The sequence below is a fragment of the Streptomyces sp. NPDC090032 genome (assembly GCF_044748025.1).
Classification (GTDB): Bacteria; Actinomycetota; Actinomycetes; order Streptomycetales; family Streptomycetaceae; genus Streptomyces.
The window spans coordinates 1-375,081 of record NZ_JBIVFF010000001.1 but is presented as its reverse complement, the minus strand read 5'-3'; the positions used below and the strand labels follow the sequence as shown (position 1 = coordinate 375,081).

327 protein-coding genes and 3 pseudogenes are annotated in these 375,081 nt (G+C 71.1%); 152 read left to right on the top strand and 178 right to left on the bottom strand.

The features are described 5' to 3' along the window. The first annotated feature begins 232 nt into the window (after positions 1–232). Together ACIPWY_RS01650 and ACIPWY_RS01645 are read left to right on the top strand one after the other, a co-directional pair. A complete protein-coding gene (locus ACIPWY_RS01650) occupies positions 233–1,354 on the top strand; it encodes an epoxide hydrolase family protein (RefSeq protein ID WP_362898435.1) in 1,122 nt (373 codons plus the stop codon). A gap of 8 nt (positions 1,355–1,362) precedes the next feature. Next, positions 1,363–2,484, top strand: coding sequence for a winged helix DNA-binding domain-containing protein (locus ACIPWY_RS01645; protein ID WP_393699936.1), 1,122 nt, complete (start codon positions 1,363–1,365; stop codon positions 2,482–2,484). An 81-nt stretch (positions 2,485–2,565) separates the two neighbouring features. On the opposite strand, the gene ACIPWY_RS01640 is transcribed toward ACIPWY_RS01645, so the two are convergent. After that, a complete protein-coding gene (locus tag ACIPWY_RS01640) occupies positions 2,566–4,014 on the bottom strand; it encodes an alpha/beta fold hydrolase (protein WP_393699938.1) in 1,449 nt (482 codons plus the stop codon). A gap of 123 nt (positions 4,015–4,137) precedes the next feature. Here ACIPWY_RS01640 and ACIPWY_RS01635 point away from each other — a divergent pair, with 123 nt between their 5' ends. Next, positions 4,138–4,605, top strand: coding sequence for a hypothetical protein (locus tag ACIPWY_RS01635; protein WP_362898439.1), 468 nt, complete (start codon positions 4,138–4,140; stop codon positions 4,603–4,605). 36 nt (positions 4,606–4,641) lie between these two features. Here the strand turns inward: ACIPWY_RS01635 and hydA are convergent, their stop codons facing one another. From hydA to ACIPWY_RS01600, 7 genes are all read right to left on the bottom strand, one after another. Continuing rightward, entirely contained in the window at positions 4,642–6,048 is a 1,407-nt protein-coding gene (gene hydA / locus ACIPWY_RS01630; RefSeq protein WP_401532028.1) for a dihydropyrimidinase, read from the bottom strand. Between the two features lie 25 nt (positions 6,049–6,073). Further along, the gene (locus ACIPWY_RS01625) at positions 6,074–6,916 is read right to left on the bottom strand and encodes a nitrilase-related carbon-nitrogen hydrolase (RefSeq protein WP_383892132.1); all 843 of its coding nucleotides are present in this window, start codon (positions 6,914–6,916) and stop codon (positions 6,074–6,076) included. Positions 6,917–7,018: 102 nt separating this feature from the next. Continuing rightward, a complete protein-coding gene (locus ACIPWY_RS01620; protein ID WP_362898445.1) occupies positions 7,019–8,563 on the bottom strand; it encodes a PucR family transcriptional regulator in 1,545 nt (514 codons plus the stop codon). Positions 8,564–8,617: 54 nt separating this feature from the next. Continuing rightward, on the bottom strand, positions 8,618–9,904 hold the full coding sequence (locus tag ACIPWY_RS01615) for an aspartate aminotransferase family protein (protein ID WP_362899247.1): 1,287 nt from the start codon (positions 9,902–9,904) through the stop codon (positions 8,618–8,620). A 47-nt stretch (positions 9,905–9,951) separates the two neighbouring features. Then, complete coding sequence (locus ACIPWY_RS01610) at positions 9,952–10,794, bottom strand: nitrilase-related carbon-nitrogen hydrolase (protein WP_362898446.1); 843 nt, start codon at positions 10,792–10,794, stop codon at positions 9,952–9,954. 173 nt (positions 10,795–10,967) lie between these two features. After that, positions 10,968–12,335, bottom strand: coding sequence for a hypothetical protein (locus ACIPWY_RS01605; protein WP_393700434.1), 1,368 nt, complete (start codon positions 12,333–12,335; stop codon positions 10,968–10,970). A 118-nt stretch (positions 12,336–12,453) separates the two neighbouring features. After that, on the bottom strand, positions 12,454–12,705 hold the full coding sequence (locus tag ACIPWY_RS01600) for a helix-turn-helix transcriptional regulator (RefSeq protein ID WP_362898448.1): 252 nt from the start codon (positions 12,703–12,705) through the stop codon (positions 12,454–12,456). Between the two features lie 52 nt (positions 12,706–12,757). Between ACIPWY_RS01600 and map the strand changes: the two genes are divergently transcribed. Continuing rightward, the gene (gene map / locus ACIPWY_RS01595; protein ID WP_393699943.1) at positions 12,758–13,525 is read left to right on the top strand and encodes a type I methionyl aminopeptidase; all 768 of its coding nucleotides are present in this window, start codon (positions 12,758–12,760) and stop codon (positions 13,523–13,525) included. Between the two features lie 292 nt (positions 13,526–13,817). On the opposite strand, the gene ACIPWY_RS01590 is transcribed toward map, so the two are convergent. The 5 genes from ACIPWY_RS01590 to ggt all read right to left on the bottom strand — a co-directional run bounded on the left by ACIPWY_RS01590 (position 13,818) and on the right by ggt (position 18,020). Beyond that, positions 13,818–14,084, bottom strand: coding sequence for a hypothetical protein (locus ACIPWY_RS01590; protein WP_362898452.1), 267 nt, complete (start codon positions 14,082–14,084; stop codon positions 13,818–13,820). Positions 14,085–14,176: 92 nt separating this feature from the next. Further along, positions 14,177–14,365, bottom strand: coding sequence for a hypothetical protein (locus ACIPWY_RS01585; RefSeq protein WP_362898454.1), 189 nt, complete (start codon positions 14,363–14,365; stop codon positions 14,177–14,179). A gap of 5 nt (positions 14,366–14,370) precedes the next feature. Then, positions 14,371–14,943, bottom strand: coding sequence for a DUF5994 family protein (locus tag ACIPWY_RS01580; protein ID WP_393699946.1), 573 nt, complete (start codon positions 14,941–14,943; stop codon positions 14,371–14,373). 376 nt (positions 14,944–15,319) lie between these two features. After that, positions 15,320–16,018 (bottom strand): glycoside hydrolase family 75 protein, encoded by a 699-nt coding sequence (locus tag ACIPWY_RS01575; RefSeq protein WP_383892153.1) that lies wholly within the window; start codon positions 16,016–16,018, stop codon positions 15,320–15,322. A 169-nt stretch (positions 16,019–16,187) separates the two neighbouring features. After that, positions 16,188–18,020 carry a gamma-glutamyltransferase gene (gene ggt / locus ACIPWY_RS01570; protein WP_393699948.1) on the bottom strand — a complete coding sequence of 611 codons (1,833 nt, stop codon included), beginning with the start codon at positions 18,018–18,020 and terminating at the stop codon, positions 16,188–16,190. A gap of 103 nt (positions 18,021–18,123) precedes the next feature. Here ggt and ACIPWY_RS01565 point away from each other — a divergent pair, with 103 nt between their 5' ends. After that, on the top strand, positions 18,124–18,882 hold the full coding sequence (locus ACIPWY_RS01565) for a hypothetical protein (RefSeq protein ID WP_362898461.1): 759 nt from the start codon (positions 18,124–18,126) through the stop codon (positions 18,880–18,882). 143 nt (positions 18,883–19,025) lie between these two features. Then, positions 19,026–20,600, top strand: coding sequence for an alpha/beta fold hydrolase (locus tag ACIPWY_RS01560; RefSeq protein ID WP_393699951.1), 1,575 nt, complete (start codon positions 19,026–19,028; stop codon positions 20,598–20,600). A gap of 55 nt (positions 20,601–20,655) precedes the next feature. On the opposite strand, the gene ACIPWY_RS01555 is transcribed toward ACIPWY_RS01560, so the two are convergent. The 5 genes from ACIPWY_RS01555 to ACIPWY_RS01535 form a co-directional block, all read right to left on the bottom strand. After that, entirely contained in the window at positions 20,656–21,525 is an 870-nt protein-coding gene (locus ACIPWY_RS01555) for an amino acid ABC transporter permease (protein WP_362898464.1), read from the bottom strand. Further along, the gene (locus tag ACIPWY_RS01550) at positions 21,522–22,166 is read right to left on the bottom strand and encodes an amino acid ABC transporter permease (protein ID WP_383892167.1); all 645 of its coding nucleotides are present in this window, start codon (positions 22,164–22,166) and stop codon (positions 21,522–21,524) included. The genes ACIPWY_RS01555 and ACIPWY_RS01550 overlap by 4 nt, the downstream gene beginning before the upstream one ends. A 9-nt stretch (positions 22,167–22,175) precedes the next feature. Continuing rightward, entirely contained in the window at positions 22,176–23,093 is a 918-nt protein-coding gene (locus ACIPWY_RS01545) for a glutamate ABC transporter substrate-binding protein (RefSeq protein WP_362898468.1), read from the bottom strand. A gap of 15 nt (positions 23,094–23,108) precedes the next feature. Beyond that, positions 23,109–23,852 (bottom strand): amino acid ABC transporter ATP-binding protein, encoded by a 744-nt coding sequence (locus ACIPWY_RS01540; protein WP_362898469.1) that lies wholly within the window; start codon positions 23,850–23,852, stop codon positions 23,109–23,111. 107 nt (positions 23,853–23,959) lie between these two features. After that, the gene (locus ACIPWY_RS01535; protein ID WP_362898471.1) at positions 23,960–24,400 is read right to left on the bottom strand and encodes a DUF6278 family protein; all 441 of its coding nucleotides are present in this window, start codon (positions 24,398–24,400) and stop codon (positions 23,960–23,962) included. A 167-nt stretch (positions 24,401–24,567) separates the two neighbouring features. Between ACIPWY_RS01535 and ACIPWY_RS01530 the strand changes: the two genes are divergently transcribed. Further along, positions 24,568–26,340, top strand: coding sequence for an SGNH/GDSL hydrolase family protein (locus ACIPWY_RS01530; RefSeq protein WP_393699955.1), 1,773 nt, complete (start codon positions 24,568–24,570; stop codon positions 26,338–26,340). Between the two features lie 36 nt (positions 26,341–26,376). Here the strand turns inward: ACIPWY_RS01530 and ACIPWY_RS01525 are convergent, their stop codons facing one another. Continuing rightward, entirely contained in the window at positions 26,377–27,156 is a 780-nt protein-coding gene (locus tag ACIPWY_RS01525) for an exodeoxyribonuclease III (RefSeq protein WP_362898475.1), read from the bottom strand. Between the two features lie 131 nt (positions 27,157–27,287). Here ACIPWY_RS01525 and ACIPWY_RS01520 point away from each other — a divergent pair, with 131 nt between their 5' ends. Beyond that, positions 27,288–27,860 carry an isochorismatase family protein gene (locus ACIPWY_RS01520; RefSeq protein ID WP_393699958.1) on the top strand — a complete coding sequence of 191 codons (573 nt, stop codon included), beginning with the start codon at positions 27,288–27,290 and terminating at the stop codon, positions 27,858–27,860. A gap of 52 nt (positions 27,861–27,912) precedes the next feature. Here the strand turns inward: ACIPWY_RS01520 and ACIPWY_RS01515 are convergent, their stop codons facing one another. The 3 genes from ACIPWY_RS01515 to ACIPWY_RS01505 all read right to left on the bottom strand — a co-directional run bounded on the left by ACIPWY_RS01515 (position 27,913) and on the right by ACIPWY_RS01505 (position 31,069). After that, positions 27,913–28,548: an MBL fold metallo-hydrolase gene (locus ACIPWY_RS01515; protein ID WP_362898479.1), complete on the bottom strand. Its 636-nt coding sequence runs from the start codon at positions 28,546–28,548 to the stop codon at positions 27,913–27,915. A gap of 98 nt (positions 28,549–28,646) precedes the next feature. After that, a complete protein-coding gene (gene pcaC / locus ACIPWY_RS01510) occupies positions 28,647–29,939 on the bottom strand; it encodes a 4-carboxymuconolactone decarboxylase (RefSeq protein ID WP_393699960.1) in 1,293 nt (430 codons plus the stop codon). A 473-nt stretch (positions 29,940–30,412) separates the two neighbouring features. After that, positions 30,413–31,069 carry a hypothetical protein gene (locus tag ACIPWY_RS01505; RefSeq protein ID WP_362898776.1) on the bottom strand — a complete coding sequence of 219 codons (657 nt, stop codon included), beginning with the start codon at positions 31,067–31,069 and terminating at the stop codon, positions 30,413–30,415. Positions 31,070–31,484: 415 nt separating this feature from the next. On the opposite strand from ACIPWY_RS01505, the gene ACIPWY_RS01500 reads away from it, so the two are divergent. Beyond that, positions 31,485–32,246, top strand: a complete 762-nt coding sequence (locus tag ACIPWY_RS01500; RefSeq protein WP_401532027.1) for a helix-turn-helix domain-containing protein — start codon at positions 31,485–31,487, stop codon at positions 32,244–32,246. Positions 32,247–32,248: 2 nt separating this feature from the next. On the opposite strand, the gene ACIPWY_RS01495 is transcribed toward ACIPWY_RS01500, so the two are convergent. After that, positions 32,249–32,857 (bottom strand): helix-turn-helix domain-containing protein, encoded by a 609-nt coding sequence (locus tag ACIPWY_RS01495; protein ID WP_401532026.1) that lies wholly within the window; start codon positions 32,855–32,857, stop codon positions 32,249–32,251. Between the two features lie 151 nt (positions 32,858–33,008). Between ACIPWY_RS01495 and ACIPWY_RS01490 the strand changes: the two genes are divergently transcribed. The 4 genes from ACIPWY_RS01490 (at position 33,009) to ACIPWY_RS01475 (ending at position 35,226) form a co-directional block, all read left to right on the top strand. After that, the gene (locus tag ACIPWY_RS01490) at positions 33,009–33,395 is read left to right on the top strand and encodes an ester cyclase (protein ID WP_401532025.1); all 387 of its coding nucleotides are present in this window, start codon (positions 33,009–33,011) and stop codon (positions 33,393–33,395) included. Positions 33,396–33,504: 109 nt separating this feature from the next. After that, positions 33,505–34,308 (top strand): alpha/beta fold hydrolase, encoded by an 804-nt coding sequence (locus ACIPWY_RS01485; protein ID WP_401532024.1) that lies wholly within the window; start codon positions 33,505–33,507, stop codon positions 34,306–34,308. A 64-nt stretch (positions 34,309–34,372) separates the two neighbouring features. Next, on the top strand, positions 34,373–34,552 hold the full coding sequence (locus tag ACIPWY_RS01480; RefSeq protein ID WP_393699969.1) for an MBL fold metallo-hydrolase: 180 nt from the start codon (positions 34,373–34,375) through the stop codon (positions 34,550–34,552). Positions 34,553–34,986: 434 nt separating this feature from the next. After that, on the top strand, positions 34,987–35,226 hold the full coding sequence (locus ACIPWY_RS01475; protein WP_401532023.1) for a hypothetical protein: 240 nt from the start codon (positions 34,987–34,989) through the stop codon (positions 35,224–35,226). A 78-nt stretch (positions 35,227–35,304) separates the two neighbouring features. Here ACIPWY_RS01475 and ACIPWY_RS01470 read toward each other — a convergent pair whose 3' ends face one another. Next, on the bottom strand, positions 35,305–36,417 hold the full coding sequence (locus ACIPWY_RS01470; RefSeq protein ID WP_362898783.1) for a mandelate racemase/muconate lactonizing enzyme family protein: 1,113 nt from the start codon (positions 36,415–36,417) through the stop codon (positions 35,305–35,307). 187 nt (positions 36,418–36,604) lie between these two features. Between ACIPWY_RS01470 and ACIPWY_RS01465 the strand changes: the two genes are divergently transcribed. From ACIPWY_RS01465 to ACIPWY_RS01455, 3 genes are all read left to right on the top strand, one after another. Next, positions 36,605–37,444, top strand: coding sequence for an IclR family transcriptional regulator (locus ACIPWY_RS01465; protein ID WP_362898785.1), 840 nt, complete (start codon positions 36,605–36,607; stop codon positions 37,442–37,444). Positions 37,445–37,577: 133 nt separating this feature from the next. After that, positions 37,578–38,972 carry an MFS transporter gene (locus tag ACIPWY_RS01460; RefSeq protein WP_401532022.1) on the top strand — a complete coding sequence of 465 codons (1,395 nt, stop codon included), beginning with the start codon at positions 37,578–37,580 and terminating at the stop codon, positions 38,970–38,972. A gap of 217 nt (positions 38,973–39,189) precedes the next feature. Continuing rightward, complete coding sequence (locus tag ACIPWY_RS01455) at positions 39,190–40,317, top strand: metallophosphoesterase (protein WP_401532160.1); 1,128 nt, start codon at positions 39,190–39,192, stop codon at positions 40,315–40,317. A gap of 82 nt (positions 40,318–40,399) precedes the next feature. Here the strand turns inward: ACIPWY_RS01455 and ACIPWY_RS01450 are convergent, their stop codons facing one another. The 3 genes from ACIPWY_RS01450 to ACIPWY_RS01440 are packed head-to-tail and all read right to left on the bottom strand — an operon-like array spanning position 40,400 to position 43,214. Next, a complete protein-coding gene (locus ACIPWY_RS01450; protein ID WP_401532021.1) occupies positions 40,400–40,693 on the bottom strand; it encodes a DUF4190 domain-containing protein in 294 nt (97 codons plus the stop codon). Next, positions 40,690–40,851: a hypothetical protein gene (locus ACIPWY_RS01445; RefSeq protein ID WP_383892673.1), complete on the bottom strand. Its 162-nt coding sequence runs from the start codon at positions 40,849–40,851 to the stop codon at positions 40,690–40,692. The genes ACIPWY_RS01450 and ACIPWY_RS01445 overlap by 4 nt, the downstream gene beginning before the upstream one ends. A 14-nt stretch (positions 40,852–40,865) precedes the next feature. Next, a complete protein-coding gene (locus ACIPWY_RS01440; protein WP_362898795.1) occupies positions 40,866–43,214 on the bottom strand; it encodes an MMPL family transporter in 2,349 nt (782 codons plus the stop codon). A 119-nt stretch (positions 43,215–43,333) separates the two neighbouring features. Between ACIPWY_RS01440 and ACIPWY_RS01435 the strand changes: the two genes are divergently transcribed. Next, positions 43,334–43,951 (top strand): TetR/AcrR family transcriptional regulator, encoded by a 618-nt coding sequence (locus tag ACIPWY_RS01435; RefSeq protein ID WP_401532020.1) that lies wholly within the window; start codon positions 43,334–43,336, stop codon positions 43,949–43,951. A gap of 94 nt (positions 43,952–44,045) precedes the next feature. Here the strand turns inward: ACIPWY_RS01435 and ACIPWY_RS01430 are convergent, their stop codons facing one another. From ACIPWY_RS01430 to ACIPWY_RS01405, 6 genes are read right to left on the bottom strand one after another with little or no spacing between them, the layout of a single operon-like run. Beyond that, positions 44,046–44,387, bottom strand: a complete 342-nt coding sequence (locus ACIPWY_RS01430; protein WP_362898799.1) for a DUF4873 domain-containing protein — start codon at positions 44,385–44,387, stop codon at positions 44,046–44,048. Beyond that, a complete protein-coding gene (locus tag ACIPWY_RS01425; RefSeq protein ID WP_362898800.1) occupies positions 44,384–45,295 on the bottom strand; it encodes a diiron oxygenase in 912 nt (303 codons plus the stop codon). Before ACIPWY_RS01425 ends, ACIPWY_RS01430 begins: the two co-directional genes overlap by 4 nt. Before the next feature lie 11 nt (positions 45,296–45,306). Next, positions 45,307–46,206: a HesA/MoeB/ThiF family protein gene (locus tag ACIPWY_RS01420; RefSeq protein WP_401532019.1), complete on the bottom strand. Its 900-nt coding sequence runs from the start codon at positions 46,204–46,206 to the stop codon at positions 45,307–45,309. Beyond that, positions 46,206–47,222, bottom strand: a complete 1,017-nt coding sequence (locus ACIPWY_RS01415; RefSeq protein ID WP_362898804.1) for a hypothetical protein — start codon at positions 47,220–47,222, stop codon at positions 46,206–46,208. Before ACIPWY_RS01415 ends, ACIPWY_RS01420 begins: the two co-directional genes overlap by 1 nt. Before the next feature lie 46 nt (positions 47,223–47,268). Next, entirely contained in the window at positions 47,269–48,477 is a 1,209-nt protein-coding gene (locus ACIPWY_RS01410) for an acyl-CoA dehydrogenase family protein (RefSeq protein ID WP_362898806.1), read from the bottom strand. Between the two features lie 52 nt (positions 48,478–48,529). Beyond that, positions 48,530–48,919: an SCP2 sterol-binding domain-containing protein gene (locus ACIPWY_RS01405; RefSeq protein ID WP_362898808.1), complete on the bottom strand. Its 390-nt coding sequence runs from the start codon at positions 48,917–48,919 to the stop codon at positions 48,530–48,532. Positions 48,920–49,809: 890 nt separating this feature from the next. Here ACIPWY_RS01405 and ACIPWY_RS01400 point away from each other — a divergent pair. Then, on the top strand, positions 49,810–50,640 hold the full coding sequence (locus ACIPWY_RS01400; RefSeq protein ID WP_401532018.1) for a PQQ-binding-like beta-propeller repeat protein: 831 nt from the start codon (positions 49,810–49,812) through the stop codon (positions 50,638–50,640). A gap of 51 nt (positions 50,641–50,691) precedes the next feature. After that, positions 50,692–51,090: a S8 family serine peptidase gene (locus ACIPWY_RS01395; RefSeq protein WP_401532017.1), complete on the top strand. Its 399-nt coding sequence runs from the start codon at positions 50,692–50,694 to the stop codon at positions 51,088–51,090. Here the strand turns inward: ACIPWY_RS01395 and ACIPWY_RS01390 are convergent. From ACIPWY_RS01390 to ACIPWY_RS01380, 3 genes are all read right to left on the bottom strand, one after another. Continuing rightward, positions 51,062–51,874: an acyl carrier protein gene (locus ACIPWY_RS01390; protein ID WP_401532016.1), complete on the bottom strand. Its 813-nt coding sequence runs from the start codon at positions 51,872–51,874 to the stop codon at positions 51,062–51,064. The genes ACIPWY_RS01395 and ACIPWY_RS01390 overlap by 29 nt on opposite strands. Before the next feature lie 348 nt (positions 51,875–52,222). Next, a complete protein-coding gene (locus ACIPWY_RS01385; protein ID WP_362898813.1) occupies positions 52,223–52,801 on the bottom strand; it encodes a sugar kinase in 579 nt (192 codons plus the stop codon). Next, complete coding sequence (locus tag ACIPWY_RS01380; protein WP_362898815.1) at positions 52,801–53,985, bottom strand: ROK family glucokinase; 1,185 nt, start codon at positions 53,983–53,985, stop codon at positions 52,801–52,803. The genes ACIPWY_RS01385 and ACIPWY_RS01380 overlap by 1 nt, the downstream gene beginning before the upstream one ends. Positions 53,986–54,203: 218 nt before the next feature. Between ACIPWY_RS01380 and ACIPWY_RS01375 the strand changes: the two are divergent. The 5 genes and pseudogenes from ACIPWY_RS01375 to ACIPWY_RS01355 all read left to right on the top strand — a co-directional run bounded on the left by ACIPWY_RS01375 (position 54,204) and on the right by ACIPWY_RS01355 (position 58,142). Next, positions 54,204–55,140 (top strand): annotated as a pseudogene (locus ACIPWY_RS01375) (IS5 family transposase). A 92-nt stretch (positions 55,141–55,232) separates the two neighbouring features. Beyond that, a complete protein-coding gene (locus tag ACIPWY_RS01370) occupies positions 55,233–55,628 on the top strand; it encodes an SAM-dependent methyltransferase (protein WP_401532015.1) in 396 nt (131 codons plus the stop codon). Between the two features lie 170 nt (positions 55,629–55,798). Continuing rightward, positions 55,799–56,020: a hypothetical protein gene (locus ACIPWY_RS01365; RefSeq protein WP_401532014.1), complete on the top strand. Its 222-nt coding sequence runs from the start codon at positions 55,799–55,801 to the stop codon at positions 56,018–56,020. An 8-nt stretch (positions 56,021–56,028) separates the two neighbouring features. Then, positions 56,029–56,454 (top strand): endonuclease/exonuclease/phosphatase family protein, encoded by a 426-nt coding sequence (locus tag ACIPWY_RS01360; protein WP_393699996.1) that lies wholly within the window; start codon positions 56,029–56,031, stop codon positions 56,452–56,454. Positions 56,455–56,627: 173 nt separating this feature from the next. After that, complete coding sequence (locus tag ACIPWY_RS01355; protein ID WP_362898817.1) at positions 56,628–58,142, top strand: FMN-binding glutamate synthase family protein; 1,515 nt, start codon at positions 56,628–56,630, stop codon at positions 58,140–58,142. 182 nt (positions 58,143–58,324) lie between these two features. On the opposite strand, the gene ACIPWY_RS01350 is transcribed toward ACIPWY_RS01355, so the two are convergent. Together ACIPWY_RS01350 and ACIPWY_RS01345 are read right to left on the bottom strand one after the other, a co-directional pair. Further along, positions 58,325–60,010: an acetolactate synthase large subunit gene (locus tag ACIPWY_RS01350; RefSeq protein WP_401532013.1), complete on the bottom strand. Its 1,686-nt coding sequence runs from the start codon at positions 60,008–60,010 to the stop codon at positions 58,325–58,327. Between the two features lie 49 nt (positions 60,011–60,059). Then, positions 60,060–60,236, bottom strand: a complete 177-nt coding sequence (locus tag ACIPWY_RS01345) for a DUF6192 family protein (RefSeq protein WP_266676050.1) — start codon at positions 60,234–60,236, stop codon at positions 60,060–60,062. 49 nt (positions 60,237–60,285) lie between these two features. Between ACIPWY_RS01345 and ACIPWY_RS01340 the strand changes: the two genes are divergently transcribed. Genes ACIPWY_RS01340 through ACIPWY_RS01330 form a run of 3 tightly spaced genes read left to right on the top strand, consistent with a single transcriptional unit; the run spans position 60,286 to position 61,504 of the window. Beyond that, complete coding sequence (locus tag ACIPWY_RS01340; protein ID WP_266676052.1) at positions 60,286–60,675, top strand: cytochrome P450; 390 nt, start codon at positions 60,286–60,288, stop codon at positions 60,673–60,675. After that, on the top strand, positions 60,663–61,112 hold the full coding sequence (locus tag ACIPWY_RS01335; protein WP_393700001.1) for a hypothetical protein: 450 nt from the start codon (positions 60,663–60,665) through the stop codon (positions 61,110–61,112). The genes ACIPWY_RS01340 and ACIPWY_RS01335 overlap by 13 nt, the downstream gene beginning before the upstream one ends. Positions 61,113–61,159: 47 nt before the next feature. Beyond that, a complete protein-coding gene (locus ACIPWY_RS01330) occupies positions 61,160–61,504 on the top strand; it encodes a hypothetical protein (RefSeq protein WP_362898825.1) in 345 nt (114 codons plus the stop codon). 15 nt (positions 61,505–61,519) lie between these two features. Here ACIPWY_RS01330 and ACIPWY_RS01325 read toward each other — a convergent pair whose 3' ends face one another. From ACIPWY_RS01325 to ACIPWY_RS01305, 5 genes are all read right to left on the bottom strand, one after another. After that, entirely contained in the window at positions 61,520–62,320 is an 801-nt protein-coding gene (locus tag ACIPWY_RS01325; RefSeq protein ID WP_362898827.1) for an ATP-binding cassette domain-containing protein, read from the bottom strand. Continuing rightward, a complete protein-coding gene (locus ACIPWY_RS01320) occupies positions 62,317–63,366 on the bottom strand; it encodes an ABC transporter permease (RefSeq protein ID WP_362898829.1) in 1,050 nt (349 codons plus the stop codon). The genes ACIPWY_RS01325 and ACIPWY_RS01320 overlap by 4 nt, the downstream gene beginning before the upstream one ends. Continuing rightward, positions 63,363–64,367, bottom strand: coding sequence for a sugar ABC transporter substrate-binding protein (locus ACIPWY_RS01315; protein WP_362898831.1), 1,005 nt, complete (start codon positions 64,365–64,367; stop codon positions 63,363–63,365). Before ACIPWY_RS01315 ends, ACIPWY_RS01320 begins: the two co-directional genes overlap by 4 nt. A gap of 209 nt (positions 64,368–64,576) precedes the next feature. Then, positions 64,577–65,566, bottom strand: a complete 990-nt coding sequence (locus tag ACIPWY_RS01310; RefSeq protein WP_393700007.1) for a sugar ABC transporter substrate-binding protein — start codon at positions 65,564–65,566, stop codon at positions 64,577–64,579. A gap of 92 nt (positions 65,567–65,658) precedes the next feature. Beyond that, positions 65,659–66,396 carry a GntR family transcriptional regulator gene (locus ACIPWY_RS01305; RefSeq protein ID WP_362899264.1) on the bottom strand — a complete coding sequence of 246 codons (738 nt, stop codon included), beginning with the start codon at positions 66,394–66,396 and terminating at the stop codon, positions 65,659–65,661. A gap of 127 nt (positions 66,397–66,523) precedes the next feature. Here ACIPWY_RS01305 and ACIPWY_RS01300 point away from each other — a divergent pair, with 127 nt between their 5' ends. Continuing rightward, on the top strand, positions 66,524–67,528 hold the full coding sequence (locus tag ACIPWY_RS01300; protein ID WP_362898834.1) for a Gfo/Idh/MocA family oxidoreductase: 1,005 nt from the start codon (positions 66,524–66,526) through the stop codon (positions 67,526–67,528). A 45-nt stretch (positions 67,529–67,573) separates the two neighbouring features. Here ACIPWY_RS01300 and ACIPWY_RS01295 read toward each other — a convergent pair whose 3' ends face one another. From ACIPWY_RS01295 to ACIPWY_RS01280, 4 genes are all read right to left on the bottom strand, one after another. Next, positions 67,574–68,020: a PaaI family thioesterase gene (locus tag ACIPWY_RS01295; RefSeq protein WP_401532012.1), complete on the bottom strand. Its 447-nt coding sequence runs from the start codon at positions 68,018–68,020 to the stop codon at positions 67,574–67,576. A gap of 109 nt (positions 68,021–68,129) precedes the next feature. Beyond that, on the bottom strand, positions 68,130–69,377 hold the full coding sequence (locus tag ACIPWY_RS01290; protein WP_401532011.1) for an ROK family protein: 1,248 nt from the start codon (positions 69,375–69,377) through the stop codon (positions 68,130–68,132). 84 nt (positions 69,378–69,461) lie between these two features. Beyond that, entirely contained in the window at positions 69,462–70,127 is a 666-nt protein-coding gene (locus ACIPWY_RS01285; protein WP_401532010.1) for a response regulator, read from the bottom strand. 164 nt (positions 70,128–70,291) lie between these two features. Continuing rightward, the gene (locus ACIPWY_RS01280; protein WP_401532009.1) at positions 70,292–71,557 is read right to left on the bottom strand and encodes a histidine kinase; all 1,266 of its coding nucleotides are present in this window, start codon (positions 71,555–71,557) and stop codon (positions 70,292–70,294) included. Positions 71,558–71,736: 179 nt separating this feature from the next. On the opposite strand from ACIPWY_RS01280, the gene ACIPWY_RS01275 reads away from it, so the two are divergent. Then, positions 71,737–71,937, top strand: a complete 201-nt coding sequence (locus tag ACIPWY_RS01275; protein ID WP_362898843.1) for a hypothetical protein — start codon at positions 71,737–71,739, stop codon at positions 71,935–71,937. 23 nt (positions 71,938–71,960) lie between these two features. Here ACIPWY_RS01275 and ACIPWY_RS01270 read toward each other — a convergent pair whose 3' ends face one another. Continuing rightward, positions 71,961–72,368 carry a ribonuclease domain-containing protein gene (locus ACIPWY_RS01270; protein WP_100591458.1) on the bottom strand — a complete coding sequence of 136 codons (408 nt, stop codon included), beginning with the start codon at positions 72,366–72,368 and terminating at the stop codon, positions 71,961–71,963. A 131-nt stretch (positions 72,369–72,499) separates the two neighbouring features. Further along, entirely contained in the window at positions 72,500–73,402 is a 903-nt protein-coding gene (locus ACIPWY_RS01265; RefSeq protein WP_362899266.1) for a DMT family transporter, read from the bottom strand. Between the two features lie 234 nt (positions 73,403–73,636). Here ACIPWY_RS01265 and ACIPWY_RS01260 point away from each other — a divergent pair, with 234 nt between their 5' ends. After that, on the top strand, positions 73,637–74,368 hold the full coding sequence (locus ACIPWY_RS01260) for an SDR family oxidoreductase (protein WP_401532008.1): 732 nt from the start codon (positions 73,637–73,639) through the stop codon (positions 74,366–74,368). A gap of 133 nt (positions 74,369–74,501) precedes the next feature. Here the strand turns inward: ACIPWY_RS01260 and alc are convergent, their stop codons facing one another. Then, positions 74,502–75,617, bottom strand: coding sequence for an allantoicase (gene alc, locus ACIPWY_RS01255; RefSeq protein ID WP_401532007.1), 1,116 nt, complete (start codon positions 75,615–75,617; stop codon positions 74,502–74,504). Between the two features lie 5 nt (positions 75,618–75,622). Next, positions 75,623–76,963 carry an allantoinase AllB gene (gene allB / locus ACIPWY_RS01250; protein ID WP_362898849.1) on the bottom strand — a complete coding sequence of 447 codons (1,341 nt, stop codon included), beginning with the start codon at positions 76,961–76,963 and terminating at the stop codon, positions 75,623–75,625. A 303-nt stretch (positions 76,964–77,266) separates the two neighbouring features. Between allB and ACIPWY_RS01245 the strand changes: the two genes are divergently transcribed. Continuing rightward, positions 77,267–78,067, top strand: a complete 801-nt coding sequence (locus ACIPWY_RS01245) for an IclR family transcriptional regulator (RefSeq protein WP_362898851.1) — start codon at positions 77,267–77,269, stop codon at positions 78,065–78,067. Here ACIPWY_RS01245 and ACIPWY_RS01240 read toward each other — a convergent pair. Both ACIPWY_RS01240 and ACIPWY_RS01235 read right to left on the bottom strand, forming a co-directional pair. After that, a complete protein-coding gene (locus ACIPWY_RS01240) occupies positions 78,010–78,768 on the bottom strand; it encodes an ABC transporter ATP-binding protein (RefSeq protein ID WP_393700015.1) in 759 nt (252 codons plus the stop codon). The two genes, ACIPWY_RS01245 and ACIPWY_RS01240, sit on opposite strands and share 58 nt — an antisense overlap. Then, the gene (locus ACIPWY_RS01235; RefSeq protein WP_393700017.1) at positions 78,765–79,841 is read right to left on the bottom strand and encodes an ABC transporter permease; all 1,077 of its coding nucleotides are present in this window, start codon (positions 79,839–79,841) and stop codon (positions 78,765–78,767) included. The genes ACIPWY_RS01240 and ACIPWY_RS01235 overlap by 4 nt, the downstream gene beginning before the upstream one ends. Before the next feature lie 135 nt (positions 79,842–79,976). Between ACIPWY_RS01235 and ACIPWY_RS01230 the strand changes: the two genes are divergently transcribed. Next, complete coding sequence (locus tag ACIPWY_RS01230; RefSeq protein WP_393700019.1) at positions 79,977–81,152, top strand: sensor histidine kinase; 1,176 nt, start codon at positions 79,977–79,979, stop codon at positions 81,150–81,152. Then, positions 81,149–81,775 (top strand): response regulator transcription factor, encoded by a 627-nt coding sequence (locus tag ACIPWY_RS01225; RefSeq protein ID WP_362898858.1) that lies wholly within the window; start codon positions 81,149–81,151, stop codon positions 81,773–81,775. Before ACIPWY_RS01230 ends, ACIPWY_RS01225 begins: the two co-directional genes overlap by 4 nt. Before the next feature lie 8 nt (positions 81,776–81,783). Here the strand turns inward: ACIPWY_RS01225 and ACIPWY_RS01220 are convergent, their stop codons facing one another. Beyond that, positions 81,784–82,317 (bottom strand): universal stress protein, encoded by a 534-nt coding sequence (locus ACIPWY_RS01220; protein WP_362898859.1) that lies wholly within the window; start codon positions 82,315–82,317, stop codon positions 81,784–81,786. Between the two features lie 240 nt (positions 82,318–82,557). On the opposite strand from ACIPWY_RS01220, the gene ACIPWY_RS01215 reads away from it, so the two are divergent. Further along, on the top strand, positions 82,558–84,054 hold the full coding sequence (locus ACIPWY_RS01215) for a PLP-dependent aminotransferase family protein (RefSeq protein WP_383897245.1): 1,497 nt from the start codon (positions 82,558–82,560) through the stop codon (positions 84,052–84,054). A 77-nt stretch (positions 84,055–84,131) separates the two neighbouring features. Here ACIPWY_RS01215 and ACIPWY_RS01210 read toward each other — a convergent pair whose 3' ends face one another. Continuing rightward, complete coding sequence (locus ACIPWY_RS01210; RefSeq protein ID WP_393700022.1) at positions 84,132–84,446, bottom strand: DUF5955 family protein; 315 nt, start codon at positions 84,444–84,446, stop codon at positions 84,132–84,134. A 222-nt stretch (positions 84,447–84,668) separates the two neighbouring features. On the opposite strand from ACIPWY_RS01210, the gene ACIPWY_RS01205 reads away from it, so the two are divergent. Continuing rightward, the gene (locus tag ACIPWY_RS01205; RefSeq protein WP_401532006.1) at positions 84,669–85,274 is read left to right on the top strand and encodes an NTP transferase domain-containing protein; all 606 of its coding nucleotides are present in this window, start codon (positions 84,669–84,671) and stop codon (positions 85,272–85,274) included. A 218-nt stretch (positions 85,275–85,492) separates the two neighbouring features. Continuing rightward, positions 85,493–87,130 carry a malate synthase A gene (gene aceB, locus ACIPWY_RS01200; RefSeq protein ID WP_362898867.1) on the top strand — a complete coding sequence of 546 codons (1,638 nt, stop codon included), beginning with the start codon at positions 85,493–85,495 and terminating at the stop codon, positions 87,128–87,130. 75 nt (positions 87,131–87,205) lie between these two features. Here the strand turns inward: aceB and ACIPWY_RS01195 are convergent, their stop codons facing one another. Continuing rightward, positions 87,206–88,120: a HipA family kinase gene (locus ACIPWY_RS01195; protein ID WP_401532005.1), complete on the bottom strand. Its 915-nt coding sequence runs from the start codon at positions 88,118–88,120 to the stop codon at positions 87,206–87,208. A gap of 168 nt (positions 88,121–88,288) precedes the next feature. Here ACIPWY_RS01195 and ACIPWY_RS01190 point away from each other — a divergent pair, with 168 nt between their 5' ends. Genes ACIPWY_RS01190 through ACIPWY_RS01180 form a run of 3 tightly spaced genes read left to right on the top strand, consistent with a single transcriptional unit; the run spans position 88,289 to position 91,734 of the window. Next, complete coding sequence (locus ACIPWY_RS01190) at positions 88,289–89,539, top strand: FAD-dependent monooxygenase (protein ID WP_401532004.1); 1,251 nt, start codon at positions 88,289–88,291, stop codon at positions 89,537–89,539. Between the two features lie 45 nt (positions 89,540–89,584). Further along, entirely contained in the window at positions 89,585–90,865 is a 1,281-nt protein-coding gene (locus tag ACIPWY_RS01185) for a VWA domain-containing protein (protein WP_362898870.1), read from the top strand. Next, entirely contained in the window at positions 90,865–91,734 is an 870-nt protein-coding gene (locus ACIPWY_RS01180) for a hypothetical protein (protein ID WP_401532003.1), read from the top strand. The genes ACIPWY_RS01185 and ACIPWY_RS01180 overlap by 1 nt, the downstream gene beginning before the upstream one ends. Positions 91,735–91,801: 67 nt before the next feature. Here the strand turns inward: ACIPWY_RS01180 and ACIPWY_RS01175 are convergent, their stop codons facing one another. Beyond that, positions 91,802–92,440: a helix-turn-helix domain-containing protein gene (locus ACIPWY_RS01175; RefSeq protein ID WP_362898874.1), complete on the bottom strand. Its 639-nt coding sequence runs from the start codon at positions 92,438–92,440 to the stop codon at positions 91,802–91,804. Between the two features lie 94 nt (positions 92,441–92,534). Between ACIPWY_RS01175 and ACIPWY_RS01170 the strand changes: the two genes are divergently transcribed. Further along, a complete protein-coding gene (locus ACIPWY_RS01170; protein ID WP_362898876.1) occupies positions 92,535–93,743 on the top strand; it encodes a pyridoxal phosphate-dependent aminotransferase in 1,209 nt (402 codons plus the stop codon). Further along, positions 93,740–94,372: a peptidase gene (locus tag ACIPWY_RS01165; RefSeq protein WP_362898878.1), complete on the top strand. Its 633-nt coding sequence runs from the start codon at positions 93,740–93,742 to the stop codon at positions 94,370–94,372. The genes ACIPWY_RS01170 and ACIPWY_RS01165 overlap by 4 nt, the downstream gene beginning before the upstream one ends. 338 nt (positions 94,373–94,710) lie before the next feature. Here the strand turns inward: ACIPWY_RS01165 and ACIPWY_RS01160 are convergent, their stop codons facing one another. Then, the gene (locus tag ACIPWY_RS01160; protein ID WP_362898880.1) at positions 94,711–95,445 is read right to left on the bottom strand and encodes a hypothetical protein; all 735 of its coding nucleotides are present in this window, start codon (positions 95,443–95,445) and stop codon (positions 94,711–94,713) included. Positions 95,446–95,516: 71 nt separating this feature from the next. On the opposite strand from ACIPWY_RS01160, the gene ACIPWY_RS01155 reads away from it, so the two are divergent. Next, positions 95,517–95,975 (top strand): hypothetical protein, encoded by a 459-nt coding sequence (locus ACIPWY_RS01155; protein ID WP_362898882.1) that lies wholly within the window; start codon positions 95,517–95,519, stop codon positions 95,973–95,975. 69 nt (positions 95,976–96,044) lie between these two features. Continuing rightward, positions 96,045–96,578, top strand: coding sequence for a hypothetical protein (locus tag ACIPWY_RS01150; RefSeq protein ID WP_362898884.1), 534 nt, complete (start codon positions 96,045–96,047; stop codon positions 96,576–96,578). 174 nt (positions 96,579–96,752) lie between these two features. Here ACIPWY_RS01150 and ACIPWY_RS01145 read toward each other — a convergent pair whose 3' ends face one another. Further along, positions 96,753–98,030: an SWIM zinc finger family protein gene (locus tag ACIPWY_RS01145; protein ID WP_401532002.1), complete on the bottom strand. Its 1,278-nt coding sequence runs from the start codon at positions 98,028–98,030 to the stop codon at positions 96,753–96,755. A gap of 13 nt (positions 98,031–98,043) precedes the next feature. Beyond that, entirely contained in the window at positions 98,044–100,917 is a 2,874-nt protein-coding gene (locus ACIPWY_RS01140; RefSeq protein WP_401532001.1) for a DEAD/DEAH box helicase, read from the bottom strand. Between the two features lie 221 nt (positions 100,918–101,138). On the opposite strand from ACIPWY_RS01140, the gene ACIPWY_RS01135 reads away from it, so the two are divergent. From ACIPWY_RS01135 to ACIPWY_RS01110, 6 genes are all read left to right on the top strand, one after another. Continuing rightward, a complete protein-coding gene (locus ACIPWY_RS01135; protein WP_393700041.1) occupies positions 101,139–101,732 on the top strand; it encodes a histidine phosphatase family protein in 594 nt (197 codons plus the stop codon). 164 nt (positions 101,733–101,896) lie between these two features. Then, on the top strand, positions 101,897–102,535 hold the full coding sequence (locus ACIPWY_RS01130) for a hypothetical protein (protein ID WP_401532000.1): 639 nt from the start codon (positions 101,897–101,899) through the stop codon (positions 102,533–102,535). Between the two features lie 115 nt (positions 102,536–102,650). Beyond that, positions 102,651–103,073 carry an acyl-CoA thioesterase gene (locus ACIPWY_RS01125; RefSeq protein WP_362898894.1) on the top strand — a complete coding sequence of 141 codons (423 nt, stop codon included), beginning with the start codon at positions 102,651–102,653 and terminating at the stop codon, positions 103,071–103,073. Between the two features lie 388 nt (positions 103,074–103,461). Then, positions 103,462–104,286, top strand: coding sequence for a chitosanase (locus tag ACIPWY_RS01120; RefSeq protein ID WP_401531999.1), 825 nt, complete (start codon positions 103,462–103,464; stop codon positions 104,284–104,286). Between the two features lie 189 nt (positions 104,287–104,475). Beyond that, entirely contained in the window at positions 104,476–105,414 is a 939-nt protein-coding gene (locus tag ACIPWY_RS01115) for a hypothetical protein (protein ID WP_401531998.1), read from the top strand. A gap of 162 nt (positions 105,415–105,576) precedes the next feature. Further along, entirely contained in the window at positions 105,577–105,783 is a 207-nt protein-coding gene (locus tag ACIPWY_RS01110) for a hypothetical protein (protein WP_362898900.1), read from the top strand. 60 nt (positions 105,784–105,843) lie between these two features. On the opposite strand, the gene ACIPWY_RS01105 is transcribed toward ACIPWY_RS01110, so the two are convergent. The 3 genes from ACIPWY_RS01105 to ACIPWY_RS01095 form a co-directional block, all read right to left on the bottom strand. After that, on the bottom strand, positions 105,844–107,316 hold the full coding sequence (locus tag ACIPWY_RS01105; protein ID WP_401531997.1) for a sialidase family protein: 1,473 nt from the start codon (positions 107,314–107,316) through the stop codon (positions 105,844–105,846). Between the two features lie 450 nt (positions 107,317–107,766). After that, on the bottom strand, positions 107,767–108,042 hold the full coding sequence (locus tag ACIPWY_RS01100) for a hypothetical protein (RefSeq protein ID WP_362898904.1): 276 nt from the start codon (positions 108,040–108,042) through the stop codon (positions 107,767–107,769). A gap of 336 nt (positions 108,043–108,378) precedes the next feature. Then, positions 108,379–109,122 carry an AraC family transcriptional regulator gene (locus ACIPWY_RS01095; protein WP_393700052.1) on the bottom strand — a complete coding sequence of 248 codons (744 nt, stop codon included), beginning with the start codon at positions 109,120–109,122 and terminating at the stop codon, positions 108,379–108,381. Between the two features lie 141 nt (positions 109,123–109,263). Between ACIPWY_RS01095 and ACIPWY_RS01090 the strand changes: the two genes are divergently transcribed. Beyond that, on the top strand, positions 109,264–110,415 hold the full coding sequence (locus ACIPWY_RS01090; protein WP_362899270.1) for an MFS transporter: 1,152 nt from the start codon (positions 109,264–109,266) through the stop codon (positions 110,413–110,415). A gap of 22 nt (positions 110,416–110,437) precedes the next feature. Here ACIPWY_RS01090 and ACIPWY_RS01085 read toward each other — a convergent pair whose 3' ends face one another. The 9 genes from ACIPWY_RS01085 to ACIPWY_RS01045 all read right to left on the bottom strand — a co-directional run bounded on the left by ACIPWY_RS01085 (position 110,438) and on the right by ACIPWY_RS01045 (position 119,328). Further along, a complete protein-coding gene (locus ACIPWY_RS01085; RefSeq protein WP_401531996.1) occupies positions 110,438–111,898 on the bottom strand; it encodes a nucleobase:cation symporter-2 family protein in 1,461 nt (486 codons plus the stop codon). 129 nt (positions 111,899–112,027) lie between these two features. Beyond that, entirely contained in the window at positions 112,028–113,404 is a 1,377-nt protein-coding gene (locus tag ACIPWY_RS01080) for a nucleobase:cation symporter-2 family protein (protein ID WP_362899271.1), read from the bottom strand. Positions 113,405–113,750: 346 nt separating this feature from the next. After that, on the bottom strand, positions 113,751–115,139 hold the full coding sequence (locus ACIPWY_RS01075) for an 8-oxoguanine deaminase (protein ID WP_393700054.1): 1,389 nt from the start codon (positions 115,137–115,139) through the stop codon (positions 113,751–113,753). A 48-nt stretch (positions 115,140–115,187) separates the two neighbouring features. After that, complete coding sequence (locus ACIPWY_RS01070) at positions 115,188–116,588, bottom strand: nucleobase:cation symporter-2 family protein (RefSeq protein ID WP_401531995.1); 1,401 nt, start codon at positions 116,586–116,588, stop codon at positions 115,188–115,190. 67 nt (positions 116,589–116,655) lie between these two features. After that, complete coding sequence (pucL, locus tag ACIPWY_RS01065) at positions 116,656–117,588, bottom strand: factor-independent urate hydroxylase (protein ID WP_362898913.1); 933 nt, start codon at positions 117,586–117,588, stop codon at positions 116,656–116,658. 5 nt (positions 117,589–117,593) lie between these two features. Beyond that, the gene (uraH, locus tag ACIPWY_RS01060) at positions 117,594–117,998 is read right to left on the bottom strand and encodes a hydroxyisourate hydrolase (protein ID WP_362898915.1); all 405 of its coding nucleotides are present in this window, start codon (positions 117,996–117,998) and stop codon (positions 117,594–117,596) included. Continuing rightward, positions 117,998–118,531, bottom strand: coding sequence for a 2-oxo-4-hydroxy-4-carboxy-5-ureidoimidazoline decarboxylase (gene uraD, locus ACIPWY_RS01055; RefSeq protein ID WP_362899273.1), 534 nt, complete (start codon positions 118,529–118,531; stop codon positions 117,998–118,000). The genes uraH and uraD overlap by 1 nt, the downstream gene beginning before the upstream one ends. Before the next feature lie 171 nt (positions 118,532–118,702). Further along, on the bottom strand, positions 118,703–119,080 hold the full coding sequence (locus ACIPWY_RS01050; RefSeq protein ID WP_362898917.1) for a helix-turn-helix domain-containing protein: 378 nt from the start codon (positions 119,078–119,080) through the stop codon (positions 118,703–118,705). After that, a complete protein-coding gene (locus tag ACIPWY_RS01045) occupies positions 119,077–119,328 on the bottom strand; it encodes a hypothetical protein (RefSeq protein WP_362898919.1) in 252 nt (83 codons plus the stop codon). The genes ACIPWY_RS01050 and ACIPWY_RS01045 overlap by 4 nt, the downstream gene beginning before the upstream one ends. Positions 119,329–119,488: 160 nt before the next feature. On the opposite strand from ACIPWY_RS01045, the gene ACIPWY_RS01040 reads away from it, so the two are divergent. From ACIPWY_RS01040 to ACIPWY_RS01030, 3 genes are all read left to right on the top strand, one after another. Further along, a complete protein-coding gene (locus tag ACIPWY_RS01040; RefSeq protein ID WP_362898921.1) occupies positions 119,489–120,328 on the top strand; it encodes a TIM barrel protein in 840 nt (279 codons plus the stop codon). Between the two features lie 56 nt (positions 120,329–120,384). Further along, entirely contained in the window at positions 120,385–121,275 is an 891-nt protein-coding gene (locus tag ACIPWY_RS01035) for a 2-hydroxy-3-oxopropionate reductase (RefSeq protein ID WP_393700059.1), read from the top strand. A 207-nt stretch (positions 121,276–121,482) separates the two neighbouring features. Then, a complete protein-coding gene (locus ACIPWY_RS01030; protein WP_362898925.1) occupies positions 121,483–122,940 on the top strand; it encodes a catalase in 1,458 nt (485 codons plus the stop codon). A gap of 471 nt (positions 122,941–123,411) precedes the next feature. On the opposite strand, the gene ACIPWY_RS01025 is transcribed toward ACIPWY_RS01030, so the two are convergent. Next, a complete protein-coding gene (locus ACIPWY_RS01025; RefSeq protein WP_362898926.1) occupies positions 123,412–124,182 on the bottom strand; it encodes a hypothetical protein in 771 nt (256 codons plus the stop codon). 194 nt (positions 124,183–124,376) lie between these two features. Continuing rightward, a complete protein-coding gene (gene gcl, locus ACIPWY_RS01020) occupies positions 124,377–126,164 on the bottom strand; it encodes a glyoxylate carboligase (RefSeq protein WP_362898928.1) in 1,788 nt (595 codons plus the stop codon). Between the two features lie 346 nt (positions 126,165–126,510). Between gcl and ACIPWY_RS01015 the strand changes: the two genes are divergently transcribed. Continuing rightward, complete coding sequence (locus ACIPWY_RS01015; protein ID WP_393700064.1) at positions 126,511–127,311, top strand: hypothetical protein; 801 nt, start codon at positions 126,511–126,513, stop codon at positions 127,309–127,311. Between the two features lie 115 nt (positions 127,312–127,426). Here the strand turns inward: ACIPWY_RS01015 and ACIPWY_RS01010 are convergent, their stop codons facing one another. Both ACIPWY_RS01010 and ACIPWY_RS01005 read right to left on the bottom strand, forming a co-directional pair. Then, positions 127,427–129,085: an AMP-binding protein gene (locus tag ACIPWY_RS01010; protein WP_401531994.1), complete on the bottom strand. Its 1,659-nt coding sequence runs from the start codon at positions 129,083–129,085 to the stop codon at positions 127,427–127,429. Further along, entirely contained in the window at positions 129,082–130,785 is a 1,704-nt protein-coding gene (locus ACIPWY_RS01005; protein WP_401531993.1) for an AMP-binding protein, read from the bottom strand. Before ACIPWY_RS01005 ends, ACIPWY_RS01010 begins: the two co-directional genes overlap by 4 nt. A gap of 111 nt (positions 130,786–130,896) precedes the next feature. Between ACIPWY_RS01005 and ACIPWY_RS01000 the strand changes: the two genes are divergently transcribed. Both ACIPWY_RS01000 and ACIPWY_RS00995 read left to right on the top strand, forming a co-directional pair. After that, positions 130,897–131,796: a helix-turn-helix transcriptional regulator gene (locus ACIPWY_RS01000; protein WP_362898936.1), complete on the top strand. Its 900-nt coding sequence runs from the start codon at positions 130,897–130,899 to the stop codon at positions 131,794–131,796. A 258-nt stretch (positions 131,797–132,054) separates the two neighbouring features. Continuing rightward, positions 132,055–133,218: a magnesium and cobalt transport protein CorA gene (locus ACIPWY_RS00995; RefSeq protein ID WP_362898938.1), complete on the top strand. Its 1,164-nt coding sequence runs from the start codon at positions 132,055–132,057 to the stop codon at positions 133,216–133,218. A gap of 8 nt (positions 133,219–133,226) precedes the next feature. Here ACIPWY_RS00995 and ACIPWY_RS00990 read toward each other — a convergent pair whose 3' ends face one another. Continuing rightward, a complete protein-coding gene (locus ACIPWY_RS00990) occupies positions 133,227–133,664 on the bottom strand; it encodes a VOC family protein (protein WP_362898940.1) in 438 nt (145 codons plus the stop codon). A gap of 239 nt (positions 133,665–133,903) precedes the next feature. Further along, positions 133,904–134,686 carry a helix-turn-helix transcriptional regulator gene (locus tag ACIPWY_RS00985; RefSeq protein ID WP_401531992.1) on the bottom strand — a complete coding sequence of 261 codons (783 nt, stop codon included), beginning with the start codon at positions 134,684–134,686 and terminating at the stop codon, positions 133,904–133,906. Positions 134,687–134,937: 251 nt separating this feature from the next. On the opposite strand from ACIPWY_RS00985, the pseudogene ACIPWY_RS00980 reads away from it, so the two are divergent. The 14 genes and pseudogenes from ACIPWY_RS00980 to ACIPWY_RS00915 form a co-directional block, all read left to right on the top strand. Then, positions 134,938–135,360: pseudogene (locus ACIPWY_RS00980) on the top strand (SDR family NAD(P)-dependent oxidoreductase); the annotation flags it as partial. Positions 135,361–135,386: 26 nt separating this feature from the next. After that, on the top strand, positions 135,387–135,740 hold the full coding sequence (locus ACIPWY_RS00975) for an SDR family oxidoreductase (RefSeq protein ID WP_401531991.1): 354 nt from the start codon (positions 135,387–135,389) through the stop codon (positions 135,738–135,740). 254 nt (positions 135,741–135,994) lie between these two features. Next, entirely contained in the window at positions 135,995–137,230 is a 1,236-nt protein-coding gene (locus ACIPWY_RS00970) for a zinc-binding dehydrogenase (RefSeq protein ID WP_401531990.1), read from the top strand. Beyond that, positions 137,227–138,159: an ROK family protein gene (locus ACIPWY_RS00965; RefSeq protein ID WP_393700079.1), complete on the top strand. Its 933-nt coding sequence runs from the start codon at positions 137,227–137,229 to the stop codon at positions 138,157–138,159. The genes ACIPWY_RS00970 and ACIPWY_RS00965 overlap by 4 nt, the downstream gene beginning before the upstream one ends. Positions 138,160–138,190: 31 nt before the next feature. After that, a complete protein-coding gene (locus ACIPWY_RS00960) occupies positions 138,191–139,210 on the top strand; it encodes a phosphotransferase (protein ID WP_401531989.1) in 1,020 nt (339 codons plus the stop codon). Positions 139,211–139,385: 175 nt separating this feature from the next. Continuing rightward, positions 139,386–139,913 (top strand): hypothetical protein, encoded by a 528-nt coding sequence (locus ACIPWY_RS00955; protein ID WP_393700083.1) that lies wholly within the window; start codon positions 139,386–139,388, stop codon positions 139,911–139,913. A 117-nt stretch (positions 139,914–140,030) separates the two neighbouring features. Beyond that, a complete protein-coding gene (locus ACIPWY_RS00950; protein ID WP_393700085.1) occupies positions 140,031–141,365 on the top strand; it encodes an aspartate aminotransferase family protein in 1,335 nt (444 codons plus the stop codon). Continuing rightward, positions 141,362–142,318 carry an inositol monophosphatase family protein gene (locus ACIPWY_RS00945; protein ID WP_393700087.1) on the top strand — a complete coding sequence of 319 codons (957 nt, stop codon included), beginning with the start codon at positions 141,362–141,364 and terminating at the stop codon, positions 142,316–142,318. Before ACIPWY_RS00950 ends, ACIPWY_RS00945 begins: the two co-directional genes overlap by 4 nt. Before the next feature lie 5 nt (positions 142,319–142,323). Then, positions 142,324–143,235 (top strand): diiron oxygenase, encoded by a 912-nt coding sequence (locus ACIPWY_RS00940; RefSeq protein ID WP_393700089.1) that lies wholly within the window; start codon positions 142,324–142,326, stop codon positions 143,233–143,235. Beyond that, entirely contained in the window at positions 143,222–144,097 is an 876-nt protein-coding gene (locus tag ACIPWY_RS00935) for a hypothetical protein (RefSeq protein ID WP_393700091.1), read from the top strand. The genes ACIPWY_RS00940 and ACIPWY_RS00935 overlap by 14 nt, the downstream gene beginning before the upstream one ends. Then, on the top strand, positions 144,094–145,146 hold the full coding sequence (locus ACIPWY_RS00930; RefSeq protein WP_393700093.1) for an NAD(P)H-dependent flavin oxidoreductase: 1,053 nt from the start codon (positions 144,094–144,096) through the stop codon (positions 145,144–145,146). The genes ACIPWY_RS00935 and ACIPWY_RS00930 overlap by 4 nt, the downstream gene beginning before the upstream one ends. Before the next feature lie 2 nt (positions 145,147–145,148). After that, positions 145,149–145,382: an acyl carrier protein gene (locus ACIPWY_RS00925; RefSeq protein WP_393700095.1), complete on the top strand. Its 234-nt coding sequence runs from the start codon at positions 145,149–145,151 to the stop codon at positions 145,380–145,382. Positions 145,383–145,389: 7 nt separating this feature from the next. Continuing rightward, positions 145,390–145,935 carry an MOSC domain-containing protein gene (locus ACIPWY_RS00920; protein WP_393700097.1) on the top strand — a complete coding sequence of 182 codons (546 nt, stop codon included), beginning with the start codon at positions 145,390–145,392 and terminating at the stop codon, positions 145,933–145,935. A 146-nt stretch (positions 145,936–146,081) separates the two neighbouring features. Continuing rightward, entirely contained in the window at positions 146,082–147,458 is a 1,377-nt protein-coding gene (locus tag ACIPWY_RS00915; protein ID WP_393700099.1) for a hypothetical protein, read from the top strand. A gap of 166 nt (positions 147,459–147,624) precedes the next feature. On the opposite strand, the gene ACIPWY_RS00910 is transcribed toward ACIPWY_RS00915, so the two are convergent. From ACIPWY_RS00910 to ACIPWY_RS00900, 3 genes are all read right to left on the bottom strand, one after another. Further along, complete coding sequence (locus ACIPWY_RS00910) at positions 147,625–148,335, bottom strand: M24 family metallopeptidase (RefSeq protein WP_362898946.1); 711 nt, start codon at positions 148,333–148,335, stop codon at positions 147,625–147,627. A gap of 80 nt (positions 148,336–148,415) precedes the next feature. Beyond that, entirely contained in the window at positions 148,416–151,199 is a 2,784-nt protein-coding gene (locus tag ACIPWY_RS00905) for a molybdopterin-dependent oxidoreductase (RefSeq protein ID WP_362898948.1), read from the bottom strand. After that, positions 151,196–152,029: an FAD binding domain-containing protein gene (locus ACIPWY_RS00900; RefSeq protein ID WP_393700102.1), complete on the bottom strand. Its 834-nt coding sequence runs from the start codon at positions 152,027–152,029 to the stop codon at positions 151,196–151,198. The genes ACIPWY_RS00905 and ACIPWY_RS00900 overlap by 4 nt, the downstream gene beginning before the upstream one ends. Before the next feature lie 311 nt (positions 152,030–152,340). Here ACIPWY_RS00900 and ACIPWY_RS00895 point away from each other — a divergent pair, with 311 nt between their 5' ends. The 3 genes from ACIPWY_RS00895 to ACIPWY_RS00885 all read left to right on the top strand — a co-directional run bounded on the left by ACIPWY_RS00895 (position 152,341) and on the right by ACIPWY_RS00885 (position 155,265). Continuing rightward, entirely contained in the window at positions 152,341–152,802 is a 462-nt protein-coding gene (locus ACIPWY_RS00895) for a VOC family protein (RefSeq protein WP_393700104.1), read from the top strand. A 440-nt stretch (positions 152,803–153,242) separates the two neighbouring features. Then, positions 153,243–154,133, top strand: coding sequence for an oxygenase MpaB family protein (locus ACIPWY_RS00890; RefSeq protein ID WP_362898954.1), 891 nt, complete (start codon positions 153,243–153,245; stop codon positions 154,131–154,133). A 397-nt stretch (positions 154,134–154,530) separates the two neighbouring features. Next, entirely contained in the window at positions 154,531–155,265 is a 735-nt protein-coding gene (locus ACIPWY_RS00885) for a DUF4232 domain-containing protein (protein WP_401531988.1), read from the top strand. A gap of 34 nt (positions 155,266–155,299) precedes the next feature. On the opposite strand, the gene ACIPWY_RS00880 is transcribed toward ACIPWY_RS00885, so the two are convergent. Next, entirely contained in the window at positions 155,300–156,514 is a 1,215-nt protein-coding gene (locus tag ACIPWY_RS00880) for a cytochrome P450 (protein ID WP_393700108.1), read from the bottom strand. A gap of 139 nt (positions 156,515–156,653) precedes the next feature. On the opposite strand from ACIPWY_RS00880, the gene ACIPWY_RS00875 reads away from it, so the two are divergent. Then, entirely contained in the window at positions 156,654–157,094 is a 441-nt protein-coding gene (locus ACIPWY_RS00875) for an SRPBCC family protein (protein WP_362898960.1), read from the top strand. A 13-nt stretch (positions 157,095–157,107) separates the two neighbouring features. On the opposite strand, the gene ACIPWY_RS00870 is transcribed toward ACIPWY_RS00875, so the two are convergent. Beyond that, complete coding sequence (locus tag ACIPWY_RS00870; RefSeq protein ID WP_393700110.1) at positions 157,108–158,580, bottom strand: hypothetical protein; 1,473 nt, start codon at positions 158,578–158,580, stop codon at positions 157,108–157,110. Between the two features lie 110 nt (positions 158,581–158,690). Between ACIPWY_RS00870 and ACIPWY_RS00865 the strand changes: the two genes are divergently transcribed. Continuing rightward, entirely contained in the window at positions 158,691–160,523 is a 1,833-nt protein-coding gene (locus tag ACIPWY_RS00865) for a hypothetical protein (RefSeq protein WP_393700112.1), read from the top strand. Here the strand turns inward: ACIPWY_RS00865 and ACIPWY_RS00860 are convergent. The 5 genes from ACIPWY_RS00860 to ACIPWY_RS00840 all read right to left on the bottom strand — a co-directional run bounded on the left by ACIPWY_RS00860 (position 160,472) and on the right by ACIPWY_RS00840 (position 167,256). Beyond that, positions 160,472–161,647, bottom strand: coding sequence for an XdhC family protein (locus ACIPWY_RS00860; protein WP_393700114.1), 1,176 nt, complete (start codon positions 161,645–161,647; stop codon positions 160,472–160,474). The two genes, ACIPWY_RS00865 and ACIPWY_RS00860, sit on opposite strands and share 52 nt — an antisense overlap. Positions 161,648–161,690: 43 nt before the next feature. Then, positions 161,691–163,148, bottom strand: a complete 1,458-nt coding sequence (locus ACIPWY_RS00855) for an NCS2 family permease (RefSeq protein WP_362898968.1) — start codon at positions 163,146–163,148, stop codon at positions 161,691–161,693. Positions 163,149–163,389: 241 nt separating this feature from the next. After that, positions 163,390–165,792, bottom strand: coding sequence for a molybdopterin cofactor-binding domain-containing protein (locus tag ACIPWY_RS00850; protein WP_362898969.1), 2,403 nt, complete (start codon positions 165,790–165,792; stop codon positions 163,390–163,392). Between the two features lie 4 nt (positions 165,793–165,796). Continuing rightward, entirely contained in the window at positions 165,797–166,366 is a 570-nt protein-coding gene (locus ACIPWY_RS00845; protein ID WP_362898971.1) for a (2Fe-2S)-binding protein, read from the bottom strand. Continuing rightward, positions 166,366–167,256: an FAD binding domain-containing protein gene (locus ACIPWY_RS00840; RefSeq protein WP_362898973.1), complete on the bottom strand. Its 891-nt coding sequence runs from the start codon at positions 167,254–167,256 to the stop codon at positions 166,366–166,368. Before ACIPWY_RS00840 ends, ACIPWY_RS00845 begins: the two co-directional genes overlap by 1 nt. A gap of 325 nt (positions 167,257–167,581) precedes the next feature. On the opposite strand from ACIPWY_RS00840, the gene ACIPWY_RS00835 reads away from it, so the two are divergent. Together ACIPWY_RS00835 and ACIPWY_RS00830 are read left to right on the top strand one after the other, a co-directional pair. Continuing rightward, positions 167,582–169,258, top strand: a complete 1,677-nt coding sequence (locus ACIPWY_RS00835) for a PucR family transcriptional regulator ligand-binding domain-containing protein (RefSeq protein WP_362898975.1) — start codon at positions 167,582–167,584, stop codon at positions 169,256–169,258. 149 nt (positions 169,259–169,407) lie between these two features. Beyond that, complete coding sequence (locus ACIPWY_RS00830; protein ID WP_362898977.1) at positions 169,408–170,184, top strand: hypothetical protein; 777 nt, start codon at positions 169,408–169,410, stop codon at positions 170,182–170,184. 44 nt (positions 170,185–170,228) lie between these two features. Here the strand turns inward: ACIPWY_RS00830 and ACIPWY_RS00825 are convergent, their stop codons facing one another. After that, a complete protein-coding gene (locus ACIPWY_RS00825; protein ID WP_393700118.1) occupies positions 170,229–171,002 on the bottom strand; it encodes a GntR family transcriptional regulator in 774 nt (257 codons plus the stop codon). A 168-nt stretch (positions 171,003–171,170) separates the two neighbouring features. Here ACIPWY_RS00825 and ACIPWY_RS00820 point away from each other — a divergent pair, with 168 nt between their 5' ends. Together ACIPWY_RS00820 and ACIPWY_RS00815 are read left to right on the top strand one after the other, a co-directional pair. Continuing rightward, positions 171,171–172,016, top strand: coding sequence for a (2Fe-2S)-binding protein (locus ACIPWY_RS00820; RefSeq protein ID WP_362898979.1), 846 nt, complete (start codon positions 171,171–171,173; stop codon positions 172,014–172,016). A gap of 216 nt (positions 172,017–172,232) precedes the next feature. Beyond that, positions 172,233–173,312, top strand: a complete 1,080-nt coding sequence (locus tag ACIPWY_RS00815) for a DUF2637 domain-containing protein (RefSeq protein ID WP_393700121.1) — start codon at positions 172,233–172,235, stop codon at positions 173,310–173,312. A gap of 68 nt (positions 173,313–173,380) precedes the next feature. Here ACIPWY_RS00815 and ACIPWY_RS00810 read toward each other — a convergent pair whose 3' ends face one another. The 4 genes from ACIPWY_RS00810 to ACIPWY_RS00795 form a co-directional block, all read right to left on the bottom strand. After that, the gene (locus tag ACIPWY_RS00810; RefSeq protein WP_362898982.1) at positions 173,381–173,746 is read right to left on the bottom strand and encodes an ATP-binding protein; all 366 of its coding nucleotides are present in this window, start codon (positions 173,744–173,746) and stop codon (positions 173,381–173,383) included. 297 nt (positions 173,747–174,043) lie between these two features. Then, on the bottom strand, positions 174,044–175,789 hold the full coding sequence (locus tag ACIPWY_RS00805) for a pyruvate dehydrogenase (protein ID WP_401531987.1): 1,746 nt from the start codon (positions 175,787–175,789) through the stop codon (positions 174,044–174,046). Between the two features lie 105 nt (positions 175,790–175,894). After that, positions 175,895–177,310, bottom strand: a complete 1,416-nt coding sequence (locus ACIPWY_RS00800; protein WP_401531986.1) for a protein phosphatase 2C domain-containing protein — start codon at positions 177,308–177,310, stop codon at positions 175,895–175,897. A 190-nt stretch (positions 177,311–177,500) separates the two neighbouring features. Then, entirely contained in the window at positions 177,501–181,247 is a 3,747-nt protein-coding gene (locus ACIPWY_RS00795) for a S8 family peptidase (RefSeq protein ID WP_401531985.1), read from the bottom strand. Between the two features lie 198 nt (positions 181,248–181,445). Here ACIPWY_RS00795 and ACIPWY_RS00790 point away from each other — a divergent pair, with 198 nt between their 5' ends. The 6 genes from ACIPWY_RS00790 (at position 181,446) to ACIPWY_RS00765 (ending at position 189,357) form a co-directional block, all read left to right on the top strand. Then, positions 181,446–182,471, top strand: a complete 1,026-nt coding sequence (locus ACIPWY_RS00790; RefSeq protein ID WP_362898989.1) for a winged helix-turn-helix transcriptional regulator — start codon at positions 181,446–181,448, stop codon at positions 182,469–182,471. Between the two features lie 148 nt (positions 182,472–182,619). After that, positions 182,620–183,102 carry a DUF456 domain-containing protein gene (locus tag ACIPWY_RS00785; RefSeq protein WP_362898990.1) on the top strand — a complete coding sequence of 161 codons (483 nt, stop codon included), beginning with the start codon at positions 182,620–182,622 and terminating at the stop codon, positions 183,100–183,102. A gap of 153 nt (positions 183,103–183,255) precedes the next feature. Continuing rightward, positions 183,256–185,592 carry a glycosyl hydrolase family 95 catalytic domain-containing protein gene (locus ACIPWY_RS00780; protein ID WP_393700129.1) on the top strand — a complete coding sequence of 779 codons (2,337 nt, stop codon included), beginning with the start codon at positions 183,256–183,258 and terminating at the stop codon, positions 185,590–185,592. A 174-nt stretch (positions 185,593–185,766) separates the two neighbouring features. After that, complete coding sequence (locus ACIPWY_RS00775; RefSeq protein WP_401531984.1) at positions 185,767–187,461, top strand: MFS transporter; 1,695 nt, start codon at positions 185,767–185,769, stop codon at positions 187,459–187,461. Further along, positions 187,458–188,894 carry an amidase gene (locus ACIPWY_RS00770; protein ID WP_393700133.1) on the top strand — a complete coding sequence of 479 codons (1,437 nt, stop codon included), beginning with the start codon at positions 187,458–187,460 and terminating at the stop codon, positions 188,892–188,894. Before ACIPWY_RS00775 ends, ACIPWY_RS00770 begins: the two co-directional genes overlap by 4 nt. Before the next feature lie 94 nt (positions 188,895–188,988). Beyond that, positions 188,989–189,357: a PPOX class F420-dependent oxidoreductase gene (locus ACIPWY_RS00765; RefSeq protein ID WP_362898998.1), complete on the top strand. Its 369-nt coding sequence runs from the start codon at positions 188,989–188,991 to the stop codon at positions 189,355–189,357. Between the two features lie 4 nt (positions 189,358–189,361). Here ACIPWY_RS00765 and ACIPWY_RS00760 read toward each other — a convergent pair whose 3' ends face one another. The 3 genes from ACIPWY_RS00760 to rsgA form a co-directional block, all read right to left on the bottom strand. Then, complete coding sequence (locus ACIPWY_RS00760; RefSeq protein ID WP_393700135.1) at positions 189,362–189,853, bottom strand: methylated-DNA--[protein]-cysteine S-methyltransferase; 492 nt, start codon at positions 189,851–189,853, stop codon at positions 189,362–189,364. After that, complete coding sequence (locus ACIPWY_RS00755) at positions 189,850–191,250, bottom strand: DNA-3-methyladenine glycosylase 2 family protein (protein WP_401532159.1); 1,401 nt, start codon at positions 191,248–191,250, stop codon at positions 189,850–189,852. Before ACIPWY_RS00755 ends, ACIPWY_RS00760 begins: the two co-directional genes overlap by 4 nt. Positions 191,251–191,423: 173 nt before the next feature. Then, complete coding sequence (rsgA, locus tag ACIPWY_RS00750) at positions 191,424–192,527, bottom strand: ribosome small subunit-dependent GTPase A (RefSeq protein ID WP_389549407.1); 1,104 nt, start codon at positions 192,525–192,527, stop codon at positions 191,424–191,426. A 445-nt stretch (positions 192,528–192,972) separates the two neighbouring features. Here rsgA and ACIPWY_RS00745 point away from each other — a divergent pair, with 445 nt between their 5' ends. After that, the gene (locus tag ACIPWY_RS00745; protein WP_362899279.1) at positions 192,973–193,314 is read left to right on the top strand and encodes a hypothetical protein; all 342 of its coding nucleotides are present in this window, start codon (positions 192,973–192,975) and stop codon (positions 193,312–193,314) included. Continuing rightward, entirely contained in the window at positions 193,311–193,778 is a 468-nt protein-coding gene (locus ACIPWY_RS00740; protein WP_362899004.1) for a peroxiredoxin, read from the top strand. Before ACIPWY_RS00745 ends, ACIPWY_RS00740 begins: the two co-directional genes overlap by 4 nt. A 55-nt stretch (positions 193,779–193,833) precedes the next feature. Here the strand turns inward: ACIPWY_RS00740 and ACIPWY_RS00735 are convergent, their stop codons facing one another. Continuing rightward, positions 193,834–195,153, bottom strand: coding sequence for a radical SAM protein (locus tag ACIPWY_RS00735; RefSeq protein WP_362899006.1), 1,320 nt, complete (start codon positions 195,151–195,153; stop codon positions 193,834–193,836). Positions 195,154–195,214: 61 nt separating this feature from the next. Then, positions 195,215–195,907, bottom strand: coding sequence for a pyridoxamine 5'-phosphate oxidase family protein (locus ACIPWY_RS00730; protein ID WP_362899008.1), 693 nt, complete (start codon positions 195,905–195,907; stop codon positions 195,215–195,217). Between the two features lie 127 nt (positions 195,908–196,034). Here ACIPWY_RS00730 and ACIPWY_RS00725 point away from each other — a divergent pair, with 127 nt between their 5' ends. The 3 genes from ACIPWY_RS00725 to mmuM all read left to right on the top strand — a co-directional run bounded on the left by ACIPWY_RS00725 (position 196,035) and on the right by mmuM (position 201,269). Continuing rightward, positions 196,035–197,273 carry an ROK family transcriptional regulator gene (locus ACIPWY_RS00725; protein ID WP_393700142.1) on the top strand — a complete coding sequence of 413 codons (1,239 nt, stop codon included), beginning with the start codon at positions 196,035–196,037 and terminating at the stop codon, positions 197,271–197,273. A 50-nt stretch (positions 197,274–197,323) separates the two neighbouring features. Next, positions 197,324–200,218 carry a glycoside hydrolase family 2 TIM barrel-domain containing protein gene (locus ACIPWY_RS00720; RefSeq protein WP_401531983.1) on the top strand — a complete coding sequence of 965 codons (2,895 nt, stop codon included), beginning with the start codon at positions 197,324–197,326 and terminating at the stop codon, positions 200,216–200,218. 136 nt (positions 200,219–200,354) lie between these two features. Beyond that, positions 200,355–201,269 carry a homocysteine S-methyltransferase gene (gene mmuM / locus ACIPWY_RS00715; RefSeq protein WP_393700146.1) on the top strand — a complete coding sequence of 305 codons (915 nt, stop codon included), beginning with the start codon at positions 200,355–200,357 and terminating at the stop codon, positions 201,267–201,269. Here the strand turns inward: mmuM and ACIPWY_RS00710 are convergent. Then, entirely contained in the window at positions 201,263–202,168 is a 906-nt protein-coding gene (locus ACIPWY_RS00710) for a LysR family transcriptional regulator (RefSeq protein ID WP_393700148.1), read from the bottom strand. The genes mmuM and ACIPWY_RS00710 overlap by 7 nt on opposite strands. 112 nt (positions 202,169–202,280) lie before the next feature. On the opposite strand from ACIPWY_RS00710, the gene ACIPWY_RS00705 reads away from it, so the two are divergent. Next, positions 202,281–203,108, top strand: coding sequence for an oxidoreductase (locus ACIPWY_RS00705; protein ID WP_362899018.1), 828 nt, complete (start codon positions 202,281–202,283; stop codon positions 203,106–203,108). Between the two features lie 65 nt (positions 203,109–203,173). Next, positions 203,174–203,587, top strand: coding sequence for a VOC family protein (locus ACIPWY_RS00700; protein WP_362899020.1), 414 nt, complete (start codon positions 203,174–203,176; stop codon positions 203,585–203,587). On the opposite strand, the gene ACIPWY_RS00695 is transcribed toward ACIPWY_RS00700, so the two are convergent. Both ACIPWY_RS00695 and ACIPWY_RS00690 read right to left on the bottom strand, forming a co-directional pair. Then, positions 203,584–204,768 (bottom strand): amidohydrolase, encoded by a 1,185-nt coding sequence (locus ACIPWY_RS00695; RefSeq protein ID WP_393700151.1) that lies wholly within the window; start codon positions 204,766–204,768, stop codon positions 203,584–203,586. The two genes, ACIPWY_RS00700 and ACIPWY_RS00695, sit on opposite strands and share 4 nt — an antisense overlap. Further along, on the bottom strand, positions 204,765–206,216 hold the full coding sequence (locus ACIPWY_RS00690) for an MFS transporter (protein WP_362899024.1): 1,452 nt from the start codon (positions 206,214–206,216) through the stop codon (positions 204,765–204,767). The genes ACIPWY_RS00695 and ACIPWY_RS00690 overlap by 4 nt, the downstream gene beginning before the upstream one ends. Before the next feature lie 112 nt (positions 206,217–206,328). Here ACIPWY_RS00690 and ACIPWY_RS00685 point away from each other — a divergent pair, with 112 nt between their 5' ends. Further along, positions 206,329–207,345: an Lrp/AsnC family transcriptional regulator gene (locus ACIPWY_RS00685; protein WP_393700154.1), complete on the top strand. Its 1,017-nt coding sequence runs from the start codon at positions 206,329–206,331 to the stop codon at positions 207,343–207,345. 14 nt (positions 207,346–207,359) lie between these two features. Here the strand turns inward: ACIPWY_RS00685 and ACIPWY_RS00680 are convergent, their stop codons facing one another. Next, positions 207,360–208,055, bottom strand: a complete 696-nt coding sequence (locus tag ACIPWY_RS00680) for a helix-turn-helix domain-containing protein (RefSeq protein ID WP_393700450.1) — start codon at positions 208,053–208,055, stop codon at positions 207,360–207,362. Between the two features lie 51 nt (positions 208,056–208,106). Further along, on the bottom strand, positions 208,107–209,282 hold the full coding sequence (locus ACIPWY_RS00675; RefSeq protein WP_362899028.1) for a YihY/virulence factor BrkB family protein: 1,176 nt from the start codon (positions 209,280–209,282) through the stop codon (positions 208,107–208,109). Between the two features lie 18 nt (positions 209,283–209,300). Here ACIPWY_RS00675 and ACIPWY_RS00670 point away from each other — a divergent pair, with 18 nt between their 5' ends. Both ACIPWY_RS00670 and ACIPWY_RS00665 read left to right on the top strand, forming a co-directional pair. Next, on the top strand, positions 209,301–210,947 hold the full coding sequence (locus ACIPWY_RS00670; RefSeq protein ID WP_362899030.1) for an acyl-CoA dehydrogenase family protein: 1,647 nt from the start codon (positions 209,301–209,303) through the stop codon (positions 210,945–210,947). Between the two features lie 323 nt (positions 210,948–211,270). Next, positions 211,271–212,545 (top strand): GAF domain-containing protein, encoded by a 1,275-nt coding sequence (locus tag ACIPWY_RS00665; RefSeq protein ID WP_393700452.1) that lies wholly within the window; start codon positions 211,271–211,273, stop codon positions 212,543–212,545. A gap of 55 nt (positions 212,546–212,600) precedes the next feature. Here ACIPWY_RS00665 and ACIPWY_RS00660 read toward each other — a convergent pair whose 3' ends face one another. Further along, the gene (locus ACIPWY_RS00660; RefSeq protein WP_362899032.1) at positions 212,601–213,485 is read right to left on the bottom strand and encodes an SIS domain-containing protein; all 885 of its coding nucleotides are present in this window, start codon (positions 213,483–213,485) and stop codon (positions 212,601–212,603) included. Between the two features lie 218 nt (positions 213,486–213,703). Between ACIPWY_RS00660 and ACIPWY_RS00655 the strand changes: the two genes are divergently transcribed. After that, positions 213,704–214,831, top strand: a complete 1,128-nt coding sequence (locus ACIPWY_RS00655; RefSeq protein ID WP_393700157.1) for a ricin-type beta-trefoil lectin domain protein — start codon at positions 213,704–213,706, stop codon at positions 214,829–214,831. Between the two features lie 46 nt (positions 214,832–214,877). Here the strand turns inward: ACIPWY_RS00655 and ACIPWY_RS00650 are convergent, their stop codons facing one another. From ACIPWY_RS00650 to ACIPWY_RS00630, 5 genes are all read right to left on the bottom strand, one after another. After that, positions 214,878–215,663 (bottom strand): DeoR/GlpR family DNA-binding transcription regulator, encoded by a 786-nt coding sequence (locus tag ACIPWY_RS00650; RefSeq protein ID WP_393700159.1) that lies wholly within the window; start codon positions 215,661–215,663, stop codon positions 214,878–214,880. A gap of 153 nt (positions 215,664–215,816) precedes the next feature. Continuing rightward, the gene (locus tag ACIPWY_RS00645; RefSeq protein ID WP_362899038.1) at positions 215,817–217,004 is read right to left on the bottom strand and encodes a Gfo/Idh/MocA family oxidoreductase; all 1,188 of its coding nucleotides are present in this window, start codon (positions 217,002–217,004) and stop codon (positions 215,817–215,819) included. A gap of 59 nt (positions 217,005–217,063) precedes the next feature. Then, entirely contained in the window at positions 217,064–218,716 is a 1,653-nt protein-coding gene (locus ACIPWY_RS00640) for a hypothetical protein (protein ID WP_393700162.1), read from the bottom strand. Positions 218,717–218,755: 39 nt separating this feature from the next. Further along, positions 218,756–219,619: a carbohydrate ABC transporter permease gene (locus ACIPWY_RS00635; RefSeq protein WP_362899285.1), complete on the bottom strand. Its 864-nt coding sequence runs from the start codon at positions 219,617–219,619 to the stop codon at positions 218,756–218,758. Positions 219,620–219,723: 104 nt separating this feature from the next. Further along, positions 219,724–220,620: an ABC transporter permease subunit gene (locus tag ACIPWY_RS00630; protein WP_362899042.1), complete on the bottom strand. Its 897-nt coding sequence runs from the start codon at positions 220,618–220,620 to the stop codon at positions 219,724–219,726. A 509-nt stretch (positions 220,621–221,129) separates the two neighbouring features. On the opposite strand from ACIPWY_RS00630, the gene ACIPWY_RS00625 reads away from it, so the two are divergent. After that, on the top strand, positions 221,130–225,014 hold the full coding sequence (locus ACIPWY_RS00625) for an endo-alpha-N-acetylgalactosaminidase family protein (protein WP_393700164.1): 3,885 nt from the start codon (positions 221,130–221,132) through the stop codon (positions 225,012–225,014). A gap of 71 nt (positions 225,015–225,085) precedes the next feature. Here ACIPWY_RS00625 and ACIPWY_RS00620 read toward each other — a convergent pair whose 3' ends face one another. From ACIPWY_RS00620 to ACIPWY_RS00605, 4 genes are read right to left on the bottom strand one after another with little or no spacing between them, the layout of a single operon-like run. Next, positions 225,086–225,856: an ABC transporter permease gene (locus ACIPWY_RS00620; RefSeq protein ID WP_393700166.1), complete on the bottom strand. Its 771-nt coding sequence runs from the start codon at positions 225,854–225,856 to the stop codon at positions 225,086–225,088. Positions 225,857–225,908: 52 nt separating this feature from the next. Further along, positions 225,909–226,715, bottom strand: a complete 807-nt coding sequence (locus tag ACIPWY_RS00615) for an ABC-2 family transporter protein (protein ID WP_362899048.1) — start codon at positions 226,713–226,715, stop codon at positions 225,909–225,911. Between the two features lie 43 nt (positions 226,716–226,758). Then, positions 226,759–227,772 (bottom strand): ATP-binding cassette domain-containing protein, encoded by a 1,014-nt coding sequence (locus ACIPWY_RS00610; RefSeq protein ID WP_362899050.1) that lies wholly within the window; start codon positions 227,770–227,772, stop codon positions 226,759–226,761. Between the two features lie 3 nt (positions 227,773–227,775). Further along, positions 227,776–228,636 (bottom strand): glycosyltransferase family 2 protein, encoded by an 861-nt coding sequence (locus ACIPWY_RS00605; protein WP_393700169.1) that lies wholly within the window; start codon positions 228,634–228,636, stop codon positions 227,776–227,778. Positions 228,637–228,808: 172 nt separating this feature from the next. On the opposite strand from ACIPWY_RS00605, the gene ACIPWY_RS00600 reads away from it, so the two are divergent. Further along, positions 228,809–229,627, top strand: a complete 819-nt coding sequence (locus ACIPWY_RS00600; RefSeq protein WP_362899054.1) for a phytanoyl-CoA dioxygenase family protein — start codon at positions 228,809–228,811, stop codon at positions 229,625–229,627. A 36-nt stretch (positions 229,628–229,663) separates the two neighbouring features. On the opposite strand, the gene ACIPWY_RS00595 is transcribed toward ACIPWY_RS00600, so the two are convergent. Then, on the bottom strand, positions 229,664–230,410 hold the full coding sequence (locus ACIPWY_RS00595; protein WP_401531982.1) for an SDR family oxidoreductase: 747 nt from the start codon (positions 230,408–230,410) through the stop codon (positions 229,664–229,666). Positions 230,411–230,506: 96 nt separating this feature from the next. On the opposite strand from ACIPWY_RS00595, the gene ACIPWY_RS00590 reads away from it, so the two are divergent. Beyond that, positions 230,507–231,817, top strand: coding sequence for an aspartate aminotransferase family protein (locus ACIPWY_RS00590; RefSeq protein WP_401531981.1), 1,311 nt, complete (start codon positions 230,507–230,509; stop codon positions 231,815–231,817). Between the two features lie 191 nt (positions 231,818–232,008). Beyond that, positions 232,009–233,205: a DUF3472 domain-containing protein gene (locus tag ACIPWY_RS00585; RefSeq protein ID WP_401531980.1), complete on the top strand. Its 1,197-nt coding sequence runs from the start codon at positions 232,009–232,011 to the stop codon at positions 233,203–233,205. Positions 233,206–233,262: 57 nt separating this feature from the next. Here ACIPWY_RS00585 and ACIPWY_RS00580 read toward each other — a convergent pair whose 3' ends face one another. Further along, positions 233,263–234,822, bottom strand: a complete 1,560-nt coding sequence (locus tag ACIPWY_RS00580; protein ID WP_401531979.1) for a right-handed parallel beta-helix repeat-containing protein — start codon at positions 234,820–234,822, stop codon at positions 233,263–233,265. A gap of 221 nt (positions 234,823–235,043) precedes the next feature. Here ACIPWY_RS00580 and ACIPWY_RS00575 point away from each other — a divergent pair, with 221 nt between their 5' ends. From ACIPWY_RS00575 to ACIPWY_RS00520, 12 genes are all read left to right on the top strand, one after another. Beyond that, positions 235,044–235,610, top strand: a complete 567-nt coding sequence (locus ACIPWY_RS00575; RefSeq protein ID WP_401531978.1) for a GNAT family N-acetyltransferase — start codon at positions 235,044–235,046, stop codon at positions 235,608–235,610. A gap of 200 nt (positions 235,611–235,810) precedes the next feature. Beyond that, entirely contained in the window at positions 235,811–235,894 is an 84-nt protein-coding gene (locus ACIPWY_RS00570; protein ID WP_323136396.1) for a putative leader peptide, read from the top strand. 118 nt (positions 235,895–236,012) lie between these two features. Beyond that, the gene (locus ACIPWY_RS00565) at positions 236,013–237,710 is read left to right on the top strand and encodes a nitrite/sulfite reductase (protein ID WP_362899065.1); all 1,698 of its coding nucleotides are present in this window, start codon (positions 236,013–236,015) and stop codon (positions 237,708–237,710) included. Continuing rightward, entirely contained in the window at positions 237,707–237,886 is a 180-nt protein-coding gene (locus ACIPWY_RS00560) for a hypothetical protein (RefSeq protein ID WP_362899066.1), read from the top strand. The genes ACIPWY_RS00565 and ACIPWY_RS00560 overlap by 4 nt, the downstream gene beginning before the upstream one ends. Continuing rightward, the gene (locus ACIPWY_RS00555) at positions 237,883–238,605 is read left to right on the top strand and encodes a phosphoadenylyl-sulfate reductase (protein WP_383890563.1); all 723 of its coding nucleotides are present in this window, start codon (positions 237,883–237,885) and stop codon (positions 238,603–238,605) included. Before ACIPWY_RS00560 ends, ACIPWY_RS00555 begins: the two co-directional genes overlap by 4 nt. After that, the gene (gene cysC / locus ACIPWY_RS00550) at positions 238,605–239,171 is read left to right on the top strand and encodes an adenylyl-sulfate kinase (RefSeq protein WP_362899070.1); all 567 of its coding nucleotides are present in this window, start codon (positions 238,605–238,607) and stop codon (positions 239,169–239,171) included. The genes ACIPWY_RS00555 and cysC overlap by 1 nt, the downstream gene beginning before the upstream one ends. Further along, positions 239,168–240,106, top strand: coding sequence for a sulfate adenylyltransferase subunit CysD (gene cysD, locus ACIPWY_RS00545; protein WP_362899071.1), 939 nt, complete (start codon positions 239,168–239,170; stop codon positions 240,104–240,106). Before cysC ends, cysD begins: the two co-directional genes overlap by 4 nt. After that, the gene (locus ACIPWY_RS00540; RefSeq protein WP_401531977.1) at positions 240,107–241,465 is read left to right on the top strand and encodes a sulfate adenylyltransferase subunit 1; all 1,359 of its coding nucleotides are present in this window, start codon (positions 240,107–240,109) and stop codon (positions 241,463–241,465) included. It begins immediately after the preceding gene. Between the two features lie 239 nt (positions 241,466–241,704). Beyond that, positions 241,705–242,820, top strand: coding sequence for an aliphatic sulfonate ABC transporter substrate-binding protein (locus tag ACIPWY_RS00535; protein ID WP_362899075.1), 1,116 nt, complete (start codon positions 241,705–241,707; stop codon positions 242,818–242,820). Positions 242,821–242,874: 54 nt separating this feature from the next. Continuing rightward, complete coding sequence (locus ACIPWY_RS00530; protein ID WP_362899077.1) at positions 242,875–243,666, top strand: ABC transporter ATP-binding protein; 792 nt, start codon at positions 242,875–242,877, stop codon at positions 243,664–243,666. Beyond that, positions 243,653–244,576 carry an ABC transporter permease gene (locus ACIPWY_RS00525; protein WP_362899078.1) on the top strand — a complete coding sequence of 308 codons (924 nt, stop codon included), beginning with the start codon at positions 243,653–243,655 and terminating at the stop codon, positions 244,574–244,576. Before ACIPWY_RS00530 ends, ACIPWY_RS00525 begins: the two co-directional genes overlap by 14 nt. A 7-nt stretch (positions 244,577–244,583) precedes the next feature. Beyond that, positions 244,584–245,333 (top strand): sirohydrochlorin chelatase, encoded by a 750-nt coding sequence (locus ACIPWY_RS00520; protein WP_362899080.1) that lies wholly within the window; start codon positions 244,584–244,586, stop codon positions 245,331–245,333. A 39-nt stretch (positions 245,334–245,372) separates the two neighbouring features. Here the strand turns inward: ACIPWY_RS00520 and ACIPWY_RS00515 are convergent, their stop codons facing one another. The 8 genes and pseudogenes from ACIPWY_RS00515 to ACIPWY_RS00480 all read right to left on the bottom strand — a co-directional run. Beyond that, positions 245,373–245,960, bottom strand: coding sequence for a TIGR03086 family metal-binding protein (locus ACIPWY_RS00515; RefSeq protein ID WP_401531976.1), 588 nt, complete (start codon positions 245,958–245,960; stop codon positions 245,373–245,375). 207 nt (positions 245,961–246,167) lie between these two features. Continuing rightward, the gene (locus ACIPWY_RS00510; protein ID WP_401531975.1) at positions 246,168–246,533 is read right to left on the bottom strand and encodes a DUF4440 domain-containing protein; all 366 of its coding nucleotides are present in this window, start codon (positions 246,531–246,533) and stop codon (positions 246,168–246,170) included. Next, positions 246,526–247,077, bottom strand: a complete 552-nt coding sequence (locus ACIPWY_RS00505) for a DUF1697 domain-containing protein (protein WP_362899086.1) — start codon at positions 247,075–247,077, stop codon at positions 246,526–246,528. The genes ACIPWY_RS00510 and ACIPWY_RS00505 overlap by 8 nt, the downstream gene beginning before the upstream one ends. Before the next feature lie 128 nt (positions 247,078–247,205). After that, positions 247,206–248,417, bottom strand: coding sequence for a S8 family serine peptidase (locus tag ACIPWY_RS00500; RefSeq protein ID WP_362899087.1), 1,212 nt, complete (start codon positions 248,415–248,417; stop codon positions 247,206–247,208). 279 nt (positions 248,418–248,696) lie between these two features. Next, positions 248,697–249,659, bottom strand: coding sequence for a CDP-alcohol phosphatidyltransferase family protein (locus ACIPWY_RS00495; protein WP_401531974.1), 963 nt, complete (start codon positions 249,657–249,659; stop codon positions 248,697–248,699). 237 nt (positions 249,660–249,896) lie between these two features. After that, on the bottom strand, positions 249,897–251,108 hold the full coding sequence (mgt, locus tag ACIPWY_RS00490; protein ID WP_362899090.1) for a macrolide-inactivating glycosyltransferase: 1,212 nt from the start codon (positions 251,106–251,108) through the stop codon (positions 249,897–249,899). Between the two features lie 68 nt (positions 251,109–251,176). Further along, positions 251,177–251,632: a MaoC family dehydratase gene (locus tag ACIPWY_RS00485; protein ID WP_362899092.1), complete on the bottom strand. Its 456-nt coding sequence runs from the start codon at positions 251,630–251,632 to the stop codon at positions 251,177–251,179. A 142-nt stretch (positions 251,633–251,774) separates the two neighbouring features. Then, a pseudogene (locus ACIPWY_RS00480) lies at positions 251,775–252,411 on the bottom strand (SDR family NAD(P)-dependent oxidoreductase); the annotation flags it as partial. A gap of 197 nt (positions 252,412–252,608) precedes the next feature. Here ACIPWY_RS00480 and ACIPWY_RS00475 point away from each other — a divergent pair. From ACIPWY_RS00475 to ACIPWY_RS00455, 5 genes are all read left to right on the top strand, one after another. Then, positions 252,609–253,034 (top strand): MarR family transcriptional regulator, encoded by a 426-nt coding sequence (locus tag ACIPWY_RS00475; RefSeq protein WP_362899094.1) that lies wholly within the window; start codon positions 252,609–252,611, stop codon positions 253,032–253,034. A gap of 10 nt (positions 253,035–253,044) precedes the next feature. Further along, positions 253,045–253,821 carry an IclR family transcriptional regulator gene (locus ACIPWY_RS00470; RefSeq protein ID WP_393700192.1) on the top strand — a complete coding sequence of 259 codons (777 nt, stop codon included), beginning with the start codon at positions 253,045–253,047 and terminating at the stop codon, positions 253,819–253,821. 558 nt (positions 253,822–254,379) lie between these two features. Next, positions 254,380–255,447 carry a Rieske 2Fe-2S domain-containing protein gene (locus ACIPWY_RS00465; RefSeq protein WP_393700194.1) on the top strand — a complete coding sequence of 356 codons (1,068 nt, stop codon included), beginning with the start codon at positions 254,380–254,382 and terminating at the stop codon, positions 255,445–255,447. Beyond that, the gene (locus ACIPWY_RS00460) at positions 255,444–255,608 is read left to right on the top strand and encodes a hypothetical protein (RefSeq protein ID WP_165914601.1); all 165 of its coding nucleotides are present in this window, start codon (positions 255,444–255,446) and stop codon (positions 255,606–255,608) included. The genes ACIPWY_RS00465 and ACIPWY_RS00460 overlap by 4 nt, the downstream gene beginning before the upstream one ends. Beyond that, on the top strand, positions 255,605–256,555 hold the full coding sequence (locus tag ACIPWY_RS00455) for a PDR/VanB family oxidoreductase (RefSeq protein WP_393700197.1): 951 nt from the start codon (positions 255,605–255,607) through the stop codon (positions 256,553–256,555). Before ACIPWY_RS00460 ends, ACIPWY_RS00455 begins: the two co-directional genes overlap by 4 nt. A gap of 61 nt (positions 256,556–256,616) precedes the next feature. On the opposite strand, the gene ACIPWY_RS00450 is transcribed toward ACIPWY_RS00455, so the two are convergent. The 3 genes from ACIPWY_RS00450 to ACIPWY_RS00440 are packed head-to-tail and all read right to left on the bottom strand — an operon-like array spanning position 256,617 to position 259,683. After that, a complete protein-coding gene (locus tag ACIPWY_RS00450) occupies positions 256,617–257,903 on the bottom strand; it encodes an ABC transporter substrate-binding protein (protein ID WP_393700199.1) in 1,287 nt (428 codons plus the stop codon). Continuing rightward, the gene (locus ACIPWY_RS00445; RefSeq protein WP_393700455.1) at positions 257,900–258,733 is read right to left on the bottom strand and encodes a carbohydrate ABC transporter permease; all 834 of its coding nucleotides are present in this window, start codon (positions 258,731–258,733) and stop codon (positions 257,900–257,902) included. Before ACIPWY_RS00445 ends, ACIPWY_RS00450 begins: the two co-directional genes overlap by 4 nt. 17 nt (positions 258,734–258,750) lie before the next feature. Further along, positions 258,751–259,683, bottom strand: a complete 933-nt coding sequence (locus tag ACIPWY_RS00440; RefSeq protein ID WP_362899104.1) for a sugar ABC transporter permease — start codon at positions 259,681–259,683, stop codon at positions 258,751–258,753. 190 nt (positions 259,684–259,873) lie between these two features. Here ACIPWY_RS00440 and ACIPWY_RS00435 point away from each other — a divergent pair, with 190 nt between their 5' ends. Beyond that, positions 259,874–260,761, top strand: coding sequence for a phosphotransferase enzyme family protein (locus tag ACIPWY_RS00435; RefSeq protein ID WP_401531973.1), 888 nt, complete (start codon positions 259,874–259,876; stop codon positions 260,759–260,761). 202 nt (positions 260,762–260,963) lie between these two features. Continuing rightward, the gene (locus tag ACIPWY_RS00430; RefSeq protein WP_393700204.1) at positions 260,964–263,816 is read left to right on the top strand and encodes a glycosyl hydrolase family 95 catalytic domain-containing protein; all 2,853 of its coding nucleotides are present in this window, start codon (positions 260,964–260,966) and stop codon (positions 263,814–263,816) included. 84 nt (positions 263,817–263,900) lie between these two features. Here the strand turns inward: ACIPWY_RS00430 and ACIPWY_RS00425 are convergent, their stop codons facing one another. The 4 genes from ACIPWY_RS00425 to ACIPWY_RS00410 form a co-directional block, all read right to left on the bottom strand. After that, complete coding sequence (locus tag ACIPWY_RS00425; protein WP_383890841.1) at positions 263,901–264,623, bottom strand: 3'-5' exonuclease; 723 nt, start codon at positions 264,621–264,623, stop codon at positions 263,901–263,903. A 111-nt stretch (positions 264,624–264,734) separates the two neighbouring features. Next, positions 264,735–265,991, bottom strand: a complete 1,257-nt coding sequence (locus tag ACIPWY_RS00420) for an SAV2148 family HEPN domain-containing protein (protein ID WP_393700206.1) — start codon at positions 265,989–265,991, stop codon at positions 264,735–264,737. Between the two features lie 101 nt (positions 265,992–266,092). Next, a complete protein-coding gene (locus ACIPWY_RS00415) occupies positions 266,093–267,400 on the bottom strand; it encodes a copper amine oxidase (RefSeq protein ID WP_393700208.1) in 1,308 nt (435 codons plus the stop codon). 53 nt (positions 267,401–267,453) lie between these two features. After that, positions 267,454–268,242, bottom strand: a complete 789-nt coding sequence (locus ACIPWY_RS00410) for a Tat pathway signal sequence domain protein (RefSeq protein WP_362899113.1) — start codon at positions 268,240–268,242, stop codon at positions 267,454–267,456. 160 nt (positions 268,243–268,402) lie between these two features. Here ACIPWY_RS00410 and glgX point away from each other — a divergent pair, with 160 nt between their 5' ends. Continuing rightward, entirely contained in the window at positions 268,403–270,535 is a 2,133-nt protein-coding gene (gene glgX, locus ACIPWY_RS00405) for a glycogen debranching protein GlgX (RefSeq protein WP_362899115.1), read from the top strand. On the opposite strand, the gene ACIPWY_RS00400 is transcribed toward glgX, so the two are convergent. Continuing rightward, positions 270,489–271,757: an MFS transporter gene (locus tag ACIPWY_RS00400; RefSeq protein WP_362899117.1), complete on the bottom strand. Its 1,269-nt coding sequence runs from the start codon at positions 271,755–271,757 to the stop codon at positions 270,489–270,491. The two genes, glgX and ACIPWY_RS00400, sit on opposite strands and share 47 nt — an antisense overlap. An 81-nt stretch (positions 271,758–271,838) precedes the next feature. On the opposite strand from ACIPWY_RS00400, the gene treY reads away from it, so the two are divergent. Together treY and ACIPWY_RS00390 are read left to right on the top strand one after the other, a co-directional pair. Continuing rightward, positions 271,839–274,286: a malto-oligosyltrehalose synthase gene (treY, locus tag ACIPWY_RS00395; RefSeq protein ID WP_393700211.1), complete on the top strand. Its 2,448-nt coding sequence runs from the start codon at positions 271,839–271,841 to the stop codon at positions 274,284–274,286. Positions 274,287–274,409: 123 nt separating this feature from the next. Continuing rightward, positions 274,410–275,660, top strand: a complete 1,251-nt coding sequence (locus tag ACIPWY_RS00390; protein ID WP_362899121.1) for a M14 family zinc carboxypeptidase — start codon at positions 274,410–274,412, stop codon at positions 275,658–275,660. A 296-nt stretch (positions 275,661–275,956) separates the two neighbouring features. On the opposite strand, the gene ACIPWY_RS00385 is transcribed toward ACIPWY_RS00390, so the two are convergent. Further along, entirely contained in the window at positions 275,957–276,241 is a 285-nt protein-coding gene (locus tag ACIPWY_RS00385) for a ribosomal protein L7/L12 (RefSeq protein WP_362899123.1), read from the bottom strand. A 46-nt stretch (positions 276,242–276,287) separates the two neighbouring features. After that, positions 276,288–276,839: an FHA domain-containing protein gene (locus ACIPWY_RS00380; protein WP_393700214.1), complete on the bottom strand. Its 552-nt coding sequence runs from the start codon at positions 276,837–276,839 to the stop codon at positions 276,288–276,290. A 198-nt stretch (positions 276,840–277,037) separates the two neighbouring features. Here ACIPWY_RS00380 and ACIPWY_RS00375 point away from each other — a divergent pair, with 198 nt between their 5' ends. Both ACIPWY_RS00375 and treZ read left to right on the top strand, forming a co-directional pair. Then, a complete protein-coding gene (locus ACIPWY_RS00375; protein ID WP_362899127.1) occupies positions 277,038–277,988 on the top strand; it encodes a GNAT family N-acetyltransferase in 951 nt (316 codons plus the stop codon). 136 nt (positions 277,989–278,124) lie between these two features. Next, positions 278,125–279,873, top strand: a complete 1,749-nt coding sequence (gene treZ / locus ACIPWY_RS00370; protein WP_362899129.1) for a malto-oligosyltrehalose trehalohydrolase — start codon at positions 278,125–278,127, stop codon at positions 279,871–279,873. Between the two features lie 18 nt (positions 279,874–279,891). Here treZ and ACIPWY_RS00365 read toward each other — a convergent pair whose 3' ends face one another. Both ACIPWY_RS00365 and ACIPWY_RS00360 read right to left on the bottom strand, forming a co-directional pair. Then, on the bottom strand, positions 279,892–280,815 hold the full coding sequence (locus ACIPWY_RS00365) for an aminoglycoside phosphotransferase family protein (protein ID WP_393700217.1): 924 nt from the start codon (positions 280,813–280,815) through the stop codon (positions 279,892–279,894). 5 nt (positions 280,816–280,820) lie between these two features. Beyond that, entirely contained in the window at positions 280,821–281,945 is a 1,125-nt protein-coding gene (locus ACIPWY_RS00360; protein WP_393700219.1) for a M24 family metallopeptidase, read from the bottom strand. Positions 281,946–282,160: 215 nt separating this feature from the next. Between ACIPWY_RS00360 and ACIPWY_RS00355 the strand changes: the two genes are divergently transcribed. Then, positions 282,161–282,913 carry a metallophosphoesterase gene (locus ACIPWY_RS00355; RefSeq protein ID WP_393700221.1) on the top strand — a complete coding sequence of 251 codons (753 nt, stop codon included), beginning with the start codon at positions 282,161–282,163 and terminating at the stop codon, positions 282,911–282,913. A gap of 30 nt (positions 282,914–282,943) precedes the next feature. Here ACIPWY_RS00355 and ACIPWY_RS00350 read toward each other — a convergent pair whose 3' ends face one another. Continuing rightward, the gene (locus ACIPWY_RS00350; RefSeq protein WP_393700223.1) at positions 282,944–283,540 is read right to left on the bottom strand and encodes a PDZ domain-containing protein; all 597 of its coding nucleotides are present in this window, start codon (positions 283,538–283,540) and stop codon (positions 282,944–282,946) included. Positions 283,541–283,658: 118 nt separating this feature from the next. After that, positions 283,659–285,860 (bottom strand): germacradienol/geosmin synthase Cyc2, encoded by a 2,202-nt coding sequence (gene cyc2, locus ACIPWY_RS00345; protein WP_393700225.1) that lies wholly within the window; start codon positions 285,858–285,860, stop codon positions 283,659–283,661. Between the two features lie 144 nt (positions 285,861–286,004). On the opposite strand from cyc2, the gene ACIPWY_RS00340 reads away from it, so the two are divergent. Next, positions 286,005–286,475 carry a universal stress protein gene (locus ACIPWY_RS00340; RefSeq protein ID WP_362899140.1) on the top strand — a complete coding sequence of 157 codons (471 nt, stop codon included), beginning with the start codon at positions 286,005–286,007 and terminating at the stop codon, positions 286,473–286,475. 67 nt (positions 286,476–286,542) lie between these two features. Next, entirely contained in the window at positions 286,543–288,609 is a 2,067-nt protein-coding gene (locus ACIPWY_RS00335) for a prolyl oligopeptidase family serine peptidase (protein WP_401531972.1), read from the top strand. A 22-nt stretch (positions 288,610–288,631) separates the two neighbouring features. Here ACIPWY_RS00335 and ACIPWY_RS00330 read toward each other — a convergent pair whose 3' ends face one another. Further along, a complete protein-coding gene (locus ACIPWY_RS00330) occupies positions 288,632–289,513 on the bottom strand; it encodes a pentapeptide repeat-containing protein (protein ID WP_401531971.1) in 882 nt (293 codons plus the stop codon). Positions 289,514–289,687: 174 nt separating this feature from the next. Between ACIPWY_RS00330 and ACIPWY_RS00325 the strand changes: the two genes are divergently transcribed. Beyond that, positions 289,688–290,149 (top strand): hypothetical protein, encoded by a 462-nt coding sequence (locus ACIPWY_RS00325; protein WP_362899144.1) that lies wholly within the window; start codon positions 289,688–289,690, stop codon positions 290,147–290,149. A 19-nt stretch (positions 290,150–290,168) separates the two neighbouring features. Here ACIPWY_RS00325 and msrB read toward each other — a convergent pair whose 3' ends face one another. The 4 genes from msrB to ACIPWY_RS00305 all read right to left on the bottom strand — a co-directional run bounded on the left by msrB (position 290,169) and on the right by ACIPWY_RS00305 (position 293,486). Further along, the gene (gene msrB, locus ACIPWY_RS00320) at positions 290,169–290,576 is read right to left on the bottom strand and encodes a peptide-methionine (R)-S-oxide reductase MsrB (protein ID WP_362899146.1); all 408 of its coding nucleotides are present in this window, start codon (positions 290,574–290,576) and stop codon (positions 290,169–290,171) included. 13 nt (positions 290,577–290,589) lie between these two features. Continuing rightward, positions 290,590–291,984 carry a UDP-N-acetylmuramate--L-alanine ligase gene (gene murC / locus ACIPWY_RS00315; protein WP_362899148.1) on the bottom strand — a complete coding sequence of 465 codons (1,395 nt, stop codon included), beginning with the start codon at positions 291,982–291,984 and terminating at the stop codon, positions 290,590–290,592. Between the two features lie 110 nt (positions 291,985–292,094). Next, positions 292,095–292,568, bottom strand: a complete 474-nt coding sequence (locus ACIPWY_RS00310; RefSeq protein WP_362899150.1) for an indole-3-glycerol phosphate synthase — start codon at positions 292,566–292,568, stop codon at positions 292,095–292,097. A gap of 144 nt (positions 292,569–292,712) precedes the next feature. Further along, positions 292,713–293,486: a pyrimidine reductase family protein gene (locus tag ACIPWY_RS00305; protein ID WP_362899152.1), complete on the bottom strand. Its 774-nt coding sequence runs from the start codon at positions 293,484–293,486 to the stop codon at positions 292,713–292,715. Positions 293,487–293,523: 37 nt separating this feature from the next. Here ACIPWY_RS00305 and zapE point away from each other — a divergent pair, with 37 nt between their 5' ends. The 7 genes from zapE (at position 293,524) to ACIPWY_RS00270 (ending at position 300,224) form a co-directional block, all read left to right on the top strand. Beyond that, entirely contained in the window at positions 293,524–294,615 is a 1,092-nt protein-coding gene (gene zapE, locus ACIPWY_RS00300; protein WP_401531970.1) for a cell division protein ZapE, read from the top strand. Between the two features lie 159 nt (positions 294,616–294,774). Beyond that, entirely contained in the window at positions 294,775–296,175 is a 1,401-nt protein-coding gene (locus ACIPWY_RS00295) for an alkaline phosphatase PhoX (protein WP_401531969.1), read from the top strand. Between the two features lie 54 nt (positions 296,176–296,229). Further along, positions 296,230–297,171 carry a polyphosphate kinase 2 family protein gene (locus ACIPWY_RS00290; protein WP_401531968.1) on the top strand — a complete coding sequence of 314 codons (942 nt, stop codon included), beginning with the start codon at positions 296,230–296,232 and terminating at the stop codon, positions 297,169–297,171. Between the two features lie 172 nt (positions 297,172–297,343). Then, positions 297,344–298,207, top strand: a complete 864-nt coding sequence (locus ACIPWY_RS00285; RefSeq protein ID WP_362899158.1) for an ABC transporter substrate-binding protein — start codon at positions 297,344–297,346, stop codon at positions 298,205–298,207. 89 nt (positions 298,208–298,296) lie between these two features. Then, entirely contained in the window at positions 298,297–299,154 is an 858-nt protein-coding gene (locus tag ACIPWY_RS00280; protein WP_401531967.1) for a polysaccharide deacetylase family protein, read from the top strand. A gap of 44 nt (positions 299,155–299,198) precedes the next feature. Next, positions 299,199–299,384 carry a hypothetical protein gene (locus tag ACIPWY_RS00275; RefSeq protein ID WP_362899162.1) on the top strand — a complete coding sequence of 62 codons (186 nt, stop codon included), beginning with the start codon at positions 299,199–299,201 and terminating at the stop codon, positions 299,382–299,384. 57 nt (positions 299,385–299,441) lie between these two features. Beyond that, positions 299,442–300,224 (top strand): aminoacyl-tRNA hydrolase, encoded by a 783-nt coding sequence (locus tag ACIPWY_RS00270; RefSeq protein WP_393700240.1) that lies wholly within the window; start codon positions 299,442–299,444, stop codon positions 300,222–300,224. Positions 300,225–300,306: 82 nt separating this feature from the next. On the opposite strand, the gene ACIPWY_RS00265 is transcribed toward ACIPWY_RS00270, so the two are convergent. The 20 genes from ACIPWY_RS00265 to ACIPWY_RS00170 are packed head-to-tail and all read right to left on the bottom strand — an operon-like array spanning position 300,307 to position 329,830. Then, complete coding sequence (locus ACIPWY_RS00265; protein ID WP_401531966.1) at positions 300,307–301,200, bottom strand: peptidoglycan-binding protein; 894 nt, start codon at positions 301,198–301,200, stop codon at positions 300,307–300,309. Continuing rightward, positions 301,200–302,759 (bottom strand): DUF6519 domain-containing protein, encoded by a 1,560-nt coding sequence (locus ACIPWY_RS00260; RefSeq protein WP_401531965.1) that lies wholly within the window; start codon positions 302,757–302,759, stop codon positions 301,200–301,202. Before ACIPWY_RS00260 ends, ACIPWY_RS00265 begins: the two co-directional genes overlap by 1 nt. Positions 302,760–302,813: 54 nt before the next feature. Continuing rightward, on the bottom strand, positions 302,814–305,018 hold the full coding sequence (locus tag ACIPWY_RS00255) for a hypothetical protein (protein ID WP_401531964.1): 2,205 nt from the start codon (positions 305,016–305,018) through the stop codon (positions 302,814–302,816). Then, entirely contained in the window at positions 305,018–308,821 is a 3,804-nt protein-coding gene (locus ACIPWY_RS00250) for a putative baseplate assembly protein (RefSeq protein ID WP_401531963.1), read from the bottom strand. The genes ACIPWY_RS00255 and ACIPWY_RS00250 overlap by 1 nt, the downstream gene beginning before the upstream one ends. Then, the gene (locus ACIPWY_RS00245) at positions 308,818–311,931 is read right to left on the bottom strand and encodes a putative baseplate assembly protein (RefSeq protein ID WP_401531962.1); all 3,114 of its coding nucleotides are present in this window, start codon (positions 311,929–311,931) and stop codon (positions 308,818–308,820) included. The genes ACIPWY_RS00250 and ACIPWY_RS00245 overlap by 4 nt, the downstream gene beginning before the upstream one ends. Further along, positions 311,928–312,320, bottom strand: coding sequence for a GPW/gp25 family protein (locus tag ACIPWY_RS00240; protein ID WP_401531961.1), 393 nt, complete (start codon positions 312,318–312,320; stop codon positions 311,928–311,930). The genes ACIPWY_RS00245 and ACIPWY_RS00240 overlap by 4 nt, the downstream gene beginning before the upstream one ends. Next, complete coding sequence (locus tag ACIPWY_RS00235; RefSeq protein WP_362899175.1) at positions 312,317–312,652, bottom strand: hypothetical protein; 336 nt, start codon at positions 312,650–312,652, stop codon at positions 312,317–312,319. Before ACIPWY_RS00235 ends, ACIPWY_RS00240 begins: the two co-directional genes overlap by 4 nt. 19 nt (positions 312,653–312,671) lie before the next feature. Then, positions 312,672–313,208, bottom strand: coding sequence for a phage baseplate assembly protein V (locus tag ACIPWY_RS00230; RefSeq protein WP_362899177.1), 537 nt, complete (start codon positions 313,206–313,208; stop codon positions 312,672–312,674). A gap of 30 nt (positions 313,209–313,238) precedes the next feature. Beyond that, positions 313,239–314,378 carry a hypothetical protein gene (locus tag ACIPWY_RS00225; RefSeq protein WP_362899179.1) on the bottom strand — a complete coding sequence of 380 codons (1,140 nt, stop codon included), beginning with the start codon at positions 314,376–314,378 and terminating at the stop codon, positions 313,239–313,241. Then, positions 314,371–314,736, bottom strand: coding sequence for a hypothetical protein (locus ACIPWY_RS00220; protein ID WP_362899180.1), 366 nt, complete (start codon positions 314,734–314,736; stop codon positions 314,371–314,373). The genes ACIPWY_RS00225 and ACIPWY_RS00220 overlap by 8 nt, the downstream gene beginning before the upstream one ends. An 11-nt stretch (positions 314,737–314,747) precedes the next feature. Beyond that, positions 314,748–315,434, bottom strand: a complete 687-nt coding sequence (locus ACIPWY_RS00215) for a hypothetical protein (RefSeq protein WP_356279559.1) — start codon at positions 315,432–315,434, stop codon at positions 314,748–314,750. Further along, positions 315,431–316,015: a HEAT repeat domain-containing protein gene (locus ACIPWY_RS00210; protein ID WP_401531960.1), complete on the bottom strand. Its 585-nt coding sequence runs from the start codon at positions 316,013–316,015 to the stop codon at positions 315,431–315,433. The genes ACIPWY_RS00215 and ACIPWY_RS00210 overlap by 4 nt, the downstream gene beginning before the upstream one ends. Continuing rightward, complete coding sequence (locus tag ACIPWY_RS00205; protein WP_401531959.1) at positions 316,008–322,715, bottom strand: DUF4157 domain-containing protein; 6,708 nt, start codon at positions 322,713–322,715, stop codon at positions 316,008–316,010. The genes ACIPWY_RS00210 and ACIPWY_RS00205 overlap by 8 nt, the downstream gene beginning before the upstream one ends. Beyond that, a complete protein-coding gene (locus ACIPWY_RS00200; RefSeq protein WP_393700257.1) occupies positions 322,712–323,044 on the bottom strand; it encodes a hypothetical protein in 333 nt (110 codons plus the stop codon). The genes ACIPWY_RS00205 and ACIPWY_RS00200 overlap by 4 nt, the downstream gene beginning before the upstream one ends. Further along, positions 323,035–324,996, bottom strand: a complete 1,962-nt coding sequence (locus tag ACIPWY_RS00195) for an ATP-binding protein (RefSeq protein ID WP_393700458.1) — start codon at positions 324,994–324,996, stop codon at positions 323,035–323,037. Before ACIPWY_RS00195 ends, ACIPWY_RS00200 begins: the two co-directional genes overlap by 10 nt. Positions 324,997–325,029: 33 nt before the next feature. Beyond that, on the bottom strand, positions 325,030–325,860 hold the full coding sequence (locus tag ACIPWY_RS00190; RefSeq protein ID WP_393700259.1) for a DUF4255 domain-containing protein: 831 nt from the start codon (positions 325,858–325,860) through the stop codon (positions 325,030–325,032). Between the two features lie 60 nt (positions 325,861–325,920). Beyond that, complete coding sequence (locus ACIPWY_RS00185; RefSeq protein ID WP_393700261.1) at positions 325,921–326,652, bottom strand: hypothetical protein; 732 nt, start codon at positions 326,650–326,652, stop codon at positions 325,921–325,923. Next, complete coding sequence (locus ACIPWY_RS00180; protein WP_393700263.1) at positions 326,645–327,373, bottom strand: hypothetical protein; 729 nt, start codon at positions 327,371–327,373, stop codon at positions 326,645–326,647. The genes ACIPWY_RS00185 and ACIPWY_RS00180 overlap by 8 nt, the downstream gene beginning before the upstream one ends. A 32-nt stretch (positions 327,374–327,405) precedes the next feature. Beyond that, positions 327,406–327,930, bottom strand: coding sequence for a phage tail protein (locus ACIPWY_RS00175; protein ID WP_393700265.1), 525 nt, complete (start codon positions 327,928–327,930; stop codon positions 327,406–327,408). Between the two features lie 34 nt (positions 327,931–327,964). Beyond that, complete coding sequence (locus tag ACIPWY_RS00170) at positions 327,965–329,830, bottom strand: phage tail sheath subtilisin-like domain-containing protein (protein ID WP_362899193.1); 1,866 nt, start codon at positions 329,828–329,830, stop codon at positions 327,965–327,967. A gap of 675 nt (positions 329,831–330,505) precedes the next feature. Here ACIPWY_RS00170 and ACIPWY_RS00165 point away from each other — a divergent pair. From ACIPWY_RS00165 to ACIPWY_RS00150, 4 genes are all read left to right on the top strand, one after another. Continuing rightward, positions 330,506–331,822 (top strand): DUF692 domain-containing protein, encoded by a 1,317-nt coding sequence (locus tag ACIPWY_RS00165; RefSeq protein WP_393700460.1) that lies wholly within the window; start codon positions 330,506–330,508, stop codon positions 331,820–331,822. A 103-nt stretch (positions 331,823–331,925) separates the two neighbouring features. Beyond that, positions 331,926–332,669: a DUF4142 domain-containing protein gene (locus tag ACIPWY_RS00160; RefSeq protein WP_393700267.1), complete on the top strand. Its 744-nt coding sequence runs from the start codon at positions 331,926–331,928 to the stop codon at positions 332,667–332,669. Between the two features lie 115 nt (positions 332,670–332,784). After that, the gene (locus ACIPWY_RS00155; protein ID WP_393700269.1) at positions 332,785–333,555 is read left to right on the top strand and encodes a TIGR04222 domain-containing membrane protein; all 771 of its coding nucleotides are present in this window, start codon (positions 332,785–332,787) and stop codon (positions 333,553–333,555) included. A gap of 150 nt (positions 333,556–333,705) precedes the next feature. Further along, the gene (locus tag ACIPWY_RS00150) at positions 333,706–335,298 is read left to right on the top strand and encodes an alpha/beta hydrolase (protein WP_393700271.1); all 1,593 of its coding nucleotides are present in this window, start codon (positions 333,706–333,708) and stop codon (positions 335,296–335,298) included. A 72-nt stretch (positions 335,299–335,370) separates the two neighbouring features. Here the strand turns inward: ACIPWY_RS00150 and hemQ are convergent, their stop codons facing one another. After that, the gene (gene hemQ / locus ACIPWY_RS00145) at positions 335,371–336,090 is read right to left on the bottom strand and encodes a hydrogen peroxide-dependent heme synthase (RefSeq protein WP_362899203.1); all 720 of its coding nucleotides are present in this window, start codon (positions 336,088–336,090) and stop codon (positions 335,371–335,373) included. 4 nt (positions 336,091–336,094) lie between these two features. Then, complete coding sequence (gene hemG, locus ACIPWY_RS00140; RefSeq protein WP_393700273.1) at positions 336,095–337,567, bottom strand: protoporphyrinogen oxidase; 1,473 nt, start codon at positions 337,565–337,567, stop codon at positions 336,095–336,097. Positions 337,568–337,777: 210 nt separating this feature from the next. On the opposite strand from hemG, the gene ACIPWY_RS00135 reads away from it, so the two are divergent. Both ACIPWY_RS00135 and ACIPWY_RS00130 read left to right on the top strand, forming a co-directional pair. Beyond that, entirely contained in the window at positions 337,778–338,722 is a 945-nt protein-coding gene (locus ACIPWY_RS00135) for a DUF4349 domain-containing protein (protein WP_362899299.1), read from the top strand. A 27-nt stretch (positions 338,723–338,749) separates the two neighbouring features. Further along, positions 338,750–340,129 (top strand): FAD-dependent oxidoreductase, encoded by a 1,380-nt coding sequence (locus tag ACIPWY_RS00130; protein ID WP_362899207.1) that lies wholly within the window; start codon positions 338,750–338,752, stop codon positions 340,127–340,129. A gap of 65 nt (positions 340,130–340,194) precedes the next feature. Here ACIPWY_RS00130 and hemE read toward each other — a convergent pair whose 3' ends face one another. Further along, positions 340,195–341,262 carry a uroporphyrinogen decarboxylase gene (gene hemE / locus ACIPWY_RS00125; RefSeq protein ID WP_362899208.1) on the bottom strand — a complete coding sequence of 356 codons (1,068 nt, stop codon included), beginning with the start codon at positions 341,260–341,262 and terminating at the stop codon, positions 340,195–340,197. A 152-nt stretch (positions 341,263–341,414) separates the two neighbouring features. On the opposite strand from hemE, the gene ACIPWY_RS00120 reads away from it, so the two are divergent. From ACIPWY_RS00120 to ACIPWY_RS00075, 10 genes are all read left to right on the top strand, one after another. Next, the gene (locus ACIPWY_RS00120) at positions 341,415–342,050 is read left to right on the top strand and encodes a DUF3000 domain-containing protein (RefSeq protein ID WP_362899209.1); all 636 of its coding nucleotides are present in this window, start codon (positions 341,415–341,417) and stop codon (positions 342,048–342,050) included. Between the two features lie 417 nt (positions 342,051–342,467). Further along, positions 342,468–343,130, top strand: a complete 663-nt coding sequence (locus tag ACIPWY_RS00115; RefSeq protein ID WP_100591261.1) for a response regulator transcription factor — start codon at positions 342,468–342,470, stop codon at positions 343,128–343,130. Between the two features lie 548 nt (positions 343,131–343,678). Then, entirely contained in the window at positions 343,679–344,125 is a 447-nt protein-coding gene (locus tag ACIPWY_RS00110; protein WP_362899210.1) for a hypothetical protein, read from the top strand. A 62-nt stretch (positions 344,126–344,187) separates the two neighbouring features. After that, positions 344,188–346,395 (top strand): hypothetical protein, encoded by a 2,208-nt coding sequence (locus ACIPWY_RS00105; protein ID WP_362899211.1) that lies wholly within the window; start codon positions 344,188–344,190, stop codon positions 346,393–346,395. A 111-nt stretch (positions 346,396–346,506) separates the two neighbouring features. Beyond that, complete coding sequence (locus tag ACIPWY_RS00100) at positions 346,507–347,535, top strand: hypothetical protein (RefSeq protein WP_362899212.1); 1,029 nt, start codon at positions 346,507–346,509, stop codon at positions 347,533–347,535. A 276-nt stretch (positions 347,536–347,811) separates the two neighbouring features. Then, on the top strand, positions 347,812–349,095 hold the full coding sequence (locus tag ACIPWY_RS00095) for an HRDC domain-containing protein (RefSeq protein ID WP_383890358.1): 1,284 nt from the start codon (positions 347,812–347,814) through the stop codon (positions 349,093–349,095). A 99-nt stretch (positions 349,096–349,194) separates the two neighbouring features. Beyond that, complete coding sequence (locus ACIPWY_RS00090; protein ID WP_393700280.1) at positions 349,195–349,905, top strand: ferritin-like domain-containing protein; 711 nt, start codon at positions 349,195–349,197, stop codon at positions 349,903–349,905. A 134-nt stretch (positions 349,906–350,039) separates the two neighbouring features. Further along, positions 350,040–351,266, top strand: coding sequence for an acetyl-CoA C-acyltransferase (locus ACIPWY_RS00085; protein ID WP_362899217.1), 1,227 nt, complete (start codon positions 350,040–350,042; stop codon positions 351,264–351,266). Then, a complete protein-coding gene (locus tag ACIPWY_RS00080) occupies positions 351,263–353,404 on the top strand; it encodes a 3-hydroxyacyl-CoA dehydrogenase NAD-binding domain-containing protein (protein WP_393700282.1) in 2,142 nt (713 codons plus the stop codon). Before ACIPWY_RS00085 ends, ACIPWY_RS00080 begins: the two co-directional genes overlap by 4 nt. A 122-nt stretch (positions 353,405–353,526) precedes the next feature. Beyond that, positions 353,527–353,889, top strand: a complete 363-nt coding sequence (locus tag ACIPWY_RS00075) for an NTP pyrophosphohydrolase (protein ID WP_362899220.1) — start codon at positions 353,527–353,529, stop codon at positions 353,887–353,889. 9 nt (positions 353,890–353,898) lie between these two features. Here ACIPWY_RS00075 and ACIPWY_RS00070 read toward each other — a convergent pair whose 3' ends face one another. Genes ACIPWY_RS00070 through ACIPWY_RS00045 form a run of 6 tightly spaced genes read right to left on the bottom strand, consistent with a single transcriptional unit; the run spans position 353,899 to position 363,400 of the window. Further along, positions 353,899–354,777 (bottom strand): endonuclease/exonuclease/phosphatase family protein, encoded by an 879-nt coding sequence (locus ACIPWY_RS00070; protein WP_393700285.1) that lies wholly within the window; start codon positions 354,775–354,777, stop codon positions 353,899–353,901. A 26-nt stretch (positions 354,778–354,803) separates the two neighbouring features. After that, positions 354,804–356,198, bottom strand: coding sequence for a GDSL-type esterase/lipase family protein (locus ACIPWY_RS00065; RefSeq protein WP_393700287.1), 1,395 nt, complete (start codon positions 356,196–356,198; stop codon positions 354,804–354,806). Between the two features lie 40 nt (positions 356,199–356,238). Continuing rightward, entirely contained in the window at positions 356,239–358,335 is a 2,097-nt protein-coding gene (locus tag ACIPWY_RS00060) for a glycosyltransferase (protein ID WP_393700289.1), read from the bottom strand. Further along, positions 358,332–360,143 carry a stealth family protein gene (locus ACIPWY_RS00055; RefSeq protein ID WP_393700291.1) on the bottom strand — a complete coding sequence of 604 codons (1,812 nt, stop codon included), beginning with the start codon at positions 360,141–360,143 and terminating at the stop codon, positions 358,332–358,334. The genes ACIPWY_RS00060 and ACIPWY_RS00055 overlap by 4 nt, the downstream gene beginning before the upstream one ends. Next, positions 360,140–361,756 carry a sugar phosphotransferase gene (locus ACIPWY_RS00050; protein ID WP_362899229.1) on the bottom strand — a complete coding sequence of 539 codons (1,617 nt, stop codon included), beginning with the start codon at positions 361,754–361,756 and terminating at the stop codon, positions 360,140–360,142. The genes ACIPWY_RS00055 and ACIPWY_RS00050 overlap by 4 nt, the downstream gene beginning before the upstream one ends. 15 nt (positions 361,757–361,771) lie before the next feature. Beyond that, positions 361,772–363,400: a stealth conserved region 3 domain-containing protein gene (locus tag ACIPWY_RS00045; RefSeq protein WP_401531958.1), complete on the bottom strand. Its 1,629-nt coding sequence runs from the start codon at positions 363,398–363,400 to the stop codon at positions 361,772–361,774. Positions 363,401–363,886: 486 nt separating this feature from the next. Between ACIPWY_RS00045 and ACIPWY_RS00040 the strand changes: the two genes are divergently transcribed. Next, positions 363,887–364,978 (top strand): LCP family protein, encoded by a 1,092-nt coding sequence (locus tag ACIPWY_RS00040; RefSeq protein ID WP_393700294.1) that lies wholly within the window; start codon positions 363,887–363,889, stop codon positions 364,976–364,978. Positions 364,979–365,080: 102 nt separating this feature from the next. On the opposite strand, the gene ACIPWY_RS00035 is transcribed toward ACIPWY_RS00040, so the two are convergent. The 7 genes from ACIPWY_RS00035 to ACIPWY_RS00005 all read right to left on the bottom strand — a co-directional run bounded on the left by ACIPWY_RS00035 (position 365,081) and on the right by ACIPWY_RS00005 (position 374,866). Next, on the bottom strand, positions 365,081–366,184 hold the full coding sequence (locus ACIPWY_RS00035) for a hypothetical protein (RefSeq protein WP_393700296.1): 1,104 nt from the start codon (positions 366,182–366,184) through the stop codon (positions 365,081–365,083). Positions 366,185–366,283: 99 nt separating this feature from the next. Beyond that, positions 366,284–367,789 carry an amino acid permease gene (locus ACIPWY_RS00030; protein ID WP_383890321.1) on the bottom strand — a complete coding sequence of 502 codons (1,506 nt, stop codon included), beginning with the start codon at positions 367,787–367,789 and terminating at the stop codon, positions 366,284–366,286. Positions 367,790–367,939: 150 nt separating this feature from the next. Beyond that, a complete protein-coding gene (gene dxs / locus ACIPWY_RS00025) occupies positions 367,940–369,901 on the bottom strand; it encodes a 1-deoxy-D-xylulose-5-phosphate synthase (protein WP_362899238.1) in 1,962 nt (653 codons plus the stop codon). A gap of 213 nt (positions 369,902–370,114) precedes the next feature. Continuing rightward, positions 370,115–371,401, bottom strand: coding sequence for an ABC transporter permease subunit (locus tag ACIPWY_RS00020; protein WP_362899240.1), 1,287 nt, complete (start codon positions 371,399–371,401; stop codon positions 370,115–370,117). Further along, the gene (locus ACIPWY_RS00015) at positions 371,398–372,189 is read right to left on the bottom strand and encodes an ATP-binding cassette domain-containing protein (RefSeq protein ID WP_362899241.1); all 792 of its coding nucleotides are present in this window, start codon (positions 372,187–372,189) and stop codon (positions 371,398–371,400) included. The genes ACIPWY_RS00020 and ACIPWY_RS00015 overlap by 4 nt, the downstream gene beginning before the upstream one ends. 234 nt (positions 372,190–372,423) lie before the next feature. Continuing rightward, the gene (locus tag ACIPWY_RS00010) at positions 372,424–373,545 is read right to left on the bottom strand and encodes a substrate-binding domain-containing protein (RefSeq protein WP_362899243.1); all 1,122 of its coding nucleotides are present in this window, start codon (positions 373,543–373,545) and stop codon (positions 372,424–372,426) included. A 121-nt stretch (positions 373,546–373,666) separates the two neighbouring features. Then, the gene (locus ACIPWY_RS00005; RefSeq protein ID WP_362899245.1) at positions 373,667–374,866 is read right to left on the bottom strand and encodes an ROK family transcriptional regulator; all 1,200 of its coding nucleotides are present in this window, start codon (positions 374,864–374,866) and stop codon (positions 373,667–373,669) included. Between the last annotated feature and the right edge of the window lie 215 nt (positions 374,867–375,081).

The following is a 375,081-nucleotide window of genomic DNA, read 5'->3' as shown; positions in this document are numbered from 1 at the left end:
GCCCGGACCCACATCGCCCCGACCATCAAGGGGGGTTGGTGACTGGCGCGGGACCGGGCGGGGTCGCGGCGGCGGGGGCACCGGCCGGTGCCCCCGCCTCCTCGTCTCACCTCGGCGTCTCACCTCGGCCCGTACGCGGGGACCGGCACAGCGGCGGCTCGACCGCGGTTGTAGCAGCCGTCCCTAGCCTCGGATCACCCGACTGTCCCGGGCTGACAAGGAGGCCTCAAGCATGGGCACAGAGATCACACCGTTCCAGGTGCACTTCCCCGACGACTCGTTGCAGGAGTTGCGTCGGCGCCTGACCGCCGCGCGCTGGCCGGACGCCGAGACGGTCGACAGCTGGGAGCAGGGTCCGAAGCTGTCGTACATGAAGGATCTGTCCGCCTCGTGGGCGCGGGACCACGACTGGCGCGCCACCGAGAAGCGCCTCAACGCCGTCCCCCAGTTCCGCACCGAGATCGACGGCCTGGACGTGCACTTCCTGCACGCGCGATCCCCCCATGCCGGCGCCACTCCCCTGCTGTTGACCCATGGTTGGCCCAGCTCGGTCCTGGAGTTTTTGGACCTGATTCCTCAGCTCACCGACCCCGACGACCCGTCCCAGGCCTTTCACGTGGTGTGCCCGTCGCTCCCGGGACACGGGTTCAGCGGCAAGCCGTCCTCCGCGGGCTGGACCGTCGGCAGGACCAGCAGGGCCTGGGCGCAGTTGATGGCGCGGCTCGGCTACTCGCGATACGGCGCGCACGGCGGTGACTGGGGTTCGTGGGTGAGCGCCGAACTCGGCACCGCCGACCCGGACCACCTCCTGGGCATCCACCTGACGATGCCGCTCGCCAAGGCGCCCGATCAGCCGGTGGAACTGGACGAGCGCGACCAGCAGGCCATGGCCCGGATGAAGAGTTTCGGCCAGAACCGCTCGGGCTACGCGGCCATTCAGTCCACGCGTCCGCAAGCGCTCGGATACGGTCTGGCGGACTCACCGACCGGTCAACTCGCCTGGATCCTGGACCGGTTCTGGGAGTGGGTCGACCACGACGGCACGCCGGAGAAGGCGCTGCCCCAGGACGCGCTGCTCGACATGGCCACCGTCTACTGGCTGACGGGCACCGGGGCCTCGTCGGCACGGCTGTTCTGGGAGAGCTTCAACAAGGAACCGATGAATCCCACGAACGTGCCCGTCGGATGCTCCGTGTTCCCCAAGGACGCGTGGCTGCCCCGCGCATGGGCCGAACAGCGCTTCACGGATCTGCGTTACTGGAAGGATCTCGACAGCGGCGGACACTTCCCGGCCCTGGAGAGGCCCGCCGTGCTCGCCGATGAACTGCGCGCGTTCTTCGCTCTTCTGAACTGAGAGGTCAGATGGCCACCACTCCGTCCCAGCCCGCCGACGTGCTCGACCGGCGGGCTCTCAACCGTGCTTTCCTCGCACGCCAGTTGCTGCTGAACCGGCGCACGATGCCGGCCCAAGCAGCGCTCGAGCACCTCGTGGGCCTCCAGGCACAGGCGCCCTTCCCGCCGTACTACGGCCTGTGGACCCGGCTGGAGAACTTCCGCCCCACGGAACTGGCCGGACTCCTCACCGGACGGCAGGCCGTGCGCGTCCCGCTGATGCGCGGCACCGTCCATCTGGTGACGACCTCCGACTGCCGCAAATTGCGGCCGTGTGTGCAACCGTTCCTGGAACGAAGCCTGATCACCACCTTCGCCAAGGACCTGCACGGACTGGATCCGGCGAAGGTGGCGGCAGCCGGCCGGGAGCTCCTGGAAGAGACTCCGCGCACCGTCGGCGACCTGACCGCCGCCCTGCGTACGATGTGGCCCGACCACCCCGCCAACGCGCTCAGCAACGTCGTGCGCAGCCTGCTGCCGGTGGTCCAGATCCCGCCCCGCGGAGTCTGGGGTCAGGGCGGACAGCCGACGTACGCCCTGGCGGAGGACTGGATCGGCACCCCGCTGGACACGGAGGCGGACCTCGACGACCTGGTCCTGCGCTATCTGGCGGCGTTCGGCCCCGCCACCGTCAAGGACATCCAGGCGTGGTCGGGTCTCACCCGGCTGCGCGCGGTGACCGAACGCCTGCGTCCGCGGCTGGTCTCCCTGCGCGACGAGGACGGCAGGGAGCTCCTGGACCTGCCGGACGCCCCGCGGCCGGGCACCGACGCGCCCGCACCGGTGCGCTATCTGGCGCCGTACGACAACGCGATCCTCTCCCACGCGGACCGCACCCGGATCATCAGCGATGAGCACCGCAAGGCCATCGCGACGAAGAACGCGGTGATTCCGGGAACGATCCTCGTGGACGGATTCGTCGCCGGCGCGTGGCGGGTCGACCGTGCGCGCGCGTCGACCACCGTCGACGTACAGCTCTTCACCGCGGTGAGCAAGCGGGTGCGTGCCGAGCTCGTGGAGGAGGGCGAGCGTCTGCTGCTCTTCGCCTCGGACGGCGCCGCGCCGCGCGAGCTGCGCATCGCCGACGCCTGACGCGGCAGACGAAACCCCTGGCGGGCGGTGGCCTCGATCGCACACCGTCCGCCAGGGGTTTCGTTGTCAGCTCCGGTCAGGTCAGGTCAGCGTCGAGTCCGCGGGGACGTCCGGCCGGGCCTCACCGGGCAACTCCACGCGCGTGGGCGGCAGTTCACCGTCGACCAGGTACGCGTCGACGAGAGCGTCCACCTGCGGGTTGCCGCCGAGGCGGTAGATCTCGTGGGCTCCGGAGTCGGTCACCAGGATCAGGTGGTGCCCCAGGCGCTCGGCCATGGCCACCGCCCCGGGGCAGTGGTCCAGGGGGTCGCCGTCGGCCTGCACGACAAGCCCCGTCGGGTAGTCACCGCGGGTGACGGCGGGGCGCGGCTCGACGGGTGTGCACGTACCGAAGGCGGCCACCCAGGGCTGGGCGCGCATCACGCCGAAGCCGTACGGGAAACGGTCCCTGAAGTCGCGCATGTCGCGGTAGTAGACCTCCAGGTCGGCCGGCCACTCGGTCTCGCACGTCACGGCTTCCAGCACGGCGTCGCGCAGTCCGCCCGCCGCGGTGCCCGGCCGCCAGCGGGTCTGGCCCGCGAGCAGTTCGCGGGCCCGCTCCGCGTCGGCGGAGCCGGTCGCCTTGCCCAACTCCCCTATCAGCTCCCCGAGTTCCCGCCAGCGCCCGCGAGCCGCGCTCAGCGTGCCGACGACCCCGTCGAACGCGGTACGCAGCGACGCGCCCTCGCCGATGGAGGCCAGGGCCGCCGCGGTCTCCTCCACGCTTGCAAGGACCCGCGCGGCATCGTCGCCAAGGCCGAAGGACCGGTCGCGCTGCCCGGTCCACTCCGCCCACAGGTCCACGTTCTCGCGCACCGCGAGCGCCTGCGAGGCGAACTGCTGCCGCCAGTCCCAGTCCGGGTGGACCGAGGAGTCGAGGACGCTGCGGTCCAGGTGCGCTCCGAACATCGCCCCGTAGACCGCGCCGAGCAGCGTGCCGTAGGCCCAGCCCACGAAGCTGATCTCCGCTTCGCCGAGCAGAATGCGGATCACGTTCATGTCGCGGGCGCTGTTGGCCGTCGTGGTGTGGCGGCGCAGGCTGCCCCCGGCGCGCACGCACCCCTGGTCGCGTTCCCGCATGTCCGCGGCGATGGCGGCGAACACGGAGTCGGGGGGCCGCGAGTCGAACGGCACGGTCGTCTCACTCGCCTCGCCCTCGACCCGGGTCGACGCGCCCGTCCCGCGAGGGTCGAACCCGATCAGGTCGTAGACCTCGTGGGGCGCGGTGCCCGCCAGACGCGTCGGCAGCAGCCTGCCGAGACCGCCGTCGCCGCCCGGGCCACCGTTCAGGGACAGCAGCACACCACGCCTCCTGCTCGGATCCAGCGCCCGGATCCGGCTGAGCGCCAGCTCGATGCGCTCACCGGAAGGGTGCGCGTAGTCGAGCGGCACTTCGATGAAGGCGACTTCGAGGCTGTCGTCGAATTCGCTTGGCTTCCACGTCAGTTGCTGCGTCAGAAAGTGGCGCAACCCGGCTTCGTCCCATGTCATAAGGGCACGGTCCGGCTCCGCGCTAGAGGCACTCCGGAGCCGGCATGGAGCTGCGCAGCGAGCCGCGGCCCGCTACGACGATGCTCCAGCAGCGCTAGAGGCCAATCAGCCATTCTCATCGCCATGAAAACGAGACTATGCCTCACCGTGACGGCGGCCGCGCTCCTGAGCGTGGTGGCAACGACCGGCACCGCCGGGGCGTCCCAGCTGTGCTCCCTCTCTCCCGTCGGAACCTGGTCGGGCACGGTCACCCGCCCCGGAGCGAGCGACCAGATCCAGCTCTCCTTCGGCTCGTCCGGTCGTGCGTGCCTGATAACCACCTCCGGGTCCGGCACCGCGACGAGCACCGGAACCTGGAGCCAGAGCGGATCCGAGCAGTTCAACTACAAGATCAAGGAATCGCTGACCGACGAGAACGGGACGGCCACCGGCTGGATCCAGATCAACCAGGACGCCGTCCAGAAAGGGACGGGCTTCAGCAGCTCCGGCACTTCACGGATCTACGACCTCAACGGCAACCTGCAAGGGTCGGTCACCTCCCACGTCACCGCCACCAGAACCTCCTCCAGCGCGCTTCCGTGCGCCTCCTGAGCGAATACCTTCGCGCTCGTCGCCGGCAGCGGCCTGCTAGCCGACGTACTGCGTGATCCCGCGCGGGACGTACACGCCGTGCCCGGCGCGCCCGGTGAACTCCCGCTCGGAGATGACGGGTTCGCCGCGCGAGAGCACCGTTTCGACGCGCCCGGTGAGCCGCTTGCCCTCGTACGCCGAGTAGTCGACGTTCATGTGGTGGGTCTCGGCGGAGACGACCTGCTCGGCGTGCGGGTCGTAGATGACGACGTCGGCGTCGGCGCCGGGCGCGATGGTGCCCTTCTTCGGGTACAGGCCGAACATGCGGGCCGGCGTCGCGCAGGCGATCTCGATCCAGCGGCGGCGCGAGATGTGTCCGTCGACGACGGCCTGGTGCAGGAGGTCCATGCGGTTCTCGACGCCCGGCATGCCGTTGGGGATCTTCGAGAAGTCGCCGCGGCCCAGCTCCTTCTGCCCGTTGAAGCAGAAGGGGCAGTGGTCGGTGGACACGACCTGGAGGTCGTTCGTGCGCAGGCCCCGCCACAGGGCCGCCTGGTGGTCCTTGGGCCGCAGGGGCGTACTGCACACGTACTTGGCGCCCTCGAAGTCCGGCTCGGCGAGGTTGTCCGTGGACAGGAAGAGGTACTGCGGGCACGTCTCGCCGAAGACGTTCAGGCCCTCGTCGCGGGCGCGCGCGATCTCGGCGAGCGCCTCCCGCGCCGAGACGTGCACCACGTACAGGGGCGCGCCCGCGACCTGGGCGAGCTTGATGGCGCGGTGCGTCGCCTCGGCTTCGAGGAGGGCCTTCCTGACCTCGCCGTGGTAGCGCGGGTCGGTCTCGCCGCGCTCCAGGGCCTGCTGCACGAGGACGTCGATCGCGATGCCGTTCTCGGCGTGCATCATGATCAGGCCGCCGTTTTCGCCGGCCCGCTGCATGGCGCGCAGGATCTGCCCGTCGTCGGAGTAGAAGACTCCGGGGTACGCCATGAACTGCTTGAACGACGTGACCCCCTCGGCGACGAGCAGGTCCATCTCCTTGAGCGTCTCGTCGTGCACATCGGAGACGATCATGTGGAAGCCGTAGTCGATCGCGCAGTTCCCGTCGGCCTTGGCGTGCCAGGCGTCCAGGCCCTCGCGCAGGGTGTGCCCGACGGACTGGATGGCGAAGTCGACGATGGTGGTCGTGCCGCCCCAGGCCGCTGCCCGGGTGCCCGTCTCGAAGGTGTCGGCGGCGAAGGTGCCGCCGAACGGCATCTCCATGTGGGTGTGCGCGTCGACGCCGCCCGGGATGACGTACTTCTGGCGGGCGTCGATCGTCCGGTCCGCGGTCCAGGATTCCGCGGCGTCGGTGCCGGCCGCGGCGAGGGCGGCGATGCGCCCGTCCTCGATGAGTACGTCGGCGTGGATCTCGTCGGCGGCGGTGACGACGAGTCCGCCGCGGATGACGGTACGGCTGCTGCTCATGCTCCCTCTTCCGTGTCTACGCTGCCTAAGGGTTGGTCAGCGGCGTGTAGGCGCCCGGGGCGCGGTCGCGGTAGAACTGCCAGCGACTGCGGACCTCGCGCAGTTTGTCCATGTCGAGGTCACGGACGACGAGTTCGGGCTCCTTGTCCCCCGCGACCTCCCCGACGAACTGGCCCTCCGGGTCGACGAAGTAGCTCGTCCCGTAGAAGTCGTTGTCGCCGTACTCCTCCTGGCCGACGCGGTTGATCGCGCCGACGAAGTACTCGTTCGCGACGGCGGACGCCGGCTGTTCCAGCTGCCACAGGTAGCCGGACAGGCCGCGCGAGGTCGCCGACGGGTTGAAGACGATCTGCGCGCCTTCGAGGCCGAGCGCGCGCCAGCCCTCGGGGAAGTGCCGGTCGTAGCAGATGTAGACGCCGATCTTCCCGACGGCGGTGTCGAAGACGGGCCAGCCCGAGTTGCCCGGCCTGAAGTAGAACTTCTCCCAGAATCCCCGCACTTGAGGGATGTGGGTCTTGCGGTACTTGCCGAGGTAGGTGCCGTCGGCGTCGATCACGGCGGCCGTGTTGTAGAGGACGCCGGGCTGCTCCTCCTCGTACATGGGCAGGACCAGGACGATGCCGTGTTCGGCGGCGAGAGCCTGGAAGCGGCGGACGGTGGGGCCGTCGGGGATCGCCTCGGCGTACTCGTAGAACTTCGCGTCCTGCACCTGGCAGAAGTACGGGCCGTAGAACAGCTCCTGGAAGCAGAGGACCTTCGCCCCCTGCGCGGCGGCGTCGCGGACGGCCTGCTCATGGACCTGGATCATGGACTCTTTGTCGCCGGTCCAGGCGGTCTGGAAGATCGCGGCGCGGATCACGGTGCTCATCGGGGACCTCCGGTCGCTCGGTGTGCCGTGAGCCTAGGAAGTCCTTGCCGCGTACCGGAGTTGCACCGTGTCACGTCTGGAGCCGGGCGCCGTTCCACGCTGTCACCCTCTCTGCGCGTCGTGGGCGAGGAGGGCGATGTGGACGGACGCGGCCTGCTCGAAGTCGTCGAGGTCGAGCCCGAGAAGCGACTCGATGGCGTCCAGCCTGCGGTAGAGGGCGGGGCGGCTCATGTGGTGGAGCTGCGCCGTGCGCGACTTGTTGCGGCCGGTGGCGAGGTAGGTCCGCAGGACGGGCAGCAGGCCCGGATCGTCTGCGTAGAGGAGGCCGTCCAGCTCGCGTTCGGCGAAGGCCTGGACGTGCGGGTCGTCGCGCAGGAGCCGTACGAGGCCCCGCAGGCGTACGTCGCGCAGGCGCACGACGGGCGGGATCTCCGGGGTGCCGGCCGCGGCCTCGGCGATGTGCAGCGCCTCGCGCAGCCCGGCGGGCACGTCGTCCCAGGCGGTACACGGCTCGGCGGCCGCCACCACGACCGGCTCTCCCGCCCCCGCGCGCAGGCGGGCCGCGAAGTGTTCGGTCAGCGGTCCCGGGGCCTGGTCGCGGGCGAGGCTGAGCAGGACGGCGGTCGCGCCGTCCGCGAGTTCGGCGGCGAGTCCGGACAGACCCAACAGGCGTAGTACACGGCCTAGTTCGGCCGGGTCGCCGTCGCGGACGACGAGCGGGACGAACGTGCGGCGGTTGACGGGGAGCCCGGCGGCCCTGGCCCGTGGCAGGAGCTGACGCGCCGGTACGACGCCGGAGACCAGGTCGGTGAGGATGCCCTGCGCCGACTGCTCCTCCCAGCTGTGGGCGGCGCCGCCCAGCATGCGGTGCAGGACGAGGGCCTCGGCGGCGCGTTCGGCGAGGAGCCGTCCGGTGGGGCCGTCGCCCCGGTAGCCGCACAGCACGACGCTCCCCCAGCGTTCGCCGCGCCCGTCGAGGCCGGCGCGGTACCAGTCGGCGCCGTCGGCACAGCCCGCCCGGCGCGCGATGCGCTCCCAGTCGCGCAGCACGTCGTCCACCGCCGACCGTTCACCGGCGGTGGCGAGGACACGGTGGGCGAGGTTGGCGACGACGACGGGGCAGCCGCTGTGCGCGGCGATCTCGTCGAGGAGCCGCTGGAGCGGGGCGCCCGCCGTGATGAGTCCGGTCAGCGCGGTGCGGATGCCCTCGGAGAGGCTGACGGCGGCGAACTTCCGCCGGACCAGCCGTGATTGGACCTCCTCCGTGAGTTCGGCGAACGGGAAGGGGCGGTGCAGGACGACCATCGGCAGGCCGTACCGCTCGGCCGCACGCCGCATGTCCTCGGGGGGTGCGGGGAAGGCGCGGCCGAGCCCGAGGACGACGGCGGCCGCCTCCGCACGGTGCAGGGACTTGATGTACTCGGTCCTGACGTGGGCGTCCCCGGCGAGCAGGACCCCGGTGGTGAGGACCATCTCGCCGCCGCTGAGCATCACCCCGACGTCGGCGGCCTCGGCGACGTGCACCCAGCGCACGGGCCGGTCGAGGTGACCGGCCCCCGCGACCACCTCGGGGTCGCCCGCCGCGATCCGCTCCAGGGCGAGTATCTGCCGTACGGACAGGGCGTGTTCGGCGTCGGTGACGGTCATCGGGGCCCCTTCCTCACCACCACTGCCTTGGTCCGGCAGACCCGCTTCCTCGGGCTAACAGACGCTGCGCAGGGCCCGTTCCAGGATGGCCGCGCCCTCTTCCGCCTCGGCGACGGTGAGGGTCAGCGGCGGCGCGATGCGCAGCACGCTGGTGTTGTGCCCGCCGCCCTTGCCGACGAGGAGTCCGCCCTCGCGGGCCGCCTCGATCACGCGCGACGCCGCGTCCGGATCGGCCTCGTCCGTACCGGGTTTCACCAGCTCGATGCCGATCATCAGGCCCCGGCCGCGCACCTCCCGTACGCACTCCGTCGTGGCGCCCACGGCCCGCAGCCGCTCGATGAGGAGGCCGCCGACGCGGCGGGCGTTGCCCTGGAGGTCGTGTTCGAGGAGGTAGATGAGGTTGGCGAGGCCGGCGGCCATCGTCACCGGGGAGCCGCCGAACGTCGAGATGGAGTTGGAGTCGAGGCAGTTCATGACCTCGGCGCGTGCGACGACACCCCCGATGGACATGCCGTTCCCGATGCCCTTGGCGAAGGTCAGGATGTCGGGCGGACCGTTCTGCGCGTGCGCCTGCCAGCCCCAGAAGTGCTCGCCGGTGCGGCCCCAGCCCGTCTGCACCTCGTCGGCGATCCACAGGATGCCGTGCTCCTGGAGCACCTCGCGGAACGCCGCGTAGAGGCCGTCGGGCGGCGAGGTGAATCCGCCGACGCCCTGGATGGGTTCGGCGATGAGCGCGGCGACGCCGCGGGTCTGGCCGAGGATGTCGCGCAGGTCGTCGACGCACGCCTCGATGAACTGGGCATCGGTCAGCTGCGCGTACGGGCCCCGGCTGCGCACCCCGCCGTGGACGTACAGCGTCTGGAGCGGCGAGAGGCTGGTCGGGGACCAGCCGCGGTTGCCGGTGATGCCGACGGCGGAGAAGGAACGGCCGTGGTAGCTGTTGCGCATCGCGAGGATCTGGTTCGAGCGGCGGTACGCGGTGGCGAGCAGCAGGGCCGTGTCGTTGGCCTCGGTGCCGGAGGTGGTGAAGAAGACGCGGGCGTCCGGGATACCGGACAACTGGGCTACGCGCTCGGCGAGTTCGACCATCTGCCGGTTGAGGTAGAGGGTCGAGGTGTGGATGATCCGCCCGGCCTGCTCGCTGACCGCCTTCGTCACCTCGGGCAGGGCGTGCGCGGTCATCGTGGTCAGGATCCCGCCGAAGAAGTCGAGGTACTTGTTCCCGGCGGCGTCCCAGACGTGGCGGCCCTCGCCGTGGGTGATCTCGAGGGGGCGGTCGTAGTACAGGGCGAGCCAGTCCGGCAGGACGGCACGGTGACGGGCGTGGAGGTCGGGGGTCATCACGGTGGCACGGGTCCCTTCGTCGGCGCCGTCACGAGTGACAGTGGTCATGGCTGCACCAGCCCCTCGTAGGCGTCGGGCCGGCGGTCCCGGTAGAACGCCCACTGCTGGCGTACCTCGTCGATGAGGCCGAAGTCGAGGTCCCGTACGAGGAGTTCCTCGTCCTTGTCGCTCGCGGCGTCGCCCACGGTCTGCCCGCGGGGGTCGACGAAGTAGCTCGTGCCGTAGAAGTCGTTGTCGCCGTACTCCTCGACGCCGACGCGGTTGATCGCGGCGATGAAGTACTCGTTCGCGACGGCCGCCGCGGGCTGTTCCAGCTGCCAGAGGTACGCCGACAGGCCCCGGCTCGTGGCGGACGGGTTGTACACGAGCTGTGCGCCGTTGAGGCCGAGCTGACGCCAGCCCTCGGGGAAGTGCCGGTCGTAGCAGATGTAGACGCCGACGCGGCCGACCGCGGTCTCGAAGACCGGCCAGCCCAGATTTCCCGGCTTGAAGTAGAACTTCTCCCAGAAGCCCTTCACCTGGGGGATGTGGTGCTTGCGGTACTTGCCGAGGTACGTGCCGTCGGCGTCGATGACGGCCGCGGTGTTGAAGTAGAACCCGGACTGCTCGACCTCGAAGACCGGTACGACGACGACCATTCCGGTCTCGCGGGCCAGGGCCCGCATCCGGGTCACGGTCGGCCCGTCCGGCACGGGTTCGGCCCAGCGGTAGTGCTCGGCCTCCTGCACCTGGCAGAAGTAGGGGGCGTTGAAGACCTCCTGGAAGCCGATGATCCGCGCGCCCTGCCGGGCGGCCTCCCGCGCATGTTCCTCATGCTTGGTGATCATGGATTCGGTGTCGCCCGTCCAGCTCGCCTGGACCAGCGCGGCGCGTACGACGTCGGCCATGTGCCGCTCCTTTGTCTGTTGCCCCGCCGGGGGACGTCAGAGAGCCTCTACGCCCGTAGACACAGGCCGTAGAGGGACGAACGTAAGCCTCACCGGCGGCCTTGCCAAGACCATCGCCGTTAACCGGCGGAATCGATCTTGTTTCGCACCCGTGCGGGTGAGGAGTGAGCGGACTACGTGGGGAACCCGGCGACCCTGAGCGCGTGCACGACGTCCCAGAAACGCTCGTCGGAGACGCCGCGCGCCGCTTCGACGAGCAGCGGGACGAGCCGGTCCGGGTCGTCCTGCACGCTGCGGGCGGCCTCCTCGGGGGTGCGTACGCGGACGTACGCGTCGAGGAGCGCACGCGCCTCGCGGTGGCGGGCCTCGCCGATGAGGCGGAGCACGGACGCGCCGATCTCGGTGGCGGGGCGGGCCACTCCCTGGCGCAGGATCTGCTGCGCGTCGGCGGTGCGTCCGGCGGCGCCGAGGGCGTCGGCGGCGGCCACGAGGAGGTCGGCCGGGAGCGAGGCGGTCTCCCAGAGCAGGGTCGCCCAGTCGGCGCCGAGACCCGCGCGGTTCAACTCGGCGGCGAGCAGCGGGAATCGGGCGGCGGGCCAGTGGGCGGCCTCGACGAGCACGCCGTGCGCCTCCCCGCCGCGGCCCTCTGCGCGCAGCCGGTGGAGGGTGGCGACGCAGGCGGCGATGGCGTCGCGCGCGTCGCTGTCGAGGTGCGGCGGGGCGGGCGCCGGCGCCGACTCCCCTTCGGCGGCACCTGCGAACCGGGCGCCGCGCGGGCTCGCGGCGGAGTCCCGTAACGGGCCTTGGACGGCGAGGGGCGTGGGGTCGACGGTCGGCTCGGACGCATCAGCGGCGGGCGCGGCTTCGTCGAGCATCCCGGCGAACCGGGCGCTGCCACGGGGTCGGCGCTTGCGTTCCTTGGCCGGCCTGGCGCGCTTGGACGGCTCGGCGCGTCCGGTGGGTCCGGGTCGGGCAGGTGCTGCGGCGTCGGCGGGCGGGCGCTGCTGCGGTACGGGCAGGGGTGGTGGCGGTGGCTGCCGGTCCAGATCCACCATCCTGCGGCGGAGCTCCGCGCAGCGGGCCGTCGCGCGTTCGTGGTCGTCCCGCGCCCAGGCCAGGTCGAGGCGCATCGCCTCCGCCTGTTCGCGCGTGGCGGCCGTGTGCAGGAGCTGGGCCAGGTCCACCTGGCGTTCGGCGGCGTACCGCTGCTCGCGGAGCATCACGTCGAGCCGGTCGCCGAGCAGGTCACGGCCGCCGGGCCGTGCGTCGAAGGCGGTGAGCGAGGCACTGTGCAGGGCGTGTGCCCGTCCGGCCTCGCGGTCGGCCTCGTCGGGTCCGCGGCCGGCGGCCAGATCCTGGAGGAGCGCCTCCACCACGTCCCAGGGAGGCACCTCGCCGCCGGCGAGACAGGCCCGCATCCCGTCGGGGTCGCGCTGCCAGAAGATGCCGCACCAGCCTGCGTCCGGGTCGAGCCGGGCCAGCAGGTCCCGCAGGTACACCGCGAACTCCCGGACCTGGTCAGGGAGTTGTTCCACTTCCATCACACGCCGCCCGATCCCTCCGCAGAGTGGAGTCTTCCGGATCGGAAGAAAACACCCTCCGTGTTTCGCGGGCGCTACGGGCGCTTTTCCGGGGTGGCACCGTCCTCACACGCCGCACCTAGACGGTCACCAGGGAGCAGCTCGCGACGATCTCGTCCATGGAGAGGCCGAGGGTCCGGGCGAGGGCCGCGACCGTGAAGAACGCGGGGGTCGGCGCCCGGCCGGTCTCGATCTTGCGGAGCGTCTCGGCGGACAGTCCCGCGCTCGCGGCGACTTCGACCATGCTCCGCCCGCGCCGGGCCTCACGCAGCAGCATGCCGAGCCGCTCACCGCGCTCGCGCTCTTCGGGGGTCAGGGGGGTTCGCACCATGCGCCCAGTCTACCGGCAGAACCCACATTCAAATACCGGTATTGTAATTGGCATGGTGGAACTCAAGACAGACACATCGATCGACGAGATGCGGGAAGCGGGCCGGGTCGTGGCCCAGGCGCTCGCGGCGGTCCGCGAGAAGGCGGCCGTCGGGGTCTCGCTCCAGGAGCTGGACTCGGTGGCGCACGGCGTCCTGCGCGCGGCGGACGCGCGCTCCCCGTTCCTCGGCTACCGCCCCTCTTTCGCCCCGACCCCCTTCCCCGCGGTCCTGTGCGCGTCGGTGAACGACGCGATCGTGCACGGCATCCCCGACGGGTACCGGCTGCGCGACGGCGACCTGCTCTCGGCCGACTTCGGCGCCGAGCTGGGCGGCTGGGTCGGCGACTCGGCGATCAGCTTCACGGTCGGCACGGCACGCCCCGAGGACGTACGCCTGATCGAGACGGCGGAGCGTGCGCTCGCGGCGGGCATCGAGGCGGCGGTCGTCGGGAACAAGATCGGGGACGTCGCCCACGCCATCGGCAAGGTGTGCCGCGCGCAGGGATACGGCATCCCGGACGGCTTCGGCGGGCACGGCGTGGGCCGCAAGATGCACGAGGACCCGGCCGTCCCGAACGAGGGACGGGCGGGCCGGGGCATGCGCCTCAAGCACGGCATGGTGATCGCGATCGAGCCGATGGTGATCGCCGGCGGCATGGACGACTACTACGCGGCCCCGGACGGCTGGACCCTGCGCACAGGAGACGGCACCCGCGCCGCCCACGCCGAACACACGGTGGCGATCACGGACGCGGGACCACGGATCCTGACGGCGCTCTGAGCGGGCCTCGACAAGGGCGCAGCGCGGGCGAGTGCCTCGCGCCGAGCGGCATGCACCGGTCCGGAGGCAACTGGCCCGCTGCACGACGGATGTCCCTGGCCTCCCTCGCCCCAGGCGCCACCGAGACGCTCCGGGGCAGTCAACGGGGCGCGGATTCCCGGAATCCGGGAACGGGAACGCCCGACACCCCGGTAGGCAGTCCCCGCCCGAGGGACCCCGGGACCGCCGACCGGGGTGTCGTGTCCTGCTCTGCGACCTGCGCAAGTGTGCGGGGCGCGTTCCCGGGCCCCGCTCAGATCTCGTCAGAATGGGCGCTGACGTCGGCGGGGTATCTGCTGGTGGCCAGCCAGGACCGGGCGGGCCCGGCGGGTGTCGTCGTGTCCACCGTGAGGTGGAGGCGGGTGTCGCCGTCGAGGCCGGGGTAGCTGCGCTGTTCCGCGCCCGCGAAGGAGCGGCGAAGAACCTCCGCGACCGCGCGGGCGGCTTCGGGCGTGTGCGCGATGATCCGGACCTCGGCGCGTCCGAGCGACGGCACCCTCTGGGTCTCGATGCGCTTCATTTCGACGTGTCCCCTTCGGAGTGGGCGAGAAGTCGGCGAGTGGGACGCTGGGCGCCCCACTCACTGCCCCCGGTCAGAGGGAAAGTGCTTCTTCACCGGTCGGCCTGCGTACGGCGGGCTCGACGGCCGGTGTCGTCCGGCCGGCCGGGAGGTCTCGGCAGGGGGTCGCTGTAGTGGTGGGCCGCGATCCGGGCATCGTGCTGTGCGTTGAGCAAGTGGATCAAGCGCATCCCGATGACGGTCGCGAGGATGATCGCCGCGATGAGGACGAGGGTCGCCATGGAACTCACCTCGTGGTGCCGGGCAGCGGGACGGCGCCTTGGCCCATCGAGTTCCCGAAGGGGGACATGCAGGCCCCGCCTTCGCTCTCCCAGCCGGCCTCCTCGCGCAAGGCGTCGCGAATGCCGCGCTCGATGACCACTTCATCGGCCATCAGGACGCCGGCGGTGAGGACGCTCCCGGGGATCGCTGCCGCGGCCATCAGGCGGGCCGCGGCAGCGGGCTCGGTCTCGGGCGGGATCACCAGAAGGTCCCAGCGCCCGAGACCGTACGAGAGCAGAATCAGCTTGTCGGGGTGCTGTTCGGTGAACCAGCCCACATGCATGGTGTGCCCCGCCACAGGCACCTTTCGCGGGATGACGGGCCAGCGAGTGGGATTCACGGTGACGCTTGTGATGCGTCCCCAGGCTGTGTCGAGTGCGGCCGCGAGCGGTGGAAGCTCCGCCTTGAGGTCGCGCGAACAGGGCCACCAGGCCCCGTCGAGCTGGCCGGCGAGGGAGCTCTTCGGCGTGAGGGACAAGCGTGCCGGGAGCTCTGTGTCGAGGTCGCGCGGCGTGGTCCGATCGAGGGTGGTGGTCATGTTGAGGACCTGCCCCCGGGCTACCCGTCGGCAGCCCGGTTTTTCGTGATCCCCGGAAACGACACCCGCGTGGAAACCGGTGCGCGAAGTACTCCCGGTGTTTTCACCCTACATCCGTTGGGCTGACTTTGACCGTCCTGACCAGGTATTTTCCGTCGCACGTGCGGTGGCGCGGGCGGCGGGCCACGCATCGACCCGCCTCACCCGCGCGTCACCGCACCGACCTTCACCGCCGTCGTCCGGCGGCCCTCCCCCGGGCCGCGCCGTCCCGTCGGCGCATTCGGAAACGAGCACGCGAGAGCGCAGCGCGAACCCGGGGGGAGGCACCCTTCGGCAGGGCGTCGTCTTCTCCCTCAGCTTTCCTGAAGGAGCGCCTTCAGTTGTCCTGAAGGAACTTCTTCGCCAGGGAGTCGCCGAGGGTCACCGCCGCGCTGTGGCTCTCGATCGGGGACGTCTGGTTGTTCTTGAACACGATGTACGTGACGCCGGAGTCCGTGCCGCCGGTCTCCGGGTCGGGGTCGATGCCGAGGGCGTTCGCGGTGGCGTAGGACGCCTCGCCGATGATCTGGTTCGGCCCGGTGTCGCCGACGACCGCGTATTCGACCTGGTTGTTGTAGATGACGGCCACGACGCCGCCACCCTTGATGCCGGCACCGGCGTAGTTCCAGATGCTGCTGGAGCTGGGCACGACGACGTACGGGAGCTTCTCGGCGCTCAGCGGCCGGCCGTCGGACTGGTGGAATGCCGTGTCGTCCTGGAACCAGGGGTCGGTGTCGGCGTTGCACTGCGTGGTGATCTGGCCGTCACAGTCGATGTCCATGTCGGCCTTCCAGAACACCGCGCCGTTCTTGCCGCAGACCGGCACGGTCGCCGAGGTCTCCTCGTCGGTGCGGTACTTGCCGTTCGATATCTGCGAGCAGGACGTGACCTTGGCGAGGAGGTCGGCCGCGCTGACGGTGCCTTCCTGGGCGCGCTGGGGGCCGCTCTCGCGGGCGGTGGCGTTCGTGGGGAGCAGAGCCGTGGCGAGCAGCGCGGCTCCGGCGGAGGCGGTGAGGGCGAGCGTTCGGGTACGCACGTGGGGGCCCTTCTGTTAGGAAAGTTTCCTTACCTTCGGGCCTCAAATCTGGCGTCGCCACAGGGACCTGTCAACCCCTCGAATACGCCAAGAGGCCCGCGGATACCGCCAGTTGACGTCGATCGCACGCCAGCCGACGGGACCCACGGGCCCCTCACCGCACGTCTCGTCAGCCGCCGGAGGCGGGCCTCACCACCATCGCCGAGCCGCCGCCCCGCCGCACCTTTTCGGCCGCGGCGAGCCACTTGCCGTTCTGCAGGCGCTGCACGCCCGTCGCCGCGCCGATCTCCGGGTTCTGCTTGAAGACGTGGCCGAGCGCCTCCAGGCGCGCTCTCGCCGGCGAGTCCCACAGGCCCGGTTCGAGCTCGGTGGCCGCCGCGTTGCGCTGGCTGGCGCGCGGCGCCGCGATCGCGTCGACCAGGGGCAGACCACGGTCGACAAAGCCGGTCAGCGTCTGCAGGACGGTCGTGATGATCGTCGCGCCGCCGGGCGAACCGAGCGCCACCACAGGCTGGTTGTGCCGGTCGAGCACGATCGTCGGGGAGATCGACGAACGCGGACGCTTGCCGGGCCCCGGCAGGTTCGGGTCGTGGACCGCCGGGTTGGCCGGTGCGAACGAGAAGTCGGTGAGCTCGTTGTTGAGCAGGAAGCCTCGGCCCGGGACCGTGATGCCACTGCCGCCCGTCGACTCGATCGTCAGCGTGTACGCGACGACGTTGCCCCATTTGTCGGCGACCGTCAGATGGGTCGTGTTCTCGCCCTCGAAGGTCGTCGGGGCCGCCTTGTCGCCCGCCTCACCGCACTTGCCGGGGTGGCGCGGATCGCCCGGCGCCAGCGGGCTCGTCAGGACCGCGTCGTCCTTGATGAGGCACTCCCGCGAGTCGGCGAACCGCTGCGAGAGCAGCTCCTTCGCCGGTACGTCCTCGAACCCGGGGTCGCCGACCCAGCGCCCGCGGTCCGCGAACGCGATCCGGCTCGCCTCGATGTAGCGGTGCAGATACTGCTCCTGCGTGGCCTTCGAAAGGTCGCTCCGCTCAAGGATGTTGAGCGCCTCGCCCACCGTCGTACCGCCCGAGGACGACGGCGCCATCGAGTAGACGCCGAGCCCGCGGTACGACGTCCTCGTCGGGGCCTGCAGCTTCGCCCCGTACGCCTTCAGATCCTTGACGGACAGCTCGCCGGGCCGCGCGACCCGGCCCGAGGCCGGGTCCACGGGCGGCTTGTTCACGGTGCGTATGACGTCCTTGCCGATGTCACCGTGGTAGATGGCGCCGACTCCGTCGTGCGCCAACTCCTCGTAGGTGCGGGCGAGATCGGGGTTCTTGAACGTGGAGCCGACGACGGGGAGCGCGCCGCCCGGCAGGAACAGCTTCGCCGTGGCGGGGAAGTCCTTGAACCGCGCCTGGTTCGCCTCGGTCTGCGAGCGGAACGTGTCGTCGACCTTGAACCCGTCCCGCGCCAGCTTCTGCGCGGGCCGCAGCACCGAGCCGAGCCGCTCGCTGCCCCAGGTGTCGAGCGCGGTCTGCCAGGTGGCGGGCGTGCCCGGCGTGCCGACGCTCAGGCCGCTCGTCACCGCGTCGTTGAAGTCGAGCGGCTTGCCGTTCTCCAGGAAGAGCCCGGAGTCCGCGGTGAGGGGGGCCGTCTCGCGGCCGTCGATCGTGTGCACCTTGCGGGTCTTCGCGTCGTAGTAGACGAAGTAGCCGCCCCCGCCGACGCCCGCGGAGTACGGCTCGGTGACACCGAGCGCCGCGGCCGTCGCGACAGCCCCGTCCACCGCGTTGCCGCCCTTGCGGAGAACCTCGATCCCGGCGGCGGACGCGTCCGCGTCGACGCTGGAGACCGCGCCGCCGTAGCCGACGGCCAGCGGCACCTTGGGCGCGGACGCGGTGCCGGTGGCGCCGGCGGCCCCCGACGAAGACATAGGGGGCGCGGCCGCACCCACCGTCACCATCACCGCGGCAACGGCCAAACCCGAAAGATTCCGCGCAACAGGACGTCTCATCCGTACCTCCAGTCAACAGCCGTCCGCGCAGCGTAACTTCAGTTCCGCGAACCGTCATGACCCCCTCGAACAAGGATCCGTCCGCCCGCTAGCATGCGCCCCCATGACGGAAGACGTGCGCAACATCGTCCTCGGCGTGATCGCAGCCGGGATCTGCGCCGCCCTTGGCTGGCTCGCCCGAACCTACTCGTGGAAGCGCAAACTCCGGCGCAGGCAGGCCTTCTTCGGGCTGCCCGACAACTCCGAGTCGCTTCTCGTGGTCAACCGCGACGCGGGCGGCCCCGAGCTGACGGTGAAGCGCCACGACGTGTTCGCCCTGCTCGAACTCTCGGCGATCATCAAGGACTGCGGGGCCCACGCGCAGGTCATCGCGCACGACACGGCCCAGCAGGGCTTCGGGGAGCGCACGGAGTTCTGCGTGGGCGGACCGGCGTCGAACCGCCGGATGGCCGCCCATATGCACAGCCTGCTTCCGGGCATCCGCGTCAACACGGACCCGGAGCCGGGCCCCGATCGCGGCGCGTTCCAGATAGGCAGTGAGCGCTACCGCCTGGAGCCGGGGATCACGGAGTACGTGCTGCTCGCCCGGCTGACGGCGGGCCAGGGGCAGGGCGCGCGCCCGGTCTTCCTCTTCTGCGGCCAGCTGCCGGTCACCAACCAGGCTGCCACCCGCTATCTCGCCCGCCACCACGAGCGCCTGGCCCGCAAGCACGGCTCGAGCGCGTTCGTGCTCCTCCTGAAGGTCGTCAACTCCCAGGCGTACGGCCCCGATGTGGTCGAGCTGGTCGGCGACGTCACCCGCGCCGCCCAGGCTCCGGCCCCCGCGGCGACGCCCCGCGCCTCCTCGCACCGGGCGAAGTGACCCGCCTCCGACCTGGGGACGTGCGGGTGCGGTTGAACAACAAAACATCGTTACCCGTACGTAACTTACCGACGGGTTACCTACGGTAAGACGCCACGGTTACCGTCGGGTCACTTTGCACTGACACGAGTGAGGAGTGACCCGTGGGACACCCGCGACACCCGCGCAGAGCGCTGCGTACGACCACTGTTGGTGCCGTGTCCGCGACCCTGATCGCCGGGGCGACGCTGGGCCTGGCCCCCGCCGCGCAGGCGGCGCCGGGGCCTGGCGTGCGCTTCGTCGACATCAGCGGCGCCGGCGGCACGGTCCTCAAGGCCAATGTCGTGGCCCCCTCCGACACCACGCGCAGATATCCGGTCGTCGTGCTCCCCACGAGCTGGGCCGTACCGCAGATCGAGTACCTCGCCCAGGCCAAGCAGCTCGCCGACTCCGGCTATGTCGTGGTGAGTTACAACTCGCGCGGCTTCTGGCAGTCGGGCGGCGAGATCGAGGTCGGCGGCCCCGAGGACGTCGAGGACGCCTCGAAGGTCATCGACTGGGCCCTCGCGAACACCCAGGCCGACCCGGACAAGGTCGGCATGGCGGGCGTCTCCTACGGTGCGGGCATCAGCCTGCTCGCCGCGGGGCACGACAAGCGCATCAAGGCTGTGGCCGCGCTCAGCGGCTGGGGCGACCTGATCGACTCGATCTACTCGGGCCGCACCCAGCACTTCCAGGCCGCCGCCCTGCTCTCCGGCGCCGGCTACCTCACGGGCCGCCCGAGCCCCGAACTCCAGCAGGTCATGAAGGACTTCCTCGGCTCGAACCTGGCCAAGGAGGACGACATGATCGCGTGGGGCAGGAAACGCTCCCCCGAGACGTACCTCGACAGCATCAACAAGAACGGCGCCGCCATCCTCCTCGGCAACGCCTGGGGCGACACCATCTTCCCGCCCAACCAGTACGCGGACTTCTACGAGAAGCTCACCACCCCCAAACGCCTGGAGTTCCGCCCCGGCGACCACGCCACGGCCGAGGCGACCGGACTGCTCGGGCTGCCCAACGACACGTGGCAGGACACGCACCGCTGGTTCGACCACTACCTCAAGGGCGACGACAACGGCGTCGACCGTGAGCTCCCCGTCCGCATCAAGTCCCGCTCCACCGGCGCGTACGAGAGCTACCCCGACTGGAAGTCGGTCGGCGCGACGAAGAAGAAGATCGCCCTCGCGGGCACGACCACGATCCACACGAACGTCGACTCGGGCGCCAACGGCGGGCTCCTGGAACTCTCGAACATCCTCGACCAGTTCCTGCGGCTGCCCCCGACCGCCTCGATGCCGCTGCTGCCGCGCCGCTGGGCGGGCGTGTGGCAGTCGGAGAAGTACACGTCGCAGCAGCACGTACGCGGGACGGCGAAGCTGCACACCACGCTCACCCCGACCGAGGAGAGCGGGACCCTCGTCGCGTACCTCTACGACGTGGGCCCGCTCGGCCTCGGCAAGCTGGTCAGCAACGCGCCGTACACCTTCCACGGCAAGACACCCGGCGCTCCGTTCGGCGTGGACCTGGAGTTGTTCTCCACGGCCTACGACGTCCCGGCAGGGCACCGGCTCGCCCTGGTCGTCGACACGGTCGACCCGCTCTATATCGAGCACAACCCGACCGGCGCACAGCTGACCTTCTCCTCGCCGAAGGACGACCCGTCATACGTGTCGATCCCCCTGCGCGAGCAGTGATCTCCGGCTGCTGCCGGGCGGGCATGGCCCTGTGGTCTCTGCAAGGAGTCCCCTGCTACTGCACCCCCGGCAGCAGCGTCCCCGGTTCGGCCGGGGCGACTTCGGCCGCCTCGACCTTGGGGTTACGCCGCTGGCGCTTGGACACCCACTGGGCGAACCACGAAAGCAGCATGCACATCCCGATGTAGATCGGAGAGATCACCATCACCACGGGGATGAAGGGCAAATCGTAGTCGAGGTTCGAGGCGATGGACTTCCCGGCGTGGAGGAACTCCTCATAGGTGATGAGATAGCCGAGCGAGGTGTCCTTCAGGGCGACCACCAGCTGGCTGATGATGGCGGGCAGCATGGCGCGTACGGCCTGCGGCACGAGGACGTGTGTCATGACCTGGGTCTTGCGCATCCCGAGGGCGTAAGCGGCCTCACCCTGCCCGCGTTCGACGGAGTTGCAGCCGGAGCGGAAGACCTCGGCGAGCACCGAGCCGTTGTAGAGGGTGAGCCCGGCGACGAGGGCGGGCAGCGGCTGGACCTTCAGCGCCACGAAGATGAAGAAGATCATCACCAGGACGGGCATCGCGCGGAAGAACTCCACGACGAGCGTGGCGAGCCAGCGCACCGGCCGGTGGTCGGACAGACGCCCCACCGCGAGGATCGTCCCGAGCACGAGGGAGAGCACGGCGGCCATGGCGAACGCCTTCAGCGTGTTGCCGAGCCCGCGCAGGAGCAGCTCCTGGATGCCCTTGTACTCGAAGGGCATCCACTTCGTGTACGTGAACTGGTCGGTGTCGAACAGCAGATAGAAGATCCAGGCGAGCAGGCCGAGCAGGATCACCGTGGAGAGCACGCCGTACAGCCGGTGCCGGCGCTCGGTCTTCGGTCCCGGTACGTCGTAGAGGGCGGTGGCGTCGTGGGCAAGAGCTTTCAACGGGGAACTCCCCAGCGCTTCTCGAGCACGTTGAAGATCGCGCTGATGGTGAGGGTGATGATCAGGTATCCGACCGCGATCCAGAAGAACGTCCAGATGATGTTGTAGCCCAGCTCGCTGAGGGTCTTGTAGGTGCCGAGCAGCTCGGTGACGCTGAAGGCCCCGGCGATCGCCGAGTTCTTGGCGAGGGCGATGAGGGTCGAGCCGACGGGCGGGATGACCGACCGGAAGGCCTGCGGGAGAATGACCATCGACAGCGTCTGGCCGAACGACATGCCGAGGCTGCGGGCCGCCTCACCCTGCCCCCTGGGAACGGTGTTGATGCCGGAGCGCAGGGCCTCGCAGATGAACGCCGAGGTGTAGCAGCCGAGGGCGAGGACCGCGAACACCTTGAAGGGCAGGACGAGTCCGAAGCGCGGCAGGCCGAGCAGCACCGCGAAGAACAGCAGGGTCAGCGGGGTGTTGCGCAGGATGTTGACCCACACCGTGCCGAAGACCCGGAAGGATCCGACGGGCGCGACCCGGAACGACGCCATCAGAAAGCCGAGGACGAGCGCGAGGACCGAGGCGTAGACGGTGAGTTCGACCGTCCCGAGGAACCCCTTGGCGAAAGTGGAGAAGTTGCTGGTCAGTACGGACACGAGGCCTCCTCAGCTCGCCGGGTAGCGGTCGATGGGGGGCGGCTTCGGCGCGGGCACTCCGGACAGGCCGAGCGTCGCGTTGTACGCCTTCTTCCAGTCGCCGTCGTCCTCGCGGGCCTGGAGCGCGGTGTCGATCGCGAACCGCAGCGCGTTGTCGCTCCTCGGTACGCCGATGCCGTAGGGCTCCTTGGAGAACGGCTTGCCGACCAGCTTGAGTTCGTCGGGCACCTTGGCCGCGTAGCCGAGCAGGATCGCGTCGTCGGTGGTGACGGCGTCGACCTGATAGGTGAGCAGGTTGTCGACGCAGACCGAGTACGTGTCGTACGCGACGAGCACCGCCTTCGGGTAGTCCTTCTGGATGCGCTGGTAGGGGGTCGAGCCGGCCGCGGAGCAGACGCGTTTGCCGGCCAGGTCCTGCGGGCCGTTGATGTCGTGCTCGTCGGTGCGCACGAGGAGCGACTGGCCGGCCATGTAGTAGGGGCCGCCGAAACCGACGAGCTTCTTGCGGTTGTCGTTGATGGTGTAGGTGCCCACGTAGTAGTCGATCTGACCGTTCTGCAGGGCGGTCTCGCGGTTGGCCGAGGCGATCGTCCTGAAGGAGATCGACGAGGGGGCGAAGCCGAGGGAGGCGGAGATCATCTTGGCGATCTCGATGTCGAAGCCGGAGTAGACGCCGGTGGCCGGGTCCTTCTCGCCGAGGTAGGGCTGGTCCTCCTTGGCCCCGACGACGAAGTGCCCGCGCTTCTTCGCCTTCCGCCAGGTCTTGGAGTCGGTGAGTTCAAACCCTTGCGCCACCTGGTACTTGGGCAGCTGGGCGGCCGACGGGCCCTTGGCCGGCGGGCTGCCCTCCTTGCCGCAGGCCGCGGCGGCCAGGGCGGTGAGCGCGAGGGCGGCGACGGCGCGGAACACACGTGTCTTGCGCAGCATGGATCGGTCCCCCCGTCAGTGCTTGAGGATCTTGGAGAGGAAGTCCTTGGCCCGTTCACTGCGGGGGTTGGTGAAGAACTCCTCGGGAGTGCGGTCCTCGACGACGCGGCCGTCGGCCATGAAGACGACGCGGTTGGCGGCGGAGCGGGCGAAGCCCATCTCGTGGGTGACCACGACCATGGTCATGCCGTCGCGGGCGAGTTGCTGCATCACCTCGAGGACCTCGTTGATCATCTCCGGGTCGAGGGCCGAGGTCGGCTCGTCGAAGAGGAGGGCCTTGGGGTCCATGGCGAGGGCGCGGGCGATGGCCACGCGCTGCTGCTGGCCGCCGGAGAGCTGGGCGGGGTACTTGTCGGCCTGCGAGGCGAGCCCGACCCTGTCGAGGAGTTCACGGGAGCGCTTGTCGGCCTCGTCCCGCTTGCGGCCCCTGACCTTCATCTGGGCGAGGGAGACGTTCTGCAGGACCGTCTTGTGCGCGAAGAGGTTGAAGGACTGGAAGACCATCCCCACCTCGGCCCTCAGATGGGCGAGGGCCTTGCCCTCGTCCGGGAGGGGCCGGCCGTCGAGTTTGATGTTCCCCGACTGGATCGTCTCGAGCCTGTTGATCGTCCGGCAGAGAGTCGACTTCCCCGACCCCGAGGGGCCGATGACCACCACCACCTCCCCCTTGCCGACGGTGAGGTTGATGTCCTGAAGGACATGCAGCTCCCCGTAGTACTTGTTGACGTCACGCAGCTCGATCAACGGATCGACGGCCATGGAAAGACCTGCCCACTCTCAGCTGTGTCGGTCCGCGCAAACTACCCACGTCAATTTGGGACTTAACCGGCGACACGCACGTATGGCCATTAACCGTATTTGCGGGTCTACGCCTCCGACGCCTCGGCGTAGAACTGCGACAGCTCGGGCGCCCCGCTCGTCGCCCATTCGTGTCCCGCGGCGACGACGTCGACCTCGCGGCCGGAGCGCAGCCGCACCACCGGCTGCCCGTTGGGCCAGATCACCCAGGCCGCGCCCGGCACCTGGCGGACGAGGACCGTACCCAGGTACAGGCCGGCGTCGTTGCCGAGCCACGGCAGCGCTTCCTCGTCCTCGCGCCAGCGCGGCACCAGTTGGTCGAGCGCCTCCAACGACCCGACGGAGTCGTCCAGTTCGACCCCGGCCTCGTACGCCTGCGAGCGCAGCAGCTCGCACTCGGAGAGCAGTTCGGCGATCCCCTCGGCGCCGCCGTCACCCTCGGTGAAGACGGCGACGCCGAAGGCGGAACCGTGCTTCTTGCGCCAGTTGTCCAAGAAAGGGATGTTCATACCACTCACCCTGACATCCCCGCAGGCTGTCGCACCACAGGGCGCGCGGAGCCCCGTTACAGAGAGTTCGGGCCACGTTCGCACGCGGCTCATTGACGCGAACCTGTCTCCTCTTTAGCTTCATGGCGCACCTGTCACTTCTCACCCACAAGCGGAGGGAGTCGGTCGTGCGCCGACGCGTCTGGGGAACGGCAGCTGTACTGGCGCTCATTACGGGCTTCGCCCCGACCGCCTTCGCGCAGGCGGCCCCGCACAGACCCGAGCCGCTCCCCTTGGAGCGGCTCTTCGACAACAGGGCGGTCAGCGCCGACGACCGGGCCGGGGACGCCGACTTCGACGGCTCGGGCAGTTCCCTGTCCGCGGGTGACCTGACGGCGGCCGGCTGGACTCCCGGGCGCGCCTTGGGTGTTGAGGGCGCCCGCCTCACCTGGCCGCGCACGGCGGCGACCGGGCCCGACAACGTGCGCGCCGACGGGCAGCGCGTCCGCGTGCACGGCCGGGGCGACGCGCTCGCCTTCCTGGTGGCCGGAACGGGCGGCGACGCGGCCGGTTCGGGCACGGTGCGCTACCGGGACGGCTCACGCTCCACGTACCGCCTCACCGCGCCCGACTGGCGCACGGGCCCGCTCGCCACCAAGTCCGTGGCGCTCCCCCACCGCAACACACCCGACGGTCAACTCGCCGAGCGGACACGGCTGTACGTCGTCACGGTGCCGGTCGCCAAGGGCCGCGAGATCACCTCCGTGGACCTGCCCCGCGACCCCGGCGCCCCCGATCTGCACGTCTTCGCCCTGTCGGTGCGCTCGCCCGCGCCAGGGTGGACCGGCACATGGTCGGCGTCCACCGCCGGATACGCGGCCGTCGGGCCCTGGGCGGACCGCACGGTGCGGCTCGTCGTGCACACCAGCGTGGGCGGGCCCCGCGTGCGGATCAGGCTCGACAACACGTTCGCGTCGGCGCCGGTGCGGGTCGGGAGCGCGACGGTCGCCGTGCAGGACGCGGGTGCCGGGGCCAAGGGCGAGCCGGTACCGCTGACGTTCCGGGGCGCGGCGGGCACAGGGATCCCCGCGGGGGCGCAGGCGTTCAGCGACCCGGTGGGCTTCGACGTACCGGCCGGCGCGAACCTGCTGGTCAGCTTCCACCTCCCGGAGGCGGTCGCCACCGCGCCTGTGCACAGCCAGGCGATCCAGCGCTCGTACGTGAGCGTGCCGGGCGATCACGCGGCGGAGGCCTCACCGGCCGCGTACACGTCGACGATCACGTACTGGCCGCTGCTCACCGGTGTCGACGTGAGCGGCGGGCCCGGGTCGGTCGTCCTGCTCGGCGACTCCATCACGGACGGCGTGAAGTCGACCCCGGACGCGAACCACCGCTGGCCCGATGTGCTCGCCACGCGGCTGCGCGAACAGGACACGGTCCCGCACTACGGGGTCCTGAACCAGGGGATCTCGGCGAACCGAGTGACGGGCGACCGCTATCCGGGGGACGGCGTCTCCACGGACACGGGCGGCGTGAGCGCGCTGCACCGTCTCGACCGTGACGTGCTGTCCCAGACGTCGGCCCGCACGGTCGTCGTCTTCCAGGGCGTCAACGACGTACGGGCCGGCTTCAGCGGGGCCCAAGTCGTCGCCGGGCTGCGGGAGATCGCCGCGCGCGCCCACGCGCGGGGGCTTCGCGTGGTCGGGGCGACGGTCACTCCGTGCGAGGGCGAGATCCTGTGCACGGCGACGGCCGACCGGGAGCGCGAAGTGGTCAACGCGTATGTACGGGACAGCGGGGGCGACTTCGACGCGGTGGTCGACTTCGATGCCGTGGTGCGTGATCCGGCGCATCCCGCACGGATGCGGCCCGAGTTCGACAGCGGGGACCATCTGCACCCCGGGGACGCGGGGCTCGACGCGATGGCCCGGGCGGTGGACCTGGGGGTGCTGGAGCGATAGGGCTCCGCCCCCGGTGACCGGGGGCGGGACGTGCCGCTACACGTCCAGGTCCACGACCACCGGCGCATGGTCCGAGGCGCCCTTGCCCTTGCGCTCCTCGCGGTCCACGTACGAGTCCTTCACGGCGCCCGCGAACGCCGCGTTCCCGTAGACCAGGTCGATGCGCATGCCGCGGTTCTTGGGGAATCCGAGCTGGCGGTAGTCCCAGTACGTGAAGGGGTGGTCGTACTTCAGGGGGCGCGGGACCACATCGGACAGGCCCGTCCCGCGGAGCGCGGCGAGCGCGTCGCGCTCCGCGGGCGTGACGTGCGTGGCACCGTCGAACAGGGAGATGTCCCAGACGTCGTCGTCCGTCGGTGCGACGTTGTAGTCGCCCATCACGGCGAACGGGCGGGAGCCCTGCGCGTCGCCCGCGACGGCCGCCTTGAGCGCCTCGAACCACTGGAGCTTGTACGCGTAGTGCGGGTGGTCCACCTCGCGGCCGTTCGGCACGTACACCGACCACACGCGCGCGGGGCCGCACGTCGCGGAGATCGCGCGGGGCTCGTGGACGCCTTCGTAACCGGGGTCGCCGGGCAGGCCGGTCACGACGTCCTCCAGGCCGACGCGGGAGATCAGCGCCACGCCGTTCCACCGCCCGGTCGCGTTCACCGCGGACTCGTAGCCCAGCTCGCGCAGCTCGTCCGCGGGGAACTGCTCGGCCGTGCACTTGGTCTCCTGGACGCACAGCACGTCCGTCCCGGTGCTCTCCAGCCAGGCGAGGAGCCTGGGCAGCCGGGCGGTGATCGAGTTCACATTCCAGGTAGCAATCCGCATGCCCACAACCTACCGGGCGGGTACGACAACGCCCGCCGGTCCGCCAGACATAGGCAGGCTACCTTGCAAGTTTCCCTGTTTGAAAGTTAGCCTGTCGAAGCACCTCCCTCGGATCCGCTAGGAGCACCCCCATGCCCGCCACCACCCTCGACGAGCGCACCGCCCTCGTCCTCATCGACCTCCAGAACGGCATCCTCGGCCTGCCCACCGTCCACCCCGCCGACGCCGTCCTGAAGAACGGGGCCACGCTCGCGGACGCCTTCCGCGCCAAGGGCCTGCCCGTCGTGCGGGTCCGCGTCGCCTGGTCCCCCGACGGCGGCGACCTGCCGGTGAGCCGTGCGGCCACCCCGGGGCTCACCCAGGCGCCGCCCGCCGCGTTCTCCGAGTTCCCGGACGAGCTCGGCCCGCTCGGCGACGACATCGTGATCACCAAGCGGCACTGGGGCGCGTTCACCGGGACGGAGCTGGACCTCCAGCTGCGCCGCCGCGGAGTGACGCAGATCGTGCTCGCGGGGATCTCGTCCTCGATCGGCGTCGAGTCCACCGCCCGGTCCGCGTTCGAGCTGAGCTACCACCTGACGGTGGTCGAGGACGCGACGACCGACACGGACGCCGCGTCCCACGAGCACAGCTTCGGCAAGATCTTCCCGCGGATCGCGGAGCTCGCCACGACCGACGGGATCGTCGAACTCCTCGGTAAGTAGCGGGAGTTCACAGCCGAGCTCGCAGCCTGGTTCGCAGACCCAGGGGGGCCGCTCAGAGCGTCGCGTACTCCTCCGGCGTCAGCCGCAGGTTCTCCGTCCGGCCGAGCGCCCCGATCTGCCCGTCGTAGATGGGCCACGCCAGGTCGGTCAGCAGCGCGTCATGGATGTCGTACGCGCGCTGCGGACCGACCTCGCGGAGGTAGTCGATGACCTCGGCGATCTTGTTCCAGGGGGCCATCACGGGCACCAGCAGCGTCTCGACGGGCTGGTCGGGGACCGTGAACGCGTCGCCGGGGTGGAAGACGCGGCCGTGGTCGATCAGATAGCCGACGTTCGTGATGCGCGGGATGTCCGGGTGGATGACGGCGTGCAGTTCGCCGTGGACCTGGATGTCGAAACCGGCCGCCTCGAACGTGTCGCCGTGCCCGACCGTGTGCACCCGGCCCGGGAACGCCGTCGAGATCTTGTCGGCCACGGATTTCAGGGTCCAGATCTCGGTGGCGGGGTCGGCTTCGAGGGCCACCCGCAGCCGCGCCTCGTTGAAGTGGTCGGGGTGCTCGTGCGTGACGAGGATCGCCTCGGCGCCGACGGCCGCGTCCTCCTCGCAGAAGCCGCCCGGGTCGATGACGAGCGTCCGCCCGTCCTTCTCCAGGCGGACGCAGGCATGGATCTTCTTCGTGAGCTTCATACGATCCATCCTGCGCTCCCGGCCCGCGTCCGGCCCGTCCCGGCGCCCGTCTTCCACTCCGGCGGCGCCTACTCCCGCGGCGTGGTCTCCTCGCGGATCTACTCCTGAGGCGTGGTCTCCTCGCGGATCACGGCCTGAGCCACCCTGAACGCCGAGTTCGCCGCGGGCACACCGCAGTACACGGCGGCCTGGAGCAGCACTTCCTTGATCTCGTCGGCGGTGAGGCCGTTGCGCAGGGCGGCCCGGGTGTGGAAGGCCAGCTCGTCGAGGTGCCCGCCGGCCACGAGCGCGGTGAGCGTCACGCAGCTGCGCATGCGGCGGTCGAGCCCCGGCCTGCTCCAGATCTCGCCCCACGCGTAGCGGGTGAGGAACTCCTGGAAGTCGCCGGAGAAGGCGTCCGCGGAGGCCAGGGCCCGGTCCACGTGCGCGTCGCCGAGCACCTCGCGGCGCACCTTGAGACCCACGTCGTGCCGGTCGGGCCGGACCTCCGCCTCGGGCTGGGCTTCGGTGGGGCCGATCTCCGCCACGGGGGCGACCGGCGGGGGCGGCGGCGCGAGGACGGGCTTGACCGGCGCGGCGGGGATCGCGTGCTGCCCGGTCTCGTACGCGGGCTGCCAGGCACTGGAGAAGTGCCGTACGAGGAGGTCGGTGACCGCGGCCGGCTGCTCGACCGGGGCGAGGTGCGAGGCCGCGGGCACGACGGCGAGGCGGGCGTCCGGTATGCCGGCGACGAGCGTGCGTGCCTGGGCGGGGCCCGTCACCTGGTCGTCGGAGCCGACGAGGACGAGCGTGGGAGCCCCGATGGAGCCGAGCTCGGCGCGCACGTCGAAGGCGGCGAGCGCCTCGCAGGCCGCGATGTAGCAGCCGGGGTCGGTGGTGCGCACCATCTGCACGGCCCAGTCGGTGATGGCGGGCTGCGCGGCCGCGAAGCCACTGGTGAACCAGTGCTCCGGGGAGGTGCGGGCGATGGGGTCGAGGCCGTTGCTGCGGACGATCACGCCGCGCTGACGGAACTCGTCGGCCGTGCCGAACCGGGGCGAGGCCGCGATCAGGGCGAGGGAGGCCACGCGCTGGGGGTGGCGCAGCGCCAGCTCCGCGCCGATGGCGCCGCCCAGGGAGCAGCCCGCGTAACCGAAGCGCTGCACGCCGAGCTCGTCGAGCGTGGCCAGGAGCCGCGTGGCGAGGTCGGCGACGGAACCGGACGGGTGGGCGGGGGCGCCGCCGTGCCCGGGCAGGTCGAAACGGAACACCCGCCACTGCCGTGCGAGCTCGGGAACCTGCCGGTCCCACATGTGCCAGGTCGTACCCAGTGAGGGACCCAGGATCAGGACAGGAGCGTCTTCTGGCCCGTCAAAGCGGTACTGCAGGGTGTTCATCGGTGTCTCACTCACTTGCCTGACCCTCTCATCTGTCATGACAGCCCCTATGAGCGGGGTACTGGCTGTAGCTGTACGGCCAGGTAGGAGACCTCACGGGCGCGGAGCCTTTGAGGCATCAGACGAGTTCATACAGGAGCTTGCCCTCCTCGATCCGGTGCTTGGAGCAGTCCCTGCGGGTCGATCCTCGGCGGAGCAGACGACGTACTCGACGTGTCCGAACTGGACATGCCCGTTCCCCTTCCGGTCCGTTGACGTGTGGCGTTGCCGGTACCGGGCCGCGTCAGGCGGTCAGAATCGTGAGGACGCCACAACGGCAGGCCCCTATCGGGACACGCCCCGTCGGCCCGGCACCGACAACGCCCCGTCCCCGGCCCGCAGGCCTGGCCTGGCTCGGCCCTGACACCCCGACACTCGAGCGCGACGTCTACGTCGTCGGCGGTAGGGGCACGATCATCAGCCTGGCCGCGGCTGAGGCCGATCCGCTCCTATGACCGCGGTGTGCTGTCCGAGCGCCACGTGGTGAGACGAGGGTGCCCCGGCAGTTCGGCGCGGCCGGTGGCCCACAGCAGGGTGAGCCAGGGATCCGCGCCGCCCGGAGCCTCGGGAAACAGACGGGCGAGCACCCGCGAGCAGAGAGCGGAGGGCGGGGTCCAGGCAAGCCCGAAGCCTTCCGCCACGTCGTGCATGTGTACCAGCGTCTCCTGCAACGCCAGCGCCGCGAACCCTTCGGGGTCCGACACCCCGGCGGCGTGGTGCGCGCGGACCCGGGACGGTGTCGTACGCACCATGGCGACCAGCAGCGCGCCGCACGCCTCCAGCACCTGCACCAGTCCGGCCGGACCCGCATCACGCTCCGCGAAGACGAAGACCGCGGGTCCGTCCGGCCTCTTCTGGGTCAACGCGAACGGCACATGGGTGTCCAGCGGCGGGCTCTGCGGCCCCAGCTGCACGGCGTAGTAGAGCAGGTCGTTGGCGATGTGCTCGACGGTCTCCCAGCAGTCCCACTCCACCGAACCGGCCTTACCGCCCCACCCCTCCGCGGGTGCGTCGCGAAGGATGTCCACGGCGAGCCGCACGGCAAGGTCGACGTCGTCCGCGGTGACGGGAGACAAGACTGACCCGGTTTCGCTTGATCGAGACATGGCGGCACCGTATCCCGAGGGAAGAGGGCAACCCCCTCCAGCTGGTGCGCTGTCCGTGAGGGGGCGACCGACAATCACGGACAACGCTTCAGGGCATTACAACCAGGGGTGCTGGACGAGACCCAGTCCTCGTTGTTTCGGTGACGGTCCAGTCCCACGGCATCGCACTCGTCCTCGCCCAGGCTCTTTCGTGCGCCAAGCCGCCTCAACGCCTGCGAGATCGGGCTGACTGCCCGCGAGAACCGCTTCTTTTGCTGGAGGAACCGGTACCGGGCGAGCAGCGCGGCGACGCCCGCGAAGAGGGCGTACCAGGCCACCTGGGCGGCCCGCCGGTGTGCGAGGTCAGCGAGTAGCCCCAGATGATCAGCGGTGCACGGGCGAGAGCCAGGGATATCGTGCAGCGGCCACCCCTGGCATGCCAGCGGGCGAGGCGGTCGGTGCCGACCGGCATCCAGCCTGCCCGCGCCGCGTGCCCGGCCGACGGCGCGGCTCCTGGGCGTTGGGCGCCCCGCTCGCCCGCGGTGAACAGACCGTCCCTGCCGGGCAGTTCCTGCTCCGCCACGTAGGGCGGCCCCTGCACTTCGAGACGGTGCCGGACACCACGGCGAAGGTCCTCGTCCTGCCTTCCACCATGCTCAAACCACTGCTCGGGGCGCGGCAGAGCGTCGCCGGTCCTGCGGACTCCGCCGAGGTGCGCCTGCTGGTGGCCCACTCGAACATGATCTACGAAACGGTCGCCGGCCTCGGACCGGCCGGAGTGCGGGCCGCCCACAGCACACTCATCGAACTGGTCAAGGCAGTGGCAAGGGGCGGGGTGGACGATGCGGAACCCCAGCCGGCTTCCGCGCTCGCCCAAGCGGCGAAGGACCTCGCGGAGACCCACCTCGCCGACCCCGAGCTGTCCGGGACGATGCTCGCCCGTGAACTCAACGTCTCCGTAAGGAACTTGCAGCGCGCGTTCGCCGCGGCGGGAGAGTCGGTGACCACATACATCCGACAGCGTCGGCTGGAGGAAGCCCGGCTCGCCCTCACCGCACCCTCCGGTCGGCCGAGCGTCTCGGAACTGGCCGCGTACTGGCAGTTCGCAGACAGCAGCCACTTCATCCGCGCCTTCAAGAAGCACTACGGCCGCACACCCACCGAGTACGCCCGCTCCGCCCTACCGGCGGAGAACTGAGGTCAGTCGGACTCACCCGTCGTACGTACCCGCAGACGCACGCGCTCCCCGGGCCCGCCTGCGAGGAAGAGCACCTCGGCCGGTGTCTCGCCTGCCGCGCCGAACCAGTGGGGCATGTGGGTGTCGAACTCGGCCGCGTCGCCCGGACCGAGAGCCAAGTTACGTCCGGACAGGACCAGTTCGACCTCGCCGACCAGTACGCACAGCCATCCGTAGCCGTCGTGCCGCCGCGGGGCGGGACTCTGGTGCGGGGGCAGGATGAGCCGGTAGACCTGGATCCCGCCGACGTGGTGCGACAGACGTTGTGCGGCGATGCCGCTGCGTCGTTGCGGTGAGTGGACGACCGGCGGTTCACCGGCGTGCCGGGCGACCCCGAGCAGATCCTCCAGAGGGGTCCCGAAGGCGGCTGCCAGCGGGACGAGAAGGTCGAGCGAGGGCCTGCGTTTGCCGGCCTCCAGCCTTGAGAGCGTGGAGATGCCGATGCCGGTCAGCAGCGTGACCTGCTGAAGTGTCAGGTTCGCCGCACGACGCAGTGTCCGCAGCCTGGGCCCCAACTCGCCGAGCACCAACGCCATTTGGTGCTGTTGCGGGATCACGGAAACAGATTCCATGGCCGCCAGTTTTGCAGTTTCCGCAAGTTCGTGGACCTGGTTCGCCGGCTCGGCGGACGATCGCGGCGAACAGCGATTCATCGACTCCAGCGGCTTGAAGAAGAGGGACGGGTGGTGCGGGATGACCGGGCAGCGATCCACTGAGGACCGGATGAGGTTCTTCGTCGAACAGGTGCAGGAACAGGGGCGGTTCGAGCTGATCGACGAGCTCGTACGTCCCGACTTCCGCAACCGGACCGCCGAGCCGGGGCAGCGCCAGGACCGGGAGGGGGTGCGCGAGGTCATGGCAGCTCTGCACGAGGCGTTCTCCGAACTGCGTGTCGAGATCGTCCACTGCGTAGGAGCCGGAGATCTGGTGGCCACGCACAAGGTGTTCCGCGCCCGGCACACCGGTCCGTGGTTCGGTGTCCCGGCCTCCGGCCGGGAGGTCGAGTTCAGGGTGATGGACGTCGTGCGCTACCAGGACGGGCAGTGGGCCGAGCACTGGTCCGTCGCCGACGCCGTCGGTCTGCTGCGACAGACCGGCGCCCTGCACTGACTCGTGGGCGTACGTCCTGTGGCGCCGATGTTCTGTCCGGTTGGCGCCGTGGTCCAAGCGTCTGCCACCTCGGGCTTCCTAGGCTCGGCAACCACACAAGGAGAGAACCATGAACGCCGTTACGCACACAGTGGAGTTGGCCGGGATCGGCCCGGTCCAGACATCCCTCGCCGACTACGGTTCCGGACAGCCCTTCCTGCTGCTCCACGGCGGAGCCGGACCGCAGTCCGTCACCGGCTTCGCCGAGAAGTTCGCGGCAGCGCACCAGGTACGCGTGCTCGTCCCGACCCACCCCGGCTTCGGTGGCACGGCGCGCCCCGAAGCCCTCGACACGGTCCCTGCCCTGGCCGAGCTCTACCAGGGCCTGCTCGACCAACTGCGGCTGACCGACGTCACCGTCATCGGGAACTCGATCGGCGGCTGGATCACCGCGGAGATCGCGCTGCTGAAGTCCCCGCCGGTGAGCGGCATCGTCCTGATCGACGCGGTCGGCATCGAGGTGCCCGGCCACCCGGTGGCCGACTTCTTCTCCCTGACCATGGACGAGGTCTTCCAGCGCAGCTTCCACCACCCCGAGAAGTTCCGCATCGACCCCGCGAACCTGCCCCCGGCCGCCCAGGCGATCGCCGCGGGCAACCGGGCCGCGATCGCCACGTACGCGGGCTCCGCCATGACCGATCCCACCCTCCTCAGGCGACTTGGGACCCTCGAGATCCCCACCCTCGTGCTGTGGGGCGAGAGCGACGGGATCGTCGACGCCGACTACGGACGCGCCTACGCCGCCGCGATCCCCATGGCCCGCTTCCAACTCCTCCCCGAGACCGGTCACTCCCCCCAGCTGGAGACCCCCGACCTGGTCATCCACGCGATCTGGGACAGCGCGGACACGGACTTCTCCGTCTTCTCCCGCTAGCACACCACCCACCCGCTCCCCCGCTCCCCCGTCCGCCCCGTCCGCCCGTCGAAGGTCCACGACCATGCCCAAAACCGCGGTCACCCGCATCACCCACAGCTGCCACCTGACAGAGATCGGCGGCCGAACCTTCCTGACCGACCCCTGGTTCAGCACCCGGCCCGGCTACTACCAGGGCGAGCCGATCGCCCTCGCCGTCGCCGATCTCCCGAGGCTCGACGGCGTACTGATCAGCCCGCGCTGACGGTCAAGGACGCGGACGCGGTGAGCGGCACCGCGCCACTGCGGTCGGCGTAGTCCTGACGCATGGCCCGGCACCGCGGCTGACGACGAGGGCGGGGGCCGGTGGCGCCCGGTGCCCATGCACACCCCCGAGAACTCACCGCAGTGGCGGACGGCGGAGTGGACCTGGGCCTGTGCTGGTCGGTCCCCGACCCTCGGGATCGCCAGCGCCGTACTCGGCGAGTTCCCGCCGGCCGCCGTGATGCGGGCGTCGGACCCGCTGGCGAGCCACCGCGAGGTGCCGCTCAGCGACCTCCGCACCCGTCAGATCCTCATCACCCCAAGTGCCGACAACCGCTACCTCGAAAGCCAGCTGCGGGCGGACGTCCTCCGGGCCGGCATCCCCTTGCCCCACATCGAGGAGGTGGGGCGCTACGACGAGCTGGCGCCGTACACGTGGCCACGCGCGGACACGTCGGCGTCCACCTCGGGCCGATCGCGCTCACCAACTCGCTGCCCTCAGTGGTGTTCCGTCCGATCTCCGTTGCCTCCGACACCGTCGGGATCTGCGCGATCAGCCGCATCGGGCACCACACCCGGAACCACACCGACGCCCGCGCCGGCTCCCTCGCCGAGCTCATCGCGAACCTGCGGTCGATCGTCGCCTCGCTCAACACCGACGACAAGCTCACCTGACCGACGTGGAGCGGGCGCAAGGGCCCACGCGATCGAGTGCGGACAGGAGTGCGGACAGGGCGCGAGAGAACCAGGTGGTCAGCCCACCCGCCACCGCTCGACGGCCTCTTCGTCGAGCTCCACGCCCAGGCCGGGCGCGTCCGGCACCGCCACGCACCCGTCGGTGTCGACGCGCACCGGCTCGGCGAGCATGAAGTCGCGGCGCTCGGGCGTCCAGCCCGGCGGGTCGAAGGGGAACTCGAAGTAGGGGCCGCCGCCGACACCCGCCGCCACGTGCACGTTGGCGAGGACTCCGATGCCGTTGGTCCAGCTGTGCGGGGTGAAGTGGCGGTGCTTGAGCTGGGCCAGCTCGGCGAGCGTGCGCGCCCGCTGCATGCCGACGGCCAGCACGACATCCATCTGGTAGACGTCCAGCGCGTCCTCTTCCAGGTAGCGCAGCAGCTCCGTGGTGGAGTGCTGCATCTCCCCCGCGGCGATCCGGACACCGGGGTTCTCCGCGCGCAGCCGCTTGAAGCCGTCGAGGTCGGCGTAGGGCAGCGGCTCCTCGACCCAGAAGACACCGAGGTCGGCGAGTTCGGCGATGATCGCGCGGGTGCGGGCCAGATCGGTGGCGCCGGCGGTGTCGCCCGCCATCCGCCACGACTGGTTGAGGTCGACCATCACATCGAGGTCGTCACCGAACTCGGTGCGCACCGCGCGAACCGCCTCGATGCCTTCGCGTACCCGGTCGCGGTCGATCCGGATCTTCATGGCGCGGAACCCGGCCTCGCGGACCAGGTGGGCGGTGGCGACACGCTCCCGCGGCGACTTCAGCTCACCCGACGAGGCGTAGGCGGGCAGTCGCTTGGTGGCGTTGCCGAACAGTTCCGCGACCGGCCGGCCGTGCACCTTGCCGATGATGTCCCACAGGGCGACCTCCAGGGGCCAGTAGTGACCGCCGTGGAAGTTCGCCGTCTCGATGGCGCGTACGTGCCGGGAGATCTCCAGCGGGTCCTGGCCGACGAACAGGTGACGGAAGGCGTCGAAGCCGTCCATCGTGTCGCCCGAGCCGATCCCCGTGATGCCCTCGTCGGTGTGGACGCGCACGATCGTGGCATCGAAGTGCCGCCGGGGCACCGGGTCCCAGGCGGCATGGAACGGAGGATCGAGTTCCAGGCGCAGACGGTCGAGGGTAATGTCCGTAATCTTCATGAGAAATCGCTCCCGGCGCGGCGGCAGAGGTGAGATGTGCTGGTCAGGGTGGTGGCGGGCAGGATCCCGCGGCCCTTTTCGGCCAACGTGGGTATGTCGGCCAACGTAGATTCGGCCGGACCGGTCGGCAACGAAACCCGAAGGATCGCAATGTCGGTTGCATCTGGAGCAACTGTGAGCACCCGAGATGTCTGAACGGCCGTCCCGCACCGCGGGACCCGCGGGCCCCGGCGGCACCGGCCGCCTGGGCCTCAACCGCGATCTGCGCCTGCTCGACACCCTTGCCCTGCACGAGGCCGAGCACGGCCGGGGACTGGGCGTCGTCGAACTCGCCCACCGCGTCGGCCGCGAGAAGAGCCAGGTCTCACGCGCCCTCAAGGCCCTCGCCGACGAGGGCGTGGTCGAGCGCGACCCCGACACGCTGGAGTACCGGCTGGGCTGGCGCCTGTTCTCCCTGGTGGCACGTACCGCGGAGAACCGTCTGGTGCGCGTCGCCCGGCCGGTGATGCGGCGCCTTGCCGCCGAGGTCGAGGAGACCTGCCACCTGTGCGTCCTGCGCGACGGCGAGGTGCTGACCGTGCTGTCCGTCTCCGCCCACTCCTATCGCGCCCACGGCTGGGAGGGCCGCGGCGTCCCCGCCGCCCGCACCTCGGCCGGTCGCGTCCTGCTGCTCGACGCCGCCCCCGACGAGCTCTACGTACGCCTCGGCATGGGAGATCTGTCGGACGGCTTCGACGGCTCCCTCGTGCACTCCGTGCAGGAACTGTGGCAGCGCATCCAGGAGGCACGCACCCTCGGATACGCCCTGGTGCGCGAGGAGTTCGAGTCGGGCCTCGTAGGGGTGTCGGCCCCCGTGCGCGACTTCCGCGGCCGCGTGGTCGCCGCCCTGAACGTCGGCGCGCCCGAGGAGCGTCTCGGCCAGAGCCTGGAGGAGACCGGCCGGCTGACCGTCCAGGCGGCCCGGCGGGTGTCCGCGACGCTCGGCTGGGAACCGCGGGCCCGGTCCGGCCCCGACCGGTTGCTCTGACAGCAACCCGGGTCTCGGATTCGGCGGAATCCTTGTTCTCCCGCATATCGCGTTCTTACAGTCCTCGCCAGCGGCGACGGGGCCCACGTCCCCGCTGACCAGCGTGTTTCCGTACGTGAGGACGAGGCCCCCCGTGACCACCACCGTTTCCGCCGCACCACCATCAGCACCGACCGCGGCTCACCGCCGCCAGTACCGCCGTGTGTTCCTGCTCGTCTTCACCGTCGCCATGTGCGGCAAGCTCATCGACGGCTACGTGCAGGCGGTGGGGCCCGGACTGGCCATGGCCACACGGCAGTTGGAGATGACGGCCCTGTGGCAGGGCCTCGTCGGCGCGGGCGCGCTGATCGGGTGCTTCGTCGGCAGCCCGCTGTTCGGCTGGCTCACCGACCGCTACGGCCGCAAGCCGCTGGTGGTGTTCACCATGGCCGCCTATCTCGTCGGCTGCCTGGCCCAGTTGTGGGTCACCAGCCCCGGGCAGCTTCTCGCGGTGCGCCTGTTCATCGGTCTGGTCATCGGCGCCGAGTACGTCGTGACATCGCCGATGGTCGCCGAGTTCGCCCCGGCCGCCCGGCGCGGCACCCTGCTGGCTTCCCTGCAGTTCGGCTGGTACGTCGGCTTCATCGTCGCGTACGTCATCGGCTACCTGGTCGCCGAGGCCGCACCGGGCGCCTGGCGGTGGCCCTTCGCCGGGGCGGCGGTGCTCGCCGCGCTCGGCCTGGTCCTGGCGCTGCGCCTGCCCGAGTCCCCGGCGTGGCTCGCCGGCAAGGGGCGCAGGGCCGAGGCCGCGGACCTGATCGCACGCCGCATCGGCCCCGCCTACGACCTGGCGGCCTTCGCCCCCGAGAGCGCCCCGACCGACGCCGCCGCACCGCGCCGCTCGGGCTGGAGGCTCCTCCTGGGCCGGGAGTACCGCTCGCGCACTGTCTTCGTGTGCGTCTTCTGGGCGTGCAGTGTCCTGCCGTACTTCGCGATCGGTACGTTCGCTCCCCGCGTGCTGTCGTCGCTGGGGCTCGGCAACGGACTCGCGGCGTCGGTGGCGACCAGTGTCCTCGCAGTCGTCGGCTCCGCCGTCGGTGTCCTGCTGGTCGACCGCACGGGCCGCCGGCCTCTGGTCCTCTTCACGTTCTGGGTCAGCGGTGCCGCGCTGGCCGTGATCGGCCTGTGGAGCGGCGCGCCGCTCGCCGTCGTCGTGATCTGCTTCCTCGTCTTCTCCTTCTTCAACGCCGCGCAGGGCGTCCTGCCCGGCGTCTACCCGAAGGAGCTGTTCCCCGCCGAGGTCAGGGCGAGCGCGAGCGGCATCGGCTCGGCGGTCAGCCGGGCGGCGGCCGCGGCCGGCACGTTCCTGCTGCCGATGGCGATGGACCGCATCGGCGTCCCGGCGACGATGGTGCTGGCGGCGGCGATCCTGGTGCTCGGCGCCGTCGTCTCGCACGTGATGGCCCCGGAGACGCGGGGGAAGTCGCTGGCCGGCGCCAGCACAGCGGGCCGGGGAGCCACGGCTCCCGCCTCTGCGTCCGACCTCTGATCGGTCGGGTTCGAACCGCTCGCCCCGTCCCGCATGGTGCCGATGCAAGATGAGTTGGGCCTCAGCGACCGGCGGGACGTCCCCCTGGAACGACCGGATACAGTGCGCGCGTCGGCAGTCCGGTTACTTGAGGAGGGGAAGCGTGACCGCCACCAACGAGGCCCGATCCGCGGACGGTGCGGCGCATGCGACCCAGCGGAACCCGCTGCGCCGCCTGATGCGCTACATCCCTCTGATCGCCCCCGTCCTGCTGTGGGCCGTGCCCTGCTGGGTGCTGCTGCACGCCGGCCAGCGCTGGCCGCTCCCCGTGGCGCTGGGCGGCACCGCCCTGTTCGTCCTCGGGCTGATCGCCATGCCGCTCGCGATGGCGCGCGGCCACGGCCGGCGGCAGCAGGACTGGGCGGCGATCGTCGGGGACACCCTCCTCGGGGCCGGCTGGGTGCTGTTCACCTGGTCCGTCCTGCTCGGCGTCCTGTTGCGCCTCGCCCTGACCGTGGCCGGCGTGGGCGACGGGCAGAGCCGGGCCCGGATCGTCAGCTGGGCGGTCCTCGGCGTGGCCGCCGTGCTGCTCGCCTGGGGGTATGCCGAGGCCCGCCGGGTGCCACGGGTGCGCCAGGTCGACGTACAACTCCCGCGCCTGGGAGCCGGATTGGACGGCACCCGCGTCGTCCTCATCACCGACACCCACTACGGCCCGCTCGACCGGGCCCGCTGGTCCGCGCGGGTCTGCGAGACGGTCAACACCCTGGACGCCGACCTGGTCTGCCACACCGGCGACATCGCGGACGGCACGGCCGAACGCCGCCGCGCCCAGGCCGCTCCGCTCGGCACCGTACGAGCCACCCGGGCCCGGGTCTACGTCACCGGGAACCACGAGTACTACAGCGAGGCCCAGGGCTGGGTCGACCTGATGGGCGAGCTGGGCTGGGAGCCGCTGCGCAACCGTCATCTGCTGCTCGAACGCGGCGGCGACACCCTGGTGGTCGCCGGCGTGGACGACGTCACCGCCGAGTCCTCCGGCCTGGCCGGCCACCGCGCCCACCTGGCCGGAGCCCTGGACGGCGCCGACCCCGACCTGCCCGTCCTGCTCCTGGCCCACCAGCCGAAGTTCGTCGACCGGGCCGCAGCGGGCGGCGTCGACCTCCAGCTCTCCGGCCACACCCACGGCGGCCAGATCTGGCCCTTCCACCACCTCGTCCGGATCGACCAGCCCGCCCTCGCCGGCCTCAGCCGGCACGGCACCCGCACCCTCCTCTACACCAGCCGTGGCACCGGTTTCTGGGGCCCGCCGTTCCGCGTCTTCGCCCCCAGCGAGATCACCCTGCTCGTCCTGCGCTCCTCGTAGCGGCCGTCGCTCCTCGTAGCGGCCGTGTTGAGGTCGGCCTCGAGGGACCGACCTCAACACCGATCGTCTCTTGCCGATGTCCTCACTGACTCCAGGAGACGGTTCCGTTGAGGGTGACCAGAGTCGCCAGGACAGCCAGGTCGGCGAAGCCGAGGACCATGCCGAACCATGCTCGCCCTTGTCGCGATGTTCCGCGTATCAGCGCAAGTGTGGCCAGGATGATGGCCGTGGGGCCGAGGAAGACGTTCCCGACAAGGAGCCCCGGCAGGCCCAGGACGAAGGCTGCGACGGCGAAGCTGTCGGCGTCCTGGGTGCGGTTCTTGGTGCTGCTCGTCTTGCTCGATGGGCCTTTTGCGGGTGCTGTTACCTGTGTCATGCATCTCCTTCGCAGCGTCCGGAGGTGCGCTCGCGTACCCAGAAGGTGATCAGCCAGGCGGCGATGCCGGTGCCGGCGATCGCACTGGCGGTGACGGGAATGTGTGCGACGGCTCCCACCATGATTCCTAGGAAAAGGAGCGCGAAGACGATCAGCATGCTGTCTTCTCCCTTCAACTGGTGATCGGTTCCGGTTCCTTGCTGGTGACGTCCTCGGACGTCTTCCCCGGAGCAGTGGTGCGGCGCCCGGGGAGCCACCAGTTCCAGCGGCCCATGAGGCGCATGGTCGCGGGGACGAGGAAGAGGCGGACGAGGGTGGCGTCGATGAGGATCGCGACGGCGAGTCCGAAGCCGAGCTGCTGGATGGGGACGATCCCGGTGAAGGAGAAGGCTCCGAAGACGGCGACCATCAGGATTGCGGCGCCGGAGATGAGGGGGGCGGTTCGGGTGAGGGCGCGAGCGACGGAGGCGGTGTTGTCCCCGGTGGCCTCGTACTCTTCGCGGACTCGGTCGAGGAGGAACACTTCGTAGTCGGTGCTGAGGCTGAACAGGAGCGCCAGCAGCAGGATGGGGACGAAGTTCTGGATGTCACTGGTCTGCTGGAATCCGAACAGTTCGGAGCCCAGACCCTCCTGGAAGATGAGGGTGAGAACACCGTAGGTGGCGGCGATCGAGACCAGGTTCATGACGATGGCCTTGAGCGGCAGCAGCAGTGACCGGAAGGTCAGCAGGAGGACGAGGTAGCCGGCCGCCAGGATGATCGCGACGACGTAGGGAAGTCCGTCCTGGATGACGTCGTTGGCGGCGGTGTCCTCCGCGGTCTGCCCTCCGACCACGGGGTGCAGGGAGTCGGGGAGCTTCCTGGTCTCGTCCTGCACATCGGCGAGGAGGTCCCGGGTGGGGTCGCTGGACGAGTTCTGGGTGGGGACGACCTCGATGACAAGCTTCTGGTCGCCGGCAGCGATGTAGTGCCTGACCGTGTCCCGAGCGTCAGCCGGCATCCGGTCCATCACGGACGTGTCCAGAGCGGCGTAGGGGTCCTTGGGGGACAGCTGCCTCAGGACCGGGATGGCGGATGCGGTCTTGTCCACGTGCGACAGGGAGCCCAACCGGTCCTGAAAGTCGGTGAGTTCGTCCTTGTCGTGCTGGGGGAGCTGGTTCAGCGGCTCGTCGGTGGTGACGACGATCTGGATCGGGCTGGTGAAGCCCGTGCCGAACGCGTTCTGGACGTGGTCGTAACCGGTGCGAACGTCCGAAGTGGAGGGGAGGATGCGAGCGTCCGGGGAGAAGGTGCGCATCTGCTGTGCCGGCCACGCCGCGGCGATCAGTACGGCGGTGATCGCCGCGAGGAACAGCAGCGGGCGCTTCATCACCTTCATGGAGACCCGGTACCAGCGGCTGGATTCCTCACTCGTGCCGACGGTGCTCTTCCGCCACCTCGGGAGGCGGCCGGCGTTGATGCGGTGCCCGAGGAGGTGCAGCAGGACCGGGAGGAACAGCACGCTGGTCAGCACGGAGAACGCGACGACGAGGATGATGCCGAGCGCGAGCGAGAAGATCACGTTCAGGTCGATGGTGAACAGGGCGGACATCGCGATGACGATGGTGATGCCGGACGCGATCACAGTGTGTCCGGATGTGCGCAGGGTGGCGGCCACCGCATGGTCGACGGTCTGACCCTTGGCGAGTTGTTCCTTGAACCTGGTGATCATGAATAGGGAGTAGTCCACCCCGACACCGAGGCCGAGCATGGTGGCGGCGTTCTGTACGAAGATGGACAGCTCGTAGTTCTGTGCGACCGGGGCCAGCAGGCCGAGGGTGAACACGATCGCCGAGACGCCCACGGTGAGTGAGACCAGTACGGACACCACGCTGCGGAACAGCAGAAGCAGGATCAGGATGATCAGCGGGGCAGTGAGCATCTCTGCGCTTGCCAGGCCCTCCTGCCCGAGGACGTTGATGTCCCCCCAGAAGGATGCGGCGCTGACGAGAGAGACGTCGATGCCGTCCCTGTCGAATGTCTGGGCAAGGTCCTTCTGGATGGCAGGGAGTTCCCGGCGCGCGTCGCCGTCTTCGAGGCCGATGGCCACGGAGTTGATGACGGTTCGCCGGTCGTCGCCCGCGTAGGGGCCGCGGTCGTCGGGCTGGGCGGTGGTCCAGCCGAGCATGTCCGTGACCTTCAGGTCCTTGTCGGCTTCCACCCGGGAGGCGACATCCTTGGCGCGCTGCTCGAACTTGGGGTCGCTGCTCTTGTAGCGGGTGTCATGGATGACGAGGGTGGCCGTGGTCTTCCCGCGCCCCTTGAAACCGTCTTCGAGCTTCTGCGCGGCGATGGATGAGTCGGTGCCGGGGACGTACCAGCCGCCTCCGCTGAGGTTCTTCGCGATCTGGGATGCGCCTGTACCGGCGACGACTAACGCAGCAATCCACAGAGCGAGCAGGGGCCAGCGCAGCTTGCGGATGGTTCGGGACGCGCGCGCGGCGATGCTGCCGGGCGGTGGGTCCTCGGTGTGGGTTGACATGTGCCGCCTCCTGCGGTGGATAACCCGGTTGGAAGCCTGGATAATGACTGACACCGGGTCGTAGACCGACTTCAAGTCTGTGATTGACTGACGGTCGGTAAGTATTCTTGGGAGGGTGCATGGCAGTCAAGTCACGGCGCGAGGAGTACGCGGCGATCACACGCGCGGCTCTGCTGGACGCTGCGGCAGACCTGTTCGCGGAGAAGGGTTTTGACGTCACGTCGGTCGACGACGTCGCGAAGGCCGCGCGGGTGAGCAAGGGCGCCGTCTATCACCACTTCCCCGACAAGAGCGCCATCTTCGACGAGGTCTTCCGGATCAACCAGCAGGAAGTCGTGGCGCAGGTAGCCGCGGCGATCCCGACCGACCTGCAGGGAGAACAGCACCTCTGGCAGGTGACCGTGGCCGCAGTGCAGGGGTTCATCGACGCGTACGTGACGGACACTCAGAAGCGGTCCCTGCTACGCCAGTCCGCCGGCGTCCTCGGCGTGCATCGTTGCCGGCAGATCGACGACGATCTCGCGCTGCCCCTCGTGGTGGGGATGCTGGACGGGCTACAAGCCGGCGGGCAACTCCGGGAGAACGTATCGATCAAGATGGCTGCCACCATCATCTTCGGGACACTGTGCGAGGCAGCGACGTCGTTGGCCCTGGCCGATGACTGCGAGCAAGCCGGCCGCGAAGCATCACAGGTCGTGAGCTACATGCTCTCCGGGCTGGTCAAAGCCCCTGCCTAGCAGGAACCCGCCCGAAGAAAGCGGTCGGTCCCGTGACCTGGCGAAGGGACTCGCCTGAGGAATGAAGGTCACGGGACCGGCGCCTGAGGGAGGGTCAGACAGCGACCTCCTCGATCGTGCTGACCACGTGGAAGGGCGGTGTCCCCACCCCGCTGATGCGGTACCGGTTCCACAGGTCCGGATCCGACAGCGTGCCTTCAACCTCCGCGTGCGGTGTGGCGATGGTGCACGGGGTCTTACCGCGACCGGCGACCGCTGCGGTCACCGGTGGGTTGTCGGCGATGCGCCCGTACCAGTGGTAGCGGCCGTCTATGGGCTGGAAGCATCCGGCGAGCTTCACCTCGACCGAGAACTCTTCCCCCTCGATGACGATCGTCGCGGGCCCTTCGTATCCGTCATCGTCGTGTTCGTGGAACTGATCGTTCTCGTGGGTCATGCAGCGTCCTGGATGAAGCCGGCCTTGCGCCAGATCCGCTCGCTCGCCCCACCGATGATGCCGATGGACCTGTAGTAGTCGGTGATCCGCTTCGCCGCCCAGCCGAACGTTTCCCGCGAGTGCGGGTTCGCCATGGCTTCCTTGCGGACGCTGTCCGGAAGGCCGGCCCGCCGGTACATGAGCGGGTTGAAGAACTCGCCGGCGAACGTCTGGATGGACAGGGCCAGCATCATCCGCAGCGAGGACAGCTGAACCTTGTTCAACTTCGGCACGAACCGCTCCAGCTCGGTGCGGGCGAAGCTGATGTGCCGGGCCTCTTCCACCACGTGGATCCGGGACATGGTGCGGACCAGCGGCTGAACTGTCTCGTCCGCGGCGACTTCTCGCTGGACCTTGTCGAAGATCTCCTCTGTCAGCAGGAGGAGCGCCCACAGCGCGGCAACGGGAGCCGCGGTCTTCAGCATCCGGCCGGACTCACGGATCTTCCACGGCGTGGGGTAGATCTCGGAACCCATGCGTTCGACGACGTTCGCGAACATGATCATGTGGCGGACTTCGTCGGCCATCTCGGTCAGAGCGAACTGGACCTGCGGGGAACCCACGGACTTGTCGTAGACGTAACGCGATACGAGCTGCAGCAGGACGTGTTCCGTCCACACGCCCAGAGCGATGGAAGAGGCCATCTCCTCACGGGTGAGGAGGAGTTTCTGCTCCTGCGTGAGGGTGTCCCACGTCTTCGTGCCGTAGAGGGTGCAGCGCTTCTCCGGCAGGAACCACTTGCCCTCTTCGAGCGGAGCATCCCAGTCGATGTCCAGGCCCGGGTCGTAGGAATGCCGGCTGGACGAGACAAGAAGCTGCTGGGCCTTCTTCGTCTGCTTCGCGATCAGGTCAGCGGACTTCGTACTCAAGAGTGTGCCCCCTACTTCTTCGTGTGTGATTCGCGGTTTCGCATGATGGCGACGAGTTCTCGCAGACCGCCTGCGAGCACGAGTGGTCGTTGCACGCCGGTGGCCCACCTGCTTGTGGTGCGGCGCGCTTCCCTGTGCGCGTCGACCACCACATGGCGACGTACGGGCTGCCCGGCGAGAATCTCGACGGTCATGCGGGTGGCGAGAGCACCGAACAGCAGTGACGCGTACACGAGTTGGGAGACGCTGTACTCCTCTTCCCCCAGGTGCTCGCGGGCGTTGCGGATCATCTCCAGCGGCACGAACCGCAGAGGGATGGCCTTCAGCAACAGCGGCCACACCGCGGACTTCTCCACCATGCCGGCGGTGATCTTCCCGTCGAACGGACGTGAACCCGGCAGCCGGTAGTCGTAGAAGCGGATGTACTGGGTGCCGGCCATGTCGTAGCCGGAAAGCACCGGGCGCCTGGCGCGTACCGCAGCCTCGTGAAGGTTGTACTTCGCCCGCCAGCCGGCATGCTCGGTGACATCCACGCCGTCGATGACCAGCGTGCAGCTCTCCGCGAGATCCTGCGCGTTGGCGTGGGTGATCCCGCCTGTAACCACCTTGGTCCGGGCGTTGGGGTTGATCAGCATCACTCGTTCTTCGGCGACCTCGGCTTTGTGACGCCCGATGTCACCGAACGCGGCGTGCTGCCGGTTGAGGTTGTTCAGCTCGAACTCCCCCACATCCACCAGGACGAAATCCTGCACGCCGATACGCGCGAGCGGTTCGACGGCTGCTCCTCCGGTGGACCCGCATCCGGCAATCAGCACGCGTGCGTTCCGTAGTGCCGATTGGGCCCGTTCGCCGATGAACCCGCGGTTCCGTTCGGTGAACTCCCGGTAGAAGTCGTCGAGCGTGGCTGTCATCAGGCGGCCGCCTCTTCGGGAAGCGAAAGGTGCTCCACGCTCCCGGACAGGTCTGCCATGAGACCTCGGAGAGCCCGGATCGGAGAGAGTGCGGAGGCAGCCTCTTCCAGCTGCTTCCCGACCTGTGCGACTTCCTCGACCGGCGGCATCCACGAGTAGAAGGGAAGAACCTTCTCCGCATTGAAGTACCGGGGATGCATGAGGTCCTGCCGGCTGACCTTCGGTGTGGTTCCCGTCAGCAGGTACACATCGAGGCCGAGGAGGACAAGGTGCTTCAGGGCGATGTGTTCTTCCAGGTCGCCTATCAGCAGCCGGATGGAATCGCGCTCCGCGTGGACGGCCATGGTGATGCCGGCCAGGAGTTCCAGCGTGATCCGCAGCCGTAGATCCCGGGCAGTGACGGTGTGGTTGTGGGCGAGGCGTTTCACCTCGCGGATATGGCGCGTTTCCAGGGTCTGCACATCGGGCAGTGCAGTCTGCAGGCGGATGGAGTGAACCTCTTCGCAGGGGAACAGCAGCCGCCCTGGGTCAGCCAGCGGCCTCGGTTCGGGGTCCTTGCTGTGGGCGAGTGCCACGTAGCCGAGGATCCTGCCGGTTTCCTCATCGATGGTGATGACGTGGGTGTCGTCTTGATGGAACTCGCGGATCGGCTCGCAGAACAGCGAACGGCCGAAGACAAGTTCTTCGCTGGCGAAGCCGGCCTGCAGATACTCGGCCAGACGGAATCCGGCCAGGCCGATCAGGTACCGCTCAGGGATCTGATCGGTGTGAGCCACGAGGGTTACGAGCCCTCTCCCGTGGTTGGCCTGATACAGCAGCGCATCGTTTTTCTGCAGCTGGCCTGCCATGCCGTGGAAGCTCAGCCTGCTGTGCATGCGAAGAATGTCCTGGATGTAGCGCCCCCGCGCGTCATTGACCAGCGACTCGCGCGCATCGTGCTCGTCGGGAAGCCCGGATGGGACATTCCACGGCTTGATCACCGACGTGACCCCAGATAATCCCGGCTGCTTCTCCATACCTGTTCCCCCTGTTTCGGTTGGTGTACGTCCCGCCCAAGGAAGATCAGAAATCGTCTTCCTCGTAAAGTGCTTCGGTGATGGCCAGCGCGAGGACCTCGGGGGTTCCTTCGTAGATGCGGGCTCCGAAGGATTCGCGGACGTACTTCTCCATGCCGTACTCGCGCAGGTAGCCGCGGGCGCCCATCAGGGACATGGCCTCCTGGGAGACCTCGATGGAGACCTGGTCGGCGAAGAGCTTCGCGGTGGCCGGCTGCATCACAGGCGCGGGGATCGCGGTGTCCGCCGCCTGCGCGGCCTGCAGGTACATCAGCCGCGATGCTTCGATCTTCGTCTTCATCTCGGCGAGCTTCCGGGCGGTGAACTGGTGCTTGTACAGCGGCAGTCCGCCCTGGATGCGGTCGGCGCACCACTGCTTGGCGATATCGAACGCGCCTCGCGCCACGCCGGTGGACAGGGCCGCGACGGTGGCGCGGGCCATGTTCATCTGCTGAATATTGATGTGGACGCCGTTGCCCTCGCCGCCGACCATGTTTTCCGCGGGCACACGCACGTTCTCGAAGATGAGCTCGCTTCCGAGACAGGCGCGGTAGCCCATCTTGTCCGCCACCGGGCCGCGGGTCACGCCGGGCGAGTCCAGGAGGACGATGAACGCGGTCATGCCGGTGGCGCCTTCGTGGCCCTCGATATTCGCGTAGATCGATCCGAACTCGGCGACCTTCGCGTTGGTGATGAACCTCTTCCGGCCGTTGAGGAGGTAGCTGTCCCCATCGCGACGGGCAGTCATGACGTCCCGGGCGTGGACGGCGTTCTCGGGGATCAGCAGGTCGCAGCCGGCATCCTCCTCCGTGATGCCGTTGCACGCGAGGACCGGATCGTCACCGGCGAACAGGGGCAGGAAACGAGACTGAAGCTGTTGGTCCGCCGACAGCAGAACGGGGGCCTGCCCCAGGAGAGTTGCGCCGAAGGTCAGGGCGGTGCCGGCGCACGCGGCGGCGATCTCCTCAAGCGCGACGGCGACACCGAGGACGCCGAGACCGAGCCCCCCGTACTCCTTCGGAACGATCAGGCGCATCAGGCCGGCCTGATGGCCCTTCCGTATGAGTTCCCAGTCGAATTCGGCTGCGTCGGCACGGTCGTTCGCGGCAACCCGCGGCCGGACTTCCTTGTCGACGAAATCGCGTACCTGCCGGCGGAACTCCTGGATCTCCTCGGGCTCGGTCATGAAGTCGGCAGGCTCAATGACAGTGCTCATGGGCGTTCTCTTTCGCGTTGTAGGCGTTGGCAGTTGGGGCCGGTCCCGCGGCTCAGGTGGGGAGCCCCTCGCTCTTGGCGATCTCCGGATAGCGGTCGAACGCCGGGCGCAGGAGGGGTACGAATTCCAGGACCTTCGCGACGTTGCCCTTGATGCGCACCTTGCCGGTGGCGATGGCGACGGGCATCAGCAGATTGCCGAGCCACAGGCTGTGAGCGCTGTCGCTGCTCATCTTGATGCGGATGGCCGCCGGCCGGGCGGGGGCACCGTTCTGAACGCCGTCCGGGGTGATGTAGAGCTCGATGTCCGGCTTCGTCTGGATCAGGTGCACGGTGATCCCGGCGTCACGCATGCGCCGAGTGAATGTTTCGTCTTCCAGGAGGATCTCGAACAGGTTCGTGAAGACCCCGTTCGCTTTCTCGGCGGACTCGAAGACAGCCATGAGCGCACTCCTTGAGAGTTGATCGTGCATCGGGCGGCGACGGCCACACAGCGATGCCGGGCGTAAATGCCTGTTGGAGAACACAGGGGCGCCTTGGAGGTGCCTCACCTGTGCACGACAATCACCCACGCAACAGAGCACCTAGTGATCTCTGCGTGCGTGACAGCAGCTTGGTGCCCATGGCCTCAAGCAGGCGCCCCCACAAGGCGGCAGGACTCAGCGCATGCGGCTGGCGTGGTGTTCTTCATCCCCGTGCTCCCCGTTCACTTCACACCGACCGCTGGGGCTCTTTGACTATGCCCTGTCGCATACCCGAGTTTGTTCCCCGACTTCGGGTCGGTGCCATTCGATCCTGCATGTTGATCACAACCCGCGTCAAGCGACTCCGAAATCAGGCCAGTTCGTGTCGGTCCAGTCGTCTTGATACGAACCACGGCTGCCGCCTTCGAGCCTGCAGTCCTCGCCCGGCCGGGGCTTGCTCCTCGACGATGAGGGCTTCCTTGCGGGTACCGCGGCGGATATCGGCCGGACCGCGCGTACGGTGCAAAAGAGAAACTCCCTGGCAAGTAACCCGGCGTCAGGACCTTGCTCTACCCATCCCGCAGGGCCCGCCAACCTCACTCAGGGCAGCCGGCCGCAACCAAGCGACGTACCAAGCCACGCCGAACTCCTCTGCGGCGGACGGTTGCGCTTCACCATGGGCTCCGCACCGCCGAGCCGGGCGGCCACTTCGAAGCGAGACCTGCCGCTGACGGCAGACCGACGTTCAGGCCTTTGATCAGGCCTTTGATCAGGCAGGATTGGCTCACCCAAGTCCTCCGATGAATGTGGACAGACAGCTCGGTGAACGATCCGCTCGAGTGATCCTTACCTGTGGGTGGATCCATAGGGTGTCGAGCCATGCGATCCCTATCCAGAGCAGTGGGCCTCGGCTTTACCTCACCACCGCCGTCGGCCGGATCTACGCGCTGGACGCCGACGACGGCCATGTCGCCTGGCAGGCGGTGGAGCGCGAGGAGCAGCACGGCGACACCGTCCGCCGCTACGGGCGGGCCGGCGGTCCGGTCAGCGTCTTCGGCCTGAAGGCCGAGCAGCGTTCCGTCGCCGTCTACCAGGACTGGGACAAGATCCAGTGCCGTGTCGCGCGGACCGGCGACCTGCTGGGCGGCTTCGGCGGCGCGACGAGCTGGGGCCAGTTCCACAGCACGGCCGTGCGCCGACCCGGGTCCGACATCGCCTACTTGCACACCGACTCCAGCAGCACCGGGGTCGCCATCGACCTGGTCGGCTGCCGCCAGCTGTGGGCGAAGGGCACCGACGGCGGGATCGACAGCCACTCCTCCCCGACGCTCACCGACCCGGCCACCGGGGAGCCGCAGCTGGTGATGGCGACGGCGGGCGGTCCGCGTGGCTACGACCTCAAGACCGGCGCCACCCTGTGGCAGGCCGCGGCGAACGACCCGTGGCTCTGCGAGCCCGGCAAGGCCCCGCTGACCAGCCCCGCCGTGTGGGGAACCGTCGCCTACGTCGCGGGCCGGGACGGCACGGTCCGGGCCTACGACACCACCGCGGCCGACCCGTCGAAGCCGCTGTGGGAGACCAAGGTCGGCTACCTGCCCGGCAGGAGCCCGATGGACGACAAGTGGCGCGTCGCCCAAGGGTGTTCGGACGGGAGTAACGAGGTCCTCCACCCCGGCGGGTGGCCTCCGGGAGGGGGTTGACGGCTCATCAGGAAGGTCTGCCTGGACCGCCGGGCCAATGTCTTCCTGGACGTGAGCGTGCCTCAGACAGGCGCCCCCGACGCCTGGAAGGCGGGCTACGACGGCAAGGGCGTGAAGGTCGCCGTCCTGGACACCAGTATCGACCAGACGCATCCGGACCTGGCCGGCCGGGTGGCCGAGGCCAAGAACTTCACCACGGACAGCAGCGCCGTGGACGGTCACGGACACGGCACGCAGGGCGGCCGGGAAGAGCGCCTCGCTCAAGGCCGTGGCCACCGACGAGCAGGGCAACACGGTGACCCAGGAGGTCATCGACGCCTACCGCGCCAAGTGGCACGACGGCGCAACGGGGCGGCCCGGAGGGATTCTCCTCTCCGGGCCGCCTCTGCCGTGCGCCCTCCGCGAGAGCACCGTCTCGGTGCTACCTGCGGGGCAGCGACGTGTTGGTGATCGGGAGCGACTGCTCCGCGCCCGCCACGTAGAAGTCCCTCGGAGCGGTGCGCAGCGTGAAGGTGTCGTCGTCGGCCGAGACACGTACGGCCAGTACGAAGTAGCCGTCGTCCTCGGTGGTGGTCTTCACGTGGGACTCCTGCTCCCAGTAGGTCTGCAGGAACACCTCGTTGCCGGCGAGCTCTTCGCCCTTGGGGACGGTGACTCTGCCCTGGACGACGAGGACGTCGCCCGCCTTCACCTGCCGCCTGTTGACCTGGTAGCTGACGGAGCTGGTCCTGGTGGCGGCGGCCACGGTGGTGTCCGCGTAGTAGCCGTCCTGCGGGGTGTTGAGGTCGCCGTCCTCGTCGTAGAGGGCCGTGATCTGCACCTTGTGCTGGACGTTGAGCAGGCTGCTGCCGGTCGTGTGGTCGATGTCGACGTCGGGGATGGTGAACTTCCCGTCGGCGTCGGTGACCGGCTTGCCCAGGTCGCGCGGCTCGTAGTAGTTGGGGTCGATCGGGTCGCCCCACGGGTTCCAGGTGGTGAAGAGGACGACCTCCTGGATGGTGACGGGGATGTTGGGCGCCGGGGTGCCGTCGGCCTTCGTGACGGTGCCGGTGACGTCGACGTGGCGGTTGTCGTAGTCGGTGCTGGTCGGGTTGGTGCTCACCTTCAGCACGTAGGCGTCGCCGGGTGAGGCGTCCGAGGGCTGCGCCGAGGCGGCGGGCGCGGACAGGGCGCCCGCGGCGAGCAGGAGCGCGGCGGTGGCGGCGAGCCGCGTCGGCAGGGACTTTCTGGGCACGGGTGACTCCAACTTCCTTCGGATCCGGAGCAGTTGCGCCGCGGCGGTACCGGTCCCGCCGCGGCGCGGGTGTGCGACGCACCCGTTTCGACCGACGGAGCGGGGAGGGAGTTGTCCCGTGCGGGGCCGCCGTTACGCGGCTGTGGCAGGAGAGGGATTTGTCCGAGTTGGAGGTTCACCTGAATGTCGGCCGCAGGCTCCCTCGCATTGCCTTCGGCGGAGAGCTGTTTACAGGGCGGCACCCAGCGATGACGAGGCGCTCAGGCGCTGCGTGGCCGCCGGACCCCATGGACGAGCTCGGCCGGCCGTACGGCGTGCCGGATCCGGCGGCGCCGGTGAGCGCGGGCGCTACGGCGTCGTCGTGGACACCACGTACACGAAGGGCTTCGCAGGGTTCTCCCGGTTCACCATGATGTTCAGGGTCGGCTCGGGGTTCTTCTGCTTGTGGGTGAGGCCCAGGTACGGGCCGGGACCGTCGAAGACCCAGCCGACGACCTTCTGGTTGCGCGGGCTGATGCTGATCTCGTCCTTCGCCAGCTCGGACGAACTGGCCCCGGTGTTCTTCAGGAACTTGTCGAGGCCCGCGTCCGTGGTGCTGAAGCGGACGTAGAGGCGGCTCGTCCTGAGGTTGTTCGTCTCGTAGTAGGCGACGCCCTTCGCGGAGGAGACCGGGATCGGCACCTGGTACAGCCGGCGCTGGACCTTGGAGGGCCAGCCGATGGTGAGGCCCGTCGCGGAGTACTTGGCCTCCTTGTCCTTGCCGCTGTTACGGCTCTGGTCCGCGGAGATCACCAGATAGCCGGCGGGGACGCCGATGAGCAGCACGATCGTGAGCAGCGTCAGCGCGCGGCGGCGGATCACCCTCCGGCGGTTCTCAGGGGGGCGCTGCCCTGCGTCGGGGGACGAGGGCTGGCGTGGCACGGTCATTACTTGGGTCCCTGAGTCTCGCCGGCGGCGCTCGCCGGGCTGTGCGGGTCGAGGCCGAAGCCCTTGCCCTGGGTGTAACGCTCATAGCGCTCGTAGCGTTCCACGCGACGTCGCTTGGCGCGGCGGAAGCGGCGGGCGACGAGGCGTGCGAGGTCCGCGGCGCCGACCATACCGGCCTCGGGGCCGAGCTGGGCGCGGGCGATGCGGGCCTCGGGGCGGTAGCCGCGGCCGGTGAGGTGGCGTTTGAAGGCGTCGCGGGCCGGGCCGATCAGGAGGTCGTCGGCCGCGGAGACGCCGCCGCCGATGACGAAGCAGGACGGGTCGAGCGCGGCCGCGAGGTTCGCGATGCCGACGCCGAGCCACTGGCCGATGTCCTGGAGCAGCTCGATGCACATGGCGTCGCCCTCGCGGGCCAGCTCGGTGATGAGCGGGCCCGTGATGTCGGGGACGTTGCCCTTGACGCGTTCGATGAGCCCGTACGCGACGGGGGAGTCCGCGGCGGCGAGCTCGCGGGCCTCGCGCACGAGGGCGTTGCCGGAGCTGTACTGCTCCCAGCAGCCGCGGTTGCCGCACGGGCAGCGGTGGCCGCCGGGGACGACCTGCATGTGGCCGAATTCACCGGCGACACCGAACTTGCCGCGCTTGACCTGGCCGTCCTCCAGGATCGCGCCGCCGATGCCGGTGCCCAGCGTGATCATGACGAGGTGGTCCTCGCCACGGCCCGCGCCGAAGCGCCACTCGGCCCAGGCGGCGGCGTTGGCGTCGTTGTCGACGAGGACGGGGACGGCGAGGCGGCCGGAGATGCGGTCCCGGAGGGGTTCGTTGCGCCAGGAAAGGTGCGGGGCGAACAGGACCCGGTTGCGGTCGGCGTCGACCCAGCCCGCCGCGCCGATGCCCACCGCGTGCACGTCGTGCCGGTCGGACAGGTCGAGGACCAGCTCGACGATGGTGTCCTCGACGACCTTGGGGCTCTTGGACTTGTCCGGCGTCTCGGTGCGCAGGGTCTCCAGGATGTTGCCGTCGGCGTCGACGACGCCCGCCATCACCTTCGTACCGCCGATGTCGATGCCGACGGTCGGGACGCGGGGCGCCGTCAGGTGGGAACGGCGCTCACGCGTGCCGACGGTCCGCAGGACGGTGGCTCGTGCGGAGCCGCGGTGTGCGAGGTCGCGGTAGGTGCTCATCGCGCCGATTGTGCCAGTTCGCCGCCGCTCGGGCGTATCCGAGCCGTGCGGATCACTCGTGGTGGACGGGGCGCTACCGCGTGTCCGTTTCCGGCTGCCGGTCGCTTGTGGCCGGGCGCCCCGCGGCGGAGCCGCACAAAGGAACACGGCCCCGCGCCCCTTATGGGGCGCGCTGCCTAGGGGGTGTCTCTTCGATCAGGTAGTTCGTTGTCCTGGGCATGCTCAGCAGAGGGGATCTGACGGACGGCGAGTGGGCAGTGCTGGAGCCGCTGCTGCCGGTGAGCAACAACCGGTGCGGCCGGTGGCGAAACCACCGGCAAGTGATCAACGGCATCATCCATCGGCTCAGCACCGGGGTTCAGTGGCGTGAACTGCCCGAACGCTTCGGCTCATGGAAGACCGTCCACAAGCGGCATCTTCTGTGGTCGGCCGACGGCACCTGGGAGATGCTCCTTCAACACGTCCAAGCCGCTGCCGATGTCGGGGGGACCTCGACTGGAACGTCAACGTCGACTCCACATCCGTGCGCGCCCACCAGCATGCCGCCGGTGCCCTCAAGAAGCCGCCGCCTGCCCCCGCCGGCTCCTCAAAAGGGGCGCCACGAAGATCAATTCACCTGCGCGCGAACATCACCCTGCTCCTCCGGCCGGAGGAGGCGGTGCGCCGGGCGAGGCTCTCGGCCGTTCCCGCGGCGGGCTGACCACCAAGATCCACGTAGCCGCGGAGGGCCGTTGCCGCCCGTTGTCCCTGCTCATCACGCCGGGGCAGCGGGCGGACTGCACTCAGTTCGAACCGGTCATGGACAAGATCCGCGTCCCCCGCACAGGAGTCGGGCGACCACGCCGCATCCCGGACAGCGTCTCCGCCGACAAGGCGTACAGCAACCGCACGATCCGTACTTACCTCCGCAAGCGCGGGATCCGGCACGTGATCCCCGAGAAGAAGGACCACGAGGCCGCCCGCCTGCGACGGGGGGCACGCGGTGGACGCCCGCCGGGCTTTGACAAGGCGCGATACAAAGATCGCAACACGGTGGAGCGGACGATCAACAAGCTCAAGCAGTTCAGAGCGGTCGCCACCCGCTATGACAAGCGCGGATACGTCTTCCTCGGCACTGTCACCGCCGCCGCACTCCTCATCTGGCTCCGCTCATGACCGCAGCGACGAACTGATTGTTGCGCATCGTGCTCCGCCGCCGGGGGCCGAGGTGAGCGAAAACGGATTGTGCCCGAGTAGATGATCAGCTCGTGCTCGTGCTCGTGCTCGTGCTCGTGCTCGTGCTCGTGACTGACTTGAACGATCTCATACGTCCGGACCGCTATCCGCGCTCCTCTGGCTATGACCCCGCCTGGTTGCTCAACCTCCACACGGGGCCGAACCCGCTGTGGCTGCTGGAAGACCTCGCCCGGGACCTTGATCTGCGCCCGGGGATGCGGATTCTCGACCTCGGCTCCGGCAAGGGCGCCACGTCGGTGTTCCTGGCCCGCGAGTACGGCGCCCAGGTCGTTGCGGCCGACTTGTGGATCGCCCCTGAGGACGCGGCAACCGTCTTCGCCGATGCGGGTGTCGGCGACCAGGTGACGGCCGTGCAAGCTGAGGCGCACACCCTGCCGTTCGAGGAGGAGACTTCGACGCCATCGTGAGCGTGGACGCGTTCGAGTGAGCGGAGCTGGTCCCTCCCTCGGCGCCTGCCAGGCCAGGGCCGGCGCGGCCGATCCCGATCAATCTCTCCCGCGGTACGCCGAGCACGTCATACCCGGACCGGCGACCGCCGGGCTTTCCTGCACCTCACCATCTCGTACAGGAGTTGAATGTGCCGAGGAACATTCGCATCGCCAATCTCAACGCCTACAAGCTCAGCCCCACCACACGGAACACTCGCTCTTGGGCAGCGCGAGTCACCGCCATTCAGGAGATAGCTCCTGACATCCTCGCCCTGCAGGAGTTCATCCTCGACGAAAGCGGAACCGGCCGCGACCGCTGGGAGAGCGAAGCCGCCTCGCTTACCAAGACCTGTCCGAAGAATGCGGCCTGAGTGCTTCCGTGCGCGTCAGCGCCGGCCATCCGCACGGCACGGCCATGGCGGCAAACTGGCACCGTCCATGGTGGACCGCGTTGATGTGGAACCCCCACACCGTCGATGTAGTCGAAGGGTCATACCGCCCCTTCGGCGCCCCCGATTATTGGCATGGCTGCACCACAGCCCGCTTCGACGTCGGAGCCAAAGTCCCGGTCCTCATAGCCAGCTGCCACGGGGACCCCTTCCGACCGGACTACCGGTACAACGAGGCGCTCCGACTCAAGGGCACCATCTGTACGACGGGTGGTGTCCGGCCCGCCCTCTGCGTGGGGGACTTCAACTCGATCTGGATCAGGGCCCCCTCCCGACACCGTTGGGAAGTCGACTGGAGCGAATCCATCGACAAGCGGAGCTTCTCCGTGATCGCCGGAAGGACGACTACCAACTGACGGTCAGCTGGGACGCCACCCTCAAGAAGGTCTCCGGCCTCGGCCTCAGCCCCTGCGCCCGCTTCCCCGACCGCGCGCAAGAGGAGAGCATTCGCCGCCCTCACGTGGCATTTCGCTGGCGTGGGGTAGCCGGTCGTGGTGAGGTTCGGCCAGTCGAGGAGAGGAACGTCTTCATGCGTGCTCGGAACATAGGCGCGTCAGCCGCCACGGCGTTGGCGCTGGTGGCCGCCCGTGACCTCGTGCAGAAGAAGCACGCACTGCTGAGGAACTTCCCCGTGCTGGGGCACGCCAGGTACTTGCTGGAGAAGATCGGCCCCGAGCTGCGGCAGTACGTCGTGACGTCCAACGACGAGGAACGGCCCTTCAGCCGTGACCAGCGCAGCTGGATCTACGCGTCGGCGAAGGAGGAGAACAACTACTTCGGCTTCGGCACCGACAACGACGTCGAGCATGAGCAGGGTCAGGCGTACGTGAAGCAGCGCACGTTCGCCGGTCGGCTGCCCGATCTGCGCGACGCGCAGGCGCCGTTGCCCTCGGCAAAGGTGCTCGGCGGACCACGAGGCCGCGCGAAGGCGTTCCGTCCGGCGAGTGTCGTCAACATCTCGGCGATGAGCTTCGGTTCGCTGTCCGGCGCGGCCGTCACGGCACTCAACAAGGGTGCGGCGCTGGCCGGGACGATGCACAACACCGGCGAGGGCGGCCTGTCGCCTTACCACCTCAACGGTGGGGAACTCGTCCTCCAGATCGGTACGTCGTACTTCGGCTGCCGCAACAAGGACGGGACGTTCAACCTCGACAACCTCAAGTCCGTGGTCGCGAGCGGGCCCGTGAAGGCGATCGAGATCAAGCTCTCGCAGGGTGCGAAGCCGGGGCTCGGCGGCCTGCTGCCGGGTGCGAAGGTGACCGACGAGATCGCCGGGATCCGCGACATCCCCGCGGGCAAGGACTGCGCGTCGCCGTCGCGGCACACCGCGTTCCACGACGTGGACTCGATGCTTGACTTCGTGGAACTGCTCGCCACGGAGACCGGATTGCCCGTCGGGATCAAGAGCGCCATCGGGGAAATGGGCTTCTGGGAGGAACTCGCCACCCTGATGGAGCGAGGTGATCGAGGGGTCGACTTCGTGACCGTCGACGGAGGCGAGGGCGGCACCGGGGCTGCTCCCCTGATCTTCGCCGACTCGGTGTCCCTGCCGTTCCGCATGGGCTTCTCCCGCGTCTACAGCGTGTTCGCCGAGCGCGGGCTGACCGACGACATCACCTTCATCGGCTCCGGCAAGCTCGGCCTGCCCGAGAACGCCGTCGTCGCGTTCGCCCTCGGCGTCGACATGGTCAACGTGGGCCGTGAGGCGATGCTGTCCATCGGCTGCATCCAGGCGCAGAAGTGCCACACCGACGCATGCCCCACCGGCATCGCCACCCAGAACCCGTGGCTGACGCGCGGCGTCGACGCACCCTCGAAGGCCATCCGGGCCGCGGGCTACCTGCGCACCCTGCGCAGGGAGCTGCTGAGGGTCTCGGGCGCCGTCGGCGTCGCCCATCCCTCGCTCATCACCCCCACCGACATCGACATCCTCAACGGCGACTACGACGCCCGCACCCTGGCGAGCGTCTACGGCTACAAGGACGGCTGGGGCTCGCTCGGCCCCAAGCTCGCCGATGAGATCACCGAGCTGCTCACTGCCTGAGCACGTCCTTGCCCCCTCGTCGGGTATGCGGAGATACGACTGCGGCCTGATCAGCACGCGACGTCACGAGTTTGCGCAGTCCTGTCCGGGGCGGTCCTCGGGGCGGGACGCTGCGCGCGAGGCGTGACAGCGGCCCGGGCAGCGCGGCCCGTACGGGAGTCGGGCCGCGCCGCGCGGGCGGGTCAGAGCGCCGAGTCGAGGTGCCCGAGGTGCTCGATGAGGTTCATGTTCTCGGCGTAATCCACCGGGCAGTTGATGATCGACACGCCCGGGTCCGCCAGTGCCTCACGGAGCGTCGGCAGCAGGTCCCCGGCGGACTCGATGTGGTAGCCCTTCGCGCCGAAGCTGCGGGCGTACTGGACGATGTCCGGGTTGCCGAAGTCGGTGTTGGAGTTCTCCCCGACCTCCAGGTCCATCTTCCACTTGATGAGCCCGTAGCCGTTGTCCTCCCAGATCAGCACGGTCAGCGGGATGTTCTCGCGGACAGCCGTCTCGATCTCCTGGGAGTGCATGAGGAACGAGCCGTCGCCGACCGCCGCCAGCACCTTCGTCTGCGGCCTGGCGAGCTGGACCGCGAGCGCGCCGGGCAGCGAGAAGCCCATGGTGGACAAGCCGTTGGAGATGAGGCAGGTGTTCGGCGCGTACGTCGGGTAGAGCCGGGCCATCCACATCTTCAGCGCGCCGGTGTCGACCAGCACGATGTCGTCGCGACCGAGCGCGGCGCGGGTGTCGGCGATGACGCGCTGCGGGGCGAGCGGGTAGCGCTCGTCCGCGGCGCCCTGCTCGAGTTCCTTGGCCAGCAGCGCGCGGGTGGCCGTGGTGTCCTCGTCGTCGATGGTCCACCGCAGGCCGTCGAGTGCGGTGGCGAGGGCGTCGAGGGAGGCGGCGATGTCGCCGATGATGCCGACATCGACCGAGTAGCTGTCGTCCACCTCCGCCGGGAAGCGGTGGATGTGGACGATCTTCTTGTCGCCGTCCGGGTTGATCCGGGACGGGTCGAACTCCTGCAGCTCGTAGCCGACGGCGATGATGACGTCGGCCTCCTCGAACCCGAAATTGGTGTAGTCGCGCCGCATGAAGCCGAACGTGCCGGTCGCGCACGGGTGGTCGTCGGGCAGGACGCCCTTGCCGTGGAAGGTGGTCGCCGTCGACACGTCGAGTGCGGTGGCGAACGCCGCCAGCGACTCCTCGGCGCCGCCGCGCGCCGCGCCGTGCCCGGCGAGGATCACCGGCCGGCGGGCCTCCCGCAGCAGCTCCGCCGCCCGCTTGATCTGCCCCGGGGACGGCGCCTCGGGCTGCACGACGTTCCTGCGCAGCGGGCGCAGGTCCGAGCCGTCCGTCGCCTCGTCGACATCCTCGGGCACGGCGAGGTAGACGGCGCCGGGCCGCTCGGACTCCGCGGTCTTGAACGCGCGCCGCACCATCTCCGGGATGGCCCGGGTGGCCGGGACGTCCGCCGACCACTTCGTGACCGGCGCGAACATGCTCACCAGGTCCACGAACTGGTGGGACTCCTTGTAGTTGCGCTCCTTGCCGACCTGCGCGCTGATCGCGACGACGGGCGTGCTGTTCGTCATGGCGTCGGCGACGCCCAGCATCAGGTTGATCGCGCCGGGCCCCAGCGTCGCGGACATCACACCCGCCGAGCCGGTGAGCCGGCCGTGCATCTCCGCCATGAAGGACGCGGCCTGCTCGTGCCGGGTGAGGACGTAGCGGATCTTCTCCGAGCGGGCGAGGGCGTTGGTGAAACGGATGTTCTCCTCGCCGGGCACGCCGAACACCACCTCGACGCCCTCGTTCTCCAGGCAGCGCACCAGGAGTTCGGCCGCTCCGTCGGGGGTCTGCTTCCGGTGCTCGGCGTCGCTCACGCTGATCGTGTCCTCTCCCGGGTTTCGGCCGCGCCGATGGGCGGACCGGTCAGTCGTCTACCCCGGCCCACCGCTCGGACGCCTGCGGACCGGGTCTTACGAGCCAGACCCTCGGATTCTTGATCGCCGCCCAGCGTTCCTCGTCGTCAGAGACCGCAGCCAGGGTCTGGTGGGTGCTGGACGCCATTCCAGAGCATCGGTGCTGCTCAGGCCACCGGCTGGCCACCCACCGATACGACTTCAGGGTGTTGTAGGAAGGTCAATTCGACGGGCCTGTGCAGGGCACCACGCGCATCGCCGTGCGGGCCTGCCGGATCGGCGGCATCGACATCGAGGCGGGGCAGAGGGTCGTCGCCTTGTTCGCGGCCGCCAACCGCGACCCGGCCGCCTTCGAGTGGCCGGACGACCTGGTGCTCGACCACTCCCCGAACCGTCACCTCGGCTACGGGTGGGGGCCGCACTCCTGCATCGGGACGACGGTCGCCCAGGCGGGCCTGCGCGCCCTGGTCGCGGCCCTGGCCGGGCACTCCGCCCGCCTGGAGGCCGCGGGCGACGGAGTGCGGCGGCGTACCGCGACGATGCGGGCCTTCGACTCGCTGCCCGCTGTCCTCCTTCCACCGTTGACCCTTTCGCCCACCTCTTGGAGTCCGCCGTGCGCATCCTGATCGGCAACCACATCGACCCCTCTATACGGGCGCGCGGCGACATGCGCGCCTGGACCCAGCGCCTGTTCTGGTTCGCCCGCCCCGGCGACCTTCTCGCCCTGTGCTGCGAGCCGGATGCGGAGTTCGCCGACTATGCCCTGGCTCACACCGGCCCGCGGCGCGAGGACCTGACCGTGCTGGCCGTTCCGCCCGGCGTATGGGGAGAGAAGCTGCTCGATCCCTCCGGCCTGACCGCGCCCGCGTTCCTCGACCGGGTGCGCGCCGCGCTCGGCCCGTCCGGGGCCGAGCGCGGTGGAGGAGGTGTTCGCGCTGTGGCCGTCGGCCGCCGTGGCGCGGTTCGCCGCCGCGGTGAGCGCGGCCGACCGGTATCTCGGCGCGGCGTTCTTCGCGCAGGGTGGCGTACTTCGGAACGGCGGACAGCTACCTGCCCTACCTGACGCGATTCCTCCGCCCTGGCGGACATCTGGCGATGGCGACTCCCGCCATGACACGGGAGGTCCGTGAGCTCGGAGCCATCCCACCTCATATCAACAAGGTGGTCGGCTGGGAGGCGATCGCCTGGCACACGGCGGAGTGGTGGCGCTTTCAGTGGGCGATCACCGAGCTCGTGGAGGTCACCTCCGCGTGGTTGCCGCAAGACGCCTGGCGGGACTGGCTGTTGTGGGCCCGGGCAGCAGCCGAGCACACGCCCGACGGCCGGAGCGCGAACCAGCCCGTCATCGACATGCTCACCACAGACGGCGGAGAATTCCTCTCCTTCGCTCTGATAACTGCACGTAAGAACTGCGCAGACTTCACGCCGTCGGCAATTCTGTCTCTCCGATCGTGATCGGAGAGACAGAACCTAGGGCGCGTCCCGGCCCTCCAGCTCATGGCGCAGGTCGTCCAGCTCGCTGCCGCCTGCCATCTGACGCGTCAGTTCGTCCAGTGTGATCTCGTCGCGGGCGTAGCTGCCGGACATCGCGCCCCTCTTCAGGAGGACGAAGCGGTTGCCGACGAGGTACGCGTGGTGCGGGTTGTGCGTGATCAGAACCACGCCCAGGCCCGCGTCCCGCGCGGCGGCGACGTACTTGAGTACGACGCCCGACTGCTTGACGCCGAGGGCCGCGGTCGGCTCGTCGAGTACGAGGACCTTGGCGCCGAAGTGGACGGCGCGGGCGATCGCCACGCACTGGCGCTCACCGCCGGAGAGGGTGCCGATGGGCTGGTCGACGTCACGCAGGTCGATGCCCATGCGGAGCAGCTCCGCGTGGGTCGTCCTGCGCATCAGGTCGACGTCCATGCGCTTGAAGGGGCCGGAGCCCTTCGTCGGCTCGGAGCCGAGGAAGAAGTTGCGCCAGACCGGCATCAGCGGGACCACGGCGAGGTCCTGGTAGACCGTGGCGATACCGCGGTCGAGGGACTCGCGCGGGTTGGCGAGCCGCGCCTCCTCGCCCTCGATGCGGAAGGTCCCGGAGTCGTGCTTGTGCAGACCCGCGATGATCTTGATGAGGGTCGACTTGCCCGCGCCGTTGTCGCCGAGGACGCAGGAGATCTCGCCCGCGTGCACGACCAGGGAGACATCCTCCAGGGCACGGATGTTGCCGTAGTGCTTACTGACGCCGTCGAGCTCGACGAGCGCCGTGCGCTCCGCGGTCTCGGTCATTTCGTCGCCTCCGCGCGCTTGCGGACCCACGCGTTGAGCAGGGTCGCGAGGAGCAGCATCGCCCCGAGGAAGAACTTGAACCAGTCCGGGTTCCACTCGGCGAACACGATGCCCTTGCTCGTCATGCCGAAGATCAGGGCGCCGATGGCCGCACCGACCGCGGAACCGTAGCCGCCGGTGATCAGGCAGCCGCCGATGACGGCCGCGATGATGTAGATCAGCTCGTTGCCGACGCCCTCGCCGGACTGCACGACGTCGAACGAGAACAGCAGGTGCTGCCCCGAGATCCAGGCGCCGAAGGCGACGCCCATGTACAGGCCGATCTTGGTCTTGTTGACCGGGACGCCGACGGCGCGGGCCGCGTCCTCGCCGCCGCCGACCGCGTAGATCCAGTTGCCGACGCGGGTGCGCAGCAGGATCCAGGTGGCGACGACGATCAGGGCGAGCCACCACAGGATCGTGATCTTGAAGTCGACGCCTCCGATGGTGAGCGTGGAGGCGAAGACGTCCTTGGCGGAGGAGAAGCCCTCCATGTCGGAGATCGACTTGGTGGAGACGGTGCCGCTGATCAGCTTGGTGAAGCCGAGGTTCATGCCGGTCAGCATCAGGAAGGTGCCGAGCGTGATGATGAAGCTCGGTGGGTCGGTGCGGGTCAGCATGACGCCGTTGAACACGCCGATGGCGAGCGTGACCAGGAGCGAGACGACCACGCCGACCCAGACGTTCGCCGTCATCTGGTAGCTGAACATCGACGAGACGAGCGCGGACGTGGTGACCATGACGCCGGCGGAGAGGTCGAACTCGCCGCCGATCATCAGCAGGGCCACGGGTACGGCCATGATGCCGATCGTCGACGACGCGTACAGGACCGTGGCGAGGCTGGAGGCCCGCAGGAAGCTGTCCGCGAAGATCGCGAAGAAGACGAAGACGGCGACGGCGCCGACGACCGAGCCCAGTTCGGGCCGGCCCATGAGCTTGCGCAGCGGCGATGTCTTCAGGAGCCGCTCGTCCGTCAGCGGCGGGGTCCCTGGTGCGGCGGCGCTCATCGGGTCCCCCGCTTCGTGTACTCCTCGAGCTTGGCGGCCTGGTCCTTGGTGATGATCTGCGGTCCGGTGAGGACCGGCTTGCCGCCGCCGAGGACGTCCGCGTTGTAGCGGTAGAGCCAGAGCAGGTCCACGGCCTCGTAGCCCTGGAGGTAGGGCTGCTGGTCGACGGCGAAGCCGAGCGTGCCGTCCTTCAGGCCGGCGGCGACCTTCTCGTTGAGGTCGAAGGTGTCGATCTCGGCCTTGCTGCCCGCGTCCTGCTTGGCCTTCACGGCCGTGGCGGCGAAGGGCGCACCGAGCGTGACGACGGAGTCGATGGACTTGTCGGCCTGGAGCTTGGCGCCGATGGAGGACTGGACGTCGGGCATGTTGGTGCCCTCGACGTACAGGTTCTGCATCTGGCCCTTGAAGGTCTCCTTGGCACCGGCGCAGCGCTGCTCGTGGCCGACGTTGCCCTGCTCGTGCAGGACGCACAGGGCCTTCTTGCGGCCGCGCTTGTTCAGCTCCTCGCCGACGGCCCGGCCCGCGATGGTCTCGTCCTGGCCGATGTGCGTGAGCGCGCCGAACTTCTTGGACTCCTCGGAGCCCGAGTTCACGGTGATCACGGGGATGCCGGCCTTCTGGGCGCGGGCGACGGCCGCCTTCATGGCGTCGGGCTTCGCGAGCGTGACGATCAGGCCGTCGACCTTCTTGTCCACGGCCGCGTCGACGAGCTGGGCCTGCTGCTGCGCCTCGTCGCTGTGCGAGTACAGGAACTTGATGTTGTCCTTGACCGCGGCCTGCTTGGCACCTTCCTGGACGATGTCCCAGAAGGTGTCGCCATCTCCTGAATGGGTCACCATCGCGACGGTCCAGCGCGGGGTGTTCACCGCGGCCTTGCCCTGGGCCGAGGCCGCCTTCCTGGCGTCCTCCGCCCGCTTGCCGCCGGTGCTGCTGCACCCCGCGAGGGAGAGACCGACCACCCCTGCGAGGGCGATGCTCACCCAGCTCCGAAACCGTGCCACGAGGCCGTGCCCTTCTTGCCGTGCTGCCTGATACACCGGGGCCGGCGGACCGGACCCGGGGGGCACTTCTCTAGCCCCGGACGCCTCAGTATCCCCGACCGCATCTCTCCGCCGCCGTGCAGGTCCCGGGGGACGCGCCGGGCTTCCGGCCGGGGGTCCGGGGGTTGCCCCCCGGGCGGACACAGCAGGTACCGGGCGCACGCATCCGTTCACCGGGTACCGCGCGCGGTGTACTTCTCGAGCTTCGGGACGTCCTTCTCGGTCACGATCGCGGGGCCTGTCAGGACGGACTTTCCGCCGCCGATGACGTTGGCGTTCGTCTTGTAGAGCCACAGTTCGTCGACGGCGAGATAGCCCTGGAGGTAGGGCTGCTGGTCCACGGCGAAGCCGACGTCCTTGGCCTTGAGGCTCTTGACCACGGCCGCGTTCAGGTCGAAGGTGTCGACCTCCGCCTCGCTGCCCGCGTCCTGCTTGGCCTTGACGGCGACGGCCGCGGTGGGGGCGCCGAGTGCGACGACCGCGTCGATGTCCTTGGCCGCCTGGAGCTTGGCCTCGATGGACGACTGGGACGCCGGGGCGTTGGTGCCCTCGACGTTGAGGTTCTCGACGGTGCCCTTGAACGTCTTCCTCACACCGGCGCAGCGCTGCTCCAGGGAGACGTTGCCCTGTTCGTGGATGACGCAGAGCGCCTTCTTCCTGCCGCGCCTGTCGAGTTCGCTGCCGACGGCCTCGCCGGCCACGGACTCGTCCTGCCCGATATGGGTCAGCGCGCCGAACCCTTGCGAGAACTCGCCGCCGGAGTTGATCGTGACGACCGGGATCCCGGCGTCCTTCGCCTTGGCGAGAACGGCCTTCATGGCTTCGGGCTTGGCGAGGGTGACGACGATCCCGTCGACCTTCTTGTCGATCGCGGCCTGGACCAGCTCGGCCTGCCCCTTGGCCTCTTTGTCGTTCGAGTAGAGGAACTGGACGTTGTCCTTGGCCGCGGCCTGCTCGGCCCCGCTCTGGACGATGTCCCAGAAGGTGTCGCCCTCGCCGGAGTGGGTGACCATCGCGATCTTCAGGCGGGGTGTGCCGGCTGATGTGCCGCCCCCGGAGCCGTCGGCCTTGTCCTCGGAGGTCTTGCCTCCGGAGCTGCTGCATCCGGCCGCGAGTGCGACGACCGCAATGAGGGTTGCTGCCGTGCGGGCTGTGCGCATGGTGTGCCACCTCTCTCCTGGCCGCCCCTGTGCGGCTGGAGGAGTTCTAGCGGCGGATACCCGGCACCGTCAATGACTTTGTCATAACATTCTTACGGCCGTACGAGGAGCTGGAACTCGAAGGAGTAGCGGGACGCCCGGTACGTGTGCGACCCGAACTCAACGGGTCTGCCGGTGTCGTCGAACGTGGCGCGCTCCATCGTCAGGAGCGGGGCGCCCGCGGGCTCGGCCAGCCGCTCGCCCTCCTCGTCCGTGGCGGCGCGGGCGCCGACGGACTGGCGGGCGCTGTGCAGGGTTATCCCCGCGGCGCGCATCAGCCGGTAGAGCCCGGTCGCCTCCAGCCGCTCCGTGTCGAGCGGGAGCAGCCCGGTGGGCAGGTGGTTGCAGAGGTACGCGACCGGGTCGCCGTGGGTCAGCCGCAGCCGCTCGACGCGGTGCACCTCGTCCCCCTCCCCCACCCCGAGCGCGGCCGCGACCCCGGGGGACGCCGGCACGAGCGTGTTGGCCAGAACGCGCGTCTCGGGCTTCTGGCCCGCCGCCTCCAGGTCGTCGTAGAGGCTGCTCAGTTCCAGGGGGCGTTTGACCTGACTGTGGACGACCTGGGTGCCGACGCCCCGGCGGCGGACGAGGAGGCCCTTGTCGACGAGGGACTGGATGGCCTGGCGCACGGTGGGCCGCGAAAGGCCGAGCCGGCCCGCGAGCTCGATCTCGTTGCCGAGGAGACTTCCGGGGGTCAGGGAGCCGCGCTCGATCGCCGCCTCCAGCTGCTGGGAGAGCTGGAAATAAAGCGGAACCGGACTGCTGCGGTCCACGCTGAGCTGGAGCGACACCGTCGGGTCGACTACTGGTTTGGCCACGGGCCGAGCGTAGTCGCAAGGAATGTTGACGGGAAGTCGTGAAGTTCGGTTGTCAGGACAAACCGTTGACAGGGGGTTCCCCGGACGGCACCTTGACTGCATGCGCATCGGACTTATCGGGACGGGCCGTATCGGCACCTTTCACGCAGCAGTTCTGGAGCGGTACCGCGAGGTCGGCTCGCTCGTCGTCACGGACGCCGACCCGGAGCGGGCCGTGGCGCTCGCGGACCGGATCGGCGCGACCGCGGCGCCCACGGTCGACGAGATCTTCTCCTGGGGCGTGGACGCGGTGGTCATCACCGCGGCGACGTCCGCGCACGGCGAGCTGATCGGGCGGGCGGCGCGGGCCGGGCTCCCGGTGTTCTGCGAGAAGCCCATCGCCCTCGACCTGCCGGGCACCCTGGCCGCGCTCGGCGAGGTGGAGCGGGCCGGGACGGTGCTCCAGCTGGGCTTCCAGCGCCGCTTCGACGCGGGGTACACGGCGGCGCGCGAGGCGGTGCGCTCGGGCCGGCTCGGCCGGCTGCACACCGTACGGGCCATGACGAGCGACCCCGCGCCGCCGCCGGCCGCGTATCTGCCGCTCTCCGGCGGCCTCTACCGGGACTGCCTGGTCCATGACTTCGACATCCTGCGCTGGGTGACCGGCCGCGAGGTGACGGAGGTGTACGCGACCGGTTCCGACGCCGGGCCGGCGATGTTCCGCGAGGCCGGGGACGTCGACACGGCGGCCGCCGTCCTCACACTGGACGACGGCACGCTGGTCACGGCGACGGCGACGCGCTGCAACGGTGCGGGCTACGACGTACGCATGGAACTCTCCGGCGAGCTGGACACGGTCGTCGTCGGCCTCGACGACCGCACGCCCTTCGCCTCCACCGAGCCCAAGGGCCCGTCGGCCGCGACCAAGCCCTGGCCCGGCTTCCTGGAACGCTTCGCCCCCGCGTACGAGGCGGAGCTCGTCGCGTTCGTCGACGTGGTGCGCGGCGAACGCGAGAACCCGTGCGACGGCCGCGAGGCACTGCACGCGCTGCGGATCGCGGAGGCCTGCGAACTGTCGCGCCGGGAACGGCGGTTGGTACGGATGGAGGAGATCGCCGGGGGTTGATCCGCCGGCCTTCGGTGAGCCGGACTCAGGGTGAACGCCGTCGGCTCAGCCCCGGGCGACCGGCAGGATCGTGCCCTGGGCGACCGCGCACAGCTTCTCCGTGCCCTCCTCGTCCACGGTCGACAGGTCGCAGCGGACCACGGCCTGGCGCCGGCCGCCGTGCACGACCTGGGCGCGGGCGATCAGGGTGCGGCCGGTCGCGGGGCGGACGTACTGGATGGAGAAGCCGCCGGTGAGCACCGCCGGGCCGAGGACCGCGCCGCCGGCGAACGTCAGCGCGTTGTCGGCGGCGTAGGAGAGGACCCCGCCGTGCAGGAACCCGTTCTGCTGGTGCAGCTCCGGTCTGACGTCGACCTCGATGGTGGCCGCGCCGTCACCGAACGCGGTGAGCCGGGCGCCCACCAGACGGCTGAACGGCTGGGCGTCCAGGAGCTTCGCGGCCAGGGCGAGGTCCAGCTCCTGGGGGCGGTCGCTTTCGTGGGGCGCGGTCATGGGGACCTCCGGACAGGTCGGTGGGTACGGCGGATACGGCGGGCGGATGCGTCGGATGCGGCAGGCACGGCGGGCCGGTGATGTCGCGCGCGGGGGTGGGCGTTCGGATCTAACTCGCGCCGCTCACGACCGGTTCCCCTGACCTGATCGCCGCGCCGCCCCCGGCCAGGAAACGCGCGAGCGGCAGGGTCGCCGCGCCGACCGTCACCGCGTCGGGGCCGAGGCGCCCGAGTTCGATGGTGGCCTGCGCGTACGGGTGGTGCAGGGCGTACGAGGCGGCCGCCCGCCGGACCGGTTCGAGGAGGCGGGGGCCGAGGAGCAGTCCGGCCCAGCCGCCGACGACGATGCGCTCGGGGTTGAAGAGATTGACCAGGTCGGCGATGCCCGCACCGAGGAACTCGGCTGTCTCATCGAGGAGTTCACCGGCATCGGGGTCGGCGAGGAGTTCGGCGAGCGCCCCCTCCTCGTCGGCCGAGGTCCGGCTGCCGCCGCCCTCCCGCCACCGTTCGAGCAGCGCCTCGGCGCCCACGTACGCCTCCAGACAGCCGCGCGCCCCGCACCGGCAGCGGCGTCCGCCGACCTGGAGCGTGGTGTGGCCCCACTCCCCCGCGCTGCCGGACGAGCCTTGGTAGGGGACGCCCTCGGCGATGACGCAGGCGCCGACGCCGGAGCCGATGAGGGTGACAACGGCGTTGCGGGCGCCGCGGCCCGCGCCGAACCACATCTCGGCGAGGCCCAGGGTCCTGGCGCCGTTGTCGACGAACAGGGGCAGTCCGGGCGGGAGTTCACCGCGGTCGCAGAGCATCGCTTCGAGGGGGACGGCGTCCCAGCCGATCGCCTGGCCGTGCACGAGGGCCCCGACGGCGCCGCCCGCGCCGGAGGCGTCGACGATTCCGGGCACGCCGATGCCGACGCCGATGAGCGCGTCGGGGGCGGTCTTCGCCTCGGCGAGCACCTGCGCGACGCCGGCCGCGACGATCCGTACGACGTCCCGTGCGTCATGGTGCCCTTCGGGCAACGGGGTGTCCACGCGCGCGAGTTCGTTCAGGGTGAGGTCGAAGAGCTCCACGCGTACGCGTGTCTCGCCGATGTCGACGCCGGCGAGGTGGCCGCAGTGCGGGGCGACGCGCAGGAGCGTGCGGGGCCTGCCGCCGTCGGAGTCGACCGATCCGGCCTCCTCCAGGAGGCCGTCGGCGACGAGTTCGGAGACGACGTTGCTGATCGACCCCGAGCTCAGTGCGGTGAGGGGACCCAACTCCTGTCGGCTGAGCGGCCCGTCGAAGTAGAGCTTGCGCAGCACCGTGGCGCGGTTGTTGCGTCTGAGGTCACGCACCGTGCGCCGGCGTGGTCCGGCCATCGTCAGTCCTCCCCCGTACGGCGGACCCGGAGCGCCGCGTTTCCGCGCCCGGATCACGGTGTGAATTTACCCGTGCCGCGGGGGTCAGTCGTCCAGGAGTCCCGCGTCGTGGGTCAGGAGGGCGATCTGGACGCGGTTGTTCAGGCCGAGCTTCGCGAGGATGCGGGAGACGTGTGCCTTGACGGTGGCGACGCTCATGTAGAGCTCGGCGGCGATCTCCGCGTTGGCCGCGCCGCGGCCCACGGCGACAGCCACCTCCCGCTCGCGGTCGGCCAGTTCGGCGAGCCGTTCACGCGCGCGTGCCCTGCGGTCGTGTTGCGGGTCGGGCCCGGTGGCCCGCGTGATGAGCTGCCGGGTCACGGTCGGCGACAGGACGGGCGCTCCGGCCGCGACCCGGCGGACCGCCTCGACGATCTCGGCGGGCACGGTGTCCTTGAGGACGAACCCCGCGGCTCCGGCGCGCAGCGCCCGCAGTACCTGTTCGTCGGCGTGGAACGTGGTGAGGACGATGACCTCGGGTGCGTCGGGCCGCGCCCGCAGCGCCTCGGTCGCGGCGAGGCCGTCCACGTCCGGCATGCGGATGTCCATGAGGACGACGTCGGGCCGGGCCTCGGTGACAAGGGCGGGGACCTCCGAGCCGTCGCCCGCCTGGCCGACGATCTCGATGTCGGGCGCGCCCCCGAGCATGAAGGAGAGGCCCGCGCGCACCAGCGGGTCGTCGTCGACGAGGAGCACCCTGATCGGTTCCACCGAATTCACCCAGTCCCGTCTTCGCGCCGTTGCACCGCAGCCGTCACCGTCACCGTCGCCATGGTCTGCGAGGGCCACCGTAGCGAGGCGGTGATCACCTGGTCCACGGGTGCCGGCCGCGGGCGGTGATCACCTGGTCCACGCGTGCCGGCCGCGGGCGGGGGTCACCCGGGCCACGGCAGCCACGCCTCGATCGCGAAGCCGCCGTCGTCCGCGGCGCCGTGGCCGAGGCTGCCGCCGGCCAGGGTGGCGCGTTCCGTGAGGCCGATCAGGCCCTGGCCCGAGCCGGGCACGTGCGGGACCTCGCCGGGGGGCGGCGGGTTGCGGACCGAGACGGTGACGCCGTCGCCCGGCGCGCCGCAGACGCGGACCTCGACCTCGGCGCCGGGGGCGTGCTTGCGGGCGTTGGTCAGGCCCTCCTGGACGATGCGGTAGGCGGTGCGGCCGACGGACGCGGGGACGGTGTCCGGGTCGCTGACCTGGTGGTCGAGGACGATCTTCATGCCCGCCTCGCGGGACTCGTCGACGAGGGTGTCGAGCGCGGCCAGTGTCGGCTGGGGCCGCCCCGACTCCTCACCGTGGTCGTCGGCCCGCAGGACGCCGATGATCTCGCGCAGGTCCTGGAGCGCCTCGTGGGCGCTCTCGCGGATGACGCCGGCCGCCCGTTCGACCTCCTGCCGGGGTGCGTCGGGCCGGAACTCCAGGGCGCCCGCGTGCACGCTGAGCAGGGTGAGCCGGTGGGCGAGCACGTCGTGCATCTCGCGGGCGATGGCCTCGCGGGCCAGGCGCTGCGCCTGCTCGGCCCGCAGCGCGGCCTCGGTCTCGGCGCGCCGCGCCCGGTCGCGCAGCGACAGCAGGAGCTGGCGCCGGGAGCGTACGAACATGCCCCAGCCGACGACGGTGACGGTGAAGATGATCGTGAAGGCGACGGAGAGGACGTACGGCGAGTCCGGGTCCGGCCGGACCCAGAAGAAGAGCGGGATCAGCGCGCAGGAGGCTCCGGCGACCCAGGCGACGTACCGGAAGGGGCGGTGCACGGCGAGGGTGAATATGGCGACCATGGTGGCGCCGCCCGCGGTGTTCGACACCATGCTGACGGCCGCCAGCGCGATGGCCAGGCCCAGGGGCCATCTCCTGCGCAGCCACACGGCGGCGCAGGCGAGCGCGCCGAGCCACTGGTCGAGTGCGGCGAGGCCGTCGGAGGTGTTGGGGTCGTTCGCGACGGAGTGGGCGCCGAGCAGGCCGATGCCCACGGCGGCGAGGAAGCAGGTGAAGTCGACGACCCAGTCGCGCAGGCTGCGGCGCCTGCGGCCGGGGCGGCCGTCCGGGTCCAGGTCGAGCTCGTCGGCGACAGCCGAGGGCAGCATCCTGCGCCGCCACCGGTACCGCTCCCCCGGTGGGGTCGTCCCTGTCCGCTCCTGAACCTCCATGGTCGACAAATCTACGCACCCGGGGCGCCCGGCACCGGCTCGTGGAGCGGACCGTGGACGAAAGTCGCGGCGGCCGGTACTTCGGTAGGTGCGCCTCGCCGGAAGTCGCGTCTTGTGGCGGGACGTGCCTCGCCCCGCGGCCGATGTGCGTGGGAGGTCCGCGGGGCGAGGTTGTCACCATGAAGAAGGTTCTGGAGTTCATCGGCGCGATCGCGCTCATTCAGGGCGCGGTCGGCCTGCTGCACGAGTTCACCGGGTGGCTGAGCTGGGGCGTCATCCAGCATCTCGGCTTCCTCGACGGCTACGAGGTGTACGGGAGCATCGCGCTGATCGTGCTCGCGTTCGCCCTGTTCGCCGCGTCGGAGAGCCTCAGGAGCTGACGGCGCCGGTCACCGCGGGTGGTTCAGCAGCCGTGGTCGACGAGGTCGAACGTCGCGTAGTGGTCGCCGGTGTAGTAGTCCTCCTGGGACTGCTCACCGGTGACGATGCGGCGGGCGCCGCGGGTCGGGGAGCCGGGGGTGATGACCGTGTACTCGTGGTAGTAGCCGGTGGACTGCGAGGGCAGGACGCCTTCCCGGTTCTGGAAGACGGTGCCGTCCTGGTCGTACGGGTAGGGGCCGCCCTGCTCGATCAGGTCGAGCGTGTCGTGGGCCTGGGAGGGCAGCGCCGAGTAGCAGATGTCGCCGACGGCGGTCACGGAGTACGTGACGGGGGCCGGGGCCGCGGTGGCCGAGCCGGCGAGGACGGGGCCACCGATGAGCAGGGCGGCGGCGAGGGCAGTGACACTGGCGATTCGTGGGGGGATTCGCATGGCCCCTAGTGTGACGCGCGTAGAGCATGACGTGTCAACGTCAAGTCGGGGAAGTTTTCCGGAAGTTAACCAATCAGAGGCTCCGCTTCAGGCGTGTCCGGGGCGCGTTCAGGGCCCGTTCGAGGTGCGGCTCAGGCGGTGGCACGACGCCCCCACGCCGTCCCCGCCAGCACGAACGCGGCCCCCAACAGGCCCAGTAGTCCCAGGCGTTCGCCGCCGATGACGATCCCGGCCGCCGCGGCCCACAGCGGCTCGGTGCCGAGGAGCAGGCTCACCCTGGACGGTGATGTCCTGTGGACCGCCCACATCTGCACGAAGAAGGCGAAGAGAGTACAGAAGACGGACAGGAAGACGAGCCCGGCCCATTCGCGCGGGCCGAAGTCCGCGGCCGCCTCCCAGGGCGCGGCGCCGGTCCCCGGCACAGCGCACAAGAGCGCGAACACGACGACGGACGCGCCCAGTTGGACCGTCGTCAGGGGCAGCGCGTCCGCGCCCCGCACGGACTTCATCCGGGCCATGGCGAGGACGTGGAGGGTGCGGGCGAGGGCCGCGAGCAGCATCAGGAGGTCGCCTGCGGACGGCGCCGTGAAGCCGCCGCTCTGGGTGAGCAGGACGACGCCCGCGACGGAGACGGCGGCCGCCGCGAGGAAGGTGCGGGACGGCCGGGTCCGCGTCACCGCGGCCTCGGCGAGCGGCGTGAAGATCATGGTGAGGCTGATGATGAGGCCCGCGTTGGTCGCGGAGGTGTGGACGACGCCGTAGGTCTCCAGGAGGAAGATCCCGCTGAGGATCAGGCCGAGGAGTCCCGCCCCGCGCCACTGCGCGACGCTCAGCCCGCGCAGCGCGCCCCAGCCGGCCACGGCGAGCGCCGGCAGGACCGCGCCGAACCGGAGCACGAGGACGGCGAGGACCGTCGTCTGTGTGGTGATGCCCTTGGCCGCGAGATAGCTGGCTCCCCACACGACGGCCACGAGGAGCACGGGCAGGTCGGTGAGCCAGGCGCGGCGGGGCGCGGTGACGGTGAACGTGGCCAAGGTGCGGTCTCCGGCGGCGTACGGGGTGCGGCGGGTGCGGCGACGGCGGCGGCTCGCACGGGGGCGGCTCACGCTACCCGCGGCAAGATCGTCCGGGCCACCGCTTTCCGCCCGCCGGACCGCCCGGCCGCCGACCGCCGCGTGCGGGGGCATCGGTGTCCGTTTGCCGCCAGCGTCGAGGGCCGCCCGTCCATTTACTTGAAGTCATAACAACGGATGGCTTCAGGAGGATCCATGAACGGCAAGGCGGCACTCGTCACCGGTGGCAGCCGGGGGATCGGCGCAGCGACTGCGCTGCGACTGGCCCGTGAGGGTGCGGATGTGGCGGTCACTTACGTGAACGGCAAAGAGGCGGCCGAGGAGGTCGTGCGCCGCATCGAGGCGCTGGGCCGGCGAGGCCTCGCGCTGCGCGCCGACTCGGCGGACGCCCAGGAGGCGGCCGGGGCGGTGGATCACGCGGCGGACACGTTCGGCAGGCTCGACGTGCTGGTGAACAACGTCGGCGTGGGGGTGCTCGGACCACTGGAAGGCTTCTCCCTCGCCGACATCGACCACGCGCTGGCGGTGAACGTGCGCGGTGTCCTGCTGGCGTCGCAGGCGGCCGCGGCGCGGCTGTCCGACGGCGGCAGGATCGTCACCGTCGGCACGTGCATGGCCAAGCGCGTACCGGGTCCCGGCGGGACGGTGTACACGACGACCAAGGCGGCCCTGATCGGCCTGACGAAGGCGCTCGCGCGCGAGTTGGGCGGCCGGGGTATCACGGCGAACATCGTCCACCCGGGCCCGATCGACACGGACATGAACCCGGCGGACGGACCGTACGCCTCGGGCCAGACCGCATCCGTCGCGCTGGACCGGTTCGGCACGGCCGACGAGGTGGCGTCGATGGTCGCCTATCTCGCGGGCCCCGAGGCCACGTACGTCACGGGCGCCGAGTTCGCCGTGGACGGCGGGCACGCGGCGTGACGCGATGCGCGCGGCGGCGCCGGCTGCTGAGCCGCGTCCCGGCCGTTCGCCTTCGCGTGACGTGATGCGCGCGAGGACGTACCGGTGCTGTCGGGCCGGTACGTCCCCGCGCGGGTCTGCGGGAGGGGCGGCGTCAGCCGCCGAGCTCCTGATGACGGGCCGTCAGGCGCGCCGTGCCCTCGTCGGTCAGCGAGCCGAACAGGCGCAGGCGGGAGATGCCTCCGTCCGGATAGATGTCCACGCGCGCGTGGGTACCGACCGCCGGGGTGTCGAGGACGATGCGGTGGTTGGTGTCGGGCTGGAGGCGGGTGCGGGGCAGGACCTCCACCCACTCGCCTTCCTCGCCGTCGCGCACGGAGACCGACGCCCAGCCCGCGGAGTTGCCCTTGAGGTAGGCGGTGTCGATCTCCAGGGCCCGGATCTGCGACTGGGCGGCCAGGCCGTAGCTGATCCAGTCGTTGCCCTGGTCACGGCGGCGGCGGGTCTCCCAGCCGTCGTCCATCTTCCGGGAGCGGCCCGGCTGGATGGTGTTGCTCGCGGGCGAGTAGAACAGGTTGGAGGCGTCCTCGGCGCGGCCGCCGTTCTCCAGGGCTACGACGTCGAACGTGCCGAGCGTGGCGAGCCACTTGGGGTCGGGCACGACCTCGCCGTGGACCCGCAGGCGGGCGATGCCGCCGTCGGGGTGCTGGTTGACGCGCAGGTGCGTGAAGCGCTGCTCCACGTCGACGGCGAACCCGTTGGCCGCGTGGCCGCCGACCGCCGTGCGCGGTACGAGCGTCGTCCACTTGACGTCGCCCGAGAGCAACTCCTGCGGGGTGGGCGCGCCTTCGACGGACGCGGCCTCGACGGAGACGGCCTGCGGGTAGTTGCCGCGGAAGTGGGCGGTGTCGACGATGATGCCGCGGATCACGCCGGGGGCGCCGAGCCGGACGAGCGCCCAGTCGTGGTCCTCGGCGGTCGGCCACGGGTGGTCCGCGCCGGTGCCGCGGCGACGGCGGGTCTCCCAGCCGTCCATGATCTTGCCCTTGTGGCCGAAGTGCTCGGGGTCGAACTCGGCGCGCTCGGGTACGAGGAGGTTCTCGCGCTGGGCGAAGAACTCGTCGTTGGCGGCGATGACACCGGCGCCGAGCTGCCGCGCGGCGAGGTCGGCGTACTGCGTGAACGGGAAGTCGGCGGTGCGGTAGTCGGCGTAGGGGTCGCCGCCGCCGTAGGGGTTCGCGTCGCCGGTGAAGCTGGGAATCGCCGTCACTGTGATCAGTTGTTCCTTTCGAGGAGCTTGCCTGCGGGGGCGGTGAACTCGCCCTCGGCGACGATGCGTTCACCGCGCAGCCAGGTCGACTTCACGACGCCGTGCAGCGTCTTGCCCGCGTAGGCGGTGACGCGGTTGCGGTGCTGCAGCTCGGCCGGGTCGACGGTGAACGTCTCCTCGGGGGCGAGGACCGCGAAGTCGGCGTCACGGCCGGCCGCGATGGCGCCCTTGCGGTCGTCGAGGCCGACCAGCTCCGAGGTGCGCGAGGACATCCAGCGGACCACGTCGTCGAGGGAGTGGCCGCGCTCGCGGGCCGCGGTCCAGATGGCGGAGAGGCTCAGCTGGAGACCCGAGATGCCGCCCCAGGCGGTGGCGAAGTCGTCGGTCTTCAGGTCGGCGGTCGACGGCGAGTGGTCGGTGACGACGCAGTCGATGGTGCCGTCGGCGAGCGCCTGCCACAGCAGGTCCTGGTTGGCGGCCTCGCGGATGGGCGGGCAGCACTTGAACTCGCTGGCGCCGTCCGGGACTTCCTCCGCGGTGAGCGTGAGGTAGTGCGGGCACGTCTCGACGGTGACCTTGACGCCCTCGGCCTTGGCCTCGGCGATCAGCGGCAGCGCGTCGGAGGAGGACAGGTGCAGGATGTGGACGCGGGCACCGATGCGCTTGGCGGTGTCGATGAGCCCCTTGATCGCGACGTCCTCGGAGACGCGCGGCCGGGTCGCGAGGTAGTCGTCGTACTTCGGACCGCTGTTGTGCGGGGCGACGTCCAGCTCGTGCGGGTCCTCGGCGTGCACGATGAGCAGGCCGCCGAACCCGGCGATCTCGGCCATGGAGGCGGTGAGCTGGTCCCCGTTCAGGTGCGGGAACTCGTCCACGCCGGACGGCGAGAGGAAGCACTTGAAGCCGAAGACGCCGGCGTCGTGCAGCGGGCGCAGGTCCTTGACGTTGTCGGGCAGCGCGCCGCCCCAGAAGCCGACGTCGATGTGCGCCTTGGCGGCGGCTACGTCCTGCTTGGTGCGCAGGTTGGCCACCGTCGTCGTCGGCGGCAGCGAGTTGAGCGGCATGTCGACGATCGTGGTGATGCCGCCGGCCGCCGCGGCGCGGGTGGCCGTCCAGAAGCCCTCCCACTCCGTGCGCCCCGGGTCGTTCACATGGACATGGGTGTCCACGAGCCCGGGCATGAGGACATCGTCACCGAAGTCCTCCAGCCGGGCGCCGGCCGGTACGTCCGCGTCGTGCGGAAGGACGGCGGCGATCTTTCCCCCGACGACGGCGACCGACGCGGGCCGCGTGCCTTCGGGGGTGATGACGCGGGTCGAGCGCAGCACCAGTTCGACGTCGGACACCCGAGCCCCTCTCAGTAAATTCAACGTTCTGTTGAAGGAGTTTTCACTCCAGTCCAGGGTCCGTCAAGACCCGCCTCGTACGGGACGACGCCGTCCTGGACGTTTCCACAAAGTGGAATTAGAATTCCGTAAGCCAGAACGTAGCTATCTACGACGACACCGTCAAGGGAGCACAGGTATGGCCCGGCGACACCCGGACAAAGGCCCCTGACCGGCCGGAACAACCCGGGCCGTGCCACACCCCCCACGGTGACCGCCGGGTAGGCTGCTGGCTTGCCCTTCCGCCCCGAAAGGAACGCGCCCGTGCCGACGTCAAGCGCCAGCACCACCTCCTCTGGCCCTTCCGCCCCGACCGGCGGAGTCCAGTCCCTCGAGCGCGCCTTCGACCTCCTCGAGCGGATGGCCGACGCCGGGGGCGAGGTGGGTCTCAGCGAGCTCTCCGCGAGCAGCGGCCTTCCCCTGCCGACGATCCACCGTCTGATGCGCACCCTGGTCGCCTGCGGCTACGTGCGCCAGCAGGCCAACAGGCGCTACTCGCTCGGCCCCCGCCTGATCCGCCTCGGCGAGTCCGCCTCCCGCCTCCTCGGCACCTGGGCCCGGCCCTATCTGGCCCGCCTCGTAGAGGTGACCGGCGAGACGGCGAACATGGCACTGCTCGACGGGGACGAGATCGTGTACGTCGCCCAGGTGCCGTCCAAGCACTCGATGCGGATGTTCACCGAGGTGGGCCGGCGCGTGCTGCCGCACTCGACCGGCGTGGGCAAGGCCCTGCTGGCCTACACCCCGGCCGACGAGGTCCGCGCGCTGCTCGCACGGACCGGGATGCCGGCCGCCACGGAGAAGACGATCACGACGCCCGACGGCTTCCTCGACGCGCTCGCCGAGGTGCGCAGCGCCGGGTACGCGGTCGACGACAACGAGCAGGAGATCGGCGTGCGCTGCCTCGCCGTCTCCGTGCCCAACTCCCCCACGGCCGCCGCGATCTCGATCTCGGGCCCGGCGGGACGCGTCACCGACGTGGCGACCGAGAAGATCGTGCCGGTGCTTCAGCAGGTCGCCGAGGAGCTGTCGGTGGCACTGTCGAGCTCCGGCGTCGGCGCGTAGCGGGCACGACCCGCCGCGTCACCGGACGGGCCGGCTTTCGTGAGCCGCCCGTCCACCATTTCGCACACCTCGTCCGCCACCGCGAGATGCGCCCGGTCGTGCGTGACCAGGACCGTCGCGGTGCCGCGCTCCCTGGTGAGCCCGGCGAGCAGATCCAGTACGGCCGCGCCGCGCTCGTGATCGAGGGCGCTCGTCGGCTCGTCCACGAGCAGGACAGACGGCTCGTTCATCAGGGCGCGGGCGATGTTGACGCGCTGGCGCTGACCGCCGGACAGCTGGTGGGGGCGGCGGCGCGCCTGGTCCGTGAGCCCGACCGCGGCCAGCAACTCCCCTGCCCGCTCCCGCACTTCGCGCGGCCTGCGGCCGTCCAGGTGGCCCATCACCTGGAGCTGTTCGAGGGCGGTCAGGGACGGCAGCAGGTTGGGCTGCTGGAAGACGATGCCCAGGCAGCGGCGGCGCAGCCCGGCGCGTTCGGCGGGGCCGATCGAGTCCGTCCGCGTACCGCCCACCGTCACGGTGCCGCTGTCGGGCGTGACCAGCGTCGCCGCGACCGCGAGGAGGCTGGACTTGCCCGACCCGGACGGACCGACGACCGCGGTGACCGTGCCGGCCGGGACGTGCAGTGTGACGCCGTCGAGCGCCGTGATGCGGCCGTCGCCGTCCGGGTAGGTGAGGGTGATCTCGTCGAGGTCGAGGCTCATCGGGCGCTCCCGAGTGCGGTGAGGGGATCGACGGCGGTGATGCGCCGGATGGACAGAGCGGCGCCGGCCGCGCCGAGGACGGTCATGACGGCGGCCGGGCCGAGCGTGGTGAGGGGCTCCATGACGAACGGCACGCTGTCGGGCACGAACGCGCCGATGAGCGCCGCGAGCGCCGTACCGAGGGCCGTACCGCCGACGAGCATGACCACGGCCTGGCCGAGCGCGTCCTTGAGCAGATAGGGCGTCGAGGAGCCGAGGGCCTTGAGGACGGCGATGTCGCCGCTGCGCTGGATCGTCCACACGGTGAAGAACGCGCCGATGACCATCGCCGAGATGACGAAGAGGAAGCCCCGCATCAGCTGGAGCGAGCCGTTCTCGGCCTGGTAGGACCCTATGGCCTCAAGCGCCCCCTCGACGGTCCGCGTCTCGGTGCCCGCCGCACGGTCCGCGGCGCCGAGGTCGGCGCCCTCCCCGGTGCGCAGGGCGATCACGGTGGCCCGCTCCCCGGCGCCCTGCCCGCCCGGCGCCACGTGCTGCCAGTCGCCGAGGTCGATCCAGACGACGGGGGTGTGGCTGTACGAGGCGTCGCCCGAGACCGCGCTCACCGTGAGGGACGTGCCGGACAGGGCGATACGGTCCCCGGGCCGTGCGCCCAGATCGTCCGCGGCCTGCTGCGACAGGACGGCCGTGCCGGGCGCCGTCGTGTCGGGCGCGAGCCCCGACCGGGGCTTCACACCGAACGCGGACACGGCCGCCGTGTGACGGCCCACCTCGGCGTTGACGGTGCTGATGCCGAGCGGCTGCGCGCTCTCGATCCCCGGCCGCGCGGCGAGCGCCCGCCACTGCCCGTCCCCGACCGTCGACCCGGTGAACGACACCGACTGGCCGGACGGGGGCCGGGCGAAGGCGAGGCGGTCGGCGGCCAGCCCGGTCAGTGCCGAGGTGTTGTCCCGGGCCAGGCCGGCGGTCAGGCCGGACAGCAGGCCGACGAGCAGCGTGATCAGCACGACCACGCTGCCCATCAGCGCGAAGCGCCCTCTGGCGAACCGTAGATCTCTCCATGCGACGAACATGGTCCCCAGCCTGCGGCCGGGCGCCCGCCCCGGGCATCGCGCCACAGCACGCTTCACCCGAATCGAAGGAAGGAGCCGCCTTTCAACCTTTCGGTTGACCGCGGGCCGGGCTCCTCTGCCTACGCTGGTGACGGTATGGATCCACGTTCTCTGACCCCCGTTCTGCGCGTTCTGCGCCTGTGCCTGCATCTGCTGATGGCCGGGCTGCTCGTGCTGGTCGCCGCCCGGGCGCTGGCCGGCGACTCGACGGGGGCCGGCGCCGTGGTGGCCGCCGCGGTCGTGATGGCCGTCGTGTACGGCGCGGGCTCGCTGATCCCTGCCGTACGGGACACGCGGGCCGGGGCGGCGCTGTGGCTGGCGGCGCTGTGCGCGGTGTGGCTGGTGCTCCTCGCGCTCTCCCCCGACGGCCTGTGGCTGGCGTTCCCGCTGTACTTCCTCCAGCTGCATCTGCTGCCCGCCCGCTGGGGCGTGCCCGCCGTGGTGCTCACCGCGGGCGCCGCCATCGCCTCGTACGTACGCCATGGGCAGCCGCTCAACCCGGGGGCCTTCATAGGGCCGCTCCTCGGCGCGGCCGTGGCCGTCGCGACCGTCATGGGCTACCAGACGCTGTACCGCGAGAGCGAGCGCAGACGGCGGCTGATCGAGGAGCTGATCACGACGCGCGCCGAACTCGCCGCCGCGGAACGCACGGCGGGCACCCTCGCCGAGCGTGAGCGTCTGGCCCGCGAGATCCACGACACCCTGGCGCAGGGCCTGTCCTCGATCCAGCTCCTGCTGCGCGCGGCCCAGCGCACGCTGCCGCCGCAGTCGCCGGCCGCCCCGCACATCGAACAGGCGCGCGCGGCCGCGCAGGACAATCTGGCGGAGGCCCGCCGCTTCGTGCGAGCCCTGTCGCCGCCGGACCTGGAGAGCGGGTCGCTCGCGGGGGCCCTGGAGCGGCTGTGCGCGACGGCTCCCGGCCTCTCCGCCCGCTTCACGGAGAGCGGCACCCCGTCCGGGCTGCCGACGCCGTACGAGGTCGCGCTGCTGCGGATCGCGCAGTCGGCGCTCGCGAACACCGTGCGGCACGCGCAGGCGCGCCGCGCCGAGATCACCCTCAGCTTCATGGACACGGCCGTGGCCCTCGACGTCGTGGACGACGGCCGTGGCTTCGACCCCGCGTCGGCCCCGTCCGGCGACGGCGGGTTCGGCCTGCCCGCGATGCGCTCACGCGCCGAGTCCCTCGGGGGCACGTTCACGGTGGAGTCGGCGCCGGGCCAGGGCACGGCGGTCGCGATCACTCTCCCCCTCCCCGTGGAAGGCGCGTCATGACCGTCCGGCTCCTGCTCGCCGACGACCACCCCGTCGTACGCGCCGGGCTCCGCGCGGTCCTCGACGCCGAACCCGACTTCGAGATCGTCGCCGAGGCCGCCACGGCCGAGCGGGCCGTGGAGCTCGCCGCGGGCGGCGGGGTCGACGTCGTCCTCATGGACCTCCAGTTCGGCGCCGGGATGCACGGCTCGGAAGCGACCGCGGCCATCGCGGCCGGGCCCGGTGCGCCGCGCGTCCTCGTCCTGACCACGTACGACACGGACGCGGACATCCTGGCCGCGGTGGAGGCGGGCGCGTCCGGCTATCTGCTCAAGGACGCGCCGCCGGAGGAACTCGCGGCGGCGGTCCGTACGGCCGCCTCCGGCCAGTCCGCGCTCGCGCCCGCCATCGCGCACCGCCTGATGGACCGCATGCGGGCCCCGGCCGAGGCACTCAGCCGCCGCGAGCTGGAGGTGCTCCAGCTCGTCAGGGACGGCCTGTCGAACCAGCGGATCAGCAAGGAGCTATTCCTCAGCCAGGCGACGGTGAAGTCCCATCTGGTGCACATCTACGCCAAGTTGGGCGTCGATTCGCGCACGGCGGCGGTCGCGGCGGCCACGGCACGCGGGCTGATGCGCCGCTGACCCGCCGTTCAGCCGGCCGGACCCACCGCCGCGAAGTCACCGGCGGTCGCCCGCCGCAGCGCGCGCAGCTCGTGCCGGGCCAGGGGCGGCGCGGGCACGGTGAGGACCGGGCAGCCGGCGTGCGCGACGACGTACCGGTGGATCCGTCCGCGCCGCATCCGGCGTGGACGGACGCCGATGACGAGCAGGTCGTCCGGGCCCGCCACCGCCTCGCACAGCGCCCGGCCGGGCCTGGCCCTGACCACGCGGCGCACCAGGTCCACGTCCTGGGGCGGTCCGCCGAGCGCCTCGGCGAACGCGCGATCGAGGCGGGCGTGGGCCGCACCGTGCCAGTGCCGGGCCCACTGCGGGTCGGGGCGGCGGGCGTAGAGGACCTCACCCTCGGGCGGCTCCCACGCGAGGACGGCGACGAGGACCCGGCCCGAGCGGCGCGCCTGCTCGGCGGCCGCCCGCAGCGCCGCGAGCCCGCCGAGCGAGTCGCTCACCCCGACGACGACCTGCCCGGCCACGCCCCCAGGCCGTCGGGCCGCGACGGCGCTCACGGCTTCCTCCCCTTGCGCCGCTTCCCGTTCACCAGTGCGCGGACCCAGGCGCCCGCCGGCCGCGTGGTGCGCGCTTCCGCACGGCGCTGCATCTCCCGTTCGAAACGGTCCGTGACACAGCCCGCCCCGTACCCCTCCATGGCATGCCTCCTCAGCCGCTCTCCAGGCCAAAATCCCTGACCTCTGTCGAGTCTGTACGCTGATTGGCCTGGACAGCAGGGCCAATAACGGAGAGTTGGCATGGCAGGCAAGCGAGTGGTCCACGCCTTGAACACCCCGGGCACGGGCAGCATGAACAGATCCCTCGGCAGTCGGCGCCTCGCCGGCCTCCTGGCGGGGACCGCCGGGGACCGTCCCGGCTACCGCGCCCTGGCCCAGGGCGTACGCACCCTGCTGCTCGACGGGCGCATCCCGCTGCACACCCGGCTGCCCGCCGAGCGCGAGCTGGCCACGGCGCTCGGTGTCAGCCGCGCCACGGTCACCGCCGCCTACGACCTGCTGCGCGAGGGCGGGTACGCGCACAGCAGGCGCGGCGCGGGAACCTGGACCGAGCTGCCCGAGGGACAGCGGCCCGCCAGCGTGGCCGCCTTCCCCACGGGCGACGACGACGTGATCGACCTCGCCATCGCGGCCCCCGCCGCGCCCGAGGGGGAGCTCGCCGACGCGCTCGCCGCCGCGGGCACGATGCTGGCCCGGCACGCGTCGACGCCCGGCTACCACCCGTACGGGCTTCCCGAGCTGCGGGCCGCGGTCGCCGAGCGGTTCACGCGGCGCGGCCTGCCGACGCTGCCCGAGCAGATCCTCATCACCGCGGGCGCCCAGCAGGCGGTGTCGCTCACCCTGGGGCTCCTCGCCCGTGCGGGCGACCGTGTCCTGGTCGAGAACCCGTCGTACCCGAACGCCCTGGACGCGCTGAACAGGGGCGGGATGCGGGCCACGCCGGTGCCGGTCACGGACGGCGGCTGGGACACGGACCTGTTCGAGTCGGCGCTGCGGCAGACCGCGCCGCGGCTCGCCTATCTGATCCCGGACTTCCACAACCCGACCGGGCGTCTGATGCCGCGTGAGCAGCGGGTGCGGCTCCTCGAAGCGGCGCGGGCGACCGGGACCTGGCTGGTCGTGGACGAGACCGTCGCCGACATCGCGCTGGACGTGCCGACTCCCGCGCCGTTCGCCTCGCTCGCTCCGCACGGGGCGGGCGAACAGGTCGTCACGGTCGGCTCGCTGAGCAAGACGCACTGGGGCGGGCTGCGCATCGGCTGGGTCAGGGCCGGGTCACGGCTCATCACGGAACTGGCGACGGCGCGGGTGCCGGTCGACATGGCGGGTTCCGTGCTCGACCAGCTCGTCGCACTGCGGCTGCTGGAGCGGATGGACGAGGTCCTGAGCGAGCGCCTGCCGCGGATGCGGGCCCAGCGGGACGCTCTCGCCGAGGATCTGGCACGTGAACTGCCGGAGTGGCGCTGGCAGTTGCCGCCCGGCGGTCTGTCGCTCTGGATCGATCTGGGCCGCCCGATCGCCTCGGCGCTCGCCCGGGCCGCGCTGCGGCACGGGGTGCGCGTGGAGGGCGGCTCCCGCTTCGGCGCGGACCCGGGGACGCACGAGCACCGGCTGCGCTTCCCGTACACCCAGCCGCCCGAGGTCGCCAGGGAGGCGGTGCGCCGCCTGGCGCAGACCCTCGCGGACGGCCTCGGCACGACGGGCGAGGAGCCGGGACGGCCGCACTGGGTGGCGTGACACCGGCATGACGGACGGTCAACTCCCGGCCACGGACAGTCAACTTCCGTGTCTGGGCAGTCAACTTCCGTCCCCGATCAGCTCAGTGGCGGCCCGCCGAACAGTTCCACCGCGTTCCGCACGTCCCCGAGGCCCTTCGCCAGGGCGCTGACCGAGCCGATCGCGCCCGCGATCAGCAGCAGCGAGCGGCGCAGGCGCGGGACCTCGGGGAGGCCGCCGGCGGCCATCGCGTCCAGGGCGGCCAGTTCGTCCTCGGCGACGGCCCGGTCGGGGAACTCGACCGGATGGGCGGCCAGTTCACGGCGCAGCCTGGACACCGCGGTGCGCAACTCCGTCACCCGCGGATCCTCTTCGGTGCCCGCCACCAGTTTCTGCCCCACGCTCCGCAACACAGCTCTCCCCCCTCGCACGCCTTTGTGCGACCGCACACGTGCGCGTTCGCACGTGGTACGCCTTCCACGACCCCGGTGGGCGCCGGTCGCACGCGCCGCATCGGGTCGCCGGCCAGTAAACGCCACTTCCTGCCGCGCCCGCCACCACGCCGGCCGAATTCCGGCCTCACGAGTGTCCCCGGCGGTCGGCGCGCGGGGCACCCCGTGAGGTATCCAGGCTTCATGACACACGTAACGGATGAGGCTCCGGTGACGGGGCTGCTGCTCGCGGCGGGCGGCGGGCGCAGGCTCGGTGGCCGCCCGAAGGCCCTCCTGACCCACCGCGGCCGCCCCCTGGTGGAGCACGCGGTGGCGGTGCTGCGGGCGGGAGGCTGCGAGCGCGTCCACATCGTGCTGGGCGCGGCAGCCGACGACGTACGGGCGCGGGCGGACCTCGCGGGATGCGTGCTCGTGGAGAACCCGGCGTGGGAGGAGGGCATGGGTTCTTCGCTGCGGGCGGGGCTCGGTTCGCTCGCCGGGACGGGGGCGTCGGCCGCGCTCGTACTCCTTGTGGACCAACCGGGGATCGGGGCTCCGGCGGTGGCCCGGGTGCGGGCCGCGTACCGGTCCCCCGGGTCGCTCGCGGCGGCCTCGTACGACGGGGAGCGCGGGCATCCGGTCCTGTTCGGGGCGGACCACTGGCCGGGGATCGTGGCGAGTGCGGCCGGGGACCGCGGGGCACGCGCGTACCTGAAGGAGCACGCTTCGAAGCTCACGCTCGTGGAGTGCGGCGATGTGGCCGATGACTACGACATCGACACCGAGGCCGACCTGAAGCACCTTGAGTGAGAGAGGCATGAACGGGGCGTGAGGAGCCTGGCACTGAGCGCCACGTTATGTCGTCCCGAAGAATCTCGACATCAACAAACCATTGAACTTCCACAATGAGGAAACTAGTATCCACTGTTCAGAAGGGCCGGTCCCCCCGCGCGGGGTCCGTAGTCGTATCCCGGCGCCCCCGGCACTCAGTGCCGCCCGCGCCCGTTCGCTGAAGGAAGTGACAGCTCATGTCCGCACCAGCGCCGTCCCCGCTGGCCATCGTCGACGCAGAGCCCCTGCCCAGGCAGGAAGAGGTGCTCACGGACGCGGCCCTCGCCTTCGTGGCCGAGCTGCACCGGCTGTTCACGCCCCGGCGTGACGAGCTCCTCACCCGCCGCGCGGAGCGTCGCGCCGAGATCGCCCGCACCTCCACGCTCGACTTCCTCCCGGAGACCGCTCACATCCGCGAGGACACCACCTGGCGCGTCGCCCCCGCCCCGGCCGCGCTGAACGACCGCCGCGTCGAGATCACCGGCCCCACCGACCGCAAGATGACCATCAACGCCCTCAACTCGGGCGCCAAGGTCTGGCTCGCGGACTTCGAGGACGCCTCGGCCCCCACCTGGGAGAACGTCGTCCTGGGCCAGGTCAACCTGATGGACGCCTACACGCGGAACATCGACTTCACCGACGAGCGCACCGGCAAGTCGTACGCCCTCAAGGGCAACGACGAGCTCGCGACCGTCGTGATGCGCCCGCGCGGCTGGCACCTGGAGGAGCGCCACCTGAAGGACGAGGCCGGCCGCCCCGTCCCCGGCGCGCTCGTCGACTTCGGCCTGTACTTCTTCCACAACGCCAAGCGCCTGATCGAGCTCGGCAAGGGCCCGTACTTCTACCTCCCGAAGACGGAGTCGCACCTGGAGGCCCGCCTCTGGAACGAGATCTTCGTCTTCGCGCAGGACTACGTCGGGATCCCGCAGGGCACCGTCCGCGCGACCGTCCTGATCGAGACGATCACGGCCGCGTACGAGATGGACGAGATCCTCTACGAGCTCCGTGACCACGCCGCCGGCCTCAACGCGGGCCGCTGGGACTACCTGTTCTCCATCGTCAAGAACTTCCGTGACGGTGGCGCCAAGTTCGTCCTGCCGGACCGCAACCTGGTCACGATGACGGCCCCGTTCATGCGCGCGTACACCGAACTCCTCGTCCGCACCTGCCACAAGCGGGGCGCGCACGCGATCGGCGGCATGGCGGCGTTCATCCCGTCGCGGCGCGACGCCGAGGTCAACAAGGTCGCGTTCGAGAAGGTCAAGAACGACAAGGACCGCGAGGCCGGCGACGGCTTCGACGGCTCGTGGGTCGCCCACCCCGACCTGGTCCCGATCGCGATGGCGTCCTTCGACGCGGTCCTCGGCGACAGGCCGAACCAGAAGGAGCGCCTGCGCGAGGACGTGTCCGTCGCGCCCGGCGACCTGATCGCGATCGACTCCCTCGACGCCAGGCCCACCTACGACGGTCTGGTCAACGCCGTCCAGGTCGGCATCCGCTACATCGAGGCGTGGCTGCGCGGCCTCGGCGCCGTCGCCATCTTCAACCTCATGGAGGACGCGGCCACCGCCGAGATCTCCCGCTCGCAGATCTGGCAGTGGATCAACGCCGGTGTCGTCTTCGAGGGCGGCGAGCACTCGGGCACGACGGCCACGGCCGACCTGGCCCGCGAGGTCGCGGCCCAGGAGCTCGCGAACATCAAGGCCGAGATCGGCGAGGAGGCCTTCGCGGCCGGCAAGTGGCAGCAGGCCCACGACCTGCTCCTCCAGGTCTCCCTGGACGCGGACTACGCCGACTTCCTGACGCTGCCCGCGTACGAGCAGCTCGCCGGCTGAGTCCCGCCCCGCACCACCCGAGCCCTCGGCACCGCACAGCGCCGGGGGTTCGGTCGTGTCCGGGACCGAACCTCGCTATCCCAGGTGGACGGACCAGTCCTGTTCGGCGGCCGGCTTGCCATGCAGGTCGGGGACGCGTTTGAGCCAGTCGGGGCGGCCCTTCTCCGTGGCGGCGGCGCGGCGCGCGTCGGCGGCCGCCAGCTGGTCGCGCGAGGGGAAGTCCGTGGGCACCCACGCGGCGGACGTACGGGCGCGGGCCGCGAGGTAGGAGACGTACGCCTCACGGACCTCGTCCGGCGTGGTGAAGCCCGGCTCGTCGGTCAGCCACGCGTCGGGGACGAGGGCGGTGATCTCGCGGAGCATCTCCTCGGTGACGAGAGGAGCCAGCTCCGCGTCGGCGCCCGCCGTGTCGGGCCCGTAGGCGCCGAGGGCGTGATGGCGGAAGTCGTACGCCTTGTCGGGCGCGGACGCGTCCCAGCGGTGGTGGAAGACCAGGGCGGCGCCGTGGTCGATCAGCCACAGCTTCGGCTCCTGGATGCCGAAGGTGGGCCAGACCATCAGGTTGGAGCTGTGGATCGTGCGGTCCACGTTGACCGTGAGGGCGTCGAGCCACACGATCTTCCCGGCCTCCAGCGGGTCCACCGGGAAGGCGGCGGCGACCTCGGGCGTGAAGTCCTTGGCGCCCGGCAGGAAGTCCATCCCGAGATTGAGCCCGTCGCTCGCGCGCAGCAGGTCCTGGACCTCCTGGTGCGGCTCGTCGGCGGCCACCTCGGGGTCGAAGTGGACGCGGACCAGCTCGGGGAAGCGCAGGCCGAGACGGCGCGCCAGCTCACCGACGACGATCTCCGCGACGAGGGCCTTGCGCCCCTGCGCGGAGCCGGTGAACTTCACGACATAGGTCCCCAGGTCGTCGGCCTCGACGACCCCGGGCACGGAGCCGCCGCTCCGCAGAGGGTTCAGATACCGGACAGCCGTCACTTCTCGCAGCACACCGGCCAGCCTAATGGGCGGCGTCCATGGCTGACGGTTGGCCGGGATCGCACCGTTGGGGCTCTGGGGCCGCGCGGCGCGGGGTGACTGCCGGTAGCGTCGTGGCGGCTGTGGAGATCTCCTTGCGCGATCTTCCTTGCGCGGGACCGACGATGGGGACAGGGACGCATGGTGGACGGTGGCCGGGTCGCGGTCGTGGGTGGGAGCATCGCAGGCTGCGCCGCGGCTCTCGCGGCCCGTCGCGGGGGTGCGGACGAGATCGTCGTGTACGAGCGGGCCGCGGGCTCCCTCGCGGAACGCGGCGTGGGGCTCGCGGTGCACGACGCGCGCTACGCCGAGCTGGAGTCGGCCGGGTACATGGACGCGGGCATGCCGTGGGTGGGGCTGGTGCGCCGCCGCTGGTACGTGAGGGCCGGGTCCGCCGGGGACACGGTGCTCGGGCGTGAGATCGCCGCCCTGCCGTTCCCGTTCCGTACGTACAACTGGGGGCCGCTCTGGCGCGATCTGCGTCGGGCGGTGCCCGCGGACGTCGAGTTCCGTACGGGTGCGGCGGTGGCGCGGGTCGAGGCGACGGCGGGCGGCGCCCGCGTACACACGGCGGCCGGTGGCGCCGAGGAGTTCGGTCTCGTCATCGGCGCGGACGGCTACCGATCGGCGGTGAGGGCCTGCGCGTTCCCGGACGTACAGCCGCGGTACGCGGGATATCTGGCGTGGCGGGGCGCGTTCCCCGCAGAGCGGCTCGCCGAGCCCGGCCTGTGGGCGGAGGAGGACTGCGCGTACGTCGTGTTCCCCGGCGGGCACCTCATCGTCTACCGGATCCCGGACGGCGGCCCGGCCGGCGGCCACCGCGTGAACTGGGTTCTCTACACGGCTCCCCCGCCGGGCGTCGACGCGGCGCTGCGCGTCGACCTGCCGACGAGCCTGCCGCCGGGCACCCTCACCGACGCGCTGCACTCCCATCTCGCCTACGTGGCGGACGAGTTGCTGCCGCCCTACTGGGGTGACCTGGTCCGCCTGACGGCCCCGGACGAGCTGGCCCTCCAGCCCATGTACGACTTCACGGCCCCGCGGTACGCGACGGGCCGGTTCCTGCTGACGGGGGACGCGGCGACGGTCGCGCGCCCGCACACCGGGGCGGGCGCGGTGAAGGCCCTCCAGGACGGCGCCGCCCTCGAATTCGCGTTCCGCTCCACGCCCGACTTCGACGAGGCGCTCGCCGCGTACGACAACGCCCGTACGGAGGCCGGCGGCGCGCTGGTCGGGCTCGGGCGGAGCCTGGGCCGTGCGCTCGTGCAGGAGACGCCGGACTGGCGGGAGTTGGACCAGGCCGGTCTTGAGGCCTGGTGGGAACAGGCGGACGGAACCGGGGTGTTCGGCGGTAAACAGCTGGATTCCGGCACGGGCCCGCATCCCCGCTGACCATCCGTTTTGTTGTGCGCGTACGTTGATCCATAAGATCCGGCGATGATCATAAGAAAACGGCTGGCGGCGGGAACCTGTGTCCTGTTCGCCGCCCTGACCATGGGGCTGACGCCCGTCGGCGCCTCCGCGGCGGACAACCCTGACGGGCAGCCCACGGCCGCCCCGAAGGTCGAGCTCGTGCTCGACGTGAGCGGTTCCATGCGGGCACGCGACATCGACGGCGGAAGCCGCATGGCCGCCGCGAAGCAGGCGTTCAACGAGGTGCTCGACGCGACGCCGAAGGAGGTCGAGCTCGGCATCCGCACGCTGGGCGCCAACTACCGCGGCGAGGACCGGAAGGTGGGCTGCAAGGACACCGCGCAGCTCTATCCGGTCGGACCGCTCGACCGCACCGAGGCGAAGACCGCCGTCGCCACCCTGGCTCCCACCGGCTGGACGCCCATCGGCCCCGCGCTTCTGAAAGCGGCCGACGACCTGAACGGCGGCGACGGATCGCGCCGCATCGTCCTCATCAGCGACGGCGAGGACACCTGCCAGCCGCTCGACCCCTGCGAGGTCGCCCGCGACATCGCCGCGAAGGGCATCAACCTCACCATCGACACACTCGGCCTGGTCCCGGACGCCAAGACGCGTGACCAGCTGAGCTGCATCGCCGAGGCCACCGGCGGCACGTACACCTCCGTGCGGCACACCGATGAACTCACCGACCGCGTCGGCCAGTTGGTCGACCGCGCGGCCGACCCCGTGGTCAACCCCGTGGCCGTCGAGGGCGCGAAGGAGTGCACCGGCGCGCCGGAGATCAAGCCGGGCCTGTACGCGGACCGCGAGACGTTCGGCGAGCACCGCTTCTACCGCGTGGCCGTCGCTCCCGGACAGGAGCTGCGCGCCTCGGTGAGCGTGGCCGCGGACCGCGCGGTCAACAAGGACTACGGCGTGCTGCTGCGCGCGGTCACCGAGCACGGCCGTGAGATCGTCCGGGGCTCGGAGGCGGGCGACGGTCGCACGGACGTGATCTCGACGGGCCTGCGCTACCCGAAGCCCGAACAGAACGATGACGAGTCGGACGAGGCGGCGGCCGAGACCGTCTGCCTCCAGGTGTCGAACTCCTACTCGGCCCCGGCTTCGGTCAAGACGACACCGGGCCTCCCGGTCGAGCTGACCGTGGACGTCGTGGACGCGCCGAGCGCGGCGTCCGACGTGGCCGCGTTCGGCCTCGGCCGCGGCTGGTGGCTGCTCGGCGCCCTGGTGCTCACCGGCTTCGCGGCGGGTGTGCTGTGGGGCTGGATCTCGCGCTGGCGGGTCGCGGTCTGGAGGACCAACTGATGTGTACGACGAAGCTGTTGGCGACGGCGGGGCTCCTCGGCGCGAGCGCGCTGACCGCACTGCTCGGGGCGGGTACGGCGTTCGCCGGCTCGGGCGACTTGGGCAATTCCGGTGACTCCGGTGACGGCAAGGCGCCCACCGAGGCGGGCACGTCGTTCCGCACCGCGCAGGAGGTGGAACAGGGGCAGCGGGCCACCGCGGGCGCCTCCACGGGTGACTACCTGTACTGGTCGTTCCCGGCGGACGCCGGGCAGCGGCCCACGGTCAAGGCGACGGTGAAGCTGCCGGACTCGGCCACGCGGCCCTCGGGCGCGACGTGGCGGATCGACGTGTACGACGGGCTGAGGCGCCGTCAGTCCTGCATGTACGGGACGCAGTCGAGGGCGACGGCGCCGGACGCGACGTCGGTCGACCTGTCCTGCACACTGCGTACGGTGCGGGCCTGGTCGGAACAGTGGGCGAACGACCCGCTGCCCGGCACGTACTACGTCCGGCTCACGGCGGCCACGCTGACCCCCTCCGACCAGGGGCTTCCCGTCTCGGCCGAGGTCGAGGTGACCTCGAAGGAGGTCGGCGGCTCCGCGGCGGTGGACGGCTCGCTCGCGGCCCCGCTCGTGCCGGGCTCGACGACGGAGGAGGCCGCCGCCGCAGGCGACGCCTCCGACAACGCCTCTGATGAGGAGAACGGCTCGTCGGCGAGCCAGGCTCTCGCGACGGGCGAGCCCGAGGACGGCTGGTCCGCCGGCTGGTGGTCGGACCGCTGGGTCTGGACGGCGGCGGGCGGAATCCTGGCCGCGCTCGCCGGTATCGGCGGCTACGCCCTGACGCGCGGCACGCGCCGCCCGTCCCGGGTACCGCCGGGCATGTGACACCCCCGCCCATGGCACCCGGCGCACATCAAGTGCCGGGTGCCATGGGCGAGTTGATCACCCCTCTTCACGCCTCCCGCAGCGCCTTCGCCAGGGTGCCGTCACCGGACACGGCGACACGGCCCGCGCGCGCCGCCTCCTCCAGCGTCAGCTCGCCCCGCACCACGGCGACACAGGTCTCCGTACCGAGGACGAGCCGCGCATCGGGCTCACCGGCCACGGCCCCCTCGCCGTAGACAGGCCCGCCCGCGCCCGAGCCGCCGACCCGTACATGGAACTCCCCCTCGTCCAGGCGGACTTCCACCACGCCCTCGCTCCCGAGCCGCTCCAGATGACTCAGGAGCGGCAGCGCGAACCAGTGCGCACGCACCGCGTCCGTGGGCCTGCGCTCCTCGAGGTCGGGCGCGCCCCACTCCCCAAGCGCCTGGAGCACCGGCAGCAACTGCCTTCCGCGCGGGGTCAGTTCATACACGTACGCCGAGACGGGTGCGGGCAGCCTGCGGCGCTCGGCGACGCCCTCGCGCTCCATGTCCTTCAGCCGCGAGGCGAGCACGTCCGTGCTGACGCCGGGCAGGTCGGCGTGCAGATCGGTGTAGCGGCGCGGCCCGGCGAGGAGCTCACGGACGATCAGGAGCGTCCAGCGGTCCCCGACGGCGTCGAGGGCGCGGGCGGCGGCGCAGTGCTGGTCGTAGCTTCGGCGTGGCATGGCTCGCAGTCTATGCAACTTGTTGGACTTTCCAAGCAGTCACTTGGTAAAACCAAGTCACACACGTCACGGGCAGGTCGCGGGAGGGCACCACATGGAGTTCCGGCAGTCGAGCAAGCTCAGCGAGGTCTGCTACGAGATCCGCGGCCCGGTGATCGAGCACGCCAACGCCCTGGAGGAGGCGGGCCACAGCGTCCTGCGCCTCAACACCGGCAACCCCGCGCTCTTCGGCTTCGAGGCGCCCGAGGAGATCGTCCAGGACATGATCCGGATGCTCCCCCAGGCTCACGGCTACACCGATTCGCGGGGCGTGCTGTCCGCCCGCCGCGCCGTCGCCCAGCGCTATCAGGCGCTCGGCCTCGAGGTCGGCGTCGACGACGTGTTCCTCGGCAACGGCGTGTCCGAGCTGGTCTCCATGGCCGTACAGGCACTCCTGGAGGACGGCGACGAAGTCCTCATCCCCGCCCCGGACTTCCCGCTGTGGACGGCCGTCACCACGCTCTGCGGCGGCAGGGCCGTGCACTACATCTGCGACGAGTCGGCCGACTGGTACCCCGACCTCGACGACATGGCCGCGAAGATCACCGACCGCACCAAGGCCGTCGTCATCATCAACCCCAACAACCCCACGGGCGCCGTCTACCCCAAGGAGATCATCGAGGGCATCCTCGACCTCGCCCGCCGGCACGGACTGATGGTGCTCGCGGACGAGATCTACGACCAGATCCTGTACGACGACGCGGTCCACCACAGCGTCGCCACCCTCGCCCCGGACCTGGTCGTCCTCACCTTCTGCGGTCTCTCCAAGACCTACCGCGTCGCGGGCTTCCGCTCCGGCTGGCTGGTCGTCACCGGACCGCAGCAGCACGCCCGCAACTACCTGGAGGGCCTGACGATGCTCGCCTCCATGCGACTGTGCGCCAACGCCCCCGCCCAGTACGCCATCCAGGCCGCGCTCGGCGGCCGCCAGTCCATCCGCGAACTGACCGCGCCGGGCGGCCGCCTCCTCGAACAGCGCGACAAGGCGTGGGAGAAGCTCAACGAGATCCCGGGCGTCTCCTGCGTGAAACCGAAGGGCGCCCTGTACGCGTTCCCGCGCATCGACCCCAAGGTCCATCCCATCGTCGACGACGAGAAGTTCGTCCTCGACCTGCTGCTGCGCGAGAAGATCCAGGTCGTCCAGGGCACCGGTTTCAACTGGCCGCGCCCGGACCACTTCCGCATCCTCACCCTCCCGTACGCTGACGATCTCGACGCCGCGATCAGCCGGATCGGGCGCTTCCTGAGTGGGTACCGCCAGTGACGTTCTGCACCACCTGCGCCCTGCCGAGCCTGACGCAGTTCGCCTCGCCCGGACTCGTCGAGGCGATCGTGGAGGGCACCTTCGACCGGGCCGCCGACCCCGCCTGGGAGACGTCGGGCGCGTCCACGGTGGAGGATTACGCGCTCTGGTGCGGCCATCTGTGCGGCATGACGTGTCTGCGCATGGCGCTCGGACCGGACGCGCCCAGCCTGTTCGACCTGCGCGACGGAGCGCTCAAGTACGGCGCGTACACAGTGGATGCGGAGGGCGACATCCACGGTCTGATCTACGCCCCGTTCGCCGAGTACGCCCGGGAGGAACTCGGTCTGGACGCCACCGTCCACCGCCATCTGACGGTCGACGAGATCGCCGGGCTGCTGGATACGGGCCGTACGGTCATGGCCTCGGTCCACTACGGGATCCGCCGCCCGGAGCGCCCGGCGCCCGGCCGGGGCGGGCACCTGGTCCTTGTCACGGCTCGCGACGGTGACCGCTTCCACTTCCACAATCCTTCGGGGATCAGCCCCGAAACCCGTTGCGCGGAACTGCCGTTGACGATGTTCGGGACGTTCTTCGCGGGCCGGGGAGTCTCGTTGGGGCCTGGACATGGAGCGGGTCCGAGGGCGTAGCCGGCCCCCGGACCCCATGAATGCCACTCACATCACACGCCGACACGCTTGAGGACCCGGGTCAGTGTCAATGCCCTGCGTCCTGCCTTTGGACTACCGCCCATCGAGCTGGGCGGGCCGGATTCGAACCGGCAATTCGGGGCCTGGGGCCCGGGTCCGATCGATTCGGCGATGAGCGGCGAATACTGAGTCTGGAGCAAGAGTCTGAGATTGATGGCGGTCCGCGTGTGCTGTGCGGACCGCACCGTCACGACAAGCTTCAGCTTCAGCTTTGCGCTCCTCGCGCACCCCGGCCGCCGGCTGAGCGGCGCCCGGGGAGTCTTGAATGCGGCTCCGGATCAGCCGAACAGGTAGCTGAACACGGGGTCACCCGCCCGCTGGTCGGCCACCTCCGCCGCGTTCGCCTCCTCGCGGGCGAACTTGACGGCCTGCTGGAGCCTCTCGATCCGGTCGAGCAGCTCGTTCACCCTGCGCGCGGGCAGCGCGCCGGAGAACTTCACGGTCGTCCAGTACCCGACGGGCACGTCCTCGTAGTACACCTCGACCTGCGCCGGGTGCTTCTCCGTCGCCTCGGCCTTCACGTGGTTGCGCGGCACCTTCTTGGTACGCAGCGTCCGCACCGGCTCCGTCTTCCAGTCGTCGGTCGACGGGTCCTGCGTCCACGACTCGGAGGCGTCGAGCACGGGCAGCTTGCGCACGAAGGTGTTGAGGTCGACGAGCTGCTTCTCCAGGAAGAGCAGATACGCGACCGGCACCTGGCTCAGGACGGTCCGTCCGTCGACGGTGACATCGGCGCGCGCCTCGCAGTTCGCCCAGTCCTTGGTGGCGGTCACATCGAACAGCCGGGTGAGCGTCTTCGCGGTGTCGCGCAGCACGTGCTCGGCCCGCACCTGGACCCGCGTCGACTCGGGCGGCAGCTGCTCGCCCTCCTCGTCCTTGGGCTGGTAGGTACGCGAGATCCCGGCCAGGAGCGCCGGCTTCTGAAGCCCGTGATGGGCAGCCGTCAGGTCCTGGTGTGCCTTGGACTTGACGCCTTTCTCGACTGCGATGATCTGATTGAGTTTCGTTGCCACGCGAGAAAGGTAGTCAGGGACCGCACCGAGAATCGAATGATTTTTCCCAGGCCCACGAGGAGCAACTCACCATGGATGCGGCCCTGATAGCCGTGGTCGGTACCCTGCTCGGTTCCGTCGTCACCCACTTCTTCCAGGCGCGGTCCACGGAACGGGTCGCCGGGCTCGCCCGTGCCGAGCAGCTGCGTCAGGAGCGGATCTCCAGTTACAGCGCGTTCGCCGGAGCCGTGTTCGACTACCGGCGCAGTCAGAACGACCGGTGGTTCCGGGCGATGGAGGTACCGGGGTCGTCACAGGCGGAGGACGCCCGCTTCGCCTCGTACGAGGCGCGGATCAACGCGCGACAGGCGCTGGCGCGGGTGCAGTTGGTGTGCGACCGCGCGGATACGCGCCAACTGGCCGAGGCTTCCTTCGAGTTGGCGAATTGCCTGCACGAGGCAGTGGACGAGGAGGACCGTGACCGGCGTTCTCGGCGGTGCAAGGACGCCATCGCTCGGTTCATCGACTCGGCGGCCCCGAGCGTGCACTGACCGGTGCCCGACGACGGGAGCACGACATGGCCAGGAGCGATCAACGCCCTCGGTGGGCAACACCTCTGCATGACAGACAGGCCGCTGCTCCTCCTCGACGTCGACGGGCCCCTCAACCCGTACGCCGCCCGCCTCCCCCGCCTGCGCGGTTACGCCGCTCACCGCTTCCACCCCGAGAACTGGCTCTCGCGCCAGACCCCAGGCTCCCGCAGCCACCGGCGCGGACTACGGGTCGTACTCAACCCTTCCCACGGCCGGCGCCTGGCCGGCCTGCCCTTCGAACTGGCCTGGGCGACCACCTGGATGCACGAGGCGAACGAGATGATCGGCCCGGCGATCGGCCTGCCCGCCGCGCTCCCGGTGATCGAGTGGCCCGAGCTGTTCGCCCGGGATCCCGACGGCCTCTACTGGAAGACCCGCCCGCTGCTCGACTGGGCGGCCGGGCGGCCCTTCGCCTGGGTCGACGACATGATCACGGATCTGGACTCCCGCCATGTCACCGAGCATCACGACGCCCCGGCCCTGCTCCTGCGCATCCACCCACGCCACGGGCTGCGCGAGCCGGACTTCACGACACTGACACGGTGGGCCGAGGCGCTGTGACGGGACGCGGTCTGCTTTGAGGTGTGTGCGGTGAGGTGTGTGCGGTGAGGTGTGCTCCGTGAGCAGGGCGCCGTGAGCTGATCGCGGGGCGCCGTCTGCTGTCTGCAGGGCGCCGTGAGCAATGAGCCGTGTGCCTTGCGTGGTCCGGCTCTTGACGGTCCGTCGGACGAGCCGTCAACGGCCGAGCAGGGCCGTGAGGGCTCCGACCGGGTCCGTGTCGGGGGTGCCTCTCGGCCACCAGTCCTCGCGGCCGCGGTCCGACTCGTAGCCGTACCAGAGGCCTTCGCGGCCGAGGCGGAGCTGGAGGTTGTCGGTGGACAGCCTGTTGCGGTGGGGTCGGAAGTGGGGGAAGTCCGCGGCGATGAGGGCCGGGCGGGCCCGGTCGAAGGGGCCGGCCGGCGGGTCCCACTCCTCTTCCAGGACGTCCAGGCCCGCCAGTCCGCCCTGGCGCCAGGCGGCGACGGCGCGGGCCAGGTCGGTGGCCGTGCGTCCGGTGCCCTGCGCGAGGGACTTGTACAGGGCTCGCGTGGACGCCGCGAGGCCGGAGCCGGGGTGGGCGGCAGCGAGCCGGACCGCGTCCTGCCAGGGGGTGAGCCCGGCGATCGGGTCGATGCCCCGGGTGAGGAACGTGTGGGCACGGGCCGCGGCCTCCGTGGCGAGGAGGTCGAGGGCGAGCGGGTCGGGGGCGCCGGACGCGTGCGGGTAGACGGGCGGGCGGCCCGGGTGCGCGGGGGCCGGGAACGGCGGGGGCAGGAGCGGCAGGATGCGGGGCGCGAGGGCTTCGCGGGCCGCGACCGAGGGCAGCGCCGGGGCCGTGGCGGAGCGCTCACCGGCGGCCCGCGCCGCGTTCCGCCGGGTGAGGTCGGCGAGGAGCTCCTGTTCGCCACGGCCGCGCAGCAGGAAGAGGACGAACGGGTCCTCGTCGAGCAGTCGTGCCGTCTGGTAGCAGAGCGCGGCCGCGTGCTTGCAGGGGTAACCGTCGTCCGGGCAGGAGCAGTCGGGAATCAGGTCACCGACGGCGGGCAGGAGGTCGGCGACGGCGGCCAGCGCGTGCGGGACGTCCTTGTCGAGGAGCGCGGCCATGTGGTCGGGGCGGGCGGCCGCCGTGTCGAGGATGCGCTCCCAGTCGTCGTCGTGGAGGGTGCGCAGGCGGATCTCCGTGCGGTACGGCCTGGGGCGTGAGCCGTGGACGTAGGCCATGACGCGGCCGGGGGTCGCGGTGATGGCGTCGACGTGCCCGCGGTCGGCGTAGGCGCGGCCGCGGGTGAGGCGGGCCGTGTCGAGCGCCGTGTCCACGAGGGCGTCCACCCATGCGTTCCCCCACCAGGTCAGGGCGAAGTCGTCGGCCGTGCGGGTGCGGGGCGGCAGGGGCGGGAAGGTGCGGCGGCGGTCGTCGACGCGGGCGCGGGCCTGGGCGTGCGCGCCCGCGCGGCCCGGCGTGTGGGGTGTCATGCCGTCCTCCGTGTCATGCCGTCCTCCTGAGGGAGACGAGGTCGGCGAGCTCCCGGTCGGTCAGCTCGGTCAGGGCGGCTTCGCCGGAGCCGAGGACCGCGTCCGCGAGGGCCTTCTTCGCGGCGAGCATCTCGGCGATCCGGTCCTCGACGGTGCCTTCGGTGATGAGGCGGTGCACCTGGACGGGCTGGGTCTGGCCGATGCGGTAGGCGCGGTCGGTGGCCTGCTCCTCGACAGCCGGATTCCACCAGCGGTCGAAGTGGACGACGTGGCCCGCGCGGGTGAGGTTCAGGCCGGTGCCGGCGGCCTTCAGTGAGAGCAGGAAGACGGGGACCTCGCCGGACTGGAAACGGTCGACCATGCGCTCGCGTTCGGCCACGGGGGTTCCGCCGTGCAGGAGTTGGGAGGGGATGGCGCGGGCGGCGAGGTGGGTCGCGAGGAGGCGGGCCATGGACACGTACTGCGTGAAGATGAGGACGGAGCCGTCCTCCGCGAGGATCGTGTCGAGGAGTTCGTCGAGCAGGGCGAGCTTGCCGGAGCGGCCGGTGAGGCGGGCCCGCGGGGCGTCCGCCTCCTTGAGGAACTGCGCCGGATGGTTGCAGATCTGCTTGAGCGACGTGAGGAGCTTCATGATCAGGCCGCGGCGTGCGATGCCTTCGGCGGCCTCGATCTCCGCCATCGCCTCGCGGACGACCGCCTCGTAGAGCGAGGCCTGTTCCCGGGTGAGGGGGGCCGGGTGGTCGGACTCGGTCTTGGGCGGCAGCTCGGGGACGATCCCGGGGTCGGACTTCTTGCGGCGGAGCAGGAACGGCCGCACGAGGCGGGCCAGGCGCTCGACGGCCCCGGCGTCCTCGCCGGTCTCCACTGCGCGCGCGTGCCGTGCGCGGAAGGACTTGAGGGGGCCGAGCAGTCCGGGGGTCGTCCAGTCGAGCAGGGCCCACAGCTCGGAGAGGTTGTTCTCCACGGGAGTGCCGGTGAGCGCGATGCGGGCCGGCGAGGGGATCGTGCGCAGCGCCTTGGCGGTGGCGGAGAAGGGGTTCTTGATGTGCTGCGCCTCGTCGGCGACGACCATGCCCCAGGTGTGCCCGGCCAGTTCGGCGGCGCGGGTGCGCAGGGTGCCGTACGTGGTGAGGACGAAACCGCCGTCGAGGCCGTCGAGGGTGCGGTCGGTGCCGTGGAAGCGGCGGACGGGGACGCCGGGGGCGAAGCGGGTGATCTCGCGCTGCCAGTTCCCGAGGAGGGACGCAGGGCAGACGACGAGGGTGGGCGCCGCCTTGTTCCTGCGCAGGTGGAGCGCGATGAGGGTGACCGTCTTGCCGAGGCCCATGTCGTCGGCGAGACAGCCGCCGAGGCCGAGCGAGGTCATGAGGTCGAGCCAGGCCAGGCCCCGCAGCTGGTAGTCGCGGAGCGTGGCGTGCAGGCCGGCGGGCTGGGTGACGGCTGAGGGGCCTTCGACGAGGCGGTCACGGAGGTGGGCGAGGACTCCGGTGGGGACGGCCTCGACGCGCTCGCCGTCGATGTCGGCCTCTCCGGTGAGGGCCACGGCGAGGGCGTCGACGGGCTGGAGCAGGCCCAGCTCACGCTTACGGGCCTTGCGTACGAGGTCGGGGTCGACGACGACCCACTGGTCGCGCAGCCGGACGACGGGCCGGTGGGACTCGGCGAGTTCGTCCATCTCGCGCTCGGAGAGAGGGTCGCCGTCGAGCGCCAACTGCCAGTTGAACTTGAGGAGTTCCTCACCGTCGAAGAACGGGGTGCCGTCGGTGGCGGAACCGGGCGCCGCCGCGCGCACCACGGCGGTGGCGGTGAGGGCGCGGGCCAGGTCCCTGGGCCAGTGGACCTCGACGCCCGCGTCCGCGAGGCGGGCCGCGGCCGGGCCGAGCAGGTCGAGCAGCTCGCCCTCGGAGAGTGCGAGGACGTCGGGCACGTCACGCTCCAGGACGCGGCCGAGCGGGGGCCAGACGCGGGCGGCGCGGCGCAGGGCGAGGACGGCGTCGATCCGGGCGCGCGGCCCGAAGTGCGCCTCGCCGTCGCCGGCCCAGAGCCGCGCGGCGTCGACGACCTGGGTGGGGTCGGCGAGGCTGTGCACCTGGACGAGGGCGGCGCCGGCCCGCCGCCGCTCCTGGGCGCCTGGGCCTCCCTGGCCGTCCTCACCGGCGGAGGCGGGGTCGGTGGCATCGGCAGCATCATCAGCATCGTCCGTGTCGAACAGCGTGAAGTTCGAGAGGTCGAGGCGCAGGGACACCCGTACGCCCGCGTCCATCCCGGCGGCGGCCTCGACGGCCCAGGCACGCGCGCGGGGCAGGTGCTGCGGCGCGAAGGAGGCGAACGGCGCTCCGGCTGCGAAGGGGGCCGCGGGGCTGCGCGGCAGGGAGTCGGCGACCGCGTCGAGGAACGCGCGCACCAGAGCTTCGGGCTCGGGGAGCCGGAGCGGCTTGGAGCCCTCCACCGGCGCGGCATGGGCCTCGTACGGCATGGCGGCGGCGATGGCGCGCAGCTGGGCGATGTCGTCCGCGTCGAGGGGGCCCGCGCGCCACGCGTCGTGGTCGGAGGCCGTGAGGCCGGGCAGGAGGCGGCCACGGCCGACGAGGTGCAGGGCGTGCAGGGCTGCGGCGCCCCAGCAGGCCGCGGCGGGATGGGCTCCAGGGGTGTGGCGGGCCCTGACGAGCAGGGGCAGGGCGTCGGTGACGGGCAGCCGGACCGCGGGCACCGTCCGGGCGCGGGCGCCCGCGCCGTGCGGCCGGACGACGGTGAGCGGTGTGGCGCCGGCCAGGTCCGTGCCGTCCGGGTACCAGAACGCGACGCTGCTCTCGCGCGGCAGGGGCGCGGGAAGGAACACGGCGGCCGCGGCGACGGTGATGCCCCGATGGTCGGTCTGCTCCGTCATGGCCGGGCTCCTTTCCCTGGTCGGCAGATGGGTACGCCCTGGTCGGTGCGGCGTGCGTCGCCCTCGTCCGGTGGGACCGGCGACGTCTACGACCTTACGGGCGGGGTCTGACAATCAAGGCCGGGCGTCCCTCCCGCACCGCGTGTACGGTTCGAACGACGGGCCCTGGCAGGATCGCCGGGCCCGGACGACGGCAGCCTCGGAGAGAACAGGACAGTCGCATGGGTGACCTGCTGCTGGTCCGGCACGGCGAGACCGAGTGGGCCCTGTCCGGGAAGCACACGGGCTCGACCGACATCCCGCTGACGGAGAACGGCCGCGCGCAGGCGCGCAAGCTCGCACCACTCGTCGGCAGCTATCACATCGGTGCCGTCTTCTCGAGCCCGATGGTGCGGGCGTACGAGACCGCGCAGCTCGCGGGTCTGGAGAACGTGCGGGTGGACGCCGACCTGTGCGAGTGGGACTACGGCGCCTACGAGGGCGTCACGACGCTGGAGATCCAGCGCAGCCGGCCCGGCTGGTTCCTCTTCACGGACGGGGTCGAGCCCGGACCTCCGGAGCACCCCGGCGAGAGCCCCGAAGAGGTGGGGGCGCGGGCCGACCGCATGCTCGCGAAGGTGGACGCCGCCCTCTCGGAGAACGAGGGCAGCGTCGTCCTCGTCGGCCACGGCCACTTCCTCCGCGTCCTCACCGCGCGCAGGCTCGGCCTGACACCTGCGGACGGCGCGCATTTCCTGCTGGCCACGGGCACGGTCAGCAGGCTCAGCACGGAGCACGGCCGTCCGGTCGTCGCCGGGTGGAACCTGCGGCCCTGATACGCCATCGGACCCGGCCGTCGTCAGACCCCATTTGGTCAGACCCCGCTGCCAGAACCCGTCTCGTCGGGCCCCGTCGTCAGACCCCGTTGTCAGACCCGTGCTGCACCATCGGAACGTACGGAGCACGTACCGGCCGAGGGACAGGACCAGGGGGTGGCATCATGACCAGGCCGCTGTCCGCCGCGCAGCGGCGCATCGTCGAGGAGGCCGACCCGGTCACCGGGCGCCTCAAGGGCAGTGAGGCCCAGCTCGCGCGCCTCGTCCTGATGAAGCTCGCGTTCCGGCACCCACGCCCGCCGCACGGCCACTTCCTGACACCGGCCGGACACCGGATACGGGAGGCGGGGGACGAACCGGAGCGCGCCCAACAGCCCCCGCCACCGGCAGCATCGGGCGGCGGCCCGTTTGCGGCACGGGTCGGCGGAGAGCCGCCGGTCCCGGACGGTCAGGCGAGGGCGCGCGAGGTGCGCAGCGCCTGGCAGGGGCTCGTGGAGATGCGCCGGATGACCAACCCTGAGGGCGCCACCGACCGCCCGTGCGCCTGGGAGCGCGCTCATCTGGTGCAGGCCGCCGCCCTCGCCCTGGAAGCTGCGGGCTGCCGGCCGGCGGAGGGTGACGCCGGGGACGGACACCGGGTCGACGCGACACCACAGCCGGAGGCCGTGGCGGTACGGGGACGTGGGCCGGACGGAATCACGGGCCGCGCCGCCGCGTTGGAGCGGGCGGGGTGGCAGGTCAGCGAGCACGCCCAACCCCGCACCGGTGGGCGGTACTTGCTGGCGTCACCGAGACGGGCGTGACACCGTGCCCGCCGAGGGACCCGAACCGGAAGCGGCAGCCGTATCCGTAGCCGAAACACCGGACCCGGCAGGCGCAGTAGCCGTAGGAACCGTAGTAACCGTCGAAGGGAAAATTGTGGCCGAGCCGTTCACCGTGCACATACAAGTGCGCGGGTACGAGACCGATTCGCAGGGGCACCTCAATCAGAGCGTGTATCTGCAGTACGCGGAGCACGCACGATGGGCGCTGCTTCAGCAGGGCGGGATCCGGCAGGCCGACCTGCTGGCGAAGGGGGTCGGCCCCGTCACCTTGGAGACGACGATCCGCTACCGCCGCGAGCTGCGCGCGGGTGACGAGCTGGACGTGAGCTGTGCGTTCGTGTGGACGGAGGGCAAGACGTTCCGGATCGAGCAGTCGGTGCGCAAGACCGACGGCACGCTCGCGGCCGAACTGACCGGGGTGGGAGGCCTGATGGACCTCAAGGAGCGCAAGCTCGTGGCGGATCCGCGCGAATACTTCCGGGCACTCGCGTCGGACCCGCGCTCCTTCGGCCTCTGATTCACCGGCCACGCCGAGCCGTGGGAGGCGCTGCCGCCGGACGTGCTGCCGGGCGAGGCGGGCCGGCGACTCGCGCGCGGGCCCGTGGCGCTCGGGCCCGCGCCTGACCCCGACGCCGTGCTCGCGCCCTGGCAGAGGTGCATGCCGGGCGCGAGCACGGTGTCGGCCTGCCCCCCTGAATCGCGCCCTCGCCCCACGCCGGGCCACGCCACCACTCCCCGCCACATACAAAGCCGCCGTTCACGTGCAGGAACACCGGCACGGGCTCTTCGTTCCCCGCCCCGGACCCCCAACTCCCTTCCGCTTGACGGGTATACGTCACCCGCAATCTCTGGTAGGAAACCTTCCTAACAGTTCGCGGAACAACGAGCTCCCCCATGGAGGTCCCGTGCACACCCCCCACATACGCACGTCACGACGCACCCTGCTCGCCCTGATCGGCGCCTCGGTCGTCGCGGCCCCGCTCCTGACGACCCAGCTCGCGACGGCCACGCCCGTGTCCGCGAGCGGGCTCGACGACCCGGCGAAGAAGGAGATCGCCATGCAGCTGGTGTCGAGCGCCGAGAACTCCTCACTCGACTGGAAGGCCCAGTACGGCTACATCGAGGACATCGGCGACGGCCGCGGCTACACCGCCGGGATCATCGGCTTCTGTTCCGGCACCGGCGACATGCTCGACCTCGTGGAGCTCTACACGCAGCGCGAGCCCGGCAACGTCCTCGCGAAGTACCTGCCCGCCCTGCGCGAGGTGGACGGCACCGACTCGCACGAAGGCCTCGACCCGAACTACGAGCGCGACTGGGAGAAGGCGGCCGAGGGCTCCGCGTTCCAGCAGGCCCAGAACGACGAGCGCGACCGCGTGTACTTCAACCCGGCGGTCTCGCAGGGCAAGGCGGACGGCATCGGCACGCTCGGGCAGTTCGCGTACTACGACGCCATCGTGATGCACGGCGACGGCGATGACGCGACCAGCTTCCGCAACATCCGCAAGCGCGCCCTCGCCCAGGCCGAGCCCCCGGCACAGGGCGGCGACGAGGTCACCTACCTGAACGCGTTCCTCGACGCGCGAGTGTGGGCCATGAAGCAGGAGGAGGCCCACAGCGACACGAGCCGCGTCGACACCGCGCAGCGCGTCTTCCTGGAGAACGGCAACCTGAATCTGGACCCGCCGCTGGACTGGAAGGTGTACGGGGACAGCTACCACATCGGCTGACAACTCCCGTCGCGAGGCGGCGCGTTCGGCATTGACTGGTGCCGGGCGCGCCGCTTCCGCGTACCCCCGAACGGCCCACGCGCCACTTGCCCCCGGCTCACCATGATCGCTACGGTCCCGGGCAGCCACGCGTCTACGCGCGTCACCCTGAGCCGTTACCCGACGTCCCCCGAAGCGAGAGGCCCGCCCATGCAGCTCCGCCACAAGTCACTGCTCGCCGCCGCCACCGCGACCCTTGCCCTGGTGGCAGCGGGCCAGGCCGGAGCCGCGGGCCCCTGGGTGCAGGTCGGCGACGACGTGAAGTCCGGCATCAGCGGGCTCGCCCTCACGGAGCACTCCGGCGGAACGGTCCACGCGCTCGTCGTGCGCGACAACAAGAAGCCGGGCGACAACCGGATCGCCCAACTCACCTACAGCGAGGGTGAGTCCGCCTCCGCCGTCGTCACCCCGGTGACCTGGGACGGCGCGGAGCCGATCGACCTGGAGGCCGTCGAGGCGGTACCGGGCGCGCCCGGCGAGTATGTGGCCCTGGCCAGCCGGGGACTCGTCTACCACCTGCGGCTGACCGGCGGCACGGTGAAGGTGCTCGACCTCTCGCCGCTCCCCGGAATCCGCGAGGGCGACGACTTCGAGAGCTTCGCACTGGCCTCGGACAAGGGGAAGCTCGCGGCGGTGTGGGCGGACCGGGGAGACGGGGCCGAGCGGCCCGCGACGGTCTTCGCGGCGCCGTTCTCCTACGACCAGTACGGGGACGCGAAGTTCGGGGCGCCGCAGTCGGCGTCGTTCCGGGCTCCGTACCCGACGGGTGACGTCCGGCACGTGTCCGACATCTCGGTGACCGATGACGGGCGGATGCTCGTCAGTTCGGCGTCGGACGCAGGGAACGACGGGCCGTTCGACTCGGGGGTGAGCCTGGCGGGGCGTGTGCGGATCTCGGGGGCGGGGGCGGTGCGGCTGACGGTCTCCGACTCTCCCGAGCTGCTGGGAAAGTTCACGGGATTCAAGATCGAGGCGCTGGAGTGGGTGCCCGGGTCGAGTGACGCGGTGCTCGGTACGGACGACGAGAACAAGGGCGGCTCGGTCAGGACCGCCACCCTTGCCCTGACAGCGCGCACTGACGCCCCCTGACATCTGGTCGGGGTGGTCTCTTCGCTCCAGGGCCTGTCCGACGGGTCGCGTCACCGACCCCGCACCGACAGCACTGTCACCCGAATGGGCATGCCACCCACATGGGTGAAGATTAGGCTGATTGGTGCCCCAAGCTGTGGTATTTCGTGAAAGGGGAACCAAATGCGTATTCGACGAATCCTCGCCGCCGTCATCGCCACGGCAGCCCTCACCGGACTCGGCCTCACAGGCGCCGCCAGCGTCACCGCCGCCACACAGGGTGCCCCCAGCGACGTCACCCCTTCTCAGTGCAAGCAGGGCGGCGGAATGGCCGATCTGACGGACAACCTCTGTAAGGGCGGTACGCACAACGGGGAGACAGTCGACTAACCCCCACAAGGCGCCCCGCAGTCACGCGCCGCGGGGCACTCCCGACGGCGTCCGCGTCGGTCAGCGGGTGCGGAGACTGCTGGTGTACACGTCCGTACGGTTCTGTGGTGCGCCGGAGTGGGTCTCGGTGAGCACCGCCCGTACTCCCTTGCCGGCTGCCACCAGGCCTTGGTAGTCACCGAGGAAGTAGCCCCCGGCGAACGGCGCCTGCAGCCAGTCGAAGACCCGCGAGATCCGTCGTTCGGACCGGTGCTTCGGGTTTCCGTGCTGCAGCGTGGCCAGTTGGTAGGCGGTGGGCAGGGTGGTGGTGTTGCCGGGCTTGAGGAAGCGCAGGTCGTAGTAGGTGAGCGCGACCGTGCCCCGCCCGGCGACCGCGATCGACGGTGAGAAGGCCGGAACGCCCTTGGGGCTGATCAGCTCCGGGGGCCCCCAGGTGCGTCCGCCGTCGGTGGACCGCACAAGCTGGACGGAGTCGAATTTTCCACCGGAGAAGTCCGAGCCCTCGTAGGCCATGTACAGCGCGCCTGTCTTGGGGTCGACGGCCGGGCTCGGCAGTGTGGCCCCGGCGCGCAGCAGTTTGGTGGGGTCGTTCGGGTCGACCTCCGGCACGGAGGTGTCCCGGGCCACGGTGACCGGGGCGCTCCAGGTCTCTCCGGCGTCGGCCGAGGTGACCATCGCGTAGTGGGCTTCGACGACGGTGCTCAGGTCGTCCGCGTAGGTGATCTGGTCGAAGAAGTCGTACAGGGTGCCGGTGCGCCGGTCGGCGACGATCAGATGGCCGATGGTCTGGGTGTTGGGCACGGTGCTGGTGTCGACGAACGGCCGGGCCTTGCTCCAGGTGCGGCCGCCGTCGCGGGTGAGGGAGATGTAGCCGGGACCGTCGAGGGAGCTGGGGCCGGGCGGGTCGTTGTCGAGGCGGTCCCAGACCTGGTAGGCGGTGCCCTTGCGGACGGGGTCGGCGGTGAGTGAGGGCTTGTCGTTGAAGAAGGGCTGCTCGTCGACGTGCGTGGTGGTGAGGTTCCGCCAAGTGCGGCCGCCGTCGCGGGACGTGACTGCCAGGAGGGCGCTGCGCGTGCTCTTCGTGAAGTCGACGCCCTCCCCGCCGGCGTAGACCGTGCCGTCCGGTCCGGTGCTCACCCAGGGGTCGGAGGCCCGTTCGAAGTCCGCGCCACCGGGGGCGCACAGGCTGAACGGCAGCGTGCTCCGGTGGAAGGTGTGGCCGTCCGTGGTCCAGCCCGCCGCCAGGCCACGGGCGCCGCCGTCGTTCCAGCGGTCCTGCTGGAACACGGTGACCACGCGCTTGGAGTCGCGCGGATCGACGGACAGGTACGGCTCGACCTCGGTGGCCGGGTAGACGACGCTGTCGGGGGACCTCGCTCCGATGGTGCACTTCGCGTACGGGTCGCCGTGGGACACCTTGACCAGTGGCGTGCCGTCGGGGTTCCGGCCTGCTGCGGCGGGAGTCGCGCCGGTGGCCGTGACGAGCAGGAGCGCGGCGGTGGTGACGGCGGTCAGGGGCAGGCAGACGCGCATGCGGGATTTCCTCCGGGCCTGTCGGCGGGGGTACGGGACCGCCGGCATCAGGGCGGCCTGGGGCGCGGAGGCGTACCGGAACGCGAGGGTGGGGCGACTCCGCTTGGTCCTTTTCGGCGTTGCGGCCGGGGCCCTTGATGGGCCGAACGACGGAGTCGTCCCCGGGGTCGTCGAGAGCACGGCGGAGCCGACCGGCGGGTGCACCATGCCGGTCGGCTCCTTGGCCGTGCTGTTACGGCGCCGTCTCGTAGGTCCCCGGAGAGGGCCGCGTGCCGGTCGGCGAGCCGGCGGGGTCGGCCTTGACTCGGACGGGTTGGATCGGGATGACCTGCCGGACCTCTTCCACGGTGGGGGTGAGTCAGGGCATCGGCAGAGGGTCACCTCAATGCGGACGGCGGCGCGATCATCGCCCGCGCCAGAAGGAAGACTCCAGCCACCGCGCGCGGTCCTCTAGCGCGGTTCGTGGGCCGCCGCCCGGCAGGCACCGGTCGCGGCGCCGCCCGCCACTCCGGCCCCGGTCAGCCCGGTCACACAACTCTGCTGGTCTCCGACCACGCCACGGCTGCAGGCCGCTGAGACGGCGTCGGAAGCGGTGGCACCGGCCAGTTGGGCCATCTGCGTGCAGGCGGGGATGTCCGCCCGGACCGCGGGAGCGGCGAGGACCGCACCACCGAGGGTGAGGGTCAGGCCGGTGAGGGCACCGGCGATACGGGTCGACGTGCGCATGGGACGCACCTGCCTTCCGGGTTGGTCGCGCGGTCCTGGTCCCAACGGCCCGGATCCACGCGGTAAGGCCGCCTGGCGATGCTCGGTGAGCGATGCCCCGGCCGGCGGGCTCACAGACTGCCCGCACGATTCTGCGTCGCATCCATCGAGCCGCACCGGGACCTGGTCGCCAGGCCGAAGGAGAGGGCCCCGGACCGGATGAGACGCACTCGGACCTCCACTCGCGGGCCCCTCACTCCAGCGTCGCATCCTCTCCCCCGCCCGTCCTGGGCACCGGGGGCGACCGCGCTGAGTAGCTGCCATCGCGCGAAGCGCGGTGGCCGACCCGTCCGGCCGCTAACGACGGCTGTGTTCGCCGGGTGTGGAGCCGAACGCGCGGCGGAACACGTCGATGAAGGCGCTGGTGGAGGACCAGCCGCAGCGGTGCGCGACCGCCGTGACCGGCTCGCCCTCCGCCAGCATCCGCAGCGCGTGGTACAGGCGGAGCTGGGTGCGCCACTGGGGGAAGGTCATGCCCAGTTCGCGGCGGAAGAGGCGGCTCAGCGTGCGTTCACCGGCTCCGGAGGCCCTTCCGAGCGCGGCCAGGGGCCGGGGGTCGGCCGGGTCGTCGTGCAGGAGGTCGCAGACCGCTTCGAGGCGGGGGTCGGTGGGGGTGGGGAGTTGGAGGGGCTGCTGCGGGGACGCCCTCAACTGGTCGAGGAGTACGGCGCGCAGGCGCCTGCTCTCGGGGGTGTCGTCGTGGGGGCCGCGGGTGGCTGCCAGGAGCAGTTCGCGCAGTAGCGGGCTGACGGTCAGGACGGTGGGCACGTCCAGGCCGAGCGGGTTGACGCGGGCGGGCAGGCCGAGCGTGTGCAGGTCCAGATGACCGTGGGCGCGGTGGGCGTGGACGCAGCCGGCCGGTACCCAGATGGCGCGGGTGCCGGGCGCGAACCAGGTGCCGGCGTCGGTGGTGACGGCGAGGACTCCTGAGCCCGCGTAGACGATCTGGTGCTCGTCGTGCCGGTGCGGGTCGATCCGCCCGCCCGCCGCAAGCTTCCGGGTGTGGGTGGGCGCCTCGGGCTGGTGGCGGATATTCGGCATACCTTGGCACTTTATCGGAAGCGCGCCACCAGGGCCCGTACGGACGATGGACGCGTGTCAGACAACCGGACCTCCGTCTCTCCCGCGCCCACGGCCGAACCAATAGCCGCCCCCGGACCACCGGCCTCCCCGCGCGGGCCCATCACCTTGCTCGCTCTCGGGCACGCGTGCGTGGACGTCTACCAGGGCGCGGTGGCCGCCCTGGTGCCGTTCTTCGTCTCCGAGCGGGCCTACACGTATGCCGCCGCATCCGGCATCGTCCTGGCCGCGTCTCTGCTGTCGTCGGTGGTGCAGCCGCTGTTCGGCGCGCTCACCGACCGGTGGGCGATGCCCTGGGTGCTGCCGGTGAGCTGTGTGGTGGGCGGGGCCGGTGTGGCACTGGCCGGCGTCGGCGACTCGTACGCCCTCACGCTGGTGGTGGTCGCGGTGTCCGGGATCGGGGTCGCCGCCTACCATCCGGAGGCCGCGCGCGTGGCCCGCGTCGCGAGCCGTGGCAGCCATACGGCCATGGGCTGGTTCTCCCTGGGCGGCAACCTCGGATTCGCCACCGCGCCCCTGCTCGTCTCGGCCGTCGTCGCCACCGGCGGGCTGCACGCGTCGCCGCTCCTCGTCGTCCCCGGCCTGGCGGGAGCGGCCCTGTGCGTGGCCGCCCTGCGCTCGGGCAGGAAGGCCGCCCCGGCGACGGGCGGAACCGCGCTCACGCCGGACGGCAGGGACGACTGGCCGTCGTTCCTCAAGCTGACGGGCGCCATCATGTGCCGCTCGGTCGTCTTCGTCGGCCTGAGCGCGTTCATCTCGCTCTACGCGCGCCAGCGGGCGGGCGGCGGTGAGGTGGCGGGCACGGCCGCGCTGTTCGTGCTCTACATCGGCGGCGCGGTGGGCACCGTGGCGGGCGGCAGGCTCGCCACCCGCTTCGGCCGCGTGCCGGTGCTGCGCTGGTCGTACGCCCTGACGGTCCTCGCCGTCGCCGGGGTCGTCTTCGTCCCCGGTCCCGCGCTCTACGTGTGCGTGGCGCTGACGTCGGCCGGTCTGTACGTACCGTTCTCGCTGCACATCACGCTCGGCCAGGACTATCTGCCCCGGCGCGTGGGCACCGCGAGTGGCGTCACCCTGGGTCTTGCGGTCAGCGTCGGCGGGCTCGCGAGTCCCGCGATCGGCGCTCTCGCGGACGCCACCTCCCTGCGGACCGCACTCGCGCCGCTGACCGTCCTGCCGGCGCTCGGCTGGCTTCTCGTAAGGATGCTGCGCGAGCCCGGCGGACGGTCGACGAAACAGGCGAAACAGACGGCGTAGGCAGGGGAGGCGGCGTAGGCCGTCAGTGCGGGAGGGCCGCCGGTTCGGGCGCTGTGGCCGAACTCGCCTTCTTGCCCAGGTGGTTGAAGAGGAGGTTCAGGCTGACCGCCAGGATGCAGCCCGTCGAGATGCCCGAGCCGAGGACGATCTGCGCCCAGTCGGGGAAGGACGCGTAGAACGAGCTGTTCACCGCCGGGATGAGGCCGATGCCGATGGTGACGACGGCGATCAGGGTGTTGTCACCGCGCTGCAGGTCGGCGCGCAGCAGCATCTGGATGCCCGAGAGAGCGATCGACCCGAAGAGGAAGAGCGAGACGGCGGCGAGAACCGGCATCGGGACCACCGCGATCAGCGCGCCCGCGGCGGGGCTGAGGCCGATGAGGATGAGGATCGCGCCGGACAGGGCGACGACGAAGCGGCTGCGGACGCCGGAGATCACGACCAGGCCGATGTTCTGCGCGAACGCCGAGTTGTGGAACCCGTTGAAGAAGGGACTGACGGCCGAGCCGAGGGCGTCGGCGCGCAGGCCGCGGGCGATCGTCTTCTCGTCGACCGGCCGGTCGACGATCTTGCCGAGCGCGATCATGTCGGCGGTCGACTCCGTGAGGATCACGAGCATCACGACGCACATGGAGAGGATCGGCGCGAGGGAGAAGGACGGGGCGCCCCAGTGCAGCAGGCTCGGGAGGCCGAAGGCGTCCGCCTCCTTGAGGGCCGAGAAGTCGGCGAGACCCATCGGGATCGCCAGGAGCGTGCCGAAGACCAGCGCGACGAGCATGGCGATCTGCTTGAGGAAGCCGGTCGTGAACTTCTGCAGGAGCAGCATGACCAGGACCGTCGCCGCCGTCAGGGCGATGTTCTTGGGGTCGTTGCGGTGGGAGTGCGCGGTCGGGTCGACGATCCAGCCGTAGGCGACGGGGAACAGCGAGACGCCGATGAGCGTGATCACCGAGCCGGTGACGACCGGCGGGAAGAACTTCACCAGGCGCGAGAAGTACGTGGAGACCAGGAAGCCGAAGACGCTGGACACCAGGATCGCGCCGAAGACGACCGGCATGCCCGCCTGCACGCCGCCCTCGGTGGCGAGGATCGTCAGCATGACGCCCACACCGGCGAACGAGACACCGTTGACGAACGGCAGGCGCGAGCCGATGAAGTTGCCGATCCCGAGCGTCTGGAGGAGTGTCGCGAGGCCCGCCATCAGGAGGCTGCCGGCCATGAGTACGGCGGTGTCCCCCGCCGTCATCTTCGAGGCGACCGCGATGACGATCGGCACGGACACCGCGCCCGCGTACATGGAGGCGACGTGCTGGAAGCTGGCGACCGCCATCCGGCCGGGCGTCAGGATCTCGTCCACCGGATGCACACCGGACACACCAGACACTTCGGACACGGCATGTACGTCGCCCACATCGCTTACGTCGGACACTTCGCGCTCGTCCTGCGCCGCCTGCACTGCCTGCACGTCAGGGGTGTCATTCATGGGTGGCGCTTCTTCCGTGCTGTGACGCCGGGGCCGGTCCCGGCGCGCTGCGGCTCACGCGGGACCGGCAATCCGGGTTTACTGGAAAGTAACTTCCGCCATGCGACTGGCGGCGTCACGCACGTTACGTCAGTGCACCCCTGCTGCGGAAGACCCCGCCGCCGCGGAGGACCCCGCGACCGTGCGCGTCTGGGCGATCTCACCACCCGGTTCCATCGGGGCCGTCACCTCGTCCGCGTCCTCGCTTCGGCCGAGGTGGTTGAAGAGGAGGTTGAGGACCACCGCGGCCACACAGCCCGTGGAAATACCCGAATCCAGGATGATCTTCGCGGTCTCCGGGAACGCGTGGTAGAACTCCGGCGCCGCGATCGGGATAAGCCCGACGGCCAGCGAAACGGCCACGATCAGAACGTTGTTGTCCCGCTCCAGGTTCGCCTTGACGAGGGTCTGGATGCCGCTCGCCGCGACCGAGCCGAAGAGCACGACGCCCGCGCCGCCGAGAACGGGCCGCGGCACGACCGCGATCAGGGAAGCGGCCATCGGGCACAGGCCCATCAGGACGAGGAAACCGCCGCCCGCGGCGACGACGTACCGGCTGCGGATCTTCGTCATCGCGACGAGGCCGATGTTCTGGGCGAACGCGCTGCACATGAAGCCGTTGAAGAACGGGCTGAGTGCCGTACCCAGCGTGTCCGCGCGCAGACCGGCCGCGATGGTCTTCTCGTCGGCGGGGCGCTCCACGATCTCACCGAGCGCCAGCATGTCGGCCGTGGACTCGGTCATCGAGACGACCATGACGACGCACAGGGAGACGATCGCGGCGGCGGCGAACTGCGGGGCGCCGAAGTGGAACGGCGTCGGGAAGCCGACGACGTCCGCGTCGCCGATCGGGCTGAAGTCGGTGACACCGAAGGGGATCGCGACGAGGGTGCCGATGACCAGGCCGAGGAGTACGGCGATCTGCTTCACGAAGCCCCTGGTGAACCTGCGCAGCAGCAGGACGATGACCAGGGTGATGCCCGCGAGCGTGAGATAGGTCGTCGAACCGTAGTCCTTGGCCGCGGGGTTGGGGCCCTGGGCCCAGCCGAACGCGACGGGCATCAGCGAGACGCCGATGAGGGTGATGACCGTGCCGGTCACGACCGGCGGGAAGAAGCGCACGAGCTTGCTGAAGAAGGGGGCGGCGATGAACCCGAGGACACCGGCGACGATCACCGCGCCGAAGATGACGGGCAGTGCGTCCTTCTTGTCGTCGGTCGAGTTGACGACCGCGATCATGGGCGCGACACCGGCGAAGGTGACGCCGTTGACGAACGGCAGGCGGGCGCCGATCTTCCAGATGCCGAGCGTCTGGAGGAAGGTGGCGAGTCCCGCGGTGAACAGGCAGGCGCCGGTCAGGAAGGTGAGTTCCTTGGGCGAAAGGCCCACGGCGGCGCCCACGATGAGGGGCGGTGCGACGACGCCCGCGTACATGGCGGCGACGTGCTGGAGACCGGTCGTCGCCATCTTCAGCGGCGGCAGCTTCTCGTCCACCGGGTGCTTGGCCGGCGGATGTTCGGTGTGCCCCTCGGATATCTCGTCGGGGGTGGTGCCTCGCTTGGTGAACCTGGGCTTGTTGGCCACAGCGGCTCCTCCGGTTGTTTTCCAGTGCCTGGGCGGCACTCGCTTCTGGGAGGTGGTACGACGTGCAAGGACTTGCCGGTATTCGGTTGTGAGTCACTGCGCCCAGGTAGTGCTGACCGCCCCGGAAGCGTGAAGTGTTGGGCCACGCTCCGGGGCGGCACTTGAGCAGCCCGCTCGGCAGCTCAAGTCCGGTCGGGGGCCGTCCCCCCCGACCGGAGTTCTAGGGTTGTCAGGCCTCGGCGGTGATCCGCGCGAGGCGCTGGGCCTCCTGACGCGCATCGCGGGCGATGGCGTCCTCGTCGGCGTGCAGCAGGCGTCCGTCCTCGACGACCGGCTTTCCGTTGACGAGGGAGAGGGTGACCGGTGCCGCCGCGCCGAAGACGATGGCGGTGACCGGGTCGGCGATCGAGGAGTGCCCGATGCCGTCGATCTTCCACAGGACCAGGTCGGCGAGCTTGCCCGCCTCCAGGGAGCCGATCTCGGCGGCGCGGCCGAGGACCCGGGCGCCGCCGGCGGTGCCGAGCCTCAGGGCCTGGCGGGCGTTCAGGGCTGCCTCGCGGTGGGCGCCGAGACGGTTGATGAGGAGCGCGTTGCGCAGCTCGGTGTGCAGCTCGCCGGACTCGTTGGACGCGGTGCCGTCGACACCGAGGCCGACCGGGACGCCGGCCGCGAGCATGTCCGGGACGCGGGCGATACCGGCCGCCAGACGGGCGTTGGACGACGGGCAGTGCGCGACACCCGTCCCCGTACGGGCGAAGGCGGCGATGTCGGAGTCGTTCATGTGGACGCAGTGCGCCATCCACACGTCCTCACCGAGCCAGCCCGTCGACTCGAAGTAGTCGGTCGGGCCCATGCCGAAGAGCTCGTGGCAGAACTTCTCCTCCTCGACCGTCTCGCTGCCGTGGGTGTGCAGGCGTACCCCGAGGCGGCGCGCCAACTCGGCGCCCTGCTTCATGAGTTCGGTGGAGACGGAGAACGGTGAACAGGGAGCGACGGCCACCTGCGTCATCGCGCCGAAGGAGGCGTCGTGGTGCTTCTTGACGGTCTCCTCGGTGGCCGCGAGCGCGCCCTCCAGGGTCTCGACCGCGAAGTCCGGCGGCAGGCCGCCGTCCTTCTCGCTGCGGTCCATGGAACCGCGGGCCAGCGTGAAACGGACACCCATGTCGGAGGCTGCGCCGATGATGGCACCGGACAGGTCTCCGGAGCCCTTCGGGTACACGTAGTGGTGGTCCATCGCGGTCGTCACACCACCGCGGGCCATCATCGCGAGGGAGCCCTGCGCGGCGACGCGGGCCATCTGCTCGTCGATGCGCGCCCACGTCGGGTACAGCGCGACCAGCCAGTTGAACAGGTTGTGGTCCGTGGCCATGCCGCGGGTGATCCACTGGTAGAAGTGGTGGTGCGTGTTGATCAGGCCGGGCGTGACGAGGTGGCCGGTGCCGTCGACGCGGCGTACGACGTTCTCGAGGCCCTCGGGTGCCTGGCCGGCGCCGATGGACTCGATCCTGTTGTCGGCGACGACCACGTAACCCGAGGCGTACTCGGTGTCGTTGGCGTCGACGGTCGCGATGGCCGCGTTCTCGATGACGATGCGGGAAGGGGCTGCCGAAGGTGCCATGGTGCTTCCTTCATGCTGAGTGGCGAGGCGTGTGGGCACGGCAGGACCCTAGGAGGACTTGAGTGCCGCGGCGGCGGTGGCGCTGCCGCGGGTGCCGAGATGGTGGAAGAACAGGTTCAGCGATACGGCCACCAGGGCGCCCGCGCTGATGCCGGAGCCGAGCACGGTCTGCGCCCAGGCCGGGAACTCGGCGTAGAAGGTGGGCGCGGCGAGGGGGATGATGCCCGCGCCGAGCGCGACGGCGACGAGGATGATGTTCGAGCTGTCGTCGAGGCCGGCCTCCGACAGCGTGCGGATGCCGCTGACGGCGATGGAGCCGAAGAGGACGATGCCCGCGCCGCCGAGGACGGGCATCGGCACCGTGGAGACCACCGCGCCGAGCACCGGGAAGACGCCGAGGACCAGGAGTGCGCCGCCGGCGGCGGCCACCACGTAGCGGCTGCGGACCTTGGTCAGCGAGACGACGCCGACGTTCTGGGCGAAGGCCGAGGTGGGGAAGCCGCCGAAGACGGGGCCGAGGAGCGTGGCGAGGCCGTCGGTGCGCAGGCCGCGGGTGATGGTCCTGCCGCTGGTCTCGCGGTCGCAGATCTCGCCGATGGCGAGCATTCCGGCGCTGGACTCCGTCATCAGGACGAGCATCACCAGGCAGAGCGAGATGATCGCGGCGGGCTGGAACTCGGGCGTGCCGAACGCGAAGGGCGTGGGCAGCGCGGCGACGGGAGCCGACCTCAGGGCGCCGAAGTCCGCCATGTCGAACGGGATCGCGGCCAGGGTGCCGATCAACAGGCCCAGAAGCAGGGCGACTTGCTTGACGAAGCCGCGGCCGAAACGCTGGATCACCAGGATGACGACGAGCGTGAAGGCGGCGAGTGCCAGGTACTTCATGTCGCCGAAGTCGGCGGCGGTCCTGTCGCCGCCCTGTGCCCAGGCGACCGGGACGGGCATCAGGGTCACCCCGATGAGGGTGATGACGACGCCCGTGACGAGCGGCGGGAAGAAGCGCAGGAGCTTGCCGAAGAACGGGCCGATCGCGAGACAGAAGACGCCGGCGACCATCACCGCACCGTAGATGGCGGGGAGTTGGTCGCCCCGGGCGTTGGTCTCGGCGATGGCGAGCATCGGCGCGATGCCGGCCGAGGAGGCGGCGTTGACGAACGGCAGCCGGTTGCCGACGAGGCCCTTGACGCCGAGGGTCTGCAGGAGGGTGGCCACGCCCGCGATGAGCAGGCTGGCGGCGATGAGCCGGGTCTGGCCCGCCGTGTCGAGGCGGACGGCCTGGCCGATGATGAGCGGGGGCGTGACCACGCCCGCGTACATCGCGGCGATGTGCTGGAGTGCCGCGGGGACGAGCCGCGAGGGGTGGAGCTTTTCGTCCACCGGATGGACCTCAGGTCCTGCCGGTGGGGTGGAACACGGGCCTTCTGCCGGCCCTTTTGCAGGCGTTGCCATTGCTGTTCCCTCCGGTGTGGCGCACCCCCCGCCCGGCTTCGGGCGGGAGGGGGGTGCGCGCCCCGCGTCAGAGGTTGGTCATGTCGAGCGGGATGTGCTGCTCGCAGCCGTCGCGCAGGATGGTGGCCTCGATCAGGCCGTAGGGGCGGTCGGCCGCGTAGTACACGGCGCCGTCCTTGGCTTCGTTCTCCAGCCCGAAGGGGGAGAGGTCCTGCCGGAAGTGGTGCTTGTTGGGTGCCGAGAAGCGGATCTCGTCGATCTCGCTGCGGTTGTTGATGACCCGCGAACCCATTTGGTACAGCGTCTGCTGGAGCGAGAGCGAGTACGTCTCCACGAACGCCTGGAGGATGTGCTTCTTGGACTGCTCGTAGGACTTCTCCCACTGCGGCATGCGCTGCTCGTCGGAGGTCCAGTTGTGCCGCCACCACGTCGACAGGGACGTGGCGAGGATGCGGTCGTAGTCCTCCTGGAGCGTCGTGTACTTGTCCTTGATGTAGCCCCAGAACTCGGAGTTCGTGGAGTTCATCACGGTCAGGTCCTTGAGCCCGGACAGGACCTCGAACTTCTCGCCGTCGTACGTGATCTGCGCGAGGCGCGTCTCCTGGCCCTTGCGGACGAAGGAGTGCTTGACCTCGTCGGCGCCGATGAACTTGGAGTTGCCGTCGGAGCCGGCGATGCGCTCCCAGGAGTACTCCTCGATGCGGATGCGCGCGCTGTGGATGGACGGCTGGCTGTCCACGAAGTGCCGGGCGAGGTGGATGCCGTACTGCTCGGCGGACTCGATGCCGTATTCCTTGGCGAACGCGAAGCAGGTGTTCTTCGTGGTGTCCGTCGGAAGGCAGTTGGCGTTCGAGCCGTTGTAGTGGACGTCGTCCAGGTCGCCGGAGAGGGCGACCGAGACGTTCAGGTCCTTGATGTGGTGGGTGTCGCCGTCCCGCGTGATCTTGACGACGCGGTTCTCTGCTTTGCCGTACTGGTTCTGGCCGAGAATCGTGGGCATGTCTGCTAGCTCCCTCGGTAAACGGAGTAGCCGAACGGGTTGAGCAGCAGCGGTACGTGATAGTGCTCGCCCGGCTTGACGGCGAACGTGATCGCCACCTCCGGGAAGAACGCACCGCTGTCCCTTACGCGGGGGGCGTCCTGCTGCGCCTCGGCTTGCTTCACTGTGTTGATCTGACGCGTGAAGTACGTCTCGACGGCGAAGTCGAGCCGTACATGGGTGGTGCCCTCCGGCAGCGCCGGCAGGTCCTTGCAGCGCCCGTCCGCGTCGGTCGCGGAGCCGCCGAGCGCCACCCACTCGGCGTCGCTGCCCGAGCGGGCGGCGAGCGAGATGGCGACGCCCTCGGCGGGGCGTCCGATGCTGGTGTCGAGAATGTGCGTCGACACCGACGCGGTGGTCGCGGTGCTCATCAGTCCTTGTCCTCTTTTGCTTCTGCTTCTGCTTCCAGTTCTACGTCTTCTTCGGCGAGACGGGTCAGGCGGATACGGTTGATCTTCCCCAGTTCGGTGCGCACGATCTCGCGCTCCGTCGCGGGGTCGTTCCCGATCCTGGCCTGCATCGCGTCGCGCATCTGCTCGCCGGTCGCCCCGGTGGCGCAGATCAGGAAGACATGACCGAACCGGTCCTGGTAGGCCAGGTTCAGTTCGAGCATCTCGGCCTTGAGCTCCTCCGAGGCGCCGGCCATGCCCCGCTGCTCGCGGGACGAGGTCGGGTCACCCGGCTTCGGGCGGCCGATCGGGGGGTGCCCCGCCATCGCCTCGGCGAGATCCTCGGCGCTGAGCTCGGCCATGGCGGCGTCGCTCGCGGCGAAGAGTTCCTCCGCGGTTTTGAAGGGGCGCTGGGCGAGGAGCTTGCTCCCCCACGCCGAGCTGGCACACACCTCGTGGAGCGCGACACCGGCCGCGTTCTCCTGAAGGGTGTTGAACCGGGAAAGCCCCGGCATCGGACGTGAAGTCACGGGAAGCCTCCGTGGCCTTGAGCTGGACGGGCTGCGGATAGCTAACGCCCTCCGAAACACCACGTCAACACTTTGTTGAAAACTCGGAGTTACAAAAACCGCCGTCCGGTATCCGGACGGCGGCTGGTACGACACCTTGGCGTGCTAGGGGGCCACCTACTCCCCCTTGGCCGCGTTTTCCCTGTTCAGGTAGTTGTAGACGGTAAAACGGCTCACCCCGAGGGCGCCCGCGACCGTCTCCACACCGTGCCGTACCGAGAAGGCGCCGCGCGCTTCCAGGATCCGTACGACCTCCTGCTTGGCCTTGCGATCGAGGGCCGACAGGGGCATGCCCTGCCCGCGCTCCATGGCCAGCAGGATGTGATCCAGGGAGTCGGCCAGCTGAGGCAGCCGTACGGCGATGACCTCGCGCCCCTCCCAGTGCAGGACGACATCGTCCTTGCCCGCCTCCTGCGGCGGCAGCATCTCGCCCCCCATGGCGTCCACCAGCGGCTTCACCGCGCTGACGAAGGGGACGTCTCCTGTTGCGGTCACTTATCGCCCTCCCCGATCACATTGACCTGGAGCGAGACGCGGGTGGCGCCGGCCTCCAGTGCCTGGCGCAGCAGTGCGTCCACCGCCCCGAGCACGGCGCCCGCGTCCCCCTCCGCGGTGTTGCCGAACGGTCCTACATCCACCGCGTCCAGTTCGGCCTTCTGGATGACGCTGCGGGCGACGACCGCGTGGGGCGGCGCCTCGTCCAGGTCGAAGGGCTCGGTCGTGAACTCCACTCTCAATCGCACGGGGTCAACCTACTGCCGAGACCTGTTTTTCCGGCAGCCCCTCTTGACAAGAGCGAAGCATCCCCGGCAGTCTTCCATCAAGCAGAAACGAACTTCCGCTATACGGAACTCGAAACCGAGTGCCGTACGGATCTCGATACGGAAGGGAGCGCCGACCCCCATGGGATTCGCAGACCAGCGCTTCAACGTCAACCTGTCGATCCTCTTCACGGAACTCCCGCTCCTGGAGCGCCCCGCGGCCGCGGCCGCGGCGGGCTTCACCGCGGTCGAGCTGTGGTGGCCCTGGGTCGACGCCCCCACCCCCGAGCAGTCCGAGCTCGACGCCCTCAAGAAGGCGATCGAGGACGCGGGCGTCCAGCTCACGGGGCTGAACTTCTACGCCGGACAGCTGCCGGGCCCCGACCGCGGCGCCCTGTCGATCCCCGGCGAGGAGAGCGACAAGTTCCGCGCGAACATCGACATCGCTGCGGACTTCGCCCGGTCCCTCGGCTGCACGGCGCTCAACGCGCTGTACGGCAACCGGGTCGACGGCGTGGACCCGGCCGTCCAGGACGAGCTCGCCCTGGAGAACCTGGTGCTCGCGGCCCGCGCCGCCGACCGCGTCGGCGCGATCCTCCTCATCGAGGCACTGAACAAGCCCGAGTCGCCGCTGTGCCCGATCGTGAGCGCCCCCAAGGCGATCGAGATCGTGGACAAGGTGAACGCGGCCACGGGCCTCGGCAACGCCAAGTTCCTGATGGACCTGTACCACCTGTCCATGAACGGCGAGGACCTGCCCGCGGTGATCGAGCAGTACGCCGCGAAGACCGGCCACGTGCAGATCGCCGACAACCCGGGCCGCGGCGCCCCCGGCACCGGTTCGCTGCCGCTCGAGGAGCTGCTCGACCAGCTGGCGAAGACGGGCTACGAGGGCTATGTCGGCCTGGAGTACAAGCCCGGCGACAAGCCGAGCGCCGAGGCCTTCGACTGGCTGCCCGCCGGGGCCCGCGCCGCGCGCTGAGCGTTCCACGCAGCGCCAACTCACCTACGTACGACCGCAGTTAGAGAGGCACCCTCATGAGCAACCTCCCCAAGATCGCGTGGATCGGACTCGGCATCATGGGCTCCCCCATGTCCGAGAACCTGATCAAGGCTGGTTACTCTGTGACCGGCTTCACCCTCGAGCAGGACAAGCTGGACCGGCTCGCGGCCGCCGGTGGCACCGCGGCCGGCTCGATCGCCGAGGCCGTCAAGGACGCCGACGTCATCGTCACGATGGTGCCCGCCTCTCCGCAGGTCGAGGCCATCGCCTACGGCGAGAACGGCATTCTGGAGAACGCGAAGTCCGGCGCCCTGATCGTCGACATGTCGTCGATCACCCCGCAGACCTCCGTGGACCTCGCGAAGGCCGCCAAGGACAAGGGCATCCGCGTCATCGACGCCCCCGTCTCCGGCGGCGAGGCCGGCGCGATCGAGGCCGTTCTGTCGATCATGGTCGGCGGTGAGCAGGCCGACTTCGACGAGGCCAAGCCGCTCCTCGACGCCCTCGGCAAGACCATCGTGCTGTGCGGTCCGCACGGCTCGGGCCAGACCGTGAAGGCCGCCAACCAGCTCATCGTCGCCGTGAACATCCAGGCGTGCGCCGAGGCCGTGGTCTTCCTGGAGAAGTCCGGCGTGGACCTGACGGCCGCGCTCGACGTCCTCAACGGCGGCCTGGCCGGCTCGACCGTCCTGACCCGCAAGAAGGACAACTTCCTGAACCGGGACTTCAAGCCCGGCTTCCGGATCGATCTGCACCACAAGGACATGGGCATCGTCACCGACGCCGCCCGCAACGTGGGCGCCGCCCTGCCCGTCGGCGGTGTGGTCGCCCAGCTCGTCGCCTCCCTGCGTGCCCAGGGCGACGGTGGCCTCGACCACTCCGCGCTGCTGCGCGGCGTCGAGCGCCTCTCCGGTCAGCAGGTCTGACCTCCCGGACTTCCGGGCCGTGGCGGCGCTGACACCTGTCCTGTCGCGCCCAGGCGTCGCCACGGCCCGGAACCTTTTGCCTTTCACTTCAACAAACTGTTGACCATAACTTCAACAAACTGTTGACGTGGCTGTTCAGAGCCTCTTACGCTCCGGTTCACCGTCACCAGTCCCAGCAGTTCCGTACGGAAGGTCACCCTCGCCAACATGTCGAAGCGTGTGCTCACGACCGAGTCCGGCGCTCCTGTCGCCGACAACCAGAATTCCGCCACCGCCGGCGTCGGTGGCCCGCTTCTCCTCCAGGACCAGCACCTCCTCGAGAAGCTTGCTCGCTTCAACCGCGAGCGCATCCCGGAGCGTGTCGTCCACGCCCGCGGTTCCGGCGCGTACGGCTACTTCGAGGTGACGGACGACGTCACCGGCTTCACCCACGCCGACTTCCTCAACACGGTCGGCAAGCGCACCGAGACGTTCATCCGCTTCTCCACCGTCGCGGACAACCTCGGTGGCGCGGACGCGGTCCGCGACCCGCGCGGCTTCGCGCTGAAGTTCTACACCGAAGAGGGCAACTACGACCTCGTCGGCAACAACACCCCGGTGTTCTTCATCAAGGACCCGATCAAGTTCCCCGACTTCATCCACTCCCAGAAGCGCGACCCCTTCACGGGCAAGCAGGAGGCGGACAACGTCTGGGACTTCTGGGCGCACGCCCCCGAGGCCACGCACCAGATCACCTGGCTGATGGGCGACCGCGGCATCCCTGCCTCGTACCGCCACATGAACGGCTACGGTTCGCACACCTACCAGTGGACGAACGCCGAGGGCGAGGCCTTCTTCGTCAAGTACCACTTCAAGACGAACCAGGGCATCCGCTCCCTCTCCTCCGAGCAGGGCGCCGAGATCGCGGGCAAGGACGCCAACTCGCACCAGACGGACCTGCTCCAGGCCATCGAGCGCGGCGTCAACCCGTCCTGGACCCTGTACGTGCAGGTCATGCCGGCTGCCGAGGCGGACGACTACCGCTTCAACCCGTTCGACCTCACCAAGGTGTGGCCGCACAAGGACTACCCGCTGCAGCGCGTGGGCCGCCTGGTCCTCGACCGCAACCCGGACAACGTCTTCGCCGAGGTCGAGCAGGCCGCGTTCTCCCCGAACAACTTCGTGCCCGGCATCGGTCCCTCCCCGGACAAGATGCTCCAGGGCCGCCTGTTCGCCTACGCGGACGCGCACCGTTACCGCCTGGGCGTCAACCACACCCAGCTCGCGGTGAACGCGCCCAAGGCGACCAGCGCCGACAACTACGGCCGCGACGGCCTCATGGCGTCCAACGCCTACGGCCGCGACCGCAAGAACTACGAGCCCAACTCGTACGACGGGCCCGCCGAGACCGGCCGCCCGCTGTCGGCCCCCCTCGCCGTCGCCGGCCACACCGGCACGCACGAGGCGCCCGCCCACACCAAGGACGACGACTTCTTCCAGGCGGGCGAGCTGTTCCGCCTGATGTCGGACGACGAGAAGTCCCGTCTGATCGCCAACATCGCCGGCGGCCTCTCGCAGGTCTCGCGCGACGACGTGATCGAGAAGAACCTGGCTCACTTCCACGCCGCCGACGCCGAGTACGGCAAGCGCGTCGAGGAAGCGGTCCGCGCCCTGCGCGAGGACTGATACCCGAGCTGCGTCCGGGGTTTGACGGGAGGTCAGGCCCTGGGCGCGAAGCCCGCACCACTGTGCAGACCCGGATGAGGGGTGGTCACACGGTGGGGCGGGCGGTCCGCCCCAGGCGGACAGGCACGGTCCGCGGCGGCTCTGAGAGCCAGTGCGGTGGTCAAGATCCTGGCGGCTCCTGCTCGACCTGAGGGGAGGCTGTCGCCGGGGTTCATCCCAGGCCGCCGCGGTACCGGCCACACCACGGAATCCGCCCGGCGGCACGCATGCATGTTTCGCCAGTCGCCTGCCGTCGGGCGGCAGCAACTCCCTTCGGGGAAAGACCTCTTCGGGGACGCTCATTTCAGAAGAGGCCAGCTTCGGGGGAAGCGCAGAACGCCGAGTACGGACGGTCCCGTACTCGGCGTTCTTGCGTTGCTCAGGAGATTCGGCGTTCCTGGTCGCTCAGGAGGTTCGGCGTTCCTGCGTCGCTCAGGAGGTGCCGCTGCCCGCCTGCGCGATCAGCTTCTCGCGCAGCACGGTCCACTGCGCCGTCATGTCGTGCACCAGATAGAGGTCGCGCCGCCGCGTCCAGGCCTGGCCGGACTCGGGGTCGTACGTGCCGGGCATCTCGAAGCCCGCGGGCGCGTACGCCTTCATGCCGCGGTCGTTCGTGGTCTGCACACAGCGCTTGACGTGGTCGCGGAAGCCGATGACGCCCGCCGTGCCGATGCCCTCCGGCAGCTTCTTGCGGGCCTCGACGACCTGCGCGGCGACCCCGTCCGTGCTCAGGTACGTGATGGTGCCGTCCGGCGCGACGACCGGCTCGATCGACGTCACGTCGGTCATGCGGTACTTGGACTTCAGGAAGCGCGCGATCTCCCACTGCGCGTACACCGGCACGTCCCTGCGGGCGCGTACGCGGGCGACGGTGTCCGCCAGTTCCTCGTTGACCGGTCCCGGCTCGTACATGACCTTCGTGGGGTCGCCGCCACCGGCCGGCGGCCGGTTCCCGAACCCGTACGCGACGAGGAAGTCGATCCGGCCCAGGGGCGCCGTGGCGGGGTGCCAGTCGAAGCCGATGTCGTGGATGTGGGGCTCTACGGCGCGGGCGGTGGCCCGGTCGTCGAGTTCGTCGCCGAGCGCGGCCCGCATGGCCTGGCGCAGCCTGTCGTCGCCGTGCGAGGGGGCGGGGGCCGCGCCGAGCAGGGCGGGGGCTGCTGCCGCTGCCGCGATGCCCGCGGCGAATTTACGTCGTTCCATGCCCGGATCCTCGCGTTCCGGGACGGCCCGCCGGTCAACAGGGGGCGGCGCGTGGGTGTCGGCGCGGTGTCACGTGTAACTCACCGGGTCAGGCAACTTGCGACTCACAGGGTCATGCCGAAGGGGCGGTCCCACCCGCATCGGGTGGGACCGCCCCTCATCAGGCCCTCAGGATCAGGCCCTCAGGCGCCTGATCAGGCCGTGATCGGCCGGATCGCGGTCGGCGCGTGGCCGGGCTCGGTCGCGAGCTCCTCGAACTCCCTGACGGCGCTGATGTCGGCCGTCGGGCTCATCGAGATGTTCGTGATGCGCTCCAGGATCGCCTCGACGACGACCGGCACCCGGTACTGCGCGGCGAGCTTCTTGGCCTCCTCGAAGGCCGGCAGGAGCTGGTCGGGCTCGGTGACGCGGATCGCCTTGCAGCCGAGGCCCTCGGCGACCTTGACGTGGTCGACGCCGTAGACGCCGAGCTCCGGGCTGTTCTGGTTCTCGAACTCCAGGTTGACCTGGAAGTTGATGTCGAGACCGATCTGCGCCTGGCGGATCAGGCCCAGGTAGGCGTTGTTGACCAGGACGTGGACGTACGGGATGCGGTGCTGCGCGCCGACCGCCAGCTCCTCGATCATGAACTGGAAGTCGTAGTCGCCGGAGAGCGCGACGACCTGGGTCTCCGGGTCGGCGGTGGCGACACCGAGCGCGGCCGGGATGGTCCAGCCGAGCGGGCCCGCCTGGCCGCAGTTGATCCAGTGGCGCGGCTTGTAGACGTGCAGCATCTGCGCGCCGGCGATCTGGGAGAGGCCGATGGTGGTGACGTAGCGGGTGTCGGGCCCGAACGCCTTGTTCATCTCCTCGTAGACGCGCTGCGGCTTCATCGGCACGTTGTCGAAGTGCGTGCGGCGGTGCAGCGTGCCCTTGCGCTCCAGGTGGGAGGCGACCCACGCGGAACGGTCGGGGAGCTTGCCCGCGGCCTTGAGCTCGCGCGCGACCTCGACGAACAGCTCGAGCGCGGCCTTGGCGTCCGAGGCGATCCCGTAGTCGGGGGCGAAGATCTTGCCGATCTGGGTCGGCTCGATGTCGACGTGGACGAACTTGCGGCCCTCGCGGTACACGTCCAGCTTGTAGCCGGTGTGACGGTTGGCCCAGCGGTTGCCGATGCCGAGGACGAAGTCCGACTCCAGGAACGTGGCGTTGCCGTAGCGGTGGCCGGTCTGCTGGCCGACCATGCCCGCGTTCAGGTCGTGGTCGTCCGGGATGGTGCCCCAGCCCATGAGGGTCGGGACGACCGGCGTGTTGGTGATCTCGGCGAACTCGACCAGGAGGTCGGAGGCGTCCGCGTTGATGATGCCGCCGCCGGCGACGATCAGCGGGCGCTCGGACTCCAGGAGGAAGGAGATCGCCTTCTCGATCTGGGCGCGGGTCGCGGCCGGCTTGTAGACGGGCAGCGGCTCGTACGTCTCCGGGTCGAATTCGATCTCGGTCTGCTGGACGTCGATCGGCAGGTCGATGAGGACCGGGCCGGGACGGCCGGAGCGCATCAGGTGGAACGCCTGCTGGAAGACGCCGGGCACCTGGGCCGCTTCGAGGACCGTGACGGCCATCTTGGTGACGGGCTTGGCGATCGTGGCGATGTCGACGGCCTGGAAGTCCTCCTTGTGCAGGAGGTGGGTGGGCGCCTGGCCCGTGATGCACAGGATCGGGATGGAGTCACCGGTGGCGGAGTAGAGGCCGGTGATCATGTCGGTCCCGGCCGGGCCCGACGTACCGATGCAGACCCCGATGTTGCCCGGGTTCGTCCGGGTGTAGCCCTCGGCCATGTGCGAGGCGCCCTCGACGTGGCGGGCCAGCGTGTGGCTGATGCCGCCGACCTCCTTGAGGGACTTGTAGAAGGGGTTGATGGCGGCACCCGGCACGCCGAACGCGTTCGTGACGCCTTCGCGCTTGAGGATCTCAACTGCCGCGCTGGCAGCGGTCATACGAGCCATTGAGTTCTCCTGCTTCGGCTGTCGGATTCGCGCTCCCGTCGCGCCCCCGCGGCGAGCTTTGAGTCCGTGTCGTCTTCGTACTGTCTTCAGCTTCTAATTTCCACATTGCGGAAAGTAGGTTCTGCTATATGGAAGCAATGTAGGCGGCGGTCCCCCGACCGTCAAGAGACGACCTCTCCTCGACCGATCCGGAGGGATCTCGCCCGACTGCCTGCCACGGCGGGGGAGTTTGGAGGACGATGGGCCGCCTGGGGCCTTCCGTCCGGATCCGGACGGAAGGCCCCAGGGCGGGAAGCCATCGCGTGAGCCCGGGTGCGGAGCACCGGGCGGATGCCGGGAGTGGTTCATGGCTCAGAGCGTGCCGGTGCGGTGCCCCGCCTGCCGGCGTGAACAGGTGTATGTACCACCGGCCTATCCGTGCTCGTGCGGTGCGCCCGTCGCACCGCCGCTGCGGCGCGGGGCGCCCGCGGAGTCGGTCACACACCGCACCTGGCTCGACGACTGGGTGACCCTGCGCTGCGGGGCCTGCGGGCGCCGGGACCGGTGGCCGCGCCCCGAGGTCGGCTGTGTGTGCGGGACGGTGCTGCGGATCCCCGTCGAGGGCGACCCGGCGCCGAGCCACGACGCGTCGCCGGACTCCGACGTGACGGGCGGCGCGACCTGGCCGGGGCCCGCGGACCCGCCCACGGCGGAGGGTCCGGATCAGGCCGGTCCTGCGCGACCGGGCCCCGCGCACATTCCGCTGCCGCCCACGGCGCCCGTCCCGCGCCCCGCGTTCCAGCCGGTGGCCATCCGCACGGCCCGCGACGCCGTGACCGCCGTCGCCCTGTACCTGCGCTGGCTCGGCTACCGGGACGTCCGCCGCGCCGACCAGCGCCCATCGTCCGGCATCGGCCTCGCGGCCCGCGGCGTCGTCGCCCAGGTCGAGCCTTCGGTACGGCCCGCCACCCTGCGCGACGTGGAATGCCTGTGGCTGACCGGCATGACGGAGTCGGCGGTCTGCGTCTACTTCTCACTCGCGGGATACGACGAGGACGCGCGCACCCGCGCCGACGAACTCGACGTCCCCCTCTTCGTCCTTGACCTCGCGGGCATACCCCAGCCGGTCAACAACCCGGCGGACGAACTGATAGCGGCCGGGGCGTAGTCCCTGCCCGGCGGCACCGGGGTGTGCAGGACGGGGCCCCACCCGGGCTGATCGCGCCCGGATGAGGCCCCGCAAGAACCCCGGATGAGACCCCGCAAGACGAAGGTCGTACGCCTCAGCCGGCCTCGCCCGCGTACCCCTCCCGCAGCTCGATCTTGCGGACCTTGCCGCTGACCGTCATCGGGAACGCGTCGAGGATGCGCAGCCGCGTCGGCGTCTTGTAGTGGGCGAGCTGGTCGTGGCAGTACGCGCGCAGTTCCTCCAGGGTGAGTGCGTCGGCGGGGTCGCGGAGGATGACGCAGGCCAGGACCTCCTCCCCGTACCGCTCGTCGGGCACGCCCACGACCTGGACGTCCGCGATCTTCGGATGGGCGTAGAGGAACTCCTCGATCTCGCGCGGGTAGACGTTCTCGCCGCCCCTGATGATCATGTCCTTGATCCGTCCGACGATCTGGACGTACCCGTCCTCGCGCAGGACCGCGAGGTCACCGGTGTGCATCCACCGTCCCGGGTCGATGACCTCGGCCGTCTTCTCCGGCTCGTCCCAGTAGCCGAGCATCACGCTGTAGCCGCGCGTGCACAGCTCCCCCGGCTCGCCGCGCGGCAGCGTCACGCCGCTGACCGGGTCGACGACCTTGACCTCGATGTGCGGAAGGACGCGGCCGACCGTGCCGGTGCGGCGCTCCAGGTCGTCGTCGCGGCGCGTCTGCGTCGAGACGGGCGAGGTCTCGGTCATGCCGTAGCAGATGGAGACCTCCGCCATGTGCATCTCGGCGACGACCCGCTTCATGACCTCGACGGGGCACGGCGAGCCCGCCATGATGCCGGTCCGCAGCGACGACAGGTCGTACGTCGCGAAGTCGGCGAGGTTCAGCTCGGCGATGAACATGGTCGGCACGCCGTACAGCGATGTGCACCGCTCGCGCTCGACCGCGTGCAGCGTGGCGACGGGGTCGAAGGACGGGGCGGGGATGACGATGCAGGCGCCGTGGGAGGTGGCCCCGAGGTTTCCCATCACCATGCCGAAGCAGTGGTAGAAGGGCACGGGCAGGCAGACCCTGTCCTGCTCGGTGTAGCCGACCGTCTCACCCACCCAGAAGCCGTTGTTGAGGATGTTGTGGTGGGAGAGCGTGGCCCCCTTCGGGAAGCCTGTCGTGCCCGAGGTGTACTGGATGTTGACCGGGTCGTCGCAGCTCAACTCGGCTTGCCGGGCGTCGAGTTGTTCGACCGTCACCGCTGCCGCGCCCGCCGTCAGGGCGTCCCATCCGGGGTCGCCGATGAAGACCGTCTCGCGCAGCTCGGGGCACCGCTCGCGCACCTGCCCGACGAGGGCCCGGTAGTCGCTGCCCTTGTGCTCGGTCGAGGCGACGAGGATCGAGACGCCCGCCTGTGTGAGCACGAACTCCAACTCGTGGGCGCGGTACGCGGGGTTGATGTTCACCATCACCGCGCCGATGCGCGCGGTCGCGTACTGCACGAGAACCCACTCGGGGCAGTTGACCGCCCAGATCCCGACCCGGTCACCCTTGAGTACGCCCTTCGCGAGCAGCCCGCGAGCCAACTCGTCGACGTCCGCACCGAATTGGGCGTACGTCCAGCGCCGCCCCGACGCCACGTCGACCAGTGCGTCACGGTCGGGGTACGCGGCAACGGCCCGGTCGAGGTTGCGGCCGATCGTGTCGCCGAGCAGCGGCGCCGGATCCGTCCCGTGCGCGTACGAGAGGGGCGGCGGCTCGATCGCCGTGAGGGGAGTCGTCGATGGTTCGCTCGTCACCGGAAGTCCTCCTCGCGGTACTCGGCCGTGGAACCCTGCGCGGTGCGCTCGCGCAGCTCGATGCGGCGGATCTTGCCGGAGACCGTCTTCGGCAGCTCGGCGAACTCCAGGCGCCGGACGCGCTTGTACGGCGCGAGGACGTCCCGCGAGTGCTCGAACAGCAGCTTCGCCGTGTCGGCTCCGGGCTCGTACCCCTCGGCGAGGACGACGTACGCCTTGGGAACGGCGAGCCGCAGCTCGTCGGGGGCGGGCACGACCGCCGCCTCGGCGACCGCCACGTGCTCCAGCAGCGCGCTCTCCAGCTCGAACGGGCTGATCTTGTAGTCGGAGGCCTTGAAGACGTCGTCCGAGCGGCCGACGTACGTGAGATGGCCGTCGGCGTCGCGCGAACCGATGTCGCCCGTGCGGTAGTAACCGCCCGCCATCGCCTCGGCCGTGCGCTCGGGGTCGCCGTGGTAGCCGACCATGAGGCCGATGGGGCGTTCGGACAGATCGAGGCTGATCTCGCCCTCCTGCGCGCCGGGTTCGCCGGTGACGGGATCGAGCAGCTCGACCTTGTAGCCGGGACTGGGACGCCCCATCGAACCGCTCTTCAGCTCCTGACCCGGGCTGTTCGAGACCTGAACGGCGGTCTCCGTCTGACCGAACCCGTCCCGGATGGTGACGCCCCAGGCACGCCGCACCTGCTCGATGACCTCGGGGTTCAGCGGCTCACCCGCGGCGACGACCGCGCGCGGCGGCGTCGCGAGCTGCGTCAGGTCGGCCTGGATGAGCATGCGCCACACGGTGGGTGGAGCACAGAAGGACGTGACGCCCGCGCGCTCCATGACCTCCATGAGCCGGCCCGCGTCGAAGCGCGTGTAGTTGTAAAGGAAGACGGTCGCCTCCGCGTTCCACGGCGCGAAGAAGTTCGACCAGGCGTGCTTGGCCCAGCCGGGCGACGAGATGTTCAGATGGACGTCCCCGGGACGCAGCCCGATCCAGAACATGGTCGTCAAGTGCCCCACGGGATACGACACATGGGTGTGCTCGACGAGCTTGGGCCGGGCGGTCGTGCCGGAGGTGAAGTACAGGAGGAGCGGGTCCTCGGCCGACGTGACGCCGTCGGGCTCGAAGGTCTCGGAGGCGTCGTCGGCTTCCCCGTACGAGAGCCAGCCGCTTTCCGGAGTGCCGCTCGTGCCGACCACGATGCGGGTGAAGTCGCCGGGGACCTCGGCGAACTTCTCGACGTCCTCGGGCCGCACGATGACGTGCCGGGCCCGGCCGCGGTCGACGCGGTCGCGCAGGTCGGCGGGTCCGAGGAGCGGTGTCGCGGGGATGACGACGGCCCGCAGCTTCATCGCGGCGAGCATGATCTCCCACAGCTCCACCTGGTTACCGAGCATCAGGAGAACCCGGTCGCCCGCGCGGACGCCCTGGCCGCGCAGCCAGTTCGCGACGTGGTTCGATCGGCGGCGCAGTTCGTCGAAGGTGAAGCGGCCCTCGCGGCCGTCCTCCTCGACGATGTGCAGGGCCGTCTTCCCGTTGCCGTCGGCGATGGCGTCGAACCAGTCGAGGGCCCAGTTGAACCGCTCGGGGCGCGGCCAGACGAAGCCCTCGTACGCGGTGGTGTAGTCGTCCGCGTTCCGCAGCAGGAAGTCCCTTGCCGTGCGGAACTGTTCGGTCGGGCTCGGCTCCGTACCGCTGGTCGCCGTCGTCATGTGTCCTCCTCATTGCGGACCGTGCATGCCATCGTGTAATCCGTGACGCAGATCTCACCACCCCCGGACGGGGGTGGTGTACGAACCGCTCTCTGGGGAGGGACACGGCGAGTGAGCGCAGACGGGGCCGACGCGGTGGAGATGCGTGCCGCTCTGACGAGGCTGCGGCGAGGCACGGGACTGCCCATCGCGTTCGGCGGACTCATCGCGGGTGGCTCCACGACGAGCGGCTCCATGACGGGCGGCACCGGCTCGGTGCGCATCGGTGAGCTGAGCGGCGCGGTGACGGGCGCGCTCCGCGGCCTCGCCATCGCGACGGGCAACGGCCTGGGCGGCAAGGCGCTCGCCCTGTCCCGGCCGTGCGCCGTCACGGACTACCCGGTCTCGCGGCACATCAGCCACGAGTACGACGCGGCGGTCGCGGCCGAGGGCCTGCTCTCGGTCCTGGCGGTCCCCGTCGTCGTACGCCGCCGGGTGCGGGGTGTCCTCTACGGGGCCCTGCGCACCGCCCAGCCACTCGGCGACCGCACGCTGGGCGAGGCGGTCGCGGCCGCGCGAGACGTGGAACAGGCGCTGGTGGTACGGGACGAGGCGCGGGCGCTGCTTGCGGCGGCTGGTTCGGCAACCGGTCCGGCCGCGGCGGCCGGTTCCACCGCTGGTTCCGTGGCTGGTTCGGCTGCGTGGGAGGAGGTGCGGGAGGCGCACGGCGCGCTGCGGGCGCTCGCGCCTCGCGTCGTGGATCCGGCGCTGCGCGAAGAACTTCTCGCGGTGTGCGGCAGGCTCGCCTCGGCGACGGCACCGCCGCGGGTGCGGGACGTGGGGCTCACTCCGCGCGAGGTGGACGTCCTCGCGTGGGTGGCCACGGGCGCGACGAACGCGGTCACGGCCGAGCGGCTCGGCCTGCGGCCCGAAACCGTCAAGAGCTATCTGCGGTCGGCGATGCGGAAGCTGGGCGCGCACACGCGCCTGGAGGCGGTGGTGGCGGCGCGGCGGACGGGGCTGCTGCCTTAGCGGCGCGCTGGGCTGCTCCCTCAGCCGACCCCTGGGCGGCCCCGCCCTCCCCCCGTTCCGTCCATCGCCGTCCTCGGTCCGCTGTCTACTGGTGTCTACTGGTCGGCGGTCACCGGTCGCCTTCCCACCGCGCCGCCTGACCGGCGGCGGTCACCTGCCACACCCCCTGATGCGCACACCGCACGGGCGGCCGCATTTAGGCCATATATCCTGCGCAGTGGCCGAAGTGACAGCAGTTCCGACACGCAAGGCGGAGACATGGCAGAGCGGCGGGCCCGCCCCGGAGCGGACTCCAAGAAGTTCACGTGGCGCCGCACCGCAGGACAGCCGCCGGTGAACCCGCCCGCTCCCGACGCAACGCCCACCCCCTCCGCCACGTCCACGGACCCCGCGTCCGAGGCGGTCAGCGTGGTGCAGGCGGCGCTGTACCGGGACGGGGTGCGGGTGTCGTCGCCCGCGACGCTCGCCGAGACGTTCCGCGAGCTGCGCGAGCAGCAGGACGGCATGGCGTGGATCGGCCTGGCCCGCCCGACGGAGTCCGAACTCGTCTCCCTGGCAGCCGAGTTCGACCTGCATCCACTCGCGGTCGAGGACGCACTGGAGGCACATCAGCGGCCGAAGCTCGAACGGTACGGGGACACACTGTTCGTCGTCCTGCGCGCCGCGCGCTACCTGGACGCACCCGAGGAGGTCGAGTTCGGGGAGCTGCACGTGTTCGTCGGAGCGGACTTCGTCATCACGGTCCGACACGGCGCCGCGCCCGACCTCTCCGGTGTGCGCCGCCGCATGGAGGACTCCCCCGAGCTGCTGAAACTCGGCCCCGAGGCGGTGCTCTACGCGATCCTCGACGCGGTCGTGGACGGCTACGCCCCGGTCGTCGCCGGCGTCCAGACGGACATCGACGAGATCGAGACGGAGGTCTTCACCGGCGCACCCGAGGTGTCGCGCCGCATCTACGAACTCTCGCGCGAGATGGTCGAGTTCCAGCGCGCGACCCGCCCTCTGGTCGGCATGCTGCACGGCCTGATGGCGGGCTTCGCCAAGTACCGCACGGACGAGGAACTCCAGCGCTACCTGCGCGACGTCGCCGACCACGTCACGCACACCAGCGAACGGGTCGACGGCTTCCGCCAGGCCCTGGCGGACATCCTGACGGTGAACGCGACGCAGGTGACCCAGCAGCAGAACGCGGAGATGCGGGCGCTGGCGGAAGCGGGCTTCGAACAGAACGAGGAGATCAAGAAGATCTCCTCCTGGGCGGCCATCCTGTTTGCACCCACACTCGTGGGAACCATCTACGGCATGAACTTCGAGAACATGCCGGAGCTGGGCTGGGGGTTGGGGTATCCGTTCGCGATTCTGCTGATGGCGGTGGTGTGTGTGAGCCTGTACTTCATCTTCAAGAAGCGGGACTGGCTGTAGCTGCGAGCCTATTCGCGATGCTGACGGTGCGGCGGGTTGAACTTCTTGTGAACGATTTCCAGGTGATTGCCGTCGAAGTCGCCGATGTTGGCCGCGTAGTAGCTCGGGTCGAAGTACGCGCGCACGGCCGGCTCGCCCTCGCTCTTCCCGCCCGCCGCGACGGCCGCGGCGTACACGGCGTCGACCTCGGCATCACTGTCAGCGACGAACCCGACATACACTCCGGTCTCACCGGGCTGGCGTCGGCGCAGCCAGATGGTGGAGCCGACCGCGGTGCCTGAGCCGTAGGCCGCGTCGGCGACTCCGTGGAGATCAGGAACCCCCGCGGGTGCACCGGAGGAGTCCCAGCCCCCGAGCTCTCTCCACCCCAACGGCTCGAGGGCCGCCACGTAGAAGGCCACGGAGCGCGGCACGTCACTTACCGAGATGTATACGTGGTCGAGCACTGTTCTCCCTTGCCGCGTGACGGCTTGCCCGAGAGGGCCGTTCAGCTCCAGTCGTGGGCTGCGCGCGCCGGTGACACCCCCGACAGCCTCGCCCGCTCCGAACCCTTGACGCAGCGGTTGAAGCGTTTCCAGCGTACGCACATCGCCCTTGGTCAACGTGGACCTGACCCACTTGTCTGAACCGTGGCATCCCGTCACGCCCACCTCGGGCCGGACTTCAACAACGTTGTCCCAAGCCGTCACCGGAGGCGGCGCCCGTGGCCCCGCCGTGCCTCGCCGGGTGTCGTGCCGAACTCCCGCCGGAACGCGGTCGCGAACGAAGCATGGCTGCCGAAGCCGCAGGAGTGCGCGATCTGTGCGATCGAGTACGCCTTCCAGCTCGCGCCGGCCAGCCGGCTCCGGGCCAGATGCAGGCGTTCGCGGCGGATGAGGTCGCGTGCGGTGGTGTCGGCGCTCTGGAGGACGGTCCGAACGTAGCGAGGCGACCAACAGAGCGCCCGCACAATGCTGTTGACTCCCAGCTCCGGGTCGGTCGCGTGTCGGCTTACGTAACTCCGGATCGAGGATTCCACGTCGGCCCGCTGGTCGGCAGGCGCCGAATCGGTACCGCCCTCCGCCGCGAGGCAGACCAGATCGAGGAGCTGGTCGCAGGCGATGCCGAAGGTCGTCTCGGAGAACTCCGCGCGCTCTTCCTGGAGCGTCACCACCAACTGCCGTACGAGATGGCCGAGTCCACGGGCTCCGCTCAGCAACTGCGGCTGTTCCGCCGCCGCCCGACTGCGCAGCGCGATCGCGTCGGCGGGCATGATCAGGGACATCGACAGAAAGCCGTCGTCGTGTGCGAACGTCAACGGCCGGTCGATGTCGCACAGCACCATGCTGCCGGGCGTGATCCCGGTCGAGGCTTTTCCCTGCCCACCCAGGCCGTGCCCCGGAACGGCATGAGGAGTTCGTACGTACCCCGCGGATCGGCCCGAATGTGCCGTGCCTCCCGGGACACGACTTCCTCGCCGCTCGCACACAGGGCGAGACCGTACGCCCGTGAATGCTGCCGCTCCAGGCGTCCGGACCAGGGGGCGTCGGGCTCGGGGACGCTGACCCGGCTCGCGCCGTGCAGGTCACCGAAAGCGTCGTGCCGGTCGACGACCGTGGGGATGTCAGGGGCCTCGCTCCACGAGTACACGCTTCGTCCTAACGAGCGGACGCCCGCCGTGCGCCGGGGCGAAAGAGCCGAGCGCGCCAGCGAAAGACGGCGCGGACACCGCCTCGGAGGATGGATCGCGCAGGGACGGCGAAACCGCCGCCGAACGAGAAGGGCGCATGCCTCATGGCTGAGAAGAATCTGGACGGGAAAGTCGCACTGATCACGGGAGGAAGCCGCGGTATCGGCGCGGCCACCGCCCGGCGCCTCGCAGCCGCGGGAGCGAACGTCGCTCTCACCTATCGGCATTCCGACGAGCAAGCCGCCGCCGTTGTCGGGGAGTTGAAGGCGAGCGGTGTTCAGGCGGAGGCGTTCCAGGCGGACCAGGGAGTGCGGGACGAGGTGGTCCGCATGGTGGGAGAGGTCGCGGACCGCTTCGGGCGGATCGACATCCTCGTCAACAACGCGGGGATCTTCCTCGGCGGTGGCCCCATGGGGTCGCTGCCGCCCGAGGACGCGCGCCGGCTCTGGGACGTCAACGTCCACGGTACGGTGACGACGACGGTGGGGCCCTCGCGCACATGCCGGACGGCGGCCGGATCATCAGCATCGGCACCATCACCGGCCGGCGCGCCTTCGCCGCGGGGTTCGCCGACTGCAGAGCGACCAAGGCGGACCTCAGCATGTACGGCCGTTCCTGGGCCCATGAGTTGGCACCGCGCAACATCACCGTGAACACGGTGGTGTCCGCGTTCGCCGCCACCGACATGGGCATTCCGCAGGACAGCGACCTGGGCCGGACCCTGCTGTCCCTGGCACCCATGCATCGATACGCCGAGCCCGGGAAGTGGCCGCGGCCGTGGCCTTCCTGGCCGGGCCCGAGGCGTCGTACATCACGGGCAGCGACGTCGATGTGGACGGGCTGGAACGCCTGACGAACGATGCTCCGCAGCAACGCCACCAGCCTGTGCGGCTGTGCGGCTGTGCGATATCAACCGGCCATGTCACGTCGCAGCCCGCCTCACTCGCGGAGGCCGCCCCACCCACAACACACCACCTCAGCCCACACCGCACACCCCAACTACCGTCTCTTCTCACCGACAGCAGCCCCGAGATGGCTCAGAGGCGTCCTATCCGGTCCCATTCGGCTGCATTAGCGTCGCCTCCTCAACATCGATGGGGAGGTTTCGTGCGCGCTCTCGTCTATCTGGGTCCAGGCTCCGCCGAACTGCAGGACAGGCCCGCCGCACGGCTCGTGCACGATGACGACGTCGTGGTGGAGATCGTCGGTACGGGAGTCTGCGGGACGGACCGCAAGATCCTGCTCGGGCGGTTCCCGGCCCGGGCGGGCGTCGTGCTCGGACACGAGTCGGTGGGTGTGGTGCGCGAGACCGGGCCGCAGGTGCGTTCGGTCGGGGTGGGGGACCGGGTGGTGGTGAACCCGACGCTGTACTGCGGCTGGTGCGTCCCATGCCGCCGGGGAGCGACGAACTTCTGCCGTCACAAGGCCGGCACCGAGGTCGGGGTCGACCGGGACGGCACGTACGCGGAGACCGTGACCTTGCCGGAACGTTTCGTCGAACGGGTTCCGGCCGGGCTGCCCTTCCGCAGCGCGGTCCTGATCGAGCCGCTCGCCTGCGTCCTCAACAACGTCGGGGCCGCGTCCGTCACCTTCGACGACACCGTGGTGGTGCTCGGCGCGGGCCCGATCGGGATGCTGACCGCGCTGGTCGCCGCCCGCCAGGCGCGCAGGGTCACCGTGGCCGAACCGGACGGCTACCGGCTGGATCTGGCCCGTGAACACTTCCCGCACGTGGTGGACGTGGCCGGCACGGACCCGGCCGAAGCCGTGGTGAAGGCATCGGGTGGCGAGCGCCCCTCCGTCGTCTTCGACACCACGGGTACCGGTCTGGACGCGGCGCTCCGGCTGATCGACGACGGCGGCCGGGTGGTGGTGATGGGCTTCGACGACACCTACACCGTGCCGCTGCGCCCGCTCCGGCTCACCAACCGGGGCATCCATCTGATCGGCGCCGGGGACTACCGGGCCGACATCTTCCCTGTCGCCGTGGACCTGGCCGCCGAACTCGGCGCCCCACAACGGCCCGGACACGGCACCGACTCCGGTAGCGGAAGCAGTAGCGGCACCCGACGCGGCAGCGGCTCCGGCTCCGGCTCCGGCTCCGGCTCCGGCTCGATCCTGGAGCGGCTGGTGACGCACGAGTTCCCGCTCGAGCGGTACTCGGAGGCGTTCACCGCGCTCGGCGGCCTCACCCGGGGAGACGGGACCAACGGAGGCAACGGGGCCAACGGCGGTACCGGCGACAACGGCACCGGCCGGCCACCCCGCTACGACGCGCTCAAGGTCGTCATCCGCTCGCACTCCGGCCCGTTCGGCGTCGACGGCTGGCCGGTGGGCGCGTGAGCGCGCCGCGGCTCGGCTCGATCGAGTCCGGCGGGTCCAAGTTCGTCTGCCTGGTCGGCTCGGCTCCCGACCGGATCGAGGCCGAGACCCGGTTCCCGACCGGTCTGCCGGGCCCCACCCTGACTCGGGCCATCGCCTTCTTCCAGGAGACGGCCGCCAGGACCGGACCGCTGGACGCGATCGGCATCGCTTCCTTCGGACCCCTCGAACTGCGGCCGGGCCACGCCAAGTTCGGCCACCTCGCCGCCACCCCCAAACCCGGCTGGTCCGGGGTGGACGTCGCCGGTCCGTTCGCCGCCGCGCTCGGAGTGCCGGTGGGCATCGACACCGACGTCAACGGTGCGGCGCTCGGCGAGGGCCGCTGGGGCGCCGCGCAGGGTCTGGACACCTACGTCTACCTCACCGTCGGCACCGGGATCGGCGGCGGTGCGGTGATCGGCGGCAAGGTGGTCAGCGGCCTGGTCCACACGGAGATGGGCCACCTCACGGTGCCGAGGATCGCGGGCGACGACTTCCCCGGCTCCTGTCCCTTCCACGGTGACTGCTGGGAGGGGCTGGCTGGAGGCGAGGCGATGGGCGCCCGCTGGGGGACCCCGGCAGAAGAACTCACCGGGGACGCACTCCGCGCGGCGCTCCGGCTGGAGGCGGCCTACCTGGCAGCGGGGCTGCGCAACATCGTCTACACGACCGCACCCCAGCGGATCGTGATCGGCGGCGGTGTCGCGCAGTTCCCCGGGCTCCTTCCGCTGCTCCGTGCCGAACTGACCGCGGCACTGGCCGGCTACCCCGGGCTGCCCGAGCATGCGGCTGAGGACTTCGTGGTCCCGGCACAGCTCGGCCGGCTCGCCGGACCGGCGGGCGGACTGGTCCTGGCGGCCGGGGCGGCCGCCGTGCCCGGCGCTCGGCCATCGGGAGGAACGAGCGTATGAAGGCGGCCCGGGGCCGGGCAGGCTGGCCGGTGTGACGCGCCCCCATCCGGTGGGTCTCCTGGACCCGGCCACCCATGCCTGGCTGACCCGGCATGCCCTGCCCGGGGCCCTGCTGCACGAGATGGGCCCGCTGCCCGGCGGGTTCACCAACGACATGGCCCTGCTCACCGCCCACCGCCCCGACGCGGTGGGCGCGGAGCGCTACGTGTTGCGCCGCTACCGGCCCAGCGGCAGCAGGGTCCCGCGCAACACCTGTGCGGTGGAGGTCGCCGTCCTCGGCCGGGCGGCGGCCCGTGCCGTCCCGGTGACCGCGGTGGTCGCAGCCGATCCGCACGGCCGCGCCACCGGCCGGCCCACCCTGCTCTACCGGTTCGTGGACGGGACCCCGCTCAGCCAGGTGCTCGCAAACGGCCCGGCGAGCGGCGAGGCGCGGGCCCTGGGCCGGGCCGTCGGCGCGGTGCTGGCGCGGATCGGCCGGGTCAGGCTGCCCCGCCCAGGCGTCTTCGGCGACTCTTCGCTGGTGCCGGCCCCGGACGGCGCGGCCCCGCTGGGCGACCTGCCCGGTTTCGTCGACCACTGCCTGGTCACAGCGGCCTCGGACGGGCCGCCGAGCGGGACGGACCCGGCCGTGCTGAGCGGGACGGACTCGGCGGCCCTGCGCGCTCTGGCCCGCCGCGGGCCTGGGGCACTTACCGCCGTGGCGGGTGAACGGAGCCTGGTGCACGGTGACTTCAACCCGAAGAACGTCCTGGTCCAACAGCGCGCCGGGCAGTGGGCGGTGGCCGCCGTGCTCGACTGGGAGCTCGCCTTCAGCGGCTCCCCGCTCTTCGACGTCGGGAACATGCTGCGCTTCGCTCACGAGTACCCGCCTGCCTTCACCGCGGGGTTCGTCGACGGCTTCCGGGGCGGGAACGGCCGGCTGCCCGCGGACTGGCTGCGGCTCAGCCGGACACTGGACCTCTTCGCGCTCGCGGACATCCTCACCGCTCCGCCCGACCCGGCCTACTTCGCCCGCGCGCGCACAGTGCTACGGCGGTCCGTCGACGATTGACGATTGACCTGTCCGTTCGCATCGCGGAATCCTGACAATAAATGTCCGAGGAATGGCCGAGGAAATCCCTAGGAATGGCCGAGAGGCGACTCACGGCCGTCTTCTCAACATCAAGAATTCCGGCTACTCTTCCTGGGCCGAAGCCAGAGATCCTTGACCGAGGGAGAATTCCGTCGTGGAGATCGGGAGCACGGAAAATGTCCTCAAGACACTCACTCCGACCGTTCGCTGCAACGGGACCCCGCCCACGCCTTCCCTGCGTGAGGGGCCGTACTACAAGCCCGACACCCCCCTCAGGACCAGCTTCCGGAGCGATGCGGACAGGGGTGTCCCGATGCTGCTGCACGGCGCCGTGCGCACCCCTGAAGGGGAACCGATCGCCGGCACCCTGCTCGACTTCTGGCAGGTCGGGGAGGCGGGAGTCTACGACGACGACGGTTTTCGGCTGCGCGGCCACCAGTTCGCGGACGCCGAGGGGCAGTGGCTGCTGGAGACGGTGCTGCCCGCCGTGTACCCGGGGCGGACACGGCACGTGCACGTGAAGGTGCAGCCGCCCGGCGGAGCCGTACTGACCACGATGCTGTATTTCCCCGGCGAGCGCCGGAACCACCTCGACAAGTATTTCCGGCCAGAATGCCTGATGGACGTGCGGGAGACGCCCGAGGGTTGGGACGCCGAGTTCACCTTCGTCCTGGATGTATGAACTCCACCGAACTCCACCCCCCTGTAATACCGATGGGAACCGTCTATTCCACTGCCCGGAGAATATCGATGTCTTCCGGCCGTCGAGTGTCCGCGGACGGAAGTCGACAGGAGTCACATGGCCGACGTCATACGCGCCCGGAGCGGTGCCCGGAGTGACGCACGAAGCGATGTACGAAGCGATGCTCTGAACTACGCGCAGAAGCACCTGTACTACCCGGTCAGCGCGTACGAGATGGAGCACGGCGAGGGCGTCCGCCTGTATGACACCGACGGCAACGAGTACCTCGACTGCGCTTCCGGCACGTTCAATCTGAGCCTCGGCTACGGGCACCCCGAAGTGGTCAAGGCCATGCGTGACCAGGCCGAACTACTGGTGCACACCACGTCGACCTTCCAGACCGCGCCCGTCAACGAGCTCGTCCGGCGGCTGGTCGAGGTCACCCCGCCGAACCTGACCAAGGTGCACCTCAAGGTGTCGGGCGGCTCCACCGCGAACGAGGGCGCGGTCAAGATGGCGCAGCTCGCCACCGGCCGCCGCGATGTCGTCACTCTGTTCCGCAGCCACCACGGGCAGACCATGATGACGACCACCATGTCGGGCGAGTCCTTCCGCAAGGCCCCTTTCCCGCACCTGATGCCCGGCGTGCTCCAGGTCCCCGACCCGTACTGCCTGCGCTGCTTCTACCGTCAGGCGGGCCCCGACAGCTGCGGCATGCTCTGCGTCGAGCGCATCAACGACTTCCTCGACCACGCCAGTTCCGGCAGCGTCGCCTGCGTGGTCGTCGAACCGATCTCCGGCAGCGGCGGAAACATCGTGCCCCCCGACGGCTACCTGCCCGCGCTGCGCGCCCTGTGCGACGAGCGGGGCATCGTCCTCGTCTTCGACGAGATCCAGACCGGCATAGGCCGGATCGGCCGGATGTTCGCCGCCGAGCACTACGGGGTCCGGCCCGACATCCTGACCACCGCCAAGGGCCTGGGCGGCTCCGGCGCCCAGGTCGCGGCCATCGTCGCCGACGAGCGGATGTCCGGGCTCAGCAGCGACCACCACTCCTTCACCTACGGAGGCAACGTCCTCGCCGCCGCCGCCGCGGCCACCACCCTCGACGTGATCGGGCGCCCCGGATTCCTGGAGAACGTCCGAGAGGTCGGCGCCCACGTCATGGACCGGCTGCGCGCGCTGGCCGCCGTGCACCCCGCCGTCGTGGACGTGCGCGGCCTCGGCCTGATGATCGGGATCGAGATCGGCGACGACGAGGGCCGCCCGCACAGCGAACGGGCCCAGGCCCTGGCCCGGCTCGGCATGGACCACGGCCTGATCCTCCGCACCTCCCGCTACGGCCGGGGCAACGTCATCAAGATCCGCCCACCGCTGATCCTCACCCGCACCGAGGCCGATCTGCTCTGCGACCGGCTCGAAGCCCTCTTCGCCACGGAGGCCGCCGCATGACCAGCCCCGAGCACGGCAGCACCCCGGAGGCCGCGGCCATGCGGCAGTATGTGACCGGCCTCGCCGGAGCCGTCCGCGAGGCCGTACTGGCCGCCCAGCACCGGGACGGCAGCCGCCTGGTCCGGGGCCACTCGCCGGGCGGGGACGCCCAGTTCGGCCTCGACGAGGTCGCGGAGGCGGCCACCTGGAAGTACGTCGCCGACCACGACCTGCCCGTCGCCGTCTACTCCGAGGACCGGGGCCTGCAGTACCACGGCACGGACCCGGCCCACCTGCTGGTCGTCGACCCCATCGACGGCACCCGTCCTGCCGTCGCCGGCCTGGAGTCGGCCACCGTCTCCGTCGCCGTCGCCCGCATGTCGCGGCGCCCGCGCATCGCCGACGTCGAGCACGCGATGCTGCTGGAGCTGGGCACGGGCGCCTACCTCTACGGGGACCTGGCGACACCCGGCATCACCGCGCACGGCTACGACCATCCCGTCCCGGCCCTGACCCGCACCACCGACCCCGCGCGGATGTTCTGGTCGCTGGAGTTCAACGGCCACCCGGCCCGGCTGATGACCGAGGCGTACGGCCACCTCATCGACCTCTCGGCGAACACCGGCGGGGTCTTCGTCTTCAACAGCGCGACGTGGTCCATCTCCCGGCTGCTCACCGGCCAGCTCGACGCCTACGTGGACATCGGCAACCGGCTGCTGCGGGACGATCCGGAGCTGCTGCCCGAGTTCGAACGCGTCGGCAACGGCCGGGTCCTGCACCTGTTCCCGTACGACATCGCGGCGGCCGTCTTCCTCGCCGAGCGGGCCGGGGCGGTCATCACCGACGGCTACGGACAGCCGCTCGGCGACACCGTCCTGACCGACCTGAGCATCACCAACCAGCAGTCCTGCGTGGCCGCGTCCACCCCCGAACTCCACCGGGCCCTGCTGTCGTCCGTCCGATGGAAGGAGTGACGTCCTTGCGCCCCCTGAACACCCCGCCCACCCCAGAGGTCGCCGCACCAGCGGACGACACCGAGTTCCGGACCCTGCTCGGCCGACTGTCCGACAAGGCCACCGCGGACTACTACAACCCCTTCACCACCTTCGACTGGCCGGCCGCGATCCCCACCGACGAACTGTGGATGTCCCCCGAACTGCTCTCCTGCCACGGCACCGAGCTGATGGACGAACTGAGCCCCGCCCAGCTCCGGGCCCTGAGCCGGTGGGAGAGCGTCAACTTCTACAGCCTCAACGTGCACGGCATCCGCGAACTGCTCATCGAGGTCACCCGGCGCGTCCACACGCCTGGCTTCGAACTCCCCTCCGAGTTCTTCCATCACTTCATCGGTGAGGAGAACGACCACATGTGGTTCTTCGCCACCTTCTGCCTCAAGTACGCCGGCAAGATCTACCCCGACAAGTCGGTCAGGCTGCCCGAGGCCCCACGCGACCCGCACGTCGAGAACTTCCTGGTCTTCGCCCGGATCCTGGTCTTCGAGCAGATCGTGGACCACTACAACGTCCAGCTGGCCGCCGACCGCCGCCTGCACCCGACCGTCCGGCACATCAACCGGCTGCACCACCAGGACGAATCCCGCCACATAGCCTTCGGCTGCCGCCTGGTGCACCTGCTGTGGGAACGGCTCCTCGACCGCGGCCTGGAAGAGGCGGCCCGGCACGAACTGCGCAGCTACCTCGGCCGCTACCTCACCACCAGCATCGAGTCCTTCTACAACCCGGCCGTCTACCGCGACGCGGGAATCCCGGACGGCTTCGCGCTGCGCCGGCGGCTGCTCACCCACCCCGCCCGGCAGGCCGCCCACGCCAAGGTCCTGCACAAGACAACCGGCTTCCTCAACCGGATCGGGGTGTTCGATGCCCGTCGCTGAGCCCGCGGCCACGAGAGAGACCGGGACCTCCTGGTCGGTCCGGGACGGACTGGCCACCCTCGACGAACCCGCGGTCCTGCTGAAGGACGCGCTGGACGCGGTGTTCACCCGCTGGGGCACCGAGGCCGGAGCCCGGCAGCAGCTCTACCCACCGCTGCTACGGGCCGAAGAGCTGCGGGACCTCGACTACTTCCGCAACTTCCCGCACCTGGGCAACCCGGTCACCCGCATCCGGCCCGACCGGCTGACCACCCACGCCGCGGCCCCGCCCGAAGGCACCGCACTGCCCGCGGCCGACCTGGCCGACGCCACCCACCTGCTGCCGTCCGCAGCCTGCTACGGCTGCTTCCTGCACCTCTCCGGCACCAGCACCGACACCCCCGTCCTGATCACCACCGTCGCGCAGTGCTTCCGCAACGAGGACCACCACGACGGGCTGCGCCGGCTGTGGGGGTTCACCATGCGGGAGATCGTGTGCGTCGGCTCCGCCGAAGCCGTACGGGCCCACCTCGACCGGCACCAGGAGCGGATCGCCGCCTTCGGCACGGCCCTCGGCCTCACCCTGGACCGGCATCCCGCGACCGACCCGTTCTTCGAGAAGGACGGCTCCCGCACCGTCATGCAGATGCTCGCCCCGGTCAAGGAGGAGTACCTGCACATCGACGGCACCGCCGTCGCCTCCACCAACAACCACCGCAACTTCTTCGGCGAGCGCCGAGCCATCCATCACGCGGGCCGCCCGGCCTTCACCGGCTGCGTCGCCTTCGGCCTGGAACGATGGGTGCACGCCCTGGATGACCTCTTCGAAGGGGACCTGGCCGCCGCGCACCGCGCGGTACGGCGGACAGCGGAGCGCTCGTGACCCGGCTCGCCGCGCGGCTCGGCCTCGTACTGCCGCTGCTGCAAGCCGGGATGGGCGCCGTCGCCGGGCCCGGGCTGTGCGCCGCGGTGTCCCGGGCCGGAGCGGGCGGCACCCTCGCGCTGTACAAGGAACCACCCGCGCGGGCCGCCCGGCTGGTCCGTGAGGTGGCGGCCGCCACCGGCCGCCCGTTCGGGGTGAACGTGGTCCCCGAGGTCACCGGCCCGGCCGCCTGCCTGGACCAGCTCCGGGCCGTCCTGCCCGAACTGCCCCGAGGCGCCTTCGTCACCTCCTTCGGGCTGCCCGAGGCCGACACGGCCCGCGCCGTCCAGGCCGCAGGGCACCCACTGGTGGTCCAGGTCGGCACCCTCGCGGACGCCGGCACGGCCCTCGGACTGGGCGCGGCCGTCCTGGTCCTCCAGGGCACCGAAGCCGGCGGCCACCTGCTCGGTCGGCTGCCCGTCGACCTTCTGCTGACCGCCGTACGGGCCCGCTACCCGCACGCGGTAGTGGCCGTGGCGGGCGGGATCGCCACCGGACAGGACCTCGCGGACGCCGTGGCCCGAGGCGCGGACGGGGCCATGGCCGGAACCCTGTTCGTCCCGGCCGCGGAATCCACCGCCCACCCGCAGTTCAAACGGCGGGTGGTCGAGGCCGTGGCCGACGACACCCTCATCACCTCCCTGTTCGACATCGGCTGGCCGCACCGCCCGCATCGCGTCCTGCGCAATCCCCTCACCACCACCGCAAGACGCGCCCCGGCCACCTTCATAGCCACCGCCCGAGTGGACGGGCGGACGTACCCGGTACCGCGCTACAGCGCGGCGGCTCCGGGCGAGGGCACCACCGGCCGCATCGAGGAGATGGCCATGTACTGCGGCCTGTCCTGCACCCATGTCACCGCCAGGCACCCGGCCGCCGTCACCGTCGCCCGGCTCAGCCGGGAGTACGAGAGCGCCCGCAGCCCCCGCACCGCCTCCCCCGGCCTTGCGGACGCCACCACCGCGCGTACGAGCGGCTCCCACGAGCCGGACCGGATCCAGGAGAGGTGACCGTGGACGATGCGATCAAGCCGGTCGTGGACTGGCTGCGCGAACGCAACCCGACCGTCGAGGAGATACCGGAGGACCTCGACCTGATCGAGAACCGGCTGATCGACTCGCTCGGCTTCATCGAGTTCGTCCTGCTGCTGGAGGACCTGATCGGGCGTGAACTGCAGCTCGACCAGATCGACGTGGACCAGTTCCGCACTCTTCGCTCCCTCACGCGCCACTTCCTGAGGGGGTGATACGTCCATGGAGCAGGACCCGCCGCTGCCCGGCCCCGGCCGTGTCACCTCCCTGCACCTCGCCGCGCAGACCGGCGAGCCCACCTTCCGCGTCGCCCAGGCCCGCGCGGTGGCGGGCCACGGCCTGGCAGGGGACCGCAACTACTGGACGGGCGAGGGTCCCCGGCCCCGGCGCCGGGGAACCGGCCGGGCGTCCGGGGTCTGCGACGTCACCCTCATCGAGACCGAGGCCCTCGAAGCCCTGGCCCGCGAACACGGCATCACGCTCACCTCCGCCGAATGCCGCCGCAACGTCGTCTGCCGCGACATCCGGCTCAACCCGCTGGTGGACCAGGAGTTCCAGATCGGCGCGGTGATCCTGCGCGGTCTCAAGCTCAGCGAACCCTGCGCCCGCCTCGAGCAACTGGTCCGCCCCGGCCTGATCCGCGGCCTGCTGCACCGCGGCGGGCTGCGGGCCGAGGTGCTCCGCGGCGGGACGATCCGGGTGGGAGACCGGATCCTCCCGCTGCCGCACCGCGCGCGGCCGCTCCGCGTTCCGGCCGCCCCTCCCTGAGACCGCACAGCCGGCCATGGCGGAGCCCACTGACCAGCGCACCTCCGGCCGAGAGCAGGCCGTAAGCATCCATGCCCGCAGGTCCGGACGGTTCGCCGCACGGATGACGAACCGTCCGGCCGTGGCCCTGCAGACAGGAAGACAGCATGGCGATCGAAAGCGCCGCCCCCGGGCGTGAGAGCGGCACAGCAGTGGAGTTCGGCGCGGACGCTCCCTCGGCCAAGGCCGTAGAGCGCGCGGCGGGGGCGGCCGAGGAACTCGGCGCGGCCGGGGCGGCCGTCTCCGTCCGCCTGCTGGAGTGGGGCTTCGCCCTCCGCCTCGACCAGCGGGCCGCCGACCGCCTCGCGGACCTCGACAGCGCCGGACTCGTCAGCGGCTTCCGCCACCTGGTGGCGGAAGTGCTCGCCGGATCCCTGCCCGCGGATGTCGCCGGAGCCGTCGACGCGGCGCTGACCGGCCGCGCCGAGCAGATCCGGTCGGCCGCCCGGGGCGCCGGATGCGAGCTGCTCTCACCCTGGTCCGCACCCACTCTCCTCGCCCCCATGGCCCTCGACGCGCCACCACGCGAGACCGGCCTGTGGTTCAGCGTGTTCGCACCGGGCGTGGGCTGGGGAACCGACGCACAGTTCACCGCCCGCTACGCCTCCGAAACCCCGGCCCTGGCCGTCTTCCGCGATGACCTGTACTGCGTCCACCAGGGCCGGGGCGACAATCCCGACCTGTGGTGGGCGGTGCACCGCGCGGACGGCAGCTGGTCCGAGGACCGGTCGTTTCCCGCCCACCACACCCTGGGCAGCCCGGCACTGGCCGTGTTCCGGGACCGGCTGTACTGCGCGCACCGCGGCGGCTCGGGTGACTGGGGCATCGCGCTGACCTCCTGTGACAGTGACAGCGGTACCTGGACGCCGGACCGGCCGGTCCCGCACGCAGAGAGCGTCTACGGCCCGGCGCTGGCCGTCTTCCGCGACGCGCTGCACCTCGCGTACGCCGACGCCGCCCAACGGATCATGGTCACCACCAGTGTGGACGGCCGCGGCTGGACAGCCCCCGAACCTGTCCCCGGCTGCGCCACCACGAGGTCCCCGGCGCTCGCCGTGTACGACGGCGCCCTCCACCTGCTGCACGGCAACCCCAAGGACGGGGCCATCCACTGGAGCCGGCTGCGCGACACCGGCTGGACCTCCGAGGGCGCGCTGCCGGGGCACCGTACCCGGAGCAACATCGGCCTCGCCGTCTTCGACGGCAAGCTGGTGTGCGTCCACCGCGGCCCCGCGCGCCAGCAGCTGTGGTGGTCCGCGTTCGACGGCGCCGGGTGGAGCGCAGACACCGAGATGCCGGGGCACAGCAGCAAGTACGGTCCGGCACTGGCCGTGTACCGGGACCCGGCCGGCACCCGCGAGCAACTCCTGTGCGTCCACCGGGGTCACGCCCAGCGCTTCGTCACCGCGGCAGGGGAGGTACTGACCGACGAGGACCCGGCGGGGCTGCACGAACTCGACGATCCGGGCACCGCTGCCGACTGAGACCGACCGTCACGCCGACCGGGGCAAGGTCGTGGCACACGCCGCAACGCCGGCCGCGAGGCTGAACGCGGCGCGCGGGACCAGGCGTTCGGCCCCTCTCCGCTTGCCACGGAGGCTCGCACTAACACGCTGGAGACTGGCAGGGCCCGTTCACACCTGGACGGAGTCACGCCAGATCGAGGAGCCCCTTGTACGAGCCGCCGTGGCCCCCGCCTTCGTCGAGCAAGTTGATCTCCAGCGTCCAGTGGGCCTGCCAGCCGTCCTCGTCCGTACGGCGCAGGGGCTGGTCGTTGGACGGGGCGATGTACGCGTCGGCCTGTGCGCCCGGGGCATTCGGTGCCGTTCCCACCAGGTGGCCCGCGTGCCGTCCCGCGAGGGCCCAGCCCGCCTCGGTGGTCAGCGTCCGGATCTCGGCGTGCAGTTGCGCGCCGGTCAGGGTGCGGTTCGCGTGGAACGCCTCGCGACCGGCGGCGAATATCCTCGGCAGGTCCTCGGTGAGGCGGCGTCCGTTCGGGGCCTGGCCGATGACGACGGTGCGGACGAAGCTCGATCCGTAGCCGGACAGGAGCGGGCTGAGGTCGACGACCACGATGTCGACCTCGGCGATGATCCGGTCCTGCGGCTGCTCCTGTCCGCCGCGCAGGACGGTGTGCGCGTGCGGCGGCCCCGACCGCACGGCTCGCCAGGGACCGCACGTGCCCCAGCCCGGCGCTTCCCGGGCCAGGTCGCCGATGCGTTCGCTCACGTCGCGTTCGCTGCGGCCGGGAGCGATCAGGCGCCGGGCGGTGACCTCGGCGAACAGGGCCTGCGCCATGCGCTGCCCCTCCACAAGCCCCAGGGCGCGCAGCCGTTCGTCCATGCGGTCGGGTGCTGCCATGGTGCCGTTCCTCTTCCGTTCGAACACCCGGGGCGGTTCTCTGCAAGCGCCCGGGTTCTTTTCAAGGGCCCGGATTCCGGTCAAGCGCCCGGAACCGGGTTGTGCCGGTCGAGGGCGAGCCAGACGCGGTCGCGGGTGACCGGCATCTCGGTGAACCGGATGCCGGTGGCGTCGCGCAGCGCGTTGGCGAAGGCGGGGGACACCGGGTTGAAGGGGCTCTCGCTCATCGACTTGGCGCCGAGCGGGCCGGTCGCGTCGGCGGTCTCCATGAAGTGGACCTCGGTGCGCGGCATATCGGCGAACTGCGGGAGGCGGTAACGGCGGAAGGCGGCCGTGGTGACCTCTCCGCGTTCGTCGATGCGCACCGTCTCGAAGAGTGTCGCGCCGAGCGCCTGGGCGACTCCGCCCTCGACCTGGCCGCGGCACTGCAACGGGTTCATGACCTTGCCGGCGTCGGCGGCATGGACGCTGCGCAGGATGCGGATCTCGCCGGTGTCCGGGTCGACGGCGAGGCGGAACCACTGGGCGTTGAAGGCGACGGAGCGGGGCGAGCCGCCCCAGTGGCCGTCGGCGGCCGTCTCGTCCAGCGCGCCCCGTGCCTCGGCCGCCTCGTACAGCTCCTTCAGCGTCACGACATGGCCGGCGCAGTCGACGGCCTCCTGTCCGAGCACGCACAGATGGCGGGCCGCCCCCGTGTAGAGAGCGGCGAAGCTCCGCAGCCGTTCGGCCAGTGAACTGGCCGCGATCAGCACCGCCTTGCCGGCCACGACGGTGCCGGCCGAGCCGAAGGCGCCGGTGTCATGGCGTACGACGTCCGTGTCGGACTGGCGGATGGCGAGCCGGTCGACGGTCGTGTTCAGGGCGCCCGCGGTGATCTGCTTGTGGACGGTGGTGGTGCCGTTGCCGAACTCCGCCGTACCGACGGCGATGTCGTACGTCCCGTCGGCCAGCAGGGACACGCGGGCGTCGGCGTAGTGGCCGCCGGGCGGGGCCGTCGCGATCATCGCCATGGCTGTGCCCTGCCCGACCAGCCAGCCCTCGGGGGCGCGTTCGCCGCTGTCGTCCTCGGCGATCGCCTTGCGTACGACCTCCAGGCACTGGTCGAGCCCGTACGAGGCGATGAACAGGTCCTCGTCGTGGCCGATCGGGGTGACCATGTGGTCGCCGGGGCCGATGATGTTCTTCTCGCGGAAGACCAGCGGGTCCATGCCGAGGCGGTGGGCCAGTTCGTCCATCACCGACTCGACGGCGAAGGTGGTCTGGCCGAGGCCGTAGCCGCGGAAGGCGCCCGCCGGGACGACGTTGGTGTAGACGGCGAAGGCGTCGACCTTCTTGTGCGGGGCGCGGTAGACGGCGAAGGACTCGCCGACGCTGTGGAACATGACGCCAGGACCGTGATTGCCGTACGCGCCGGTGTTGGACACGACCCGCATCTGGATCGCCGTGAGAGTGCCGTCGGCGCGGGCACCGGCCTTGATCCCGATGGTGAAGGGGTGGCGGGTGCTCGCTCCGTAGAACTGCTCGGCCCGGGTGAACTCCAGCTTCACCGGCCGCCGCAGCTTCAGCGCCGCCAGCGCCACGATGTCCTCGGCGAACATCTCCTGCTTGCCGCCGAAGCCGCCGCCCACCCGGCCCGCGACGACCCGGACCTCGTCCTCGGGCAGCCCGTACAGCGCGCACAGGGCGCGGCGCGTCAGGAACGGCGTCTGGGTGGAGGAGCGGACGGTGAGGCGCTCCCCCGTGCCGTCCTCCTTGGGCTCGAAGTACGCGACACAGCCGTGGGTCTCCAGGCTGGCGTGCTGCACCCGCTGCGTACGGAAGGTCTCCTCGTACACGACGTCCGCCTCGGCGAAGCCGTCCTCGACGGAGCCGATCTCGCCGTGCACCTCCCCCGCGACGTTGTTCTCCACGCGGGCGATGCGCACCTCGGGGCCCTTGCCCTCGTGGATGACGGGGGCGCCGGGGCGCATGGCCTCCTCGGGGTCGATGACGTACGGGAGTTGCTCGTATACCACCTCGATCCGCCGGCAGCCCTCCTCGGCGGCCTGCTCGCTGTCGGCGACGACGGCGGCGACGCGCTGGCCGATGTGCCGGACGACGCTGTCCAGGACGAGGGTGTCGTCGGGGTCCTCGTGGGGGTGCTCGTGGCGGGCCGAGGAGTAGAGGGTGCCGGGGGCGTCCTCGTGGGTGAGGACGGCGTGCACGCCGGGCACGCGCAGGGCGTCCGCGGTGTCGATGGAGACGATGCGGGCGTGCGGGTGCGGGGAGCGCAGCAGCTTCATGTGGAGGAGGCCGGGCACCTCGACGTCGAAGGTGTAGCGGGCGGTGCCGGTCACGACCTGGGGGCCCGCGGGCGCGCCGAGACTCTTGCCGACCGCCTGGCCCGCGCAGGGCCGTTCGGTGTGCTTGACGCCCCGTACCGCGTCCTCGATGGCGCGATAGCCGGTGCACCGGCAGATGTTGCCCTTCAAGGCGCGGGGCAGATCGTCCAGCTTGCCGTCGTCGTGCGCGGTGCCCCGCTCGGCTTCGAGGGCCGCCGTCGTCATCAGGAACCCGGCGGTGCAGAAGCCGCACTGGAACCCCTGGGCGTCGAGGAACTTCCTCTGTACGGGGTGGAGTTCGCCCCCCGGTGAGGCGAGGCCCTCGACGGTGGTGACGCTGCGGCCCTCTGCCCGCATCGCCGGATACAGGCAGCTGTGGACCGGTTCCCCGTCCACATGGACGGTGCAGGCACCGCAGTCGCCCGCGTCGCAGCCCTTCTTCACCCCGAACCAGCCGCGTTCGCGCAGATACGTACGCAGACACTGGCCGGCCCGTGGTGCGGTGTCGAAATGCTGGTCGTTGACCTCGATCTCGAAGCTCATCGGGCACCGTCCTGGGAGAGCCGGGTCAGTTCGTGGCGGACTTCCTCGGCGAGGCGGAACCCCATGTGCCGCCGCCACTCGGGCAGTCCGTGGATGTCGTCGAACCAGTCGTCCTCGCCGACGGACGCCTCGATGGCCCACCGGAGTTCACCCTTGTCCGGCGGCAGCGGGAACCAGAGGCGGAACGGCCGTACGGTCGCCGCGCTGATCGTCACCGCCATCGACCCGTCCACGGGATCGAGCGTCCCGATGACCAGCGCCCCCGAGCGGCCGAGCCCGTACAGCGACGCCTGGCGGTAGGCCGTACGGCAGGCGAGTGCGCGCGCGGGCAGCGTGACCGAGCGGAGCAGCTCGCCCTCGCCGAGGTCCTTGCGCCCCGCGCCGGTGATGAAGTCGGCGACCTTCACGGCCCGCCTCACCCCTGCCTGCGACCGGAGCAGGCACGTGCCGTCGAGCGCGGCCGTCAGCGAGATCATGGGTCCGGCGGGCAGTCCGTTGCACAGGTTCCCGCCCACGGTCGCCATGTTCCAGATCTTGAACGAGGCCAGAAAGGCACGGCAGCACTGCTCGAACAGGGGCGCCGCCCGAACGGCGAACTTTCTTGCGAAGCGGGAGAGTTGGGCGATGGTGCACGTCGCCGCGATCTCCAGCGAGCCGTCGTCGCCGAGGGTGAGCGGCTCCCATCCCATGCGGCTCAGATCCACCAGTCGCCGCACATGAAGCTGCGGCTCGGAGAACAGGTACGTGCCGCCGCCGAGCCATGCGTCGCCCGGTTTCCAGGGCTCACGCAGCCGCGCGTCACGCATTTCCTTCACCGTGTTCAGGTCCATGTCTCCTACGCCCCTCACCTACTGCCTCACAGCCAGTGAAGCCGGGAGCAGGGCCGGAAACGACTGGTGCACCACACGGAAAACCGCACCCCGACGCCGCGGGCATTGGTTGAACGACCAAGCAGCTTCGGCCCCCGGCGCACCGGGATCGCGGACCGGATCTGTCCGAGAGGGGTGTCAGGGTGGCTCCCAAGACGCAGAATCACTCCGGTGCGGACCCCTCGTCCGCCACCTGCCCCTCCCATCCCTCCCACCTCTCCTCTCCTGCCCCTCCTGTCTCCCCACGCGACCCGCCACGAACGGAGCACCCCGTGAGCCGCCACATCCAGATCACCTTCGACGCCCACGACCCGCGCGCGCTGTCGTCCTTCTGGCGCGACGCACTGGGCTACGTCCACCCCGGCCCACCCGGCGTCGACGTGCCCGAGGGCGCCGACCCGCTGGCCGCGTGGGACGACTTCCTCGAGCGGATCGGAGTGCCGAAGGAACAGCGCAACACGAGGTCGGCCATCGAGGATCCGGACGGGCACGGCCCGCGGCTGTTCTTCCAGGAGGTGCCGGAGGACAAGGCCGGCAAGAACCGCGTCCACGTCGACGTCCGTGCGGCTCCCGGACTGGAGGGAGCGGAGCGCATGGCGGCGCTCGAGGCCGAGTGCGCCCGGCTCGTCGCGCTGGGCGCCGCACGCGTACAGCGCCACGAGCCCGCTCCCCCGCTGAGCGCGGGCTTCATCGTGATGACCGACCCGGAGGGGAACGAGTTCTGCCTGGACTGAAGCGGTGCGGGCGGTCCGCGGCGGGCAAGGCCGACACCGGTGCTGACACCGACGCTGACACCGGCGCCGACACCGATCCTGACGATCAGGATCAGGCCAGGTTTTCGGCGGGAAGCCCTGTTGTGCCGGGGGCAGCAGGTGAGGGTGGCCGGTTCCGGTGGGCGTTCCCGCCAGGCAATCTGGTCACCATCCGCTTCGGCTTGGATACTGAGCGCAGCCACGTGCCCGGGACGCCGCCAAGGCGGCCCGGGCACGCGACGAGAGCTGGAACGACGCCGGGCGCCGGCTTGAGCAGTACCTCAAGGGAGTGGAGAACGGCATCGACTCCAAGGGCCCCGTCGCCGGCCAGAACCTGTCGTCGAATTCGTCGTCCAGGTCCCGAATCCGGTGGCGGGGCCGCGCCTCAGGTTTGACGTCCCGGCCGCAGAGAGGGTGATGGCATGCAGCGCTACGAACGGCTCCGGCAGATCCGTCGGCTCGACCCGGACCGGGACTGGCTGACGATCTACCGGCTGACCGCCGCCTACGAGTTCCCGTGGGACTTGACCCGGGCCCTGGAGCTGGCGCTGTTCCGCACGTACGCCGTGCCGAGCATCGGCCGACTCCTCGACAGGACTTCCGAACTGACAGAACGTGCGCAAAAGCGGTACGACGACACGGCACTGCTGCTCGGCACGGTCGTCGAGCACGGCTTCGACAGCGTCCAGGGGCGCACGGCGATCCGCCGGATCAACGCGATGCACCGCAGTTACGACATCAGCAACGACGAGATGCGGTACGTCCTGTGCACGTTCGTCGTCGTGCCCAAGCGCTGGATCGACGCCTACGGCTGGCGCCGCCTCTCGCGCCACGAGCTGACGGCGTCGGCGCACTACTACCGCGCGCTGGGCCGGCACATGGGAATCCAGGGCATCCCGGGTTCCTACGACGAGTTCGAGAGCTGCCTCGACACGTACGAGGCCGAGCACTTCGCCCACGACGAGTGCGGGCGGCGCGTGGCGGACGCGACGCTCACCCTGATGGCGTCCTGGTATCCGGACGTCCTGGCCCCGGTGTTGAAGAGGACGACGGTCGCGCTGCTCGACGAGCCGCTCCTGCGCGCCTTCGCCTACGAGCCGCCGGGTCCGGTCACGCGCGGGCTCGTGCGGGGCGCCGTCCGGCTGCGCGGCCGTGCGGTACGTCTGCTGCCGCCCCGCCGCGCGCCGCACCACGCCCGCGACAACTGGGAGATCAAGGGCTACCCGGACGGCTATCGGGTGGGCGAGCTCGGCACGTTTCCGACGCCGGGCCTGCGCGGCTGCCCCGTCCGGGGCGCGGGCGGTGCGGAGTGAGGTGGCCATGCCGCCGATCAGGGGTCAAGATCCGCCGGGTCACGGGTCTGTCCCAGCGGGCGGTGGCTGCGAACAGGTGCGCAGCGGTGGCGGAACCCGCCGTACCGGCCCGCCGGAGGCGTGCCCCGCAGTGGCGCGGCGCGTCGTGTCCGAACGCCCATTTCCCCTGCCGCACGGCGGCAGGGCAGGGGTGCGGCCGGGAGAGAGGGCCGGGTGGTGGTGTCCGGTGGTGGGGCGCGTCGGGCGTCACTGTGCGTGTAACAGGGATGTATTAGGGGGTGGTTGGGCGGAACGCGCCGCCGGGTCGGGCCGCTCTTGAAGTTCAGAAACCTCGCTCGTACCGATCTGGACCGAGCGGCCGGTACTGCTTACCGACACCGACACTGAGGAAGAAACGATGCGCGTTCACAGGCTCACCTTCGCCGCCCTGGCCGTTGTCGCAGGTCTCTCACTCACGGCCTGCAACAGCGATGACGGCGCGGCGCAGAGCGACTCGTCGTCCGCGCCCAGTGCCTCTTCCTCGGCCGGCGGTTCGGACTCGGGCGGTTCGGGAACGGGCGGTTCGGATCAGGTCGGGTCCGATCAGGCCGGGTCCGATCAGGCCGGGTCCGATCAGGCCGGGTCCGATCAGAGCAACGGGAACGGCTCCGACGGAAAGGGCTCCGGCGGGCAGGGCACGGTCGCCGGGACCGGCTCCAACGCGAACGGCAAGGTCGGCAAGTGCCGTACCGACGAGCTGGAGGTCACCGCGACGGACAGCACCATCGACGGTGACACCGAAGGCTCCGTCGCGGTGACGTTCAAGAACGGCGGAGGCCGGGACTGCACGCTGGCCGCGTACGCGGGCGTCGACCTGAAGACCAACCAGGGCGAGCTGTCCGCGAAGCGCACCGGACAGGAGGCCAGCCCGATGGTCCTCAAGGACGGGAAGTCGGTGTCCTTCGGCATCAGTTACCCGCTGAACAAGTCGGGCGGCTCCGGCGTCCGCATCACGGGTCTTGTGGTGACCCCGCCGAACGAGACGAAGTCGGTCACCCTCGACTGGCCGGGGGCCGCCACGCTGCCCGTCACGGACGGCTCCGGCTCCCCGGTGCAGGTCGGCCCGATCGGCAGCGCCGGCCAGGGCGGCTGACCCGCCCCCTGACCGCCCCCGCATCCCCCGGTTCCTACAGAGTGACCCTCAACTCTCCGTAGCCGTAAGCGATGAAGGACTCCACGTGCGGGGCCGCACCCGCACTCCCGTCGAGCGCGAGGCCGGGGAAGCGCTCGAACAGCGCGGGCAGCGCGATCGCCGCTTCGAGCCGGGCGAGCGGCGCACCGACGCAGTAGTGGACGCCGTACCCGAACGCGAGGTGCTCCTTGTCCACGCGCGTGACATCGAAGGATCCCGCGTCCTCGCCGTGGCGCAGCGGGTCGCGCCCCGCCGAGGCGTACGTCGCGAGGATCGGGTCGCCCTGGGGGATCTTGACACCGTCCGGCAGCTCGATGTCCTCGACGGCGTACCGCAGCGGCAGGTTGGCGATCGAGGGAGCCCAGCGCAGGGTCTCCTCGATCACGTCGCTCCAGGGGACCTCTCCCGCGAGGACGCGGGCCAGCTGGCCGGGGTGACTGAGCAGGGCCTGCACGGCGTTGCCGATGAGATTGACGGTCGTCTCGTGACCGGCACCGATGACGAGCAGCAGTGTGTCGATCAGCTCCTGCTCGGTGAGGCCCGAGCCGTCCTCGTCGTCGCGAGTGGTGATCAGGACGCTGGTGAGGTCGTCGGCGGGCGTCTCGCGTTTGAGGGCGACCAGGCCCCCGAGGAGTTCCTGCACCTCCTGCCAGATGGCCATGGCCTGTTCGGGCGTGACGGTGGTGTCCATGATGCCCGCGATGAGGCGCGCGGCGTCGGCCTGCCGGTCCTCGGGCAGCCCGAACAGTTCGCAGATGACCTGCATGGGCAGCGGGTGCGCGAAGGCGGCGCGCAGGTCGGCGCGGCCGTCGGGCGCCTCGGCCATCCGGTCGAGAAGACCGGCCGTGAGCGCCTCGATACGGGGGCGCAGACCGTCGGTGCGGCGCTTGGTGAACGCGGGCGAGATCAGCTTGCGCAGGCGACGGTGGTTGCTGCCGTAAGCGGTGAACATGTTGGTCACGCCCACCCAGGAGTTGACCCAGGTCGTGCGGAACTCGCCGTTGATCCAGGCGGGCCAGTGCTGGTTGGGGTCCTTGGACACGCGGTCGTCGGCGAGGAGCCGCTTGAGGATCGTGTACTGGGTCGGGGCCCAGGCCCGTATACCGCCTGGGAGTTCGACGAGTGCGGCGGTGCCGCGCGTGCGCAGCAGATCGGCCTCCGCGTGGAGCCCGCGGCCCGCGGGGTCGATGACGTGGGGGTCGGGTGCCATGTGACGCTCCAGCCGGTGTGGGGGTTTCATGATCAAATCGGCACGACAGATCGTAGGGTCTGAGGACTGAGGAAGCACGCCGATCCGGCGCGCGCCGGACAGCACGGGGAATGGCGCCCGACGGCTCTAGGATCCGGGCGTGGCCTTCTTCCGAATCACCCGTGAATCGCCGCTTTCCGCCGCCGAGGCGTGGCGCCGCATGACGGACTGGGAGCGGCACGGGGACGTCGTCCCCCTCACCCGCGTCAGGCTCGCCACCCCGCCCCCGACCGGTGAGGGCACCGTCTTCGTGCCGCGGACCGGCGCCGGGCGTCTCGTCTTCGACGACCCGATGGAAGTCGTCGACTGGGCACCCCCGTACGGCGATTCGGCCGGTCGGTGCCGCCTGGAGAAGCGCGGCACGTTCGTCACGGGCTGGGCCGAGATCGAGGTGGCGCCGTACGGCGCGGGGTCCCTCGTCGCGTGGCGCGAGGAGATCCGCGTACGCCCACTGCCGCGCTGGTGCGACCCGCTGCTCGCGCGGGCGGGCCGCCTGGTGTTCGGACGGGCGGTCAAGAAGCTGCTGCGGTACGGAAGTTGAGCCGGGGGATCATTCAACCCCTCCCAATGATGCGCCGGGCCCCCGCGAGGACCGCCGTCGCCAGTGTCCAGCCGGAGGCCACGAGGAGGACGGCGACGGCCTTGCCCGCGCCCTGCGGATCCCAGGAGCCGCGATAGCCGAGGCTCGCCACGGGGATGAGCAGGTCGACGCTGTAGAGGACCGGGTCCCAGGCCCGCTGCCCGGAGCCGCCGACCGCGCGCGGCTCGTGGTACGTGAACCACAGGGAGCCCGCGGCGGCCAGTGAGAGCAGCCACAGGAGCGCCCGGCGCGGAGCGTAGCCGTAGCCGAACAGGAGGTCCTGGAGCAGACCCCAGACACGGCCCGACAGCCGGTCGAGGCGGCGCACATGACGCTCCCTCGCGTGCCGCACGGTGCGCGCCGACCGCTCGTCGCCCGCGCTCTCGTACGACGTCGCCAGCTGCTCGAAGGAGCCCGCGCCCGCGTTCGGGTCACGGGTCAGCCAGCCGATGCGGGCGCGCACGTCTGCGCTTTCGGGTGGGCCGGCGGTTTCGAGGCGCTTGTACGTGAAGCCTTCGAGGTTGAGCCGGCCCGCGGCGGGCCAGGTGGCGGCCGAGTCGACGAGCACGTCCACGGCCGCGTCCTGGAGGACCACGGCCCCCGCCGGTGGTTCGCGCAGATCGAGGCGGAGCCGCGGCACCCGGAGCCGGCTCAGGAGCAGCGCGCCCGCGGGTGCGCCGATGACGCTGTCGTGGAAGGTCGCCACGCCCTCGATCACGGCGGCCCGCAGCAGCACCTGCCCGGCGCTGCGGAAGCCCCAGTCGGCGTACAGGCCGCGCCCGCAGGCGAGTCCGGTGCCGTCCAGGCCGCCGACGTCCGCGCCGTTGAGGTTGAGGGCATAGGCGATCGATGCGTCCCTCAGGTAGAGGGCGCCGGAGGCGATGAGGCCGCGCGCGTGGACGGAGCCGGACACGTTCAGGCGGGGCGCGAGCAGGGACCAGGGGCCCGCGTCGGCGACGGTGAGCTGTTCGACGACGAGGTTGCCGTCTATCGCCGCGTCGGCCAGCTCCAGTACGGCCGATGTGGAGTCCTCCGGCAGCCGGCGCGGCACCCGCGGGCCGTCCCCGGCGGCGGGCGGGCCGGTCAGCGGCCGCGGTACGGGGGTTCCGCTGCCGAGCGTCGCCCCGGACAGCCGCAGGTCGCCGTCGACGGTGATCCGGTTCGCGCGCAGCGCGGGCATCTTCGATCCGGACAAGTCCAGTGCGCTGACGGTGAGTTCGGTGAACCGGGGTGGCTCGTCGAAGACGCAGTCGACCAGTTCGAGCACGGTGTCGACGCGGCAGCGGGACAGGTCGAGGCAGCCTCGCACGCGTAGCCCTTCGTACCGGAGCGGCCCGCCCGTGCCGTCCTCGTGGCCGGTGATCTCCTCGCGCAGCCGGGCCGCGTCGACCGTGTCACCCGGCGCCGGGCGCCACCGCGGGCGCCTGCTCCCCCTGAGACGTGCCATCGTCGCCTCCCCCCTTCTCTTCCTCCGCCTTCTCTTCCTTCTCTTCCTCCACGCAGGAGATATCACGCGAGGGCGAACACGCGCGCGGTCCTTGTAGGGATACTGAGGTGATGGAACGCTCCTCCCGGTTCGCTCGGTTCGGCGCGAGAGCCGCCGCCCTGCTCGAAGAGTGGCAACAGCAGACGCATCGTCAACTCACCTCCGTCACCTGGCTCGACACCGGTGGCAGCGGCGCGCTGCTCGCCTCGGTCTTCGTACGGGACAGCGACCCGAAGAACACCAAACGCCGGATGATCATCAAGCTCTGCTCCCCGGACGGCGACTCGTCCATGGAGCCGGGGCGGCTCGTCTCGGCACGCCGGTCGACGCCGGAGGGCGACGTCACGTTCCCCCGCGAGCATCTGGTGGAGCAGCTCTACGATCCGATGCCGGTGGCCGGCTCCTGGCTGATGTTCCAGGGTTTCGCGGGCAACGACGAGACGATGGTGACGCTCAGTACCACTCTGCGGCAGCGGCGGCTGCCCCAGGTCGCAGGGGAGATCGCGCGGTCGCTGCTGGCCGGCTGGAACCCGGACGAGCACACGGAAGGGGAGATGACGGCCGCCGAATTCGTCGCCGAAGTCCTCGACCGGCGCCTCGAACCCGGGGGCCCGCTGCCCGTCTGGGTCCGCGACACCCTCGGCCTCGGCCTCGACACCCCCTGGCTGGCCCTCGGCCGCCCGGGAAGCGCGCCTCTTCCCAACCCCGTTCATCTGGCGGCCAGTTGCGCGCTCGCGGGCGGCGTCGTCTCCTATCCGGTGCGCGGGCGGGCCCATGGCGACCTCCACCCGGGCAACATCATGGTGCCGAAGGAGCCCGGGGCGGACACGCGACGCTACGTCCTCATCGACCTGTCGCGATTCGACAAGGGGGCACTGCTCGCCCGCGACCCCGTGCATCTGCTGCTCTGCCTGGTGGCCGACTTCCTCCCGCACCTGTCGCAGGACGCCCGCGCCGAACTCCTCGGCCTGCTCGTCGGCCGGGACACTCCGGGCCTGCTGATCCCACAGGGACTCCAGTGGACGGTCGATCAGATGCGCAACGCCCCGGAGGACTGGCTGTCCGCCCGCACCATCTCCGGTGAGTGGCAGGCCCAGTGGCTCCTGTCGATGCAGGCGTGCGCGCTCATGTTCACGGCCCGCGCCCGCTACGGCGAACAGGACCGGTGGTGGTTCTTCCGGCTCGCGGCGGAGGCGGCGGGCGCGTATCTGCGGTCGGTCGACGCGTACGAGCCGGGTGAGGCGGTGTTCGTGCCGGGGCCACGGACGGCCGAGCCGCAGGTGGTGCACGCGGTGGTGGTCACGCCGAAGGTGCCGGCTCAGATGGCACCGCCCGAAAGGCCCGAAGCAGAGCCCGAAGTGGAGCCCGCACCCGGCTCCGTGCGCGTCCCCGACCCCACACCCGTACGGGAGTCCCCCGCCGTCTCCCCCGAAGCCGCCGACGGTTCACACCCGGATCCGGAGACAGCCGCCGAGACGCCGCCGGACACACTCCCGGCGCTCCTCATCGGCCTGCGCTACACCTTCGGACGCCGTCTTGAGGCGCTCAGGGAACAGGAGGCGGGGTCGGTCGGCCCCGAGTCGCTCGGGTCCCTCAGGGAGCAGGCGGACGAGGTGCGGACCTATGTCTCGATGCTGCTCGGTGCCGCAGGAGACGCCGTGGGCGAGGAGGACCGTTCCCGTGTCCACGAGGTCCGCAGGCACCTCGCCCGTGTCGCGCGGGCGGCGAACGACCCGGGGTTCTCTCCTGAAAAGCCTTTTTATCAGCGGGACTTGGCTCACCGGGCCCTCGTCGCGGCGCTCGACACGCTGCTCGGGTCCGCGCGCGAGGCGGCGCTCGGCCTTCCGGCCGGTCAGGCCACGGACCCGATCCGCCCGGAGGGCGCCCGCGCTCCGTCGGGGTGAATCGGCGTGTGGGCGCCGGTCAGCGCGACGCCGCTGCCGCCGCACCGGTTGGCGACGATCTCCGAGGCGATGGACAGGGCTGTCTCCTCGGGGGTGCGGGCGCCGAGGTCGAGGCCGATGGGTGAGCGCAGGCGCGCCAGTTCGAGTTCGGTGATGCCGACGGCACGCAGGCGGTCGTTGCGGTCCAGGTGGGTGCGGCGGGAGCCCATCGCGCCGACGTAGGCGACGGGAAGCCGCAGCGCGATCTGGAGGAGCGGGACGTCGAACTTGGCGTCGTGGGTGAGGACGCACAGGACGGTGCGCCTGTCCGTCTGCGTGCGCTCCAGGTACTTGTGGGGCCATTCCACGACGATGTCGTCGGCGTCGGGGAAGCGGGTCGGCGTCGCGAAGACGGGGCGTGCGTCGCACACCGTCACGTGGTAGCCGAGGAACTTGGCGATCCTGACGAGCGCCGCCGCGAAGTCGATGGCCCCGAAGACGATCATGCGGGGCGGGGGGACGGACGACTCGACGAGGAGAGTGAGGGGCTGCCCGCAGCGCGAGCCGCTCTCGCCGATCTCCACGGTGGTGGTGCGTCCGGCGGCGAGGAGTGCGCGGGCCTCGCCCGCCGCAGTGCGGTCCAGTTCGGGATGGCCGCCGAGGCTGCCCTCGAACTCACCGCCGAAGCCGTTGTCGGCGTCGCTGTCGTCCCGTACGAGGATGGCCCGGCCCATGAGTTCGGCCGGCCCCTCGGTGATGCGCGCGACCGCCGCCGCCCTTCCTCGGGCGGCGGCGGACAGCGCCGCCGCGAGCACCTCCCGTCCCGGGGTGTCCGCGCGTACCGGGGTGATCAGGATGTCGATGTCTCCGCCGCAGGTGAGCCCCACGGCGAAGGCGTCGTCGTCGCTGTAGCCGAAGCGTTCGAGGACGGTCTCGCCGTCCTCGAGCGCCTGTTGGCACAGTTCGTAGACCGCGCCCTCCACACAGCCGCCGGAGACCGAGCCGATCGCGGTGCCTTCGCTGTCGACGGCGAGTGCGGCTCCCGGCTGCCGGGGCGCGCTCCCGCCGACGGCCACCACGGTGGCCACGGCGAAGTCGCGTCCCTGCTCGACCCATCCGTTGAGTTCAACGGCGATGTCCAGCATGTTCGGTCTCCTGAGCGGTGACGTGGAGGGCGGATCCGGTGTCTCAGTGGACGCCGAGCCAGCCCTCGATCGGGTTGAGGGCGAAGTACACGAGGAAGATCACCGTGAGGCCCCACATGAAGGCCCCGATCTCCCGGGCCTTGCCCTGGGCGACCTTGATGGCGACCCAGGAGATGACGCCCGCGGCCACACCGGTGGTGATGGTGTACGTGAAGGGCATCAGGACCACGGTCAGGAAGACCGGGATCGCGGTGGCGCGGTCGGCCCAGTCGACGTGGCGGGCGTTCATCATCATCATCGCGCCGATGACGACGAGCGCCGCCGAGGCGACTTCCTGCGGGACGATCGCGGTGAGCGGGGTGAAGAACAGGCAGGCGGCGAAGAAGAGGCCGGTGACGGCGGAGGAGAGACCTGTGCGGGCACCCTCGCCGACGCCCGTGGCCGACTCGACGAACACGGTCTGGCCGGAGCCGCCCGCGAGGCCGCCGATGGCGCCGCCGGCGCCGTCGATGAACAGGGCCTTGGACAGGCCGGGCATGCGGCCCTTGTCGTCGGCGAGCTTGGCCTCGGTGCCGACGCCGATGATGGTGGCCATCGCGTCGAAGAAGCCGGCCAGGACGAGAGTGAAGACGATCATGCCGACGGTCATGGCGCCGACCTCGCCCCAGCCGCCGAACTCGACCTTTCCGAAGAGCGAGAAGTCGGGTGAGGAGACCGCGCTGCCGTGCAGTTCGGGGGCGCCGTTCGCCCACTGCTTGGGGGCGATCACGTCGAGCGCGTTGAGGATCACCGCGACGATGGTGCCGGTGACGATGCCGATCAGGATCGCGCCGGGGGTGTTGCGCGCCTGGAGCATGAAGATCAGGAGCAGGGTGCCCGCGAAGAGCAGGACCGGCCAGCCGGACAGTTCGCCGGTGGCTCCGAGGGCGAGCGGGGTGGCCTTGCCGACCTGCACGAAGCCGGCCTTGTAGAGGCCGATCAGCGCGATGAAGAGGCCGATTCCCATGGTGATGCCGTGCTTGAGCGCGAGGGGAATCGCGTTCATGATCATTTCACGGAGGCCGGTGACGACCAGGAGCATGATCACCACGCCGTACATCACGCACATGCCCATGGCCTGCGGCCAGGTCATCTGCGGGGCGACCTGCGAGGAGATGACGCCGGACACCGAAAGGCCCGCGGCGAGGGCGAGCGGCACCTTGCCGACGAAGCCCATCAGGAGCGTGGTGAGCGCGGCGGCGAAGGCCGTGGCCGTGATGAGGGCCTTCTGGCCCATCATGTCGCCCGCGACGTCCTTGCCGGACAGGATCAGGGGGTTGAGCAGAAGGATGTACGCCATGGCCATGAAGGTCGTGACGCCGCCGCGTATCTCACGCGGAACGGTTGATCCTCTTTCGGTTATGTGAAAGTACCGGTCGAGCCAGGACCTTCCGGCGGGGACGCGCGAGCCGGAGCCCGCTTCCTCTGCGGTGGTCTCCGGTTCGACAGACTGCTGGGTCATGATGCCTACTCCCAAGGTTCAAAGGGGCACCCGCATAAAGCTTGTTGGGATTGCGGGATTTGGGATGGTGCGTGGGCTGCACGACCCGGGGGACGGCCCGAGACGAACGGGGTGGTGCGGATGGAACGGATGGTGCGGGTTTTGCCGAGTACCGCGAGCGGGTGCGGTACTTGGAGGCTCCGGACGGTGTGGGCGATGGAAGTGTGACGTTCCTGGGAGGCACACACCGTCCGGAGAGCTGTTATGCCGGGCCGGTTCCCGTCAGGTGCTCGGGGCGTACCGGTGTCCGGTTGAGTTCCAGGCCCGTCGCGTCGCGGATCGCCGCGAGTACGGCCGGCGTGGACGACAGCGTGGGGGCCTCACCGACGCCACGGAGCCCGTACGGGGCGTGGTCGTCGGCGAGTTCGAGCACGTCGACCGGGATGGTCGGCGTGTCGAGAATCGTGGGGAGCAGATAGTCCGTGAAGGACGGGTTCCTGACCTTCGCGGTCCTGGGATCGACGACGATCTCCTCCATCACCGCGATGCCCATGCCCTGGAGGGTGCCTCCCTGGATCTGGCCGATCACGGAAAGCGGGTTGAGCGCCTTGCCGACGTCCTGCGCGCAGGCCAGTTCGATGACCTTGACGAGGCCGAGTTCGGTGTCGACCTCGACGACGGCGCGGTGCGCGGCGAACGAATACTGCACATGCCCGTTGCCCTGACCTGTGTGCAGGTCGAAAGCCTCGGTGGGCCGGTGGCGCCACTCCTCCTCGATCTCGACCACTTCGTCTTCGAGTACGTCGACGAGATCACCGAGGATCTCGCCGCCGTCGGTGACGACCTTGCCGCCCTCCAGGAGGAGTTCGGCCGTGGCCCACGCCGGGTGGTAGGTGCCCATCTTGCGGCGTCCCATCTCCAGGACCTTCTCGCGCACCAGCTCGCAGGCGTTCTTGACGGCGCCGCCGGTGACGTACGTCTGACGCGACGCGGACGTCGAACCTGCCGAGCCGACCCGGGTGTCGGCGGGGTGGATCGTCACCTGCGCGACGCCCAGCTCGGTGCGGGCGATCTGCGCGTGGACGGTGACGCCGCCCTGGCCGACCTCCGCCATGGCGGTGTGCACGGTGGCGACCGCCTCGCCGTTGATGACCTCCATGCGCACCCTGGCGGTGGAGTAGTCGTCGAAGCCCTCGGAGAAGCCGACGTTCTTGATGCCGACCGCGTAGCCGACGCCGCGCACCACGCCTTCACCGTGCGTGGTGTTGGACAGACCGCCCGGCAGCTGCCGTACGTCGGCCGCCTCGCCGGCCGCGCGCCACTGCTGCTCCGGCGGCAGTGGCATCGCCTTGACGCGGCGCAGCAGTTCGGCGACCGGGGCCGGTGAGTCGACCCGCTGCCCGGTCGGCATGAGAGTCCCCTGCTCCATGGCGTTGAGCCGGCGGAACGCGACCGGGTCCATGCCCAGCCTGTCGGCCAGCTTGTCCATCTGGGCCTCGTACGCGAAGCATGCCTGGACCGCGCCGAAGCCGCGCATGGCGCCGCAGGGCGGGTTGTTCGAGTAGAGCGCGAGGGCCTCGATGTCGACGTCGTCGATCACGTACGGGCCGGCCGACAGCGACGAGGCGTTGCCCACGACGGCAGGGGACGTCGAGGCGTAGGCGCCGCCGTCGAGGACGATCCTGCACTTCATGTGCGTGAGCTTGCCGTCCTTGGTCGCCCCGTGCTCGTAGGTGAGCTTGGCGGGGTGGCGGTGGACGTGGCCGAAGAACGACTCGAACCGGTTGTAGACGATCTTGACCGGCTTGTCCGTGCGCAGCGCGAGCAGGCAGGCGTGGATCTGCATCGACAGGTCCTCGCGGCCGCCGAACGCGCCGCCGACGCCGGACAGCGTCATGCGCACCTTGTCCTCGGGCAGACCGAGGACCGGGGCGATCTGCTTGAGATCCGAGTGCAGCCACTGGGTGGCGATGTACAGGTCGACACCGCCGTCCTCGGCCGGCACGGCGAGACCCGACTCGGGACCGAGGAACGCCTGGTCCTGCATGCCGAAGGTGTACTCGCCCTCGACGATGACGTCGGCGCGCTTGCGGGCCTCGGTCACGTCGCCGCGGACGATCGGCTGGCGGTGCACGATGTTCGGGTGCGGGACGTGCCCGATGTAGGAGTCGTGGCGGTTCTCGTGGACGAGGATCGCGTCCGGCGCGATCGCGGACGCCTCGTCGGTGATCACCGGGAGTTCGCGGTACTCGACCTTGATCTTGGCGGCGGCGCGGCGGGCGGTCTCCGGGTGGTCGGCGGCGACCAGCGCGACCGGCTCACCGTGGTGGCGGACCTTGCCGTGCGCGAGGACCGGGGTGTCCTGGATCTCCAGGCCGTAGGTCCTCACCTCGGTCGGCAGGTCGTCGTAGGTGAGGACCGCGTAGACACCGGGAGTGGCGAGGGCCTCGCCCGTGTCGATGGAGACGATCTCCGCGTGCGCGACGGTGGAGCGCAGGATCTGCCCCCACAGCATGTCCTCGTGCCACATGTCGGACGAGTACGCGAACTCGCCGGTGACCTTGAGGGTGCCGTCCGGGCGGAGCGTGGACTCGCCGATGCCGCCCTTGGTCTGCGCCCCCTGCGTCACGTCGAAGGGGATCCCGGTGGTGCCGCTGCCGGCCATGTCCTCAGACCCCCTCGGACTGGCGCGCGGCGGCGAGCCGGACCGCGTCCATGATCTTCTCGTAACCCGTACAGCGGCACAGGTTGCCCGAGAGTGCCTCGCGGATGTCCGCGTCCGACGGGTTCGGGGTGCGCTCCAGCATCTCGTCGGCCGCGACCAGGAGACCGGGGGTGCAGAAGCCGCACTGGACGGCGCCGGCGTCGATGAACGCCTGCTGGATCGGCGAGAGCGTCGCCCGCGAGTCGGTGCCTTGCGCGGCCCAGCCCTTGGCGTCCTGCAGGGACGTGCCGCGGGTGCCGTCCTCGTGGTCACCGCGGGCCCGCCGCTCGGCGAAGTCCGCGAGGCCCTCGACGGTGACGACGTCGCGGCCCTCGACCTGGCCGGCCGCGACCAGACACGCGCAGACCGGAACGCCGTCGAGACGGACGGTGCAGGAGCCGCACTCACCCTGCTCGCAGGCGTTCTTGGAGCCGGGCAGCCCCATGCGCTCACGCAGGACGTAGAGGAGGCTCTCGCCCTCCCACACGTCGTCGGCTTCCTGCTGACGGCCGTTGACCGTGAAGTTGACGCGCATTACGCGGCTCCCTCCGTGCGGGCGGCGGCGCCGCGATAGGACTCCCAGGTCCATGTCAGGGTGCGGCGGGCCATGATGCCGACGGCGTGCCGGCGGTAGCTCGCGGTACCCCGGACGTCGTCGATCGGGTTGCAGGAGGCCGAGCAGAGATCCGCGAACTGCTTGGCGACCGAAGGGGTGATGATCTTGCCGTTGTCCCAGAAGCCGCCCTCTTCGAGCGCCGCGTTCAGGAACTCCTCGGCAGCCTTGGCGCGGACCGGGGTCGGCGCGGCCGATCCGATGCCGGTGCGGACCGTACGGGTCTTGGGGTGCAGCGCCAGGCCGAAGGCGCACACGGCGATGACCATCGCATTGCGGGTGCCGACCTTGGAGAACTGCTGCGGGCCGTCGGCCTTGTCGATGTGGACGGCCCGGATGAGCTCGTCGGCGGCGAGCGCGTTGCGCTTCACGCCGGTGTAGAACTCGTCGATCGGGATACGGCGCGAGCCGCGTACGGACTCCACCTCGACCTCGCAGCCGGCGGCGAGGAGCGCGGGGTGGGCGTCACCGGCGGGCGACGCGGTGCCGAGGTTGCCCCCGACGCCGCCCCGGTTGCGGATCTGCGGCGAGGCCACCGTGTGCGAGGCCAGGGCCAGGCCGGGCAGCTCGGCGCGCAGGTGCTCCATGATCTTGGTGTAGGGGACGGAGGCGCCGAGGCGGACGGTGTCCTGCCCGACCTCCCACTCCTCCAGCTCGCCGATGCGGTTGAGGTCAAGGAGGTAGTCGGGGCGCCGGTGGTCGAAGTTGATCTCGACCATCACATCGGTGCCACCCGCGAGCGGCACAGCCGTGGGGTGCTCGGCCTTCGCGGCGAGCGCCTCCCCCCAGCCGGCAGGGCGAAGGAAGTCCATGATCGACTCTCTTCCTCGTTGATCTCGCGGGTCGGACGTTCGAACGGATCTGGCCACGGGGTTCGCGGACTCGGAGGCCCGTTCATACGCTGTTTACCTTGAGTGGCCCAAGTACACAGCGGCCTACTCCACCAGGGTCAGTCACGGAAACCATGAAGGAGTTGGCTGGCCAGCCTGGACATCTTGTAGATTCATATAAACGGCGGCACCAGTATCCACACCGCTCCCCGGAAACGCACGAAACGCGACGCGACACACGGGCAGCCGGCAGGAGCGGCTCCGCCCCGGACAAGCACAATCTTCGAGACAGATCGGCGGCAACGAGATGCGGCTGCGCGCCCTACTTGATACAGACGCGCTGGGCCTCAGGCTGCTCGGCGGCGAGGACGAACTGGACCGCACCGTGCGCGGTGTGATGACCACGGACCTTCGGGACCCCAGCCGCTACCTCTCCGGCGGCGAGCTGGTCCTCACCGGCCTCGCCTGGCGTCGCGACGCGGCGGACTCCGAACCGTTCGTACGCATCCTCGCGACGGCCGGCGTGGCGGCGCTCGCCGCCGGTGAGGCCGAGCTCGGGGACATCCCCGACGACATCGTCGAGGCGTGCGCACGCCATCGGCTCCCGCTGTTCGTGGTGAACGAGTCCGTCGCCTTCGCGACGGTCACCGAGCACGTCGTGCGCCAGGTCTCGGGCGAGCGGGCCGGCGACCTGGCCGCCGTCGTCGACCGGCACCGTCGCCTGATGACGTCGGGCCCCGCGGGCGGCGGCCCCGACGTCGTCCTGGACCTCCTCGGCACCGACCTCGACCTGCGCGCCTGGGTGCTCTCCCCCGCGGGCCGGGCCATCGCCGGGTCGAGCGCGGCGGGCCCCGAGCTGCCCGCCGCCGTCTGCGCCCGCCTCGCGGCCGAGCACCTGGCGGCCACCCGCACGGGGCGGCGCGGGCCGCACCGGGTGACGCTGAACAACACGACGTACTCGCTCTTCCCGATCCGCACCGCCGGCCGCGGTGCGACGCCCGCCTCCCGCGACGTGCGCGAGTCGGTCCTGTCCGACTGGCTGCTCGCCGTCGAGGCGGACGCGAGCGACTGGCCCGAGGAGCGGCTCGACCTGCTCCAGGGCGTGACCCAGCTGATCGCCGTCGAGCGCGACCGCCGTGACGCGGCCCGGACCGTGCGCCGCCGGCTCGCGCAGGAGGTCCTCGAGCTGGTCCAGACGGGCGCCGCCCCCGCCGAGATCGCCGCCCGCCTGCGCGTCGCCGCGCCCGTGCTGCTCCCCGGCCTCGGCACCGCGCCGCACTGGCAGGTCATCGTGGCGAAGGTCGAGTGGGACGGCGGCGACATCGAGGGCGGCCCGGTCGCCCAGTCGCTCCTGGAGGAGATCCTCGTCGACCCCCTGTCGGCCGGGCCCGAGCCGTCCGACCGCATCGCCGTCGCCCACAACGGCGACGAGGCCATCGCCCTGGTGCCGCTGCCGGCCGTGCCGGACGAGCCCGACGGGGTGCAGGCGGGGCTGCACGCCGACGCGCTCCTCGACTCCGTACGCGATCCGCTGACGGCGGGCCTCGCGGACGACGGGCGGCTCACGCTGGGCGTCAGCGCCGCCGTGCACTCGGCGGAGGGGCTGCGCGGGGCCCTGGAGGAGGCCCGGCACGCCCGGCGCGTCGCCGCGGCCCGCACGGGGCGCGTGTGCGCCGCGGGTCACCAGGAGCTGGCCTCCCATGTCCTGCTGCTGCCGTTCGTCCCGGACGACGTGCGCCGCGCCTTCACGGCCCGCCTCCTGGACCCCCTGCGCGACTACGACCGCAAGCACCGCGCCGAGCTCATTCCGACCCTGGAGGCGTTCCTCGACTGCGACGGCTCGTGGACGCGCTGCGCGAGCCGTCTGCACCTCCACGTCAACACGCTGCGCTATCGCGTCGGACGGATCGAACAGCTCACCAACCGCGATCTTTCGCGACTCGAGGACAAGCTGGACTTCTTCCTGGCCCTGCGTATGAGCTGAACTCGGGCCGCCCGAGCGGGGTTTCGAACCCCGTCCGCCACCCCATGCGATTGTGAAATCTTTCACCCACCCCCTTGGCCGAGTGCGCCCATCCGTGCTGAGATGCGCGCACGACAGCTCGGCTCAATGGTGTGCTCGGGGAGGGCAACGTGGCGCATACCGCCATGTCTGGTTCCGGAACGACTGCAGGGGACGATCCACTCCAGACCGCGGTATGGCGGCTGCGCTCACGCGCCTGCTGGACCGACGCGGCCGCGCTGCTCGAGCGGCTCGCCGCGACGGACGCGCGGGCCGCGCTCCAGCGGGCCGCGCTGCTCGGGGAGCGCTGCCTCTACACCGAGCAGGGCTGGGCCGCCGCGGAGGACGCGCTGCGCGCCGCGGAGGCCCTGGCCCACAACGACGGCGAACGCGGCGCCGCCGCCTGCGAGCGCGGCCAACTCGCCTACGCGGCAACACTGTTGGGGGTACGGGACCGGGCCGACGAGGCACGCTCCGCGCTCGGCAGGGCCGCGGCGCTGCTCCCGCCCGGCGCCCCGGGGCGTCCCCTGCTCGACTTCCGGCGCGGCCTGATGGCGGAGAACCTGTCCGACTCGCCGCAGGCGGCCAGAGCCGCGTACCGCAGGGCCCACGCGGGCGCGACGGCGCACTCCGATCCGCTGCTGCTCTCCTTCACCTGGCGCCATCTGGCCGGACTCGCCCTGCGCGAAGGGGAGTTGACGGAGGCACGGCACGGCTTCGCCGAGTCGCTGCGCATCCGCGAGGAACTCGGCTACCTGGTCGGCACGGCCCCGGCCCTCGCGTCCCTGGCGGAGGCGGAGCCCGATCCGGAGGCGGCGGCCCGCCTGCGCACGGAGGCGTCCCGCCTGTTCCGTCTCCTGGGCGGCGTCCCCACGTGGCTGGCGGAGCACTTGGCGGCGGCGGCCTGAGGGTCGGGCGGGGCGGTCTCGGAGGTGGCCCGGGGCGAGAGGCCCTAGTCGGCCGACCCGGCGAAATGCTCCCGCACCAGCGCCTGCACCACCGTGAGGTCCTGGGCCTCCAGGGCCGCCAGGAGTGCCATGTGTTCCGCGGCGTCGGCCACCAGGTCGGCGCGCCGGGACAGCGGTCCTCCGCCGGGCAGGGGCCACTGCGAGCGGCGGTGCAGGTCGTCCGCGACCTGTACGAGCTGTTCGTTGCCGCCGAGGGCGAGCATCGCGCGGTGGAAGGCGCGGTCCGTCTCGGCGTAGTGCGCACGGTCGCCGCCGGCGGCCGCGACGGCCGTCGCGTCGGCGAGCGGCCGCAGCTCGGCCCAGCGGGCCACCGGCACCGTACGGGCGAGCCGCAGCACGACTGGCACCTCGATCAGCGCCCGCACCTCGGCCAGCTCGGCGAGCTCGCGGGCGCTGCGCTCGGTGACGCGGAAGCCGCGGTTCGGCACGACCTCGACGGCACCTTCGCGGGCCAGCTGCTGCATCGCCTCACGCACGGGCGTCGCCGAGACGCCGAGGCCGTCCCCGAGCGCGGGGGCGGAGTAGACCTCGCCGGGCACGAGGTCGCCGTCGACGAGGGCGGTGCGCAGCGCGTCGAGCACCTGCCCGCGCACGGAGGTCCGCTCGACGCGGGGGCGCGGCAGCGGGGTCTCGCTGTGGGTGTGCTCGCCCCGGGTCTGCTCGGGCACCTGGTGCCACTCGGCGGTGACGCGCTGCTCGGGAACGCCCGCGGGCAGCCCTGAGGCGGCGCTGTCGGCGCGCGTCCTGGCCTGCTCCACCCGGTCCTCCCCGGTCGTCGGTGTTCCGCATTCCCGATTCCGATTCCGCATTCCCGCGGTATTCGTCCAACGCAGAACGATAGGCGGCTGGGCCCGCAGTTCAAACCCCCGACCGTTCGGGTAAGGTAAGGCTTACCTGCAAACGATCGCGATTCGGTGGTCCCCTGCATGCCTTTTCCCGCATCGGCCCCCGTGGCCACCAGCGCGCTCACGCCCGCGTACACCCGGCTGACCGAGGTGTTCGCGGGCCTGCGGATCATGGAGCTCACCGAGACCGAGCAGCCCCCTCAGGGCAGCGGCTGGGTCGCCGCCGCGCGGCTCGCGGAGGGCGGACCCGCCCTCGACGCGTTCCTCGCCTGGGACAACGCGCAGGTACTCAAGGACTACGGGCAGCAGGCCCGCCCGGACGTCGTCGCCAGCTTCGGCCTGCACCGCTACGCCTGGCCCGCCTGCCTGCTGGTCACGGTGCCATGGTTCCTGGACCGCCGCGTCCCGCGCCTGCCCGTGACGAACGTCGCCTTCCAGCGCACCCTGGGCCGGATGGCCGTACGCGTCACCGACTTCGCCTGTCTGCCCGACGACCCGGCCGCCGCCCTGCCCGGCGCCCACGTGGTGCCGGACGAGGAGGCGCTGCGGGCCGAGGTGCGCGCGGCCGTCTCCGACCACCTGGGTCCGGTACTCACCGGATTCGGGCCGCGGATGCGGCGCGGCCCGCGCGCCCTGTGGGGCATGGCGACCGACGAGATCGTCGAGGGCCTCTGGTACATCGCCCATCTGCTCGGCGAGGAGCGCCGGGCGATGAGCGAGCTCGAACTGCTGCTGCCCGGCACGACGAAGCCGTACGTCGGCAAGGCCGCGTTCCGTGAACTCACGGGCCCCGAGGGGCAGTCGCTGCCGACGCGGGACCGCGCGAGCTGCTGCCTCTTCTACACGCTGCGCCCCGAGGACACCTGCGTGACGTGCCCCCGCACCTGCGACGCGGACCGCGTGGCGAGGCTGAGCGCAACCGCCTGAGCGCGCCGACGGCAACCCCCTCCCGCTGAACCACCCTTTCGAGTGACGTGATTCGAACTCAACTTCCCTAATCCCCAAGGGAGTTCGAGCGCACGTCCACTAAGTACGCCCCTTCGCACTCCAATGGCGTTCTCTTGTCCCGAAACTCCCTGCGGGCCGGTGGCCTTGAGCCAATATGGCGGCCGAAAAGCCCTACCGCGACGCAAGGGACCCCAGATGAGACTGACCGACATATCGCTGGACTGGCTGCTTCCCGGCGCCGTGCTGCTCCTGGGCCTGCTGGCGGCGGTGGCGGTCCTCGCGCGCAGCAAGCGCGCCGTGGAGAAGGCGGCCGCATCGTCCGACGACTCGTGGGAGCGCAGCGAGGAGCGCCGCAGGCGCAAGGAGGCCGTCTACGGCACCGCGTCCTACCTGCTGCTGTTCTGCTGCGCCGCCGTGGCCGCCGCGCTCTCCTTCCACGGGCTTGTCGGCTTCGGCCAGCAGAACCTGAACCTGTCCGGGGGCTGGGAGTACCTCGTCCCGTTCGGCCTCGACGGAGCGGCCATGTTCTGCTCCGTGCTCGCGGTGCGCGAGGCGAGCCACGGCGACGCGGCGCTCGGCTCCCGCATACTCGTGTGGACCTTCGCGGGCGCCGCCGCCTGGTTCAACTGGGTGCACGCGCCGCGCGGCATCAGCCACGCGGGCGCCCCGCACTTCTTCGCCGGCATGTCGCTGTCCGCCGCGGTCCTCTTCGACCGCGCGCTGAAGCAGACGCGCCGCGCGGCCCTGCGTGAACAGGGCCTGGTGCCAAGGCCGTTGCCGCAGATCAGGATCGTGCGGTGGCTGCGCGCGCCCCGCGAGACGTACGGCGCCTGGTCGCTGATGCTGCTCGAAGGCGTGCGCACCCTGGACGAGGCGGTCGACGAGGTGCGCGAGGACAAGCGCGAGAAGGAGCAGACCAGGCTGCGCAGGCGCGAGCACGAGAAGCTGGAGCGGGCCCAGCTCAAGGCGATCAGCCGGGGCCACCCCACGCTCGGCGGGCGCACAGCGCGCCAGGTGGAGGTACAGGCCGCCGTCTCCGCGGGGACCGGCGCGGGGCAGGGCGGCACGGAGCCCGCCATATCGGAGGACCCGCCGCCCTCACCACAGGAACAGCTCCCGCTGCGCGCGCGTCCCTCCCTGCAGGCCGTCAGGAGCGGCCCTGAAGCCGGCAAGCCCGTCACCGTCGACCTCACGGCGGAGGACGACACCCAGGCCCTGCCGCGGCTCGACTCACTGGAGCAGAAGCTCAAGGACCTCGAGCAGCAATTCGGTTAGGGCTCGGCTGTCGTCCCGGGAGAGACCGGCGGGGCGGGCGTGCCGTTACGGGCGGTGGCTCCGCGGTGTCACGCGGGGCCGCCGTCCAGTTCGAACCAGACCACCTTGCCCACACCCAGTGCCCGTACGCCCCAGGCGTCCGCGAGGGACTGCACCAGGACGAGGCCCCGGCCGTTCGTACCGTCGTCGGCGACCGGTACGCGCAGCTTCGGCCTGCGGCCCACGAAGTCCCTGACCTCCACCCGGAGCCGCTTCGGCCCGACGGTGGCCGTGAGGACGGCGTCATGGTCGGTGTGCAGCAGGGCGTTCGTCACCAGTTCGCTGGTGAGCAGTTCCGCGGTCTGAGACCTTTCCGGCGGGCCCCACTCGTCCAAGAGTTCGCGCAGTGCGCGCCTCGCCTCGGGCACCGCCCGCAGATCGGACCGTCCCAGCATGCGCCTGAGCTTCGCGCCGCCGCCCTTCGTGCCGTCTGTCGCCGCCCCGCCGCCCGGCGCTTCCTCCGTCGGGGAGCGTCCAGCCACCGTGGTGGGAACGCGCCCTCGTACCAGCCGTTTCATGACCCCCGCCCGCACGCCGATGACCTTGCCCCTTCTCCTGCGACCACGCTCGAACACGTACACGGGGATGCATGCCCCGCACGCATGTCCGCACTCCTGTGGATTCATCCACCAACGAACTCGTGGCCCGGCGGGCGCCGGCAGGCGCCCGGGGGGCAGGGCGACACGTACCGGCTACGGACGCGGCACGTTGCGCATGTTGGAGCGGGCCATCTGCACCATGCGGCCGACGCCGCCGTCCAGGACGATCTTGGAGGCGGAGAGCGCGAAGCCCGTCACCATGTCGGCGCTGATCCTCGGCGGGATCGACAGGGCGTTGGGGTCGGTGACGATGTCGACGAGCGCCGGGCCCTTGTGCTTGAAGGCGTCCTTGAGCGCCCCGGCGAGCTGCTTCGGCTTCTCCACGCGCACCCCGTAGGCGCCGCACGCACGCGCGACGGCCGCGAAGTCGGGGTTCTTGTTCGTCGTCCCGTACGACGGGAGCCCGGCCACGAGCATCTCCAGCTCGACCATCCCCAGGGACGAGTTGTTGAAGAGGACCACCTTCACCGGCAGGTCGTACTGGACGAGGGTCAGGAAGTCGCCCATCAGCATGGAGAACCCGCCGTCGCCCGACATCGAGACGACCTGGCGCTTGCGGTCGACGAACTGGGCGCCGATCGCCATCGGCAGCGCGTTCGCCATCGAGCCGTGCGAGAACGAACCGATGACACGACGGCGCCCGTTCGGCGAGATGTAGCGCGCCGCCCACACATTGCACATGCCCGTGTCGACCGTGAACACGGCGTCGTCGGCGGCGAGTTCGTCCAGTACGGAGGCCACGTACTCGGGGTGGATCGGGACGTGCTTCTCGACCTTCGTCGTGTACGCCTTGATGACGCCTTCGAGGGTGTCCGCGTGCTTCTTGAGCATCTTGTCGAGGAAGCGCCGGTTCGTCTTCTCCTGCACGCGCGGGGTCAGACAGCGCAGCGTCTCGCGTACGTCGCCCCACACCGCGAGGTCCAGCTTGGAGCGCCGGCCGAGGTGCTCCGGCCGCACGTCGACCTGGACGATCTTCACGTCCTTCTGCGGCAGGAACGCGTTGTACGGGAAGTCCGTGCCGAGCAGGATGAGCAGATCGCACTCGTGCGTCGCCTCGTACGCGGCGCCGTACCCGAGCAGCCCGCTCATCCCGACGTCGAACGGGTTGTCGTACTGGATCCATTCCTTGCCGCGCAGGGCGTGCCCGACCGGCGACTTGATCCTCTCGGCGAACTCCATGACCTCGGCGTGCGCGCCCGCGGTGCCGCTGCCGCAGAAGAGGGTGACCTTGGCGGCCTCGTCGATCATCTCGACGAGGCGGTCGATCTCGGTGTCGCCGGGCCGGATGGTCGGCCGCGACGTGACGATCGCCGTCGAGACCGACTTCTCGGGGGCGGGCCGGTCGGCGACGTCACCGGGCAGGGTGACGACGCTGACGCCCGACTGCCCGACCGCGTGCTGGATCGCCGTCTGCAGGACGCGCGGCATCTGCTGCGGATTGGAGATCATCTCGCTGTAGTGCGAGCACTCCTGGAAGAGCCGGTCGGGGTGGGTCTCCTGGAAGTAGCCGAGGCCGATCTCGCTCGACGGGATGTGCGAGGCGAGGGCGAGGACCGGGGCCATGGAGCGGTGGGCGTCGTAGAGCCCGTTGATGAGGTGCAGATTGCCGGGGCCGCAGGAGCCGGCGCAGGAGGTCAGCTTCCCGGTGATCTGCGCCTCCGCCCCGGCGGCGAAGGCGGCGGTCTCCTCGTGCCGCACGTGGATCCAGTCGATCGCGGAGTTGCGGCGGATCGCGTCGACGACCGGGTTCAGGCTGTCGCCGACGACGCCGTACATGCGCTTGACGCCCGCGCGGACGAGGATGTCGACGAACTGCTCGGCGACGTTCTGCTTGGCCATGACGTACGCGCCCCTTCATGAACCGGGTACTGAGGACCCTGCGGACTCTCCGGAGACTCCGAACGCTCCGGACACTCGCTTCCCATGAATTCACAGCGGGCGCGGTTACGCCTCCCAAACGGCGGCGGCGGTGCGGTCGTCCGCGTACCCCTTGACCCGTACCTGGGTGTCCACGAGGAAGGCGGTGAGGCCGGGCGGGCCGCTCCTGGTCCAGCGGCGCGTGAGGTGCCCGGACAGTTCCGGCTCGCCGCGCAGGGGCTCGGCGAGGCCCGCCGTGCACAGCAGGAGCGTGTCACCCGGGCGGGCGACGGAGGCCCGGAAGCGGAACGGGTCGCGGGGCCGCTCGGGCGCCGGCTCGTACGGGCTCGGGGGCGTGGTGATCCCGAGGTCCATGGTCAGCCGGTCGCCGTCGGAGGTCTCGGACGGTGGCGAACCGTAGCCGACGACGGGGGCCCCCGACACCTCGGAGACCTGCGGTTCGATGTCCTGCCACTCGCCGTCGCGCAGCCGGAACAGGCCACCCCCGCCGACGCCGAAGAACACGCGGGTGCGGCAGTCGGGGTCGGCGGGCAGCAGGAGGCAGCGCAGGCTCGCCGTGTACTCCTCCGGTTCGAGGCCCTGCTCGGCGGCGCTCGCCCGGAGTTTGCCGAGGCTGCGGTCGGTCAGGCGGTGCAGGCCCGACTTGAGGTCGCCCCGGTGGGCGGCACGGATGTCCTCGGCCAGCCGGGCGTGGCTGCGGCCGACGGCGCGGCCGATCCAGTCGCAGGCCTCGGCCGCCGCGCGGTGCGCTCGGGGTGTGGCGCGGGCGCCGGTGGCCATGGCGACCAGGACGAGGGCGCCGGGTCCCGTGCCGAAGCGGGCGGTGAGCAGGCAGTCGCGGCGGGGCTCGCCCCGGTACCGCGCGGAGTCGCCGCGTACGGACACCCCGCGCAGGGTGGAGGTCCCGTACGTGGCGCCGTCCAGGACGGTGTCGGCGACGAGGTCGTCGAGGGTGTCGGGGTCGGCGGGTGGGAGCGCGGTGGGTTCGGCGTCGTATGTGGGCGGGCCGTCGCCCACGTAAGGGATCACCGGGGGTGCGGGGCGAGCCTCGGGCTCATCGGCGACGGCCGCGTCCTGGCCGGGGACGGCGTCAGGGGCGGCGTCGGCCGGGGCGGGCGCCTCGGTGCCGGAGGGGCGGAGGCCGGGCGGGGCGGCGGGAGACGGTGGCGGCTGTGGTCCGGGCGGGAAGCTCCGGGGGCGTCCCGGAACGTCCGTCGGGGGCTCCCAGGGGGCGCCCGGCTCCGGGGGCGGCACCCTGCGCTGCTCCGGGACAGCGGGCGGCGGCTCAGGGACCGGCGCCTGCTCCTCCGCCCGTTCGGGGCCCGGCGGCGAGACCGTCCCCGATGCCGAGGCGAAGCGGTCGTCGAGGGTGTCCGGGGCCGGGGTCGGACCCGTGTCGTCGGTGGAGTCGTCGTACAACTCCCCCCACCAGTCGTCGCCTTGCCCGTGTCGGCCGGAGTGCCTCTCCCCCTGCTGGCTCATGCCCTTATTGTCCACCGCAGGGGCCGTACGAAAACGGGACACACGAAAACGACCAGAAATGGCCCCAAATGACCCGTCTTGAAGTCGAACCTTGAAGCGAATTCTGAAGCGACGCCTGAAGCGGAAAAGGTCCGCCGGACGACCCCACCCCCCACGGGAAGGACGCCCGGCGGACCGGCTCGTTCGGTGATCAGCGCACGTCGTAGGCGCGCGTCACCGTCTGCGTGACCGAGTTTCCCTTGGAGTCGGTCAGTTGCGCCTTCAGGGTGACCTGCTTGCCGGCGGCGCCCGCGTGGTTCACGGTCGCGCTCCACTTGCCGTCACGCTCACCGGTCGGCGCCTTCGTCCACGTGGTGCCGCCGTCGTAGGAGTACGACAGCTCGGCCGAGGTGATCTTGCCGGGCGTGTAGCCGGCGTGGCCGGTCGCGGTGAGCGTGATCCGCTGGCCGTCCGTGGCGGGCAGCGTCTTGAGGTCGTCCTGCGGAAGGGCGTAGTGCGGGAAGAGCAGCGGGATCCCCTGCGAGTAGACGTTCTCCTCGAGGTGCGAGCGGAACGACCAGGTCGTCGCCGTCTGCGTGGAGCGGTTCCAGGCGCCGAAACTCTGCTTGAACGTGTTGAGCGTCAGGTCGTACGACGAGTCGTCGGCCGGGACGTCGAACACACCGAACGGCCAGCCGTTCTCCCCGATGACCTCGCCGTCGCGCTTCAGCTCCATGCCGCCGAAATCTCCGAAGCTGCCCTGGACGCCCAGGTGTTCACTGTCGCCCCAGAAGCCGGGCGCGACGCCGATCAGGTTGCCCTGACGCTCGGCGGCGAGCGCCGGCTTGCCCGCCTCGTCGAGGGGCGTGGTGGGCGCGAGCACGCCGCCGTACCACTCCTCGGTGCGGTGCTCGCCCTTCTTGTAGGTGCGCACCGGGTCGATCATGAACTCGCCCCAGGGGAAGCTGCTGGAGACCTGGTGGCCGAAGCCGGTGGTGCCGGGCGAGTAGAGCTCCGTGCGCCGCGAGGGCGCCGCGACCGTCTCGAACTCGCCGAAGTAGGCCGAGAGTCCGCTGGGGCGCGTGACGCTGGGGATGTCCACGTAGTCGGTGGGCGTACCCATCGCCCGGTACGTCGCCTTGTTCTCGGCGAGGTCGCGGTCGTGGACGGTGTAGGTGCGCGCGCTCCGCACCGGGCCGCTCTCGGGGAAGGCCAGGTTGTAGAGGTACGGGCTCTTCGCCGTGCCCTTCCAGTGGAGGGTCACTTCGCCGGCGCCGATCCGGGTGAGCAGGTCGGCGGCCTCGTCGGACGGGATGCCGATGACGGGCAGGGGGCCGCCGACGAAGCCGACGGACGGATAGAAGCGGCCCGGGTTCGAGCGGTGGGCGAGGACGGCGGTGGCTCCGGCGTCCTTGGCCGCCTTGGCCACGGCCGCGGCCGCGCCGTCGTCGGGGAGCTGAACCAGAGCGATCTTGCCCTTGACCCCGGCCGCGGCGAGTTCGGCGGCCGTACCGGACTTGGCGTCGACGACCTGGGCCTTGCCGGAGCCGTCGAGGTTCGCGGAGTTCGTCGCCCCGGCCACCGCGTGCAGCGCGGGGCCGTCTTCGACGCCGAAGTCGGAGAGCAGCGGGGCCGCCGCGCGCCAGAGGCTGTCGAACTCGAAGGTGCCGTCGGTGGCCCGGCCCTCGACGTCGGCGTAGTAGCCGGCGACGGAGCGGCCGCCGGACGCGGTGCCCGCGTGCAGCCAGGTGTCGTCCCAGCTGCGGGCGAACCCGAGGGTGACGCCGCGCGACTCGGAGGCCCGGTCGGTCTTCACCGTGAGCCGGTTCGCCTTGCGCGCGTCGAGGACGACGGTGGTGTCCTTCTTGACCTCGAGCTGCGGACGGGCCAGGTAGGAAAGGGAGTTGAGGAGATCGCCCTCGGTGTCGGGCGTGCCGACGAATCCGGAGAGGAAGTAGCGGCCGGGACGCACCTGGTACGTCTGGTCGGTCGCGCCCTCGTTGAAGCGGCGCTCGCCGCTGGCGTCGTCGGTGCCGATCAGGTCGACGGACGACTGCCCGGCGGCGGGCTTGCCGGAGCGGTCGACGAGCTTGACGCGGAGGGTGACCGTCTCGGGCTGCACGTACAGCGAGAAGGGGGTGGAGACGCTGACCCCGTCGGCGGTGGCGAGGACGCGGCCGGTGACGTCGCCGTACTGGGCCGCCTTGAGCGAGGCCGTGGGGTCGAGCTTCAGAGGGACCTTGACAGTGGCGCCCGCGGGGACGGTGACCGTGTGCTCGCCGAGCTTCGCGACCGAGGAGCGGACCGCGGAGCCGTCGTTGCCGGTGACGCCCTCGACGTCCAGGCTCAACCGCACCGGCTTGTCAGTGGTGTTGGTGTACGGCACGTCGACGGTGGTGCGGTCGCTGCTGTCCTGCGGCCAGTTGAAGCTGCCGCCCTGGACGGCACTCGCGCCGAGCACCTTCTCGTCGATCGCGGCCTTCACGTCGAGGCGGCCGCCGCCGGTCTCGCGCACGTCGCCCGGGATGTCCGCGTCCGCGGAGGACACGAGGGCCGACTTGATCTGCTGGGCGCTCCAGTCGGGGTGGCGCTGCTTGACGATGGCGGCGGCGCCCGCGACGTGCGGGGTCGCCATCGACGTACCGCTCATGGACTGGTACGCGTAGACGCCCCGGCCGCCCGCGGCGGCGGCCGAGATGTCGACGCCGGGTGCGGTGATCTCGGGCTTGAGGGTGTGCGAGCCGTAGGCCGGGCCGCGGCTGGAGAAACTCGCGGTGGAGTCGTCGCGGTCGACGGCGCCGACGGTCAGGACGCTCGGGGCGCAGCCGGGCGAGGAGACGGTGTTGTTGCCGGGGCCGGTGTTGCCCGCCGCGATGACGAAGAGCGTGTTCTTCGAGGACTGCGCGAGTTCCTCGGTGGCGGTGGCCATCGGGTCGGTGCAGTCGGTCTGCGCGGGGTTGCCGAGACTCATGGAGACGACGTCGGCGCCCTGGTCGACGGCCCACTGCATGCCGGCGATGATCCACGAAGTGGCGCCGGAGCCGGAGTCGTTGAGGACCTTGCCGTTGAGGAGCGAAGTGCCGGGGGCGACGCCGCGCTTCTTGCCGTCGCTCGCCGCGCCGGTGCCGCCGACGGTGGACGTGGTGTGGGTGCCGTGGCCCTGGTGGTCGCCCGCGTCCTCGGAGTCGGTGAAGTTCTTCGACTCGGCGACACGCCCCTTGAGGTCGGGGTGGTCGGTGTCGACACCGGTGTCGAGGACGGCGACCTTGGTGCCCTTGCCGTCGTAACCCGCGGCCCACGCCTCGGGGGCGTGCACCTGCTTCGTCGACCGGTCGAGGGAGGCCTGCACCTTCTCGTCGAGCCAGAGTTTCTTGAGGGAACCGGCGGCGCGGGAGCGGGTGTTGGTGACGTCCGCCCAGAAGTCGGTGGCCTTCTTCTTGTCGGCCTTCAGCGCCACACCGTCGACGGGGTCGAGCACGAGGCCGCGCTCGGCGCCGCGCGGGGCGGCGGGCGCGCTGCGGGCGACGTCGACGGACTTGTCGTAGACCGCGATGAGCGGCAGCGACTTGCTGTGCGCGTCGTCGTAGCCCTGGCGGACGAGGCCCGTGACGTTGAAGAGCTCCTCGTCGACGCGGTCGTCGGCGATCGCCTTGACGGCGCCCGCGGGGTAGACGTAGAGGTCCTGGCCGGACGTCCGCGTCTGTACGAGCGGAGCAGTGCCGTCCTCGCCGGGGAGCGCGGTCGCCGCGCTGCGGCCCGAGCCGTCCTTGGTCACCAGGATCCGGTCGCCCGTGACGAGGGTGACGACGGAGCCCGCAGCCTCCTTCGCGGCCGCCTCACTGCCGACGAGCGGTCTCTTGGCGTCCCCCCGTGGTTCGGCCACGGTCGGCAGGGCCGCGGTGACGACCAGGACGACGGCGGTCGCCGTCACCGAGGCCGTACGCGATATCGCGCGCATCGCTCTCCCTCTCCCCAGGTGAAAGCGCAGGTGAATACGGCGCAAAGACCGTATTCCCGGCGAATGTTGGTGCTGCGGTGGCGCCACATTGGCAGAGAGAGCGACGGTGCGGGGAAGATGGGGCGCGGCGGGTTTGCGCCGTGGCTGTTTCCCGCCACGGCGCCGCCGCAACCGAGGCTCGGGGAGGGGCATCGCCGCATGCTGGGTGCGATAGGTCTGGACGAGATGCACGAGAGCGCGTACCGCGCGCTCGTGTCGCTGGGCGCGGCCGACGTGCCGGATCTCGCGGGGCGGCTCGCCCTGGCCGAGTACGAGACCGAGCACGCGCTGCGCCGGCTGGAGCGGCACGGGCTCGCGGCGCAGTCGTCCGCGCGGCCGGGGCGCTGGGTCGCGGCCCCGCCGGGCGTCGCGCTCGGCGCGCTCCTGACGCAGCAGCGGCACGAGCTGGAGAAGGCGGAGCTTGCGGCGGCGCTCCTCGCGGAGGAGTACCGGGCGCAGGCCGCGGAGCCGGCCGTGCACGACCTGGTCGAGGTGGTCACGGGCGCCGCGGCCGTCGCGCAGCGGTTCCTCCAGCTTCAGCTGGGCGCGACGGACGAGGTGTGCGCGCTGGTCACCGGCAATCCGGTCGCCGTCTCGGGGATGGACAACGAGGCGGAGGAGCAGGCCACCGGCCGGGGTGTCGCGTACCGGGTCGTGGTGGAGCGCGAGGTGCTTTCGATGCCGACGGGGCTGACGGAGCTGTCGGCCGCGATCGGGCGGGACGAGCAGGTACGGGTCGTGGACCGGGTGCCGACGAAGCTGGTGATCGCCGACGGGGCGCTCGCGATGGTGCCGCTGACCTCGCGCACGGCGGAGCCCGCGGCGCTCGTCGTGCACGCGAGCGGACTTCTGGAGTCGCTGTCCGGCCTGTTCGAGGCGGTCTGGCGGGACGCGCTGCCGCTGCGGCTCGGCGAGAGCGGCCGCGGGATCACCGAGCAGGAGCCGGACGGCCCGGACGGCACGGACCTGGAGATCCTCTCCCTTCTGCTGGCCGGACTCACGGACGCGAGCGTCGCCAAGCAGCTCGACCTGGGGCTTCGCACGGTCCAGCGGCGGGTGAAACGCCTGATGGAGCTGGCCGGCGTGACGACGCGCCTCCAACTGGGCTGGCATGCGTACGAGCGGGGCTGGGTGGCGCGGGACGTTCCGGCGAAGGCCCGCGGGGAGGACATCGCACAGGGCTGAGTTCCGTGGCCGGAAGCCGTCGGTGGCGGCTAGGGTCTCTCGTTCGGATCAGGCCAGACCCCGCGAGCCCGGCATGATCCAAACGAGAGACCCTAAGCGTGAACCTCTGCGATCTGCGGGTTCTGGCGTTGTCCGGCACTCTTGGCAGATGGGCGCGTGGGAACTCCTGCTGGTGGGAGTGGTGATGCTGCTCGGCCTGTGCGGGGTGCTCGTGCCGGGGGTGCCCGGGTCGTGGCTCGTGTGGGCCGGGGTCCTCGTGTGGTCTCTCCAGGACCCCGGCGGGCTGGCCTGGGGTGTTCTGGTCGGCGCCACCGCCGTCCTGCTCGCCGCCCAGGTCCTTCGCTGGCAGTTGCCGCCGCGCCGGCTGCGCGAGAGCGGGGCCACGCGGCGCACCGCGATTTGGGCGGGCGGCGGAGCACTCGTCGGTTTCTGCCTGATCCCGGTGATCGGATCGATCCCGGGGTTCATCGGAGGTGTCTACCTCTGCGAGCGGCTGCGCCTCGGCCGGCACGGCGACGCGGTCGCCTCGACCCGGACCGCGATGCGCGCCGGCGGCTCCAGCGTCCTGGCCGAACTCTTCGCCTGTCTGATCATCGTGGGCGCGTGGATCGGGGCCGTGATCTGGGGCTAGGCGTTCCGGTTCATGTACACGTACAGCATCTACGTAGCGCGAGTCACATCGGATCTCTCCCGGCATATTGACGGGCTCTCGTCACATCTCTAGCTTTCCGCGAGGGATAGCTCCGATGAATCGACGTCTGCTTCGACACGTGGAGGCCGCGCCATGCCAAGACCGTCCAGAAGGACCGTGCTCGCCACCGGATCCACCCTCGCCGGGGCCGCGCTCGCGGGCGGGCTGCCGGCGCAGGCCACCGCCGCCACCTCCGACACTCCCGCCGAGGCCACGGTCACCCCCGCGAGCGCCCCCTCCGAGGACGCCTGGCGCACCGTCCTCGACGACGCCGACCTCGTCTGGCAGAAGATGCCGACGACCTGGTACGAGGGCCCGTACCTGGGCAACGGCTTTCTCGGCTCGGGGATCTACCAGGAGCCCGGGAAGAACGCGATCCGCTTCAACGTCCAGCACTCCGAGGTCCAGGACCACCGCCCGGAGTTCGGCTCCCTGTTCGGTCTGGCGCGGCTGCCCATCGGCTACTTCACGCTCGAACCCGTCGGCACCGTCACCGGCCTCGACTGGCGCCTGCGCCTGCGTGACGCGGAGCTGACCGGCACCCTCACCACCGACAAGGGCACGCTCACCATCCGCGCCCAGGTCACCAACGCGCTCTCCGTCCTCGCCGTCGAGGTCACCCCGTCCGAGGGCGAGCGCGGCTTCGCGTGGGTCTTCCACCCGGCGGCGTCCATCAGCCCGCGCGCCGCGTTCCAGCCGATCCCGGCCGGCTACGTGGCCAATCCGCCCGCAGAGCACGGCGAGTACGACGGTGTCTCCGCCTCCGTCCAGCCGCTCCTGTCCGGCGGCCAGTACGTCACCGCCTGGCGCGAGCGCACCCGGGGCGAGCGGCGGACGCTGTACGTGAACGTGGCGCACTCCTTCCCGAAGTCCACCGCCCGCGACCGGGCCGTCCGGGCGGTGCGGGCCGCGTCCGGGCTTCCGTACGACGCCCTCGCCGTGACCCATCGCGCCTGGTGGCACGCCTACTACCGCAAGAGTTTCCTGTCCGTCCCCGACGCGCGCATCCAGCGCTTCTACTGGATCCAGCTCTACAAGACGGCGTCGGCCGCCCGCAGGGACGCCCCCGTGATGGCCACCAGCGGCCCCTGGCTGGAGCCGACTCCGTGGCCCGCGACCTGGTGGAACCTCAACGTGCAGCTGGAGCACTGGCTGATCCACGGCTCGAACCACCTCGAACTCGACGCCGTCACAAGGGCGTTGGGTGAGTTCCGGGACAACCTCACGGCCGAGGTGGCCGCTCCGTACCGCGCGGACTCGCTCGGCATCCCGCGCACCACGGACATACAGCTCGTCAACGGCGGCGCGACGAGCAACGCGCAGGGCTACGGCGTCGGCGTCCCCGGCCAGGACACCCCGACACCCGAGGTCGGCAACCTCACCTGGGCGCTGCACAACGTGTGGCTGAGCTATCGCCACACCATGGACGAGAAGATCCTGCGCGACGTCCTCTTCCCGCTGCTGCGCAAGGCGATCAACTATTACCTGCACTTCCTGGAGCCGGGAGCCGACGGCAAGCTGCACCTGCCCGCGACGTTCTCCCCGGAGTACGGCGGCAACACCCGCGACTGCAACTACGACCTGATGCTTCTGACATGGGGCTGCCGCACGCTTCTCGATTCGGCCGAACTCCTCCGCATCGACGACGAGTTGGCGCCACGCTGGCGCGAGGTCCTCGCCAGGCGCACCCCGTACCCCACCGACGCCAACGGGTTCATGATCGGCGCGGACATCCCCTTCGCGAAGTCCCACCGCCACTACTCGCACATGCTCGCCGTGTACCCGCTGTACGAGCTGACCGGCCGCACGCCCGACGAACTCGCCCTGATCGAGAAGTCGTTGGCACACTGGGTCGGCTTCGAAGGAGCCCTCCAGGGCTATACGTTCACGGGCGCGTCCTCGATGTCGGCGCTGCTGGGCAAGGGCGAGGACGCGCTGAAGTACCTGGGCCAGCTCATGTCCCGCTTCATCCAGGCCAACACCATGTACAAGGAGTCGGGCCCCGTCATCGAGACGCCGCTGTCGGCCGCCCAGTCCCTGCACGACATGGTGTGCCAGTCCTGGGGCGGCGTGGTCCGCGTCTTCCCCGCGCTGCCCGCCGCGTGGCAGGACCTCGCCGTCCACAACTTCCGTACGCAGGGCGCCTTTCTGCTGAGCGCGGTGCGCGAGGGCGGCACGACGCGCTGGGTGCGGCTCATGAGCGAGGCGGGCGCACCGTGCGTGGTGCGGCACGGCATCGCGGGCGCGGTCGACGTACGCGACGGGCGGGGCCGGCCACTCCCCTACGCGGACGCGGGCGACGGCGCGATGCGGATCACCCTGCGCAAGGGCGACACGGCGCTCGTCACGGCGAAGGGCGACCACCCCGACCTGAGCGTCGGTCCGGTCACACCGAACGCGCCCGCCGCGCGCTGGGGACTGCCCGCCTGACGTGACCCGTCGCCCATGGCCCGGTCCTGCCCGCTGCCGGGCAGGACCGGGCCATGCACTGCCTTCATAACGGGATCACAAATCCCTGTCCCACCCCTATGAGATACCGACCGGACGGTATTAACGTCCCCGACCAGCACGCGCTGGCGTGTGTCTCGACACCAGGGAGGCATGATGTCGGTTTCGTCACCGACGGACACGGCGCGGCGCACCAGCCCGCCGTTCCCCTCAGCACTGAACGGCCTCGGCAACAGACGGCTCGACCGCTACCCCGAAAGCGGCCCCCGGTACTGGTACTTGGGAATCGTCGTGCTCGCGACGATCGTTCTCTACTACCAGCTGTACATCCAGTACGCGGTGTCGACAGCCATCATCAGCCACTACCACATGACGTTCCTGTACTTCGTGTACATATCGGTGGCCGCCAACGCGGTGGGTGCCTTCTCGTCCCTGGTGGCCGGTCTCGCCGACCGGTGGGGCCGGGCGAACATCGTGGTCTACGGCCTGCTGGTGGTCGGCCTGCTCACCACGTTCGCCCTGCCCAACGCGCCGGGCAAGGCCAGCTATCTGGTCATCTACTCGGCCGTGGCGCTCGTCGAGGGCATGATCCTGGTCGCCACCCCGGCGCTCATCAGGGACTTCTCTCCGCAGCTCGGCCGGGCCTCGGCCATGGGCTACTGGACGATGGGGCCGATCATCGGAAGCCTCGTGGTCACCGCCGTCACCTCCCGCACCTTCAGCGGCGCGACCACCTGGCAGGACGAGATCCGCTTCTCGGGCATCAGCGGCCTCGTCGTGTTCGTCGTCGCGCTGTTCGGTCTGCGCGAGCTCGCCCCGGCGCTGCGTGACCAGATCATGGTGAGCCTGCGCGACCGGGCGCTGGTCGAGGCGCGGGCCAAGGGGATGGACACCGAGGCGGTGCTGCGCGGTCAGTGGCGGCAGATGCTCCGCCTCGACGTCATCGGCTCCGCCGTCGCCATCAGCGTCTACCTCCTGCTGTACTTCGCCGCCGTCGGCAACTTCGTGCTCTACTTCGCCACGAACTTCGGGTACACCCCGCAGCGCGCCAACGCCCTGCTGAACTGGTACTGGGGAGCGAACGCGGTCTCGCTGGTCCTGGCCGGCCTCTTCTCCGACCGCCTGCGCGTACGCAAGCCCTTCATGCTGCTCGGCGCGCTCGGGTCCATCGGCTTCACGCTGGCGTTCACCCTGCACGCCACCCAACCGCACACCGGCTACTACACGTTCGCGTTCATCGTGGCCGGGATCGGGGTGACCAGCGGTATCGCCTACTCGCCGTGGATGGCGAGCTTCACGGAGACGGTCGAGCGGCACAATCCGGCGGCCACCGCCACGGGTCTCGCCGTGTGGGGCTGGATCGTGCGGATCACGGTCGCCCTGTCCGCCGCCTTCGTGCCGCTCGTGGTCAGCACCGTGACCCCGCTGATCGAGCACGGCGCGGAGGTCGAGGCGGCATCGGTGCAGGCGGCTCCGGCCCTCGCCATCACGAAGGCCCACCCGAAGCTCTTCGCCGAACTCGGCTCCTACGCACCGGACAAGGTGCCCGCCCCGCTGCTCGCCCAGGCACAGAAGGAAGTGGGCGCCGAAGGGCTGAAGACCGTGCAGAAGGCGGCGCCGCAGCTGAAGATCCTGCGCGAGCACGGGCCCGAGGTGCAGCGGGCGAGCGCGGACAACGCGCACGCGTGGCAGACCTGGTGGTGGGTGTGTCTCGGCGGGCAGGTCCTGTTCCTGCCGTTCATTTTCGTGATGACGGGCAGGTGGCGGCCGCGCGACGCACGCCGCGACGTCGAGGAGCACGAGGCACTGGTGGCCCGGCAGGTGGCCGAACTGAAGGAGAGCACCGCATGACCGCCCCGACCCAGCTGCACGCACTCGGCGCGCTCGAACAGGCCGCCGCCGTCCGCAAGGGCGAGGTCGGCCCGGTGGAACTCGTACGGCATCACCTGGACCGGGTGGAGCGCTACGACGAGCGGTTCGGCGCCTTCGTGACCGTGACGCCCGACGCCGCCCTGGTCGAGGCGGCGGCCGCGCAGCAGCGGCGCGCGGACGGGGAGCTGCCACCGCTGTTCGGCGTACCGACGGCGGTCAAGGACCTGGTCGACACGGCCGGTGTGCGCACCACGTACGGGTCCAAGGCCTTCGCCGGCCATGCGCCGGAGGCCGATGCCTACAGCGTGACCCGGCTGCGTGAGGCCGGCACGATCAGCCTCGGCAAGACCAACACCCCTGAGTTCGGCTGCTGCTGCTACACCGACAACGATCTGGCGGGTCCGGCCCGCAATCCGTGGGACCCGGCCCTGTCCGCCGGGGGATCCAGCGGCGGCGCCGCGGTGGCCGTGGCGCTGGGCCTCGTGCCGGTCGCCCACGCCAGCGACGGGGGTGGCTCCATCCGGATCCCGGCGAGCGTCTGCGGCCTGTTCGGCATCAAGCCGTCGCGGGGCCGGGTCAGCTCGGGTCCCGGCGGGATCGAGGTCAACGGCCTTGCCGTACAAGGTCCGTTGGCGCGCAGCGTGCGCGATGCGGCGGCGCTGCTCGACGCGCTGGCGGGGCCCGAGCAGGGCGACCCGCACTGGGCGCCGCCGCTCCCGCCGGGCGAGACGTTCCTCTCCCACGCCGAGCGCTCCCCCGGGCGGCTGCGCATCGGCCGGTACGCGCGGCCCGCCGCCGAGGACGTGACGGTGGACCCCGCGTGTCTGGCCGCCTGGGAGCACGCCTCGCGACTCCTGGAGGATCTCGGGCACGTCGTGGAGGACATCCCGACGCCGTTCGGTCCCGAGATCAGCGGCCACTTCGTGACGGCGTGGGGGGTGCAGTCGCTCGGACACGCCCTCGACCCCGAGGCCGAGGAGCTGCTGCGGCCGGTGACCCGGGCCTGGCGCGAGTTCGGGCGAGGTGTCAGCGGCGAGCAGCTCGCGGCGGCGATCACCGGGATGCAGCGCGCCGCACGGCGTGCGGTACGGGCGACGTCCGGCTACGACGTCGTGCTCACCCCGACGCTGGCGACGCTGCCGCAGCCGGTCGAGTTCTTCGACGAGTCCGGCGACCCGCTCGACAACCTCCGCCGGCAGAGCGCGTTCAGCGCGTTCACCAGCCCGTACAACATGACGGGCCAGCCGGCGGTCAACGTCCCCCTGTACTGGACGCCGGAGGGCGGTATCCCCGTGGGTGTCTCCCTGGTGGGCCGCCCAGCCGACGAGGCGACGCTGATCGCCCTGAGCGCACAGCTGGAGGAGGCGCACCCCTGGCACGACAGGTACACGCGTCTCCTCGCCCAGCCCTAGGGACGCATCGGGTCCTGGCCTCCGTCAGGCATCGGGCAACGGCCCTAGGACCGGGGCCCGATGCCTGACGGAGGCGATCGTGCTTGGCTGAGGCATGACCGAATTCAGCGAGGCCGAGCTCACGTATCTGAAGTCCCAGCGCCTGGGACGGCTGGCCACCGTCGACCCGAAGGGCCAGCCGCAGGCGAACCCGGTGGGGTTCTTCCCGCAGGACGACGGCACGATTCTGGTCGGCGGATACACGCTCGGGAGAACGAAGAAGTGGCGCAACCTCCAAGCGAACCCGAAGGTCGCGCTCGTCGTCGACGACATCGTGAGCCTCAAGCCGTGGAAGGTGCGGGGCGTCGACATCCGGGGCGAGGCGGAACTCCTCACCGGCCCGCACCAGCTGGGCGCGCACTTCAGCGAGGAACTCATCCGCATCCACCCGCGCAAGATCCACAGCTGGGGGCTCGACGACTAGACGACTAGTGGTCCTGGAGGACGCCCTCCAGGGACAGCAGATGCTGCTTGCGGTCCAGGCCGCCCGCGTAGCCGGTGAGGGAGCCGTCCGCGCCGATCACGCGGTGGCAGGGGCGGACGATGAGGAGCGGGTTGGCCCCGATCGCGCCGCCGATCGCGCGGACCGCCGCGCGCGAGGCGCCGATCGTCGCCGCGACGCCGCCGTACGTGGTGGTCGCGCCGTACGGCACGGCGTCGAGCGCCGCCCACACCTTCTCGCGGAACTCGGTGCCCTCCGTGCTGAACTCCAGCTGGAATTCCTTGAGTTCACCTCCGAAGTAGGCGGCGAGCTGCTGCTCGACGTCGGCGAAGCGCTCGGCTGCGCGCCGCCACCCGGGCTGCACCGTGCGTCCGCCCTTCTGCCCGGGCACGGACAGGGAGGTGAGGGCGCCCGACTCGTCGCCGGTGAGGAGGAGTTCACCGACGGGGCTGTCGAGCACGGTGTAGTAGACGGTCATGACTGCTGCTCCAACTGTCGCTGTGTCCAGAGGTGTTGCTGCGCGTACGTGCGCCAGGGGCGCCAGGTGTCCGGTACGGGTTCCTGCTCCGGCTCTTCGGGGAGGGCCACGTCCGGGTCGGCCAGGGACCGCATGCGGATGAGGCCGGCGGTGCGTGCGCCGACGCCGGGCAGGGCGCGCAGGGCGGCCTCGGCGTCGTCACGGTCGGCGCCCGGGTCCAGACACAGGGCGCCGTCGGCGAGGGCCGTGGCGAGCGCGCCGACGGGCCCCGGCTCACCGGCCAGGTCGTCGGGCGACGGGAAGACATGGGTGAGGGCGCCGCAGGGCGCGTCGACGGCCTTCGCGTAGCGCTCGACGAGCCGCGCCGCCTCCGCCCGCCCGGCGAGGAGCCGTACGGCCAGCTCGTCGGGGTCGGCGGCGCCCGGCGCGCGCAGGCCGGGCCGTGCGGTGACGAGCGGCGCGAGGCGCGGGTCGGCGCCGAGGCGCTCGTCGATCGCGTACGGGTCGCTGTCCAGGTCGAACAGGCGCCGCAGACGTCCCACGGCCGTCGTCAGATCACGCAGGTCGGTGAGGTGGATGCGGGCGTCGAGCCAGCCGCCGTGGTGCGCGGCGCGGCTCGCGGGCGTGGACCTGGTGCGCTCGTCGACGGAGACGACGCCGGTGCCGTACGGCAGGCGCAGGGTGCGGCGGTAGATGCGGGCGCCCGGGGTGCCGGTCATCTCCTCGACGCCGTCGAGTGCCTCGCGGGCGAGGGTGTCGAAGAGGGGGCGGGCCTGGTAGGGGCCGCGATGGGCGAGGCGCAGGGGGATGCCGGCCGCCGTGGCGGTGGCGCGGCCGGCGGGGGCCTCGGCGCGTAGCTCCGTGGGCGTACGGGCGTAGACCGCGCGGATGGTGTCGTTGAACTGGCGCACGCTCGCGAAGCCCGCGGCGAACGCGATCTCCGTGATCGGCAGGCCGGTGGTCTGGAGCAGGACGCGCGCGGTGTGGGCGCGCTGGGCGCGGGCCAGGGCGACGGGTCCGGCGCCCAGCTCGGTGGTGAGCTGGCGCTGCACCTGGCGGGCGCTGTAGCCGAGGCGCACGGCGAGCCCGGCGACGCCCTCGCGGTCGACGACGCCGTCGCCGATCATGCGCATGGCGCGGCCCACCACGTCGGCGCGTACGTTCCAGTCGGCCGAGCCCGGCACGGCGTCGGGGCGGCAGCGCCGGCAGGCGCGGAACCCGGAGCCCTGCGCCGCCGCGGCGGTGGCGTAGTAGCGGACGTTCTTTCGCTTGGGGGTGACCGCGGGGCAGCTGGGGCGGCAGTAGATGCCCGTCGTCTCGACGGCGAAGAAGAACTCCCCGTCGAAGCGCGCGTCACGGCTGCGCACCGCTTCGTACCGCGTGTCCTCATCGATCATCACGCCCTCCAGTGTGCGCCTGCGCTCCGCGTGGGGCTGGCGGAAATCGGACGCGGTCCTGCCGAGGAGGGTTCGTTGCCGTGTGTGGGCTCGTCGCGGTTGCTCGCGCCCCGCGGCGGAGCCGCTGACCGGCACGGCCCCGCGCCCCTGGGGGGCGCGGGTCTGCGTGCCTCTTACGTGAAGCGCCCCCGCTTGGCCTCCATCGCGGCGCGGCCCTCCGCGCCGCGCATCTTCCAGACGCGCCGCATCTCGCCCCGCAGGCGGGCGTCGGTGCGGGCGGCGAGCCGCTGGTTCTCGCGCAGCAGCTTGCGGTAGCTGTCGAGGCGGCGCGGCGGCAGCGTCCCGTCGTCGAGCGCGGCCAGCACGGCACATCCCGGCTCGGCTTCGTGGGCGCAGTCGTGGAACCTGCACCCCTCGGCCAGCGCCTCGATCTCCGAGAAGACCTGCCCGACGCCGGCCTCCGCGTCGAAGAGCCCGACGCCGCGCAGCCCGGGGGTGTCGATCAGGACACCGCCCGTCGGCAGGACCAGCAGGTTCCGGGTGGTCGTGGTGTGCCGGCCCTTGCCGTCCACGTCGCGTACGGCGTGCACGTCCATGACGTCGGCGCCGAGCAGCGCGTTCGCGAGCGTCGACTTGCCCGCTCCGGACTGGCCGAGCAGCACGGACGTCCCGTCGAGGAGCGCGCCGAGCACGTCGATGCCGAGGCCCTGTTCGGCGCTGACCGCGAGAACCTGTACGCCGGGTGCCGCCGTCTCCACGTCGGAGACGAGGTGCGCGGTCGTCGCGGCGTCCGGCACGAGGTCGGCCTTGGTGAGGACGACGACGGGCTGGGCGCCGGACTCCCACGCCAGGGCGAGGAACCGCTCGATGCGGCCGAGGTCGAGCTCCGCGGCGAGCGACACTGCGATCACGGCGTGGTCGACGTTGGCCGCGAGGATCTGGCCCTCCGACCGCTTCGACGAGGTCGACCGCACGAAGGACGTGCGCCGCGGCAGATAGGTGCGGACGTAGCGGGGATCGCCGCCGTCCGGGTCGACGACCGCCCAGTCACCGGTGCAGATGACACGCAGGGGGTCGTGCGGGGTGACGAACTCCGTGTCGGCGCGCACGGGTCCTTCGGGGGTGACGAGGTCGCACTGACCGCGGTCGACGCGGACGACGCGGCCGGGCACGAAGCCCTGCGCGGCGTACGGGGCGAACGCGGCGGCCCAGTCATCGTCCCAGCCGTAGTCGGCGAGGGGATGCCGGGAAGTCTCCGTGGAGAAAGGGGAGTTCAAGGGGTAACCCTTCACAAGGGTGGCCCCGGCGCGCGCTCATGGGCGCGAGAAGTGGTGGGTCAGCCGGAGGCCACGGAGGTGGGATGAACGGGCTTCTGGACGCGGGCGGCGCCCTGCGTGACGGCATTCATCGAAGTCCACCTCCTGGCTTCTCGTGTGTACGCGCACCACTGTGTGGCGGGCGTCGCCGAGCGTACGGGACGGGGCTGTCCACACGCCAAGCATTTATCGGGCCAAGGACCGATCGCGCGCGGAAGTCGCCGTGGGCTGCGCTTCCCGCGGATATTTACCGACCAGTAAGGTTGCCGGCGTCAGGCTCCAGATCTCCCCAGGAGGCCCCGTGCCCCGATCACCTGCCGCCCCCGACACCGATACCGGCGCCCGCTCCGATACCGGTTCCCGCCCCCGCTCCTCGTCCACGCGCAAGTCCCTCGCGCTCGCCGGGCTGCTCGCCGGGGCCGGTGTGACGCACTTCGTCGCCCCGAAGTCCTTCGACGCCACGGTGCCCCGTGTGCTGCCGGGTTCCGCGCGCGCGTGGACGTACGCGAGCGGCGCCGTCGAGCTCGCGCTCGCGGCCGGGATCGCCCTGCCGTGGACGCGCCGCAGGGCCGCCCGGGCCACGGCCGCGTTCTTCGTGGGCGTCTTCCCCGCCAATGTGCAGATGGCGGTCGACTGGCGCGACAAGCCCGCGCCGCTGAGGACCGCGGCCCTCGTGCGGCTTCCCCTTCAGGTGCCGCTCGTCCTGTGGGCGCGCGGTGTGGCCAAGGCCCAGGAGGCCGGATCATGAGCAAGCGCGTCGAAGTGGGCGACACCGTCGAGGACTTCACCCTGCCGGACGAGAGCGGCACCCCGACGCGGCTGTCCGAGCTGCTGGGCGAGGGGCCCGTCGTCCTGTTCTTCTACCCGGCCGCCCTGTCCCCCGGGTGCACGTCCGAGGCCTGTCACTTCCGGGATCTCGCGGCCGAGTTCGCGGCCGCCGGCGCGCGGCCCGTGGGTATCAGCGGCGATCCGGTCGAGCGCCAGGCGGAGTTCGCCGGGAAGCACACGCTCGGCTTTCCGCTGCTCTCGGACGCGGAGGGCGGGGTCCGCGAGCGGTTCGGGGTCGCGCGCGGCTTCTCGATCGCGCCGACCAAACGGGCCACGTTCGTGGTCGGCCAGGACCGCGTCGTCCTCGAAGTGGTCCGCAGCGAGTTCCGCATGAGCGCCCACGCCGACCGCGCGCTCGCGGTGCTGCGCGAGCGGGCGGCCTGACGACGGCCGGACCGGGCGGGCGTGCGGCAGGCACCGCGCCGCCCGGTACTCGCGGCTAGCCCGCCGGGACGGTCTCCGGCGCGAGGCTGTCCATGAACGAGCTGACGGAGAACACGGCGCGGCCGGCGCCCGCGGGGCCGTAGCCGGGAGGCGAGGAGAGGCCGAACTCCTCCATCGTGGAGCGGTAGGCCTCCAGGAGCCTGATGTGGTACTCCAGCGGCGCGCCCTGCGGGTTGGCCTTGCCGAGCGGGGTCGTCGGCTCGGGGCACCAGGTGGTGAAGCGGGGCGTGATGCCGTGCGACATGAAGAAGCGCAGGCCCTCGGTGGTGGAGGCGATGGCCTCGTCGACCGTCGTGAAGCCGGACGGGGCGGCCATCTCGACGCCCGCCACGAAGTTCGGGATGACGTTGCGCGCGCCGAAGACGTCCGCCGAGTCGAGGATGCGCTTGTGCCACTCGTCGCGGCCGACGTAGCGCTCCTTGCCGGGGCAGTACAGCTCGAACAGGCGGCGGTCCCACACCTCGTAGTTGGGGTGGTAGATCTGCACGCCGTAGTCCTTGAAGCGCTGCACGTCGTCCTTGGGCAGCGCCTGGGCGACGACCTTGCCGATCCAGCGGCCGGGGAAGTGCTCCTCGATGGCCTTGGCGTACAGGCCGTAGAAGTCGGCCTCGTCGCGGCCCTGGAGCTTGGAGGTGATCGCGCCGCCGGTGAGCGTGTAGGCGGTGGAGGCCTTCGCGGTGTCGTACTGGTCGATGATCGAGAGCGCTTCGAGCACCTCGTCGACGTCCTTGACTCCCGTGTACGGCCGTCCGGCCGCCTTGTGCTGGCGCCAGTTGTGGTTGATGTCGCAGTACTGGCACTCCTCCTTGGCGCCGAAATACTGGCAGACGCGGAAGACGGTCAGGTAGATCAGGTAGCCCCACTGGATGGTGGGGGCCACCTCCATGACCGACTTCCCGTTGGAGAGCTTGTGCCGGTAGTACTCCGGCATCGGCGGGACCCCGACGTCCGAGATCCGCTTCCCGTCGAGGTAGAGGCCGAGCACCCCGCCGTCGTCGGCCGCGACGCGGTAGGGCGACGACGGGTTCACGCGGACCGAGACGACCGTGCGGCGCAGGTCGTACGGGCCGCCGGTGAGGATGATCTCCTCCGGCGGGCGGCGCAGCGCGGCCTCGCCGAGTTCGGGGAGCGTGCCGTGGTCGAAGGAGAAGATGAAGTAGGACTTCGGCTTGACGTCACCGGACTCGTTGTCGCTGAGCGCGGACTTGTCGAACGCCACGCCGCCGCGCAGCAGGTCTTCCTTGAACACCGCTTCCCGCGGCACGTGCGGGAAGCGCTCCATCAGGTCCTCGACCAGCGCCGTACGGCTCTGCATCCCGTTCTCCTCGCTCCCAGAATCAGTGCTCGAGAACTCACGGTATGCCCCTGCTTGCCGGTCAGCCCTGCCGGGTCCCCGCGCGCGCCACGATGTGTGCCGGGGCGGTGATGCCGGGCGGCAGCAGCGGGTCGGCGGTGGGCGCGCCCCAGCGGGAGGTCAGGGGCAGGGTGCCGGCCCAGAGGCCGAGGGCGGCGTCGGGCCCGTCACCGTCGTCGGGGGCGCCCGTACGGATCTTGACGGATGCCTCGTCGAGGGAGAGGACCAGGAGAGTGGTGGCGGCCAGCTCCTTGCGGCTCGGCTGCCTGGCGTACGTCCACTGGCCCGGGGTCGCGTGCTCGGTGAGGCGGCGCAGACCCGCCAGTTTCTCGTCGGGGTCGGTGACCGTGCGCGGTACGCCGTGGATCATCGCGCTGCGGTAGTTCACGCCGTGCTCGAAGACGGAGCGGGCGAGGACCAGGCCGTCGACGTGGGTGACGGTCACGCATATCGGCGCGTCGGGTTCGGCGGCCAGGCTGCGGCTCGCCACCGATCCGTGGAGATACAGCCGGGTGTCGTCACGGCCGTAGACGGTGGGGACGACGACAGGGCGGCCGTCGACGAGGACGCCGAGGTGGCAGACGAACCCCGCGTCGAGGATCGCCTCGAGGTCGGAGCGTTCGTGGCTGGCCTGCTCGCGGAGCCTGCTGTGGCGGGTGCGTTCGGTCTGCGGGAGCGTGCGCGACAGCGTTGTCGCGGTGTCGGTCTGGGTCATGCGGTCGGACGGTACTCCGTGGTGATCACCCCCTCGCGGGCGGGGACTTTTGACAACCCCTTTCCTAAGCCCTTGTCGGAAGGGGGCGGGCGGCCGTAGCGTCGAAGCCGGCCGAGGAGGGAACACGGTGAAGCGCACATCTCGCGACATCAGGACGGCGAACCGGTACGCGGTACTGCGCCATCTCATCGCCAAGTCCCCTGCTTCCCGGGGCGAGTTGGCGGCGGGGACCGGGCTCAGCCAGGCGACGGTCGCCACGCTCGTGGGTGAGCTGACCGCTCTCGGCCTGCTGGTCGAGGTCGGCTTCGAGGAGTCCGCGGGCGGACGTCCGCGCTCGCTGGTCGCGGTCGACGCGGAGGGCGGCGCGCTCGTCGGCGTCGACGTGGCCGAGACGTACGTCCACGCGGAGCTCTTCGACCTCGCGCTGGGCGTCGTGGCGCGCGCCGAGGAGGAGCTGCGGCCCGGCGGGTCCGCCCCGCAGGAGGTCGTCGGCCGGATCGCGGCGGCGGTCGGAACCGTGGTCGAGAGCGCAGCCGCGACCGCGGACCCGCACCGCCCGCCCCGGGTGCTCGGGGTGGGCGTCACGATGCCGGGACAGGTCGACCGCGAGCGCGGCGTCGCCGTCCGCGCCGCGAACTTCGGCTGGCGCGACGTGCCCCTGACCGCGCTGCTCGCCGAGCACCTCCCCTATCCGGTCCACCTCGACAACCCGCTGCGGGCAGCGACGGTCGCGGAGCTGTGGTTCGGCGCCGCACGCGGCCGGGACGACGCCGTGGTGATCAACCTCGGTACGGGCGTCGGCGCGGGCCTCGCGCTCGGCGGGGCCCTGCACCGCGGCGTCACGAACAGCGCCGGCGAGTGGGGTCACACCACGCTCGTCCTGGACGGGAGGCCGTGCAGGTGTGGCGACGCCGGATGCGTGGAGGCGTACGTGGGCGCGCCCGCCATCATGCGGACCCTGCATGAACTCGCCCCGGACAGCGCGCTGTTGACCGAGGACGACCAGACCGCGACGATCGGCGCGCTCGGCCGGGCGGCCACCGCCGGCGAGCCGGTGGCCCTGCGGGTCGTCCGGGAGACCGCCCGCCATCTCGGCGCCGCCGTCGCGGACCTGGTGAATCTGCTCAACCCCGAAGTGATCGTGCTCAGCAGCTGGGTGGCGGCCGCGCTCGGCACGCCCCTGCTGACCGAAGTACGTGAGGCCGTCGCCCGGCACGCCCTGGGCAGCCCGTTCGCGGCCACCGAGATCGTCCTGTCCCCGATACCGACCGACCCCGTGTGCCTGGGCGCGGCGACCTTCGCACTGGAAGGCGTCCTGTCGTCACCGGGCCTGACCCGCACCGCACTCACCCCGCACAAGACCTGACCGTCGCACGCCACCTGACGTCGCACATGACCTGACCGTCAAGGAGAACGATGTCCCTCCCCGAGGTGTCCCTCCCCGAGGAAGCCGCACTCCCCTACTACGAGCAGGTGTCCCCCGGCACCGGAGGTGTCGCGCCGCGTTCCTGGTACGCCGATTCCGACGCCAAGTCCCTTTCCCTGAACGGCCCGTGGCGCTTCCGCCTCTCGGCGACGGCGGACGAGCACGACGAGTCCTTCGCGCGCCCCGGCCACGACACGTCCGGCTGGGCGGATCTGACGGTGCCGGGGCACTGGGTGCTCCAGGGCGACGGGGCCCACGGCTCACCGGCGTACACGAACACCGTCTATCCGTTCCCCGTCGACCCGCCCCGCGTCCCGACCGAGAACCCGACCGGCGACCATCTGCGCGTCTTCGACCTGCCGGCCGACTGGCCCGCGTCGGGCGCGACCGTGCTGCGCTTCGAGGGGGTCGAGTCGTGTGCGCGGGTCTGGCTGAACGGTGAGGAGCTGGGCGAGTTCAAGGGTTCGCGCCTGCCGCACGAGTTCGCCGTCGAGGGGCTGCTGCGCGCGGAGGGCAACGTCCTGGCCGTACGGGTCCATCAGTGGTCGTCCGGTTCCTATCTGGAGGACCAGGACCAGTGGTGGCTGCCCGGCATCTTCCGTGAGGTCACGCTGCTGCACCGGCCCGACGGCGCGGACGCCGACTTCTTCGTGCACGCCGCGTACGACCACCGCACCGCAGAAGGCACGCTGCGGGTCGAGGCGAGCGCGGGAGGCCGCGTGACCGTGCCCGAACTCGGCGTCGACGTGACGGCCGGGGAGTCGGTGACGTTGCCGGTGGAGCCGTGGACGGCCGAGACGCCGCGCCTGTACGCGGGTGAACTGGCCACGCCGGGCGGGGAGATCATCCCCTTCCGCGCCGGTTTCCGTACCGTCGTCGTGGAGGACGGCGTCCTCAAGGTCAACGGGAAGCGGATCCTGTTCCGGGGCGTCAACCGGCACGAGTTCCACCCGGAGCACGGCCGCGCCGTGGACGAGGAGACGATGCGCCACGACGTCCTCCTCATGAAGCGGCACAACATCAACGCCGTACGGACCTCGCACTACCCGCCCCACCCCGCCTTCCTCGACCTGTGCGACGAGCTCGGCCTGTGGGTGATCGACGAGTGCGATCTGGAGACGCACGGCTTCACCCACGAGGGGTGGAACCGCAACCCGGTCGACGAGGAGCGCTGGACCCCGGCGCTCCTCGACCGGGCAGCCCGCATGGTGGAGCGCGACAAGAACCACGCCTCGGTGGTCATCTGGTCACTCGGCAACGAGTGCGGCACGGGCGCGGGCCTGACCGCGATGGCCGGACTGATCCGCGACCGCGACCCGTCCCGCCCGCTGCACTACGAGGGCGACGCGTCGTGCGCCGACACCGACGTCTACTCACGGATGTACGCGGACCACGCCGAGGTCGAACGCATCGGGCGGTACGAGGACGAGGGCCCCGAGGCGCGCCGCCGACTCCCGTTCATCCTGTGCGAGTACGCGCACGCGATGGGCAACGGACCCGGCGGACTCTCCGAGTACCAGCGCCTCTTCGAGAAGTACGACCGGCTCCAGGGCGGCTTCGTCTGGGAGTGGATCGACCACGGACTCGCACACGAGCGGTACGGGTACGCGTACGGCGGTGACTTCGGCGAGGAACTGCACGACGGCAACTTCGTCTGTGACGGTCTCCTCTTCCCCGACCGCACGCCCTCGCCCGGACTCGTCGAGTACAAGAAGGTGATCGAGCCGGTCCTGATCGAGGGCGACGGGACGGCCGGCACGGTCCGCGTCACGAACCGCCACGACTTCGCGGACCTCGCCGCGCTCGCCTTCACCTGGTCGTACGAGGTGGACGGCGCACCGATGGAGTCGGGCCCGCTCGCCGTGCCGACGCTCGCCCCCGGCGAGAGCGCGGACGTCAAACTGCCCGCCCCGCCGGACGCGGCGCGGGGCGCACACACGCAGTGGACGGTACGGGCGGCGCTCGCCGACGACACGGCGTGGGCGGAACGGGGTCATGTGGTCGCCTGGGGCCAACTCCCCGTATCGGGGCGGCAGTCGGTGACTCCGGCGAGCGGGGTGTCGCCGGCGTGGGACGAGGACGTCATCAGGCTCGGCCCGGCCGCCTTCGACGCGCGTACGGGCGAACTGCGGACCGTCGGACAGGTGCCGGTGACCGGGGTGCGCCTCGACGTGTGGCGGGCGCCGACCGACAACGACGACGGCGCCGACTGGCAGGCGGACCGGCGGTTCGGCCCGCTGTGGCGCGCGGCCGGGCTACACCGCGTGCGGCACCGCCTGGACCAAGTCGCCCTGGAGTCAGGCGCGTTGACGGTACGGACGCGGGTGGCGCCCGCGGCCGGACAGTACGCGCTGGCCACGGAGTACCGCTGGACGGCGGACGACGCGGGGCGCCTGACCCTCACGGTCTCGGTGACCCCCGAGGGCGACTGGACGGTGCCGCTCCCCCGCCTGGGCGTCCGCCTCGGCCTCCCGTCGTCCGCGACGCACGCGCGCTGGCTCGGCGGCGGTCCCGGCGAGGCCTACCCGGACACACGCGCCGCATCGCAGATCGGCCTGTGGGAAGCGTCCGTCGACGCGCTCCAGACGCCGTACGTGCGCCCGCAGGAGAACGGCGCGCGGGCGGATGTGCGCCGGGTGGAGATCGGCGGCCTGCGGATCGACGGCGAGCCGGAGTTCTGGTTCACCGCCCGGCGCTGGACGAGCGAACACCTCGACGCGGCCGGGCACCGCACGGACCTGGTGGCCGGGGACACGGTCTGGGTGAATCTGGACCACGCCCAGCACGGCATCGGCTCCCAGTCCTGCGGACCCGGCCCACTGCCGCGGTACGTGCTCGACGTGGCCCCGGCCACGTTCGCCTTCACGTTCTCCGCGGCGGGGTGATCCAAGAGCTGACGAGGGCGAAGGCCTGTCCCGTACCCGGGAGTTGAGGGTACGGGCGGGCCGGAGTCGATCACGAACACATGCGCGGAGGCGCTAGCTGATCCCGTCCGGGATCCGACGGGGTTAGCGTCGTTGTATGACGTCACCCTCGCTCGCCGGAGCCCTCGCCGCGGGACCGGTCGTCCTGGACGGCGGGCTCTCCAACCAGCTGGAGTCCGCCGGGTACGACCTGAGCGACGAACTGTGGTCGGCGCGGCTGCTCGCCGAGCGGCCCGAGGCGATCGTGGCCGCGCATCTCGCGTACTACGAGGCGGGGGCCTCGGTGGCGATCACGTCGAGCTACCAGGCGACGTTCGAGGGGTTCGCGCGGCGCGGGATCTCCCGTGATCGCGCCGCCGAACTGCTCGCCCTGAGCGTCGAGTTGGCACGCGAGGCGGCCCGTCGCGCGGCGGCGAAGGGGGTTCCGGGTCCGCTGTGGGTGGCCGCGTCGGCGGGCCCGTACGGGGCGATGTCGGCCGACGGTTCGGAGTACCGGGGCCGCTACGGCCTGACGGTGTCCGAGCTGGAGGCCTTCCACCGGCCCCGGCTCGAAGTCCTCGCCGCGGCCGGCCCCGACATGCTCGCCCTGGAGACCGTGCCGGACACCGACGAGGCGCGGGCGCTGCTGCGGGCGGTGCGGGGGCTCGGCGTCCCTGCCTGGCTGTCGTACAGCGTCGAAGGTGACCGGACGCGGGCCGGGCAGCCCCTGGAGGAGGCATTCGCGCTCGCCGCCGACGTGGACGAGATCGTCGCGGTGGGGGTCAACTGCTGCGCCCCCGAGGACGTGGGGCCCGCGGTGGCCCTGGCCGCGCGCGTCACCGGGAAGCCGGTGGTGGCCTATCCGAACAGCGGCGAGTCCTGGGACGCGGAGGCGCGTCGCTGGCGGGGCGCGGTCACGTTCACCGCGGACCGCGTGGCCGGCTGGGAGCGGGCCGGGGCTCGGCTGATCGGGGGCTGCTGCCGGGTGGGCCCGGACCGGATCGCGGCGCTCACCGCGGCGATGCGTCACTGAACGGCGCGGGTGGCCTCCTGTGCGGCCCGCGCGTAATCACGGACGAGCGGCCGCCGGTCGCCGGCGCGCCAGGCGAGCGCGAGCCGGGACGGCGAGACGCCGCGCACGGGGCGGGTCACGACGCCGCCGAGCGTGATGAGCGGCGCGTTGCCCGCCGCGACCAGGCACACCCCGAGCCCGCCCACGAGCGCCTCGTACGTCTCGTCGGTACCGGCGATCTCGGCCCCGACGCGTGGCGGCGTGCCGTCGCGGGCGTCGGTGGCGAGCCAGTAGTCCCGTAGCGCTCCGGCGCTCTGCGGCAGCGCGAGGAAGGGTTCGTCCGCGAGGTCCGCGAAGTCGATCTCGTCCAGGGCCGCGAGGCGGTGGGTCTCCGGGAGGGCGACGTGGCGGGGTTCCTCGGCGACGACGACCCACCGGTAACGGTCGGGGTCCGGGAGCGGCAGCCATACGAACGCGACGTCGGCGGTGCCGTCCGCGAGCCCGGCGGTCGCGTCGTCCCAGCCGACCTGGCGCAGCCGGATCCCGGCGTCGGGGAGGGCCTCGCTGAAGCGTGAGCGGATCGCGGGGAGCAGTCCGCCGCGGCCTGGGCTCGTGCTCATCCCGACGACGAGCGTGGCCAGTTGCTCGGCCCTGGCGCGCTCCACCGCCTCGGCGCCGGTCTCCCACGCGGCGAGGACGGCGCGGGCGTGCGGCAGGAGCGCGGCGCCTGCGGGGGTGAGCCGCACGCCCTGCCGGTCCCGGTCGAACAGCTCGGTGCCGAGCTGCCGCTCCAGCATCCGGATCTGCTTGCTCAGTGCGGGCTGCGAGACGTAGAGCCGCTCGGCGGCGCGCGTGAAGTGCAGCTCTTCGGCCACCGCCACGAAGTAGCGCAGATCTCTGCCGTGTACGTCCATAACCATCAGTTATCACGCCGGGTCTTGGACCGGCCACCGGTTCCGGCGCCATGGTTGATCCAGAACAGCACGGCACGGCACGGCAGCGGGAAACCATTCTTCTCAAAGGGAGCTCGAGATGGCGAAGGTCTGGCTGGTCACGGGTGCGAACAGCGGATTCGGGCGGGCGATCACCGAGGCGGCCGTCGCGTCGGGCGACGTCGTCGTGGCCACCGCGCGCAACACGTCGGCCCTGGCCGACCTGGTCGCGGCCCACCCCGACCAGGTCGAGGCGCTCTCCCTGGACGTGACGGACACGGCCGGTATCGAGGCGGCGGTGGCGGACGTCGTCGCGCGGCACGGCCGGATCGACGTCCTGGTCAACAACGCGGGCCGCAGCCATGTCGGAGCCGCCGAGGAGACCACGGACGCGGAGCTGCGCGGCCTGTTCGACGTGCACTTCTTCGGGCCCGCGGCGCTGGTCCGCGCGGTCCTGCCGCACATGCGGGCGCGCCGTTCGGGGGCGATCGTGCAGATGAGCAGCATGGGCGGGCAGATGTCGTTCGCCGGGTTCTCCGCGTACAGCGGGTCGAAGTTCGCGCTGGAGGGCTTCTCGGAGGCGCTCGCCGCCGAGGTGGGGCCGCTCGGCATCAAGGTCCTCGTCGTGGAGCCGGGCGCGTTCCGCACGAGCCTGTTCGGCAACACGAGCGTCTCCGCGGAGCTCGACGACTACGCGGGCACGGTCGGCCCGACCCGGCGGATGGTCGGCGGTGGCGACGGCGACCAGCCGGGCGACCCGGCGAAGGCCGCGGCCGCGATCATCGCCGCGCTCGGGGCGGACGTGACGCCGCTGCACCTGCCGCTCGGCGACGACGCCGTGGACGCGGTCGTGGGCCACCTCGACGGGGTGCGCGCCGAGATCGGCGCCTGGGAGAAGGTGGCGCGGGACACCGCGTTCGGCGACTGAGCGCCGGCGGTGCGGTGTCCGATTCGTTCAAGACCAGTGCGGGGACGCGTGCCTACGGTGGGGCCATGACCGAGATCACCGCACGATTCGATGCCGTCGGCGTCGTCGTCTCCGACATGACTGCCGCCGTCACGTTCTACCGCCGCCTCGGCCTCGCGTTCCCCGAAGGAGCCGAGGAGCAGCCGCACGCGGAGGCCGTCCTGCCCGGCGGCCTTCGCGTGCTGCTCGACACCGAGGAGACCGTGAAGTCGTTCCACCCGTCCTGGCGGGCGCCCGCCCGTGGCGCCTCCCGGCACGGGCTGGCCTTCCACTGCGGCGACGCCGCCGGGGTGGACGCCGTGTACGAGCAGCTGATGGCCGCCGGGTACGACGGCGAGCTCAAGCCGTGGGACACCTTCTGGGGCCAGCGGTACGCCGTGGTGCTCGACCCGGACGGGAACGGGGTCGATCTGTTCGCGCCGCTGGCCACCGCCGGTTAGGAGGCGTCTCCCTGCCGCGTGCGCACCCCGTCGAGCAGCCGCTCGCGCTGTGCGTCGGACGTCGCGAGGTCGACGCCGACGAGGGCGAGGGCCGTCGCTCCGTCGAGCACCGCGAGGTCGGCGCCCGGGGTCTTGCCGTGGGCGGTGAACTCGGGGGTGTGCTGTTTGGCGCCGCCCGTGTCGTAGCCGACCGTGGGGTGGATGGTCGGGATGCGCCGCGAGACGTTGCCCATGTCGGTCGACGCCATCGTCTCGCCGTGCAGCGAGGTGACGGTACGGCCCAGCTCTCCGGCGGCCCGCGCGTACGACCGGGTCATCTCCTCGTCCTGGCGCAGGTCGGCGAAGTCCCTTCCGTGCGTGCTCACTTCGAGCTCGGTGCCGGTGGCGAGCGCGCCCGCCTCGAAGCACGCCCTGACCCGCTGCCAGGCCTCGGCGAGCTGCTCCACGGTGCGGGCCCTGACCTCGTAGCGGGCGGCGGTGCGGGCCGGGATGACGTTCACGGCCTGGCCGCCGTCGGTGACGATGCCGTGCACGACGACGCCGGGCGGCAGCTGCTGGCGCAGGAGGCCGACCGCGGTCTGGGCGACGGTCATGGCGTCGAGCGCGTTGACGCCCTCCCAGGGGGCGAGCGCGGCGTGCGAGGGCCTGCCCCGGTAGGCGAGGTCCCAGGAGCCGATGGCCAGCGAGGAGGCGCCGACGGTGTCGGCGGGGGCGGCGTGCACCATCATCGCGGCGGCGACGTCGTCGAAGATCCCGGCGTCCAGCAGGAGCACCTTGCCGCCGATGTCCTCCTCGGCGGGCGTGCCGATCAGCTTGACCGTGACACCGAGTTCGTCGGCGACGGCGGCCAGGCCGAGGGCGGCGCCGACGGACGCGGCGCCGTTCACGTTGTGCCCGCAGGCGTGTCCGATGCCGGGCAGGGCGTCGTACTCGGCGCAGAACGCGATGACGAGGTCGCCGGTGCCGTACGTGGCGACCACCGCGGTGGGCAGGTCGCCGGCGCCGCGGGTGACGGTGAAGCCGGCCGTTTCCATGAGGTCGGCGATCCGGGCCGCCGCGCGGTGTTCCTCAAGGGCGGTCTCGGGGTCGTCGTGCAGGGCGTGGCTGAGCCCCACGACGGGCTCGCGCCAGTTTCGTACGGCGCCGGTCACGGCCTCACGCGCGGTCAGGTTGTCGCTCATGCGAGGTCTCCGCTCGGGGCGAGGTGCTGTACGGGGGCGGCTGCGCCGGCGCGGGGCGCGCGGTAGCGCAGGGCGAGGGCCGTACCGACGACGGCGGCGCAGGCGCACGCGCCCCAGCCCCACAGGTAGCCGGACTCCGCGATGCGCGTGGTGCCGCGCACGGCGTGGGCGGTGAAGAAGCCACCGATGACGGCGGCGCCGATGGCCGCGCCGAGGGAGAGGGCGAGTTCGTTCAGGCCGACGGCGAGCGCGGTCTCGTGCTCCTCGACGACCTCCGCCGACAGGGTCCGGGTGATCGATTCGAAGAGCCCGGTGGCCAGGCCCACGACGAGGGCGGACGTGACGTACTGGGCGAGGCTGTCGTGGAAGAGGGCCATGCCCAGGAAGCCGAGTGCGATGAGGACGCCGCCGGTGGCGAGCACGGCGCGGTCGCCGATGCGCCGGGCTAGGCGCGGGGTCAGCGTGGACCCGGCGAATCCGGCCACGAGCATGGCGAGCGAGACGGTGGCGATCGCCTGCGGCCCCATGTCCATGCCGTAGCCGTTCGCGGACCGGTCGGAGCCGAGGAAGAGGGCATTGGCGCCGAGGAAGCCGATCGTGCCGAACGCGGCGCAGAACGTGTAGCCGCTGACCATGGCGAGCCGCGGGTTGCTCAGCATGCGGACGCTGACCAGCGGGTTCTCGGACCGCCGCTCGACGGCCACCCAGGCGGCCAGGACGGCGACGGCGACGACGGCGAGCCCGATCGTGCGCGCCGAGACCCAGCCCCAGGTGCTGCCCTGCGCGAGGACGAGGACGAGCACGACGAGGCCCGCGGTGAGCAGCGCCGCCGCGCCGTAGTGGAAGCGGCCGCCGCGCGGGATGTCGCTGTCCGGCAGTACGAGTCCGGCGACGACGGCGAGCACGGCGACGGGGACTGCGGTCCACAGCCCCGCCTCCGCGTGTCCCTCGCTGAGCGCGCCGGCCACGAGCCCGCCGACGCCGATCGCGAGGAGCAGGACGCCCACGAGGACGGAGATCCCGGTGCGGTTCTGCTCGGGGGCGCGGGAGCGGAGGATGCCCACGAGGAGCGGGAAGAAGCCGACGACGGCGCCCTGGAGGCTGACGCCGACGGCGAGGGTCACGGCGGAGGGCCATGCGGCGATGAGGACCGAGCCGCCCGCCACCATCGCGAGCGCCACCCGCAGCAGCTTGCGATGTCCGTGCAGGTCACCGAGACGGGACAGCAGCGGCGTCAGCACGGCGCAGGCGACCTGGAAGAGCAGGTAGATGTTGTTCTGCCCGACCGTCCCGATGTGCAGGCTCCGGCCGACCTCGGGCAGGAGCGGGGTCAGATAGCCCTGGACGATGCCGCTGAACAGGACGACGACGGCCATCGTCGCGACCATGGCCGGGCCGGCGCTCACCACTCCCGGCCCGCGTCCCGCTCCCGTTATGTGTGTGGACACACCTTCACCTCTGGATCTTCTGGTGGCCGGAACCGAATGTGGTGGCTACTGTGCGGGCCGAGGCACGGACGCCCCCGAATATTCATGGATTCGTACGTACGGAGTGCTTGTGATGCGAGAAACGGTCACCGCCAGCGAGCTCGACCTCGCTCTGGTGAACGCCCTCCAGCTGCGGCCCCGGGCGTCCTGGTCGGAGCTCTCACCGCTGCTCGGCGTGACCGCGAGCACGCTGGCGCGGCGCTGGGACCGGCTGACGCGGTCCGGGCTCGCCTGGGTGTACGCGGCGCCGGGCCGTGAGTTCACCCGCAACCGCTGCACGGCGTTCGTGCTGCTGCGGTGTCGGCCTCAGGAGCGGTCGCGGCTGATCGCCCGGCTGATCGCCCTGCCGGAAGCGGTGACGATCGAGGTGACCGCCCCCGGCAGCTGCGACCTGCTGCTCGACGTACTGGCCCCCGACCTCGCCTCGCTCAGCCGCTTCCTCACGCAGGAGCTGGACCAGCTGCCGGGGATCGAGTCGGTCAGCGCCCTGCTCGCCACGTCGCTCTACGTCGAGGGCAGTCGCTGGCGGCTGCGCTCCCTCGACCCCTCGCAGCTCACGGCGCTCGTCAGCCATAACGCGGCGCAGGCACCGGTGCGCGGGCTGGAACTCGACCCCGTGGACCGGGCACTGCTCGGCGAACTCGTCCATGACGGGCGGCTCGGCCTCGCCGAACTCGCCGAGCGCACCGACACCAGCCCGCCCACGGTGCGCCGCAGGCTGCGCCGCCTCACGGACTCCGCGGTCCTGACGTTCCGCTGCGACATCGCGTCCGCGCTCGCCGGGCATCCGGTCCCGGTGTCGCTGCTCGGCCGGGTCCCCGCGCGGGACATCGGCACCGTCCACCGCACACTCGCCGCGCTGCCGGAGTGCCGGCTGGTCGCGGCCGTGACCGGTTCCGCGAACATCTTCGCCACGCTGTGGGTTCACGACCTGGGTGACATCCAGCGCCGCGAGACGGCGCTGTGCGCCCGGCTGCCGACGCTCACGGTGACGGACCGCGTCGTCGGCCTGCACACGGTCAAGCGCATGGGGCATCTGCTCGACGAGGAGGGGCGCCGGGTCGGCGTCCAGCCCATCTCCCCCTGGTAGGCGCGGCGGCTCCGTCAGACGAGGCGGGTCAGCGGAACACCCGCCAACTCCCTTACGTCGCGCGCCAGATGGGACTGGTCGGCGTACCCCGCCCGCGCGGCCGTCTCGGCGAGCGGCACTCCGCCGCGGGCGAGCGCGAGGGCGCGTTGCAGGCGCAGGACGCGGGCCAGCGTCTTGGGGCCGTAGCCGAACGCGGCGAGGGAGCGCCGGTGCAGGCTGCGCGCGCCGAGCCCCGCGCTGTCGGCGGTCTCGGCGACGGTGCGGCCCGCGCCGAGCGACGTCACGATATGGGCGAGGACGGGGTCGGGCGGCGCGGCTCCCCGGTCGAGGGCCACGGCTTCGAGGGCGGCGGCCGGGTCGTGTGCCGCGTCGACGCGTTCGGTGAGGCGTCGCACCTGGGCGGCGGGCCACAGGTCCGCGAGGTCGACGCGCCGGTCGCCCAGCTCGTGGGCCGGGACGCCGAGGACGGCGGGCGCGGTGCCGGGGAAGAAGCGGATGCCCGCGAACCGGGTGGAGCCGCTGATGCCGGGCCGGTGGGCGTGCGTGTCCGGTCCGGCGACGAAGAGGCGTCCCCCGGTCCACAGCAGGTCCATGCAGCCGTCGGGCAGGACGTCCGGTGACTCGGAGCGGGAGGCGTCTCCTTCGGGGGTGACGGTACGGGTCCACAGGACCGCGCCCGGCACACTCCGCGCCGCCCTCTCCCGGTACACGTCAGCCACGTCTTCGAGGCTACGCCGCGTCCGCGGGGAGGCGGCGGCCGGTCAGTTGTGGTCGGGGTGGTCGTGGTCGTGCTGGTCGGGGCCCTGCGGGTGGTCGCCGTTCTTGCGGACGTGCCCGCGCAAGCGCGACGACACGTCGTCCGGGGGCAGGAACTTCGACCAGCGCTCGGGGAACTCGGACGGCATGTCCGGGTCCGCCGCGTCGTCGGTGCCCTTGTGCCCCTCGCGGGCGGCGGAGCGGGCGATGTACTCCGCGGCCTGCGCGGTCCGCCAGCGCTCGTTGGCGGCGCGGGCGGCCGACGTGGCGACGGACGGCCAGACCCGGTCGATCGCCGCGTTCACCGCGGCGCCGACGAGCACCGCGAACGCCGAGACGCCGATCCACAGGAGCACGGCGACGGGCGCGGCCAGGGACCCGTAGATGGTGGGGCCCTCGATGGTGCTGGTGATGTAGAGGCGGAGCAGGAAGCTGCCCGGCACCCACATCGCGAGGGCCACGAGGGCGCCGGGTACGTCCTCGATCCACGGCGAACGCACGGGTACCGACACGTGGTAGAGCGTCGTCAGGAAGACCACGGACAGGAGGAGGACGACGGGCCAGTACAGGACCTGGACCACGGTCTCCGACCACGGGACGAGGGAGATCACAGCGTCCGGGCCCGCGATCATCAGCGGCAGCGCGACCGAGCCGACGATCAGCGCGACGAGGAACAGCAGGAAGGCGAGCAGGCGGGTCTTGACGATGCCGCGCACACCGTCCAGCCCGTACATGACGGTCACCGTGTCGACGAACGTGGACACCGCGCGCGAGCCCGACCACAGCGAGAACAGGAAGCCGATGGAGATGACGTCCGGGCGGCCCTTCATCGCGTCGTCGAGGATCGGCCGGGCGATCTCCTTCACGCCCTCGTCGGTCAGGACCGTGCGCGACGCCTCCAGGATGTTGTCGCGGACGCCGGCGATCGTGTCGGCACCGGTCCAGGTGTCGACGTAGGCGAGCAGCCCGATGAGGGAGAGGAGCAGCGGCGGCACGGACAGGAGCGTGAAGAACGCCGCCTCGGCCGCGAGCCCCAGGATGCGGTATTCCATGCACGAGTTGACGGTGTCCTTGAGCAGCAGCCAGGCGGTCCTGCGCTTCGACACGTTGCGATAGAGAGCGCGGGCCCGGTGGAGTCGGCCTCTGCGTGGCCGATCGGGTGTTTCTTTTGCCTGGTGCACGTCCTTACCGTATCTGTCATGGCAGCCACCACCCACGCAGTGACCAACCAGGCTCCGCCCCTGGTGGGATATGACGTTTATGCCGCGGACAAGGCCCTCGCCGAGGGGGTCGAGCGGCATCTGGAACCCTCGCTCGCGCCCGCGGTCCGCGAGGAACTCGGTGTCCTCGGCCGCGCCGCCGGTTCGGCCCAGGCGCAGGAGTGGGGCGTGCTCGCGAACGAGAACCCGCCGCGGCTGCACACCCACGACCGCTACGGGCACCGCGTCGACGAGGTCGAGTTCCATCCGTCCTGGCACCGCCTCATGGGCAAGGGCGTCTCGGCCGGGCTGACGTCGGCCTGGTCGCGGCCGGGCGGCCATCTGCGGCGCGCGGCCGCGTTCCTGGTGTGGAGCCAGGTCGAGGCGGGCCACACCTGCCCGCTGTCGATGACGCACGCGGCGGTGCCCGCGCTGCGCACCGATCCGGCACTGGCCGCCGAGTGGGAGCCCCGGCTGACGTCGACGGTGTACGACGCGGGGCTGCGGCCCGCCGCTCAAAAGGCGGGCGCCGTGTTCGGGATGGGCATGACGGAGAAGCAGGGCGGCAGCGACGTCCGCACGAACACGACGCGGGCGACGCCGCTCGCCGAGGACGGCACGTACGAGCTGACCGGGCACAAGTGGTTCTGTTCGGCGCCCATGTCGGACGGGTTCCTCGTCCTGGCGCAGGCACCCGAGGGGCTCACGTGTTTCCTGCTGCCGCGTGTCCTTCAGGACGGCACGCGCAACCCGTTCGCGATCCAGCGGCTCAAGGACAAGCTGGGCAACCGGTCGAACGCGTCGGCCGAGGTCGAGTTCGACGGGACGTGGGCGCGCCGGGTCGGCGACGAGGGGCGCGGGGTGCGCACCATCATCGAGATGGTCGCCGCCACGCGCCTGGACTGTGTGCTCGGTTCGGCCGCGATCATGCGGCAGGCCGTCGCGCAGGCGGTCCACCACTGCACGTACCGCGAGGCGTTCGGCGGCCGGCTCCTCGACAAGCCGCTGATGCGCAACGTGCTGGCCGACCTGGCGCTGGAGTCGGAAGCCGCGACGACGCTGGCGCTGCGGCTCGCGGCGGCCCAGGACGCCGTGCAGGACACCGGGTCGGAGCAGGAGCGGGCGTTCCTGCGGATCGCGGTGCCAACCGCCAAGTACTGGGTGACGAAGCGGTGTACGCCGGTGGCGGCGGAGGCCCTGGAGTGCCTGGGCGGGAACGGCTACGTGGAGGAGTCCGGCATGCCGCGGCTGCTGCGCGAGTCGCCGCTCAACTCGATCTGGGAGGGGTCGGGCAACGTGCAGGCTCTCGACGTGCTGCGGGCGTTGCAGCGCGAGCCGCAGGCCTTGAACGCCTTCCTCCAGGAGGTCGGCAGGGCGCGCGGGGCCGATCACCGTCTCGACGGCGCGATCAAGGGCCTGCTGACCGAACTCGCCGACCTGGAGGGCATCGAGGCACGGGCGCGCCGCGTCGTGGAGCGGATCGCTCTGGTGCTGCAGGGTTCGCTGCTGGTGCGTCACGCGCCGCCGGAGGTCGCGGACGCGTTCTGCGCCTCGCGGCTCGGCGGGGACTGGGGTTCGGCGTTCGGCACGCTGCCGCACAGCCTGGACCTGCGGTCGGTCGTCGAGCGGGCGCGCCCGGTGAGCTGAGTGTCCGGCCCCGGGCCAAGGTCCTCACGACTGAGGCCACGGGGGTGATGCTGCGCCGACACGGCATCACCCCCGCCCTTCAGGCCCCTTGAGGAGCTCCCGCGCCGCCGGAGCGGCACGGGTTCAGCTTCGACCGACGTACGGCTGTTCGCCAGAGTTGCAGAGGGTTGCAACTGTCGTGCCCGCCTTTCGGCCCCACGAAGGCCGGGTAAGCGGCACGATGAGCACATGTCCCCACGCACCGGTCTGTTTCAGGCGGACCTGTTTCAGGAGGACCCGTGACGCAGAAGAACTCGACCGTCGATCTGGGCCGGCTGTCCACCATGGACTGCTCCCTGGCCGCACGGCTCCTGAAGGGTGTCCGCGCCGCGACGCTGTCGGGACAGCAGCCGCAGATGCTGCCGCGTCCGGTGATCGGCGAGTCCTGGGGCCGCATGCTGCGCAGCGGCGTCGACCCGGACCGTGACGTGCGGTCGGGGCTGCTGAACGTCGAGGAGATCGAGGAGCGCCGCCAGGCGTCCGGACTCCTGGAGATCCTGCCGGTGCTGCGCGAGGCGCTGGTGACCGTCGCGGACGCGGCGCACCACATCATGGTCGTGTCCGACGCGGACGGTCGCATCCTGTGGCGCGAGGGCAGCGCGGCGGTCCTGCACAAGGCGGACCAGCTCGGCTTCGAACTGGGCGCGGACTGGGCCGAGGAGACGGTCGGGACGAACGGGGTGGGTACGCCGCTCGTGGCGCGGGGCCCGGTGCAGGTGTTCTCCGCCGAGCACTTCGTGGTGTCGCAGCACTCGTGGACGTGCACGGGGGCGCCGATCACGGATCCGCGCGACGGGCACCTGATCGGCGTCGTCGATGTGAGCGGCCCGCTGGAGACGATGCACCCGGCGACGCTCTCGCTCGTCGGGGCGGTGGCGCAGCTCGCGGAGGCGCGGCTGCGGGAGCGCCATGCGGTGACCCTCGATCGCTTGCGGGCGGTCGCGGCGCCGATCCTCGCGCGGATCGGCGGCCGGGCGGTCGCGGTGGACGTCCAGGGCTGGACGGCGGCGGTGACCGGGATGCAGCCGGTGGACCGGATCGTGCTCCCCAAGTCGCTGTCCGGGCTGTCCGAGCTGTCGGACGGGCGGGCCTGGGTGCCGACGCTGGGGATGTGCGCGGTCGCGCCTTTGCCCGGCGGCTGGCTGCTGCGGCCCGACGGGCCGGACGGGGCGGCCGAGCCGCTCGGCGGCACCCGTGTCGTACTGGACCTGAGCAGGCCGCGGCGCTGGTCGGTCACGGTGACGGACGGCACCCGGTCCTGGTCGCACGAGCTGAGCCCGCGCCACGCCGAACTCCTCTATCTGCTGGCCCTGCACCGCGGCGGGCGCAGCGCCTCGGGCCTCGCACAGGACATGTTCGGCGACCCGACGCGCACGGTGACGGTCCGCGCCGAGATGTCGCGCGTACGGCGCTACCTCGGCAGCCTGCTCGGGCACCGCCCGTACCGCTTCCACGAGGAGGCGGAGCTGGAGGTGGTCCTCCCGCAGAGCCCGGCGGACCTGCTGCCGCACTCGGTGGCGCCCGGGGTCCTGAGATCGCGGTCGGCGCCGGAGCACTGACTCGGCCCTCCCCGACAGAGCTTCATTCAGGCGCAGTTGATCGGTCGGCGGGCTCTCAGACCCGGGCGAGTATCACCGAGCGCGTGAGGTGGCGGGGCCGGTCCGGGTCACGGCCACCGGCCAGGGCGACCGCCACCGCGAGGCGCTGCGTCCGCACCAGTTCGGCCAGCGGGTCGAGGCCGCCGGCCACCCACATGCCGCCGGTGGCGTGCACCTCGTCGGCGAGGCCGGCGGGCGCGTCGCCGAGCATCCAGGTGGCGGTGCCCCGGACGGAGACGCTGATCGGGCCGTGACGGTACTCGTGGGCCGGATAGGCGCCGGCCCAGGGGAGTTGGCTCTCGCGCATCTTGTGGGCCGCCTCACCGGCGAGCCCCACGGTCCAGCCCCGGCCGAGGAACGTGAACTGTGTGCAGCCGACGAGCCACGGGGGCAGCGGCTCGGCCAGCGCGTCGTGCGCGTCGTCCACGACGTCCTGGGAGTGCAGCCCGAAGTGGGTGCGCAGCACGGTGAGGGCCGAGGTCGGGAAGCGGGTCTGCACGACGGACTTCTCGTCGGCGAAGCCGAGGACGACCACGTCGTCGGCGGCCGACGCCACGGGGGTCGCGGCGTCCGTCGTGATCACGGTGGTCCTGACCCGTCCGCGCAGCCCGGCGAGGAGGCGCAGCACCTCGGTGGTGGCGCCCGAGCGGGTCAGGGCGACGACGCGGTCGTAGTGGCGCGCGGCCGGGAACTCCGAGGCCGCGTGGGCGTGGGTCTCGCCGTGGCCGGCGTCCTCGCGCAGGGCGGCGGCGGCCTGCGCCATGAAGAGCGAGGTGCCGCAGCCGACGATCGCGACCCGCTCGCCCGGCTCGGGCAGCAACGCCCGCTGATCCAGGGCCAGTTCGGCCGCCCGGTCCCAGCACTCGGGCTGGCTGTGCAGCTCGTTCTCGATATGACTCATGGCGCACCCTCACATCCCAGCGCATGCTTGGTTGTGCAAGTTATAGCGCGTTTTCAAGCATTTGAGATCAGCCAGACCCGTCAAAGTCCGCCGAGAGTCCATGTGCGCGCTCCAGAAGTCCATGCCCTTGCCCACCCGCCACGGCCACTCTCTTGTCGAGCACGAGCACAAGCACACATCTGCAAGCACCTCCCTCCCCCACCGTTCAGGAGGAACCTGTGCGTCGCTTCAGATCGATCAGATCCGTCTGTGTGGCCGCCGTCGTCGCGGTCGCCGCCGCTGTGGGCCTGTCCGCGCCGGCCCAGGCGGCGGGGCAGACCCCCGGCACCTACACCAACTACGGCTTCCCGTCCGGCACGACGGCCCTCACCGAGGCCACGTGGGGTACGACGGTCGAGGCGGACCCGGGCCGCGGAAACGTCTACTGGGCCCACCAGTTCGACTTCACCAACAGCGTCGGCGGCTACGTCGGCCAGCAGCGCTGGCGCACCGGCACCGGCATGTTCCTGTTCTCCCTGTGGGGCTCGACGGCGGCGAAGGCGGGCTCGGCCGGTACGTACTGCCAGACCTTCGACGAGTCGGGCACCGGGTACACGTGCCGCTACAACCAGGCGTTCACGGCGGGACACCACTACACGTACCGCATCTCCCCCGACACGACCGACGGCTGGTACAAGGCGACCATCTCCGACGTCACGGCCGGCACGTCCTTCGTCCTGGGCAGCCTCCAGGTCGGCTCGGGCGCCCGGATCAGCGCGGGCGGCATGGTCGACTGGGTCGAGTACTTCGACTGGAACAGCAACTCGGCGACCTGCGAGGACGAGCCCTACTCACGGGCCCGCCTCGACCTCCCCAAGGGCACGTCGACGGGCGGCTCCGCCGTCACCGCCTCCGTCAGCTCGACGTCCACGAGCAGCACCTGCACCCAGTACGCCAAGGTCACCCAGGTCTCCGGCGGCAGCGTGCACGACGACGCGACCGGCAACTCCGCCTCGGGGGACATCACGGGCAGCGGCGGCAAGTGCGTCGACATCACCGGCGGCAGCGGCACGGACGGCACCCCGCTCGAACTGTGGACGTGCGGCGGCGGCAACAACCAGAACTGGGTCCTGTCCCACGACGGCACCGTGCGCGCGCTCTACAAGTGCATGACGGTGAGCGGGAGTTCGGTGCAGCTGTCCACGTGCAACGGCTCGGCCTCGCAGCAGTGGCAGCGCTCCGGGGACACCCTCGTCAACCAGGGCAAGTGCCTGGACGCCGAGGGCGGCGCGAGCACGGACGGCACGAAGCTGATCACTTACACGTGCTCGGGCGGCGCCAACCAGCGGTGGACGACGCCCAGTTGATGCGGAGTGACCGGGCGTCGCCACCACAGGCCCTACGGGCGCCCGGTCACACGCAGACGACTTCGATGCCCTGCGCCGTGATCTCCTCGACGAGCGCCTCCGGGGCGTCCTTGTCCGTCACCAGGGTCGACACCGCGTTCAGCGCGCACACCTGGGCGAACGCCCGGCGGCCCAGCTTCGAGGAGTCGGCCACCACGATCACCGTGCCCGCGCGTTCGGCGAGCGAGCGGTTCGCGCTGGCCTCCGACTCGTCGTGGGTGGCCGCGCCGAAGTGCGGGTGGACCGCGTCCACGCCGAGGATCGTGTAGTCGAGGGCGAGGCTCTGCAGGACGGACGTGACGAGCGGGCCGACGAGTTCGTACGAGCTGGGCCGGGCCACTCCGCCCGTGACGACGATCTTCACATGGGGGCGGATCGCCAGCTCGTTGGCGATGTTGATCGCGTTGGTGACGACCGTGAGCGCGATGCCGCCCGAGGTGCCGCCCGGATCGGTCCGTACGGCAAGTTCCCTCGCCACCTCGGACGTTGTCGTGCCGCCGTTGATGCCGACGACGGAGCCCGACGGGACGAGTTCGGCCACCGCCTTGGCGATGCGCTGCTTCTCGTCCGCCTTGCGGGCCGTCTTGTAGCGCAGCGGCAGGTCGTAGGCGACGGAGCTCACCACGGCCCCGCCGCGCGTGCGGGTCAGCAGGGACTGCCGGGCCAGTTCGTCCATGTCGCGCCGGATCGTGGCGGAGGAGCAGCCCAGTCGCTCGGCCGCCTCCGTGACATCGAGATGACCCTCATTGCCGAGTATTTCCAGCAGTTGGGTCCATCGGGCATGTGCGCCCACTTGTTCCTCCTCGCGACGCGCGTAGCGTAACCCGCGCCGTTCTCCGCATCCAGACGTGATCAACCGCGCGCTACACGTGACCGTCTGTGTGCGCACGCGGGCGTGGGCAGGACCGCCCCGCCGGCGGGCCCGCCCACGCCTGCGCTGTGGCTGCTACTCCCCCGCTTCGCGCGGCAGTTGCCCGCCGTCGAAGTACGCGAGGAGCTCCGGCTCCAGCTCCGGGACGTCGTACGGCATGCCCCCTTCGCGCAGCGAGCGGGTGGCGAGCGCGCCCGCGGCGACGCTCATCCGGGCCGCGACGGGCGAGGTGTCGGTGAGGCCGCCCTCGCGCGCGAAGCGGCAGAACTCGTCGATGATGCGCTCGTCGGCGCCGCCGTGCGAGCCCTTCGCCTCGGGCACGCGGTACACGATGTCGGCGTCCTTGCGGTAGCCGCTCGGGCCGGTGTTCCAGACCCGGACCTCGTCGCCGGGGCTGTCCCCGAAGTTCTCCAGGCGGCCCTCGGTGCCGATGACCGTGTAGTTGCGGAAGTAGTCGGGGCTGAAGTGGCACTGCTGGTAGGCGGCGATGACGCCGTTGTCCAGCTGCATGTTCATCACCGACACGTCCTCGACGTCCACGACGTGGTGCAGGTCGTGGCGCTCCGTCGGGGGCCAGTCGAACTCCCGCAGCCAGCCGTCGGGGCGGGGGGTGTCCGGCTCGCGGCGCGGCAGGTCCCCGTAGACCATGAGGTCGCCGAGGGCGTTGACGCGCTTGGTGTAGCCACCGGCCAGCCAGTGCACCACGTCCAGGTCGTGCGCGGCCTTCTGGAGGAGGAGGCCCGTGGTGCGGGTGCGGTCGGCGTGCCAGTCCTTGAAGTAGTAGTCGCCGCCGTACGAGACGAAGTGCCGTACCCACACGGTCTTCGGCTCGCCGATCTCGCCGCGCGCGATGATGTCGCGCATGAGGCGCACGACGCCCATGTGGCGCATGTTGTGGCCGACGTAGAGGCGGGTGCCGGTCTTGTACGCGGTGCGCAGGATGGTGTCGCACTGCTCGACCGAGATGCCGAGCGGCTTCTCGACGTACGCCGGCTTGCCCGCTTCGAGCGCCTCGCAGGCGATGGCCTCATGGGTGTCGTCGGGGGTGGCGACGATGACGGCGTCGATCGAGGGGTCTTCGAGGAGCCTTCGGTAGTCGTCGACGGCGACCGCGCCCTCGTACAACTCCGGTACCTTCGCCCTGATTTCAGGGTCGAGGTCGGCCACCGCCGCCACGACCGACCCCTTGCCGGGGCGGTGCGCGGCGGTCGCCAGGTTCCGTCGCAGTCCGAGCCCGATGACTCCGATGCGCAGGTCTTCCACGTGCGGGTGTCCTGTTCTGTGTGCGATAAGCCGGGGGATGCGGGTCCTGCCGGACCCTGTCACTTGCTGTCGGCGATGGCCTTCTCGAACTCGTCGCGCATCGCGTTGCCCGCGTCGCGCTGCCAGGTCGGCAGGACGTCCTTCTTGAAGGAGGAGAGCGGGGTGCGGCCGGCCACGATGTCCTTGACGGCCTGGTACACCGTGTCGGTGGAGGACGCGCCCTTGTTGGCGTTGGTGTCCGAGAAGAAGCCCGTGGTCGGGTTGACCTTGGCGAGCTTCATCAGCTCGACCTGGGCCCCGTGGATGCCGCGAGTGATGTCGGGCTTGCCCGGGAGGTACAGCGTCTCGGGGGCGTTGCCGAAGAAGTTGATGGCCTGCCGCGTGGTGATGACCTCGGCGTTGCCCTTCTTGTTGAGGAGCACGTCGCCGTCCTTGGAGCGGGTGTGGTGCGTGCCCTCGATGCCGTTGTCCAGGAAGAGCCTCTCCTCGGTGCCGAAGGGGGCGCTGAGGTAGTTCATGACCTGGAGCAGCGTGTCGATACGGTCCTTGCTCACGTCCTTGTTGATGGCCGTGAAGCCGACCGAGCCGTAGCCGTAGCCCCAGCTGGGGGTCAGGCCCTTCTCCGCGGCGAACGGGACGACGACCTTCTCCGGCCAGTCGTACTGGTTGCTGTCGCTGAGGAAGCCGGGGAAGGACTGGACGTGCAGTCCGAGGAACCCGCCCTCCATCTTCTCCAGGGTCGTCGGCAGGTTCGGGTCCGGCCAGAACAGCTGCGCCTTCTGGCACTTGAGGGCGAACTCGAGGCCGGCGTGGAACTCGTCGGTCTCGAAGTAGTGGGTGAGCTTCCCGCCGTCCATGCGCCAGCCGTTGGGCGCGCCGTGCCAGTAGGCGAACTGCAGGATGTGGTTCACGTACGCCGGCTCCAGGACGTACTTCTTGCGCTTGACGTCGAGGAGTTCCTTCGCCTTGTCGAAGAAGTCCTGGGCGCTGTCGAACTGGACGCCGCCGACCGGCTTCCAGAAGTCCTCGTTCGCGACGTAGACCTGGCCCATGCGGCCGTACGGGACGGCCATGCCCCAGATCTTGCCGTTGAAGACGGCCGTCTTCCAGGCGAACTCGGGGATGTTGGCGAGGTTCGGGTACTTCTTGACCGCGTCGCCGGAGAGGTACGAGGTGAGGTCGTGGAACTTCGCCTCGAGCAGGGCCGGGACGTTCTTGAGGCCCTGGTTCGGCGGGAACCACATGAGGTCGGGCATGTCGCCGCCGGCGATGGTGGCGTTGAACTTCGCGCGGTAGACGTCGTCGGCGCCGAGGCCGTTGACGATCGTCATCTTCAGGTCGGAACCCAGGCGCTTGTTGAGCTCCTGCCAGTACGCGTTCCGGTTCATGGCCGGGGCCGCGGTGGTGAAGGTCTCGGTCAGGGCCGTGACCGGCTTGCCGTCGCCCGGCTTCTTGGTGACGCTGCGGGTCAGGTTCTTGGGGTAGCGCAGGTACGCCGGGTCGAGGCCCGCCGCGTTGCCCGGCAGGTCGGGCGCCGGGACGTTCGCGGGGACGTACGTCGGCAGCTTCAGCTTGGCCGACGCCTTGGCACCGCCACCACCCGAGGCCGCGCCGGAACCACAGGCCGTGAGGGAACCGGCGCCGGCGACGGTGAGGCCGGCGACGGTCGCGGCACCGAGGAACCCGCGGCGGTTGAAGTCTCTGGAGGACATGACTCTCCTAAGGGGCGAGGAGCGGTTGAGGGTGGTGGCTCAGGCCTTGATGGCGCCGGTGAGAACGCCCTTGACGAAGTACTTCTGGAGGAACGGGTAGACCGCGACGATCGGCAGGACCGCGAGGATGAGCACGGCCATCGACAAGGAGGTGCTGGCGGGCAGCACGCTCACGCCGAGCGCCTTCGCGTTGAAGGTGTCGCCCTGGAGGACGTAACTGCGCAGTACCACCTGGAGCGGCAGCTTGTCCGGGTCGTTGATGTAGAGCATCGCGTTGAAGAAGCTGTTCCAGTACGTCACCGCGTAGAACATGCCGACCACTGCGATGACGGCCTTCGACAGGGGGAGCACGATCCGGCACAGGATGGTGAGTTCACCGGCGCCGTCGAGGCGGGCCGCCTCGTGCAGCTCGTCGGGGATGCCCTGGAAGAACGCCCGGACCACGATGATGTTGAACGCGTTGAGCAGGATCGGCGCGATCATCGCCCCGTAGGTGTCGAGCAGTCCCAGCTCCTGCACCACCAGGTAGTTGGGGATGATGCCCGGGGTGAAGAGGAACGTGCCGACGACGATCAGGAGCAGCGGTTTGCCCGCGAAGGTCCGCGGCCGGGAGAGGCCGTAGGCGAGCGCGATCGTACAGAGCAGGCTGAGCGCCGTGCCGACGACGGTGATCCCGACGCTCACGACGGCGGCGCGCGTGATGACGCCGCCGGAGAGGACCACCCGGTACGACTCGAGCGTGGGGTGCGACGGGAACAGCACGTAGCCGCCGTTCGCGGCGAGTTCGGCCTTGGAGGAGAGGCTGGTGCCGATGGCGAGCAGGAACGGGTAGCCGACCGCCACGATCATCGCGACGATGACGATGAACTTCAGCGTCTGGGCCGCGGGGTTGGGCTGTTCCATCCATGCGGGGCGCTCGGCGGAGCCGCGGCGCTTCCTGCTGCCGGTGCGGGCCCTGCGGCCCTCCTGGCTCTCGGGGCGCAGGGTGGTGGATATGGGCGCGGTGCTCACTGGTAGACCCCCTGCTCGCCGAGGCGGTGCGCGAACTTGTTGGCGAGGACGATCATGACGAAGCCGATGACGCCCTTCATCAGGCCGGCGGCGGTGGACATGCCCCAGTCGCCGTCGACGACGCCGTGGAAGTAGACGTAGGTGTCGAGGACTTCGGAGGCGTCCCGGCCGACGTTGTCGCGCTGGAGGAGGATCTGCTCGAAGCCGACCGACAGGATGTCGCCGAGGCGCAGGATGAGCAGCATGATCATTACGGGCCTGATGCCGGGCAGCGTGATGTGCCACATGCGGCGCAGCCAGCCCGCGCCGTCCATCGCCGCCGACTCGTAGAGCGAGGTGTCGATGGAGGCCATCGCGGCGAGGAAGATGATCGCTCCCCAGCCGGCGTCCTTCCAGACGCTCTGGGAGGTGATCAGGTAGATGAAGGTGTCGGGGTTGTTCATGATGTTCCCGACGTGCACGCCGTGGTCGTTCAGGTAACTCGTGACCGTGCCGGCGCCGCCGAAGATCTGCTGGAACATGCCGACGACGACGACCCACGACAGGAAGTGCGGCAGGTAGACGACCGTCTGCATGAGGCGGCGGGTCTTGTTGCTGATCAGCGAGTTGAGGAAGAGCGCGAGGGCGATCGGCGCGGGGAAGTAGAGGATCAGCTGGACGGCGCTGATCTTCAGCGTGTTCCAGACGGCCGTCCAGAACTCCGGCTGTTCGAGCAGGGCCTTGAAGTTGTCCCAGCCGACCAGCGGGCTGCCCTTGAAGCCGAGGTAGGGCTGGTAGTCCTGGAACGCGATGCTGTTGCCCGCGAGCGGCAGGTAGAAGAACACCGCGAAGTAGAGGATGCCCGGGACACACAGCAGGAGCAGGGTGCGGTCCTGCCTCAGGCGCTCGCGCACGGTCCGCCTGCCGGTGGGCTTTCGCCCCTTCCTGCCCGACGCCCCCTCCGGGCCGGACGTCCCCTTCGTGCCGGACGCCTTCTTCCTGCCCGACGTTCCGGGTGCCTCGTGCGTTAGGTCGGGCGGGTTTTGCGATGTGGGCGTGGGCGATGCGGACGCGGCGGCCGACACATTCACCTCCTGCGTCGAGTGACGAGCGGGGGTTGGTTCACAGGGCCCTCGCGGGGGCTTCGGCCCGGCGCGCGAGGTACCGGAATCTTGCGTCAGCCTGCCAATGAATGACAAGACTTGATTGGTAACTATTTAGATCTTGCAGCTTCACGCATGAAACGCGCAGGCAACGAACACGGTCACCGCAGGTTCACGCACCGCCCCCGACCTGGGCGAAGCTGCCGTTCCGTGTTTGGACTAACGCCCGCTGGTGTTTGGACTTTGGTGGAAATTGCTTCCTAGGGCCCTGGATCGCCCACTAGACAGTGCGTGTTCGCACCGTCGCAGCAGGGAGAGACATGAGCAGATCCCCAGGCAGACGCCGCCTCTCGGGCGCCGTCGGCGTTGCCCTCGCGCTGACCCTGGCGGGTGGTGCCGTCCCGGCCCTCGCCGACCCCGCGCCCACCTCCTTCCCGGATGCGGAAGCGGCCGGAGACGGAGTCGCGATCACGTCCGGCGCCCTGTCCGTGAGCGTCGCGAAGGACTTCCCGCGCGTCCTCTCCTACACCGACCGGGCGAGCGGGGCGCGGCTGCTCGGCAGTACGAGTCCGGTCACCGAGGTGACGCTGAACGGCAAGGCGTACAAGGTGGGCCTCGAGGCGGCGCCGAAGGTCACCGCCCACCGGGCCGCGTACACCCTGGTCTTCCCCGGTCTGCCCGGCGTCGAGATCGACGCGGCGCTGGAGGTCGCGGACCGGGCCACCACTTTCAAGGTGACCGCCGTGCGGGACACCGCGGCCTTCCGGCTCGGCACGCTCGACATACCGGGCCACGACCTGATCTCGGTGGGCTCCACGGACACCGGCGCCGAGACCGCGTTCACCCGGCTCGACACCGACTCGACCCGCACGGCCGACGTGTTCGGCAAGGTCACGGCGTCCACCGCGCCCGACGCGTCCCCGGTCGGCGCCACGTACGCGATCGTGAACACCGGTTCGCTCGCGGCGGCGGTCGAGTCCAACTCGACGTACGACAAGCCCGCCGGGGCCACCGGCGGCGACAACGCCCGCTTCTGGCACCAGGCCCGCAAGGGCGCCGACGGCAGCGTCCGTGTCGGTGTCTGGTCGGGCCAGTGGACCTACCGCGGTGACGGCGCGCCCGCCCCGGAGAAGGAACTGCCCTGGGCGAAGGTCGTCGTGACGCCCGACGCCAACGGCGACAGGACGGTGGACTGGCAGGACGGCGCCGTCGCGTTCCACGACATCGGCATCAAGGTCAAGGGCGGCGACAAGACCCCGGACCGGGTGATCACCCACATCCCGTACAACTTCGCGAGCCAGGCCACGCACCCCTTCCTGCGCACGCTCGACGACGTCAAGCGGATCTCGCTCTCGACGGACGGGCTCGGCCAGCTGAGCATCCTCAAGGGGTACGCGTCCGAGGGGCACGACTCCGCGCACCCCGACTACGGCGGCAACATCAACAAGCGCGCCGGGGGCCTCAAGGACCTCAACAAGTTGCTCAAGGGCGGCAAGAAGTGGGGCTCGACGTTCGGTGTGCACGTGAACGCCACCGAGGCGTACGCGGAGGCGAACGCCTTCGACGACAAGCTGGTGGACAAGTCGAAGCCCGGCTGGAACTGGCTCGGGCAGTCGTACTACATCGACCAGCGTCACGACATCAACAGCGGCGACCTGGCCAGGCGCTTCCAGCAGCTGCGCGACGAGACCGACCCCAACCTGTCGCTCATCTACATCGACGTCTACTACACGCACGGCTGGATCGCGGACCGGACGCTGACCGAGCTGAAGAACCAGGGCTGGGACATGGCCACCGAGTTCGGCAACAAGTTCGAGCGCCAGGCCCTGTGGTCGCACTGGGCCAACGACCTCGACTACGGGCCCAAGACGAACAAGGGCCTCAACTCGAAGATCATCCGTTTCATCCGCAACGGTGAGAAGGACGTCTGGAACGACGACCCGGTGCTCGGCCAGACCGCGCTGGTCGGCTTCGAGGGCTGGACCGGCGAGAACGACTGGAACGAGTTCTCCGCCAACGTCTGGGAGCGCAACCTCCCGGCGAAGTTCCTCCAGCACTACCGCATCACCGACTGGGACAAGAACGACGTCACCTTCACCGGCGGCGTCCGCGGCACCGTCGAGGACGGCAAGCGCGAGGTGTCCCTCGGCGGCGCCAAGGTGATCGACGGCGACTCCTACCTGCTGCCCTGGAAGTCGGAGGACAGCAAGCGTGAGGACAAGCTCTACCACTGGTCGAAGAAGGGCGGCACGAGCACCTGGAGCGTGCCCCAACCCCTCGCGGGCACACGGCAGTTCACCGTCTACAAGCTGACGGACAACGGCCGCGTCAAGCAGTCCACCGTCAGCGCGAAGGACGGCAGGATCACGCTGACCGCGACCGCCGGACAGCCCTACGTCCTCTACCCGGACCAGGCGCCGAAGCAGGCCGACCCCGACTGGGGCCAGGGCGGCAAGGTCAAGGACCCCGGCTTCAACGACATCACCCTGGCCGACTGGAAGAAGTCCGGACCGGTCACCAGTGACCGCGACGGCCTCGGCCACCGCGGGGCCGCGCTCGGCGGCGGCAGGACGGCCGCCATCGAGCAGCGCGTCACCGGGCTCAACCCCGGCAAGCGCTACAGCGCCTCCGTGAACGTCGAGGTCGAGCCCGGCAAGACACGGCCCACGACCCTCGCCGTCGGAGGCGAGAAGCTGACGGTGGACCGCTCGACCGCCAAGAACTACATCGCGGGCGACGAGCGGCACGGCACCTACTACCAGCGGGTCAAGGTCCACTTCACCGCTCCCGCGAACGGCTCCACGACGCTGCGGATCTTCGCGGCGGGCGGCAGCGACGCGAAGGTCGGGCTCGACGACGTACGGATCGTGGAGAACGACCCCGCGACGAAGAAGGGGACGGTCGCGTACGACGACTTCGACGCCGTCGACCAGGGCTGGGGCCCGTTCGTGAAGGGCGAGTCGGGCGGCGAGAACGACCCGCGCACGCACATCGCACAGAAACACGCCCCGTACACGCAGGCCGGCTGGAACGGGAAGCTCATCGACGACGTGATCGGCGACGGTGAGTCCCTGAAGTCCCACGAGGAGAACGACGGCCTCGTCTACCGGACCACTCCCGCGTCCGTGCCCTTCGAGTCGGGCCACGTCTACAAGGTGGAGTTCGACTACCAGAACAGCCACGCGGGCGCCTACCAGTGGACCACCGGGTACGACACTGTCACCGGCGGCGAGCCCACCGGCGTGACCACCCGCAGGACCGCGCTGCCGCAGCAGCGCACCACCGGCCACTTCAGTGAGCGGCTCGTCGGCGGCTGCGGTGACATGTGGACCGGACTCACCAAGGCGGAGAACGCGCCCGAGGGAGCCGACTTCGTCCTCGACGACTTCACCGTCACCGACCTCGGCGCCACCGACGAGAAAAGCGCGTGCGCCACGCTCGGTCTCACCTCGGCCAACGCGACACTGGAGCCCGGCAGCGCGAACAAGGTGACGGCGGCGTTCGCCAACCACGAGGCGACCGCGGCCAAGAACGTCGAGGTGACGCTGGACGTGCCGGAGGGCTGGAAGGCCGAGGCGGCCGGCGCCACCACGTTCGACTCCGTCGCCGCGGGCGGCAAGGCGACGGCGACCTGGAACGTCACACCGCCGGCGGACGCCGAGTACAAGGCGTACCCGCTCACCACGAAGGCGTCGTACGAGGCGGGCGACGGCACCAAGTCGCTCACCGACGGCATCTCGATCCACACCCTCGCCCCGCCGCCCACCAAGGACACCTGGGCGAGCGACATGGACTGGGTGTCGGCCGACAGCGGCTGGGGGCCGCCCGAGAAGGACCTCTCCAACGGTGAGTCCGGCTCCGGGGACGGGCAGCCGATCAGCATCGGCGGCACGGCCTACCCCAAGGGGCTCGGCACGCACGCGCCCGCCGACGTGAAGTACTACCTCGGCGGGAACTGCGAGGCGTTCACGGCCCAGGTGGGGGTCGACGACGCCCAGAAGACCGCGGGCTCGGTCCAGTTCAGTGTGCTGGCGGACGGCAAGAAGGTCGCCGAGAGCCCGGTCCTGAAGGCGTCGGACAGCGCGTACAAGCTGGACGCCGACGTCTCCGGCGCGAAGTACGTCGAGCTCGTCGTCGGTGACGGCGGCGACGGGAACGGCAACGACCACGCCAGCTGGGGCGGAGCGAAGTGGCTCTGCGGCTGAGGTGACACCGTGCAGCACACGGGCCCCGCACCCATCCGGCGTGCGGGGCCTTCGCTGTCCGTACGGGCAGCTCAGCCCGCGCCCTGGTACCGCCGTAGCCCGGCCCGCCAGATCAGCCCTGCCACCGTCAGCGTCATCGCGCCGCCGAGCAGCAACAGGGCGACACGGCCGAGGAGTTCGAGGCCGGAGGAGGTGAGGGCGAGTGTCGGGTAGTAGCTCAGGAGGCCGAAGGGCAGGACGAACGTGAAGACGAACGCGACGGCGGAGTCGTAGAGCGTGAGGGGGAACTTGGCGAGGTCGGCGGTGTTGCCGACCAGGATCGAGACGCTGTTCTGCTCCGCGCCGTCCCAGAACACGAGGCTGTTCGTGGCGAGGTTGAGCGAGCCGACGACGAGCACGCCGTTGCAGACGGCGACGGCGAGTGCGGCGAGGGACACGGCGCTCACGGCGAAGGCGTCGTGACGGGCCGCGAGGACGAGGAGCGTCAGGCCGAGGACGACGTCCCCCGCACCCGCCGGGTTCGCCCGCAGCGTGCACAGCTGGAGGAGCGGCGACAGCGGCCGGGTCAGGAACTGGTCGAACTCCCCCTTCACCACCAGGTGTCGCAGTTCCCACACACCGTCGAACAGCATGACGCACAGGCCGCGCGGCACGATCGCGAGCGCGTACGTCACGGAGAGCTGCCAGATCGTCCACCCGGCGATGTCCGGGACCTGCCGCAGGATGATCCACACGGTCCCGAACCCGGCGGCGTGCAGACAGAACGCGCCGAGCACGCCGATCACGAAGTCCGCCTTGTACTCCAGCTGCGACTGGAGCCGGATCCGGTACAGCTTGGCCACGGACGCCAGGTATCTGAGGCTGGGGTGTCTCAGGCTGGGGCTCGCCACCGGGTCATCCTCCGTTCACGGTCAGGTGGTGGCGCGCCGCCCGCCACAGCCGGACCGTCAGGGCCACCATGACCGCCACCCAGATGAGTTGGCGCCCGAGGGCCAGCAGGGCGTCGTCACCGGTGAGCCGGCCCAGGTACAACTGCACCGGCGTGGACACGACGGCGCTGAACGGCAGCCACTCGGCGACGACGCGCAGCGGCGCCGGGAAGAGGGCGAGCGGGACCATGCCGCCCGCCATGAAGGTGGTCACCGCCTGGCGCGCCAGGATCAGGCCGTACGCGCTCTCCGTCCAGAAGCACAGCAGGCTGGTGAGAAAGCAGAGCATGGCATTGACGGCGACCCCGACGGCCAGGGTGAGCAGGAACAGCAGCGCGGCGGCCGGTGAGTGCGGGGGCAGCGCGTGCAGCAGCGCTCCGCCGATGAACGCGGTCCCCGCGAGGGCGCCGGCCATGTGCGGGGTACCGGCGCCGAATGCCCTGACGAGTTGCATCACCGGATAGTTCACGGGCCGTACGAGGTCAAGGGCGACCTGGCCGCTGCGGATGTCCCGGTGCATCTGCATCTCGGCCTGGAACGCGAGGAGTTGGCCGAGCGCGTAGGAGAGCAGGACATAGGTGCGCATCTGGTCCCAGGTGTATCCGCCGACGCTGGTGGCGCCGGCGAAGATCGAGCGCCAGAGGTAGTAGAGGACGGCCGCCCAGACGGCGTTGCCCGCGAGGTCGACGAGGACGGCGCGCCGGTGGGCGAGAGCCTGCTGGAGGGAGGCGAGGTAGAGCGAGCGGTACGGGGCGCGGACGGCGGGGCGCACGGGGGCGGGGTGCGCGGAGCCAGGGTGTCCGGGCTCGGATGTCCTAGAGAGCGGCATCCACTCCGCCCTCGTACAGGTTGCGGATGATCTCCTCGATGCTGGGCGCGCCGACCTGGATGTCGTCCACGGGGAGGGTGGCGAGTGCCTGGGCGATGACGTCGCGGGTGGCGAGGGTGCCGCGGTCGTAGCCGATCTCAAGGGTGTTGGCGTCCTTTTGACGGACCGTCACCCAGTTGTCGAAGCAGGCTTCGAGAGGCGCCGCGGTGAGTCGCTCGACGCCGCTCACGGTGACGGTGCGGCGCGTGCCGTAGCGGGCGAGCATGTCGGCGACCGGCATGTCGAGGAGGATCCGCGCGCGGTCGATCAGCACGACGCGGGTGCAGAGCGACTCGACGTCGCCGAGGTCGTGGGAGGTGAGGACGACGGTGACGCCGCGCTCGCGGTGCAGGGTGGCGAGGAACTCGCGCAGCCGCGCCTTCACCGAGACGTCGAGGCCGATCGTGGGTTCGTCGAGGAAGAGGACGGGCGGCGCGTGCAGCAGCGAGGCCGCCACGTCGCACCGCACGCGCTGGCCGAGCGAGAGCTGGCGGACGGGCCGTTCCAGGAGGTCCTCGATGCCGAGGAGGGCGATCAGTTCGTCGAGGCGGGTGTCGAACTCCCGCCTCGGGACGAGGTAGATGTCGCCGAGCAGGCGGAACGACTCGCGCACGGGCAGGTCCCACCACAGCTGCGTGCGCTGCCCGAAGACGACGCCGATGTTGCGCGCGTTCGCGACCCGGTCCTCGTACGGGACGACGCCCGCGACGTGCAGGTCGCCCGAGGTCGGGGTGAGGACGCCGGTGAGCATCTTGACGGTGGTCGACTTGCCGGCGCCGTTCGGGCCGACGTAGGCGACGCTCTCACCGGGCGCGACCGCCAAGTCGACGGCGTCGACGGCGGTCCGGTCCTCCCACTCGCCGCGGACCAGGTGGCGCAGCGCCCCGCGCATCCCGGGCCGTTTCCTCGCGACGCGGAATCGCTTGGTGAGGGCCCGCGCCTCGATGATGTGCTCGCCCACCACTCAGCTCACGGCGCCGAAGTCCGCGCTGATGTCCTCGCCGCGCAGGGTCCTCGCCGGGTAGGAGAGGGCGAAGATCGCGTGCGGCGGTCCCGTCTTGAGGGCGTCGTCGACGTTCTCCCCGGCGAGGATCCGGCGGGCCAGGTCCTGGCACGAACTGTCGTACACGTCGGGGTGGTCGGCCACGATCGTGGCGCGCAGCGCGAGGTCGTGGACGCGGTGGCGGGCGAACATGCCGTCGACGCTGGTGCGGTAGTGGAGCAGCGGTTCGGGGACGGTCGTCATGTGGCCGCCGTGCTTGCCGACGGCGATCCAGAAGTTCCAGTCCTCGTACGCGGGCATGCCCTCGTGGTAGCCGCCGGCCCGCTGCCACGCGGAGCGGCGGAACATGGCGCAGTACGGCGCCTGGTTCACCGACGTCGACGCGTCGAAGTCGTAGTCCGGGTACTCCCAGATCCGTTCCTCCACGCCGAAGGAGCGCAGGTAGGGCCGGGCGACCTCGGCGGTCGGATCGCGGTCCAGGGCGGCGGCGAGCTTCTCCAGGGCGTGCGGCTCGTAGTGGTCGTCCGCGTCGAGGCAGGCTACGTAGCGGCCGCGGGCCACGGATATGCCGAGGTTGCGGGCGCGCCCGAGGCCGCCGTTGCGGGTGAACACGAGGGTCACGGCCAACTCGGGGTGGGCCGCGGCGAAGGTCTGGGCGACGTCGCGTGAGGCGTCCGTGCTGCCGTCGTCGACGATCACGAGTTCCCAGTCGGCCGTCGTCTGGGCGCGGACGCTGTCGAGCGCCCGCGGCAGCATCCGGTCGTAGTTGAAGCAGGTGACGACCACGGAGACGAGTGGGGTGCGGGTTGAGTGCTGCTGCATCTGGCCTTCCTGACCCGGGATGTTGCAGGAACGCACAGCAGTATGCACGAAGCTGCTCGATTGAGAGTCCCTGCGTGCAAAAACAAGCAACTATCGCTACGGTTCCTTTCTGTTCGCCACGCGACCACCTCCCACAACAGGGCACAAAAAGCACCAAGTTGAAGGAAGGCCAATGGGGATCACGGGAATCATCGGCAGCGACACTGCGCTTACCGCACAGGACCGCAGACAGTTCGAGGAGGAGGGCTGTCTCGTCCTGCCGGGCTTCCTCCCCGCCGCCCTCGCGGACCGCGCGAAGGCCGAGGTCGACCACTGGGTGGACTCGGGTGCGCGGCAGCGGTCCATAGCCTCGGCCGTCTCCCCCGACGCGTACGGACTGCCGCCCCTGATGGAGCTGGAGATGGAGGCGCACGGCCGGATCCTGACCCACCCGCCGCTGCTCCACCTGCTCGCCGGACTGATCGGCGGGCCCTTCGCCTTCCACCACCTGCACAGCGACCGCCGCCCGCCGAACGCGCCCGGCAAGGACTGGCACCACGACTACGAGCTCGGCCCTCGGGCGGAGCGCACCCACACGATGGTCCACGCCCTGCACTACCTCGGCGGGCTCGACGCCTCCGTCGGCGGGCTCGCCGTACTGCCCGGCTCGCACCGCGAGACCGCCGCCAAGACGGCCCGCGCCCACCTGGGCACGTCCGAACTGCCGGGCGAGATCTTCATCGGTGAACTGCCGCCCGGCTCCACGGTGTTGATCCACTCGGCCCTGTTCCACACCCGCCGCACGGCCCCGCACGGGGAGAGCCGCGAGCGGTACATGGTCGACAGCTCCTACGCGCAGACGGGGGTGCGCTGGCGGCCGGTCAAGCCCTACTGGCGGCACATGCTCGCCCGCGCCCGGGAGCTGCGGCTCGCGGGCGACGAGTGGCCGGAGCTCTTCGCCGAGCGCCACTTCACGGAGTACGAGACCGAGCAGGCCGGGCGTCGGGGGTGACGGACGGGACAGGGCGGCCGGGTCGGACGAGAGGCCCTAACCGCGGCCCACGTACGGCATCGCGCTCGGCATCACCGTGACGGACTGGATGTTCACGTCCACCGGAAGCTCGGCCATGGCGGCGACCATGTCGACGACATGGCGGATGTCCATCGTCGGCTCCACCCGCCGGCTGCCGTCCGCCTGGAGGACGGCGGGCTGCGGCCGGTCGGCGGGGGTCACGTTGCCTATGTCGATCTGCCCGCAGGCGATGCCGTGTTCGCGGCCGTCGAGGGAGAGCGAGCGGGTCATCCCGGCGACGGCGTGCTTGGCCGCGGTGAACGCGATCGAGTCGGGGCGCGGCACGTGCGCCGACGGGGCGCCGTTGTTGATGATCCGGCCGCCGCGCGGGCTCTGCTCCTTCATCATCCGGAACGCCTCGCGCGAGCACAGGAAGGTACCGGTAGCGATCGATCCCATGACGCGGTGCCAGTCGCCGGCCTCGACATCCTCCGTGGGGATGTACGGCATCGTCTCCGCGGCGTTGTTGAACAGCAGGTCGACGCGGCCGAACCGCTCGCCCACGGCGGCGAAGAGCCGCGCCACCGCCTCCGGGTCGGTGATGTCCGCGGGGAACGGGACCGCGCGGTCCGCATGCTCCCCGGCATCCGCGGCCGTCGCTTCGAGGAGCGCCCCGCGGCGGCCCACGAGGACGACCGACCAGCCCCGCGACAGGAGCCCGAGGGCGCAGGCCCGACCGATTCCGACGCCGGCGCCGGTGATGACGGCCACCTTCTCGACCATGTCCGTGTTCCCCTCTGCAACATTTCAGGATCTCTCGGGCATGGAGTCTCACTCCCACCGCAATCCGTGTCAACGGCTTGAAAACAGGAGGAATTGATGGCATATCACAAGAGCCGCGAGCTCTTCGAGCGCGCCCGAGGGTCGCTCGCGGGCGGCACCAGCTCCTCCTCCCGCATCACGACCACCGGGGCGGAACCCCACCCGCTGTACATGGAGAGCGGCTCCGGGGCGCGGATCAGGGACGTGGACGGCAACACCTACGTGGACTACCTGATCGCCTACGGCAGCGCTGTCCTCGGCCACGCGAACCCGCTGCTCACCGAGGCCCTCTCCACGGTCCTGACGAGCGGCACGATGTTCGGCACGTGCAACGTCCCCGAGATCGAACTCGCCGAGAGGATCCGGGAGTCGGTGCCGTGCGCCGATCTCGTGCGCTACGCCAACTCCGGCTCCGAGGCGGTCCAGGGCGCGATACGGGCCGCGCGCGGCTTCACCGGGCGCTCCCTCGTCGTGAAGTTCGAGGGCCACTACCACGGCTGGACCGACACGCTCGCGGTGTCCAGCAAGTCGACGCGGGACGAAGTCGGCCCGTACGAGGCGCCGTTCGCCAAGCCGCACTCGCGCGGCATCCCGCAGGGCGTGCTCGACGACGTGGTGATCTGCCCGTGGAACGACGCCGAGGTCCTGCGTGACGTCCTCGACGCGCACCGCGGCCGGATCGCCGCGGTCATCTGCGAGCCGATCGTCGCCAACAACGCCTGCACGATGCCGGAACCGGGTTACCTGGAGGCCCTGCGCGCCGAGTGCACGCGGCGCGGCATCGTGCTCGTCTTCGACGAGGTCTGCACGGGGTTCCGCACCGGACCCGGCGGCGCGCAGGCCCTGTTCGGGGTCGTGCCCGACCTCGCGGTCTACTCCAAGGCGCTCGGCGGCGGGCTGCCCATCTCGGCCTTCGCGGGCTGCCGGGAGATCATGGAGCAGGTCGGCGACAACCGGATCAAGCAGGGCGGCACGTACAACGGTTCGCCCCTGTGTGCCACGGCCGCCCTCGTGACCGTCACCCAGCTCGCCGACCCCGCGGTCAGCGGCCGGATCGACGAGGCGGGGCGACGCGTCATGGAGGCCGTGCGCCGGGCGTCCCGCGATCACGGCGTGCCGTGCGCGGTCCAGGGGGTCGGCGCGATGTTCCAGATCGTGTTCTCGGCGGACGGCGCCCCGACCCGCCACTACCGCGATCTTTTCGCCGCCGATCTGGACCGCTACGAGCGCTTCCGCCACGAGCTGCTGGTGCGCGGCATCCACGTCAACGTCTACGGCCTCGCCTGCTGGTTCGTCTCCGCCGCGCTGGAGGAGGACGACGTCCAGCGCACCTGCGAGGCCGTGGACGAGGCGTTCGCGGCGCTGTGACAGCCCTGTGCGCTTCCCCTTGCCCCGCGCCACCCGATGGCGCAAGATGTGCCCGGCGCGCGTGATCATGCTCTAAGTTCCGCGATTTCAATCACCTTCGCGCACGACGACCTCCCAGCGCGGCGCAGCCCGACGCACGCCCTAGACGCACGCCCTTCACTCATCCACCTCCATCACAGGCAGGTTTTTCGATGACTGGACGCTTCACCCGTTCCCCCAAGCGGCGGTCCGTGCCGCTCCTCGCGGCGCTCGGCCTCGCTGCCGGAGCCGGCCTGGCCGCCGCCCCCGCGGCGAACGCGGACGACACGACCGGCACGACCCCGGGGAAGTACACCTACTACTCGTTCCCGTCGGCGGCCGACGGGCTCAGCGAGGTCACCTGGTCCACGACGGTCGAGAAGGACCCCGGCTACAACGCGAACACCTTCTGGAGCCACCAGTTCGGCTTCAACGTCGGCAACGGCGCGTACATCGGGATGCAGCGCAACGGCGGCGACAAGCCGACGTTCCTGTTCTCGGTGTGGGACAGCTTCGAGCGCAAGCCCGGCTCCGAGGGCAGCTACTGCCTCCAGTTCGGCGGCGAGGGCGAGGGCTCCAGCTGTCGCATGAACCACGACTGGGAGGAGGGGCACACCTATACCTCCACGGTCGCCTACGAGGGCGACGGCTGGTTCGGCGCCACGATCCACGACAGGACCACGGGCGAGTCGTTCAAGCTCGGCAGCGTGCAGACGCCCGCCACGGCCATCAAGTCCACGGGCCTGATCGACTGGGTCGAGTACTTCGAGTGGAACGACCCCCGGGCCACCTGTTACGACCAGCCCTACTCGGACGCGCACTTCGGCCTGCCCACGGGCACCGCCGTCGGCGCCGGCGCGGCTGTCGGCTCGGTGACCAGGACGAAGAGCAACCCGCCCTGCTCCTCCTCCGTGGACGCGCGCCCCGACGGAAGCACCAACCAGCGTCTGTCGCTGGGCAATTCGAAGCGCGCCGAGATCTCCGCGCCCGACGACAAGTGCCTGGCCCCGAGCGGCGCGGTCAAGGACGGCGCGGCCCTCACGCTCGCCGCCTGCAAGGACAACGGCCCCGGCGCCTTCGAGCAGTCCTGGGTCCTCGCGGCCGACGGCACGGTGCGGCTGCCGTCGGACTACTGCCTGACGGCGAGCGACAAGAAGAGCGTGCGCACAGCCGACTGCGCGGGCGACATCGCCACCGGCGGCAAGGTCACCGACCCGGCCAAGCTGTGGAAGTACAACCCGGGCAGGAAGACTCTGGTGAACCAGGCGACCGGACGCTCCCTCACCCGCGTCGGCTCGGGCGTGAAGCTCGCACCGGCCGGAGCGGGCACGCAGCGCTGGAACGCGCCGGTGCCGGTCGGCGCCCCGTAGGACGCCCCGACCCGGATCAGGGCGCCCCGACCGACGTCAGGGCGCCCCCGCCTTCCGTCACCGGGCGGACGAACGCCCGTTCCACGCACCGATGTTGGGCGCCGCTCCCGGCACCACCGGGTTGCCCGCGAAGTCGCGGGTGCCCGCGTCGGCGAGCGGCGCGCCCGCGCCGAGTGCGGGCGATCCGGCCCGCAGGGCGTAGGCGGCCGCCGCGTCCCCGTACCCCGTGGCCGTGCCCGGCCGGGTGAGGAGCGGGTCGGCGGCGGTGCCGCCGGGGTTCGCGGGCGCCGCCCCGATCCCGTACAGCGCGTTGTGGGACGCGGTGACGCCGCCGGAGCGCAGGGTGAAGGCGGCCGTGCCGGCGCCCTCCTTCACGACGAGGTTGTTGTCGAAGGCGATCTCGTGCCGGCTGGTGGTGTTCTCGTTGACGACGGTCTGGCTGACGCCGTCACCCACGTAGATCGTGTTGTGCAGGAAGCGGACCCCGGAGAACGAGCCGCGGCAGGTCTCGATGCCCCTGAAGTGGTCGTTCTGGCTGATGTTGAAGCGGATCACGGCGTCGCCGAGGGTTCCGTCGGCGCTGCAGACGAGGAAGAAGCCGCCCGCGTTGTCGTGGCTGTAGTTGTACTGGAAGACCGTGCCGAAAGAGCCCTCGTCGACGTCGTACGCCATGCCGTCGCGGGTCGTCTCGCCGCCGGACGTCTCGTTGTACTGGAAGACGGTGCCGTCCGCGTCCCACGGCCACATGCCCGCGTTGTATCCGGCCGAGCGCCGCTGGAAGCCGTGCAGGGTGTTGTGCTCGACCAGGGCGTCCTTGGTGGCCGTCATGACGATGCCGTCGCCGCCGAGGTCGTTCAGGGTGTTGCCGCGCACGACGACGCCGGTGGACGGGACCCAGTGCGGGCCGTTGGGGTCGTAGCCGCTGATGGCGGGCCGCTGGTTCCAGCTGGACGCGAAGAAGATGCCCTCGCGGTCGACCGTCCTGAGGGTGTTGTTCTCGACGCGTACGTCGTCGTAGCGCGTCTCCTTCGCCGACCCGGTGACGGAGAAGAGGATGCCCGCGGAGCCGTCGACGTCCTTGGTGTCGTCACCGCGGATGTCGTGGATGTCGAGGCCGGTGAGGCGGTAGTGCCTGCCGGTGCCGTAGTCGCTGAGGACGACGCGCACGCCGCGGCGCTTCGTGCCCGGGTTCGCCGCGTTGGTGATCTCCAGGTCGGAGACCTCGATCCACTGCGTGTTCCGCAGGAGAACGGTGTCGGGGGCGCCCGCGCCGTCGATCACCGGTTTCGCCCCGGTGCCGTAGGGGGCGACGCGGACGGGGCTGCCGGGGGCGCCCGCGCCGTTCGGGGCGAGCGTGCCCGTGCAGCGGGTGCCGCGCTTGAGGAGCACCTGGTCGCCGGGGCCGAGGTGCTGGGCGTTGACGGCGGCGAGCGTGCGCCAGGGCGCCGCCCGCGTGCCCTTCTGCGGGCCGGCCCCGGCCCGGCAGTCGACGTAATGGGCACGGGATTTGAGCGGGGAGGCGGCTGTGGCGGCGGGGGCGGCCGCGAGGGCCGTGACGCCGGCGGTCGCGGCGGCGCAGAAGGCGACGAGCGCGGCGCTGACACTGCTGCGTCTCATGACGTACCTCCGTGAGTGGTGTGGTTGCGGGTGCCGGAGGGGGTGGAGTCGCCCGGCGGGACCGCTCAGAGCGTGCCGCCCGGCCCGGCCCGACTCCATGGACTTACCGAGGCAGTTCCTGGACATCCGCCCGCCCGGTCCCGCGTGCCTGCGCGCGGCGGGTCTGCCCGTATCGCGGACCGCCTTGGCCTGCGCGCGGGGCTCGTGATTGCCTGACGCGCATGAGCAACATCGCTGTGACCACCTGGTCCCTGGAGCAGACCGCTCCGTCCGACCTCCGGCCGGCCCCCGCGCCCGAGGGCGACGACCTGCGCATCGTGCGCGCCGAGGTGCCCTCGCCGGAGTTCAGCCGCTTCCTGTACGCGTCCGTCGGGGGCGACATCCTCTGGACCGACCGGCTGAGCTGGACGTACGCGCGGTGGCAGGAAGTCCTGGCGCGGCCCGGCACCGAGACGTGGGTGGCGTACGAGAAGGGGACCCCGGCCGGTTACGTCGAGCTGGAGGCGCAGGACGACGGCGTGGCCGAGGTCGTCTACTTCGGCCTGATCCCCGCCTTCCGGGGCCGCCGCATCGGCGGACACCTCCTCTCCTACGGCGTCGCGCGCGCCTGGGACCTGGCCGAGCGGTGGCCGGACCGCTCGCCGACGAAGCGGGTCTGGCTGCACACGTGCAGCAAGGACGGCGAGCACGCGATGGCCAACTACGAGCGGCGCGGGTTCCGCCTCTTCGACACGAAGGTGGAGGAGGAGCCCGAGGTGACGACGCCGGGGCCGTGGCCGGGGGCGTGACCCGGGGCGTAGCCACCCCGTGAGATGTGAGGGGCGCCGCGGGTCACCGCGGCGCCCCTTCGCGTTCCCGCCGGGCACTGACCGGTCCGTTTCCGTACGCTCCAGTGACCCAAGACACACCTGTCCGCGATGCGAGACAGTCCCGTCCACCTTGTGGACAGTGGTGGACTGGGCCGAAAGTCCCATGACACGCTTCCGTCATGGATCGAGCTGGAATTGCCTTGGTGAGTCGGCGGCACGTCGATCTCTGCCGCATGTCCAGCGCCATGTGTCCGGTGAGCTGACTCCACCAGCACCGCCGCACTTTCTCCCCGTACAGCACCCTGCGCACCGCCGCGCCCTCGCGCGAAGTGTGCCGGTCAAAGCTGTCAGAGCATCCGCCCGCCTGAAGGACGTACACCCATGGCTGCCACCCCTGAAAAGCCCACGACCGCTGCGCCGCGCCGCAAGGTGAGCCGTCACCGCGGCGAGGGCCAGTGGGCCGTGGGTCACTTCACGCCGCTCAACGGCAACGAGCAGTTCAAGAAGGACGACGACGGTCTCAATGTGCGGACACGCATTGAGACGATCTACTCGAAGCGCGGCTTCGACTCCATCGACCCCAACGACCTCCGGGGCCGGATGCGCTGGTGGGGGCTCTACACCCAGCGCAAGCCCGGGATCGACGGCGGCAAGACCGCGATCCTGGAGCCGGAGGAGCTGGACGACGAGTTCTTCATGCTCCGCGTCCGTATCGACGGCGGCCGGCTGACCACCGAGCAGCTGCGCGTCATCGGCGAGATCTCGCAGGAGTTCGCGCGCGGCACCGCCGACATCACCGACCGGCAGAACATCCAGTACCACTGGATCCGCATCGAGGACGTGCCGGAGATCTGGCGGCGCCTCGAAGCGGTCGGGCTCTCCACTACCGAGGCCTGCGGTGACACGCCCCGCGTCATCCTCGGCTCCCCCGTCGCCGGGATCGCCGCCGACGAGATCATCGACGGCACGCCCGCCATCGACGAGATCCAGCGGCGCTTCATCGGCAACCCGGACTTCTCCAACCTGCCGCGCAAGTTCAAGAGTGCGGTCTCCGGGTCCCCGCAGCTCGACGTCGCGCACGAGATCAACGACATCGCGTTCGTCGGCGTGAACCACCCCGAGCACGGCCCCGGCTTCGACCTGTGGGTCGGCGGCGGCCTGTCCACCAACCCCAAGCTGGGCCAGCGTCTCGGCGCCTGGGTGCCGCTCGACGAGGTGCCGGACGTCTACGGCGGCGTCATCGGCATCTTCCGCGACTACGGCTACCGCCGCCTGCGCACCCGCGCCCGCCTGAAGTTCCTGCTCGCCGACTGGGGCACCGAGAAGTTCCGGCAGATCCTGGAGGACGAGTACCTCCAGCGGAAGCTGATCGACGGCCCCGCGCCCGAGCAGCCCGCCGGCACCTGGCGCGACCACCTCGGCGTGCACCGCCAGAAGGACGGCCTCTTCTACGTCGGCTTCGCGCCCCGCGTCGGCCGCGTGGACGGCACGACCCTCACCAAGATCGCCGAGGTCGCGGGCGCCCACGGCTCCGGCCGGCTGCGCACCACCGCCGAGCAGAAGATGATCGTGCTCGACGTGGCCGAGGACCAGGTCGAGTCGCTGGTGGCGGCGCTGGAGGCGCTGGACCTGAAGGTCAACGCGTCCCCCTTCCGGCGCGGCACCATGGCCTGCACCGGCATCGAGTTCTGCAAGCTCGCCATCGTCGAGACGAAGGCGCGCGGCGCCTCGCTCATCGACGAACTGGAGCGCCGCGTCCCGGAGTTCGACGAGCCCCTCACCATCAACATCAACGGCTGCCCGAACGCCTGCGCCCGTATCCAGGTCGCGGACATCGGCCTCAAGGGCCAGCTGATGCTGGACGCGGACGGCAACCAGGTCGAGGGCTACCAGGTGCACCTGGGCGGCGCGCTCGGCCTGGAGGCCGGGTTCGGCCGCAAGGTCCGCGGCCTGAAGGTCACCGCCACCGAGCTGCCCGACTACGTCGAGCGGGTCCTCAAGCGCTTCCAGGCGGAGCGCGAGGACGGCGAGCGCTTCGCCACGTGGACCGCGCGCGCCTCCGAGGAGGCACTTTCGTGAGCGAGCGGGCCGCACCCTTCCACTGCCCCTACTGCGGCGACGAGGACCTGCGTCCGAACGAGACCGGTCACGGCGCCTGGGAATGCGCGGCATGCAATCGGGCCTTCCAGTTGAAGTTCCTCGGTCTGCTGGCCCGGGGAGTTCAGCGCAACGACGGTGGAGGGGAAGACATATGACGACCACTCAGACCGACCAGGTCGCCGACCGGACCGAGCCCGACCTGCGAGAGCTCGCCGAGCGGGCCGGGCGCGACCTGGAGGACGCGTCCGCCCTGGAGATCATCACCTGGGCGGTCGACACGTTCGGCAAGCGCTTCTGCGTGACCTCCTCCATGGAGGACGCGGTCGTCGCCCACCTCGCCTCGCGCGCCAGGCCCGGCGTGGACGTCGTCTTCCTCGACACCGGCTACCACTTCGAGGAGACCATCGGCACCCGGGACGCCGTCGAGGCCGTGATGGACGTGAACGTCATCACGCTCACGCCCCGGCAGACCGTCGCCGAGCAGGACGCCGAGTTCGGGCCGAAGCTGCACGACCGCGACCCCGACCTGTGCTGCGCCATGCGGAAGGTCAAGCCCCTTGAGGACGGCCTGAGTTCGTACACGGCATGGGCCACGGGACTGCGCCGCGACGAGTCCCCGACGCGGGCGAACACCCCGGTCGTCGGCTGGGACGAGAAGCGCCGCAAGGTGAAGGTCTCGCCGATCGCCCGCTGGACGCAGGACGACGTCGAGGCGTACGTCGCCGAGCACGGCGTGCTGACCAACCCCCTCCTCATGGACGGCTACGGGTCCGTGGGCTGCGCCCCCTGCACCCGGCGCCTCCTCGAGGGCGAGGACGCGCGGGCCGGCCGCTGGGCGGGAAGCAACAAGACCGAGTGCGGGATCCACGGCTGATGCCCGGGACCACAGAGACTTTGGAGAAGCAAGTGACCGGAGCCACCGTCTGGCTCACGGGTCTGCCGAGCGCGGGCAAGACCACCATCGCCAACGAGCTCGCCGAGCAGCTGCGCGCCGACGGCCGCCGCGTCGAGGTGCTCGACGGCGACGAGATCCGCGAGTTCCTCTCGGCGGGCCTCGGCTTCAGCCGCGCGGACCGCGACACGAACGTGCAGCGCATCGGCTTCCTCGCCGAACTCCTCGCCCGTAACGGCGTGTTGACGCTCGTCCCGGTGATCGCGCCGTTCGCGGACAGCCGCGAGGCGGTACGCAAGCGCCACCAGGCCGGCGGTACCGGCTACCTGGAGGTGCACGTGGCCACGCCCGTCGAGGTGTGCTCCGTGCGCGACGTGAAGGGCCTGTACGCGAAGCAGGCGGCGGGCGAGATCTCCGGGCTCACCGGCGTCGACGACCCGTACGAGGCGCCCGAGTCGCCCGATCTGCGCATCGAGTCGCACACCCAGACCGTGCAGGAGTCCGCGGCCGCGCTCTACGCGCTGCTCACCGAGAGGGGTCTCTCATGACGACCGTCGCACCCACCACAGGCGAAGAGACCGACAGCCCGTACGCGCTCTCGCACCTGGACGCCCTCGAGTCCGAGGCCGTGCACATCTTCCGTGAGGTCGCGGGCGAGTTCGAGCGGCCGGTGATCCTCTTCTCCGGCGGCAAGGACTCCATCGTGATGCTGCACCTGGCGCTCAAGGCGTTCGCGCCGGCGCCGGTGCCGTTCACGCTGCTGCACGTCGACACCGGGCACAACTTCCCCGAGGTCCTCGAGTACCGCGACCGTGTCGTGGCCCAGCACGGCCTGCGCCTGCACGTCGCGTCCGTGCAGGAGTACATCGACCGCGGCGCCCTCAAGGAGCGCCCGGACGGGACGCGCAATCCGCTGCAGACGGTGCCGCTGACCGAGAAGATCCAGGCGGAGCGTTTCGACGCCGTGTTCGGCGGCGGGCGCCGCGACGAGGAGAAGGCGCGCGCCAAGGAGCGCGTGTTCTCCCTGCGCGACGAGTTCTCCCAGTGGGACCCGCGCCGCCAGCGCCCCGAGCTGTGGCAGCTGTACAACGGCCGGCACGCCCCCGGCGAGCACGTGCGCGTCTTCCCGCTGTCCAACTGGACCGAGCTCGACGTGTGGCAGTACATCGCCCGCGAGGGCATCGAACTGCCGGGCATCTACTTCGCCCACGAGCGGGAGGTCTTCAAGCGCTCCGGCATGTGGCTGACCGCCGGTGACTGGGGCGGCCCCAAGGAGGGCGAGAGCGTCGAGAAGCGCCTCATCCGCTACCGCACGGTCGGCGACATGTCGTGCACCGGCGCCGTCGACTCCGACGCGGCGACGCTGGACGCCGTGATCGCCGAGATCGCCGTGTCCCGGATCACCGAGCGGGGCGCGACCCGCGCCGACGACAAGATGTCCGAGGCCGCGATGGAAGACCGCAAGCGCGAGGGGTATTTCTAAATGAGCACCACCACAGAGCAGTTGGCCGATCTTTCGGCCACCACCCTGCTGCGGTTCGCCACCGCCGGTTCCGTCGACGACGGCAAGTCCACGCTCGTGGGCCGTCTGCTGCACGACTCCAAGTCGGTCCTCACGGACCAGCTGGAGGCCGTCGAGCACGCGTCGCGCAACCGCGGCCAGGAGGCGCCCGACCTGGCGCTGCTCACCGACGGCCTGCGCGCCGAACGCGAGCAGGGCATCACGATCGACGTCGCCTACCGCTACTTCGCCACGTCCCGGCGCCGGTTCATCCTGGCCGACACCCCGGGCCACGTGCAGTACACCCGGAACATGGTGACCGGGGCTTCCACGGCCGACCTCGCCGTCGTCCTCGTCGACGCCCGCAACGGCGTCATCGAGCAGACCCGCCGGCACGCCGCGGTCGCCGCGCTCCTGCGCGTCCCGCACGTCGTGCTCGCCGTGAACAAAATGGACCTCGTCGACTACGCCGAGTCCGTCTTCGCGTCGATCGCCGAGGAGTTCACGGCGTACGCGTCGGACCTGGGCGTTCCCGAGATCACCGCGATCCCGATCTCCGCGCTCGCCGGTGACAACGTCGTGGAGCCGTCCGCGAACATGGACTGGTACGGCGGCCCGACCGTCCTGGAGCACCTGGAGACGGTCCCGGTCAGCCACGACCTGACGAGCTGCCACGCGCGGCTGCCCGTCCAGGTCGTCATCCGCCCGCAGACCACCGAGCACCCCGACTACCGCGGCTACGCGGGCCAGATCGCGGCCGGCACGTTCCGCGTCGGTGAGTCCGTCACCGTGCTGCCGTCGGGCCGCACGTCGAAGGTCTCCGGGATCGACCTGCTGGGCACCGCGGTCGACGTGGCGTGGACACCGCAGTCGGTGACCCTCCTCCTGGAGGACGACATCGACATCTCGCGCGGCGACCTGCTCGTGCCGAGCGGCGACGCGCCCGCGACCTCGCAGGACGTCGAGGCGACCGTCTGCCACGTGGCCGACCAGCCGCTCGCCGTCGGCCAGCGCGTGCTCCTCAAGCACACGACGCGCACGGTCAAGGCGATCGTCAAGGAGATCCCCTCGCGGCTCACCCTGGACGACCTGTCCCAGCACCCCGAGCCGGGGCAGCTGGTGGCGAACGACATCGGCCGCGTCAAGATCCGCACCGCCGAGCCGATCGCGCTCGACGACTACGCCGACTCGCGCCGCACCGGTTCGTTCCTCCTCATCGACCCGTCCGACGGAACGACGCTCGCCGCCGGCATGGCGGGCGAGGCGTTCGGCGGCAAGCCGCAGGCCGCCCACGCGGAAGAGGCCGCGCAGGCCACGGACGAAGACGGCTGGGACTTCTAGTCATGACACCCATCACCCTCGTCGATGTATATGCGACGTTCGCGAAAGAGGGCGGCCGCGTCGGCAGCGGCACCCTCGGCGCGGGCCAGGGCGGGGTCGGGCGATGTGCGCGATGACGTACGCGCACTGCCTGCGCGCCCACACCCCCCGCGACCTGTTCGTACGAAGACGAAACCCTGCCGACCTCCCGGCCACGCCCTGAGAGCGTGACCGCCGGGCCAACGAGAGGACCACCTCCCGTGCCTGCCAACTCCGCTTCCTGGCGCCGCGGCCTCGCCGCTGTCGCCGCACTGCCGCTCCTCGCCCTCGCCGCGACGGCCTGCGGCTACGGCTCGCAAGCCAAGGACGACACGTCCGACAAGACGAACGTCGCCGCCAAGGGCAAGAAGCTCTCCGCCGACACCGTCAAGATCGGTTACTTCGGCAACCTGACACACGGAACCGCCCTGGTGGGCAACCAGAAGGGCTTCTTCCAGAAGGAGCTCCAGGGCACGCAGGCCCGGTACCAGATCTTCAACGCGGGGCCGTCCGAGATCGAGGCGCTCAACGGCGGCTCCATCGACATCGGCTGGATCGGCCCCTCGCCGTCGATCAACGGCTTCACCAAGTCCCAGGGCAAGAGCCTGCGCATCATCGGCGGTTCGGCCTCCGGCGGGGTCAAGCTGGTGGTGAACCCGAAGAAGATCAAGTCCCTGGACGACATCAAGGGCAAGAAGATCGCCACCCCGCAGCTCGGCAACACGCAGGACGTCGCGTTCCTCAACTGGATCGCCGAGAAGGGCTGGAAGGTCGACGCCAACAGCGGCAAGGGCGACGTCTCCGTGGTCCGTACGGACAACAAGATCACCCCGGACGCCTACAAGTCCGGCTCCGTCGACGGCGCCTGGGTGCCGGAGCCGACCGCGTCCAAGCTCGTGGCCGAGGGCGGCAAGGTCCTCCTCGACGAGTCCGACCTGTGGCCCGACAAGAAGTTCGTGATCACGAACATCATCGTGTCGCAGAAGTTCCTCAAGGAGCACCCGGACGTCGTCGAGGCCGTGCTGCGCGGCTCGGTGAAGACGAACGCGTGGATCAACGCCAACCCGGACGAGGCGAAGGCCGCGGCCAACAAGCAGCTGGCGGCCGACTCCGGCAAGGCACTGCCCGCGGACGTCCTCGACCCCGCCTGGAAGTCGATCCAGTTCACCGACGACCCGCTGGCCTCGACCCTCGACTCCGAGGCGGCGCACGCGGTGAAGGCGGGCCTGCTGGAGAAGCCCGACCTGAAGGGCATCTACGACCTCGCACCGCTGAACAAGGTCCTCAAGGCCGAGGGCAAGGGCGCGGTCGCCGACGCCGGCCTCGGCGTCAAGTAACCGCGTCAGCAGAGCCCAGCCCGTAATCGCTTGAGTTCCCAGGAGGTGACGACCATGGCAACGACCCTCGCCAAGGCCGCGGACGGCGGCACGCGGACCACCGGCCACGCCGCGCGGATCGAGCACGTCTCGAAGTCCTTCGCCACGCCCGCCGGGCAGCAGCTCGTCCTGGACGACATCACGCTCGATGTCGCTCCGGGCGAGTTCGTCACCCTCCTGGGAGCCTCGGGCTGCGGGAAGTCGACGCTGCTCAACCTGGTCGCGGGCCTCGACCGGCCCTCGTCCGGCGAGATCAGCACCCAGGGCAGGCCGGCCCTGATGTTCCAGGAGCACGCCCTGTTCCCGTGGCTGACCGCGGGCAAGAACATCGAACTGGCCCTGAAGCTGCGCGGCGTCCCGAAGGCGGACCGCCGCACGCGGGCGGAGGAGCTCCTGGAGCTCGTCCGTCTGAACGGCGCGTACGGCAAGCGGGTCCACGAGCTGTCCGGCGGTATGCGCCAGCGCGTGGCGTTGGCCCGCGCGCTCGCACAGGACAGTCAACTGCTGCTGATGGACGAGCCGTTCGCCGCGCTCGACGCCATCACGCGTGACGTGCTGCACGACGAGCTGACCCGCATCTGGCGCGAGACGAACGTCTCCGTCCTGTTCGTCACCCACAACGTCCGCGAGGCGGTGCGGCTCGCCGAGCGGGTCGTACTGCTCTCGTCGCGGCCGGGCCGGGTGGCACACGAGTGGCGCGTGGACATTCCGCAGCCGCGCCGCATCGAGGACACCGCCGTGGCGGAACTGTCCGTCGAGATCACCGAACAACTGCGTGGGGAGATCCGCCGCCATGGCCAGCACTGAGACGACGACCGCGAGCAAGGACACGGGCGCCGTCGAGGACACGGCCCCCGGACAGGACCTGGCCGGTCTCGAAGCGGGGCTCGACGCCCTGGACACCGTGCACACCGCCCGCACCCCGCTGCGCCAGACACTGGTCCAGAAGGTGCTGCCGCCGCTGACGGCGGTGCTCCTGGTCCTGGTGGTGTGGCAGGGACTGGTCTCGTTCAAGATCGTCGACGACCCGAGCAAGCTGCCCTCACCGTCCGCGGTGTGGACCGAGGTGTCCGACGCGTGGATGCAGGGGACGCTCCTCGACTACATCTGGACGAGTGTGTCGCGCGGCCTGCTCGGCTTCCTGCTGGCGCTGGTGATCGGCACCCCGCTCGGCCTGGTCGTCGCCCGGGTCCGGTTCGTCCGGTCCGCGATCGGCCCGATCCTGTCCGGCCTCCAGTCGCTGCCCTCGGTCGCCTGGGTCCCGCCGGCCGTGATCTGGCTGGGCCTCGACAACAAGATGATGTACGCCGTGATCCTGCTCGGCGCGGTCCCCTCGATCGCCAACGGCCTGGTGTCGGGCGTCGACCAGGTGCCGCCGCTGTTCCTGCGGGCCGGTCGCACCCTCGGCGCGACGGGCCTGCGGCACACCTGGCACATCGTGCTGCCGGCCGCACTGCCCGGCTATCTGGCGGGTCTGAAGCAGGGCTGGGCGTTCTCGTGGCGCTCGCTGATGGCCGCGGAGATCATCGCCTCGTCGCCCGACCTCGGTATCGGCCTCGGCCAGCTCCTGGAGAACGGCCGCAACGCCAGCTCCATGTCCATGGTCTTCCTGGCCATCTTCCTGATCCTGATCGTCGGCATCGCCATCGACCTGCTGATCTTCAGTCCCCTGGAGCGGCGCGTCCTGCGCAGCCGCGGCCTCCTGGTGAGGAGCTGACCCCGCCATGCACCAGCGCCCCGCCCGCCCGGTCCTGCTCGTGATCGCTCACGGCAGCCGCGATCCGCGCCATGCCGCGACGGTCCACGCGCTCGTACGCGAAGTGCGGGCGCTGCGGCCGGGGCTGCGTGTGGAGACGGGGTTCCTGGACTTCAACGTCCCCTCGGTGAGCGGCGTCCTGGAGTCCCTGGCGGCGGAGGGCGTGCGCGACGTGGTCGCCCTCCCCCTGCTCCTGACCCGCGCGTTCCACGCGAAGGCGGACATCCCGGCGGTCCTGCGGCAGGCCCCGGCCCGGCTGCGGATCCGCCAGGCGGAGGTGCTCGGCCCTTCCCCGCTTCTGACGGCAGCGCTCGAACGCCGTCTGTACGAGGCCGGGCTCACCCCGGCCGACAAGCCCACGACCGGGGTCGTCCTGGCCTCGGCGGGCTCCACCGACCCGGAGGCGATCGCAGTGATCGCTGAAATCGCGCGGGAGTGGCGGCACACCGGTTGGTGCGCCGTGCGGCCTGCGTTCGCCTCCGCATCTCTGCCCCGCACGGAGGACGCCGTGGCCGGGCTGCGCGCCGACGGCGTCCGCCGGGTGGCGGTGGCCCCCTACGTCCTGGCCCCCGGCTTCCTCCCGGACCGCATCGCCCGCGGCGCCCGCGAAGCGGACGTCCTCGCGGACGTACTGGGCCCGGCGCCGGAGGTGGCACGGCTGCTCGTGCGGCGCTATGAGGCGGCGACGGTACGGGAGTTGGTGGCGGTGGGCGCCTGACGCGACGCGTCAGACGACCGGACCGCGGTCCCCTGAGGCTCAGCGCGGATCCCGCCCGCTCAAGGCGACCGCACGGTGGAACAAAGGCGCGTAGTCCGGTACCGGGACCGCGTCGGCGAAGCCGTCGTACTTGCGGTACTCCTCCGCGTTCGCCTCGATGACGTCGAGCAGGAGGCGGGCCGCGTCGTCCGGGATCTGGAACTTCTGGCCGGTGGCGTGGGCCACGTCCCAGCCGTGGAGGGCCAGTTCCGCGATGAGCAGGCGGGCGACCTCGGGCGCGGGTGACTTCGCGAAGCCCAGGTCGATCTCGCCCTCCCACACCTGCGGGTCGGACCAGGTGGCGACGGCCTGTTCGAGCTGTGCCGCGTAGGCCTCGGCCCAGTCGGCGTCGGCGGTGAAGTCGCGGGCGGTGAGGTCGTCGGGGAGCTGCTTGCGCAGCGCCCGGTGCTCCAGGCCGTGCGAGGAGTAGAGGACCCAGTGGTTGACGAGGGTGCGGACGTCCCAGTCGCCGCATCCGCTCGGCTCGGGCAGGCGCGCCGCGTCGACACCCCGCGCGACCCTGGCGGCCTCGGCGGCGCATTCCTTCATCGACTTGTACTCGATCATGGAGCTGTACTCGTTTTCCATGCGGAAAGCGTCTCGCGCGGGGGCCGCCGGCGGCTTGAAGAAATGCGACAGGCCAAGGGCTGTCCCCGCGTCGGCCGCCGCCACGAGGTCCGCGACCGTCATGGACCCGGCCGGCTTCGTGCGAGCTGTCACCGTCCGTCTCAGCTGCGGCGGCTTACAGCCCGATCCAGGGGGCTCCGGTCGAAGAGCTGACCCGGCTCGACGGGCTCACCGGCTGTACGGCGTCCCCTGATGGAAGTACAGCAGCCAGTCCTCGTCGGACTGCCGCCACAGTGAACTGCGGTGCGCGCAGGCGCCGTTGCGGTCGGTGTCGAAGGTCAGGTGGACGAGCCCGGGGGCGAGTCGCACGCCTTTCATCCGCGAGACGGTGAGGGGCCGTACGCCCGGTTCGGTCGTCGAGGAGATCTCGGCGATGATCGAGGCGCGGTCCCAGCGGCGGCCCGAGGCGCCGAACTCGAAGTAGTCGGGGTGCAGCAGCGCGCCGAGGAGCTCCGCGGAGCGGCGCACCGCCGGGTCGAGGAGCCGCAGTTCACCCTCGATGGCGGCCTCGACGGCGGCGTCCAGTTCAGGCACCGGTCATCTCCGCGAGCTTGACGACGGTGTTCCAGTTGCGGGAGGTGGCGATGAGGCCCTTGTTGAGGGCCGGCCGGGAGAGCACGGCGCCGAGCTTGGAGCGGCCGAGGCCGTCGGGGGCGTACAGGTACAGCTCGCGCGGGCCGAGCCGGAAGTCCTCGGGGGTGAACTCGGCCGGGTCGACGGAGGCGAACCGCTCGGGGTCGACGGGACCGGAGAAGTAGGTGACGTGCAGTTGCCTGCCTTCGAGCGAGTCGGCGGGGAAGGGGCACGCGTCCACGACCGACGCGAGGTAGGCGTGGTCGCGCACGATCACGTCCACGGCGAAGCCGAACTCCTTCTCGATGGCCGCGCTCAGTTCGGCCGCGAGGCTCTCCTCGTCGCCGTGGCCGCTGGTGAACGTCGCGTTGCCGCTCTGGAGATACGTCCGTACGTCGCCGTGCCCGAGCCCTTCGATCAGGGGGCGAAGCCGCGCCATCGGGACTTTTCTGCTGCCGCCCACATTGATGCCGCGGAGCAGTGCCGCGTACGCCTTTGTCGCCATGGGGACACGATAGAGCCTGCTGCCTTCGGGCCCTGACCGGATTCGCGCGGGGCCGGAGGGCAGCGCTGGACGGCCGCCGCGCCCCGTGGGGGAGGGCACGGCGGCCGCCGGTCAGGGGTGTGCTCGTGCTACTCGACGACCTTGAGGAGCTTGTTGGGCGTGCCCTCGCTCGCGTTGGAGATCTTGTCGGGGGTCGCGCCGTCGGTCAGCGCCTTGGAGACGTCCGCGGGGGTGGCGTCCGGGTGACCGCTCAGGTAGACGGCGGCGGCGCCCACGACGTGGGGGGTCGCCATCGACGTACCGGAGATGGTGTTGGTGGCGTCGTCGCCGGTGTTCCAGTCGGAGGTGATGTCCGAGCCGGGGGCGTAGATGTCCACGACGGAGCCGTAGTTGGAGAAGTCGGACTGCTCGTCGTCCTTCGTGGAGGAGGCGACGGTGATGGCCTCCTTGACGCGGGCCGGGGAGCCGGCGGACGCGTCGGTCGACTCGTTGCCCGCGGCGACCGCGAAGGTGACGCCGGAGGCGATGGCCTTCTGGACGGCCGCGTCGAGCGCTTCGTCGGCGCCGCCGCCGAGGGACATGTTGGCGACGGACGGGCCCTGGTGGTTCTTGGTGACCCAGTCGATGCCCGCGACGACCTGCTCGGTGGTGCCCGAGCCCTCGTTGTCGAGGACGCGGACGGCGACGATCTTCGCCTTCTTCGCGACGCCGTGCGCGTCACCGGCGATGGTGCCGGCGACGTGCGTGCCGTGGCCGTTGCCGTCGTCGGCGTTGTCGTCGTTGTCGATGGCGTCGAAGCCGGAGGTGGCGCGGCCACCGAAGTCCTTGTGGCTGATGCGGACGCCGGTGTCGATGACGTACGCGGTCACGCCCTCACCGGCGCTGTCCGGGTAGGTGTACTTGTTGTCGCCCGCGGTGTCGGCCTGGTCGATGCGGTCGAGACCCCACGACGGCGGGTTGTCCTGGGTCGCGTCGATGTGGAATTTCTTGTTCTGGACGACCTTGGCGACCGACGAATCGGCGGCGAGGCGCTTGGCCTCGGTCTCCGAAAGGTCGTTCACGGAGAATCCGTTGACGGCGGAGGAGTAGGCGCGCTTCAGCTTGCCGCCGTACTCCTTGGCGAGGTCCTGCTTGCCGTTCTTGTCCGTCTTCTGGTCCAGCAGCACGATGTAGCTGCCGGAGACGGCGCCCTTGGCGTCGAGCCCGTAGACCTTGCCCTCGGCGGGGGTCGAGGCGCCGGCCAGGGAGCCCGCGAAGAGAGTCACTCCGACCGCGGTGGCAGCGGTGGCTATCGCCGCGGTGAGCTTGACCGTGCTGCGGGCACGCTTATGAGTTGCCATGAAGAGGGGTCTCCTCGTGGTTTCTGTGGGGGGTTTGTGGGGGGTTTGCTGATGGTTCTCAACCATCCCCCGGCAATCTCCGGAAGATCTCCGGGGGTTGGCACGAAACACTGGCCGATTGACGCGACCAGATCAAGACCTACATACAGCTGTGACTTGTTCAACAAGTCTCTGTAATAACAATTCGGGCTTCGGCCGACACTTCGGACCCCGGGAATTGCCCATGGATTGGGGCTGCCCCGCCGGACCATCGGGTCCGGCGGGGCAGCCCCCTCACGTTCAGGCCGCCGCGGCCCGCCGGCCGCGCTCCGCGAACGAGTCGATCGTGCGCGTGAAGTCGCGGATCGACAGCAACAGTTTGTAGATGATGGCGAGTTCGAAGACGAGCAGCAACGCTCCGGAGACGATCGTCGCCCACAGGACCTGGTCGATCAGCGGGCCGATCAAGAAGACGCCCATCTGGAACTCGATCCCGCTGATCAGATGGGTCCGGATGCGGTGCCGCAGCAGGAACGAGCGCATCCGCAGGTATACGGGGAATCGGCTCCTGAACTCCTGGTGCAGGTCGACCACTTGGGGCGCGGGCCGAGGTGCGGCCTCCGGTGCGATCCCCTCGGCCGTGCGGGCCTTCTGGAGATCCTGCTCGATGTCCGCCTCGGGGTTGTCACGGAGGAGGTCCTCCATGAAGGCCAGCTCGGCCTCGTTCTCGGCGCGCCGCGCCTCCTTCACCCGCTCCTTGATCTGCTTGCGCATGGAGTGGCGGATCTTGAAGATCTCCAGAGAGTTGATGTAGCGCAGGGTGTCGAGGCCTACGACGGCCAGGGCGAGCCAGATGTAGAGCTCGTCACCGGTGCGTTCGTACTGGCCCGCCATGAGCGCGACCCCGCACACCATGACGCGGATGCGGTCGAAGACGAAGTCCAGCCAGGCGCCGAAGACGGACCCCTGGCCGGTGAGCCGTGCGACCTTGCCGTCCATGCAGTCGAGGATGAAGGACAGGTGGTAGACGACGGCGCCGGCGATGAGCCAGCGCCAGTCGCCCAGCCAGAAGAAGACGGCGGAGCCGAGGCCCAGGACGAAGGCGCCCCAGGTGATCTGGTTCGGGGTGATCCTCGTGCGCATCGCGGTGAGCCGCACCAGCGGTGTGGCCACCGGGTCGACGAGCAGCACGGTCCACCACGCGTCGCGTTTCTTCTGGGTGATGCGGCGCACCTCGTGGAGGGGCGGTATGTCTCGGCGCATGGCTGGTCAACTTCCTGGCGTTCGAGGTGAGTTCAACTCACGCTAGGAAGTCGTTCACGCAAGGTTCAAGTAGCGCTGCGTGCAACCTTTGGCCGGGGGTAACGGTCGAACCCCATGACCAAATCGATGACTCCGCCAGGCACCACCTGCGTTACCCGAGCGTTATGGAATGACCCGACCGTTACCTGATGTGCGCGATCACTTCACGCCTGACGTGGAACCAGGCCGCCCTTCCCGTCACACCTCGCGTGCCACCAGGCCGCCTTCCTGCTCGACGAGGTCGGCCGCGCGCGGCGTGCCGCCCTCGCCCGCCATCTCCGCCCGGATCTCCTGGAGGCGGCGCGCCACCTCGGGGTCGGACACCAGGGCGAGCACCGTCTCCCTGAGCTTTTCGGGCGTGGCCTCCTCCATCGGTACGTGGCGTGCGACGCCGAGCGCCTGGAGCATGTCGGCGTTGCCGAACTGGTCGACGGCCTGCGGGACCGCGACCATCGGCGTCGCGGTGCCGAGGCCCTCCTGGCTGCCGCCCGCGCCCGCGTGCGTGATGAAGGCGTCGGCCTGCCTCAGGATCGCCAGCTGCGGCACCCAGGAGCGCACCTCGACGTTCGCGGGGATCGCCCCGAGCTCCTTCTCGTCGGTGAACTTGCCGACCTGGAGGACCATGTGCCAGCCGGGGAGCCCGCCGAACGCCTCGATGCAGGCACGGTAGAAGGCGGGCTGCTTGGTGAAGGTCGAGCCGAGCGAGACGAGGAGCACCTTCTCCGCGCCGGCCGGCCGCTGCCAGTCGCCCTGCGCCGAGCGGTCCCCCTGGCAGGCGCCGACGAAGGTGTAGCGGCGCTCGTCGACCCGGTCGGCGTTCGGCTGGAGCGCCTTGGGGATGAGGACGAGGCAGCGGTCGGGGCGGCCCATGAAGTCCTCCACCGAGATGTCGATGCCGTTCGACCGGATCCAGTGCTCGAAGTTCTCGTAGAACGCCTTGCCGCGCGGCGTCTGCTTCAGCGGCTCGAACATCGGCTTGCCGACCTCTTCCTCGTAGCCCTCCCAGGCGACGAGGTTCGGTGAGAACTGCACGATCGGGACGTTCCAGCGGTGGGCGAGCACGCGGGCCGGGTACGCGGTGATGTCGTAGAGGACGAGGTCCGGCTCGTCGTTCTCGTAGAGGTCGACGATCTGTGGCAGCGCCTGGATCGCGTCGGTGAGGAAGGGCTCGATGTTGTCGATCAGTTCTGTCCCCCACGCGTCCGGGTCGCCGTCGGTGGGCAGCGTCGAGTGCCAGATCTTGGGCTCGGCCCCCGCCTCTGCGACCTTGTCGGCGAACTGCGGCGGGATCGCGTACGTGACGCGGTGCCCACGGGCGACGAGCTCCCGGATCACCTCGATGCTCGGATTCACGTGCCCGTGGGCGGCGATGGAGAACATGGCGATATGGGCGTTCCTGGGGACGGTCATGACGTCACCGTAAGCGAGACGAACCGTCTCGTGCAAGTTAATTATGCCGCCCTCGCCGGCATCCGCGTCTACGCGTAGAACCGGGAGACGCTCTGCAGGACGCACGCCGGCTTGGCCGCTCCCTCGATCTCGACGGTCCCGTCGACCGTGATCTGCACACCGCCCGGCACGTCCTCGACCGCGGCGAGGCGCGCGGCCAGGCGGATACGGGAGCCCGCGGGCACGGGGGCGGGGAAACGGACCTTGTTCAGGCCGTAGTTGACCTTGGTGGTAACCCCTTCGACGTCCAGGAGCTCGGTGAACATCGGGATGAAGAGGGAGAGCGTCAGATAACCGTGCGCGATGGGCGCGCCGAACGGGCCCTCCTTGGCCCGCTCGGGGTCGGTGTGGATCCACTGGTGGTCGCCGGTGGCGTCGGCGAAGGTGTCGATCCGCTCCTGCGTGACGTCGGTCCATTCGCTGGAACCCAGGTCGCTTCCGGCGAGCTTCTTCACTTCGGCCAGGCCGCTGACGGTGATGCCCATGCGGGGCTCCTTCGATGGGTGGCGATGAGGGTGGCGATGAGAGGGCTGACGCGGGTGGTGATGCGGGTGGTGATGCGAGGGCCGGTCAGGGCGCCGGTCAGGGTGCTTCCGGGTCATGAAGTCCCGTGCAGGCGGCGGACGTCGGCAGCGGTTCGCCGCCGCGCAGGGCGTCGACGTAGGGGGCGAAGGCGGGGATGGTCTCGGTCATCGCGGTCGCGGCGACCGGCACGACGGCGTTCACGGTGACGTCCGCGCGGGCCAGTTCCATGGAGCAGGTACGCACCATCGCCGCGATCCCGGCCTTGGCCGCCGCGTAGTTGGTCTGCCCGGAAGTTGCCGCGCTGGCCGGCCGGTGAGGCGACGAGCACCAGGCTGCCGCCCTCGCCCTGCTCGCGCAGGCGCACGGCGGCGGCTCGGGCGCAGGTGAAGGTGCCCCTGAGGTGGGTGGTGACGACGGCGTCGAAGTCGTCGTCGATCATCTTCCACAAGACCCTGTCGCGCAGGATTCCGGCGTTGGTGACCATGACGTCCAGCCGGCCGAACTCCGAGACGGCGCGGCCGACGAGGCGCTCGGCGGCCTCGGCGGTGCCCACGGGGACGACCTCGGCGACGGCCCGGCCGCCGGCCTCGGTGATCGCCTTGGCGGCCTGCGCGGCGACGTCAGCGTCGATGTCGTTGACGACGACGCTCGCCCCGGACCGGGCGAGGGCGGTGGCGTAGGCGAGACCGAGTCCGCGGCCGCTTCCGGCGACGACGGCGACCTTGCCGGAGAGGGAAATTGAGGGTGTGTCAGGCACTGAGGTTCCTTCCGGGGACGGGTACCGGCCGACGAGAAGGACGCTAGGACCAATCATTGTTGTCTTCAATAGTTGCCGTAAGCCTTGGAAGTCCTTCATGCTGGAGCCGACCGCACGCAACCCCGTGCCCGCACGGACCGACCCCGGAGCCCGACATCACTGACGAAGAGGCGCCCTGGATGCGCGCGCTGCACGCCGACACCGGCTATCTCCTCTACCGGCTCGGACTGCACTCGGGCCGGCTGTTCAACGCCACGCTCGAAGAGTTCGGCCTGCGGCTGCGGCACTACGCGCTGCTGCGCTACCTCGCCACCGTGGAGGGCGCCCTGCAGCGCGAGCTGAGCGACCGGCTCGGCTACGACCCGAGCGCCATCGTGAGCCTCGTGGACGACCTTCAGGATCTCGGCCTGGTGGAGCGCGGGCCCGCGCCCGGCGACCGGCGCAGCCGCATCGTCGCCCTCACGGACCGGGGCAAGGACGTCCTGCGCGACACCGACAAGGGCAGTCGCCGCGTCACGGACGAACTCCTCGCACCCCTCGCCCCCAAGGAACGGGCCACGCTGCAGGCCCTGTTGGCGCGGGTCGCGGATGCGGACCGGGACTGACCCGCCGGACATGGCAGAGCCGTCGCAGGACCCCGCGGGCGCGGCGCGCGGCCGTTCCGCGGCGGAGCGGCTGCTTGCGGTGCTCGGCGCGTTCGACCACCGCAGACCCGCGCTGTCGCTCACCGAGATCGGCCGCAGGGCCGGGCTCCCGCTGGCCACCGCCCACCGTCTGGTGGGCGAGCTCACCGCGTGGGGCGCCCTCGAACGGGACGCGGCGGGCAGTTACCACGTCGGGCTGCGGATCTGGGAACTCGCGGCACTGGCCCCGCGCGGCCCCGCGCTGCGCGAGGCCGCACTGCCGTTCCTGGAGGACCTCTACGAGGCGACCCACGAGAACGTGCATCTCGCGGTGCGCGACGGCCTCGACGTCGTCTACATCGAGCGGCTGTCCGGCCGCCACGCGGTCGGCGTCCGCAGCCGTCCGGGGGCGCGCTGGCCGCTGCACGCGACGGGCGTCGGGCTCGTCCTCCTCGCCCACAGCGCCAAGTCCTTCCAGGACCAGGTCTGCGGGCGGCCGCTCGCCGCCTTCACCCCGCACACCCTGTCCGACCCGGCCGGGCTGCGCCGCGCTCTGGCCGAGGTGCGGCGCACCGGCTGCGCGGTGGCCGACCGTCAGATCACCGACGACGCGGTCTCGGTGGCCGCGCCCGTGCGCGGGCCGCGCGGCGACGTCGTGGCCGCGGTCTCGCTCGTGGTCCCCTCGGCCGGGACGCAGCCGCACTCGCTGGTCCCGGCCGTACGGCTCGCGGGGCGCGGCATCTCGCGCGCGCTGGGCTGGCGGCCCTGAGAAGTCAGGGGGAGACCGCGGCGGCCGAACTGTCGGCGTCCCTGACGGCCGTGTCCGCGCCGTTCCCCCGCCCCTTCCCCGGGCGCTCGCCCCGGGCCGGGCGCAGGGCGACGAGTACGAGCAGCGCCGACAGCGCCGCGGCCGCCCCGCGGACGACGAACCCGATCGCGTAGCCGTGGCCAGCGCCTCCAGGGCGTAGGGTCCCGCCGCCCCGGGTGGTGAGCCGGCCGGTACGGAGTTCAGGGCGAGCGGGCCGCGAGGCATCCGGCGATCAGGGTTCCGGCGGTGAAGCGGCCGGTGATTCTCCGTACGGGCATGGGACATCCCTGGGTCGAAGGTTCAGGGCAACGGAGTGCGGGGGTGCCGACGGGAGTACCGGCGAATGCGTGGAATGCAGAGCGCAGTAATTTTGAAGATCAATAATTGGGGACCGTCGACATTCTCCGGCTTCCGCCCGGCGGAAGAGCCGTTGCCGAGACCTCGCCCCCGTCACGACGCTGGTGGCACACCACGGCACGGCGAAGCAGAGCCGCTTCGCCCTTCAGGGACGGGAGTGCCATGTCCGAGTTCGCGCGCAACCAGTGGTACGTAGCTGCGTACGGGACGGAGGTCGGGCGGGAGCTGCTCGCCCGCACCGTCCTCGGCGAGCCGATCGCCTTCTACCGGACCGAGGACACGGGCGAGGTCGTCGCCCTGGCCGACCGCTGCGTGCACCGCCGCTTCCCGCTCTCGCAGAGCAGGCTCGACGGCGACAAGGTGGTCTGCGGCTATCACGGCTTCACCTACGACACGACCGGTACCTGCGTGTACGTCCCCGGCCAGAAGCGCATCCCCCGTACCGCCAGGGTGAGTTCGTACCCGGTGGCCGAGCTGGACTCCTTCGTGTGGGTGTGGATCGGCGACCCGGACCTCGCCGACCGGACGACGATCCCGCGGGCCCCGCACCTGGCCGACTCCGCACACTGGACGACGGTCGGCGGCATGGAGCCCATCGACGCCGACTACGGCCTGCTCGTCGACAACCTGATGGACCTCTCCCACGAGACGTACCTGCACGGCGGCTACATCGGCACGCCCGAGGTCGCCGACACCCCCATGACGACCGAGGTCGACGAGGGCGCGGGCATCGTCCGCGTCAGCCGCCACATGGACGACGCCGAGTGTCCGCCGTTCTACGCCAACTCCACAGGAATCAAGGGCCGCATCACGCGCTGGCAGGACATCGAGTACCACGCCCCGTGCCTGTACCTGCTGCACAGCCGCATCGCCCCGCAGGGCGTCCTGCCGAACCCGGACGGCACCGACCCGGACGCCTTCCACGTGGAGATCACCTACGCGATCACCCCGTCCACGCGGAACCAGGTCTACGACTTCTGGGCCGTCTCCCGCGACTTCGGCCACGGCGACGAGGAGATGTCCACGTTCCTGCGCGACTTCAACCACGAGGTCGTCATGCAGGACGTGAACGCGCTGAACCTGCTCCAGAAGACCCTGGACACCGAGCCCCCCGGCTACCAGGAGCTCAGCATCAACATCGACACGGGCGGCCTCGCCGCCCGCCGGATCCTGTCCCGTCTCGCCGCCGGGGGCGAGCGGTCCCAGGCCCCCGGCACCGTCGCCCGATGAGCCGCCCGCCCACCGCCGAGGTGTACCGCGTCGACTGGGTCCCCGGCACCGACGAACTGCACGGCATCTGCCACTGCGGGGCCGAGCACGACACACAGGACCCCGTGGCGATGTGGCAGTGGATGCTGTCCCACCCCGATCACCAGGAGGACGACCGGTGACCCCGCCCCACGAAGCCGACCTCGTCGTCGCCGCACGCACCGAAGAGGCCGACGGCGTCGCGTCCTTGACGTTCCGTCACCCCGAGGGGGCGACGCTGCCGCCCTGGGAACCGGGTGCCCACGTCGACCTGGTCCTGACGGACGGCCTGGTCCGCCCGTACTCGTTGTGCGGCGACCCGGCCGACCGCACCACCTGGACGGTCGCGGTCCTGCACGAACCACTCGGACGCGGCGGATCGGCGTACGTCCACGAGAAGCTGACCCCGGGCACGGTCGTGCGCGTCCGGGGGCCGCGCAACCACTTCCCGCTCCACGACGCACCCGGCTACCGCTTCGTGGCGGGCGGCATCGGGATCACCCCGATCCTCGCGATGGTGGCCGCCGCCGAGGCGGCGGGCGCCGAGTGGAGCCTGCTGTACGGCGGCCGGACACGCGGCTCGATGGCGTTCCTCGACCAACTCTCCATCTACGGCACGAAGGTGCGCGTCGCGCCGGAGGACGAGACGGGGCTCCTCGACCTCGACGGGTATCTCGGCCCGCCGGACGCGGACGGCGACGGCACCCTGGTCTACTGCTGCGGCCCGGGACCGCTCCTCGACGCCGTCGAGGCCCTGGGCCCCGCCCACACCGAGCGCTTCCGGCCCGCGCAGGACGGGCCGGACGGCGCCGGCGGCACGGACCATGCCTTCGAGGTGGAACTGCGGCGCTCCGGCCGCACCCTGACCGTGCCCCCCGGCCGCAGCATCCTGCACACGCTCCAGGAGGCGGGGATCGAGGTCCTGTACTCCTGCGCGGAAGGCACCTGCGGGACCTGCGAGACCGACATCGTGGAGGGCACGGCGGACCACCGGGACTCGGTGCTCACCGCGGAGGAGCGGGCGGCGGGCGAGACGCTGATGATCTGCGTCTCGCGCTGCCGGGGCCGGCGCCTCGCCCTCGACCTGTGATCGACTCTGCCGGGGCCCGCGCCCCGCCCTCGACCTGTGACCGGCTCTCCCCCGTCTCCGTCTACCGCTGATACCTCGCGAGGACCAGATTTCCGTCCCTCACCAGGCGCTTGCGCAGTTCGCCGAGGCCGATCGAGCCGCTGTAGAACTCCTGGAGCGCGGGCGTCGCGATCTTGTCCTTCCACTCCGCGTAGCCGCGCACGGACTGCGCGGGGGCCGAGCGGAGGTCCCCGGCGAGGGCCGTGCCGGTCGCCCAGTCGTTCTTCTGCGTGCGCAGGGCCGGGTCCTTGAGGGCCTCGGTGCCGGTGGGCAGCATCCAGTCGCCGAGCGCGAGGCGCACCATGTTCGGCGGCCGGAGCAGGAAGTCGATGAACTGCGCGGCCTCCTTCTTGTGCGGGCTGTCCTCGGCCACGGACAGGGTCTGCGGGGAGACTCCCTGGGCCAGACCGGCACGGCCCGCGGGCGCCGGGAGGACCTGCCAGTCGAAGCCCTTCGGTGCCTGCTGGACGATCTGCTGGCGGTAGGAGAAGCCGAGCGGGACCATGGCGTACTTGCCGGCGAAGAAGCCGGGGAGCGTGTCGGAGCCGCCCATGCCGAGCGTCGCGCCGGAGGCGCTGCCGTCGGTGTCGACCTGGTCGTGGACCGTGCGGGGCACGACCTGGTCCGCGGCGTCGAAGCGGACCGTCACCCTGCCGTCGGCGCCGCGGTGGAACATGCGTCCGCCGGCCGAGAGGGAGAGGTTGAGGGTCGCCGAGACGGGCTCCTTCAGCGGCCAGGCGACGCCGAACTTCTTGTCGCCGCTCAGCTTCTTCGTGATGGTCCTGAACTCGTCCCAGGACCAGGGCTTCGCGGGCGTCGGGATGCGTACGCCCGCCGCCTCGAGGATCTTCGCGTTGGCGATGAGGACGCGCGGCTCCTGGAGGAACGGCACGCCGTAGACGCCGTCGCCGAAGGTCGTGGTCTCCCAACTGTGCGGCGGGATGTCCGACTTGAGGCGGGCGGGCAGCAGGTCCCGCAGGTCGGCGAGGTACCCGCCGTACGCGAAGTCCGCGAGGTCGTCGGAGGCGTCGTGGATGACGTCGGGCGCCTCCCCTCCCTCGAAGGAGGTGAGCAGCTGGTCGTGGACGCTGTCCCAGCTGCCCTGGACGTACTTGACCTGGATGTCCGGGTGGGTCGCGTTCCACTCCTTCACGAGCTGCTTGTTGACGTCGACGGACTCCTTCTGCCAGGCGAGGGACTGGAATTCGAGAGTGACCTTGCCGTCGTCGGCCGTTCCGCCCGAGGAACAGCCGGTGAGCAGCAGGGCCACGGCCGCGGTGACGGCGGCCAGCCGGGATACGCGCCTCATGACTTCACCGCCCCGGCCAGCATCCCGCCGGTGAGTCTGCGCTGGATCAGCGCGAAGATCACCAGTGACGGCAGGGTCGCGAGGAACGCGGCGGCGGCCAGCGGCCCCAGGTCGGCGACGCCCTCCGCGCCGAGGAAGTGCGTCAGGATCACCGGCAGTGTCTGCCGCTCCGGGGTCTTCATCAGGACCAGCGCGAAGAAGAACTCGTTCCACGCGGTGATGAACGCGAACAGGGACGTCGCCACCAGTCCCGGCGCGAGCAGCGGCGCCGTGACGGAGACGAGCGTGCGCAGCTTTCCGGCTCCGTCGACGGCGGCCGCCTCCTCCAGCTCGGGCGGCACGGCCCGGACGTAACCGACCAGCATCCACAGTGCGAAGGGCAGCGACCACACGACGTAGACCATGGTCAGGCCGGGCAGCGAGTTGATCAGGTGCAGGTTCTTCAGGATCAGGAAGAGCGGGATGATCAGCAGGACGAACGGGAACGCCTGGCTGACCACCACCCAGCCCGTCGCCGCGCGGGACAGCAGCGAGCGGTGGCGGGCCATCACGTACGCCATCGGGGTCGCGATGACGACGGCGATCAGGGCCGCGCAGACCGCGACGAGCACGGAGTTGGCGGCGGCCCGCAGGAGGGGCTGCTCGTCGAAGGCCTGGCGGAAGTTGGCCAGCGTGGGGTCCTTGGGGATCCACGTGGGGTGCAGGCTCGCGAGTTCGCGGGGCGGCTTGAACGCCGTGGAGATCAGCCACAGGAACGGGAACGCGAGGAAGACGAGGTAGGCGAGCAGCGCGAGGTACTGGCCCGCGCGCGCCGGCCTGCTCGGCCGGATGCCTGTCCGGGTACGGCTCACTGCTCGTCGCCTCCCTTGAGCCGGCCCACGAGGTAGAAGGCGAGGATGACCGAGATGACCGCGACCATCACGCAGCCCATCGCCGCCGCGTAGCCGAACTGGCCGTAGCGGAAGGCCTCTTCGTAGGCGAAGAGCATGGGCAGCCGGGTCCGGCCGCCCGGACCGCCGTTGGTCAGGACGTAGACCAGGGCGAACGAGTTGAAGTTCCAGATGAAGTTGAGCGCGGTGATGGCGAGGGCGACCGGCCTGAGCGCGGGCCACGTCACGGCGCGGAAGCGGCCCCAGGCGCCGGCGCCGTCGAGCGCGGCGGCCTCGTGGAGTTCGGGCGAGGTGTTCTGGAGTCCGGCGAGCAGGGCGACGGTGGTCTGTGGCATGCCCGCCCAGATCCCGACGACGATCACGGCGGGCAGCGCGGTCGCCAGGCCGGTGAGCCAGTCGCGCCCGTCGCCGAGGCCGAGGTCGCGGATGGTCTCGTTGAGGATGCCCGCGTCGGGGTTGTAGACGAGGCGCCACATGATGCCGACGACCACCTCGGGCATCGCCCAGGGAATGATCGCGAGCGCCCGCGCCAGCCAGCGGAACCGGAGGTTCTGGTTGAGCAGGAGCGCGAGGCCCAGCGCGAGCAGGAACTGGGGGACGGTCACCCCGACCGCCCACAGCAGGCCGATCCGGAACGAGTCCCAGAACAGCGTGTCGTGCAGCAGGTCCTGGAAGTTGAGCGCGCCCACCCACTGGGTCGGCGCCGTACGGCCGGCCTGCGAGTCGGTGAACGCCAGCGCGATGCCGTAGAGGAGGGGCCCGACGCTGAGCACCAGGATCGGGATGAGGGCGGGCAGGACCAGGAACCAGGCGCGGTCCGCGGGACGCCCGCCGCCCGGTGGTCCCGGCGCGCGCTTCCCCGGCCGCGTCGTTGCGGTCGCCAATGTCACGTGTCCGGCTCCTTCGGGCGACTGGTGGGGGTCCGGCCGCCCCGGCGGCCTCCGTCATCGTGCTGAGGGACCCGTGACTCGTCAAGCCAGTACGCACGACGTTGTCCGTTACGGCGCCGACCGGGGCGTATGCGCATGTGGAACGGGTGCGAGACTGGGCCCGCAACAAGGGATCGGCGGGAGGCAAGTGATGGACGAGGCGCAGGCGCGGAAGGTGCTCGCGGCGGCGGGGATCCCCGGCGGGCAGCGGGGCGACGGGCCGCAGGGCGACGGGCAGGAGGCCGAGCTGCTCGCGCTCGGCGAGAACGCCGTGTTCGCGCTCGGCGACCTCGTGGTCAAGGTGGGCCGCGACCCCGAGCTCCTGGAGCGGGCCCGGCGCGAACTCGCCGTCGCGGGCTGGCTCGCCGACCAGGGAGTGCCGGCCGTACGGGCCGCCGGGCCCGAGCCGCTTCTCGTGGACGGCCACCCGGTGACGCTGTGGCACCGCGTTCCGGCCGCGCTGCGCCCCGCCGAGCCGCGCGACCTGGCCGAACTGCTCCGCCTCGTGCACGCCCTGCCCGCCCCGCCCGTCGCGCTGCCGCGCCGCGAACTGCTCGGTGGCGTCGAGCGGTGGCTGCGGCTCGCGGGCGACGCGATCGACCCCGCCGACGCCGCGTACCTGCGCGAGCGGCGCGACGGCTTCGCGGACGCGGCGGCGGCGCTCGTCCCGCATCTGACGCCGGGCCCGATCCACGGGGACGCGCTGCCGCGCAATGTGCACATCGGCCCGGACGGGCCCGTTCTCGTCGACCTGGAGACGTTCTCCTCGGACCTGCGCGAGCACGACCTGGTCGTCATGGCGCTCTCCCGCGACCGGTACGGCCTCGACCCCGAGGCGTACGACGCGTTCACGCGGACGTACGGCTGGGACGTGCGGGAGTGGGACGGATGCGCCGTGCTGCGCGGCGCGCGCGAGACGGCGAGCTGCGCGTGGGTCGCCCAGCACGCGCCGACCAACCCCAAGGCGCTCGCGGAGTTCGAGCGCAGGGTGGCCTCGCTGCGGGACGGGGATCCCGCGGTGCGCTGGTACCCGTTCTGAGGGCGGCCGTCCCGGGCGCGTGACGGAACCTCCGCCCGGGAGTGGGTGGTGGGACCGGTTGAACTCCCGCCCGGGGATGGGTGGTTGGACTCCCGGGCGGGAGTTGTTGGACTTTCGTTCCGAATTCATCCGATCTCTTTCCTGCGGTGGGGTCCTGGAGCAAGGTACGGCGGAGTTGGCCGACCCTTGCCTGGAGGACCTGATGCCCGCGCACCCCGAAACCGGCTCCACCGAACCCGGCTCCGCCGTCTCCCGCCGCTCCGTCCTCAAATACGGCTCAGCCATCGGATCTCTCCTGGCCCTGAGCCAGGTCCCCGCCTTCACGGCGCAGGCGGCGCCGAGACCCGGCGGGCACCCGGCCACGCCACGCCTCGTCCCCGAGGCCGACGCGCTCGCGCTGCGGTACGGGTCCCCGGCCGCCGAGGACCAGCTCATGCGGGAGGGGCTGCCGATCGGCAACGGCCGCCTCGGTGCCGTCGTCTCCGGACACCCCTCCCGCGACGTCCTGTCCGTCTCGGACGTCACCCTGTGGTCGGGCGGGGCGAACGACGCACTGGAGTCGGACGGCCAGTTCCCTTACGACACCACCCACTTCGGCTCGTACGGTGTCCTCGTCAAGGCGTATCTGGAGGTGCCGGGACACGATCCGTCCGCCGTGAGCGGCTACCGGCGGCGCCTCGACCTCAGCAACGGCGTGACGACGGTGGAGTACGAGCTCGGGGGCACCCGCTTCCGGCGCGAGACCTACTGCAGCCACCCCGACGACGTGATCGTCGTCCGGCTCACCCGTGTCGGCGGCGGCACCTGGAGCGGTCGCCTCACGCTGACCGGGACGCGCGGCGAGCCGGTCACCGTGGACCCCGCCACCGCATCCGCCGGTTTCGCCGCGAAACTCGACAACGGCCTCGCGTACGCGGCTGCCGCGCGGGCCGCGGCGCACGGCGGCGGCACGGTCGGCGCGAGCGGCTCCTCGGTCACCTTCGAGGGCTGCGACGAGGTCCTCCTCGTCCTGAGCGGCGGCACCTCCTACTCCCCCGGGGCCGACGGGTTCATCGACCGCGACGCCGACCCGCGCGCCGTCGCCACCGCCCGTACCGTCGCCGCGGCGAAGCTCGGCGCGACCCGCCTCCTGGCCGCCCATGTCGCCGACTACCGCGCCCTGTTCGACACCATGAGCGTGGACCTGGGAGCGTCCACCGACGCGCAGCGGGCCCTGGACACCGACAAGCGGCTGCTGGCCCGGCAGGCCTCCGGCGGCCGCCCCGACCCCGAACTCGAGGCCTCGTACGTCCAGTTCGGCCGCTACCTCACCGTCTGCGGCTCGCGCTCCTCGCTGCCGCTCAACCTCCAGGGCCTGTGGATCGACCGGAACGACCCGGCGTGGATGGCGGACTACCACACCGACATCAACCTCCAGATGAACTACTGGCCCACCGACAGGACCGGCCTTCCCGACTGCTTCGACGCGCTCGCGGACTACTGTCTCGCCCAGGTCCCGCACTGGGAGAAGCGCACCCGCGACCTGTTCGACGACCCGCGCAACGGCTTCCGCAACACCAGCGGCGAGACCGCCGGCTGGACCACCGCGATCTCCACCAACACGATGGGCGGCCCCGGCTGGTGGTGGCACCCGGCGGGCAACGCCTGGCTGTGCAACTCCCTTTTCGAGCACTACGAGTTCACCCTCGACCGGCGCTACCTGGCGAAGATCCTCCCGCTCCTGGAGAGTGCCTGCGCGTTCTGGGAGAAGCGGCTCGTCACGACGACGGTGAAGGACCCGAAGACCGGGGCGGACGTCGAGGTCCTCGTCGACGACCACGACTGGTCGCCGGAGCACGGCCCGACCGACGCGCGCGGCATCACGTACGCCCAGGAGCTGGTCTGGCAGCTCTTCGAGAACTTCCGCACCGCCACGGCGGCCCTCGGCACCTCCAAGGCGTACGCCCGCCGCGTCGCCGCCCTCCAGGACAGGCTGTACCTGCCGCGCGTCAGCCCCACCACGGGCTGGCTGGAGGAGTGGATGGGCGGCGCGAACCTCGGCGAGACGCAGCACCGGCACCTCTCCCACCTCGTCGGTCTGTTCCCCGGCGACCGCGTCAGCCGCGACCGCAGCCCGCACGACGTCCTCGTCGCCGTCGACAAGGGGCTCACCGCACGCGGTATGGACTCGTTCGGCTGGGCCTGCGCGTGGCGGGCACTGTGCTGGGCCCGGATGAAGGACGCGGAGAAGGCCTACCAGCTGCTCGGCACCGTCCTGCGCCCCTCCGTCGACCACAGCAACGGCACCGCGCCCAATCTCTTCGACATCTACCAACTGGGCGGCAGCAGCTCGGTGTTCCAGATCGACGCCAACTTCGGCGCGACGGCCGCAGTGATCGAGATGCTGCTCTACTCCCGGCCGGGCCTCGTCGAGCTACTGCCCGCGCTGCCGGTCGCCTGGGGCACTTCGGGCAAGGTCACCGGCATCGGCGTGCGCGGCGGATTCACGGCCGACCTGGAGTGGAAGGACGGCGTCGCGACGAAGCTCCGGCTCACCTCGACCGGCGGCCGCACCACCCGCGTACGGGCCGGCTCCTGGTCGAAGGACGTCGCCCTGAAGCCGGGGGCGAGCATCTCCCTGACCCCGTCGTACGCGTCACAGCGCTACGTCCTCGTCAACCGGGCCGACAGTCGCCTGGCGATCGAGGTGTCAGGGACCGCCGAGTCCGCGCCGCTGGTCCTGAGCGCGCGCACGGGCGGCGCGGCGCAGCAGTGGAAGTTCGCCGAGACCCTGGACGGCGGCCACCGCCTCACCAATGTGCACTCCGGACTGACGGCGGACGTCAGCGGCGGCCAGGCCACGGAGGACGCCCCGGTCGTCCAGTACCGGGCCACCGGCGCCGACAACCAGCACTGGCGCGCGGAGTCCACCGACGGCGGCCATGTCCGCCTGGTGTGCGTCCGTACGGGCAAGTCCCTCGGGACGGCGGGCGGTTCGGCTGCGGCGGGGGCGGCGGTCGTCCAGCAGACGTACACGGGCGCGGCGTCGCAGCAGTGGAAGCGGGTGGCCGTGTAGGGCGGCACGTGGCGGCGGGATCTTCACGGCTTCACGCAGTCACCAGCTCCCGGCCGGTGACTCCGTGAAGCCCCCGCCCACCACTCAGACTCCCGGCCCCGTCAGCTCCCGCATCGGCCACGTCGCCTCGACCACCGCCTGCGCGTCCCCCTTGCGGCGCAGGAAGGACTGGAAGTCCGCCGCCCACTGCGCGTACCACTCGATCTGGGATGCGTGGAGCCGAGCCGGCCCGAGGGAGGCGACCTTCGGGTGGCGGCCGGCTATCGCGGCGGCGAGGCGCGCGGCGGCGAGGGCGTCGGCGGAGGCGTCGTGCGCGGATTCGAGCGTCACACCGTACTCCTGGCACACCGCCTCGAGGTTCCGCTTGCCCTTGCGGTAGCGGTCCACGGAGCGGTCGATCGTGTACGGATCGATCACGGGCGCCGGGTCCACACCGCCGAGCCGCTCCCGCAGCGACGGCAGGCCGTGGCGGTGCAGCTCCGCGGAGAGCAGGGTCAGGTCGAACGTGGCGTTGTACGCGACGACCGGCACGCCCGTGCGCCAGTACCCGACGAGCGCCTCTGCGATGGAGTCCGCGACCCGGTCGGCCGGCTCGCCCTCGGACGCCGCTCTCTCGTTGCTGATCCCGTGCACGGCGACCGCGTCGGCCGGGATCTCGACCCCCGGGTCGGCGAGCCACTGCCGGTGTCCCAGCGGCCTCGCGTCCTTGACCTCTATCACCGCGCCCGTGACGATGCGCGCCTCGCGCGGATCCGTCCCCGTGGTCTCCAGGTCGAAGCCGACCAGCAGCTCCTGGTGCCATCCCATCGCGGCCCCCTTCTTCATGGTGCGTCCCCGTGTCTCCCCCAGTGGTCACCACGATGACATGGGGCACTGACAACGGGCCGGGGGCGTTCCGCTTGCCGCCGTGCGGCGGGGTCAGGACACGGGCCGGGCGTCCGCCCACGCCAGCTCGAATTCCTCGCGATACGTCGGGAAAAGTCCGGCTTCCTCCCCGTCGTGGGGACCGTTCGCCTTCAGCACGCGTCCGGGTCCGCGCAGCACGAGGACCGGCGCCTCCATGCCCCTGGCCCGGCGCAGATACGACTGGACGACCCCGACTCCGTCCGATCCGTCGCCGTCGACGAGATACGCGGTGAACCGTGGCGTCTCGTCGTAGACCTGGATCTCGAACGCGCCCGGGTCACGCAGCCGGGCCCGGACCCGGCGCATGTGCAGGATGTTCATCTCGACGGCCCGGCTCAGCTCGCCGCGCTTGAGGCCCAGCTCCCGCTCCCTGCGCTTGACGGCGCTGGAGGCGGGGTTGAGGAAGAGGAGCCGCACCCGGCAGCCGGACTCGGCGAGCCGGACCAGGCGGCGGCCCGAGAAGTTCTGCACCAGCATGTTCAGGCCTATGCCGATGGCGTCGAGGCGGCGGGCGCCGCCGAAGATGTCCTCGGCCGGGAACTGGCGAAGGAGGCGCACCCGGTCCGGGTGCACGCCCACGACGTCGGCGTACCGGTCGCCGACGAGCTCCTCGACGGCGTCGACGGGGAGCCTGCGGGCGGACGGCACGTCGGAGCCCGCGCCGAGCATCTCCAGGAGTCGCCCGGAGGCACGCTCGGCCTGGGCGAGGACGGCCTCGGACAGGGCGCGGTTGCGCGAGACGACGTTCCGCGTCACCTCGAGCTCGTCGAGGGCGAGTTCGACGTCGCGGCGGTCGTCGAAGTACGGCTCGAAGCAGGGCCAGTGCTGCACCATCAGCTCGCGCAGCTGCGGCAGGGTCAGGAAGCTGAGGACGTTGTCGTCAGCCGGGTCGAGGAGATAGCCCTTGCGGCGGCTCACCTCGCGCACGGCGACGGCCCGCTGGACCCACTCCTGACCGGCGGGCCCGGCGGCGGCCACGACCCAGTCGTCGCCGTGGACGGGTTCGTAGATGGGGCGCAGCACGGCGGCCACCACGGCCCGCAGCCGCTGTTCGACCAGATTCAGCCAGATGTAGGCGCGGCCGGCCCGCTGCGCGCGCGTGCGCACCTCGCTCCAGGCGTCGGCACCCCAGGCGAACTCCGACTCCGGTCCGATCTGGGATCCCATGTCCATGGGCCGTGCCAAGGACACCGCTCCGGGCGGGACGTCAGCGGAGCTCCCCTCGTGACCTGCGTCACCAGGGGGCAGCTCCAGCCCACCCGAGCTCACCCACGCACCGCCTTCCGCTCCCCCGAGCACTCCCCAGCAACGATCAAGGAAGGGTACTCCGGTAGCGGTCGGCGGTGCAGCCGGATGGGCAGGGCAGTTTCTCAACTACCGTTTCTGGGCACGCCGTTCTGGTCCGCGAGGTCGGCGGGAGTGAGCGGATTCATAGCGGTCACGTCCCTGGGGGCCAGCGAGAAGCCCTGCCAGTGGACCGGCATCGGCTGCTGGTCCTCGTCCCGGGCGATGTGGTGGAACCCGATGTTGACCCAGGTGATCGGGTGCGTGAGCGTCTGCCCGCCGACCCACTTGTCGACGCTGGCGCCGCCGCAGTGCCCGGCCGGGTTGTCGCTCGCGTACTGCTCGCACTTCTTGTACTCGGTGAAGTACACGTCGTGCTTGGTGAACGAGCGGCCGGGGAACTTGGCTGTGCGGCCGGGCACGAACTCGTAGGACCTGGGGTGGCCGTCCTTGTTCTTGCCCGCGGTGCTGACGACCCGCCACCAGCGCATGTCCTTCGCGTCACCGGCGAGTTCCTTGGTCACGGGGGTGCGGGTGGTCTTCGTGGTGGGGCTGCCGCTGCCGCGCGGCGCGGTGACCTTGGAGTCGTACTGCTCGACCTTGCTCTTGGGGGAGCCGTCGAGGCCGAAGTTGAGCCGCCAGAAGACGTTGTGGGCGTGGCTCTCGGCGTAGGCGCGGGCGCCCTTGCCGATCGGCCAGCCCTTGCCGTCCGTGCCGTTGTAGTCGTACGGGGAGAGGCTGCCGGTCGCGCCGACGTTCGACGTGATCGTCCCGTCCGAGGAGAACCGCCACTCGGTGATGTACTCGTACCAGGACGCCTTGTTGACCGTGTAGACGAGCAGGTCCTTGCCCTGGGCGGTGTAGACCTTGCCGCTGCCGCCGGTGCTCGCGTCGTCGTTGAGCCGGTACGCGTGCCCACGCGCGCGCGTGGTGGTGCACAGGCCCTGCACGTTGCCCCGGTCGGGCACCTTGACGGTCTTGATGGTGCCGCCGGGGCACTCGCCGGGCTTCAGGTTCTGCAGGGCGTACCCGAAGTCGGTCCCTGTGACGTCGTCGTACTCGTTCTCGCCGTCGTCGTAGGGGACGTGGACCTGCGCGAGACGGGCGCTGGTGAGGACGGCGATCGGCTTGGGCTCGTCCTTGGGCTGGTAGCTCACGTTGTCGAGGACGAGCCCGGACAGCGTGTTGTAGTGCCAGCACATGCGCCAGGTCGTGCCGCCGTCGAGGACCTGCTCGATCCTGTACGCGCTGCTGCAGGCCGGAGCCGCGGCGGCGGGGGCCTGCGGGGCGGCGTTCGCGGGGCCCGCGGCGCTGACGGCGGTGCCGAGCAGCGCGAGGGACGTGAGGGCGACGGCGGCCCGGGAACGGGCGCGCCGAAGTCTGGTGACGTGCATACGGAATGGCTCCTTCAAGCAGGAGGAGAGATGAGGAGTTGAGGCCGTGCGGCTCAGCCGAGGCGGCCGACGGTGCGCGCGCTGAGGTCGACGACCAGCGCGCGGGTGTCGATCCACGGCCCGTTCCTGACCTTCGTGACGACGCGCAGGCACCGGTGCTCGCCGCAAGGGGTGAGGCCGGACGGGACGTGGGCGACGGTCTCCTTGCGGAAGACCATGCCGCTCAGCTCCAGCTGGTCCGTGCCCGTCAGCTGCTTGCCGGTGGCGTCCTTGTAGTCCTTCTTCAGGCCGGCGCCGAGCGGGTTCGCGATGAGGAGCTGGGTCGCCTCGCGCAGCTCGCCGGGGCTCGGCGGCGGCTGCACGCCGTGCGCCGTGTCGGTGTTCTCGACCTTGCCGCTGTCGAGGTTCACGGTGCGGGTCACGACCGTGTCGGCCTTGTAGTCGTAGTAGACGACCTCGGCGCGGCGCTCGGCGGCCTGCGCGCCGCTCTGTGTGGGGTCCACCTCGCTGAGGTTCGTCGACAGGTGCTGCGGCCCCCGGTCACCCTCGACGTCCCGCGCGCTCCTGCGCAGTCCGTTGCCCGCCACCGCGATCTGTTCGGCGCGCTCGATCTCGTCGTCGGTGAGCGGGTCCCTGCCGACGCCCTTGTCGCCCTCCTTCGGCGCGGCCTCCACCACGCCGTCCTTCGGGATCGCGTCCTGCTGGGCGGAGCCGGCCTTGGCCTGGTCACCCGCGCCCGCCTCCCCCGGCAGGCTCACGCCCAGCAGCACGGCGGTCGCCGCGGCTGCGACGGCCGCTCCCGCCATCATTTTCCCCAGATGGCGTCTTGCGAGCTCTCGCACATCTTCCCCCTGTTGTCCCCGCTGCCCCACCTGTGGGCGGACGGGTATGCGTGGTCTTCCTGTAAGAGGGGCCCAATTCCTAGGTGGTTCCGTCACTTTCGGGAAGACTCTGGCGGAAGTCGCCCGGGGCATCCGGGCCGGAAGTGGAAGAGTCGTACCCATGCAGGTCTGGCCTGGACAGGCGTATCCACTCGGTGCCACTTACGACGGCGCCGGCACCAACTTCGCGGTCTTCTCGGAGGCCGCCCGGCGCATAGAGCTGTGTCTGCTGCACGACGACGGGTCGGAGACCGCGGTGGAGCTGCGGGAGACCGACGCCTTCGTGCGGCACGCGTACCTGCCCGGCATCATGCCGGGCCAGCGGTACGGTTTCCGCGCGCACGGCGCGTACGTCCCGGAGCGGGGGCAGCGGTGCAACTCCTCGAAGCTGCTCCTAGATCCGTACGCGCGCGCGATCAGCGGCCGGATCGACTGGGGCGAGGCGGTCTACGGGTATCCCTTCGGGGCGCCCGACAAGCGCAACGACCTGGACTCGGCGCCGCACACGATGTCGTCGGTCGTGGTCAACCCGTACTTCGACTGGGGCGACGACCGTTCGCCGCGCACGGAGTACCACCACACGGTGATCTACGAGGCCCATGTGAAGGGCCTCACGATGACGCACCCGGCGCTCCCGGACGAGCTGCGCGGCACCTACGCGGCGCTCGCCCACCCGGCGATCCTGGAGCACCTCACGGAACTGGGCGTGACCGCGCTCGAACTGATGCCGGTCCATCAGTTCGTCAACGACCACCGGCTGGTGGAGATGGGCCTGAACAACTACTGGGGCTACAACACGATCGGCTTCTTCGCCCCCCACAACGCCTACGCCTCCTGGGGCGACCGCGGGCAGCAGGTCCTGGAGTTCAAATCGGCCGTACGCGCGCTGCACCAGGCCGGCATCGAGGTCATCCTCGACGTCGTCTACAACCACACGGCCGAGGGCAACCACCTGGGCCCGACGCTGTCCTTCAGGGGCCTGGACAACGCCTCGTACTACCGCCTCGCGGACGACCGGCGCTACTACATGGACACGACGGGCACCGGGAACTCGCTGCTCATGCGGTCGCCGCACGTCCTCCAGATGATCATGGACTCACTGCGCTACTGGGTCACCGAGATGCACGTCGACGGGTTCCGCTTCGACCTGGCGGCCACGCTGGCGCGGCAGTTCCACGAGGTGGACCGGCTGTCGTCGTTCTTCGACCTGGTGCAGCAGGACCCCGTGGTCTCCCAGGTGAAGCTGATCGCCGAGCCGTGGGACGTCGGCGAGGGCGGCTACCAGGTGGGCAACTTCCCGCCGCTGTGGACGGAGTGGAACGGCAAGTACCGGGACACCGTCCGGGACCTGTGGCGGGGCGAGCCGCGCACCCTCGCCGAGTTCGCCGGGCGGCTGACCGGCTCGTCCGACCTCTACCAGGACGACGGCCGCCGCCCGCTCGCCTCCATCAACTTCGTCACGTGCCACGACGGCTTCACCCTGCGCGACCTGGTCTCGTACAACGAGAAGCACAACGACGCGAACGGCGAGGACAACCGCGACGGGGAGAGCCACAACCGGTCGTGGAACTGCGGCGTGGAGGGCGACAGCGACGACCCCGGGGTGCTCGGTCTGCGGGACCGTCAGGCCCGCAACTTCATCGCCACACTGATGCTCTCCCAGGGCGTGCCGATGCTCAGCCACGGGGACGAGCTGGGGCGCACGCAGAACGGCAACAACAACGCCTACTGCCAGGACAGCGAGCTGGCCTGGGTGCGCTGGCCCGAGAACCCCAAGAACCCCGAGAACAGCGAGAAGGGCTCCCTGCTGGCCTTCACGCGCGCGATGGCGCGGCTGCGGCGTGACCACCCGGTCTTCCGCAGGCGACGCTTCTTCCACGGGCGGCCGGTCGAGGGCACCCACGACGAGCTGACCGACATCGCGTGGTTCACGCCGGAGGGCGGGGAGATGACGCGGGACGACTGGGGCGCGGCCCAGGCGCGGGCCCTGTCGGTGTTCCTGAACGGAAACGCGATCTCGGAGCCGGGCCCCAGGGGCGAGCGCATCTTCGACGACTCGTTCCTGCTGATGTTCAACGCGTCGCCCGACGCGTTGGAGTTCCTCGTGCCGGTCAACCACGGCCGGCAGTGGGAGGTCGTCGTGGACACGGCGCTGCCCGAAGGGGTGCCGCTCGGGACCGGCGCGAAAGTGCAGGCCGGTGACCGCCTCACGCTCCTCGACCGGAGTCTGACGGTGCTGCAGCGGCCGGCGTGACTCCCGGTCCCGCGGGGGCCTTGACGAGGAGTGCGACGCCGAACGCGAGGGCCGCGGCCACGCTGCCGACCGTGAACGCCGCGGCGGGGCCGTGGGACTGGGCGAGGCGGCCCGCCACGGCGAGCGTGACCGCCTGCCCGCCGACGAAGGCGCTCGCGGCGAACGTCATGCCCTCGGCGAGCCGTTCGCCGGGCACGGCGCGTTCGGTGAGTCCGAAGCCGGTGATCAGGTTCGGCGCGAAGACGGCGCCGAACACGGTCACCGCCACGTAGAGGCCCGTCATGCTCTGTGCGTCGATCAGCAGGAGGGACAGGAGCGCGGCGGCGGCCGTCGCGACCCGCCAGCGCAGCGCGAGCCCGAAGCGCTCCGGCACGGCGGCCATGGACAGGCCGACGACGGCACTCATGACACCCATGGCGGCGTAGACGAGGCCCGCCTGGTCCTCCTGGCCGAGCTTCTGGGTGAGCGCTGTGATCCCGGCCCCGCAGCCGCCCAGGAGGACACCGAGGAGGACGAGGCCGAGGCGCACGAGCCCGACCTCGCGCGGCATGCGGGGGCGCCGGTCCCGCGACCCTTTCGGGGCGGGGGCAGCCACGGGGCGGACCGCCGTCGCCGTCGGGTGCAGCGCGAACGCCGTGCCGCAGCCGGCGACCAGGAGAGCGGCGGCCCCGAACGCGTACGCGGGGTGGCCGACGAAGGCCGCGACGCCGATCAGGGCGGGCCCGATGACGAACGACAGCTCGTCCATGGTGCTCTCCAGCGAGAGCACCGTGTTCACGACGCGCTCGTCCGCACCCCCGCGGCGGACGAGCGCGACGCCCCGGGCCCTGGCCAGCGGACCGATCCCCGGCACCGTGGCCCCGGCGAGCACTGCGAGCGCCACCAGGAGCGGCGTGGAGAGCCCCGCGAGGGCGCCGAGCGTGTAGCAGGCGATCGCGAGGGCGTTCAGCAGCGAGCTGCACAGCACGACACTCCGCTGCCCGCGCCGGTCGGCGAGCCGGCCGACGACGGGCCCCATGGCCACCTGGCCGAGCGCGAGCGCGCAGGCCACGGTCCCTCCGGTCGCGAGGGAACCGCTCGTCCTGGTGACCAGCAGGACGCTGCCGAACAGGATCACCGCCAGCGGCAGCCGCCCGAAGAACGAGATCACCGGGAGCAGTGCCCCGGTGGCCCCGAGCACCTCGCGGTATGTCGCCGACGTTCCCCCCACTGCCTGTGCCATCGTTCGAAGCTATCGACGGCGCCGGTGACATATGCATGCGGCGATGACACGAAAGACGCCGGGGCGGGTACGTAGGTTCGCATGACGCGCATGACACCGGACCATCACGGGGGCGAGGTCCCCGCCCCGCCCACCGCCACCTACCGGATGCAGCTCCAGCCGTCCTTCCCGTTCGCCGCGGCGGCCGGAGCCGTCCCGTACCTGGCCTCGCTGGGTGTCTCGCACCTGCATCTGTCGCCGGTCCTGGAGGCCGTCCCCGGTTCCACGCACGGGTACGACGTCGTGGACCACGCGCGCGTGCGGGACGAGCTGGGCGGTGAGGAGGGGCTGCGGGCGCTCGCGCGCACGGCGCGGGAGCACGGGCTCGGCCTGATCGCCGACATCGTGCCCAATCACATGGCGTCGGCGGCCGGTCTCAACCGGCCGCTCCAGGAGGTACTGCGGGACGGGCCGCACTCCCCGTACGCGCACTGGTTCGACATCGACTGGGAGGCGCAGGACGGGCGGGTCCTGCTGCCCGTGCTCGGCCACCGGCTGAGCCACGAGCTGGAGCACCTGGAGGTGGACGGCCGTGTGCTGCGCTACTACGAGCACGCGTTCCCGCTGCGCGAGGGCACGGAGACGCTGCCCCTTCCGGAGCTGCTCGACGCGCAGTGGTACCGGCTCGGCTGGTGGCGCCTGGCCCGCACCGAGCTCAACTACCGGCGCTTCTTCACCATTTCGGACCTGATCGGGGTCCGCGTGGAGAACCGGGAGGTGTTCGACGCCACGCACGAGAAGATCGTCCAGCTGCTGCGCGAGGGCGTTCTCGACGGGCTGCGCGTGGACCATCCCGACGGTCTGGCGGACCCCGGCGGGTATCTCAAGGACCTCGCCGACGCGGCCGCCGGGCGCTGGACCGTCGTCGAGAAGATCCTCGGCGAGGACGAACAGCTGCCCGCCGCCTGGCCGGTGGCAGGCACGACGGGCTACGACGCGCTGCGCCGGATCGACGGCCTGTTCACCGACCCGTCGGGCGCGGCCGAACTGCTCGGCCTGTTCCGGCGCTTCACGGCGGCGCCTGCCGACCGGGGCGGCGACTGGGAGGCCACGGCGCGCCGCGCGGCGTACAAGGTCGTCACGCACGAGCTGGCGGCCGAGGTGGACCGCCTGACGCGCGAGGCGGGCAGGTTGTGCGCCGCCGACGCCTCCCTGCGCGACCACGCCCCGTGGGCCCTGCGCGCAGCCGTACGCGAACTCCTCGTGCGCCTCGACGTGTACCGGCCGTACGTGACCGGGGGCGCGGACCCCGAGAGCGTGCTCACGCCGGGGGACGCAGAGGACGCGAAGGGGGTGTTCACCGTCGCCGAGGAGGCCGAGGCGGTGGACACCGTGCGCGAACTGGCACTCGGCAGGTGCGGGTCGGGTCCCGACCACGAGGCGTTCCGGGCGCGGTTCGCGCAGACGGCGTCCGCGTTGCGGGCCAAGGCGGTCGAGGACACGGCGTTCTACCGGCACGCGCCCCTCCTGTCGGCGACGGAGGTCGGCGGTACGCCGCAGAGCCCGGCCGTGGACCCCGAGTCGTTCCATGCGTACTGCGCGCGCGTGCAGCGCGACTGGCCGTACACGGGCACCGTCCTGTCGACCCACGACACCAAGCGCAGTGCCGATGTGCGGGCCGGGATCTCCGTGCTCACGCAGTGTCCCGGGCGCTGGGCCGACCTGCTCGTGGACGCCACCGAGCGGACCGCGCGCGAGGGCGGCGCGAGCGCGCCCGACGCCCAACTGGCCTGGGCGGCCTGGCAGACGGCGGTCGGGTTCGGCGACCGGGACGGCGAGCGGCTCCAGGGCGCGATGCTCAAGCACGTGCGCGAGGCGGGGCTGCACACGAGCTGGACCGAGCCGGACGCCGACTACGAGAAGGCGGTGCGCGACTTCGTGACGGCGGGCCCTTGCGGGCCGCCCGGAGAGGCCGTCACCGCGTTCGCGGACTCCTTGCGGCCCCATGTGCGGGCGAACGTCCTGGGGGCCGCTCTCGCCCACCTGACGATGCCGGGGGTGCCGGACGTCTACCAGGGGACGGAGCGCGAGTACCGGGCGCTGGTGGACCCCGACAACCGGGCGCCGGCCCGCTTCGACCTGGAGCTGCTGGAGCGGCTCGACTCCGATGAGGGGGCCGTGCCCGGCGAGCTGACCGACGAACTGTCCGGCGATCTGTCCGACGAGAAACTGGCGCTCACCGTCGCCGCGCTGCGGCTGCGCCGGGCGCACCCGGGGTGGTTCGGCGGCGAGTCGACGTACGAGCCGCTGGCCGCCCGGGGGGCGGGCGCCGCGCACTGTGTGGCGTTCGCGCGCTCCGGGGAGGTCGTCGCCGCCGTGACCCGGCTGTCCCTGCGCCTAGCGGAGGCGGGCGGCTGGCGCGACACGGAGCTACCGCTCCCGGAAGGCCACTGGGTCGATCTCCTGGCTCCGGGAAGGGAGTTCACCGGCCACGCGCGCGTGGACGACCTGTTCACCCGGCTTCCGGTGGCGCTCCTCGTACGGGCGTAGCCGGTCGACCGAGCAGCATCAGCAGCGACTTCGGGCCGCGGCCGCACCAGCGGTGAGGCACTGGATGTCGCCTTCTTGACAGGTGCCGCGCAGCGTGGGGTACTGCGGGGAGCACCAACGGGGGTGAGTCACCTGACGGAGCAGCGCTACCCAAATGTGGCCGAACTGGTCCAGTCAGCACGGGAGCTGGCGGCTCACCGACCCGACCTGTGCGTTCTACGCCAGGTCGGCACCTCACGCGCGGGCCGGCCGCTGCACCTGTTGTCGGTGGGGCACGACCACCGCGCGGTGCTCGTGGTCGCCGGGGCCCACGCGAACGAGCCGGCCGGTGGCTCCACTCTGCAGTGGCTTGCCGAACGTGTCCTGCTGGAGCGGGAGTTGCGCACCGACTGCTCCTGGCACTTCCTGTTGTGCGCCGACCCGGACGGCGCGGATCTGCATCGCACCCCGGCGCCACGCGACCTGCTCGACTACCACCGGAACTTCTTCCGTCCCGCGGGCCCCGAGCAACCCGAGTGGTCGCCCTCCGTGCTGCCGCCGGACCGGCTGCCGCCCGAGACGCGGGCCCTGACCGGAGTCATCGACGAGCTGCGCCCCTTCCTCCAGGTGTCGCTGCACGGCACCGACCTGGGCGGCAGCTGGGTGCAGTTGACGCGCGACATACCGGGGCTCGCGGAGCCGTTCGCCAAGTCGGCGGCGGAGCTGCACATACCCGTGGAGACGGGGGCGTCGGACGCGGCGGGCTGGCCCGCGGCGGGCCCCGGCGTCCATGTGATGCCGGAGCCCGGCGCCGAGGCCGCGTTCCCCAGCCTGCCGGACGACGCCCGGCACAGCACCTGGCACCACGCCCACCGCTACGGCGGCCGGACCGCGATCGTCGAGGTGCCGATGTGGGCGAGCGACCTCGTGGACGACCCGGCGCCGCACCCCGCCCCCGACCGGGCACTGCGGCGCCTCGCGCAGCGGCTGAGCCGGGACACGCTCCTGGTGGAGGAGATCCTCCAGTCGGCGCTGCCCCGGCTTCCCGAGGTGGACGGGCCGCTGATGCGGGCGGCGCGGTGGGCCGTCGCTCTGGTGCCGGGCCTCGCGGACGACTGGCTGAAACCGCCGCCGCCGGACGCCACGATGGCGTACGTGGGGAGCATCGACGCGTTCTCCAGACGGCTGCCGCTGCGGGCCGCCGCGATGCTCCTGCGGGTCCTGAAGGAGGCGGACGACCCGGACGCGGACCGTCTTGAACAGCTGGTGACGCACTGGTGCGACGCGTTCGCGGAGCGGTTCAGGGCGCGCTGGGTGCCGCTGGAGCACCAGGTCGAGCATCAGGCGCGTACGACCGTCGCGGCGGTGCGGCACACTCTCGCGGCGGGCGACTGAATGCGAACTCCCGCTCATGTCACGGGAGTTGTCCGGCGGCTGGTGCTGCGCCGCAGACGTTCCGCCGATGGCTATCGAGAGGAGACAGCCACGTGCATGATCTCCGCTGTCCGCCAGGCCGGGCGCCCTCCGACAGCCGGCAGGGCTACGCGTGCACGGCGAGCATCACGCCGCGGGGTGGTGTGAGCACGTACCCGCTCCTCCGACACACACCGATCGTCAGGATCAAGCACCAGGCCCGGTCGACGAGACGGCGCCCATCGGCGGAACTGGGAAGCGGCGGGCGCCACTGCTGGTCAGCTCATCCGCTCCACAGCGTCCTTGGACTCCTTGAGCCCTTCGCCGGTGAGCTGTCGGTACACCTTGATGGCCTCGATCTTCTTGCCCTGCCGGATCAGTTCATGCACCCGCTCCATGCCGGGTATCTGCGGCCCTTCCACACCGAGGTGGCTGAGCAGCAGATCCACTTTCTGCTCCAGCCGGGCAAGCCGGCGCTCGACACTCACGATCTTCCCCGACGGGGACGACAGAGAGAGCTGGGCAACGAGCACAAGGACAGCGGACAGCAGTACGAATTCCATACTCGAACCTTATGGCTTCGCGACGGAACTCTTCCGCGGCGCAGCACTAGTCGGCGGACAGCCGGAACGACATCCGGCCGAAGGCGACCTGGTCGCCGTCCTGGACGACTGCCGCCCCGACGACCCGTCGCCCGTTGACGGACGTGCCGTTGGTGGAGCCGAGGTCACGCAGCACCCACATGCCGCCCTGCCTGCTCAGCTCGGCGTGCACGCGCGAGACGGTCTCGTGGCTGAGGCGCAGCCCGTTGGCCGGGTCGCGCCCGATGCGCAGCGGGTACGGGCTGTGCGGCTGCGGCAGTTGAAGCTTCGGGAGCCGCTCGCCCTGCCACGCCCCGCGCAGCCGCACCGTGAACCCCGAGACCGCCGCCACGGCGCCGAAGACCTTCCGGGACCAGCGGCCCTCGGTGCGCAGGTCGGCGGTGAGCGCGGCGAGTTCGTCGGACCGGCGGGCGGCGAGGGCGAGTTCCATGCGCCGTACGAACGTGTCGTGCGACAGCCTGCCGAGCGCGGCACCTTCGCGGAGCTCCCGCAACGCCCTGTCGCGCTCGGCGTCGGACAGCCGCGCGGGATAGGTCTGGTGCTCGTACGAGGAGGCCACGTACGTGATTGTCGGGCAGCGCGGCCGGGGTGTCCAGAATACGGCGAACTTGAACCCGCCCCCCGGTGCGGCCTTGACCAGCAAGGATCGTAACTGGGCGCGCTGGAGGGGAAATCCGGGCGCGCAGGGCGCTTGCCCGCTGCTACGTTCGGCGGCCCGGACCGCCGCCGGGCGCGTTCGCGTAGACCAGGAGAGTTCTTGACTACTGCACCGCAAGGAAGCCCGCGCCCGACGCACGGCGACACAGATCTGGTCGTCCGCGCACTGACCGAGGAAGACGTACCGCTTTTCCGTACGTTCGACGATCCGGGCCTCGTGGGCCGCGTCATCACCGGCGTCGGCTATCGCACCGTCGCCGAGGGCGGCGACTACCGCCCCGAGTGGACCTGGGTCGCCCTGCGCGCGGGTCGCGTGGTCGCGCGGGCGGCGTGGTGGGGCGGCAAGGACGACACGGAACCGGTGAACCTGAACTGGTTCGACGTCCTGGAGGACGACGTCGAGGCGGGCACCGAGCTGCTGCGGCGGGCCCCGTACGACGTCGAGTACGAGCTGATCCTGCCCGCGGGCTGGCGTGAGGACCCGCGGACGCGGGCGGCCGCCGAGGCGCGGGCGGAGGCGGTCACGCGGGCCGGGAAGAAGCTCCTCGTGGAGCGGCTGCGCTATCGGTGGACACCGGAGAACGGCCTGCCGGAGCGTCCCGGCCGCCTGGAGTTCCGGGCGGAACCCGACGACGAGGTGATCCTCGACGTGCTGCGCCGGGTCCACTCGGCGACGCTCGACGCGCACGCGCTGCGCACCGTCGAGGAGTCGGGCCTCGACGCCGCCGCGCGGGAGGAGCTGGACTTCTTCCACTGGTGCCCGTCACCGCGCGAGTGGTGGCAGCTGGCGTACACCCCGGAGGGAGACCTGGTCGGCCTGCACATCCCCGCCCACAACCCCGGCGGGCCGTGCATCGGGTTCATCGGCGTGGTGCCGGAGCAGCGCGGCCGAGGCTACGCGTACGACCTGCTGGTCGAGTCGACCCACCTCCTGGTGGAGCACGGCGCCGAGTTCGTCGCCGCGGCGACGGACGACGGGAACTTCCCGATGGCGGCGAACTTCACGAAGGCCGGGTACCCGGTCACGGAGAAGCGCATCAATTTCGTCTGAGGTTCACCGGCCGGTTCGGCCGGCGGGTCCGATCCGGCGAGGAATGCGCGGAACCCGCTGCGAATCCCAGCGGATCGATCTCCGCTGACGCAGGATGGACGGGTCGTCACTGTCGGCAGACAAGGGGGAACCGTCCGTGCAGTTCGAGGTGTGGGCACCACAGGCAGAGCGGGTCGCGCTCCACTGCGAGGGCACCACGCGCGCGTTGGAGCGCGACCCGGACCGGGAGGGGTGGTGGACGGGCGAGGCGGACGCGCAGGACGGTACGCGCTACGGGTTCGCGCTCGACGACGGGCCGGTGCTGCCCGATCCCCGGTCGCGCCGCCAGCCGGACGGGCCCGACGGCCTGAGTGCGGTCGTCGACCACGAGCGGTACACGTGGCGCTCGGGGTCGGGGCCGGGGCACGGCCTCCCCGGCGCGGTCCTGTACGAGCTGCATGTGGGAACGTTCACGCGCGAGGGCACGCTCGACGCCGCGGCCGAACGCCTGGGCCACCTGGTCGAGTTGGGCGTCACGCATGTGGAGCTGATGCCGCTGTGCCCGTTCCCCGGGCGGCACGGCTGGGGCTACGAGGGCGTCAGCCCCTGGGCGGTCCACGAGCCGTACGGGGGCCCTGAGGCGCTGAAGCGCTTTGTCGACATGGCGCACGGGCTCGGGCTCGGCGTCGTCCTCGACGTGGTCCACAACCACCTGGGCCCCTCGGGCAACCATCTGCCCGCGTTCGGGCCGTACTTCACCGACACCCACCACACGCCCTGGGGCGCCGCGGTCAACCTCGACGCCCCCGGTTCCGACGAGGTGCGCGCGTACCTCGTCGGCAGCGCACTCGCCTGGCTGCGCGACTACCGGATCGACGGGCTGCGCCTCGACGCGGTGCACGCGCTGCGCGACACACGCGCGGTCCATTTCCTGGAGGAGCTGTCCACGGCCGTCGACGCCCTGGCGGAGGAGCAGGACAGGCCCCTGTTCCTGGTCGGCGAGTCGGACCTCGGCGACCCGCGCGTGATCACCCCGCGCGGCCACGGCGGCCTCGGGCTCCAGGCGCAGTGGAGCGACGACTTCCACCACGCCCTGCACACGGCGGTGACGGGCGAGTCCCAGGGCTACTACGAGGACTTCGCGAAGGCGCCGATGGCCGCGCTCGCCAAGACCCTGAGCCGGGGCTACTTCCACGACGGCACGTACTCGACGTTCCGGGGCCGGCATCACGGGCGCCCCGTCGACCGCACCCGCACCCCCGCGCACCGGCTGCTCGGCTACGCCCAGACCCACGACCAGATCGGCAATCGCGCGCAGGGCGACCGGCTCTCCGCGACCCTCTCCCCCGGGCTCCTGGCATGCGCGGCCACGCTCGTGCTGACCGGGCCCTTCACGCCGATGCTGTTCATGGGCGAGGAGTGGGCCGCAGGCACCCCGTGGCAGTTCTTCACCGACCACACCGACCCGGCGCTCGCGGACGCCGTACGCAAGGGCAGGCGGCGGGAGTTCGCGTCGCACGGGTGGGCCGAGGAGGAGATCCCCGATCCTCAGGACCCGGCGACCCGTGAGCGTTCCTGCCTGGACTGGTCGGAGCCGGACAGCGGCACTCACGCGCGCGTGCTGGCCTGGTACCGCGAGCTGATCGCGCTGCGCCGCGGCCGGGCCGACCTGACGGACTCCGACCTGGCGGCCGTGCGGGTGGCGTACGACGAGGGCGCCCGCTGGATCGCGTACCGGCGGGGAGATCTGCGGGTGGCGGTGAACCTGTCGGACGAGCCGGCGGCGGTGCCGGTCGGCCGGAACGGCTACCGGGTGCTCGCCGCGTGGGAGCCGGTGGGGCTGCCCGGCGAGGACGGTCTGCTCACCGTCCCGCCGCAGTCGTGCGCGGTGCTCGTCGGGCCGTAAGACGGCCCGTCAAAGGCTTCAGCCCGCCTCCGGGTCCTTGTCGGCGAGCTCCGTCACGAGTTCGAGGAGGATCGCCTCCCATGCGCGCTCCAGCTGGGTGCGCAGCAGCGGCACGGGGCTGTCGTCCGTGCCGTGGAGGCGCTCACCGAGGCGGACGAGTGTGTCGCAGCGGGCCAGCCACAGGCCGCGCAGGCTGGCGCGGGGGCCGTAACCGGCGAGGGTCGCCGCGCGGACGGCCGCGCGGGCGCCGACCGCGATGCTCAGGCCCGCGATGTCCTCGGCCGGGTCGCCGAGGACGGCGTCGGTCCAGTCGAGCACTCCGCGCACCCTGCCGTCGGGCGTCACGGTGAGGTGTTCGCCCTTGAGGTCGTGGTGGACCACGACGGCGCCGGGCTGCGGGGCGAGCTGCGCGGCGGCCTGCGCGGCCAGCTGCGCGAGGCGCGCGGGTTCGAACTCGCCGTCACGGCCGAGGAGTTCGGCGGACCGAGCCGCCTCCCGGCGCAGCATGTCGAGGGAGCGCGGCGGCGTCCTGACGAGGCCGAGCGCCTCGGCCCGCGCCGCGGGCACCTCCCTCAGCCCGCCGAGCAGCCCCGCGAGATCCTCCTCGCCGGCCGCGGTGACGTCGACGACGTCGCCCGAGGCACCCTGCAGCCGGGTGTCGAGGGTGTAGGTGCGCCCGCTCGCCCACTCGCCGGAAGCGAGAGAGGCGGGCACGGCGATGCCGACGTGCTGGCGCACGAGGTCGCGGAGCCTGATCTCGCGGCGCTGACGGGCGGACGACGGCGCGTCGAGGGCGAGGCGCAGCACATAGCGGGTGCCGACCCACCAGGTGGAGTGCTCGCCGCCTTCGGCCACGGGACCGACGTCGAGCTGCCCACCGTCGGGGAGGAGGGCGTCCAGCAGTCTGCGTACGGTGTCCTGGGTGGGCGGGGCGTCGGACATGGCGTCTAGCTCACGATCGCCATGTCCCGTGGCGTGCTGTTCAGCCTTCGTCCGCCGTCCTCGGTGACCGTCACGATGTCCTCGATCCGTACGCCGAAGCGGCCCGGCAGATAGACGCCCGGCTCCACGGAGAAGCACATTCCGGGAACGAGGGGCTGTTCCTCGCCCTCGATCATGTAGGGCGGTTCGTGCGTGGTGACGCCGATGCCGTGGCCGGTGCGGTGGATGAAGTACTGGCCGTAGCCGAACTCGGTGATCACCGCGCGGGCGGCGCGGTCGACGTCCTGGCAGGCGGCGCCCGGCTTGACCGCCGCGCAGCCCGCCGCCTGCGCCTCGCGCACGACGTCGTGGACACGCTGCTCCTCGGCGGTCGGCTCGCCGACGTGGACGGTGCGGGAGGTGTCGGAGCCGTAGCCGTGCTTGAGGCCGCCGAAGTCGAGGACGACCATGTCCCCGTTCTCGATGACTCGTTCGCCCGCCTCGTGGTGCGGGTTGGCACCGTTCGGGCCCGATCCGACGACGGTGAAGTCGACCTGGGAGTGCCCGAACTGCCGTAGGAGATCGGCGAGATCGCCCGCGACGTCGCTCTCCCTGCGGCCCGCGAAGGGCACCGTCTTGATCTCCTCGTACGTGGCGTCGGCGGCCTCGCCCGCGGCCGTGAGGCGTGCGAGTTCGGCCGCGTCCTTGACGGCGCGCAGCATCGGCAGGGCCTCGGTGAGGGAGGCGTACGACGTGTCGGGCAAGGTCTTCTGCAGCCCGATGAGGTGCATCGCCCACGCGTTGTCGCTGATGCCGAAGCGCCCGGAGCCGTCGAGGAGGGGCGCGGTCACCGCGTAGGGGTCCTTGCCGTCGGTCCAGTCCCGCAGGGTGAGGGCGTCCGCCCCCACCGCCTTCGCGGCGTCTGGGGCCTCCAGGGTGGGCACGACGAGTACGGGGTCCTGGCCCGGGGCGAGGACGAGCATCGTGAGGCGCTCGGTGTCGGCGGTGGGCGCGTAGCCGGTGAGCCAGACCATGTCGGGGCCGGGGGCGACGAGGACGCCGGCGAGTCCCGCGTCGGCCGCGGACCGGGCGGCGCGCTCCATGCGGGCCTTGTAGTCGTCGGCCGTGAACGGCGCGGGCGTGGCGGTCATCCGGTCCTCCGGGTGCTCCGAGCTGAACCTTGCTTCTCCGAACAGGACGTACGGGCAGCATCCTGCCCGGCCGACGGGCCTGACGCGAGTCTGTTCCCACATGCGCGCGCCGCCCGGCCAGACCGCTCCCTAATGCCTATTCATTGCTCAACCATTACATCTAATGGTTAGATCGACAGCATCCGTTAAGCCCCTTCTCCGGAGGACGTACGACCATGCTTGTACTGGCTCAGATCAGCGACCTGCACCTCGACGGGACCCCGCGCGCCACGGCGCGCGCCCGGCGCGTGATCGACCACCTCCGGGCGCTGCCCGGCCCGATCGACGCCCTCCTGGTCACCGGCGACATCGCGGACCACGGCGCGGAGTCCGAGTACGAGGAGGCGGCGGAGCTGCTGGGGCTGCACGACGGCGACGCACCCTTCCCCGTCCTGACCTGCCCGGGCAACCACGACAGCCGGGCGCCCTACCGCAAGGCGCTGCTGCGCGAACCCGCGGCCGAGGGACCGGTGAACCGCTCCCACCACGTCGGCGGCGCCGTGGTCCTCATGTGCGACTCCAGCATTCCGGGCGCCGACGAGGGCCGGCTCGACGAGGAGACGTACGGCTGGCTGGAGGACACCCTCGACGGGCTCGACGGCGAGAGCCCCGTCCTGCTCGCGTTCCACCATCCGCCGGTGGCGCTGCACCACCCGCTGCCCGACGCCTACCAGCTGGCCCAACCGCGGGCGCTGGCCGCCCTGTTGGAGCGGCGGCCGGAGATCGCCGGGATCATCGCGGGCCACGCGCACACCCCGGCCGCCACGGTGTTCGCGGGCCGCCCCCTGGTGATCGGTCCGGGCGTGACCTGGACGCTGCGGCTGCCCTGGGAGGGCGAGGATGTGGCGGACCGGGACGCCCCGGTGGGCCTGGCCTTCCACATCCTCGACGACGAGCAGAGGCTCACGACGCACTTCCGGGTCGTGTGACCCTCGGCCGCCCGATCCGAACGGGCGACCCTAGGTCACCACTCCAGGAGTCACCGCCAACACCTGGCGCGCGCCCGACTCGTGCCGGACCGTCAGCGTGACCTGCCGGCCCGGACGCGCGGACTCCACCGCCTGGGCGAGGGCGCCCGCGGAGTCGATGCGGGTCTCGCCGAAGGCGGTCAGGACATCGCCGCGGACGAGACCCGCCGTGTAGCCGGGACCGGGCACGTGCACGCCCACGAGCAGCGCCCCCGCACCCTTGGCCGCGTCCACCACCTCGACGCCGAGCGCCGCCCGCACGGGGCGCGCCGACGGCGACGGCAGCCCCGTGGGAGCTGCGGACGGCGCGGGCACCGCCGGAGGCCGCGGCGCCGCCCCCGCCTGCTGCTGCATCTCGGCCAGCTTGCTCATCCCTATGACGGCCGCGCCGACCGTGCCGAGGCCGACGCCCGACAGCACGAGCACCGTCCCGAACAGCAGCCCGAGCAGCAGGGTGACGAGGCGCCTGCCACGCCGCCGTGCCGCATGCGGGCGGCGGCCGCCCGGACCCTTCCCCCGGGCGGCGGCCGGCGCCTCACGACGCGGGGCTCCGGGCATCGACTTGGGGCGCAACGCGGTCTGTTCCATAGCCCACCTCCGGCCAAAGCTCTACCCGTCCGCACCCGGCGCGACGATCCCCGAACGAGTGAGACTGAACCGGGCATTTCTGGCACCCGGTCAGCCTCCGCACCCTCCGTGTCCGCCGTCACCCCACAGGAGTCACCGCACCCCACGACGGTGTCGTGAATCCCGGGTTCCGGGTGAAGAGGTTCGGCAACCGTCCCGGCACGAATCCATGTGCGCGCCGGGCCAGGTCGGCGGCTCCGTAACGGCGGCATTCAGCGTGCCAGTTGAGGATCCCGGCCAACCAGTTCTGCAGCTCCGCCACATAGCCGTCCATGACCGCCCGGCCTTCCCGCGACAGCTTGAAGTCGTCGTACAGGACGGGGAATTCATGGGCGGCGACATGCTCGAACTGCTGCATGCGCTGCGTCATCAGGTCGTGCACGACGCCGAGTCCGGTCGGGTAGTCGCAGCCGAAGAAGTTCTGCACGACGAGGATGCTGTTGTGGATCTCTCCCTCGTACTCGATCTCCTTCTGGTACGAGAACACGTCGTTCAGGAGCATCGCGTAGTCGACGGCCGCGTTCTCCAGGGAGCGGACGGGGCCGCTGCGGTAGACCTCGGGCGGCACGGCGGGGCCGTGGCCCATCCGGCTCAGGCTCATGGTGAGGTCGGCGCCGAAGGTGGCGCGGCGCATCTCCAGGTAGTCGACGGGATCCGGGATGCGGTTCTGGAGCTGGTTGGACAGCTCCCACACCCAGCTCTCCGTCATGACGTCGATGGACGCCTTCAGGGTGCGCCGCTGCTCGGTCGTCATGCCTGCGGCGGTGCGGACCCACAGGTCGGCGAGGCCGCGCTCCATCGCGTTCACCGGCGGCGGGATCTCGCCACCCTCGACAGGCATGCAGGCGGAGAGCCGTTCGGTGCACAGTCTCGCCGCGGCGAGGTCACGCCGGTGCCCGAACACGAGCGGGTAGTAGTCGTCCCCGTACGTCCCCCAGGCCAGCCAGCCGGCGCTCAGGTCCAGGGCGTCCTGGCCGCCGTCGGGGTCGATACCGGCCGAGCACAGGGGCAGGTCGTAGGCGGCCAGCTTGTCCTCGTCCCAGATGCCTTCCTCCAGGATGCCCATGGCGTGCGCCCAGGGGGTGATGCGCCGGCGGGCCTCCTGAAGGCCGGGGTTCAGCCGGAGCCGGAACGGCATGTAGAAGTCGGGGAGCAGGGAGGGCCCCACCTTCTGGTACGGCACGTGCGTGTAGGCGCGCAGGCGTTCGGCGCCGGCCGAGGCGAGCAGCGCGCCGACGTCCGCACCGGACGTGCCGATTCCGGTGGGCCCCGCCAGGGGGTCGCTCCCGGTCGCCCCCTCGTTCATGTAGCGGCTGGAGCGCAGGTGCCATTCGTGGCCGCCCGACTGCCAGTCCTGCAGGCCCCGCGTGTACGCGGCGACCGCGGCGACCTCGGGCGGCGTGAGCCCCTTCTCGACGGCGAGGGCGGGCACTTCGGTGAGCGCGGTGTGCTCGAACTGGTGGAGGCGTGAGGTGAGGATGTCGTTGACGGTCTGCGCCGCCTCCTGTGTCGTGCACCCGAAGAAGGTCTCCAGGACCAGCACGCCGTTGCTCAGCTCGCCCTCGTCCTCGACCTCGCGCTGGTACGAGAAGAGGTCGTTGCGCAGGTGCACGGCGTCGGAGAACGTCTCCATCAGGACGCGCAGCGGCCTCGACCCGGCGACAGCCGCGGGCACTTCGGAGGTGGCGTACTCGACGAGCCCCGCCGACCAGGGCGCGCCGCCGACCTTGCGGCGCATCTCGATGTACTCGACGGGGTTGGAGATCCGCCCCTCGTTGATGTTGGACAGCTCCCACATCGACTCGTTGAGGAGGTGTTCGGTCGACTCGGCGAACCTTCTGCGCCAGTCCACCGACATGGCGGGGACGGTGCGCGCCCAGAGGTCGGCGAGGCCCGCCTCGACCGGGTTCTGCGGCTCGGGCACGGGGGTCGACAGGTCCATCGGCATGAACAGGGGCAGGCGGTCCAGATAGGCCTTGCCGCCCTCTCGGTCCTGGGTCCGCTTGAACGTCTCCAGGAAGTGGTCGTCGAAGAAGAAGACCCACACGTACCAGTCGGTGACGAGCGACAGGGCGGCCCCGTCGCAGTCGGGATGGGTGTACGCGCACAGCAGTCCGTAGTCGTGCGCGTCGAGGTCGCTCTGCTCCCAGATGCCGGACCCCTCCAGCATGCCCATCTCGCGGGCCCACCGCGTGGAGTGCGCCCGCGCCTCGTCGAGGTGTGGATTGAGCCGCGCCTGGTACGGCATGTAGAAGTGCGGCAGTTCGAACGGCTGCGTCATGGCCCGGCCCTACCCGTGGCCCTCGGCGGGCATCCGGACGGCGGCACATGATCGCACCATCGCGTGAACCTTCGACTGAGCGGCCCCGGGGCGGGGAAAAGGGCGGTACCCGATCCCACCCGATCCCCCTCTGAGGAGTCCTCGGTGAGCCAGGCCACGGAGCCGTTGATCGTCGTCGGTGTCGACGGTTCGAAGCACTCGAAGGACGCCCTCCGCTGGGCGGTGCGGCAGGCCACGCTCGTCGGCGGCCGGGTGCACGCCGTCATGAGCTGGGAGTGGTCCACGAACCCCTTCAGCCTCAGCGGGCCCGCTGACGGAGACACGGCGGCGGGCGGCCGCGAGCTGCTCTCCCCCGAGGAGACCTCGCGCGCCAAGCTCATCCACATCGTCACGGAGACGGTCGGCGAGAACCCGCCCGTCCCGGTGCACAGCCGCGTCATGCAGGGGCACGCCGCGAAGGTCCTCGTCGAGGCGTCCGGGGCGGCCGAACTCCTGGTCGTCGGCACCCGCGGCTACGGCGGTTTCAAGGGGGCGATGCTCGGCTCGGTGAGCCAGCAGGTCACGCAGTACGCGCACTGCTCGGTCGTGGTCGTGCGGGACAAGTCCGCCGCCTGACCCGGGTGGTGGGCCGTCCCCGTCGGCCGCCCGACGGGGTGTCAGCGGGGCGTGCCAGAGTGCCCCCATGGACGATGCCCGAGAGTTCCCACGCCAGTACGCCCGTACGCGCCGCTTCGCCCTGGGCGCGCCGAGCCGGTTCACGGTCTCGGCGGACGGCGAGCGCGTCCTGTTCCTGCGTACGGGAGGCGGCGCCGACCCCGTGAGCGCGCTGTGGCTCTACGAGGACGGTGCAGAGCGCGTCCTCGTGGACGTCTCACGCACCGCGCGCGCGGGCGACGTGCCGGCCGCCGAGCGCGTGCGCAGGGAGCGGGCGCGCGAGAGCGCGGTCGGGCTCGTCTCGTACTCGGCCGACGCCGAGTGCCGCACGGTCGTGTACGCCCTGTCCGGTGCGCTCTGGGCCGTCCGTGTCGCGGACGGCGTCCCGTTCCCCGTGTCGGCGGCGGGCCCGGTCGTGGACCCGCGCCTGTCCCCCGACGGCCGCTCGGTCGCGTACGTCACCGGTGGCGCCCTGCACGTCGTCACGCTCGACGGCGAGGACCGGCGGCTTGCGGCGCCCGAAGGCCCGGACATCACCTACGGGTTGACCGACCACGCGTCCTCGGAGTCGATGGGCCGGGCGCGCGGTCACTGGTGGGCGCCCGACGGCGGCGCGCTGCTCGCCGCGCGCGTGGACACGTCGCGCGTGCAGCGCTGGTATCTCTCGGACCCGGCCGACCCTTCGGCGCCGCCCCGCGCCGTGCGCTATCCGGCGGCGGGTACGGCCAACGCCGACGTGTCGCTCCATGTGCTGCGCCTGGACGGCTCGCGGGCCGAAGTGGACTGGGACCGTGGGGCGTTCGAGTACGTGCCCGTCGCCGGGTGGGACGCGCACGGCCCGTTCGCCGCGGTGCAGAGCCGCGACCAGCGGACGCTGCGCACGCTGGCCGTGGACCCCTCGACGGGCGCCACCCGTGTCCTCGACGAGCAGCGCGACGCGGCCTGGGTCGAGCTCGTCCCGGGCGCCCCGTGCCGCACGGCGTCCGGCGCACTGGTGACCACCCGCGACGAGCAGGACACGCGCCGCCTCGTCGTGGCCGGGAAGCCGGTGACCCCGGTGGGCCTCCAGGTCCGTCAAGTCCTGGGCGTACAGGGCGAGTCGGTGCTGTTCGAGGGTGGTGACGAGCCCACCGAGACCCATGTGTGGACCTGGGCGCCCGACGCGGGCCGCGTCAGGCTCACGGACACGCCGGGCGTGCATACGGCGGTCTCCGTGGGCGGCACCACGGTCCTCGTGAGCCGCCGGGAGGACCGTACGACCGTGGAGGTGACGCGGAAGGGCGAGCCGGTCGGGGAGATCGCCTCGCTCGCCGAGCGTCCCGTCGTCCCCACGCGGCCCGTCCATCTGCGGCTCGGCGAGCGGGAGTTGCGCAGCCAGCTGTTCCTGCCGTCGTGGCACACACCGGGCAGCGGCAAGCTCCCCGTCCTGGTCAACCCGTACGGGGGCCAGCACCTGCTGGTCGCCACGCGCGGCCTCGGCTGGCCCGCGCATGTGTCGCAGTGGTTCGCCGAGCAGGGCTTCGCGGTCCTGGTCACGGACGGGCGCGGCTCCCCGGGGCGCGGTCCCGCATGGGAGAAGGAGATCCGCGGCGACATCCTGACGCACGCGCTGGACGACCAGGTCGCGGCCGTGCAGGCGGCCGGGGCGGAGTTCCCCGACCTCGACCTGACGCGGGTCGCGATCCGGGGCTGGTCGTTCGGCGGGTTCCTCGCCGCGGGCGCCGTCCTGCGCAGGCCCGACGTCTTCCACGCGGCGGTGGCGGGCGCGCCGCCCACCGACCAGCGGCTGTACGACACCCACTGGAAGGAGCGCTACCTCGGCCATCCCGACGAGGAGCCCGAGAACTACGAGCGCTGCTCCCTGATCGCCGACGCGCCCCTGCTGCGCCGGCCGCTCCTGCTGGTGCACGGGCTCGCCGACGACAACGTGGCGGTCGCGCACACCCTGCGCCTGTCGGCGGCGCTGCTCGCGGCGGGCCGCAGCCACCAGGTGCTGCCGCTGCCGGGCGCGACGCACATGGTCACGCAGGAGGACGTCGCGGAGAACCTGCTGCTGTTCCAGCTCGACTTCCTGAAGAAGTCCCTGGGCCTCTGACCACCCGCCGGGAGACGCGTGCCTACCAGTGCGCGGGTCGGCTCAAGGTGGCCGGGATCCTGGTCGAGCCGTCCCCGCGGGCCGCGTTGACCTGCGCCTGCGTGAGGAAGATGCTGCCGGTCAGGTCGGCGCCCTGAAGACGCGCGTCACGGAGGTCGGCCCCTATGAGGTCGGCCTCGCGCAGGTCGGCGCCGGTGAGGTCGGCCGCTATCAGGTAGGCGCCGCGCAGGTTGGCGCCCCGCAGATCGGCGCCCTTGAGGCGGGCGCCCATCAGGTCGGCGCCCCGGTGGTTCTTCTTGCGGCCGGGCACGGCCGCCCGTACGAGCTCGCTGACCTTCAGGAGCGTCTCGCTGACCTCGCCGCGGAGGGCGGGTACGTCGGCCGCGGCGAGGGTGGCGGCGTCCGCGCGGGTGAGCTCCTCTATCCCGTCGAGGGCGCGCCGCACCTCCTGGTGTGCCGGGCGGGCCCGGTCGAGCTCCAGCGCCTCGGTCAAGTACCAGAGGAGTTCGTGCAGTTGGCGCATGACGGGGAAGACGTCGAACATGGCGCGCGCGGTCCCGCGCGACGTACGCCAGTCCTCGCCGCCGAACGTGACCTGTGACACCTGCTGACCGGCGCCGAAGCAGTCGAAGACCGTGCAGCCCGCGTAGCCCTTGTCACGGAGCGTGGTGTGGATGCCGCAGCGGAAGTCGTCCTTGAGGTTGTGGCACGGCCGGCCCGCGGCCTTGTCCGCGGCGAAGTCGGAGGACTTGGCGAAGGGCAGCGCGACGCAGCACAGGCCGAAACAGCTCCCGCAGTCGGCGCGCAGGTCGAGCCGGCGGCGGTGCCCGGCCTCAGGGACGGCGCCGGGGCCGGAGCCGTCGGTCGCCACGGTCTCAGGACGGGTTTCGCGCTTCTGGGACAACGGGCCCGGTCTCCTACGTGTATGTGGTGTCTGCGGGGTGGCGCGCCCCATACTCCCTGATGGCACGGGCGGCGGTCCGGCGCGGGCCCGGGTCACCCGCCGGGCCCGGTACCGTGGGGGAGGAACGATCTCGTGGGCCTCCTGGCGGGCTGCGTGAACCCAGGAGGAAATCAGATGACGACGAACCGCGGACGCAAGCACGTGATCCGGCACCGGATGACGTCGACCGGAGAGTCGTACGTCGTCGCCGCGAAGAACCTCAAGGCGATGAAGGACATGGGCGCCACCGCGGAGGCCGTGCGCACCCAGCGCTGGCGGCCCGCGGACTCCCTCGACGTCCCCTGCCCCTGCGGCGGCACGTGCGAGCCCGGCGAGAAGTGCGACCGCTGCCACGCCCGCCACCGCCACGTGGGCCGCGCCCCCGGCAGCCTCACCGACGTAGAGACGTGGCTGGACAAGTACGACTGCATGGGCTGCGCGTCCTCGTACACGCTGACCGTCGTCCTGCCCGGCCGCCCGTGGGGCATCGCCGAGACGGTGGTGCAGGGCGGCAACGCGGAGCCGGTGGTCCGGGCCCGCGTCTTCCCCGGCGTCGTCCACCCGCTGATGCGCCCGGAGACGCCGGCGGAGGACTGAGCCTCCGCCGGATGCCCGGTCAGCCCGCCTTCGGTGCCAGCTTCAGCGAGATCGAGTTGATGCAGTACCGCTGGTCCGTCGGCGTGGGGTAGCCCTCGCCCTCGAAGACGTGCCCGAGGTGCGAGCCGCAGCGGGCGCAGCGCACCTCGGTGCGGACCATGCCGTGCGAGCGGTCCGCGATCAGCTCGACGGCGTCCGTGTCCTTCGGGTCGAAGAAGGACGGCCAGCCGCAGTGCGACTCGAACTTCTCGCCCGAGGTGAAGAGCTCCGCGCCGCACGCGCGGCAGGAGTAGACACCCTCGGTCTTGGTGTCCGTGTACTCACCGACGAAGGCGGGCTCGGTGCCGGCCTGGCGCAGTACCGCGTACTCCGCCGGGGTCAGCTCCGCGCGCCACTCCTCGTCCGGCTTTTCGACGTCGTACGACATTCAGCTCAGTCCTTCACTTGGCAAGGCGATCAAGGATCTGCGGGCCGAGCTCCGTGACGTCGCCCGCGCCCATGGTGAGAACAAGGTCGCCCGGCTTGGCCATTCCCGCGATCACGTCGGGCACGGTCGCCTTGTCGTGGACGGCGTCCACGTCGGCCCCCGCCGCGCGGGCCGCGTCGATGATGAGGCCGCTGGTGATGCCGGGGATCGGGTCCTCGCGGGCCGGATAGATGTCCAGGACCACGGACGCGTCGGCGAGGGCGAGGGCGGCGCCCATCTCCTTGCCGAGCTCCTGGGTGCGGGAGAAGAGGTGGGGCTGGAAGACCACGAGGATCCGGGAGTCCCCCGCGGCCGAGCGCATCGCCTCGAGGTCGGCGGACATCTCGGTGGGGTGGTGCGCGTACGAGTCGATGACCTGTACGCCGTTCTCCTCGCCCTTGAGCTGGAGGCGGCGCTTGACGCCGGTGTACGACTTCAGCGCCGCGGCCAGGTTGCGGGAGGGGATGCCGAGCGCGACGCCGGCGGCGAGTGCCGCGACCGCGTTCTGCGCGTAGTGGCGGCCTGGGACCGAGACGGTGAAGGTGAGCAGCTTGCCGTCGAGGAGGACGGTGACCTCGCTGGTCAGGCCACGCGGGGTGATCTTGTGGATGCGGACGTCGGCCGCCTCCGACTCGCCGTACGTGACGACCTTGAGGGACGTCGTGTCGCGCAGCCGGCGGGTGAGCTCGACCGCGCCGGACTGGTCCGCGGCGATGACGAGGGTGCCACCGGGGACGATCTTGGAGGCGAAGGTCTCGAAGGACTCGTAGATCTCGTCGATCGACGCGTAGTTGGCGTGGTGGTCGAGCTCGACGTTGAGGACGATGGCGACCTCGGGCGCGTACTTGTGGAAGCTGCGGTCCGACTCGTCGGCCTCGGCGACGAAGATCTCGCCCTCGCCGTGCAGCGCGTTCGAGCCAGGGGCGTCGAGGTCGCCGCCGATGGCGTACGAGGGGTCGAGGCCCAGGGAGGAGAGCGACACCGCCAGCATCGACGTGGTCGTCGTCTTGCCGTGCGTACCGGCCACCGCGATGGGGCGCAGGCCGTCCATGAGGGAGGCGAGCGCGTCGGAGCGGTGGACGACCGGGATGCCGAGCTCGGCGGCGCGGGCCAGCTCGGGGTTGTCGGCGCGGATCGCGGAGGAGACGACGACGCAGGTGGCGTCCGGCGCGAGGTGCGCGGCGTCGTGGCCGATGTGGACCGTGGCGCCGAGCGAGCGCAGCGCCTCGGCCGTGGCGGACTCCCGGGAGTCGCTGCCGGCGACCAGGGCGCCGCGCTGCGCGAGGATCTTCGCGATGCCCGACATTCCGGCGCCGCCGATGCCGATGAAGTGCGGTCGGTCCATGGCGGTGGGCAGGCCGGGTGCCATTGGTTTCTCCCTGGGACGGTGTGCTGCTGCGTGCCCACTGCGGGCAGGCTCAGCCTACTTTCTCCGCGCGCCCGGCCCGCGCAACCCTGTACCGCCCACCACGAGAGGCCCTACACCTTGCTGTACGAGAAGAGCTTCAGAACCGGGACGCCCACCTTGTGCCGGGCCCGCGAGGCCCAGTCGCGGTGGAAGAACTCCTCCACGTAGTGCGGGTCGGTCAGGACGATGACCTCGTCGGCGCCGATCTCGTCGACCAGGGCCTTCAGCGCGTCCAGGGGGTGGTCCTCGACGAGGCGGCCCTCCGCCTGGCAGCCGGCCTGGTGGAGCGCGGTGAGGGAGACCTGGAGAGCTTGTCCGCCGGTCTCCGCGGCGTCCTTGCCCTCGGGTACGTCTCTTTCCTTCGCCGCGTCGTCGAGCTCTCCCATGGCGACGTCGTCGATGGCCCGCAGCAGGCGGTCGGCCTGGTCGCCGCGGGGCTGGAGCAGCACGTGGAAAGCGACTTCCTCGTCACCGTGCAAGGTGGTGACGAACTCCACGTCGGCGGACGTCAGGGCCTTCTCGATCATCAATACGCTCGTGAACACGACAGGCGCCCTTCTTCTCTCCTCCGTGGGCCGTCGACTCTCGACCGGTCCCTGCGGAAACCATCCTGCCCCGTGACCGCACGGGGTCTGCGAGATTTAGTGTGCCCAGCGGAAGAAAAACGGAACGGCATATTCCACTGATTGTCAGCTCCGACGGTATCGGGTGAACAGGAACCCGGCCTCTTCCAGTACAGAAGCCATCTCGAAACGTTCGGGGACGGTCAGGGACGGTCCGCCGGCAATCCGCTGCGCGTCTCCGGCGGTGAGCATCGGCGACAGCGTCAGGCAGAGTTCGTCGAGCACCTGTGCGGCCACGAACTGGCCGAGGAGACGGGGTCCGCCCTCCGTGAGGAGCCGGGTGAGCCCGCGCTCCGCGAGCGCCCGGACCGCACGCTCCGGCTCGACCTCGGTGCCCTCGCCGGCGATCAGCACCTCGGCGCCCGCCTTGCGCGCGGCCGCCATCCGGTCGGGCGGCGCTCCGGCGCCGGTGACCACGAACGTGGGGACCAGGGGCGAGGTGAACAGCGGAAGGGAGAAGTCGAGGTCCAGGCTCGCGGTGATCACCGCGATGGCCGGGGCGGGGCCCTGTCCGGCCGCCTCCCTGCGCGCGGCGAAGGCCTCACGCGCGCGTGCCGGGCGATAGCCCTCCAGACGGACCGTTTCCGCACCGACCAGTACGGCGTCCGCGAGCCCGCGCAGGGTGCCGAAGATCCGCATGTCGGCGGCGCACGAGATGCCCTGCGAGCGGCCGTCGTGCTGGGCGGCACCGTCGAGCGTGGAGACCATGTTGGCGCGCAGCCATACGTCCTGCCCGGCGGGGTACGCGTAGGCGTCCGCGAGCTCGTCGAGACTCCACTCACGGGGTTCGTGGGCCGCGTGATCTGCTGTTTCGTACGTCACAGGGAACAGGCGTCGCATGTCACGCAGTGTCCCACGGCGTCTAGAGTTGGGTGCTGTGTCGTCCTCCACCACCACCCCGGCCCAGAGTCCGATAGCCGATGCGGCCCCGCTGTCCCTGTGCGCCCGTGAGCCGGTCGTCCCGGCGGACCGTCTGGTCGCCGAGATGGTGCCCCCGCCGCGCTTCGACTCGGTCCGCTTCGAGACGTACATCCCGGACCCCGACCAGCCCAGCCAGACCGAGGCGGTGCGGGTCCTGAGCGGCTTCGCGGCCGGGCTCGGCGGCGCCCACGCGAGCGGTTCGGGTAAGCGCAGGTGGTTCGCCAAGAAGCCCGCGGCCTCCACTGGGCCCCGCGGCGTCTATCTGGACGGCGGCTACGGCGTCGGCAAGACCCACCTCCTCGCCTCCCTCTGGCACGCCACCCCGGCGGCCCCCGAGCAGAAGGCGTTCGGCACGTTCGTCGAGCTGACGAACCTGGTGGGCGCGCTCGGCTTCCAGCAGACCGTGCGCACCCTGGGCGAGCACCGGTTGCTGTGCATCGACGAGTTCGAGCTGGACGACCCGGGCGACACGGTCCTGGTCTCGACCCTGCTCGGCAAGCTCGTCGACGCGGGCGTCGCACTCGCCGCGACCTCGAACACGCTGCCGGGCAAACTCGGCGAGGGCCGGTTCGCCTCCGCCGACTTCCTGCGCGAGATCCAGGGCCTGTCCGCCCACTTCCGCCCCCTGCGCATCGACGGCGAGGACTACCGCCACCGCGGCCTGCCCGAAGCGCCCGCCCCGTTCTCCGACGAACAGGTGACGAAGGCGGCGTACGCGACCCCGGGCGCCTCGCTCGACGACTTCCCGCATCTGCTCGACCACCTCGCGCGCGTGCACCCCAGCCGCTACGGCGCGCTGACGGACGACCTCGAGGCGGTCTGCCTCACGGACGTGCAGCCGGTCCCCGACCAGTCGACGGCGCTTCGGCTCGTCGTGCTCGCCGACCGGCTCTACGACCGTGAGGTCCCGGTGCTCGCCTCCGGCCTCCCCTTCGACCGGCTGTTCAGCGAGGAGATGCTGAACGGCGGCTACCGGAAGAAGTATTTCCGTGCGATCTCCCGGCTGACCGCGCTCGCGCGGGACGCCAAGGGGATCGTGGGCGAGTAAGGCGCGCGGGCTCCCGCGCATGTGAGGCGCGCGGGCGGGGATGGTGTGCGACGGCCGGGACATGAGCGACAGGCCGTCACGCGCGTGGTTCCGGTGAACCCTGCCGCGTGATACACACGACCGGGTCACCGTTCCTGTCCGCCAGCAGGAGGTTGCCCCATGTCTGAAGCACGTGCCGCACGTACCGCTCAGTCCTCCGCAACACGACGTCAGGTCCTCGCGCGCAGCGGCGCTTCCGTCGCCGCGATCGCCTTCGCCGGAAGCCTCTCCGAACTGTTCACGGGCACGGCCGCCGCGCAGAGCCTCGGCAAGCAGGGCTACGGCCCGCTGGTGCCCGACCCCGCCGGACTGCTCGACCTGCCCGAGGGGTTCCGCTACAAGGTCCTCTCGCGCGAGGGCGACCCGCTGCGCTCCGGCGAGGGCAGGGTGCCCAGCAACCACGACGGCATGACGGCCCTGAAGGGCAGCCACGGCCGGGTCCACCTGGTCCGCAACCACGAGAACCGCGTCACCGCGAAGATCGCCGTACCGGCTGTCGAGGGGCTCACCTACGACCCGATGGGCAAGGGCGGCTGTACCGCGCTCACGCTCGACCGGCACAACAACGTCCTGTCCGAGCGCGTCGCCATCGCCGGCACGGCCGTCAACTGCGCGGGCGGGCCCACCCCTTGGGGCACCTGGCTGACGTGCGAGGAGACCGAGGACAAGGCCGGCACGAACGGCTACACCAAGGACCACGGCTTCATCTTCGAGGTCGACCCGGCCGACCCGCGCCGTTCGGGCGCCGTGCCCCTGACCGCGATGGGCCGCTTCCAGCACGAGGCGATCGCGATCGACCCGAAGCGCGGTGTCGTCTACGAGACCGAGGACGCCTTCGAGAAGCCGTTCGGCCTCTTCTACCGCTTCCTGCCCAAGAAGCCCGAGGGCGGCCTCGGTTCCCTGCGGGCGGGCGGAACGCTTCAGGCGATGCGGGTGCCCGGGGTGCCCGACCTCTCCGTGATCCAGGAGACGGGCGCGGCCTTCGACGGCATCGAGTGGGTCGACGTACCCGACCCGCTCGCCGCGCGGACCCCCGTCCGCCTCCAGGACTTCGGCCCGAAGGGCATCACGCACGCGCAGAAGCTGGAGGGCTGCTACTGGGGCGGCGGCAGCGTCTACTTCGTCTCCTCGTTCGCCCACAGCGCCGAGGGCTCGGCCGCGGACCACTTCGGGCAGATCTGGCGCTACGACCCCGCGAGGCGCCGCCTCACGCTGGTGATCGTCTTCGGTCCGAGCACCGACGTCCAGCTGCCGGGCGAGGAGCCCGACAACATCTGCCTCGCCACCGGCGGCGGGCTGATGGTGTGCGAGGACGGCGAGGGCGCGCAGCACGTCTTCGGGGTGACCCGCCGCGGCGACGTGTACGCGATGGCGCGCGGGCGGCAGAACATCGGCACGGCGCGGGAACCGGCGTGGGGCGAGTTCGCGGGCGTCACGTTCTCTCCGGACGGCGACACGATGTACGTCAACTGCTACACGCCCGGGACGACCTTCGCCGTGACGGGCCCCTGGCACCGGTAGCGCAGGGGCCCGGTCCATCGCACGATCGAGGGACCTGACGGGAAGGGGTGCGTGGTGGCCAAGGCCGACAAGGACACGAAGCGGAACGGCAAGGGCGAGGGCGAGGCGGCCAAGGGCGCCGGGAAGTCCCGCGGCAGGGTCGCCGCAGACCGGCCCGTCCCGCTTCGTGAGCTGCTGCGCATCCCCGCCGGCAAGCCCGTGAGTCTCGCCTCCTACGACGCGCGGGCGACGCCCGCGGGCCCCTCCGGCAAAGCCGCAGGCCGGGAGGCGATCGCCCAGATGGGTGAACACCTTGCCGACCTCCAGGAACGCCTGTGGGCCTCCGGTACGGCGGGCGACCGGCGCCGGATCCTGCTGATCCTCCAGGGCATGGACACCAGCGGCAAGGGCGGCACGGTCAAGCACGTCATCGGCCTCTTCAACCCCTCCGGCTGCCGCATCAAGGCGTTCAAGGCGCCGACCCCCGAGGAGCGCGCCCATCCGTTCCTGTGGCGCATCATGCGAGCGCTCCCCGAGCCCGGCGAGATCGGCATCTTCGACCGCTCGCAGTACGAGGACGTCCTCGCCGCCCGCGTCCGCGGCCTCGCCCCGCGCCGCCGGCTGGGCGGCCGCTACGGCCAGATCAACCGCTTCGAGCAGTCGCTGGCCGAGGACGGCGTGACGGTCGTCAAGTGCTTCCTCCACATCTCGTACGAGGAGCAGCGCGAGCGGCTGCTCGAACGGCTCGACAACCCGGACAAGCACTGGAAGTTCACCATGGGCGACATCGAGGACCGCGCCCTGTGGCCCGCGTACCAGGAGGCGTACGAGATCGCGCTGGAGCGCTGTTCGACGGACGCCGCGCCCTGGTACGTCGTGCCGGCTGACCGCAAGTGGTACCGCAACTGGGCTGTCAGCAAGCTGCTCCTGGAGCATCTGGAGGCGCTGGACCCTCGGTACCCGAAGGCGGACTTCGACGTGGCCGGGGCGCGGGAGCTGTTGCTGGCGCAGGGGTAGGCGGCTGCGCCGTCGCGTCCGGCAGCCGGGCGGCGCACAACTGCGGCCGGCCACCTGGCGTGCCGTCCCGGCGCCTTGGGAAGGGTCCTATGGGTTCCGTCGCGGGACCCGTAGGACCCTTCACGGCTCCCTCTCCGGGAGCCCGCCCCCTCGGGACAAGGACACGGGACACATGGAGCGACACGCAGCCTGGGAGTTCACCGACGACCGCGGGCATGTGGCGGCCGCGGGGGACGTGCCGTTACGGGTGGTGGCCTACATACAGGCCGGCGCCACACTGTGGGACCACGGGATCCGGCCGGTGGGAATCTTCGGTTCGTTCCACGACGGGGATGTCGCCGACCCGGCCAAGGCGGGGACGCTGCCGCTCGGCGAGGTCCGTTACCTGGGGGCGGGCCAGAGCGTCGGCCTGGAGGCCGTGCTCGCGGCCGAGCCCGACCTCGTCGTCGCCGTCACGTACGGCGGCGGTCAGGTGTACGGCGTCGATCCCGACGTGGCGAAGCACCTGGAGGAGCACGTCCCGGTCGTCGTGGTCGACGTCGGGCAGGGCCGTTCGCTCACCGCGGTCCGGGAGCGCTTCGCCGAGCTGGCGCGCTCGCTCGGTGCGCGGGACCGAACCGGGACCGAACTGGAGCGCGCCATGCGGGAGTTGGAGCAGGCCGCGCGGGACAACCCGGGACGGGTGCTGGCCCTGTCGCCGGGAGGGCCGGACAGCGTCCATCTGGCCCGGCCCGCCAAGTGGCCCGACCTGAGCGCGCTGACCGCACTCGGCGTGCGGACCGTCGAACCGCCGCAGGGGCCGGGCGCCAACTGGAACACCGCCGGTTGGGCACAGGCCGCCGCGCTCACGCCCGACATCGTGCTTGTGGACTCCCGTGCGAACGCCGCCCCGCGCGAGGAATACGCGGCGGACCCGTACTGGCAGCAGGTCGCGGCCGGGGCGCGCCTGCTCCCCTGGAACCCCGAGCTCCCGGCGAGCGAGTCCGCGCACGCACGGTTCTTCGGCCAGGTGGCAAGGGCGCTGCGGGACACCTGAGCCCCGGCCTTCCCCCGCCTGGCCCGACGCCGCACCGCTCTCACGGCATGGTGCGCAATTCATCGCATTAGTACGTTTAATGTCGCCGCGTGATGACCTACGTACGGAGATTTGCACTGGTCTGCGCCCTGGGCGCGCTGGGGGTCGGAACCGCCGCGTGCGGTGGGAGCGGTGGCTCCGCCGGGCACCCGGAGGGGGCGGTGGTGAACGCGTCCGTCTCCGCCGGGTCCTCGCGCCCGCCCACGCTCGCGCCCGGACCCGCCGGTCTCACCCCCGTGTTCAAGAACGCGCCCCACCCGCGGGACCGCACCGTCGCCCTCACCTTCGACGCCGACATGACCGCCGACGAGGGCCCCCGCGCGGCGGCCGGTGAGCACTTCGACAACCCGGCCCTGATCGCGACACTGCGCCGGCTGAAGGTGCCCGCGACCGTGTTCATGACCGGGCGGTGGGCCGAGGAGTACCCGGCCGAGGCCAGGTCGATCGGGAGCGATCCGCTCTTCGAGGTCGCCAACCACTCGTACAGCCACTACGCCTTCACCGGTAAGTGCTACGGCCTGCCCACCATGGCGCCCGCGCAGATGCGGTCGGACGTGGAGCGCGCCTTCACCGCGTTGCGCAAGGCCGGCGTGAAGCGCACGGTGCCGTACTTCCGCTTCCCGGGCGGGTGTTACAACCAGGAGGTCCTGCGGACGCTGGTGCCGGCGGGCGTCACGGCCGTGCAGTGGGACGTGGTGAGCGGCGACGCGTTCGCGACGGACTCGGACGCGGTGGCGCAGCAGGTGCTCGACGGGGTGCGGCCCGGTTCGGTCGTCGTCATGCACTGCACCCGCAGCGCGGCCCCGGCGACGGAGCGAGCGGTGCGCGCCGTCGTGCCGAAGCTGCGGGAGCGCGGGTACCGGCTCGTGCGGGTGTCGGAGCTGATCGGGTCGACGGCGGGCCGCTAGCGGAGGCGACCGGGGGCTGGGTCGGGTCCGATTAGGCTGGCCGCATGGCTGCTGACTACTGCGACGGTACGAGCCACTGGGACGGTACGAGCCCGGACACCAGCCCGGAACCGTTCGCCGAGTGCGTGCTGTGCCGCAAGCCCACGGAGTACCCCGAGTCCCGCAAGGGCGTGACGCTGTGCCCCGTCTGCGAGTGGCAGGAGGCGCAGCGCACCGCCTGCTCAGGGTGATCGCGGCTGGCGCGAAGGCCCGCGAAGAACCGATCTTCCGCCTGGCAGACTGGTCCGGTGAGCAGTGACGACCAGACCCTCCCGAACGACGCCTCCGGCACCGACACCTCTGCCGAGGTGCCGCAGGACAGCCCCTTCCGGTCCGAGCGGACCGCGCGTGACGAGTCGCCGCAGTTCGTGCTGCCCCTCGTGGCGCGGATCGAGAAGGCCGCTCCACCGGCCCGCACCGACGCCCTGGAGACGGCGGCCCGCGCGGTCCTCGTGATCCTCTCCGACGCCCGCGCGACCGGCGACGGCGAGTGGGCGCAGGTCATGCGCGACTGGCAGGACGCCCGGATCCGCAAGGTGGTGCGGCGGGCGCGCGGCGCCGAGTGGCGCAGGGCCGAGGCGCTCGACGGCATCACGGTGACGGGGAAGTCGGCCGAGGTACGGGTGTTCCCGCCGGTCCCGCTCGACGGCTGGCCCAAGGATCTGGCGCGGCTCCAGGTGTCGGGGACGGAGCTGGACGACCCGGAGCCCCCGGCGGACCCGGACCTCACGGCGCCGGTCCTGTGGCTGAGCCCCGACCTCGACATGACGGCAGGCAAGTCGATGGCCCAGGTGGGCCACGGCGCGCAACTGGCCTGGTGGGAGCTGTCGGACGAGCAGCGCGCGGAGTGGCGCGACGCCGGTTTCCCGCTCTCCGTACGCACCGCGGACGCCGAGCGCTGGCGCGAGCTGACCACGAGCGGCCTTCCGGTCGTCCGGGACGCCGGCTTCACGGAGATCGCCCCCGGCAACACGGTCGTGGCCGAAGGGGGCAGTCACTTCTGCCCCCTCCCGCGCGCACGACGGCCGTAGCCGGGCCCGCCCGCCTGCGCCGGACCGGCGCAGGCGGGCAGGCGTAGGCGGGCAGGCGTAGGCGGGCTGGCCGGTCAGGCTCTCAGGACGCCGGGACCTTCAGCTTGTCCCAGCTGGTCTTGCCGGGAATGCCGTCCGCGTCCTTGCCCTTGAAGCCGAGCTTCTGCTGCCAGGCCTTGTAGGACTTGCGGTCGGCGTCGGTCCACTCGGGGCTCGGCCCCTCCTCGTAGTGGTCGCAGCCCTCGGCGACCAGGCGGCGGCCCATGGCTGTGATGAGCGCGGACTTCTGGCCGTTGTGGAAGAAGGCGCCGCCCGGAAACGGGGCGTGCTGCGGCTTGGACGGCGTGGGCTTCGGGTCGGGCCCCGGGTCGGAACCCTGGGACTTCCCGGCGAGCCGGTCGGCGATCCGCTTGCGCATGCCGTCCATCGTGAAGCCGCGCGGGTCCTGCTTGCCCGGCTGCCACTCCTTGTGGCCGATGACCGACCGCTCGCTCCAGCCGTGGTGACGGCAGATCGCGGCGGACACCTTCTCGATGGCCTCCTTCTGCGCCTCGGGCCAGGGGTCCTTGCCGTCGCCGAGGTTGATGCACTCGAAGCCGTAGAAGTGCCGGTTGCCGTCGGTGTCGGCCTCGTTGTCGTGCGGCAGCTTCGACTCGTTGACCACGGCGCGCAGGACGTCGCTGTCGCCCAGCCCCGCATGATTGGCGCGGCCGTTGCCGACGAGGTGGATCTCGCCCTTCTTGTCGATGACGCCGTGACACAGCGGCCCCGGCAGACCCGAGTAGCCGTTGTAACAGATGTTCACGGAGGCGTCCGTGCCCGAGGTGACGGTGTGGTGGATCATCACGCCGTTCAACGGGCCCCAGGGACCCTTCGTATTGCGGTTGTGCGAACGCCAGTTGCGCACCTCGTGGACCTTCAGACCCTCCTTACGCAGGATCTCCACCAGCTTGGACGCACTCAGAGGTGTGGCCATCACTCGTCTCCTTCCACGGCGGACTCCGCCTCTGCGGTGGTCTGCGACCTCCCGTGCGAGGGGCCTTCGGCCGCGAGCTCCTCACGGTGTGCCTGTTCCTCCGCCGCAAGGGTCGCCTCGTCCGCGGCCGGGATGCTGATCGCGAGGGGGCCGAAGGCGAGGCGCAGGTCGACGGCGCTCTCCTCGCCCTTGACCAGGGCCAGCGGGGCGAAATGCCGGGCTATGCCGGCCGGCCCCTGGAGCAGCGGGCGGCGCGCCGCGTCCGCCGGCCATTCGACACTGCCGGTGGCGGTGCGGGCGGGGACGAGCCAGTGGTCGCCGGTCCGGTAGGTGCCGCCCTTGGCGAAGTACACCTCGACACCGTCCTCCAGGGGCAGCCACTCCCCCTCCGTGACGGGGACGGCGCCGCCCTTCAGGGCTGCGGTGCGGCCCTTGCGCTTCGGGCCCTCGCGGTGGTCCCAGCGGCGCAGGAACGGGTGCAGGTGGGGCAGCCGGCCGACGCCCGGCTCGGGCTCGGCGGACAGGCGGACCCGGCGGCCCGGCAGGTCGAGCTCCTCGACGCGCAGCAGGGGCAGGGCTTCCAGGCGGGAGGCGTAGGCGGTGTCCGTGAACTCGACGAGGTCGCCGACGTCCAGGTCGAGCTTGTCGTCGTGACCGAGGGACGCCAACTGCACCCAGGCGCCGTCCAGTTCGTCGACCGGGAAGACGACCGAGCCGTTCTCGCGGGACCACTTGAAGGTGGCGTCCTTCGCCTCGCCGCCGGCGTGGACCTCGACCCGGTACAGCTGGTTCTCCGGACCGCGGTAGCGGGCGTCGGGCCTGACCAGGCACGGGTCCTCGTCGGCGTGGTCGGGCCGCTCGCTGCGGGCGGCCAGCCGGGCGGTGGCCGCCCCCTGGCTCTGCGCCCACTTGTCGAAGGCCGCACGGACGACCTCCTTCGACGGGTCGGCGTCCTCGATCGCCAGCGCCGCGAGGGACAGCGGCAGCACCTGCCAGACCACCTTGACGCGGGCCGCGGTGTCCGGCATCGCCGCGCCGAGGGCGACCTCGCGCAGCGCCGGGTCCTCGGCCGCGTTCACCGACCGCTCCCACACGTTCAGGTAGACCACGAAGGGCGACTGCGCGGGCGAGGGCAGCCGGTCGCCGGGCTTCTCCGGGTCGCGGAAGGCGTCGGGCTGGTCCCAGTAGGTCCAGTACGAGGGCGGGGCCGCCGCGTCCGTTGCGTCCTCGGCGTTCTCTGCGTCCTCGTCCGGCACGGGCGTACCGGGCGCCGGGCGGCCCGCGTCGAGCAGGATGCCGTCGACGTAGTAGCGGCCGCCGTGGATGTAGAGGGTGTCGATGTCGTGCTTGCCGCCCACGTACTCGATGCGGAAGCCCGCCGCGTCGCGCGGCCCGCCGTAGCGGCCGATCAGGTCCGCGGCGAGGCTGCGGGCCTGGTGGAGCTGGATCGCGGTCTGTTCGTTGGCATCGGCGTCGAGCTGGACGCGGCCCTGCTGGGCGACGACCGCGGAGTAGTGCCGCTCGGGGTGGAAGGTGAGACGGGAGAGATCAGCGTGCATGAAGGGGGTCCCCCTGGTTCAGGAAAGTGCGGGTGGGTCGTGCGGCGGCACTGCTCAGGTCACGAAGACGATTCCGGCGTCCGTGCCCGCGGGCGTGTACTGGGCGAGCCGTGCGCGCAGACCGTCCTCGCGCTGCGGCCGGTACAGGTCGTGGAAGGCGCCCATCTCGCCGCCGTCGTCCGCGCCGCGCCGGATCTCCTCGGGGACGGGGGTCCCCCCGCTCGAGCGAAGCCGAGAGTGGGGGAGGTCGGCCAACTGCCCGTACCAGGGCGTCCCGTAGCGCACGGCGGCGAACAACGGCTGTACGCCGGGGGTGAGATCGGGCTGGCAGCGGTGCCGTCGTGGCGTGCGCGAGCCGGTGGGGACGTACGAGTACCGCAGGCAGCCGATGCCGCGCCGGGCCACCCGCAGCCTGCCCGTGAAGACCGAGTTCTCGGCGATCTCCACCGCGTGCGTGTGGACTTCGCCGATGACGGTCGCGCGGTGCACGTGCAGCACGGCGTGGGCGAGGCGGCAGTCCGGGGCGGACAGGGCCTCGCGGTCGTGACCGGTGGCGTCCAGGATGCTGTCGCGGAGGTGGATGTCGAGGGGGTCCTCGCCGACCTCGTCGCCGATGACCTCGATGGTGCCGAGGACGCTGTGCTCGATCTGGAGGCAGGCCGTGGTGCGGTCCAGGACGATGCTGGGCTCGTCGGGCGAGTGCGGCTCGCACCCGGGCTCCAGCGACCAGCCGGGTACGAGGGTGGTGTGCCGTACGACGACGGCTCCCATCGGCCCGGTGACGTTGATGCCGCGCCCGGCGACCAGCAGCCCGTCGAGGACGATGCGCGGCCGCTCGTGCGGGGCGCAGTCGTCCGCCACGGCACGGATGTTGAGGGCGTCGGGCCGGTTGCTGTACCAGTCGAGCAGGCGCATCACCGGCCGTGTGCCCTCGGCCGCCCGGACCTCCAGCCGGTCGCCGGGGTCGAGGTCGAAGTCCAGCTGCTCCTGGTAGGCGCCGCTGTGCGTGATCTCGATGATGCCGTCGGGGCCGGTGCGGCCCGCACGGCGGTCGTGCTGCCAGGCCCGGTAGGCGTCCATGATCTGCCGGTACGGCTGTCCGGGGCCGACCCGGTAGAAGGCGGCGTCGGGCCGGTCCACGCGGTCGGGCCGCTCGTACTCGCCGCCGCCCATGTCGGCGCCTGACGCGTAGTGGTAGTCCACCCACACGCCCTGCCGGGGCGCCGAGCGCGCACCGAACGCGATCCGCCCGAGCTCCGGGTCGACGGCGACCTGGCCGCGCTTGGGCCGGTAGCGCCAGTCGGACAGGTCGGCGACCACGATGTCGGACGGCGGTACGGGCTTGTCCTCGCCGTCGCGCCGGACGACGAAGCTCTTGCCGGGTCCGTAGTAGTCGAGGAGACGGTCGTGGAGCAGGCGGCGGGTGATGAACGCGGGGACGTGGTCGACCGTGGCGATGTGGGTCGGCGACGGCTCCGGGACCGGCTCGGTGACCAGGGGACTGTCATGGCCGAGGATCGAGAACGTGTAGAGGTTGCGGGCGCGGTCGATGCAGTACGCCGGCGAGGACGTCAGCGAGTACGCCTTCAGCCGCCACACGAAGAGGCCGACTCCCGCCGGGGTCCAACCCCCTTGCCTCCGGGACGAGTCGGCGCGGCGGACGTCGACGGTGCGGGCGGTGCTGTCGAAGGGGCCGCCGGTGAGCGCGAGCGCCGAGCCGTCCCGCAGGTCGAGGAGGCGCCCCCTCTCCCCCGCCGCGTCCCGGTACAGCTTCACCGACTGGTGGTGAGCGACCAGCCGCGACAGCTCCACAGCCCGCGCGGGCCAGCCCGCGACCTGCTCGGAGATCTCCTCCAGCAGGTGCAGGGTCCCCTTGCGGCGCCGGGCCGCGACCGTCGCCGCCACGTCCGCGCGCGGCGCGACGGCCTCGGCCAGCGCGGCACGCCCGCCCTCGTGCAGTCCCGCGGTGAGGACGCGTTCGTAACCCGGCAGGGTGCGGTATCCGACCAGGTCGCCGAGGTACGGCAGCACCCACGGGGCCGCCGTCTCGACGAACAGGTCCTCGTAGCCCTGCTCGACGCCGTCGCGGACCCGGTCGAGCTGTTCGGCGATGACCGCGAGCAGCGCCCGCAGCGGCTCGCCCTCCTCGGCGTCGCGCAGGAGGTGCCAGCGGGGCAGGAGGGCGGCGAGGCCGTCGGGTTCCCGGTTCGTGGTGAGGGCCGTCGAGTCGAACTGGACGTCCGCTGAATGCGCGGTCATCACTTGACCTCCGTCAGGATCAGGGTGTCCGCGGCTCGCGGGGACAGCAGGGCGAGCTGGGCGGGGCGGATGCCGCGGAAGACGAACACCGACCGGCCCTTCGCCAGGCGCCGGGTGTCGGTGATGTCGGGGTTGAGGCGCAGGAGTTCGGCGAGCGGAATGCCGTAGCGCGCGCAGACCGCCGACAGGGTCTCGCCGTCGGCGTCACGGACGGTGTGGATCTTCTCGTCGTACGTCGCCCCGCGCGCCGGAACACTCGACCGCGGCGCGCCTGGGTCGGTGAGCAGGCCGGCGAGCTCCTGTGGGGTGGCGGACGCGGGGACGCCGTTGAAGACGTCGACGTCGACGTAGTCGACACCCGGCACGGTGTGGGCCGCCGCGAGGAGGTCGGAGAGCCGGGCGGGCCTCCCCAACTCGCTTCCCTCATAGCCGAGTCGGCGCAGCAGTACCTGCCGCAGCCGCGGTTCGACGAATTCCCAGGCGTGGTCCGGAGCGACCTTCACCCTGGCGGCGACGAGGAGCAGGACCAGCTCGCGTACGTCCACACGGACGGGCAGGTTGGCGTCGCCGTACTCGGTGAGCGCCCCGCGCAGCGCGCGCAGGGTGGCCGATTCCCGGCCGTCTCCGTCCAGGGGCACGTCGTCGGTGCCCGCGACCGTCACGTGCAGCACGCGCCGCCGCCCGTCGAAGAGTTCGCGTGCGGCGGCCCGGCCGATGCCTGCCCGGGAGCGGGCGAAGTCCTCGTAGTCGGCCGCCGAGACGAGCCGGTCGAGGGCGGAGACGGCCAGCGGGACCGTCCGGCGGGTCAGGCCCGGACCGTCCGCGTCGGCGCCGCCCGTCGCCGGGCGGGGGTTCGTGACGGCGGTGACGCCGAGCGGGCGGGTCAGGGGCTGGGTGAGGCGGTCGGCAGGGACGTTGGCGGCCTTGCCGGTGCCGAAGCGGTAGCGGGCGTGGACGTTCTCGTGACCGCTGGGCAGCCGGGCCCCGTGCACGCCGTCGCCGAAGGTGACCGTCGTCCGGCCGTCGGAGGCGGTGCCGGTGATGTAGATCCGCTCGCGCGGGCCGCGTCCGGCGAGGCTGTCGACCTCGTGCCACAGGACGCCGTCGATCCGGATCTCCAGGACCGGTGTGGCGCCGAGGGGGTTGTCGTCGGCGAGCCAGGTGAGCGGGGACTGCCAGAGGGCGAACGTCTGGTTGACGCGGTCCGAGTCGCCGCTGCCGATGGCCTCCTCCCGGCTCTCGCCGTGGGTGGCCTCGACGACGTTTCCGAGGATGCGGACCGTCTCGCGGCGGTAGCGGTGGGCGAGGTCGGCGGTCAGGGTGAGGTGGGTGTGGACGTGGTCCCCCGGCAGGTGCGGGTCCACGGTCGCGTCGGCGGCGGCGATCGTGACGACCTCGGTGGCGGTGACGCCGACCGTCCCGGGGATGTCGCTGCGCTCACCGGTCACGACGAGGGTGCGTCCTGCGCCCAACCCGTCGTACAGCTCGGCCAGTTCGACCTCGTTGCCGTGGACCTCCTCGCCGAGCGGCTCGTCGGCCAGGCGCAGCGGCGCGCCCGCCGCGTGCACGGTGGTGTCGCGGATGTGCGACAGCAGGACGTCGAACTCGTCCAGCCACGGATCGGCAAAGGTGAGTTCGGTGCCTCGGCCGTTGATCCCGTAGTTGGCGTACGCCGCCGTACGCACCGCCACGACCTGGGTGGTGACGAACGCGAGCGCGGCGTCGCCGGGTATGCCGTCCTCGGCCCCCTTGGCGGGGCGCTGGATCGCGACCCAGCTGCCGACCGTGATGCCGGTGTGCACGGTGTCGAGCTGCAGCACGCGCCGGTTGACGGGCGCGGGCTTGCCGGCGATGACGATCTCGACCTTGGGCTCGCTGCTGCCCACCCCGTAGCGCAGGCTCACCTCGTACGCACCGTGGGTGATCTGCTCGGTGGTGCCAGGACGCAGGGAGATCTCCTGCGTGGCGCCGTTGTTGATGCCGACGTGGATCAGGCCGTCCTCGTCCGGACGGGACACGAACAGGGTGCATTCGGGCAGACCGTCGCGCAGGCGCGCGGTGACGCCGGGCTCCTGGGAGTCGGCGGGGACGGCGGTCCCCCCGGTCGATCGGGTGCGGGAGTGGGGGAGGTTGAGCCAGTTCAGTTCGCGGTCCTGGGGGGAACGCGTCGACAGGTCGACCTGGCCGGGGCCCAGTGCGAAGGTGATCTGCCCGGGGACGGGCAGCGGCACGGCCCGCTGGTCCGAGCCGTTGCCCTCGACGTACTGCAATTCCGCCCGGACCGGCTCCTTGCCCGCGGTGTCGTGGACGACCCGAAGGCTGGTCAGCACGGCCCCGGTGAGCGGCCAGTCGGCGCTGCGGATGACCCGGCCGTTGTCGTCCTGGACGGGCTTGAGCGGGGCCGTGGCGCCGAAGGGGGCTGCGGTGACCCGCATCGCGAGCAGGTCGCGCAGGAGCTGCGCGCTGCCGGGGGCGACGGCCGCCGCCCTGCGCCAGGCCGGGTAGAGGCCGGCGAGGCCGGGGTTGAGGGCCGCGAGGAGGCGGGCCGTGTCCGTGCCGGGGCGCCGGGGACCTGAGCCGGAGGGCGGGGCGGGGGTCTGGGCGCGGAGGGCCGGGAGGACGGCGGCCAAGGTGCGGAAGGCGGCATCGCCCGGGTCGGCGGTGCTCCTCGCCTTGGCGGCCACCAGGGTCTCGGCGGTCTGTGCGGGCGCCAACTCCCTTGCCCGCTCGGCGAGTTCGGCCAGCACCGCCTCCAGCTGCTCGAACCAGCCCGCGACGTCCTCCCACGGAGTGGCCAGCACCTGCGCCTCACCGAGGCGGGCGACAGGCTCCGCGAGGGCGGCCGCGAGGCTCTCGGGTGTCTTCACGTCGTCCAGCGCCGCCCGGAGCGGGGCCAGTACCTGGTCCTCGAAGTCCTCGATCAGCCGGCTCACCGGCCGCGGGTTCGGGACCTCCGGCGTAGGCGGTTCCTCCCCCGGCACGCCGGGAGCCGCGGGCTCGGCGATCCACCGCCGCACCTCGTCGACCAGCTCCTTCAGCGTGGGCGGTGCCGACTTCTGCAGGGAGATCGCCGTGATGTCGTCGTCCCGGTCGACGCGTACGTCCGCGACGGGCAGCAACTTCCTTTCCCCGCCCGCCTGTTCACCGAAGACGAAGAGCAGCTGGTCACCGGTCTGCAGGGAGTTCGCGGTGCCTTCGACGAAGAGTTCGGAGCGTCGCTCCAGATCCTGTGGGGTGACCAGGGACGGCCGGCGCCTGCGCACCTTCAGCTCGTTCCAGTCCCAGCGGGCCGTGAGGTCCCGGCTGGTCTCGAAGGTCACGGACTCCTCGTCGGCGGAGGCGGGCACGCCGTGGGTGCGGGCGCCGCGCGGGATCAGCACGGGCAGCGTCTCGGCACGCGGGTCGCGTTCGAGGGTGTAGGCGAGGTGGGTGGTGGCGGCGACGCCCGGCCGCGGGCGGTGGCCGACGAGCCGGCCCAGCAGGGCCGGCGACCGGTGCTCACCCGCCGTGCGCAGGTAGGCCTCGTCGGCGATCCGCTCGGAGTGGAACGTGAGGAGGTCGCCGAGGACGGCGGTGGCATCGAGGAGGCCGATCGCCGGGTCGTCGGGCGTACGGACGGTCAGGCCCCCGAGCGCCGGGTACGCCGGTGAGGCGAGCCGGTCGAGCAGGGCGGCCAGGAACGAGCCGTACTCGCCGACGCGGTAGTCGAGGGCGGTGCGGCCGGGAGGGTTGTGCGGCGGGGCGGGCGCGAGACGCTCGTCGTGGCCGCCGCACGCGCCCCCGCAGGAACAGGCCTGACTCATCGGGCACCTCCCAGGGATATCGCCAGGTGGCCGTTCTCCGGCCGGTCCGGGTCGTTGTCGCACGTGGCGATCTCCAGCGGGCCGAGCCGCAGCACGCCGTCCTCCCTCTCTCCTCGGTCCTGCTCGAACAGTCGCCGCAGACGGTCGACCTGGACGTTCTGCACGCCCGGCACGGCCGCGGCGACGGCGACCAGACGGCTCAGGCGGACGGGTTCGCCGAAGGTCAGCGCGTCCGGGTGGAAGAACCCGAGCCGTCCTCCGGAGAGCCGGCCGCTGCCGAGGACCCGGTACAGCTCGGTCAGGATCTGCCCGTGCTGATGGCCGGGCGCGGCGCACACGCTCAGCGCGATGTCGAGCGGCACCAGGCGGGCGGGCCCGACCACGAGGTCGTGGCCGATGCGCCGGTACGCCCCCAGGGACTCCTCGACCCGGGCGAGCAGCTCGGCCGGCGGCTGTGCGCTGCCGTACGCGTCGATCGCGACGTGGGCCTCCTGGACACTGCCGGTCCAGCGGATCTCCGCCGCCGCCCGCTGCACACCCGGCAGGGCACGGGCGAGGTCCGCGTAGTCCTCGGCGGTGACCGCGCGCAGGCGGGTGCGGCGCAGGTCGAGCGGGGCCAACTGGCGTGCCTGCTCGACGGTTTCGGGCTCGACCCCGCCGGTGGCGGGCAGCGGGTTGCGGACCACGGTGGCCCGCGGCTGTTCACAGTCGCTCTGGATGACCAGGTGGTTGATGGCCTCCGCGCCGACGTTGCCGGCGATGCCGCCGCCGAGCCGGTGGTGCAGGGCGAGCCTGCTGCCCGGTGTCGGCCTGGCGCCGTGCCTGCCGTCCCCGAAGCGTAGGGCGACGCGCCCGTCGTCCTCCAGCTCCCCGACGAAGTGCCGGTCGCGGGGCCCGCTGTGGAGCAGGTCGCGGCGTGGCAGCCAGGTCAGATCGCCGTCCTCGACGCGTACGGCGGGCAGCGCCCTGCGCGGGTCCTGGCCGAGCGCGGCGGCCGCGGACCCCCGCAGCACGGGCTCGTCGGGGTGCAGTCCTGCCGCGTACGCCGGGCCCCAGCTGTGCGCGATCTCCCAGGCGATGTGCCCGTCGAGGACCGCGCCCGCACGGGCCCGGGACGCGAGGATCTCCGCGCGGCGCAGCTTCGCGCCGAGCAACTCGTCGTTCCTGTGGAGGAGTTCGCGCAGGGCGCGGACGGGATGCGTCCGCAGTTCGAGCCGCTCCAGGACCTTCAGGCCGTAGATGACGGCGAGTTCCTCGATCTCCTCGTTCGCGAGCCCGTCGCGGTCACGGGCGCTGCGCCACAGCTCGACGAGCCGCTGTCGCACCCGTCCCGCGATCGCGGCGATCCGCTCGGCCTGCCCGGCGGCCACGACCTGCGCGTCCGGGAACGGCACCGCCTGGACCACCGGGGAACGGCCGAGTACGGGGCGGAAGCGGGGGGCGATCCCCGGGTAGACGGATTGCGCGAGCAGGGTGCGCAGAGCGGCCGTCTGGGCGTACGCCGTGCCGGGTGTCACCCGCTCGTGCCGCTGCCCGGCGCGCTCGAGCCCGAGTCCGGCGCGGACGGTCGCCGCCTCGCCCACCACCTCGAACAGCTCGCGGACGTCGTCCGGTACGAGTGCCTGCCCGTCCGCCGCCCGGTCCGTGAGGGAGTTGATGAGCCGGGCCGGTGCGTTGCCCTCGTTCCGGTCGCCGCAGCCGAAGGCGGGAGGGTCGCAGGGCGCGACGACGGCCGGATCGGGCGGCACGGTGGCCGTCTGCGGGAGTCCGGTGAGGGTGCGGCCGTGGTCGACGAGGACGGCGTTGCCGCGGGCCAGGCCCACGTCCTCGACGGGCAGGCAGTCGCGTCCGCCGCGCGTGGTGAGGCGGAGCGGGAAGCGCAGGGCGTCCTCGGCGGCCCAGGTGACCTCCAGGACCGGCTGGTCCTCGATGCGGTCGACGCCCGGGGTGACGGAGGTGAGGCGTACGGCCTGGCGGTGGCGGGGGTCGGCGTCGCCGGGGGTGCCGGTGCGCGGGCCCTTCACCTCCTCCAGGACCAGTACGTCTCCGGGTCTGAGGGCGAGGCGGCGCTCCCGGCAGGTCTCCGGGTCGTCCCACTCGTCGCGCAGGGTGGCCGAGGTGGCGCCCGAGGGCAGGGTGCACACCTCGCCGCCCCAGGTCCACAGGCGGATCCTGTTGTGCGCGACCTTCAGTTCCAACGGGTCGGCGGCGACGACCGGTTCGAAGACCTCCACCGAGCCGCGCTCGTCCAGGTCGCCGAGGTCGCTCTCGTCGATCACCGTGCCCGGTTCGGGCCGGTCGTGCGGGTCGAGGGTGCGCACGTCGACAGAGGCGAAGCGGAAGGTGCCCGGAGCGAGGGTGGTGTCACCGGCGGTCTGCACGGTGACATACGCCCGCGCGGTGCAGCCGTCGTTCATGGCGTAGTCGATGAGCCGGACGTGCCGCCGTACGGAGACCCGGCGGCGCGCGGTGTCCAGGTAGGCCTCGGTGGCCACCGCGTCCTGCTGGTAGCTGATCTGGTCGCCGGTGTACGCGAGCAGCTCGACGAGGGTGACGCCCAGGTCGGCGGGGTTGCGCTCGACCCAGTCGGGGGTCGTGAGCGCGAGCCGGTCCAGGAGCAGCTTGCGGATGGTGTCGTAGTCGCGGGCCGTGTAGTCGACGACGGGCGCGGCCGGGAAGTCCGGTACGCCCTCGCCGTCGCCCTTGCAGTCGAAGGGAGTCGGGCAGTCGGCCCGGAAGGAGAAGGAGGCGCGGTGGTAGCGCTGGTCGAAACCGCGGAAGGGCTCGGTGCCGGGCCGCCCGTACGGATCGGCCTCGACGAGCGAGAACACGTACGGCGAGGTGTCTCCGGCCCGGTCGAGGGTGACGTAGAGCCGGTCGTCGAGCTCCGGGTCCTCCTCGCGCTCGACGCTGACGTCGACAGCGGTGATGCCGGTGATCCGGCGGCCGCCGTCGATCCGGACGTTCTCCGGCCCGAGGCCGTGCGGCGCCTTGCCGAGGAACAGGACGGTGAGCAGCAGCCCGTCGTCACCGACCTCGACGGAGTCGACTCCGTTGAGCTGAGCGGCTCTTACCTTGACGCGGCGGGAGGTGGTGGTAGCGGTGGTCACGCCGCCCTCCCTTCGAAGACGTCGTCCGCGCGGGTTCCGGTGACGCGCAGGACGTACGACAGGTGGACCCGTACGGCGTCGTCGGCGCTCTCCACGTCGAGGGCCACCACGTCGATGAGGTCGCCGAGCCAGCGCTGGAGCGAGGCCTGCACGGACAGTTCGAGCGTGCTGACGAGTTCGGGGCTGTTCGGGGCGAAGACCAGATCGAGGAGCCCGCAACCGAAGTCGGGGCGCATCACGCGTTCGCCGGGGCTGGTGAACAGCAGTTGCTCGATCAGGTCGTGGATGTGCTCGCCGCGGGCGGCGTGCGCGGTGCGTCCCCGGCGGTCGGCGCGGAAGGGGAACGCGATGTCGCTGCGCGGGCGGGTTCCCGGGCTCGTCGGGCTCATCGGACGGTCACCTTTCGCTGTGCGGCCTGGACGACGGGCGGCCCCTGCGGCACGAACGCCGCGGTGAAGCACTGGGCCGCGGAGGTGTCGAGCAGCACGGGCGCGCCGTCGACCGTGATGCCGGTGCCGTCGGCGGTCCAGCGGACCGAGACGCAGGGCGTGCGCACACCGGCGACGGTGTGCGGGCAGCCGGTGACGACGTACGCGTGCGTGGCCGACGCGACGGCCACGCCCCCGATGCGTACGCCGCCGGAGGGTGTGGTGGCGGCGGTGACCCGGCCGCCGTGCGGGCAGCCGATCACGGCGCCGGCGTCGAGCAGACTCCCGGACACTTGGTGCTTCCCCCGTCTTCTATCGCTTCGAGAGCACGGTCAACTGGCCCTCGTTGATGGTTACTTCGTTGCCGCGGAGTACGACCTCGGCGCCTGCGCCGGTCGCGATGACCACGGCCTCCCTGGTGATGCGGATGTACGCGCCGCCCTGGGCCTGGAGCAGGATCCCCTGCTCGGCGCCGGCGGTGTCGTTCATAACGAGCTTGTGCGCGGCCGGTGTCTGTACGACGACCGGCTTGCTGGGCGAGTTCGCCGCCAGCTCACGGCGCGCGTCGGGCGGCAGTTCCTCGGCGGCGCCGTACCAACACCCGGTCCACACCGGGAAGCTGGGGTCGCCCTGCTCGAACTCCACCCACACGCCCGCGCCCGGCGGCGGCACCACGAACTGCCCGGCCTCGGGCCCGGTGAACGGCAGGCACGGAAGCGCCCAGGTGGATGCCTCGTCACCGAGGACGTCCGGGACCTCGACCGTGATGCGGCCGATGCGCAGCGGATCGTTGTTGTTCACGACCCGCCCGCGGAACTTGCCGAGGTAGCGATTGCCGTCTGCCGCCATGCTGAACTGCTCCTGATCAAGGGGTTGTCGTTACGGTCGGACGTAGTCGCTGCGCGCCTCCAGCCCCTCCCTGGAGAGGGTGAAGTTCTGCTGGAACGAGCCCGGGCGCAGGTTGTGCGTGACGGACTTGACGTAATAGTCGCCGTCGTAGGCCCGCCCGGAGCCGCGCACGCCGACCAGCTGTCGGGGCTGCAGGATGTACCCGTGCCGGTTGACGTCGAGCGAGCCGGACCCGGAGACGACGTCGGCGGAGACGGCGGCACGGGCGAGGAGTTCGGCCTCGGCCTGCTCGCGCTGCTGCTTGGCCGTCCCGGACAGGGTCCTGCGCTTGAGGGCCGGGGTGGGCCGGCGCCCGAGGGGCGGGCGCAGCGGGCTGATCGGTGGCTGCGGAAGAAGGGTCGACTGCCGGGTCCCCGGATCCTGCCACCGCGCCTGCGGCTCTTCGCGCGCCGTCCCGTCGTAGGCGAACGTCAGCTGGTCCACGGTGCTGTTGGCGTCCATGTTGACACTGAGGGCGTGCTGACGGATGCCGAGCCGGACCTCGGGGCCCCAACGGGCGGAGGACTGGCCGGGGTTGGGGCCAGGCTCCAGGTAGAAGGTGTAGCCGTTGGCGCGGGCCAGATCGGTGACGTACTGGAGGTCGGTGCCGGTCTGGTAGTGGACGCGCAGGTCCTGGTGCGGGGGCTGGGCGATCTTCTCTGCGTAGACGTCGGGCCGGATGCCGTAGTCGGAGTACCGGCGCAGGATGTTGAGGACGCGCTCGGAGGGCGGCAGGTTGGGATACCGGGCGGTGCGCTCCTCCAGGTCCATCAGCAGCGTCAGGTCCTCGCCGGTGACGGTGAGGGTGGAGTGGCCGGGCTGATTGCTGGCACCGACCTCCTGCCGCACGATGAGCCCGTCGAAGAGCACGTCGGGGGTGCCCCGGACGCTGACCGTGACGATGATCCGCGTCTTCGGGTCGAAGAACCCCTCGGGCAGGAGCCGCTGGCTGATGATCCCGCTCTTGGTGAGGTCGAAGGCGATCTGAAAGCCGCTGCGCTCCCCCGCGGTGGCCGTGATCTGAGCGGACAGCAACGCCTCGGTCACCTCGGCCGGCACGGGCCGGGCGAGCTTCGGCCCCATGAGGAGCGTGATGTGGACGGGGCCCTGCCCCACAGGCTGTTCAGACACGCCGGTCCCCTCGGGGCGTCCCGCCGGCGACCGGGATCTCGACGACGCGCCCGGCCTCGTCCGTCAACTCCCTTGGATCCAGAACCGGGTTGGCGTCGGCGATCCGCCACCACTGGCCGGGGTCCCCGAAAACGCGCTGGGCGAGCAGATCGGGGCGCTCGCCGGCGCCGACGACGTGGTCCTGCGTCTCCTGCGCGTCGAGCGGGGGCAGCAACCGGCGCTTGGTGTAGCGGACTTCGGTGCCGTCCTCCTGGCGGTGGATGCCGATCTCGGCGTCGTGGTACCGGCTCGTCCGCGGATACGGATGGGAGCCCGGTATCGCCCCCAGCGCACTCTCGTAGGACTCGATGTCTGCCATGGCGGTGCTCCTCAGCCCCTTCCGCTCAGTACGTCTGCTCCCGGCAGCCCGAGGGCCCCGAGACTCCCGCCCCGCGCGGCGGCGGCGAGCCGTTCCTTCTGTGCGAGGTGCGCCATGTACAGATCGGCCCCGCGGTGCCCTGCGGGCAGGTCGCTGACGGTGAGGATCTTCATGCCGATGCCGAGGGAGGCCCGGATCGGGTTGAGATTCACGTCGAACGCGGACTCGTTGACGGACAGTTCGGTGAGCCGCACGGGCATGACCCGCTTGCTCCCCCACGTGAACAGGGTCAACGGCATCTCGATCGGGCTGATCTCGATGGTCCCCTTCTGCGACAGCCGACTCGCTGCGCGCAGCTGGGCGGTGGTCGGCTGCACGAGCATCTCGAGGGTCGCGAGCTGCGGGTGAATGCCATCGGGCGCCGCGATCTCCAGCTGATCGGTGGCATCGATCTCGGCGGTGAACTTCCAGGTCTCCTGGGCCGGCCCCTTGAGACGCAACGCCTCGTTCCGGTCTCCCCCACCACTGCCCCCGCCACCACCGTCACCGCTGTCACCGGCGGTCTGGGGCGCGATGCTGCGCTCCAGGGTGTCGGGATTGAACTGCAGCACGATGACGCGCTGGGGGGTGCCGCGGTCGGGGTCGACCACGACTATGCCGGAGCGGATGGGTTTGGGGATGTCTGCGTAGCGGGTCATGAGCCGCCCCTCTGGAAGTCGTTGATCAGGTCATGGGCGGACTGCCGGACGCGTTCGTCGGGATCCCGGGACTCCATCTGGCGCAGCAGGTCGAGCGACTGCGGCCACTCCAGGTAGGTCATCGACCAGGCGGCGGCGTTCCTGACGAAGGGGTCGGGATCCTGTGCTGTCTCGGTCAGCACCTGGAAAAGCTCGGGGTCGAACTCGGGTCCGGCCGCGAGCGCGACACGGAGGACCGCCGGAATCCTCTCCTGCGGGTCTTGGGCCGCCCGAGGGCCCGCCACCACCTCTTCCCTCGACATGACCGGCACGAAGACGGACATCCGGCGTGCCAGGTCCGCCACCAGTTCGCCGTCGTCGCCGAAGACGATCAGGGCGCATGCCTGCGTGGTCGAGTCCTCCACCATGCTCAGCCACAGGTTCGGCGCCGGCGCCCAGGTCCTGAAGACCATGTAGGCGGCCGACTCCTCGCCCTCGTTGGTCTCGACGAGCCGCCATTCGCCCGCGCTCGTCACCATTTCCACGGCTTCCCGCCCCGCGGGAGGGCGTACCACCATCCGGATGTCGTCCTGCTCAGCCACGCCTCAACCTCGCTCTGAATGCCGCGTCATCGGGAAGCCCGAGTAGGCCCCGCATCTCGTCCCAGACCCTCACAAGGAATTCGCCCTGCGCCTTTCGTTTGTCCTGCTCGTCGGAGAAGTCGAGGTCCATGGCCTCGGCCCAGATCTTCATGGAGGCGGCCGTTCTCGTCAGGACCTCCTCGGCGGCACCCGTCGGCTGCGGCTCGACCTTGTTCCTGACCTGGCTACCTACGGACTCCCACAGTCCGTTCGGGCCTCTCCCGCTCTCGATGCCGAAGGCGTTCCGGACGAACTTGGGGTTCAGCTTGAACTGGGCCGCCATCCGAGACATTTCCGGCTGTTTCGAGCTGAACATAGGGTTACTCTCGTTGACCTGAGCCAGGTTGCTGGGTATGACCAGGCCGGACGTGGTGAGGGACTGGCGCTTGAGCTGGTCGTCGAAGTACGTGTCGAACCCCGCACCGCGCCGAAGCCCCAGGAGTGCTTCGAGGTCCCGGCCGGCGGGAGCGCCGCCCTTGCGCGCATCGGGGCCCGTCGTGCCGTAGTCGCCCTTGCGACCGGACAGTGGCAGCCCGGCGAGAGAGTCGGCGATGTGCTGGCCTCCTCGTGCGGAGGCGGACGCCACACTCAGGTTGGGGATCGCCGAGAACGGCGACCGTCCGGGCTCGATACGACCGAGCAGCGTGCCCATCAGCCCGTACCGGTTGAGCTTGGCGATCTCCTCGGGGGCGAGGTCCGAGGCGTTGGCCCCCCACAGCCCGCTGGTGCGTCTGCCCGACTGGACATCGAGCACGCCCTGTCCGGCCTCCTGGGCGCTGCTCTCTCCGAGTGCGGAGACCTCGTCCGCGTAGGCCGGCGGAACCACAGTGTTCGCTGGTGTCAATTTGACGTTGCCGAAGGTGGGCTGTTGCTGGTTCAACCCGAGCATGGGCGAGTGCGCCTGAGCATTCGGCCCTGCCAGGGTCAGGATCTCGTGCGTCTTCGGCACCATGGGCGACTGGCCGTAATTGCGCAGCATGCCGAGTCCGGACGTCCCGGCGCTCGCAGTCCGTCCCGGCCGCTGGGAACGGGTCGGCGCGCCCATCGCATCGGCCTGGTCGCGCGTCCCCTGCATGTCGGTGAGCTTGGCGACCATCGAGTCGAGGGCGTCGGCCAGCTCGGTGCCCTCCATGCTGAGGCCCTTGGCGACGTCGACCGTGGGGTTGAGGCGTGCGTCGATGTGGAAGCGTCCGCCGCCCTCGACGCCCAATTCCGTAAGGCGGTACCAGAGCCGCATGCCCGCCAGCGCGGCGCGCAGGACGGGGCGGCGTACGCCCTTGTCCAGCATGCGAGTCACCCGCGGGCGGATGCGCGCCGCGATCTTCTGGAGCCGGGCTTCCTTCGCCTCCTTGGACCTCTCCTCCTTGCGTCGCCGATCCTGGTTCTGCTTCCGCTGCTCGTGCTGGCGCCTCTTGTCGTCGCGCAGCCGGTCCTTCTTCCGCTTGAAGAAGTTCCGCAGCTTCGACGCGCCGTTCTTCAACGCCTTTCCGACCTTGCTCTTCTTCAGCTTCCTGCCTAGGGTCTTCGCGGCGTTCTTGGCCTTCTTCATGGCGGACTTGACCGCGCCCTTGGCCTTGGCGAGGGCCTTGCCGACCGGGGACTTGGGCTTCTTCGGCCTGGTCGGCTTGGGGCCTTCTGTCTCCTTCTTCTTCTTGGACGGCGCCTGAGACTTGCTGTCGGGTGTCTTGTCCTTGGCCGACCTCGCAGGCTCCGGCTTCGAGTCCTTCGGCCTCGCCTCCGCCCCCTCCGGCTTCTTCGCCGGTCCCTTCGGCGTCGCATGGTCCTTCGGCTTCACCGGAGACTTGGGTTCCGGTGACGGCTTGCCCGTGGGCTTGTGTTCGGTGCCGGGACGGGACAACGCCTGGCGGGCCTTGCGCATGGCGCCCCGCGCCGAGTTCACCGCCGCCCCCGCCGCCTTCTTCGCGCCGCCCCCGACCTTCTTCAGGCCGTCCATGATCTTCTGGGCCATGCCCTTGAGCCGTTTGCCGACGCCCTTCGTCGCCGAAGACAGCTTCTGGAGAAGGAAGTTGGTGATCAGGTCGAGGAGGGCGACGACACCCGCGGCGACGGCCTCCGCGAACAGGCAGGCCGCCGGCCCCGCCTTCACGGCCTTCAGGTACGCCCAGAACTTCGAGAACGCGGACAGGATCGAGCTGATGCTCTGCCAGGCCGACATCAGGCCCTGGACGATCGTCAGGATCGCCCCCGCCGCCGGCACGATCATCGAGACGACCTTCTCGATGACCAAGGTCGCGATCATCATCGGCAGGGAGGCGATGATCGCGTCCCACGCCATCTTGCCGATCTGTTTGATCGACACGCAGCCCTTCACCAGGACGTCGATCACTGCCTTGCCGAGGCCGAGGATGCCCTCGACCTTGGTGTCGAACCATCCCTTGACCGCCACCTTGATGGCGCCCCAGAGGTGGTCGGTGATGCCGGTCTTCGCAGAGCTGCCGGCCTTCGAGATCCAGCCGCCCGGGTCGGGCGCGATGTCGGCGACCAGCGCCGCGAACTTCCCGAGCGCCTCGATCGCCGCCTGCGCGAACTTGATCGCGCCCATGATGACGGCCTGGTAGGCCTTGATGACCGCCTTGACGCCTGCTTCCAGGACGTCCAGCAGCTTGTTCAGGCCGGCCGCGAGTGCGTCCAGCAGGCTGTTGACCGCCTTCTTCAGGCTGTCCGCCAGCTGGTTGACCTTCGCGATCGCCGCGTCCCGCAGGCCCTCGATCGCCTTGCGGAAGCGGTCCCGCAGCTCCGGGAAGGCCGCGAGGAGCACGTCCCCGATCGCGATCAGGACGTCGGCGAGCGCGTTGATCGCGTTGATCGCCAGATCGCGTACGAAGTCGATGGCCTGGTTGGCCCACTCCTTGAACTTGTCGATGATCCCGTTGACGGCCTTGCGGGCCGCGTCGAACACCGCGGTGACCGCCGCGAGCAGACCCTTGAAGAAGTCGGCGACCTTGTCGGCGATCCAGCCGAACAGGCCTCCGGAGGGCTTCTTCTCCTCCTTCTTCTTCTTGGCCTCCTTCTCGGCGTTCTCGCGCTCGGTGTCGATCTGCGAGTTGTCCTTGTCCTTGCGCGCGCCGACCTCCTTGTCCTTGTCGTCGCGCGCCTTGACGATCTCCTTGTTCTTCTTGCCGTGTTCGTCGTCGGACTTCTTGTCCGCGTCGTCGACCTTCTTGTCCTGCTCGGTCCGCCAGTCCTCGCGCTGCTTCTGCGTCTCGCGCGCGACGCGGCCGCGTTCGCCGGTCTGCTGCTGGGTGTTCCGGTCGACCTCGCGGTCGATCTCGGTCTGCTTGTCCTGCTTGGCCTGTTGCTCGCCCTGCTGGTGCTGCTTCTCCTTGGAGCCGAGGTCGCCCTGCGCCTTGCCGGCGGCGCCGGTGATCTCGGAGCCCTTTTCCTGCTTGGCCACCGCGCCGACGCCGGCCTTCGGCGCGGGCGTGGCCGCCAGGGCGCCACCCTTGCCGCCGCCGGAACCTCCGGACGCCTTGCCGGTGAGCTGCTCCCGCGGCGCGTTCGGGAAGATCTGGTCCTCTCCCATGGGCTTGGCCGCGTCGGCCCGGCCTGTCGACTGCAGGTCGGACTGCTTGTCCTTGAGCGCCTTCGCCTGGTCGTCCGTGCGCTTGGGGTCGCTGGCGCCCTCAAGTCGGATCTTGGGGGCCGGGCCGACGGTCTTGTTCTCGAGTTGCGGGTCGGTGGTCGGGACGGCGTCGGCCGCGGCTTCGACGCTCTTCGCCTCGGACTCGCTGAGCCCCTTGTCGGGCACGGCGGGGGCGGGCGGCGGAGGCACGTTGTCCGTGGGCTGCTTGCCCTCGGCCTTGTCACCGCCCTTGGCCTTCTGCTTGTCGCCCTGGTTCTCCGGGCCGAGCTTCTCCACCTTGCCGGTGACCTGCGGCGCCGCGGGAGCGGCCTGCGGCGGCGCCGAGCGCGTCTGCGGCGCCCCCGAAGGACGTTCCCGCGTCGGCGGGGCCGCGTCGAGCCGCTTCTGCTCCTCACCGATCTTCTTGTCGGCGGCCCTGTCGACCCCGGGCATGGCGGCGGCCGCCTGGTCGGGCGCCAGCTTGCTCACGGTCTGCACAGCGGCCTTGGGGTCCTGCCCCGAGACGTCCGGCGGCTCCTCCTGCTTCTGCTCGGGCGCGGCCTCACCACCGCCGCCCCCACAACTACCCTGCCCGCCCTCGTCCTTCTCGGGCGCGGGCGCGGGCGGCGCGCAGCCGCCGCCGTCCTTCTCCAGGGACGCCTCGGGCCGGGGCGCGGCCGTATCGGCAGCGGTCTGGCCGGGCCCGTCGGTCTGCTCGGCCGCCGGGCTCACCGCCGCCTGCGCGACGGACGGCGCGGCACCGGGTCCGGCAGCGGTCGTCGGCCCGGTCTTCTCCGCGGCGCCCACGGGTCCGCGCGGCACGGCGCCGGGCCCGGTCTCCTTGGGCACCCGGCTCTTGGCCGCCGGCGCCTCGCGCTCGGACCGGGGCGGTTCGGCTCCGCGCCGGGCGGCGGGCGAGGGGTCGCGGTCCTCGACCGGGGTCTTGGGGGTCTGCGCACCGGCGGGCCGGGACACGGCCGCCGCCACCGGACTCACCACGGTGGGGGCGGGGCCCGCCGCCGACCGGGACTCCGCGGTCGTACGGTCCTGCCGGCCCCTCTGCTCGTCCTGTGTGTCCTTGGCGTCCGGCTGCTCGTCGCCGCCCGCCTCGGTGCCCTCGTCCTCCGGCTCCTTGGTCTGCTCCTTCTCCTGCTGCTGTTCCGGGTCGGGCTTCTCGGCCTCGGGTTCGGGCCGCTCCTTGTCCTGGGTCGCTAGATCCGGGCCGACCTCCTGGTCGAGCGGCTTCTCGGTCTCCTGGAGGTCCTTGGTGCCGCGGTCCTGGGCCTGCGCGGCGGGCCCGTTCTCGGGCTGCGGGGCCTCGCCCTCGACGGGACCCTCGTCCTGGCCGGGGGCTTTCGGCTCGGGCCCGGCCTCGTCCTCGTCCTGCTCTCCTTCGTTCTTCTCCCGCTCCTGCTCGATCTTCTCCGCCTTCGTCGGCGGAGGGGTGGGGAAGGAAGGCAGCGACGGTTCGGCGGCGCCCGGCTGGAGCTTGTCCGCGGTCGGTACGGCGGACAGGTCGAGGTCGGCGTCGGGCAGGTGGTCCTCGGGTTTGATCGCGGGCTCTTCCCGCGCGCCCAGCGCCAGGCCGCCCTCGTCCTCGCCGCCCGCGACCTCTTGCTCGGCGCCCGCTTCGAGGCCGAGCGGCCGTTCCTCTTCCCGCGGCTCGGCCTCGGCGCCGCCGTCCTCATCCTGCTCGTTCAGGCCGTGCTCGGACAGTGCGGAGTCGGACCGCTCGGCCCGCTCGTCGACCTTCTCGGGGCGTACGGGGCCGGGCTCGGCCCGCTGTTTCGGGTCCGGTTCCGCGTTCTTCGACCCGGCGCCCGGCTGGGTCTGGTCGTCCCGCTCCTTGCGCTTGTCGGCCCCTGGCGCGCTCGCCTGCCGCGGATCGGCCTCCTCGCGGTCGCGCTGCTCCTTGCGCTCCTCCTTGGCCTGTTCGGCGCCTTCCTGCTGCCCCTGGGCACGCTCGTCGGAGGCCTGGTCGGTGCGTTCGCGGTCGGCGGCGCCCTGCTCGTCCTCCTGCTGCTGCTCCTCCTTGGCCTGCTGCCGGGAGGCGTTGCGCTCGTCCTCCTGCTCCGTGCGCCGGGCGGCGTCCTGCTCCTCGGTGGCGGCGTCCGAGCGGGCCCGGCTGCGGTCGCTGCCGCTCTTCTCGTCGCGGGCCTTGGCGTCCTGCTGCTCCTCGCGGGTGCCGGAGGCACGCCGGTCGGCGGATCCGCGGTCCGACTCCTGCTTCTTCTGCCACTGGGTGCGTTCGACGCCGAGCACCTCGAAGAGGTCGGTCTCGGGCAACGGTGTTTCGGCGGGCTGGAGTTCGACCGGGCCGGGGCGGGCCTGCTCGGCTATCTCCAGGAGACGGTCGTACTCGGGTGTCAGCAGGCGGTTCTCGAGGCGGTCGACGACCGCGTCCTCCAACTCCTGTGACATCCGCGCCAGTTGGAGCCGCACTCGGCCGGAGGCGTCGGTGGGGTCGCCACGCAGACTGCGCAGCACATTGCCCGCGAGCCGGTCCACGAGGGTCGCCGGGTCGACGGCCTCGGCGCGCATCCGGTCGGCGTCGACGGTGGCGTAGCGCAGCCAGCCGGGAGTGGCCTGCCCCTCCTCGACCTGCGGGGCGGACTCCTCCCGCACGACCGCCTGAGCAGCTGCTTCCGCCTCCCGCTCGATAGCCTGCTGCGGCAGGCTCACGGCGCCGAGCTCGCGGCCGGCCCGCAGCGCGCCGAGGCCGTGCGGGTTCTGCACCGTGTGCTGCAGCTCGTGGGTGAGGAGCCGGCGGCCCTCGTCGGTGCCGGGCCGGTAGGCGCCCTCGCGGAAGAAGACGTCCTGGCCGACGGCGACCGCGTCCGCGCCGAGCAGCTCGGTCAGCTGCCCCGCGTCCCGGCCTGTGTGCAGCCGTACCCGGCCGAGATCGTGTCCGAGCTGCTCCTCCAACTCCCGTCGCAGACCGGGGTCGAGAGGCTGTCCGGCGCCGCTGACGATGTTCTTCGGCTCGGGCGCACGGGACTTGGCGGCCCGCTCCTTTCGCTTGCGGCGCCGCTGCTCGGCGGTCTGCTCCGAACGGGCGTCCTGGGTCTGGGAGCTCACCGGCTCACCTCCCCGTGACCGCTCAGTCCCTCGTGCACGGCACGCGCCAGCTCCTGCCCGAGGCGTCGCGCGGACAGTCCGGCGGGCAGCGGCGGCAGCCCGGACAGCGCGTCGACCCCGAGAGAACCGTCCGCCGCCAGGGGTACGCCGTGCAGCCGCACCAGCCGGGTCAGTTCAGCCTCGAACGCGGCCGAGACGCGCTCCGGGTCCGCCCGGAAGCCGTCGAGTACCAGCTCCCCGATCTCCACGCGGATCGCCGAGGGCTCCTGGCTCCGCGAGTGGCTCCGTGACTGGCTCCGCGAGTGGTCCCGTGAGACGTTCACACCCATCCGCGCACCTCCGAGGGCGTCAGCGAGCGCTCCAGCTTCAGGTACTCGGTGCGGGCGGCGGCGAGCATGTGCCGCATCTGCAGCCGGTCGCCCTCCTCGGCGGCCAGGAAGGCCCCGGACAGGGCGATGTTGCGGATCGAGCCGCCGGCGACGGTGAGCTGGGCGAGCAGCGACGCGTCGATGTCCTTCACCGGGGCCTGCGGCGGCAGCACGCGGCGCCAGATCTCGGCGCGCTCGTGCTCGGCGGGGAAGGGGAAGTCGACGACGAAGCGGATGCGCCGCAGGAAGGCCGTGTCGAGGGCGTTCTTCATGTTGGTGGTCAGGACGGCCAGACCCCGGTAGGCCTCCATCCGCATCAGCAGATAGCTGACCTCGAGGTTGGCGTAGCGGTCATGGCTGTCCTTGACCTCGCTGCGCTTGCCGAACAGTGCGTCGGCCTCGTCGAACAGGAGCAGCGCGCCGCCGCGTTCGGCGGCGTCGAAGACCCGGCGGAGGTTCTTCTCGGTCTCGCCGATGTACTTGCTGACCACCTGTGACAGATCGATGACGAACAGGTCGAGGCCGAGTTCCTTCGCCATGACCTCGGCGGCCAGCGTCTTGCCGGTGCCGGAGCCGCCCGCGAACATCGCGGTCACGCCGAGGCCCCGGCGCAGGGTGGCCGCGAACCCCCACTCCTGGTGGACGGTTGCCCGCTGCCGCACATGGGCGACGATCTCGCGCAGCACGCTCGTCTGCCGCTCGTGCAGCACCAGGTCGCCCCAGCCGGCCTGCGGCGCGATCCGCCGCCCCAGCTCGTCCATGCCGATCCGCGCCTCGTCGAGTCCGGCGCGCCAGGCGAGTTCGGCGGCGTCCAGCTCGTCCTCGTTCGGCAGCCTGCGGTGTACGGCGGCGGCCGCGGAACGCACGACGTGCGGCGGCAGCTGGAACTGGGCGACCAGGCCCCGCAGTTCACTCTCGTCCAGGTCCGCTCCGTCGAACGCGCCGGTCCACAGCCCGAGTTGCTCCTCGTCATCCAGTCGCGGCACGACCACCCGGGCCCCGTAGGACCGTTCCGAGCGCAGCGGATCCTCGCTCGACACCACCACCGGTACAGCGGCCCCGGCCAGGAACGACTCGGTCGCCGCCCGTTGGTCGCGGTCCAGTTCGCCGACCTCGACGAGCAGCGCCGAGGGCAGCAGGACCGCCTCGCGCTGCCACAGCCGGGCGAGCCGGTCGCGCTCGACCGCGTCGGACGGCACGTCCTCGGCGCTCATCGAGTAGAGCCCGAGGCCCGAGCGTGCGGCCGCCGCGGCGGCGAGGTCGGCCCGGCTGCGCAGGTCCCCGCCGGTCACTTCGACGAGCGGGGCCTCGGACTCCGCCGCCGTTGCCCAGCCCTCGGCGAGCCGGCTCGCGGCCAGGTCGTAGGACGGCGTCAGTTCCTGAGGCGCCGGTGTTCGGCGCAACTGGCCGTGCAGCCGTGCGTCCAGATAGGGCGAGCCCAGCAGGAAGTGCAGGATGCGCTCGTCGAGGCGCAGCCGGGAGGTCGTCAGCCGCGACTCGTCGTCCAGCTCGACGATCCGCCAGCGCCTGAGCGGCGCCACAGGCGTCAGGGCACTCCAGTGCGGCTCGGCCAGCGCGGCCAGCGCGAGCGAGAAGGTGGGGTACGTCCGCTCGGGGTCACCGCCGGCGGCGGCACACCGGGCGGCGGCCGTGGGCTCCAGCTCGTGGGCGGCGGCGAGGAGTACGAGGTCGCGCTCGAAGGGCGTGATGCTGAAGCAGGAGACGAGGGCGTCGAGCGGGGCAACGCCGGGGCCGCCGGGCGCGGTGGCGAGTTCGGCCCCGGGGGCACCGCCGCTCTCCTTCTTGACGCGCGCCGCGTGCGCGTCGACGCGGGCCAGGACGCGCCGGATCTCCGCGGTCAGCGTCGCACCGCCCGGCCCGGCGTCCGCCGCACTCTGCTCGTACGTCCCCATGTCCTCACCTGCCCCCGTCGTCTCCATGCCGTGTCACTCCTGCGCGGGCTTGGCGGCCCGGGGCGCTGTCTTGCGCGTGCGCGCCGGGGCCTTGGCCGGGGATTTCGCGACGGCCTTCGCCGGGGCCTTGGCCGCCTTCTTGGCGCTCGGGCGGGTCGGCGGTTCGGCCTCCTGCTTCTCGGCATCGCCTGGCGAAGGCGTATTTGATGTCTCGTCAGGAGTCGGCCCGGCCCCCGGAGGGACCGGCGCGCCGGGCGCCCCGAACGGCAGCACCCGCACCTCCGGCCGCTCCACCGGCTTGCCCGCCACCGGAGTCTCCCGGCCGTCGATGAGGACGAGGGCCGCCTGGTAGACCACCGACAGGGTGTAGGGCGTCTGGTAGAGCATCCCCCACAGCTTCGACGTCTCGTCGACGTCCATCACCGTCGGCGTGAACCGCACGCGCTGCGCCGACTCGGCGAGGTTGCTGCCCGCCAAGTAGGGCCGTTCTCCGGCGAGTTCGATGATGTCCTTCGGCAGGACCGGTATCTCGTGCAGCGCGCGCACCACGGAACCGATCAGCCGCTGCCCGACGAGTTCCGTCTCGTCGCCGTACGCGGTGATCAGGAAGTGCAGGTCGAGTGCCGCGACAGGCCGCTTGACCAGCGTGCCGTCGGCCGCACGCGTCGGCAGGTCGTTGTTGCGCTGCGAGGTGTCGGGCGTGACCTGGTACAGGAACACGGAGATGGTGGGCTCGGTCGGCGGGTCGGCCGGCGGCTTGCGCGGCTCGACCTTGACGGCCATGTCGATCTCGGGTCCCAGGTTGGACTCGATCAGCAGGGCGAGGGCCTGGGTGACATGCGCGAGGGCAAGTGCGTTGCTCATGGCGTCAGTTCCTCGGTTCCTCTCGGTCTGCTGGTCGTCGTACCGATCCGTGTCCGCGGTTCACTCGCGCCCCCGCGCCAGGTATTCCGCGAGACTCAAGGTCGCCCCGGCCCTCCCCGCGGCGGGCGTCCGGGGCCGGCCGGCGCCGGGTGCCCCGCCCGCCGTCACTTCGAGCCGCCCGATCTGCACCTGCACCACCTGCTCGGTGGCGCGTGCCGGCCGCCGGGCCGCGGCCTGCCGTACGGCGTCGCGCGTTGCCGCCGTATCGGCGGCGCTGGGGGGCAGCGCCGCCGATACGGCGTGGGGTGCGGTGTCCCTGCCCGAAGGGAGAGGCGCGGACACCGCGGTCTGTGCCGGTTCCCGCTCCGCGCGCACTGCCGCACGCCGCCCGGTGTCGGGCAGCAGTGGCGGCGCCGGCGTGGCGGACGTGGCAGGACGCGGCAACGGCGCCTCGGCGCGGGCCGCAGCAGCCGGACGCGGCGCCTGCGGCTCAGCCGCCCGCTCTGTGTGTACGACGGTGCGCTCCCGTTCCGTGTACGTCCGTGCCGCCACGACCGTCGGCGACGGCGCGTCCGGCAGTGGGGCGGCCGACGGCGTGGCCGCGGGCCACAGCAGCGTGTCCTCGTCCGGTCCCGGTGCGGCGGCCCGTACTGCCTCGACCCGCTCGAACGGGCCGGGCAGCCGGGGGCGTACCCGCGCCGCGGCCGGTCGCGCGGCGGTGTGCCGCGCGAGCAGCCGGTCGAAGAAGTCGGCGCGGTCCGGCGAGCCCCCGGGGGCCTCGGAGTCAGACATCCGCACACAGCTCCAGGTAGTAGCGGCGCCGCGTCGGGCTGAGCGCCAGGATCTCCGGCTCGCTCCAGCCGTAGGCGGTGGCGAGCAGATGGACGTCGAGCAGCACGTCCCGTGCCCAGGCGTCCAGTTCGGTCCACAGGTAGGAGGCGATGTCGAGCTCGGCCCGGGTGGCCTGCCCGCACTCGGGGCAGGCCACGTTGAGCGCCAGGTCGGCGCCGGGGTCGGCCGCCTCGACGGCCTCGACGATCCGGCGCTGTACCGGCGCGGGCAACTCCCCGGCCGTCACCGCCGTACCGTCGTGCACCGCCGAGACCAGGCATCGCGCGAGCAGTGCCGTACGCGGGTCCGCCGTCCGGGCCGCCGCCGTCAGGTCGGCGACGCCGGGCAGTCTGAACTCGACGTCCCAGCCGTCCTGTTGCACCCGCACGGCCGGCTCGCCGCGCCCGCCGAGTGACCCGGCGAGCTCCCCGGCGTCCAGGTCGAACTCCATGTCCTGTCCGCAGGCTTCGCACGCCATGCGCACCTGCATCCGCTCGCCGAACAGGGCCCGGCGCAACGCGAACAGGTCCGCCTCGCGCTCGCCCACCGGCAGTGCCGGCAGCCGTTCCGCCCCGACGTCCGGTCGTGCCGTGCGGTGCAGCAGCAGCGCCCGCCCGACCGGAGCCTCGCCGAGGCCCGCCTCCCAGGCGGCCAGCAGTTCGGCCGCCCCGGTGATCACCATGCCCACTCCGATTCCCCTTGCCGGCGGAGCGTTCAGGCCAGGTTGAGGAACGAGGGCTCCTCGGGCTCGGGCACCTCGTAGTCCCGCTCCCAGCCCTCGCACTCGAGCTTCAGCGACTGGATGGCCACCGCGTTGGCGTTGGCGTCCAGTTCGCCGAGGACCTGGTACTCGCTGGGCCAGGTCCGGTACAGCTTGTGCGAGACGGCGACCTGGCCGGCCTCGTTGAGGACCTGGATGACGAGGTCCTTGCGGAAGTCCGCGAGGGACACCTCCGAGCCGAGGCCCGCGCCGACCTGCCAGACCTTGTTGGCCCAGCGGTCGAACTCGGGGTCGTGGGTCACCCCGCGTTCGAGGGTGATGCCCTCGAACTCCGAGCGCCCCGGCGACTTGCGCGGGGAGGAGGGGTCACCGCCGTGGCGGTGCTTGACGACCTCCGTGGTCCGCTTCAGCGGACTGATCTTGCTGATGCCGGCGACCGTACGTCCGTCCCACAGGACCAGGAACTTGAAGTTCTTGTACGGGTCGAAGCGATGGGCGTTGACCGTGAACTCAGCCATCGATTTCCTTCAGCTCTCCCTGGATCCCGGGCCGCTAGAGGGCGAACTGCCCGGACGTCTGCTGGATCTTGACGACCACGAACTCGGCCGGACGGACCGGCGCGATACCGACGAGCACGTTGACGATCCCGTTCGCCACGTCCTCGTCCGTCGTGGTCTCGCTGTCGCACTTGACGAAGTACGCCTCCCGCGGCGTGCTGCCCTTGAAGGCGCCCTGGCGGAAGAGCGTGTGCAGGTACGAGGAGGCGGACAGCCGGATCTGCTGCCACAGGCTCTCGTCGTTGGGCTCGAACACGACCCACTGCAAACCGCGCTGCAGGCTCTCCTCGACGTGCAGCGCGAGCCGCCGCACGGGCACGTACTTCCACGCGCTGTCGAGGGCGTCGGCGCCCTCCAGCGTGCGCGCGCCCCACACCAGCGGGCCGGCCAGCGGGAAGGTGCGCAGGCAGTTCACCCCGAGCGGGTTGAGCAGCCCCGTCTCACGGTCCGTCAGATCGACGGTCAGCGAGTGCACTCCGACGAGCTGTGCCTCCGTACCGGCCGGCGCCTTCCAGACACCGCGCTCGGAGTCGGTCCGCGCGATGACGCCGGCGACCGCGCCGGACGGCGGGAAGGCGCGCAGCCGCCCGGTGAGCGGGTCGGTGAGCTGGAGGTGCGGGAAGTACAGGCCCGCGTGGTTGCCGCGCACGGCGTCGAAGGCGGACAGGCCCGCCCGCGCCGAGTCCACGCTCACCCAGGTGGCGGGCGCGTCGACGAGCAGGAAGATCCGCCGCTCCTCGCACAGGCGCTGAGCCGCGGACACGACGGTGAGCGCGTCCTCGGTCTTCTCGTACGACGCCAGCTCCGGCAGCGAGAGCAGGTTGACGTCGGCCACCCCGCGCAGCGCCTGGATGCCGGTCTTGCCTGCCTCGGAGCCGATGAGGTCGCGCGGGCCGGGGGCCTCGCCGTCCTCGCCGCCCTCCAGCGGGAACACCGGCGGGTTGACCGAGGCCTCCAGGCCCAGGTCGTTGGCGCACTCGCCCAGGAAGCGGACGACGTCCTCGGGGTCGGTGGAGCCCGCGACGACCTGGACGCGCCGGCCGAACGCGGTGACCTCGACGCCCGCGAAGGCGTGCCGGCCCGGCGCGTCGGGCAGCGCCCGCAGCTTGCGCTCCAGAAGCAGCGCCAGCTCGGCCACGGAGGACGGGGCCTCGCCGTCGCAGTCGGCGTCGTAGAGCTTGAACTCGCGCTCCACGTCACCGATCTTCACCGTCAGGTCGACGGCCAGATCGGGCAGTTCGTGGCCGAACGGCTTGGAGACGGTGCCGGACGGGTCGGGGCGCCCCTCGCCCACGGCCTCGACGCGGATGAGGCGCGACCCGGCGTTGATCACGGTGGGCGCGTAGGTTCCGCTGCCGGTGTCCATGGACAGGCCGGTGAAGCTCTCGCGGGCCTCGCCCCTGGCGTCGTGGACCCGCAGGTTGAAGGTCTCGTCGGGGCACGTCGTGTCGTAGTCGACGGCGACCCGCAGGCTGTTGCCCCACACGCCGGGTTCCTTGGCGTGGACCTCCAGCACACGGCTCTCGCTGCGGCCGTCGGTGGACTCCAGGACGGCGCAGGCGGTCTTGCCGCTGCCCGCCTTGGCGACCCGGACGATCACGGCGACGGAGCCGCCGTTGCCGAAGAACTGGTGCACCGCGTAGGCGAGCGGACTCTGCGCGCTCAGCCCTCCGAAACGCCGCTCGAACTCGGTGAATCCGGTGACGCGCACCGGCTCGTTCAGCGGGCCGCGCCGGGTGTGCCCCACGAACGCGGTCACCGAAGTGGTCACGGCGGAGATGGCGCGGGTGCTGCTGGGAAGTTCTTCGACGTGGACGCCCGGGTAAGTCGGCCTCGCGGCACTCACGGCATTCGTCGGCATTCCCCCTCCTATCCCTTCTCGGGCACCGGGTGAAAGGCACCAAGAGGCGACAGAGGGGGAGGTGTGGCAAAAGGCGGCATGCGGTGGTCTCCGGACGCGTCAAGCCGCGCCGGTCCGCACACCCCGAATCAGTTTCCCCCGTCAATGCCCCGGACGGACGGCCGCCCGGGTCAAGCACGCATGCTTGTGACTCCTGATGCTCAAGTGCCCATCCACCTTGGGGAGTTGGGCGTTGCAGGAGCAAGACATGTTTACGCCAGGCCGAAAGTCGGTTCGATGAAGAGGGCTCTGTGCGACCTGCACACGATGCGCACGTGTCGGAACAGGTAGTTCACGAATCTCACACAGCAGATGGTGCAGCGGGAGGCGACCCATGTCCTGATGTACTTCACAATTCCGGCGACGGCACGGCTCGGCGCCAGCTCACAGGTCCCTCCTGCCCTCGCGGCGTCAGGGAGACGTACGACGAACGCCATGGCCGATTCCACCGGGGTGAGGCCACGGAGCCGGGTGTCCCGCTCCGGGCGCCCGGCCCACTGCGCGCGCCGGCGCCGCGCGGAACCTCAAATGAACCTCTGAACGTCCCCTCCCCTGGGTTCGGCGGCGTCCGCCGGGGTCATGACACCGGCATCGCACGGCACACGGCCGGGGTGGAGGAGGGGAACCATGCAGCGGATCGAGCGTCTGGGTACGGGCATCGGCTGGCGTCCGGAGATCGCGGAGGCCGTGGAGGCGATGCCCGGCATCGACTGGGTCGAGGCCGTCGCGGAGAACGTGTGCCCCGGGCACGTCCCCGACTCCCTGCTGCGGCTGCGCGAGCGAGGCGTCACCGTCGTGCCGCACGGCGTCTCGCTCGGCCTCGGGGGCGCCGACCGGCCCGACGAGGGCAGGCTCGCCGACCTCGCGGCCCGCGCCGAGGCCCTCGGCTCCCCGCTCGTCACCGAGCACATCGCGTTCGTACGGGCGGGCGGCGCCCTCACCGCGTCGCAGCAGCTGGAGGCCGGCCACCTGCTGCCGGTCCCGCGCACCAGGGACGCCCTCGACGTGCTCTGCGAGAACGTCCGCATCGCGCAGGCCGCACTGCCCGTCCCACTCGCCGTGGAGAACATCGCGGCCCTGTTCTCCTGGCCCGGCGAGGAGATGACGGAGGGCCAGTTCCTGTACGAGCTGGTGGAGCGTACCGGCGTCCACCTCCTGATAGACGTGGCGAACCTGCACACGAACCACGTCAACCGCGGCGAGGACCCCGCGAAGGCGCTCGGCGAACTGCCGGTCGAGGCCATCGCCTACGTCCATGTGGCGGGCGGCTTCGAGCGTGACGGCGTGTGGCACGACAGCCACGCGCACCCCGTGCCGCGCCCCGTCCTCGACATCCTCGCCGACCTCGCGTCCCGGGTCTCTCCGCCGGGAGTCCTCCTGGAGCGCGACGAGAACTTTCCGGCTCCGCAGGAGCTGGAGCGTGAACTCGCCGAGATCAGCGGGACGTTGACGACGGCGCCCGCCGAAGGGCGCACCGTGCGCTTCCTTTCGGACAAGGCCACCCAGAGCACCGACCCGGCCCGGCAGCGGCTCGCCCTCGCGCAGGCCGCGCTCCTGTCCGCCCTCGTCGCGGGGACGCCCGCGCCGGAGGGGTTCGACCGGGCGCGGCTCGGGGTCCAGAGCCGGGCGCTGTGCGCCAAGCGGGCGGACGTCGTGGCGAAGGTCGCACCCGAACTGCCGGAGATCCTCGGCGCGGCCGCGTACCGCCCGGCGTTCCTGTCGTACGCGCAGTGCCGGCCCATGACGGGCGGCTACCGCCGGGACGCCCTCGACTTCGCCGAGCACGTGCTCGACTCCGGCGAGCCCGGGGGCACCGGGGCGCGGCGGGAGCTGGAGCTGTGGTGGCGGGAGCGGTCGGGGCCGACCCCGCCGGCCGCGCACCCGGGGGCGCGCCTGGTGCGCGCGGCGCGCTCCGCCATGCACCGGCGGCGTCCGGCTCTCCGGTCGGCCTGAGTGCCAACCGCCCACCCTCGTACCGCAGTTGGCGTATTCCCGGGGTTACCCGAGCCCGCGTCCGTGCGGCGGACTAGCGTGCGGTGCCGCACCAGGAGGCATCATGCGCACCCGATTCGTCAACGGCACCGGACTCATCGTCGCCGGGCTCGTCACCACGCTCGCCGCTCTCGTGTTCCCGGTCTGGTCGTACGCCGACCGCTCCGGCACGGGCGTGGACCTGCTCGACGAGGGGACCGAGTCGACCAGATACGGACCCCTGTCGGCCCTGGACCGCGAGTTCGTGACGAAGGTGCGGCTCGCGGGCCTGTGGGAGCTGCCCGCGGGCCAGCAGGCCGAGGCGAGAGGGACGAGCACGGCGGTGCGGACCGCGGGTGAGCACCTCGTCGAGGGGCACACCTTCCTGGACGCGCGCGTGCGCGAGGTCGCCGCGCGGCTCGGCCTCGAACTCCCCAACCAGCCGAACAGCCAGCAGCGGCACTGGCTGTCCGAGCTGAGCGCGGCGCACGGCGACGACTACGAGCGGAAGTTCGCCAACATCCTGCGCCGGGCCCACGGGAAGGTCTTCTCGCTGGTCGCCCAGGTCCGCGCGACGACACGCAACTCGCTCGTACGCGACCTGGCGGACGACGCGAACAAGACCGTGCTCGACCACATCAAGATCCTGGAGTCCACGGGCCTGGTCGACTTCGACGCGCTCGCGCGGGACGCCGCGGGCGCGAGCACGCCGCCTCAGACCCGCGCCCCCGCCCCGCCCGGTCCGGTCGCGTCCCCCGCGCCCGCGACACCGCTCTCCCCGTCCCCCTCCTTCTCACTGCCCCCGGCGGCCTCCCGGCCCAAGCCCTGACACGGCCGGGCGGCGTGACCAGGCACAACAAACGGAACGTCACATACCGACAACGCTCTGTCCATATGGTGAACAAGCCGTGGCGCCGCTCGAACACGTGACATAGAAAAACGCCATGTTCTGGCTTCTGTTCCTGCTCATGGCCTGCTCCGCGGCCTTCCTGTCCTGCGCGCGTCTCTGCCTCGCCGCGGTGTACGCCGCGCACAGCGAGTCGGCCGGCGACGGCGCGCACGAACTGACGCTGTACGAGGCCGCGTTCCTGTCGGGCGGCCCCCTCCGGGTCGCCGATCTGACCCTCGTCTCGATGGCGCGCAGCCGTCGGCTGCTGCTCGCGCACACCGGCTGGGCCACCGTGGTCGACCCCGTCGGCGGTGACGACATCGAGCGCTCGGTGATAGGTGCCATCGGGCCGGACGGGCAGTCGCGGATAGGGGCGGTACGCCGGGCTACGGCGGCCGCGGACGCGGTGCGGGCGCTGGCCGACCGGCTCGTCGCGGCGGGCCTCGCCGTTCCTGACGGGGCGCGTGGCGGGGTCGCGGCCGCCGTCCGTCAGGTGCGGGCCGCCGCGCTCGCCGTCGTGGCCCTGGCCGCCGTGTCGCTCACGATGCCGGGCGGGGAACCGGGCGACGGCGTGCTGGTCGCCGCGTGGTTCGCACTGCCTCTCGTCCTCACGCTGTCCTGTCTGGCGATCGCCCGCTTCGAGGTCCACCCCTACACGCGCTGGGCCTCCCCCACCGGGCAGCGGCTGATCGGCGCGCTGCCGAAGGCCGTACGCGACGGGGTCGGGGAGACCGCCCTGCTGACCGCCGTCGCCGTGCACGGTGTCCGCGCAGTATCCGACCCCGCGCTGCGCTCGGCCTTCGGAACGGCGCAACGGGGTCATTGAGCCGACACCGGCAGGCCGGTGCTTTACTTCGTCAACTGCCGCACGAAGTATCCCCTTTGTTCACGTCTGCTCCCGGCAGGCGGGTGACAGCCCCGAAAAGCCGCGCGAGACGGCCGCACGAGGGCCGGACGAAAGGGACCCACAAGAGCGATGAGAGCAGCCCCCGCCGTCTACGCGGCCGCCGGATCCCTGGTCCTGACCGCCCTCGTCGCCGCCCCGGGCCGCGCCGACACCCAGGGCCCGCCCGGTACGGCCGAACTGCGCGGCACGGCCGTGGCTGCCGCACGCGCCGCGGCCTCCCGTATCACCTTCGGCACCTGCGCCGCCGCCGAGTCCCTCCCGGACTACGTCAAGTGCGGCACGGTGTCCGTCCCCCTCGACTACGCCCACCCCGACGGCAAGCAGATCAAGCTCACCGTCAGCCGCGTGAAGGCCACCGGTAGGACGGCGCGGACGGGCGGCAGCCCGGTTCGCAGGCAGGGCGCCTTCGTCTTCAACCCCGGCGGCCCCGGCGCGTCCGGCATGTACTTCCCGCTCGTCGGGCTGATGCCGGAGTGGAAGCGCATCGCCTCGGCGTACGACCTCGTCGGCTACGCACCACGCGGCGTCGGCCGCTCGGCCCCGCTGTCCTGCGAAGAGCCGAAGCGGTTCGCGACGGCCCCCACCCAGGCGCCGACGCACCCCTCCGCCTCGTACAAGCTGGAGCGGATCGCGCAGGCCAAGGCGTACGCCCAGGGCTGCGCGAAGAACGCCGGGAGCGCGCTGCGGCACTACACGACGCTCAACAACGCCCGCGACCTGGACGTGCTGCGCGCCGGGCTCGGCGAGCGGAAGCTGAACTTCATGGGGTCGTCGTACGGCACGTACTTCGGGGCCGTGTACGCGACGCTCTTCCCCTCGCATGTGCGCCGCATGGTCTTCGACTCGGCCGTCAACCCCGACCCGAAGCAGATCTGGTACGACAACAACCTCGTGCAGTCGGTGGCCTTCGAGCGGCGCTGGGCGGACTTCCGGCGCTGGGTGGCCAAGCACGACAAGACGTACCACCTGGGCGCGAACGCCGCCGACGTGCAGGAGAGCTACGAGAAGGTCAGGGCGCGGCTCGCGACCGAGCCGGCGGGCGGCACCGTCGGGCCCGGCCAGCTCCAGGCCGCGTACCTCAAGGCCGGGTACTACGACGACTTCTGGGCGATGCGGGCGTCCGCCCTGTCGGAGTACCTGAAGGGCAATCCGAAGCCGCTCGCCGAGCAGGCCGCGCCGCAGACCGCGGCGGCCGCCGAGAACGAGAACAGCGCCGCCGTCTACACGGCCGTCGAGTGCAACGACTCGGCGTGGCCCACCGACTTCCGCGTCTGGGACCGCGACAACACGCAGCTCGCGCGCCGCGCCCCGTTCGAGACGTGGGACAACGCCTGGATGAACCTGCCCTGCGCGTACTGGCCCGCCCCCCGCCAGCAGCCCGTCGACGTACGGACCGCGCCCGGCGCGCTGCCCGCGACGCTGATCCTGGCCGCCGAGCGGGACGCGGCCACCCCGTACGAGGGTGCCCGTGAGCTGTGGCGCAGGCTTCCGGGGGCGGTCCTGGTCACGGAGCGCGGCGCGGGCACCCACGGCATCGCCGCCGGCGCCAACAAGTGCGTCAACAGCCACCTCGACGCGTATCTGCTGGAAGGCCGGATCCCGCTGACGCGCGCCGCGTCCTGCGCCCCGCACCCCGAACCGGTGCCGCTCGCCGTGGACTGACGGCGGGCACACGCGAAGGGGCCGACCGGTCGTCGAACCGGTCGGCCCCTTCGCGTACGAACCGCGTGCGAACTACGCGAGACCGGCGACCAGTTCGGCGACGCTCTTGCGGCGGCCCGTGTAGAACGGGACCTCTTCGCGGACGTGCATACGGGCCTCGGAGGCGCGCAGGTGACGCATCAGGTCGACGATGCGGTGCAGCTCGTCGGCCTCGAAGGCCAGGAGCCACTCGTAGTCGCCCAGCGAGAACGAGGCGACCGTGTTGGCGCGGACGTCCGGGTAGCCGCGGGCCATCTTGCCGTGGTCCGCGAGCATCCGGCGGCGGTCCTCGTCGGGCAGCAGGTACCAGTCGTAGGAGCGCACGAACGGGTAGACGCTCACGTAATTGCGGGGCGTCTCGTCGGCGAGGAAGGCCGGGATGTGCGAGCGGTTGAACTCGGCGGGACGGTGCAGCGCCATGTTCGACCAGACCGGCTCGAGGGCGCGGCCCAGCTTCGTACGGCGGAAGAGGTTGTACGCCTCCTGGAGCTGGTCCGCGGTCTCCGCGTGCCACCAGATCATGACGTCCGCGTCGGCGCGCAGGCCCGACACGTCGTACGTGCCGCGGACCGTCACGTCCTTCGCGGCGAGCTGGTCGAACAGCTCCTGGACCTCGTCGGCGTAGCCGGCCCGGTCCTCGGGGAGGACGTCTCGGAGCTTGAAGACGGACCACAGGGTGTAGCGAATGACCTCATTGAGGTCCTTGGCCTTCTTGCCTGCGTTCGGGATCTTGGCGGGGGCGTCGTCACTCATGAGGCTATTCTCCCGCGCCGCCGTGCAGACTCTGCACCGGGTACGCGGTGAGCTCCTCCACGCCCGTCAGGTCACCGTCCAGCTGGTCGACGGCCGCGTAGGCGCTCGCGATGCAGGCCGGGATGCCGACGCCGTCGTACGCCGCTCCGCACACGGCGAGCCCGGGGACCTCGGCGACGTGGCCGCGGATGCGGGCCACGCGCGCGTGGTGGCCGACGGGGTACTGGGGCAGGCCCTCGTGCCAGCGCGTGACGCGAGTCGCGACGGGCGTGGCGCGCAGGCCGGTGGCCTCCCGCAGATCGTGGCGCGACACCTCGACGAGCCCGTCGTCGTCGCGCGCGAGGTCCTTCTCGTCCTGGTAGCGGCCCACGGAGGTGCGTACGACGACCAGGCCCGGGTCCTCGGCGGCGACCCACCCCCACTTGTTCGAGGCGAACGTGGACGCCTTGATCGTGTGGCCGTCGACCGGCGGCACGAGGAAACCGGAGCCCTCGGGCAACTGCGCCTCGTCTCGCCGGAACGCGAGGGTGATCAGGGCCATCGACGCGTACTCGACGGTGCGCAGCTCCGCCGCCGCGGCCGGGGACTCGGTGTCGAGGAGCCGGGCGGCCTGCTGCGCGGGCACGGCGAGGACGACGGCGTCGGCCTCGATGACGTGGTCGTCGACGCGGACCTCCCAGCCGTCGGGGGTGCGGCGCAGGCCGTGGGCCGGGCTGTCGAGAAGGATCTCGCCGCCCCGCGCGCGCACCGACTCGGCGACGGCGAGCGGGAGCTGTCCGATGCCGCCCTCGATGCCCATGAAGACGGGGCCGGTCTGCTGGTTCCGCGCCGCGCGCTCCTGGATGGCGCGGACGGCCTCGGTCAGGGAGCGGTGGGCGCGGGCCGCCTCGAAGAGCTGGGGGACGGCGCTGCGCATCGAGATGCGGTACGCGTCGCCCGCGTAGACGCCGCCGAGCAGCGGCTCCACGAGCCGGTCGACGACCTCGCGGCCGAGGCGCTCGGCGACGTACGCGCCGACGGCGACGTCGTCGCCGAACTCCGTGGCGGGCAGGTCGCGGTCCTGCTCGATGCGGGCCAGGCCCTCGTCGGACAGGACTCCGGAGAGTGCGGCGGCGGTGCCGGGGACGCCCATCACATGGCCCTTGGGCATCGGGCGCAGCGCGCCCCTGGTCCAGAGCCAGGCCGTCGCCGTGCCCGGCGGCTGGAGCCGGTCTCCGAGCCCGACCTCGCGGGCGAGGTCCACGGCCTCGGGGCGCCGGGCGAGCATCGACTCGGCGCCGAGGTCGACCCGTACGCCCGCGATCTCACCGGCGCGCAACTTGCCGCCGAGGCGGCCCGACGCCTCCAGAACGGTGACCTGCGCGCCCGCCGCGAGCAGCCGGTGGGCCGCGGCGAGCCCAGCGATGCCACCGCCGATCACGACCGCCTTGGGGGCCTGTCCCGTTCCGGTTCCCGTGCCTGTGTCCGCTTCGCGCATGCCCCCACTGTCTCAGACCGGCGAGTCCCGACCGTGACCGCATCGGGACCGCTCGGCAACCACCGAAAGGGTCCGCCGGCCGTCAAAGGAGGCGGCCGGGGCCTGTCCTTGGGCCCGGCCGTCCACTCAACCTCCGGGGGTACGTCCATGCGGATATCAGGCACCAGCACCAGCACCAGCACCACAGGGAAGCGGCCGGGGCGCGGCGGGATGCGGGCGGCCGGCGCCGTCCTGCTCGTGGCGGCGCTGGCGCTGACGGGGTGCAGCGCCGGCGCCTCGGACAGCGGCGACTCCGCCAAGGCCGCGGGCGGTGAGGCGGCCGCCGCGGACCAGGGCTCCGCGAAGGAGGCGGGCGGAGCGCAGTCGGACGCGAAGTCGTCCCGGCGCGAGCCGCCCAAGCTGACCGGCGTCCACATCATCCGCACGGCGACGCTCACCGTGCAGGTCAAGGACGTCCCGCAGGCGCTCGCCAAGGCACGCACGGCGGCCGAGGACGCGGGTGGCATCGTCGGCAACGAGTCGACCGACCGCGACGGCCGGGGACATGAGCGTTCCCGCGTCGTCCTGCGCGTGCCGCAGGAGCGCTACGAGCAGGTCCTCGCGGACCTCTCGGGCGCGGGCCGCCTCATCGACCGGAACGAGAAGGCGCAGGACGTCACCGACCAGGTCGTGGACGTCGAGAGCCGTGTCAAGTCGCAGCGGGCGAGCGTGGCGCGCGTGCGTGAGCTGATGGACAAGGCGACGAAGCTGAGCGATGTCGTCGCCCTGGAAGGGGAATTGAGCTCCCGCGAGTCCGATCTGGAGGCCCTGCTCGCGCAGCAGGCGTCCCTCAAGGACCGGACGAGCCTCGCGACGATCACGCTGGCGCTGACCGAGACCCCGGTGAAACCGGCGGGGCACAAGGACGACGACCCCGGATTCACGGACGCGGTCGCGGGCGGCTGGGGCGCGTTCGTGACGATGCTGCGCTGGGTCGCGGTGGCCGTCGGCGCGGTGCTGCCGTTCGCCGTGGTGGGCGGCCTGCTGGTCTTCCTGTGGCTGCGTCTGGTGCGTCCGCGGCTGCCGCGCCGGGCCGCCGCCTCACAGCCGTTGCCGACGGCACTCGGCCCGCTGCCGGCCCACCCGCGGCAGGCGGAGCGCGACGAGCAGGAATGACCGGGGCGCCCCCGTAGTTTGGTGCGCATGAGCCCTACACGTGAGCGACTGGTGGTCATCGGCGGCGACGCGGCGGGCATGTCCGCCGCGTCGCAGGCCCGCAGGATGCGCGGCCCCGACGAGCTGGAGATCGTGGCCTTCGAGCGGGGGCACTTCTCCTCGTACTCGGCGTGCGGCATCCCGTACTGGGTCGGTGGCGAGGTGGATGGGCGCGACGAACTGATCGCGCGCACGCCCGAGGAGCACCGGGAGCGGTCCATCGACCTGCGGATGCGCACGGAGGTGACCGAACTCGACGTCGAGGGCGGGCGGGTGAGATCACGCGCGCTCGACACGGGGACGGAGGCCTGGACGTCGTACGACAAACTCGTGATCGCCACGGGGGCCCGGCCCGTGCGGCCGCGGATTCCCGGGATCGACGCGCCGGGCGTGCACGGCGTGCAGACCCTCGACGACGGCCAGGCCCTGCTCGACACGCTCGCCGCGACGCAGGGGCGGCGGGCCGTCGTCGTCGGCGCGGGCTACATCGGCGTCGAGATGGCGGAGGCGCTGATCCGCCGCGGGTACGAGGTCACGGTCGTCAACCGCGGGCCGGAACCGATGTCGACGCTCGACCCCGACATGGGCCGCCTGGTGCACGAGTCGATGACCGGCATGGGCATCACCATGGTTGACGACGCCGAGGTCACCAAGATCCTCACGGGCGACGACGGGCGGGCGCGGGCGGTGGCGACGACCACCGACGAGTATCCGGCGGACGTCGTCGTCCTCGGCATCGGCGTACGCCCGGAGACCTCGCTCGCACGCGCCGCCGGGCTCCCCCTGGGCGAGCACGGCGGGCTCCTCACCGATCTCGCGATGCGCGTGCGCGGTCACGAGAACATCTGGGCGGGCGGCGACTGCGTGGAGGTCCTCGACCTGGTCTCGGGGCGCGAGCGCCACATCGCGCTCGGCACGCACGCGAACAAGCACGGGCAGGTCATCGGCAGGAACGCGGGCGGCGGTTACGCGACGTTCCCGGGCGTCGTCGGGACGGCCGTGAGCAAGGTGTGCGACCTGGAGATCGCTCGCACGGGCCTGCGCGAGAAGGACGCGCGGCGGGCCGGCCTGCAGTTCGTGTCCGCGACGATCGAGTCGACGAGCCGCGCGGGCTACTACCCGGGCGCGGCCCCGATGACGGTGAAGATGATCGCCGAGCGCCGCACGGGCCGCCTGCTCGGCGTTCAGATCGTCGGCCTCGAGGGCGCCGCGAAGCGGGTCGACATCGCGGCGGTCGCGCTGACCGCAGGCATGACGGTGGACGAGATGACGGCCCTCGACCTCGGCTACGCACCACCGTTCTCACCGGTGTGGGACCCGATCCTGGTGGCGGCCCGCAAGTCGAGCGCGGCGGTCCGCAGGGGCTAGGGCCTGTCCGGGCCGGATGTGGGGGCCGTGTGACGGGGGCGGGAAGGATCCCGCCCCCGCTTTCCCTAGTGGGCGGTCTGCGTGTGGACGTACTCCACGAGGCGCGTCAGGGAGTCCGGGTCGGTGGTGGGCGGCACGCCGTGGCCGAGGTTGAAGACGTGGCCCTCCAGGTCCGCCGCCGCGTCGAGCACCTCGCGCGCCTTGGCCTCCACCGCCTCCGTCGTGGAGAAGAGGACGGCCGGGTCGATGTTGCCCTGGAGCGCCTTGCCGGGGCCGACGCGGCGCGCGGCCTCGTCGAGCGGGACGCGCCAGTCGACGCCGACCACGTCGGCGCCGGCCTCGCCCATCAGACCGAGGAGCTCTCCGGTGCCGACACCGAAGTGGATGCGCGGCACGCCGTACTCCTCGACGGCCTTGAACACCTTGGACGACGCGGGCATCACGGAGCGCCGGTAGTCGGCGGGGGCCAGTGCGCCGACCCACGAGTCGAAGAGCTGGACGGCGGAGGCGCCCGCCTCGATCTGCACCTTCAGGAACGCGGAGGTGATCTCGGCGAGGCGGTCGAGCAGGTCGGCCCACAGCTGCGGGTCGCCGTACATGAGCGCCTTGGTGTGCTCGTGGTTCTTGGACGGGCCGCCCTCCACGAGGTAGCTCGCGAGGGTGAAGGGCGCGCCCGCGAAACCGATGAGCGGGGTGGAGCCGAGCTCGGCCGTCAGCAGACCGATCGCCTCGGTGACGTACCAGACGTCCTCGGGCGTGAGGTCGCGCAGCCGCGCGAGGTCGGCGCGCGAGCGGATCGGCTGCTCGACGACGGGACCGACGCCCGGCTTGATGTCGAGGTCGATACCGATGGCCTTGAGCGGCACGACGATGTCGCTGAAGTAGATGGCCGCGTCGACGTGGTGGCGGCGTACCGGCTGCATCGTGATCTCGGCGACGAGCTCGGGCATCATGCAGGACTCGAGCATCGGAATGCCCTCGCGCACCTTGAGGTACTCGGGCAGCGAGCGACCGGCCTGCCGCATGAACCACACCGGGGTGTGCGGCACCGGCTCACGCCGGCACGCCTTGAGGAAGGCGGATTCGTACGTCGCTGTCGGCTGCTGGCCCGTGGGGCGGAGGTTGGCACTCACGTCGGAAAGTCTCGCACGGGCGCGGACCCCGCCGGGCGCGGGGACATCGAGGTGGGGGTGCCGGGTGTCTCTCCCTGCGCGAAGGCCGCGTTCCCCTTAACCTTCCCCGCATGGCTGCGGCTGAGGGAAGACTGTCGGACGACGCTGAGGGAATGAGTGAAGCGGAGCGGGAGGGGCGCAAGACGAAGGATCCGGTGGACTCGGCACCACCGCAGTTCCGCGCGGCGGTCGACGCCTTGCGTGGAGCGCGACTGCGCCCGGAGATCGAGGTGGACCCGACCAGGCCGCCCCAGCGCCTCGCGCCCCACGCGTACGCCCTTGAGGCCGCGGTGGTGGACGGCGACGACGACCTCGCGGACGGCCGCCTCGTCCTGCTGCACGACCCGGCGGGGCACGACGCCTGGCACGGGACGTTCCGCCTGGTGACGCTGGTGCGGGCGGAGCTGGAGCCGGAGATGGCGGCGGACCCGCTGCTCCCCGAGGTCTGCTGGTCGTGGCTGACGGGCGCGCTCCAGGGGCGGGGTCTCTCGTACGGGGAGCCGAGCGGCACGGTGACGCGGGCGAGTTCGCACTACTTCGGCGGGCTCGGGGAGCGTCCACCGGCGTCGCAGATCGAGATCCGGGCCTCGTGGACACCGCGTGAGGGGCTCGGCGGGGTGCCGGACACGGCCTCGCACCTGGCGGCCTGGTGCGATCTGCTCAGCCAGATCGCGGGCCTGCCGCCGGCCGGCCCCGGGGACGCGTCCGTGGTGACGCTGCCTCAGCGCCGGGGGCCGCAGAAGTCCTGACAGCGGTGCAGAGTCCTGCCTGCGGCGGTACAGGAGTCCTGAACGGCCGCAGAGAAGGACGCAGAGGACACAGAGGACACAGAGAAGGACGTCACGGCGTGACAGAAGGCCTGACGGGCGTGAAGAACAGCCATCGGCAGGCGACTTTCGGACTTTCGTCGCCGGTGATGCGGGGCAGGGACTGCCCGGATCGGGTGAATCGGGATCGGACCTCGAAGAGTTCCGGTCCCGTTGTGATTCGGTTCGATCTTCGGATGATCGATCGCGTGTCCGAATTGCACGAATTGTTACTCACTAAATCGTGATCTTTCTCTAAAGGCGGGCGGGTTTACTGCCGAAGAGGTCTGTGACCTTGAAAGCACGGTTCGCCCCGGCTTCATCCCCGAGCCGGTCCCGTCCCGCACCCCAGGAGGCCTGGTGTCCGTTCTCCTCGAGCAGCCCGCAAGCCTGGTCGCCTACCGCCCGAACAAGCCGACCGCCATGGTGGTCGTGGCCGACCCCCGCGTCCGTTCCACCGTCACCCGCCACCTGTGGGCGCTCGGTGTACGTGACGTCATCGAGGCCTCGTCCGTCGCGGAGGCTCGTCCCCGCATCGGCAACCCCCGCGACATCTGCGTCGCCGACGTCCACCTTCCCGACGGCTCCGGCCTGACCCTTCTGTCCGAAACCCGTGCCGCGGGCTGGCCCAACGGGCTCGCCCTCTCCGCCGCCGACGACATCGGTGCCGTACGCAACGCCCTCGCGGGCGGAGTCAAGGGCTACGTCGTCACCGGCACCCGTACCAACGTCGGGCTCCCCTCCCGCCCCGGCGCCGCCCCCATCGGGTCAGCCGCGGCCCGTATGCACCGCCGCCCCCCGGGTGCCCCGAGCCACCCGGGCGGCTACCGCGAACTGTCAGGCCGTGAGGTCGAGGTGCTCCGGCTCGTCGCCGAGGGCCAGTCGAACAAGGCCATCGGCGTCTCGATGGGCCTGTCCGCGCTGACCGTCAAGAGCCACCTCGCCCGCATCGCGCGCAAGCTCGGCACGGGCGACCGCGCCGGAATGGTGGCGGTGGCTCTGCGCACCGGCATCATCCACTGACCCTGACCGGTTTACGTACGTACAGCGCCCGTCGACGGAACGTTCCGTCGACGGGCGCTGTACGTACACAGAGGGAACACCGTCCCTTCCTGTTGCATCTGGGGCAGCTGGGGTTTCGCCTGTCGCCACCTGTAACTAGGGTGATTCCCACGGGGTGTGCTGTACGGGGAGGTCACAGTGGCGGCGGACAGCGCCGATCGGTTCGTCTCACACGAGTGGGGCGGGGCTGCTGCTGGAGCGGTGGCGGGCCCGTTGCCGTTCGCGGGCAGTGCCGCCTTCGGGCAACAAATGGCCGTCGAGTGCGAGACGTTGGCCGATGATGCACAGAAGCCGGGCCACACCGCCGCAGCGAGGGCACAGGGCAGCGACTTCGGACTCCGGGTGAGCCCGGGAATCGGCGTAGTCGTACTGCCCGACGCGGCAGTTGTCGTCCTGCGTGGCCGCCGCCGGAACCCGGCACCCTCGTACGCCTAACGCAACCCATTCAGCCAATTTCGTATGCGCACCAGCACTTAGGGTCCAACGCGCACGGGGGAGAGCAGCAAGCAATGGAATCGGCAGGACACGAGTCGACACAGATGCGACTCAACCAGATACCAACCGACCCCAGTGGCTCGGCCGGTCCTCCTGGTATTTCCGGCGGCCAGAAAGACCTGGCGTCGTCACCGGCCGAGAAGAAGGCCGCAGCGAAGGCCCTTCAGGAGCATATCGAGCCCGAAACCAAGCAGGCGGGCGCCTGGGCGGACGAGGAGACGGGCAGTGCGGTGAAGGCGTTCGGGCCCAAGGACGGGCACGGGTGGCTCACTTCGGGCGCCGTGAGCAAAGCGCACAAGACGTGGGGCGAACAGGCCACGAACCTCATGAACCGTCTGTCCTCGGAGAAGGGGGCACTGCAGAGCAGCAACACGTTGCTGACCGGGACGGACTTCGGAGTGCTCTCCGGGGTGCGCAACGTGTCGGTGCTCGACACATACTCACCGCCACCGCATCCCTGACAGACAGTCCGCTCGTACGCCTTCGCACTCAACGGGGACCCATGCCGACTTACCACGAGATAATGACGACCGACCTGTCCACGCTCACCACCGCTGCCGAACGCTGGGACGGCATGGCGGAGAAGTACCACAAGCAGGAGACCGCGTACCAGCGGGATGTGCACGGCATATCCATGGGCCGGACGTGGACAGGACTGAGTGCGGACGCCGCCAATCGGCGCTTCGACATCACGCTCAAGGAATTCCAGAACGCCCAGGTCGAGGCCAAGGCGATCGCCTCACTCCTCCGTGACGCGCACACGCAGTTCGTGGACCTTCGCAAGAAGCTGGAGACCGCCCGGGACGAAGCCGTGGCGAAGGACATGAAGGTGTCCGACCAGGGCGTCGTCACGTACGACTACAGCAAGCTCACCCAGAGCGAGCACCAGGCGCTGGCCCACGATCCCGACTACCAGACGAGCGTCCGCACGGCCGTCAACTCCTGGCAGCAGCGCATCGATCAGTGCGTGCAGAACGTGGACGACGCGGACAAGGGCGTCGAGGTCGCCTTCACGGCCGTCGTGATCGACTCCGACACCTCCGACGGCACGCTGAACGGCTTCAACGGCAAGGCGCAGGGCGACATAGAGAAGTACGAGGCTGTCGAGGCCGAGGACATCGCGACGCGCATCAATTCCGGCAAGGCCTCCGCGCGCGACTACCAGGAACTGCAGCGGCTCTTCCACGACAACTCCCACGACAAGGCGTTCAGCCAGACCCTCCTGGACGACCTCGGAGCGCGGGGAACGCTGAAACTGTCCAACGACCTCGAAAGTCTCGGCCACTACGACGACAAGAAGAACGCCGGCCGGTACAAGGACCTCGAGAACGGCCTCGCGACCACGCTGGCCACCGCGACCCGCGACCCGAACTCCGACTTCTACAAGCACTTTCGTGCGGACATGCAGAAGGTGGGGGTCGAGGAGTTCAAGGTGGACGGCCTCAGCCCGATTCCCAACGAGAAGGTCCGCGGCTACCAGAGCCTGGTCACGCTGATGCAGCAGGGACACGGCTATTCCGGGCAGTTCCTCGAGGACACCGCCGACGACGTCCGCAAGGCCGAGGAGTCGCACTTCGCCAAGGGGAACCTGGAATCCATCTGGGCCCTGCGGGACGATTTCAGCGGCAAGGACCGGGGCTGGTTCGCCAACGACCCGCTCGACGGCGTCCTCGGCATCATGTCCGAGGACCCGAAGACCAGCACCGAATACCTGGACCCGGCGCACAACGACAACCTCAAGTACCTGCTGCACGGGCGCGATTGGGACACGGTCGTCGACCACTACGCGACTCCGCCCGGCGGCACCACGACGGGCTTGCCGGTCATGGAGGAGGACGGCGACGTGCGCAAGGGCTTCGGCGCCGCCCTGGAGGCCGCCACGACCGGGGAGGCGCCGGGCGCCTACCACGCGGTCGGACAGCACAGCGAGCCGCAGGCCCGCATCCTGCAGGACACCATCAACACCCTGTACTCGGACAAGGCGGCGGACCACCTGCCGAAGAACCTGTCCACACCGCTGGCGCACGTCCTGACGTCGTACACGCCCGACACGCACGAGATCTACGCCGCCTCGGACTCGAAGTACGACATCGACTGGGACAGCACCGGCGAGGTCTGGAGTGACAAGGACGGGGCGCACATGGCTGTGGGGCACCAGCGCCTCGCCGCCGTGATGAGGGGCATCGCCGACGACGGGGAAGCCTTCGGCCACCTCTACGGGGCTGAGCAGCAGTATTCGCACCACGTCCTGGCGGATATCCCTCAGGACGCCGGCGACAGGACGATCCAGAACCGCGTCGTCGAGTCCTCACGCGCCATGGGCGCCTACGACGGCATCCGGTCGGACGTCATCTTCGACGAACGGTTCGACAAGACGCAGTGGGCCGCCGACTTCAACCATGGGATCGGCACGGGTTTCAGCACAGCACTGATGTTCAATCCCGTAGCCGATCTCGCCCCGGCGGGAGACCTCGCCTCGAAGGCGATCGACGTGTGGGCCTACGAGTCCAACAAGGAACACACCGCCGAGGCGAACGTCGAGGCCACCGAGAAGAACGCCAAGACCTACGACGCCGGGCTGCACGACGTGGATCACATGGTCAGGGCATGGGCCGACAGCCGCGGTCACGGCATCGACAGCGACTGGACGAAGTCCTTCGTCCACGCGGGGCAGGACCAGTACGACTTGGGCCGCAACCGTACGCTCGACACCCTTCGAGCCGACCGTTGACGCCCGGAGAAAATGGCACCCGACAGAATGAGCACGATGCGAACCAAGTCCAGGCTCCGACGTATACGCACAAGGTGGTGCGCGCCGGCACTCGTTCTGACTCTCGGGATCGTGGCCTTCGTGCTGTACAGCACCGGCACGTTCGACCAGTGGAAGGACGACCGATCGCTCGACCACGCCTGTGACGGCACCCTGGCCCAGGGCGGACTTCGCGCAGCTCTGCACTCGTCGCACCTGAGCGCCGGCTCCGAGGGAGACAGTGAATACCTGGCTTCCTGCAGTGTCCGCAACGCAGAGACCGGACCACAGCGCAGTTCCCTGGACGTGAAGCTGCGCTGGAGCACTGCGGCGCCCCCCTCCGCCGACCTCTCCTGGTACAACGAGGACTACAACGGCGTGAGGGGGCAGGCGGTGCCCCTCGGCCACGGCTGGTCCGGCATCGCCAGGTACCAGGGCGGCTGGCAGGTCATGGTCGCGCTCGACTGCCAGAACCAGAAGAACAAGGCTCTTGTCGCATACGGTGACCTGCGCGGGGAGACGAACAGCGCCACATTGGCCGGGCTCGGCCGGGTGACCACCGAGACGGCTCGGAAGGCAGCTGAGAAGCACGGGTGCCAGGTGAAGGCCGGCGAGCGGCTCACCAGCCTGCCCCCCTCCCGGCTCGGCACGCCTGATACGGCGAAACCCTTGAAGCAGGCGCAAGGTTCCTGCGCCCCATTGCGGGGGCTTGCCCCGACGGCCGCAGGGAACGGTGTACCCGAGGTCATGGAGTACCCCGCGGACGCGCAGACACCACAAGTGAACTGCTATCTGGCGACACCGGAGAAGAAGCCCGGATACGGCCTGTACGCCTACTACGGCGGCGCCGCCAAGGACTTCCTCACGAGCGAGGGCGACAACCTCAAGAAGGGCCGCGGCCCCACCTACAGCGACAAGGAATACGCCTGGGCCACCGCCAGGTGCCCCAGGTCCGCACAGCCCGCAGTGTTCGTGCTGTACCACCTGTACGACAGGGACACCGACACCTACCCCGTCGCTCGCTACTCCGCCCACTTCGCCGCATCGGCACTCAAGGCCTTCGCCGACCACGAGGCGACACTGCGCGGCTGCTCAGACGTTCACATGGCCTCCCGGCCTTAGGACTCGCCGCACGCGCCGTCGATCGTTCATGAGGGTCCGTCAGCTCACTGGCGGACCCTTTGTCGTGCACCTCACGGCGCAAGCCTCGACACGAGGGCCTCCCCATGCCTGTAGATCAAGCATGGATTATTGGGACTGACATGCATATTTCGGGCACTCTGGTGCGAGAACCCTCCCAGCCGCACCTAGCCCTGTCGACACGCGTTTTCGCAGGTCAGTTGACCAATGGCCAGAACACGCAGGTCAGGCACACGTACGTACAGATACCCTTGACAGGTGACCGACGCCCAAGAGACCGCAGCAGACGCTTCACTGCGAACCACCGGGGGCGCACCCCCGGACGACGGCGGCTCAGTTGCGGAGGTGCCGATCCCCCTGCTCGAGCCGCGCGAGGGCATCCCGCCGGTGATCGCCGACGAGGCCTCCCTGGCCGAGGTGGTCGCGGCCTTCGCCGCGGGCACCGGGCCCGTGGCCGTCGACGCCGAGCGTGCCTCCGGCTACCGCTACGGGCAGCGCGCCTACCTGGTGCAGCTGCGCCGTGAGGGCGCGGGCTCCGCGCTCATCGACCCCGTCGCGTGCCCCGACCTGTCCGCGCTCGGCGACGCGATCGCCGACGCCGAGTGGGTGCTGCACGCCGCGACGCAGGATCTTCCGTGTCTGCGCGAGATAGGGATGGTCCCCAGCCGCCTCTTCGACACCGAGCTCGCCGGGCGCCTGGCCGGTTTCCCGCGCGTGGGGCTCGGCGCGATGGTGGAGAACGTCCTCGGCTACGTCCTGGAGAAGGGCCACTCCGCCGTCGACTGGTCGACGCGGCCCCTGCCCGACCCGTGGCTGCGCTACGCCGCGCTCGACGTGGAGCTCCTCGTGGACCTTCGGGACGCGCTGGAGAAGGAGCTCGACCGGCAGGGCAAGCTCGACTGGGCGCACCAGGAGTTCGACGCCATCGCCTCGGCGCCGCCCGCGCCGCCCCGCAAGGACCCGTGGCGGCGCACGTCCGGGATGCACAAGGTGCGCCGGCGCCGCCAGATGGCCGTCGTGCGGGAGCTGTGGACCGCGCGGGACCGGATCGCGCAGCGGCGTGACGTGTCGCCGGGCAAGGTGCTCGGCGACGGCGCGATCGTCGAGGCGGCGCTCTCGCTGCCGGCGAACGTGCACGCGCTGGCCGCGCTGCCCGGTTTCGGGCACCGCACGGGACGGCGTCAGCTGGAGCAGTGGCAGGCGGCGGTGGACCGGGCGAAGGAGCTGCCCGACGCGGAGCTGCCGCAGCCCGGGGCGCCGCTCGCCGGACCGCCTCCCCCGCGGGCCTGGGCCGACAAGGACCCGGTCGCCGCGGCGCGGCTCTCCGCTGCGCGGGCCGCGGTCTCCTCGCTGGCCGAGACGCTGAACATGCCGCAGGAGAACCTGATCACGCCGGACACGGTCCGCCGCGTGTGCTGGGAGCCCCCGGGCGACCGCTCCGAGGCGGCGGTGGCCGAGGCGCTGCGCGGGTACGGGGCGCGGCCCTGGCAGGTCGAGCAGGTCACGCCACTGCTCGCCGAGGCGCTGAAGCAGACCGCCTGACCCGGCCGGCCCCGCACGGCGCCTCTCGTTCGTCGCGGTTTCGTACCGGTGGGCCCTCCTCGCTCGTATCTGCGGGGAGGGCCTGTCTAAGTTCACCCCATGATCACCAGGGGGTACGAGGCATGGGTGCGGGATTTCGAGGTCGAGCGGGAGCGCCGGGCCGCGGCAGGGGAACCCGCCTGGGAGCGGGGCGCGCGGGTGCATCCCGCGATCTGGCGGAGCGTGCGGCGCTTCCAGATCGGTGAGAGCGGTGACGGGGCGAATCTGATCGCGAAGGCCGACGGGGCGGGCGACGCCCCGTACGCGCGAGCCGTGCGGCTGTTCGTGGCCGAGGAGCAGAACCACGCCCGGCTGCTCGGGCTGCTGCTCGGCGCCGGCGGGGTGCCGCCGCTCGCGTCGCACTGGAGCGACACCGTCTTCGTCCGGCTGCGCCGGCTTCTCGGGCTGCGGCTCGAACTCCTGGTCCTGATGGTCGCCGAGGTCGTGGCGCTGCGTTACTACCGGGCGCTGCACGACGGCACCGACGACGCGCTCACGACACAGGTGGCCGGGGCGATCCTCGCCGACGAGGAGCGGCATGTGCCGTTCCACTGCGAGCGGCTGCGCGAGGCGTTCGCACGGGTGCCGCGCCCGGTGGGGCGCCTGGTGCTTGTGGGGTGGCGGGCGCTGCTGCTCACCGCGGCACTCCTCGTCGCCTGCGACCACGGCTCGGCGCTGCGCAGGTTCGGGGTGGGACGGGCGCGGTTCGTCCGTGACGTGGCGGCTTCGGCGGGGCCCGTGGTGCGCTCGATCCTCGATCGCGGGGTGTGACCTTCGCCGCTCCGGCCGGGGGGACTACACGACCCGGTTACCCGCAAGTAGCATGACGGTATTCGCAGCGCGTTTCCCGCATCCCGGGTGCGTGCCGCGCGGCAGTGCCATCCCGCATCTGGAGGAGAGCCATCGTGCCTCGTACCGTCAGGGACGTCGTCTTCGTCGACGGCGTCCGCACCCCGTTCGGCAAGGCGGGCCCGAAGGGCATCTACCACGAGACCCGCGCCGACGATCTCGTCGTGAAGGCCATCAGGGAGCTGCTGCGCCGCAACCCGGCCCTCGACCCCGCGAAGATCGACGAGGTCGCCATCGCCGCGACCACGCAGATCGGCGACCAGGGCCTGACCCTCGGCCGCACCGCCGGCATCCTCGCGGGCCTCCCGCAGTCCGTGCCCGGCTACTCCATCGACCGCATGTGCGCCGGCGCGCTGACCGCCGTGACCAGCACCGCGGGCTCCATCGCCTTCGGCGCGTACGACGCCGTCATCGCCGGCGGTGTCGAGCACATGGGCCGCCACCCGATGGGCGAGGGCGTCGACCCGAACCCGCGCTTCGTGTCGGAGAAGCTCGTCGACGAGTCCGCCCTGTTCATGGGCATGACCGCCGAGAACCTGCACGACCGCTACCCCACCATCACCAAGCAGCGCGCCGACGAGTACGCCGTGCGCTCGCAGGAGAAGGCGGCGAAGGCGTACGCGAACGGGAAGATCCAGCAGGACCTGGTCCCGATCTCCGTGCGCAACACCAACCCGGACGTCGGCGAGACCGGCTGGGGCCTGGTCACCGCCGACGAGCCGATGCGCCCGGGGACGACCCTGGAGAACCTCGCCGGGCTGAAGACGCCGTTCCGTACGCACGGCCGCGTCACCGCGGGCAACGCCGCCGGTCTCAACGACGGTGCGACCGCGTCGCTCCTCGCGTCCGAGGACTTCGCCCGCGAGAACAACCTCCCGGTGAAGATGCGCCTGGTCTCCTACGCCTTCGCGGGCGTCGAGCCCGAGGTCATGGGCTACGGCCCGATCCCGGCGACGGAGAAGGCGCTGGCCAAGGCCGGTCTGTCGATCGAGGACATCAACCTCTTCGAGATCAACGAGGCCTTCGCGGTCCAGGTCCTCGCCTTCCTGGAGCACTACGGCATCGCGGACGACGACGCGCGCGTCAACCAGTACGGCGGCGCCATCGCCTACGGCCACCCCCTCGCCTCTTCCGGCGTGCGCCTGATGACGCAGCTGGCCCGCCAGTTCGAGGAGCAGCCCGAGGTCCGCTACGGCCTGACGACGATGTGCGTCGGCTTCGGCATGGGCGCCACCGTCATCTGGGAAAACCCGCACCACAAGGACGCCGGAGGCGACAAGTGAGCACCACCACCGCTGAGCTCCTGAAGGGCGCCGCCGAGCTGTTCCCGGACGAGGTCGTCACGTCGGCGAACGTACGCCACCTCGACCTGCCGTTCGGCGCGGGCCGGTTCGCGCTGATCACGCTCGACAACGGCTTCGACCACACCAAGCCGACCACCTTCGGCCCGGCCTCGCTCGCGAACCTGAACGCCGCGATCGACCAGGTCGAGAAGGAGGCGGCCGAGGGCACGATCGTCGGCGCCGGCATCACCGGCAAGCCGTTCATCTTCGCCGTCGGCGCCGACCTCAAGGGCGTCGAGCTCCTCAAGAAGCACGAGGACGCGCTGGCCATCGGCAAGGGCGGCCACGAGGTCTTCAAGCGCCTCTCCGGCCTTGCCGTGCCGACGTTCGCGTACTACAACGGCGCGGCGATGGGCGGCGGTGTCGAGGTCGGTCTGCACTGCACCTACCGCACCGTCTCCAAGGCGCTCCCGGCCTTCTCGCTCCCCGAGGTCTTCCTCGGTCTGGTCCCGGGCTGGGGCGGCTGCGCCCTCCTGCCCAACCTGATCGGCGCGGACAAGGCCGTCTCGGTCATCATCGAGAACTCGCTCAACCAGAACCGCCAGCTCAAGGGCAAGCAGGTCTTCGAACTCGGCATCGCCGACGCGCTCTTCGAGGGCGCCGACTTCCTCGAGCAGTCGCTGATCTGGACGGCGAACGTCCTCAAGGGCGACGTGAGCGTCGAGCGCGCCGAGGTCGACCGCGGTGACGCGTGGGACCAGGCCGTCGCGCGCGGCACGTCCATCGCCGACGGCAAGGTGCACGGGGCGGCCCCGGCCGCGTACCGCGCGCTGGAGATCATCGCCGCCGCCAAGGACGGGAACCTGCAGGCCGGGTTCGACGCCGAGGACAAGGCGCTCGCCGACCTCATCATGGGTGGCGAACTGCGCGCGGGTATCTACTCGTTCAACCTCGTCCAGAAGCGCGGCAAGCGCCCGGCGGGTGCGCCGGACAAGTCCCTCGCGCGTCCGGTCACCAAGGTCGGCGTCGTGGGCGCGGGCCTGATGGCCTCGCAGCTCGCGCTGCTGTTCCTGCGCCGCCTCGAGGTGCCGGTCGTCCTGACCGACATCGACCAGGAGCGCGTCGACAAGGGCGTGGGCTACGTCCACGCCGAGATCGACAAGCTGCTCGGCAAGAGCCGCATCAACCAGGACAAGGCCAACCGTCTCAAGGGCCTGGTCTCCGGTGTCCTGGACAAGGCCGAGGGCTTCTCCGACGCCGACTTCATCATCGAGGCCGTCTTCGAGGAGATCGGCGTCAAGCAGCAGGTGTTCGCGGAGGTCGAGGCGGTCGCCCCGGCGCACGCGATCCTCGCCACCAACACCTCGTCCCTCTCGGTCTCCGAGATGGCGTCGAAGCTGAAGCACCCCGAGCGGGTCGTCGGCTTCCACTTCTTCAACCCGGTCGCGATCCTCCCGCTCCTGGAGATCGTCCGCGGCGAGCAGACCGACGACGCCTCGCTGGCCACGGCCTTCGGTGTCGCCAAGAAGCTGAAGAAGACCGCGGTTCTGGTGAAGGACGCCCCGGCGTTCGTCGTGAACCGCATCCTCACGCGCTTCATGGGCGAGATCCAGAACGTCATCGACGAGGGCACCCCGGTCGCGGTCGCCGAGAAGGCCGTCGAGCCGCTCGGTCTGCCGATGTCCCCGCTGGTGCTCCTGGAGCTGGTCGGTCCCGCGATCGGTCTGCACGTCTCGGAGACCCTGAACCGCGCCTTCCCGGAGCGCTTCACGGTGTCCCCGAACCTCGCGGCCGTCGTCAAGGCCGGCAAGCGCGGCTTCTACGTCTACTCCGCGGAGAACGACTTCAAGCCGGAGCTGGACCCCGAGGTCGCCGCGCTCCTCAAGCAGGGCGATGTCGTCCTGACGGAGGAGCAGGTCCGTGACCGCGTGCTCGACGCGGTGGCGCAGGAGATCGGGCTCATGCTCGACGAGGGTGTCGTGGCCGAGGCGCAGGACATCGACCTGTGCCTGATCACGGGCGCCGGCTGGCCCTTCCACCTCGGCGGCATCACGCCGTACCTGGACCGTGAGGGCGTCAGCGAGCGGGTGACCGGCAAGCGGTTCCTGGAGCAGGGCGTGGCGAGCGTCCCGGCGTAACCCCCCGGCGTCTTCGGTGCCCGGCATGCCAACTGGTGTGCCGGGCACCGGCGTTTGCGCGGCCTGGGTACGCTCCCCGCGTGCGGCGGCGCTCACCGCCGCCGGAAGAAGGGCCGAAGCACATGACGACACTGCTCATCGTCGACGGTGCCAACGTCGTCGGTTCGGTGCCCGACGGGTGGTGGCGCGACCGCCGGGGCGCGGCCGAACGCCTGCGGGACAGCCTGGTGACCCACGCCGAGCGCGAGGGCGTGGACATCGTGCTCGTCGTCGAGGGGGCGGCGCGGGGCGTGGAGTCGGCACCGGGCGTGCGGGTCGAGTCGGCGGCCGGGAGCGGGGACGACCACATCGTGGAGCTGGTGGCCGCGGCGGAGCAGCCGTGCGTGGTGGTGACCGCGGATCGTGAACTGCGGCGCCGGGTGGGCGAGTTGGGCGCCGAGTGCGTGGGGCCGCGGACGGTGTACTCAGGACAGGGTGACCGGTAGCTCCCCAGGTCAGCGCGTGAGCCTGAACGTTCCCTCCAGCAGGGCGTGGTCGGACTCCGGATACTTCACCGCGTCGGCGCCTGCGGACCGGACGTGGCGCCGCCCGGCGAAGAGGTAGTCGATCTTGCGCCCACCCGCAGTGGGTTCGTCGTCCACCCGGTCCGCCTCCGTGAACCGACGCGTGAGCAGGGACAGCGCGGGCGCGTCGGGAGGCAGGTTCAGGTCGCCCGCGAGCACGACGGGCACGCTCCTGGGCAACGCGGCCGTCCAGTCCCTGATCTCCCGTAGCTGCTCAGGGGCCTTGGAGTAGGTGTGTGCTGTGCAGGCGACGAGGCGCTCGCCCTGGACGCTCGTGTGGGCGCAGAGCAGTCCCCTGTGGACCAGGACGGTGCGCCCGCCGTTGGTGTAGGTCTCGCCGCCGGTGTGCGTGAAGGGGCGGTAGTCCTGCCGGCCGTCCGGGACGTCGCCCCGGCTGAGCACCGCGCTGCCGAACCGGCCCGTCCTGCCGCAGGCCGGCACGTTGTCCTGGGACGAGGCGTACGTGCCGTCCATCCGCCGGCCGGCGCGGGCGAGTTGTTCCTTGAGTGCCGCGTACTGGGTCAGGCAGATCTCGTTGACGGTGACGATGTCCGGCTCGGACCGGACCGCGGACTCCACGAGGCGCGCCACCGACGTGCCGCGCCCGGACCCGCCCGCGTTCCACGGGCAACCAGCGGCCGCACCGCACAGGTTGTACTGGAGGACGCGGACCACCCGCGATCCCTCCGCCGGTCCCGCCTTCCCGCCCGGCAGCACGAACAGCGCTCCGGGCAGGACGAGCAGCGTTCCGAGCAGCACCGCGACCGCGGCCACGACCGCCGTCCCCCGTGCGACGAGTCCGTTCCTCAAGGCTCTCCCTGCCGATGCCGGACCGTCTACCAGTCCCCGGTGAACGGTCTGTGCCCGCATACGTCCCCACAGGTGTGGCGGGTCGCTCCCAGCCCCCGGATCGGGCTGTCCTCGGGGATGCCGACGACCTTGAACGTGCGCGGCGCAGGCGCCGATTCGGCCGCGCCGAAGAGGGCGATCACCTCGATCGTGTGGGTTCCGGGCCGCCAGGAGTGCGGGTGCGTGAACGCCCACTCGCCCTGCTCGTCGACGCCGGTCGCACCGATCAGGACGCCCCGCTCCACCAGCACCACCTTGGTGACGCCCTGTCGCACACTGCCGGAGAAGCGGGGGCGAGGCCCGGTGTAGGCCCCTTCGGCGGGTCCCGTGATCAGCGGGCTCGGCACGTCGGTCATCACCGTGAAGCGGTGCTCCTCGATCGCCGAGACGCCGTCGCCGCGCAGACCCACACACCGCACGAGGCGCTCGCCCGCCGCCCAGTTCACCGAGCGGCGCCAGCTCCACTGCCCCGCGTCGCCCACGCCCGTACCGCCGATGTACCTGCCCTGCTCGAAGAACAGCACATAGTCCGTCCCGGGCGCGACGCTTCCGGAGAACTTCACCATGGGACCGGCGAGCCCTCCCGCGGCCGGCTTGGTGATCACGGGTGCCGGGCCGGCCACCTGGCCGTACTGGAGGGCCGACTCCGGTGCCTGGACCGTGAATTCGCCGGAGACCGGCGGCATCATCAAGGGCTCCATGAGAGCGGGGACGTTCACCTCGGACTTGTCGAGGACGCCGAGGTTGCACAGGTCGGCCAGCACCAGACGCGCGACCTCGAACGCACCCGTGTGGTTGAGATGGGTCGAGTCGATCGTCCCGTCGGGGTGCAGCGGGTGCTCGCCCGCGTCCGTCCAGCAGAAGAACTGGCGCAGTCGCGTCGGCCCGAGCTGGGACCACAGCCGCATGGTGCGGGCGGTCAGGTCCACCAGCGGCACACCGAGCCGGGCGGCGACCTCCGCCATGGCGCGGGGGTGGTCGCCAAAGGTGTCGAGCACCTCGCCCTGCGTCGAGAACGCGTAGCGCGCCGTCGGCGTGACCATCACCGGCACTCCGCCCGCCTCGTGCACGTACGCGGCGAAGAGGCGCAGCAGCTCCTGGTACTCGGCGACCGGCACGTGCCGCGTGCCGTTGTGGATCATGTGGTCCACATAGCCGAACCCGATGAGGACGATGTCGCCGCGGCTCATCCGGTTGAGCAGGGCGGGCAGTCGCTGCGTGAAGTATTTACGCGTCGTCATCGCGCTGCGGGCGTAGTTGGCCACCTCGACCGGGCCCACCAGAAGTTCCTGGAGCTTCTGGCCCCACCCCGCCATCGGGGCTTCCTCCTCCGTGCGGGGAGCGGGTACGGAGTCCCCGAGGACAAACAGTGTGCGGTTCATTTCGTCTCCGTCCACGCGATCGGCCGGTCCCGGAAAGGCTTCAGCGGTCTACGACGTTCATGGCCATGGCCCCGGACGCCGAGCAGTAGGGCCTCACCCACACGGGCTTCGCCGGGTGCACGGCGGAGAACTCCGAGGGTTCGTCGCCGACCAGCGGGACGCCCGGGTAGGCGAAGGCGTTCTTGACGTCGGGGAAGTCCTCCAGCAGATGGCAGATGCGCACCTTCGCGCGGTCGTGCGGATCGGGCTGCAGCCACCAGTCCCAGTCCTCCCACCGCTCCAGCCGGTGGTCGACGACGCGGCGGACCGGAGCCTCGGCACGGAAGGAATGGCTGCCGAGAACCTGCACGGGCACCGTGAAGTTGAGTGCGTGGGGGCCGCGGCGGCTGAGCACGAACAGGGCGCCCGGCTGGATCCTGGCTCCTCCGCACAGCACGCCGGTGAGCTCGATGGCGTCGTCGCCGACCTCGACGGATGTGCACTCCACGTGGGTCGCGCGCACCACGGTGCGCAGCATGAGCTTGCCGTTGGGCTGGGCGTAGGGCAGGTTCCAGCCGACCTGACCGGCCACGGGACGCGAGAGCAGGCGGGCGCGTGCGTCGATCAGCGCCCGGGTGTCGCGGAGCCCGGCCTTGAGGTGGACGTTCTCGTGCTTGGCGGAGCGCATGGTGACCCGCCAGCGGCCGTCACCGAGGTCGTCGAGCGCGGCAGGGGTGAGCGACGCGGTGTACCGGGTGCCGCCGTTGGCGAGGGACTTGCGGCCGGTCCGCAGCTCCATGTCGGGCAGGGGCCGCCCGTCGGACGGACTGTGGCGCAGCACGAACTGCCAGCGGCGCTTGCCGTCGGCCGGCCCGTCGAGGGAGAACCGCAGCCACCCGGCGTCGTCACTCGTGACGTCGGCGCGCGCCGCTCCCATGGACACGGGCGGTACGGTCGCGTCGGCGTGCGTGGCCTCGCGCGGCACGGCGGGCCTGCGGTAGCCGCGTCCGGCGGCGGCGCGGCGGCTCACGGCGTCGTCGAAGAGGTCCACGTAGGTGGCCGCGACGGCCTCGGGGTCGTAACGGGCGGAGTTGCGCAGCGCGTTCGCGCCCATGTGGGCCCGGAGCATGTCGTCGGCCATGAGCCGGCGCAGCCCCTGGGCGATGGCCTCGGCGTCACCGGTCCTGACGAGGAAGCCGTCCTCTCCGTGACGCAGGATCTCCCTGGGGCCCACCGGGCAGTCGGTGGAGACGACGGGCAGGCCGCAGCGCATGGCCTCGACCAGGGTCATACCGAAGGACTCGGCGCTCGAGGTGACCGCGGCGATGGAGCCCTTGGCCCACTCGGACTCGATGGGCGAGAAGCCGCCCATGAGCAACGCCCTTCCTGCCAGGCCGAGTTCGGTGACCAGGGCGCGCAGCTTGGCGGCCTCACCACCGTCGCCGTAGATGCGCAGCTGCCAGTCGGGGAACTCGTCCGCGAGCAGGCCGAAGGCGCGGATGAGGAGGTCGTAGCGCTTGATGTGGTGCATGCGGCCCGCGCTGACGACGACCTTGTGCGCGCAGTCCGACGGCGCGACGGCCGGCCGCGGAACGCTGTTGGGGATGCCGATCACGGGGATGCCCGGGATGGGCGTGTGCTCCATGAAGGAGCGGGCGTCCGCCTCGGTGACCGTGGTGATGGCGTCGAGGCGGGGGTAGACCTGCGCCATCCTGGCCCGTACGGCGGGCGGGATCGCCAGGTGCGTCATGTGCTCCTGGGCCACGCGCAGCGCTCCGTCGCGGGTGAACTCGGCGACGAAGAGGTTGAGGCTGGGGCGGGTGCCGATGACGACGTCGGCGCCCGTGCGCTCCAGGTCCTGGATGATGCGCTGGTCGGTGAACTTGCTGTACTGCGCGTAGAACTCCTCCTGGCGCGGCACCACCTCGCTCGGCTCGCCGCTGCCGGGCGCGTCACGGTCGGAGGACCCGGGGCGCAGGTCGACGAGGGCGCGCACGGTGATGCGCGGGGAGATCTCGAACTTCGTGGCGGTGGTGCGCCGGAACACGGAGACGATCTCGACGTCGTGGCGGACGGCGAGGGCCTCGGCGAGGTTGATCACGGTGCGGTTGGTGCCGCCGATGCCGTAGATGTTGTTGATCAGGAAGGAGATCTTCATCGGATCCCGCTCTCCTTCCGCTGCTGGGGAACACGCTGCGTGGGGATCAGCGCCTCGGCGTGCTGTCTCTCGAACGGGCTCGGCACGGGGTAGTACGACTGGAGGAAGTCCCGGACCATGTCGCCCTGGCGCCCCACGTCGAACGTGTCGGAGACCGTGTCGTTGATGCAGAACGCCTGACGGTCCCGGCGGGCCAGCAGGATCCCCAGGCGGCGCGCGATCTCCGGCCTGGCCAGGTCGAGATAGGCGAACGCGATGTCCGAGGGGACCGCGCGGCCGGTGAAGTAGGCGTAGTAGTGGTACAGGGACGACGGGATGGAGATGTCGGTCGGGCTGCGGAACCTGCTGTGGGACGTACCGAGGTGCGCGTCCCTGAACTCCTTCTCGATCTCGTACAGGACGCTGCGGCGCAGTGCGTACGGGGCGTGGCGCAGCTTCTGGACGATCGCGGAGCCGAAGTTCTCCAGGATGAGGCGGCGGTTGTTCCTGCCTGCCGCGTCCACCGGCCTGTCCCCCAACGCGTCGTCCCAGCGCGGGAGTTGGGAGGGGGAGAAGAAGGTACGGCTCACGCCGTTGGAGAGGAAGAAGTCCCGGGGGGTGACGGGCGCGCCGAGGAACATGTCGTCGTTGAAGTAGAGGAAGTGCTCGGACAGGCCGTCGATGTGGTGGAGCTGGCTCTCGATGGCGTGCGAGTTGAAGGTCGGCAGGGCGGCGGGGTCGTCGAAGATCTCGGAGTGGTCGACGACGGTGATGCGCGAGCCCCGCTCGTTCAGCCATGCCGGGCGCTGCTGGTCGGTCACCACGTAGATGTGCCGCACCCAGGGGGCGTTCTGCTCCAGCGCCCGCAGGGAGTACCGCAGCTCGTCCCGGCTGATGTAGCGGGCCGCGTTGGCGGACTCGGCGTGGTAGCCGCCGTCCTCGATGCCGGCCCGCCTGCGCTGCCAGGCGGGGTCGTTGCCGTCCACCCAGGTGTAGACGACGTCGATGGGGAAGCGCACGTCCTCCGGCAGCGGCTGGGCGCAGGCCGCGACGGTGCGCACGGACCGGGTGCGCCGGGTATGCAGGGCGGCGAAGCCGGTGAGGCGGCTGATGGGGACGCTGATCCGGGGCTCGTCGAGGGCGATGTCCTCGGCGACCCGGTTGGGGCGGGGCGCGACGAGGCGGCCCTCGCTCGTGTGCCAGAACTCGATGTCGCAGCCGTGCTCCAGGCCGAGGACGAGCGAGGCACCGGGGTCGCTCCACACCATGCCGGTGCGCAGGACGGGCGCGGCCCTGGCGATACGCCGGCCGCCGCGTGACGCGCACAGTACGGGCTTGCCCCGCTGGGCCGCGCCGTGGCAGGCGACGATGTACACGGGCGCGGTCGCGCGGGTGCCCACCAGGACGTCGGCCACCCGCGCCCGGTCGGCCTCGGCGACGGCGAGCGTGGAGCGGAACTCGGAGGTGCCGCGTACCGCGAAGTGGTCGATGCCTGCCGCTTCCAGGAGCGAGACGACGAGTTCGAGGTTGGCCTCGCGCAGTCCGAGCGGGGAGGCGGTGGGGCGTACGAGGGCGATCTGCGCGCCCTGGTCGGCGAGCACGGCGAGCCGCTCGCCGTCGCCGAACAGATGCGGCCAGGCCCGCCGCGCCCGGACCCCGCGGGCGAAGCGGAAACCGAAGGTCAGGGTCGTCAGGCGGCGCAGCACGCGCTTGACGGCCATGCGCAGCCGGGCCGGTACGCGGCGTGCGACGCGACGTCTGAGGGAGGCGGGGACGAGGGCGCGGTAGACGCCGACCGCCGCGGACGCCTCGGGGTTGCCATTGCTCACGTGTGGTTGTCCGGGTCGTCTGGGCCGCCGTGCTCGAACGGGCTGGGCACGGGGAAGTAGCGGTGCAGGAAGCGGATGACGGCGTCGGTGCCGCCGTGGGCCAGCGCTTCGTCGCTGCCGAGCCCGAACAGGTGCATCTGCTGGGTGTCGCGCCGTACCAGGAGCCGTTCCAGGCGGCGGCCGATGTGCGGCAGTGCGGCGTGCAGCGCGACGGTGGCCTCGCCGGAGGGGTCGGCGAGCCCGGAGCAGTGGGCGAAGTGGTGTGCCAGTCCGTCGCCGGGGTGGGTGCCGGGGAGCGTGGGAACCCGTTGGTCGTCGGGGCCGGGGACGAGCAGCATGCCGACGCCCGCGAGCCGCCCGAGGGCCTGGCACGAGTGCGGCTGCGGGCCGGCGGCATAGCCGTGCGACACGGCGCGCCCGGTGGCGCTGAGGGCTGCCCGCGGCCACTGCTGGAAGGACTCCTCGGGGGTCCACAGGCCCTTGCGGGGGCGGGTCTCGCGGTGCGGCGTGAAGTAGTCGAAGGGGCGCACCGGACGGCCGAGGACGGCGCCGGGGCGCATCAGCAGGAAGGTCTCGGCGACGTCAGGAAGCCGGTGCAGCTGGGAGGTGGCGCCGGTGCCCGCGGGGACGACGGTGAGCCGTTCGTCCGCGTGCAGCCAGGGCGGCGGCGGAGCCTGCGCGACGACGTGCACGAGGTCGATCCAGGGCGCGTACTGATGCAGGGAGCGCAGGGTCGCGCGCAGCAGTTCCTCGCCCCAGGGGGTCGGGTGCTGCCACAGGACCACGGCGTCGACGGGGAACGTGATCTCTTCGAGGCGCGGGATGTCGAAGTCCTCGAGCGTGATGGTCGGTTCGGCGGCGCCGTCGATGTCGGAGTACGCGCAGAGCCGGTCGAAGGCGATCTCGATGCCGAGGGCGTCGCGCGGGACCACGCGCTGGACGCGGTTGGGGCGCGGTCCGACGAGGCGCTCGTCGGCCAGCTCGTCGTTGACGGTCCAGAACTCGATCTCGACGCCCTGGTCGTCGCCCACCCACAGGTTCTGGGTGGGGTCGGTGCGCAGCCAGGTGAGGCGTACGACCTTGGCCTTGCCGAAGTTCTTCCACGCCTTGATGTGGCTGCCGGGAACGGTCGCGGTGTCGTTCGCGGCGGGCGACACCGAGACGACGTAGCCGGTGTGTTCCTCCAGCAACGCGCGTAGCACGCGCCGGACCTGGCCCTTGTCCCGCTGTTCCACGGCGATGCAGACGCGCCGGTCGTCGAGCGCGGGCACGGCGAACCAGGGGATGCCGGCCGCGTCGAGGGCGTAGGTGACGAGATCGTGGTCGAGGCGGCGTGCGAGGTCGGCGGTCACCCCGTGGTGGACGTGGGCGATCCGGCCGTCGGGCGCGGGGACGCGGCGCTCGGAGACGCTGATGGCGTCGGACTTGCGGACGCGGCGCAGCGCGCGCCGGTGCAGCCTGGCCTCACGGCGGTTGAGGGTCCTGGCGAGCCCGCCCTTCACCTTGCGCCGTACGCGGGGCGGCACGCTGTGGGCGGCGACGGAGCGCACCGGCTGGGGGACGATCCGCTGGTAGACGTGCGCTGCGGAGCTCATGGACGTCGAGTCGGACACTTCACGAACTCCGTTTCATCGCTCGTAGGGGCTGGGGGTGGGGAAGTACGCGTTGAGGAATCCGTCGAGGAGTTCCTGCTGCGCCTCGATGTCCTCCGGCGTGGAGAAGGCGTCGTTGAGGCAGAAGGAGTCCTGGCTGCGGCCGTCGAGCAGGCGCTGCAGCCGGTCGGCGAGGTCCGGCACCGCGAGCTGGAGATACGTGAACGGCATGGAGCCGGTCTGGGCGCGGCCCGTCATCGCCGCGTAGTAGAGGGCGAACGACGAGGTGGGCGAGAGGTCCGTCATCGCGCGGAACCGGCTCGCCGACGTGCGCGCCCAGGCCTCCGGGAAGTCCTGCTCCGCCTCCTCCATCGCGCTGCGCCGCAGGGCGTAGGGGATGTGCTCCATCGGCTGGGTGATGACTTTGCCGAAGCGCTCGTGCAGGAGGGCGCGGTTGTTCTTGCAGGCCGCGTCGACGGGGGTGTCGGTCTCGACGACCGGGCCCTGCGGGATGCGGTTGCGGGAGGGGAAGTACCGGGCCGTGCCGGAAGGGGTGAAGAAGGCCTGGGGGGCGACGGGGCGGCCCATGAACATGTCGTCGTTGAAGTACAGGAAGTGCTCGGACAGGCCCTGGATGTGGTGCAACTGGCTCTCGATGGAGTGCGAGTTGAACGTGGGCAGGTCCGCGGGGTTGCGGAAGATCTCGCGGTGGGTGGCGATGCGGCAGCCCGGCAGGTCCTCGCGCATCCAGTCCGGCACCTGGTCGTCGGTGACGATGTAGATGTTCCGGATCCACGGCGCGAACAGGTACAGCGAGCGCACCGAGTAGCGCAGCTCGTCGCGGCTGATGAAGCGCGCGTCGCTGGCGGACTCGGCGTGGTAGACCTCGCCCTTGGCGGAGGCCTTGCGGCGCTGCCAGGCCGGGTCGTTGCCGTCGACCCAGGTGTAGACCGCGTCGATGGGGAAGTCGATGTCCTCGGCCATCGGTACGAGGAACTCCGGCCGGGTGGGCAGGGCGGGGGCCAGGTGCGCGGGCGTCGCGTCCGAGACGAAGCGGCTGAACAGGCGGGCGGGTCCGGCCACGTTGGGCTGGTCGCCCCAGACGGACCAGGTCACGCGGTTGGCGCGGGGGGCCACGAGGTGACCGCCGTGCCAGCGCCAGAACTCGATGGCGCATCCGTACTCGTGGCCGAGCAGCAGGTGGCCGCTGGGGTCGGTGCGGTACCAGCTGACCTGGATCGCGGCCGCGTCGCGCACGCCGCGCCAGGCGCTGGGGTCCGCGGAGGGCAGTGGCTTGGGCGCGCGCACCGGGTCCTGCGCGATCACGCTGAGGTGGCCGGGGAACCGGCCAAGGCCACGGAAGACGGCACCCAGGACGCGCTCACGGTCGGGTTCGGCGACGGCGATGACGGTTCCGTGGTCGGACGTGCCGCGGACGGCGAAGTACGGGATGCCCTCGGCGTCGAGGAGCGCGGCGACGGTCGAGCGGTTGGCCTCTCGGGCCCCGAGCGGCGTCACCGAGGTTTCGACGTACGCGCCTTCGTGCGGCGATTCGGCCTGCGGGTACGGGCGGGCCTGCGCCGGCACACCGGAGACGGGCGGGGCGGACTGCGGCGCGGTGTTCCACGCGTCCGAGTACGTGATGGGCCCGGGGATGGTCGTCATGCGGCCGGCCCCCCGGCGTATCGCGACGCCCGGAGCCCCCCGGCGCGCGGCCTCAGCCACTCGGACAACACCAACTCCTCCATCACGGAACGCAGGCGTGGACCTGCGGCGAACCTCAGGTCCTGGCGTGCGCGACCCCCCCGAGCCGTTTGCCTTTTGCCTAAAAAATTTCGATCAAGCCTGATTAAGCCAAAAATGTGCGAATAAATGACTGACATTCACAGGCTGCGCACATCTTCAGGTGCCAACTCAGCCGATGTCAACACCGCCCACATTTCACGATCAATCAGACTCATCACCTCACATCCAGACATAGCAGTCATCGTGAACAGCAAAGAAACAGAGGCCAAGTCTGAGGATTCGAAAATGTGTCTATAGTGCATCAACATCCATGCAAAGCCCCGGGCCGGCCGCCTCCCCCCACCCGAGCCCAGTCCCACTTGCACCTCGGGTATCGGAATCGAAAGCGGAGAGAGGCCTCCTGGCATGTCCCACACCCTGACGGAGTCCGGCGCGCGCGGCGCCCGGCGCGCAGCGCCCGACCGGCGCAAGAAGAAGCCGAAGCGCAAGCGCCGGGTGGGGCGTTGGATCGCCCTCGGCCTGGTGCTCGTACTGCTCGCCCTGGGCGGCACCGCCTGGTGGATGTACCACAGCCTCAACTCGAACCTGAACAACGTCGACATCGACAAGGCCCTCGGCGACGACCGCCCCGAGAAGCTGCCGACCAGCGGCCAGAACATCCTGGTGCTCGGCTCGGACTCGCGCGCGGGCGCCAACTCCGCGCTCGACGGCGCCAAGGTCAGCGGAGCCCGCTCCGACACCGCCCTCGTCGTGCACATCCCGCAGGGCCGCAGCCGGGCGACCGCGGTGAGCATCCCCCGCGACACCCTGGTGACCCGCCCGGCGTGCACCACGGCCTCGGGCAAGGCGCTGCCCCAGGCACAGCGCGTCATGTTCAACTCCGTCTATTCGACGGGCGGTCCGGCCTGTGTGGTGAAGACGGTCGAGAAGATCTCCGGCATCCGCATGGACCACTACATGGAGATCGACTTCGCCGGCTTCAAGGGCCTGGTCGACGCCATCGGCGGAGTGCCGGTGACCGTCGACAAGCCCATTCACGACACGTCGAGCGGCCTCGACCTCGCGGCGGGCACCCACAAGCTGAACGGCACCGAGTCACTCGCCTTCGTCCGGACCCGGCACGGCATCGGTGACGGCAGCGACCTCGGACGCATAGGCCTGCAGCAGCAGTTCATGCTGGCGCTGCTCAGCGAGATCAAGAAGCAGGACCTGCTCGGCAGCCCCACCAAGACCTACAAGATCGCGGACACGCTGACCTCGTCGCTCACCACCGACTCGGGCCTCGACTCGCTGAAGTCGCTCGCGGACTTCGGACGCAGCATGAACGGCGTCGACCCCAGCACCATGGAGACGATCATGCTCCCGGTGGCGTACGACAAGCAGGACCCCAACCGGGTCGTCGCGGCCGAGCCGCAGGCGCGGGACCTGTGGAAGGCGCTGCGGACCGGCGAGCCCGTCCCGGAGTCGGCGAAGAAGTCGCCCGCCACGGGCGGCTGAGCAGCCGTCACGAACGAAGCGTCCCGCCCGGATTCCGGGCGGGACGCTTCGTGGTTCAGGTGTCCCGCCGCCTGACGGGACTCGGATTCCGGCGGTCCCGCGTCAGGCGCGGACCGAGGTCTCCAGGGCGAGGCCCGGCTCGCGACGCTGGCGCGCGACGTAGAGCGCCCCGTCCTTGCCGATGACGGCGAGGACCACGCGACCGAGGGCGTCGACCGCCAACGCGGGTGCGCCCACGGCCTGTTCACCGGTGGGAGACCACCACAGACCCTGGCTCTCGTTCTCCGAGACACAGGCCGCGAGCATGATCTGGTCGTCGACCGCGCGGTGCGCGAGCACCGTGCAGTCGTAGCCGTCGAGGTCGGTACGCAGCGCGGCGACCGGGCTGGGAGCGGGAGCGCCGCCGAGGGGGATCGCCCAACTGCCGTGCCGGTAGGCGACGATGCCGTTGCCGCCGGTGTCGTTCCAGTAGTACGTCAGCCGGTCGGGGCCCGTCTCCAGACCGACGACACCGTCAGCGGGCGCCGAAAGAGGGACGTCCTGGGACTGGCGGAATTCGCCGTCCGTCGCGGTCTGATACCAGTGCGGGGCAACAGGATTGCGCGTCGGGGCGAGGACCTCCACGCGTCCCGACGAGGTGGGGACGGCGGCTATCCCGTCGGCGAGACCGCTGCCCTTCAAATCCGCCCACGCCTCCCAGCTGCCCTTCTTGTCCTCACGGCGCATCATCAGGCCGCCGCCGGCGTTGCGGGCGAAGACGTGCACCGTGCCGTTCGAGTTCACGGCGCCGACCGGCACACCGAACCGGGCGGCCTTGGCGCGGTCCTTGTGCGGGTTGCCGAGCGAGCGCCACTCGGTGACCGCTCTGCCCGTCTGGTACTGGATGGCGTGCACGATGTCGACGTCCACTCCCCCGTCGGCCCGCGGCTTCGCCCGGCGGCCGAGGAAGTGCACATACGTGTCCGCGCCCTGCACGACGGTGACATCGCCCAGATGGGCGGCGGGGAGGAAGTCGGGCCCCGACCACCGGGGGCCGCCGGGCTTGACCTCGGTCCAGCGCAGCATGCCGCCCTCGGTGAGCGCGTACGCGGTGAGCCTGCCGTCCTTGCCCCGTGTCAGCCAACGCCCGTCGGCGGCACCGGTGGCGGCACGACGCTCGGAGCCGCGGTCATCGGTTCGCTCATCGATAGCGTTTCTGCCCCGCATGACCGCCGTCACCTTCCGTCAACCTCACGCCCGGCATGTGCGCAGGGAAACCATGAATTCGCCACATCATATGCCTCAGCGAAATCTGTCCCCATTGCGTTACCTGGCGTCACCACCGGCCGCCGTCGCCTCCTCCTGCCGGCCAAGCCGGCTGTGCGAGCGCCCGTACACGAAGTAGACGATGAAGCCGAGGGCCATCCAGACAGCGAAGCGGATCCAGGTCTCCGCGGGCAGGTTCAGCATCAGCCACAGGGACGCGAGGACCGACAGGATCGGGACCAGCGGGACCAGGGGCGTACGGAAGGAGCGGGGCAGGTCGGGGCGGGTGCGGCGCAGGATGACGACGCCGAGCGCGACGACGACGAAGGCGAAGAGCGTGCCGATGTTCACCAGTTCCGCGAGCTCGCTGAGGCTGGTGAACCCGGCCAGGATCGCGATGATCACGCCGAGCAGGATGGTCGGCCGGTACGGGGTCTTGAACCTCGGGTGGACGACGGAGAAGAAGCGGGGCAGCAGTCCGTCGCGGCTCATCGCGAAGAACACCCGGGTCTGACCGAGGAGAAGGATCAGGCAGACCGTCGTCAGGCCGACCGCCGCGCCGAAGCTGATGACACCCGCGTACCAGGGGTGCCCGGTGGCCTTGAAGGCGTCCGCGAGGGGGGCGTCGATGGACAGCTCGCTGTACCTCTGCATGCCCGTGACGACGATCGACACCGCCACGTAGAGCGTCGTGCAGATGAGGAGTGAGCCGAGGATGCCACGCGGCATGTCCCGCTGCGGGTTCTTCGTCTCCTCGGCGGCGGTGGCCACGACGTCGAAGCCGATGAAGGCGAAGAAGACGACGGAGGCGGCGGTGAAGATGCCCATGACGCCGAAGTCGGTCGGGGTGTAGCCGAACATCAGCTGCACGAGTGGCGACTGGATGCTGGCGCCCGCTTCCTGCGCCTGTGCCTTCGGGATGAAGGGCTTGTAGTTGTCGGCCGTGACGAAGAAGGCCCCCGCGATGATCACGATGAGGACGACGGCCACCTTGATCGCGACGACGACCGTGGTGACGCGGGCGGAGAGCTTCATCCCGAGAACGAGGATGACGGTGAGCACCAGGACCAGGGCGGCGGCGAGGATGTCGAAGCCGAATCCCGAGGCCCCGTCCCGCCCGCTCAGCGACGCGGGCAGATGCCAGCCCGCGTTGTCCAGCAGCGAGCGCACATAGCCGGACCAGCCGACGGCGACCACCGCCGTGCCGAGCGCGAATTCGAGCACCAGGTCCCAGCCGATGATCCAGGCGGGGAGTTCGCCGAGTGACGCGTAGGAGAAGGTGTACGCGGATCCGGCGACCGGGACGGTGGACGCGAACTCCGCGTAGCAGAGCGCGGCCAGGCCGCAGACGACGCCGGCCACGATGAACGCCAGGGCCACCGAGGGGCCCGCGTTCTCCTTGGCGACCTTGCCGGTGAGGACGAAGATGCCGGTGCCGATGATGACTCCGACACCGAACACGGTGAGGTCCAGAGCGGACAGCGACTTCTTGAGTGCGTGCTCCGGCTCCTCAGTGTCCAAGATCGACTGTTCGACCTTCTTCGTCCTGAAGAGGGTGCTGCTCACGGGCGTACCTCCCACGCATCGTCGTCCCCGACATGATCGAGGGGGCTTTACACCCTTATGTCCCGGCGCGGGGGCATTCACGCGAACGGGCCGGTCCCACCACCCTTGCGGGGTGACGGGACCGGCCCATGGAGCAGCGGCCTGTGGAGGTCAGTCGCGCGCGGGCTCCACCGCGTCGGTGGCCGTGGCGCGCGCGATGGGGGTCCCCCCGCTCGAGCGAAGCCGAGAGTGGGGGAGGCCGTCCAGCTTGGCGACCAGACCGGTGACCTGACGCGCGATGTCGGGGGCCGTGAGACCGATCTCGGCCATGACCTCCTTGCGCGAGGCGTGGTCCAGGAAGCGCGGCGGAATGCCGAAGTCCCGCAGCGGCACGTCGACACCCGCGTCGCGCAGGGCCTGCGCGATCGCCGAACCGACGCCTCCCACACGGGAGTTGTCCTCGACGGTGACGACGACGCGGTGCTGCTCGGCGAGCGGCGCGAGCGCCTCGTCGACCGGCTTGACCCAGCGCGGGTCGACGACGGTCGTGGTGATGCCCTGCTTGTCGAGGAGGCCGGCGATCTCCAGGCACATCGGGGCGAGCGCCCCGACGGAGACCAGGAGCACGTCCGGCTTGGCGGCCGACGACCTGTGCAGCACGTCCATGGAGCCGACCCTGCCGACGGCCGGGACCGCGGGTCCGACGACACCCTTCGAGTAGCGCACGACGGTCGGGGCGTCGTCGACCTCGACGGCCTCGCGCAGCTGGGCGCGCAGCTGCTCGGCGTCGCGCGGGGCGGCCAGGCGCAGGCCGGGGACGACCTGGAGCATGGACATGTCCCACATGCCGTTGTGCGAGGCGCCGTCGTCGCCCGTGACGCCCGCCCGGTCCAGGACGAACGTGACACCGCACTTGTGCAGCGCGACGTCCATGAGGACCTGGTCGAAGGCTCGGTTGAGGAACGTCGCGTAGACCGCGAAGACCGGGTGCACCCCGCCGGTGGCGAGGCCCGCGGCCGAGGTGGCGGCGTGCTGCTCGGCGATGCCGACGTCGTAGATGCGGTCGGGGAACGCCTCTGCGAACTTCTTCAGGCCGACGGGCTGGAGCATCGCCGCGGTGATCGCGACGACGTCCTCGCGGTCGTGGCCGAGCTTGACCATCTCGTCCCCGAAGACGGACGTCCAGCTGGCGGCCGAGGCCTTGATGGGCAGGCCGGTGTCCGGGTGGATCGGGCCGATGCCGTGGAAGCGGTCGGCCTCGTCCTGCTCGGCGGGCTTGTAGCCGCGGCCCTTCTCGGTGAGGCAGTGCACGATGACCGGTCCGCCGAACCGCTTGGCGCGGGCCAGGGCCGACTCCAGGGCCTCGATGTCGTGGCCGTCGATGGGGCCGACGTACTTCAGGCCCAGGTCCTCGAACATGCCCTGCGGGGCGATGAAGTCCTTGAGGCCCTTCTTGGCGCCGTGCAGGGTCTCGTACAGCGGGCGGCCGACGACCGGAGTGCGCTCCAGGAGGTCCTTGCCGCGGGCCAGGAACCGCTCGTACCCGTCCGTGGTGCGCAGGGTGGCCAGGTGGTTGGCGAGGCCGCCGATGGTGGGGGCGTACGAGCGCTCGTTGTCGTTGACGACGATCACGAGGGGGCGGTCCTTGGCGGCCGCGATGTTGTTCAGCGCCTCCCAGGCCATGCCGCCCGTGAGGGCTCCGTCGCCGATCACGGCGACGACGTGGTCGTCCTTGCCGCGCACCTCGTTCGCCTTGGCGAGGCCGTCGGCCCAGCCGAGGACCGTGGAGGCGTGCGAGTTCTCGATCACGTCGTGGTCGGACTCGGCGCGCGAGGGGTAGCCGGACAGGCCGCCCTTGGTGCGCAGCTTCGCGAAGTCCTGGCGGCCCGTGAGCAGCTTGTGCACGTAGGACTGGTGGCCGGTGTCGAAGAGCACCCGGTCCTTCGGCGATTCGAAGACGCGGTGCAGCGCGATGGTGAGCTCGACGACGCCGAGGTTGGGGCCGAGGTGGCCGCCGGTCTTGGATACCGCGTCAACCAGGAAGGTCCGGATCTCACCGGCCAGCTGGTCGAGCTGTTCCAGGCTGAGCCGGTCCAGATCGCGCGGTCCCGTGATGCGGGTCAGCAGCGGCACCCGTGCCTCCTTGCGATAGAGCTGTTCGAGCTTTTGCCGGGCCTGTCGAGTCTAATGTTCCGCCTCGGCGCCCGGCGCCCGGGCTGTGCGTTGTACGTCACGCGATCGGGCGTATCCAAGGGGTACGCACATTCGATGGCGGCTTCGCGCGACATGACTGTGCCCGGCGTCGTCATTGACGCCGGGCACAGGGTCCAGGGGGCGTGGTGACCGCTAGGCGCGGCCCGCCGACTTCTGGGTCTTGCGGGTGATCGAGTCGATGACGACCGTGGCGAGGAGCACGCCACCGGTGATCATGTACTGGATCGGGGTGGCGATGCCCTGAAGGGCCAGGCCGTACTGGATCGACGTGATCACGAGAACACCGAGCAGGGCGTTCCAGGTGCGGCCCCGGCCGCCGAAGAGGCTGGTGCCGCCGATGACGGCCGCCGCGATGACGTTCATCAGGAGGTCACCGGAACCGGCGCTCTGGTTGGCCGCCGCGATCTTGGAGGCCCAGAAGAGGCCGCCGACCGCCGCGAACAGACCCGCGACGGCGAAGACCGAGACACGGACCGCCGTGACGTTGATACCGGCACGGCGCGACGCCTCGACGCTGCCGCCGAGCGCGAAGATCTTGCGGCCGTACGAGGTGCGGCGCAGCACGAAGTCGGTGGCGACGAGGACGATCGCGAACAGCAGCACGGCGAGCGGCAGGCCCTTGTACTGGTTGAACATGATCGCCACGGCGAAGGCCGCGATCGCGAGCAGCACCGTGCGCAGCACGAGCTCGCTCAGCGGGCGGGACGGGATCCCGGCGGCCTCGCGGCGCCGGTTGCCGAAGAAGGCCGACAGGAAGTAGGCGGCGACCGCGACGACGGCGAGCCCGTAGGCGGCGGCGACATCGGAGAAGTAGTACGTGGTGAGCTTGCCGACCACGCCGTCGCTGTCGATGTTGATCGTGCCGTTGGAGCCCAGGATCTGGAGCATGAAGCCGTTCCAGAACAGCAGGCCCGCCAGGGTCACGGCGAACGCGGGGGCGCCGATCCGGGCGAAGAAGAAGCCGTGCAGGGCGCCGATGACCGCGCCGGCGGCGAGGGCGGTGAGGACCGCGAGCCACTCGTTGACGCCGTGGGTGACGCTCATCACGGCCGTGATCGCCGCGGAGACACCGGAGACGGAGCCGACCGAGAGGTCGATCTCACCGAGCAGCAGCACGAAGATGATGCCGACCGACATCATGCCCGTCGCGACCATGGCGACGAAGATGTTGTTCAGGTTCTCCGCGCCCAGGAACGCCGAGTTCAGGCTCTGGAAGATCGCGCAGATGACGATCAGGCCGATGACGACCGGGGTGGCGCCGAGGTCACCGGCGCGCATCTTGCGCTTGAACTCGCCTATGTAGCCCGCGAATCCCTGCTCGCGCACGAGGAGGCGGGGGTCGATGGCGACGCTGGCGTCACCGGCGGCCGCCGGGGCGTCCACGGTGGCCTGCGGCTGGTCGGTCTTTTCGATGCTCACTTCTGAGCCTCCGCGTTGCTGCGCGCCGCACGACGGGTCACGGCGTTGTCCGTGGCGCCGGTGATGGCGGAGATGATCTCTTCCTGCGAGGTGGTCTTGACCTCGAAAACGCCGTTGTTGCGACCGAGCCGCAGGACGGCGACCTTGTCGGCGACGGCCTTCACATCGGCCATGTTGTGGCTGATGAGGATGACCGCGTGCCCGCGCTCGCGAAGACGCTCGACGAGGTCGAGGACCTGCGCGGTCTGCTCGACACCGAGGGCTGCCGTCGGCTCGTCGAGGATGACCAGCTTGGGCTCGCCGAGCATGGAGCGGGCGATGGCCACGACCTGGCGCTGACCGCCCGAGAGCGAGGCGATCGGGATGCGCACGCTCGGAATGCGGATGGAGAGCGTCTCGAGGAGCTGCCTGGAGCGGCGCTCCATCTCGACCTCGTCGAGGATTCCGCGGCGCTTGAGCTCACGGCCCAGGAAGAGGTTGCCGACGACGTCGATGTTGTCGCACAGCGCGAGGTCCTGATAGACGGTCGCGATGCCCAGGGCCTGGGCGTCGTGCGGCCGGTTGACCGCGACGGCCTTGCCGTCCCACTCGATGACACCGTCATCGATGGGGTGCACGCCGGCGATCGTCTTGACAAGGGTGGACTTTCCGGCACCGTTGTCGCCGACCAGGGCGACCACCTCACCGGCGTGGACCTCAAGCTCTACATCGGTGAGCGCCTGGACGGCACCGAATCGCTTGGAGACTCCGCGCAACGCCAGCACGGGCGTAGCGGACACGTGAACCATCTCCTTCGCCGCCAAAGGCCTGACCCGGCGGGAGGTTGAACAGAAAAGACTGAGAGGGGGGTGCGTACGTGCAGGGGTGGTGCTGTCGTACGTCGTTCCGTCCGGCGCCCCGCCGTTGAGCTTGCGGGGCTTTCGGCGGCGGGGCGCCGGACGTGCTCACACGGGGCGCTCCTTCAAGGTGCGCTCACGTCCCGTGCAGGACAAGGGAGTTGCCGCAGGGCGACTCCGGCCTGGTTACTTCAGGCCGATCTTGTCGCAGGCGGCCTTGTACTTGGTCGTGCAGATCTCGTCGAGGGTGTAGTAACCCTCCTTGATGACCGTGTCGTTGATGTTGTCCTGGGTCAGGGAGACCACCGGGACGATCACGGAGGGGACACCCTTCTCGGTGCCGCTGTCGACCGTGCCGGTCTTGATGGAGTCGAGGCTCTCACCCTTGGCGACGGCGACGGCCATCTTGGCGACGGTCTCGGCCTCCTGCGGGTACGACTTGAAGACGCTCATGTTCTGGTCGCCCGTGACGATCCGCTGCACACCCGCGAGCTCGGCGTCCTGGCCGGTGACCGGCGGGAGCTTGCTCAGGCCCGCGCCCTTGAGCGCGGTGATGATGCCGCCCGCCATGCCGTCGTTGGCGGAGTAGACACCGGCGATCTTGTCCTTGCCGATCGCGGAGATCGCAGCGTCCATGTTGGCGTTGGCGTTCTCCGGCTTCCACTCCTTGGTGTCGTAGGACTTGGCGATGTTCACCTTGCCCTTGAGCACCGAGAGCGCGCCGTCCTTGAACTGCTTCGCGTTCGGGTCGGTGATCGCGCCGTTCATCATGACGATCTTGGAGCTGGGCTTGGCCTTGTCGCCCATGGCCTTCAGCAGCGCCTCGCCCTGCGTCTTACCGACCTCGGTGTTGTCGAACGAGGTGTACGCCTCGATCGGACCCTCGGCCAGGCGGTCGTACGCGACGACGGGGATGCCGGCGTCCTTGGCCTTCTTCACGCCACCGGCGACGGCCTTGTAGTCGACCGCGTCCAGGATCAGCACGTCGACCTTCTTGGTGATCATCGTGTCGATCTGCTGCGACTGGACGGTCGCGTCCTGCTTGGCGTTCAGGTACTCGACCTTGCCCTTGCCATTGGTCAGCGTCGAGATCTGCTTCTCAATGATCGGCTTGTCGAACTTCTCGTAGCGCGCGGTCTGGTTCTCCGGCAGCAGCAGGCCGACGGTGATCGCGTCGCCCTTCTTCGAGCTCGCCTTGTCGCCGCTGTCCTTGCCGCCGGACTCCTTGGCGCTGCCGCAAGCGGCGAGAGAGACGGCCATACCAGTGGCACAGAACGCAACGGCGGCACGACGCATACGCGTGTTCACTTCAGAAACCTCCCTGACGAGGCCGCGACGTTGCGGCCGAGGTAGCGGGAAGTCAACTCGGCCGCAACCCCAGCGTCAAGGAGTAAATCCTTAACGAGATGGCAACGGTGTCATGCGTTCTCTAAGTGAAGGCAGGTGCCACAGCGGACAGCGATCCGTCCAAAAGGGTCGAATCACCCATCTCGCTGAGTGCCAGGGCGAGCGCCCCGAGCACTTCCGCGCGGCCGCCCAACGCCCCTGGAAGCACGGACAGTTGGCGCGCCGCACTGGGGATCGCATAGCGTCCCACGGACTCCCTGATGGGCCCCAGGACCAGCTCTCCGGCCTCCGCCAGATCGCCGCCGAGAACGACCCGGCTGGGGTTGAGCAGGTTGCAGAGATTCGCGACACCACTGCCGATGTGACGGCCCACGTCGGCGATCACCCGCCGGCACCCCGGGTCGCCGTCCCGCGCGAGCCGCACGACGGACTCCATGGTCAGCCCGGTGCCGTGGCTGGACTCCAGGAGCGGCAGCACGTAGCGGGCCGCGGTGAAGGTCTCCAGGCAGCCGCGGTTGCCGCACCGGCAGACGGGACCGGACTCGTCGAGCGTGATGTGCCCGATCTCGCCCGCGGTCCCGCCGGGCCCCCGGTAGATCTTTCCGTCGATCACGAGTCCGGCGCCGACACCGCTGGCGACCTTGATGTACGCGAGGTCCTTGACGCCGCGCCCGCTGCCCCAGACCAGCTCGCCGAGGGCGCCGAGATTGGCGTCGTTGTCGACGTGCACGGGGACGCCGAGGCGCGTGCCCATCTCCTCGGCGGGCTTGGTGCCGGTCCAGCCCGGCAGGATCGACGTGGAGCCCAGCGTGCCGCTCTCCACGTCGATGGGGCCGGGCACGCCGAGGCCGACGCCCGCCACCTTCGTACGGTCCACGCCGGTGGCCGCCACGAGCCGCTCGACGAGCTCCTCGGCCCGGTCGAAGCCCTGTGCCGCGGAGGCGTCCACGTCGAGGGGCTCGGCCTCCTCGGCGAGGACCTGGTGGGCGAGGTTGCCGATGGCCACGCGCAGGTGGGTGTGCCCGAAGTCGACGCCGATGACGATGCCCGCGTCGCCGCTGAGCGAGACGCTGCGGGCCCGCCGGCCGCCCGCCGACGTGGGGGTTACCTCGACCGTGCCGCCGTCCTTGAGCTCGCGGACGATGTTGGAGACCGTGGCCGCGGACAGGCCGGTCGACCTCGCGATCTCCGCCTGCGTGAGCGATCCGGCGAGCCGCACGGCGCGTACGACCCGCTCGAGATTGGCCCGATGCAGCGACGACTGCGACCCCGGAGTCTCCATTGACTCATCCCACCCTTAGCCCGTTGTCGGGCGGCCCTCCCGTGAGTGAGCCGTCCGTGGCCCGCATCACACGGAGAGTGACCGAGCCTTGTACAAGTTATGAACTCCAAGTTCCGCAGAATCGGCCCATGCCGTCAAGCCCTTGACGGAAATCGGTTCCATCGGCCGCGCACAGGGGTCCGGCCCCGGAGAGAAGTCTCTCCGGGGCCGGACCC

Excerpts from the sequence above, each read along its gene's own strand:
- ACIPWY_RS00995 (WP_362898938.1), top strand. The coding sequence starts at position 132,055 with ATGGCAGAGCGGCGGGCCCGCCCCGGAGCGGACTCCAAGAAGTTCACG.
- ACIPWY_RS01240 (WP_393700015.1), bottom strand. The coding sequence starts at position 78,768 with ATGAGCCTCGACCTCGACGAGATCACCCTCACCTACCCGGACGGCGAC.
- ACIPWY_RS01310 (WP_393700007.1), bottom strand. The coding sequence starts at position 65,566 with ATGCGCACAGCCCGCACGGCAGCAACCCTCATTGCGGTCGTCGCACTC.
- mgt (WP_362899090.1), bottom strand. The coding sequence starts at position 251,108 with ATGACCGTCCCCAGGAACGCCCATATCGCCATGTTCTCCATCGCCGCC.
- ACIPWY_RS01545 (WP_362898468.1), bottom strand. The coding sequence starts at position 23,093 with ATGCTGCGCAAGACACGTGTGTTCCGCGCCGTCGCCGCCCTCGCGCTC.
- ACIPWY_RS01465 (WP_362898785.1), top strand. The coding sequence starts at position 36,605 with ATGTCTGAACGGCCGTCCCGCACCGCGGGACCCGCGGGCCCCGGCGGC.
- ACIPWY_RS00335 (WP_401531972.1), top strand. The coding sequence starts at position 286,543 with ATGGACGATGCCCGAGAGTTCCCACGCCAGTACGCCCGTACGCGCCGC.
- ACIPWY_RS01080 (WP_362899271.1), bottom strand. The coding sequence starts at position 113,404 with ATGGCGACGACCGGTCTCCAGCACGTCGCCGCCATGTACGCGGGCGTC.
- ACIPWY_RS01035 (WP_393700059.1), top strand. The coding sequence starts at position 120,385 with ATGAGCAACCTCCCCAAGATCGCGTGGATCGGACTCGGCATCATGGGC.
- ACIPWY_RS00775 (WP_401531984.1), top strand. The coding sequence starts at position 185,767 with ATGTCGGTTTCGTCACCGACGGACACGGCGCGGCGCACCAGCCCGCCG.
- ACIPWY_RS00570 (WP_323136396.1), top strand. The coding sequence starts at position 235,811 with ATGGATCGAGCTGGAATTGCCTTGGTGAGTCGGCGGCACGTCGATCTC.
- ACIPWY_RS01100 (WP_362898904.1), bottom strand. The coding sequence starts at position 108,042 with ATGCGCACGTCGACCCGTATCGCCGGTGCCCTCACCGGCCTGACCCTC.
- ACIPWY_RS00430 (WP_393700204.1), top strand. The coding sequence starts at position 260,964 with ATGCCCGCGCACCCCGAAACCGGCTCCACCGAACCCGGCTCCGCCGTC.
- ACIPWY_RS01485 (WP_401532024.1), top strand. The coding sequence starts at position 33,505 with ATGAACGCCGTTACGCACACAGTGGAGTTGGCCGGGATCGGCCCGGTC.
- ACIPWY_RS00460 (WP_165914601.1), top strand. The coding sequence starts at position 255,444 with ATGAGCCGCCCGCCCACCGCCGAGGTGTACCGCGTCGACTGGGTCCCC.
- ACIPWY_RS00255 (WP_401531964.1), bottom strand. The coding sequence starts at position 305,018 with ATGACCGCGCATTCAGCGGACGTCCAGTTCGACTCGACGGCCCTCACC.
- ACIPWY_RS01180 (WP_401532003.1), top strand. The coding sequence starts at position 90,865 with ATGTGTACGACGAAGCTGTTGGCGACGGCGGGGCTCCTCGGCGCGAGC.
- ACIPWY_RS01450 (WP_401532021.1), bottom strand. The coding sequence starts at position 40,693 with ATGACACAGGTAACAGCACCCGCAAAAGGCCCATCGAGCAAGACGAGC.
- ACIPWY_RS00385 (WP_362899123.1), bottom strand. The coding sequence starts at position 276,241 with ATGGAATTCGTACTGCTGTCCGCTGTCCTTGTGCTCGTTGCCCAGCTC.
- ACIPWY_RS00515 (WP_401531976.1), bottom strand. The coding sequence starts at position 245,960 with ATGGAAAACGAGTACAGCTCCATGATCGAGTACAAGTCGATGAAGGAA.
- ACIPWY_RS00900 (WP_393700102.1), bottom strand. The coding sequence starts at position 152,029 with ATGGACCTGAACACGGTGAAGGAAATGCGTGACGCGCGGCTGCGTGAG.
- murC (WP_362899148.1), bottom strand. The coding sequence starts at position 291,984 with ATGGCACCCGGCCTGCCCACCGCCATGGACCGACCGCACTTCATCGGC.
- ACIPWY_RS01005 (WP_401531993.1), bottom strand. The coding sequence starts at position 130,785 with ATGACGACGGCGACCAGCGGTACGGAGCCGAGCCCGACCGAACAGTTC.
- ACIPWY_RS00060 (WP_393700289.1), bottom strand. The coding sequence starts at position 358,335 with ATGAAGATCTCCTTCCTGATCAACAACATCTACGGCATCGGCGGCACC.
- ACIPWY_RS00840 (WP_362898973.1), bottom strand. The coding sequence starts at position 167,256 with ATGGACTTCCTTCGCCCTGCCGGCTGGGGGGAGGCGCTCGCCGCGAAG.
- ACIPWY_RS00790 (WP_362898989.1), top strand. The coding sequence starts at position 181,446 with ATGCTGGGTGCGATAGGTCTGGACGAGATGCACGAGAGCGCGTACCGC.
- ACIPWY_RS00295 (WP_401531969.1), top strand. The coding sequence starts at position 294,775 with ATGTCTGAAGCACGTGCCGCACGTACCGCTCAGTCCTCCGCAACACGA.
- ACIPWY_RS01260 (WP_401532008.1), top strand. The coding sequence starts at position 73,637 with ATGAACGGCAAGGCGGCACTCGTCACCGGTGGCAGCCGGGGGATCGGC.
- ACIPWY_RS00780 (WP_393700129.1), top strand. The coding sequence starts at position 183,256 with ATGCCAAGACCGTCCAGAAGGACCGTGCTCGCCACCGGATCCACCCTC.
- ACIPWY_RS01580 (WP_393699946.1), bottom strand. The coding sequence starts at position 14,943 with ATGACCACCACCCTCGATCGGACCACGCCGCGCGACCTCGACACAGAG.
- treY (WP_393700211.1), top strand. The coding sequence starts at position 271,839 with ATGACGCGCATGACACCGGACCATCACGGGGGCGAGGTCCCCGCCCCG.
- ACIPWY_RS01505 (WP_362898776.1), bottom strand. The coding sequence starts at position 31,069 with ATGTCTCGATCAAGCGAAACCGGGTCAGTCTTGTCTCCCGTCACCGCG.
- ACIPWY_RS01405 (WP_362898808.1), bottom strand. The coding sequence starts at position 48,919 with ATGGCTGTCTTCGAGTCCGCCGAGAAAGCGAACGGGGTCTTCACGAAC.
- ACIPWY_RS00005 (WP_362899245.1), bottom strand. The coding sequence starts at position 374,866 with ATGGAGACTCCGGGGTCGCAGTCGTCGCTGCATCGGGCCAATCTCGAG.
- ACIPWY_RS01520 (WP_393699958.1), top strand. The coding sequence starts at position 27,288 with ATGCCCGCCACCACCCTCGACGAGCGCACCGCCCTCGTCCTCATCGAC.
- ACIPWY_RS00735 (WP_362899006.1), bottom strand. The coding sequence starts at position 195,153 with ATGCAGAGCCGTACGGCGCTGGTCGAGGACCTGATGGAGCGCTTCCCG.
- ACIPWY_RS00500 (WP_362899087.1), bottom strand. The coding sequence starts at position 248,417 with ATGGCAACTCATAAGCGTGCCCGCAGCACGGTCAAGCTCACCGCGGCG.
- ACIPWY_RS00475 (WP_362899094.1), top strand. The coding sequence starts at position 252,609 with ATGCGCGCGCTGCACGCCGACACCGGCTATCTCCTCTACCGGCTCGGA.
- ACIPWY_RS01105 (WP_401531997.1), bottom strand. The coding sequence starts at position 107,316 with ATGCGCGTCTGCCTGCCCCTGACCGCCGTCACCACCGCCGCGCTCCTG.
- ACIPWY_RS00260 (WP_401531965.1), bottom strand. The coding sequence starts at position 302,759 with ATGCACGCTGATCTCTCCCGTCTCACCTTCCACCCCGAGCGGCACTAC.
- ACIPWY_RS01640 (WP_393699938.1), bottom strand. The coding sequence starts at position 4,014 with ATGACATGGGACGAAGCCGGGTTGCGCCACTTTCTGACGCAGCAACTG.
- ACIPWY_RS01455 (WP_401532160.1), top strand. The coding sequence starts at position 39,190 with ATGCGCTACATCCCTCTGATCGCCCCCGTCCTGCTGTGGGCCGTGCCC.
- ACIPWY_RS00365 (WP_393700217.1), bottom strand. The coding sequence starts at position 280,815 with ATGTCCGACGCCCCGCCCACCCAGGACACCGTACGCAGACTGCTGGAC.
- ACIPWY_RS00945 (WP_393700087.1), top strand. The coding sequence starts at position 141,362 with ATGACCAGCCCCGAGCACGGCAGCACCCCGGAGGCCGCGGCCATGCGG.
- ACIPWY_RS01175 (WP_362898874.1), bottom strand. The coding sequence starts at position 92,440 with ATGCCACGCCGAAGCTACGACCAGCACTGCGCCGCCGCCCGCGCCCTC.
- ACIPWY_RS00905 (WP_362898948.1), bottom strand. The coding sequence starts at position 151,199 with ATGAGCTTCGAGATCGAGGTCAACGACCAGCATTTCGACACCGCACCA.
- ACIPWY_RS01480 (WP_393699969.1), top strand. The coding sequence starts at position 34,373 with ATGCCCAAAACCGCGGTCACCCGCATCACCCACAGCTGCCACCTGACA.
- ACIPWY_RS00885 (WP_401531988.1), top strand. The coding sequence starts at position 154,531 with ATGCGCGTTCACAGGCTCACCTTCGCCGCCCTGGCCGTTGTCGCAGGT.
- ACIPWY_RS00465 (WP_393700194.1), top strand. The coding sequence starts at position 254,380 with ATGTCCGAGTTCGCGCGCAACCAGTGGTACGTAGCTGCGTACGGGACG.
- ACIPWY_RS00855 (WP_362898968.1), bottom strand. The coding sequence starts at position 163,148 with ATGACCCAGCAGTCTGTCGAACCGGAGACCACCGCAGAGGAAGCGGGC.
- ACIPWY_RS00155 (WP_393700269.1), top strand. The coding sequence starts at position 332,785 with ATGTTCTGGCTTCTGTTCCTGCTCATGGCCTGCTCCGCGGCCTTCCTG.
- ACIPWY_RS00230 (WP_362899177.1), bottom strand. The coding sequence starts at position 313,208 with ATGGCGGCAGACGGCAATCGCTACCTCGGCAAGTTCCGCGGGCGGGTC.
- ACIPWY_RS01605 (WP_393700434.1), bottom strand. The coding sequence starts at position 12,335 with ATGGAAGTGGAACAACTCCCTGACCAGGTCCGGGAGTTCGCGGTGTAC.
- ACIPWY_RS01620 (WP_362898445.1), bottom strand. The coding sequence starts at position 8,563 with ATGACCGTCACCGACGCCGAACACGCCCTGTCCGTACGGCAGATACTC.
- ACIPWY_RS00180 (WP_393700263.1), bottom strand. The coding sequence starts at position 327,373 with ATGGTGATCACCGGGGCGGCCGAACTGCTGGCCGCCTGGGAGGCGGGC.
- ACIPWY_RS00040 (WP_393700294.1), top strand. The coding sequence starts at position 363,887 with ATGTCCCACACCCTGACGGAGTCCGGCGCGCGCGGCGCCCGGCGCGCA.
- ACIPWY_RS00520 (WP_362899080.1), top strand. The coding sequence starts at position 244,584 with ATGCACCAGCGCCCCGCCCGCCCGGTCCTGCTCGTGATCGCTCACGGC.
- ACIPWY_RS00835 (WP_362898975.1), top strand. The coding sequence starts at position 167,582 with ATGCGGCTGCGCGCCCTACTTGATACAGACGCGCTGGGCCTCAGGCTG.
- ACIPWY_RS01525 (WP_362898475.1), bottom strand. The coding sequence starts at position 27,156 with ATGCGGATTGCTACCTGGAATGTGAACTCGATCACCGCCCGGCTGCCC.
- ACIPWY_RS00800 (WP_401531986.1), bottom strand. The coding sequence starts at position 177,310 with ATGAGCCAGCAGGGGGAGAGGCACTCCGGCCGACACGGGCAAGGCGAC.
- ACIPWY_RS01270 (WP_100591458.1), bottom strand. The coding sequence starts at position 72,368 with ATGCGAATCCCCCCACGAATCGCCAGTGTCACTGCCCTCGCCGCCGCC.
- ACIPWY_RS00585 (WP_401531980.1), top strand. The coding sequence starts at position 232,009 with ATGACTGGACGCTTCACCCGTTCCCCCAAGCGGCGGTCCGTGCCGCTC.
- ACIPWY_RS00325 (WP_362899144.1), top strand. The coding sequence starts at position 289,688 with ATGACGACGAACCGCGGACGCAAGCACGTGATCCGGCACCGGATGACG.
- ACIPWY_RS00160 (WP_393700267.1), top strand. The coding sequence starts at position 331,926 with ATGCGCACCCGATTCGTCAACGGCACCGGACTCATCGTCGCCGGGCTC.
- mmuM (WP_393700146.1), top strand. The coding sequence starts at position 200,355 with ATGACGTCACCCTCGCTCGCCGGAGCCCTCGCCGCGGGACCGGTCGTC.
- ACIPWY_RS00740 (WP_362899004.1), top strand. The coding sequence starts at position 193,311 with ATGAGCAAGCGCGTCGAAGTGGGCGACACCGTCGAGGACTTCACCCTG.
- ACIPWY_RS01645 (WP_393699936.1), top strand. The coding sequence starts at position 1,363 with ATGGCCACCACTCCGTCCCAGCCCGCCGACGTGCTCGACCGGCGGGCT.
- ACIPWY_RS01650 (WP_362898435.1), top strand. The coding sequence starts at position 233 with ATGGGCACAGAGATCACACCGTTCCAGGTGCACTTCCCCGACGACTCG.
- ACIPWY_RS01135 (WP_393700041.1), top strand. The coding sequence starts at position 101,139 with ATGGGTGACCTGCTGCTGGTCCGGCACGGCGAGACCGAGTGGGCCCTG.
- ACIPWY_RS01295 (WP_401532012.1), bottom strand. The coding sequence starts at position 68,020 with ATGACCGCGCCCCACGAAAGCGACCGCCCCCAGGAGCTGGACCTCGCC.
- ACIPWY_RS01445 (WP_383892673.1), bottom strand. The coding sequence starts at position 40,851 with ATGCTGATCGTCTTCGCGCTCCTTTTCCTAGGAATCATGGTGGGAGCC.
- ACIPWY_RS00720 (WP_401531983.1), top strand. The coding sequence starts at position 197,324 with ATGTCCCTCCCCGAGGTGTCCCTCCCCGAGGAAGCCGCACTCCCCTAC.
- ACIPWY_RS00275 (WP_362899162.1), top strand. The coding sequence starts at position 299,199 with ATGGCTGCTGACTACTGCGACGGTACGAGCCACTGGGACGGTACGAGC.
- ACIPWY_RS01495 (WP_401532026.1), bottom strand. The coding sequence starts at position 32,857 with ATGGAATCTGTTTCCGTGATCCCGCAACAGCACCAAATGGCGTTGGTG.
- ACIPWY_RS00360 (WP_393700219.1), bottom strand. The coding sequence starts at position 281,945 with ATGACCGCCACGCCCGCGCCGTTCACGGCCGACGACTACAAGGCCCGC.
- ACIPWY_RS00685 (WP_393700154.1), top strand. The coding sequence starts at position 206,329 with ATGCGAGAAACGGTCACCGCCAGCGAGCTCGACCTCGCTCTGGTGAAC.
- ACIPWY_RS01330 (WP_362898825.1), top strand. The coding sequence starts at position 61,160 with ATGACACGGGAGGTCCGTGAGCTCGGAGCCATCCCACCTCATATCAAC.
- ACIPWY_RS01140 (WP_401532001.1), bottom strand. The coding sequence starts at position 100,917 with ATGACGGAGCAGACCGACCATCGGGGCATCACCGTCGCCGCGGCCGCC.
- ACIPWY_RS01500 (WP_401532027.1), top strand. The coding sequence starts at position 31,485 with ATGCCAGCGGGCGAGGCGGTCGGTGCCGACCGGCATCCAGCCTGCCCG.
- ACIPWY_RS00265 (WP_401531966.1), bottom strand. The coding sequence starts at position 301,200 with ATGGCCACACCTCTGAGTGCGTCCAAGCTGGTGGAGATCCTGCGTAAG.
- ACIPWY_RS01565 (WP_362898461.1), top strand. The coding sequence starts at position 18,124 with ATGACGGAAGACGTGCGCAACATCGTCCTCGGCGTGATCGCAGCCGGG.
- ACIPWY_RS01615 (WP_362899247.1), bottom strand. The coding sequence starts at position 9,904 with ATGACCCCCGACCTCCACGCCCGTCACCGTGCCGTCCTGCCGGACTGG.
- ACIPWY_RS00110 (WP_362899210.1), top strand. The coding sequence starts at position 343,679 with ATGGAATCGGCAGGACACGAGTCGACACAGATGCGACTCAACCAGATA.
- ACIPWY_RS00495 (WP_401531974.1), bottom strand. The coding sequence starts at position 249,659 with ATGCGCCGAGACATACCGCCCCTCCACGAGGTGCGCCGCATCACCCAG.
- ACIPWY_RS01095 (WP_393700052.1), bottom strand. The coding sequence starts at position 109,122 with ATGCCGAATATCCGCCACCAGCCCGAGGCGCCCACCCACACCCGGAAG.
- ACIPWY_RS01030 (WP_362898925.1), top strand. The coding sequence starts at position 121,483 with ATGTCGAAGCGTGTGCTCACGACCGAGTCCGGCGCTCCTGTCGCCGAC.
- hemG (WP_393700273.1), bottom strand. The coding sequence starts at position 337,567 with ATGCGCGAAGCGGACACAGGCACGGGAACCGGAACGGGACAGGCCCCC.
- ACIPWY_RS01110 (WP_362898900.1), top strand. The coding sequence starts at position 105,577 with ATGCGTATTCGACGAATCCTCGCCGCCGTCATCGCCACGGCAGCCCTC.
- ACIPWY_RS00485 (WP_362899092.1), bottom strand. The coding sequence starts at position 251,632 with ATGGGCATCACCGTCAGCGGCCTGGCCGAAGTGAAGAAGCTCGCCGGA.
- ACIPWY_RS00975 (WP_401531991.1), top strand. The coding sequence starts at position 135,387 with ATGCCGGACGGCGGCCGGATCATCAGCATCGGCACCATCACCGGCCGG.
- cyc2 (WP_393700225.1), bottom strand. The coding sequence starts at position 285,860 with ATGACGCAGCCGTTCGAACTGCCGCACTTCTACATGCCGTACCAGGCG.
- ACIPWY_RS00175 (WP_393700265.1), bottom strand. The coding sequence starts at position 327,930 with ATGGCTGAGTTCACGGTCAACGCCCATCGCTTCGACCCGTACAAGAAC.
- hydA (WP_401532028.1), bottom strand. The coding sequence starts at position 6,048 with ATGAGCAGCAGCCGTACCGTCATCCGCGGCGGACTCGTCGTCACCGCC.
- uraH (WP_362898915.1), bottom strand. The coding sequence starts at position 117,998 with ATGAGCACCGCGACCACCGCGTCGGTGTCGACGCACATTCTCGACACC.
- ACIPWY_RS00220 (WP_362899180.1), bottom strand. The coding sequence starts at position 314,736 with ATGGCAGACATCGAGTCCTACGAGAGTGCGCTGGGGGCGATACCGGGC.
- ACIPWY_RS01610 (WP_362898446.1), bottom strand. The coding sequence starts at position 10,794 with ATGGCCGACGTCGTACGCGCCGCGCTGGTCCAGGCGAGCTGGACGGGC.
- ACIPWY_RS00015 (WP_362899241.1), bottom strand. The coding sequence starts at position 372,189 with ATGGTTCACGTGTCCGCTACGCCCGTGCTGGCGTTGCGCGGAGTCTCC.
- ACIPWY_RS01430 (WP_362898799.1), bottom strand. The coding sequence starts at position 44,387 with ATGACCCACGAGAACGATCAGTTCCACGAACACGACGATGACGGATAC.
- ACIPWY_RS01490 (WP_401532025.1), top strand. The coding sequence starts at position 33,009 with ATGAGGTTCTTCGTCGAACAGGTGCAGGAACAGGGGCGGTTCGAGCTG.
- ACIPWY_RS00470 (WP_393700192.1), top strand. The coding sequence starts at position 253,045 with ATGGCAGAGCCGTCGCAGGACCCCGCGGGCGCGGCGCGCGGCCGTTCC.
- ACIPWY_RS00795 (WP_401531985.1), bottom strand. The coding sequence starts at position 181,247 with ATGCGCGCGATATCGCGTACGGCCTCGGTGACGGCGACCGCCGTCGTC.
- ACIPWY_RS00450 (WP_393700199.1), bottom strand. The coding sequence starts at position 257,903 with ATGAGGCGCGTATCCCGGCTGGCCGCCGTCACCGCGGCCGTGGCCCTG.
- ACIPWY_RS00635 (WP_362899285.1), bottom strand. The coding sequence starts at position 219,619 with ATGGAACAGCCCAACCCCGCGGCCCAGACGCTGAAGTTCATCGTCATC.
- ACIPWY_RS00625 (WP_393700164.1), top strand. The coding sequence starts at position 221,130 with ATGAGCAGATCCCCAGGCAGACGCCGCCTCTCGGGCGCCGTCGGCGTT.
- ACIPWY_RS00705 (WP_362899018.1), top strand. The coding sequence starts at position 202,281 with ATGGCGAAGGTCTGGCTGGTCACGGGTGCGAACAGCGGATTCGGGCGG.
- ACIPWY_RS01190 (WP_401532004.1), top strand. The coding sequence starts at position 88,289 with ATGGTGGACGGTGGCCGGGTCGCGGTCGTGGGTGGGAGCATCGCAGGC.
- ACIPWY_RS00865 (WP_393700112.1), top strand. The coding sequence starts at position 158,691 with ATGGAACGCTCCTCCCGGTTCGCTCGGTTCGGCGCGAGAGCCGCCGCC.
- uraD (WP_362899273.1), bottom strand. The coding sequence starts at position 118,531 with ATGCCGGGGCTTTCCCGGTTCAACACCCTTCAGGAGAACGCGGCCGGT.
- ACIPWY_RS01235 (WP_393700017.1), bottom strand. The coding sequence starts at position 79,841 with ATGTTCGTCGCATGGAGAGATCTACGGTTCGCCAGAGGGCGCTTCGCG.
- ACIPWY_RS00755 (WP_401532159.1), bottom strand. The coding sequence starts at position 191,250 with ATGATCGATGAGGACACGCGGTACGAAGCGGTGCGCAGCCGTGACGCG.
- ACIPWY_RS01320 (WP_362898829.1), bottom strand. The coding sequence starts at position 63,366 with ATGAGCGCCGCCGCACCAGGGACCCCGCCGCTGACGGACGAGCGGCTC.
- ACIPWY_RS00950 (WP_393700085.1), top strand. The coding sequence starts at position 140,031 with ATGGCCGACGTCATACGCGCCCGGAGCGGTGCCCGGAGTGACGCACGA.
- gcl (WP_362898928.1), bottom strand. The coding sequence starts at position 126,164 with ATGGCTCGTATGACCGCTGCCAGCGCGGCAGTTGAGATCCTCAAGCGC.
- ACIPWY_RS00575 (WP_401531978.1), top strand. The coding sequence starts at position 235,044 with ATGAGCAACATCGCTGTGACCACCTGGTCCCTGGAGCAGACCGCTCCG.
- ACIPWY_RS00595 (WP_401531982.1), bottom strand. The coding sequence starts at position 230,410 with ATGGTCGAGAAGGTGGCCGTCATCACCGGCGCCGGCGTCGGAATCGGT.
- ACIPWY_RS01215 (WP_383897245.1), top strand. The coding sequence starts at position 82,558 with ATGGCAGGCAAGCGAGTGGTCCACGCCTTGAACACCCCGGGCACGGGC.
- ACIPWY_RS00915 (WP_393700099.1), top strand. The coding sequence starts at position 146,082 with ATGGCGATCGAAAGCGCCGCCCCCGGGCGTGAGAGCGGCACAGCAGTG.
- ACIPWY_RS00710 (WP_393700148.1), bottom strand. The coding sequence starts at position 202,168 with ATGGTTATGGACGTACACGGCAGAGATCTGCGCTACTTCGTGGCGGTG.
- ACIPWY_RS00850 (WP_362898969.1), bottom strand. The coding sequence starts at position 165,792 with ATGGCCGGCAGCGGCACCACCGGGATCCCCTTCGACGTGACGCAGGGG.
- ACIPWY_RS00785 (WP_362898990.1), top strand. The coding sequence starts at position 182,620 with ATGGGCGCGTGGGAACTCCTGCTGGTGGGAGTGGTGATGCTGCTCGGC.
- ACIPWY_RS00665 (WP_393700452.1), top strand. The coding sequence starts at position 211,271 with ATGGACTGCTCCCTGGCCGCACGGCTCCTGAAGGGTGTCCGCGCCGCG.
- ACIPWY_RS00415 (WP_393700208.1), bottom strand. The coding sequence starts at position 267,400 with ATGCACGTCACCAGACTTCGGCGCGCCCGTTCCCGGGCCGCCGTCGCC.
- ACIPWY_RS00105 (WP_362899211.1), top strand. The coding sequence starts at position 344,188 with ATGACGACCGACCTGTCCACGCTCACCACCGCTGCCGAACGCTGGGAC.
- ACIPWY_RS00075 (WP_362899220.1), top strand. The coding sequence starts at position 353,527 with ATGACGACACTGCTCATCGTCGACGGTGCCAACGTCGTCGGTTCGGTG.
- map (WP_393699943.1), top strand. The coding sequence starts at position 12,758 with ATGGTGGAACTCAAGACAGACACATCGATCGACGAGATGCGGGAAGCG.
- ACIPWY_RS00215 (WP_356279559.1), bottom strand. The coding sequence starts at position 315,434 with ATGACCCGCTACGCAGACATCCCCAAACCCATCCGCTCCGGCATAGTC.
- ACIPWY_RS01040 (WP_362898921.1), top strand. The coding sequence starts at position 119,489 with ATGGGATTCGCAGACCAGCGCTTCAACGTCAACCTGTCGATCCTCTTC.
- ACIPWY_RS00640 (WP_393700162.1), bottom strand. The coding sequence starts at position 218,716 with ATGTCCTCCAGAGACTTCAACCGCCGCGGGTTCCTCGGTGCCGCGACC.
- cysC (WP_362899070.1), top strand. The coding sequence starts at position 238,605 with ATGCCCGGGACCACAGAGACTTTGGAGAAGCAAGTGACCGGAGCCACC.
- ACIPWY_RS00065 (WP_393700287.1), bottom strand. The coding sequence starts at position 356,198 with ATGAACCGCACACTGTTTGTCCTCGGGGACTCCGTACCCGCTCCCCGC.
- ACIPWY_RS01290 (WP_401532011.1), bottom strand. The coding sequence starts at position 69,377 with ATGGCCGGACCACGCCGGCGCACGGTGCGTGACCTCAGACGCAACAAC.
- ACIPWY_RS01025 (WP_362898926.1), bottom strand. The coding sequence starts at position 124,182 with ATGGAACGACGTAAATTCGCCGCGGGCATCGCGGCAGCGGCAGCAGCC.
- ACIPWY_RS00920 (WP_393700097.1), top strand. The coding sequence starts at position 145,390 with ATGGAGCAGGACCCGCCGCTGCCCGGCCCCGGCCGTGTCACCTCCCTG.
- ACIPWY_RS00870 (WP_393700110.1), bottom strand. The coding sequence starts at position 158,580 with ATGGCACGTCTCAGGGGGAGCAGGCGCCCGCGGTGGCGCCCGGCGCCG.
- ACIPWY_RS01145 (WP_401532002.1), bottom strand. The coding sequence starts at position 98,030 with ATGACACCCCACACGCCGGGCCGCGCGGGCGCGCACGCCCAGGCCCGC.
- ACIPWY_RS01170 (WP_362898876.1), top strand. The coding sequence starts at position 92,535 with ATGGAGTTCCGGCAGTCGAGCAAGCTCAGCGAGGTCTGCTACGAGATC.
- ACIPWY_RS00530 (WP_362899077.1), top strand. The coding sequence starts at position 242,875 with ATGGCAACGACCCTCGCCAAGGCCGCGGACGGCGGCACGCGGACCACC.
- ACIPWY_RS00860 (WP_393700114.1), bottom strand. The coding sequence starts at position 161,647 with ATGCTGGACATCGCCGTTGAACTCAACGGATGGGTCGAGCAGGGACGC.
- ACIPWY_RS01075 (WP_393700054.1), bottom strand. The coding sequence starts at position 115,139 with ATGGCACCTTCGGCAGCCCCTTCCCGCATCGTCATCGAGAACGCGGCC.
- ACIPWY_RS00505 (WP_362899086.1), bottom strand. The coding sequence starts at position 247,077 with ATGGCGACAAAGGCGTACGCGGCACTGCTCCGCGGCATCAATGTGGGC.
- ACIPWY_RS00805 (WP_401531987.1), bottom strand. The coding sequence starts at position 175,789 with ATGGCCAAGCAGAACGTCGCCGAGCAGTTCGTCGACATCCTCGTCCGC.
- ACIPWY_RS00670 (WP_362899030.1), top strand. The coding sequence starts at position 209,301 with ATGGCAGCCACCACCCACGCAGTGACCAACCAGGCTCCGCCCCTGGTG.
- ACIPWY_RS00170 (WP_362899193.1), bottom strand. The coding sequence starts at position 329,830 with ATGCCGACGAATGCCGTGAGTGCCGCGAGGCCGACTTACCCGGGCGTC.
- ACIPWY_RS00195 (WP_393700458.1), bottom strand. The coding sequence starts at position 324,996 with ATGGGGACGTACGAGCAGAGTGCGGCGGACGCCGGGCCGGGCGGTGCG.
- ACIPWY_RS00150 (WP_393700271.1), top strand. The coding sequence starts at position 333,706 with ATGAGAGCAGCCCCCGCCGTCTACGCGGCCGCCGGATCCCTGGTCCTG.
- ACIPWY_RS00045 (WP_401531958.1), bottom strand. The coding sequence starts at position 363,400 with ATGACGACCATCCCCGGGCCCATCACGTACTCGGACGCGTGGAACACC.
- ACIPWY_RS00605 (WP_393700169.1), bottom strand. The coding sequence starts at position 228,636 with ATGCAGCAGCACTCAACCCGCACCCCACTCGTCTCCGTGGTCGTCACC.
- ACIPWY_RS01355 (WP_362898817.1), top strand. The coding sequence starts at position 56,628 with ATGCGTGCTCGGAACATAGGCGCGTCAGCCGCCACGGCGTTGGCGCTG.
- ACIPWY_RS00765 (WP_362898998.1), top strand. The coding sequence starts at position 188,989 with ATGACCGAATTCAGCGAGGCCGAGCTCACGTATCTGAAGTCCCAGCGC.
- ACIPWY_RS01275 (WP_362898843.1), top strand. The coding sequence starts at position 71,737 with ATGAAGAAGGTTCTGGAGTTCATCGGCGCGATCGCGCTCATTCAGGGC.
- ACIPWY_RS01130 (WP_401532000.1), top strand. The coding sequence starts at position 101,897 with ATGACCAGGCCGCTGTCCGCCGCGCAGCGGCGCATCGTCGAGGAGGCC.
- ACIPWY_RS00820 (WP_362898979.1), top strand. The coding sequence starts at position 171,171 with ATGCCTTTTCCCGCATCGGCCCCCGTGGCCACCAGCGCGCTCACGCCC.
- ACIPWY_RS00845 (WP_362898971.1), bottom strand. The coding sequence starts at position 166,366 with ATGCGCGTCAACTTCACGGTCAACGGCCGTCAGCAGGAAGCCGACGAC.
- ACIPWY_RS01205 (WP_401532006.1), top strand. The coding sequence starts at position 84,669 with ATGACACACGTAACGGATGAGGCTCCGGTGACGGGGCTGCTGCTCGCG.
- ACIPWY_RS00540 (WP_401531977.1), top strand. The coding sequence starts at position 240,107 with ATGAGCACCACCACAGAGCAGTTGGCCGATCTTTCGGCCACCACCCTG.
- ACIPWY_RS00400 (WP_362899117.1), bottom strand. The coding sequence starts at position 271,757 with ATGGCACAGGCAGTGGGGGGAACGTCGGCGACATACCGCGAGGTGCTC.
- ACIPWY_RS00555 (WP_383890563.1), top strand. The coding sequence starts at position 237,883 with ATGACGACCACTCAGACCGACCAGGTCGCCGACCGGACCGAGCCCGAC.
- ACIPWY_RS01440 (WP_362898795.1), bottom strand. The coding sequence starts at position 43,214 with ATGTCAACCCACACCGAGGACCCACCGCCCGGCAGCATCGCCGCGCGC.
- ACIPWY_RS00250 (WP_401531963.1), bottom strand. The coding sequence starts at position 308,821 with ATGAGTCAGGCCTGTTCCTGCGGGGGCGCGTGCGGCGGCCACGACGAG.
- ACIPWY_RS00695 (WP_393700151.1), bottom strand. The coding sequence starts at position 204,768 with ATGAGCGACAACCTGACCGCGCGTGAGGCCGTGACCGGCGCCGTACGA.
- ACIPWY_RS01420 (WP_401532019.1), bottom strand. The coding sequence starts at position 46,206 with ATGACAGCCACGCTCGACGACTTCTACCGGGAGTTCACCGAACGGAAC.
- ACIPWY_RS00035 (WP_393700296.1), bottom strand. The coding sequence starts at position 366,184 with ATGCGGGGCAGAAACGCTATCGATGAGCGAACCGATGACCGCGGCTCC.
- ACIPWY_RS00590 (WP_401531981.1), top strand. The coding sequence starts at position 230,507 with ATGGCATATCACAAGAGCCGCGAGCTCTTCGAGCGCGCCCGAGGGTCG.
- ACIPWY_RS00810 (WP_362898982.1), bottom strand. The coding sequence starts at position 173,746 with ATGCTGGGACGGTCCGATCTGCGGGCGGTGCCCGAGGCGAGGCGCGCA.
- ACIPWY_RS01230 (WP_393700019.1), top strand. The coding sequence starts at position 79,977 with ATGGATCCACGTTCTCTGACCCCCGTTCTGCGCGTTCTGCGCCTGTGC.
- ACIPWY_RS01015 (WP_393700064.1), top strand. The coding sequence starts at position 126,511 with ATGGCTCAGAGCGTGCCGGTGCGGTGCCCCGCCTGCCGGCGTGAACAG.
- ACIPWY_RS00200 (WP_393700257.1), bottom strand. The coding sequence starts at position 323,044 with ATGGGTGTGAACGTCTCACGGGACCACTCGCGGAGCCAGTCACGGAGC.
- ACIPWY_RS01415 (WP_362898804.1), bottom strand. The coding sequence starts at position 47,222 with ATGGAGAAGCAGCCGGGATTATCTGGGGTCACGTCGGTGATCAAGCCG.
- ACIPWY_RS00425 (WP_383890841.1), bottom strand. The coding sequence starts at position 264,623 with ATGGGATGGCACCAGGAGCTGCTGGTCGGCTTCGACCTGGAGACCACG.
- ACIPWY_RS01150 (WP_362898884.1), top strand. The coding sequence starts at position 96,045 with ATGACAGACAGGCCGCTGCTCCTCCTCGACGTCGACGGGCCCCTCAAC.
- ACIPWY_RS00240 (WP_401531961.1), bottom strand. The coding sequence starts at position 312,320 with ATGAGCCCGACGAGCCCGGGAACCCGCCCGCGCAGCGACATCGCGTTC.
- ACIPWY_RS01280 (WP_401532009.1), bottom strand. The coding sequence starts at position 71,557 with ATGGAGGTTCAGGAGCGGACAGGGACGACCCCACCGGGGGAGCGGTAC.
- ACIPWY_RS01470 (WP_362898783.1), bottom strand. The coding sequence starts at position 36,417 with ATGAAGATTACGGACATTACCCTCGACCGTCTGCGCCTGGAACTCGAT.
- ACIPWY_RS00285 (WP_362899158.1), top strand. The coding sequence starts at position 297,344 with ATGGAGCGACACGCAGCCTGGGAGTTCACCGACGACCGCGGGCATGTG.
- ACIPWY_RS00910 (WP_362898946.1), bottom strand. The coding sequence starts at position 148,335 with ATGGCAGCACCCGACCGCATGGACGAACGGCTGCGCGCCCTGGGGCTT.
- msrB (WP_362899146.1), bottom strand. The coding sequence starts at position 290,576 with ATGTCGTACGACGTCGAAAAGCCGGACGAGGAGTGGCGCGCGGAGCTG.
- ACIPWY_RS00730 (WP_362899008.1), bottom strand. The coding sequence starts at position 195,907 with ATGACCCAGACCGACACCGCGACAACGCTGTCGCGCACGCTCCCGCAG.
- ggt (WP_393699948.1), bottom strand. The coding sequence starts at position 18,020 with ATGAGACGTCCTGTTGCGCGGAATCTTTCGGGTTTGGCCGTTGCCGCG.
- ACIPWY_RS00355 (WP_393700221.1), top strand. The coding sequence starts at position 282,161 with ATGCTTGTACTGGCTCAGATCAGCGACCTGCACCTCGACGGGACCCCG.
- ACIPWY_RS00190 (WP_393700259.1), bottom strand. The coding sequence starts at position 325,860 with ATGAGCAACGCACTTGCCCTCGCGCATGTCACCCAGGCCCTCGCCCTG.
- aceB (WP_362898867.1), top strand. The coding sequence starts at position 85,493 with ATGTCCGCACCAGCGCCGTCCCCGCTGGCCATCGTCGACGCAGAGCCC.
- ACIPWY_RS00700 (WP_362899020.1), top strand. The coding sequence starts at position 203,174 with ATGACCGAGATCACCGCACGATTCGATGCCGTCGGCGTCGTCGTCTCC.
- ACIPWY_RS00935 (WP_393700091.1), top strand. The coding sequence starts at position 143,222 with ATGCCCGTCGCTGAGCCCGCGGCCACGAGAGAGACCGGGACCTCCTGG.
- ACIPWY_RS00565 (WP_362899065.1), top strand. The coding sequence starts at position 236,013 with ATGGCTGCCACCCCTGAAAAGCCCACGACCGCTGCGCCGCGCCGCAAG.
- ACIPWY_RS00305 (WP_362899152.1), bottom strand. The coding sequence starts at position 293,486 with ATGCGACGCCTGTTCCCTGTGACGTACGAAACAGCAGATCACGCGGCC.
- ACIPWY_RS01635 (WP_362898439.1), top strand. The coding sequence starts at position 4,138 with ATGAAAACGAGACTATGCCTCACCGTGACGGCGGCCGCGCTCCTGAGC.
- ACIPWY_RS01515 (WP_362898479.1), bottom strand. The coding sequence starts at position 28,548 with ATGAAGCTCACGAAGAAGATCCATGCCTGCGTCCGCCTGGAGAAGGAC.
- ACIPWY_RS01185 (WP_362898870.1), top strand. The coding sequence starts at position 89,585 with ATGATCATAAGAAAACGGCTGGCGGCGGGAACCTGTGTCCTGTTCGCC.
- ACIPWY_RS00130 (WP_362899207.1), top strand. The coding sequence starts at position 338,750 with ATGAGCCCTACACGTGAGCGACTGGTGGTCATCGGCGGCGACGCGGCG.
- pucL (WP_362898913.1), bottom strand. The coding sequence starts at position 117,588 with ATGCCCACGATTCTCGGCCAGAACCAGTACGGCAAAGCAGAGAACCGC.
- cysD (WP_362899071.1), top strand. The coding sequence starts at position 239,168 with ATGACGACCGTCGCACCCACCACAGGCGAAGAGACCGACAGCCCGTAC.
- glgX (WP_362899115.1), top strand. The coding sequence starts at position 268,403 with ATGCAGGTCTGGCCTGGACAGGCGTATCCACTCGGTGCCACTTACGAC.
- ACIPWY_RS01300 (WP_362898834.1), top strand. The coding sequence starts at position 66,524 with ATGCGCATCGGACTTATCGGGACGGGCCGTATCGGCACCTTTCACGCA.
- ACIPWY_RS01590 (WP_362898452.1), bottom strand. The coding sequence starts at position 14,084 with ATGAAGCGCATCGAGACCCAGAGGGTGCCGTCGCTCGGACGCGCCGAG.
- ACIPWY_RS00135 (WP_362899299.1), top strand. The coding sequence starts at position 337,778 with ATGCGGGCGGCCGGCGCCGTCCTGCTCGTGGCGGCGCTGGCGCTGACG.
- ACIPWY_RS01225 (WP_362898858.1), top strand. The coding sequence starts at position 81,149 with ATGACCGTCCGGCTCCTGCTCGCCGACGACCACCCCGTCGTACGCGCC.
- ACIPWY_RS01435 (WP_401532020.1), top strand. The coding sequence starts at position 43,334 with ATGGCAGTCAAGTCACGGCGCGAGGAGTACGCGGCGATCACACGCGCG.
- ACIPWY_RS01600 (WP_362898448.1), bottom strand. The coding sequence starts at position 12,705 with ATGGTGCGAACCCCCCTGACCCCCGAAGAGCGCGAGCGCGGTGAGCGG.
- ACIPWY_RS01380 (WP_362898815.1), bottom strand. The coding sequence starts at position 53,985 with ATGAGCACCTACCGCGACCTCGCACACCGCGGCTCCGCACGAGCCACC.
- ACIPWY_RS00580 (WP_401531979.1), bottom strand. The coding sequence starts at position 234,822 with ATGAGACGCAGCAGTGTCAGCGCCGCGCTCGTCGCCTTCTGCGCCGCC.
- ACIPWY_RS00815 (WP_393700121.1), top strand. The coding sequence starts at position 172,233 with ATGAGACTGACCGACATATCGCTGGACTGGCTGCTTCCCGGCGCCGTG.
- ACIPWY_RS00185 (WP_393700261.1), bottom strand. The coding sequence starts at position 326,652 with ATGTCTGACTCCGAGGCCCCCGGGGGCTCGCCGGACCGCGCCGACTTC.
- ACIPWY_RS01115 (WP_401531998.1), top strand. The coding sequence starts at position 104,476 with ATGCAGCTCCGCCACAAGTCACTGCTCGCCGCCGCCACCGCGACCCTT.
- ACIPWY_RS01385 (WP_362898813.1), bottom strand. The coding sequence starts at position 52,801 with ATGACCGTGCCACGCCAGCCCTCGTCCCCCGACGCAGGGCAGCGCCCC.
- ACIPWY_RS00090 (WP_393700280.1), top strand. The coding sequence starts at position 349,195 with ATGATCACCAGGGGGTACGAGGCATGGGTGCGGGATTTCGAGGTCGAG.
- ACIPWY_RS01540 (WP_362898469.1), bottom strand. The coding sequence starts at position 23,852 with ATGGCCGTCGATCCGTTGATCGAGCTGCGTGACGTCAACAAGTACTAC.
- ACIPWY_RS00760 (WP_393700135.1), bottom strand. The coding sequence starts at position 189,853 with ATGACCGTCTACTACACCGTGCTCGACAGCCCCGTCGGTGAACTCCTC.
- ACIPWY_RS01325 (WP_362898827.1), bottom strand. The coding sequence starts at position 62,320 with ATGACCGAGACCGCGGAGCGCACGGCGCTCGTCGAGCTCGACGGCGTC.
- ACIPWY_RS00525 (WP_362899078.1), top strand. The coding sequence starts at position 243,653 with ATGGCCAGCACTGAGACGACGACCGCGAGCAAGGACACGGGCGCCGTC.
- ACIPWY_RS01410 (WP_362898806.1), bottom strand. The coding sequence starts at position 48,477 with ATGAGCACTGTCATTGAGCCTGCCGACTTCATGACCGAGCCCGAGGAG.
- ACIPWY_RS00120 (WP_362899209.1), top strand. The coding sequence starts at position 341,415 with ATGAGTGAAGCGGAGCGGGAGGGGCGCAAGACGAAGGATCCGGTGGAC.
- hemQ (WP_362899203.1), bottom strand. The coding sequence starts at position 336,090 with ATGAGTGACGACGCCCCCGCCAAGATCCCGAACGCAGGCAAGAAGGCC.
- ACIPWY_RS01155 (WP_362898882.1), top strand. The coding sequence starts at position 95,517 with ATGGATGCGGCCCTGATAGCCGTGGTCGGTACCCTGCTCGGTTCCGTC.
- ACIPWY_RS01535 (WP_362898471.1), bottom strand. The coding sequence starts at position 24,400 with ATGAACATCCCTTTCTTGGACAACTGGCGCAAGAAGCACGGTTCCGCC.
- ACIPWY_RS01085 (WP_401531996.1), bottom strand. The coding sequence starts at position 111,898 with ATGAATGACACCCCTGACGTGCAGGCAGTGCAGGCGGCGCAGGACGAG.
- ACIPWY_RS00890 (WP_362898954.1), top strand. The coding sequence starts at position 153,243 with ATGCAGCGCTACGAACGGCTCCGGCAGATCCGTCGGCTCGACCCGGAC.
- ACIPWY_RS01585 (WP_362898454.1), bottom strand. The coding sequence starts at position 14,365 with ATGGCGACCCTCGTCCTCATCGCGGCGATCATCCTCGCGACCGTCATC.
- ACIPWY_RS01625 (WP_383892132.1), bottom strand. The coding sequence starts at position 6,916 with ATGAGCACCGTGATCCGCGCCGCGATCTTCCAGACCGCCTGGACCGGC.
- ACIPWY_RS00435 (WP_401531973.1), top strand. The coding sequence starts at position 259,874 with ATGGACGAGGCGCAGGCGCGGAAGGTGCTCGCGGCGGCGGGGATCCCC.
- ACIPWY_RS00600 (WP_362899054.1), top strand. The coding sequence starts at position 228,809 with ATGGGGATCACGGGAATCATCGGCAGCGACACTGCGCTTACCGCACAG.
- ACIPWY_RS00770 (WP_393700133.1), top strand. The coding sequence starts at position 187,458 with ATGACCGCCCCGACCCAGCTGCACGCACTCGGCGCGCTCGAACAGGCC.
- ACIPWY_RS00880 (WP_393700108.1), bottom strand. The coding sequence starts at position 156,514 with ATGGCACCCGACCCCCACGTCATCGACCCCGCGGGCCGCGGGCTCCAC.
- ACIPWY_RS00660 (WP_362899032.1), bottom strand. The coding sequence starts at position 213,485 with ATGAGTCATATCGAGAACGAGCTGCACAGCCAGCCCGAGTGCTGGGAC.
- ACIPWY_RS01070 (WP_401531995.1), bottom strand. The coding sequence starts at position 116,588 with ATGGCAACGCCTGCAAAAGGGCCGGCAGAAGGCCCGTGTTCCACCCCA.
- ACIPWY_RS00350 (WP_393700223.1), bottom strand. The coding sequence starts at position 283,540 with ATGGAACAGACCGCGTTGCGCCCCAAGTCGATGCCCGGAGCCCCGCGT.